Here is a 461,373-nt window from a genome sequence, read left to right as displayed (position 1 = left end):
TCAAGGTCGGCGTCATCCAGGGTGTCACAGATGACGTGGCGGACCTTGTCACCTCCCAGGCGTTCGAGGTGGCTGGCACAGGCCTCGGCGCCCTGGCGGATCACCGAGTGGGACAGAAGCCCCACCGCATGCGACGTCTGCGCGCCCAGCACCCGCACCAGATCGGCGTCGGTCATCGGATTGAGCGGGTGATCCTGCATGCCGCTGTCGTTGAGCAGACGATCGCCGACGAACAGGTGACCCTGATAGACCGTGCGTCCGGTGGTCGGAAAGGCCGGCACCATCACCGTCTGATCGCCGCCCAGACGCTCGAGCAGGGCATCGGCTACCGGGCCGATATTGCCCTCGGCGGTGGAATCAAACGTCGAGCAGTACTTGAAGAAGACCTGCCGTGCGCCCTGTTCGGTCAGCCAGTCCAGCGCCGCCAGGCTGTCGGCCAGCGCCTCCTCCACCGGGCAGGTACGCGACTTGAGCGCGACGACCACGGCGTCGACACCTTCTGGAAGCGGCTTGCCGGTGGGCACACCGAGCATCTGCACGGTGCGCATGCCGGAGCGCACCAGATTGTTGGCCAGGTCGGTGGCGCCGGTGAAATCATCGGCGATGGCGCCGAGTACCAGAGTCATGGTCAGTCCTCGTCAAATACGGTGAATAAAGGGGAGGAACACGGCTGCGACGCGGCCTTATCCGGCGTCGTCGTCATTGGCCGCGGGCAGTGCGATACCTGCGGTGGCGGCGTAGACCTTGACCACCGCGGCGTCGTCCTCGCGTCCCAGCCCCATGCCGCTGGCGGCGGTAAACTGCTGCAGGGCGCTGGCCGCCACTGGCATCGACAAGCGCAGTTCGCGGCCGGTGTCGTGGACGATGTTGAGGTCCTTGACGAAGATGTCCACGGCTGACAGCGGGTGATAGTCGCCGTCCAGAATGTGCGGCACCCGGTTCTCGAACATCCACGAATTGCCCGCCGACTGGGTAATCACCCGGTACAGCGCGCGACCGTCGATGCCCATCTTCAGTCCCAGCGCCATGGCCTCGGCGGCGGCGGCGATATGCACCCCGGCCAGGTGCTGATTGACCAGCTTGACGCTGGAGCCAGGCCCCGGCGCGTCGCCCAGCCGGTGGACCGTGGCCGCCATGGCACCAAGCGGTGCCTCGGCCAGGGCGAAGGCCTCGGCACTACCGGAGGCCATCACCGACAGCTCTCCGCTGGCCGCCTTGGCCGCCCCGCCGCTGATCGGGGCGTCGAGCATCATCAGCCCAGCCTCTGCCAGTCGGCGTCCCAGGGATTCGGCGAAACTCGGCGCCACGGTGGCGCACTGGATCACCAGGCTGCCCGACGCAAGCGTCGCTGCCAGGCCATCTTCTCCAAACAGCACCGCCTCGACCTGATCGGCGTTGACGACCACCAGCAGCACCACGTCACAGCGCGGCGCCAGCTCACGGGCCGACGCCACCGCCTCGCCACCGGCTTCCTCGAAGGCCTGACGGGAGGCGCTGGAAACGTCGCAACCGATCACCTCAAGGCCGCCACGCAGAAGGCTTCGGGCGATACCCATGCCCATGGCGCCAAGCCCCACCACGCCACAGACAGGGGATCCGGCGGATGTTGTGGATGATTCGCTCATGCTGCTCTCCGGGAACGAGGCCGTCAGGGCCGACAAACAAGAGTATGGCCTGCTTCGACTTCATCTGCGGAAGGAGCAGGGAGGCGGTATCTGTCCCCGGCACATCGAAGGCCAGCGACCAATACCGATAACAGGACGATAGGAAATCCGGTCGGCGGTGATGGGTGAAGATCACCGCTACTGCCTTGTAGAATGTTAGCGCTAACATTTTTAGTCCAGAGTCCCTTGTTGCACAAGCACGAAAGCGATAGCCATCGACCAATGTCTAACTACCGCCGTGATCCCGGTGTCGGGACCATGGGTGCCCCGAGGCGCGCAGCGTTTGATCCAAGCTGCCCGGCATGAAGCGCTCGGCATCCGCCGCTCGAGGCCGTGGAACTGGGCCATGTCCCCACTGACCTGCGACGCAGGGACAGCCTGGGAACGAGCGAGCCAGCGCGCCCCATTCGGCATACCATGGAAGGCAGGCGTCCCTCTGATGCCATCGATCAAGGAGAGTCCGATGAACGAGACCCAGGGCGGTGATCGCCGCCGCCGCAAGGGCCTGGACAACCCGACGCTTGACGACGTCGCCCGTGAGGCTGGAGTTTCCTCGATCACCGTGTCCCGGGCGATTCACCGCCCGGACAGCGTACGCGAGACCACCCGCAACAAGGTGGAGGCGGCGATCGCCAAGGTTGGCTACGTGCCCAATATGGTGGCCGGTAGCCTGGCCTCGGCCAGCTCGCGCTTCATCCCGGTGATCGTGCCGTCGCTGTCCAATGTGGTGTTCGTCGAGGTCATCCAGGGGCTGCAGGCACAGTTCGACCAGCACGGCTACCAGATGCTGCTGGGCAACACCGACTACAGCATGCAGCGCGAAGAAGAGCTGATCCGCACCTTTCTCGGCTGGTCCCCCACCGCCCTGGTGACCACCGGCCTGCGCCACCAGCCGGGGCTAAGCGCGCTGCTGGAACGTTTTCCTCGACCGCTGGTGGAAATCATGGAACTGGGCCCGGCGCTGGACATGAACGTCGGCATGGACCACGAAAAGGCAGGCGCCGCCATGGCCGATCATCTGATCGCTCGGGGCTACCGTCATATCGTCTTCGCCGGCACCCGGCTCGAGTCCAACTATCGCGCCGCCCAGCGCTACGCCGGCCACCGCACCAGGCTCGAGAAGGCCGGACTTGCGGCCCCGCTGATGGAGTGGCACCAGGACAGCCACTTCGACCTCGGCGCCACGGCGCTGGACGAGGTCCGTCGCCACCACCCGGGCGTCGAGGCGATCCACTTCGTCGACGATGTGATGGCCAGCGGCGCCCTGCTGGGCGCACAGCGCCAGGGCCTGCGAGTGCCCGACGACATCGCCATCGCCGGGTTTACCGGGCTGCCCTTCGGCCGCTCGCTGATGCCGCGTCTGACCACCATCTCCTCCCCCCGCGAGGCCATCGGCCGGCTCGCCGCCTCGCAGATCATCGACCGTCTGGAGGGCCGTGACCCCGAACGCCAGATCGACGTCGGCTTCTCCCTGCTGGAAGGTGAGAGCACCTGAGGACACCAGACCTGACCCACAACGAACAACGGGGAGTCACGATGACTCCCCGCTGGTACAAGACGCTGCCTGCCCGCACGGGCGACAGAGCCCGCGGCACTCGCCGCTACTGATCGAGCCGGCCCTTGAGCTTGTCGAACTCCTTCTCCACCTCTTCTCTGGCCAGGCCAAACTTCTGCTGGATGATGCCGATCAGCTTTTCCTTGTTGCCTTCGGCCTGCTGAATCTCGTCGTCGGTGAGTTCTCCCCACTTTTCCTTGGCGGCACCGCTCAGTTCCATCCACTTGCCTTCGATGGTGTGCTTGTCCATGGCATGATCTCCGGGTCAGTCGATCTCATAAAGGTAGATGGCATACTCCTGACGAAGGCTAGCCTGCGGCAAACCCAGCGGCTAGCCCACCCCACCACACACCTTCGTTTTTTATAAAAAATTCAATCAGATAACTTCCGTAAAAGACTGTTTGAGCACAGTCCATCCTCCGACCGACCTTTTCACTTCACCCATCAATCAGCCGCCGCCGCATGATGGTGACCCGCTCACCCAGATAGTCGAGCTCTTCGAGTTCTTCCCATCCCAACCGGCGATACAGTGACTGCTGATCCGGCGTGTAGAGGTGAAGCCACTCGATGCCGTGGTCGCGGGCCTCCCGCTCCACCCGTCGTACCAGCGCGGAGGCGAGCCCCTGACCGCGTTGTTCGGGCGGCACGTAGACCGAGGCGAGCCACGGTGACAGTTCCCGGCGAATACTCATGTCATCCGGCGACAGGCTCGCCGTGCCCAGGGCCTGTCCCTCCTTCATCGCCACGAACACCGAGGGCACCCCGGCCGGACCGCACATCTGAGCCACCGCCTGGCGCCAGCCGTCGATGTCGGTCTCCGGATGCAGGTGCCCCCAGGCGCCAAAGGTCCAGTCGGCGACCTGGTCAAGCTGTTGCGAAGCGGCGCTCAAGCGCTCGATGGTGATCCCGTTCATCTGTCGATTTTCGTCCATTGCTGTCCACTTCCGTCTATTGCCGTTCACTTGTGAGCGTTGTTGTCCTTGCCGACACTTTTCGACGGCGCCTGCCGATCGCGGCCTCGCCCAGGCTGACGCCGCAAGGATCAAGGCAACCGGCGCTGCCCGAAGCGCGCCAGCTGCATTTCGCCAAGCCGGCTCAGAGTGCGCCGGAAGGCAAACGCCAGATAGCCATCGGGATAAAGCTCCTCCATCGCCACCGACGCCTCGATCACCAGCGGTACCCGGCGGTCGTAGCATTCGTCGACCAGGGCAATAAAGCGACGCACGCTATCGTCCCTGGCTCCCAGCGGCGGCAGTACGCGATCACCGGCGGCCACCCGCTCACTGGCGTCTTCGGTACCCCGAGCGATGGGACGCGGAGCGCCCGGTCGCCGATCCGGCGCGGCTCCGACGTCGCTATCATCCTCGTCAGGCCTGGAAGCCAGGCACGGCACCTCCCCCAGCAACAGCGTATCGAAGCGATCACATAGCGCGATGAAGTCGAGCGCCGCCAGCGGCGCCTCGCACAAGGCAGCGAAGTCGCACCACAGTACCTTGCCTTCGAGGCCTCTGGCCTCCAGCTTGCGGCCGCCAAGCGCCAATGTTCGGGGCGTCGCCGCCCTGCCACTCAGCCGAACAAACTGCTCGGACAGGATGCCGGGGTCGCCGGCCCTACGCACAAAATAGCGCTGGTGAACGTCGCCGGGATGGCGGCGATGATCCTGACCGCCATCCAGTTCGAGCACCTGAAGATGGGCCTGCATGGCGGCGATGGCCGGCAGGAAACGCTCGCGATTGAAGCCATCGCGATAGAGCTCGGCCGGCGGCTGGTTCGAGGTGGCCACCAGCGTCAGGCGTCTGGCGAACAGCTGCTGCATCAGCCCGCCCAGCAGCATGGCGTCGGCGATGTCCTCGACGAAGACTTCATCCAGACACAGCACCCCGACCTCGGCGGAAAGCTCCTCGGCGAGCCTTGCCAGCGGGTCGGGCTGTCCCCGCCAGTAAAACTGACGCTGGTGCACCCAGCGCATGAAGTGATGAAAGTGCCAACGACGCACCGTCACGGGACTGCATTCGACGAACAGATCCATCAGCCAGGTCTTGCCACGACCCACCGGCCCCCAGAGGTACAGGCCCCGGCTCGTCACGCCGCCAGCGAGCTCCTGCTGCAAGGCGTCCAGCGCCTCGACCGCCCGGGCCTGGGCGGCATCGGCAACCAGATGTCCCTCCTCCAGCAGCGCCTGATAGCCCAGCGACAACGGCTGACATCGAGACTGGTTCAACGGCCCATGGAGCGGCCGATCCAGCCGTTGGCTGCCAAGCGATGGCGCCTCTCGGTCCGGCCCAGGATGCGGTTGCAGGCCTTCACCGCTTGCTTCATCGATCCCGCCGCCGATCCTGTCACCGGTCCCTTCGCCCTCTTTGTAGCCGTCACTCATCGATAGATCCCTGGCTGGTGGTATCGACCCGTGTGCCCCCATTGCCGCCGGCACAGGTCCCTCGGAAGAGCATGCCTCCACCGTGGGCAAACGCCAGGCGCTGCACTATAGTGGCCCGTCTGCATATTCCCGATCGCTAAGGTTGCCTCTTTCATGCCCTCAGCCGCTCGTCTCTTGAGCTCCCGACCCCGCCGTCAGCGCCGGGTCTGCCTGCTGGCGGTGCTGGCCATGCTGATGCTCTTCGTGGGCCCACTGATCAGCCAGGTCCAGCGCCTGGCGATGGAGGACGAGGCCGGTCGACAACACCACCATGGACATGGTCACCACCAAGGCCTGGCTCAAGGCACCGGACAAGGCCATGCCCAGCATGATCCCACGCCGAGCGCCGCGGAAGTAGAGGGGCGCAGCACGTTTGAGCCTGCCGCCGAGGGGGCGGTCGGCAAGGTCGAGGGGCACGGCGCGTTTGAGCCTCCCGCTGAGGGGGCGGTCGGCAAGGTCGAGGGGCACGGCACGTTCGAGCCTTCCGCCGAGGGGGCTATCGGTGACGCCGGGCATCATCACCTGGCCGCCTGTGGCTACTGCGTACTGTTTGCCCAGGTGCCGTGGCTGGCCCTGCTGTTGCTGGTATTGGTTAGCCTGGCGCCGCGGGCCCCGCCGGCACGTTGTACTGCAGGCATTCCCCCCGTTGTCAGCGGGCGCTTCCAGCGTCCGACTCCCCGCGCCCCTCCCGCGTCATTGTCGTGATCCATCGAGGCCACCGCCTCCAGAGCCACCACGGCATCGCCGTCGGCAACTCCGCCTTCAAGAGAATGACCATGACGACGCACGCGAAACCTGTTGCGCCGGCGCTGAAGACGCTGGTGATACGACTGCACTTCTATATCGGCCTGCTGGTCGGCCCCTTCATCTTCTTCGCCGCCCTCACCGGCACGCTCTATGCGCTGACCCCGGCACTGGAGCAGGCACTGTACCGGGACGCGCTGACCACCGGCTCGGACAGCGCTTCCGCGACCTTGGTCCGGCCATTGTCACGCCAGATTGCAGCGGCCCAGGACTATCTCGATGATTCCGCCCTGCCCAGCGCCGTGCGCCCGGCCCCCGAACCCGGCGCCACCACCCGGGTGATGTTCGCAGACCCGAGCCTTGATGCCGGCGAACACCGGGCCATCTTTGTCGACCCGCAAAGCCTCGAAATCCGTGGCGACATGACTGTCTACGGTACCAGCGGGGTACTGCCGCTACGCCGGATCATCGACCAGATCCACCGCAGCCTGATGCAGGGCGATCCCGGCCGCCTCTACAGCGAGTTGGCCGCTTCCTGGATGTGGCTCGCCGCCCTCGGCGGACTGGCCATCTGGGCGGTCACCCCCTCGCCCCGAGTGCAGCCCGGCAAGCAGACCCGCACCGCCCGTCGCTTGCGCACCCGCCGACGCCACAGTCTGCTGGGGCTGTTCCTGCTGGTCGGCCTGCTGGCCCTGTCGGCCACCGGCATGACCTGGTCGAAGTACGCCGGCGACAACTTCTTCACCATGCTCAAGGCCGCAGGCTGGGGGACGCCTCGGGTGTCCCAGTCGCTTCAGGCCCACGACGTCGCCTACGACGCACACGCCGACCACGCCATGCCCGGCGCTCACCCGACCGTATCGGGGTCGCTTGAGGCCTTCGACGCGGTCGAACGCCAGGCCCGTGAGACAGGCCTCGACGCCGGCAAGATCGAGTTGCTGGTGCCCGGCGACAATCAGGCCTGGAAGGTGCGCGAGATCGACCGTAGCTGGCCGTCCCAGGTGGACGAGGTGGCAATCCATCCGCAAAGCTTCCAGGTGCTGGATCAGGTGAGCTTCAACGACTACCCGCCTGCGGCCAAGCTCACCCGCTGGGGCATCGACGGCCATATGGGTATCCTCTTCGGCCTGCCCAACCAACTGCTGCTGGCCGCCCTCGGCATCGGCATCATGACCATGGTCGGCTGGGGCTACGCCATGTGGTGGCGCCGCCGTGCCCTGACCCGCGACAGCCAGACGCTGTGGCAGGCCCTGCTGGAACTACCGCTGTCGGTGCTGGCGCTCATTTCGCTGGTGGCGCTGCTGCTGGGACTGGCGATGCCGGTAATGGGGGTAAGCCTGGTGATATTCCTGACGGTGGACGCCCTGCGTACCCTGGTCGCGGCACGCCGACGCGCTACCGGCTAGGCCCCACATCAGTAAAGACAGGAAAGGGCCATCGGCAAAGCCAGGAAAAGGCCATTTACCACACAAGAAGGGCGACCCACGGGTCGCCCTTCTTGCTTGAAGCCAGGAGCACGCTCCGCCCCTGTCTACCTATCCGCGATCAGTGGCCCTTGCCCCGAAGCCGCTGGACGCCGGTCCAGACGGCCACCAGGGCAGCACCCACGGCCAGGCCGAACAGGCCGTTCCCCAGCATTGGCACCAGCCCGTGCATGATGGCGTCGAGGCCGGGAAGGGCTACCTCGGTCTCGGCCAGCCCCTCGATCCAGTGCCCGACCACCGGGATGCCGTGGGCAAGAATGCCACCGCCGACCAGGAACATCGCCAGGGTGCCGAAGATCGACAGCCCCTTCATCAACAGCGGTGCGCCCTTGAGCAGTCCTCGGCCCAGGGCCTGTGCCAGGCCGCCGTCCTTCTGCGTCAGGTAGAGCCCCAGGTCGTCGAGCTTGACCAGCCCCGCCACCAGGCCGTAGACGCCCACGGTGATCAGCAGGCCGATCGCTACCAGCACCGCGATCTGCTGGCTCAGGGGGGCGGCGCTGACGGTGCCCAGCGCGATGACAATGATCTCCGCCGAGAGGATGAAGTCGGTGCGGATGGCGCCCTTGATCTTGTCGCGTTCAAAGGCCTTCATGTCGGTTTCGCCGTCGGCCAGCGCCGCCAGTCGCGCCTGGCGCTCCTGCTCGGCGTCTTCCTTGTGCAGGAACTTGTGGGCCAGCTTTTCGGCGCCCTCGAAGCACAGAAAGGCCCCGCCAAGCATCAGCAGTACCGTCACCAGCCAGGGCACGAAGGCGCTGATCAACAGCGCGCCGGGAATCAGGAAACACTTGTTGAACAGCGACCCCTTGGCCACCGCCCACACCACCGGCAGCTCGCGATCCGCCGCCACGCCGGTGACCTGCTGGGCGTTGAGCGCCAGATCGTCGCCGAGAACACCGGCGGTCTTCTTGGCCGCCACCTTGGTCATCACCGAGACATCGTCGAGCAGGGTGGCGATGTCGTCGATCAGGGTTAACAGACTACTTCCAGCCACAGGGCATCCCTCCTTGGCCTGGGAAAACTTGGGTAGACTCAGCATAACCGCTCGGCCCCTTCGCCGCCGCAGCAATTGCCCCGGAGGTCTATGCCATGTCGCAAGCATCCACTGGAAAGCCGGCAGCATCAAAGGCCCATCCAGACTTGCCCGATGCCAGGCCGCAGCCGGCTTCAGATCCCGCTGCTGACGATCTGACAGCCGACAAGCTGACGCCCGACGACCTGGCGCTCTTGCTCGAAGGTGTGCCCGAGGGCTACAGCGAGGTGCACTACCGGGGACGCCGCTACGCCATGACCCGACGCACCTTCAACCGAGGGCGCTCGCTCAAGGTGTTCGCGCGGGAGTTGGGCGGCAACGATATTGTCAGTCTCAACGGCTACCTGAACGCTCGTGGGTGGCAACTGAAGCCCTGCGAGATGAGCGAGCACAAGGTGCTCGACTTCCTTGTGCATTGCAAAACCGGCTGACTTGCTGGCTGGGTCGTCCCGGGATTCGATTCCCGCCGCTGCTCTCTTTCTAGGCTCGCCGCCGCCCTCTCTCCAGGCTCGCCGCTACCCTCTCTCCACGCTCGCCGCCGCCCTCTCTCCACGCTCGCCGCCGCCCTCTCTCCCAAGAGTCGCTCCCCCTCTCCCTTACGAGGTGTCGCCCTCTCGCCGCTTTCGGCAAAAAATATCCTTTTGTTGACCTAGGTCACTGCGATGGCGCCCAGTTCGCACCGAAGTATGCTGAGATAATCAAAGAATACTTTACTCCGCTCCCATGGGACGTCTCATGCCTGTCGTCATGCTCGTTGTTGGAACCCGTCCCGAGGCGATCAAGATGGCCCCGGTCGCCCAGGCCATACAGGCATGCCCGGCACTGTCACTGCATCTGTGTGCCAGCGGCCAGCACGACGAGATGCTGTTCCAGGCACTGTCGCTGTTCGACCTCACGCCGGACAGCAATCTGGCGGTGATGAGACCAGCGCAGACCCTCAACGGTCTGATGCAGGCCATGATCCAGGCACTCGATCAGGTGATGTCCCGGGTGGCCCCCGACCTGGTGATGGTCCATGGTGATACCGCTACCTGCTTTGCCGCGAGCCTCGCGGCCTTCCACCGGCGGGTCCCGGTGGCTCACGTGGAAGCCGGGCTGCGCACCGGCAATATCGCGTCGCCCTGGCCGGAGGAGGCGTACCGCAGCATGGTGGCGCGTATCGCCCAGCGCCACTACGCCCCCACCGCGTCGGCGCGTCACAATCTGCTGCGTGAGCAGGTGGCGCCAGATTCCATCCTGGTGACCGGCAATACCGTCATCGACGCCCTGGCCTGGATGAAAGACCGCCTCGACCGCCAAGGCTATCGCCCGGCAGCCCCCTCACCGCTTGCCGCGCTGCGCGACGACGCCAGGCTGGTGCTGATCACCGGCCACCGCAGGGAAAACCACGGCGATGGCATCCGTACCATCTGCACCGCCATCGCCGCACTCGCCGCTCGCTACCCGGACGTCGACCTGGTCTACCCGGTCCATCTCAACCCGGCGATCAAGGACGTCGTCGAACACGCCCTGGCGGGCATCCCCAACGTGCTGCTGGTACCCCCCCAGGACTACCGTGACTTCGTCTGGCTGATGGGCCGCGCCTGTCTGATCCTCACCGACTCCGGCGGCATCCAGGAGGAGGCTCCCGCCCTCGGTGTGCCGGTGCTGGTGATGCGCGAGCACACCGAGCGATGCGATGCCCTGAGCGCCGGTACCGTCATCCTCACCGGCAGTGACAGCGACGCCATCGTGGCCGCCTCGGCGCGCCTGCTCGACGATGAGAAGGCGCGCCGGCGCATGGCCGCGATCCCCAATCCCTACGGTAGTGGCGACGCCGCCAGGCAGATCATCGAAGACCTTGACGATTGGCTTGTCCGCGCCGTCGAGACACTCGAGGCCGGCGATGCCTGAGTTATCCCCCGAGCTGTCACTGTGGCTGGTCGACGCCACCATCCATGTGCTGTACGCCCTGAAGTATGTCGCCATAGCGCTGTGCCTGCTGATGCTGGCCATGGGCATCGATGATCTGTTTCTCGATCTGATCTACTGGAGCCGGCGTAGCTGGCGCTACTGGTCGATCTATCGCGATAACCCCAGGGCCAACGAGGAGCGTCTCTATCAGGCCCGGGAGAAACCGCTGGCGGTCATGGTGCCGGCCTGGCAGGAAGTCGGCGTGGTCGGCCAGATGGCCCAGCTGATGGCCAGTACCATGGACTACGAGAACTATCAGATATTCGTCGGCACCTACCCCAACGACCCCGAGACCCAGGCCGAGGTAGATGCGGTCTGCCAGAGCTTCAGCAACGTGCACAAGGTGGTCACGGTACGCCCCGGCCCCACCAGCAAGGCCGACTGCCTGAACAACATCATCGAGGCCATCGCGCGCTTCGAGAAGGCCGCCAGGATCGAGTTTGCCGGCTGCATCCTGCATGACGCCGAAGACGTCATTTCGCCGATGGAGCTTAGGCTCTACAACTATCTGCTGCCGGACAAGGACCTGATCCAGGTCCCGGTCTACCCCTTCCGACCACGCTGGTATCAGCTCTCCGGCGGCCACTACATCGACGAGTTCTCCGAGTACCACGGCAAGGACGTGCTGATTCGCGAGGCCATGTGCGGCCAGGTGCCCAGCGCCGGGGTCGGCACCTGCTTCAGTCGTCGTGCGCTGGCCCACTTGAGAGAGCTCAATGACGGCATCACCTTCGACATCTGGAGTTTGACCGAAGACTACGATATCGGCTTTCGCCTGCACGAAAGCGGGCTTTCCTGTGTCTTCGTGCGCTACAGCGTCGAGCGCGACGAGCTGTCGCCTCGGCGCGAACACGCCCACGGCCTGTCGAAGCGTGACAGCAAGGTGATCTGTGTGCGCGAGCACTTCCCCACGGCGCTGGGCGCGGTGGTCCGGCAGAAGTCCCGCTGGATCACCGGTATCGTCTTCCAGGGTTATCAGCATCTGGGCTGGAGCCGCACCAACTGGCGTCTCAACTACTTTCTGTGGCGCGACCGTCGTGGCCTGGTGGCCTACCCCCTGGCGCTGGTCGCCACCCTGCTGATGCTGATCTTGGCAGGACTTTGGCTGTACGCCGTGCTGTCGCCACAGGCCTGGCACTTCCAGTCGATCCTCGGTGGCTGGCTGCTGGAGACCCTGCTCACCATCAATGGTCTGCTGCTGGTCAACAGGGCCTTCCAGCGCTTCTACTTCGTCAAGATCTACTACGGCTGGCGTCAGGGCCTGCTGTCCTTTCCACGCATGCTGTGGAGCAATCTGGTCAACTTTCTGGCTAACGTGCGGGCCTGGAAGCTGTTCTTCACCCGGGCGCGTCACCGCACCTTCGCCTGGGACAAGACCACCCACGACTTCCCCCAGCTCGACGACGCCGTGCAAGTCTCTCTCGAAGCCCTGTTGATCGAGGATGGCGTTGTCACCGCAAGCGATATCGAACGCATAGGTGTTGAGGTCGGAGCACGTCGGCTACCCAGAGAGCTGATTGCACGAGACCTGGTGTCCGGGGCGACGCTGGCCAGGCTGGATGCCAGGCGGCGGGGCATCGCCAGCGTCGAGATCCATCCGCTGGTGCTGTCGCCCGCGCTGATCGACGCCCTGCCCCGGCATGTCGCCCTGCGCTACGCCACGCTGCCCATCGGCGAGAGCGGCAACAGCCTGATCATCGCCACCGAGACCGCCTTGAGTCCGGTCGCCATCGGCGCCATTGGCCGGCGCATCAAGCGTCCTGTCGAGCAGCGTCTGGTCCCGCTCGGTCGCGTCACCCTTGGCCTGCGCCACTGGTACCTGGGAGAGCTTGGCGACGTCGACCGGGACCGGCTGCTTGAACTGGATGCAGACGCCGACGCCGCACGCCTCGATGGTTACTGCGCTCACCAGTACCTGCTCGGAGAACTGTTGCTGGAGCAAGGGCTTATCACACCCGCCCTGTTCGGTCAGGCGATGATCGACTTCGATCCTGAACAGGGTCGTCTGGGCGACTTCCTTGTCGCACGCGGGATGATTACGTCGAATGATCTGGGGCGAGCGCTCGCGCTCCAGGCGGACCACCGCCGACAGGCGGCCCGCAGCCTCGAGAATGTGGCGGTATGAAGGCCAGGGCAATGTCGCTGCTGATCGCCGTGTCGCTGGCTCAGCTGCTGGCTCAGCCACCGGCCTGGGGGCTGAGCCAGTTCGAGGAGTTTCACAGCTACCCCTATCTCGACAAGGCCTACCGGGCAGCAGAACAGCGCGACTGGGCGCAAGTCCAGCAGCTGATGGAGCACCTGATCAGTCAGGTACCCGAGAACGTCGAGGCCTATCGCCTGCTGGCCCAGGCACTGGCGAAGCAGGGCAATCTGGATAGCGCCATGGCGGCGCTGGGGGCGCTGGACGCCAACGTGGCGGCGGTCCAGATCAATGCCCTGCGCCAGGCCTGGATCGCCGACGGCCACGCCAGCGAGGGCGAGTTGACGCTATGGCTCAGCGAAACGTCTGGCAGCGCCCGGGAGGCCCTGTGGAGCGCCCAGGCCGACTATCTGCGCGCAACCCGCGGCGCCCGGGCAGCGCTGGACTGGCTTGCTACGGTGCCCGCCCGGCAGGACGCCCTGGCACGGGACCGCTACCGTGCCGCCCTGGCCGAGCAGATCCAGGACTGGAACGGCGTGATCGATGCGCTGGTGCCCCACGCCATGGAAGATGCGCTGAACGACGACGACTGGCGACGCCTGTCGATCGCCATGATTCAGACCGATGATGCACGCGGCATCAATGCCTTGATCGCCAGGCTTCCCGAGGGCGACGTCCGCCATTTCGTGCTGCGCGCAGGCGCCGATCGCGCCATCGCCCTGGGCTACTCCGGGATCGCCCAGCGCTGGCTGGCCACCCTGGAGCAGTCGGATCAGCTGGACGCCAGCGACACCCGCAAGCTGCTGCAGACCTCGCTGGCAGTGGGCGACACCGACAGGGTCCGCCAGATGGCCAGCCGCCAGAACATGGATTGCCTGACGCTGGTGAGCTGGCTCAGCGATCATGGCGACCCCGAGGCCTTGAGCACCTTCACCGAGTGCGACGCAAAGGAAGATCCGCAAAGCTGGCTGATACTCGCCGATCGGCTCGATGCCCTCGAACTGCTGGAAACCACGGAACTGCCGGAGGCCTGGCACCAGCGACGCGATCGGGTGCTGCTGGATCGCTATCGCGCCGACGGGCTGGATGACAAGGCGCTGCGCCTGCTGACACGTCAGCCACAGACGCCGGCGATCCTGCGCGAGCGCGCCGAGTTGACCCAGCGGCTGGGACGCCCCGAGGCCGCCGAGCTATGGCAGCAGCACTATCATCTGACCGGCGATTCCGGCTCGCTTGAGCAGGCAAGCTATCTGTATCTGGCATCACAGCGGCCCCAGGCGGCCCGGCGACTGCTGGAGCAAGCCTTCAAGCTTGCCCCCGAGCGGCTATCGGCGACCTCACTGGCGCGACTGGCCCAGCTTTACGCCGACGACAATGCCGGCGTCACCGATTCAACGCTGGAAGCGCTGGTACGCCAGCCCCGACTGGCCGACACCCAGCGCAACAACCTGCTCGAGCAGCTTGCCCGCCACGATCGTTGCACTGTCGTTAGCAGCGTGGCCGACGCCGGCACGCCACCCTGGGCGGCCCTCGGGATCTGCTCGCAAGACAGGCCCGCCCAGGCCGCCGCCTATTTTCAGAGGGCGCTGACACAGCTCACCCCGCGCCAGCCAGAAGCTGGCGCGGTGACGGCTGCAAGGACGCAGCCAGAGATCCAGGCCCGCAAGCGACTGGCCTTCGCGCTGTTTGCCGCCGGCGACCCCGACGCCGCCTGGCGTCAGTGGCGAGCGTTCGAACGCGACGGCACCAGCGACGGCGAACTCGACCAGACAGACCGCCTGGCCGGCGCGCGCAGTGCCCTGGCAAGTGGCGACACCGAGGGCGCCTGGCGCTGGTGGCCCGAGGATAGCGACAGCCCTGAGGCGAGGCTGCTCGGCGCGCGCATCGCCTTGGCCCGCCACGACGACGCCGGCGCCGTGGCGCTGGCCAGAGGCGCAGTGGCAGCCGCCGGCGGAAAGCCCAAGACCGACGCCGCCGTCCTGGAAGGCGCGAGCCAAGTGGCCCGTCAGGCCGGAGACCCGACCCTCGCACGCCGCTGGCTGACCCAGGCCCAGGCGGCCTCGCCGGGCTCGCCAAGACTTGCCCGGGAGCTGGGACTGACGCTCGCTGCAACGGAGGAAGCAGGTGCTCGGTCAGAGGCCATTGCGCTGCTGGAGCGCGCCCGTCCGGCCTATCCCGAGGACTATGTCAGCGCCGCCACCCTGGGGAACCTCTACAGCAGCATTGGCGACAACGCACGCTCCATGACGCGCATCGAGGACGCCATCGACCTGCAGCCCTTCGACCTGGCGGTGGGCGAGGACAGCCTCGAGGCCATGGCCGAGCGCCGCTACCGGCTGCGAAGGGCCCACGAGACACTGACGCGGCGCGACCGGATTACGCTGACCAGCAGCTGGTCACCGACCAGCCCGACGCCGGGGATACGCAGTGACCCATCGAACCACGATAACGACGACGATAGCGGCCACGATATCAACACCCAGGTGGTTCAATGGGACCACGCGCTTGGCCACGACCCGATCCACCAGGGACGGGAGCTGGCCGGCTACATGAGGGCCATCATCGGCGGCGATGATCGTGACGACTACGGGCGAGGACGCTCCCTGGGCCTGGGACTGCGGGCCAAGCCGTTGGCCCGTCACAACCTGAACCTGTACGCCGAGATGTTCGCCGAGTCCCAGAAAAACGATGGCGAGCACACCGACTACAATCTGCTGCTGAGGGCCACCGGCTCCTTTCTGGATCAGGGCGATTACAGCAGCGAATGGCGCGCGAGCCAGGATCAGTGGAACGAGCGCTCGCTCTATCTCGACGCCGCCTGGTGGACCCAACGTGGCGATGTACAGCTGTTCGGCCGCTACCGCCAGGGCCGCACCTTCAAGCTGCCGACCCGTTCGGCCCAGACGCTGATGCCCTACGCCAGTTTCCAGGCCACCAGCCACGACACCACCGGCTGGGACGAGGATGTACGCCTCGCCGCAGGACTGCGCTGGGAGTTGTGGTACGACGAGGATCACTACAACGCCTTTCGCCGCAAGCTGAGCGTCTCCACCGAGTACCAGCAATCCCTGGGGGGCAACCTCTACCAGGAACGCGACGGCTGGATGATCCATCTGGAGCTGAGCCTGTGATGAACTCAAGCATTCTTGTGGCAGGACACCTCAAAGGCACCGCGGTGCCAGTCCCATTCGCTGGCATTATCGCGCCACTGACCCTGACGGTGTTCCTTGCCATGCCCGTGGGGACGGTCGCTGCCGCCGACGACAGCCTCCTGACAAGAGCCGCCGAGGCCTACCGTAGCGAAACCCTGTTCTACCAGCCTCAGAATCGCGACGCCTCGCTCAGCCGACAGCAGTGGCAGGCGCTGTGGCGGCGTACCCGCGAGAACGGCGTCCACACCTTGATCGTGCAGTGGACCCAGTACGGCGAAGAGACCTTCGGCGGCGCCGATGGCTGGCTGGCCAACGCCCTGGTCGACGCCGAACGCCAGGGACTCGAGCTGATTATCGGTCTCTATCAGGACCCCGAGTACTACGAAACCCTCCCCGACAACGCCCGCTTCCGTCACTACTGGTACCAGCAGTTGGCCAAGGCCCACGCGCGACAGCAGCAGATCCAGCGCCAATGGCCGCTGACGCCGGTGGGCTGGTACCTGCCGGAAGAACTCGATGACTGGCTGTTTCGTGAACCCGGCGTGCGCCAGGAACTGACGCGCCAGTTGGCCAGCGCCAGCCAACAACTGACGGGCCCGCTGCACCTGAGCATGTTCAGCGGAGGCTTCGTGACGCCAGGGGTCTACGCGGCCTGGGCCGAGGACATCGCCGAAAGCGGCTGGCAGGTGTGGTGGCAGGACGACGAAGGCGCCCGCAACCTGGATCCGCCCATGCGCCAGGCCTACCGCGACGCCCTGAGCTGTCGCATCGGCGTCGTCCGCGAAGCCTTCTCCCGCACCAGCGCGACCGAATCCGACTTCCAGGCAATGCCCGCACGCCCCCGTCAGCGCGGCAACGACTGCCATCCGGACGCGGTCTTTTCGCTGCGCTACATGCCCTGGGCAGAAGCGCTGCACCAAGGCCCATCTGGCGCTCTCGCTCAATAAAAAACCCCACCAATAGGTGGGGTCGAATCGACAAACAGCAACCAGGATACGCGTGTTCATTTGAGCCCATCGCGGCTCAGTTGCCAGCTCCCTGGAAGGGGTACACAGGGCCCAGCGCGAGGAGGGACGTCAGCTCGTCCAGCGCCGCCAATGTCTCCTCGGCGAGCCTGGGATCGGCCAGGTCTTCCGGTGCCAGTCGCTCGCGATAGTGACGCTCGACCCAGGCGACCAGGTCGGCGTAGAGAGCGTCGTCGAGCAGCACCCGGCCGGACAGCGCCTCGCGCTCGGCCTGGCTCAGCACCACCCTGAGCCTCAGGCAGGCCGGACCACCGCCGTTGCGCATGCTCTGCTTGACGTCCTTGACCACCACCTCGCCGATCGGGTTGTTGCCGGCCAGCAGATGATCCTGGATGCACCGCCACACCGCCTCACGCTCCTGACACTCCCCCGGCACCACCAGGGTCATGCTGCCGTCGTCATTGGACAGAAGCTGGGAGTTGAACAGGTAGGAGGCCACCGCGTCCTCGAGGCTGACCGCCTCAAGCGGCACCCGCACCGGAATCAGCGGCGTCGACATCTTCTCGCGCAGCGCATCGAGGGTGGCCTCTTCGTCACGGAAGGCCAGCTCGTGGTAGAGCAGCACCGGGCCATTGCCCACGGCGATGACGTCGTTGTGGAAGACCCCTGCGTCGATGGCATCCGGGTGCTGCTGGGCGTAGACCACTTGATGCTCAGCGAGCCCATGCTGGCGGGCGATGGCCTGGCTGGCCTCCAGGGTCTGGCGCGCCGGAAAGCGACGCGGCTCGACGCCGTCACCACCGAAGGCCTGACGCCCGTAGACGAACAGGTGCACCCCCGGCTCGCCGTGCTCGCCGCACAGCCGGGTGTGGTTGGCCGCGCCTTCATCGGAGAACGCCGGCGTCGCCGGCAGCACCGGGTGATGGGCGAAGTGGGCGGGATCGGCGAAGATCGCCGCCAGCACCCGACCGGTGGTCTCCGGCTCCAGAAAGCGGTGGAAGCTCGACTGCAGGTTGGCCGGGGTGAAGTGCACTCGACCGTCAGCGGCATCCAGGCTCGGCGTCACGGTGCCGGCGTTGGCCGTCCACATGCTGGAAGCGGAGCACACCGCGCGCAGCAGTTGCGGCGCCTGGCTGGCGGCCTGGGCCAGCACCTGACCGTTGTCGCCGGCAAAGCCCAGCGAGCGCAGCGCCCCCAGGTCAGGGCGCTGCTGCGGCGGCAGCACGCCCTGCACGTAGCCCGCGTCCTTCAGCGCCTTCATCTTGGCCAGGCCCTGCAGCGCCGCCTCGCGGGGGTTGGACACCAGGCCACCGTGGGACATCGACGCCACGTTGCCGTGGGCCAGCCCCGAGTAGTTGTGGGTCGGCCCCACCAGGCCGTCGAAGTTGACCTCGACCACGTCCCGCTGGCTCATATCGCTCACAGGCTCACCCCCGGCGGCAGCTTTTCGGGCAGGTTGAGGGCTTCGCTCTCGACGGAGGCGACCGGGTAGGCGCAGTAGTCGGCAGCATAATACGCACTGGGGCGATGGTTGCCGCTGTCGCCGACGCCGCCGAAGGGCGCGTCGCCGGAGGCGCCGGTGGTCTGGCGGTTCCAGTTGACGATACCGGCGCGGATGCGCAGCAGGAAGTCGTCCCAATCGGCCCGCTCCCCACCGATCAGCCCGGCGGACAGGCCATAGCGGGTGTCATTGGCGAGTGCGATGGCGTCGTCCCAGCTCTGGTAGCGGTAGACCTTGAGCAGCGGCCCGAAGTGTTCCTCGTCCGGCACCTCGACCCCGGTCACGTCGACGAGTCCCGGTGTCAGCAGGCTGGTGCCCGGCTCGACCTGGCGCATGCGCGACAGCACCTTGCCACCGCGAGCCTCCAGGTCTGCCTGAGCGGCGAGCAGCCCCTCGGCCGCCTCGACGCTGACCAGACCACCGTAGAACGGCGCCTCCTCGGCAAAGGGCTCGGCCACGCGCAGGCGCTCGATGGCACCGCTCAGGGCGTCGATCAGGCGATCACCGGCCTCGCCCTCTGGCACGATCAGGCGGCGGGCGCAGGTGCAACGCTGGCCCCCGGACAGAAAGGCCGACTGCAGGATGGTCAGCACCGCGGCGTCCTCGTCCGGCACGTCCTTGACCACCAGCGGGTTGTTGCCGCCGAGCTCAAGCGCCAGCACCTTGCCCATCTGGCCGGCGAACTGCTTGTGCAGAAGGCCACCGACCTTGGCGCTGCCGGTGAACAGGAGGCCATCGATACCGGCATCGGCGGACAGCGCCTGGCCGACCTGTGCCGCGCCCTGGACCAGGTTGATGACGCCCGCCGGCAAGCCGGCCTCGAGCCAGCACTGCAGGGTCAGATCGGCGGTCAGCGGGGTCTGCTCGCTGGGCTTGAACACCACGGTATTGCCGGCCAGCAGCGCCGGCACGATATGCCCGTTGGGCAGATGGCCGGGGAAGTTGTAGGGGCCGAATACCGCCATCACGCCATGGGGGCGATGGCGCAGTACCGCTCGGGCGTCACCCAGGTCACGCTCGCGCTCGCCGGTGCGTTCCTCGCGGGCACGGATGGACAGCGCCACCTTGCCGATCATGGCGCCGACCTCGGTGCGTGCTTCCCACAGCGGCTTGCCGGTCTCGTGGGCGATGCTCGCCGCCAGGTCCTCGCGGTGGCTCTCGAGCACGCCACGGAAGCGCTCGACCAGGGCTTCACGCTGCTCAAGCGAGGTCAATGCCCAGTCGGGAAAAGCCTTGCGTGCGCTGGCAACGGCCTGGGCGACCTGCTCGTCGCTGGCGGCCTTGCCCTGCCACAGCTCGGCGCCGGTGATCGGGTCGAGCTTGGTGAAGGCCTCGGCGTCGCCGGACATCCACTGTCCATCGATAAGCAATTGTTGTGTGGGTTGCATCACGCCTCCTCGTCGGAATTCAGCACGCGCAGGGTGTCGCCGGAGGCGACCTCCAGCCTGCGCGCCTCGTTGTCATTGAGCACCAGCACGCCGTCGGCGTCGGGACCGCGCCCGACCCAGGCGGCACGGAAGTCGGCCATGCGGGTGGTCGCCGCCAGCCACTGGGGCCGCTCGGCGCTGTCGGCGTTGGGGTCGACCTCGACACGCACGTGTCGCGACAAGCGCACGCCCTTGACGTCGTCGATGTAGGCCTCGACCGTGGGGCCGCCGTCGAAGATGTCGATATAGCCTTCCCAGCGCAGCCCCTGCTTCTTGAGCATGGCCAGGGCCGGGCGGGTGTGCTCGTGGACCTGACCGATGCAGGCACGCGCCTGCTCCGAGAGAAACGGCGTATAGATCGGGAACTTGGGCATCAGCTCGCCGATAAAGCTCTTCTGGCCAAGGCCGGTCAGCCGATCCGCCTCGTTGAAGTCCATGGGGAAGAAGTTGGCCCCCAGGCAGTCCCAGAAGGCGCTGCGTCCGTTCTCGTCGAAGCGTCCGCGCATCTCGGCCAGCACCTTCTCGGGAAAACGATCGCGAAACTCGGCCATGAACAGCCAACGCATCATCGACAACAGCGCGCCGTTGCGCTGATGGCGGCGATCGGCACCCCGGAACTCCGGGCGCAGGAACAGCGAGGCGACCTCGGCGTCGCCGGTGTGATCCGAGCTCAGAAACAGCGTATCGACAGTGCGATGCAGGTCGAGCTGCTTGGACGAGTGCGCCAGGGTGCCCACGCGGTAGTGATAGAACGGCACTTCACGCCCGACCTGCCCTTCGATGGCGCAGCAGCCGGCCAGATGCCCGCTCTCCTCGTCCTCCAGCACGAAGAAGTAGAGACGCTGGTCCACCGGGGTCTGCTCGTTGAACGCGCTCGTGGCGGAGGCGATCTTGTCCGCCAGAAACTCGCGGTTATCGGGAAGGGAGGTGAAGCCGACGCCGGTCTCCCGGGCCAGCGCCTGGAGTTCGTCCAGGTCCCCTTCCATGATCGGTCGCATGCGCATTACAGCTCTCCCTCGTCGTAGCCCGGGTCGAGCCCGTCATCGCTCAGCCCCAGCGGCGCCGCCAGCACCGCACGTCCTTCTTCCACGCCCAGCAGTTCGGCGTGGGCCGGCGACAGCATCAGCTGACCGGTGGGCGACAGCGCGTAGCGCGCCACCGTGCAGCAGAAGCCATCCAGGCGCTGGTTGGCGACCATCGCAGGCTCGGCGTCGGGTAGAGCGTGCTCGGGGCGGATGCGTACCGGGTGCCAGGCGGCGCGACGGAAGGACTCGAGGCGCATGCGGTCACCCTTGATCACCGGGCCTGCGTCGAACAGGTCGACGTGGCGCGAGCGCAGGAAGCCCTCGGCCAGCATCTCCTCCAGCGCCGCCTCGTGGGCCGGGTGCTCGCGCCCGATGGCCGCGCGCGCCTTGGGCGTCAGCAGCGCCAGGTACAGCGGGAACTGCGGCATCACCTCGGCGATGAAGCTCTTCGAGCGCACGCCTGCGATGTAGTTGATCTCGTGGTAATCGCGCACGAAGAAGTGGCGACCGACACTGTTCCAGAACGGCGACTCGCCGTCGTCGTCCAGATACCCCGGGAAGGCCATCGCCAGCACCTCGGCGAAGCGCTCGGGGTACTGGGCGATGAACATCAGCCGGGCGCGGCGCAGCAGGCTCTCGGCGCTGGTGCCCTTGTACCGCGGATCCAGCGACAGCGCGCACAGCAGGCTGGCGTCCGAGACCTCATGGGACAGCGCCAGGGTCGGCACCTCACGGCGAACATTGAGCTGCTGCGAGGCGTGGATCAGGGTTTCCTGGCGATAGGTGTAATACGCCTCGTTGGCCCCGGCCAGGGCGCGAATGGTCGCCGTACCGACCACCTCACCCCGCTCGCGATCCTCGAGCACGAAGGTGTAGTGCTCGTCGCCGGGCACCTCGGCCTCACTGGCAAACGCCCGCTGGGAGCGCGCGATGCGTTCTTCCAGGCGATCACGGTGGGCCGGCAGGTTGGTCAAACGTGGCTGGGCGGAACCCGCCAGGCGCTCCAGCGCCGGCAGGTCACCTAGCCGCACAGGGCGAACGGCCAGCATCGGATGCCCTCCCGTCGGCTCATGTTGATCGGCACCTTTCACGACGCGCTGACCATCCGTGCGATGGCGCGTTCGAGACGCTCGAGTCCCTCGACGATGTCGGCCTCGGGAATCACCAGCGACGGCGCCATGCGCAGCACGTTGGGGCCGGCGATCAGCGCCATCAGACCTTCCTCGATGGCCAGCGGCAGAATGTCCTTGGCGCGACCTTCATACTCGGGGGCCATCTCGGCACCGATCAGCAGTCCCATGCCACGAATTTCCTTGAACACGCCGTGCTTGCGGTTGATCGCTTCCAGGTGCTCGCGGAACAGGTCGTGACGCTTGGCGACGCCACCGAGCACTTCCGGCGTGTCGATATGACGAATCGCCGCCAATGCCACCGCCGAGGCCAGGGCGTTGCCGCCGTAGGTAGAGCCGTGGGTGCCCAGCACCAGCACCGGGGCGACGCGATCGGTGGTCAACATGGCGCCCACCGGGAAACCACCGCCCAGGCTCTTGGCGCTGGTCAGGATGTCCGGGGTGATGCCGTAGTCCATGTAGGCGTACAGCGAGCCGGAGCGGCCCACGCCGGTCTGCACCTCGTCGAACACCAGCAGGGCGTCGTGCTCGTCGCACAGGTCACGCAGGCCCTGGAGGAACTCGGGCGTGGCCGGCACGATGCCGCCCTCGCCCTGCATCGGCTCGACCATGATGGCGCAGGTGTCGTCGCCGACCAGTTCGCGCACGCTGTCCAGATTGTTGAACTCGGCGTGGAGCACGCCTCCGGGCACCGGCCCGAAGCCCTGGGAGTACTTGGGCTGGCCACCCACGCTGACGGTGAACAGGGTGCGACCATGGAAGGACTGACGGAAGGAAATGATCTTGTCCTTGTGGGCCCCGTGCTTGTCATGGGCCCAGCGACGCGCCAGCTTCAGCGCGGCCTCATTGGCCTCGCCACCGGAAGAGCACAGATAGACCTTGTCGGCGAAGGTGCGCTCGGTCAGCTCCCGGGCCAGCTCCAGTGCCGGCTCGTTGGTGTAGACGTTGGACAGGTGCCACAGCTTGTCGGCCTGGGCCTTGAGGGCCTCGACCAGCACCGGATGGCAGTGACCCAGCGAGTTCACCGCGATGCCGCCGGCGAAGTCGATGTACTCGCGGCCTTCCTGATCCCACAGACGGCTGCCTTCGCCGCGCACCGGGATGACCTTCTGAGGAGCGTAGTTGGGCACCATGTACTGGTCGAAGTCGGCACGGCTCGGGGTATGGCTCATCGGGGATCTCCGCTGTGGTTGGCGTTGCCCGTCGTCGGACGGGAGCGCGCAGCTTGCGCGCTACTGCAAAGCATGAAATGGATCGATGCTTCGAGTATAGGGACGCCCTCGCTCCACGGCTTTCAGCAATGGGACCCGCTTTTTCACAAAGCTCTGTCCTTGCGCCCTGCCCTTGCACCATCGTCATGACGCCTACCCAGGCTTCGTCTAGGCTGAAGACTCCCGCAGGACCTGACCCGATCACTACCACCTCCAGGGGCTCCGCCATGCTCAACACCACCGTCTGGAACCGCTGGCGCTATTCGCTTTATGCCCCCGTCTACGACACGGTGGCCCAGCGCACCTTTGCCAGGGCGCGGCGGCGCGCCCTGAATCAGGTGTGCTGGCAGTCGGGGATGAAGGTACTGCTGGTGGGGGCCGGCACCGGCCTCGACCTGCCGTGGCTACCGCGAGACCTGGAGATCCACGCCAGCGACCTGTGCCCGGCGATGGTCAAGCGCCTCAAGGATCGCGCCTGCCGGCTCGGCATCGACGTCGAGGCCAGAACCATGGACGCCGAGCGGCTGGACTACGCCGACAACAGCTTCGATGTGGTGGTCATGCACCTGATCCTGGCGGTGATGCCGGATCCGGCAAAGGGGCTCGCCGAGGCCCATCGCGTCCTCAAAGGCGACGGCCAGCTATGCGTGATGGACAAGTTCCAGAGCGATGAGCGGCCCTCGGGACTGGCGCGCAGGGGACTCAATCTGCTGACATCCGCCATCGCCACCGATATCACTCGCCAGGCCCGGCCATTGCTGGACCAGGCAGGCTTCGTCATCGAACAGGACACTCCGGTGATGATGGGCTCATTGTTTCGTGCGTTGATCGCCGCCAAGGCCGACCACGCCGAGCCTCGACCAGCGAAACCGCGACCAGCCGAATCTCGACCAGCCGAACCTGGGCCTACTGAACATCAGTCCGGCTGAGCCTGCGTCCACTGGCGATGCTGGCGGCGCCACCGGGCAGGCGTGTCGGCTTCAAAGCGCTTCCACAGCCGGCGCAGCTGACGTTCGTCGCTCACCCCCACCCGCTCGGCGATGTCTCGCGGATGTCGCTGGCGCTGAAGGTTCGCGCTCCCCGCTGCATGGCAAAGGTCAGGGTCGCTTCGCTGACGAAGTCCACGGCGTATCCCAGATCGGAGGCCACCCTGGTGGTGGTCTCGCAGCACTGCTCGGTGCGAATACCGCTGATCCATAGCCGAGACACCCCTCGACCGCGTAGCCAGCGGTCCAGCCCTGTATCGGTGAAGGCGTTGTGGGCGGTCTTGTAAAAGGTCACATCAGCGGGGTCTTCGAAGCCCTCCATGGCTCGGGTCAACCCATTGCCGGGATCAAAATGCTCATTTACACCCCGTAAACTGCGCTTTCTCACCGATTTTTGCCTTGTCTAACCTTCGCTCGTCGACTTTTCGGACAGCGCCTAGTGCCCCGCAGCAGCGATGTGCAGTACAGGGCCGGCCCTGAAGGGGGCAGATTCGGACATGACGTGACTGTCGAGGGTTCTGTCCATCGGCATCAGCATAGAAATCGGCTGCCCTGCCCTGACCTGACCTGACCTTCCTTCCATCAATAGACGAGCGCTGGTTACCAGCAGACCGCAGCAGCGTAGCCACGGTTGAGCATGTCATGAACGCAGGAGCATTCGAACGCAGCATCCTTCAAGCGCTAAAAAGGCCCACCTGAGTGAGCCTTTCACGTAGCGGTCGCGAAACGCGACAACACTGCGGCCGTCTTTGCTGACGACTTACATATTCGCTTCCTGGAACGCCGCGATGGTCTCGCGCAGCAGTTCCTTCAGCTCTGCAACCTCCTGCTCCAGGGCTGCAATCTTGGCCTGGCGCTCTGCGCTTTCGGCATTCTCCTGGATCCGCTGCATGTTTTTCTGCAAGGTATCGGAATCCATGGCGAAGGCTGAGCCGACGGCCATCATCGAGACCAGCGCTGCAGTTGCCAACATCTTGGTTTTCATGTCTCTCTCCTCGTTTTCGTCGAACATCCTTCGACCACTTGTCCTGACCGCCGCCCCTGGATGGCGCTGCCGGGTGGTGGCAGGAAGCGGTAATCAACCAACGTTAGTGAAAGCCAAGGTGCGTCACGGCCACCGACAGGTAGGCGCTTCGACGACCACTCCCGAGCTCTTCCGCCGGACATCCAATGTCACGCTTCAATCGCTCTGCAAGACCGCGTCCCTGCGGCCAGTGAGCCAATCCTTCGACTCAAGTCCTTGAGGCGCTCGGTCCATGAACGTCCACCTGTCGGCGAACAGGTATCGATATCCGTTCGAAAAACACTGTTCACAAATCGACAAGATCAATCTAAAGGGCACCATTTCAGCACGCAACCGACGCTTGCTCTGCATGACCAGACTTGCACAGTCCGAACATTGGTTTGACCACTAGCGCTTTTGGCTGGCGGCATCTATCCAGCGGAAACCGCCAGCGTATTGATGCCCAACGTCTTGTCACAACCAACCCAAAGAGCGCTTCAAACCCGCAAGGCAAGACGGCGTCCCTGCCGCTGTAGATAAGGGAGTCATCAAGATGAGCACACCTTTTCTATCACCTTGCCGACGTTTCCCTTCACGCTTGCATGTCCTTTTGGCTAGTTCATGCGCTGCCAGGGTGATCCTCTCGAGTTGCAGAGCGAGCGCCCTTTACGTCAGCGTTCCAGCGTGTCTTTCTCCAGCTTGTGTTACTGGGACTCTTCCAGGCTCTCTACGGTCATCTGCAGCAGGTCCTTGAGCTCAGCCACTTCCTGCTCCAGGGCCTCGACCTTCTGCTCTTCAGACGCTTCGGTGCTGCGCTCTTCGATTTCCTGCATGCGCTTTTGCAGGGTGTCGGAGTCCATGGCATAGACACTGCCAGCGGCAAACATGGAGGCCATCACTGCGGCAAAGATCATTTTGGTTTTCATGTCACTCTCCTTGGAGTCGTCGATAGTATTTCGACGTTGAATCGTTCTGATATTTTGTGCGTTATCGAGCATCCCTTGGGATCATCTTCCTGGACGCGCCGACACTCTGCCCTCTACTTCTATCTTCGGTCTAACCACTTTCCGTCTTTCCGACTCTCGTCGTAACGTTTTGTTACCCGGCAACATCAAATCTAATCGGCATCCCTCATATTGGCAATTGCAAATATGTCCATCTAATCATTCAGGCACAATATTCGTTTAAGCTGCTGATTTAATTCACCCAAACTTCTTGATTAGAAAGGTGCGCCGACACGGACTCTTGCGCCCACACACCTTGGTAGCCATGTCCTCCACCAGCGCCCCTTCACAAAGGGACCAGGCGCGGAGCGGGCTTTCCAGTCCGGGAGAGCCACATTCCCGAGACCGAAAAGCCCTCTCATTTCTATGCAGCATCAGCAACCAGAGCGTCGTCCTTGGCATGCTGTGCACTGCGCTCTGCACTCACTGCCTGCCAGGCTGAGCCGGTGATCACCAGTGAAGCGCCGAGCAGTACCAGATCCTTGGCCAGGAAGCCTCCGAACAGGGACGGGAATGCCAGGGTGTCACCGGACAGGCTGCTGACGTGCAGCACACCCGGCGTGGTCAACAAGAAGCTGGTCGTTGTCAGAAAGATCACGCTTGCCAAGGCACCACCCACCAGGCCGGCTTTTTTCGAGATGGGATAGGCGGCTACCAGCAGGCCGACGATAATCTCGGCGGTTCCGATCGCGGCCGATACCTGATTGACACTGGCGACATCATAGAGCCAGGCCATCAGTGGCGAACTGGCCACAATGCCTTGGATCGCTGCAGCTTCATCGGGGTGATACTTGAAGAAGCCGATCCAGAAAAGAATGGCGACGACGCCGTACAGGGCCACATAGAAACCCAGTCGAGAAATGGTGGTGTGGTTCATGTCTAACTCTCCGTCTTCACTTTTTTAGTTTGCGTGGATGGCATCCTGACGCCTCCACTTTTCTGCTACCGTTTCATTCACGCTTCGTTCGAATATGCACAGAATTCCGACCTCAATAGCGGCAGGCTTCCGAGCAACTCGTCTGTTGTTCATGGTGGTTGGTAGGTGTTACCCGCGACTTTCTTACACGCCTTCTTCATTTTTTTCTTCCCGGGCCGCTATCGACACGCCCATCGACATTCCTGGGACGAAAGCAGAGCCATTTGCTTGGCCGTTGCCTGACCTCGGCCAGTGGACAAGCCGTAACGGCTCCAGGAGTTACGGTATCTATGTAGCATTTATTGGAGATTCCTTACGTGCCAATGCTGTGCCGGTCTATGCACTCGGCGACGCAAAAGACGGAAATACGCCAATTGTTATCGGGTAGGCACATCGGGCAGTGCACGGTAGAGATAGCAAGAGGCGAAACGATAGGACGACGCAAGCCAGGGAGAAAGGAGCGAGAGAGGAGCGAGTGCAGAAGGGACGAGTGCAGACGAGGCGAGTGGAGCGCGTGCAGACGGGACGAGTACAGACGGGGCTAGAAATGCGGGAGTGAGCAGGGGCTAAGCGAGAGGTGCCGGAGCGAGAAGTTGAAACGCGACGGAGGGGAAAAGCACGATGAAGACAGCAGCTGTTACCCTCAGGAACAGACCATTCCGACAAGCGTCGCTCATCAAGGCCTGAAGACATACCGGGTACAGAAAGCCTCGAGCGTCAGCCCAGTCGCTCTTCTCTCGGGGTCATGCCGAAGTGGTTGCGGTAGGCCGTGGAAAAGTGGGCCGCGGAAGAAAACCCCGTCTGCAGGGCGATCTCGCCTGCGGGCTGGTCGGTATCGCGCAACATTCTGCGGGCCTTCTGCAGGCGCAGGTCCAGATAGTAGCGGCTCGGCACCGACTTCAGGTACTTCTTGAACAGCCGCTCCAGCTGACGGCGAGAGATCCCCAGATGCTCGGCAAGCTCATGGGTAGACAGCGGTTCCTCGATGTTGGCTTCCATCAGCTGGACCGCCTCGACCAGGCTATCTGGTGCATGGGCCAGTCGTGAACGCAGGGGGATCTGCTGGGGCTCGTCCCCCATGCGGATTCGCTCCATCACGAAGTACTCGGAGATACGGGTGGCAAGGCCTGGGCCGTGGTGGCTTTCCACCAGGGTGATCATCATGTCCATGGCGGCGGTACCACCGCCGCAGGTGATCCGATCACGGTCGATCTCGAACAGCTGCTGTGACAGGCGCACCCTGGGATGGGCCGCGGCAAAGGCTTCGAATCGCTGCCAGGGTAGCGTGGCCTGGTAGCCATCCAGCAGGCCCAGCCGGGCCAGGGCTTCGGTCCCGCCGCCGATACCGCCGAGTACCACCCCGGACGCCGCCAGCCGTCTGAGCCAGGCGGCCAGGTCATCGGGTATGCCTCCTGGCAGCTTGGCCGGACCACACACCAGCACCATGTCGGGTTGCGACTCCACCTCTCCCAGGGCAGCGCGTGGCAACACCGTCTGCTGGGAGGCGCTGGTGACCGCATCGCCGCCACTGGCGTAGCTGGTCAATCGATACAGGGTTCGCCCGTGCAGCAAGTTGGCCACGTGCAGTGGTTCGGTGGCACAGGCGTGCGCCAGCAGCGAAAACCCCGGCATGACCACGACCCCGACTTGTCGAAGCAAATCCGGCGAACGTGTTGTGCTGACGGTGTGCGGCATGGGGTGTCTCTAGGAGTGTGCGCGAGGCATATATTACGTCACTGATTGGCGAGATTCAGCGTCCATGTCCGTTGCGCATGGGCTACACCAGGTCGACACTGACGAAAAGCGGACGTCACCCTCGCAAAGAGGCCGCGACCTCTCGGTCGCGGCCTCCTTCATCGCCGAACGGCAGTCCTCTGGTTTACAGCTGCACCACGTCGAACTCGGCGACAGGATCGACGTCGGCGTCGTAGTCGACGTCATCACGCTCAAAGCCAAACAGCTTCAGGAATTCGTGCTTGTAGCCGGCGTAGTCGGTGATGTCGAACAGGTTGTCGCTGGTCACCTGGGGCCACAGGTCCTTGCAGGCCTGCTGGACATCGTCACGCAACTCCCAGTCGTCCAGGCGCAGGCGCCCGACGTCATCGGTGGTCGCCTCGCCACCGTAGAGGCGCTCGCCGAACAGACGATTGAGCTGATCGATGGTGCCTTCGTGCAGACCCTGCTCCTTCATCACGCGGTACACCATGGCGATGTACAGCGGCATGACCGGAATCGCCGCACTGGCCTGGGTCACCACGGACTTCAGCACCGCCACGTTGGCGCCGCCACCGCTCTGCTTGAGCGAGTCATCGATGGCCGAAGCTGCCCGGTCCAGGTCTTCCTTGGCCTTGCCAAGGGCGCCGTGCCAGTAGATCGGCCAGGTGATCTCGGTACCGATGTAGCTGAACGCCACACTGCGAGCGCCGGGTGCCAGCACGCCGGCCTCGGACAGCGCCTCCATCCACAGTTCCCAATCCTGGCCACCCATGACGTCGATGGTGTCGGCGATCTCCTGCTCGGTCGCCGGCTCCACCTGGGCTTCGATGATGGTGTCCTTGTTGGTATCGATGGCGGTAGCGCGATAGGTCTCGCCGATGGGCTTCAGGCAAGAGCGCTTGAGCTCGCCGGAATCGGGCAGCTTGCGCACCGGGGAAGCCAGCGAGTAGACCACCAGATCGATCTGGCCCATGTCGGCCTTGATCAGCTCGATCGCCTTGTCACGCGCCTCGTGGGAGAAGGCATCGCCATTGATGGACTTGCTGTAGAGCCCTTCTTGCTTGGCGAACTTGTCGAAGGCGGCAGAGTTGTACCAGCCCGCCGTGCCCGGCTTCTTCTCGCTGCCCGGCTTCTCGAAGAACACCCCCAGGGTATCGGCGCCGTAGCCGAAGGCCGCGGTGACGCGCGCGGCCAGACCGTAGCCACTGGAGGCGCCGATGACCAGCACCTTCTTGGGCCCTTTGGATGCATCGAGGCCGCGCGCACGGGTCGCCTCGATCTGCTCGAGGACGTTCTTCTCGCAACCGACGGGATGGGTGGTGGTGCAGATGAATCCGCGTACCTTGGGCTTGATGATCACGACAGACCTCTTCGTTACTCGCGGCTCCCGAGGGAGAGCCATCCAATGTGTAGAGCGTGGTCGCGATATTCTAGCGGCACAGCGCCGCCCTGTCCGCCTTTGTGCACATGCCCCTGACTTCCCGCGCTTTTCCTTGCCGCGCATTGCGCCTGAACACACCAGGGCCCTGTCCGGCTCTGCTGGCGATCGCGTCGCTCTCTTGCCCACCGGCACGGGGTCGGGCAGGATGCTGCCCACCGCTTGAGGAGACCGCCCGATGGATGCACAGACCCTGGTCGATGAACGCGGCGAGCTGTGGCTTGCCCTGGCGCCCATGTGGCTCGAACGCGAGCCCAGAGAGTCCGACTATGCGCGGATGGTCGAGGTGATCGAGCGCGACGGCATCGCCCTCAAGGACCTGGAATGGGTCTTTCGGATCGAGCTGGCGCCGGTATTGTCGCGTCAGCAGATGTCGGTCGCCGGTGAGTGGCGCAAGTTCGATGACCACCAATTGATGCGCCGTCTGGTCGCCCACAACCTTCGCCTCAAGGGCTGGCGACGCAAGTTCTGGGCGCTGTTCTCGGGCCTGACCACCATGATGGTGCGCCATCGCTACAACGAACTGGTGGAACGGCTGGTGGTGGCGCGCGGAGGAGACATACGCTGAGCGGGAGAGAGGTCAGGATTCGTCCAGTGCCCGCTCGAGGTCCAGCATCATGGCGTCGCCCCCATCGCGAGGCCCATAGCGCTTGAGCACACGGCCGTCTCGGGCGACCAGAAACTTGGTGAAGTTCCACTTGATGGCGCGTGTTCCCATCCATCCTGGGGCTTCGGCCTTCAGGCGTTTGAACAGCGGATGGGCCTTGGCGCCATTGACCTCGACCTTTTCCATCAAGGGAAAGGTGACACCGAACTCACGCTCACCGAAAGCGCAGAACTGCTCGGCGGACTCCGGCGACTGCCGTGCGAACTGATTGCAGGGGAACCCGAGCACGGTGAAGCCGCGCTCGCGGTGTTCACGATAGAGCGCCTCCAGCTCCGCCAGCTGAGGGGTGAAGCCGCACTTGCTCGCCACGTTCACCACGAGCAGCACCTGGCCACGCAGGGCGCGGAGGTTGAAGGGCTCGCCGCTATGGGTGCGGCACTCGACATCATGCAGGGTCATGGGATGAACTCGCGCTTACTGTCTTCACGATGACATGCCAGACGTCATTGCGCCAGTCGCAACGCCCTGGCGGCAAAGCGGCATTCAGTTGTCCCCCTCGCGCTCGAGCAGCAACTCGAGGGCCAGCCGCGTATCCGGCGTCACGCCGGCGAGCTCGAGGGCTCGACGCGGTGACATCCAGGCCACGCTGACGACCTCCTCGGCCTGCAGCGACAAGGGGCCGTCCCACTCTACGCAGTAGACGCTGCCGAAGATGCGATACCCGTCCTCATCGTAGCGAAACTCCAGGCAATGGCGCAGCGCTACTGCGCGGATACCGAGCTCCTCGGCCAGCTCACGACGTGCCGAGACGTGGACCGCCTCCCCGGCGCCGACCACGCCTCCCGCCGCCAGATCCAGTCCACCGGGAAAGGCTTCCTTGGTCAGCGTTCGATGCTGCACACATAGTTCACCACGGCGATTGCGTACCACGATGTAGGTGGCGCGGTGCCAGAACCGATAGCGGCGCATTTCTGCGCGCCAGGCGCTGCCACAGGGACGATTGCGGGCATCCACCACCTGCACACGCTCCCGGGCGATCACCGCTGCGGGCGCCTCACGCTGGTTGTCAGGGGACGCCTCGCCAGCATTCGTCACGCCAGAGGCCGTGGGAGCCGAGTCGAAAGAGGAAACAGGGCACATCGAAGGGCTCCACCGAGAAAGCCCCAAGACTACCCATCCCGTCCCGTTGCGTCATCCCTCTCGTTTGACCCGAGGGGCACAGCACACCATGCTGAATATCAGGTCTTTCGTCATCAGGACAGGGCCATGCATGACCAAGCTCCGCGAGAGTGCCTGGCGAGCCACCGGGTCGACAATCAGCCGTACTCTCTTCCCTTCGACGCCTTCGCCGACGACGCCGTGCTTCAGTTCTGGCTGGCCCATCTGGCGCCGGCCTGGGTGAGTTGCCGACTGTCCCTGCTGGGACAGGATGTCGGTCGTGCGGAGACCCAGCGACTGGGTGACGAGGCCAACCGCCACCCACCCTCATTGCGACTTTTCGATCGTCACGGTCGCCGGCTCGACGCCGTCGATTACCACCCGGCCTACCACGCCCTGATGCGCCTGGCTACCACCCGTGGCGTCCATACCATGGCCTGGACGGAGGAGGGGCGCGGCGGTCATCAGGCGCACGTGGCGGGACTCTATCTGCTGACCCAGGCCGAAACTGGCATCTGCTGCCCGGTGACCATGACCCATGCCGCCTACCCGGTGCTGCGTCGAGAACGCTCGCTGCCGGATTGGTGGGCCTCTGGGCTGCTCGTCGAGGACTACGATTCCAGGGCCCTATCGGCGAGCGACAAGCACGCCCTGACTTTCGGCATGGCGATGACCGAGAAGCAGGGTGGCAGCGATGTGCGCACCAACACCACCCGAGCCGAACATGGCGAGGACGGCTGGCGCCTGTACGGACACAAGTGGTTCATGAGCGCCCCCATGTCCGACGCCTTCCTGACCCTGGCTCAGCGAGACGAAGGCCTCAGCTGCTTCCTGGTGCCTCGCTTCGCCCCTGATGGCGAGCGCAACGCCATCGAGATTCAGCGACTGAAGGACAAGTGCGGCAATCGCGCCAATGGCTCCGCCGAGATCGAATATCGGGGAGCCTGGGCCCACCCGCTCGGCGACCCTGGGCGCGGCATCGCCACCATCCTGGAAATGGTTCAGCAGACCCGTCTCGACGCCGCCAGCGCCCCGGTGGGCATGATGCGCCAGGCCTGGCGCGAGGCCTGGCAGCATACCTGTCAGCGTCATGCCTTCGGGGCGCCCTTGGCCGAGCAGCCGGTGATGCGGGCGGTACTGGCGGATCTGGCGCTGGAGGTGGAGGCCGGCGTAGCGCTGATGCTGCGCACCGCTCAGGCCTTCGACGGCGCCAGCCGCGGGGAGGAGCAGGAGCGCGCCCTGGCCCGACTGCTGCCGAGCCTGGCCAAGTACTGGCACAACAAGCGCGCCCCCGGCTTCATAGCCGAGGCCATGGAGTGCCTCGGAGGCATCGGCTACGTCGAGGAAGCACCGCTGGCGCGGCTCTACCGCGAAGCGCCGGTCAATTCCATCTGGGAAGGGTCCGGCAACGTGATCTGCCTCGACGTGCTGCGGGTCATGGCGCGACACCCCGAGGCCATGGCGGCCCTGTATCAGCTGTTCGAGCATGCCCGAGGTGGACATCCGGATCTGGATCGCGCCTTGGCCCTGCTGCCTCAGCCACAGACCAGCGAAGACCTGGTGCCCAGGGCCCGCTGGCTGACCCAGTGGCTGGCCCAGTGCACCCAGGCAGCGCTGCTGGTCCAGCACGCGCCCCACGAGGTGGCGGATACCTTCTGCCGTACCCGCCTGGGCCAGCACCCGAGCCCGGCCTATGGCGTGTTGCCGACGGCAAGTCCGCTGGACGCCATCCTCCATCGCTCGGCGCCAGCATGAACCGACATCGCCAGCAGCCTCGGCCACGACATGCTCGCAGCCGGCGGCGGCCTTATCCCGCCAGCACCCTCAGCGCCAGCCCCAGCAGCAGCACCCCGCTGATGCGATTGATCCAGTGGGCGCGAGCCTGGAGCCAGGGCAACACGCGGGAGTGCGACAGCCCCAACGCCACGATGACGTACCAGCCACCGTCGATCAGCATCGCCGTCAGCACAATGATGGCACGCTCGATCGAGGACATTTCGGGGCTGACAAACTGACTGAGCAGCGCGACGAAGAACAGGATCAGCTTGGGATTACCCAAGGCAACCAACAGCCCTTCTCTCGCAGCGACGCGGTGACTGGCGGCGGTGGGTCGGGCGCCCAGCGCTCCGCCACGCCCGGCCCTCAGCGCCTTTATGCCAAGCCAGGCCAGATACAGTGCCCCACCGATCGTAATCACGCGAAAGGCGGCGGGGTGGCGTTCGATCACCTCCCCCAGCCCCCAGACGGTCAGCAAGGCGTAGAGGCCGACGCCCAGCGCATGGGCGATCGCCGCCACCACCCCGGAGCTGCGCCCCCCTCCCAGGGTATGACGAAGCACCAGGGCCAGACTTGGACCAGGAGACATGGCCCCCATGGCACAGATGGCGGCCAGAGACATCCACAATGACAGCGGCATCACACTCCCTCGTGAGAATTCCGATGGACTAGACGACGAATGGCGCATAGTTCAGCGTGCTGACACCTACAACCCACGGCACTCAGCGGCCATCCTTTGCGACCTGCATCAAAAAAACCATTCTTTGGAAATGACAAAGTTCACGCCCAATGGTCATTTACAAGCATATTAGTATCGATAACGATACTAAATCGGCATCACCAAAAAACGATAACGATCAATCATCGCATGGGAACAGGGAGGGGACGATGTCTGCCCTTCAGGAAGGTCCGATCGTCCGGCTGATCACGCACCCCAACGTGCAGTCGCAGTTGTTCACCCATCACCTGAGCCAGGTACTCGACTGCCAGGTCAGTCCTCTTGCCCCGGAGGCGGTATCCGGCCTGGAAGCGGAACTGTCGAACTCACCTCCTGGTGTGCAACTGTGGCTACTGGACGCCGATCAGCTGTCACACAGCGACATGCATCGCTGCCACGAGCTCAAGGCACAGTTTCCCGACATTCTGCTGGCGGCGTTCAACCTGGCCAACCAGGAACAAGCCGCTGAATTGCTGGCGTCATTGCACCTTCAGGGCATCTTCTATCGCCGCGACGAACTGGACAATATCTGCAAAGGGATCATCCAACTCCTCGATGGCGCCCTGTGGATGTCGCGTCCGCTGCTTCAGCAGATGTTCGAATATTTCCGACGACAGCAGTTCAACACCTACCGTCCCGTCGCCGGCCTGACCCAGCGGGAGCTGGAAATTCTCGGCTTCATCGGCAACGGCGCCTCCAACCAGGATATCGCCACCCAACTGTTCCTGAGTGAGCATACGGTCAAGTCTCACCTGTACAACATCTTCAAGAAGATCAAGGTGCATCACCGCGCCGAGGCCGCACACTGGGCGCGCAAGCACCTGGGCATCCCGCCCCCAATGACCAAGAATTCACATCGCAGTCGTCTGCCCCGGGAGCTCGAGCCTCGCTGAACCGATCACGACATGGCCTTGCGGCCAGGCTCACTGCAACGAGAACAACATCGTCGCCCCGGCACCACTGCTGGACGAGGAAGAACGATTGCCGCGCCCGGTGACCAGCACCTCCAGCCGGCCCCCGGACGCCTGCTGGATGACGGTCATGCTGAACCGTCCGTCAGGCAGGCGCTCTACCCGAGGCGCCCGTCCCGCCCAGGTCCCGCTCCTGTGCTCCTGCCCTTGGCCCGTCCACTCCCACTGAGCGGTGAAGGGAATGCCCTGGGTCCCGGAGAACCGCACGACAATATCGGCCACGGCAATGCCTGTGGCCGCGAGGAAAAGCCCCAGCCCGAGGACACACCCTGCGAACAGGTGAGTGAATCGGCCCATCTCCCTCCTCCTTTGCTCATCCAGGCGATGCCAAAGGCTGCGGCTGCGCTGCTCGCTGGACCTTGAGCGAGAAGTCGATGAGCGAAAAGTCGACGAACGACGGTGCTTTTTAAACAAGCCCATTAGACAAGCCCAGCGATTAAGACAACCCTAGCGATGAAACTGCCGCTCTCGCTCCGGCTGCCACAGTATCTCTTCCACCCGCCAGCGCCCTGGCTTGCCCAATGCCACCTGGGTCGTCCACTCTTCTCCGACCCGACGGGTCAACAGCTCGGCACCCAGCGGTGCCATTACCGATAGACCATCTTCGGTCGTCGCCAGCGCATGAGGATAGACCAGCGTGCGCGTCAGAAGTCGGTCCGTGTCGACGTCCCTGAGCACAACCTTGCTGTTCATGCTGACCACGTCATCGGGCATCTCGTCCGGGTCGCGAATCTCGGCACGCTCCAGTCGCTCTTCCAGCAGGTCGGCGGCAGCCCGTTCGGTTCCGCAGGCTTCATCGATCAGGCGCTGTAAACGCTCCGCATCAAGACGGTTGGCAAGTCTCAACGACATCCTTGGCACCTCACTGCTAAACGTCGGCCTGCATCGAAGACAGGGATCGAGAATCAGGCCTGGCAACAAAAAAAGCCCTCCCCGATATAGGGAAGGACTCGTATCAGTTTCAGCATACGACAACTTCTAAAAATAAGAAACTACTTATATTAAACTCGCACCCGCCTCGCCCCTTGCCTGGACACCGTTCTGTCGCCGTCGCATCGACAAGCGCGGACGCAGTTGACGACCGATGTGACAGGCCTGGCAAGTCTGCCTCTACACCGCCGCCTGCCTCCGGAGTCGACGAGCGCGCTGGGTTCACGGCATGGACAGGCGGCTTTTCCAGACCCCATACTACGTCGCTTTACCCACGCCCGAGGCCCCATGCCGACGAGTTCCACCGCTTCAGAGTCCTCTCCAGAATCCTTGACCGAACTGCTCGACCAACTACAGGCCGCCAGCCAGGACAAGCGCTGCCTGAGTCTGGCTGAGGTCATCAACGCCGTCGGCAGGCGCAGCTTTGCCCCCATCCTGCTGGTCGCAGGCCTGGTCACGCTCACTCCGCTGATCGGTGATATCCCCGGTGTGCCCACCATGATGGCGCTGCTAGTCGTGCTTGCTGCAGCACAATTGCTGGCCGGAAAAAAGAGTGTCTGGCTGCCGGCCTGGCTGGCGCGGCGTGAAGTGGAGACCGACAAGGTCGAGCGAACCATCGGCTGGCTGCGCAAGCCGGCCGCCTGGATCGATCGGTTGTTGAAACCGAGGCTGACTGTATTCACCGGTCAGATCGCCCGTTACCCCATCGGCCTGGCCTGTCTGGCCATTGCGCTCGCCACGCCACCGATGGAGCTGATTCCATTCAGTGCCACGCTCGCCGGCGCGGCTCAGACCATGTTCGGCCTGGCCCTGCTGGCACGAGACGGCCTGATGGCGCTGCTGGGCTACCTCTTCACCCTATCGACCGCCTGGGTGGTGCTGGTGGCGCTCTAGGGCTTGTCTGAAAAGTGCCTGCGCTCGGTAATACGGCGTTAAAAATCGGATCAACATGCTCATTTACACCCCGTAAACTGCGCTTTCTCACCGATTTTTGCCTTGTCTAACCTTCGCTCGTCGACTTTTCGGACAGCGCCTAGCACGAAGCCCCCCCTTCTTTAGAGCAAAGCCGGCGCGGCCCCCTCTCTCTGATCACTGTTCGGCCTGGCCCTGCTGGCGCGAGACGGCCTGATGGCGCTACTGGGCTATCTCTTCACCCTATCCACCGCCTGGGTGGTGCTGGTGGCGCTCTAACGCTGGCCGCTGGACCGGTCGATGGCCTCGAGCCATTTTGCCACCGCCTCGGCGCCACCGTCGGGCACGCCCATCACCCGATCGCCGAGGTAGGCCGCGCGACCAAAGCGTGGATGCATGTGGGCCGAAGCCTCGACGCCGCGCCAGGCCGCCTCGACCGCCCGAGCAAAGGCCTGAGATCCGTCCAGTCCCTCTGCCAGCGCGGCCTCGAAGGCCTGGCTGGCCGGCATCAGAGCATCCAGCATGGTGCGATCCCCAGGAGCAGCACCTCCGATCTCGGCGATAGCGTCGCCGGCGGCCTTGAGCGCTCTTGCCCAATCCTGCGCTGCGACCTCCCCTTCGCTCGGCAATGCCTGCGACGCACGCAGCAGGGCAAAGGCGTAGAAGGGACCTGAGCTTCCTCCAATCGCTCGCCTCAGGGCCTCCCCGGCTCTGGCCAGGCAGTCGGCAGGCGAACCAAAAGCGCTGTCCGGCAGCTTACGCAGCGCCTGGGCCGCGCGCACCATGCTGGCCCCCAGGTCGCCGTCGCCGGCGGCACTGTCGAGCTCGGTCAAGCGTTCCTCGCTGGCCACCATGGCGCTTGCCACCGCCGCCACCGCTCGCTGAAGTCGCTCGCAGGGTGGTCCAGCCTCGTCGGCGCCGGGCAGCGGCTCATCAAGCACGCTGGCAGTCACACTCTTCACCTCTGCTGCCACTTCGGCACTGCCTGGCCAGATGCGTACCTCGGTCGGCGACGTGAGCAAGTCCTCGCGGGCTTCGTCGAGCACCATCAACGACAGCGAGCACCCCGGCATTTCCAACGCCGTCATGAAGTTGCCACACCATCCCAGCACCGGCTCGGCCCCCAGCTCACGCAGCCTGGTCAAGGCCCGTCGCGCCACGATGGCAAGCTCCATCGGCGGTGTGCCGCCGAGGCCATTGACCAGCACACCCAGGCGACGCCCCTTCACCGACAGCGCCTGGCTCAGAGATTCCAGCATGCTATCGACGATGGTATCCGCCGGCAGCATGGCCGACTTGCGAACCCCTTTCTCGCCATGGATGCCCAAGCCGAATTCGATCTCGTCATCACCGAGTTCGAACCCCGGCCGGCCGACCGCCGGCACCGTGCAGGCACCCAAGGAAATGCCCATGGTCGCCACCGATTCGGCCGCTCCCCGAGCCAGCGCGGCGACCTCCTCGAGGGGGAGACCACGGGCCACAGCTGCACCGGCGATCTTGTGCACCAGTACCGTACCGGCCACACCACGACTCTGCTCCCGGGGTAATGAATCGCGCAGCGCCACGTCATCGGCGACCATCACCACCTCTACTGGAATCCCCCGAACCCTTGCCAGTTCAGCGGCAAGGCGGAAGTTGAGACGATCCCCGGTATAGTTCTTTACCACCAGCAGGGCCCCACGTGGGCCGGCGCAGGCAAGGATCGCCGCCAGCACGGCATCGACGCTCGGTGAGGTAAAAACGTCACCCGCCACGGCGGCCGTCAACATGCCGCGCCCGACGTAGCCAGCGTGGGCCGGCTCGTGTCCGCTGCCGCCGCCTGATATCACCGCCACCGGCCGACGCTCAGGGTCTTCAGGCAAGCCAGCGTCGATGACCACGTTTTCTTCATCCATCAGCGCAAGCCCAGGATGAAGGGCCACCATGCCTTCCAGCATCTCGCGAACGCTGCCTCTGGGATCGTTGATCAGCTTCTTCATGATGAGCCTCCTGCCCGACGGTGGATTCAGAATGGCAACATGGATGAGCCTCGAACCCTTGTAAAGCCGGCGCACGAGCCTCGCCCGCGCTTCACGCACGGTCACGGTGCGCTGAAGCGAAGAGCTGGCCACAGTTTTTTCCGCCACTCTGGACCAGTTGTGCCCAAAAAACAGCAAAGTAGCGCTATCGCACAACCATGCTCATGGCCACCTGATCCTGGTCAAAGGCACAGCCGTCTAAGGGGACTATTCTGATCCTGCCGACCACGGATTGGTCGAGCGACAAGTCAGCGACGGCATGGACGCCGTCGCATCGCTTTTCGGGGGCAAGAGGTGGCATTCTGCCCCTCTTCCCAGCAGGGACCGATATGAAAACCTCTCGCCATGACCTGAAACTGTCCGACCCGCTTCACGACTACCTTCAGTATCCTTCCACACGACACGCCGTGGACGCCCTGCTCGCCCATGAACTGGAGCACCTGGCGGTCGGTATGCAGTGGGACGAACTCATCAACCACTGCAATACGCTGATTCTGGCGCATCAGATCCGCAACGATTATCTGGAAGTCCTGCTGAAGGCGTCGAAACGCATCTGGAAGCCATTGATAAAGGGCACCATCTGGCGCGAACTCACCATCGGCGAACTCACTCCGGAACAGCAACCTAGCCCCCAGAACGTCTGGACCCAAGGGTTGTTTCGGTGCTTCATCAATCGCGACAACGGTCAGCCACTGACCACCTTGCTGAGCCTGCATCAGGGTGAAGGGCTGGTGGCGTCATTCAGCGTCGCGCCGAGGGATGTTCAGGACATTCCGCCGGGCTGGGAGATCGATGGACAGGACTCCCGCTACTGGCGGACCCAGCCCGGCCTCGCCGAGTATCATCACTCTTCACTGTTGGATATTTCATCGCTGGTGGGCCTGGCCGAGACCGCCACTATCGCGCTGAGCCAGGCTGAACTCGAGCCATCGTGACCAAGTAAAAAGGCGTCTCCCCCCCTTCACCGCAACCTCAGCATCTCGGCCTTGCTCCATGCCTTGTGGGGTGCCATTCGGCCTATTGGTCCCGCACAAATACTCGCTCTCCGGCAATCCAGGTTTCACTCACCTGGGTTTGCCAGAGCTCCGCCGGATCGGCACGCAGGATATCGGTATCCACCAGTACGAAATCCGCCCACTGCCCCGGCATCAAGCCACCCAGGCTACCCTCCTGGTGCGCCGCGTAGGCCGCATCGACGGTAAAGCCACGCAGGGCTTCGGCCACGGTGAGCTTCTGCCCGGGCAGCCAGCCTCCTTCGGGCTGGTCGTCGCGGTCTTCCCGAGTCACGGCGGCGTGCAAGCCGTAAAAGGGGTTGGCAGGCTCGACCGGAAAGTCGGAACCCGCGGCGATACGACTACCGCTGTCCATGAAAAAGCGCCAGGCGTAGGCACCGGCAAGACGCTCCTGGCCTAGCCGGTCGCCGGCCATGTTCTTGTCACTGGTCGCATGGGTGGGCTGCATCGAGGGAGTGACGCCAAGTTCCGTAAATCGCGGTATATCATCGACGCTCACGACCTGCGCATGCTCAATGCGATGGCGAAGCTCGCGCCGCTGGGGATCCTGCTCCAGGCTACGCGCATAAACGTCCAGAGCGACACGGTTGGCCCGGTCGCCTATCGCGTGCATATTGGCCTGGAATCCCTGGCTGCTGACCTGATCGACCAGCGCCTGCAGGGCGTCCTGATTCTGGATCATCAGTCCGCTGGAATCGGGTCGATCACTGTAGGGCGCCAGCAGCGCCGCTCCTCTACTGCCGAGGGCGCCATCTGCATAGATCTTGACGCTGCGAATATCCAGCCAGTCTTCGGGGTCGTCGTGGATGCCCCGCGCGAGAATCGCCTCAAGCTCCGGGTCACTCGATGACACCATCGGGTAGATGCGTACCCCCAACTCACCTGCATCGGCCCTGGAGTGGTACATCTCAAGCTCAGCGGCGCTGGCGCCCGCATCGTGCATTCCGGTGATACCAAGCTCCTGCAGATGTGCCACAGCGGTATCGAAGGCCTTGGCCATTTCCTGCGCACTGCGCGGGGGAATCTTGTCGGTGATGAGCAACTCGGCATTGTCGATGAAAACGCCGGTCGGTGTGCCGGCATCATCACGAAGGATCTCGCCCCCTTCCGGTGCCTGGGTCTCGCCATCCACGCCTGCCATTTCCATGGCCTTGCTGTTGACCCAGATCGCATGCCCATCCACTCGACTCAGCACCACGGGGCGATCGGCAATCACTTCATCGAGCACTAGCGCGGTGGGAAATGCCTTGCCGTCCCACAGCACCTGGTTCCATCCCCTGCCGCGTATCCATTCCAGATCGGGATTTGCCGCAGCGAAGTCGGCGACTTCATCAGCGCTCTGCTCGGCCGACGCCAGGCCACGCAACTCGACCTCGAGCAGGCCATAGCCGAGCCCCATCAGATGTCCGTGGGCATCGATCAGGCCAGGCAACAGCGTGCGGCCACCCGCATCGATCGTTGCCTGTGGTTCAGGATACTCCGATAGCAGTTGCTCATCGCCTCGTGCCACCACCTTGCCATCCTCGACGACAAGGGTGGTAAAGCTCACCAGCTGACGATGGACATCGAAACCGTAGCCGTTGGCATCATGAATCACGGTGGTATCGGCACAAACACCAAGACTGGCGCCGGCAACCGACAACGCAAGCAACGTTTTATTGAGCATGGGCCCACCCTTTCATCTTGTTGTCATAAGGCCTGAATCAACTTTCAGCCTAGCCGTATTGTTCGGCGGCACCCTACGAGCATGGGAGATACAAGGAAGGACTATTACTTACAAACACCGAGGAAAAAGGAGGCAAATAGACGAAGAAAAGACCACCAACCTGGCATACAACATCGGCACGCACAGTCACCGCTGTCGACGGAGAGGCGTGCGGTGCATGCCTTCGAATCAGGCTTGAGCGTCCTGAAGGTCCTGAGCGGATAAGGCGCTCGATTTATCGAACCGGCTGACAAACATGGTCAGGCGAGACAAGCGCCAGAATGATCTTACCCAGTAGCGGTGGACACCCCGTTAAGGAACTTCTCTGAACGAGGTGACCCATGCCAAAGCCAGCTGCCCCCATGAAGAAACAGCAACGTGCCCTCTACACCGATGCCTGCCGCGAGGAAGCTCTATTGCTCGCTGAACGGGTAGGTGTCACCACTGCCGCCCGCCACCTAGGCCTCCAGCCTAGTCAGATCTATCAATGGCGCACCAAAACCCAGCAGCGCAAAACGGTGACAGAACGCGAACAGGATCTTGCTGACGAGAATGCCCGTCCAAAGCGCCAAGCGGCTGATATGGCAAAAGATCTGGCCATCGCAAAAAAGGCAGCGGTACGCTCAACTGGTCTTCGCAAAAAGCCTGACGTGAAGTATGCCTTCATCCAGCAACACCACAAGGCCTACCGCATCCGGCGGATGTGCGCGTTTCTCTGCGTCGCCCGCAGTGGCTACTATACTTGGCGAAAACGTGTCGATGAGGCGTCTCCACGGCGACGTCAGCAGGCCGAGACGGACCAGCGTGTGGCAGAGGCTTCCCACCATCGCAAGGGGCGTTCAGGCGCCCCCAGGTTGGTTCTCGACTTGAAGGAGGATGGGGTGTCGATCTGTCGCAACACCGTCGCGGCCAGTCTCCGGTGGCAAGGCCTGCGCGCCAAGGCGGCGCGCAAATTCAAGGCAACCACCCACTCGAAACACTCCTTGCCGGAGGCGCCGAACCTCTTGGATCAGGACTTCGACACCAAAGGGCCGAACCAAAAATGGGTGAGCGACATCACATACCTGGGCACAGACCAAGGCTGGTTATACTTGGCCGTCGTTATCGATTTGTTTTCTCGACGAATTATTGGCTGGGCGACGAGCAGTCGGATGAAAGCAGATCTCGTTTGTTAGGCGTTACAGATGGCGCTCTCATGGCGCGGTTACCCGAAGAAGGTGCCCCCCCATTCAGATCGCGGAAGTCAGTATTATTCGTATAATTATCAAATGCTTATCAAGAAACACAAGCTCCTATGCAGCATGAGCGCCAAGGGAAATTGCTACGACAATGCCTGTGCTGAAAGCTTCTTTCACAGTCTCAAAGTCGAGGCTATCCACGGTGAGCGCTTCGGGAGCAAGGATGCGATACAAAGACAGGTCTTCGAATACAATGAACTGGTCTACAATCGGCAGCGCCGCCAAAGCGCCATTGGGATGATCAGCCCAGCAGCCTTCGAAGCTCGAATAATCGCATAGACCGGTGTTCACTTTTGTTGGGCAAGATCAGTCGTGCATAGTGACCGTGGCAGGCAATATTGTTCGACGTTGTACCAATCGCTGCTGACTCGGCACCATCTCCGAGGCAGTATGAGTGCCTAAGGCAATCGCTACGACAATTCCGATGCCGAGAATTTCTTCCACAGCCTCAAGGTAGAGGAGGTCCGTAGTGAGCGATTCGAGACCCTGGATGCCAGACGGCGGCAAGTATTCGAGTATATCGAGATGGACTACAACCGGCAGCGTCGGCACAGTGCGATTGGGATGACCAGTCCTGAGGCCTTCGAGGCCCGAATGATCGCTTAGATTGGTGTCCACGATTGCTGGGTAAGATCAAGTGGAGGCCGAGAAGGGCTTGAGGCGTTTCGCCACCGACTACACCCTCTCGATCGCCAGCGCCGCAGCAACGGTCGTCTCCGGTCATAGTGCCAACAGCCGCGAGCACTGGAAAGTCGGGGACGCAGGCCAGACCTACGCCGCGCTGCAGGATCAGCAGGTTAGTATTGCTGTGTCAGCCGTTCGGTCGCCGGTCTAACGATCTGAACTTAGTACGGGACTGATGTAGTTTTTAGGGAATTAATTGGATAGTCTCTGGGATTGCTAATGCTCAGAGATGACAAAAAATGCAGTAGCAGGGGGGTTCTTGTGTCATCTTTTTATAAAAAGTTTTTGCGTGGATGGTCGGCCATAAAGGTTCGCCACCCTATATTTCAAGCAATTAACTCACGCTCTCCTTCGGTTGTGCTTGTTATTTTCCTTGTTGCTTCTTTTCTCTTGTTTTCCATTCTATGGATCTTTGGCATTCCTCAGGACTTGATGGGAATAGAAGAGTCTATCGACATGCTCGACAGCTTGCTTACAACCTTTGTCGAGATTTCATTATTCGTTACACTCGGCGTTTTCTTACTGGTTTCTAAAGCTTTGTCTTCAGGTGAACACTCCCGACTAGAAAAGGAGAAGCATAGAGAAATACCTGAAGACTATGTAGTTTCATTTTCTGGTTTTGAACGAGGTTTAAAAATAAGACTCCTAGATGAAAGCCATTATCAGACCAACCCAGTAATTGACACAATGTTAAGACGTCTAGAGTTTGATAAAGAAGAATTTTATCTTATTGAGGCAGGAGCACTGGACATTCCAAAGCTTTCACTGCACCGCATGGTGATCGATGAAAGTGGCGAAATTTTTCTTGAACTGGGTAGTGCCGATTTTTATGACATTTTTTTCACCCATTACTCTCCTGATTTGGTGATCTCCAAACAATCGACCACTGACAGTAAAACAGAAATCACTTTGCGCAATGAGATTGGCCCATCTTTGGAAATTTATTATAAAAGAGAATTTTCTGCTTGGAAGGAGAAAGGGTTGACATTTTCCAAGTTAATGCCAAACCCCATTGGTGTGTCTGGAATAGTCGTTATCGAATCATATGAGGGACGTTTTATCGTGTTGCGTCATCGTGCTTCGCACGAGATTGCCGCTAACAACACCCTCGAGTGGTCTTTTGCTGGACTTCTTGAGGCTACGCGCTGGCTGCATACGAGTGAGATCCCCTTCGATGAATTTGTAATGCTGGAAATGGAAGATGAGTTCCTTAATTACTTTCCAAGTCTAAAAGGATGCCGCCCCGAAATACAGCCTTTGGGTATGGTTGTTAACCCGCTGTATTTATTTCAGCCAGAGCTCTTTGTAGTTGTTGTGTATAAAGATGTTGTCAATGAGATCTCTTCTTTTGGCTTGGGTTCAAAAATCGATCCTCGCTTCAAAGTGGTGAGCACTGATGATTTAAACAATGTTTTCGCTAGCGCGAAGTTGAAAAACTTATGTCTGCCAGGTAAAGAGCTCATGAAAAAAGCGGGCTATTTGTAGTGACCATATTGATTTAATGAGGCACTCCATGTGCAGTTGCGCAAACCCACCAGGTTATTCACGGAAGGTACCAGCCGGCTAATGGGAGGCTGATAATTCAGACTGGCATGCGGTCGATGCCAGTTGTACTGTAAGCGCTCCAGCCCCTCCTTCAGTGCCAGGAATATCGTTACTCAGATCGGCAGCGTCTCTTTCCAACGCCAAGGTAGCAACACCTCGATGCCTGTCTCGGGGTCGAGTGGGCGGTCTCAATGAGCAAGTGCAACACCTGATCGATCAGGTACGCTATCGCTATGACTCATTGCTACCACCACCTTACTGCTGAAGAACGTGCCACCATCATGCTGATGCGTGAAGGTCACTCGATACGCTCCATCGCCAAGTACCTTGGGAGAGCTGCCAGCACGATGTCTCGGGAACTGGCTCGGCATGCGGTACCTTCTCATGCTGGCTATGACGCCAGTCTGGCGGGTTTCAGGGCCACGCTGACGGGAACGACAATCGAAGTTGCGCCTTGGTACGCCTCTCTTCGATCTGGTGACCTACCTGTTGGGGAAGTACTGCTCTCCTAGGCAAATAGCCATCACACCGAAGCGCATGTATCCAAATGCCTCTACACGCCAGGTCTCTCACGGGGCCGTCCACAACGCGCTCTATGTGATGCCCCGAGGCTCGCTGAAAAAAGAGCTCATTGCTTGCCTTCGGCAGGGGAAGGGAAATCGGCGTCCACGCAGCCGTGGCAAGGATCGTCGCCGCCAAATTCCTGACTTGTTCAGTATTCATCTCCGGCCGCCTGAGATCGAAGATCGGCTGATGCCCGGGCATTGGGAAGGCGACCTCATCATGCAGGGCAGCAACCGTTCTGCCGTAGGCACCTTGGTCGAGCGCACGACACGCTTCGTCATCCTGGTGAAAATGGACGGTACGAACGCGACGGATGCGATGGTCGGCTTTAGTGACAAATTGAACCGTGTTCCACGCTCACTACGGCTGTCGATGACCTACGACCAGCTGTCGAACGTCGTGGGGAACAACTACGCGAGCACACCACTTGGTGCGGTGGCGAGAGCGAATCCGATAGTTTGCATAGGGCATGGGCGACTCGGGGAGTGATCCACCCGAAGTGCCCCACCTACGCCTTGGGGGAGACCATCCAGCCCACGATGCCGACAACCTCGGACTTCGTGGGTGGTGGTGGTGCCGGTGGTCGGACTCGAACCGACACACTGTTTCCAGCGGCGGATTTTGAATCCGCTGCGTCTACCAATTCCGCCACACCGGCAACGGGCGAGGATTATACGTGGGTGGCGCCAGAGGTCAATTCCCCTGAGCCGCTCGCTGGCGCCTGTCGGGGCCGATGGCGCCGTTGTCGAGGCGACTCCCGCCCCTGTCGGGCGCGGCACCCACCGCATCCGGCCCAGCACCGGACTCGGGCCTTGTCAGCCAAAGCCCCACCGGCCGGCGGTTTCGGCACCCTTGCGGCTGGTGGGTCATTCCTCCATGTCTTGACGCTCGCCCGCTCGGGTTAGACCTTGGTAGACTGCGCTCCGCCTGCCCCAGGTCAACCAAGCCCCTGGTCAACAAGACCCGCGTCCAGCCCAGAATGGAGTCGCCCATGGCTGACACTCGCAATGAAGCCGTTCCCCATCCGTCCATCGCCAGCCGCATCGGGCTGGTGCTGGGTCCGCTGTTGTTGATCGCCACCCTGGTGCTGCCCCCGCCCGGCGACATGTCACAGGCCGCCTGGGGCTGCGTCGGTATGGCACTGCTGATGGCCAGCTGGTGGTCCACCGAGGCGATCCCGATCCCGGTGACCTCGCTGATTCCGCTGGTGCTGGCCCCGGCGGTGGGCATCGGCAGCATCAAGGAGGTCGCGGCCAGCTACGCCAACCCGATCATCTATCTGTTCCTCGGCGGCTTCCTGCTCGGTATCGCGATGCAGACCTGGAACCTGCACAAACGTATCGCCCTGCACGTGCTGAAGGTCGTCGGCAGCGAACCCAAGCGCCAGATCGCCGGGTTCATGATCGCCACCGGTTTTCTCAGCATGTGGGTGTCCAACACCGCCACCTCGATCATGATGCTGCCCATCGGCATCTCGGTGCTGAGCCTGCTCGAGGATTCCGACCCAGATGAGCTGCGCCGTTTCGCCACCGCGCTGCTGCTGGGCATCGCCTATTCGGCCAGCATCGGTGGCGTGGCGACCCTGATCGGCACGCCACCCAACGCCCTGCTGGCGGGCTATCTGGCCGATGACCGCGGCATCGACCTGGGCTTCGCCCAGTGGATGCTGGTCGGGGTACCGATCAGTGTGGTGATGATGGCGCTGACCTGGTGGTGGCTGTCCCGCGGCGGCTTCTCGCTGAAGGTCGGCAAGGGTGAAAGCGACAACCTGATCAAGGACCAGCTCGCCGAGATGGGCCCGATGAGTGCCGCCGAACGCCGTGTCGGCCTGCTGTTTCTGGCCGCGGCGGCGCTGTGGATCCTGCGCCCGCTGCTCAATGACATGGGCGCCTCCTGGTTGTCCGACACCACCATCGCCATCGTCGCCGGCATGGCGCTGTTCCTGATTCCTTCCGGCCGTCGTTCCGGCGAGGCGCTGATGGTCTGGGAAGACGCGGTGAAGCTGCCCTGGGGCATCCTTCTGCTGTTCGGCGGCGGCCTGGCGCTGGCCGGCGCGATCAGCAAGTCGGGGCTGGCCGAGTGGATCGCCAACCAGCTGTCGATCCTCGGTGCCCTGCCGGTGCTGGCGATCATCGGCGGCGTGGTGCTGGTCATCATCTTCCTCACCGAGGTAACGTCCAACACCGCCACCGCGGCGGCCTTTCTGCCGCTGCTCGGCGCCCTGGCGCTGTCGCTGGATCTGCCGGTGATGCTGATCACCGTGCCCGCCGCCATCGCTGCCAGTTGCGCCTTCATGATGCCGGTGGCCACACCGCCCAACGCCATCGTCTTCGGCACCGGTCACATGAAGATCCAGTCGATGATTCGTGCCGGCTTTGCCCTCAACCTGATCAGTACGGTGGTGGTGACGCTGATGGCCTACGGTCTGATCCTGCTGCTGTGGTAGCCACCCCGATGGTCCCTGGTCGTCGACCCGACTGCGCTGCCCGCCTCGCGGACGGCCGATACGGGCTGACGCCCATGGCGTGGTCGTGACACAAGATCGACGCCGTTTCCTGACGTGGCGGTCAGGAAACGGTATCCTTGTGCGCCTTTGGCATCCTTCATCCCGCCTGACGACTTGCGAATTCCCATGCAGCGCGCCGACTTTCATTTCGAGCTCCCTGAAGAGCTGATCGCCCGTTACCCGTCCGACGTTCGCAGCGACTGCCGCCTGCTGTGTGTCGACGGCGCCAGCGGACACCTCGACCACCGCCGTTTTCCCGACCTCGAGCAATTGCTCGAGCCCGGCGACCTGCTGGTGTTCAACGACACCCGCGTGATTCCCGCCCGCCTGCACGGCCACAAGGCCAGCGGCGGCAAGGTGGAAATGCTGCTCGAACGGCCGCTGGACGCCCATCGGGGGCTGGTCCACCTGCGCTCGAGCAAGTCGCCCAAGCCCGGCACCGAGCTTCACTTCGAAGGCGGCATCCAGGCGGTGGTCGAAGGCCGTCGCGACGCCCTGTTCGAGCTGCGCTTTCTCGGCGACACCCCGATGATCGCGCTGCTGGAACGCCACGGTCATATGCCGCTGCCGCCGTACATCACCCGGGATGACGAACTTTCCGACCGCGAACGCTACCAGACCGTCTACGCCCGCCGCGACGGGGCGGTGGCCGCGCCGACCGCCGGGCTTCACTTCGACGAGCCGCTGCTCGAGCGCCTGGCCGAGCGGGGCGTCGAGTCCGCCTACGTGACCCTGCACGTGGGCGCCGGTACCTTCCAGCCGGTACGCGTCGACAATATCCAGGAGCACCACATGCACAGCGAATGGATCGAGGTGGGTGACGAGGCCTGCGCCCAGGTGCGCGCGGCCAAGGCTCGCGGCAACAAGGTCATCGCCGTCGGCACCACCAGCGTGCGCTGCCTGGAGACCGCCAGCCAGTCGGGCGAGATCGCGCCCTTCTCCGGCGACACCGACATCTTCATCTACCCGGGCTACGAGTGGCGCTGCGTGGACGCCCTGATCACCAACTTCCATCTGCCGGAATCGACCCTGCTGATGCTGGTGTCTTCCTTCTCCGGCTACGACACCGTGATGAAGGCGTACCGCGAGGCGGTAAAGGAGCGCTACGCCTTCTTCAGCTACGGCGACGCCATGCTGCTGACGCCGGCACGCTGACCCTATTTGCCAGGCGGTGGCTGCTCGGCCGAGCGGTCCACCGTCGTCAGGCTCGAATCAACGCCCCCAAGGGGCACGGAGAGACCCATGCGCGAGCAATGCTTCATGCGCTTCGACAAGCTGGCCGAGGACGGCCGGGCCCGCCGAGGTCGCATCACCTTTCCCCGCGGCACCATCGAGACCCCGACCTTCATGCCGGTGGGTACCTACGGCACGGTCAAGGGCATGACCCCGGCCTCGGTGGAAGAGATCGGCGCCGAGATCATCCTCGGCAACACCTTTCACCTGTGGCTGCGCCCCGGTACCGAGGTCATCGAGGCCCACGGCGACCTGCACGACTTCGCCCAGTGGCACAAGCCGATCCTCACCGACTCCGGTGGCTTCCAGGTGTTCTCGCTGGGCGAGACGCGCAAGATCACCGAGCAAGGCGTGCACTTCCGCTCGCCGGTGGACGGCTCCAAGGTGTTCATGGGCCCGGAAGAGTCGATGGCGGTGCAACGCTCGCTGGGCTCCGACATCGTCATGATCTTCGACGAGTGCACCCCCTACCCGGCGACCCACGACGAGGCGCGCCGCTCGATGGAGATGTCACTGCGCTGGGCCCAGCGCTCCCGCGATGCCCACGGCGACTCGCCGTCGGCGCTGTTCGGCATTATCCAGGGCGGCATGTACCCGGATCTGCGTGAGGCTTCGCTCAAGGGCCTCGGCGACATCGGCTTCGACGGCTACGCCATCGGCGGGCTGTCGGTGGGCGAGCCCAAGGAAGAGATGATCAAGGTGCTCGACTATCTGCCCGAGTGGATGCCGGCGGACAAGCCGCGCTATCTGATGGGCGTCGGCAAGCCCGAGGATCTGGTCGAGGGGGTACGCCGCGGAGTCGACATGTTCGACTGTGTGATGCCCACCCGCAACGCCCGCAACGGCCACCTGTTCACCGCCGAGGGCACGGTCAAGATCCGCAACGCCAAGCATCGTCACGACACCCGCCCGCTGGAAGATGACTGCGACTGCTACACCTGTCAGAACTTCTCGCGGGGCTATCTGCACCACCTGGACCGCTGCGGCGAGATGCTCGGATCGATGCTCAACACGATCCATAATCTGCGTCACTATCAGCGTGTCATGGCCGGTTTGCGCGGTGCTATCGAAGCGGGTACATTGGCTGACTTCGTGGAAGGGTTCTATGCCAGGCGTGGCCTGCCGGTTCCCCCCGCCCCGAATTGATGACCCGGTCGGCAGCCGCCGGCCGTCTGACTCCCTTTTCCCCACGACTTCAGGAGACCGTCGTACATGTTGGACTTCTTCATCTCCCCGGCCCTGGCCCAGGATGCTGGCGCTGCCGCCGGTGGTGGTATCGCCCAGATCGTGATGCTGGTCGGCTTCGTGCTGATCTTCTACTTCCTGCTGTGGCGTCCCCAGGCCAAGCGCGCCAAGCAGCACAAGCAGCTGATCGCTGGCCTGTCCAAGGGTGACGAGATCGTCATCGGCGGTGGTCTGATGGGCCGCATCACCCGGGTCAGCGACGACAGCGAGTTCCTCGCCATGGAAATCAGCGAAGGCACCGAAGTCAGCGTGCAGAAGAACGCCGTGGCCGCCGTGCTGCCCAAGGGCACTATCAAGTCCATCTGATTGGTGTCATTCCCCTTCGGCCCTGTGCGCCGAAGGGGGCCCCATGCTGACGCGGGGGGAGCCGATCGGTCGGCTGTCGCGCGTTGGCGAGGCAGCCGCACCCTTCGCTTTGGAAAGTCCCCGGAGCACCTCTCGAGCGCCCCCGGCTTTCCCTTATTTGTCAGCAACCTGAGGGCAGAGCCCCGATGCTCAATCGTTACCCTTTATGGAAGTACCTGCTGATCCTGGTGGTACTTCTTGTCGGCCTGGTCTACTCCCTTCCCAATCTGTTTCCCGAAGACCCAGCGGTCCAGATCAGCAGTGATCGTGGCGAGCTGAGTTTCAGCCAGTCCCAGCAGCAGAGCCTCGAACAGGCCCTGGCCGAGGCGGACATCGACGTCAAGACGGTGGAACAGGAGCCCAACAGCCTGCTGATCCGGCTGAACGACGCCGAGGACCAGATTCCCGCCCGTGACCTGATCGCCCAGCAGCTCGGCGATGACTATGTGGTCGCGCTGAACCTGGCAGAGTCCACCCCCGAGTGGCTGTCTTCGCTGGCGGCCTCGCCCATGACCCTTGGTCTGGACCTGCGTGGCGGCGTGCACTTCCTTTTGGAAGTGGACATGGAAGCGGCGGTCAATCAGCGTCTCGAGGTCAACGCCAGCGCCATGCGCGAGACCCTGCGTGAAGAGCGCATCCGCTACCGCAACACCGAGATCGACGGCCGCACCATCTCGCTGGACTTCATGAACGCCGAGGACCGCGACGCTGCCGAGACGCTGATTCGCCGCGAGTTCCCCGACTTCCAGTATCAGGACGTCGAGCGTGAACGCGGCGCCAGCCTGGCGATGACGCTGACCGACGCGTCCGTGGACGAGATCCAGGACTACGCGATCAACCAGAACCTGACCACCCTGCGCAACCGCGTCAACGAGCTCGGCGTGGCCGAACCGCTGGTACAGCGTCAGGGCCCGGATCGCATCGTGGTCGAGCTGCCCGGCGTGCAGGACACCGCCGCCGCCAAGCGTATCGTCGGCGCCACCGCCAACCTGGAGTTCCGCCTGGAGGCGCGCACCGACACCCCGTCCAACGAGACCGAGGCGCTGTCCTTCCGCAATGAACCCGGACGCACCGCCGACCTGATGCGCGACGTCATCATCACCGGCGACAGTGTGTCCAGCGCCAGCCGCGGCTTCGACGAGAACGGTCGCCCCCAGGTCAACATCAACCTGGACGGCACCGGCGGCACCCTGATGAACCGCGCCACCCGCACCAACATCGGTCGCAACATGGCGGTGGTGTTCATCGAGCACAAGACCCGTGACCGTACGGTGATGGAGGACGGTGAGCAGGTAACCGTGCGTGATCCCTACACCAAGCGCGGCATCATCAGCCTGGCCACCATCCAGAGCGCGCTGGGCAACAGCTTCCGCATCACCGGGCTGGAATCGCCCACCGAAGCCGGCGAGCTGGCACTGCTGCTGCGCTCCGGTTCTCTGGCGGCACCGATCTACTTCGCCCAGGAACGCACCATCGGCCCGAGCCTCGGCGCCGACAATATCGAGCGCGGCATGCTCTCGGTACAGATCGGCCTGCTGCTGGTCGTGCTGTTCATGTTGATCCGCTACAAGGTGTTCGGCGTCATCGCCAACATCGCCCTGGCGTTGAACCTGACCCTGCTGGTCGCCGCCATGTCGATGCTCGGCGCCACCCTGACGCTGCCCGGTATCGCCGGTATCGTCTTGACGCTGGGCATGGCGGTCGACGCCAACGTGCTGATCTTCGAGCGTATTCGAGAGGAGCTGCGCACAGGACTGTCGGTGCAGCAGGCGATCCACGCCGGCTACGAGCGCGCCTTCAGCTCCATCGTCGACGCCAACATCACCACCCTGCTGGTGGCATTGATCCTGTTCTCCATCGGTACCGGCCCGGTCAAGGGCTTCGCCGTCACCCTGTCGCTGGGCATCCTGACCTCGATGTTCACCGCCCTGCTGGTGACCCGTGCCATGGTCAATCTGATCTACGGCGGCAAGCCGGTGAAGAAGCTATGGATCTAAGCCCATGTCCACTTGCACACAACGGGGAGAGGGTATGAAACGCCTCACCAACCTGAATCTCGACTTCATGGGCCAGCGCAAGATCGCCTTTGCCATATCGGCGATCCTGATCCTGGTCTCACTGGTGTCGCTGGTGGTGCAGGGCCTGGCCCTGGGCCTCGACTTCACCGGCGGTACCCTGGTCGAAGTCCGCTACGCCACCGCCCCGGCGCTGGACAGCGTGCGCGGCGCCCTCGAGGGAGCCGGCTTCAATGACATCTCGGTACAGACCTTCGGCGCCGCCAATGAGGTGCTGATTCGTCTGCAGCAGACCTTCGAGGCCAACGTCGGCGACCAGGTCGTGGGCCTGCTGGCCCAGGGCGGCGCTCAGGTGGATCTGGTGCGTGCCGAATTCGTCGGTGCCCAGGTCGGCGGTCAGCTGCGTGACCAGAGCGGCCTTGGCATGCTGGTCGCCCTCGGCGTGGTCATGCTCTACGTGGCCTTCCGCTTCCAGTACAAGTTCGCCATCGGCGCACTGCTGGCACTGGTCCATGACGTGATCATCGTGGTCGGCGCCTTCTCGCTGTTCCAGTTGGAATTCGATCTGACGGTGCTGGCCGCCGTGCTGGCGGTGATCGGTTACTCGCTCAACGACACCATCGTGGTCTATGACCGTATCCGCGAGAATATCCGCAAGTCGCGTATCGACGACATGCCGGCGATCTTCAACGAGGCGATCAACCAGACCCTGGCCCGCACCCTGGCGACCTCCGGCACCACCCTGCTGGTGCTGCTGGCGCTGGCCTGGCTGGGTGGCGACATGATCCACAACTTCTCGGTGGCCCTGCTGATCGGTATCGGCGTGGGTACCTTCTCGTCGATCTACGTGGCGGCGGCCCTGCTGATCAAGCTCAAGCTCCAGCGCCGCGACCTGATCCCGGAGAAGAAGGAAGACGCCGAGGAAGAGCAGCTGCCCTGACATCACCGCAACTGCCCCTCGAGGCCCCGTCGTGGATCATCCACGGCGGGGCCTCTTGCTTTCCGAGGTCGCCGCCCGATCATGGCGAGCCGGCACCGCTGTCGGCGGCCTCTCAGTTCACTTCGAAAACCATGCAGCAACGCGAGATAGGTCGTTTCCTTCCAGAAAATGCCCGCCGTCACTTGCCCTGGCCTGCGCCCCCTTTCATGCTTGTCATCCACTCCAATCGATCGTGACGAGGCCGCATGTTCCTGCTGATCGCCTTTGCCGTACTGTCCATCGGCGCTTCCTTCCTGTGCTCGGTACTGGAAGCGGCCATTCTGTCGCTGACACCGAGCTATATCGCCCAGGTCCAGGAGACCAACGAGCCGCTGCACAAGAAGCTGAACGCCCTCAAGCGGGATATCGATCGCCCGTTGGCGGCTATCCTGACGCTCAACACCATCGCCCACACCGTCGGCGCCACCGGCGTCGGCGCCCAGGTCGCGGTGGTCTTCGGCGAGGCCTGGCTGGGCGTCGCCTCGGCGGTGATGACGCTGGCCATCCTGATCCTTTCGGAGATCATCCCCAAGACCATCGGTGCCACCTTCTGGCGCCAGCTCTCGCCCTGGCTGCCGCCCATCCTCAACACCATGATCCTGCTCCTCAAGCCGTTCATCTGGATGTCCGAACAGATCACCCAGCGCATCGGCGGAAATGCTGCCGACACCGACATGCGCGGCGAGATCAAGGCACTGGCACGCATCGGCCTGGACGAGAAGGCACTGGACCAGGATGAAGCCAGGACCATCACCAACATCCTCAACCTGCACGAGATCAAGATCAGCAAGGTGATGACGCCAAGAACTGTGTGCGTCACGGTGCGCCCATCGATGACCGTGGCCCAGTTCGAACAGGAACTGGTGCGCTCGCCGTTCACCCGCTTTCCGGTGATGGACGGCGGCGAACAGGCCATCGGCTATGTGCACAAGGCCGACGCCTACCAGGCGGATGAATCCGTGGACATGAAACAGATCATGCAGGACGCTCCCTCGGTGCAGGCCGACGACAGCGTCGAGCATGTCTTCACCATGATGCTCCGGGACCGCCAGCATCTGGCGGTGGTCTATGACGACCACGGTACCTGGGTGGGCCTGATCACCATGGAGGACGTGATCGAGACGGTGCTCGGCCAGGACATCGTCGACGAGACGGACAACGTCACCAATATGCGCAAGTACGCCAAGCAGCGCTGGACCCAGCGTCGACAAGGCCGGTCAGCCAAGACAGACTCCGGCGATCCGGCCAGCCAGGGTTCCTGAACCCCGGCGCCAGGGAGCGTTCGCCAGTAGGCAACGCAACGTAGCACGGCGACGCTCCCCCTTTGCCCGAGCATTTGCGATAACATCTCCATTGAAAATGATTATCAATGGAGAAAGCATGTACAAGCCTCTCGCCATCGCCGCCCTGCTCAGCGTCACTGCCCAGGCCTGGGCGCAACCGGTGCCGGAAAGGGTCGTCGCCCTCGACTACACGGCCCTGGACATCCTCGACAACCTGGCGCAGCGCGAGCGTATCGCAGGTGTCGCCCAGGCAACGCTTCCCGACTATCTGTCCGACTATGCCGACGACGCTTTCACCGACGTGGGCACCCTCAAGGTCGCCGACATGGAGGCCCTTGAGTCGCTGTCACCCGATGCCATCATGATCAGCGGGCGTCTGGAAGCCGAACGCGAAAACCTGGAAGCCCTTGCGCCGGTCTATGTCGTGGCGACCGAGGGTGAGGACACCTGGGACCAGCTCGAACATCGGGTCGACGATCTGGCTGCGCTGTTCGATGCCCAGCAAGCGGGTGAGCAGGCGCTTGCGGACCTGCGCCAGGCGCTCGATCAGCGATTGGCCGAGATCAGCGGGACGCCGAAGGTGCTGGTGGTCGTCCACAATGACGGAAAGCTTATCGTCCAGGACAACGCCATCGTGCATGACCTGATGGGGCTGGCCTCGCCCGAACTTCCCGAGAACGTCGAGAGCGTGACGCGCGGTGAGCGTACCTTTACGCCGCTGACACCGGCGCAGATCGCTGCCACCCAGCCCGATCTGGTGTGGGTGGTGGACCGCAGCGCCGCCATCGGCCAGACGCCCCTCGATGTCGAAGCGCTGACACAGGCCGTCGGTGATGACCAGGCCATCGCGGTCGGCTCGCCGCGACTCTGGTATCTGGCGGGTCAGGGCCTGGACAGCACCCGCCTCCAGGTCGAAGAGGTGGTGGCCGCGCTGGCGCCCTGACCACGGTCACACCGAACTCACTGCACCAACAACGAATGACGCCCCCGCGGCCAGGCCTCGGGGGCGTCGTCATTGGCGGGGCCAGAGCCGCCCTGGCCCTCCATAGCTACCGTCAGGAGCCCCTGTCCAACCACCAGCTCCCCCACCCTCCAGTGGCCGTACAGCCGCTACCTCCTGGGAGGTATGGCGCGTCAGGGCATGCCATCTAGCCTTAAATGGCATACCAAACAGCCCATCAGGCATGCCGAATGGCGGCGTACACCATGACCACTCATCTGCTGCAGGACATCGCCCCACAGACCCCGCTGTCGGATCCGTTTTCATCGGCAGCGGCGCAGAGTGCCGTGCTCGAGCTGGATGGCGCTCGTCTGGTCGCCGTGGCCACCCTGCCACAGCGCGCAAGAGGCGCCATCGGCAAGCGGGAAACCGCGATCTTTCGCCAGGCCATCGCCACGGCCAGCGAACATCGCCTGCCGCTGGTGATGCTGATCGACTCCGCCGGCGCCAAGATCGATGAGGGCGTGGCGGTACAGGGCGACTTGCGTGCCTTGATCGGAGACCTGCTGGTCCAGCGCCAACGCATCCCCGGGATCCTGGCGGTGCTGGGGCGCCACACCTTCGGCGGCGCCAGCCTGGTGGCCATGTGCGCCGACCAGCGTCTCTACCCCCCCGGCAACCGCCTGGCGATGAGCGGGCCTCGCCTGTTGTACGCCCACAACACTGACCCGCGCCGAGTGGACGCCGTCATCTCGTCGGCGTCCCGGCTCAGGTGCGACCCCGCCGGCCACGCCACCAGCGAGACACCGACAGCACTGCGCGACGACATCGCCAGGTGGCTGGCCTCGCCGCGACGCGGCTCGTTCAACGTCCATCCCGAAGCCGACGGCGGCGAGTCGACACCGTCTGTCCGGGTAAGCCAGTCGCGGCTAAGCCAGTCACAGCTGAGCCAGTCACGGCTGAGCCAGTCACGGCAGGGACAGCCAGCACGGATCGACTGCCTCGGCAGCGCCCCGCCGGACCATCGGGATCTTGCCGACCGTGCCCTGGCAATCCAGCGTCTCCCCGCTGGGCTGCCGCTGATCCTGCGCTGTCAGTGGAGCTGTCACAGCCTGAGGGCCATCGATGAAGCCAGACTACAGAGCCTGGCGCTGGTGCGTCTGGCCAGCACCATCGAGCACCGGGTTCGCTCGGGTGACACCGTTGAGCTGGTAATCGATGGCGAGCTCTCGGGTGGCATCTATCTCGCCCTCGCCGCCTGCGCGAGCCGGGTGAGGCTCACCGTCCGAGGCCGCGTTCGCAGCCTGCCCTCGCGGGTAGCGGAGCTGATCACCCCTCGAGGTGATCATCCACAAGCCAGCGCCGAACACCTCCACGCGCTTGGCATCATCGATACCCTGGAGGTCCGGGATGAACACTGAGGCCAGCTGCCGCAACGTCTTTCGGATGTTCCAGGATGTCGCCGAGCGGGCGGGGCATGGGCCCCTGCTGACCCTAGCGCCATTCGACAGGGCCACCAGCGAGCCTTCCACCACCCTGTCCTACGCCGACGCCATGGCGCTGAGTGCGCGCCTGGCCAGCGCCCTGATCGCACTCGGCGTCAGGCCGGGGGATCGCGTCGCCGCCCAAGTCGACAAGTCCCCGCAAGCCTTGCTGCTGTACCTGGCGGTGCTGCGTCAGGGCGCCATCTATCTGCCGCTCAATACCGCCTATACCGCCACCGAGATCGCCTATTTTCTAAGCGATGCCGCGCCGGTGCTCTACATCGCCTCCTACGCATGCATGACCGCCAACGAAGAAGCCTTGAACCGCCACCCCGGTATCCAGCGGCTCACCCTGGAGGCGGATGGCTCAGGCAGCCTGCTGACCCTGGCATCGGAGCAGGCCGAGCGCCACCGTATCCAGCCTCGTCGAGGCGACGATGTGGCCCTGATTCTGTATACCTCCGGCACCACCGGCAGCCCCAAGGGGGCGATGCTCACCCACGCCAACCTGGCCAGCAATGCCAGGGCGCTGACCCGGCTCTGGGCGTTCCACGCAAGCGACGTGCTGCTTCATGCCCTGCCATTGTTTCATGCCCACGGTCTGGTCATTGCCACCCACTGCGTGCTGCTGTCCGGCTGTCGCATGCTCCTGCTGCCTCGTTTCGACGCCGATACCGTGATTCATCTGCTGCCCGAGGCCACGGTGATGATGGGCGTCCCTACCTACTACAGCCGGCTGCTGGAGCACCCTGACTTCAGCGCCGCGACCACCTCGGGGATGCGTCTTTTCATCTCGGGCTCCGCACCCCTGAGCGAGGCCACCGCCAGACGCTTTCACGCCTTGACCGGGCACACCATCCTCGAGCGCTACGGCATGACCGAGGCCACCATCATCAGCTCCAATCCGGTGCGTGGCGAACGTCGCCTCGGCTCGGTGGGGCTGCCCGTCGAGGGCGTCAGCCTCAGGATCGTCGATGACCACGACACCCCGCTTGCCAGCGGTAACGTTGGGCACCTCCAGATCACCGGCCCCGCCGTGATGAAGGGCTACTGGCGACAGCCACAGAAGACCCGCCAGGAGTTCACCCCGGACGGCTGGTTTCGCACCGGCGACAACGGCCGCATCGATGAGGATGGCTACCTGACCATCGTCGGTCGCAGCAAGGACGTGATCATCAGCGGGGGCTACAACGTCTACCCGGGCGAGGTCGAGGCGCTGCTCGACGCCCTGGAGGGCATCGGCGAATCCGCGGTGATCGGGCTGCCCCACCCCGACTTCGGCGAGGCGGTGACCGCGGTGGTGGTGGCCGCCGCCAGTGCCACCCCGGACGAAGCGGCCATTCGCCGCCATCTGCGCGATGTGCTGGCCGCCTACAAGGTACCCAAGCGGGTGCTGGTGGCCGACGACCTGCCACGCAACACCATGGGCAAGGTGGTCAAGGCCGAACTCAGGGATATCCATCGAACCCTCTACCTTGGCCCCTCGGCCGAAGGTGCCCCATGAAACCCTTCCTCCTGCTGTGCCGCACCCTGGGCGACGCCGGCTTTTTCGCCGCCCTGCTGATCATGCTGTTCCTGGTCGCCTCGATCATCTGGGAGGTCATCAGTCGCTACCTGCTGGGGTCTCCCACCGTCTGGGTCACCGAGGTATCGGGCTATCTGGTCTCCGGCATCCTGTTCATGGCCATCGCTCGGGTCTACCGAGAAGGCGGCCATGCCCGCATGTCGCTGCTGGAGGGGCGGCTGTCGATCGCCGCCCAGAATCGTCTGGGGCTGGTCGTCGACGGCTGCACCCTGGTGTTCGCGGCCTTCGCCTTCTGGGCCACCCTGGAACTCGCCCTTCTGTCCTATCAGCTCAACTGGCGGTCCTCGACCACCCTGGCAGTGCCTCTGTACCTGCCCCAGTCGCTGATGCCGGCGGGCTCCGCGATCCTTGTGCTGGAACTGATCGCTCAGATCTACCAGAAGCTGGCGCACTTAAAGGCGCCCGCCGCCGACGAGGACGAGCCCACGCCATGATGATTCTCAGCGTCGCCCTGAGCCTGGCCATCCTGTTGATCCTCGGCGTCCCCGTGGCCTTCGCCCTGGGACTCGCGGCCCTGGTGGGCATCATCTACCAGGGCGGCCTGTCCGCCAGCCTGGCCATGTCCGACATCATCTGGGGCACCACCTCGGAATTCGTGCTGGTGGCCATACCGCTGTTCGTGCTGATGAGCGAGATCGTCAACGTCTCCGGCGTCGGCCGCGATCTGTTCGAAAGCGTCGACAAGTGGCTGGGACGCCTGCCCGGCGGCATCGCCATCAGCGCCATCGTCGCCGGCGCAATCTTTGGCGCGGTCAGCGGCACCGCCGTCGGCGTCGCGGCGGTGATCGGCAGCGTCGCCATCCCGGAGATGCTCAAGCGCCACTACAGCCCCGAAATGGCCACCGGCACCGTCGCCGCCAGTTCGGGGCTCGGCATGATCATTCCGCCGAGCCTGCCACTGATCATGTACGGCGTGGTCACCGAAACCTCGATCGCCGAACTGTTTACCCGCGCCATCGTGCCGGGGCTGGTGATCACCGTACTGTTCGCCACCTACGTCTGTATCGTCCAGGGACTGTCAGGCAGACGATCACCGACGATCCGCCTTGCCGCCGACCTCGGCTGGATCAGGTCGCTGCTCCAGGCTGGCCCGGTCATCGCCCTGATCGTGGTGGTCATCGGCAGCATCTACCACGGTATCGCCACCCCCACAGAAGCCGCCGCCATCGGCGTCGGCGGAGCACTGATCATTGCCCTCGGGCGCAGGGGGCTGACGCGCAAGAGCCTGACCACGGCGCTGGTCAAGGCCACCCGCACCAGTTGCATGCTGCTCGCCATTCTCGCCTCGGCGATGCTGTTCAGCTATGCACTCAGCAACGCCCAGCTACCCCAACAGCTGGCCAGAGTGGTGGTCGAGGCCGAACTCGGCGCCTGGACCTTCTTCCTGCTGGTCATGCTGATGCTGTTCGTTCTCGGCACCCTGCTCGATGCCATCTCGCTGGTCATCATCGCCGTGCCCATCGTCTTTCCCGCCATCCTGGCCTACGGCTTCGATCCCGTCTGGTTTGGCGTGGTGGTGATGGTCAACATGTGCTTCGCGGTGATCACACCCCCCATCGGCCTGTGCCTGTATGTGGTCAGGGACTGTGTCGAGGGCATCCGGATCAGCCAGGTGGTGCGTGGCACCCTGCCGTTCATCGCCCTCTACGTCGTATCCATCGTCATCCTGTGCATCTTTCCCGAACTGGTCACCGGTCGCTGACCCAGTGATGTCCCGCCCCTTGCGACCGAGCTTACGTCCGGCTCTCCGCCAGACCTTCAACCAGAGGACAACAAGATGAACTACTCCCTCTCCCGCCGTCGCTTCATTGCATCCGCGTCCCCCGTCCTGTCCCCCATCATGGCCATCGCCCTGACGACGACCCTGGTCGCCGGGCTGCTCACCACGACGACGACCCAGGCGGCGGAAACCCTGCGTCTGGGCCACTACTTTCCCGCCGAGGACTTCCGTGGTCGTACCACCCAGTACCTGGCCGACCAGCTCGACCCGGCGCTGCTCGAGATCGACGTCTTCCCCTCGGAATCCCTGGTCAAGGGACGTGACGGCCTGATGGGCACGGCACGCGGCACCGTGGATCTGTACAGCCTGTTCGGCGGCTACGTGGTGGGCACCGTAGGCATGATGAAGATCTTCACCGTGCCCTTTCCTCCCGACTCCCTGGATGACGCCGACGTGCTGGCCTTCGCCAACGACCCGCGCGTGCTCGAACCGCTGGGCGAAGCCTTTGCCGCCTCCCAGGTCAAGCTGCTGGGATTCATCAATTCGTCCGGGCAGACCACGCTGTTCCTGGCCGAGCCGATCACCGGTCTGGACGCACTCGAAGGTCGCAAGATCCGCGGCGTGGGCGGCTACACCGACCCGGCGCTGGAAGACCTTGGCGCCACCGTGGTGTTCATGAGCGCCGCCGAGCAGTTTCTGCAGCTGCAGACCGGAGGCGTCGATGGCGTGATCACCACCGATTCCTCCTACGTCAATCTCGGGCTGTCCGAGGTCGCCCCGGTGGTGCTTGCAAGCTCGATGGTACGCACGCCCTATCCGCTCATCATGAACCTGCGCAAATACAATGGACTGAGCCAGGAGGCGCGCGACGAGCTGCATCGGGCGGTCGAGGCCACCATCGAATGGTCGAACGCCAACTTCACCGAGGAGTCCGCACGCCTTCACCAGGCGGTCGATGAACAGGCCGAGACGGTGTACACCTTCAGCGAGGAGGATCTAGCGCTTGCCGACAGCCTTCGCGACAAGTACCTGTCGGCGTATATCGAGGAGTTCGGCGAGTCCGCCGATGCGCTGGTCGAGGTCTACCGCAGCTATCTCCAGTAATTTCGACCGCGGCATCCGGCAAGTCGACGTCAGGATGCCGCCCTCCTTCAACGTGTCTACTGCGGGGACCGGCCGATGGCATCGCCCACCAGGACCACCGAGCACATTCGCCAGCAGCTGGAAGATCGCATCCTGCGGGGCAGCTACCCGCCGGGGCACCGGCTGAACGAGCGGGATCTGGCCGCCGAGTTCGAGGTCTCCCGCACGCCCATCCGCGAGGTCATTCGCATGCTGAGCTCGGAGGGCCTGGTCGAACACCGGGCCAACCAGGGCGCCTTTGTCCGGCGCAATTCGCTCAAGGACATTCTCGACATGTTCGAGATGCTGGCGCTGCTGGAGTCCTCCGCTGCCCGGCTGGCGGCGCGCCAGAGTACCGCCGATGACATTCCCCCATTGCTGCAGGCGGCCCGGGAGACCATCGACACCGCGGCAATCACCGCCGAACGTTACACCAGCGCCAACAGGGCCTTCCATGAAGCGATCTACCGTCTGGCCGCCAATGAGGCCCTGGCCGGCCAGATCACCGACATCCGACGCAAGATCGAGCCCTATCGCGGGCACATCCACCGCATCGCCGGTATGCGCAGCATGTCGGCCAACGAGCATCTCGAGATCGTCTCGGCCATCGCCGACAAGCGCGAGGGTGCCGCGGCGGATGTGATGTTTCACCACCTGGACATGCAGCGAGCGGAGTTTTCCGGCTTCGTGTTCTCGCTGACCAAGGCACTGGCGTAGCCCGCGCCATGCGCGCGACCTGCCTTGCTCGACAGCACAGACGACAACGCCCCCGCGGCCAGGCCTCGGGGGCGTTGCTGTGACGGCGTCACGATCACCGCCCGCTCGCGCGAGCGGTGCCGAATCAGTCCTCTTCGGGCTGACTGGGCGCCGTGTGCACGTGGGGCGCAAGCTGCTTGATCAGCGCCTTGAACAGGCGCGGGTTGGCGGCCATCAGGGCGCCTTCGATACGCACCGAGGGCTGGCCATCCGGGGTGCCAATCAGGGCACCGGACTCCTTGAGCAGCAGCGAACCGATGTCCAGGTCCTGCTCCTCGACTCCCAGCACGAAGGCGGCGTCGGCACGACCGGCGGCCAGACGGGCCATGTCGAGCAGGCCACAGGCGCTGGCTTGAAGCTGTTCGGCCTGGGGGCCGAGCTGCTGCACCAGGGTCAGGTAGGTCGGCAGAAAACGCGAGCGCAGGTAGGTATCGGGAAGCCCCAGCGACAGGCGGGCGCCAGCGGCGCTCTTGATCTTGGACACACGCAGACGCTTGCCATTGAGCTGGGCGCCACGGCCACGGCTTGCCAGGTATTCGTCATCGCTGAAGGGGCAGATCACCACCGCGTGCTCCGGACGGCCCTTGATCAGACATACCACGGACAGGGCGAACTCAGGGGACGCCACACTCAGGTTCGAGTAACCGTGGAAGGGTTCGATGCGCCACAGGATATCCGCGCCTTCGCCTTCACCGGCACGGTGGGGCGTGTAGCGACCGACGACCCCGTGCTGGGGATAACCGCGGGTCAGCTGGCGGGTAATCAGGGATTCGGCGTTGCGAGCGGTGTCCTCGAGCAGACGGTCGAGGTTGTGCTCGTCGTGGGCATTCTCGATTCGTTCGCGAATGCGCAGAAACTGTTCGCCGGCGCTGCGGGCAGCGCGCAGGGCGTACTGGACCATCGGATGCATGATCGGGCCTTGGGAGTCGGTGGTGTTAAAGAACGGAGTCGACGTGGGTAACTGACTCGGCGCGAATCCTAGCAGACCACGGGCATGAATGCCACGCACTTCGCCCCAGCGCGCATCTACCCATGCTAGACTGGCGCCCCTGGCGCTGCCGACCGGTCCGCCATCAGCGCCCTTGCATCGGTCATTGAATAGACCACTGCACCAACCACCGCATCAACCCGCCGCGTCGTTACAGGATCTTCCATGCTCGAGCGCATTCGCATCGTTCTCATCGGCACCAGCCACCCCGGCAATATCGGCGCCACCGCCCGCGCCATGCACAATATGGGACTCGCCGATCTGGCCCTGGTCGCACCACGCTGCGAGGTCATCACCGCCGACAGTGTGTCCCGCGCCTCCGGGGCAGATGCCCTGGTCCACGACGCTCGGGTGGTCGACAGCCTCGAGCAGGCGGTCACCGACTGCACCCTGGTGGTGGGAGCCAGCGCGCGCTCGCGCACCTTGCCCTGGCCGATGATCACCCCGCGTGAGCTGGGCGAGCGTCTGCCCGCCGAGCTGGCCACGCCCGAGGCCCGCATCGCGCTGGTCTTCGGCCGCGAGGACAGCGGCCTGTCCAACGCCGAACTGCAACGCTGCCACGCCCACGTCCACATCCCCACCAATCCCGACTTCAGTTCGCTGAACCTGGCCGCGGCGGTGCAGGTGCTGGCCTACGAATGCCGCCTTGCCTGGCTGGCCCAGGCTCAGACCCAGAATAAGCCAGGCCCGGCACAGGACGATGAGGAAGAAGCGCAGCCACTGGCCAGCCACGAGGAGCTGGAGCACTATTTCGCTCATCTGGAACGCGCGCTGATCACCATCGGCTTCCACGACCCGGCGAAGCCTCGCCAATTGATGGCCAGGCTGCGCCGAGTGACCCTGCGCTCGCGCCCCGAACGCATGGAGCTCAACATCCTGCGTGGCATCCTCAGCGCCACCGAGAAGGCCGCAGGCGGCCAGGCGCTGGGCGCCCGCGAAAGCGAGCCGGAATTACAGCGAGAACATGACACGCACCAGGGCCAGAAGCCGGCCCAGGACTAGCCCGAACCAACAGCAGAACCAACAGCAGGATCAGCGCCAGGCCGGCGGCTCTGGAGCGACACGGCGTCCACCTTCGAGCCGCTGAGCTTAACCAGATCACTGACTCGACAGGTGGCAGGCTTGAATGGCCCACCACCAGCCCCCACTATGATTCTCTTGACCGACTCAGGGACCGCCGCATGTTTCAACGCCTACGCGAAGACATCAACAGCGTATTTGCCAGGGATCCGGCGGCGCGCAACTTTCTTGAAGTCCTGACCAACTATCCTGGCCTTCACGCATTGCTGCTGCACCGGATCTCCCACCAGCTGTGGAAGCGCAATCTCAAATGGATCGCGCGCACCCTGTCGACGCTGGGCCGCTGGTTCACCGGCATCGAGATTCACCCCGGCGCCACCATCGGCCGGCGCTTCTTCATCGACCACGGCATGGGAGTGGTGATCGGCGAGACCACCATCGTCGGCGACGATGTCACTCTCTACCAGGGCGTGACCCTGGGCGGCACCAGCTGGAACAAGGGCAAGCGTCACCCGACCCTGGAGGACGGCGTGATCGTCGGCGCCGGCGCCAAGATTCTCGGCCCCTTCACCGTCGGTGCTGGCGCCAAGGTCGGCTCCAACGCGGTGGTCACCAAGGAAGTCCCGGCCGGAGCCACCGTGGTCGGCATCCCCGGCAAGATCGTCCAGCGCCGCGACCCGGACAGCGACCCGGGCCTCGAGGTCGACCCGGCCCGTCGCGAGGCGATGTGCCAGAAATTCGGCTTCGACGCCTACGGCATGAGCCAGGACATGCCCGACCCGGTGGCCAAGTCGATGCAGGCCATGCTCGACCATATGCACGCGGTGGATGAACGCATCAGCGGCATGTGCAAGACCCTGAGGCAACTGGACCACAGCTACCGCGACGGCCAGATGCCGGAGATTCGCGACGAGGACTTCGCCGAGATACTGGAAGACGTCGACCGCGCCTGTGCGCCGGTGATCGGGCGTGACGCCAACGCCGATATCCTGGGCTCCGACACCGCCACCAGCGGCAACGAAAGCGCCAGCGGCAATAAAGACGTCGGGCCAGGCACCTCCGACCCAGGCACCTCCGACCCAGGCACCACCGACAAGGACAGTGCCGGCGGCAGCGAGACGGCCAATGACGCCGAGCACGGGGCCGAGCGGGAAGACGAGGCGACGACGGCACGGCGCCAATAGTTGACCACGACACTCGGTCTTTCCCATAATATCGCTTTGATCCAAGCGTCGTCGGCTACCGACCACGCCCACACTTTCCGGACCGCCGACCCATGTCGGCGTCGAGGGTTCGCCCCATGCGCCTGACCACCAAGGGACGCTACGCTGTCACCGCCATGCTCGACATGGCGGTCAACGCCGACCAGGGCCCGATCTGCCTGGCCGACATCGCTCGGCGTCAGCAGATCTCGCTGTCCTACCTCGAGCAGCTGTTCGCCCGCCTGCGGCGCGCCGGCCTGGTCGACAGCGTGCGCGGGCCAGGCGGTGGTTACCTGCTGGCGGAGCCGGCAGCGTCCATCTCGGTGGCCCGGGTCATCGATGCGGTCAAGGAGTCGGTGGACACCACCCGCTGCGGCGGTCTGTCCGACTGCCAGAAGGGCGACACCTGCCTGACCCATCACCTGTGGTTCGAGCTGTCCGAGCGCATCCAGGACTTCCTCGACGGCGTCACCCTGGGCGAGCTGGCCGAGCGCCAGGAGATCGCCGAGATCGCCGGGCGTCAGCGCCGTCGCCAGCACAACGACGACATTGCGACCTCGGCGCCCTGAGCTAGACTTTCGCCCCTCTGCCCGCCAACGATGACATCGCCATGACTTCACCCGTCTATCTCGACTACGCCGCTACCACCCCGGTCGACCCCCGTGTCGCCGAGGTCATGAGTCGGCACCTGACCCTCGAGGGCACCTTCGCCAACCCGGCGTCGCGCAGCCATATGCCCGGCTGGCTGGCCGAGCAGGCGGTGGAGAACGGCCGGCGCCAGGTCGCCGACCTGATCAAGGCCGACCCGCGAGAGATCGTCTGGACCAGCGGCGCCACCGAGGCGGACAATCTGGCCATTACCGGCTTCCTCAGGGCCAATCGCGACAAGGGCCGCCACCTGGTCACCTCCATCATCGAGCACAAGGCGGTCATCGATACCGCCAAGGCGGCAGAGCGAGAGGGCTTTGACGTCACCTGGCTGACGCCCCAGGCCGACGGAAGCGTCAGCCCTGGCCAGCTGGCCGAGGCCATGCGCCCCGACACCGTGCTGGTATCGCTGATGGCGGTGAACAACGAACTCGGCACCATCAATGACATCGCCGCCCTGGCCGAGGTGGCCCATGACCACGGCGCCATGATCCACGTCGACGCGGCCCAGGCGGTGGGCCGCATCGACCTCGACGTGGGGCGAAGCAAGGTCGACATGATGTCGCTGTCCGGCCACAAGGCCTATGGCCCCAAGGGCATCGGCGCGCTCTATGTGCGGCGTAGCCCCGATCTTCGTCTCGAGGCGCTGATCCACGGCGGCGGCCACGAACGCAGCATGCGTTCCGGCACCCTGGCGACCCACCAGATCGCCGGCATGGGCGAGGCCTTCGCGCTGGCGGCGAACGAAGGCGAGGCCGATCAGGCACGTATCCAGAGCCTGCGGGATCGCCTGCTCGGAGCCATCGCCGATCTCGACGGCGTGCACTGCAATACCCGCCTCGAGGCCTCGGTGCCCAACATCATCAACCTCGGCTTCGAGGGCGTCGACGGCGAGTCGCTGCTGATGGCGCTGCGCGACATCGCCCTGTCGACCGGGTCGGCGTGCAACTCGGCCAGCGTCGAACCGTCCTACGTGCTCCAGGGCATCGGGGTGCCGCGCCGTCTGGCGCTGGCCTCGCTGCGCCTGAGCATCGGACGCTTCACCAGCGAAGACGACATCGACCGCGCAGGCCAGGCCCTGCGCACCGCGCTGATTGGCCTGCGCCAGCGCGCCATGCCTTGAGAACAGCACCCTTCGACGGGCAGCGCACGACAGAGACAGTTTCGGTGACTGCCGCCCAGGCGGCAGCACCCGACCCAGGAGAATGATATGGCACACCTGAAGATCACCCCCGCCGCGGCCGACCAGATCCGCCGCGTGCTCGACGAGCGAGGCCAGGGGCTTGGACTGCGGGTTTCGGTCAAGCCCAGCGGCTGCTCCGGCTACAGCTACGTCCTCGACTTCGCCGACGACGTCCAGGCCGACGATGCCCTGTTCGAGGAGCACGACGCTCGGGTCTATGTCGCCCCGGAAGCGCTCGAGATGCTCGACGGCAGCGAGGTCGACTACGTCAACGAGGGGCTGAACCGGTTCTTCCGTTTCAACAATCCCAACGTCAAGGACGAGTGCGGCTGCGGCGAGAGCTTTACCGTCTGAATTCGCCGTGATCGCGGCAGAACTCGCCGGCGCCGCGACGAACAATTGTGTTCAAGGCGCCACGAGGACGCTATAATCTGCGCTCTTCGGCGCAACACGCCGCATCGCTTCGTTTTCCCGCGTCGCGCCGCCCCGGTCCCCGGGGCGGCGCGACGCCATCTACCTGGCATCCATGCCCACTTCCTGGGCCCAACTACTGGAGAGTTTCATGGCTACAGAGCGCACTCTGTCCATCATCAAGCCCGACGCCGTCGCCAAGAATGTCATCGGCGAGATCATCACGCGCTTCGAGAAGGCCGAACTGAAGGTCGTCGCCGCCAAGATGGTTCATCTGTCCCAGGAGCAGGCCGAAGGCTTCTACGCCGAGCACAAGGAACGCCCCTTCTTCGGCGACCTGGTGTCCTTCATGACCTCTGGTCCGGTCGTGGTGCAGGTGCTGGAAGGTGACAACGCCATCGCCAAGAACCGCGAGCTGATGGGTGCCACCAACCCGAAGGAAGCCGACGCCGGCACCATCCGCGCCGACTTCGCCTCCTCCATCGACGCCAATGCCGTCCACGGCTCCGACTCCCCCGAGTCCGCCGAGCGCGAAGTGAGCTACTTCTTCGGCGCAGACGAGATCTGCCCGCGCTAAGGGCGTCGGGGTCCGACCCTCGTGATTGCGGCCCCATCGGTGAACGGATGCCCCTGGCATCCGTTCGCTCCTTTCTGCCCACCGACCCGCTGAACCTGCCATGACCACCACCGCTGCTCCCCAACGCGTCAACCTGCTCGGCATGACCCGAGAAGAGATGGAAGCCTTCTTCCTCTCCATCGGCGAGAAGAAGTTCCGTGCCGCCCAGGTGATGAAATGGATTCACCACGAAGGCGTCGACGATTTCGCCGCCATGACCAACCTGTCCAAGGCGCTGCGCGCTCGCCTCGAGGAAACCGCCGAGGTACGCGGTCCCAAGGTCGTCTATGAAGGCGCCTCCAAGGACGGGACGCGCAAGTGGGTAGTGGAGGTCGAGGACGGCAGCTACGTCGAAACCGTGCTTATCCCCGCCGACAACGGCAAGCGCCGCACCCTGTGTGTGTCATCCCAGGTCGGCTGCTCGCTGGACTGCAGTTTCTGCTCCACCGGCAAGCAGGGCTTTCAGCGCAACCTCACCAGCGCCGAGATCATCGGCCAGGTATGGGTCGCCTCCAACAGTGGCGGCTCACGCAAGGACAGCGCCAATCGTCCGGTCACCAACGTGGTGATGATGGGCATGGGCGAACCCTTGATGAACTACGACAACGTCGTGCCGGCGATGAAGCTGATGCTCGACGATCAGGGTTACGGCCTGTCGAAACGCCGTGTCACCCTGTCCACCTCCGGGGTGGTACCGATGCTCGACCGCCTGGGCGACGAACTCGACGTCAGCCTGGCGATCTCGCTGCACGCCGCCAATGATGCGCTGCGCAGCGAACTGGTACCGCTCAACCGCAAGTACAACATCCGCTCACTGCTGGACGCCTGCCACCGCTATCTGGCCAAGTGCGACGACACCCGCCAGGTCACCATCGAATACACGGTGATCAAGGACGTCAACGACCAGCAGGAGCATGCCCGTGAACTGGCGGAGCTGTTGAAGGAACTGCCCTGCAAGATCAACCTGATCCCCTTCAACCCCTTCCCCCATTCCGGCTACGAGAAGCCCTCCCGCAACCAGGTGATGCGCTTCCAGCGCTGGCTCTACGAACTGGGTCATACCGCGCCGATCCGTTCGACCCGGGGCGATGACATCGACGCCGCCTGCGGCCAGCTGGTAGGACGGGTCAAGGATCGTACGCGTCGTCACGAACGCTACATTCAGTCGATCCAGATCGACGCCGACTGACCCTGTCGTCTTGACTTCATTCCGGCACGGCGCTTTGATATTCGGGCCTTTTCCTGCCCACGGGCGGGTGTCGCCAGACGCCTTCCCGCCACGGCCAAGCAGCGGGAGTACGACAACGCCATGACGTGCCAGGCAGACAGCTCAAGCGCCGGCCTGCGCGGCCTGGTCATCGGACTGGCCATCGCGCTTCCCCTGACGCTTGCCGGCTGCGCCGTCGCCGTGCCCCAGTCCGACGAGTCCCCCGCCGTCGCCTATCGCAACCTCGGCGAAGCCTACCTGCGCCAGGGCAACCTTCCCCGCGCCACGGCGGCACTCGATCGCGCCGTCTCGCTCGATCCCGATGACGCCGCCGCGCTGCAGGCCCTGGCACTGATTCACCAACGCCAGGGGGAAGCGGCGCTGGCGGACGAGTTCTTTCGACGCGCCCTCGATGAAGACCCGAACTTCACCCGGGCACGCAACAATTACGCCGCCTTCCTGTATGATCGGGGGCAAACCGGTGAGGCCTGCGAGCAGCTTGAACAGGCCAGTCACGATATACACTATGCCCACCGGGCCCAGCTGTTTGCCAACCTGGGACGCTGCCGGTGGGAACTCGGCGAGGTCGAGACGGCCAGGGCGGCGCTGGAGCGATCCCAACGCATCGACTCGAGCCTGCCCGCGAGCCACTTGACCCTCGCCGAACTGGAATACGCACAGGGCAACCTTATGCGCGCCCGATCACAGCTGGATCGCTTCGTGAGCCAGGCGGGATGGACCACCGCCGCCAGGCAGCTTGCCGCTAGCCTGGGAGACGCCGACACCGGCGCCCGGTCATCGGCCGAACCCGACCAGCCTTCACGCGCGCTTTGATCACTGTTTACACGATGAAGGAAGCTCAGCCATGAGCGACAGTCAGTACACCGACTCCGAGGTCTCCTTGTCCAAAACGCCCTCCGGGGACGCCTCTCCCGGCGCCTTGCTGTGCCATGAACGAGAGAGCCAGGGGCTGACCCGCGAGGAAGTCGGGGCAGCCCTCAACCTCCGTCCCGCCGTGATCGAGGGGCTGGAGATCGACAACTACGATGAAGTGCCGGTGGTGACCTACCGACGCGGCTACCTGCGTAGCTACGCCCAGTTGCTCGGCGTCGATGTCGGCCGGGTGATGGCGCTGTATGAAGCGCGCATGGGCAACGAGGAAGTCGAGCGCAAGGTCACCCCGGTGTACATCAACAAGCCCCCCTCGCGCCTGGGCGCCTGGCTGTTTCGGCTGATGACCCTGGTGGTCATCGCCGGCCTGATCGGGCTGACCCTGATGTGGTGGCAGAGCCGTGGTGGCAGCGAGCCGCCCGAGGTCAGCGACAACGGCCCGGTCTCGGTGGACACCATCGACGGCAACGCCGCGGTCAGCGACGAGGGCACCGAGGGCGACGACAACCTGCCCCCGCTGCCCGCCGAGGACAGCGAGATGGGACTGGTCGATGGCGAGCAGGCCTCCGCCGACAGCGCTGCAGAAAGCGCCGGCGCCGAGCCTGGCGCCTCGACGCCGAGCACCGTGGCGGCCACCGAAGCGGCTGCCGCCGAAGCCAGCGAGCCCGCTGACGACAGCGCCAACGACAGCACCGACCAGGCTGCAAGCGCTGGTGCCGACGACGCCAGCGCCGAGCAGACAGCTAGCGCCGACGATGCACAGGGCACCGAGGATGAGGGCGCCGCCGAGGCCGCGCCGGCTGCCGACAGCCGTCGTATCCTCAAGCTGACCTTCAACGAGCAGTCCTGGACCGAGATCTTCGACAGCACCAATACCCGTGTCTTCGTCGGCCTGCAGTCACCGGGCACCGAAGCCACCGTGGAGGGCGAGCCGCCCTTCCGCATGACTGTCGGCAACGCCACCGGCGTGGAGTTGTTGTGGGGCGGAGAAACCGTCGACCTGCAACAGCGTGCCGGCAGAAACAATGTCGCCCGCTTTACCCTGGGAGAGTGATTGATCGCCATGCATTCGCACTCACCGATCAAAAGACGCCAGTCACGCCAGATTCATGTCGGTTCGGTACCGGTCGGGGGCGACGCTCCCATCTCGGTGCAGAGCATGACCAACACCGACACCCTGGACGTCGAGGCCACCCTTGGCCAGATTCGTGCCCTCGAACAGGCCGGCGCCGATATCGTACGCGTCTCGGTGCCGACCATGGACGCCGCCGAGGCCTTCGGTCGCATCAAGCAGGGCACCCAGGTGCCGCTGGTGGCCGACATCCACTTCGACTACCGCATCGCCCTGCGCGTGGCTGAGCTTGGCGTCGACTGTCTGCGCATCAACCCCGGCAATATCGGCCGTGAAGACCGCGTCCAGGCGGTGGTCTCCGCCGCCCGGGACAACGGTATCCCGATCCGTATCGGCGTCAACGCCGGCTCGCTGGAGAAGGACCTGCAGAAGAAGTACGGGGAACCGACGCCGGCGGCCCTGGTCGAATCGGCGATGCGCCATATCGATCACCTGGATCGCCTCGACTTTCCTGACTTCAAGGTCAGCGTCAAGGCCTCCGACGTGTTCATGGCGGTGGCCGCCTACCGTGACCTGGCCTCACGCATCGAGCAGCCGCTGCACCTGGGTATCACCGAGGCAGGCGGTCTGCGTTCGGGCACCGTCAAGTCCTCCATCGGCCTTGGCATGCTGCTGATGGACGGTATCGGCGACACCATCCGGGTATCGCTGGCAGCGGATCCGGTCGAAGAGGTCAAGGTCGGCTTCGACATGCTCAAGAGCCTGCGCCTGCGGGCCAAGGGTATCAACTTCATCGCCTGCCCGAGCTGTTCGCGTCAGAACTTCGACGTCATCAGCACCATGAACGCCCTCGAAGAGCGCCTCGAGGATGTGATGACGCCGCTGGACGTGGCCGTCATCGGCTGCGTGGTCAACGGCCCCGGCGAGGCCAAGGAAGCCGACCTGGGTCTGACCGGCGGCACCCCGGCCAACCTCGTCTACATCGACGGCAAGCCCGCCAGCAAACTGCGCAATGACCACCTGGTCGACGATCTCGAGGCGCTGATTCGCCAGAAGGTCGCCGAGAAGGAAGCGACAGAACGCGACGTCATCGCTCGCCTGTAACGCTCTCGCCCGGTGAGGCCGGGCGAGGGCCGTGACTACGGCGAGACCAAGGAGCAAGTTTTGAGCAAGAAGATCCAGGCCATCCGTGGCATGAATGACCTGTTGCCCGACGCCTCGCCGGTGTGGCAGTACTTCGAGTCCCAGGTTCAGGCGCTGATGAAGCGCTACGGCTACAACGAGATCCGTACCCCTATCGTCGAGCAGACGGCCCTGTTCGCCCGCTCGATCGGCGAGGTCACCGACATCGTCGAGAAGGAGATGTACACCTTCGAGGACCGCAACGGCGACAGCCTGACCCTGCGCCCCGAGGGTACCGCCAGCGCGGTTCGCGCGGCGATGGAACATGGCCTTCTGTACAACCAGACCCAGCGGCTGTGGTACACCGGCCCGATGTTCCGCCACGAGCGCCCGCAGAAGGGCCGCTACCGTCAGTTCCATCAGGTCGGGGTCGAGACCTACGGCCTGGAAGGCCCGGACATCGACGCCGAAGTCATCCTGCTGTCGGCGCGTCTGTGGAAGCAGCTCGGCCTGTTTGATCACGTCACCCTGGAGCTCAATTCGCTGGGCTCCAACGAGGCGCGCGCGGCCTACCGCGACACCCTGGTGGCCTACTTCGAGCAGCACCGCGAAGTCCTCGACGAGGACTCGCTGCGCCGCCTGACCAGCAACCCGCTGCGTATCCTCGACTCGAAGAATCCGGCCATGGCCGAGATGCTGAGCCAGGCGCCCCAGCTGATGGATCACCTGGATCAGGAGTCCCGCGAGCACTTCGAGGCGCTGACCGCGCGCCTCGACGCCGCCGGCATCGACTACGTGATCAACCCGCGCCTGGTGCGCGGTCTCGACTACTACTGCCGCACCGTGTTCGAGTGGACCACCGACGCCCTCGGCAGCCAGGGCACCGTATGCGCCGGCGGACGCTACGACGGCCTGGTCGAGCAGCTCGGCGGCAAGCCGACCCCGGCGGTGGGCTTCGCCATGGGCATCGAGCGTCTGATCCTGCTGCTCGAGACCCTGGACATCGTGCCGCAGGAGGCCCGCGCCCCGCTCGACGCCTACGTGCTGGGCATGGACGCCAGCACCGACGGCGACGCCATGGCCCTGGCCGAGCGCCTGCGCGATGAGCTGCCGGCCCTTGGCGTGCAATTGCACTGTGGCGGCGGCAGCTTCAAGAGCCGCATCAAGAAGGCCGATCGCAGCGGTGCCCGCCTCGCCCTGCTGATCGGCGAAAACGAACGTGAAAACGGCCAGGTGGCGATCAAGTTCCTGCGTGACGACCGCGAACAACGCGTGGTCGAGCAAGCGTCCTTGGCCACCACCCTGACGAGCCTGCTGTCCGAGTGACGGCACGACCATTAGAAGGAGACCGCCCGTGGCGGAGCTGAGAACCGAAGAAGAACAGCTTGAGGCGATCAAGCGCTGGTGGAAGGAAAACGGCACCTCGCTGCTCGCCGGTGCGGTACTGGCCGCCGCTGGCGTGTTCGGCTGGAACGCCTGGCAGGACTACCAGCAGGGGCAGGCCGTGGCCGCCTCCAGCAGCTACCAGCAGCTTCTTGACCTGGCCAGCCGCGACAGCCTCGACGACGGGGCCCTGGCCCAGGCCCAGGGGCTGGTCGACACCCTGCAGGAAGACCACGACGGCACCCTGTACAGCGAGCTTGCGCTGCTGCTCGAGGCCCGCCTGGAGGTCGACGCAGGCGATGTCGAGGGCGCCCGCGAGTCGCTGGAGACCCTCATCGAGGGCAGCGACGATGGTTACCTGACCGGCCTCGCCCGCCTGCGCCTGGCGCGCCTGCAGAGCGCCGAGGGCAACCATGAGACCGCCCTGGCCACCCTCGACGGTGACATCCCCGAGGCCCTGGCCGCCCAGCGCGACAACGTGCGCGGCGACATCTACCACGCCACCGGCCAGCACGACCAGGCCGCCAAGGCCTGGCAGAGCGCCCAGTCACTGGCCGAAGAAAGCGGTCAGCCGCTCTACGGTATCTCGCTCAAGCTCGACGACCTCGGTGATCAGGAGGCCACCCTATGAAGACCCCGTTTAACCGAACCCGGATCGCCCTGGCGACCGCCGTCACCCTGACCGCCCTGCTGACCGGCTGCGCGAGCAAGTCCGAGCCCCAGTATCCGCCCAAGGAACTCAAGGACTTCGCCGAGTCCACCCGGGTCGAAACCCGCTGGAGCGAAGGCGTGGGCGCAGGCCTGGGTGAGGCCACCTACCCCATCGAACCCGCCCTGGCCGGTTCGACCCTGTTCGCCGCCGACGAGGAAGGCCTGGTCGAGGCGTTCAACACCGCCAACGGCGACACCCAATGGGAAGCCGAACTGGATTCACCGATCTCCAGCGGTATCACCGCAGTGGACGGCGATCTGTTCCTGGCCACCCGCAACGGCGAGGTGGTCGCCCTCGACCAGCGCAATGGCCGGGTCAAGTGGCGTACCCGTGTGCCCAGCGAAGTGCTGGCCGCGCCCCAGCCGACCACCCAGCTGTTGATCGTGCAGGCGGTGGACGGCACCGTGACCGCCCTGGATCGCCTGTCCGGTGACCGCCAGTGGGTGTTCAGCGCCAATATGCCGTCGCTGACCCTGCGCAGCACCGGCACCCCCACCGCCATCGATCAGGTGACCTTCGCCGGCTTTGCCAACGGCCGTCTGTCGATCATCGACAACCGCTCGGGCCAGCAGATCTCCGAGCGCACCATCGCCGTGGCCACCGGCATGAATGACATCGACCGTCTGGTCGACCTGGCCGGCCAGCCGGTGCTGACTCCGGACGGCCGCCTGTTCGTGACCAGCTTCAATGGTCGCCTGGTGGCGCTCAACGCCCAGAGCGGCGAGACCCTGTGGTCGACGCCGTTGTCCAGCTACCACACCCCGGTGCTGGTGGGCGAGACGCTTTACGTGGTCGACGAGGCCAGCCGCCTGATCGCCTTCGACGCCAACAGCGGCAACGAGCTGTGGCGCCTGGAGGACCTCTACGGTCGCTCGGTGACCGCCCCGGCCTTCGCCGACGGCCGCATCGTGCTCGGCGACGCCGAAGGCTATGTGCACTTTATCGACGCCAGCAGCGGACGCCTGGTCGGCCGCACCCATATTGACGGCTCAGGCATCAGCGTGCGCCCTCTCACCGACGGCAAGCGCGTGTACGCCCTGGCCAATGACGGAAGCCTGGAGGCTCTGGACATCCGCCCATGACCCCCGTGATCGCACTGGTCGGCAGGCCCAATGTGGGCAAGTCGACCCTGTTCAACCGCCTGACCCGCTCTCGCGACGCCCTGGTGGCCGATTTCCCCGGCCTCACCCGGGATCGCAAGTACGGCAACGGTATGCTCGGCAACAAGGCCTACACCGTCATCGACACCGGCGGCATCAGCGGTGACGAGGAAGGCATCGACGCGGCCATGGCCGAACAGTCGCTGCAGGCCATCGACGAAGCCGACATCGTGCTGTTCCTGGTGGACGCGCGTGCCGGCCTCAATGTCGCCGACGAGGCCATCGCCAACCACCTGCGGGTCAACCAGAAGAAGACCTGGCTGGTGGTCAACAAGACCGACGGCCTCGAGGAACACTCGGCCATGGCCGACTTCTGGCAGCTCGGTCTCGGCGATCCCCGGCCCATCGCAGCAGCCCACGGCCGCAATGTCACCGCGCTGATCGACGAGGTGCTCTCGCCGTTCCCCGAGCGCGACATGGACATCCCCGCGGACACCGGCAGCAAGGGTATCCGCATCGGTGTCATCGGTCGTCCCAACGTGGGCAAGTCGACCCTGGTCAACCGCCTGCTGGGCGAGGACCGGGTGGTGGTATTCGACGAGGCCGGCACCACCCGTGACGCCATCGAGATCCCCTTCGAGCGTCGCGGCAAGCCCTACGTGCTGGTCGATACCGCCGGCGTCCGGCGGCGCAAGAACGTCACCGAGGTGGCCGAGAAGTTCTCGATCATCAAGACCCTGGACGCGATCAAGGAGTGCCACGTCGCGATCATGGTGCTCGATGCCCGCACCGGCCTGGTGGAGCAGGATCTGCACCTGCTCGACTATGTGCTGACCTCTGGCCGCGCGCTGGTACTGGCGGTCAACAAGTGGGACGGCCTGGAAAGCGAGGCCAAGGACAAGATGCGCGCCGAGATCAAGCGCCGTCTGGGCTTCGCCGACTACGCCGAGCTGCACTTCATCTCGGCCTTGCACGGCACCGCCGTGGGCGACCTGTACCCGTCGCTGGAGCGCGCCTTCGCCTCCGCCAACAGCCACTGGTCGACCAACCGTCTGACCACGCTGCTGCAGGACGCCGTCGAGCAGCACCAGCCGCCGATGGTCCACGGCCGCCGGATCAAGCTGCGCATGGCCCACCAGGGCGGCAGCAATCCGCCGATCATCGTGGTCCACGGCAACCAGACCGACAAGCTGCCCGAAGCCTACAAGCGCTACCTGACCAACACCTTCCGCAAGGTGCTCAAGGTCCGTGGCACGCCGATGCGCTTCGAGTTCCGCTCCGGCAAGAACCCCTACGACCGTCTGGCCGAAGCCTCCGACAAGGAAAAGGCCAAGAAGCGCGAACTGGGGCGCACCAAGGAGGCGCGCAAGAGCCGCCGCTAAGCGTCACCGGCGTCACTCGCCGCTCTTTCGCCCCTGGTGTTGAACGACAACGAAACGCCCGGTCCCTCGCCAGAGGAACCGGGCGTTTTCGTGCACGCATGCTGCCGGATGTCGAGACCATGCCTCGCTCGCTGCTGAGCCTGGCCTGCAAGCCTGCGGCAGCGCCTCAGGCTTGCTCTGCCAGGCGACGAGCCCCTACCCAGTCCAGCGCAAACTGGTAGGCACAGCGGCCGCTGCGTCCGCCTCTCATGGTGGCAAAGCGGGTGGCCGCCACCGGCGCTTCGTCATCCCAGTCCTGCGGCTGGCCCAGGCGCTCGACCCAGTGGCGACAGGTATCGAGATAGGTCTCCCGGTTGAACGGATGAAACGCCAGCCACAACCCGAAGCGGTCGGACAGCGAGATCTTCTCCTCCACCGCATCGCCGTGGTGCAGCTCCTCGCCGTCCGGCGTCAGGTGGCTCTGCTGGTTGTCGCTCATATGCTCCGGCATCAGGTGGCGCCGGTTGGAGGTGGCGTAGATCAGCACGTTCTCGGGAGGGCCAGTCAGGGTGCCGTCGAGAACACTCTTGAGCGCCTTGTAGGCGTCGTCGGAGCCTTCGAACGACAGATCATCGCAGTACACCACGAAGCGCGCCGGTTCGTGACGCAACTGCTCCACCAACAGCGGCAGTCCGGCCAGGTCGTGGCGGTCCACCTGGATCAGCCGCAGACCTTCGTCAGCCAAGGTGTTGAGCAGCGCGCGCACCATCGACGACTTGCCACTGCCACGAGAGCCCCACAGCAGCGCGTGATTGGCCGGCAGGCCACGCAGAAAGGCCCGCGTATTGGCCAGCAGCTCGCGCTTCTGGCGCTCCACCCCGACCAGGTCGTCCAGGCTCAGGGCATCCCGAGGCGGCACCGGCACCAGTTGCCCGCCGAGGGCGTGGCGCTGCCACAGCGCAGCGACGTCACGACGCCAGTCCACCGCAGGGAGGGGCTCGGGCAGCCAGGGTTCGACGCGATCGAGAAGGGCCAGCAGGCGCTGGGCGAGTTGAGTGTCCATCGGGGCAGGTGTCCTTGTAACAAATGATGGCCGCCGGTCAGGGTCTGTCGCTGGATAGCGACCGGCCGTGCACTACCTTTGCTGTTGACCCTTCCAGCAGTCCGGGTATCTTGGGCAACACTGTATAAATTGCTGCGCTCGATATCCAGGCCGCCGGCGGTGCTCGGGGTCCTCATTGACGGCCAGTCAACTCCGGCCCCTCCTCTCCGGCGGCAACCTGCCTATCATCGCTCGCGATATTTATACAGCGCCCCCCGGCCCTTGCAGCGCGGGGACTGACTGGCACCGATTCTACACGCTCGGGCTCGACCCCGGCGGATCATGACAAGGAGACCCCCCATGCGCTGGATGAAGGCCGTGGGCGCCTGCGCCCTGATGGTTACCGTTGCTGCCTGTTCCACCTCACCCACTGGTCGCTCCCAGATGCTGTTGCTGGACGAACAGCAGCTCAGCCAGATGGGGGCCCAGGCCTTCGACCAGTACCAGCAGGAGCTGCCCACCGTGAGCGGGCGCCAGCTCGAGTACGTGCAGTGCGTGACCCGCAACGTGGTCCAGGCGCTGCCGGAAGACCAGCGCAACCAGAACTGGCAGGTCAAGGTGTTCGAGTCCGAGGACGCCAACGCCTTTGCCCTGCCGGGCGGCTACGTGGGGGTCAACACCGGCCTTCTCGACGTCGCCACCAACCAGGACCAGCTGGCCACCGTCATCGGCCACGAGATCGGTCACGTGCTGGCCCACCACGCCAACGAGCGCGCCTCCACCGAAAGCGCGACCCAGCTTGGCATGTCGGTGGTCGGTACCGCCCTCGGCTCCCAGGGTGTCACCGGCAGCGACCAGCTGATGGCGGCCATGGGCATGGGCGCCCAGTACGGCATCCTGCTGCCGTTCTCGCGCAGTCACGAGAGCGAGGCCGACACCATCGGCCTGCAGCTGATGGCCGACGCCGGCTTCGATCCCCGCGCCAGCGTCCAGCTGTGGCAGAACATGAGCGCCGCCGGCGGCGGCCAGCCGCCGGAGTGGATGTCCACCCACCCGGCACACGGCAACCGTATCGCCGGGCTCGAGGCGGGCATGAACGACGCCATGGCCCGCTACGAGCAAGCCCAGGCCCGTGGCCTGACGCCCAGCTGCAAGGCGCCCTGAACCAGAACAGCCCAGGCCCGCGGCCTGACGCCTAACTGCAAGGCGCCCTGAACCAGAACAGCCCCTGCCCTGCAGCCTGTCACCAGGCTGCTGACAAGGGGGCATCTATCGCCGAGGCCTCTATTCCTGGAGGCCTCGGCTCCCGTCACTTCCACGCTTCGTTGGTGCCATGAAACTCACCTCCACCAGGCTCGGCCTGATCCTGCTCGTCGTGCCCATTGTGGTGCTGTTGACCCTGTTCTTCTTGGAACTCGGCGATATCCGCCAGTGCGAACTGGTCGACCAGGGCCACTGGAACTACCTGGCCGGCCACTGTGGCGACACCCCTTCGCCCTTCGTTCCCTGGATCGTTCGCAGTCCCTGGCTGGTCAACGGCGGCCTGCTGGTGTCGGTGGTCGGGCTGGGGCTGTGCATGCTGGGGCTCTACCGTCGACGCGGCTGAATCGCGGCGCGCGGCGGCTGGCTGACGATGGTTGGCTGACGGCTCCTGACTGACGACTCCCAACGACATTGACGCCCAACGACAACGGCGCCCCATGGCAGTGAGCCAGGGGCGCCGTTGTCGTTGCTGCCGGCGTTACGGTGGAAGTGACCTCAGCCGGCGTCGAGCTCTGCTCGCAGCTTTCGATGCAGCGGGCCGGTATCCGGCGTGACGCCACGCCAGCGCTCGAAGGCCGCCGCCGCCTGTTCCACCAGCATGCCGAGACCATCGCTGGTGCTCGCCCCTCGCTCGGCCGACCAGGCCAGAAACACCGTCGGCTCGGCGCCGTACATCATGTCGTAGGCGACAGCCCCCTCATTGAAGAGATCCTCCGGCAGCGGCGGCAGGTCGCCGGCAAGGCTTGCGCTGGTGCCGTTGATGACCAGGTCATAGCGCTCGTCGACGGCGTCGTAGCCGCCGCCCAACACGGGGCCCAGGTCGGCGAAATCCCGCGCCAGCGCCTCGGCCTTGGCGGCGGTGCGGTTGGCCAGCCGCAGCGAGGCGGGACGTCGCGACAGCAACGTTTCCAGCGCGCCGCGCACCGCGCCTCCGGCACCCAGCACCAGGATACGTGCACCCTCAAGCCTTACCTGCTGGCGCTCCAGGTCCGCCACCAGGCCAATACCATCGGTATTGTGACCCTCGACGCTGCCATCGGCCTTGAGCGTCAGGGTGTTGACCGCCCCGGCCCGCTGCGCCTGTTCGCTCAGGCTGTCGCACAGCCGGTAGGCGTCTTCCTTGAACGGCACCGTCACATTGGCGCCGCGCCCGCCCTCGGCAACAAAGGCGCGCCAGGCACCGCCGAAGTCCTCCAGTGGCGCCTCGATGGCGGTGTATTCCAGCGATTCACCGGTCTGCTCGGCAAAGGTGCTGTGGATCACCGGCGATTTCGAATGCCCCACCGGATTGCCGAACACACAGTAGCGATCGTTCATCGGACGGTTAACCTCGCTCTTGACGTTGTCGTATGCCGCATTGTGACCGCTGACGGTCATCGCGCTTGGCTCGAGGCCTCTTCACCAAGCCAGTCCCGGGGGCTCAGATAGGCCTCCAGCGCCGCTTCGGGAGAGCCGGGCTGCGGCTGGTAGTCGTACTGCCAGCGCGCCAGCGGCGGCATCGACATCAGGATGGACTCGGTGCGACCGCCGCTCTGCAGGCCAAACAGGGTGCCACGGTCCCAGACCAGGTTGAATTCCACGTAGCGACCTCGCCGATACAGCTGGAATTCACGTTCGCGCTCGCCCCAGGGGGTATCGCGACGACGTTCCACGATGGGCAGATAGGCGTTCAGGAAGCCATCCCCTACCGCGCGCTGAAACGCGAAGCAGCGGTCGAAGCCCCCCTCGTTGAGGTCATCGAAGAACAGCCCGCCGACACCACGGGTCTCGCCTCGGTGCTTGAGGAAAAAGTAGTCGTCGCACCAGCGCTTGTAGCGCTCGTAGACGTCGTCACCGAACGGCTGGCACAGGTCATGGGCCACCCGGTGCCAGTGACAGGCGTCTTCAAACTGGGGGTAGTAGGGCGTCAGGTCAAAGCCACCGCCGAACCACCATACCGGCGCCTCGCCCTCGGCACTGGCGATGAAGAAGCGCACATTGCCGTGGCTGGTGGGTACGTGGGGATTACGCGGATGCAGCACCCAGGACACCCCCACCGCCTGAAAGCCGCGCCCGGCGAGTTCCGGGCGTGCTGCGGTGGCTGCCGGGGGCAGGGTCGCGCCGTGGACGTGGGAGAAATTGACCCCGCCCTTTTCGAACAGCGCGCCTTCCTCGATGACCCGGGAACGGCCGCCGCCGCCTTCCTCACGCACCCAGTCGTCTTCATGGAAGCGCCCTTCGCCGTCGGCCTCGGCCAAGGCCTCGCACAGGCGATCCTGCAATTCCAGCAGGTAGCGTTTGACCTCTTCAAGATTGGGCTCGGACACGTCTGCTCCTGTTGTTGACTAAAAAGCGATGAGTAAAAGCGATGCGTAAAAAGGTGCGCCCAGGGCCGGGCCGAGAGCCATGTCAGTGGCGCAGGGTCTCGCGGCTTAGCAGGTCACGGATGGTGCTGGGGCGAGGATTGCCGCCCAGCGCTCCCGGCACGACCGCGTCCAGCTCGTTGCCGAAGATTCGCCGAATATCCGCTTCGCTCATGGCCGGCGCTTCTCCTGCCCGGTTGGCCGAGGTGGACACCAGCGGCCCGCCGAAGGCACGACACAGCGCCTGTACACCGGGATGATCACTGACCCTCAGCGCCACCTTATCGTGGCAGCCTCGCACCAGCGACGGGGTGCGGCCATTGTCCGGCACCAGCCAGGTGTTGGGGCCCGGCCAGCTGGCGACAAGAGGCGCATGAAGGTCGGCGGGCAATCCTTCGAGCCAGGGAGCAAACTGCTCGATGGTGGCGGCGATCAGGATCACCCCCTTGGCCGGGTCACGGCGCTTCAGGCGTAACAGCCGGGTCAGCGCCTCTTCGTTGTCGGGATCGCAGCCCAGGCCCCAGACGGCCTCGGTGGGATAGGCAATGACACCGCCACGACGCAGGGCGTCGACGACGGACACGAGGGAGGAATCGGAATCACTCATGGGGTCGTTATCTGAATCGGTACCGAATCGAAAGATCAGGGCAGGGAGTATCGTTGCGCCATGCTAGCACGGCGTCGGGACTTGCGTCGCACGCCGCTGTCGCCGCCGACGTAGGCGATCCGCCCGTTCCCCCACGGCCATGGGCACCCTGTTCGGCCGGGCCTCGTCATCGGGCGGCTAGCCCTTGCCACCATCCAGACGCACCCACCCGCCGGCTACCAGCCCGGCCTGTCCTGCGATCTCGAGCAGCGTCAGTTCACGCTGGCAGGCGGCCACATCGCATCCCGCCAGCCCCATCAGATCGTCCACCGCCAACGGGGTGGCGCTCAGCAGATCGAGCAGCTTGCGACCGGGGGAAGGCGCGGGCCTTGCCCCGGTGCGCTCGGAGGCGCTGTCTAGAGGACTATCGACAGGATTATCGACAGAGCTATCTACAGGACCATCTAAATGGCCATCTACAGGACTATCTACATGACCATCGGCGGCACCAGCCGCAATGCACCGCGGGGTCGCGCGTCGCGGCCCCCAGCACGCCAGTTCCTCGAACAGGTCGTCGGGGTGTCTGACCAGGGCGGCGCCCTCGCGGATCAACCGCAGGCAGCCCCTGGCCTGGGGCGAGTGGATGGAGCCGGGTAGCGCCAATACCTCGCGGCCCTGCTCACCGGCCAGGCGGGCACTGACCAGCGAGCCGCTGTGTTCGGCGGCCTCCACCACCAGCACACCGCAGGACAGCCCGGTGACGATGCGGTTGCGCCGGGGAAAATCCCCCGAGCGAGGCCGCACTCCAGGGGGAGACTCCGCCAGCAGCAGGCCACCGTCGTCGCGCAGGCGCCGATACAGGGCGCCGTGCTGGCCGGGATAGACCACATCGACGCCGCCGGCCAGCACCGCGATACTGCGCCCCCCAAGATCCAGCGCCGCCGCCTGGGCGGCACCGTCGATGCCGAGCGCCATGCCGCTGACCAGACACCAGCCGGCCTCCGCCAGCGCCACCGCAAAACTGCGCGCATTGACCAAGCCTTCGCGAGTGGGCCGCCGCGACCCTACCAGGGCAAGCCTCGGCGGTATCAGGGCATCGAGATCGCCAAGCGCCCACAGCAGCACCGGCGGGTCCGGGATCTGGTCGAGCAGGGCCGGCCAGCGCGGATGATCGGGATGCAGCAGGTGGCGCGCCTCGGCCCGCTCATGGAGGCGACATTCATTGGCAGCGCTGCGCGCTTTCCCGCCGTCGCCGGCCAGCCACGCCTCGGCTTGCTCGATCAACGCCGTCAGCGGGCTGCGTCTAGGATGATCCAGCCACAAGCGCAGTTCCGCCGCGGCCCCAGGCGGCAGCCGGGCCAGCCAGCCACCGGGCCAGTCAGGGTTTAACTGGCGTAGGCGAGCCAGCCGTCGTGGGCCCACCTGAGGCAGTGCGTTCAACGCCATCCAGCGTGCGAAGCCAAGTTCCATGACAGAGCCCTCCCTGGCCGAGTGCCGGCAGTATAGGCAGGCAGGCGCGACACGCCTTGGCGGTCTTCGCCGTCTCGGCTCCAGGCGGTGCGCGACGGCGATTCTGGCATGTTATAGTAGCGACCTATCACGCTCATTGGCGCCAACGACTAGGGTCACCCCCGGCGTCGTCCTAGAATGGGCAACACGAACCGAACGAATAACGGTGGTACCACAGCATGGCCAGACTCCCTATTCTCGAGTTTCCCGACGAGCGGCTGCGCAACAAGGCAGTGCCCGTCGAAAACGTCGATGACGAGGTCCGCCAGCTGGTCGATGACATGCTGGAGACCATGTACGCCGCACCGGGTATCGGCCTCGCCGCCACCCAGGTGGACGTGCATCGCCGAGTCATCGTGATCGACGTCAGCGAAGATCAGTCCACCCCGTTGGTGCTGATCAACCCCGAGGTCACCCCGCTGGGGGACGAACGGGAACCGATGCAGGAAGGCTGCCTGTCGATCCCCGAGTACTACGCCGAGGTGCCGCGCGCGCTGCGGGTAAGGCTGAAGGCTCAGGGACGCGACGGCGAGCCCTACGAGCTCGAAGCCGACGGACTGCTGGCCCACTGCATCCAGCATGAGCTCGACCACCTAGAGGGCGTGCTGTTCGTCGACTACCTGTCACCGCTCAAGCGTGACCGGGTGATGAAGAAGATGCAGAAGCGCCATCGCCAGATGCAGGGCGCCTGAGCCGCTGCGCAGCCCTCAAGCCGCCGCCATCTCGGCCCCGCAACCGCCTACGACGAAGACCGACAACGTGAATCACGTTGTCGGTCTTCGTCGTTTCGCCCGTCTCCGTTACTATTGTCCCCGCATTCTTCGGCCAAGGCCCTGAACATGACCCGATCGCTGCGCGTGATCTTCGCTGGCACGCCCGACTTCGCCGCCGAGAGTCTCTCGGCGCTGCTGGCCAGTCACCACCAGGTGATTGCCGTCTATACCCAACCCGATCGCCCCGCCGGACGCGGCCGCAAGCTGACGCCAAGCCCGGTCAAGTCGCTGGCGCTGGAGCACGGCCTGCCGGTGTACCAGCCCGAGCGGCTCAGGGACGAAGCCGAACAGCGCGCCCTGGCGGCGCTGGACGCCGACGTCATGGTGGTGGTGGCCTACGGCCTGATCCTGCCGCTGCCGGTACTCGAGGCACCGCGCCTGGGCTGCCTCAACGTCCACGCCTCGCTGCTGCCGCGCTGGCGCGGTGCAGCGCCTATTCAGCGGGCGATCGAGGCCGGCGATGACGAGAGCGGCGTCACCATCATGCAGATGGACGAGGGACTCGATACCGGCGACATGCTGATCATCCGGCGCACCGAGATCCTGCCCACCACCACCGGCGGCGAATTGCACGATCGACTGGCCGAGATCGGTGGCAAGGCTATGGTCGAGGCCCTCGACCGACTCGCCGACGGTGAGCTTGCCGCCACGCCGCAGCCCGAACAGGGCGTCACCTACGCCTCCAAGCTCAGCAAGGCCGAGGCCGAGCTGGACTTCGCTCAGCCCGCCGCGACCCTGGCCGCCCGGGTGCGCGCCTTCAATCCCTGGCCGGTGACCTGGTGCGCGCTGGGCGATGAGCGCCTGCGTATCCACCTGGCCGAACCGGCCGACGACGGCGCATCAGAGTCGCCCGGCACCATCACCCGCGCCGACACCGAGCTGCTGGTGGCCTGTGGCGCCGAGGGCCGCGAGCGCCTTCGCATCACCCGGGCCCAGCTGCCCGGCGGCAAGGCGCTGGCGGTATCCGAGCTGTTGCGCGCCAGGGCCGAACGCTTTCCCCAGGGCACGCTGCTGGGACGTCCTTTCCCGGAGACCTCCGCATGAGCGATTCTCAACCCCCACGCGATCGCAAGCCACCCCATCATGGCCGTCGTCACGCCAACGCCCGACGCGACATGGGTGACTGTGTCCGCGCCGCCGCGGCCAAGGCGCTGGTGCCGGTGATCACCGGCAAGGGCTCGCTGGCCACCCTGGACGACCATCAGGTGGTGGCCCGCGACCGAGCCCTGTTCAAGGCCATGTGCTTCGGCGTCTGCCGCACCCTGCCACGGCTCGAGGCACTGGCCGCTCAGCTACTCGAGAAACCGTTCAAGAGTCGCGATGCCGACATCCAGGCGCTGCTGCTGCTGGGCGCCTATCAACTCCTGTACCTGCGCATCCCGGCCCACGCGGCGGTAGGCGAGACTGCCGGCGCCGCGCGACTGCTCGGCAAGGCCTGGGCCACCCGGGTGCTCAACGGCTGTCTGCGCCGGCTGCAGCGCGAGTCGTCGACGCTGGAAGCCGAAGTCGACCGTGACCCGGCGGTGGCGCTGTTGCACCCACGCTGGTGGCTCAAGTCGCTGCGCCAGGCCTGGCCCGATGACTGGCAGGCGATCTGCGAGGCCAACAACCAGCCCGGACCGATGACCCTGAGGGTCAATCGTCGCCACAACGACCGCGAGCAGTATCTGGATATCCTCGACGGAGCCGGCATCTCCGCCAGGCTCTGCGCCCACGCCCCGGACGGGCTGGTGCTGGAGACCGCCCGCGACGTGGACGCCCTGCCCGGCTTCGCCCAGGGCCACGTCAGCGTCCAGGACGAGGCCGCCCAACTGGCTGCGGTGCTGCTTGGCCCGGTGGTGGCACCGCGGCCGGGTGCACGGGTGCTCGACGCCTGCTGCGCCCCCGGTGGCAAGACCGCTCACCTGCTCGAGCTGTTCGACGTCGACCTGCACGCCATCGACTCCGATGCCGCGCGCCTGGCACGGGTGGAAGACACCCTGACTCGTCTGGGCCTGTCGGCGACCCTGGCCCAGGGCGACGCCACCGAGCGTGACTGGTGGGACGGCACCCCGTTCGACGCCATCCTGCTCGACGCCCCCTGCTCCGGCAGTGGCGTCATCCGCCGTCATCCCGACATCAAGCGCCTGCGTCGGCCCAGCGACATTGCCCAGCTGGCCCAGCTGCAGCGCGCGTTGCTCGACAATCTGTGGCCGCTGCTCAAGCCCGGCGGCACCTTGCTCTACGCCACCTGCTCGGTGCTGCCGGAAGAGAATCGCGACCAGATCCGCGACTTTCTCGCGCGCACCCCGGACGCCAGCGAGCAGATGCCCGACGGCATCGCCTGGGGCCAGGTTTCCGGGGCCGGACGCCAACTGTTACCGAAGGTCGACAGCCATGACGGCTTCTTCTATGCCAGACTGGTGAAGACGGGCCGCTAGTCCGACCAGGACGTCGGCCTGGCCGCCCGTGACCTATGCTTCTCCAACAGGGAGTCTGTATGAGCCAACACGTCTACAAGCAGATCGAGTTGACCGGTTCCTCGGAAACCAGCATCGAAGATGCGGTGCAGCGGGCCATCACCAAGGCCTCGGAAACCGTGCATGACCTGCGCTGGTTCGAGGTGACCGATACCCGCGGCCATATCGAGAATGGCCGGGTGGCCCACTGGCAGGTCACGGTCAAGGTCGGCTTCACCCTCGACTGACCTCCGAGGCTGATTCGACCCGGAGACCCACGGGACTTGCATTGCACGAGTCCTGCGGTGTTTCCTTTCAGCACAGGGCGGGACTCTCCCGCCCTGTTGTACTGTTCAGAGCTCGGGTATGCTGGCTCAATGCTGCGACGCACCATAGGCTCTGAACCCCTCTTCGGACACGACGACGATGAAGATCATCATTCTCGGCGCCGGCCAGGTTGGCGGCACCCTGGCGGAGCACCTGGCCCGCGAGGAGAACGACATCACGGTGGTGGACACCGACGGTGAGCGCCTGCGCGAGCTGCATACCCGGCTCGACATCCGCACCGTCTCCGGGGCGGCCTCCTACCCCATGGTGCTACGCCAGGCCGGCTGCGAAGACGCCGACATGCTGATCGCGGTGACCAACTCCGACGAGGTCAACATGATCGCCTGTCAGGTCGCCCATACCCTGTTTCGTACCCCGACCAAGATTGCCCGAGTGCGCGCCACCGCCTACCTGGCGCGCAAGGGACTGTTCGCCCACGAGGCGGTGCCCATCGACGTACTGATCAGCCCCGAGCAGGTGGTCACCGACCATATTCGCCGGCTGATCGAGCACCCCGGCGCCCTGCAGGTGCTGGAATTCGCCGGTGGACTGGTCCAGCTGGTGGCGGTCAAGGCCTTCTACGGCGGTCCGCTGGTCGGCCAGGAGCTCGGCTTCCTGCGCCGTCACATGCCCAGCGTCGACACCCGGGTGGCCGCCATCTACCGGCGCAACCGTCCGATCATTCCGCGTGGCGACACCGTGATCGAGGCCGACGACGAGGTCTTCTTCATCGCCGCCCGGCGCGATATACGCGCGGTGATGAGCGAGCTGAGGCGACTGGATCGCGACTTCCGCCGGGTGGTGATCGCCGGCGGCGGCAACATCGGCGAGCGCCTGGCCGAGCACCTCGAGCACAGCCACCAGGTAAAGATGATCGAGCACAGCCTCGAGCGCTGCACCCAGCTCTCCGAACGCCTCGACCGCACCGTGGTACTGCACGGCAGCGCGACCAGCAAACGCCTGCTGGAAGAGGAGAACATCGAGGACTGCGATATCTTCTGCGCGCTGACCAACGACGACGAGGTCAACATCATGTCGTCGATGCTGGCCAAGCGCATGGGTGCCAAGAAGGTGCTCACCCTGATCAACAACGCCGCCTACGTGGATCTGGTCCAGGGCGGCGAGATCGACATCGCCATCTCGCCCCAGCAGGCCACCATCGGCAGCCTGCTGACCCATGTGCGCCGCGGTGACATCGTCAACGTCCACTCGCTGCGCCGCGGCGCCGCCGAGGCCATCGAGGCCATCGCCCACGGCGACAGCCAGTCCTCCCGGGTGGTCGGTCGTGCCATCGGCGACATCGACCTGCCCGGTGGCTCCACCATTGGCGCGGTGGTGCGCGGCAAGGAAGTGCTGATCGCCCACGACGACGTGGTGGTGGAGAGCGGTGACCACGTCATCCTGTTCGTCGTCGACAAGCGCAAGATCCGTGACGTCGAACGCCTGTTCCAGGTCGGATTGACCTTTTTCTGATGGGCGCGCCCCTCGCCCCTGCCGCCATACCAAGGAGAGCCGCCGCATGAGTCCGATGCCGACCGGGCTTGAGACGACGACCCGTCCCGACATGTCCCCCGCCTGTTGCCGTCAGCCAGGAGGCAGGACGCCATGAGCCTGAGGATGATCCTGCGCATTCTCGGGCTGCTGCTGATGATGTTCAGCCTGACCATGGTGCCGCCCATCGCCATCTCGCTGTTGTTCGGCGACGGCACCTGGGACGCCTTTCTGATCGCCATCGCCATCACCGTGCTGACCGGCGCGCTGATGTTCCTGCCCAATCGTCGTGCCCGGCGGGAGTTGCGCACCCGCGACGGCTTTTTGATCGCCGCCATGTTCTGGACGGTGCTGGGGCTGTTCGGTTCGCTGCCGCTGATGCTCACCGGCAGCACCGCACTGTCGTTCACCGACGCGGTGTTCGAGTCGTTCTCGGGGCTGACCACCACCGGCGCCACGGTGATCACCGGCATCGACTTCCTGCCCGAGGCGATCCTCTACTATCGTCAGCAGCTGCAGTGGCTCGGTGGCATGGGCATCGTGGTGCTGGCGGTGGCTATCCTGCCGACTCTGGGGGTCGGCGGCATGGCGCTGTACCGTACCGAGATCCCCGGGCCGCTCAAGGATTCCAAGCTGACGCCGCGGATCACCGAGACCGCCAAGGCGCTGTGGTACATCTACGCCACCCTGACGGTGGTGTGCATGCTGGCCTACATGGCCGCCGGGATGGACTGGTTCGACGCCCTGGGCCACAGTTTCTCCACCGTGGCCATCGGCGGCTTCTCGACCCACGACGCCAGTATCGGCTACTTCGACAGCGCGGTGATCGAGGCCATCTGCATCGTCTTCATGCTGATCTCCGCACTCAGTTTCAGCCTGCACTTCCTGGCCTGGCGCGAACGCCGCATCGGCCACTACTGGGAAGACTCCGAGGCGCGCTTTCTGTTGCTGTACCTGACGGGGCTGGCCAGCATCACCGTGGTGGTGCTGTGGCTGACCGGTACCGAAGAGACCACCGTGGGACTTCGCCACGGCGTCTTCGAGGTGGTCTCGGTGGCCACCACCGCCGGCTTTTCGGTGGCCGACTTCTCCGCCTGGCCCGGCGCGCTGCCGCTTTTGCTGTTCATCGCCGCCTTCGTCGGCGCCAGCTCCGGCTCCACCGGCGGCGGCATGAAGGTCATCCGCATCATCCTGATCATCAAGCAGGGCATGCGCGAGATCATGCGTCTGATCCACCCCAACGCGGTGATCGCGGTCAAGATCGGCAAGGTCAGCGTACCCGATGGCATCGCCCAGGCGGTGTGGGGCTTCTTCTCGGCCTACGTGCTGCTGTTCTTCCTGATGCTGGTGGGGGTGATGGCCACCGGGGTCGACCAGGTCACCGCCTGGTCCACGGTGGGTTCGGCGCTCAACAATCTGGGGCCGGCGCTGGGCGAGGCCAGTCTGCACTACGGTGACATGCCGACCATGGCCAAGTGGATCCTGGTGATGGCGATGCTGATGGGGCGCCTGGAGATCTTTACCGTTCTGGTGTTGTTTACCCCGGCCTTCTGGCGCAAATAGGACCGATCCTGGCGCCCTTTCCTTTGCCGTAGCCCTTCGCTAGAGGGCGCTGTCGGCACCCGCCACCGCCTCTCGCATCACCGAAAGCGCCCGCTGTGCCCGGGCCGACAGTGGCCACTCGGCGCGCTGGATCAGGTAGAGGGTGTCGCTGACCTCGGGGACACCCTCGACCACACGGATGGCGTGCTGGTCCTCGAAGGCCTCCCGGGCAAAGCGTGGCAACACGCTGAAGCCCAGCCCCTGGGCCACCGGCGCCAGGATCAGGCCAATCTGATTGGTGAAGCCGCTGCGCGGCCAGCGAGCGTAGCCCGGCGAGCCCGGAAAGCGCCGACTGAGCAGACGGGTCGCCAGGGCCTTGCCGTCCGGATGGTCGATAAAGCCCAGCGCCATCAGCTCATCGAATGTCTCGACACGGGTGTTGGCCGGTACCACCAGTTCCAGCGCCTCGGTGGCAAACTCGCTGACCGTCAGACTGGCGTCGTCGGGACGCTCGCCCACCAGCCCCATCTCCACCTTGCCGTCGATGACGGCCTCGACGATCTCTCGCGTCGGACCGAAGCGATGGCGAATCGCCAGCCCCGGCGCGCGCTTCTGCAACGCCAGCAGACGCGGGTAGATCGCAAGCCCGATGCTCCCTGGCGTCATCAGGCTGATCTCGCCATGATCGTCCAGATCACCGGCCAGGCGCTGGGTGAGGCGCTGATCGACCCGTTCACGTTCGTTCAGATAATCCAGCAGGGCGTGGCCGGCCGGGGTCAGCTCGAGCCGCCGGGGCCGGCGAATGAACAACAGTCCCAGCTCGGCCTCCAGGCGCTGGATATGCTGGCTGACCGCCGCCTGGGTCAGATCGAGGCGCTCGGCGGCGCGGGTAAAGTTGCCCTGCTCCACCAACGCCTGAAACGAGCGTAGCCAGAGCGGATTTGCCATAAGCATCTATTATCATCACCATAACGTAGCGTCGATTTTCATTATAGCGATCCCGGCCCAGACTGTGCTCATCATTCCTGCATCAAGAGGTGACACTCCATGAGCCAGCAAGACGCCTTGGCAAACGCCAACCACGACGCTCCCGCCAACTCTTCAAGCAACTCTCCAAACAGTTATCCCCGCAGCTTCTCCCATATCGGCATCTCAGTGCCGGACGTGGAGGCCGCGGTGGCGTTCTACACCCAGGTGCTGGGCTGGTACCAGATCATGGCGCCGACCACCATCGAGGAAGACGACTCCGCCATCGGCGAGATGTGCACCGACGTCTTCGGCCCTGGCTGGGGCAGTTTCCGTATCGCCCACCTGTCCACCGGTGACCGGGTAGGCGTGGAGCTGTTCGAGTTCGCCAACCACGAGGACCCGGAGAACAACTTCGAGTACTGGAAGACCGGCGTGTTCCACTTCTGCGTCCAGGATCCCGACGTCGAGGGCCTGGCCGAGCGCATCGTCGCCGCCGGCGGCAAGAAGCGCATGCCCAAGGTGCGCGAGTACTATCCCGGCGAGAAGCCCTACCGGATGATCTACATGGAAGATCCGTTCGGCAACATCCTCGAGATCTACTCCCACAGCTACGAACTGACCTATTCCGCTGGCGCCTATCAGGACTGAACGCCGGACAATGTCAGCTCGAGGGCAGGCCAGGGTTTGGCCTGCCCTCCTCGTTCATGGATAATCGATCCTTCACATTCTCAAGGCCCCGAGCCCCATGAGCGAGATCGACGACATTGCGCTGGCCGAGCGGCCCGAGACCCGAGGCGGCCCCCGACGTGACCTCCGCGTCGGCGACACCACCTTTACCCTGCTGGGCACCGCCCACGTCAGCGCCGAGAGCGCCGACGAGGTGCGCGACCTGATCGATTCCGGCGACTTCGACGCCGTCGCCATCGAGCTGTGCGACGCCCGCCACAGCAACCTGGCCAATCCCGACGCCCTGGGTGACCAGGACCTGTTCCAGATCTTTCGTCAGGGCAAGGCCGGCATGGTCGCCGCCAACCTGGCCCTCGGCGCCTTCCAGCAGCGCATCGCCGAGCAGTCCGGCATCGAGCCCGGTGCCGAGATGCGCGCCGCCCTGGAGGCCAGTCAGCGCCACGAGCTTCCGCTGCTGCTGATCGACCGGGACGTGGGCCTGACGCTCAAGCGGATCTACCAGAACGTGCCCTTGTGGCAGCGCTTTAGCCTGCTGTCGGGCCTGCTCGGCAGCGTGCTGTCGCGCCAGGAAGTCTCCGCCGAGGAGGTCGAGCGGCTAAAACAGGGCGACGTGCTGGAATCCACCTTCAGCGAATTCGCTGCCGAATCACAGTCGCTGTTCACCCCCTTGATCAGCGAGCGTGATCGCTACATGGTGATGCGCCTGGCCCAGCAGTGCCCCCCCGGCAAGTTCAAGCGGGTGCTGGTGGTGATCGGCGCCGGCCACCTCAAGGGCATGGCCGAGCACCTGGAAGGCCCGCCTGCCGAGGACCCGGCCGAGGAAATCGCCACGCTGGAGGCCACCCGGCCGCCGTCGAAGGTGTGGAAGATGCTGCCCTGGCTGATCACTGCCCTGGTGCTGACCGGCTTCGCCATCGGCTTTTCGCGCAACACCGAGCTCGGCTGGCAGCTGGTGGCGGAATGGTTCGTGATCAACGGCGTGCTGTCGGGGGGCGCCACGCTGTTGGCCCTGGCCCACCCGGTCACGGTGATCGCCACCGTGTTCGCCGCCCCGTTGACCTCGCTCAATCCCACCATCGGGGCGGGCTTCGTCGCCGCCGGGGTGGAGCTGGCCATGCGCAAGCCCAAGGTGCGTGACTTTTCCACCCTGCGCCACGACGTCACCCAAGTGAAGGGCTGGTGGAAGAACCGTGTCTCGCGCACCCTGCTGGTGTTCCTGACGGCGACCCTGGGGTCCGCCGCCGGCACCTGGATCGCCGGCTTTCGTATCGCCGACAGCCTGTTCGGCTAGCCCGGCCGCCTCGTTCGGCACCCTCGCGCCGCCGCCCACTCGGGCGGCGGTGTCGTTTCACCGCCCCCTACCATCAACGCGAACCCGCTCCGGGTCCGCGCCAGCCCGTCATCGAAACCGGCTCCGAAGCCCGCTTAGACTATGCTCAGATGAACGGTACGCGGAAGGGAGTCGGCGCCCATGACTCGCAGCACCATAGAGGCGCTTCGCCAAGGCGCGAGACGGCGACTCCCGCGGCTGGTCTTCGACTATATCGACGGAGGCTCCGGCGCCGAGCAGGCGCTGGCCGCCAACCTCCAGGCCCTGTCACGAGTGGCGCTGGCACCGCGCCTGGCCGACGTCAGCCGGCGCACCCTCGGTACTCGCATTCTGGGCGAAGATATCGCGCTGCCGCTGGTGCTCTCGCCGGTGGCCCTGGGCGGCCTGGCCTGGGCCGACGGGGAACGTCTGGCCGCTCGCGCCGCTGCGCGAGCCGGGGTCCCCTACACCGCCGCCACCCTGTCCAACGCCCCCCTTGCCCATATCGCCCGGGACTGCCCGCGCCCGCCCTGGTTTCAGCTGTTCGTGTTCAAGGATCGCGGTCTCAGCGAGCGACTGATGGACGACGCCCTGAGTCTCGGCTGCCGTGTGCTGGTGCTGACCATCGATATGCCGCTGCTGGCCGACCACCACCGGGGGCTCGGCCACGACGTCAGGCCCGATCCGGCCACCGCCCTCAAGCTCGCCTGGGGGCTAGGCCGTCACCCTGGCTGGTGGTGGCGCCACCTGCGTAGCCGTCACTTTGCCCTGGGAAATCTGGACGGGCCACTCTCGGCCCCCGACGGCATCGCCTCACTCGCCAGCTGGCTTGACCACCAGCTCGATCCCTCACTCGGGTGGAATGACCTGGTCTGGGTCCGCGCCCGTTGGCCGGGCGCCTTGGTCGTCAAGGGGGTGCTGGACGCGGACTCGGCGCGCCAGGCCGCCGAGCAGGGAGCCGACGCCGTGGTGGTGTCGAATCATGGGGGGCGCCAGCTGGACGCCGCCAGGGCTACCATCGCAGCGCTTCCCGAGGTGGCGGCGGCGGTGGGCGAGCATCTCGAGGTGCATCTGGATGGTGGGATTCGCAGCGGCCTGGACATCCTTCGGGCGCTGGCCCTGGGCGCCGACGCCGTGCATATCGGCCGTCCCTACCTGTACGGACTCGCCGACGCGGGCGAAGCCGGCGTCGAGCGCTGCCTGGCGATCCTGCGCCGAGAGCTGGACCAGGGCCTCGCCATGTGTGGCTGTTCGAGTATCAGGGAAGTGGATGCACGCGCGCTGGCGACGAACGGCGACCTCATCGATCGTTAGCTTGGCGGTGGCGCTGCGCCACAGTCGCTGCCTTCCGCCAGGCGCCAACGGTAATTGTCGTACTGTATCGCGCGGGAAATCGCCTCTTTGGCGACGTGATTGCCGACGTGATGGCCGACCTGATCCCCGGTGCTCTTTTCCTTGACCATCGTCTCGGCAGAGCGTTCAGCGGGCGCCTCGGCATCGAACGTCAACATGGGCAGGTTCACCGTGATCGGCTGGCGCAGCGTATCCGGGACCATCTCCATCACCTCGATCCACAGCGTCCGATAGCCGTCGCGCTCGACCTTCCAGCACTGAGGGCGCAGCCCGCTTGCTGCCATCAACAACTGCCCACCGATATACGAATGCCCCGGAATGGCGAACCGCCCGTTGCTGTCGGTCACGCCGGCGGCCTCGGCAAAGGCCTCGGCCGAGACCCTGGCCCCCGCCAGTGGGGCCCCGGTGCGGACGTCGATGACCTGCCCCTGCAATGGCTGGCGCGCCCAGCGCTCACTGATCACCGGCACGCAACCAGAAACCAGCGACATCAGTGCCAGCATCAGTGCCAGCACCGCCATCACCGAGATGCTTCGCCGACCACCCGTCGCCAGCCTCATGGGACCTTGCCTGTGCAGAATCGTCGACAGAAACTCTACGCCATCCCTGGCCCGTCGTTTCAACGCTGGACCGGACGATGCCGTTGGTGACGCCACAGATCCTGACCGTCAGGCCAGCGAACGACCGGCCACACGCAGGCGACTGTACTCTTCCAGTGCCGATGACTCGGTCATGCTGCAGATCCAGTCATGCACCAGGCGTCCACGATGATAGGCCTCCCAGACCTCGCGGCTCGCCCCTTCCCAGGGCTGCGCCATGGCCTGGCGGTACACCCTGAGCACGCCGGGCGGCAACCGCTTCACCCACAACGTCAGCCGCGGCGAGGCGCCATGGCCCTCGTCCAGCAGTCGCACGAAGGCCGCTTCCGGCAGGCGCAAAGCCGGCAGGGCGGCATCGAGCAGTCCACATAAGGTGCGGTAGCCCTCGAGCTCCAGCCGTTCCAGCTCCGGATCCCGATATTCGACCCGGGTGGCCAGGCTGTCGAAGGCCTCGAGCAGAGCGCGACAGCCGACCTCCGCGCTCAGCAGCCTCAACTGAGGCTGTCCCTCCCGGATGTTCTCCAGGTGGGCCACGAAGGCATCGGCGGCGTGATTGACCAGGGTGCGCCCCAGCGCCAGTCGCAGGTAGTGAAAGAAGCGCCCCAGTTCCTCGACGTTGTCCCGCTCATAGCGGCGCAGCGCCCAGTCCAGCATGCCACCGAGGCTCCAGCGGCGTACTACTCCGTGGCGCGAGAAGCGCCGCTCCTCCAGACTCGCCCAGGGCTCTCCCTGGCGGGCCAGCCCCTCCACGTAGGCCTGCTTGAGCGATGCCACCAGGGACGTCGGGTCGATCAACCCCCGCTCCACCACCGCCTCCAGACGAGACAGGGTCCGTGCAATGACCTCGGCGGCATCCACCACGTAGCTGGCCGGATGGCGATGATCCTGGCCCAGCCCCAGGACACCACGCATGGCCGTCTCCTGGTCGCTCTCGGCACGATAGCAGTAGCCCTGGCGGCCACGGCCATCGTCGCCCACTTCGCGCCACACCGCCTGCTCCCCCAGCAGCACCGCGCCCTGGACATGGGTCAGCGAGATCCCCTCCTGCTTGCCGATGGTGCGGAGCGCCTGGGCCTGGGCGTCGAAACGACACAGCTCGTTGAGCAGGGCCGCGCCCTGGATATCGTCCTTGGCCAGCGGCAGCTGGCGGCCTCCCAGGGCCGACATATGGCTGTCGAACCAGCCGCAAAGCGCAAGTTCTCCGGCCTGGCCGAAGGGAGGTCGACCGATATCACGCAGCAGGCTGCCCACCTCGACCAGACAGATGAAGGCGTCTTCCAGACCATCGAGGCCACAGTCACCCGCCCGCTTGCCCAGCTTGCGATAGACCATCTGCACGATCCGGCGCCCCATCTGCTGTCGCTCCAGCGAGGCCGACAGCAGGCGTCTCTGGCTTGCGTGGGCCAGCACCGCGCCCTGCTGGGGCAGCAGCTGCAATCGACGCAGGCTGGCACTGTGGACGACCCGGGTACGGTCCTTTTCCAAGCGACGCTCCAGCGTCGCCACGGAAAATGCGGCATCACCATCCACCGCCAGCGATGGACAGCGATCTCCCGGGAGAGGTCGGCAGGGGTGAAAACGCCTACGAAAATCCATAACGCTCCTCGTGCGCCAAGCCGCACAGATTGACCAAACTGTGTCAAAAGAAGAGCGTCTCCCAGAAAAAGCCCGGGTGAACTAGGATATTCGCGACACCACAAGCCAGCGGACGTGGATAGGGAATGTAGTTTTATACCGACAGGTCCGAAAAAACCCGCTCAATACGGCATAGTTATGCGTATACCGACACCGATCCTGGCGTTGTCGTCGCCTCGATGCCTGACCACGCCCTCTCACCCTCGCCGTGCGGCCAACCTGCGCATGGCCGGGCTTGGCGTCTCGATCTTGTGGTAGCGCCGACTGGCGGCGTAGCTGTCGTTGAAGACGTCGAAGTAATCGTCGAGCACCGAAGCGGCGTCTTCCTCGCCGCTCTGACGCAATAGCTCGGCGGCCACCTCGGCGGTGCACAGATGCGCCTGGGAAGCGGGTTTGCGCAACCGATAACGCGTCAGTCGATCGGTTCTCAACGGCAGTACCGGCAGGCGTTCCAGGTAGGGGCTCTTGCGAAAGATCCGCCGCGCCTGACGCCAGGTGCCGTCGAGCAGGATCAGCACCGGGATGCGCTCACGGGGGACTCGCCGGACCGCCTCCACCTCGACCACGCGGTCGGCGTAGTCGGGCTGGTCGTCGGGGAATACCACGAAGGGGGCGTAACGCTCGTCGGCCAGGAGCGCCAGCAGCTTTGCATCGGGCGTGGTGCGATACCAGGTGAAGACACGGGTGGGCGCCAGCACGTCGGCGATCAGACGGCCGGTGTTGGTCGGCTTGTGGTGCTCCAGCGGATGGGTGATCAGCCACACCTGGACCCGAGAGTCGGCCTTGGCCTGATAGGGGCACAGGCAGTTGAGTTCGGGCAGATTGCAGCCAGCGCAACGGGTGACGAAACTGCCGCGCGCCTTGAACTCTCGCCGCGGGGGACGCGGATGACCGGTGGCTGGGTCCCGGTCGGGGCTCGGGCTCTCGCCGAGGTGCGGATCCCCGACAGCGCTCGGCTCACCCGGATGGCGCTCGGCGGACGCCTCCTCGGTAGTTGAAGCTTCGTGAGTCGAGCCGGAATCTTCGGCGTGGGCGTCATGCAGGGAGGGGGCGGAATCGGCGAAACGAGAGTCACACATGGGCGGGAAGCAGGCTGCGGCAAAGGGCGCCCAATCTACCACGCCCCATTGTCTGCGTCAGGCAAGCCACCACAAAGATGGCTCAATCTACCACCCGCTCGATGGCTCTTTAGACAACCCGCTCGATGGCTCTCTACACAACCCGCTCGATGGCTCTTTAGACAACCCGCTCGAAGGCTCTCTACACAGGCCGCTCGAAGGCTCTCTACACAGGCCGCTCGAAGGCTCTCTACACAGGCCGCTCGAAGGCTCTCTACACAGGCCGCTCGACGGCTCTCTACACAAGCCGCTCGACGGCTCTTCAGACAACCCGCTCGAAGGCTCTCCCTGCACACAGCTCGACGGCAACACCATTACCCGGGCCTAGCCCAATTGCGGCATGAACAGTCGACCTTCACGCTGCCAGTGACGGGTCAGGGCGGGCACGCCCTCACCTGCCGGCATCACCAGCCGGGCAACGCCAGCAGGCACCCTGAGCGATTCGTCAGGGTCCACCAGCACGCAGTCGGCATCGAAGGGCAGTTCGTTGATCAGGGCCGCCGCCGGCATCACCGCCAGCGAAGTGCCGACCACCAGCAACAGGTCCGCCTCGGCGACGATCTCGCAGGCGTCCTGATAGGCCGGCACCGCCTCGCCAAACCAGACCACGTCCGGGCGCAGTTGGCTGCCACGGTCACAGACGTCGCCCATGGCGATATTGCGACGCCCCAGCGGATAGCGCATGCGCTCGTCCACCGAGGAGCGCGCCATCATGATCTCGCCATGCAGGTGCAGCACCCGCCGGGAGCCCGCTCGCTCGTGCAGATCGTCGATGTTCTGGGTGACGATGCTGACCTCGAAGCCACGCGCCTCGAGGTTAGCCAACGCCCGGTGGGCGGCGTTGGGACGCGCGCCACGTACCTGGTCCCGACGGGCGTCATAGAAGCTCAGCACGCGCTGCGGGTCTCGTGCCCAGCCCTCGGGGGTGGCGACGTCCTCGATGGGATGATCCGCCCAAAGGCCATCGGCGGCACGGAAGGTCTGGATTCCGCTCTCGGCGCTGATGCCGGCGCCGGTCAGCACCACCAGATGGGGGGCCTTGGACATGAACTCGCTCCACAGCTTTGAGAGTCTGAATCAGCGCCGCCACGGACTCAGTAGGTCAGGCCCCCGGGGTCCGAGGCGAAGCGCTGCTTGTTGCGATAAGGGTAGACGTCGATCACCTGACCGTCGGTGATCGCCGCCTGCAGGCTCTTCCAGTAGTCGGCATCGAAAAGCTCCGGATGCAGTTCGAAGAACAGCTTGCGCAACTGCACATTGGCGAACAGGAAGGGCCCGAATTCCTCGGGGAAAATATCATTGGGCCCCACCGAGTACCAGGGTTCGTCGGCCAGCTCCTGCTCGGGATACAGGGGCTCCGGGATATGCCGGAAGTTGCACTCGGTGAGATAGCTCACCTCGTCGTAGTCGTAGAAGATCACACGCCCGTGGCGGGTCACCCCGAAGTTCTTCAGCAGCATGTCGCCGGGGAAGATGTTGGCCGCCGCCATCTGCTTGATGGCGTTGCCGTAGTCCTTGAGCACCGCACGGGTCTCGGTCTCGTCGCACTGTTCCAGATACAGATTCAGCGGGGTCATCATGCGCTCGGTGTAGCAGTGCTTGATGATGACCTTGTCGTCCTTCAGGTAGACATTGCTCGGCGCCACTTCCAGCAGATGCTCCAGGCATTCGGGATCGAAGTGGTCCTTGCGCGACACCAGGTAGGAAAACTCCTGGGTATCGGCCATCCGGCCGACCCGGTCATGGCGCTTGACCAGGCCGTACTTCTCGCGCACGTTGTCGCGACTCATCGCCTTGGACGGGTCGAAGCGGTCCTTGATGATCTTGAACACGGTGCGGTGTGAGGGCAGCACGAACACCGCCATCACCATGCCGCGCACCCCGGGGGCGATGATGAACTTGTCCTCGCGCCGCGCGATCTGCTGGTTCAGGGCACGGAAGAACTCGGTCTTGCCGTGCTTGAAGAAGCCGATGGCGGCGTAGAGTTCGCTGATCGGCTTGTCCGGCATCAGCATGTGCAGGTAGGCCACAAACTCCCGGGGCACGGTGGCATCGACCTGGAAGTAGACCCGGGTGAAGGAGAAGATGATCGACACTTCGTCGGGCTCGATCAGCACCGTATCCAGGTGCAGCCCCTTGCCCTCCTCGTGGAGCACCGGCAGCACCAGCGGCACCTGCTCGCCATCGCGGTGGATGCGGCCGACCAGGTAGGCGCCCTTGTTGCGGTAGAAGACGCTCTTCAGCAGTTCGATTTCGGTGTCCGTGCCGTCCGCCAGCCCTTGCGGCAGGTGCTCGACCAGAAAGTCACGCGCCAGATGTCCGCAGTGGCCCAGGTCGATGAACTCCATGCCCAGTTCGGCCCCCTCCAGCGCCTCGGCGATGGCCCTTGACCAGTCCCCCTCCACCGCGATGTGTCGGCACAGCTCGATGCCCGAGTGGTGTGACGCAGCGTCCCTGGAGGAGTTGACGAACATCCAGTCATCGCGGATGTGGCGGTGATGGAAGATCGAGCAGAACAGCGAATTGAAGTAGGTCTCGGCCAGCTCGTAGTCGAGTCGCTGACCGATCAGCTCGACATAGTGCCCCTTGGCCTCACGCCAGCACTCGCAGTGGGTCAGGATGTCCTCGTCAAAGGTGCGCTGCAGGCGCCCCAGGGTCTCGTCGACCTTTTCCTGATAGAGGTTGATCCGCTCCGCCGAGGCCTGCTGGGCCTCGCGCCAGGCGGCGTCGCGAAAGCGTCGATTGGCGTCCAGGGTGATCTGCTTGAAGCGCGAGCGGTACTCGTCGAATCCATGCAGGATAGTGGCGGCGATGCGATAGGCAGGGGACAGTTTCATCACGGGGCTCCCGACGGGCGTCAGCTCAGAATGACCGCCGCCGCCACCTTCGGCGAGACGACCAATGTCGACTGTCATGTTGCCGTGCAACATGGCAGCCGCCAAGCCGTCTGTCCAACCCGGCACACTACGCCATCGATCACCTCCCCCACCGCCGCCAAGGACCTACTTGCGCCAGAACATCGGGGTCAACAGTACCAGCACGGTCAGGATTTCCAGGCGGCCCATCAGCATGCCCACACACAACAGCCACTTGGCGGCGTCGGGCAGGGTGGAAAAGTTGCCGGCAGGGCCGATGATATCGCCAAGTCCTGGCCCGACGTTGGCCACCGCCGTGGCCGCCCCGGTCAGCGCCGTGACCAGATCGAGTCCCAGCATGCCGAGGGCCAGGGCGAGACCGGCGATGGTCAGAAAGAAGAAGAAGGAGAAGGCCACCACGCCCCGGCTGATCTCGTCGGACAGCGGCACACCGTTGTAGCGAGAGACGAAGACCCCGTGGGTGTGGATCAGAAAGCGCAGCTGACTCAGCAGCATCTTGATCGCCACCTGGAAGCGAAAGATCTTCATGCCTCCGCTGGTCGAACCACTGCAGCCACCGACAAAGGTCAGATAGAAGAACGCCATGGCGGCGAACGGGCCCCACTGGCTGTAGTCGTCACTGGCGTAGCCGGTGGTGGTCACCACCGAGACCACGTTGAAGGCGGTGTGAGTCAGGGCATCGAACATCGCCTCGCCTCGCCATACCCGATAGAGGCTGAGGATCAACGTCACCACCACCAGTAGCCACACCAGCCCGCGGACCTGTTCGTCGCGCCACAGCGCCAGCGGAGAGCCGCGCAGAAAGCGGATGTAGAGCACGAAGGGCAAGGCCCCAAGCAACATGAAGAAGGTGCCCATCCACAACAGATGCGGCTGGTCGGCGTAGGCGCCGAAGGAGGCGTCTGAATTGGCGAAGCCACCGGTGGATACCGAGCTCATGGCGTGCACCACCGCGTCTACCGGTGCCATGCCGCCGATACCGTAGGCCAGGATCGCCACCAGGGTGCCCAGGGCGTAGATGCCGAGCGTGGCCTTGGCGATGCCGCCGGTACGCGGCATCACCTTGTCCGACCAGTCCGAGGATTCGGTCTGGAACAGGCGCATGCCGCCGACCTTGAGAAACGGCAGGATGGCGATACCCATGACGATGATGCCGATGCCGCCGAGCCACTGCATCAGTCCCCGCCACAGCTTGAGACCGTCGGACAGCTGGTCGATATCGGTAAGGATGGTGGAGCCGGTGGTGGTGATCGCCGAGACCGACTCGAACACCGCGTTGGTCAGCGACAGATGGGGTGCGCCCAGCACCAGCGGCAGGCTGGCGAAACCGCTGATGCTGACCCAGCTCAAGGTGGTCAGCACGAACATCTGCTGGGTCTTGAGCGCCACCGGTATCCGCCAGGTCAGCCACCAGCACAACAGCACCGTGGCCATTACCACCAGCAGGGAACGAGCGAAGGCCGGTGCATCGGCGTCGCCTTCCCATACCAGCACCCCCCAGGGCAACAGCATGAACAGCGCCAACACCAGCCAAAGTACCGACAGCACCTTGAGGACCGGTGCCCAGTCCCTGCACCAGCGCAGCATCCCTATCCCTCGGGTCATAGCCTGCTCTCTCACCGATTGTCGGCGCTCATCATAGACCAAAGCCGTAGCCGGAGATGCCCCTCAACTCACGGAGTCGTCGCAATCCGGATGACAGATCGCCGCAACATGGCGACAATAGCGCGCCTCGAGCACGCATTCACGTCAAAGGTATCGCCGCGATGTCCCTGCCCTTGCCCATTCTCTACCAGGACGACGATCTGGTGGCGGTGCACAAGCCGTCCGGGCTACTGGTGCATCGCAGCGCGCTGGCCCGTGGCGAGCGCGAATTCCTGCTGCAGCGCCTGCGCGACCAGTTGGGACAGCGGGTCTACCCGGTGCACCGCCTCGACCGTCCCACCTCCGGGGTCATGGTGTTCGCGCTTTCCTCGGACATGGCCCGACGGCTGGCCGAGGCCTTCACCGAGCGCCAGGTGGCCAAGCGTTACCTGGCGGTGGTGCGCGGCATCGGCCCCGAGACCGAGCGCATCGACCGGGCACTGCGCGAGGAAGACGGCAGCCGGCCCAAGGCCGAGATGCCGGCAATGCCCGCGATCACCGAGGTGCGCCGGCTCGACAGCGTGGAGCTGCCGGTACGACTCGACCGCTACCCTCAGGTTCGCTACTCGCTGATGGAGGCCCGCCCGCTGACCGGGCGACGCCACCAGATACGCCGTCATCTGTCCGGCATCGGCTACCCGATCATCGGCGACGCCAAGCACGGCAAGGGCAACCACAACCGTTTCTTCCGCGACAGCCTGGACTGCGATCGGCTGCTGCTGGCAGCGACCTCGCTCGAGTTCGAGCACCCTCGCCACCGCACCCCGCTGGCGCTGTGCTGCCCACTGGACGCCTGCATGACGCGGCTGTTCGACCGTTTCGGCTGGCGCGCCCACCTGCCCCGGCCTGCCGATACCGCCACCGTGACCGCAACGACCCAGCGAGATTCCTGATGAGCACTGACCCCAGCGACAACGACTATGACCTGCGCTTTGGCGGTATTCGCCGCCTCTACGGCGCCACCGCCAGCGCCCGCCTGGCGCAAGCCCACGTGGTGGTGGTCGGCGTCGGCGGTGTCGGCAGCTGGGCGGTGGAGGCGCTGGCCAGGAGCGGCGTCGGCAAGCTGACCCTGATCGATCTCGACGATGTCTGCGTCTCCAACGTCAATCGTCAGCTTCACGCCCTCGACGGCACCATCGGGCGGCCCAAGGTAGAAGTGCTGGCCGAGCGCTGCCGGGCCATCCACCCCGGCATCGAGGTCATCACCGATGTCGCCTTCGCCACCCCGACCAACCTCGCCGAACGCATTCCCGAGGACGCCGATCATCTGATCGACGCCATCGACAGCGTGGTGGCCAAGGCCGCTCTGATCGCCTGGTGCAAACGCCGCAAGCTGCCACTGACGGTAACCGGCGCCGCTGGCGGCCAGACCGATCCCACCCGGATCAAGGTGGCCGACCTGACCCGTACGGAGCATGATCCCCTGCTCGCCAAGGTGCGCTCGCGCCTGCGCCGCGATCACGGCTTTTCGCGCAATCCCAAACGCCGCTTCAGCGTCGAGTGCGTCTACTCCGACGAGCAGCTGGTCTACCCCGGCCAGGACGGTGAGGTCTGCCACACCAAGCCTGGTGCCGGCGAGTCCACGCGCCTGGACTGCGAGAGCGGCTTCGGCGCCGCCACCTTTGTCACCGGCAGCTTCGGCTTTGTCGCCGCCTCGCGGGCACTGGCCAGGCTGACCCGTGTGAAATGAGCCAGACAAGGAAATGACCATGACAACCGCGCAATCCCCCCTTCCGGTGCCCGGCATCTATCGCCACTACAAGGGCCCGCTCTACGAGGTGACCGGCGTCGCCCACCACAGCGAAAGCGAAGAGGCCCTGGTGGTCTACCGCGCGCTCTACGGTGATTACGGCCTGTGGGTGCGCCCCCTTCAGATGTTCTGCGAGAGCGTCGAGGTCGAGGGCGTCACGACGCCGCGCTTTGCCCTGGAGAAGGCGTTCTAGCCAGGCCGGACGACGCTCAGGTCGGTGACGCTGGTCCATGGCGCAGGTCCGACGATACCCGCCCGACGATGCCTACCCGACGATACCAGCCCGACGACGCTGGTCCGACGACACTGGTCCCACGGTGCTGGTCCAGACGACCTGGCCCGCGTACAAGCAACCGATATCCACACGCGCAGACGCAAAAAGGGGAAGCCACTGGCTTCCCCTTTTGCTTGCTTGAGCACTGTCGATCCAGCGCCTCAGCGCTGAATTACTCTTCGCCGCCGGCTTCCTGCATCTGCTTGTGCAGGTAGTTCTGCAGGCCGACCTTGTCGATCAGACCCAGCTCGGTCTCGATGATGTCGATGTGCTCTTCCTCGTCGTCGAGGATCTTCTGGAACAGGTCACGGCTGACGTAGTCCCGCACCTGCTCGCAGTAGGTGATGGCTTCGATCAGGTCGTCGCGTCCGGTATGCTCTGCGGCCAGGTCGGCCTCGAGCATCTCGCGGGTATCCTCGCCGATATGCAGCTTGCCGAGGTCCTGCAGGTTGGGAATGCCCTCGAGAAAGAGGATGCGCTCGATCAGAATGTCGGCGTGCTTCATCTCCTCGATGGATTCGTCGTACTCCCACTTGGCCAGCCGGGCCAGGCCCCAGTCCTTGTACATCTTGGCGTGCAGGAAGTACTGATTGATGGCCACCAGCTCGTTGCCCAGCACCTTGTTGAGATGCTCGATGACCTTGGGATCGCCTTTCATGGAAAACTCCTCAATGCTTGCCGGACTTGTGCTTGCCGGTCATGTGCTTGCCGGTGATTGCCGACCGGCCGTGGCCAGTCGTCGTTGATCGAACCGTCTTGCATCGGACGCCGCAGAGGCGGCGTCTCTCCTTGGCCTCGCCCGCCTTCGCAGGGCAACAGACGCGGGGCTACAGACACACTGGCACGACAAGCAATGCCCTACCAGCTCCCGTCAAGAAGCAGTATAGGGCATCCATGAAAAAACTCAATAAAATCAGAATCTTGAAAACCGCAACTACAACGATATCGATTGCTAATTCAAAAGACTACCGCAAAGGAAGTAGCGTATGAGCGTACCGACGACCAAGGCTATACCGCGTAGGCCAGCGCTTCGACTTCCAGACTGGACGCTTCCTGGATGGCATCGCGGGTGATCTGCTTGCCCACACAGGCACATTTGCCGCACTGGGTGCCACAACCGGTCTCACGTTGAACCTGACGCCAGCTACGCGCGCCGTCATCGACGCTCTGACGAATCTGTCGGTCACTGACCCCTTTGCACAGGCATACGTACATCGCCATCTCTCCTGAATCACTATAGTCGATGTTAATGATTCCCATAGCGACGCGCAACCTTTTCAAGAGTAATTCGTATTTGCTTTAGCTAAAGATTTGAATTTACGTGATCTCGCTCAAACGATGCCCCTGCCGACAGGCAATCGACAGCATCCAGAGAACAGGAAGGAAATAGAGAGGAGCGCCCCGTGCAGGCAGGATGGGAAGGGGCCGAGCAGCATCGCAGGGAGAACGTCGGCCGGGCGCGGCAGAGGGTGAAGGGTCGATGGCAGACGCCCGAGCCGGGCTGACGGGTAAGCTGCCCTGTTCAGGACTCTCGCTCAAGCGCTCGTTGCAGGCTAGCGCTTCGACGTTTTCGGCAACACCACCACCTGGGTGCCGGACGCCAGGTCCGCCCAGCTGCGCCGTTCCGCGTCGAACAGCACCCACCAGTGGCCCAGCCCCAGCGGCACGAAGGACAGCGCTCCCACGGCGAAGCGCAGCATGGTCTGACGCAGGCTGATGGGTCCGCCGTCGAGGGTCTGGACGCGCAGGCGCCAGGCCTGCATTCCCAGGGTCATGCCCCCGCGGCGCCAGAAGAAGGCAAAAAAGGCAAAGGCCGCGGCCACCAGCAGCAGTCGCAGGCTGAGCACCTGCCAAACACCTGCCCCCACCTCTTGCGGGGCCAGGCCCAGCAACTTGCGTACCACCAGCACGTGCAAGGTGGTGATCGCGATCCAGATGGCCAGCAACAGAAAGCTGTCGTAGAACATGGCGCCCAGGCGCCGGCCCAGCCCGGCGGGCCAGACGTCATCGAGATGGGGAAAACGTCGTGTCATTGGGGTTGCTCAGCAGGTGAAGTCCCAGCAGGGCGCACACGAGTGTGGGGGCCGGGTCGATCGAGAGTGCCTATGCCGGCGCAGGGCATGCAGCCCTTCATCCTGACCGCCTCAACAGGTGAAGTCCCAGCAAGGCGCACACTAACGTTGGGGCCGGGTCGATCGAGAGTGCCCATGCCGGCGCCAGGCATACTGCTCCTCACCCTGACCGCCTCAATAGGTGAAGTCCCAGCAAGGCGCACACTAACGTTGGGGCCGGGGCGATCGAGAGTGCCCAAGCCGGCGCCAGGCATGCCGCCCTTCACCCCGACCGCCTCAATAGGTGAAGTCCCAGCAGGGCGCACACGAGGGTGGGGGCCAGCACCGCCCACGCCGGCGAAAAGCCGAATACCGTGGAGGCCGGTGCCAGCAGATCCTGGAGGTACTTGAACACCAGCCCGGTGATGACCCCGTAGAATACCCTCGTCCCGGCGGCCACGGTGCGCAGCGGGCCGAACACGAAGGACGCCGCCACCAGCACCAGCGAAGCCATGGTCAGTGGCATCAGCATCTTCTGCCAGAAGTACAAAAGCGGTTGGGTGGCCTCCAGGCCCTGCTCGTCCAGATAGCTGGCGTAGGCCCACAATTCACTCGGTGCCTGGGTCTCCACGTCACGCAGCAGACGCGAAAGCTGGGTCGGCGACAGGCTGGTGTCCCAACGCAGGCTAGCCACCTTGTCGACCTCGGTGAGGTCATCGGTAAAGCGGGTCGTCTCGACCTGCTGCAGCTCCCAGAAATCGCCCTGCCACACCGCACGCCTGGCAGTGGTGACCGACTCCAGCCGGTGACCGTCGAATTCGTAGCGGGTCAGATCCAGCACGGTGTCGTCGGCGCGAATCGCACCGAAGCGATAGAAGTCATCACCCTCGCGCTGCCAGCCACCGCGTTCGGTGACCACCGCGCCCTCGCCCTGCATCTGCTGCACCTTCCAGGCGTGGGCAAACTGCTCTGTTCTGGGGCTGACGAACTCCGCCACCGTCAGCACGATCACCACCACCAGGATGATCGGCTTCATCACCCCCCAGACGATGCGCGCCAGCGACCGTCCCGCCGCCCGCATCACCGTCAGTTCGTTGTTGGAGGCCATGCTGCCGAGTCCGATCAGGGCGCCGATCAGCACGCCTACCGGGGCATACTGATAAAAGCGCCAGGGCAGGCGCATGCACAGAAACAGGAAGACCTCGAAAGCGCCATAGCCGCCTTCGATGTCTCCCAGGTCATCGATATAGGTGATGATCAGGTCCAGGCCCAGCAGCACCACCTGCACTACCAGGATGGCAGCGAGGACGTTGCGGGCGATGTAGCCGTCCAGGCGATCGAGAATCATCCGCTCATTCCCTTGCGTTGGGCATTGAAGGCCAGTCCCAGGCCGAGGATCAGGAAGCCTGCGTGGATCGGCCACATGCCGATGACGGCAGGCAGGCTGCCGCTGCCGATGGCGTCCATGGCGGCCAGCAGCAGACTCAGGTAGGCCACGTACAGAAAGATCGCCGGCAGCAGCTTGGCAAAGCGGCCCTGGCGAGGATTGACCCGGGACAGCGGCTGGGCCAGCAGGGTCAGCACGAACACCATCAGGGGAGCGCCGAGTCGCCACTGCAACTGGGCCCTGGCCTCGGGCGAAGCGTCATTCAGCAGGGTCGTGGTGGTGGCGAACTCCGCCGAGTCGGTCTCGACCGCCTCCACCGCCCGTGCCAGACGCACGGCATAGGTACCGAACTCGAGCCGCTCGGCGTCGGCGCGACCGGCCTCTGCGCTATAGCGTTCACCGTCTTCCAGCACCAGATAGCGACTGCCGGTGTCCGGATCCACCGACTGGTAGCCCTGGGTCGCCCGGGTCACCACGCTCTCGGGGGAGCCGTCATTGCGCTTCTGGCGTTCGCTGATGAACACCTCCTGCATGCGCTCGCCGTCCTCGGACACGTCGCTGGCGTAGGCGATACGCCCACTGCCGAACTCCTGAAAACGCCCTGGCGCCAGCGCCGAGAAGTCGAGCTTGCTGCGCTGTTCTTCCAGCACCAGTTCGTTGTGCAGGGCACCGGCGGGGGTCAGCCACAGGCTGAATATCCCGACCAGCAGTGCCACCAGGGCGGCGGGCACCAGGCTGACCGTCAGCAACCGGTTGGGGCTGGTGCCGCAGGCCACCAGCACGGTGATCTCGCTGTTCAGGTAGAGCTGGCCGTAGGCCAGCAGAATTCCGAGAAAGAACGCCAGCGGCAGGATCAGCTCGAGAAAGCCCGGCATGTGATAGAGCATCAGCGAGCCGAGGATGTTCGCCGGGATCTCGCCTTCGGCGGCGTTGGCAAAGTAGCGGATAAACCGACTGCCCATGATCACCAGCAGCAGCACCCCGGCCACCGCCGACATGGTCAGCAGAATCTCGCGGGTGAGGTAACGGAATATGATCAATGCGCGCTCCTGCTCTCGGTCGTCCTCACCGGTCGTCCCTGATCCAGTATAGGTCCCTGATCGATATCTCTACCCGATCGGCCGCTGCGGCCACGGTGATCATGCAAACCCCGGGGGCCTTGGGTACACTGGATGGACTCGGCATCGTGCCGGCATTATCCAGAATCCCCCCACACTTGTCTTGTGGAGTCAGCATGGAATTCCCTGTAAAGACGGCCAACCCGGTCAAGATCGAGACCGCTTGCCTGGTCATCCCGGTATTCAAGGACGGTGAGCTTACTCCCGCCGCCGCCAAGCTCGACGACGCCAGCGAGCGTCTGATCGGGCAGTTGATCGAGCGTGGCGATTTCAACGCCAAGCTCGGCAACGTCCAGCTGGTGCCCTTTGCGCCTGGGCTGTGCGCCGACCGCCTGCTGCTGGTCGGCTTCGGTGAGCGCGACAAGTGCCACGAAGGCGCCTTCTGCAAGGCCGTGGATGCCGCCTTCGCGAGCCTCGGTCAGCTGACCGTGGACGAAGTCTCGGTGGCCCTTACCGACGTGCCCGTCGAGGATCGCGACGCCGGCTGGAAGGCCCACAAGATCGCCGAAAGCGCGCTTCGCGCCAGCTACCGCTTCACCGACTTCAAGCAAGAAAGTGGCCCGGCCCCCAGCCTCAAGACGGTGTCGATCCTGCTCAGCGAAGGCGAAGACCAGAACGCAGCCAGCGAAGGCGCCCGCCAGGGTGCCGCCGTGGGCCAGGGCATCAACCTGGCCCGCCAGCTCGGCAACCTGCCGGGCAATGTCTGCACGCCGCGCTACCTCGCCAGCGAGGCCGAGCGCCTGGCCAGCGAATCCGACGGTGACCTGACCACCGAGATCCTCGACGAGGCGGCCCTTGAAGAGCTCGGCGCGCACTCGCTGTTGTCGGTAGGTCATGGCAGCGACGAGCCGTCGCGACTGATCGTGATGCGCTATCAAGGCGCGGACGACGAAAACGAGTCACCTCACGTGCTCGTCGGCAAGGGCATCACCTTCGACACCGGCGGTATCTCGCTCAAGCCCGGTGCCGGCATGGACGAGATGAAGTTCGACATGTGCGGCGCCGCCAGCGTGTTCGGCGCGGTAGCCTCGATCCTGGCGATCAAGCCAAAGATCAATCTGGTCGCCATCGTCGCCGCCGCCGAGAACATGCCCAGCGGTCGTGCCACCAAACCGGGCGACATCATCAAGACGCTGAAGGGGCTGTCGGTGGAGGTGCTCAACACCGACGCCGAAGGCCGCCTGGTGCTGTGTGACGCCCTGACCTACGCCGAGCGCTTCGAGCCGGCCAGCGTCGTCGATATCGCCACCCTCACCGGTGCCGCCATCATCGCGCTCGGCCACCACGCCACCGGCCTGATGTCCAACGACGACGACCTGGCGCTGGACCTTCTCGACGCCGGCGAGACCGCCTGGGACCGCGCCTGGCATCTGCCACTGTGGGACGAGTACCAGGAGCAGCTGGACTCCAACTTCGCCGACCTGGCCAACATCGGCGGGCGCCCGGCGGGCACCATCACCGCCGGCTGCTTCCTGTCGCGCTTCGCCACCGACTTCCCCTGGGCGCACCTGGACGTGGCCGGCACCGCCTGGAACAGCGGCAGCGCCAAGGGTGCCACAGGCCGCCCGGTGGGCCTGCTGACCCGCTACCTGCTCGACCGCGAGGCAGAGGTGGTCAACACCGACCAGGACTGACCCGGCAAGTCCGCCGTCCACACGGGTGCCGACAGACGTCGGCACCCGCCCCGGCGGGCTTCCCCGTCCTACAGGCTTTCCCGACCCACAGGCTTTCCCGAAAGGGCGAGCCTGTGTCATTCTGATTCCATCGGCAGGCACGATGCCTGCCCACCCCATCCCGGTCGAGCCCCCTGACTCGACCTCGATCCGCTGTCGCCGCAGAGCCCTTGCGGCGCGATACGATTCTGGAGAACGACCCGTGTCCATCCAAGGCTTCTCGCTCGAGCCCAACGCCAACGCCACCGACGCGAGCATCCGTAACACCATTCTCGAGAACCCGGGCTTCGGTCGTCACTTCAGCGACCACATGGCCCACATCCGCTGGACCGAGGACGCCGGCTTCCACGGCCATCAGGTACGTCCCTACGGCCCGCTGTCACTGGACCCGGCCGCCTCGGTGCTGCACTACGCCCAGGAAATCTTCGAGGGCATGAAGGCCTACCGACACGCCGACGGCAGCGTCTGGACCTTCCGCCCGGAAAAGAACGCCGCGCGCTTTCGCGCCAGCGCCCGTCGCCTGGCCCTGCCGGAACTGTCCGACGAGGACTTCATCGGTGCGGTCAAGGCGCTGGTCGCCCAGGACATCGACTGGGTGCCGACGCCGGCAAGCGCAGCCGAGGAATCCAGTCTCTACCTGCGCCCCTTCATGATCGCCTCCGAGGCCTTCCTTGGCGTGCGCCCGTCCAAGGAGGTGGACTTCTACGTCATCGCCTCGCCGGTAGCTGCCTACTTCAAGGGTGGGGTCAAGCCGGTATCGATCTGGCTGTCGTCGAACTACAACCGCGCCGCTCCTGGCGGCACCGGCTACGCCAAGTGCGGCGGCAACTACGCCGCCTCGCTGCTGGCCCAGAAGGAAGCCGCCGACCACGGCTGCGACCAGGTGGCCTTCCTCGACGCCGTGGAAAACACCTGGATCGAGGAACTCGGCGGCATGAACCTGTTCTTCGTCACCCGTGACGGCCGCCTGGTCACCCCGCGCCTGACCGGCACCATCCTCGAGGGGGTGACCCGGGATTCCATGCTCGAACTGGCCAAGGATGAGGGCCTGACCCCGGAAGAGCGCCCCATCAGCATCGACGAGTGGCGCGATGGCGTGGCCTCCGGCGAGATTACCGAGGTCTTTGCCTGCGGTACCGCCGCGGTCATCACCCCCATCGGGCGACTGGTCAGCGAGGACGGCGTGATCGAGCACCCTGAGGGCAACGAGGTGGCCAGCCGACTGCGCAAGCGTCTGCTCGACATCCAGTACGGCCGTGTCGAAGACACCCATGGCTGGCTGACCCGTCTTGCCTGATCCGGCTCCTTCCCTACTAAAAGGCCGCCCCCGGGCGGCCTTCGTTCAGCCATCAAGTCAGAGCGCATGACCAAGATCGATTTCTACATCCTGCCGGACACCACCCTCGAGGCCCGCCTCGCCTTCGCCTGTCGGCTGACCGAGACCATCGCCCGCAAGGGCTATCGGCTCTACCTGTACGCCGAAGACGAAGCCATGGCCCGGGAGCTCGACCAGCGCCTATGGGACTTTCGTCCCGACGCCTTCGTCCCCCATGCGCTCGAGGCCGGGGGCGGGGCCGATGCAAGAGAGGCCGGGGGCGGGGCCGGTATGCAAGAGCCCGGCGGCGGGGCCGACGCAAGAGAGGCCCGCGCTACAGAATCAACCCAGCAAGAAGCGAGGCCAGTTGCCGTCACCATCGGCTGGCAGGGCCCGCCGCAAAGCCTCGACCCGCCGCCCCAGGCGATGCTCAATCTGTCGCCGGAAATCCCCGAGTGGTTTTCTCGCTTCGAGCGAGTGGCCGAGATCATCAACCAGCACCAGGACGTACTGACGGTCAAGCGCGAGTGCTGGAAGACCTACAAGCAGCGCGGCTACCCGGTCACACCGCACCACCTCGAGGGGCAGGGGTAGACGCCGGCCAGCAAATCGTCAGGACACTGCTGGTCATCCCGGCAGCCCCTGACGCCCCGCGTCGGATCAGGGTATAATCGAGCCCATTTTTCGCAGGCCTCACTCGCGCAACCGCTCTTCGGCGGGAAGCTTGCGAGCCCGAGCGCCGGCTGTCGAACTCCAAGCCCAGCGCCCTGCGCGAGCCTCTGTCTCGTGCCTGGCATGCCCCGGGCTCCGCTAGCAAGAGTACCCCATGGACAAGACCTACCAACCCGAAAGCATCGAAGCCCGCTGGTACGAGCGCTGGGAAAACGACGGACGGTTCGCGCCCTCGGGCAAGGGCGACCCCTTCGCCATCATGATTCCGCCGCCCAACGTCACCGGCAGCCTGCACATGGGTCACGCCTTCCAGGACACCATCATGGACACCCTGATCCGCTGGCGGCGGATGCAGGGGCGCAACACCCTGTGGCAGGTGGGCACCGACCACGCCGGCATCGCCACCCAGATGCTGGTGGAGCGCAAGGTCGCCGCCGAGGAAGGCAAGACGCGCCACGACCTGGGGCGCGAGGCCTTCATCGACAAGGTGTGGGAATGGAAGCACGAGTCCGGCGGCCATATCACCCGCCAGCTCCGTCGCATGGGCGCAAGCCTCGACTGGAGCCGCGAGCGCTTCACCATGGATGAGGGCTTCTACAAGGCGGTGCAGGAGGTCTTCGTCCGCCTGTACGAAGAGGATCTGGTGTATCGCGGCAAGCGCCTGGTCAACTGGGACCCGACGCTGAACACCGCCATCTCCGATCTCGAGGTCGAGAATCGCGACCAGCAGGGTCAGTTCTGGCACTTCCGCTATCCGTTGGCCGACGGTGTCACCACCGACGCCGGCCTCGACCATCTGGTGGTCGCCACCACCCGCCCCGAGACCCTGCTCGGCGACAGCGCCGTGGCGGTCAATCCCGACGACGAGCGCTACGCCTCGCTGGTCGGCAAGTTTGTCGAGCTGCCGCTGGTCGGCCGTCGCATCCCCATCGTCGCCGATGAGCACGCCGACATGGACAAGGGCTCGGGCTGCGTGAAGATCACCCCGGCCCACGACTTCAACGACTATGAAGTCGGCAAGCGCGCTGGTCTTCCACTGATCAATGTCTTCTCGAAGACCGCCCATATCCTCGAAGCCGCCGAGGCCTTCGACATCCAGGGCCGTCCGCTGACCGACATCGACACTAGCCTGCCTGCGGCCTACGCCGGCCTCGACCGCTTTGCCGCTCGCAAGGCCATCGTCGCCGACATGGAGGCCAAGGGCCTGCTCGAGAAGACCGAAACGGTCAACAACACCCTGCCCTACGGCGATCGTTCCGGTGACGTGATCGAGCCGCTGCTGACCGATCAATGGTTCGTGGCGGTAGAGACCCTGGCCAAGCCGGCCATCGAGGCGGTAGAAAACGGCGACATCCAGTTCGTGCCCAAGAATTACGAGAACATGTACTTCTCGTGGATGCGCGACCTGCAGGACTGGTGCATCTCGCGCCAGCTGTGGTGGGGCCACCGTATCCCCGCCTGGTATGACGAAGACGGCAACGTCTATGTGGCGCGCACCGAAGCCGAGGCCCGCGAAAAGCACGGCATCGCAGGCGACGTCGCCCTGACCCAGGACGAGGACGTACTCGACACCTGGTTCAGCTCCGGGCTGTGGACCTTCGGCACCCTCGGCTGGCCCGAGCAGACCGAAGAGCTCAAGACGTTCCATCCCAGCAGCGTGCTGGTGACCGGCTTTGACATCATCTTCTTCTGGGTCGCGCGGATGATCATGCTGACCCTCAAGTTCACCGACGAGGTGCCGTTCAAGACGGTCTACGTCCACGGCCTGGTGCGTGACGGCCAGGGCCAGAAGATGTCCAAGTCCAAGGGCAACGTGCTCGACCCCATCGACCTGATCGACGGCATCGATCTGGAGGCGCTGGTCGACAAGCGCACCGGCAACATGATGCAGCCGCAGAAGGCCAAGGCCATCGCCAAGGCGACCCGTTCGGAGTTCCCCGACGGCATCGAGGCCCACGGCACCGACGCCCTGCGCTACACCTTCCTGTCCCAGGCCACCACCGGTCGCGACATCAAGTTCGACATGGGCCGGCTGGACGGCTACCGCAACTTCTGCAACAAGCTGTGGAACGCCTCTCGCTACGTCTTGATGAACGCCGAGAACGAGGACTGCGGCCGCGAAGGCGGCGAGGTCGAGCTGTCGCTGGCCGACCGCTGGATCGAGGCCCGCCTGCAGCAGACGGTGGATCAGGTCACTCGTGCGATGGAGGAGTTCCGCTTCGACCACGCCTCCCAGGCGCTTTACGACTTCGTCTGGAACGAGTACTGCGACTGGTATCTGGAGCTGTCCAAGCCGGTACTGTGGGACGAAGGCGCCAGCGAGGCCGCCAAGCGCGGCACCCGGCGCACCCTGGTGCGGGTGCTGGAAGCCATCCTGCGTCTGGCCCATCCGATGATGCCGTACATCTCCGAGGAGATCTGGCAGCGCGTGGCGCCGCTCGCCGGCACCCTGGAAGGGGACAACGACTCGCTGATGGCCAAGGCCTGGCCGCTGGCGGATGAGGCGTTGATCGACCAGGACGCGATCCGCGACATCGAATGGCTCAAGGGGGTGATCGTGGCGGTGCGCAATATCCGCGCCGAGATGAACATCGCCCCGGGCAAGCCGCTCGACGCCCTGCTGACCAAGGGCAGCGAGGCCGACCAGGCGCGCCTGAGCGCCAATCGCCTGTTCCTGTCGAAGCTGGCCAAGCTGTCGTCCATCGACTGGCTCGATGACGCCAGCACGGCGCCGCTGTCCGCCACCCAGCTGGTCGGCGACATGGAAGTGCTGGTGCCGATGGCGGACCTGATCGACAAGGACGCCGAACTCGCCCGCCTGGGCAAGGAGATCGACAAGCAGGACAAGTTGATCGGCGGCGTCGAGAAGAAGCTCGCCAACGAAGGCTTCGTGGCCAAGGCCCCGGCCGCCGTCATCGACAAGGAGCGTGGCAAGCTCGAGGAGTACCAGGCCGCCCGCCGGGTGCTGGTCGAACAGCGCGACAAGATCGCGGCGCTCTAGTCGAGTCCGGGCCCAAGCCGGCACGACCGACGTCAGCACCACCCGAGCCGACCCCGCCACTGGCGGGGTCGGCTCTTTTTGGTCCGCCATGATCTCAAGTCAGGGTCTCAGCCTACCTTGAGCCCTTGCCTGGCACGCACGATGGCCGCCTCCACCGCCGCCAGGGCGCGTGGCGAATTCTTCCAGCAGCTGGTGTTGAGCATCGATGCCACCTGCTCGGCGATCTCCCGGGCCTCGAACGTCGCCAGACGCTCGAAAGAGTCGATACCAAGCTGCTCAAAGCGACTGATGACAGTCGGCCCTACCCCGTGAAGCGCCAGCAATGCCGCTCTCTCTTCGTTGCTGAAGGCCATCCCCCCCCCTGGCGGAACGTCGCTATTGGTTCGTGCCTGCCCCGCGCCTCAGGCAACCGTCTGCGTCGCCTCAGCCTGATCGGGTACGACACAAAGATGACGGTATTACTACAAATTTCAGTTTCTTCTATTAAAGTATTTTGCGGCACAGTGAAGCTGTCAGCACAGCCGTTCCTTCAGGCCAATCGCCGATTCGGCCGCAGATACGACAGCAGACCGAACAACGGCCATACCAACGCGTACAACAACAATAGACATGTACAACATGACGCACTCGGGCCTTTCCCCCCTGGCGTTCCCTGGCACTGCCGGGCTCGCCGCCCTGCCACGCCTTCGCCGCCGAACACGGCGTGCCCTGCTGTACCTGGCCGAGCTGCGTGGCCGTGTCGACCTTCAACGTCGCTGGCTGAATGCCAACGACCTGCCGCTGGTCGACATCGACCCAAGGCGCATCGCGCGCTGCGTCACGCGCTCTGGCTTGAGCCGTGAGTTGATCAGTGAAGGCGACTGGGACATCAGCCATGTTGCACCACTTTGCCAGGCACGCCTGAACGAGACCGCTGCAGTCGAGGACATCTTCGCCCACGACAGGCACTTCCGCGAGACCGCCCAGTACGCCCAGATGCATCAAGCGGTGGCTCGCTATCGTTCCGGCGAGTGCACCGACCCGGCACAGCAAGGCGCCTACTGGTGTCGCAGCGAGGAGGATATCGCTCGCTACTTCGAGACGCTGTCTCGTGCCTACCACGGCATTCGCCGACACGGCTACAAGACCCAGCAAGAACTGGCTCGCCAACACCCCGACGAAAGTCGCCACCCCGATGACGAAATGCAGGTATTGATTACCCGGGATGGCGAGGTCGTGCTCGGCTACGGCGGCTCACACCGCCTGGCCATCGTGCAATTGCTGGGATTGGCCAGCGTTCCGGTGCGCGTGGTGGCGATCCATCCCCGGTGGCTGGATCGCTTCCAACAGCGAAAGCACAGCCTGCGATCCTGCCTGCATCATGCAAGCCGCGCTGCGGCCGACATCTCGAGTACCGCGCCCAGGAGGGACAACCGGAGTCGCTGATCGCCCCGATGAACACTGGCCCGGTCAGCTGGCGTCGCGAAAACCGCCCAGCACCAGCGAGTTGGGGCCGAAGAACACCAGTCGATCGTGGTCGATCAGGTAGCGATAGGCGTTGTCGAGCATGTCGCGGACCTGCTGGGCCCCCTGGGGATTGGCGCAGGCCATGCGGGTGGCGGTCAGTTCGCTGAAGTCGATACGCTGGCTGTCACCGAAGCTCACCGTGCCGGTGAAGCGATTGCAGCCGTCGCTACCGCTGACACTGCCATCGGAAGCCACCTCGAAGTACGGCTTCTGCGGCATCGACAGGCGATCGCTGGTGCCCACCAGCAACAGGTTCCAGCGCTTGCCGACCAGCGGGCTCGAGACGCTGCCTGGGGCCGCCGTGTCGCCACCACCCGCCGTGGGCGCGGGCTGGCTGGAACAGGCACTGAGCGCCAGGGTGAAAAGAGCGAAAGCGGCGGTGCGGCGAAGTCGTGACGGAACCATGCTATCTTCCTTGCAGCTGAGTCATCTGGATGATGCCTAATATGCCAGAATTGCCTGCGTGGTCCGACCGTTTCGACGATTCTGGTGCTGCGACCGAAGGCACCATGCCGACGTCATCGCGATCATGCTGCGAAGTCTCGAACAACTCGGTGCGCCTGTTTTCCGACCAATACCTGAAGTGAAAGGCTCTCGAGTCAAAAAAGCCCCTAGTGAAAAGGAAGTCACCATGCTCAACGCCCTCGACAACGACGACCTGGGAAAGCTGATACTCCGCCTGGCCCTTGGCGTGATGATCCTGCTGCACGGCGTCAGCAAGCTGATCAATCCCGGCAGCCTGTCCTGGATCGGTGAAACCCTGGCCTCCCATGGCCTGCCCACGGTGCTCGCCTATGGCGTCCTGCTGGGCGAAGTCGTCGCACCTGTCATGGCAATCCTCGGCTGGAACACTCGCATCGCCGGTCTGCTGATCGCCGGCAACATGGTGGTGGCCATCTATCTGGCGCATATGGGTGAGCTGTTCAGCCTGACCAGCAGCGGCGGCTGGGCGCTGGAGCTGCAGGGCATGTTCCTGTTCGGTGCCCTGGCGATGATGTTCCTGGGCAGCGGCCGCACCGCGATCAAGCCCGACTAGGGACCGTTCACCTCCTCTCGCGCCATGCCGGGCAGTTCCCGGCATGGCGTCGGCTGCAGCCCTCACCCAACTCCTGCACCGTTATCTCCTGCCTTGGCGCTGCGACCTCCTCAGCGCAAGTTGCACTCGACATGACCATTTCGACGAAAGCCGTACTTCTGCTTGATGTCCGTCATTCGGACGTCGCTTCGTCTATGCGTAAATGAGCACAACACCTTCGGATTCTCTCTGCGGAGAGGTGATCACTCGATCTTCCCCAAAGGAGCTCGCTTATGCTCGCATTCAAACCGCTTCCCGCCCTGGTCTCGGTGGCCCTGGGGCTGGCGCTCTGGTTCGTAATCCCCGTACCTGACGGCGTCAATCCCGAGGCCTGGCACCTGCTGGCGATCTTCGTCGCCACCATCGCCGCCATCATCGGCAAGACCATGCGCATCGGCGCCCTGGCGATCATTGCCATCACCCTGGTCGCGCTGACCGGCGTCACCAACCCTGAAAGCTCCAAGGGCGCGGTCTCCGACGCCCTCTCTGGCTTTTCCAACCCGCTGATCTGGCTGATCGGCCTGGCCATCATGATCTCCCGCGGGCTGTCGAAGACGGGTCTGGGCAACCGCATCGGCTACGCCTTTATCGCCGCCTTCGGCAAGCGCACCCTCGGCATCGGCTACGCCCTGTCCCTGGCGGAGCTGACCATCGCCCCGATCACCCCCAGCAACACCGCCCGGGGTGGCGGCATCATGCACCCGATCATGCGCTCCATCGCCGACAGCTTCGGCTCCTCCCCCGAGTCCGGCACCAGCAAGAAGATCGGCGAGTACCTGGCGCTGGTGAACTATCACGCCAACCCCATCACCTCGGCCATGTTCATCACCGCAACGGCCCCCAACCCCTTGATCGTCGACCTGATCGCCAAGGCCACCGATTCCGCCATCTCGATCACCTGGACCCAGTGGGCGCTGGCCGCGCTGTTGCCCGGCCTGGTCGCCATCGCCTTGATGCCGGCGGTGCTGTACGTGCTGTATCCGCCGGAACTCAAGCGCACCCCGGACGCCACCTCCTTCGCCCGCAAGCAGCTCACCGCCATGGGCCCGCTCGACCGCGCCGAAAAGATCATGATCGGCGTGTTCGGCCTGCTGTTGATCCTGTGGGCCGGTATCCCGGCGATGCTGTTCGGCCCCGAATTCAAGGTGAACTCCACCGCGGTGGCGCTGCTGGGACTGTCCATCCTGCTGGTCACCAATGTGCTGACCTGGGATGACATCCTCGGCGAGAAGTCCGCCTGGGACACCATCGTGTGGTTCGCCGCTCTGGTAATGATGGCTAGCTTTCTGGGCAAGCTCGGACTGATCGGCTGGTTCTCCGGGGTCATCGAGGAGGGCATCAGCAGCTTCAATATGGGCTGGTTCGGCATGGCCCTGGCGCTGACCGGTGTCTACTTCTACGCGCACTACTTCTTCGCCAGCACCACCGCACATATCACCGCCATGTACGCCGCCTTCCTGGCCGCCGGTATCGCCCTCGGCATCCCTACCCTGTACATCGCCCTGCTGCTGGCCGGCGCCTCCTCGCTGATGATGTCGCTGACCCACTACGCCACCGGCACCGCCCCGATCATCTTCGGCTCCGGCTATGTGGAACTCGGCACCTGGTGGAAAGCCGGACTGGTGATGAGCCTGGTCAACCTGACCGTCTGGGTCGGTGTCGGCAGCCTATGGTGGAAGGTGCTGGGGTACTGGTAAGCCCCGTAACACGACAGCCTTTCGGGCCTCCTCACATTCAGCCAAGCGCCACCGCAATCGCGGTGGCGCTGTCGTCTGCGGGTCTCGCCGGCTTGCCGGGCCACGGCAGGCGGCGCAGAATCGGACAGGACAGGACAGGACGTCATTTCGCTGCTTCCAAGAGGCCCCTCATGGATTTTCTATCTCCCGCGCTGTGGTGGCTGCTGGCCGGACTCGCGGCTCTGCTGGTCGAGCTGCTGACCGGCTCCTACGTGCTGCTGGCCCTGGCGGCGGCGCTCGCCCTCACCGCCCTGGCCGCCTGGCTGGGCGCCACTTTCACCCTGCAACTGATCGTCCTGGCGATCGCCTGCGCCGTGCTGGTGCCGCTGGCGATTCGACAGTTAAGACGACGCGGCCGAGGCGCGAAAAAAGGCTTCGGCGTGGCTGGCAGCGGTGGAGGCCGCGGTCAACGCTTCGTGCTGGTCAGCCGCGACTTCGATGACGCACCCTGCATCAAGCTCGACGGTGATCTCTACCGTGCCAGCCTGGCGGACGAAGCAGGGAATGGTCCTGCCCTTCGTCCGGGTGACGAGGTAACGCTGGTCCGCTTCGAGGGCACCCAGGCGGTGGTCCGTCCCGCCGGCGAAGGTTCTTGATCCCGGTCATGCTCTCGTTCGGGCAGCGGCCGCCAGACGCTATCGCCACTCGCCCGCCCATTGCCTAAGCTGGCTTTCGGCGGCGGGATGCCGTCGGTCGCCCTGGGCGACACTCTCGATACCAAGGAGGTACCTGCATGTTGCCGTATGCCATAAATCCGGGGCTATTGATTGCCCTGGTGGTGGTCGTCATCGCCGTGATCATGGTGATCAAGGGACTGGTGATCGTTCAGGAGTCCGAGGTGATGGTGATCGAGCGCCTCGGCGCCTACCACCGCACGCTGCAGAAGGGCATCAACTTCATCGTTCCGTTCTTCGACAAGCCAAGACCGATCAAGATGGTGCGCTACCTGCGCAAGGGCCAGGAATTCACCCCGGTGCTGAGTCAGGAGACCCGCATCGACCTGCGCGAGTCGGTCATGGACTTCCCGTCCCAGCCGGTGGTCACCACCGACAACGTGACGGTTCGCATCGACGGCGCCATCTACTTTCAGATCATCGACCCGGCCAACGCCGTCTACAAGATCGAGAACATGAGCCAGGCGGTGGAGGTACTGGCCAAGACGACGCTGCGCTCGGTGGTCGGCCAGATGGAGCTGGACAAGATCTTCGAGTCCCGCGCCGAGGTCAACGCCAAGATCAAGGAACAGATGGAGGAACCCGCCTCCAAGTGGGGGGTGGCGATCAATCGCATCGAGGTGCAGGACATCGAGATGCCGACGGAGGTCAAGGAGGCCATGCACCTGCAGATGTCCGCCGAACGCCGCCGTCGAGCCACCGTCACCGAGGCCGAGGGCGAAAAGGCCGCGGCCATCGCCAAGGCCCAGGGCCAGAAGGAGTCGGCAATCCTCAACGCCCAGGGCGACAAGGAATCCGCCATTCTGCGCGCCCAGGGCGAAAGTCGCTCCATCGAGCTGGTACTGGGTGCCATGGGAGAAGGCGAGAAGAGCACCAGGGCGGTCATCGGCTATCTGCTCGGCCAGTCCTATATCTCGATGCTGCCGGAGATGGCCAAGCAAGGGGAGCGCGTGTTCGTGCCCTACGAGAGTTCGGCCCTGCTCGGCGCCATGGGCGCCTTTCGCGATCTCAGCGCCGGTGACGAGGCGCTGGGCGACATTGCCCGCCGCGCGGCCGCCGCCGGCGGCCTGACGGGTGCTGCCAGCGCCCAGGGCTAGGCGCTGGTACCAGGGCGTGTAGCGGCTCGTATAGCGGTCAGGCAACCACCCTGGTGCCCTCGTGGCAGTCGCCCTGGTACAAGCTCCGCCACAACTGAAAACGCCCGAACCGTGAGGTTCGGGCGTTTTCGTCCTGCGGGCGGCTGGCGCCATCGGTGTCGATCAGGCCGCCATGCTATCGCCCAGGCGTTCGCGAATCTTCTTCATGGCGTTCTTCTCGAGCTGACGAATGCGCTCGGCGGACACGCCATAGACGTCGGCCAGTTCGTGCAGGGTCGCCTTGTTTTCGGCCAACCAACGCTGGCTCAGGATATCCCGCGAGCGCTCGTCGAGCTCGGCCAGTGCCCCCTGGAGGCGACGGGTGGCGTCCTGCTCCCAGTCGCTGTCCTCGAGCTGGGTCGCCGGGTCCTGGCTGGCGTCGTCCAGATAGTGAACCGGGGCCTGATAGGCCGAATCCTCGTCCTCGGACGGTGAGGCATCGAAGCCGGCATCGTGGGAGGCCAGACGACCTTCCATCTCGCGCACCACCTCGGGCTTGACGTCCAGATCCTTGGCGATGGCGTCGACCTCGTCGCTGTTCAACCAGGCCAGGCGCTTCTTGGCGCCACGCAGGTTGAAGAACAGCTTGCGCTGGGCCTTGGTGGTGGCGATCTTGACGATGCGCCAGTTGCGCAGCACGAACTCGTGAATCTCGGCCTTGATCCAGTGCACCGCGAAGGACACCAGGCGTACACCCTGGGTCGGGTCGAAGCGCTTGACGGCCTTCATCAGGCCGACGTTGCCTTCCTGGATCAGGTCAGCCTGGGGAAGTCCATAGCCGGAATAGCTGCGTGCGATGTGCACGACAAAACGCAGATGGGACATGACCAGACGGCGGGCGGCTTCCAGATCACCTTCCTGCTGAAGGCGATGGGCCAGGTCCTGCTCTTCATCCACCGTCAGCAGCGGAATGCGATTGACGGCCTGAATGTAGCCGTTGAGGTCGTGCCCCGGTGAAAGATGACCCACCGGCAGAAGACTGTTGCTCATGTGCAGGTTGTCTCCTCGAAGACCAACAAGATTTCGGATGCACCTTGGAGGATAAAAATAGTAAGAAGTTCCCCTTTGGTCGTAGACATCCGACGAAACCGTACAAGAAACGGGTGATTACCTGTTGCCGCTAGCGTGGCTTGATGCCCGCCAGATGGCGGCTGACGGCGATCCAGGCTCCCAACCAGCCCAATAGTGTACTACAAGTCAGCAATGTTGTAGAGCCGACGAGGCCCAGGGTCGGTAGCTGATAGTGCGCGCCGTAGCTGGCCGCCAGCGATGCCACCGGCGCCGCCAGCCAGTCGCTGCCCAGGGTCAGAAGCCCCCACGCCAGCAGTCCGCCACCCAGGCCATACCAGGCGCCGCTGTACAGGAAGGGTCGGCGTACAAAGGCATGGGTGGCACCGATCAAGGTCACCACCTCGATCTCCTTGCGCCGGTTCTCCACCGCCAGACGGATGGTGTTGCCCACCACCAGCAGCACGCCCAGCCCAAACAGCACCCCCAGCGCCAGGGTCAGGCGACGCCCCAGCTCAGCCAGTTGCCGCAAACGCTCGATCCAGGCCAGGTCGAGGCGCACCTCGGCCACCCCGGACATCGCCGACAGGCGCTCGGACAGCGCCGCCATGGCCTCCGGTGACGGCGTCGTCGGCGAGATCACCACCGCGGCGGGCAGCGGATTCTCGTCGAGCCGCGCCAGGGCATCATCGAGCCCCAGGGATTGCTGGAATTCCGCCATGCCCTGCTCGGCGGTGATCAATTCGGTGGCGGCGACCTCCGGTTGGGCCCCCAGCGCCTCCAGGATGCGCCCGGTCTCGGACTCGCTCACGCCCTTGTCGAGATAGGCCGTCAGGGTGGCACTGGCGTCCAGCTCGGCGTCCACCAGCTTGGCGCTATCCAGCGACAGCCACAGGGCGCTGGGCAGCACCAGGGCGATGGCGATGGCGAGCATGGTCAAGAGGCTACCCACCGGCTGGCGCACCAGCCGGCGCAGGCTGTCCAGACACATGGCCCGATGGTGACGCAACCAGGCTTGCCACTGCCCCTGAGCGCGTACCGTCTGCTGACGCGCACCCCGAGGTGACGTCGGGGCCTCCTGGCGGCCGCCCGTGCGTGCGGCGGCCGAGGCGCCCCTGGGTGTCACCGCGCCCTTGCGCGAATGGCGAGCGCTCATGCGGCCTCCTCGTCGGCCACCAGTCGCCCCTCGCTCAGGCGCAGGGTGCGGTGCCGCAGCCTGGCGATCAACGCCAGATCGTGACTGGCGATCATCACCGTGGTGCCGATGCGATGAAAGTCCTCGAACAACCCCATGATATCGGCAGACAGCTGAGGGTCGAGGTTACCGGTAGGCTCATCGGCCAGCAGCAGGGCGGGCTTGTTGACCACCGCCCGGGCGATACCCACGCGCTGCTGCTCGCCGCCGGAAAGCTCGATGGGAAGCGCCTTTTCGCGGTGCAACAGGCCGACCTTGTCGAGTGCGGCGCGGACCCGCCGCGCGATATCCCGCGGCGCCAGGCCGCGGATCTCCAGCGGCAACGCCACGTTGTGATAGATCGAGCGGTCGAACAGCAGCTGGTGGTCCTGGAAGACCACCCCGATCTGACGCCGGTAGAACGGCAACTGGCTGGGATGCAGCTTGTCGATATCGTGACCGGCGACCATCACCCGTCCGCGACTGGGTCGCTCCAGGCGCATGATCAGCCGCAGCAGCGAACTCTTGCCGGCACCGGAATGGCCGGTGAGAAACACCATCTCGCCCCGCGAGACGCGAAAATCGATATTGGAGAGCGCCTCGAAGCGCCCTCCATAGCGCTTGCCGACGTGCTCGAAGGCGATCATTCGTCGGCGTCACTCGGGCGACGGTCGAACAGGGCGTCGACGAAGTCCTCGGCCTTGAACGGCCGCAGGTCATCCAGGCTCTCGCCCACTCCGATAAAGCGGATCGGCGTCTTCAACTGCTTGGCCAGGGCGAAGATCACCCCGCCCTTGGCGGTACCGTCGAGCTTGGTCAGGGTGATCCCGCTGACCGGAACCGCCTCGTTGAAGGTGGCCGCCTGGGACAAGGCGTTCTGGCCGGTACCGGCGTCGAGCACCAGCATCACCTCATGGGGCGCCTGCGCGTCGAGCTTGCCCATCACCCGATGGACCTTCTTGAGCTCTTCCATCAGGTGGCTCTTGTTGTGCAGGCGACCGGCGGTATCGGCGATCAGCACGTCGACGCCACGGGCACGGGCCGCCGCCACGGCGTCATAGATCACCGAGGCGCTGTCGGCACCGGTGTGCTGAGCCACCACCGGTACGCTGTTGCGCTCGCCCCATACCTTGAGCTGCTCTACCGCGGCCGCGCGGAAGGTATCCCCCGCCGCCAGCATCACGCTCTTGCCCTCGCGCTGGAAGCGCTGGGTCAGCTTGCCGATGGTGGTGGTCTTGCCGACGCCATTGACGCCCACCACCAGGATGACGAAGGGCCCACCGTCGGCGGTCTCGAGGCTCAGGGGCTGGCTGACCTCGCCAAGCATGGCGGCCAGCTCCTGCTGCAGCGCACGGTACAGCGCTTCAGGGTCCTTCAGCTCCTTGCGCGAGACGCGATCGGTCAGCGCCTCGATGATCTCGCTGGTGGCCTCGATGCCGACGTCGGCCATCAGCAGCTGGGTCTCGATGTCCTCGATCAGCTCGTCATCGATCTGCTTGGCACCCATGAACAGGTCGGCCAGGCCGTCGCTCAGGTTGGCCCGGGTCTTGCCCAGGCCCTCGCGCATGCGCGCAAACCAGCCCTTCTTCTCGCCACCCTTGGCGCCCTGGGCCGGCGCTCTGGGCTTTTCCTGCAGGGCCGGGCCGGTGGGACGACTGGGCTCGATCACCTCGGCGTGCTCGCGCTGGCCGGTGCCAGCGTCGGCGGCGGGCGGGCTCACGGGCTCGGGCACCTCTGCCTCGGCAAGCTTGTGCGCCGAGGCCGGCGATTCATCTTCCGGGGTCTCGCCAGCCGGCAGGGGGCCGGCAGACGGCGCATCGTCGGTCTTTTGCTCGACGGGCTTTGGCTCAACGGGCTTTGGCTCAACGGGCTCTGGCTCGACCGGCTCTAGCTTGTCGGGCTCAGCTTCAGCGGGCGCCTGCTCGGCAGAAGTGGACGGCTCGGCTGGAGTGGACGGCTCGACTGGAGTAGACGGCTCCGCGGGGGCCGGCGCTGCCGGCTCGACAGGCTCCGGCACCACCGCCTCGGCGGTCTCGGTCGGCTCGGGGCCAGGTTCCCGGCCCTGCTGGGGCGGCTCGGCATCCGACGGTGAGCGTTGCGACAGCTCGTCGCCGAGGGGCTGTTCAGCCTCCCTGTCAGCCGCGCCTTCCGCCTCATCTGCAGACGACTGATCGACGACTTCCTGGTCCTTGGCGGGTTCTTCGCCCGTGTGCTTCTTCTTGCGCTTGAAAATACCGAACATGGATGACCTGACGCCTCAGCCGGTGAACGAACCGCCACATCCTACCACCCTGCCCGCTCGCTGTGGACACAGGGCAGCCCCGAGGCGGCGACGCGACGCTGCCCATAGCCTGACACAGAAGCGATGGCGAAGGCATGACGACACCCTGCCATGGGGGTAGAATCGCCGCCCATGAGTCGACAACGTCCTTCCAGAAATCGTCCGCGCGGCGCCGCCGGAAAACCCCACTCGGGCAAGAGTCCCGCGAGTGGTCGGCCGCCTGGCAAGCTGCGCATCATCGGTGGCGAACACCGTCGCCGCCAGCTACCGGTGCTCGACAAGACCGGCCTTCGCCCGACCCCGGACCGGGTCCGCGAGACCCTGTTCAACTGGCTCGGGGGCGAGCTTTACCGCGTCCGCGTGCTCGATCTGTTTGCCGGCACCGGTGCCCTGGGCCTGGAGGCGCTATCGCGTGGCGCCAGCGAGGCCCTGTTCGTCGAGCGCGATGCCCAGGTGGCCCAGGCGATCAGCGATAACCTGGCGACGCTGGCGATCGATCGCGCCCAGGTGCGCCGCGCCGACGCCGCCGCGCTGCTGAAAGACGAGACCGCCAGCCCCTTCGACCTGGTGTTTCTCGACCCGCCTTTTCGCCAGGGCCTCGCCGAACCCTGCTGCCAGGCCCTGGAAGCCGGCTGGCTGGCGGAAGAGGCCTGGATCTACGTGGAGGTCGAAAGCGGTCTGGTTCCCGCCGTGCCCCCCACCTGGCAGCTACACCGAGAGGTCCGCGCCGGAGACAGCATGGGGCGTCTGTATCGACGCTTTTTCCCAAATGCCACCCACCTGGATGCCGGCGCCTGACGGGGGCAAATCGACATCCATCTTGCGGGCCAACAGCCGCAAACAGGCAACCTGTGATAGCTCGGTATCGACGAAAAAGATGACACGTATCGCCCGGCGCTGATCGCCGTGACGAAACTTCAGGCGGGTGTACTGGATACTTATCGATACACCATGATCGACGTACTCCCACTCACCGTTGAAGAAGAAAGGGCCGCACTCGGGGGGAGAGTCTATTAACCAGGGTGACTGATGGAAGCACGCCTGATCAATACTGCCTCAAAGGCTGGCATTGGCCCGGGATCTTCGCCTTTTATCCTGGCGATAGTGCGTCGCGCCACTTCCTGCCCCATCGCATACACAGGCTGCGTCACTACCGTAAGAGGAGGATCGACCAGCTCGGTCCAAGGGAAGTCGTCGTACATGACAAAAGAGAAATCGACGGGAATTCGAAGTGAACGCCGCCGACACTCCTTCAACAACGCCTGCGCGATGCGATTGTCCGACGCAACCAGAGCCGTAGGCGGCTCCTTTTCCGCGAGAAGTTCATCCAAGATGCGCTGGACATCCTCTTCTCGTCCCGCATTGAGCTTGACCAGAGCAGGGTCGAACTCCACCTCGTACGCAAGGAAGGCCTGCTTCATCCCCGCGACCCGTTGGGCAATAGGAGAAAAGCCCAGCACAGCATCATGGGTGAAGGGTTCTCGGCCTGAAAGACTGGTAACGTAGGCAATACGACGATGCCCCGAATCGAGCAGCAACTCGGTCGCCTGACGAGAAGCTGCCTCAAACGAGGCGGCTACTGTTTCGACCCCCAAGCCCTCTACCATTCGATCGAAAAGCACGAGAATACGACTCTCTTCCACCACTTGGGCTAAGTGATCAATATCGTCGGCCGAACACGGGGCAACAATTAGCCCATCCACTCGCTTATCCACCAACACTCTGACGGCGTCCTGCTCAGCACCAAGATTCTCGTCAGTGTTGATCAGAATGACATCATAGCCCTGCTCCTTGGCCAGGTCGGAGATGCCTCGGACAGCCAAGCCAAAATAGGGGTTCTCGATATCCCCGACCACCACGCCTAGAGACTGAGAGCGACCAGTGTTCATGCTGCGCGCCAATTGGTTGGGGCGATAGCTGAGCCTCTCCGCCGCTGCCGCCACCCGAGACCTCACCTTGTCACTCACAGCACCATAGCCACCCAAGGCACGCGCTGCCTGGGCCTTCGACACCTGCGCCTCACGGGCCACATCTGCCACGGTGAGAGCACGCTTGCTGGTAGATGGTGTTGTCATAGTCGGGGGTTCCGTTCTCGAGGTTGACGATATCTTAACGCTATGCCTACACTGATCCCACCAAATGAGACCGGTCTCAATAATGTTTCAAAAAAGACCCGGCTCACAAGGTAGAAATCCTGACACCACAAAAAAAGACAGGTAGACACCATCATGAATCTCCCCTCTTCCCTCACCCGGGCGGCGGCTGCCCTGATCCTGATCGCAAGCGCCGCCTTCACCCTAACCGGCTGCGATGAAGGTTCCCCGGATGCCGATGTCGACAACCCTTTTGGATTGATCGAACCCGGCCAGATCCGCGTGGCCAGCCTAGGCGACGCCAAACCCTACACTTTCACCGACGAAAGTGGTCACTTTACTGGTTTCGACGTGGAGTTCTTCACCGAAGTGGCCAACCGTATCGGCGTCGAAAAAGTGGTCTTCGTCGGCCAGGACTTCACCGGCATCCTCTCCGGCGTAGCCACCGGCCGCTTCGACGTGGGTGTCGCCGCAATCGGCATCACTCAGGAGCGCCAGCAAACCGTCGACTTTTCGGAGGGCTATCTGGCCGGCTACCTCTCGGTCGTCACACCGAGAGATTCCGGAATCAAAGGCAGCTCCGACCTAGCCGATCATCGGCTGGGGGTCGTCCAGGGCACTCTCCAGGAGGCCTACGCAGTGAAACACTTCACCGACACCGACCTCGTGCGTTTCCCAGACAACAACTCTGCCATTTCGGCGGTCAACAGCGGAGCGGTGGACGCCCACTTCCTCGACTACGAAGCGGCCAAGGACTACACCGAGCGCTTCAATCTCTCCCTCGCCGCGAACATTCCATCCTTCGACGCCCCCGCCGGTTTCGCCATCGCCAAGGACAAGGACAACTTCAAGGCGGCTCTCGACGAGGCCATCCTCGCAGCCATGGAGGACGGTACCTGGAAACGCCTCTACCAGCAGTGGTTCCCGGGCTCGCCGATTCCCGACCAATACCTGCCAAGCGCGGAACGCAACACTCAGTCCTGACCCACGAGCCGCCTTCTCGGCCTCCCTGAACGCTACAGAGAGCCAGCCATGGAATTTCTCGATACCCTCGCCAGGACCTTCCTCGACTTCGAGGCGATGGCTTCCGTACTGCCCCACCTGCTTCAGACCGGGCTGAGCAACACCCTGATCATCTCAATGTGGGCCACAGTGCTTGGCACCGCCCTGGGGCTGCTGCTGGCGATCATGGGCATCTCACCCTCACGCTGGCTGAAGACGCCAGCGCGCATCTACACCGACATCTTTCGCGGCCTACCGGCCATCCTCACCATTCTGCTGGTAGGCCAGGGCTTCGCTCCTCTCAGCCAGCAACTCTTTGGAGCCAGTCCCTACCCGTTGGGCATCCTGGCCTTGAGCCTGATCTCCAGTGCTTACATGGGCGAAATCTTTCGCTCCGGTATCCAGAGCGTCGACAAAGGACAGATGGAAGCCTGCCGGGCGCTCGGCATGAGCTACGGACGTGCCATGCGCTTGGTGGTCATTCCTCAAGGCGTCCGCCGTGTACTACCGGCAATGGTCAACCAGTTCATCTCGAACGTGAAAGACTCCTCGCTGGTGTACTTCCTTGGCCTGCTGGTCAGCGAGCGCGAGCTGTTTCGCGTAGGCCAGGACGCCGCGGTACTCACCGGCAACCTATCGCCGCTGGTTCTGGCAGGGCTGTTCTACCTGCTCATCACCGTGCCCCTGACCCACCTGGTCAATCACATCGACAACCGCCTGCGCAACGGACGCCGCCCCAGCGCTCCCACCAGCGGGCTAAAGGAACTCGATGAACTGCCCTCCCACAGCACCCCTTCGATGAAACCGACAAGCGAGTGATGAATCATGACATCCACGCCAGCGACTCCCGCCGTCGGGACCGCCTTCACCGGCGCCAGCCTCGAAGTAAAAGATCTGTGCATGGCCTACGGCGACGTTCAGGTCGTGCGCAACATCAACCTCTCCATCGCCCCCGGCACCACCACCTGCATCATTGGCCCCTCGGGGTCTGGCAAGTCCACCGTGCTCCGGGGCATCAACCGCCTGCACGAACCTGCCGCCGGCAATGTTCTTCTGGACGGCGACAGCGTGCTGGAGGTCAAGCCCGACCTGCTACGTCTGCGCATCGGCATGGTATTCCAACACTTCAATCTCTTCCCGGACCATACAGCGCTAGACAACGTTGCCCTGGCCCCCTGGAAAGTGAAGCGCCTGTCCAAACGGGAGGCCCAATCCATCGCTCGGGAACGGCTCGCCGAGGTGGGGCTGGCCGAGCGTGCGGATCATCGCCCTAGCGATCTCTCTGGAGGCCAGCAACAGCGCGTCGCCATCGCCCGGGCCTTGGCCATGAATCCGGCGGTGATGCTGTTCGACGAAGCCACCTCGGCATTGGACCCCGAGTTGGTCAATGGCGTCCTGACCCTGATGGCCGACCTCTGTCGGCGCGGCATGACCATGATCGTCGTCACCCATGAAATGGGCTTCGCCCGCAAGGTCGCAGACCAAGTGGTGTTCATGGACGAGGGTGAGGTGGTCGAGGCAGGACCGCCGGACCAACTGTTCGACAATCCACAGTCACCCCGCCTGCAGCGCTTTCTCTCGGAGGTACTTTGATGTCCCACCGCGACCTGCCCCTACGTACCGCCATCGTTGGCTTCGGCGTGGCTGGCAGCATCTTCCACGCCCCCCTTGTCGCTGCAGATCCCGCCTATCGCCTTGAGGTGATCGTCACTGGCGACGCCGAACGCGCCGCCCAGGCCCGGTCGCGCTACCCGAAAGCCCGGATCGTCGCGGACTTCGAGACGCTGCTGGCGACCGTCGATGCTGGCGAGATCACCCTCGATCTGGTCATCCTGGCCACGCCACCCGAAGGCCATCGTCGTCAGGCCGAGGCCATCATCGCCCGAAAGCTCGCATTGGTCGTCGACAAGCCCTTTGCCGCCTGCCTTGAGGATGCCAAAGCCATCACCCAGGCGGCGCAGGAAGCCGGCACGCCTCTCAGCGTTTTCCACAATAGGCGCTGGGACGGCGACTTCCTCACCCTGTCGCGGCTCATCGCCAACGACGCCTTGGGGCGGGTGCGCAGCTTCGAGTCCCGCTTCACCTGGTGGATGCCGGAAGGCTTCGGTAACTGGCGCGACACTACGCCGGTAGATCAAGCCGGGGGGCTGCTGTTCGACCTTGGCAGCCACTTGATCGACCAAGCCTTGCAGTTGTTCGGTCCGGTGGACTCCGTACACGCCGAACTCGACCGCCACAGCGATTCCGCGGGGGCGGACGAAGACGCCTTCGTCACCTTGCTCCACCGTAGCGGGGTGCGCTCACGGCTCTGGATGAACGGTCTTGCCGCCCAGGCCGGGCCCCGTTTTCACGTACTCGGCAGCCAGGCCGCCTTCGTCAAGTACGGCCTCGATGGACAGGAAGCGGCGCTCGCTCGGGGCGCGTCGCCCCTCGATGACACCTACGGCATCGATGACGTCCAACCGATTCTTGGTGCCGGCAACGATCTTCACCAGATCGAGCCCGCACGCGGCGACTATCCGGCCTACTACAGCCAGCTTGCAAAGTCCCTCACCGAAGACGCCCCGCTGCCCGTGACTGCGGTCGAGGCGCTCGACGTCCTCGCCATCATCGAAACAGTGCATCGGCACTTTGCTGTACGGGCAACATCCACCCCCAATTCCTCCGCCACAACCACCAGAAAAGGACAGTAGCATGGCTTCCCAGTATCCCAGCATCGCCATCATCGGCGGTGGCGTCATCGGCGTCTCCGTCGGCGTACACCTGCTCCGTCAAGGCGCCCGGGTCAACCTCTTTACCGAAGGTGAACTGGCCTCTGGCGCCTCTGGCCGCTCACTGTCATGGCTGAATTCCGCCGGTGAGCGCTCCCAGGCCTATCACGCCCTGCGCATGGCCGGCATCGATCGTTACCGCACGCTCTACGCCGAAAATCCCGAGTGCGACTGGCTACGCTTCGATGGAGGCCTGTTCTGGAGCGAAGACGACGTCAGCGTCCGTGAGCGCCACGCCAACGAAATGGCTCACGCCTATCACTCCCGCCTCACCGGGGGTGCCGACGTGGCTCGCCATACTCCCAACGTCAATACCGAAACCCTGCCCGACACTGCCATCTTCAATCCCGGTGAGGGCTGGGTGAGTCTGCCCCACCTGATCGATCACCTGATGCAGGAATTCCGTGAGCTCGGCGGCGAGCTAATCGCTCGCTGCGGCAAGGCCAGCGTGACACGCGATGCGGCGGGCCACGCCAACGGCGTCGACACTCAGCACGCCGGTCACTACCCGGCGGACAGGGTGGTGGTGGCCTGTGGCGCCCAGACGCCGGAGGTGGTGGCTCCTCTAGGAGTCACTATCGCCAATGCCTCCCCTCTCTCCATGCTGGTGGTGACCAAGCCACTAGAGCACGGGGTCGAGTGCGTGATGAATACTCCTCGCGCGGCCATTCGCCCCAACCCGGCCGGCAGCCTAGCGGTCGACCACGACTGGTACGAAGCCTATATCGAAGGGGATGATAATTCGGGCTACCAGATTTCAGAGGTTGTGATCGAAGAGTTGCTCGACGAAGCCTCTCGCCTGGTGAAGGGTTCGCCTCGGCTGGAAACCGACAACTACAAGATCGGCTACAAGCCCATTCCTGGCGACGGCGAACCCGTCCTCGGAGAACTCGAAGCGGTACCGGGGTGTTTCGTCGCCTTCACGCATTCAGGTGCCACCCTGGCCCTGGTGGTAGGCGAACTGCTGACCGATGAAATCCTCTCCGGCGCCAAAAACCCCATGCTCGAGACCTTCCGCCCGGAGCGCTTCAGAACCTAATCAGCGAGGAACAACTATAAGAATCGCTGTCGCGACAGAGCACCGCCGTGCCCCCCACCTGGCAGCTGCACCGCGAAGTCCGCGCCGGAGACAGCATGGGGCGTCTTTATCGCCGCAGCGAAAGCGACGCCGACTCGCTCAAGGACGCTGCGCCTGAGAGCTGAGCCGGCAGTACCCCAAGCACGCGACCGTCGTAATTCCTGAGCCGAATCAGCAAAGCAGCCCCGTCGCCGCCCGGCGACGCTTGTTCGCCGGCGGCGGCGGCGTTACGCTCGTTCCATCGGGGCGCGCGTCGCGCCTTCACCCCACGTCATGTCAGGAGACGAGGATGAGCACGGAACTCTTCAACCAACTCGAAAAGAAGGTCACCAGCGCCCTTGAGGCCCTGGAATTGCTGAAACTGGAAGCCGAGGAGTTGCGCGAGGAAAACGCTCGCCTGAAGCAGGATCGCGAAGAGTGGGAACGTCGTCTGACCGCCATCCTGGGCCAGCTCGATGAGGTGGAAGGCGAGACCGGCAGTGCCGACCAGGCACCCGCCCACAGCCTCTGACCTGCCTTGTGTGACGGCGGCGCTGACTCGAACGGCTGACGCGAACGGCCGACACGAACGAAAGGGCTCCCCATGGGGAGCCCTTTTGCGTTGTGCCGACGATGGAGGCAAGAATGCCGAGCGGAAGGAGGAAGCCGAGCGCTTGAGACCGCTTCAGCCAAGCGCCAGCGACATCAGCAATGCATCGACGCGCACACCGCCATCGGCCAGCGGCGGATAGTAGCCTCGGCGCACACCGTCCTCGGCGAAGCCGGCGGCTCGGTAGCAGGCGATCGCCGCGGCGTTGTCTGCACGCACCTCCAGCAGCAGTCGCTCCGAGCCCCACTGGCGCGCTACCGCAATCAGGCTTGTCAGCAGCCGTGCGGCAAGCCCTTGGCGGCGAGCTTGTGGGGCCACCAGGATCGCTTCCAGCTCGGCCTCGAAGGGCTGGCGTGCCAGCAAGGCGTAGGCGTGAATAGCCCTCTGCCCCGTCATGCCCGCATCAAGGCCGCCTTCGACGCCGACATCACTCGCCGGACCCAGCCGATCGATCCCCAGCAGCAGGCGCTGGTCATCTTCCAGTGCCTGGGCCAGCGCCTGAGGGCTGGACAACGGCGCTGACGCCATCGCTTCCAATCGCAGGAGGACGTCAAGATCGGCGGCGCCGAGGACACGGACAGGACCGTAGCCACCGCTATGCGGACAGCTCTGCTGGCCCGCTGTCGCCTCAAGCGCCATCGCTGTCGTCTCTGGCACCATCGTCTCCAGCACCATCACCTCCAGCATCACCTCGAGTGCCGTCGCCCCACTGCGCCTGCCACTCGCCGATCTGCGCCCACAGCCGGCGCTTGGCCTCGGCGCCGACGCCACCACCGGCGAGCAGTTCGTCGAGCCCCGGGCCCTGCCACAACGGCAGCGCCAGGGTCTGGCTGTGCGCTGGCTGCGCGCCGTTGTCGGTGGCGTCGGACGGGTCCAGTGCCTGCATCAGCGCCTCCTGGTGGCCGAATACCAGCACCCGCTGCGGCGACCAGCCCCGACGGGCGCGCCCGGCCACAAAGGCCTTCAGCCCCTGACGCGCCTCGTCCAACGGCCGCCTGACCGGCAAGCCTTCTTCCAGTGGCCAGGCAAGGGAGTCGAATACCGGTCGCTGCGACGGCCTGACCCCGGCGGCGGTCAGGATATTGAGCAGAAGCCGCTGGTGCAGGGGCCCCAGCGGTTCGTCACGGGCGACCAGCAAAAGCCAGCGACCGTCGAGACAGGCCACCTGACAGCCGAAGCGCAGCGGCTCGGCGCCTTCCTCCGCCTCATCCTCTGCCGGCATGGCCGTGGGGGCCGTCGCCGCACCGTCGTCTGCATCGGGCACGATATCACCGAGCAGCGCCCTGGCCTTGCGCGGACCAGCCGGCGCCTGGGGTGCAGGAGCCTGGACGGCAGAGGACGAATCAGCGACAGCGGCCGGCTCGGTCGCCCCGGGGGAAGTGTCGCCGCCGGCCGAAGCGGGCATGTCATCGAGCAGCGCATGCAGGCCCTTGGCACCGGGCTGGGGCCGCTCCTCTGGTACCGGCTCGGGCCAGTCGCAGGCTTCGGTCTCGCGGGCGTTGGGCAGCTGGTAGCGGGCCACCCAGGCGGTCAGCCCCATGGCATCCAGATAGGCGAGCCGTGTCGGCTCCGGCGTCACGAGCGTGAGCCGCCCATGCAGTTGGGCGAGTCCGGACGCGGTGCGCTGCGGCTATCCCATTCACCGGGGGTGTAAAGGTGCAGCGCCAGGGCGTGGACCGGGCCGGACAGTTCATCGGCCAGCAGCGAGTAGATCTGCTGATGGCGCTTGACCGGCATCAGCCCGGAAAAGCGCTCGGAGACCAGGGTCACCTTGAAGTGGGTTTCCGAGTTCGGCGGCACGCTGTGCATGTGGCTCTCGTTCTCGACCACCAGTTCGGTGGGCTCCAGGGCCTTTAGCTTGTGTTCGATGGTCGCCTGAATACTCATGATGGGTACTCGCGTCTGTGACGGTTAATTTTGTACATACTGTGCCATTGTACGCCCTCGCCCAGCCGCTGACTAAGCCCGATCCGCGACCCGGTTCGGGGCGTCCTCGCCCACTCGTTCGGAGTAGCCGGCGCGCGCGGCCTTCTTCTGCTCCCGCGCCGCACGATACGCACGATGGGCCCGGGGGATACGCACCAGGCTGATCACCAGCGCCAGCAAGGTGGTGGCAGCGCCGACCCACAACGCCTGCTGAACGCCGGCGCCGGCGGCCAGGCACAGCCCGACCAGGGCCACCCCGAGCGACTGCCCCACCGTGCGGGTGGTACTCATCACCCCCGAGGCGTTGGCGCTGCGGGCCTTGGGTACGCTGGTCATCAGTTCACGGTTGTTGGGCGGCTGGAACAGGCCAAAGCCTGCGCCGCACAGGGCGGTGCGCCACAGGCTGTCGATCGCGCTGGCGTCCTGCGGCAGCGCCGCCAGGCTGACCAGCCCCAGCAACAGCATGGCAAGGCCCGCGCTCGCCACCACGCTCGGGTTGAAGCGATCGGCCAGACGACCGGACAGCGGCCCGACCACCATGATGGTCAGCGGCCAGGGGGTAAACAACCAGGCGGTATGCAGCGCCGAGTAGCCCATCTGCTGCTGGTAGAGAAACGACAGCGCAACGAAGGTCAGCCCCTGTCCGATGAAGGCGGTGCCCTGGGCGGACACTGCCAGGCTGAAACGCGGTTCACGAAACAGCCCCAGTGGCAGCAGCGGATGGGGAGCCCGCCCCTGGCGACGGATAAAGGCCACCGCCGACACCACCGTCACCGCCAGCCAGGCCAGGATCTCGGCCAGCGGCGCGCGATGACCGACGGCGTCCATGCACATGAACAGTCCCGCCAGCATGGCCATGGAGGCCAGGGCGCCGAAGGCGTCGAAGTTGCCCTCGCGGCGTTCCTCCCTGGGCAGGGCTCGCCAGGCCATGACCGCGGCGGCGGCGCCCAGCGGCACGTTGAGGGCGAACAGCCACGGCCAGTTGGCCACCGACAGCACCAGACCACCGATCGACGGGCCGGCGGCGTAGCCCCCCGCCACCACCAGCGACGACAGGCCCAGGGCACTGCCGAGCAGGCGCGAGGGAAAGATCGAGCGATACAGGCTCGGCCCGATCGACAGGGTGGCGGCGGCGCCGACGCCCTGCAGGGCACGAAACACCAGCAGGGTCTCGAAGTTGGGCGACAGCGCGCTGCCCAGCGCCGCCACCACGAACAGGGTGAGCCCTGCCACGTAGACCTTGCGCCGACTGAGCAACTCGCTGGCGGCGGCGAACACCAGCAGCATGGCCGCGCAGACCACCTGGAACAGGTTGGTGATCCACACCGCGCGGGCATCGGACACGCCCAGATCCCGCGCCATGGAGGGCAGCGCGATATTGATCATGGTGGTGTCCACCACTGCCATCAGGGTCCCCAGCACCAGGGCGATGACCGCCAGCCGTCGCTCCGGCCCGGGCAGGCCGTCGTCGCCGTCACGGGTGGAGAACAGTCGACTCATCGGGGCAATTCCTGGTGTTGTCTAGGCGGGTGTTGTCTTGCATCGGGGTGGTCAGGCACAGGAGGTCATGCCGGCACGCAACGAGACCGGCCGTGGCCGGTCTCGTCGACACCTGCGGGGTACATCCGGCAGACACTGATCAGCGGCGGCAGGCCGCGCTGTTTCAGTCCTGCTCGAGGTCGGCCAGCAGTTCGTCGTCCACCTCGGAGATCTCAAGCGCAGCCTCGCCATCCAGATCGATCGCCAGATAGCTGTGCTCGACCTGCAAGAAGCGCTGGAACAGCTCCCAGTTCAGGGCCTCGGGCCACTGCCGTTCGTCCTCTTCCCAGGCGCGCAGTTCGTTCTCGAGCACCTCGAGATAGCGCTCGCGAACGAAGGCTTCCAGCGCCTCAGGGGTGTCCATCTCCGGGATCAGGTAGACCGTGCTTTCCCGGTCGACGTCGGCGAGCGTGAGGTCGTCATCGCCCATGGTCGGTTCCAGGGCATTGATCCAGTCAACAAAGTGCTGGGTGGGTCTGACGCTCAGGGCGGAGCGGTTGAGCAGTTTCATCGCGGTCTCCTCGACGTCGAATCGCAGCCATTATGGGTGCTAAGGGCCTCGCTTGCCAGCAAAAGCCCGGCCCCGCCGACAATCCATCGGCCCGACCCCGCCGACCATCCATCGGCCCGACCCCGCCGACCATCCATCGGCCCGGCCCCGCCGACCATCCATCGGCCCGGCCCCGCCGACAATCCATCGGCCCGACCACTGGGGACATTGTCCCCGGGGGCCAGGCCGAACGGCTCAGGCCTCGCCGGCTTCCGGGCGCATCGCCGGGAACAGCAGCACGTCGCGGATCGAGGGGCTGTCGGTGAACAGCATCACCAGGCGGTCGATACCGATACCCTCGCCGGCGGTGGGCGGCAGGCCTACCTCGAGCGCACGCACGTAGTCGGCGTCGTAGTACATCGCCTCCAGGTCACCGGCGTCCTTCTCGGCCGCCTGGGCACGGAAGCGCTCGGCCTGGTCCTCGGCGTCATTGAGCTCGGAGAAGCCGTTGGCGATTTCGCGGCCGCCGACGAAGAACTCGAAGCGGTCGGTGACGAAGGGATTGGCGTCGTTGCGCCGCGCCAGCGGGCTGACCTCGGCCGGATACTCGGTGATGAAGGTCGGCTGGTCCAGGCGCGCCTCGGCCACCTCCTCGAAGATCTCGGTCTGCAGCTTGCCGAGCCCCCAACCGTCCTTGACCTTGATGCCGAGACGCTCGGCCAGGGCACGGGCGGCGTCGAGCTCGTCGATGTCCGCGGCCTCGATGCCTTCGCCGTGAGCCAGGATCGCCTCGCGCAGGGTCATCCGCACGAACGGCTGGCCCAGGTCGTAGGTCGCTCCCTGGTAGTTCAGGGTGGTGGTGCCGAGCACCTTCTGGGCGATCTCGCGCAGCATCGCCTCGGTCAGGTCCATCAGCGCCTGGTAGTCGACGTAGGCCCAGTAGAACTCGACCATGGTGAACTCGGGGTTGTGGCGGGTGGACAGCCCTTCGTTGCGGAAGTTGCGATTGATCTCGAAGACCCGCTCGAAGCCCCCTACCACCAGGCGCTTCAGGTAAAGCTCTGGCGCGATACGCAGGTACATGTCGATGTCCAGCGCATTGTGGTGGGTGATGAAGGGACGCGCCGTGGCGCCGCCGGGGATCGGCTGCAGCATCGGCGTTTCCACCTCCATGAAGCCGCGATCCTCGAAGAACCGGCGCATGGCGCTGATGATGCCGGCACGGGTCTCGAACACCCGACGCGAGTCCGGGTTCATGATCAGGTCGACGTAGCGCTGGCGGTAACGCGCCTCCATGTCGGTGAGACCGTGGAACTTGTCGGGCAGCGGGCGCAGGCTCTTGGTCAGGAGCTTGGCCTCGCGCATCATCACGTACAGGTCGCCCTTGCCGGACTTGTGCACCGGGCCATGGCCGGCCACGATGTCGCCGATGTCCCAGCCCTTGATGTCCTCGAGCAGGGCGGGATCCAGCCCCTTCTTGTCGACGTAGAGCTGGATCTGGCCGCTGACGTCCTGGATCACGATAAAGGGTCCGCGCTTGCGCATGATGCGCCCGGCGACCGCGGCCTCGCGGCCCAGCGATTCCAGCGCTTCCTTGTCATGCTCGCCGAGTTCCGCCTCGAGTTCGGCGGCCAGGCTGTCGCGGCGAAAGTCGTTGGGGAAGGCGCTGCCGCCCTCGGCCTCGGCGCGCTCGCGACGAGCCGCCAGCTTGGCGCGGCGCTCCGCGATCAGGCGGTTCTCTTCGGCAACGGCGTCATTGGTGGAAGGCGTATCCTGGTTGGCCATGGCTACTCGTCTCTGTCACGGCAGGGAAGCCGCCACAGCGGTTCCCCGAACGGCCCCGGCACGGGACCCATGAATGGTGGTGGCGAAACGCCCCGAGGCCACTTGGCTCCCGGGGCGAGGTCGCGACGCGGTGGGCTTGGCGACGGTCGCTTAAAGCCCCTGCTTGAGGCTCGCGACGATGTACTGGTCAAGATCGCCGTCGAGCACCTTGTCGCAGTTGCTCGATTGCACGCCGGTGCGCAGGTCCTTGATGCGCTGGTCGTCCAGCACATAGGAGCGGATCTGGCTGCCCCAGCCGATGTCGGCCTTGGAGTCCTCGGCCTCCTGCTTGGCGGCGTTGCGCTTCTGCATCTCCAGCTCCCACAGCTTCGCCTTCAACTGTTTCATGGCGAAGTCGCGGTTGGCGTGCTGGCTGCGCTGGCTCTGGCACGACACCACCACGCCGGACGGCTCGTGGGTGATCCGCACCGCCGAGTCGGTGGTGTTGACGTGCTGACCACCGGCGCCGCTGGAGCGGTAGGTGTCGACGCGCAGATCCGCCGGATTGATCTCGACCTCGAAGCTGTCGTCGATCTCCGGCGACAGGAACACCGAGGCAAAGGAGGTGTGGCGACGGCCGCCGGAGTCGAACGGACTCTTGCGCACCAGACGATGCACCCCGGTCTCGGTGCGCAGCCAGCCGAAGGCGTACTCGCCCTGGACGTGCACCGTGGCCGACTTGATCCCGGCCACTTCACCGGCCGACAGCTCGATGATCTCGGCCTTGAAACCGTGGGACTCGGCCCAGCGCAGATACATGCGCAGCAGCATGTTGGCCCAGTCCTGGGCCTCGGTACCGCCGGAGCCCGCCTGGATGTCGAGATAGGCGCTGTTCTCGTCCATCTCGCCGGAGAACATCCGCCGGAACTCGAGTTTCTCGAGGTTGGCCTGCATCGAGGCCAGTTCCTTCTCGACCTCGGCCACGGTGGCCTCGTCGTCTTCCATCTCGGCCAGCTCCAGCAGGTCCCGGCTGTCGCCGAGGCCCTGGTCCAGCTCGTCGATGGTGGCGACCACCAGCTCCAGCGAGGCACGTTCCTTGCCGAGTTTCTGGGCGTAGTCCGGGTCGTTCCAGACCGCCGGGTCCTCGAGCTCGCGGGTGACTTCCTCTAGCCGATCTTTCTTTTCGGCATAGTCAAAGATACCCCCTCAGGACGTCTGTCCGCTCAGACAGGTCCTTGATGAGGTTGTGAATCGGGTTGGTTTCCAACATGAAGTTCGCCTTTTGTCGTCCCTCGCCGGGTACCGGCATGCCGGTTGCGATGCGCCGGTGGCGATGGGCCAGTTGCGATGATCGTCGGCCAGGCCGCGATAAAGGGGATGCATTGTAGCCAAAACGTCTAACCCCGTCATCCTGCCCCTGCCATCGAGCCCCCTTGCCACAAGGGCTCCCACGGGGCTATCGACGAAACGCAAGACGTCATGAGAATTTTCGTCTGGACAGCACCGGAGCCACGGCGCGATGGTCGATATCGACTAAGCGGGCTTAGCCGGTGTCGCACACCTTGTGCGGCCTTCCCACGATGGCCGTGGTCGCAGCGAACCACGCTGCCAACGGCCCGGCCCGCGACAACAATGCCAACACGAACAAGGAACTGACATGATCGCGATCCGTGCTCGCTGGGCCCGCCGCCTGGCGCTGGCCTCCGGCCTGACCCTGTCCTCCCTGGCGGCCGCCATCAGTGCACCGGCCATGGCCGAGACCCTCGACCTTGGCGTCACCGGCGAACTCGCCTCTTTCGACACCTCCCAGATCTCCGGCGGCGTGTGGGAGTCCCAGATCCTGATGGACGTCTACGAGGGCCTGGTGAAGAACGCCCCGGACGGCGAGATCCTGCCCGGCATGGCCACCGACTGGGAGGTCTCCGAGGACGGCAAGACCTACACCTTCACCCTGCGCGAGGACGCCCGCTGGTCCGACGGCGAGCCTGTCACCGCCGAGGACTTCGTGTTCGGCTGGCGCCACCTGCTGGACCCGACCAACGCCTCCAAGTACGCCTACATGCTGTACCCGGTGGTCAACGCCCGGGAGGTCAACACCGGCGAGCTGCCCCTGGAGGAGCTTGGCGTGGAAAGCCGCGACGATGGCCGCACCTTCGTGGTCCAGCTGACTCAACCGACGCCCTACTTCCTGCAGCTTTTGACCCACTACACCGGCTACCCCCAGCCGCAGCACACCTTCGAGGCGTACGGCCGGGACTACGTGGATCTCGACAATATCGTCACCAACGGTGCCTTCACCCCTACCGAGTGGATCTCCCAGTCGCGCATCACCGTGGTCAAGAACCCCGAGTACTACGAGGCCGACCAGGTGGCGCTGGACGGTGTGCGCTACCACACCATCGAGGATCGCAACGCCGGCGTCTCGCGCTTTCGCGCAGGCGAGCTGGACATCATGACCGAGTACTCCTCGAGCATGTATCCGCTGTTGAAGGAAGAGATCCCCGAGGCCACCCACATGGCCACCTACCTCGGCAGCTACTACTACGTGTTCAACCACCGCGACGGTCATCCCACCGCCGACCCCAAGGTACGCGAGGCGCTCAACATGGCGGTGCGCCGCGACGTCATCGCCCAGCAGATCATGGGCGGCACCTTCCAGAAGTCGCTGTCCTTCGTGCCTGACGGCATCGATCACTACGAGGTGCAGAACACCAGCTTCGAAGACGCCGACGGCAATGACATCACCGATGACATGAACGCCCGCATGGCCCGCGCCAAGCAATTGCTGGAAGAGGCCGGCTACAGCCAGGAGTCACCGCTCGAATTGCGCCTGCGCTACAACACCACCGACGAGCACAAGAAGATCGCGGTGGCGGTGTCGTCCATGTGGCGCCCGCTGGGTGTCGAGGTGGAGCTGGTCAATGCCGAGGCCACGGTACACTACCAGACCATCGCCGAGGGTGACTTCGACGTGGCCCGGGCCGGCTGGATCGCCGACTACAACGACGCCGAGAACTTTCTGGCACTGCTGCGCTCCGGCGTCGGCAACAACTACGGAGCCTACGCCAACGAGGAGTTCGACGCCCTCTACGACCAGGCCGCTGCCACCCTGGACCTGGATGAGCGCAAGGCCGTCATGGAAAGCGCCGAGGCCCTGGCCATGGACGACGACGCCCTGATCCCGATGCTCTACTACGTCTCGCGCAACCTGGTGAACCCGAAGATCAGCGGCTGGGAAGACAACATCGAGGACGATCACCCGTCTCGCTGGATCTCCTTCGACGAGTAGCAGCGCTGGGTTGGTAAATAGCAGCGCTGGGCTATCTTCAAGGACTCGCTTCAAGGACTCGCTTCAACGACTCGCTGCGAGAACTCGCCTCCACCAGGAGGCGGGTCCCCTACCGACGCTCTGCCTACCCCACAAGGACTTCGCTATGGTTTCCATGGACGCTTTTCGTCCGCTGGCACTTGCCGGCCTGATGGCAACGACAAGCCTCGGACTCTGTCTGCCCGCTGCCGACGCCCAGGCCGCCACCCTTCAGGTCGGCAACGGCGCCGAACCCAGCACCCTGGATCCGCAGAAGGTCAGCGGCAACTGGGAGAGCCGGATCACCCGCCAACTGTTCGATCGTCTGGTCAACTACGGCCCCGACGGCGCCCTGGTGCCGGGCCTGGCCGAATCCTGGGAGCTGTCCGACGACGGCCGGGTCATCACCTTCCGGCTGCGCGAGGCGCAGTGGTCCGACGGCGAGCCGATCACCGCCGACGATGCCGTCTTCGCCCTGCAACGCCTGGTGACGCCGGCCACTGCCAACCACAACGCCAACCTCTACTACCCCATCATCAACGCCCGGGCGATCAACACCGGGGAGGCCGAACCCGAGAGCCTCGGCGTCACCGCGCTGGATTCCCACACCCTGGAAATCCGGCTGTCCGAGCCCACCGCCTATTTTCTTCAGGCCATGGCGATGACCGAGGCCGCACCTCTGCCCCGCCACCTGCTCACCAGCGGCATCGAGGACTGGACCCGGCCAGGCACCCTGGTGGCCAGTGGACCCTTCGTGCTCACCGACTGGAAGCCCCAGGACAAGGTCGAGGTGGAGCGCAACCCCCGCTACTACGCCGCCGACGAGGTGGCGCTGGAGGGTGTCGACTTCCACGCCATCGAGGACACCTCGGCGCTGATGAACCGTTTTCGCTCAGGCGAGCTCGACATCGCCTACGGCGCGGTGCCTTCCGCGCGGTTCGAGTGGGCCCAGGAGAACCTGAGCGAGTCGCTGCGCGTCGGGCCGCTGATCGGCAGCTACTTCTATATGCTCAACCTGCGCGAAGGCACGCCGCTCAGCGATGAGCGGGTACGCGAGGCGCTGAACCTGGCGCTCGACCGCGAGGTGATCACCGAGCGCCTGCTGGGCATGGGCCAGACGCCGTCCTACTGGTTCGTGCCCCGCACCATCGCCTCGCCCACCTCGGCAAGCCTCGACTTCCATGACCAGGACATGGACAGCCGCCGGGCCAGGGCCCGGGAGCTGCTGGATCAGGCCGGCTACGGGCCGGATCGACCGCTTGAACTTGAGCTGTCCTACAACACCCTGGAAGACCACAAGAAGATCGCCGTGGCCATCGCCGCCATGTGGCGCCCGCTGGGGGGCGAGATCGAGCTGGTCAATCGCGAGGCGGCGGTGCACTTCGCCGGCCTGCGCCAGGGCGACTTCGAGGTCGCCCGCTACGGCTTCGTGGCCACGGTCAACGACCCCTACGACTTCCTCAACGCCTACGCAGCGGGAGGCTCGGCGGCGGCCAGCACCGGCTACGCGGACCCCGAGTACGACGCCCTGGTCGAGGCCAGCACCCATGAGCTCGACGTGGACCGACGCGCCGCGCTGATGACCGAGGCCGAGCAGCGCCTGCTGGAAGCCGACGTGATGCTGCCGATCTACGACTACGTGGTCGTCAATCTGGTCTCGCCGGACGTCAAGGGCTGGCAGCCCACGACGCTCGACGTGCATCCGCTGCGCTACGTGTCCGTGGACGACGACGCGCCCTGACGATCATCCGCTTCAACCCTATCGCGGGCGCGGCCAGGGACGGCCCGCCCTCCATGTCAACCGAGGAACGGCGCCATGCTGAGCTACACCTTGAAACGCCTGGCCCAGGCCATACCGACGATGCTGATCGTCATCACCATCGCCTTCTTTCTGATGCGCATCGCCCCCGGCGGGCCCTTCGACGGCGAGCGAGCCCTGCCGCCGGAGATCGAGGCCAACCTGATGGCCGCCTATCACCTGGACGAACCGCTGTGGCAGCAGTACTTCCGCTACCTGGGCAACCTGGTCCAGGGCAACTTCGGGCCCTCGTTCAAGTACAAGGACTTCACCGTCACCGAGCTGATCATGCAGGGCTTCCCGGTGAGTCTGCAGATCGGCGGCCTGGCGATTCTGCTGGCGCTGGCAATCGGCCTGCCGCTGGGCATCATCGCCGCGCTAAAGCGCAATACCGCCGTGGACTACACGGTGATGGGCACGGCGCTGGCCGGCATCGCGGTGCCCAACTTCGTGGTGGCACCGGTGCTGGCGCTGGTGTTCGGGGTGCTGCTCGGCTGGCTGCCGGCGGGGGGCTGGAACGACGGCGCCCTGCCCAACCTGATCCTGCCGGTGATCGCCCTGTCGATCCAGCAGATCGCCTATATCGCGAGGATGATGCGCGCCAGCATGATCGAGGTGATGGGCAGCCACTATATTCGCACCGCCCGAGCCAAGGGGCTGACCGAGGCCGAGGTGGTCTGGCGCCACGCCCTTCGCCCTGCCCTGCTGCCGGTGACCTCCTACCTGGGCCCGGCCATCGCCGGCATCATCACCGGCTCCGTGGTGATCGAGCAGATCTTCGGCATCCCCGGCATCGGCCGCTACTTCGTTCAGGGCGCGCTCAACCGCGACTACACCCTGGTGATGGGCACGGTGGTGTTCTACGGCGCCCTGATCGTGTTGATGAACCTGATCGTGGACCTGATCTACTCGGCCCTCGACCCCCAAATCCGCTATGACGACTGAGGCGACGCCATGAGTACCGATTCCCTCGCCCCGACCGCCGCCCCCGTCGGCGACAGCCTCGGCCGCGACGCCTGGCGCCGGCTGAGCCAGAACCGCGCGGCCATGGCCAGCCTGTGGCTGCTCGGCCTGATGACCCTGGCCTGCTTCATCGGTCCCTGGCTGACCCCCTGGGGGCTGGCCGACGTCGACTGGAACGCCTTCGACGTGGGCCCGACCCTGGAAGGCGGCCACTGGCTCGGCACCGACGCCAACGGCCGTGACCTGCTGACCCGCACCCTCTATGGGGGCCAGGTGTCGCTGTCGGTGGCGCTGGTGGCGACCTTCGTCAGCCTGATCATCGGGGTGCTCTACGGCGCCGTGTCCGGCTATGTCGGCGGACGCGTCGACAACCTGATGATGCGCTTCGTCGACATCATGTACTCGCTGCCGTTCATGTTCCTGGTGATCCTGCTGATGGTGGTGTTCGGCCGCAACATCTTCCTGATCTACGCCGCCATCGGCGCGGTGGAGTGGCTCGACATGGCGCGTATCGTGCGCGGCCAGACCCTGGCGCTCAAGCAGCGGGAGTTCGTCGAGGCGGCCCACGCGCTCGGCGTCAAGGACGGCAAGATCGTCACCCGCCACCTGATCCCCAACGCCATCGGCCCGGTGATCGTCTACGTCACCCTGACGGTGCCCAAGGTCATCCTGCTCGAGAGCTTCCTGTCGTTCCTCGGCCTCGGCGTGCAGGAGCCGCTGACCAGCTGGGGCGTGCTGATCTCCGAGGGTGCCGACATGATGCAGACCTCGCCCTGGATGCTGCTGGTGCCCTCGGTGTTCCTGGCGCTGACGCTGTTCTGCCTGAACTTCCTCGGCGACGGCCTCAGAGACGCCCTGGACCCCAAGACCCGCTGATCGACGACGGAGACGCGACCATGACCGACACACAACCCAAGAACCCCCGTCGTCCCGCCCGCGAGGCGCTGCTCGAGATCGAGGGGCTCAGCGTCAGCTTCGAGCTGCCCCACGGCACCGTCCAGGCGGTCAGGGACGTCAGCTTTGCCATCAATCCCGGCGAGACCCTGGCGCTGGTGGGCGAATCCGGCTCCGGCAAGTCGGTGACCTCCACCGCCGCCATGCGCCTGCTGCCGGAGCTCGCCCGGGCCGAGGGCGTCATCCGCTTCAAGGGCGAGGAACTGCTGGGTGCCACCGCCAAGCGCATGCGCCGGATTCGCGGTGGCAATATCGCCATGATCTTCCAGGAGCCGATGACCTCGCTCAATCCGCTGCACCGCATCGGCGACCAGATCAAGGAGGTGCTCGACCGCCACCAGAGCCTCAAGGGGCGCGCCGCCACCGCCAAGGCCATCGACCTGCTCGAGCAGGTCGGCATCCCCGAACCGGCAAGGCGGGTGTCGAGCTACCCCCACGAGCTGTCCGGCGGCCAGCGCCAGCGGGTGATGATCGCGATGGCCCTGGCCGGCGAGCCGGAGATGCTGATCGCCGACGAGCCCACCACCGCGCTGGACGTCACCGTCCAGGCCCAGATCCTCGAGCTGCTCAAGGACCTGCAACGCCGCTACGGCATGGCGATCCTGTTCATTACTCACGACCTGACCATCGTCAAGCACTTCGCCGACCGGGTCTGTGTGATGCGCCACGGCGAGCTGGTCGAGCAGGGTGAGACCCAGGAGGTCTTCGCCAACCCGCGCCACGAGTACACCCGCATGCTGATCGACGCCGAGCCACGCGGGCGCAAGGCGCCGGTGGCCGACAGCGAGCCCATGGTGCTCGAGGCCAAGGACATGCGCGTACGCTTCGCCCTCAAGAAGCGTCTGTTCGGTCCCAGCGAGTACTTCGAGGCGGTGCGAGGCATCGACGTCAGCATCCGTCGCGGCCAGACGGTGGGCATCGTCGGCGAATCGGGCTCCGGCAAGTCGACCCTGGGCCGCGCCCTGCTGAGGCTGCTCAAGAGCCAGGGCGAGATCCGCTTCCACGACACCCGCCTCGACGTGCTGGACAAGACCGCCATGCGGCCGATCCGCTCGAAGCTGCAGGTGGTGTTCCAGGATCCCTACGGCTCGCTGTCGCCGCGGCTGACCGTTGGCGACATCATCGGCGAAGGGCTCAAGGTCCACGCCCCGCACCTGTCCCGCGCCGAGCGCGAGGCCCAGGTGATGGCGGCGCTCAAGGAGGTGTCGCTGGATCCTTCGATGCGCAATCGCTACCCCCACGAGTTCTCCGGCGGCCAGCGCCAGCGGATCGCCATCGCCCGGGCGCTGGTGCTCAAGCCGGAGTTCCTGCTGCTCGACGAACCCACCTCGGCGCTGGACCGCTCGGTGCAGGTCACCGTCATCGACCTGCTGCGTGACCTGCAACAGAAACACGGCCTGACCTATCTGTTCATCAGCCACGACCTGGCGGTGGTGCGGGCACTGGCCGACACCGTGCTGGTGATGAAGGACGGCGAGGTGGTGGAACAGGGCAGCGCCGAGGCGCTGTTCGCCGCGCCGAAGACCGAATACACCCGCAAGCTGCTGGCCGCCGCCATGCTCGATCAGGTGGCATAGGATGCAGTCACGGCACAGAACCCCATCAGGAGCCGCGACGCCGTAGAGGATCTGCTTCAAGGCTCCGGGGTTCTGCCTTACACTGATCAAGACGCCGCAAAAAAGTTGCGAGCGATAACAGGTCAGATGCCACCGGAGCGGAAGGGCCAGAAGTTGTCTGAGGTTGAAGGAGCTTACCCGGGGTTGACGAGGCTTGGCTGGGGGTGACGAGGCTTTACTGGGGTTAAAGAGGAGGCCGCACAATGAGCACCCCGCTGGATCACGAGTTCGAGACCCAGGAACAGGTAGACAGCTACGATCGCTGGTTTCGAGAGCGCGTGCAGCGCAGTCTGGATGATTCACGACCGTCCTTGGCGCACGATGACGTCATGTCTGAAACCCGCACGCTGCTCGAGTCCAAGCGTGCCTCGAATCCAACTGCGCCTGGAGTCCAAGAAAGGCGCCGTGACGCTGATTGAATGGCGTCCCCAGGCGCGCAAGGCGCTACGGGACATCATCGATTACCTGAGCGACCGCAACCCCCAAGCCGCGGAAACGCCGTTGTGGTCGATAGAAAAGACGGCCGAAGGTCTTGCCCAACATCCCTACCTTTACCGCCCGGGCAGAGTCAGGGGGACGCGAGAAGCCGTCGTTCACCCCAACTACCTGATGGTCTACCACATCTCCAACGATCGCATTGTCATCATCGACGTACTTCACAGCCGCCAGGAGTACCCCAAGGACTAACGGGGGAGTCGCCATGACAGGACCTTGTCACGATAGATAGCCGGTGACCGCTACCTCGCCCGGCCCCCTTGGCTCCCCCCCTGTTCGGTTGTCCGGCACCACGTCGGATCAGTCCCCCTCGTCGATGGCGTTCTATTCGTCTTTTGAACATAAGGCGCTGCTTTGGCTCGTATGAACGTCTCTACTCTGTCGGATGCTCGCCTGCGTAGACACGCTCGGCCTGGGCCAGCGAACAGCTCATCAAGAGGTCCAGGGCACCCAGCGCCTGGTCGCTGACGAAGGGATGGGGGTCGCCGGCTTGCCGCTGCTCCAGCGCCTCGATCCGCGCCAGGGTGTTGTCGCGGGTGGGATGGTTGGACAGGAAGACGTCCACGCCCTGCTGTTCAGAGATCGCCTTCATTCGTGAGGCGGAGGCCGAGTACTCCCGCAAGCGGGCCTCGTCCGGCCCGAAGTTGAAACCGGTACCGCCCCACAGCACCGCCCGATGGGTACTCTCGCCATCCTTCAGCGGAATCACCAGCGACAGCGTGCCGAGGGTATGGCCGGGGGTCACGTAGGCCTCGAGGGCCGTATCGCCAAGAGTCAGGGTGTCGCCGTCGGCGATGGTGATATCGCGCACTGGAGGCTCGCCCCAGCGGGGATTGTCGATGGCCAGCTCCGGCTGTTCGAGGGCGGTCCAGTCCGCATCGCTCATGACCACCTGGGCACCGTAGTTGTCGACCAGGTACTGCTGACCACCGTAGTGATCACCGTGGGCGTGTGTCACCACCAGATAGGTGATGTCCTCGGGATCCAGGCCCAGATCCACCAGCCCCTGCTCGATAAACTTCTGCGCTTCCTCGTTGTTGTTGAGGGCATCGATCAGAATGATCCCCTCGTTGGTGGTCAGCGCCCAGCTGGCGACGCCGGGCGTGCCGACGTAGTAGAGATTGTCGAATACCTGGGTCGGCATCGGCTCGGCCGGGCCGCGCTGGCGCCGGTCATCGCGACTGGACTCACGACGCTCCCGCTCTGCCGCCTCGCCTTTCGGACGCTGGCCCGCCACCTTGAGCCTGGCCGACAGGTCACACAGGCTGGAAAGCCCGGGGAAGGCCTGTCCGGCCGCCAGGCCCCGCTCAGCCAGCTGCTCGGGCAGCTGCTGGGGAGGTTCATCCACCGCCAGGGCGGTCTGACTCAGGGTGAGGCTTACCACGGCCCCTGCGATCATCGCTTTCATGGTCCTTCCTGTTCGCTGCTGTTCGTTTAAGTGGGTGGCTTGGCGCTCTAGAACTCCAGGTCGAGCCCGACCCAGTAGCGCCGTCCATCGTCCACATGACCGAAGTTATCGAGCTCGATGTCCTTGTCGGTCAGATTGTAGATGCCGGAAAGCACACGGATCTGTCGTGTCGCCTGCCAGGTGAGCCCCGCGTCCCAGGTAGCGTAGGACGGGGCCCGGATGGAGGTGCTGCTGTTGCTTGAGAGATTCACCGGCTGGCTTTCCTCGCCGCGGAAGGTAAAGCGCAGCCAGGGTGCCAGGGCCTCGGTGGCCTGCCAGTTGACGGTGGTATTGAACAGGTGGCGAGGCACCTGGGTCAGCGGCTGACCCTCGTTGTCACCGCTCTTCTGTTCGGAATCGGTGTAGGTGTAGGAGGCCTGGGCCTGCCAACGTTCGCCGATCGGCATCTGGACACCAGCCTCGATGCCCTTGGTGATGGCGTCATCGATATTGACGTTGGTGCGGGCGTCCGGGTCGCCAGCGGCCGCATCACCGCAGTCGCGATCGCCACAGGCGATGGTGGAGATCTTGTCATCGAAGTCGTTGTAGAACAGCGTCAGGCTGGCCTGAAGGCCGTTGGCGCCGTCATGGACCAGCCCCATCTCGTAGCTACGGGACTCTTCCGCGTCCAGATCCGGGTTGCCGTAGATATCACCACCCCTGCTCTCCTGGACCCAGTCGCCGGACAGCTCGCGCAGGTTGGGCGCGCGGAACCCGGTGGACATACCGCCCTTCAGGGTCCAGTCGGGGAGCAGGCTCCAGACACCGTAGAGTCGCGGGCTGTAGTGCTCACCGAAGAACTCGTGATCGTCCATGCGCAGCCCGGCGGTCAACGAGAAGCTGTCGGACAGATACCATTCGTCTTCGAGAAACAGCGCGTACTGGTAGACGGTGATCTCGTCGGTGCCTGCCAGGGCGTTGGTGGTGGTGTCCTCAAGTTTCTCGTCCTCCCAGGTGCCGCCGAAGGTCACGAAGTGGTCGCCCAGCGGCAGTACCCAGCGTGAATCCGCCACCGTATTGTGAATCTCGATATCGCGACCGACGTTGTCGGTTTCCTCCAGCTGCACGTAGGAATCCGAGGTCAGCAACCCCCAGTTGCCCTGGTGGGACAGCGCAACGGTCTTGTGTCGATTTTCGGTCTCGGCGTCGCTCGAACGCTCGGGCAGCGAGAATCCGGCACGACTGGTGCGATCCTGCTCTCGTCGGCTGACATCAAGCGAAAGTGAGTGATCGGGCGTGGCCTCCAGCGACAGCCGCGCGGCCAGGTTGGAAAACTCGCGCTTGGCATAGCCGCGCTCGATCTTGTCCTCCTGGCGATGCTGGTACTGACCGGTCAGCTGCAACCCGAGGACGTCGTCGGCCAGCGGACCGGACACATACAGCTGATTGGTGAATTCGTTGCCGGAGTCACTGTCTTCCTGAATCGTCGCCTCGCTGCGCAGTTGGGTGACCCAATCCTCCGCGACCTTGCGGGTGATGATGTTGATGACTCCACCGATGGCATCGGACCCGTACAGGGTCGACATGGGGCCGCGGATGACCTCGATACGCTCGATGGCGCTCAACGGTGGCAGCCAGTCCTTCTGGAAGCCGCCCCCGCCGCTCGGCTGGGATTCCCGCGAAGTCTGCCGGCGACCGTCTACCAGCCACAGGGTGTACTGCGCCGGCATGCCACGCAGGCTGACGTCTTCGCCATCGCCACCGCCGGTCACCACGACGCCGGGCACATCCTGTAGCGCATCGGTGATGTCCCGGTAGGCACGTTTTTCAAGCGATTCCCGGGTCACCACGCTGATCGAAGCAGGTGCCTCGGTCTGCGTCTGCTCATAGCCCGCAGCGGTAACGACGATACTGTCCAGGGCGAGATCCTGTTGCGCCTGAACAGACAGGGAAGCCGCCCCCAGGGGCAGAACAGACCAGCGAATCATCAAGCGAAGGGACATCCGGAGCACCAGGTTGTTGTATTGACCAAATACGATTGATTCGCAATGTTAACCAACCTGATGACGTCCAGACAGCGTTTAGCGAGCAGAAAACCGGCAAACCGATGCAACGGGATGTTCGACAATAGTGGACTTCGCCGATTCGCGTGCTATCACCCTGATGGTGAAGCATCGCTGTTGTTACCCCCTGCCCTTCCAGAAAGGCCTCCACTTGCAACGCTGATACCTTCTCTTGACATGGCTGGCTTCCACCAACGACAGCGCCCCCTCCTGGGAGGGGGCGCTGCGCAGGGTCTGGCTACGTTCTAGCGGAAGCCACTATCGGTCGCCTGGACCGAGCTGGCGGCCGGTCAGAAGCGATAGGTCAGAAGCGATAGGTCAGCTGGGCACCGAAGGCCTGGGCGGTGTTCTCGAAGTCCGCCTCGTAGGTGCCACGATTTTCCTCATCCTGGGAGATCTCCGCGTCGGACTCGTGGATGTAGGAGTAGGCCACGTCCACGGTCAGGTCCGGTGTGGGGGTCCAGCCGGCACCCAGCGAGAAGATGATGCGATCATCAGACGGCACCCGCACGCTGCGGTACTCGTCCTTGATCGGGGTCTCGTCGTAGGCGAGGCCAGTACGCAGCACCCACTGGGGGTTGAGCTGGTAGGCGGTACCGATGGAGTACTGCCAGCTGTCCTCGTAGTTCTGCGCCTCGACGATCTCGGAAAAGTCATTCTCGACGCGGATCTCGTCGAACTCGCTCCAGTTGGTCATGGCGGCGCCGGCCATCACCGTCCAGCGATCATTGAGCTCGTGGGTGACCGAGAAGTCCCACACCTCGGGCAGGGTGATCGACAGATCGGCGTCGACTTGTGGGGAGATAGTACCCACCTCAATCGCCCCCGGAACGTCGTTGCTAAGCTGAGGAACGCGCACGTTCGTAAAGCGCGCCTTGCCTTCGAGGTCATACTCCACCTCGGAGTGGTAGGCGAAGCCGAAGGTGGTGTGCTCCCAGGGCTTGTACATGGCACCGAAGGTAAAGCCCCAGGCGTTATCGTCGCCCTCGACGTCCACGTCGCCCTCGCCCGCCAGACTATTGCCGCCCAGCGGAGCGCCTGTTGCCGCATCAAAAAGACCGACCGCGCCTCCCTGAGTATTGGCAGTCAGCTCACCATCGATCTGGTTGTAGGTCAGGCCAAAGCCCGCCGAGAACTGCTCGCTGAACTTCACCGAGATGGTCGGCTGGATGGTGACCACCTCGACCTTGCTGCGATCACCGTAGAAACGCCCCTCGAACTGACCTTCGTAGTCGGTGATCAGACCGAAGGGCGCATAGACACCGAGGCCAAAGTGCAGGTTGTCGTTGATCGGCTGGACGTAGAAGCCGAAGGGAATAAAGGTGTCCGGCACCATATCGCCTTCGTTGGAACCATCGCCGGCACTATCTATATCGGTATCCACGGTCAGGAAGGCGGTACCGGCGGTGACCTGGGCACGATCGAGAAACGACATGCCGGCCGGGTTGCCGAACACGATGGTGGCGTCGGTCACGGTGGAGGCTCGGCCTGCATTGGAGGTGCCCTGGCCGCTTACGCCCTGCTCGTTGAGCTGAAAGGCGCCGGCCATCGCCTGGCCGGAAAGAGCAGCGGTGGCCACGGCAACCGCCAGGGTCAAAGGCTTGAAGTTGTTGTGCATCATGTCGGCGTCCTTATTATCAGCAAGCGTGTCGGCGTACTTGTTATGGCGTAGTGGTTATTGTGCAGTTGCGTCCGCGCACTTGTTCAGGCGCAGTTCCTTTCGAGCATTCTTTGTAATTTGTTTGATCTGCATTGCTTGGCCCTGTCGACGGGCCTGCTCGCAGTGTTTGCGAAGGCGCCAAAGAGTTCAAGGCCAAACGTTCGTTTTAATGGCCAAATTACTCATACTTTGGTCAAAGAACATTTGCCAATTCAGTCATTTCAAAGGCTTAGACAAGCTAAACAAAACGCTTCCTGCATACTTCAGGCGCCCTTGACCTTTGTGCAACACACAGGTTTTACACTGTTCCCATCGTTCTCCCATGCGCAGCGCCGATGGGCGCCCAGGAGTGCACATGAAGGTCAGTGAACTGGCAAGAATCACCGGCGTGACCGCCGAGACGGTGCGCCACTACACCCGAGAGGGTTTGCTGTCGCCCCGCCGAGACCCTGAAAACGGCTATCACCTCTATGGCGACCGCGATCGCGAGCGTCTGGACTTTATCCAGCGCGCCCGAACCCTGGGGTTCAGCCTGGCCGAGATTCGCGACATCCTGTCCCATGCCGATCAGGGGGATTCGCCCTGCCCCATGGTGCGCGACCTGCTGGCCGAACGGCTGCCGAAGATCCGCAGGCGCATCGCCGAGCTCGAGGCCCTGGCAGCGCGCATGGAAGACGCCATGCAGAGCTGGCAACACCTGCCAGACGGCGTCCCCGACGGACACAGCCTGTGCCGCCTGATCGAAAGTGTGCCGACGGCGTCCGTACCGGAATCCGCCAAGGCTAAACAAGGGGAGTCGTCATGAATCGCCTCGAGGAGCACCAGTTTCAGGTGACTGGAATGTCCTGCCAGGGCTGCGTCGGGCGCATGCGCCGGGCTATCCAGGAGCACGACGCCGAAGCCCAGGTCGAAGGCGACCCCGGGAGCGGCACGCTGTCGGTTGCCTCATGCATCGGCGCCGACGAATTAGCCGCCCTGCTGTCTCAAGCCGGCTACCCCGCAGAGGCGAGTGCCACCGATGAGCAGATAGCCAGCGACAGCACGACCACGCCACTAGCGCCCGCCGAGACGAGTGCCACCGACGAGCAGATAGCCAGCGACAGCACGACCACGCCACTAGCGCCCGCCGAGACGAGTGCCACCGATGAGCAGATAACCGCCGACAGCGCGCCCACGCCGCTAGCGCCCGCCGAGGCGCCGTCGTTTCAGGAAGAGCCCTCAGCGTCACTGCAAGAAGAGCCCTCAGCGCCTTCGCAGCGTCTGGCGATCCAGGGCATGACCTGCGCCGGCTGCGTGGCCAGTGTGCAGAAGGCGCTGGCCGCCACCCCAGGGGTCGAGCGCGCCGAGGTCAACTTCGCCTCCCATACCGCGCGGATCCACGGCGACGTCGACGCCGAGGCGCTGGTTCAAGCGGTGGAATCCGTGGGCTACGGCGCCGAACCCATCGTCGACCTGCGCCAGGCCGAACGCCAGCGTGCCGAACGCAACCAGCGCGAATACCGACGCAAGCTCAAGGGCAGCCTGGCCTCGCTGGCGCTGGCGGTTCCGCTGATGGTGATGATGCTGATCCACCACCCTGAGCCGACTGGTCTTGCCCGCCTCGGCTGGGGACTGGTGGGCCTGGCGACGCTGGCCGTGCTGGCGTTCCCGGGACGCGCCTTCTTCGTCGGCGCCTGGAAGGCGCTGCGTCACCACCAGGCCAACATGGATACCCTGATCGCACTGGGCACCGGCACCGCCTGGCTCTACTCCATGGCGGTGGTGGTGGCTGCCCCTTGGCTGCCACAGGCCGCCCGTGGGCTCTACTTCGAGGCCTCGAGCATGATCATCGGCCTGGTGCTGCTGGGCAAGGCGCTGGAACTGCGGGCCCAGGGCAGGACCTCGGACGCCCTGCATCGCCTGCTCGACCTGCAGAGCCAGAGCGCCCGAGTGGTACGTGAAGAGGGCGAGCTGGACCTGCCCATCGACGAGGTTCGCCAGGGCGATCTGATCCGGGTGCGGCCCGGCGAGCGCCTGCCCGTGGACGGTGAAGTGGTCGAAGGCGACAGCCATATCGACGAATCGATGCTCTCGGGTGAGCCCGCGCCGGTGGCCCGAGGCCCGGGCGACGAGGTCAGCGCAGGCACGGTCAACGGCCGGGGGTCGTTGGTGTTCCGCGCGACCCGCGTCGGTGCCGATACCCGACTAGGGCGCATCACCGAACAGGTGGCCAACGCCCAGGGCTCCAAGCCACCCATCGGCAACCTGGCCGATCGCGTCTCGGCGGTGTTCGTGCCCAGCGTGATGATCATCGCCGTGCTCACCGCCCTGGCCTGGTACCACTTCGGCCCCGAGCCGCGGGTCATCCATATGCTGGTCACCGCCACCACGGTACTGATCATCGCCTGCCCCTGCGCACTGGGCCTGGCCACCCCGTTGTCGACCATGATCGGGGTGGGCAAGGCCGCCGAGCACGGCGTGCTGATACGCTCCGGCGAAGCGCTGCAGACCGCCAGTCGACTGACCACCCTGGTGGTGGACAAGACCGGCACCCTGACCGAAGGTCGCCCCAGGGTCACCGACTGCCGCTGGTTCGCTGGCGAAGCCAGCGACGACCGCACCCGGCTGCTGGGTCTGGTCGCGGCCATCGAGGCCCGTTCCGAACACCCCCTGGCCGAGGCCCTGGGCCGCTATGCACACGACCATGGCCATGCTCATGCCCCTGACCATGCCGACGCCGACACCAACCCCAGCGACGAATCTGGCGGCAGCACCGCTAGTGCCTCTTCTTTCGCCAACAGCACCATCGAGGCCTTCGAAAGCCTGACCGGACGCGGCGTGCGTGCCCGGGACGCTGAGGGACGACGCCTGGCCATCGGCAATGCGGCGATGATGCAGGAGGAAGGCGTCACACTCGCTGACCATGAGCTCGACGACTGGCAGGCCCAGGCCCGCACCCTGGTCTATCTGTCGCTGGACGGCGTCCTGACGGCGGGCTTCGCCATCGAGGATCCGTTGCGCGAGGACAGCCTCGACGCGGTAGCGCGACTGCGGGCCGATGGCCTCAAGGTGGTAATGCTGACAGGTGACAATAGCGCCACCGCCCGCGCGATTGGGGAAGAGGTCGGCATCGATGAGGTCCACGCCGAACTGTCGCCGGAGGACAAGCACGCCGAGATCGAGCGCCTTCAGGCCGAGGGCGAAGTCGTCGGCATGGTTGGCGACGGCATCAACGACGCCCCCGCCCTGGCCCGGGCCGACGTCGGCTTCGCCATCGGCCAGGGCACCGACGTGGCCATCGAAAGCGCCGGGGTGACGCTGATGCGCTCATCGCTTCACGGCGTCGCCGCCGCCATCGAGATCAGCCAGGCGACCCTGGCCAATATCCGCCAGAACCTGTGGGGCGCACTGGGCTACAACGCCCTGTGCATCCCCATCGCGGCCGGCCTTTTCTACCCGCTCACCGGCACCCTGCTGTCACCGATGATCGCTGGTGCCGCCATGTCGGCCTCGTCGATCACCGTGGTGGCCAACGCCAACCGGCTGCGACTCAAGCGCCTGCGCCCCCAGAACGCACGAGCGTCACGCCCCGCCACCTCGCCATCGCAGGAGGTGCTGTCATGAGCATCGTGGTGACCCTGACGGGACTGGGATTGATCGGCCTGATTGTGTGGTGGTTCTGGCTATCCTGAAGAGACCGCCACGCCAAGGAGCGCCCCATGAGCAAGCCTTCCGTGAGTGACCTGGATTCGAGCCCCAGCCCCCGCCTCAGGTCGGTGCTGGAAACCGCCCTGTACGTGGCCGACATGGCGCGGGCACGAGCCTTCTTCGAGGAGGTGTTGGGGCTTGCCCCCTTCAACGCCGACCATCGCTTCACCGCCTACCAGGTCGGCCCTTCGGTGCTGCTGCTGTTTCTCGAGGGCGAGACCCTGGAGACGGTGGTGCTGCCGGATGACATGGGCACCATCCCGCCCCACGACGGCCGCGGCTGGGTGCATATGGCTCTGGCCATCGACCGCGAGGAGCTTGGTGCCTGGGAGACGCGCCTCGACGCCCACGGGGTCGAGATCGAGGGTCGTACCCACTGGCCCAAGGGCGGCGAGAGCCTGTACTTCCGCGACCCCGACGGGCATCTGCTGGAACTCGCCACCCCGGGCATCTGGCCAAATTATTGACGTACCCGGAACCACTCCGGTGGAAAATACGCGGCGGCTGACCATAGGAAGCCTGCTTGCGAGGTCAATCAACTCCACAAGGGCAAGTTGATGAACCCCACGGCTCGAACACTGCTTTGCAACTGCATCAAACGCCTGGCCATGGCACCGATGGTGCTCATGGTCATGCTGGTAGTGCTGACGATCCTTGCTGGACCGACTGCCGTGGCCATGGAGGACTGCGCAGGCCCCTGTATCGCACTCCACAGCGACACACCAGACCACACACACCCGGAGTGCAGCGTCTGTGCCGCCGTCTCGCCGTTGCCGACCATCCACGACACACCGCCAGCCGGCTTGATCGACATCGTCGTCCCGGCTGGCACCAGTCACATCATTGCGCCGCCGAGGCGCCCTCCTCGTTCCTGACAGCAAAAAGCGTCATGTCACCACCGCACATCACAAGGCACCTACCCCGGTGCCACGCTTCTTCTGTCAGGAGTTACACCAATGAGCACGACATGTTTCGCCTTTATGGGTTCGATGGGCTGGATCGGTTGGCTAATGCCGATCGCCTGGCTGATCCTGCTGGGTCTCGGCATCTCCGCCCTCGGCAAGTACCTTCTCACCACTCACCGCTCTCGGGAGAAACAGTCATGAGCCACCGTCACGCCTCCCTGCTTTTCCTCGCCACCAGCCTGCTGGCTGCGGCGCCCGCGATGGCGGATCTGCCCGACACTGCCACCTTGTACAAGAATCCACAGTGCGGCTGCTGTGACGAGTACGCGCGCCTGCTGGAACAACGTGGTGTCGACGTGACCATCGTCGAGACTCGAGACATCGGTAGCATCAAGCAACGCCTCGGCATTCCGTTTGGCCTCGGCGCCTGTCATACCATCGAAATGGGGGGCTACGCGGTCGAGGGGCACGTGCCCTTCGCGGCGCTGGATCGACTCTTCGAACAGCACCCCGATACAGCCGGCATCGGTCTGGCCGGCATGCCTGCCGGCACCCCAGGCATGCCAGGCCCTCGCCAGCAGGAGTGGAACGTCTACGAGTTCCGCGATGGTGAGGCCAGGCCATTCATGACGCTCTGAACGCCCTCACGGGCAAGGCCCCGGCAGCTGCCGGGGCATCACCACCAATGCCACAGCGATTCAGGGCCAGGCAACCCGGTCTTGTCGCCTTGACCTATCTGCTCTCACCTGACGAGTCAAAAGACTCGCTTGTTCGGCCACAGTCTGTCGATGTGAGCGCAACAAGATGGTTACCGTGAAGGAGAAAAGCATGCTCATGACACGCCGCTCGTTCCTGATGGGCTCCTTGCTATCGGGTGGTGCCGTGCTGGCAGCCAACGCCACAGGTCGCTTGTACTCACTGCCGCAACTCAACGAGCTTTACATCCCGGAACTGATCGATGCCCGCAGCCGTCACCAGTCGATTGCGCTGGAAGTTCAGGAGGGCTCGCGCCATTTCTTCCCTGGCCGAGAAAGCATCACCTTGGGCTACAACGGGAGCTACCTAGGTCCCACGCTTCGGGTCCACCAGGGCGACGATTCCGAGGTCACCATCACCAACACCCTGGGTGAAGACACCACCGTGCACTGGCATGGGCTGCTGGTCTCCGGCAACCTGGACGGCGGCCCTCACCAGACGATTCCCGCCGGAGCCACCTGGCGACCGGTACTACCGATACGTCAGCGGGCATGCACTCTCTGGTACCACTCACACGCTCATGGGCGCACCGCCAGACAGGTCTACGCAGGCCTGGCAGGAATGTTGATCGTCAGTGACGACCATGAAAAATCGCTGGGCCTGCCCTCGGATTACGGTGTCGATGACATTCCCCTGATACTTCAGGATAAGCAGTTCGAGCAGGGAACCCTGGTATTACCACAGGGCATGATGACGACGATGCATGGACGACGTGGCGACACTCTCTTGGTCAACGGCACTGTCAACCCAGTAGCAAAGGTTCCTCCCCGGCTGGTGCGTCTGAGGATGGTCAATGGTGCCAACGCCAGGTTTTTCGATCTGGCGTTCTCCGACGCCAGAATCTTTCACTGGATTGCCTCGGAGGGAGGTCTGCTCGAGAAGCCTGTTGCGCTGCGCTCGCTACGCCTCGTTCCAGGAGAGCGAGCCGAAATTCTCGTCGATTTCTCCAATGGTCGCCCTGCGACCCTGACTACCGGACCAGACAGTAGTCTGTCGATGATGCGCATGATGACGCCCATGTCAGGGGCTAGCGAAACGACCGTCATCGAGTTCATTCCCCAAGGCTCCGGCAGCAGTTCCCTTCAGGTACCACAGCGGCTTCACGCCCCTGAACCCCGGATTCCCTCAACGGCACTGCGCAGACGTCGCTTCGAGTTGACCATGGGCATGGAGATGGGCATGGGCATGGGAAACATGAGGAGGGACGAAACACGGATGAGCAGGGCCAGCTTCGGCATCAATGACCGTGCCTTCTCCATGGACAGAGTCGATGAGCGGGTCAACCTGGGTGATAGCGAAATATGGGAGGTGACCGGCGCAATGATGGCCCACCCCTTCCATGTACACGGCGTGCATTTCCAGGTCATCAGCCGCAACGGTTCTGCGCCGCAGACCCGTGACAAGGGCATGAAAGACACTGTGCTGGTGCACGAGCCCGTCGAACTGCTGGTCCATTTCAACCAGCCTTCGCTGGGTGCGCCCTTCATGTATCACTGCCATATCCTCGAACACGAAGATAACGGCATGATGGGACAATTCACGGTAACCTGAAGCCAGCAGCGCCGGGACCTCCGGGCAACGAAGACCGAGGCTTGCCGGGATCACGGACCCTCGTTCGACCGCTTCAGTCGCCCGGCTTATTCAACGGGCTCTGCGTGCTCCACCATCAGCTGCAGTGACTCGCGTCCGCGGAAGCGGTTGCGATTGAGCTTGTAGGCGCAGTGGAGGGTGGCGCCCACGTCGAAGTCCGGCAACTGGCCCGGGGTCAGGCAGCGAAACCAGATGGCCTTCAGGGTCAGTCCGCGACAGGACAGCTCCAGGGTCAGGTGACTGCCGTCACCCACCGGCTTGAGCCGCTCCACCAGAAAGCGCCCCTCGAACAGCGGCGCCTCGAACTCGCGGCCGAAGGGGCCAAGGCCCTCGATCTCGGCCAGGGTCTCGAGGCTTAGCTGATGCTCGCCGAGTTCACCGTCGGTGTAGAGCCTGGGCACCAGTTCCAGATCGCCGAGCTGTTCGCTGACCGCGGTGATCAGCGCCTGGCGGAAGTCGTCGAGACGTTCCTGTACCACGCCGACGCCGGCGGCGCCCCGGTGGCCGCCGAAACGCGTAAGCGCCTCGGGGGCCAGGTCGTGGGCGCGCTGCAGAGCATCGCGCAGGTGCAGCGCCTCCACCGAGCGTCCGGAGCCGGTCAGCATGCCGGCCTCGGCGGCGGGGGTCAGCACCAGGGTCGGCCGTCCGTAGGCCTGCACCAGGCGCGAGGCGACGATGCCCTGAACCCCCGGATGGCCGTTCTCCAGATAGACGATGACCACCGGCTCGTCGGCGTCCAGCGCCCGGCGGGCCAGCAGCCTGGCCTCGGCGACCATGTCGGCTTCGATGGCCTTGCGCGACTGGTTGTCGGCGTCCAGGGTCTCCAGGTGACGCCGCGCCACCCCGTCATCCCCGGCGAGCATGAAGTGAAGCGCCGCGTAGGGATCGTCGAGGCGCGAACGGGCGTTGATTCTCGGCCCCATCTGGAAGCCCAGGGTCTCGGCGTCGAAGGGCACGCTGTCGGCGCCCAGGCGCTCCGCCATTACCCGCCAGCAGGGCTCGCCCATGCGATTGATCAGCGCCAGACCGTGGCGCACCACCGCCCGGTTGATGGCGCTGCCACCCAGTGACACACAGTCGGCCACGGTGCCCAGCGCCACGTAGGACAGCCAGGGCGAGAGCTTGGGCGTGGACGGCGACAGTACCGCCTGTTCGATCAGTACCTGGCGGGTCAGCGACATCAACAGCCAGGCCACCATGCAGCCGGCGATGGTGGCGTCCGGGTAGTCGCAGTCGGCTCGGGTCGGGTTGACCGTGGCATAGGCCGAGGGCGGCGGCCCTTCCTGGGGCAGAGCGTGGTGATCGCTGACCACCACGTCGATTCCCGCCGCCTTGAGCCTGGCGATACGCGCCTCGTCGCTGCTGCCGCAGTCGGCGGTAATCACCAGGCTGGGCCGCGGCGTCAGCTTCAGGGTGCGCTCCACCAACGGCAGACTGATGCCATAGCCGTCATGAATACGGTGACCGATCAGACTGTGCAGACGTGACTCCGGCACCCCGAACAGTTCGTTCAGGGTGCGCCGGATCACCACGTGGGAGGTGATGCCGTCCACGTCGTAATCGGTGAGGATGCCGATGTGCTCGCCCTCGGCCACCGCCTGGGCGATGCGCTCGGCCGCTCTCGGCGCATCGGCCAGACGCTCGGGATGGACCAGATGACGCAGACTCGGATCGACCAGCGGGCCGAGTTCGCCCTGGTAGTCGGGCAGGCGTCCGGCCAGCAGCCGGGCCTGAAGCTCCGACAGCCCGGCCTCGAGTCCCTGCCGATACAGCCTTTCGTTGCGAGGACGCGGTTCGATACGCGGACGCGGCTCGGCATGCTCGCTCGAGCCGGCATTTGCCGGAGAAGAGTGGGACATCGGATTCTCTGGAAGGTTGAAGCGAGGGTGGCACAGGAGGGTGTCGCGAACCGAGAAGGTCGGCGCAGATGGCGTGCTGACCGCCACCTGTGCCGACGCGATACCGGCGCGTCCAACGCGGCTGGATCGACTTAACTGATCGGCAGCATCACGTGTTCGCGATAGGCGCTGCGCTGGGTCAGCTTCTCGTACCAGGCCTCGAGGTTCGGCAGGCTCGGGCGCTCGATATCCAGGGCGAACCACAGGTAGACGTAGGCCCCCAGCGGAATATCACCGATGCCGAATTCCTCGCCGGACAGCCAGGGCTGGCGAGCCAGCGCACCGTCGGCGATACGCAGGCTCTTCTCGAACCCAGCCAGGCCACGCTCGATGGCCGCATCGTCGCGGGTCTCGGGGGTGCCGCGCACCAGGTTCATGATCAGGTCCCGATAGGGGCCCGCCAGACTGCCAAGCGCCCAGTCCATCCACATGCTGCAGCGCGCCCTGGCGCCGGCAGAGTCGGTCGCGAGCCGACCGTCTCCGTGCACATCGGCCAGATAGCGGACGATGGTGTGGGATTCCCACAGCACCAGGTCGCCGTCCTCGAGACAGGGAATCAGGCCGTTGGGATTCTTGGCCAGGAATTCCGGCGTATCGAGCCCACCGAAGGGCCCTCCCAGATCGACCCGTTCGAGGTCGATCCCCAGCTCGATGGCACACCAGACGGGCTTCTTGACGTTGACCGAGTTGTTGCGTCCCCACAGCTTCATGGAAGTCTCCCTGTCGGGATGCCCGGCAGCGGGCACCCTTGGCAAAAACCGATGGATAAGAACCGATTGGCACAGAACCGAGCCGAACGCCGCAAGGCGCTCGGCCCCATCCCGAAGGCTTCAGCGACGACGATGTTCGGCGACGAAGGCCTGTACCGCTTCGAGTCTAGCCGGCAGCACCTCGTAGCGTTCCTCGCGCTCGAGCAGATCGTCCATATGTGGCGGTAGCGGCACACCCGGGAAGCCGGCCTTGACCACCGCCTCGGCAAACTTGGCCGGGTGGGCGGTGGCCAGGGTGATCATCGGCGTGCTGGCGTCCCTGCGCTCGCGCTCGGCGGCACGATAGCCGGTAGCGGTGTGGGGATCGAGGATCTCCTGGGTGCGGTGGTGGGCCTCGCGGATCACCTCGAGGATGGTGTCGTCATCCACGCTGTGGCTCGAGAACACCTCGCGCAGCCGGCCCAGCGGGGCTTCGGCCAGCACCGTCGGCTCGTTCTGGAAGCGCCCGAGCAGCTCGTCCACGGCGCCGCCGTCGCGGTCGTAGGCTTCGAACAGCAGACGTTCGAAGTTGGACGACACCACGATGTCCATGGACGGCGCCAGGGTGGCCAGCAGCTCCTGCTTGGAGAAGTCGTTGTCGGCCAGGGTACGGTGAAGGATGTCGTTGGCGTTGGTGGCGACGATGAACTGCTTCACCGGCAGCCCCATGCGGTAGGCCACGTAGCCGGCGAAGACGTTGCCGAAGTTGGCCGAGGGCACGCAGAAGCTGACCTGACGCTGGGGCGCGCCCACCGCCACGGCGGAGGCTACGTAGTAGACCACCTGGGCCATGATCCGCGCCCAGTTGATCGAATTCACCGCCACCAGCCGAGCCCCGTCAAGGAAGCTCTGGTCGGCGAAGCTGGCCTTGACCATGGCCTGGGCGTCGTCGAAGTTGCCTTCGATGGCGACGTTGAAGACGTTGTCGGCCAGCACCGTGGTCATCTGCCGGCGCTGCACCTCGGACACCCGGTTGTGGGGGTGCAGGATAAAGATGTCGAGGTTGTCACAGTGACGACAGCCCTCGATCGCCGCCGAGCCGGTGTCGCCGGAGGTGGCGCCCATGATCACCGCGCGCTCGCCACGCTTCTTGAGGAAGTGATCGAGGATACGTCCGAGCAGCTGCAGGGCCACGTCCTTGAACGCCAGGGTCGGACCGTGGAACAGCTCGAGCAGGAAGTGGTTGGCGTCGAGCTGATTGAGCGGCACCACGGCGTCGTGGCTGAAGGTCGCGTAGGCGTCCTTGACCAGGCCACGGAAGGTGTCGTCGTCGATCTCGCCACCGACGAAGGGCTTCATCACCCGAAAGGCGATCTCGGCGTAGGACAGTCCGGCCATGTCGGCCAGGTCGTCGGCGCTCAGGTGAGGGAAGTCCTCGGGAACGTAGAGGCCACCGTCGGCGGCCATGCCGGTAAGGACGACTTCTTCGAAGGACAGCGCGGGCGCCTGCCCGCGGGTGCTGATATAGCGCATCTTGTGATTCCTTGCCGCCGCCCGGGGCGCGGCCTGAGATTCCAGCGAAGCGCCCGCGAAAGCGAGCCTGGGCCCGCTCCCGCAGGCATCATCAGTCCTGCTCGTCGAGGCTCTCGACGCGAATGCGGGTCACCGAGCCGGCGATGTCGGCCAGGGACTCGATGCGGCGAATGGCCTCGTTCATGTGCTTCTCGAGGGTACGGTGGGTCAGCAGGATGATCGGCACCAGTTCGCCCTCGGTGGCCTCCTTCTGGATCAGCGCCTCGATGGAGATACCCTCCTCGGAGAGGATGGTCGCCACCCGCGCCAGCACGCCGGGGCGGTCCACCGCCAGCAGGCGCAGGTAGTAGGCCGTGGTGATATCTTCCATGGGCATGATCGGCAGCTCGTCACAGTCATCGGTGACGCCGCAGAAGGCCAGATAAGGCGTGCGATAGCGATGCTCGGTGGAGATGTCGCGGGCCACGTCGAGCAGGTCGGCGACCACCGCCGAGGCGGTGGGCTCGTCGCCGGCGCCGGCACCGTAGTAGAGGGTCGGACCGACGGCGTCACCCATCACCGCGATGGCGTTCTTGACCCCGTGGACGCTGGCCAGGAGCCGCTCCTTGGGAATCAGCGTCGGATGGACGCGCAGTTCGAGGCCGTCACCGGTGCGCTTGGAGATGCCCAGGTGCTTGATGATGTAGCCCAGGTTATCCGCCTGCTCGACGTCCTCGGCGGTGACCCGTGAGATACCCTCGGTGTAGGCCTTCTCGAACTGCAGCGGCACACCGTAGGCGATGGACGCCAGGATGGTCAGCTTGTGGGCGGCGTCGATGCCTTCCACGTCGAAGGTCGGATCGGCCTCGGCGTAGCCCAGCGCCTGGGCCTCGGCGAGCACGTCCTCGAACGCCCGGCCCTCGTCGCGCATATGGGTCAGGATGTAGTTGCCGGTACCGTTGATGATACCCGCCACCCAGCTGATGCGGTTGGCACCCAGGCCCTCGCGCAGCGACTTGATTACCGGGATACCGCCGGCCACGGCGGCCTCGAAGGCCACGATCACGCCCTTTTCATGGGCCGCCTTGAAGATCTCGTTGCCGTGCACCGCGATCAGCGCCTTGTTGGCGGTGACCACGTGCTTGCCATTCTCGATGGCCATCATCACCAGCTCGCGGGCCACGTCGTAGCCGCCGATCAGCTCCACCACCACGTCGATATCGGGGTTGGTCGCCACCTCGAAGACGTCCTTGGTGGTACGAATACCGGTAAGGTCACAGGCGGGATTGATGCTGCGATGGGCGACCTGCTCGATCACCAGCGGGCGACCGGCACGCCGAGCGATCTCGTCGGCGTTGCGCGTCAGTACATTGAAGGTGCCGCCACCGACGGTACCCAGCCCACAGATTCCCACTCTCACCGGTTTCAATGTCATTCTCCCTTCTCGACCGTCGCCGCAAGCGACGGCTGTGTCAGCGATTTGGCGAGGCCCGAGTCTGGCTCGAGCCTTCTCGATTGTGTTGTCAGACGGGCTCAGCCGTCGATGCCGAGGCGTTCGGCCAGCCGTTCGGCGGGCACATAGCCCGGGACCATGGTGCCGTCGGGCAGGATGATCGCCGGCGTGCCCTGCACGCCCAGCTCCAGCCCCAGATGATACTGCCGCTCCACCGGATTGTCGCAGCTTGTGGCGCCGCTCGGAACCTCTCCACTCTTGGCGGCGGTCATCGCCTCGCTGGTATTGTCGGCGCACCACACCTGTTCGAGCTGGCGGGCGCCTTCGCTCTGCATGCCGCCACGCGGGAAGGCCAGGTAGTTGACCTGGATGCCCAGCTCGTTGAGGCGCGGCACTTCCTCGTGCAGCTTGCGGCAGTAAGGACAGGTGGTATCGGTGAAGACGTGGATGGTGGCCTTGGGCTCATCGACCCCGCGATAGACGATCTGCTCGGACTCGTCGATGGCCGCCACGCGGCTGGCGCGGCTGGCGTTGCGGCTCTGCTCGGACAGGTTGACCAGGCCGTCCTCGGCGTTCTGGTACAGATCCCCCACCAGGAAGTGGCTGCCGCTCTCGTTGGTGTAAAAGGACTCCCCGGTCTCCAGACGCACCTCGTAGATGCCGTCCATGGGGGTATCCAGCACCTGACTCACCGGCATCTTCTGGCCGTTCACCTCAAGCTCGTTGAGCGCGGCGGGAGGGGCCGCCAGCGCACCGCTGGTCCACAGGGCAGCGGTGAGCAGAGCGGGCAGGGAAAGCACGAACAGAGGGCGTTTCATGGGTCAGCCTCGAGGATGATGGTCGGCGTGCAGGGCTTCGAGTCGCGCCTGCGCCACATGGGTGTAGATCTGGGTCGTCGACAGGTCCGAGTGCCCCAGCAGCATCTGTACGACACGCAGATTGGCCCCATGATTCAACAGATGGGTGGCAAAGGCGTGCCTCAGGGTGTGTGGCGACAGCGGACGATCGATGCCTGCCACACTGGCGTAGTGCTTGATTCGGTGCCAGAAGGTCTGGCGGGTCATGGCGCCGTCGCCCCGTCCGGGGAACAGCGCCGGACGCTGGATATCGCTCATCAGCTCGCTACGCCCCTGGCGCAGGTAGCGCTCGAGCCAGTGGCCGGCTTCCTCGCCCAGCGGCACCAGGCGGTCCTTCTGCCCCTTGCCGCGCACCCGCACCACGCCCTGACGCAGATTGACCGCATCGGTGGTCAGACCGACCAGTTCGCTGACGCGAAGCCCTGCGCCATAGAGCACCTCGAGCATGGCGCGATCGCGCAGTCCCAGGGCGGTGGACAGGTCCGGCGCATTCAGCAGGCGCTCGACCTCGTCCTCGTCCAGGGTGTCCGGCAACGATGGCCGCACCCGCGGCAGGCGCACCCGGGCCAGCGGATCCGCTTCGATCATCCCTTCGGCCAGGGCCCAGCGGTAGAAGCGCCTGAGGCTCGACAGCAGCCGGGCGTTGCTGGTGAGCTTGTAGCCCTGCTCGCGACGCGAGTCCAGCCAGTCCGGCAAGGTCCGCTCACCCGGCGTGAGCAACGCACACGACTGACCAGCAAGCCAGTTGGCCCAGGCCTCCAGATCGTGGCGATAGGCGCTCAGGGTATGGTCGCTGACGCCCTGCTCGAGCCATAGCTGGTCGAGGAAGCGGTCGATTGTCTGACGATCGCCGGCGCTCAAGCAACACCTCCTGGGCTGTGGGGCTGGCCATCGAGGGCACTGGTGAAGCACGAGAAGGCCCCCAATGCACCGACACCCCGCCCCACGAAGGTGGTGACGGGGTGTCGGGCGAGGGAGGCAGGGCCTCCCTCGGACTGGCAGACGCTTACGCGTCTTAGGCCAGCTTTTCCTTGATGCGTGCAGACTTGCCGCTACGCTCACGGAGGTAGTACAGCTTGGCCTGGCGCACGTCACCGCGACGCTTGACGCTGATGGAGTCGACCAGCGGGCTGTAGGTCTGGAAGGTACGCTCGACGCCGACGCCGTGGGAGATCTTGCGCACGGTGAAAGCGGAGTTCAGACCGCGGTTACGCTTGCCGATGACCACGCCTTCGAAGGCCTGGAGACGCTCGCGGTTGCCTTCCTTGACCTTGACCTGAACGACGATGGTGTCGCCCGGTGCAAAGTCCGGCACCTGCTTGCTCATCTGCTCGGCTTCGAGCGCCTGGATCACCTTGTTCTTGCTGCTCATTTGACTCACTCCTGAAATCGTTGTGATCCATCGATCGGTCGTGGGTGCCGATGGATCGTGATCCCGGCCCTCGAAGCTCGAGCGCGCGGGTCGTTGATGACGCAGGTCCGTCAGCGGCGACTGGCCGCCTCGTCGGAATCCCGACGATCGTCCTGCACCTCCGCCTTGTCGGCGTGTTCGTCGATGAACTCGTTCAACAGCCGCTTCTGCTCCTTCGACAGCTGCCTGCCCTCGAGCAGGTCGGGCCGCCGCTGCCAGGTACGCCCCAGGGACTGTTTCATCCGCCACTGACGGATCTGTCCGTGGTGACCGCTGAGCAGTACGTCCGGCACCTTGCGACCGTCGATTTCCTCCGGGCGCGTATAGTGCGGACAGTCCAGCAGACCGTCGTTGAAGGAGTCCTCGACCGCGGAATCCTGATGCCCCAGTACACCGGGCACCAGCCTTGCCGCCGTATCGATCAGCACCATGGCGGGCAGCTCTCCCCCGCTCAGGACATAGTCGCCGATCGACCACTCCTCATCGATATCCGCTTCGACCACGCGTTCATCGATGCCTTCGTAACGCCCCGCCACCACCACCAGGGGCGGTCCGGACGCCAGTTCCCGCGCGCCCTGCTGATCCAGCCTGCGCCCCTGGGGCGACAGGTAGATCACCTTGGGACGCTCGCCGGTGGCCGCCAGGGCTCGGCTGCGGGCGTCGTGGATGGCACTTCTCAGGGTGTCGACCTTCATCAGCATGCCGGGACCACCGCCATAGGGGCGATCATCCACGGTGCGATGGCGGTCGGTGGCGTAGTCCCGGGGGTTCCAGAACTCCAGCGTCACCTGGCCCTTGTCGACGGCCCTGCCGGTCACGCCGTGGCGAGTAATCGCCTCGAACATTTCCGGAAACAGTGACACCACCCCTATCCACACGTTATCGATCTCCTGTCGACGCGGTTTTCGAACGCACTGCGCTCAAAACTCCGGGTCCCAGTCGACCAGCATCTCTCCTGCCTCGAGATCGACGCGCTTGACCACGTCATCGGGCAGGTAGGGAAGCAGACGTTCGCGATCGTCCGGGGCGTCGCCGCCCTTCACGACCATGACGTCGTTGGCACCGGTCTCGAACAGGTAGGCCAGGCGTCCCAGAGACACCCCTTCCAGCGTGACGACCCTGAGGCCTTCCAGCTGGTGCCAGTAGTACTCTTCACTGTCGAGTTCGGGCAGGTCTTGCTTGGCCAGCAGGATGTCCGCTCCGGCCAGACTCTCGGCGCGGTCACGGTCATCGACACCGTCCAGTTGGGCGACCAGGCCCTGTCCCTGCTTGCGCCCCTGCTTGAGGCGGTGGCGCGAAATCTGTCCGTCGTGACGGACCACCCATTCGGCATAGTCGAGAATGCCTTCCATGGGTGAGGTGTAGGAATACACCTTCAGCCAGCCCTTGATGCCGTAAGGACTGGTCAGCTTGCCCAGCACGACGTAATCGTCGCTGTGGCGATCGTCTTGCGCTTGGCGCTGCGCGCTAGGGCGTTGTGGCGATGCCATCTGGGTCAAACCTCTTTCACACCGGGACATTCACAGGCAAGGCTTGCGCCTCAGGCCTGCTTGCGAGCTTCCTTGACCAGCTCGGCGACGCGGTCAGACAGCTGCGCGCCGTGGGACTGCCAGTGGGCGATGCGGTCGAGGTCGATGCGCAGACGCTCTTCCTGGCCACGGGCCACCGGGTTGAAGAAGCCCAGACGCTCGATGAAGCGGCCGTCGCGGGCGTTGCGGGAATCGGTCACGGCGAGGTGGTAGAAGGGACGCTTCTTGGCGCCACCACGTGCCAGACGAATGGTAACCATACGTTGACTGTCCTTCGGTTGGGATTTCAGATAACGGCGACGGCCAGGCCAGCCACCGGTGTTTCGCTCACGACGAGGGCCGCGCCAGGCGCGGTCCTCGAGTGAAGAGGCAGTATTCTACGGAAAACCACCCCCCAAGGGAACCTTTTTTGCCGCTCATCCCTTGACGAGCGGCGCACCAGCGGTGCCAGGGCCGGGAGTGGCGGGCCCAGCGCATTGCGTCTTCAACACGCTTGGGCGCTTGGCATGAAAAACAGCACCAGCGCAAGAAAACTGACTCAGCGCCAGGGCATGCCGCCGGGGCCACCCATGCCGCCCATTCCACCGGGACCGCCAGGACCACCTCCGCCCATCATGCCGGACATGCCCCTCATCATCTTCTGCATGCCGCCTTTCTTGCCGGCCTTCTTCATCATCTTCTGCATCTGCTTGTGCTGCTTGAGCAGACGATTGAGGTCCGGCACCTGCAGGCCGGCACCGGCGGCAATACGGCGCTTGCGCGAGCCGTTGATGATGTCCGGATTACGGCGCTCCTTCGGCGTCATCGAGTTGATCAGCGCCTCGAGCTTGCCAAGCTCCTTTTCGGGCCCAGGTCCCTGGGCCATCTCGGCCATCTGCCCCATGCCCGGCAGCTTGCCCATCAGGCCGCTCATGCCGCCCATCTTCTTGAGCTGCTGGAGCTGTTCGCGGAAGTCCTCGAGATCGAAGCCCTGGCCTTTCTTGACCTTCTTGGCGAGCTGTTCGGCCTTGCCCTTGTCGACGGTACGCTCGGCTTCCTCGATCAGCGACAGCACGTCGCCCATGCCGAGGATGCGCGAGGCCACACGATCCGGATGGAAGGGCTCGAGGGCATCGACCTTCTCGCCGACACCCATGAACTTGATCGGACGACCGGTGACGTGACGCACCGACAGGGCGGCACCGCCACGGGCATCACCGTCGGCCTTGGTCAGCACTACCCCGGTCAGCGGCAGGGCATCGGCGAAGGCGCGGGCGGTGTTGGCCGCATCCTGGCCGGTCATGGAGTCGACCACAAACAGCGTTTCGGAGGGCTCGATGGCCTGATGCAGCCCCTGGATCTCCTGCATCATCGCTTCGTCGATGGCCAGGCGACCCGCGGTATCGACCAGTACCACGTCATGGAACTGGATCTTGGCGTGTTTCAGCGCCGCCGTGGCGATGTCCACCGGGGCCTGATCCGAGCGCGACGGGAAGAAGTCGACCTCGACCTCCTTGGCCAGGGTCTCGAGCTGGTCGATGGCGGCGGGGCGGTAGACGTCGGTGGAAACCACCAGCACCTTCTTCTTTTCGCGCTCGCGCAGGTACTTGCCCAGCTTGGCCACCGAGGTGGTCTTGCCCGCACCCTGCAGGCCGGCCATCAGCACCACGGAGGGCGTGCCCTTGAGCGACAGCCCTTCGTTGGCCTCGCCCATGGTGACTTCCAGCTCCTGCTGGACAATCTTGATGAACTGCTGGCCCGGCGACAGGCTGCGGGAAACCTCCTGGCCCACGGCACGTTCGCGCACTCGCTCGATGAACGCCTTGACCACCGGCAGGGCAACGTCCGCCTCGAGCAGCGCCTTGCGCACCTCGCGCAGGGTGTCCTTGATGTTGTCGTCGGTCAGGCGTGCCTGACCCTTGATCGACTTCAGCGTCTGGGACAGACGCTCGCTCAGGTTCTGAAACATGGGCCTCTCCAAATGCGATGGCCTCAAGGCGCCCTTGTCGAGACGCCCCTTGAGACGGCCGCCGGTGCGCGGCCTTGACGATGGCGCAAATTATACGCCTTGTGGCGCGGACTCTCCATGCAGTTGCCGGCAAGACAGCCGAAGAAGGCCGCCCGCTGGCTGTCAGCCGAGGCGCTATCCGGTATAGTCGGTGTCGAGGGGAAGGCATTCCCCGGACCCAGGATCCCTATCTTCAAAGGCGCCGGCAAGGCGCACGGACAGCACAGCATGCAGGCGTTACCTCTGGCTCTACTGGCCTTTGTCTTCTATCTGGCGGCTGCCTCCTGGCAAGGGCTGACCCTGATTCGCCGGGTACCTCCGCGCGATCTACTGGTGCGCGGCTTCGGCACCCTGGCGGCGGCTCTCCACCTGGTCGTCGCCGGCGGCCTGCTTGCCCTCGAGGGCTCGATGCTGCCAGGACTGTCCACCAGCGCGGTGCTGGTCACCGCCCTGGCGGTGGTGGTGCTGCTGGGCGCCAGCCTGTTCAAACCGGTGCTCAATATCGCCGCCGTGCTGTTCCCCTTTGCCGGCGTGGTGCTGCTGCTCGGTACCGAACTACCGACCCCTACCAGCGCAAACGGCATGACCCCCGGCATCGCCTTCCACGCCGTCAGCTCCGCCCTGGCCTTCGCGGTGCTGGCCATCGCCTCGCTGCAGGCGATACTGGTAGGTGTCCAGAACAAGGCCCTCAAGCATCACCGGATACGCGGCGTGGTACAGGCACTGCCGCCGCTGACCACCATGGAGCGGGTACTGTTCGAGATGATCTGGGTGGGCATGGCCCTGCTTACGCTGGCCATCGCCAGCGGGTTCGTGTTCCTCGACAACATGTTCGCCCAGCACCTGGTCCACAAGACGGTGCTGTCGCTGCTCGCCTGGCTGGTGTTCGCGGTACTGCTGCTGTGCCACTACCGCCTTGGGTGGCGAGGCATGCGGGCGGTGCGCTGGACCCTGGGAGGCTATATCGCACTGCTTTTGGCCTACTTTGGTAGCAAGTTTGTCCTTGAGGTGCTGTTAGCGCACAGCTAGACAGGAGGTCTCCTTGACACTCCCGGCCCGACCCCCTACAACTCGACCCCTACCCGCGACCAAGGATTTCACGTCTTGAACGACGACTTTCCGGTGGGCCTGCTGTTCGGCCTGCTCTTTCTGCTGATTGCCCTATCGGGCTTCTTCTCCAGTTCCGAGACCGGCATGATGTCGATCAACCGCTATCGGTTGAGCCACCAGGCCAACAGCGGACAGCGCAACGCCAAGCGCGTGATGCGCTTGCTCGCGCGTCCCGACCGGCTGATCGGCGTCATCCTGATCGGCAACAACTTCGTCAACAACCTGGCGGCCTCCATCGCCACCATCATCGCCATCCACTTCTTTGGCGATGTCAGCGGACCCGCCATCTCCACGGCGATCCTGACCATCGTGGTGTTGATCTTTGCCGAGGTCACCCCCAAGACCTTTGCTGCGGTGAAGCCGGAGCGCATCGCCTACCCCGCCTCGATGATCCTGGAGCCGCTGCTCAAGCTGCTGTATCCGCTGGTGTGGGTGGTCAACGTGATCTCCAACGGCCTGCTCAGGCTGCTTGGCGTCAAGAATATCGACGGTAATGGTGACAACCTCACCCGCGACGAGTTGCGCACCGTGGTCCACGAGGCCGGCACCCTGATTCCCCATCGCCACCAGGCCATGCTGCTGTCGATTCTGGATCTCGAGAATGTCACCGTGAACGACATCATGGTGCCGCGCCATGAGGTGGTCGGCATCGATCTCGACGACAGTCTCGAGGATATCCTGACCCAGATCCGCACCAGCCAGCACACCCGGCTGCCGGTATTCAAGGGCGACATCAACAGCATCATCGGCATGCTGCACCTGCGCAATGCCGCCCGCTTCCTGTCCAGAGGCGAGGTGACCAAGGCGGCCATCGTGCAGGAAGCGCGGGAGCCCTACTTCATTCCCGAATCGACGCCGCTGCACACCCAGCTGTTGAACTTTCAGAAGCAGAAGCGCCGGATTGGTATCGTGGTGGACGAGTACGGCGACGTGGAGGGTCTGGTGACCCTGGAGGACATCCTCGAGGAGATCGTCGGTGAATTCACCACCGACGTGGCCGGCCAGGAACAGGACATGCTGCCCCAGAGCGACGGCAGCCACGTGATCGACGGCACCGCCAATATCCGTGATATCAACAAGTCGCTGGGCTGGCACTTGCCCACCGACGGCCCCAAGACGCTGAACGGGGTGATACTGGAACACCTCGAGTCCTTCCCCGACGGCCCGGCCTGCCTGCAGATCGGCAACATCCGCATGGAAATCCTCGAGATGCGCGACAACCTGATCACCTCAGTCAGCTGCTGGCCTGGCACTCGCCGCGTCCTGGCAGAATCCGACGCGGGCGACTGACCACCGCAAGGACCAGAGGGACGGCAGTCGCGACGCGACATGCAGGGAAGGAACCGGCGGGCAAGCCACCAGCAGGCAGAGTACTTGCCAGCAAAGTACTGACAAGCAAAGCACTGACAAGCAAGGTATTTACGAGAAAGGGACGGCCGAGACCGTCCCTTTCTGCGTTATCACTTCCCTAACCCGACCTTCCCTCTGCCGGAGCCTGCGTACCCCGGCGGCGGTTGCCTCAGGGCTGGCCGGTCTCGACCCAGCGATCGGCTTCAGCCTTGAGCTCGCGCACCCGGGCCTCCAGCGACTGACGGGTGGCTTGCCCCGGCGGCACCGGCTCGTCGAAGTAGAGCGCCACCCGGGCGCGGCAGCGCCTGGGGAAATGAGCCAGGGCCTTGCCGTGACGATTGGACGTCCACGAGCCCCACAGGCCCGACAGCGCGGCGGGAATCACCGGCACCGGGTCCCTCGACAGGATCAGATCGAGGCCCCGGCGGAAGGTCTTGACCTCGCCATCCGACGTCAGCCGCCCTTCCGGGAACAGCATCACCACGTCGCCGTTTCTCAAGGCGCGGCTGACTTCTTCCAGGGCGCGACGCACATTGCCCGGGTCACGACGATCCGATTCCACGGGTATCGCCCCGACCATGCGAAACAGCCAGTTGAGGCGTTTCGACTCGTAGATCGGACGATCCATCAAGAAGCGCAGCGGCCTGGGGCTGCCGCCGCCCATCACCAGCGCATCCATGAAGCTGACATGATTGCACACCACCAGCGCCGGCCCGCGCGGGGGCACGAAGCGACGCCCCTGGAAGCGAAGTCGGTACAACACATGGATAAAGGCAAACACGAAACGTCGGATATACACCGCCGGGGCGCGATAGAAGCGCCAGGCAGCGATGCAGGCAAGCAGGCCGACGAGGCCCCAGACGAGTACGTCGATCACGGCGTGTCGTTCACCTGTCTATCGCCCCCCCTGGTCACGGCCTATCTGCTTGAGTCCGGCGAGGGTGGTCGACAGCAGTTGATCGAGCAGCTCCTCGACCTCGAAGGCGCCACCCTGGGAATAGCCAAGACGATCATTGAGCCCCAGCTGCACCAGGCCATGAACGCTGCCCCACAGGGTTCGCGCCAGGCGCTGCGCCTTGAGCGATTCGAGATCCGGCTGATACTCGGTCAGGGTCCCCTCGACCCGGGCAAACAGCGCGCCGATCATATCGGTCTGGCGCTGATCGAGTTCCCCTTCCTGGGCCAGCGGATAGTCGAACATCAGCTGCCAGCGATGGGCGTCTTCGCGGGCGAACTTCCAGTACCCCTGGGCCAGGGCACGCAGCCGGGCCTCAGGCTCGGTGGTGTCGACCAGCAGGGGCTCCATCACCGTGCGCAGCCGACCGAGGCTTTCCAGGTTGACGTGCTGCAGCAGGTTGTTGAAGCTGCCGTAGAGTTTCAGCAGGGTGCTCGGCGCACAGCCCACCTCCCGGGCCAACGAGCGCAGCGACAGGGCATGCACCGGCTGCTCAGCCAGCCAGGCATCGCAGGCGGCCATCACCTGGGCGTGAAGCTCCTCGGGGGCATGCTGTCTTGGACGCGCCATCGCTCTTCTCTCTCGCGGCCGGACATCGGCGGCTTCAGGTTCAGCGGTATCGTTCAGCATACATTAATCGAACACTGTTTTCGACCGCTCATTATGCCCCCTTCGCCGCAACAACGGGCTCAAGGCTTTCCTGACACCGGGAGCTTGGGTACGCTGGCCCTCCAGATCGCAGGAGCCCCCATGACCGGCCGTCTCTATATTCCCGCCCGCGCCATCGAGACCGCCCTCGACGACCTCGATGCTCCGGCCCAGGCCATCAGCGGCGTCAACATGGCCCCGCGCCGTCCACTGTCGATCATCCGCCTGGAAGCTGGACGCCCTACCCTGGGGATCGGTTTCTGGGGCCTGACACCGCCCTGGTTGCAGGTGCTCGATCACGCCCCCCACTGCGCCCGCGCCGAAAGCCTCGACTCGCGCCCGATGTTCCGTGACGCCTTCCGCGCGCGGCGCTGCCTGGTGCCGGTAGCCGGCGCCTACGCCTGGCAGCCGCGTCCAAACTACAAGCAGCCCTTCTTGATCACCAGGGCAGACCGCGGGCCGATGCTGCTGGCCGGACTATGGTGTAGGTTTCACACCACCCTTACCGACTATAACGACTCCTTCGCCTTGATCACGGTACCTAGCCCTGGCTTTCTGGCCCCCCTGACCGACCGTCTGCCGGCGGTCATAGCCCCCGGTCAAGCGAGGGCCTGGCTGGACCCGCAGAGTGATCCCGAGGACCTCAAGCCACTGTTGAGCCCCCCTCCCGGGGAACTGTTGGGCGCTTTTCCGGTATCAAGACGAGTGAACAATCCTCAAGAGCAAGACCCATCCTGTGCCCACCCCATCGGCAAGATGTGGCGCCAGACTTCCAAGGAGACGTGATGGCTTCGACCCTCACACGACGCGGCGCCAGCGCCCTCGTCGCCACCCTGATCGGCCTGTGGCTACCGCTGGCTCAGGCTTCCGCGGCCCCGGCCGCTACCAGCGAGCAACCGGTCACGGCTCAGGCCGACGCCGACGTGGCCACCGCCACGACGCCGATCGTCAGCCCCCACGATGATCGCGACTATCGCGTACTGACCCTGGACAACGGCCTCGACGTCCTGCTGGTCAGCGATCCCGAGGCCGACAAGGCGGCGGCTTCACTCAATGTGTCGGTGGGCAGCGCCCAGGATCCCGATGACCTACAGGGGCTCGCCCACCTGCTCGAACATATGCTGTTTCTGGGCACCGAGGCCTACCCCGAGCCCGACGCCTACCAGGGCTACATCAGCCGCCACGGCGGGCGCCACAACGCCTTCACCGCCTCGCTGGACACCAACTACTTCTTCGATGTGGAACCCGAGGCCTTCGAAGGCGCTCTGGATCGCTTCAGTCGGTTCTTCATCGACCCGCTGTTCAACGCCGACCGCCTGGGCAGCGAGCGCAACGTGGTGCACTCCGAATATCAGGCGCGCCTGCGCGATGACGCACGCCGCGAGAACGAGGTCCTCGACGCCCTGCTCAATCCGGCCAACCCCACCGTGGGTTTCTCGGTGGGCAGCAAGGAGACCCTGGCCGAGCGGCCCGAAGGGGAGCCCAGCCTGCGCGAGCGGGTCATGAACTTCTACGAGAACCACTACGGCGCCAACGTCATGCATCTGGCGGTGGTGGCGCCGATGCCGTTGGATCAACTGCAGACACTGGTGGTCGAACGTTTCGCCGAGGTGCCCGATCGCGGCCTCGAGGCACCCGTCATCGACACCCCACTGGTCGATCGCTCACGCCTGCCGCTGGCCGCCGAGGCCCAGTCGCTGCGCGACGCTCGCCGCGTCAGCTTTCTGTTCCCGGTTCCCGACCCCGTGCTCAGCTATCGCCACAAGCCGGCCAGCTACATCGCCAACCTGATCGGTCATGAGGGGCCCGGCAGCCTGTTGAGCCGCCTGCGCGAGGCCGGCTGGGCCGACGGCCTGTCCGCCGGCGTCACCCGAGGTGACGGCCGCCATGCACTGCTGGCCGTGGATGTCAGCCTGACCCCTGAGGGTCACGAGCATCTCGATCGCATCCAGGCCAGTCTGTTTGCCACCATCGAGCAGATTCGCCAACAGGGCATCAGCGAGGAACGCTACGACGAGCAGGCCAGCCTGTCCGAGCAGGCGTTCCAGTTCCAGCAGCACGGTAACGCCCTGGACGAGGCCATGCGCCTGTCCATGAGCCTGACCCACTACCCGCTCGAGGACGTCAACCGCGCCGGCTACCGCATGGACGGGCTCGACGCAGAGGAAGTGCGTCGCTGGCTCGATGCGCTGCGCCCCGACAACATGATCCGCCTGTACACCGGCCCCGAGGTCGAAGGCGACCAACGTAGCCGCTACTACGACACCGCCTGGCAGGAGACGCCATTGGCCGACACCGCAGCCGACCCCCTGGCGGGGCTGGCGCTGCCCGAGCCCAATCCCTTTATCGCCGAGGACCTGGCGCTGCTTGAGGCCCACGACGAGCGCCCCTCACTGCTGATCGACACCCCCGAGGCCGACGCCTGGTACAAGGCCGATGCCGAGTACGATACGCCCAAGGCCTCCTGGCGCTTCAGCCTGCAGCACCCTGGCGCCAGCCAGTCCCCGCGCCAGGCCGTGCTGACACAACTGCTGGCCGGCTGGCTCAACGACAGCCTCAACGAGAAGCTCTACGCCGCACGTCTGGCGGGACAGAAGTATGAAGCCTATGCCCACTCGCGTGGCATGACGCTGTCCTTCACCGGCTGGCGTGACCGCCAGGACAGGGTGATACGGGAGGTGATCGACCAGCTCAAGCAGGGTGAGATCCTCGACGCAAGCGTTGCCCGAGTACGCTACGGCCTGGAAAAGCAATGGGGCAATGCACCACGCAATCCGCTCTATCACCAGGGTCAACGCACCCTGTCCGAGGCGCTGATTCGGCCCCAGTGGTCCCCCCAGGTACTGCTGGAGGCGCTGTCCGACCTCGAGCCCCAGGACCTGCGCGACTTCCGCGAGCGCTTCCTCGACGAGCTGCACCTGCAGGCGCTGGTGGTCGGCAACCTGGAAGAGTCGCTGGCACGCGACGAGGCCGAGCAGGCCATCGCGGCGCTTGAGCCCAGCCTTGGCGCGGACGCCATCACCGACCTGCAGGTACTCAAGGCAGTGGATCTGCCGAGCCTGACGCCGGACTCCAGCCGAGACGAGTCGCTGCTGATTCGCTACCTGCAGGGGCCGGACCAGGGTATCGCCACCCAGGCCCGCATCGCGGTGCTCGGCAAGCTGCTCGAGACTCCCTTCTACCAGCAGTTGCGTACCGAACAGCAGCTCGGGTACATCGTCAGCGCAGGCTACTCACCGCTGCTGCACGCTCCGGGCATCAGCCTGCTGGTGCAGTCTCCCTCCACCCAGAGCGACGAGCTCAAGGCCAGGGTCAGCGACTTCCTCGACCGTGTGCCCGAGCGTCTGGACAGCCTGGATGACGACACCCTGGCCACCTATCGCCAGGCGGTCCACGACGAGATTACCCAGCGTGATTCAGGCCTCGAGGAGCGCACCACCCGCCTGTGGCAGGCGCTGTCCTACGGCGACACCGACTTCGATAGGCGTGAGCGGCTGGCCGCCGCGGTGCTCGAGGTCGACGCCGCCAGCCTGAAGGACAGCTGGCAGCGTCTGGGTGGCGCCGCAGTGGTGGACGTGACCTTCGATCCGGGCGCCGCACCCAGCGACGTCATGGCGTTGAAAGGCGACCTGGAAGCCCTGCCCGGTGACGAAGAAGAAGCGCTGTCACCGACACCGGCGGACACCAGCGCCCAGGCGGCCAAACCCTGACAGGGCTCTGCCAAAAGGCCCTGCCCCACCCCATCGCCCCCTGCTTGGGGGCGATCCCGCCCGGCTGGCGACGCCGCCGCCGACAGCAGTGACGACAAGGCCCGACCGGCATCGCCGGTCGGGCCTTGTGGTTTCACCCGCGTCGTTTCACCCGCTTCATCACACCTGATACATTGCACCTGCTTCATGGCGCCATATTGATGATGCCCGACACGGCCAGCGCGACGCCGTGCGTCTGCGCCAGGCTGGTCCCCTAGCCGAACGCCTGGGCGGGCATGATCGACTCCACAAACATCACCATCTCCTCGAGGATCTGGCGTTCGCGATCGCTCAGCCAGGTCTGGTTCAGACGTTCGATTTCACGCGCGAAGTCCTTTAGCGTCAGGCTCGCCAGCGCCGAGTCGTTCATCCGCTCCCACCGGAAGGTCTCCCAGCGCGCCTGCTCCTCGCCGGTCAGGGTGTCCGGATAGCTGCGGGCGCGGTAGCGAAACAGCATCTCCTCCAGGCGCGGGTCCTGGAAGGCAAAGCTGGCGTCGACCAGATCCCAGGGATCCATGGCACGCACGCGCTCCATCTGCTGGCGGTCGGCAGGCGAGAAGAACCCGCCGGAGTAGAGCATCAGGTCCGGATCCCTCGGCGGCTCCGGCGGTGGCTCGGCGAACACCTCCTGCACCTTGGCGACGATATCGGGGTCCTTGGCCAGCCGCTGGTAGTGACCGCGACAGGCGTCCATCTCGAGCCCCATGCGCGCCACGATCTCGCCATACTCGCCCTGATGGGGCCCCGACACATCCTTGAGCGCACTGGGCGGAAAGATCACCGGACACTTGTTGATGTGCACCACCTTCAGCGGAATCCGGCTTTCGCCCTCAGCCAGGTCGTCATTGCTGACGAATACCCGAGCACGAATCTCCTGGGGCGAGAGACTGAGCATGTCGGCAGGGTCCAGCGACAGGTCGTAGACGATGACGCCGTTGGGATTGGTCGGGTGTTCGGCCAGGGGCATCACCAGAGAGCCGCAGGCACGGCTGGCCGGATAGCGCCGGGAGATATGCACCACCGGCTTGCGCTGGGTCGTATCCAGGCGTTTACGCACCTCACGCTTGGCCCTGAGCGACAGCAGGTAGTCGAACAGGTTGGCATTGGCGCCACGCAACAGTCGCGCCAGGGCGATGGTAGCGCGTACATCGGCCAGGGCGTCGTGGGCGCCGGCATGCTCGATGCCGTTGGCCGCGGTCAGGTCTTCCAGGCGAAAGCTGGGACTGCCGTCCTCGCGCCTTGGCCACTCGATGCCCTCTGGCCTCAAGGCGTGAAAGGCGCGCACCACGTCGATCAGATCCCAGCGCGAATTGCCGTTCTGCCACTCCCGTGCATAGGGGTCGATCAGGTTGCGGTAAAACAGGTGACGACTGACCTCATCGTCGAAGCGCAGGCTGTTGTAGCCCACCGCACAGGTCCCGGCGACGCTCATCTCGTCGACGATGGCGCCGGCGAACTCGGCTTCGGGCACACCGTTGCGCCTCGCCTGCTGGGGCGTAATACCGGTGATCAGGCAGGCCATGGGGTGCGGCAAGGCATCATCGGCGGGCTTGCAGAACAGCTCCACCGGCTCGCCAATCTCGTTGAACTCGGCGTCGGTACGGATGGCCGCGAACTGCGAGGGACGATCGCGCCGAGGATCGGCACCAAAGGTCTCGTAGTCGTGCCACAGAAAGGTCAGCGGAGCGGCTTTCGGCTGCGCCATGGGATTGCGGTCTCCACGCGTACGTCAAAGGCCCGTCAGCCTAGCACAGGCCAACGCCGGGCTCAGCCTGCACGATCACAGGTCGAGTCCGGCGCGGGAAGGAAATACACGAAAGACGCCCAAGGGGCGTCATCTTGATGGCTGGCATTGTCGATATCGCACCGGCGATGTGGCATCGACGATATCACGACGTTCAAGCAACACCAGGCGCTGCATCAACTGCTGCGCGGCAGGGTCACGTTGAGCTCGAGCACCGAGCAGTTGTCCTCGCTGTCCAGCGACATATTGATGGCATCGTCGTCCACCTCGACATAGCGGCGGATGACCTCAAGCAACTCCTTCTCCAGCATCGGCAGGAAGTCAGGCTGTCCCCGCTGGCTACGCTGGTGCGCCACGATGATCTGCAGCCGCTCCTTGGCGACAGACGCGGACTTCTTGCGTTCGCGCTTCAGGAAATCGAGTAGTTTCACCGGCGACCTCCTCCTCCGAACATGCGGCTCAGCAGGCTTTTCTTCTGATACTCGTGGAAGCGCAAGGGCACCTCCTCTCCGATCAGGCGGCTGACCGTATCCATATAGGCCTGGCCAGCGTCACTGCTGTCGTCGTGGGTGACCGGGACCCCCTGGTTGGAGGCTCTCAGCACGGCCTCGGACTCGGGAATCAAACCTACCAGGTTGATGGCCAGGATCTCGCGAATGTCCTCGAGATTCAGCATGTCTCCCTGGTCGACCCGTCCGGGGTTGTAGCGGGTGATCAGCAGGTGCTCCTTGATCGGGTCCTTGCCCTGCTCGGCCCGCCGGGTCTTCGATGACAACAGCCCAAGGATACGGTCGGAGTCACGCACCGAAGACACCTCGGGGTTGGTCACCACGATGGCTTCGTCGGCGAAGTACATGGCCAGCTGGGCACCACGTTCGATACCGGCGGGTGAATCGCACAGTATGTAGTCGAAGTCCTTGGTCAGGGTGTCCAGCACCTTCTCGACGCCCTCCTGGGTCAAGGCATCCTTGTCCCGAGTCTGGGAGGCAGGAAGGATATGCAGGTTGTCCACACGCTTGTCACGGATCAGCGCCTGGTTCAGCCCGGCCTCGCCCTGGATGACGTTGACCAGGTCGTAGACCACACGGCGCTCGCAGCCCATGATCAAGTCGAGGTTCCGTAGACCGACATCGAAGTCGATCACTACCGTCTTGTTGCCTCTGAGTGCCAGCCCGGTGGCAATGGCTGCCGCACTGGTTGTCTTGCCGACCCCGCCTTTACCGGAGGTCACAACGATGATCTTGGCCAAGTGTCGCATCCTGTCGTCGTAAAGTTGTTGGTCCTGTGTGGTCACCGCAGTGACCAGGCACGGCCTTATAAAAATCGCTGTCCCGCGCTAAAGCGCCCGCTGATGCGGCAACGCCCCGCTGAAGGCGCTTCACAAGCCCGGCTGAAGGCTCACTTCAACGCGGTGATCCCCAACTGATCGTCCGTCAGCACGACCTGGACGGAGGAGCCGAGCAGCTGGGGGTCGATATCTTCGAGACGCTTGTAGTTGCCCGCCACCGACAACAGCTCCGCATGCAGCTCACGGCAGAAGATGCCTGCCTGGTGGTCGCCGTGAATGCCAGCGAGGGCACGCCCCCTGAGGGCACCGTAGACGTGGACATTGCCCGCCGCCAGCACCTCGGCCCCGGCATTGACCGCACCGATCACGGTCAGGTCGCCGTCGGGAGCGGTGATCTGCTGGCCGGAACGCACGGTGCCACGAAAGATACGTCCGCCATGAGGCGCGTCAGCCTCCACTTCCTCGACCACGGTGACGTCTTCGTCTTCCTGCACCGGAACGCTTTCCAGGGTGCGCGCACGGGCGGCATCCTGGGGGGGGAACCAGCCAAGTCCGAGCGCCCAGGCGGACTGCTTGACCGGATCTGCACCACCACGCACCGCTACCGGCAGCAGCTTGTGCGCCCGGCACACCGCACAGATACGTTCCAGGGCCAGGTGAGGTTCGTCGAGCTTCTCGACGCTGAGCACCACCGGGGTGTGCTGAAAGAAGGCTGGCGACTGCGAGAGCTTGCCCGCGAGCTGATCGCGAATTTCCTCGGGATCCGCACTGGAAAGCTCCATCACCGTCATGGGCAGCATCCCACCCTTGAACGTAAACGCCATGCTGTCCCTGTCCACTTTGAGGCTCATTGCCGAACTCCACGTCGGGTGTTGGTCGGGGGATGATCTCAAGCTAAGTCAGAGCCCCCGGTCCTGCAACCGATCATAAGCCTCAATTGTCCTCCTGTCAGTGTCTCCAATCAGCCACAGCCCTGCGCTGAGGCCTTTTCTGATGGTGGCGCGCATGCTTAGATAAACTTTCTATCTCGACGCCCGGCTTTGCCTGGCGCAATAACAAGATGGTGAAGCCGTTTCGCCACCTTTCTTTATTTCTTTGCAGGAAGCCCCATGCCCGGACTCCTCCGCCGCCTTTTCTCGCCACGCTGGCGACATCCCGATCCACAGGTCCGACGCGACGCCGCCGAACGGCTCGACCCCCAGAGCCAACGCGAGGCCCTCGAGACCCTGGTCCAGGACACCGAGCCCGACGTCCGTCTCGCCGCGGCGAGACGCCTGGACGACCCACAGCGACTGCTGCAGCTGCGCGTTGAGGGTAAAGGATCACGCGAGCTGGATCGTCAGCTCATCGCGCTGCTGATCGGTCGCCAGGGCGGCATCGAACTTGGCCGCCGCCAGCAGATCGTCGAGTCCCTGGACGACGCGGCGATGCTCGAGGAGATCGCCCTCCAGGGCGATAACCAGCAGCTGCGACTCGCCGCCCTGGCCAGGCTCGATGACGAGGCCGCCCTGATTCGCCAGGCCTGCGACAACGGCATCGCCGCCGTACGTCACGCCGCCGCCGAGCGGGTCACCTCCGAGGAAGGTCTCAAGCAGCTGGCCCAGGCGGCCCGCCGGGATCGCCACGTGGTGCGCGACGCAAAGGAACGCCTGGGTCGACTGCGCGCCGACGCCGACGCCGTGGAACAGGCTCGGGAACGACGCGAGCAACTGCTGGCCAGTCTCGAGCAGCACGCCCGCGCCACCTGGGAGCCTCTCTACGCTGGGCGCTTCCGCCATCTGGAGCGCGAGTGGTCTCGACTGGCGGATCTGCCCGACGCCGGGCAGGAGCAGCGCTACCAGGAGGCCAGCCTGCGCTGTCGCAAGGTGATTCACGATCACGAGGCCCAGGAACACGCCCTGCGTGCCGACCGACAGCGCCGCGAGCAGGCCGACCAGGACCGAGAGGCACTGGTCATGGCGCTGGAAGAAAGCCTGGCCGCGCTCTATCAGGGCGAATATGTCGGTGAACAGGACCTTGCCAGCCTGCGCGCTCAGAAGCAGTTGATGGCCAACCGCTGGCAGGCACTGTCCGAGATCCACCTGGCCGACGACGGCCTGCGCCAGCGCTACGACAAGGCCTTGAAGAACTACGACGCCATCAACCAGGCCCACCAGCGCCTGGTCGAGCGCGCCCTGCCGCTGGAGGAAGCCATCAGGGCCGGCGACGAGGCTGCGCTCAAGCAGCTGGTGAGCGACTGCAAGTGGCCCGAAGGTCTGCCGCCAGACCCGCGGCTCGAACGTGCGCGACACCATCTCCGCCTGGAGAAGGATCTTTCCGGGGACGAACCATCGGAGTCCCAGCTCACACGCTTCGATGAGGAACTGGATCGTCTCGAGGCGCTGCTCGACGAGGGTACCTTCAAGGGAGCGAGCCGCTTGCACCAGCGGCTTCGCCACCTCGCCGATCAGCTGCCGTCCTCGGCCGGTGCCCAGCAGTCTCGACTCAAGCGCCTCGGCGCACGACTCGCCGAACTGCGCGACTGGCGCGGCTTCGTCGCCGGTCCCAAGCGCGAGCAACTGTGCCAGGCCATCGAGGCCCTGGAGCAGGACGCCACCCTCACCGACCGTGACCGTGACCGTGACCGCCGCCATCGCCAGCTGGTCAAGGAGTGGAAGGCATTGGGCGACGCCGCGGCCAACCGCGAGCAGTCCGAGCGCTTTCGGGCAACCTCCGAACGTATTCGCGAGTCGCTCAAGGCCTGGCGTGAACAACAACAGCGCCTGCGCGAGGCCAACCTGGCAGAACGCGAAGCGCTGTGCGAGCAGATCGAGGCCCTTCTGGAGCAGCCCGCCGCCCAGGCCGACCCCGACGCGCTGCGCGAGATCCGCGACCAGGCCAGGGAACAGTGGCGCCGCACCGCCCCTGTCCCGCGCGATCACGCAGAGGCCATCGGACGACGCTTCGGCCGCATCCGGCACCAGTTGCAGGCGCTGATCGATCGCCGCGCCAACGAGATCGCCGACGCCAAGCGTGAGGTGATCGACCAGGCCCGAGCGCTGGTCGATGCACGACTGCCGGCACGCCAGCGAGCCGACCAGGCCAAGGCACTGCAACAGCGCTGGCGCGAACTGGGGCGCGCGCCCAAGGGCGAGGAGCAGACCCTGTGGCGAGAATTCCGCCAACTATGCGACCAGATCTTCGCCCAGCGTGACGCCGAGCGCGATGATCGTGCCCAGCGTGCTCGCGAGCGCCTGGAACAGATGCAGGCCCTGATCGACCGCATCGATGCCTGGCAACCCGCGGCAAGCAGCGAGGCCGACTGGCTGGACAAGGCGGTGGATGAGGCCAGCGCGCTGGAACCGCTACCATCGGGCCGGCGCACCGAAGGCATGCGCAAGCGCTGGGCCGGCATCGTACGGGCTCGGCGCGAGCGCCTGGAACGGCTCTCCGTGGCAGAAGTCGTCGGTCGTTGGCGCGAGGTCAAACCCCTGATTCTCGAGCACCTTGAGGCCGACGATGACTGCCTCGCCGGTCGCCTCTGCAGTGATGTGGAGATTCCTGCCGCGTTATCGTTGCCGCCGGCGCTGAAACAGGCCCACGCACAGCGCAACGCCGCACGACGCGATCCTGCTCCAGCGGAGGAAGTCGCCGAGCGTCTGGCACGACTGCGGGTGCACCTGGCGCTCCTGGCGGGCCATCCGATCGGCCACCAGGACGAGCCACTGCGCCTGGCGATCCAGGTCGACCGCCTCAACGATAGCCTTGGCCAGGCGCCGAGCCGGGAAGACGAGCTGATCTCGGTACTGTGCGGGCTGCTGGCCACCGGTCCAGTGTCGCGCCAGCAGTGGGAGCGCGAGGTACAGGAGCTCGACGCCCTGCTGGATGGGCTGAGTCAACTGCCACCACCCTGAGCGATGCACGGCTTGCCGTGCCTCCCCCCCTCTTTCAGCCCCTGAAAACCACGATGCGAGGCCTTTTGGCCTCGCATCGTGGTTTCTGGCGAAATGTACATCGCCGAGCCTCGTGAGCCCGGCGCGACGTCTGTCAGCCCATGAACTGACCGCCATTGATGTCGATATTGGCACCGGTGATAAAACCGTTGTCCTTGCTGGCCAGGAAATTGACCAGGCGGCCGATCTCTTCCGGCGTGCCGTACCGCTTCATCGGGATGGTCTCGCGAATGGCCTCGCGCACCTTCTCCGGAATCTTCATGATCATGTCGGTGGCGATATAGCCAGGCGAGATGGTGTTGACGGTGATGCCCTTGGTCGCAGTTTCCTGCGCCAGCGCCATGGTCAGACCGTGCATGCCGGCCTTGGCGGCGGAATAGTTCACCTGGCCGAACTGCCCCTTGCGGCCGTTGATGGACGAAATATTGATGATCCGTCCGTAGCCCTGCTCCAGCATGCTCTCGATCACGCTGCGGCAGGTATTGAAGACGCTGTTGAGGTTGGTGTCGATGACCACGTTCCACTGGTCCGCCGACATCTTCTTCAAGGTGCCATCCTTGGTGATACCGGCACAGTTGACCAGCACTGCGATCGGCCCATGCTGGTCCTCGATCGCCTTGACGCCATTCTGGCAGGCCTCGAAATCGGTCAGATCGATGCCGGCGATGTCGATATTGTCATAGCCATCCGACTTCTGGGTCTCCAGCCAGGTCTTGGCCTTGTCAGGATTGTTGTAACCGGCCACTACCTGATAGCCGGCATCCGCCAGTTCGCGACAGATTGAGCTTCCGATACCACCAGTACCACCGGTGACCCACGCGACGGGCTTTTGCTGAGTCATAGACGACCTCCCTGATTGTCCTTCACGCCGCCGCTTGGCGACGGCACTTGTTGTTGCAAGCATGTATAGCAGTGGATGCTCTGGTGCTGCGCATTCGCGCAACCAGCAACCTCGGGCCCAGAGCGATCGCGGGTGGCCTCCTGCCACTGCGACGCCCAGCCCCACCTGCCTACCTCGGCAGGCCTTCGTCGTGGTACTGCGTCGAATCAACGTCCACAACGACTATCCACCAGGCTAGCGTCTAGCACTGACATTTGCATGACAGCCCCTCCAGTATGGACCACAGCGCCCGAACGGCACGACCCATCACACCCGAAATCGCACAGGGTTGACGCAGCCAGAATTATCCGTATACTGCGTCCTCGTTGATGCGGGGTGGAGCAGTCTGGTAGCTCGTCGGGCTCATAACCCGAAGGTCATCGGTTCAAATCCGGTCCCCGCTACCAAATACGAAAACGAGGCAGTCCTTCGGGACTGCCTCGTTTTTTTGTTGGCTGTCCGGTGCTGGCCGAGGCCAGCGCTTCGCCACCAGACGCCGTTGCGGCATCGCTGTACTACGAAGCCCGCCCCCTGATTAAATCTTAATTTTTCTGTGCCAATTCGATATTTTTTGGCGCTTCCGTGTCCCCGGATTAACCATCCACCCCTCCTTCTTTCGTCGAAGAGCTGACCTCGATCAACCCGAGTCGGTCAAGAATCGACCGTCGACAGCGACCTGATCTTCGACGTCGACCGCAGCAATATTCAGCAGGTGCTGGAGCTGTCCCTGCACATCCCGGTTCTGGCGGCCTGCAGCCCCCCCTGGTACGAGCCCTGCAAGCATCTGATGCCGGTGCTGGAAGTCTCCATCACCGCGCGGACGGTATGAAACGTCCAACGACTGAGGGCCAGCTCATTTCGCGTGGGCCATCCGCGAGCCAGCACAACCGCCGTCACGCCTACTACAGAAGGCGCGCTTCTCCTGGCCAGGCCGCTCGGAGCGGGAGCCATCATGGGCAGGAGCGTTGCTTTACGCCATTTTACGGCTAATCTGATAAATTATAGGAATTCAGATAAAAGCTGGTAAAGCCATGATCTACTTTCCCAGGCATCAGCTGGCCGCTGACATGGCGGACGCCGTGAGGGGGCACACCCTCTTCAGCGACGCGCCTAATGGCCTGTTCCTTGCCGCCCCTCGCAGGACCGGCAAGACCACTTTCCTGCGCAACGACCTGCTGCCCACGCTGGAGACACAAGGCGTCGAGGTGGTCTATGTCGACCTCTGGTCGGATCAGCAGCGCGACCCCGCCCTGCTGATTCAGGCTGCCATTCAGGAAGCCATGGCCCCGCACCGCCCCGCCATCGAGAAGCTGGCAGCACGGTGGGGCATCAGCAAGGTAGGGCTCGGACAATGGATCCAGCTCGATGCCACCCCCACAGACAACGGGGTCGCCTCCCTCCCTGAGGCACTACGCCTGCTCATCGAGGCCGGGGGCAGGCCAGTTGCCCTGGTGATTGATGAGGCCCAGCAAGCGGTAACCACCGACGCTGGCAACACCCTCATGGCCGCCCTGAAGTCGGCGCGGGACCAGCTCAATTCGCCCGACCACATCCAGCTGATGCTGGTCATGTCGGGGTCCGATCGCGACAAGCTGCTTCGGCTGGTCAACAGCCATTCTGCCCCCTTCTACGGATCACAGATCCAGCAGATGCCGCTGCTCGGCAAGGCTTTTATCGAGCACATCGCCGATCTCATCGAGCGCCAGCAGCCAGCGCAGGCTCCGGTGGACACGGACATGCTGCTGCAGGCATTCACGGCTTATGGGTTTCGTCCCCAGTTGTTCATGGAGGCACTCGGCCAAGCGATGAGCCCCCTGGCCGCGGATGAAAACCGATTCGAGCAGCGGCTTGTGTCACTCGCACAGGCGCGACAGCGAGATGTCGAGCAGGACATGGCGAGTGACTACCTCGGCCTGGACCCCGTCCAGCAGGCGGTCCTATGGCGAATGCTCGAGATGAGAGAAGGGTTCCGTCCGTACAATGCCGAATCGCTGGCCTTCTATCAGCGGATCACCGGCAAGTCGGTTTCTGCACAGAAAGCTCAACGAGCCTTGGAAAGTTTGCGGGAACGCACCCCACCCCTTGCGTGGAAATCGAGCCGGGGTGAATACGCCGTGGAAGATGCAGCCATGACCAAGTGGTTCCGATCCCTGTTCGACGCAGGCCGCTGGCCGCCCGGAGCCGATGAATAATCCGCAGCTGCGGGTGTCCAGCCTCGAACATCGCGAGCGCCTCGACAATACAGCCTGCGTATCGGCAGGTGCCTTGAAGTCGGTGGCCGTCGCCCGCATCTTTAGGGCAATTCACTTTTGACAAGGTTGTGTCCCATGCCCATCGTCGACCCTCGTACAGGCGAACCTCTGAGCAGCGATCCGAGCAGCGAACCCGCCCAGGGTGCCGCCGCGGCGTCCCAGGGGCCGGCCGACAGCGACCTGATCTTCGACGTCGACCGCAGCAACATTCAGCAGGTGCTGGAGCTGTCCATGCGCATCCCGGTGCTGCTGGACTGCTGGGCCCCCTGGTGCGAGCCCTGCAAGAACCTGATGCCGGTGCTGGAAAAGCTGACCCGCGAGTACGCCGGCACCTTCCTGCTGGCCAAGCTCAACATCGACGACAACCAAGACATCGCCGGCCAGCTCGGCGTACGCTCGGTACCCGACGTCAAGTTGATCAGCCAGGGCGGTCTGGTGGACCACTTCCAGGGCGCCTTGCCGGAAAAGGAAATTCGCGAGTGGCTGGGCCGCTACTTCCCGGCCCCGGAAGATGCTCCGGCAAGCCCCGAAGAACAGGCCGAGCAGGCCCTGGCGGCGGGCGACACCGCCACCGCGCTGGAGATCCTGCAGCAGCTGACACAGCAGTACCCCGACCACCTGGCCTACCAGATCCAGATGGCCCGAGTGCTGGTGGCGGAAGGTCGCAATGATGAAGCGCGCGCCCTGCTCGACGCGCTACCTCCAGAAGACCGCGACGGTCCCGAGGCCCGCGGCGTTCGTGCCAGCATCGAGTTCGGCGAAGAAGCGCCCGACGCCGAGACCCTGGCCGCCCTGGAGGGGCGTGACGACAGCGAGGCCAACTATCTGCGAGCGCTGCGCCAGGTCGCCGATGGTGACTACGAATCCGGCCTGGAAGGATTGCTGGCGGTGATGAAGCGCGACCGTGCCTACGGTGACGATCTAGCGCGCAAGACCCTGCTGCGGGTGTTCGACGCCCTCGGCGCCGATCACCCTCTGACGGTGAGCTACCGCCGCAAGCTGTTCGCCCTGCTCTACTGAGTGGATCGAATCCAGGCGCACGCGAAGACTGAGGCGATCGAACCGTCGAGCGCATTGCCGCTCATCGCGTCAGCATGAAAACGGGGCCCCTTCGAGGGCCCCGTTTGCGTTGTCGAGGAGATATTGCGCCATCGCCACTCAGCCGCCAAGCACCGGATCCAGACGCGTCAACGCCTCGTCAAGCTGGGTGGCCGTGGTGCCGAAATTGAGCCGCGCAAAGCCCGGCCAGCCGAAGTCGGCGCCATCCGACAGCGCGACCCCGGCTTGCTCGAGCAATGCCTTGGCCGGCGACTCCTCGCCACCCAGGGTCGACTGGCGCAGATCGAGCCAGGCCAGATAGGTCGACTCGGGGGCGCTGAAGCCCACGCCGGGCCAGCCAGCGACGCGCTCGACCAGCGTCTGGCGGTGGCCACGCAGTACCGTCAACAACTCCTGGCGCCAGGGCTCGCCGTGGCGATAGGCGGCCTCAGCCGCCACCAGCCCGAGCACATTGGCGTCCGGCATCAATCCCTTGGCGGTATCACGAAAGCGCTTTCTCAGGCCGGCGTCGGGGCAAATCGCGCAGGCAGCGGTCAGCCCAGCCAGATTGAAGGTCTTGGACGGCGCCCACAGGGTGATGATGCGATCGGCCAGCGCCGGGAAGGCGGCGGCCAGGGGCTGGTGGCGCGCTCCTTCGTCGAGCAGCAGGTCGCAGTGCAGCTCGTCTGAGACCACGATCAACCGATGACGCTCGACCAGTTCGGCGAGTCCTTCGAGCTCTTCGCGGCGCCAGGCTCGTCCGGTGGGGTTGTGGGGCTGGCACCACAACAGCAGCCGGGTCCGCTCGGTGATCGCCGCCTCCAGCGCCTCGAGGTCCAGCGTCCAGGGCTCGCCCGGCGCCTGGGGCGGGCGCATGGCTGCCTGCTGGGGCTGGCGCCCGGTGCGCCTGGCCACCTGCAAGAACGGCGGATAGATAGGCGTCACCGTCAGCACCCCATCGCCAGGCTCGGTAAAGGCCAGGCTCGCCAGGTGCAACGCCGGTACCACCCCCGGCAGCCAGTGCTGCCAGCGGGCCTCGATGTCCCAGCCATAGTGGCTGGCACTCCAGTCGATCAGCGTCTGTTCCAGACTTTCCGCCACCAGACCGTAGCCAAAGACGCCGTGATCGATGCGCGCCGACAGCGCCTCGACCACCGCCTCGGGCGAGCGGAAGTCCATGTCCGCGACCCACAGCGGCAGGACGTCATCACCGTGGCGGTGCCACTTCTGTGACGGCCAATGTGGTGAACGATCATCACCGCGGGGCTGTCGTCGATCGATCGGCGTGGCAAAATCGGGTTTCATGGTCATCTCCCTGACGATGGCTGGTCGGTTGCCAGGATACCCTGGCCAAGCACTTGAAGGACGCTTCCCCCATGACAAGCACCATGCCGCATCACGGATTCTTCGCCAAGGTATGCCGAGGAATGCCTGCCCTGATCGGCCAGTGGCTGGCGCTTGGACGCGGCGACCCCGATCGCCTGGCGCTGATCCTGGCAGAAACCGCCCGGGTCGCCGGCCTCGGCGACCCGGGAGAGACCCCGGACGGCGCCACACTGGAGCGCTGGGCCGCCGCCGACAACGACGAGATCCCACCCCACTGGGCGGTGCGTACCGCGCTGTTCCTGCTGGTCCAGATGCCTGCCCGGCCGACACCCGGCGATGAGACCGAGGCCTGCGCCTGGGCCTACTGCTGGCTGCGCAATCGCGCCTTCGACAGCCGCGACGCCGCCGTCGACGCCCTGCCGGAACACCTTCGCCAACCGCTGGCGGCCGCGGTGACCGCCGCCTGGGTTGATCGTCAGGGGCTCAGGCTGGTCTAGGCACCGCACTAACGACGCCGCCGGGTCGGCCGCTTCGGCCGAAAGCCGTCGGGCTTGGTCGACAGCCATTCGACGAAGGAACGAATCTCCGGATGTGCCAGCAGCGCCTCGCGGCTGCGATAATGGTCGGCCAGCTCACGCTCGCTCAGCAGCGCGTGAAGATGGCGGTGGCAGCCGTGGCACACCCACAGGATCGCCGTCAGGCGCTCGACGCGATCGTGGCGCTTGCGATAGCGCGCCTTGCCGTGCAGCGAACGCGGTATCAGATGATGCTTGGTCAGGGGCGCCCCTCGCGCGCACAGCTCGCAGCGCTCTGGCCTCGGGGGCGGCGACAGCTCGGTCATGGTCATCTCGCTTGAACCTGGTCACCAGATACCTACGATAACCCAAGGAACCCCCTCCCCTCATGGACGTCCCCCTTCACTGGCAACTGGCCAAACTGCTTATCTCCGTCGGCGTCGTGCTCGGCCTGTCGGTCATCGCCGAGCGGGTCAGCACCCGGGTCGCCGGCCTGCTCTCCGGCTACCCGCTGGGCACCGCCATCGCACTGTTCTTCATTGGCCTGGAGCTGTCGCCCCAGTTCGCCAGCGACAGCGCCGTACACACCCTGGCCGGCTTCACCGCGACCCTGGCACTGGGCGGCGGCTACCTGCTGGCCGCACGCGGTGACGGGCTCAAGGGCGTGGCCCAGGGAACCGCGGGTGGCCTTGTCGCCTGGCTCGCCGCCAGCAGCCTGCTGACCCAGGTCGATTTCAGCCGCCTCGGTGGCACCCTCACCACCCTGGTCGCCATCATCGTCTTCACCTGGCTGTATCGCCGGATCCCCGACGTCAAGGCCACCCCCAAGGGCGGTTTCTCCTGGCCCGCGCTGGCGCTGCGGGCAGGGCTCGCCGCGGGCATCATCTTCCTGATCACCGGCCTCGCCCATGTGGTGCCGAGCGCCTGGGCCGGGGTCATGGCGGCGTTCCCGGTGACCATGTACCCGTTCCTGGTGATCCTCCACCTGACCCAGGGGGCAGCACCGGTGGCCACGGTCATCAAGCACTATCCTGCGGGCCTGGGCTCGCTTCTGTGCTACGCCCTGGTGGTGTCACTGACCTACGCAAGCCTCGGCCTGTGGCCAGGCACCCTGCTGGGCTTCGCCGCCGCCACCCTGTGGCTGTTGTCGTGGATGCGAGTGCAGCAGTGGTGGGCAGGCCGCCGAAGTTGAGAGACAAGGGCTGAGCTAAAGGCTGAGCCAAGCGTTGAGCCAAGACCGGCGCGCCGACGCCCGCATCTTGACCTAGCGCTTGCTTGGGATAATCCTGAAACCCTGACATCACCACCACAACAAACGAGAACGCCCTATGCTGACCCGCACCATCGAGCCCGCCTTCTACGACACCGACGCCCTCGGTCACGTCAACAATACCCGCCTGCCGGCCTGGTTCGAGCTGGCACGCAACGACCTCTTCCGCCTGTTCACCCCGGACCTGGACCCGGCCAAGTGGCGGTTGATCATGGCACGCATGGAGATCGACTATCGCGCCGAACTCCACTATGGCCATGACATCGAGGTTCGCACTTACCTGTCACGCCTGGGCAACAGCTCCTTCACCGTGACCCAGGAAGCCCACCAGAAGGGCGAGCTGACCAATCTCGGCCACACCGTGCTGGTGCACTTCGACCACCAGACCAAGAAGGCGGTGCCGATCGAAGGCGAGCTGCGCGAAGCCCTGATGGAGCACCTTCACGAACCGGAGATCGCCTGACCATGACCCCTGCCGTCAAGACGCTGGAAAAGGCCGGCAGACCGTTTTCCACCCTCAGCTACGAGCATGACCCGCGCTCGCCGGCCTACGGCGAGGAGGCGGCCGAGGCGCTGGGGCTGGACCCCGCGGCGGTGTTCAAGACCCTGCTGGCCAGCATCGATGGCCAGCGCCTGGTGGTGGCCATCGTGCCGGTATCGCGCAAGCTCGACCTCAAGACCCTGGCCAAGGCGGCCAAGGGTCGCAAGGCCGCCATGGCCGAGGCCGAAGCGGCCGAACGAGCCACCGGCTATGTGGTCGGTGGCATCAGCCCGCTGGGTCAGAAGAAGCGTCTGGCCACCTTTATCGATGACAGCTGTCACGACCACAGCCAGATCCACGTCAGCGGCGGACGCCGCGGCCTGGAAATCACCCTGGCCCCGGACGACCTGATCGCGCTGACCGATGCCCAGGTGGTGGCGCTGGCGAGATAGCCCTTCGAGACAGCCCTTCGAGACAGCCCCGTTCCCGGTAAAAAGACCGGCCGAACAAGCGTCAAAATGGCAAAAATGCTAGGGTGGAGCCATATCGACACCAGAGGTGCCCATGGCGATCCGCTACACCCTGTGGCTGGACCCGGACGACAAGGTCCGCCATCGCGCCGCCGAGGCCAGCCTGGAAGCCTTCTTCCTCGAGCGCTTCGCCGACTATCCGCACATTCGCTTGTTCGGCGCCGATCCCTACGATTATGATGCCCCGTTCAATCGCCTCTACGACGTGCTGATCGCACGCGGCGCCGAGTTCATCGAGCGCGAGCAGGCCTACGTCCCCACCCCGGAACAGCTCAATCGTGCCTTCTTTCGCGCGGTGGGGCGCTCCACCAAATTCGTAAGAGACAACCCCGATGGTGATCCGTCCTGACACGCCCCCCGATGCCGCCCAGACGGCGATCATCGCCGAGCAGCTCGGTCGCGAGCCCCGCGGCATCGAGGCCCTTGCCGCCACCGACGGCGAAGGCACTCCGCTGGTGCTGCGCATGGCCCCGATCGTAGACGGCAAGCCGTTTCCCACCCTGTTCTGGCTGAGTTCCGAGCTGCTCAAGGTGGAGCTGTCACGGATCGAGGCGGCCGGCGTGATCAAGTCGCTGGAAGCCCGGCTGAAGGAGGATGACGACTTCCGTGCGGCCTACCATGCAAGCCACCAGGACTACATCGCCACCCGCTGGGCGCACATGAGCGCCGGGCAGCGTGCCGAGGTCGAGCGTCTGGGCTATGACAAGGTGCTGCGTGAACGCGGCATCGGCGGCATCGCCAACCACGATCAGGTGCGCTGCCTGCACACCCAGTACGCCCATCACCTGTGCGGCAACAACGTGATCGGCCAGTGGGTCGACGAGCACTACGGCATCATCGATCTATTGCCCTGAGCTGCTCGCAGACAAGCGCTCTCCCCCTTCACGCCGCGACAGGAAGAACGTTCCATGGCCCAGATCTGTGTCTATCTTGGTTCACGCCAGGGCGAAGATCCCCGCTTTCTCGAAGATACCCGCGCCTTCGGCCGGCGCCTGGCCGAACGTGGCCATGGCCTGGTCTACGGTGGCGCCAGTGTCGGCCTGATGGGCGCGCTGGCCGATGCCACCCTGGAGGCCGGTGGCCAGGTCATCGGCGTCATGCCCCACCACCTGGTGGACCGGGAGCTGGCCCACGATGACCTGACCGAACTGGTTCGTGTCGGCGACATGCACGAGCGCAAGGCCCAGATGGCGGCCAACGCCGACGCCTTCGTGATGCTGCCGGGCGGGATCGGCACCCTGGAGGAATTCTTCGAGACCTGGACCTGGCGCTACCTCGGCCTGCACGCCAAGCCCATCGGCATTCTCGACACCTGCGCCTTCTATCGCCCCTTGCTTACGTTCCTCCACGCCGGGGTGGAGCAGGGCTTTCTCGACACCACCACGCTCGATACGCTGATCAGTGCAGCCAACCCCGACGCTCTGCTGGAGGCGCTCGAGGCCCGCCTGGACAAGCGCTAGGCTCCTGCGTCCAAGCGGCTTCTCAACCGCCTCGTAGACCTCTCATTTCATCATGGAGGATGTCCGATGTACGCCATGCAGCAAGACGGCGACCGCCTGATCTGGCGGTCCACCGACGATCTCCCCGCCCCCCAGGCCAGAGAAGTGCATATCGAGGTGGCCTGGGCCGGCGTCAATCGCGCCGACCTGATGCAGCGCGCCGGTCAGTACCCACCGCCCCCAGGCGCCTCCGAGGTGCTGGGACTGGAAGTCAGCGGTAGCGTGGTGGCGCTCGGCCCCGAGGTCGAAAAGCTCCAGGTTGGACAGCAAGTGTGCGCGCTGCTCGCCGGTGGCGGCTACGCAGAGAAGGTCTGCGTGGACGAACGCCAGGTGCTGCCGGTGCCCGATGGCCTTGGCCTGCGCGAGGCCGCCGCCCTGCCGGAGGTCTACGCCACCGCCTGGCTGAACCTGTTCATCGAAGGCCAACTCGCCGAAGGCGAACAGGTGCTGCTGCACGCCGCCGCCAGCGGCGTCGGTACCGCCGCGATCCAGCTGTGCCGCGAGTTCGGTCACCCCTGCTTTGTCACCGTGGGCAGCGATGAAAAGCTCAAGCGCTGCCTGTCGCTGGGTGCCAGGGCGGGCTGGAACCGCCACCAGGGCAGTTTCGTCGAGGCGGTCAAGGCATTCGGCGAGGTCAACCTGATCCTCGACCCGGTGGGGGCCAGCTATCTGGCCGACAATCAACGGGTGCTGGCCGCCGATGGACGAATGGTGGTGATCGGGCTGATGGGCGGACGCCACGCCGAGCTCGATATCGGCCGCCTGCTGATGAAGCGCCAGCGCCTGATCGGCTCGACCCTGCGGGCCAGGTCACCGGAAGACAAGGGCAGGATTCTGGGTGAACTCGCTCGCCACGTGTGGCCAAGGCTCGAGCGCGGCGAGCTCGCTCCGCTGATCGACGCCGACTGGCCCATCACGGAGGTCGAGGCCGCCCACCAGCACCTCGCCGACAATGCCAACACCGGCAAGCTGCTGCTGCGTGTCGCCGCCGATTGATCTCGCTCCCTGAAGGTTCACACCAGCGCACGTTATCCACAGACGGTCAGCCGGACCGGCTGTGGGTAACTATTCAGGTAGGCAGGCTCCCAACAGCTCCATAGAGAGCGGCGCCACATAGAGCGGCGCCATGGCGCGGCAAAGAGTGCGAGAGAGAACGCGAGAAAGAGTGAGCGTCAGCGAGAGCGATAAACAGTGAGCGTCAGCGGCGCGCGCTGAGCTCCTGGGTGCGGGCGAAGGTCAACTGCAGCAGCCGGGCGTCCTCGCCGGCGCGATGGCGCTGAATGCCCCGCTCCTCGATCACCGACTCCTTGATGTCGCTCCACATCGCCATCTGGGTCTCGTCGAGCAACCGCCGCAGCGCTTCCAGGCGGAAGGCGGGAATCATGCCGGCGTGGTGGAACAGCAGCGACATCCAGGTGTTGTCGTACCCCCAGCTATCGCTGTAGGCGATGCCGATATCGTGCAGCTCATCGTTAAGCCAACGGGCGACATGACGTACCGGATAGCCCTCGCGCTCGAGCCGGGCCCGGGATATCCCGTGCAGCAGCTCGGCCTTGGGATCCCAGTGGGTCCATTCCTCGAGGGGCTGAATCAGAAAGGCGCAGCAGCTGCCGTCCGGCCGCGCCAGACCGATCTCGATCGGGTAGCTGCCGCGCCCGAATCCAGAGGCTTCGATATCCAGCAGAGTCGGTAACACCACAGGCAGCAAACCTCGTCGTGACAGTCGGCCAAAACGCCTCCCCGACGTCACCCGACAACGAAAACCGTACCCGAGGCCCAAACTACCAGCGGCGGCCAGGGAATCCTGAACCGCCGCTCGTCTCGGCCTCACCGGGACCCGTGCGCGACCCAACCGCCGCGCCTGATACCTCTAGTGTCGCTGTTGGGCTTCCGCTTTGTCCAGCATGACACCGTCTTGCCTGGCGGACTGCCCCGGAACAGGCTGTCCATTGGCCAGGGCGCTATTGGCCGAACCTGGCGAGGCCTGCCGTGCCAAGGTTTGCTCTGACGAGGCCTGCCCTGACGAGGGCTGCCCTGACGAGGGCTGTCCTGCAGAAGCCAGCACCGCCCAGTAGGCGGCACGCTCTGGATCCACCGGTAGCGACAGCTCACCATCCCGGTAGGCGCGCTCCAGGCGCGCCGCCGCCAACGCATGCCCCGCTTCCCCGGCCCGGGCGTACCAGGTCACGGCGTGGTCGTGGCGCGCCGGGTACAGCGCGCAGCCATGTTCGTGGATCTGGCCTGCCTGGTACTGCGCCCTGACGTCCCCGCCATGGGCGGCCTGCAGCACATAGCGAGCGCCGCGTGCCTTGTCCTGGGGTGCCCGTGACCGGTGAAACAGCATGTGCCCGTACAACGACAGTGCCGCCGGGTGCCCGGCGTCCGCACAGCGTTGAAACAGACGCATGGTCAGCCTCTGGGTTCGCGGCGAGCGGGGCAACCAGCGAGTGTGAAACAACTGCTGGGCCAGACGGTACTCGAGCCGCGTCTTCAGTGACGATGCCTGCTGCATGGCAACAACCTTGAGTCCAAAGGATGGAAGTCGGACCGGACACCTCCTGTGTCGCGGGCGATCTCCTGTTGAATCGACGGTGCCACGGACTCCTCCGCGGCAACGGGGTGGCAAGCATACGCCTGGCCCGATACGGACTCAACCCCCGGGATTTGGCGACCCCTATCGGCCAAAGGTACCATCTCGATGCTTTGCAGCAAAAACGGTCCGGCGGCGGCGCTGCGCCCCCCTGACAAAGGCCTACCACAAGGAGTCCCCATGCAGATCCGTCCCCTTGGCAACACCGGCATCGACGTCAGTCGCCTGTGCCTTGGAACCATGACCTTCGGCGAGCAGAACACCGAGGCCGAGGCCCATGCCCAGCTCGACCGCGCGGTGGCCTTCGGCGTCAACTTCATCGACGCCGCCGAGATGTACCCGGTGCCGCCCAAGGCCGACACCCAGGGACTGACCGAGAGCTATGTAGGCTCCTGGCTCAAGGGCCGCCAAAGCCGCGACGACGTGGTCATCGCCACCAAGGCTGCCGGCCCCGGTATCAAGCACATCCGCGGCGGACCTCGCCTGACTCGCGCCCATCTTCATGAGGCCATCGACGCAAGCCTTGCACGCCTGAACACCGACTACGTCGATCTCTACCAGCTGCACTGGCCGGACCGTTCGACCAACTTCTTCGGTCGCCTGGGCTATAACCACGACGAGGACGAGCAGGCCACCGATCTGGAAGAGACACTGTCGGCCCTCAAGGAACTGGTCGATGCCGGCAAGGTACGTGCCGTGGGTCTGTCCAACGAGACACCCTGGGGCGTGATGCGCTGCCTGCAACTGGCCGAGTCCCTGGGCCTGCCGCGGGTTGCCTCGATACAGAACCCCTACAACCTGCTCAACCGGACCTTCGAGGTGGGGCTGGCAGAGATCGCTCACCGCGAACAGGTGGGACTGCTGGCCTACTCGCCGCTGGCCTTCGGCGTGCTGTCGGGCAAGTATCTGGACGGCGCCCGTCCGCCCGGCGCCCGCCTGACCCTGTGGGACCGCTTCAGCCGCTACAGCTCCGATCAGGCGATCGATGCTACCCGCGCCTACGTCGAACTGGCCCGCGAGCACGCCCTGGACCCGGCCCAGATGGCGCTGGCCTACGTCAACTCGCGCTCCTTCCTGACCAGCAACATCATCGGCGCGACCACCATGGAGCAGCTCGAGAGCAACCTCGCCTCGGAGGCCCTGGTGCTGGCCGACGAAGTCATCGAAGGCATCGAGGCCATCCATCACAGGCTGCCCAACCCCAGCCCCTGAAGCGGCCTCGCCCCCCCCCGGCCTCAAGCAAAGAAGAACGCCTGCCTTGCCGGCAGGCATGCCCTCTTTACTATGGCGTCCATAGCCTCGCCCTCGTCCCGAGCGGCGGCGGGGCTTGGTACAATGACGGCCACTTGCCAATTTTCCCTACCTGACATCAGGAGCACGCCCATGCTCAGCGTGATCTCTCCGGCCAAGACGCTGGACTTCGAGACCCCGGCCACCACCGATATCCACAGCGAGCCCGACTACCTCGACCGCTCCCGCGAGCTGATCGACATCCTGCGCGACTACAGCCCGGCCCGCATCTCGGAGCTGATGGGCGTCAGCGACAAGATCGCCGGACTCAACGCGGCGCGCTTCGGTCAGTGGCAGACCCCGTTCACTCCGGACAACGCCAAGGTCGCCGCCCAGGCCTTCCAGGGCGACGTCTACGTCGGCCTGCAGGCCGACGCCTTCGATGAAGCCGACAACCGCTTCGCCCAGGATCATCTGCGCATCCTGTCGGGCCTCTATGGCCTGCTGCGCCCGCTGGATCTGATCCAGCCCTACCGCCTGGAAATGGGCACCCGTCTGGAAAACGCCAAGGGCAAGGATCTCTACGCCTTCTGGAAGCCGCTGCTGACCGAGGAGCTCGACCGGGCGGTGGCACAGAGCGGAACACCTGTGCTGGTCAACCTGGCCTCCAACGAGTACTTCAAGGCCATCGATGCCAGAAAGCTCAAGGCCGAAGTGGTCACCCCGGTGTTCAAGGACTGGAAGAACGATCGCTACAAGATCATCAGCTTCTACGCCAAGAAGGCCCGGGGACTGATGGCCGCCTGGATGATCCAGCAACGCCTGGACGACAAGGAAGGGCTCAAGGACTTCGACGTGGCCGGGTACCGCTTCAACGCCGCCGAGTCCGAGGGTGGCACCCTGGTGTTCACCCGCGACAACCCCGCCTGAGTCGCGCCGCCGCTACGCCGGTAGCGTCTCGTCCGTGCGCCGCAGACGGTGCACGGTGCCACCTTTCAGCGATCATGAAGGCGTGGCTTTATTGACTGGCTTGGCTGGCGCGCCAGCTGTGACCCTCAGGGCGCCAGCCGCAAAGGCCGGGACGCCCTGGGGCGAAGCAGTTCACGATGCACCTCGCGAAAGGTCGCGTCGTCACAGCGTTCCAGCCATTCGTAGGCCACCATGTCGGCGCTGACTTGCCAGGCGCCGGCCTGTCTTGCGCGCTCGCCGGCAAGTCTCGCTTCATCGCTGCGGCGACTGACGCAGCCTTCGACCAGCCAGAACAGCTCGACACCCCGTTCCAGCAGGCCAAGTGCCGTCTGCAGCACACAGATATGGGCTTCGGCCCCGGCAATCACGACCTGACGCGGCGCAGCCGCCTCGAAGGTCTGTGCAATATCGCGCTCCCGGCAGGCGTTGAAGTGACTCTTGGTGAACCAGCGGGTGCTCTGTGGCAGGGCACATTTCAGTCGCGGCTCGGTCGCCCCGAGCCCCTGAGGATACTGCTCGGTCACCCACACAGGCACCTCCACGCGCTCTGCCACGGCCGCCAGCCAGCCGATCTCGGTGATCGCCTGATCCCCTCTTTCCACCACCGGCATCAATGCCGTCTGCACGTCGACCACCAGCAGCAGACTGTCACTACGTTCGATCAGCATGGGGTCTCCTCGACTTTTCGTTATACACGGCTTCCCGCGGCGCCCGTTATCGCTAGAATGGACGAGCGACGTGCCTCTGACCACCAGGGTCAAAGGCCCAGACTGGCCAATGCAGGCCGAACTACGGAGATGTCTTCGATGCGTCACCTTCTCGTGATGATCCTTGTCGGCGTGATGGGCTTCGGCCTTGCCGTCGACAGCGCCGACGCCCGCCGCCTGGGTGGCGGCAAGAGTGTTGGTTCCTACTCGCGCCAGGCCAGCCCCAGTGCGACCCAGTCACAGAACACCGCTCGTCCCAACGCCGCCCCGACCGCCGGCAAGAAGAGCGGCCTGATGGGCGGTATGCTCGGCGGTCTGCTGGCCGGCAGCCTGCTCGGCGCGCTGTTCTTCGGCGGCGCCTTCGATGGCCTCGGCATGGTCGACCTGCTGCTGATGGCAGGCGCGGCCTTCCTGCTGTTCAAGCTGCTGGCACGGCGGCGCACGGCCACCGCATCGGCGGGAGGCGGTTCATCCGGCATGCACCGTGAACAGCACCAGAGCTCACCGTTCAACATGCCAGGCTCCGCCGGAGGTCTCGGTGCCCACAGCGCAGGCACTCAGACCGGAGGGCCTCAGGGAGACCCCGCCTGGTTCGACCGTGAACGCTTCCTCGGCGGCGCCAAGGAGCACTTCATGACCCTGCAGCGGGCCTGGGACAACAACGACCTGCCGCGCATCCAGGAGTACGTGACGCCGGAACTCTACAACCTGCTGCGCGAACAGCGGGCCCAGGAGCCGGCCAACAACCAGACCGAAATCGTGCGCCTGTTTGCGGAGCTCGGCGGCGTTCAGGAGTTCGCCAACCAGGCCGAGGCGCGGGTGCTGTTCCACGGCGTGCTCAAGGAAAACGGCAGCGAAACCGAGTTCAACGAGACCTGGCACCTGATCCGCGAAATGCGTGACGATGCCCCCTGGTACATCCAGGGCATCGAGCAGAACGGCTGATCATCGTCGCTGCCTGCCGCCCTCAGCGGCGGGCAGTGATGGCCACCCAGCCCACAGATAGGCAGCGCAAAAAGGCCGAGATCCTGGATCTCGGCCTTTTTGTGTTTCTGACGGGCTCAAGGGCCGGTGGGTGCGTCTGAAGGCGCCATGAAGGCGCCAAGTCTGACCAAACCGGGCCTGTAGAACCGACGCCCGGAGCAAAAGCCCCGACCAGAAGGTTCGACTTACTGGGCCGCCTCGTCGGTCGCCTGCTCGACCTCGTCACCGGCTTCCTCGACCGCCTGACCCGCGCTCTCAGCAGCCGCATCGGCCCCCTGTTCGGCGTCACCGGCCATATCGCTCAGGGCATTCTGGGCGTCCTCTGCCAGATTGCTCATGCCCTCCATGGCCTCGTTGGCCTGCTCTTGCACGGCATCGGCAGCATCACCCAGCGCTTCCTGAGCGTCGTCGACCAGGTTGGAGGCTCCTGCGGCAGCCTCGTCGGCCTGCTGTTCGGCGTCCGCGGCGGTTTCGTCCATCGCCTGCTCGGCATCGGCAGCGGTTTCGTCCATCGCCTGCTCGGCGTCCTCGGCCTGCTGCTCGGCATCGGCGGCGGCTTCATCCATCGCCTGTTCAGCATCGGCAGCAGTTTCATCCATCGCCTGCTCCGCCTCTTCGGCCTGCTGTTCGGCATCGGCAGCGGCTTCATCCATCGCCTGCTCAGCGTCGTCGGCGGTCTCGCTCATCGCCTCTCCGGCGTCCTCGGCCTGCTGCTCCGCTTCGGCGGCGGCGTCATCCATCGCCTGCTCGGCATCGTCGGCGGTCTCGCTCATCGCCTCTCCGGCGTCCTCAGCCAACTGCTCCGCTTCAGCGGCGGTCTCCTGCGCCTGCTCTTCCACCGCTTCGCGTGCATCGTCCACCTGAGCGCCAGCGTCTTCGGCTGCGTCGTCCTCGCAACCCGCCAGTACCAGCATCATGGACGCCACAGCGCTGGCCAGGGCCAGACGACGAAACATTCCTTGCTTCATGAAGCACCTCCAGGAGAAAGAATTTGTAACTTCCCCGTTTACATTAGAGTGACAATCGCGACTTGGCTAGTACCGTCGGCATCAATGATGCCATGCAAGCGCACTTCCCGGACCCAGCGCAGCAGCGCCGACGACGTCCGGGAGCGATGGTTATCACCATGTGACAAGGTGTTGTCGAGAGACGGAACTACTTGAGAGGCACTCTGGCATTCAGAGGCTGCAGCGGCCGATTATTGGCTTCCCCGATCGCAGCAGAGAACGACTCGACCTGGTCAGACGAAATACCCTGCGTGCTCTGCATGATCACCCAGCGGACGCCTTCGGAGCAGGGTGGAGTGGTCAAGGAACCGTTCAGGCGATAGTAGTCATGCTGGGCCGGCAACATCTGCGTGAAGTTCACGGTATCGGCTACGTCGGCACGTTCACCGGCGGTATCCGGCAGGCTATCGGCAAGCGAGCGCAATGCTGCATTTTCCTCGCCTTCCTCGAACAGCACCGTGACTACCGCCAGATTGCCGTCCTTGTCGCTGTGCACCAGATGCGCTTCCAGCGGGAACCGGCGTCCGTCTACCGTGTGCTCGGAAGGCGCGTGGAAGTGCATCTGCTGCAGGGTGAAGAGATCCCCATCAAGCGTCAGCGTGTTGCCCTCGGGGGAGGCTACCTGCACCGTGTGGCCATTGTTGAAGACCCTGGTCCCGGTGGTCGCGTACTCAAGTTGTAGCGGTGGAAGTTCGGCATCGATAGCGCCATCGATATCAACGGGCGACTGGTTGCGACCCAGGCCACACATACTGAAGTCGTCGTCGATGTCAGCCCAGTGGGCAGGTCCCGTGTCTCCCGTGTAGGACCAGTGTGACGTTTGGGGCGCAGCCGCCATCACTGCCTGGGACATCATCAGGCCGCTCAGTGCCGCCGCGATCTTGATCCGCTTGATCATGAAACAACTCCGTTGCACACAGAAAAGGCCTGCCCCTGGGGGGCAGACCTCTTATCCTGATACTCCTCAGCGGCGAAGACAGGCGACATCACCGACCCACAAGGTCAGTGTGAGCAGACCCGTCCTTCACGCTGCCTCTCTCGGCATAGCGCCGCTGACGGTGACGCCTGTCACATCAGTTGGTGGCTTCCTCGGCCGACTCTTCCATCTCTTCGCCCATGTCTTCCATGGACTCACCGGCATCCTCGACCGCCTGATCCATTTCCTCGCCGGCCTGCTCGGCAGGGCCTTCCTCTTCGCAGGCGGCCAGACCACCCGCCATCATGGCGATCACGAAAGCCATTCCGAAACGACGCATCATGCTGTTTTTCATAACATCTCCTTGTCTAAGACGTTGGTCTTGATTCCCTTTCACCCTAGCGCTGTCGGTTGACCCTGGCCAGGGTCCAGGGACGCTCACAGAGGGTTCAAGTCACAACCCTAAGTCTACTTGACTCTAGCAGGCGGCACGCGCTTCGCACCGTATCCGAGGAAACCATCAGAAGGGATAGTCGCGAGGCTCGTGCTGGACGCTGACCCATTGCACGGTTGTCATCTCGTTCAGCACCCAGTCGCCGTTGAAGCGGCCGATCCCGGAATTCTTCTCGCCACCGAACGGCATGTGTGGTTCGTCGTTCACCGGCATGTCATTGACGTGCACCATTCCCGACTCTATCTGGCGTGCCACCCGTTCGCCGCGCGCCGGACAACCGCTGAAGACCGCTGCGGAGAGACCATACTCGGTGGCATTGGCGATGCGTATCGCCTCGGCCTCACCGTCGGCCTTGATGATGCCGGCGATCGGACCAAAGATCTCGTTGCAGGCCAGGTCCATCTCCTCGCTGACATGGCTGAACACCCAGGGATGCAGGCAAGGACCTTCAAGAGAGCCCTCGAGCGCCACCCGGGCACCAGACTCCCGGGCCCTGTCGATGGTGTCCTTCAGCCCGTCTAGCTGTTGATCGTTGATGATCGGTCCGATGACGGTATCTGCGTCGGAGGGGTCCCCGACCTTGAGCCCCTTGACCCGCTCGACGAAGCGCTCGACAAAGGCGTCGTGGATCGACGCATCGACGATGATACGGTTGATGGCGATGCAGATCTGGCCCTGATGCATGAACTTGCCGACCACCGCCGCCCGTACGGCCCGATCGATGTCAGCGTCATCGAGCACCACAAAGGGACTGTTGCCGCCGAGTTCCAGTGCCACTGGCTTGATATGTTCTCCGCCGACCGCCCCCTTGGCGATCTGTCGGCCCACCTCGGTGGAACCGGTGAAGGAGATAAGCTTGGCTAGCCGATGTCCGACCAGCGGGTCGCCGAGCTCGCTGCCGGCACCAACCAGAACACTGAGGAGCCCCTTCGGCAGCCCCGCTTCCTCGTAAAGCCGTGCCAGCAGCAATCCACCGGTCAAGGGGGTATCGCTGGCAGGCTTGAGCACCACGGCGTTACCCAGCGCAAGGGCGGGGCCGATGGTGCGCTGGGTCAGGTGGAAGGGAAAGTTCCAGGGACTGATCACGCCAATCACGCCCAGAGGCTTGCGATAGACCCTATGGTCCTTGCCCGGGACGCTCGAAGCGGCAGTGGTACCTTGCACGCGAGTGGCCATGGCGGCGGCTTCGAGCGACATCTCCCAGGCATTGTTCCACTCGAGTTCGGCCTTGATGCGAGTGCTGCCCGACTCGCGGATGAGCCACTCGACCAGTTCATCCTTGCGCTCTTCCATCAGTTCGGCGACACGGCGCAGTACAGCCGCTCTGTGGCTAGCGCTGGTATCCGCCCACTGCCGTTGCGCTCGGTCGGCCGCATCAAAGGCACGCTCGACGTCGGAGCAATCTGCCTGGGTGATCTCCACCAGTTGTTTCTGGTGGTAGGGGTCCATCACCTTGAGCGACTCGCCGGAACTTCCAGCCCTCCATTCACCGGCGATCGGCTGCAGATGAAGATCCTTGAGGCTCCACATAACGACTCCTTTCGTTCTGTATAGCTTTCGTCCAACTATCGTCACACAAGGCTAGTCAACCATCACTCGGGTCGCAAGACCCGTCGGAGTGACGATTTGTGTCCTGACATTATTGCCAATGGCCTCTCCTGACCGAGGTGGAGTCTACCTCTCCTCCTCCACGGGGGGCTCGGCTGAAGCGCCCTCCCTACCCCAGCCCACGGATAGGCCGAGCTGATGCTTGCGATCATCATGATGTTCGAATCAGCAGAATACCGGCGACAAAACTGACCCCTGTCAGCAGAGCTGAATCGAGACAGCCATAGACTGAATCTCGACGGGAAGACATCAAGCCACTTTTCAAGCCGCTTTGCTTCTTATGCTCGCCGACGCCCGAGCCTTATGCTCGCCGGCGCCCGAGCCTTATGCTCGCCGGCGCCCGAGCCTTATGCTCGCCGCCGCACGAGCCTTATGCCCGCCGACGCCCGAGCCCTAGGCTCGCCGACGCCCGAGCCAGGCACATGCCCAGCTCCGAGCAACAGGCACTGCACACGCCAAGGAGGTTTCGCAGGTCGCTTTTCTTTCCTTAGTCATGTTACTGGAGGCCAATGATGGCTGTTACCAACCTCGCTGAACTCGACGCTCTCGTCGCCAGGGTCAAGGCCGCGCAACGGGTCTTTGCCAGCTTCTCTCAAGAGAAGGTCGATGCGATTTTTCGCGCCGCCTCGCTTGCCGCCAACCAAGCCCGCATACCGCTGGCCCGCCAGGCGGTGGAAGAGACCGCCATGGGCGTGCTCGAGGACAAGGTGATCAAGAACCACTTTGCCTCGGAGTTCATCTACAACAAGTACAAGGACGACAGGACCTGCGGCGTCATCGCTACCCACGATGAAGCCGGCACCATGACCATCGCCGAGCCGGTGGGCCTGATCTGCGGCATCATCCCCACCACCAACCCCACCTCCACGGCCATCTTCAAGGCGCTGATCTCGCTGAAGACCCGCAACGGCATCATCTTCTCACCCCACCCGCGCGCACGTCACTGCACCAACGCCGCCGCGAAGCTGGTGCTGGAGGCGGCGGTGGCTGCCGGCGCACCACAGGACATCATTGGCTGGATCGACCAGCCCTCGGTGGCGCTGTCCGAGGCCCTGATGAAGCACGAGGGGATCAACCTGATCCTGGCCACCGGCGGTCCCGGCATGGTCAAGGCGGCCTACTCCTCAGGCAAGCCGGCCATCGGTGTGGGCGCCGGCAACGTGCCGGTGGTGATCGACGAGAGCGCTGACATCAAGCGCGCGGTTGCCTCGATCCTGATGTCCAAGACCTTCGACAACGGCGTGGTGTGCGCCTCGGAGCAGGCGGTGATCGTGCTCGATGAGGTCTACGACGAGGTGCGTGAACGCTTCGCCTCCCACGCGGCCTACCTGCTGTCCGCCGCCGAGGCCGACCAGGTCCGTCAGGTGCTTCTGAAAAATGGCGCGCTCAACGCCGCCATCGTCGGCCAGTCGGCGGCGACCATCGCCGGGCTCGCCGGCATCGAGGTGCCCGCCGACACCAAGATCCTGATCGGCGAGGGCGAGCGGGTCAGCATCGACGACGCCTTTGCCCACGAGAAGCTGTCACCGACACTGGGCATGTTCCGCGCCAGTTCCTTCGAGGACGCGGTGGACCAGGCCTGCACCATGGTCGAGTTTGGCGGCATCGGCCATACCTCAGGGCTCTACACCGACCAGGACACTCAGCAGTCGCGTATCCGCTACTTCGGCGACCGTCTCAAGACCGCGCGCATCCTGGTCAATATCCCCACCTCCCACGGCGGCATCGGCGACATGTACAACTTCGACATGGCGCCCTCGCTGACCCTCGGCTGCGGTTCCTGGGGCGGCAACTCGATCTCCGAAAATGTCGGTCCCAAGCACCTGATCAACACCAAGACCGTGGCCAACCGGGCGGAAAACATGCTGTGGCACAAGCTCCCCGAATCGATCTACTTCCGTCGAGGCAGCCTGTCGGTGGCGCTGACCGACCTCAAGGACAAGAAGCGCGCCTTTATCGTCACCGACCGCTTCCTGTTCAACAACGGCTACGCCGATGAGCTGATGGCACTGCTCAAGGGACTCGGCATGGAGGTCCACACCTTCTACGACGTCGAGGCCGACCCCACCATGTCGATCGTCGACAAGGGCGCCGAGGCCATGGCCAGCTTCCAGCCCGACGTGATCCTGGCGCTCGGCGGCGGCTCACCGATGGACGCCGCCAAGATCATGTGGGTCAAGTACGAGCACCCGGACGTGCACTTCCAGGATCTGGCGATGCGCTTCATGGACATCCGCAAGCGGATCTACCAGTTCCCCACCATGGGCGAAAAAGCCAGCCTGGTGTGCATCCCCACCACCTCAGGAACCGGCTCCGAGGTCACGCCTTTCGCGGTGGTCACCGATGACGCCACCGGCATCAAGTACCCGCTGGCGGACTATCAGCTGACCCCGGACATGGCCATCGTCGATGCCAACCTGGTGATGAAGATGCCCCGCTCGCTGACCGCCTTCGGGGGTTATGACGCGGTGACCCACGCGCTGGAGGCCTACGTCTCGGTGTTGGCCAACGAGTTCTCCGACGGTCACGCGCTGCAGGCGCTGAAGCTGCTGAAGCAATACCTGCCGGCCAGCTACCGTGAGGGCGAGCGCAACGCCGTGGCCCGCGAAAAGGTCCACAGCGGCGCCAGCATCGCCGGCATGGCCTTCGCCAATGCCTTTCTTGGCGTGTGTCACTCCATGGCCCACAAGCTCGGCGCCGAGTTCCATCTGCCCCATGGACTGGCCAATGCGCTGCTGATCACCAACGTGGTGCGTTTCAACGCCAACGACAACCCGACCAAGCAGACCGCCTTCTCCCAGTACGACCGGCCCAAGGCGCGCAGCCGCTACGCCGAGGTCGCCGATCACCTGGGGCTGTCCCTGGCCGGCGACCGTACCGCCCAGAAGGTCGAGCGACTGATCAACTGGCTCGATGAGCTCAAGCGCGAGCTGGACATCCCCGCCTCGATCAGGGACGCCGGCGTCCCCGAGGCCGACTTCCTGGCCAAGCTCGATGAAGTGGCCGCAGAGGCCTTCGATGACCAGTGCACCGGCGCCAACCCGCGCTATCCCTTGATCAGCGAGCTCAAGGAAGTGCTGCGAGCGTCCTACTACGGAGAGGTCTATGTAGAGGGCGAGACCTTCGCCGGCACCACCGTGATCAAGAAGAGCGAAGCGCGCGCGCCGGCCCGGGCTCTTGCCGATGACCCTGCCAAGGCCCCGGAAAAGGCCCGACAGAACGCCAGGGACGAAGCGAGCACACCCACCGGCAAGGCGGCTGGCCGCAAGACGAAGAAGGAAAAGGCCGACGCCTGAGTCCAAGCTAGCGCCAGAGCCCTTGGCAGGGCTTGATCGAAGGTGTCCCGCCACGACCACAGCCCCCGCGAGAGCAATCTCGCGGGGGCTGTTGCGTCCAGCAACACTTCGCCAGTCTGCACGCCGCTTCTGCGCTGACCGCCAAACCGGCCCGCCACCGGGCCTGCCTGCGCTATACCTGTCCTTTCGACCTGAGCGGACACCCGACCATTACTCTGCCGGCGGGCTTCAGCCAGCAGGGCGGGCCCATCGCCTTTCAGTTCATCGCACCGATGTTCGATGAAGCGATGCTGGTACGCGCCGGCTGGGCCTTCCAGCAGGTTACCGACTGGCATCGTCGACATCCAGAGCTGTAGCCCTCGAGCCTTCCTTCTCTTGATGGTTCCCGGTGGCGGGTGATGGGAGCGCGCCGATGGCCTAAAGTCTGGTCAACAGGACCGCTTTACGCCACGAGGTGCTCCCATGTCCCTGCTCGATCAACTGGCCGAGGCACGTATCCAGAAGGCGCAGCAGGAAGGCGCCTTCGACGACCTGCCGGATCACGGCAAGCCCATCGAACTCGACGACGACAGCATGATTCCCGAGGCGCTGCGGGCAGGCTACCGACTGCTGAAGAACTCAGGCTATCTGCCCCCGGAGCTTCAGCTTCAGCGCGAGATTCGTGAGGTGGAAGACCTGCTGGCGCAGACACAGGAAGCCGCCGAGCGAAGCGCTTGCGAGAAGCGCCTGCGCCTTCTGCGCGCACGGCTTGGCGAAAGCGGGCGGGGTGCCAGTCGGCTTCTTGAGCTGGGGCGCTATCATGACCGGCTGCTGGAGAAGTGGGAGGGAGACTGACCCTGCGGATACCGTCAGTACGGTGCGCTAGCGTGAGTCCGGCCGGGTGCTCGACGGGACGTCGCGTTGGCGCTATCGCCGTGACCGCCACAGCCCCAGCGCCAGCAAGACACCGGCGGCGATGACCGGCAGCATGGGAGGCGACGCCGGCGTCCTGAGGGCGACCCCGACCTGAGCGTAGAGCGAGGTCGCACACAGCACAAAGCCGGCCAGCGGCACCGTCCAGGTCGCCCAGGGTTCACCCCGTCGAAACGGTCCCCACAGCAGAACGCCGACCAGCAACGCCACGCTGAGACAGGCGCCCCCCAGGGCGCGCATCAGCGCCAGCAGGACCTGCCGGGTGCCTGGGGCGACCGACTCCCAGTCGAGCCCCATCGCGGCGGCATGGTAGGGCATGAATTCGCTGCGGCCGAGATAGACCAGACCAAAGGCGATCAGAATCAGGGTCGCCAGCGCATGGCAGGCGAGAGCACTTCTTGAATACGGGGTCACGGCGGTTTCCTGGCGATCCGAGCGACTACAGCGGATATCTCTGCCCAAATGGGGCTCCGCCGATGATAGCCGGCTACTTTGCCCCTCCGCGCTCCCACCCTGACGCCGCGATCGTTTCAGCACACTAATCCAGCGATATCAGACGGCCGCAGGTCAGGCTCACCGAGGGTGCTGACATCGATGAATTCGCGACGCACGAGCGCCATTCGGCCTGGGGCCATGCGACACCGCCAGCGTCAGGCCGCGGCGCGTCCAGCGTGCAGCAATCTGACCGCCAGCATGCCGATCACTACGCCCCAGAAGGCCGCGCCCAGACCGAACAGGCTCATGCCCGAGGCCGTCACCATAAAGGCGATCACCGAGGCCTCGCGGTGGTCCTCGGCGGCGATCATGGCGGCCAGATTGCTGGTGATCGCACCGATCAAGGCAAGCCCCGCCAGTACCGCCACAAAGGCACCGGGCAAGGAGGTGAAGAGCGCCACAATAGTGCCGGCGAACAGCCCGCCGACCAGGTAGAAGACGCCGTTGGCGACCCCGGCGACGTAGCGACGGCCCGGGTCCTGGTGGGCATCCTTGCCGGTGCACAGCGCAGCGGTGATGGCCGCGATCACCGTGGTGATGCCGCCAAAGCAGGCAGTGGCGAAGGAGGTCAGGCTGGCCACCGTCAGAATCGGCCGGGCCCTGGTGTGATAGCCCGCTGCGTGCAGGATCGCCATTCCCGGCAGGAACTGGCCGGTCAGGCTCACCACCACCAGCGGCAACGCCAGGCTCAGGGTGCTGGTGATGGTCCACTCGGGAGCGATAAAGCGGGGAATCGCCAGGTGCACACCGACGCCGGCGAGACTCGCGCCTTCCAGCACCACGGCGAGCACCACACCGGTGATCAGCAACAGGATCAGGCAATAGCGCGGCGCCAGCCGCTTGAACACCAGATAGGCCAGCAACATGCCGACGGCGAGCCAGGGCGAGGTCTCGATGGCCGCAAAGGCGCCCAGGCCAAACTGGAACAGGATGCCCGCCATCATGCCGGCGGCCACACCCGACGGAATCAGCGCCATCAACCGGTCGAAGCTGCCGGTAACGCCGATGATCAGCATCAGCACCGCCGCCGTCAGGTAGGCGCCTACCGCCTCGCCCAGCGACAGCTCCGGGAACAGGGTGATCAGCAGCGCCGTGCCCGGTGCCGACCAGGCCGTCACTACCGGCACCCGGAGCCACAGGCTCAGGACGATGCCCGACACCGCCGCCCCCAGCGAAATGGCCCACACCCAGGAGGTCATCATCTCGGGCGAGATATCCGCCGCCGCACCGGCCTGAAAAAAGATCGCCAGCGGCCCCGAGTAGGAAATCAGCACCGCGACAAAGCCTGCCGTCACCGCCGACAGCGACAGGTCACGAAAAAGGGACGACCCCGCAGCCGACCCCTGGGGTGCGGTTACGGTATCGGAGTCGGTTCGGCGCATGGGCTAGCTCCTTGATGATGGCGTCGATGTATGGCCAGGAATGTCACCGGGTGGCCCCGCGTCGACGTCGATGGAAGACAAAAAAGGCCCGGCACGCGGCCAGGCCAAGGAGGATACAAGATCACCGCGCCGTCCCGGCGCCCCACAGGTACAGCGGGAGGCAAGCTGGGCCCAGGACGCCCGGCATCAACCGGCTAGCCCGGGTCGCCGCCGGCCACCGGCACCACCGTGCCGGTGATATAGCTGGCGTCGCGGGAGGCCAGAAACAGGATCGGCCCGACCTGCTCGTCCAGGGTGCCGTAGCGGTGCATCAGACTCGAAGCCAGGGTCTGGTCGATCAACTGCTGGTACCACTGTTTGTCCTGTTCGCTCTGGGGTTCGGCGTTGCGCGGCGTCAGCCGGGGCGGCGCCTCGGTGCCGCCGGGGGCGGTCGCGTTGACCCGCACGCCGTGCTCGGCCATCTCGATGGCCAGCGCCACGGTCATGGCGTTCACCCCGCCCTTGGCCGAGGCGTAGGGCACCCGATTGACCCCGCGGGTCGCCACCGAGGAGACGTTGACGATATTGCCGCCGCTGTCGATCAGGTGGGGCAGCGCCGCGCGACAGCACCACAGCGTCGGAAACAGCGAGCGACGCACCTCGGCCTCGACCTGCTCCGGCGAGTAGTGGGTGTAGGGCTTGGCCCAGATCGTCCCGCCGACGTTGTTGACCAGTACGTCGAGCCGCCCGAAGCGCTCAATGGCGCCCTTGATGGCGCTCTCGGCGCCCTCCCAGGTTTCCAGATCGGCGTTCAGGGCGAGGACCTCGATCCCCTGCTCGCCAAGCTCGCGCGCCAGCTGGTGGACATGCTCGGCGCGATCGACCAGTACCAGGGCGGCACCTTCCTCGCCGGCACGCTCGGCCAGTCGTCGGCCGATCCCCTGGGCGGCGCCGGTGATCAGCATCACCTGTCCTTCGAATCGCTTCATGTTGCTGTCCTTTAATGTCGAATGCGGTAGGTTGACGTGGCCGCGACACGGCCTCAGCCCACCCCGAGATGGGTATCAAGGATCGAGGGATCGGCCCTGAGCGCCTGGCTGTTGCCGTCGAACACCACCTTGCCCTTGACGATCAACAGGTGGCGGTCGCCCACCTCGAGCAGGTTGTCGATGTTCTTGTCGACGATGATGCTGGCGATGCCCGAGGCCTTGATGGTGCGCAGGATTGACCAGATCTCGTCGCGGATCAGCGGCGCCAGCCCTTCGGTGGCCTCGTCGAGGATCAACAGCCGCGGGTTGAGCATCAGTGCGCGACCGATCGACAGCATCTGCTGCTCGCCGCCGGACAGCAGCGAACCATCGTGGCCGATGCGCTCCTTGAGCCGAGGAAAGGTGTCCAGCACCCGCTCGATATCCCAGTCGGTACTGCCGTCAGACCCCGGGCGTGCAGCCATCACCAGATGCTCGCGCACGCTGATACCGGGAAAGATGCCCCGCCCTTCCGGCACGTAGCCGATGCCCTGACGGATGATCTGCCAGGGACGGCGCTTGCGGGTATCCACCCCCATGATCCGCACCTCGCCATGGCGCGGCGGCACGAAGCCGAGGATCGACTTCAAGGTGGTGGTCTTGCCCATCCCGTTGCGACCGAGCAGGCTCAGCGTCTCGCCGGCCCTGAGGGTCAGGTCCACCCCGTGCAGCACATGACTTTCGCCGTAGAAGGTGTGCAGGCCGGTGGCCTCGATCAACGGCGACTCGACATCCTCGGCAGCGTCCACCCGTTGCGTTCCTGCCTCCTTGATCGCCACATTCATGACGTCACCTCGCTATTGCTGGAGCCGTTGCCGATATCGACGCTATCGCTGGGGCGACTGTCCTCGCTGCTGTCGTGACGCCCCAGATAGACGTCACGTACCGTTTCGCTTGCACGAATGCTCTCGGTGTCGCCGCTTTCCAGCACGCAACCGTCGACCATCACGGTGATGCGATCGGCCAGGCGGAACACCGAGTCCATGTCGTGTTCGATCAGCACGATGGTGTAGTCGCGAGACAGCCGCTTGAGCAGGTCGGCGACCTGGTCGGTCTCCTCCCGGCCCATGCCGGCCATCGGCTCGTCCAGCAGCATCAGCTGTGGCTGGGTCGCCAGCACCATGGCGATCTGCAGCTGGCGTTGCTCGCCGTAGCTCATGCCGGAGGACACCGTATGGGCCCGGGCCACCAGACCACAGGTGTCCAGCGCGGCCAGCGCCCGCTCATCGACTTCGCGGGCCCGCCGGCGCGAACGCCAGCTGCCGATGACGCCACCGTGGTGGATGCGCGCGGCCAGCTGGCAGTTCTGCAGACAGCTCAGGCGCGGAAAGATGTTGGTCTTCTGGTGGCTGCGACCGATACCGAGTCGGGCGACCTGGTGGGCCTTCTTGCCCTGGATCGCGCTGCCGCGATACTCGATCTCGCCGCGGGTCGGCGGGATCTCGCCGGACAGCAGGTTGATCAGGGTGCTCTTGCCGGCACCGTTGGGGCCGAGGATGGCGTGGATCTCGCCCTGCTCGACCTCGAAGTCGACGTCATTGACCGCCAGCAGGCCACCGAAGCTGCGGGTCAGCCCGCGGGTCTTGAGCATGCTGCTCATGAGGACACCTCCCCGGCGCTTTTGCCGACGCTCTTGCCGTCGCTGTCGGAGGCGGAAGTCTGTCTGCCCTTCGCCAGGTTGTCCTTGCCACCGCCAAGCCGCCCCAGCAGCGAGGCCTGGCGCCCCGGCGGGTCGAGCAGCAGCCCGGCGATGCCCTTGGGCAGCACCAGCACCGCGACGATGATGGTCAGGCCCATCAGGATCGGCCAGTGGTTGGTCAGGTGCTCGTAGAAGTACAGCAGCAGTTCGTAGGCGAAGGCGCCGAGAATCGGCCCGAAGATGGTGCCCATGCCGCCGAGGATGACCATCATCAGCACCTCGCCGGAGTGGTGCCAGCCAAGCTGGGCCGGATTGGCGAAGCCGTACTGCATGGCCGCCAGCATGCCGGCGACGCCGGCGATCATCGCCGAGACCACGAAGGCGATCAGCTTGTAGCCGGTGGTGGCGTAGCCCAGCGCCTGCATGCGGTGCTCGTTGTCGTGGATGCCGTCGAGCACCTGGCCGAAGTGGGAACGGGTCAGGGCGCGCAGGATAAGGTAGACCGCTACCAGGAGCGCCAGGCAGAAGTAGAAGAACGTCAGCGGGTTGTCGAGGTCGATCAGCGGTGTCTCGCCCATGGCAAGGCTCGGGCGGAACATGATAAAGACGCCGTCGGTACCGCCGGTCATGCTGGAGGTGCTGACGGTGTAGAAGAGCATCTGGCCGAAGGCCAGGGTGGTCATGATGAAGAAGATGCCCTTGGTGCGCAGCACCAGCAGGCCGACGATGGCGGCGACCAGGCCGGAGACCAGCATCACCAGCGGCAGCATCCACCACAGCGAGGCGGCGCTGAAGTCGGGGCTGGCCATCGCCAGGGTGTAGGCCCCCAGGCCGAAGAACAGCGCATGGCCCAGGCTGACCAGGCCAAGGATACCGACCAGCAGGTCGAGACTGACGGCGAACAGGGCGAAGATCAGCATCAGGGTCAGCTTCTCCATGAAGAAGGCGCTGGACTCCCCGAATACCGCCGGCCCCCAGGCCGGATAGGCGATCAGCAGCGCCAGGCCCGCCAGCAGCAGGGCCGTCACGCGCTTGGGATATCGATGCAACATGATGTTTCTCCTCCAGACGGGTACCCCGCCTGCGAAGGGGTCCGATCAGGCGGCAAGGAACACCTGAGCGGAGGGTGATTGTCGTCGGGTCTCAGGCGAACAGCCCGCGCGGCTTGATCAACAGCACCAGCGCCATGATCAGGTAGATCAGCATGCTGGCGAGACTCGGGATCAGCACCGGACCGAAGGTCTCGGCCATGCCGATCAACAGCGCGCCGAAGAAGGCCCCCTTGATCGAGCCGATGCCGCCGATGACCACCACCACAAAGCAGGTGATCAAGATCGAGTCCCCCATGCCCGGCGTGATCGACGACAGCGGCGCCGCCATCATCCCGGCGAAGGCCGCCAGTGCCACGCCGACGCTGAAGATCAGGGTGAACAGGGTGCGGATATTGATGCCGAGCCCTTCGACCATCTCGCGATTGACGGCGCCGGCGCGGATCACGATACCGAGCCGGGTGTGGCGGATGATCCAGTAGATAGCCCCCGCCAGCACCAGGCACACCGCCGCCACGAACAGCCGATAGACCGGGTACTGCAGGTTGTCGGTCAGGGCGATGGCGCCGGTAAAGGGCTCCGGCAGCGCCACCGAGTGGACGTCGCCGCCCCAGATGATGCGCTGGGCCTCGTTGAGCACCAGGATCAGGCCGAAGGTCAACAGCACCTGGTAGAGGTGGTCACGCTTGTACAGGGTGTCGAGAAACAGCCGCTCGATGACCAGCCCCAGCAGTACCGCGATGGGCACCGCGATCAGGATCGCCAGCCAGAAGTTGCCGAGGCGCTGGGTCAGGTCGAAGGCCAGATAGGCACCGATCATGTACATGGCGCCGTGGGCCAGGTTGATGATGCCCATGATGCCGAAGATCAGCGTCAGGCCGCTGGCGATAAGGAACAGCAGCAGGCCGTACTGAAAGCCGTTGAGCAGCTGCACCCCGAAGAAGGCAAGGTCCATGAAGAACTCCTTTGGCGTTGGCCCGCCCGAGAGCGCCCGACATCCGCGGGCACCTCGGCGAGGTCATTGACGCGGTGAACGAAGGTCGCCTCAGCTCTTCATCGGGCAGGCGCTGTCGGGAACTTCCAGCTGCTCGCTGGCGATCGAGGTGACGTGGTGCTCGCCGTCCCTTACCTCGCGCAGGTAGACGTTCTGGATCGGGTGGTGGGAGGCCGAGAAGCTCACCGGGCCGCGCGGGCTGTCGAGCTCGACCGCTTCCAGCGCCGCGATCAGCCCCTCGCGGTCGGGCTCACCGTCAATCGAGGCGTAGGCCTGGGCCAGCAGCTTGCCGGCGTCGTAGCCCTGCACCGCGTAGGTGTCCGGGGCCTCGCCGTAGGCCTCCTGGTAGGCCGAGACAAAGGCCTGGTTCTGGGGGGTATCCAGGGTCTCGGCGTAGTGCATTGTGGTCTGCACGCCGTTGGCGGCCTCACCCAGTGCCCCCAGATTACCGTCGGTCAGGAAGCCCGAGCCGTAAAGCGGGATGCTGTCGTTGAGTCCGGCGGCGGCGTAGTCCCGCACGAAGCCGACCCCGCCGCCACCGGCGAAGAAAGTGTAGACGGCGTCAGGGGCGATGCTGGCGATCTGCGCCAGGTAGGTCTGGAACTCGGTGCTCGGAAACGGCACCAGGATCTGCTCGACGATCTCGCCACCGGCATCGGTGAAGGCCTGCTCGAAGCCAGCCAGGTCTTCCTTGCCGCCGGCGTAGTCCCAGGTGATGGTGACGATCTTGCGATGGCCCTGATCGTAGGCCACCTGGCCCATGGGATAGCTGTTCTGCCACATGCTGAACGAGGTGCGGAAGACGTTGGGCATGCACAGCTGGTTGGTGGCCGCCTCGAGTCCGGCGTTGGGAATGATGGTGATGGCGCCGGTCTGCTTGGCCACCCGCAGCATGCCCATGGCGACGCCGGAGTGGACCGGACCGATGACCACGTCGACGCCATCACCCTTGACCAGGCGGCTCATGTTCTGGGGCGCCTTGGAGGGGTTGGCCTCGGAGTCCAGGGTCACGTACTCGACGCCATGACCACCGAGGCTGCCGCTCTCCTGCTCGATGGCGAGCTTCAGCCCATTGGTGATGGACTCGCCCAGTGCCGCGTAGGTGCCGGAGTACGGCAGCATCAGCCCGAGCTTGACGTCGTGCTCGGCCAGGGCCTGGGTGGACAGGGCGGCGCCGGCCAGCGCCAGGGTCGCGGCCTGTAGCGAACGTGCAAGCGGGCCAGGGCGCCGGGATGACAGGGAAGCCTGGCGGCGGCTGTACGTGTTATCGGTGGTGGGCGTGTTATCGGTGCTGGGCGTGTTATCGGTATTGAGGTTTTTATCGATAGTGAGCTTGGCCATGATCATGTCTCGTCAGGTTGTGATTATCGTTATGAGATTGCGGGGCTCTCGGTCGACCGGACGCCCCGGCCTGCGGCTGTCTGTTGTCGGCTGTCTCTTGTCGGCAAGGGCGAAAGGTCTCCCTTGCCGAATCTGGTTCCGGGCAGGACGCGTCAGTTGGGCGTGAACTTTTCGTAGTGAAAGCTCGCCGGCTTGATGCCCTGCTGGTCGAAGTGCTTGAGCACCGCGTCCACCATCGGCGGCGGGCCGCACAGGTAGACGTCGACGTCGCCGTCATGCAGCTTCTGCGGGTCCATGTGATGGGTGACGTAGCCCTTGCGTTCGTGGCTGCTGTCCTCGTCGGCGACCACCGTCAAGTAATCGAAGTTGGGCAGCGCCTCGACCGCCGCGTCGAGTTCTTCGCACTTGACCAGATGATCGTCCTTGGTCACGCCATAGATCATGTGGATCGGCTGGCCTGCGCCCTCGCCCTGGGCCTCGAGCGCGGCAAGCTGCTTAAGCATCGACAGGAAGGGAGCAAGCCCGGTGCCGCCGGCCAGCATCAGGATCGGGCGCTGGATGGCGCGCAGGTAGAAGCTGCCCATGGGGCCGGTCACCGCCATGGCGTCACCGGCCTTGGCCTTGTCCGCCAGATAGCCGCTCATCAGTCCGTCCGGCACATTGCGGATCAGAAAACTGGCGCGGGACTCCCCCGGCAGCGAGCTGAACGAGTAGCTTCTGTGTTCACCACAGCCCGGTACCTCCAGGTGCACGTACTGCCCCGGCAGGAAGTTCAGCGGCTCGCCTTCGATATCGATGGCAAGCTCGATGGAGTCCTCGGACAAGGGTTCGACGTGGACCACCGTGGAGGCACGGCTGTCGACCTCGGTCTTGCATACGGTCGAGGCCACCGGCACCGACAGCACGCAGTCCGAGGATGGCACCATCTGGCAGGTCAGCACCTGCCCCTCGTGCAGCTCCTCGTCGGACAACGCCTCATCGATGTACTCGTCACCCAGCTCGAACTCGCCCTGGTCGCAGTGGCACTTGCAGGTGCCGCAGACGCCGTCGGAGCAGTCCATCGGCAGGTTGACCTTGTTGCGGTAGGCCGCATCGAGGACGGTCTCGCCCTCGTTGCAGTCGATAAAGCGCGACACCCCGTCTTCGAAGTTGAGCGCGATGGTGAAGCTCATGGTCGTTCTCCTTCACCGACTTAAATGTGATAAACGTCGATGACCTGGTGGATATAATCGTTATTGAGCTGCACCTTCTTGCGCGTGATAAGCGGGCTGTCGCCGGACACGTCCAGGGTGTAGAAAGACACCCCGAAGTAGCTGTCGGTCTGCTTGTAGCGGTGGCTCAGGGTGTGCCAGTTGAAGCGCACCTCCAGGCTGTCGCCCTCCTCCTTCATCACCTCGATATTGGTGATCTGGTGGGTGGTGCGCGGCTCCGGCGTGCTGGCGCCACTGCGCTCGGTCTTGATCCGATAGACGCGATCCTCGAGCCCTTCCCGGTTGGGATAGTAGATCAGCGAGATCTCGCTGTTCGGGTCGCCGGTCAGGGTGTCGTCGTCGTCCCAGCAGGGCATCCAGAACTCGGCCTTCTTGTGGTACAGGGTCAGCCACTCGTCCCACTCGCGTTCGTCCAGAAGGCGTGCTTCGCGATAAAGAAAGGCCTGGATGTCGTGATAGCTGATGCTCATGATTCGTCTCCTTTCCGCAGGATTCAGGCTGAGGCCGTGGCGATGAACTGGCTGCGTTCCTTGTCGATGGCGCGCAGCATTTCCTCGACCCAGTGCTGGTGGTGCAGCACGTAGAGGCCTTCGTCCTCCGGCGAGGCACCGCTCTTCAGCGGCTTCATGTCGATGGCGCTGGCGTCTTCGTCGGGACCATCGATCCATTGCTTGGCGCCACGCGACAGGTCATTCCACTCGGCCAGGGCACCGTTGTAGCCGTTCTGGCAGCCGCGGAATTCCTCCAGGTCATCCGGCGTGCCCATGCCGCTGACGTTGAAGAAGTCCTCGTACTGGCGGATGCGCACGCGACGGTTCTCCGCCGATTCACCCTTGGGCGCGAAGCAGTAGATGGTGACCTCGGTACGGTCCACCGCCAGCGGACGCAGCACCCGAATCTGGGTCGAGAACTGGTCCATCAGATAGACGTTGGGGTACAGACACAGGTTGCGGGTCTGGTTGACGATGTTGTCGGCGCGGGCCTCGCCCAGCTCCTTCTCGATGCGCTCCTTGTGCTCGTAGACCGGACGCACCTCGGGATTGAGCAGCCGGGTCCACAGCATCATGTGGCCATTCTCGTAGGAGTAGAAACCGCCCTTGGACTTGGACCAGCCGTCGGCGTCCACCGCCTTGGTGCCGCCTTCGTCGTAGTTGCGACGGTCCATGGTGGAGGCGTAGTTCCAGTGCACGGTGCTGACGTGGTAGCCGTCGGCGCCGTTCTCGGCCTGCAGCTTCCAGTTGCCGGTGTAGGTGTAGGACGAGGTGCCGCGCAGGATCTCGAGACCTTCCGGGGCCTGGTCGACGATGTTGTCGATGACCTTCATGGTCTCGCCCAGGTACTCCTCGATGGGCATGACGTCGTCGCTCAGGCTGCCGAACAGGAAGCCCTTGTAATTGCTGAATTTGGGCAGGCGCTTGAGGTCGTGGGAGCCGTCCTGCTTGAAGGCGTCCGGGTAGGCGCCGGCCTTCTCGTTCTTGGCCTTGAGCAGACGCCCGTCGTTCTTGAAGGTCCAGCCGTGGAAGGGACAGGTGAAGGTGCCCTTGTTGCCCTGCTTGCGACGGCAGATGGTGGCACCGCGGTGGGCGCAGGCGTTGATCAGGGCGTGAAGCTCGCCCTCCTTGTCGCGGGTGATGACCACCGGCTGGCGCCCCATGTTCAGGGTGAAGTAGTCACCGGGCTCGGCGATCTGGCTCTCGTGGGCCATGAACAGCCAGTTGCCCTCGAAGATGTGCTTCATCTCGAGCTCGAAGAACTCGGGGTCGGTGAACATGCTGCGGTGGCAGCGAAAGACGCCCTGTTCGGGGTCATCCTCGACGGCACCACGCACGCGGGCTTCGATCTGATCGAGTTTATTGCTCATCGTTGTTCTCCTCTCTCATTCGGGCAGCTGTTCCGAGTCGCTCGCCCAGCCCACCCTTTGGGGCAACATGCCCGTAGGGCAGGCGTGGCTTGGCGCGGCGCTGTCCACCACGGGGGCTCCCGTGGAACTCGGCGGTTAGTTCAGGGTTGTCGCGAGTCCAGGCGGCTCAGCCGTCTTCGAGGGCGCGGGGGCGCTTGTGACGCTGCTGCAGCTCGGTCTCGCTGGTGGCGGCAAGCTCGATGTCGAACACCACCTCGGTGAAGGGCCCCTCGAGGCCACGATCGCTGGCCTCGCTGGCGTCCTCGATGCGCCTGGCGTCCACCACCAGCTCCTCGCGGGTGGCGAAGGCGAAGTCGTCGTAGGTGTAGGGGTCGCCGGCGAGGTTGATCTGGGTGGTCAGGTGCTTGTACCCGGGCGCCGAGATAAAGAAGTGGATATGCGCCGGTCGCTGGCCATGACGACCGAGCAGGTCCAGCACCTGCTGGGTCGGGCTGTCCGGGGGGCAACCGTAGCCGGAGGGGATGATGCTGCGCGCGCGATAGCGGCCATCGGCGTCGGTGTAGATGGTACGACGCAGGTGGAAGTCGGCCTGGGACGGGTCGAAGAAGCTGTAGTTGCCCTTGCTGTCGGCGTGCCAGATCTCGACCTTGGCCCGGGAGATCGGCTGGCCCTGGGTATCGCGTACCTGACCGGTCAGCCACATCACCTCGGCGTCGGTGTCCGAGCCGTCGTCCAGGCGCGCCTCACCCTCGGACTCCGGGGCACCGGCGACGTACAGGGGCCCCTCGATGGTGCGCGGGGTACCCCCGGCAAGGCCGCGGGCGGCGTCCTCGGCGTCCATGCGCATGTCGAGGTAGTGGTCGAAGCCCAGGCCCGGGGCCAGCAGGCCGTACTGGGTCTCGGCACCGAGCGCGTTGAGCACGCTGACGCCCTGCCAGAATTCTTCCGGGGTGACGTCGAAGTCGTCGATCAGCTTGTACAGGTCCGACAGCAGACGGTGCAGGATTTCCTTGGCCCGCTCGTTGCCTTCGGTCTTGTCGAAGCCGGCGACGGTATTGAGGAAGTCCTGGACTTCCGGCGTGTCGAAGATGCGCACTGACTTGGTGGTGGGATTGAGACTGTTCATCTGGCGGTCCTCAGGTGTGGCGTACTTGTCGTTATCGTTGTTGGCGGTGCTGGCCGAGGCCTGGCGATGCGTGCTGCCCCGACGTCTGGCTGGCCAGGGGCAGGCCCTAGCTGTCGTCATCACGGATCGAGGACGGGTGGCGGCACAGCGGCTTGACGCGGATCTCCATGTAGGGAAACAGCGGCAGGTTCGATACCAGCTCCTGCAGCTCGGCGTTGTCGGCCACGTCGAACACGCTGACGTTGGAATAGCTGCCGGCCACCCGCCACAGATGGCGCCACTTGCCGGAGCGCTGCAGCTCCTGGGCGTAGTCCTTCTCGCGGGCCTTGATCTCGGCGGCGCGCTCCGGCGCCATATCCGGCGGCAGCTTGACGGTCATTTCCACCTGAAACAGCATCCTCATTCTCCTCTCGATCGGGGGCCGTCGATGCAGCCCTGGAGGCTCGCGCGGCCGGTCTGATGGCGATGTCGCTTAGCTGCGCGCGTACTCGCGCAGCTTGTCGTGATCCAGTTCGAGCCCGAGTCCCGGGCCTTCCGGCAGCGCCACGCCAAAGTCGTCGTAGCGCAGGGGGGTGGTGACGATGTCATCGGTCAACAGCAAGGGGCCGAACATCTCGGTGCCCCAGGCCATCTCGGGCAGGGTCGCCCAGGCGTGCAGCGAAGCGGCGGTACCGATGGTGCCCTCGAGCATGGTGCCGCCGTAGAGGCCGATGCCACCGGCGTCGGCCAGATGAGCCAGGCGCAGCGCGCCGCGCGGCCCGGCGCTCTTGGCGATCTTCAGGGCGAAGGCGCCGCTGAAGCCGGACTCAATCAGCGCCAGCCCGCAACGCAGGTCCTGGACGCCTTCGTCGGCCAGCATGGTGACCTCGAAGCGATTGGCCAGCCGCGCCAGTCCTGCCCGCTCGTGGGCCGGAATCGGTTGCTCGATCAGGTCGACCCCGGCGTCCTCAAGGGCGGCGATGGCACGCACCGCGGTGGCCTCATCCCAGGCCTGGTTGACGTCGACCCTGACGCTGGCGCGATCCCCCAGGGCGGCCTTGATGGCGGCAACGTGGCGCACGTCGTGATCCACCGCGTTGGCGCCGATCTTGAGCTTGAAGTCACGATGGCGACGCTGCTCCAGCCGCTTTCTGGCCTCCTCGATATCCTTGTCGGTATCGCCACTGGCCAGCGTCCACAGCACCGGCAGGTGATCGTGGCGGGCGCCGCCCAGCAGTGTCGCCAGGGGCACCCCGAGACGCTTGCCCTGGGCATCCAGCAGCGCGGTCTCGAGCGCCGACTTGGCGATGACGTTGCCCTTGGCCAGCTTGTCGAGCCGGGCCATGGCGAGGTTGACGTTGTCCGCCGCCAGGCCGACCAGCGCCGGTGCCAGATAGGTGTCGATGTTGACCTTCATGCTCTCCGGACTTTCCGGGCCATAGGCCAGGCCGCCGATGGTGGTGGCCTCGCCGATGCCTTCGATACCGTCTGCGCACTTGAGGCGTACGATCACCAGCGTCTGGGTGGCCATGGTGGCCATCGACAGCTTGTGCGGTCGGATGGTGGGCAGGTCGACCAGCAGGGTCTCGACGCTTTCGATCAGGGCGGTCATGGTGGCTCCGGCGATTACCATCAGCTCGTTGTCATCCACGGGCTGGCGATCTGGGTGACGATCTGGGTGATGAGGAAAGCCGCAAGCGCTGCAAAGCCTCGGCGACTCGTAAGCGATCAAGCCATACCTTGGTAAGATTTCTCTTACGATGCGAAGCGCCACTGCCATCGACATCGGCAGAGACCTACGGCTGAAAGGCGCTTGATCCGGCGATTGAGTGCAGTGTGATTGTCTTTGAGGGGCACAACCAATATGGTCTGGGTAGATCGCAATACCCTGGAGGTATCATGGAGCTTCGACACCTGCGCTATTTCTGTGCCGCAGCGGAAGAGCTAAACATCACCCGGGCGGCCGCCAGGCTGCATATGGCGCAGCCCCCTTTGACCCGGCAGATCAATCAGTTGGAGGAAGAACTGGGGGCCCAGTTATTCATTCGCGGCCCCCGAGGGCTGACCCTGACGCCCACCGGCAAGTTCTTCCATGAGCATGCCCTGCAGATGCTTGAGAAGCTGGATACCACGGTGGCGGCGGTACGCCGTATGTCTCGAAGCCACAAGGAAATGTTCGGTATCGGCTTTGTGCCCTCGCTGTTTTACGGCCAGCTGCCGCTGCTGGTGCGCGAGTTGCGACAAAAGGACGAGGTGGAGCTGACCCTGGCGGAATTGACCACGGTGGAGCAGGTGCAGGCGCTGAAGGCAGGACGTATCGATATCGGCTTCGGACGCCTGAGGATCGACGATCCCGACGTGGAACAGGAGGTGCTGTTCGAGGAACCGATGATGGCGGCGGTGCCGGAGGGCCACCCGCTGGTGGGCACCACCCCGACCATGGAGGAGCTCGCCCGCTACCCGCTGGTGCTGTACCCGGCGAGCCCGCGCCCGAGCCTTGCCGACCTGGTGCTGGGGCTGTTTCGCCGCCGAGGGCTCAAGGTCACGGTGGTGCAGGAGGCCAACGAGATGCAGACGGCGCTGGGCCTGGTGGTGTCGGACTTCGGCATCACCCTGGTGCCGGAGCAGGTCAAGCGACAGAATCGCGATGGCATTCGCTACCTGTACCTGGCGGAGAAGCACATCACTTCACCGATCGTCTGCAGCCGGCGCCGGGGAGAGACGCCCAGCGCGACCATGCAGGCGGCCAACGCCATCCTCGAGGTGCTGGTGGAGAATCGTCGGACGGGCAAGTACCCGTGAAACATATCGAGGGGCGGCAGGGCCAGGGCCCTGCCTGCGGCGCGTTGATAGCGCTGCGGTGTTAGCGAAACTCTTCCCCCGCCGCTGCCACGAAGGCCATCTCGATCAGCAGTTCGGGGTTGGCAAGCTCGGCCTTGACGCAGGCGCGACTGGGGGCGGTGCCGGGCTCGAACCAGGCCTCCCAGGCGACGTTCAGGGCATCGAAGTGGGCAAAGTCGGTCAGGTAGATGGTCACCGAGATGATCCGTGTCTTGTCGCTGGCCACCTTGGCCAGCGACTCCTCGGCCTGTTCGAAGATCTGCTCCACCTGGCCGGTGATATCGGCGCGGGTGTCCGCCTCGGCGACTTCGACGAAGTGGGCCATGCCGTTGAACACGGTGATGTCGGACCAGCGGGGGGTGGGGTTGATGCGGTGGATATCCATGAGAGTGCCTCGAAGCCAGGGCGGAAAAGACCGCTAGCATAGGCCATGGAAGCGTCGGTGCAAACGCGGGCAAATAACGACACGGACGCCGCGGTTCACGCCACGACGTCCGTGTGGTCAGGCGAACGCGATCAGAAGTCGAAGAACACCGTCTCTCCCTCCCCCTGCAGCACGATATCCAGACGATAGCGTGGCAGGCCGCCTTCCCCGCCCTCTTCACGCCGGGCGATCAGCGTCTGGCGCCGGGCCGGCGACTCGATCGCACCCAACACCGGGCAGCCGGCATTGGCTTTGTGCTCGTCATCGAAGTAGAGCCGGGTCTGCAGATGCAGGTTCACGCCCCGGGCGAAGATCGTGAGGTTGATGTGCGGGGCCATGGTGCGACCGTCGGGCCGAGCGATGGCGCCGGGCTTGACGGTCACAAAGCGCCACTCGCTGTTGCCCTCGGCGGTGGTCGCGGTACGCCCGAAGCTGTTGAACGGCGCCTTGAGGTCGAACGCCGTCTGATAGTCACCGTTGGCGTCGGCCTGCCAGGCCTCCAGCAGGGCGTCGCGGACCAGGTCGCCGTTGCCGTCGATGACCCGTCCTACCACCTCGATACGCTCGCCTTCGGCGCTATCCTTGGCCAGTTCGTTCCAGATCTCCTCGTCGCGCTCGGGCAGGCCGGCGACGGCCAGCGCCAGGCCGATGTGCACGTAGGGGCCGGCGGTCTGGGACGCGGTCTCGCGCAGCATCAGGTTCGCGGTGGGGGTAAGGTTTGGCTGTTGCATGAGGTCTCCTCGCTGCCGTGGGCCGACTCGGGCACCACGGCACCTGTTGTTCCTGTTCTTGTTCACTGATTCTCGAAATAGGTCTGCAGTTCGCCACGCACCACCAGGTCGAAGCGGTAGGCCAGGGCGTCCATGGGACGCGAGCGGGCCATGTCGAGTCGACCGATCATGGTGCCCACGGCCTCCTCGTCCTTCAGGGTCTGGACGATGGGGCAGATCGGAATCAGTGGGTCCCCCTCGAAGTACATCTGGGTGATCAACCGGGTGGAGATGGCCGGGCCCATGACGCTCACATGAATGTGCGCCGGGCGCCAGGTGTTGATGCCATTGGGCCAGGGATAGGGACCGGGTTTGATGGTGCGGAAGTGGTACCAGCCATCGTCGTTGGTGAGGCAGCGCCCGACGCCGCCGAAGTTGGGGTCCAGCGGGGCCAGATAGCTGTCCTTCTTGTGGCGATAGCGGCCACCGGCATTGGCCTGCCACATCTCCACCAGAGTCTGCGGCACCGGCTTGCCGAACTGGTCGACGACCCGGCCGAACATGATCACCCGCTCCCCCACCGGCAGACCGGGGCTATCGGCATCGCGGAAGTTCAACAGCAGGTCGTTGTCATGGGGTCCCATGCGCAGGCGGCTAAACTCGGGGCCGGTGAGTTCCGACACGCTGGGGGTCTGCAGGCTGACCAGCGCCTGGGAGGGCGAACGCGGCACCGAGGTCTTGTAGCCGGGGGTGTAGGCGGCGGGGTGCCACTGGCGATCCCGCTCGACGAAGCGACGATTGAGGTTCCGATTGAGGGTCATGGGGGAAGAGGTCCTGGCGTGATTGTTGGTTGTTCACACGCGCCTCGAGACACGAGGCGATGATTGCAGTGTGACTAGCCACACCCGGGCTGCCAATTGAGACCTTGGCCGGCCATCATAACCCAGGGGTTATGATGATCGGATCGCGGGGCGTCGGATCGCAGGAACGAGTACGTCCTGGCCTGCTGCTTCGCCCCCAGATATTTCGGCGCCGCTACTGGGGTCTTGCCGCGGCGGTCTGGCGCAGCGACTCGGCGAAGCCTTCCAGCGCCAGGCTGGGGCTCAGAGAGGTGTTGGTACACAGCCCTACCGAGCCACCCTGGTGCTCGAAGGACAGTGCCAGCTCGACCAGCTGGCCGCTTTCCAGATCCTCGGCCACCGCCTCGAAGGGCGCCACCCAGATGGCATCGGTGTCCAGTGTGAAGCGCCGGCTGACCGGCAGCGACAGGGTCTCCAGACAGGGCGCGGGCAAACTGATGGCGTGACGCACACAGAAGCTGTCGACCCGCTGACGCAAGGTAGTCTGAGGGGGAGGCACGGCCCAGGGGTAGTCGCTCAGGACCTCGGGAGGACAGGGCGAGACGGTGGCCAGCGGATGCCCCTGGCGCACCACCAGCCGCAGCGATTCGTAGTAGAGATGTTCGAAGGCCAGGTCACGAATCTCGCGGGCTTCGGTCATACGCCCCACCACCACGTCGAGCTCACCCAGCGCCAGCCGCGACAGCAGAAAGGCGCTGGCGCCGGTGGTCACGGTCACGCTGGTCTCCAGGCCCAGCGGCGAGGCCTGGAAGTGCTGAATCGCCGCCGGCAGCAGCCGCGATTCCACCGTCGACAGCGCCCCGACCCTGAGCCAACGCTGCCCACCATGGCCGTCCGCCAGCGCCACCACGCCCTCTTCCAGGGCGCGCAGCGCAGGCCCCGCGTGGCGCAACAGGGTGAGTCCCGCCTGGGTCAGACTGACGCCCTGGGCGCTACGCTCGAACAGGCTGGCGCCAACGATCTCCTCGAGTTCACGGATGGCCTTGGAGATGCCCGGCTGGGTGATCGCCAGGGCGTCGGCGGCACGGGCGAAGCTGCGGCTGCGCGACACCTCGAGGAAGGCGTTGAGATGGCGCAGCTTGATACGATGATTGAGCATGGTGGCCTGCGATCTGGCGGCGTGACGGGTGTCCAGCGTGGCACCGTGGCGTGGCACCTCGTCAGCCTCCACCACGCCGACAGCGCTAGCGACAGGCCGCCAGCACGCGCTCGATGGGCTCGTCGGCGCCACTCAGCGGGAAGCGTGAGGGACGGGTATCCTGGGGAGTGACCACCGCCACGTTGCCGCCTTGCAGGGTCTTGGTCAAGCCGAGGGGAGACGGGGCGAACCACACGCCGTCGTGGGGGGAGTGGCGTGACTCCAGGCGATACCCGATGCCGTCCACCAGCACCTCCAGCGGCTTGCGCCGATCGGCGCCCATCTGGGAGGCATAACCGGCCACCGATACCATGGGCACACCGTTCCAGCACACCAGTGCCAGAGAATGACCGCTGCCATCATCGACTCGCGCCGCCGGGGCGTCGCCGAACATCTGGTGGGCCTGGGTGTAGCGCCACTCTGCCGACGCCGTATTCGCCATCAGGGTGCCGAGCAGTATCGCCACAAACGTCTTGAACCACATCAATAGTTGACCTCTTGCTGCCGAAACGGGCATGCATCGGGCACTCCCTGCCTGACGGAATCCTCTCCTTCTCCTTTTGCCAAGTCTAGCAACTGACCGAGGATCCACGAATGGAGCAGCAGGGTTGCCCTGCCACCCATGGCATGGCAAGTCACCAACGGCCAGGAAGCCTTGCTGCCTGCCTGGAGGATTCTGTGCTCCGTGAGTCAGCTATTTACCACTCTTTTACCCCAAGCGGCAAACCATGTCCCTCATGCCGATGATTCGCCGCTTCCCCAGCCCAGCTCCTTGGCAAGGGCCGGCGCATGCCCTTCAGGGAGCCTGAGCCCCCGATACAGGCGCTTCTCGATCAGCAGCAGACGAACCGATGGGGTAGCAGCCCAGACGGCCATCGCCAGCTATGGCGGATGTTCCAGTCCGAGAGCCAGCCTTCCATAGGCTGAAGATGCCTCCCGATCATTCAGTCAGGTCGAGTATCCTGCGGGCCTGCTGCCAGGTGGCCACCGGCCGCTCGTACTTCTCGCACAGGGTCACGACGCGCTCGACCAGGGCCGCATTGGAGGGAGCCAGGGTATGACGATCGAGGCGCACGTTGTCCTCGAGCCCGGTGCGGGTATGCCCGCCCGCAGCGATCGACCACTCGTTGAGCAGGGCCTGGTTGGACCCGATCCCGGCGCCGCACCACTGGGCGTCCGGTGCGAGCCGATTCAGCGTTTCGACGTAGAAGTCGAGGGTGGGCTTGTCCACCGGCATGGCGTTCTTGACGCCCATGACGAACTGGACGTAAAGCGGCCCCTTGAGCTTGCCTTGTTTCGACAGCGCCACCGCCTGATGGATATGCGACAGGTCGAACGCTTCGATCTCGGGCTTGACGTCGTACTTGAGCATTTCGTCGGCGAGCCACTCCACCAGCTGGGGCGGATTCTCGTAGACGCGGTTGGGGAAGTTATTGGAGCCCACCGAGAGGCTTGCCATGTCGGGCTTGAGGCGTAGCATGCCGCCGCGCGCCTCTCCGGCCCCGGAGCGACCGCCGGTGGAAAGCTGGATGATCATGCCCGGGCAATGGGTCTTCAGGCCTTCCATCAGCCTGGCAAACTTCTCCGGATCCGACGTGGGCGACTGATCGTCGTTACGCACGTGACAATGGGCGATGGCGGCTCCCGCCTCGAAGGCCGCCTGGGTGCTTTCGACTTGCTCTTCGATGGTCACGGGAATGGCCGGATTATGCTCCTTGCGGCCCACGCTGCCAGTGATGGCGACACAGATAATACAGGGAGTAGACATGTGTCCTCTCTTGTTATCGAAACACAAAAAAGATGGGAAAAACCAAGACGAGCAGCCCCACGACGGGCAGGCGACATTGGTCCCGAACTCATCCTTGAAGTGGCGGTGGGCCTGCAAGTGGAGCGAGATGCCGCAGGCGAATAGTGGCAGGCTCGAAGGCGATGCCAGGTACCGGGGTCCTACTGACGATAGGTCTGCCGATGCGGACCGCCGAACTGACGTCCGCACCGTTTCACGACGGCATCAGGCACGCTCGCGCCGGGGATGCTGACGCCGGAACAAGGAGCCGCCAGACACAGGCCGACATCACCAGACATGGGGCTCCCCGTCACCTTCATTCAGTGGCTTCCATCAAACGTATGACGACGAACCTTCAGGGCTCGACCGTCCCCCAACCCAGCTCCTTGGCAAGGGCAAAGGCATGATTGGCCGCCGGCACGCCGGCATAGATGGCCACGTGCATCAGCACCTGACGCAGCTCCGCCTCGCTGAGGCCGATACGCTGGGCGGTCTTCAGGTGCAGGGTCAGCTCCTCGCGCCCCAGGGCGGCGAGAATGCCGGTGGTGATCATGCTGCGCTCGCGTCTCGTCAGGTCGTCGTTGGACCACAGCTCGCCCCAGGCCAGCCGTGTGATCATCTGCTGAAACGGAGTATCCAGGCTGTTGGCATTGAGGGTGGAGCGGGCCACGTGCTCCTCGCCCAGCACCTGCTTGCGGGTCGCAAGGCCAGTGGAATAGTCGACGCCCTCCGCGCCCACATCTCCCAGGTCCACCGCCATCACCGCCAGCAGTTTCTCGGCGAATCGGCTTGGCGCCTCTACCGAAGGCACGTGACCGACGCCCTCGAGCACCTCGAGCGGGGCGCCGTCGCACTCGGCCGCCAGGGCCTCCAGGGTGGCCGGTGGCGTCGCCAGGTCCTCGCTGCCACCGAACAGCTGCACCTTGACGCCCTTGCCGGAGAGCTTGCCGGTGAAGGTATCTCGCCCCAGCATTTCGCAGAGCAGCGCGTAAGACTCGTCGTCACCGCGCCCCATCTGGGTGCACCAGCCCGCCTTGAGGGCCGGCTCGGCGTCGAAGCAGGCGGGAGCGAACCAGCGCGGCACGATCTCGCCGGACATCGCCGCCAGGCCCTCGCGCCGCACACGCTCGGCCCTGGTGGTCCATAGCTCGCTGGTGCCGATCACCGCCCCGGTGTTGGTCAGGGCGGCGGAGAGCAGGCGCTCGCCGTGCTCGCTGATCAGCTGCTGCCCCACCACGCCACCGATGGAGGTACCGACGAAGTGGAAGCGGCCTGCGCCGGCGTGGTCGGCCAGGACGATGGCTTCCTTCGCCAGTTCGGCCGGAGTGATCGGCCCGTCGCCCCAGGCCTGGCTGGCGCCGTGACCGGGCAGGTCCCAGGTCAACACCCGGTAGCGTGGCAGCAGCGCCGGCAGGACGTCGTCCCACACCGCCTGGCTCATGCCCAGCGGATGCGCCAGCACCACCAGAGGATTGGCCTCGGCGCCGAGCAGGCGATACGCGACACTGCGTCCTTCGATATTCAGAAATGCCATGACCTCTCTCCTGTTCCTCTATACCCGTTCGATCAGGGTGGCGATGCCCTGCCCCACGCCCACACACATGGTGCACAAGGCGTAGCGTTTGCCGCTCCTGTTGAGCTCGTGGGCGGCGGTCATCAACAGGCGCGCCCCGGACATGCCGAGCGGATGGCCCAGGGCGATGGCCCCGCCGTTGGGGTTGACCCGGGGGTCATCGTCGGCGACGCCGAGGTCGCGCAGACAGGCCAGGGCCTGGGCGGCGAAGGCTTCGTTGAGCTCGATCACGTCGATCTCATCGATCGTAACGCCGCTGCGCTCGAGCAGCCGGCGCACCGCCGGGACCGGGCCATAGCCCATGATGCGCGGCTCCACCCCGCCGGTGGCCATGCCGACGATACGCGCCATCGGCACCAGGCCATGGCGCTCCACCGCCGCCTGGCTTGCGACCAGCATGGCACAGGCGCCGTCGTTGACCCCGGAGGCGTTGCCGGCGGTGACACTGCCATTGTCCTTGAAGGGGGTCGGCAGGGCGGCCAGCTTCTCCAGGGTGGTGCCGGCGCGAGGATGCTCGTCGATGTCGAACACCAGCGGCTCCTGCTTGCGCCGGGGGATCTCGATGGGGGTGATTTCCTCGGCGAAGCGACCTTCCTGCTGGGCCTGGGCAGCCTTTTGCTGGGAGCGCACGGCGAAGGCGTCCTGATCGGCGCGGGAGATGTCGAACTGTTCGGCCACGTTCTCGGCGGTCTCGGGCATCGAGTGGGTATCGTGAAGCTTCTTCATCAGCGGGTTGACGAAGCGCCAGCCGATGGTGGTGTCCTCGATCTGCTGCCCCCGTGAAAAGGCGCCTTCCGCCTTGCCCATGACGTAAGGCGCCCGGGACATCGACTCCACCCCGCCGGCCAGGGCCAGATCCATCTCGCCGGCCTTGATCGCGCGCATGGCGGTGCCTACCGCATCCATGCCGGAACCGCACAGACGATTCATGGTAGTACCGGGCACCGAGGTCGGCAGGCCCGCCAGCAGCGCCGACATGCGCGCCACGTTGCGGTTGTCCTCGCCGGCCTGGTTGGCACAGCCCATGAAGACCTCTTCGATGGCGCCGGGATCAAGCTCTGGCGCCTGGGCCAGCACCGCCTTGAAGATGTCGGCGGCCAGGTCGTCGGGACGCACGCTTGCCAGGGTGCCACCGAAGCGCCCGATGGCGCTGCGACGGGGATGACAGAGAAAGACGTCGGTCATGTCGGACTCCTTGAGCACCCCGCGCACTGGCGCAGGGTGTGTCGGGGAAGGGGGAAGATGCGGGAGGGCGGGTTACTGGCCGCTGTGGGCACGATCGGTGCGCGCCTTCAGCTCACGCAGCACCTCGAGCTCGTGGGCACTGGGGACCGGCGTGGTCTCGAGTTCGGCGGCGAAACGAATGTCCCAGCCGGTGGCCTCCTGGACCTGCTCGCGCGTCACGCCGGGATGCAGCGAGACCACCGTCAGTTCACGATCCTCCGGGTCCGGCTTCATCACGCACAGGTCACTGATCACGCGGGTCGGCCCCTTGCCGATATTGGGTACACCGTCGCGTCCCTTGCCGTCGCGACCAAAGCCCAGGGTGGTGATGAAATCGACGTCACGCACGAAGGCCCGCGGCGAGTGCTTCAGGGTGATGAACACTTCACCGGCGTTGGTGGCGATCTCCGGCGCCCCGCCGCCGCCGGGCAAGCGTACCTTGGGTGCGGTGTAGTCGCCGATCAGGGTGGTGTTGAGGTTGGCGTAGCGATCGATCTGGGCGGTGCCCAGAAAGCCCACACTGACCTTGCCGCCCTGCAGCCAGTAGCGAAACATCTCCGGCACCGACACCGTGGTCAGCGCCGACTCGCACAGCTCGCCATCGCCGATCGACAGCGGCAGCACGTCCGGCCTGGTCTGCAGGGTGCCGGATTCGTAGATCAGCACCACCTCGGGGGCATGGGTCAGTCGCGCCAGGTTGGCGGCCTCGGACGGCAGGCCGATACCGACGAAACAGGTCATGCCGTTTTCCAGCGCCCGGGCGGCGGTGACCGTCATCATCTCGCTGGCGCTGTAGTCGATTGCGGTGCTCATCGGGCGTCCTCCGCGGTATTCATGATGTTGTCGTCGATCCAGCGGGTGAAGGCGTCACGGTCGCGGGCGATGGCGTCCCACTCCTTGTAGAAGCGGTTGTCACGCGGGTAGTAGCCGTGGGCGTAGGACGGCAGCGAGCCCTTTTCGGCCACGGAGATGGCGTCGATGGCCCAGCTTGGAATCACGCAGGCGTTGGGGTGGGTGTCCAGGTCATCGACGATCTCCTCGACGGTGACGATGGCGCGGCTGGCTGCCAGCACCGCTTCCTTCTGCACCCCGATGATCCCCTCGACCAGCACATTGCCGGCACGGTCGGCCTTCTGGGCGTGAACGATGGAGACGTCCGGGCGCACCGAGGGCACCGCCGCCAGGCGCTCGCCGGTGAAGGGGCACTCGATGAACTTGATCTGGTCATTGACGTTGGGCAGCTCGCTGCCGACGTAGCCGCGCAGCACCGCCAGCGGCAATCCGGCGGCGCCAGCCTCGAAGGCGCAGGCCATGGCGGCGTGGCTGTGCTCGAGAATCTCGACCTTGTGGGGCCAGCCCTTTTCCACCGCATCACGCAGGCGATGGAGCGAGCCGACGCCAGGGTTGCCCCCCCAGGAAAAGATCACCTTCTTCACGCAGCCGGCACCGATCAACTGGTCGTAGACCAGGTCCGGGGTCATCCGGATCAGGGTGAGGTCGCGCCTACGCTGGCGAATGACCTCATGCCCGGCGGCGAAAGGAATCAGGTGGGTAAAGCCTTCCATGGCGACGGTGGCGCCGTCATGGACGTAGCGCCTTACCGCTTCGTCAAGACTCAGGATCTCGGCCATGTGGGTTGCCTCTGTTAACGATGAACCAATGCGGTGGACAGAACAGCCATGTTCGCTATGTGAACGTAGGTTTGTTATACGAACAAGTTACTGTTGATCGACAGGGCCGTCAAACGCAAAAAGGGCGGGAACGGCATACGCCGCTCCCGCCCCTTCACGTCCTTCTACCAATCAATCAACGTGTTAGCGTTGCTCCAGCCACTCCCTGGCCTTGCTGACCTGTTGTCGACTGCTACCAATGTATAACGCCGGATCGGTGGCGGCCTTGAGCTGCTCGACACTGATATCGGGGGGCTGCCGGGGAGTCTCACTGCTCTGCTCTGCGGTGGATGGCTCGCCCGCCTCCGCCTTCAGCACTCCGTGCAAGACCTCGTGATAAGGACGCCCCTGGCGGCGCGCGGTCTCGGCAGCCTCGGCCGCCAGCGCCTTGGCCCTGTCGCTGCCGAGGTGGGGTGTCAGCAGGCGCGCCACCGGCTCGGCCATGATCGCGCCGCCGGTCAACGCCAGGTTGGCGGCCATGCGCTCAGGATGTACTTCGAGTCCTTCCAGCAGGGTTGCCGCCTGCTCCAGCGCCCCTTCCACCAGCAGCACCGATTCGCTGAGCGGTGCCCACTCGGCGTGCCACTCGCCGAGGCCCCGTTCCAGCGGCTGAGCCACGGCACCGATGATCACCGTGGTGTGGCCGTGCACCCGACGCGACGCGCCGCGAATCAGGGCGCAGTGTACCGGATTGCGCTTGTGCGGCATCGACGACGATTCGCCCATGCCAGGGGCGCTCGGCTCGCTGACTTCGCCAACCTCGGTCTGGGTCAGCAGGGCGACGTCCAGCGCCAGGCTCTCCAGCGCCCCGGCGACGGCGTCCAGGGCGGTCTGCAAGGCATGGATCGGCTGGCGGTCGGTATGCCAGGGCAGTACCGGGCAGGACAGGCCAAGCTCCTCGGCCAAGGCCTGCATCAGCTCGAGCCCCTGTTCCCCACAGCCCGAGTGCACCCCCACTGCACCGCCGAACTGCACCGGCAGTCCTTCGGCGGCGATATCCCCAAGCCGGCGTCGCGCGCGCTCGAGCCCGATGCCCCACTGGGCCGCCTTGACCCCAAAGGTCATCGGCAGCGCTTGCTGCATCAGGGTACGGCCGACCATGGGCGTCTGCTCGTGGTCACGCATCAGCGCGAGAACCGCGTTGCGACAGCGCTCGAGCAGGCCATCCAGGCTCGCCAGGCGCGGCGTCAGCAGGTGCATCAGCGCCGAATCCACCACATCCTGGCTGGTCGCCCCCTGGTGCCAGCACGCCTTGAGCTCGTCCGGCAACGCCGCTCGCCCGGCCTTGACGAAGGGGATCGCCGCGTTGCCGCCGCTGGCGATACCCCGGGCGATGGCCGCGGTGTCAAAGTCATGATGCTCAAGCGCCGCCGCCATGCGCCCGGCGCTGCCCGCTGGCAGTGCGCCGACACCTTCCTGGACGCGCGCCAGGGCGAGTTCGAAGGCCAGCATCGAGGCCACCAGGTCATCGTCGCGACAGGCTTCCAGGGCACTCTGGCTCATGAATGGATGGCTCAGCAGGGCGTCGGACATGGCAAGGTTCCTCTTCTTCTGGGGGAGCGAATGGGGCGTATCGACCGGGGCGAGTTCAAGGGGATAGCAGCGAGGAGGCAACGACAAGGACATGCGATGGCGACAGCATGGCCGCTCCACCAATAGTCGCACAGGTGTTCGCACCTCGAACAAGCATGCTAGATTATCGACAACACGGGAGCAAACCGTCGCCCACAGAAGACGAATGTCTTCTCGCCGCCATGACATCGGGGGCCGTATCCGGACGCTGCCCTGCTATCATCGTCGCTCGGGCTGTACAACGCTCTCACGTCGTGGCGCTCGATCACTGCAACACTAGATCTTAGTGACACTCGAATCTGAAAAAAGGACACCTCGATGGATACGGCACCGGCCGACGCCGCCCTGAGCCCGGATGACCGCGACTTCGTCACTGCCCTGGCCAGCGGCCTCGACGTCATTCTGGCCTTCGACGAGGCCCACCCTCGGATGACCTTGAGTGAGGTGGCGACGCGCACCGGCATGAACCGTGCCCGCGCCAGACGCTTTCTGCTGACGCTGCATGCCCTGGGCTATGTGCGCAAGGACCATCGCCACTTCGAGCTGGCGCCGCGGGTGCTCAAGCTCGGCTACGCCTTCCTGTCCGCCAACAATTATCAGCACCTGATCCAGCAGGTGCTCGAGGACATCACCACCGAAAGCGGCGAATCCTCTTCTCTTGGCGTACTCGACGGCGATGAGGTCACCTATGTGGCGCGCTCGGCGTCGCGCCAGCGGCTGATGGCAATCACCCTGTCGGTGGGCACGCGGCTGCCCGCCGCCTACACCTCGATGGGGCGCATGCTGCTGGCACAGAAGACCGACGACGAACTGGATGCCTTTATCGAGCGCACCACCCTCGAGCGCTTCACCGACAAGACGATCACCGACAAGGCTGAGCTCAAGCGCGCCATCCTCCAGGCTCGTCAGCAGGGCTATGCCATCGTCGATCAGGAGCTGGATTCTGGGCTGCGTTCGTTGGCAGTACCCGCCTTCGACGCCAACGGCGAGCTGATCGGTGCGATCAATATCAGCACCAATGCCGCCAGAATCGACCACGACACCTTGCTTGAGCGCTACCTGCCGCTGCTCCAGGGCAAGGCTCGCCAGATTCGTGCCAACGTGAGCTGATCGTCCTTGTCTGAGCGCACCGGGGACAGGCGCATATGGGGAAGTATGACAATGGCAGGGAGGCCTGAATGCTAGCGATACTCTCCATCACCACACCGATCTTTCTGCTGATCGGCGTCGGCTTTCTGGCCCGGCGCTGGAACCTGGTATCGCCGGTGCAGCTCTCCGGTGTCGCCAACTTCGTGCTGTACGCCGCGCTGCCGGCACTGATCCTCGGCGCCCTGACCCGCAACTCGCTTGGCGAAGTGATCAGCCTGCCGCTGCTGGCAGCCTACGCCCTGGGTTCCGTGGCCACCTTCGTCGCCTGCCTTTGGCTGCCGCGCAATCGCCAAAAGAAGTCCCCCACCGAGCGGGCCATCCAGGCCCTTGGCATGTCCGCCTCCAACAGCGGCTTTGTCGCCTACCCGATCGCTGCCCTGGCGCTGGGTCAGGCGGCGGCGGGCATCATCATGGTCCACACCATGATGGTCGAAATCCTGCTGGTGATTCCCGGCGCCCTGGTACTGGCCGAGGTCGGTCAGCAGCGCGACACCCGCGCCGGTGATGCCCTGCGCCAGACCCTGACCAGGCTTGTCCGCAACCCGATCCTGATCTCGCTGAGCCTGGGGCTGGCACTGGCGGCACTGGGAATACGCCTGCCGGCGACGCTGGATCGCACCATCGAGCTGCTGGCCGGCGCCGCCGGGCCCGCTGCGCTGTTCGTCATCGGCGGCACCCTGTACGGCCTCAAGATCCGCGGCATGGTCAAGGACATGGGCCAGATCATGCTCGGCAAGCTGGTCCTCCACCCGCTGCTGGTGCTGGGCATGCTGCTGGCCTTCCAGGCTGTCCTGGCGCCCTTGCCCCCCCTGATCTTCGCCGGCGCCATGATCTTCGCCGCCTGCCCGATGATCAGCATCTACCCGCTGATCGCCCAGCGCTTCGGCATGGAGGGCGTGGGTGCCGCCGCCCTGATGGCAAGCACGCTGTCGAGCTTCGTGACCCTTAGCGTCGTCCTGTGGGCGCTGTCACATACCGGCCTGATGCCGCTGCTTGGCTGAACCTGTTGCGCTGCCGACGAGTGACACTGGCCTGATGCCCAATCCTGGCTGACTCGCTGGCGACCGACTGCTGGCTCACGTACCATGAACGGCATCATTTAGCTTGCTACTTTTTTGTCGGCGCAGAATGTCGCCGTCCCGCTTCGACCGCCAACGGCCCGCCATGTCCACACCTTCATCGACACCAGACGCTACGCCCCTGACGCCGCCACAGGCCCTCAACCGCGACCGACCGATGAAGGGCATCGCCTTCATGCTGGCGGCGGGGCTCCTGTTCTGCATGCTCGACACCGGGGTCAAGACTCTGGCCCAGGACTATTCGCCGGTGCAGGTGGTTTGGGCGCGCTACGTTGGCCATATGCTGGTGCTGACCGGCTACCTGGTCTATCTGGGACGTGGGCCGGGCATGGCCATGCTCAAGACGTCATCCCTGGGCGGCCAGTTCGTTCGTGGCCTGCTGCTGCTGGGGGCCAGCACCTTCGCCTACCTGGCCTTTCGCACCCTGCCGATCCTGCAGGTCTACGTCATCAACTTCAGCTCGCCGCTGCTGGTGACCCTGCTGGCGATTCCGCTACTCAAGGAGCGGGTCGGCTGGCGCCAGTGGCTGGCGATCCTGGTGGGCTTCGGTGGGGTGGTGATCTGCGTGGGGCCGGTGGACTGGCGCGCCAACCCGGCCATTCTTCTGCCGTTCGGCCTGACCGCCTGTTTCGCGCTCTACCAGCTGTCCACCCGACGCTTCGGGCGCGAGGATCATCCTCTCACTTCGCTGTTCTACGCGGGCCTTGCCGGCGCGCTGGTCAGCTCGGCGGTGGTTCCGGCCTTCTGGACCCCGGTGGCACTGGGAGATCTGCCGCTGTTTGTCTTCGTCGGCCTGATGGGCGCAGCCAGTCAGCTCACGCTGATCCTGGCCATGCGCTATGCACCGGCGTCGCTGGTCTCGCCCTTTCTGTACCTGCAGATCGTCTGGGCGGCGCTGTTCGGCTTCGTCTTCTTCGGCGATGTGCCGCGCCCGGAGACCTGGATCGGCGCGGCGCTGATCAGCGCCGCCGGAATCACCCTGGCGCTGACTCGGGGGCGCGATCGCTGAACCGGCGTCACCCCTTTCCGATCAGCCCTTCCTGATCACTGCATCCAGGGCGGCGTGGTAGCCCTGACTGCCGAGCCCGGCGATGACGCCATCGGCACGCAGCGAGACGTAGGAGTGGTGGCGGAAGCTCTCGCGCTTGTGCACGTTGGAAAGGTGCACCTCGATCACCGTGCCGTCGAAGGCGTTCAGGGCATCGAGGATCGCCACCGAGGTGTGGGTATAGGCCGCAGGGTTGATGATGATGGCGACGGTGCCATCGAGACGTGCGGCATGGATGGCGTCGATCAGCTCACCTTCGTGATTGCTCTGGCGACTGGCGAGCTCCCAGCCTTCAAGCACGGCGTGCTCGCGCAGCGCGTTGTCGATATCGGCCAGGGTCTCGTGGCCGTAGATCTCGGGCTCTCGGGTACCCAGCAGATTGAGGTTGGGGCCGTGCAGGACCAGTACCTTGCCACTCATCAAGGATTCTCCTTCAACAGTTCACGCCGTGGGGGGCAAAAAAGAGAGACGGCCTGCTCGTTGGCGGCACGCTTTCGCTCATCCTCACAGAACTGCTTGAAGGCGTCCACGCCCAGGACCACGAACCGGCTGGCGCGAACAGGCAGCGAGGTGCGACGCTTGAATCCACGGTCATGTCGCTTCACCAGGTGTTTGCCCTGTTGCCCTGGCGTGCCTAGCCCTCTTGCGGTGTGCCACTCGAGCGGGGCTGGACCCCGCCGTCATTCACCCCTGTTCAGGCTCGAGCCAGGCTTTCCAGGCGTCGATGATGGCTCGGCGGTGGTCCTTGAACGCCTCGACGTCGCCGCGGGCGCTTTCCCGCGTCAGGGCGGCGCGGTGGTTGGCGCTGCGCGCGGCCAGGTAGGCGTCGCGCAGCGCCTGGGCCTCGTCGGCCTCGAGATGGTCGGTCTCCTCCAGGGTCTCGAGGATGCGCATGTTGTCGCTGAAGCGCATCAGCTCCGGCGTCTGGTGGGATAGCGCCAGCACCGCGTACTGGCACAGGAACTCGATGTCGACCATGCCGCCGGGATCGTGCTTGAGGTCGAAGGTATCGGCGGAGCCCTTCGAGCCCAGGTGATCGCGCATCTTGTGGCGCATCTTGACCACCTCCTCGCGCAGCGCCTCGCGATCGCGCTCGCGGCCGAGGATCTCCCGGCGCACCTCTTCGAAGCCTTCGGCCAGGGTCGCGTCGCCGGCCACCACCCGGGAGCGCACCAGCGCCTGATGCTCCCAGGTCCAGGCCTGCTCGCGCTGGTACTCGGCGAAGGCCTTGAGCGGACTGACCAGCAGGCCGGAGTTGCCCGAGGGGCGCAGCCGCATGTCGACCTCGTAGAGCGAACCGGCCGGCGTCACCGCCGACAGCAGGTGGATGATGCGCTGGCCCAGCCGGGTGAAGAACACAGTGTTGTCGATCACGCGCTTGCCATCGGTCTCGCCCTGGGAGGCGCAGTCGTGCAGGAACACCAGGTCGAGATCCGAGCCGTAGCCAAGCTCGATGCCGCCAAGCTTGCCGTAGCCGACGATCAGAAACTCCGGCGCTTTGCCGGCGCGCTCGCCGTCCTTGCCCAGTGGATAGCCGTGCTTGCGGGTCAGGGTCTTCCAGGCCATGGCCAGCACGGCGTCGAGGATCACCTCGGCGATGTAGGTGAGATAGTCGCTGACCTTCATCAGATGGCGGGTGCCGGCGATGTCCGAGGCCGCCACGTGCAGCACCTGGGCGTGCTTGAACACCCGCAGTGCCTCGAGCTGGGCTTCCTCGTCGTCCTCGGGAATCCGTGCCAGGGTCTGGCGCAGCTCGTCGGCCAGGCGTTCCTTGTCCGCCGGGGTGTAGAGGGTATCCGGAGTCAGCAGCTCGTCGAGCAGGATCGGGTAGCGGGCGATCTGTTCGGCGATCCAGGGACTCGCGCCGCACAGTTTCATCAGGTGGCCCAGGGCGTCGGGGTTCTCGCGCAACAGCGCCAGGTAGGCGGTACGCCTGAGCACCGCCTCGATCAGCGGCAGCACCCGCTCGAGCGCCGCATCCGGGGCCTCGCTCTCGGCCACCGCGTCCAGCAGCAGCGGCATCAGTGCATCGAGGCGCTCGTAGCCCACCCGCTGCATGGCCTGCACCTGGCGTGACCCGGCCAGTCCCTTGATTCGCTTGAGTGCGGTGGCGGCATCGTCGAAGCCGGCGTCCTGCAGTGTCGCCTGGGCCTCGTCGTCGTCCGGCTCGCCGCGCCATAGCTGGCGCCAGGTATCGAGACTGGCGCCCTCGTCGACGCCATCTTCCTCGACCTCGTCCTCGGGGTCGCTGATGACCGCGTCGAAGTGCTTGCGCACCCGCCCACGCACTTCGTCCAGGCGCGCCATCAGCGCCGGCCAGCCCTGGGCGTTCATGGCCAGCGCCACCCGCTCGCGGTCGAGGTCGTCGTCGGGCAGCGCCTGGGTCTGGCGGTCCTCGAGGGCCTGGATGGCGTGCTCCAGGTCGCGCAGAAAGGCGTAGTCCGGCAGCAGTTCGTCGATCACTTCCTGGGGCAGCAGGCCCAACTCCGGCAGCCGCTGCATGGCGGTCTTCAGCGAGGTTACCTGCAGCTCCGTATCCCGCCCGCCGCGGATCAGCTGAAACGCCTGAACGATGAACTCCACCTCGCGGATGCCGCCGGGCCCCAGCTTGATATTGCCCTGCATGCCCTTGCGACGGACCTCGCGATTGATCATCGCCTTGAGTTCGCGCAGCGACTCGATGGCGCCGAAGTCCAGGTACTTGCGGTAGACGAAGGGACGGATGCTCGACAACAGCTCATAGCCGGCGTCGATATCGCCGGCCACCGGGCGCGCCTTGAGCATGGCGTAGCGCTCCCACTCGCGGCCCTGATCCTGGTAGTAGCCCGCCAGTGAAGAAAAGCTGCCAACCAGGGGCCCACCGTCACCCAGCGGGCGCAGGCGCATGTCGACGCGAAAGACGAAGCCGTCGGCGGTCACCGGGTCCAGCGCCGAGATCAGCTTCTGACCGAGCTTGGTGAAGTACTCGACGTGGTCCAGCGACTTGCGCCCACCCTGGGTCTCGCCCTTCTCGGGGTAGGCGAAGATCAGATCGATGTCGGACGACAGGTTCAGCTCGCCGGCGCCCAGCTTGCCCATGCCGAGCACCACCAGGCGCTGTTCGCTGCCGTCCTCGCGCGGGGCCGGACGCCCCCAGCGGGCCTCGACAAAGCGCTCGAGCCAGCCAAGCGCCCCTTCCAGGCAGACCTCGGCCAGGCGCGACACCGCGGCACCGGTGGCCCAGGCGTCGACGCCCTCGGGACGGTTGATGTCGCGCCACACGATGGCCAGCATGCGCGCGGCACGAAAGCGCCGAATCGCCGCCTGCATGGCGGCTTCATCCTCGGCGGCCTCGAGGCCCTCGTCGAGTAGCTGCTTGAGCGCCTCGGGCGTCAAGGCACGATCCAGCTCACCGCTGGAGTCCAGGCAACCCAGCCACTGGGGATGGCGACACAGGGTCTCGCAGGCGAACTCGGAGATCGCCAGCACCCGGGCGAGCTCGACCCGGCGATGGGGCTCCAATGCCTGATAAAGCTCGCCGGGGGGCTCATTGCCGCTCATTTCGGCGACGTTGTCTGCCTGTTCGAGCCGCGAGGCAAGGCGCTCCCAGGCGGCATCCAGGGCACCGACAAGGGCGGTGGGGATGTCGTCTCGGGGCAAGAAATCCTGGCTCAGCTGCATGGCGGCTCTCCTTGTTCACTCGTCGCCCCCGTGCGCAGATCACGGCGGGCCTGGGCCTGTGCTCCTCCCCTGAGCATACTCAAGCCCGGGCGTGTGAGCACGGTCCCTTGGGCCATCAGGCAAGCCCGGTCGTGTGAGCACGGCCGCCTATGCCATCAGGAATTTCTCCACGGCCAGCAGTCCCCAGGTCAGCCCCGCCATCGCCAGCGACAGCATCACCGCCGCCGAGCCGATGTCCTTGGCCCGACCGGACAGCACATGGCGCTCGGGGCCGATGCGATCGACCACGCTCTCGATGGCACTGTTGAGCAGTTCCACGATCAGCACCATGAAGCAGCTACCGACCAGCAGGATCCACTCCACCGGGGTGTCACCGATCCACCAGGCCAGCGGTACCAGCACCAGGCACAGCGCGAGCTCCTGACGAAAGGCGGATTCGTGACGAAAGGCGGCCCGCAGGCCCTTGAGCGAGTAACGCGTCGAGTGAATCAGGTGGCGCCAGCCGGTGTGTCCGGGCTTCATGAGGGTTCCTCGTGGCGAAAGGGGCGCTCCCGGCCCCTCAGTGGTTGGCAATCATGCGGTCGAGATCCAGGGATACCAGGTCAAGGACCCTGGCCCAGCTGATGTAAGGGGTGTTGGCGGTGCCATTGACCAGCACGGTGAAGACGCCGAAGCGGTGGCTGGCGGTACGGAAGTAGCCGGTCACCGCGCGTACCGCCACCGGCTGATTGAGGGTGCCGGTCTTGAGCGTCACGTGGCTCTGGAAGGTCGGTGAGCCGCGCCGGATAAAGCGCATGGGGCCGTTGGTCGGGGCCTGCAGGCCGGCGTTGAACACCGGGAACAGGTCCGCCCGCCCGAACATGTACTCGAGCAGAGCGTTGCCGCCCCGGGCCGAAATCTTGTTACCGGTGGTCAGGCCGCTGCCGCTTTCCAGGGTCACCTCGCCGTGGCCGGGCACCCGGGCGACGAAGGCCTCCAGCGCCGCACCGGCCTGATCGAGTTCGACCCGCGGCCCCTCCACCAGATCCAGCGCCAGCACATCGGCCATGTAGTTGTTGGAGTAGTTGAGCATGCGCAGCAGGATCTCCTGCAGCGGCTTGCCGTCCACCGCGGCCAGGCGACGGGCGCCGCCGGGGGGCGCCTCGCTGCTGGTGGCCACGCCGCCTTCGACGAGGATGCCGGAGCGCGCCAGCATGGCGTTGAGGGTCGCCGCCGTCTGGGCCGCCGGGTCGGCGCTGGCACGGTAGACCTCGCGCGGCAGGGCGTTGGACGAAATCTGGCCGCTGACCGTCAGGGTCTCGCCTTCGGCGCCATTGACCCGGGTCGCCTGCAGGCTGGTGCCGGCGTTGGCGCCCTGGGTGGTGACCCTGTTGTTGACCGCGAACAGCGGCGCCTGGCTGTTGCAGCCGGTGATACGCGCCGGGCCGCCGACGGCACCAGGCGCCACCTGCACGCACCAGCTACCGTAGTTGACCCCGGCCGAGGTCAGCAGCGCGCTGTAGGCGTTGTCGGAACGCTCGCGGGCGGTGCAGCGATCGATGGTCCGGCAGGTCACCGGACCGAAGCGCCATTGACTGACCACCAGCCGTCCGGTCACCCGGCGCACCCCGGCCTGGTGCAGACGCTGGGCCAGGCGCCACAGGTCCTCGCTGGTCAGGCTGGGATCGCCTCCCCCCACCATCACCAGATCGCCGGCCAGGGTACCGTCGCTTCCCGGGCGCGCGGTGCTGACAAGCTCGGTGGTGAAACGATGCTGCGGGCCCCAGGCATCCAGCGCCGCTGCCGCGGTGTAGACCTTGGTCACCGAGGCCGGGGTAAGCTGGCGCTCCGGGGTCAGGCTGCCGAGGGTCTCGCCGGGTGCATCACCGGTGCCGAGCAGACGTGCCTCGGCACTGATCAGAAAGCCCTGCTTGGATAATTCGGCCAGATTGCCGAAGCCGGCGGCCTGCGCCGAGGCGGCGGACAACAGCGTGAGGCACAACGCCACCAGGGCGGAAACGAGGAGAACGGGCCAGGCGAATGGCGAGCGAGGCGACATGAAGACTTCCCTGCGATGAACGGGCGTTGCGCCCATGCGGCGCAACGAGGGCCGAGTCTACCGCCTGGCGTCCAAGGATTCGACTATAGCTTGATGACATGACCACGCACGCTCTCTACGCCACCGGGCCGGCGGCGGATCGGTGACGATTCTCACAATCCTCGGAGAACCACCCGCCTAATTCGACCGACGTCACCCGACGCACGACCGCGCGTATCGACGAGCAGAAACAGCGCCAGCCAAGCACAGCCTGCAGTAGCTAAGCCAGGAAAATACCAGCATGCTGAGAAGCGACTTGCATTCGTGGAGAAAGGCCATGCGCGGGATCCTGTACGTACTGATCCTTGGCACCATGCTTGGCAACGTCGTACTCGACAGCAGCGCACGTGCCCAGGAGGCGCCGAGCGTCGAGGGCACCCAGACGATCGCGGTCTCAGAGCGCACCGAGGATGCCGATATCGAACGTCGATTGACCGGCATTCTGGCCTCGGCCGGCTGGTATCGTAGTCTCGCCGTCGAGGTCAAGGAAGGCATCGTCTACCTGGACGGTGCGACGGCCTCGGGGAACCACCGCGACTGGGCCGGTTCCCTGGCCGCCAAGACCGAGGGCGTTGTTGCCGTCGTCAATCGCATCGAGGTACAGCCCGAATTCACGCTGTCGCTGACGCCGGTCATCGACGAACTTGGGCGCTTTGGCCGCGAGGCGCTGACCTATGTACCGCTGGCCTTGCTGGCGTTGCTGGTGCTGCCGCTGGCCTGGCTGCTTGCACGCCTGGTCTCGGCGCTGGCCAGGCGTCTGTTGCGCAAGCGTGTCGCCTCGCCCTTTCTACGCCAGGTGCTGGCCCGTGCCATCGCCCTTCCTGTGTTGCTGCTCGGCATCTATCTCATCCTGCAGGTCGCCGGGTTGACCGGCCTGGCGTTTTCCGTGGTCGGCGGCGCCGGCATGATCGGCATTGTCGTATCCTTTGCCTTTCGCGACATCGCCGAGAACTTCCTGGCCACGCTGATCATGTCGATACGCCAGCCCTTTCGTCGCGGCGACTGGATCACCGTCGCAGAGCACAGCGGAATCGTGCAAAGCATGAACGCCCGCTCGACGGTGCTGCTGTCTGCCGAGGGCAATCATATTCAGATTCCCAATGCCACGATCTTCAAGACGATCGTCATCAACTACTCCACCTCACCAGGCCTCAGGACCAGCGTCGATATCGGCATCGGCTACGATGACTCTGTCACCCATGCCCAGACGCTGATCCATCAGGTTCTGACCGCGCACGAAGCGATCATCGCGCACCCCGAACCCATGGTACTGGTCGATGCCCTTGGCGCATCCACGGTCAATCTCAAGGCCTACTTCTGGTTTGACGGCCAGACCATCGCCGGCGTCAAGCTGCGCTCGGCAGTACTGCGCCAGATCAAGAACACCTTGACCGAAGCCGGTATCTCGATGCCGGACGAGGCCCGGGAAATCATCTTTCCCCAGGGTGTACCCGTCGTTTCCCCATCGGAAGTCTCCGCCGTCGAGCCGCCTCAGGGAGTCGCGACACCGGCCACGCCAGCACCGAGCAACGTCGTCCCGGCCAGCGACAATGCCGACGTCACCAGTGCCGAAGGCGGCCTCGAGACCGAACGCCGGGCCATCGAGCAGTCCATCGGCACTACGACGCCGCCGGAAGGCCGCACCGACCTGCTGGGCGGCAACGACTCAACCCGGTCACACGACGAACCACCCCATCAGTGAGAGGACACCGAGGAAAACAGCTGAATGACAGCGACACCTCCCACGATCATGGCCAATCCGATCACCGCGGGAAGGTCTGGCTTCTCGCCGTAGACCACGATACCCACCAGGGTCACCAGCACGATGCCAAGCCCCGCCCAGAAGGCGTAGGCGATGCCTACCGGCACGCTGCGCAGCACCAGTGACAACAGATAGAAGGCCGCCAGGTAGCCGACCACCACCACCACGCTTGGCCACAGCCGGGTGAACTCGTTGGAGGCCTTGAGCGCCGAGGTGGCGATGACCTCGGCCACGATGGCGAGCGCCAGGTACAAGTAGCTCATCCGTTTGCTCCGTGGAGTCGACGTTCGACGATGCGGTCGAACAGGGAATTGAAGACCATGGCATAGACCAGAAAGAACAGCATGAAGCCGGCGTCGAGCCAGAATGCCTCGACCAGGCCGATCTCCATCCACCAGGCCACCGCCGGCAGGGTCATGATCAGAAGCCCGGTCTCGAAGCCCATGGCCTGGGCGAAGCGCTGGGACAGGGTGCGCCGACGGGTCGGCAGCCAGCGATCGAACAGCCAGTTCCAGACCAGGTTCCAGAGCATGGCGGCGGTGGCCAGCCCCGCCGCCAGCGCGCCCATCTCGCCCAGACCGTGGCCTGTCAGCACGCTGGCCAACGGGGTGACGATCACCAGCCCGCCGAGTTCAAACGACACCACATGGACCAGGCGTTCCTTGAGCGACCGCATTTGACTACCCCCGCCGACGGCATGATGACTATCGATGGATCGCTATTCTAGTGACTTGGACGATGGTTACCAGGTAGCTACTATCAGGTTTTACGATAGGTGAGACCCACCCCATGCACTGGACCCTGGATCAGCTACGCCTGTTCATTGCCTGCGCCGAGCGTGGCTCCTTCTCCGCCGCGGCGCGCCACCTTGGCCGCGCCCAGTCGGCAGTGAGCACCGCCATCGCCCATCTCGAGCTCGATCTGGCCTGCGAGTTGTTCGACCGCAGTTCGCGCTCGCCAACCCTGACCCCGGCGGGTCAGGCGCTGCTGCCGGAAGCCAGGGCGGTACTGGCCCAGTGCGAGCGCCTGAATGCGCGAGCCGCGACCCTGTCCCAGGGCGAGGAGGCCCAGCTGGTGGTGGCGATCCACGAGGCGCTGGTCGAAATGCCGCCGGTGGATGCCACCCTGGAGGCACTGGCGCAACACTACCCGGCGCTGTCGCTGACCCTGCTCTACGGCGCCCAGGGCGACGTCGCCGACTGGGTCGAACAGGGCACCGCCCATCTCGGCATCCTGTTGAGCCAGGCCCACACCGCCGGCCCGCTGGAGGGTCGACGTATCGCCCACCTGCGCCAGCGCTGGGTGGCCGGTAGCGACCACCCCCTGGCCAGCGTCCGCTCGGTGACCCATAGCGAACTGGCCCATCATCGCCAGCTGATGATCGCCTCGCGCCAGCCAGACCGTCAGGCCGAACAACCGTTGAGCCCCCAGCACTGGCGACTCAACAGCTTCTACTCCATGGCCGAGTTGACCGCCCGCGGGCTTGGCTGGTCGCTGGTACCGGAGCACATCGCGCACTATCCGCCCTTCCGTCGCCAGCTGGTCGAGCTGACCGGACCGGGACTCGGCGAGCCCCCCACCATCGAGGTGGAGACGGTGGCCCGCCGCGACGCCGCCCGTGGCCCCATCGCCAGCTGGCTCGCCCGGACCCTGGGCGAAAGCTTCCGCGCGCTAGAGCACAATTCGTCCCGGTGAGCCATTTGCCGTGAACACCCCCTGGTAGAGTGCCGGCCTGGGAGTCGGCGAGTGGCCGCTTACATGCCGGGCATCAGCCCCGGGCGATGGTCAAGGTTGACGACCAGATGCCACAGCGGCTGGTGGTGCTCATGGTACTTGCGCTCGAAGTGGGTGAGCGGGTCATCGCCGGGGTCGAAGGGCCCCAGCGGTGTGGTGACGCCGGTGGCCCGGGACACGGCGATGGCGAACTCCTCGATGTACAGACGCCAGTTGGAGCGCACCTCGAGGCGTCCGCCCAGGCCGACGATGGCGGGAAATACCGGATGCCCGTGCCAGCGCAGCTTGAGCTGCACCGACTTGGGATAGGGGTTGGGGTACAGCAGGTAGTGGCGCTCCGGTCGCCAGCCTTCCGCCAGCGCCAGCCGCCAGAAGTCGACCAGGTCGGCGCGCACCAGCAGGGCGTTGTCCGGCAGCCGGCCGTGGTCCCGCGACAGTCGATCGGCGCTGCGATCGACGCCGATCACGCAGTGCTCGGGAAACCGCTCGGCCAGCTTGCGGGTCGACAGCCCGACCCCACAGCAGGCGTCGAGAATAAGCCCTCGCTCACCCTGAGCCCTGCGCCAGGTCTCGGCCTCGGCGAAGGCTTCACGGGTGTGCTCGGCCAGCGGCTTGCGCCAGACATGGGACAGACCGCGACTGACCCGACGCGGCAGGTCCTCGTGGGGGCCGGTCTGGTTCGAGGTGACGATGCGGGGGGCGTCGGACATGGGCGATCTCGGGCAGTGGAAACGGCGAGGCGAAGACCTGGTCTTGCCCTGGCGTGCAGTGTATCAAGTGCCTCACGCGTAAGCAGGGGCTTACACCGCAGGACTCGCCCCGCCTTCACCATCCACGTTGTCGAGCGAGACCAGGCGCGAGCCCCGGCGCCAAGCCTTTCTCCCCCTTGGCTTCACCGAAACGCGCATGACTGAGGCAAGACCAAGTGCTAACATCGCTGGCCTGAATCCCTCTCCCATGGCAATATCGAACGGCGTTTTGCTTGGGGCGCACGCGGCATCGCGCGAGGCACGACTCCTCGCCGCCAGAATGGTGAGGTTCAGGCTCCTCTCGACCGACGCTTGCAGGCGATCGTCACGCTATCGCTGCAAGGCAACACGAGAGTCGAGCCGACTTTACCTCGTTCACGGACAGCCAGGCTGTCCGGGTCTGTCGCAGCACCCTTCAATGTCGTTTCTCCGCTCCGAGAGCGAGCCTTTCACCCGCTTCAATACGAGGACTCCGGCTTGTCACACTTACCGGTGATCGTGGGCATGGGCGGCGTCAACCCGGCCGGCCGTACCTCGGGCCACCAGGCCTTCCGTCGCACCGTGCTCGACGCCCTTCCCGAGGCCGAGCAGACCTCCACCCTGCTCGGCCTGGCGGCGATGATGCGCCTGGCGCACTGCGACGCCGACCAGCGCTGGCACAACGCCCAGGGGCAGGTGCTCGATGCCGCCCAGCTGGCGCTGGAGACCCGCGACCAGGTGCTCAGTCACACCCTGATTCGTCGCATCGAGGATCCCCGCTTCAATGACGAGGGGCTGCCCGCCAATCGCCGCGCCAACCTGGCGCTGGAATCGCCGTTGACCTTTCGCCTGCGCCGCAGGCAGCTACCGGACAACCTGCCGCCCACCTGGCAGGTGCGTGAGGTCGATCGCCATCATCTGGAAGTCACGGTACCCGCCGGCCAGATGGACGTGATGCTGCCAGAGACCCGCCAGGCCCAGGTCCGCGCCGCAGGCCAGTTGCCCAGCGGCTTCGACCCGAGTCAGCTCTACCGTAGCGTGCACCACCCGCGCGGGCTGTCCATGGCGGTATTCGCCGCCAGCGACTGCCTCGGTGACAGTGGACTCGACTGGGACTCGCTGCGCGACCGCCTGGACCCGGACGCCATCGCCGTCTATGCCGGCAACTCCATCGGTCAGCTCGACGACGAGGGCTGGGGAGGCCTGCTCAAGAGCTTCGTCTCGGGCAAGCGCGCGACCTCCAAGCAGATGCCGCTGGGCTACGGCCAGATGCCCGCTGACTTCCTCAATGCCTATGTGCTGGGTAGCGTCGGTGCCACCGGCGCCGCTCTGGGCGCCTGCGCCAGCTTCCTCTACAACCTGCGCCTGGGCATCGACGACATCAGAAGCGGCCGCCGCCGCATCGTCATGGTCGGCACCTCGGACGCCCCGATCACCCCCGAGATCATCGAGGGCTTTCGCACCATGGGGGCGCTGGCCGACGACGACAGCCTCAAGGCGCTGGACGCCCTGGAGCTTCTGACCGACGCCGACTACCAGCGCGCCAGCCGTCCCTTCGCCCGCAACTGTGGCTTTACCATGGGTGAGTCCAGCCAGTTCGTGATGCTGATGGACGACAGTCTGGCGCTGGAAGTGGGTGCCGATATCCTGGCCGCCGCACCGGAGGTGTTCGTCAACGCCGACGGCTGGAAGCGTTCGATCTCGGCCCCCGGCATCGGCAACTACGTGACCCTCGGCAAGGCCTGCTCGCTGATTCGCGACATGCTCGGCGAGACCAGCCTGCGAGAACGCAGCTATATCCACGCCCACGGCACCTCGACGCCGAAGAACCGCACCACCGAGTCCCATGTGTTCGACGCCGTGGCCAAGGCCCACGGCATCACCGACTGGCCGGTGGTGGCGATCAAGGCCTACCTTGGCCACTCCCAGGGCAGCGCCGCCGGCGACCAGCTCACCAACGCCCTGGGCAGCTTCGCCTACGGCCTGCTGCCGGGCATCTGTACCCTCGACCGGGTCGCCGACGACGTCCACGCCGAACGCCTGCGACTGTTCAAGGACACCCAGGCGTTCAAGGCCGACGCCAGCCTGATCAACGCCAAGGGCTTTGGCGGCAACAACGCCACCGGGGTGCTGATCTCCCCCGAGGCCACCGAACGGCTGCTGGCCAAGCGCCACGGCGCCGATGCCATGGCCGCCTGGCGCGAGCGTCGCGAGGCGACCCGGGCCCAGGCCGCCGTCTACCACCAACAGGCCGATGCGGGACACTTCGCCGTGCGCTATCGTTTCGGTGAAGGCGTGCTGGAAGGCCCTGAGCTTGAGGTCGGTGCCGACAGCATCCACATCCCCGGCTACCAGCAGCCGGTGTCGCTGAGCGTGGACAATCCCTTCGGCCGGCTCGACGAAGCCGGCGACGAGATGGACACGCCGTTCGCTGACGAGAGACAGGAGAAGAGGTGATGACCACCGCCATCTATCCTGGCACCTTCGATCCCATCACCAATGGCCACTATGACCTGATCGAGCGCGCCTCGCGGCTGTTCGGCAAGGTGGTGGTGGCCATCGCCTCGAGCCCTGGCAAGGGCCCGACGCTGGATCTGGACACCCGTCTGGCGCTGACCCGAGAGGTGGTTGCCTCCCTTGGCAACGTCGAGGTGGTGGGCTTTTCCGGCCTGATGACGGAGTTCATGAAAGAGCAGAACGCCCGGGTGCTGCTGAGAGGACTGCGCGCCGTCTCCGACTTCGAGTACGAGCTGCAATTGGCCAACATGAACCGTGCCCAGATGCCGGACCTGGAGACCGTGTTCCTGACCCCGGAGGTGGAGAACTCCTACATTTCCTCCACCCTGGTGCGGGAGATCTCTCGGCTGGGCGGCGACATCTCGAAGCATGTGCACCCCAAGGTCGCACAAACCCTGCGTAGCCATTACAATACTTGACCATCACACTGGGAATTGACCTCGGCGCGCTGCGATCAGGCCGTGGTCTTCCCATTGATTCCGAACTCCAGGGTGGCTATCGGCCATGCCGAGCCCCCGTGCAGCCTGCCCGGCCCCCTCGCGACGGCGAGATTCCGGCGGCTCGCTGCCTTGGCCCTGTGGCCACGACTCTGCGCGAGGACCCCCAATGTCACTGATGATCACCGACGAGTGCATCAACTGCGACGTCTGCGAACCGGAATGCCCCAATGGCGCCATTTCTCCCGGCGAGGAGATCTACGTCATCGACCCCAACCTGTGCACCGAATGCGTGGGCCACTATGACGAGCCCCAGTGCCAGCAGGTGTGTCCGGTGGACTGCATTCCGCTGGACCCGGAGCGGGTCGAGAGCCATGATCAGCTGATGGAGAAGTACCACATCATCACCGCTGCCTGAGTCCGGCAACGGGCCAAGCCTGCAGTACGACGCAAGCCACGACCCGCAAACCACGGCCCGAAAATCTCAACGAGCCGCCCAAGGGCGGCTCGTGTCGTTTCAAGGGTTCGCCATTGGCTGTTTGCGGCAGCGCGGGCGACTCTTCAACAGAACACCAGACGTAGGCTGATCAAAAGACACAGCAAGGCCCCAGACACCAGCACACCTCGCTGCAACAGCATCAGTGTCCATCGCCACCACCGCTGCTTCCACTGTCGTCGCGCTCGCTGATCAAGCTTCATGATCGACATCCGTGGCCTGGAGAGCCTCTCCGTGTGCTGACGAAGCTGGGCTCTTTTGTCTCTTCACAACCGATGGTTGAGGTTGAACCGTGAGGTGGCGACCGCAGGCCACCGTCGATGCACACCACCACAGGCAATCTTTGCTAATCAAGTAATAGACAAAGCAACGAACCATTGTCAGCAAAAGCGACGGAATTACCGAAGTCAACTCAGTGACCGGCAGACATCAGCCCTCCTCCGAGCAACATATCCCGGCTGTGGGTCCCGGCTACGTCCTTGACCCCCCTCCTCCTTCCCCGGACACTTGCCCACCTCGCCGCCGTCCCGTAGCGCCCTTGCCTTCAGCCGAACAGGCCTTTCATCGTGTCGACCTCCACCAGCACCTTCTCGTCCACCCTCGAACGCCTGCCGCGCATCGCCGGCCTGGCCTGGCCGATCATCCTGTCCAATATCACGGTGCCGCTGCTGGGCCTCGTCGACACCGCCGTGGTCGGCCACCTGCCCGACTCACGCTACCTGGCCGGAGTGACGCTGGGCGCGACCCTGTTCGGCTTCCTCTACTGGGGGTTTGGCTTTCTGCGCATGGGGACCACCGGCCTGACCTCCCAGGCGCTGGGACGCGAGCGCGACGATCAGGTGCGCCATCTGCTGGGGCAGTCGCTGCTGTTGGCAGGAGGGATCGGACTTGCGCTGATCCTGCTGGGTGACCCGCTGATCGCGCTGGGGCTATGGCTACTGGACGGAAGCCCCGAGGCTACCGGGCTCGCCGAGAGCTACGCCGCCATTCGTCTGCTGTCGGCGCCAGCGGTGCTGGCCAATTACGCCATCCTCGGCTGGTTCCTCGGCCAGCAGAACAGTCGGGTGACGCTGTTGCTGCTGCTGACCAACAACGGCGTCAATATCGTGCTCGATGTGCTGTTCGTGGTGGGGCTCGACATGACCAGCGATGGCGTGGCCTGGGCCACGGTAATCGCCGACTACACCACCGCCGCCCTGGGGCTGTGGCTGTGCCGTCGACGCCTGGGCCGACTGGGCGGACATTTCGAGCGGGCGCGACTGTTGACCATTGGCGCCTACCGGGAGCTGTTCTCGGTCAACGCCAACCTGTTCGTGCGCACCCTTGGCCTGCTGTTCGCCCAGGCCTTCTTTACCGCCCAGGGGGCGTCCCAGGGGGACACCGTGCTGGCCGCCAACGCGGTGCTGCTGCAGTTCATCATGCTGACCTCCTACGGCCTGGACGGCTTCGCCAACGCCGCCGAGGCCCTCACCGGTCACGCCATCGGTCGCCGTCGTTTCGATGACTTCGCGCTGTCGGTGCGCGCGGCGGCGTTGTGCTCGCTGGCCACCGCGGCCCTGGCAAGCCTCGCCTTCGCGCTGGGTGGCAACGCTCTGATCGCGCTGCTTACCGGCCTGCCGGAGGTGCGCGCCACGGCGGCCCAGTTTCTGCCCTGGATGGTCGCCATGCCGCTGATCGCGGTGTGGAGCTACCTGCTCGATGGGGTCTTCATCGGCGCCACCGCGATTGCCGAAATGCGTAACTCCATCTTCATCGGTCTGGCGGTCTATCTACCGCTGTGGTGGCTGACCCAGGGTCTCGGCAACCACGGCCTGTGGCTGGCCTTTACGACCTTTACCGCAGTGCGCTCGGCGGTACTTGTGACCTACTATCTTCGCTATCGCAGCACGCGCTGGCGTGACACCGCCTGAGGAGCGACGGCCGAAGATCACCGATGGTGAATGTGCCGAGACGTTATCTGCCTTACAGGTGGTTTTGACTCACGGGCGCCTGCTGCGGCACCGTTGACTCCCAGTGGCCCGGGAAGGCCCTCTTTCACAACCAGAAGAAGCGATACACGCCATGCTGAGAGCATTGTCACGACCCGCCGTGAAACTGGTGGAACGCTATCTGCCAGATCCCTACATCTTCGTCCTGTTGCTGACGATCATCGCCGCCGCAGCAGCCATCGCCATCGAACGCCAGTCGCCCATGGCCGTGCTCACCTACTGGGGTGACGGCTTCTGGAACCTGCTGAGCTTCTCCATGCAGATGCTGCTGGTGCTGGTCACCGGCTTCATGCTGGCAAGCTCACCGCCGGTAAAGCGACTGCTGCAGAGCCTGGCGGGCCTTGCCAACAATGCCGGCGCCGCCATCCTGCTGGTGACCCTGGTGTCGCTGGCGGCCAGCTGGATCAACTGGGGCTTCGGCCTGGTGGTCGGCGCCCTGTTCGCCAAGGAGCTGGCCCGGGTCATTCGGGTGGACTACCGCCTGCTGGTGGCCAGCGCCTACTCCGGCTTCGTGGTCTGGCACGGTGGTCTTGCCGGCTCGGTGCCGCTGACCATCGCCACCGATGGCCACTTCTCGGTGGAGCAGATCGGCGTGATCGGCACCAGCGAGACGATCTTCTCCTACTTCAACCTGTTGATCGTGCTAGCTCTTTTCATCGCGGTGCCGCTGGTCAACCGGCTGATGCTGCCCGGCGAAAAGGAAAGCGTCTACGTCGATCCGGCGCTGCTGGGAGATGACGAAGACCGTCGGGTACGCATCACCCGCCCGGCCGAGCGCCTCGAGAACAGCATGACTCTGGCGCTGCTGGTAGGCGTACCGGGTCTGATCTATCTAATCAGCTACTTCGTCGGCGGCGGCGGTCTGAACCTGAACGTGGTCAACTTCATGTTCCTGTTCCTGGCCATCATCCTCCACCGCACCCCCCAGAGCCTGCTCAACAGCCTGCACGAGGGCATCAAGGGTGGCGCCGGCATCGTCATCCAGTTCCCCTTCTACGCCGGCATCATGGCCATCATGATCCAGTCGGGACTGGCCGAGACCATGTCCGAGGCGATGATCTCCTTTGCCACCGAGACCAGCCTGCCGTTCTGGACCTTCCTCAGCGCAGGCATCGTCAACATGTTTGTGCCCTCCGGCGGCGGCCAGTGGGCGGTTCAGGCCCCGGTGGTCATTCCTGCCGCCCAGGCGCTTGGTGTGGATATTCCCCGCGCGGCCATGGCCGTGGCCTGGGGTGACGCCTGGACCAACCTGCTGCAGCCCTTCTGGGCGCTGCCGGTGCTTGGCATCGCCGGACTAAAGGCCAAGGACATCATGGGCTTCTGCCTGATCCAGCTGTTCGTCACCGGCATCATCATCTCGGTCTGCCTGACCTGGCTGTAGAGGCCTCCCGGAGCGTCAGCCGGGCGCCAGGCGACCTGTACAGCCGAGGCGACAACTGACTTTCAACGAGCGCCTTGTCCCCTTGCCGGGGGGCAAGGCGTTATGCTGTGGTGGAGCGCCAGACAGACGCCTACAGCCCCCCCGCGCACCGTATTCCGAGGAAACTTCGATGGCAGAGCAGAGCCTACCGGGTCAGCACGAATTGAGCATGACCGTACTGATGACCCCCGACATGGCCAATTTCAGTGGCAAGGTACACGGTGGCGCCATCCTCAAGAAGCTCGACGAGGTCGCCTACGCCTGCGCCAGCCGCTATTCAGGCCATTATGTGGTGACCCTGTCGGTGGACCAGGTGCGCTTCAAGCAACCGATCCACGTGGGCGAGCTGGTGACCTTTCTGGCCAGCGTCAACCATGTGGGCCGCTCCTCCATGGAGATCGGCATCAAGGTGGTGGCGGAGGACATCCGCCAGAAGGTCATTCGCCACACCAACAGCTGCTACCTGACCATGGTGGCGGTGGACCCCGACGGCCGCCCGGCCTCGGTGCCTCCGCTGACCCTGGACACGCCGATCCGCAAGCTGCGCTACGAAAAAGCCGCGTTGCGCAAGAAGTTGCGCAAGCAGGCCGAAGAGGAAGAGATGCGAACGAACCAGGAACTGGGCGAGCGCTGACGGCGTGCCATCCCCCGACAGCTCGATACGTCTTCACACAACCAGTCCACACAACCAGTCCACACAACCAGTCCACACAACAAGGCCGCCCCGAAGGGCGGCCTTGTCGATTGCCGGGCGGGCAGCATGACGCTCAGCCGCAAGCCAGCTCACGGATGACATCGGCATCATCCAGGCGCACGTTGAGGCGATCCAGCCGCAGGTCCATGGTGGCAACCCCGCCGGGACGCAGCACCCGCACCGTCTTGGCCCCGCTCTCGGACTTGAGCCGTTCATCGAAACTGGCGTCGTAGCTCTGGCCGACCAGACCCTGCACCGCCTCGGCGTCGCAGGCCTCGGCCAGGGGAGCGCGCTTCGGCGGCAGCGGTGCCGGTTCGCCGGATCCGCCGGACGACGACGAGCAGCCGGCCAGAGCGGCGACCAGCAGCAGGGGAAGAAGTGGTTTCATCGATGGCCTCCAGTGCCAGAAATCCTTGTGCAAGCGCCCGCCAGCCTCGTATCGCTGCAGCGCGCCTCAAAACCTATCACGACGCTGCGCCTGACGGACAGGCCGTGGTCAACTCGTTGCCAACTGACAGACCTGGCGGTCGGGACGACGAACATGGAACCTGTTGGAGACAGCAATGGCGGGAAAGTTCCGACGGAGAAACAGATAGCGCGAGTCAGCAGAGGCACGGCGATAGAGGCGCGGCGATAAAGAGCACCCATGGGGAGAACAGCGACGACGAGGCGGCTCACTGCCGTGGTTCTTCTCGCTGCCCCTGCGTTTCCTGGCTCGGTCTAGCGGGAACGTTTCCGGCTAGACCGAGCTTTTCTGGCTAGCTGGAGCTTTTCTGGATCGCCTCTCCACCCTTCTCGATATCCTCGCCCACCCCACGAACGGTGTTGCAGCCGTTCAACAGCGCCAGGGTGAATACTGATACCAGAATCAACGACAGCATCCTTTTCATGGTTCCTATCTCCTTGCAGCCAGGCAGGTAAGCGAAATACATCATCCTCTGACAATCTAGCACGATCACCGCCTACCGCTAGCCTCCCAGCCAACGCTCGGACGAGGTAATCCGCCACACGGCACAACGCCAGACGCCGTCCGGCTACTGCGAAGCCACTCACGACAGCGCCAGCTTGAGAATGATCACGGCAATCACCGCCACCGTCAGCCACTTGACCACCATGGCGCCACGGGAGCTCATGTTGACCTTCACCGCCAGCCAGGCCCCGGTCATGCTGCCGGCAGCCAGCACCAGGCCGTAGCTCCAGCGCACCTGGTCGTGCCACAGGAAGATGGCCAGCGCCGGCAGGGTGTAGACCAGGATGATCAGTACCTTGAAGGCGTTGACCTGGCCAAGATCGATCTTGAGCATGCGATAGAGCACGATCATGAACAGGATGCCGACACCCACCTGCAGAAAGCCGCCATAGAGCCCGATGACAAACATCGCCAGATAGACCCCCGGGGTCAGTCGCTCGACGGTCAGCGGGCGGGTGTCGAGCTTCGGCTGGGGCAACAGCATGATGATCGCCGCGGCCACCATCACCACCATCAAAATGGTTTCGAACAGGGCGTCGCTGACCCTGAGCGCCAGCCACACCCCCAGCATCGAGCCCAGTACCGCGGGCACCGACAGGCGCAGGCTGAGACGGATATGACGGGCGCCGGCGCGGAAGAAGTTGGCCACCGCCGACACGCTCTGCAGGGTGATCGACACCCGGTTGGTACCGTTGGCCACCTGCGGCGGCAGGCCCAGAAACATCAACAGCGGCAGGGTCAGCATCGAGCCCCCGGCCGCCAGCACATTGATAAAACCTGCCACGATACCCGCAAGCAGCAGGGCCACTCCCTCGACTGGCGTCATCTGTCGTCCTCTGTTCGAATCATCTACGTTGTCACCCTGCCCACCCGCTCTGATGTACCCTAGGCGCTGGACACCATCCTGGAGGCCTTGCATGAGCGACTTCGTCGTCGATCCGCGCCTCGTCGCGGACAGCTACCCCATCACCGAACTGCCACTGTGTCAGCTGCGGCTGATGGACGACGCCCGCTATCCCTGGCTGGTGCTGATCCCGCGCCGCGCCGAGGTGAGCGAGGTGTACGATCTGTCCGAACAGGACCAGCAGCAGCTATGGCGAGAGGCCACCCGCATCGGCAAGGCGTTGAAGGCCTATGCCAGCGGCGACAAGCTCAATATCGCCAGCCTCGGCAATATGGTCGCGCAACTGCACATCCACGTCATCGTTCGCCACCAGGGCGACCCTGCCTGGCCTGGCCCGGTGTGGGGTCAGGGGCAGGCGACGCCCTACGACAAGGACAGCCTTGCCGCCACCAAGGACCGTATCCTGGCGCTGGCAGGCGGGCTTTCCTTCAAGGGTTGAACGAGACGGTATCATGCTCGGGGCAGTGCTCGGGGCAGTGCCCCGGGCATGGCCCCGGGCCGCCAGATAGCGGACTACAGCCCAGGTCCCATCGCGAAAGCCAGGCCGAAGCGGCCTGGCTCAGGCTCCCAGCCCCCCTGATCGCCCTCCGGGGGACATCAGTGGCAGGCTGGGGTCGCTGGCGCCGACCTGAGACATCAGCAGGATCCCGAGCCCGGCGATCAACAGCCCCCCGGTCAGCGCCACCAGCGCGCCCAGCCGCGCCATCACTCGACCACGAGCGGCGGAGGTCCTTGCGGCACGGGCGGCGACCCAGTCCCGCGCCAACACGCTGGCAAGCCCCAGCGTCGATACCGTCAAGGCGGTACCCAGCGACATCGCCAGTACCGCGGCCACCCCCATCCAGGGCTGGCCGAGCAGGCTGGTCACCCCCATCAGCAGCACCGCCCCGGAGCAGGGTCTTGCGCCGATCGCCAGCACCGCAAGCCAGGCCTCCCGACGCGGCCCGTGGGGCGAGACATGATGATGGCCGGAGCAGCAATCGTGGTGTTCGTGGTGACCGTGGTGTTGGTGGTGGCGGTGCGGTTCATGAGGGCCATGGTGGCCATCATGAGAAGGCGCCGGGTCCGCCGAGTAGGATCGCGCGATCTTGAGCAGTCGTCCAAGCGCTCGTGCACTCAGCCACAGGCCCAGCAGCGCGACCAGCGCAAAGCTCAGTCGCTCGACCCAGACCACGCTGCCCAGGGCCTCCCGGGTCAGCCAGCCAAGTCCCTGCACCAGCGCCAGAATCAGCACGATGGCCACCGCACCCTGCAGCAGGGCAGCCGCCACCGACAGCGCCAGGGCCCGCCGCCAGGCTCCGCCCTGGGAGACCAGATAGGCACTGATCACGGCCTTGCCGTGGCCTGGCCCGGCGGCATGGAAGACACCGTAGAACAGGCTCAGGCCGATCAAGGTCAGCCAGGCGTCGGAGCTAGGCGTCCGGTCGAGCAGCGTTACCGCCTGGGTCAAGCGGCGGTGCAGGTCGGCCTGCATGGCGATGACCCAGTGTCCGAGGGCGTCCAGCGCTCCGCTGGCCTCGAGCGCCAGGATGAGCACCGCCACCACGCCCAGTGCAAGAACCAACTGCAGCCAGGGTCGTTGCCTGCTCAGCATGACACCCGCCCCGTCTCGGCAAAGAAGCGACCGAGCCCCTGGGGGGCGCTATCGTCGACATCGAGCTGGGCCGCCGCCATGACCTTCTCGGGATCGGGGTCGGCGACGATGATCGACGCCTGACAGGCATCCGGCACGCTCAACGCCTGGGCCAGAGGCCCCTCGTCGTCGGCTTCGTGCACCACCTCGACGTAGTAGGAGGGGTCGAAGACGCGATATTCCAGGGTACTGCCGGCAAGGTCCTGAGGCTCGGCCAGCGGCAGCCGAAAGTGCAGCACCACGCGCTCGTCACGGGCCATCACCGTGGCTTCGCTGACCGCTGCGAAGGCCAGCGCCTGGCCGTCGACCTCGGCCTCGGTAAAGAAGTCCCGAGGCGCAAGATTGACCAGCATGTCGCCCCCCAGGCGATCCAGGGCGGCGTCCTGGCCGTCCTCGGCGGCGCGAGCCTCCTCGAGCAGCACCAGGCTGTAGAAGGGATCCAGGCGCCATACCTGGCGCAGGGCGGTGACCCGCCCCTGGTCGTCGGTCTCGAGCGTCACCGACAGATCCACCCAGCTATGGGGGTGCGCCATCGCCGGTGTGGCGGGCGCCAGCCACAGGCCGGCGCCCAGCGCGAGAGACAGAAGAAATGCCGCCACGGCGCGGCGATGCAAGTCCAAAGCGGCCTGAAATCCGGCCACAGCACGCGAGAGATAGATCAACGGGCGAGTCTTCCTTGTAGTTCGACAAACAGGGGTTCCACCACCGCAGGCGGCAGGCGCCGCCCGCCACGGTAGCCTTGCAGCGAGACGCTGGAACCGGAGGCGCCGGCAGGCTCGACCCGCGCCTCGAGGCGATAGCCCGGCGGACGTGCCAGGGAGGCGTCGATGCGCCCCAGTTCGCCGTCGGCCTGGGTGATGACATAGCCCTGCTCAAGCAGCATCGCCAGGGTTTCGTTCAGGGCCGGCCCGGGCGCCACCGCGACCAGCATCTGGCGCGGAGGCTCGGCTACCGACGATGAGCTGGCGCAGCCCGACAGCCAGACGGCCATCAGCACCACCGCCAGCAGTCTCTTCCCGGGGGCCTTTCCCTCCACTGATGTCCACCTTCGCGTCATTGCACACCCCCGCTGCTGGATGCCACCGACGCCAGTTGCTGACGCACCGATGCACAGAAGTCGGCGTCACTGGCGGTGCGCGACTCACGTAGCTGGCCGGTCCAGTCAAACAGGCGAATATCCCGCGTCAGACGGACGTCCTGGCCATCCAGCGCCACCGAGACCCGCTCGACCCGGGTCGCATCGTCGTTGGTACCCCAGCCCCAGGAGCCAAAGCCGACCCCTACGCCGGCACCGACGTGGCCACCGCTGCCACCCAGCACGAAGCCGCCCAGGCGTGGGCGCACGGCGTCGGCGTTATGGTAGGTGGTGCGCTCGGTCTTCTCGGCGCTGACCACCCCGAGTGCGGTATCGGTATCACGCACCAGGAAGTCGCGGCCTTCCAGCACCGTGACCACATCGGCCAGGGATACCGAGCCGGCCACCACCGGCCATTGACACCCGGACGAGGGAGCGGGTTCCGCCACCGGCATCTGCTGAGGCGTGCTCTGACAGGCGCTTAGCCAGGGCAACAGGCCCAGCACCGCCACTGATGAGCATTTCGCCCAAATGTTGCAGCCTCTATCGGGCAAATTTTTGTACATTTGCATCAGGACCTCCCAGCCAGGGGCGTGAAATACTGTCAAGAGTCTACGCTGTCCCGAGCCACGGGCAAACGCTCGCCCAGCCGAACCTCGGGCCCAGCGGCGATCCGCCTGTCGCCCCTCAGGCGTGCGCCCACCTTTTCACCAGAGGACCGACCATGAACCTGTTGATCTGCCCCGACAGTTACAAGGATGCCCTGGCCGCCAGCGACGCCGCCCGCGCCATTGCCGAGGGGGCCCGCCGCGCCGACCCGGACATCACCATCGACGAGTGCCCCATGGCCGATGGTGGCGAGGGCAGCCTCGACGCCCTGCTCGGCGCCACCGGGGCCGAAAAACGCAGCGTCAGGGTACAGGACGCCCTGGGGCGCCCCGCCGAGGCCGCCTGGGGTTGGCACCCAGAGTCCCGCACCGGCTATATCGAGCTGGCCGAGGCCAGCGGCCTGCAGGCGCTGAGCTCGTCAGAGCGCACCGCGCTGGACAGCACCACCCACGGCGTCGGCGAGCTGATCCTGGCCGCCCTGGACGCTGGCGCCGAACGCCTGTTGATTACACTGGGCGGCAGCGCCACCAACGACGGGGGCGCCGGCATGCTGGTGGCCCTGGGTGCCCGCCTGCTCGACGCCGACGACCAGCCGATTCCCCCCACCGGGGCGGGACTCGAGGAACTGGCACGGGTGGATCTGTCGGGGCTCGATTCGCGCCTGGCCGATGTCCGGGTGGAAGCGGCGGTGGACGTGGACAATCCGCTGCTGGGCGAGCGCGGCGCCAGCGCGGTATTCGGTCCCCAGAAGGGTGCCAGCGAAGCCGATGTAGCGCGCCTGGACGCCGCCCTGGCGCACTGGGCCGACAAGGCCGCCGAGTGCCTCGGCGAGGACCTGCGCGACGCCCCCGGCACGGGCGCGGCCGGGGGCATGGGCTTTGCCGTCGCTGCCTTCCTTGGCGGCGAGCTTCGCCCAGGTATCGAGATGATCATGGAACAGGCCGGCATGGACGAACGCCTGGCACGAGCGGATCTGGTGATCACCGGCGAGGGTCAGCTCGATGGCCAGAGCCTGTCGGGCAAGACCCCGATCGGCATTTCGCGGGCGGCCCGCGCCAAGGGGGTGCCGGTGATCGTGCTGGCCGGTCGTATGGCACCAGGCTGGCAGGCGGCGCTGGACGAGGGCGTCAGCGCCGCCTTCGCCCTGGCCGACGGCCCGATGGCGCTGGACGAGGCGCTGGAACGCTGCGCCGAGCTGCTCGCCGATCGCAGCGAGAACCTGATTCGCACGCTCCAGGCCATCGGCCGTTGAAGGGAAAGCGACATGCCAAGGTGACAGGGCTGCCCTTGAAAGCGGCCTTCGTCGTCCCTATGTCATCCCTACGTCATAGGCAGGCGTCATCAATGGACGCTATCGTGGCGATGGAAGAGATTCACTCTCCAACGCCTTCCCTTAGGGATAGACTGGAACACAGCGATCAAGGAGGTATTGCATGAGCGACACTAACGCCATCGGCCTGCATTCAGGCAGCGCCAGCGATCTGGCCGAAAAGCTCAACGAGCTCCTGGCCAACTACCAGATCTTCTACATGAACGTTCGTGGCTATCACTGGAACGTGAAGGGCTCGAACTTCTTCGAACTCCACGAAAAATTCGAGGAGTTCTACACCGACCTGCTGGCCAAGGTGGACGAGGTCGCCGAGCGCATCCTGACCCTCGGACACAAGCCGGTTCACGCCTACAGCGACTATATCTCGCTGTCGCGCATCACCGAGGCCAAGGACGTACATGACGGCGAAGCCTGCGTACGCGGCGTGCTGGAAGGCTACCAGCGGCTGATCGAACTGCAGCGCGAGATCCTGTCCGTTGCCTCCGACGCCGACGATGAAGGCACCGCCTCCCAGGTCGGAGACTACATCCGCGAGCAGGAAAAGACCGTGTGGATGCTGGGCGCCTACCTGGGCTGACCCCCTGGCGACCCACGCAGTGCAAAGGAAGACGCCCCGCTCGGCTTGAGCGGGGCGTCGTCGTTTACGGCGGTCACTTCAGGCGTCGTCGACGGCCTGACCATCGTTGCCCAGCGTCGCCGGCGACTGAGCCGCCCTTTTGAGCTCCTCCGGCAGCGGCTTTTTCATCCGCGCGCCGAGGCGTTCGAGCTCGAGCGCCTGAGCGACCAGGCTGCCCTGGCCCTGGGACAACCGGTTCATCGCCTGGTGATGACTGGCGCTGGCGCGCTCCAGGTGCTTGCCGACGTCGTCGAGGCTGTCGACGAACCCCGAGAACTTGGCCAGCAGGCGCTCTGCCCGTGACACGATGACCCGGGCGTTCTCGTTCTGGCGCTCCATGCTCCAGAGCCCCGCCACGGTACGCAGACTGGCCAGCAGGGTGGTCGGGGTGACCACCACCACCTGGCGGTCGAAGGCTTCCTGGAACAGCGAGGGATCACGCTCGAAGGCCGCGGCGAAGGCCGGTTCCACCGGTACGAACAGGAACACGAAGTCCGGCGAATGCAGCCCCGGCAGGGCCGGGTAGTCCTTGGCGGCGAGTCCGCGGATGTGGCTGCGCAGCGAGGTCAGGTGGGCGCTCATGGCGCTTTCGCGCTCGGTCTCGTCGTCGGCGTTGACCACCCGGGTCCAGGCGGTCAGGGAGACCTTGGCGTCGACGATCAGGTGGCGATCCTCGGGCAGGTAGATGATGGCGTCGGGACGCTGGCGTCCCTGCTCGCCGTTCATCGACACCTCGCGACGGTACTCGATGTCGCGCCGCAGGCCGCTGCGTTCCAGCACGGTCTCCAGCATCAACTCGCCCCAGCCGCCCTGGGCCTTCTGGTCACCCTTGAGCGCCCGGGCAAGCCCCGCCGCCTCCTCGCCGAGGCGGGCGTTGAGACCCGCCAGCTGCTCGATCTGGGCCTTGAGCGATACCGCCTCGCGGCTGTGCTGTCCGGTCAGGTCCTCGACCCGCTGGCGGAACTGGTCCACCTGCTCGCGAAACGGCTTGAGCAGCGACTCGAGCCCCTCGCGGCTCTGGGTCTGGTAGGCCTGCTGGCGCTCGTCGAAGACCTGGCCTGCGAGCCGATGAAATTCCTGCTTGAGCTGCTCCCGGGAGGATTCCACCAGCGCCATCTGCTCGCGATGACGCGCCGCCATCTGCTCGCGCTCGGTCTCCAGGCGGGCGTTGTGCTCACGCACATCGGCGAGCTGCTGACGGGCGGCGCCGAGCTCGCCCCGCTGGGTCTCGAGCTGCTCTCGGCTGGCGTCGAGCTGGGCATCGCTGATGGCCAGCTCCTGCTCGAGCTGGCGTGCGGCCTCGCGCCGCTGCTCGAGCTGAGCCTTGGTCGTCTCGAGCTCTGCTGCCAGGGCCTGTTCACGCCGCTGACCCTGTCGATACCCTCGCCAGGCCAGCGCCAGCAACGTCATCGCCAGCAGCGAGACGCCGGCAAGAGCCGGCGCCAGGGGCTGGGCGAACAGTGACTCGAGGGCCGGACTCATCTCAGCCTCATATCAGCGGGCGCCCTCGGCCAGGTCGCCGATCAGCGCCTTGAGCAGGCCGTAGAATTCCTCCACCGAGGCGATCTCGACGCGCTCGTCCGGCGAGTGGGCGCCGCGAATCAGGGGGCCGAAGGAAATCATCTGAAGCTCGGGGTACTTGCCGCCGAGAATCCCGCACTCGAGCCCGGCGTGGATGACCTTGATCTCCGGGTCCACCGCCAGGCGCTGACGATGCAGCTCACAGAAGCGCTTGAGCAGGTCGCTGTCGGGCTGAGGCGTCCAGCCGGGGTAGCCGTTCTCGACCCGGGTACGGGCACCGATCAGCTCGAACAGCGCGGTGAAGCGCTCGGCCAGATCCATGGTGGCGCTGTCGCGCAGTGAACGCACCAGGGCGCACAGGTGAAAGCGGCCGTTCTCGAGGCTGACCACGCCCAGGTTGTTGGAGGTCTCGACCACGCCTGGCACCTCGACGCTCATGCGCTCGACACCGCAGGGCGCGGCATGCAGCGCCGCCACCAGCAGGCGGCTGGCGTGGCGGGTCAGCGCTTCCTCGCGCGGCGTGGCGCAGGGCTCCAGGGTCAGCCGCAGGCCCTCGTCGACGCCGGACAGCTCGCGGCGCATGTCGGCCTCGAGGCGCTCGATGCGCGAGCGCAGCGCGTCGATCTCGTCCCGAGGCACCATCACCACCGCCTCGGCCTCGCGGGGGATGGCGTTTCTCAGGGTGCCGCCACGGTAGTCGACCAGGCGCACCTCGCAGCTGTCGAGGGCGCGCAGCACCCGCACCAGCAGGCGATTGGCGTTACCCAGCCCCTTGTCGATATCGATCCCGGAGTGGCCACCACGCAGTCCCTTGAGGCTCAGCGTCAGGGCTTCTTCGTCCTCGCCCACCGACTCCACCGGCAACTGGGCCTCGACCACCACGTCGGCGCCACCGGCACAACCGATGTAGACCTGACCACGGTCCTCGGAGTCCAGGTTGAGCAACAGGCTGCCCTCGAGCCAGCCTTCGGCCAGGTTCAGCGCACCGCCCATGGAGGTCTCTTCCTCCAGGGTGAAGATCGCCTCCAGCGGACCATGGACGAGTTCATCATCGCCGAGGATCGCCAGCGCCGCCGCCACCCCCAGGCCATTGTCGGCGCCCAGGGTGGTCTGGTCGGCCTTGAGCCAGCCGTCCTCGACCCGCGTGACGATGGGATCCCGGGTGAAGTCGTGGGGCTTGTCGGCGTTGGCCTGGGCCACCATGTCCAGATGGCCTTGGAGGATCACCCCCGGTGCCCCTTCGCGCCCGGGGCTCGCCGGCTTGGACAGACGCAGGTTGCCGTAGGCGTCACGGTCGTGGGCGATGCCGCGCTCGTCTGCCCAGGCTTCAAGGATCTCGACCAGAGCCGCCTCGTGGCCCGAGGGGCGCGGCGTGTTGCACAGGGTACGGAAGTGACGCCATACGGCGGTCGGAGCGAGGCTATCGAGATGTTCGTTCATGATGTCTATGTCTGCCTTTGCGAATGTTGGCACTCTACCCTCGCCCCGGGGCCTTGGAAAGGGTCTCCAGCAGTGCCAGGGCTCGGCCCACGGCGTCCCGCAACCATTGCTTGACCTGTGCCTTGCCGCGCAGCGATAGCCCCTGCGCCAGGGAACTTTCCGAACGCCCCTGAAACGCCCACGCTGCGAGCCAGGCCAGACTGTCGTGGTCATCGTCAGCCTTGGACCTCGCCTTGGACATCGACGACGACATCGACGACGACATCGACGACGACATCGACAGCGACGCCAGCCGGCGAACCAGGGCCCGGATGGCCGGACGCGCCAGCGCCGGCTCGCGCTGGCCCCTGGCCAGGTCCTGGAGCTCACGACGGTCATCGGCGTCGAGAGAAAAGCGGTCATCGGCGTCGAGAGAAAAGCGATCTTCACCGTCGAGAGAAAAGCGGTCATCGGCGTCGAATGCATAGCGATCGCCGACGCTCGCCAACAGCGCCAGCACCAAAGGTGGCGACAGGCGTGTCAGTTCGAAGGCCAGCAGCCCCGGCAACTGCCGCTCAAAGCGCCGCGACAGCCGCTCGATCAGGTCCCGGTTGTGCTCCCCCAGGGCCAGCGCCACCATCGCCGCATGCTCGCCGGTGGCGGCCTCCCGGGTCAGTCCCAGGCGCACCGGACGAAAGCCCTGTGCCTGCCAGAACGCCAGCAGCTCCGGATCGGCGCCGAAGCTTGCCCCCAGCAGCGCCTTGCCGGCCTGTTCGGCCTGGCGTGCCGCCTCCTGGATCAGCCTCGCCCCGCACCCCAGGCGGCGCCAGTCGGGGTGTACGGCGATCCGGGTGATCCGGGCGCTGGGTACCTTCAGCGCCGCGGCTTCACCGGCGTGGGCCGCCAGCGACTGGGCCATCAGGTGACCACGCGGGCGTCGCTGTCCCAGCAGCACTCGCTCGGCCAGATCGGCATCGAAGCCCCCCTCGTCGACGCACACGCACACCGCCAGCGGCGCACGTGGTGTCCCAAGGATCGAGATGCGGGTCGCCGGCGCGTCAAGCAGCGCCCGCAGGTCCGCCGGGGTGGTGCGATAGTGGGCCTGGACCAGCAGGCCGAAGATGGCTCTCAGGGAGGCTTCGTCACGGGCCAGGACATCGCGATCGAGCGTGGTACAGGGCAGCTCGGCCAACTTTTGACCAGGGCAAGACGCACTCACCCTCGCCCCCTTCGGCGCTGTGGGAAGTTCTGCATCCAGGCACAGCAGCGCGTCGATGGCCCGCTCAAGGGGATCTCCATCGGCCCAGCGTATCGGCGTCCTGAGCTCGATGGCCTGCCACTGGGGCGTCTGCGCCTCCAGATGACGACGAAAGCGCAACGCAAAGCCTCGCCCCGAGCCCTCGTAGCCGTGCACCGTGGTGGCGAAGGCAAGCCGCGGAAATGCCGCCAGCCACTCGCCCAGCAGCGCCGCCGGAATCGCCGCCGCCTCGTCCACCAGCAGCAGCGAGCCGGGGCCGCCGGCTTCCCCCCGGGCGACGGCATCCGTCAGTGCGTCAGGGGCGATAAAACGCACCCGCCCCCCGGGCGCCTCGAAGTCCCTTTCGTCGCCCTGTCCCTCGGGCAGCAGCGCCGCCAGGCGCTCGAATACCGGCGCCACCGAGGACGCCCTCGGTGCCGTCACCAGGATATCCAGCGGCGCCTGGCGCTGCTGCTCGGCCTTGACCAGCAGGCGGGCGCAGGCGATGCCCAGCGCCGCCGACTTGCCGCGACCACGGTCGGCGGTGATCACCAACGGGCGGCGACGCCTGAGCCGCGTCAGCCGACGTACCACCTCGGCCTGGTCAGGGCTCAGGCAATCCGGGTCGGGGCTGTCTCGACAAGGGCTGTCTGGACAAGGGTTGTCTGAACATGAGCCATCGGCAAAAGGGCTTTCCTGGCCATCATCGGGCGTTGCCGTCAGGCCCTCCCCCTGCCGCCAGCGCAGCATGCCGGGAAAGCCCACGAGCAGCCGATGGCAGCGTTCGAGGTAGCGACTCGTGAGCTGCTCGGGCCGCCACGGGTGGGCCGCCAGGCGGCGGTAGTCGTCATCGGGACTCCGGCCATCGTCGTCGGGGGTCAACAGCACCAGCAGGCCGCCGGCCACCAGGGTGCCGGCCACCGCCCCCAGGGCATCGGGGTCGAGGCCGGTGCCTGGCGAGGCGGCGTCGAACACCACCAGATCGTGCTCACCGCCGAGCCGGGTACGCGCCTTGGCGGCGGGAAGACACTCAAGCTCAGGCGGGGTGATGGCTCCTCTGTCCTGGGCCCCGACACCGGCCCTGGCATGGGCCCCGACACTGGCGCTGTCATGGGCCCTGTCAGCAGCATCGTCAATCGCCGCGTCCCCAACCCAGAGTGGCGCCGACCATTCGCCTTGTGCCAGGCATTCGCGGGCGAGGCCCCGCGCCTGGGAGGAAGCCCCGCTCACCCACAGCAGGCCGCGAAAGCGCCGCCTTCGCAGTTGCTGTCGATAGGCAGCGAGCTGCGAGAGGTCCTGTCGGGTCAAAAAGTGGGACATTAAGGCTCCCTGATAAATCAACTTTGGTCTAAAGGCTGCACCGATTAAACGATCGTGCCGACTACGGCAGCGCAGCATAGATGTCGCCCTAACCTATTCATTTTGCTGAATTGTCGAAACTTTTTCTCACACCATCGACTGTGCAGGCGCCAAAAAAGTGTGCTGTTTCATCGACATGGGTCGCATCGATCATCTCTTGAAGACCGTGCTAGCTTGATGAAGCCGAGGCGCCATCGTGGGCCAACCCCACGCTGGAACGCCACTACCCCCAGGCACCAAACCCAAGACAATGGCCAAGGGTGCCGGACGCAATTTCGGTGAGGCAGCGATCGCCTCCTTTGCACAGAACACAACAACCCACGGGGAGCACCTGCATGAAGCAAATGACCAAGTTTACCCTGACCAGCATGGCTGCCGGCATCGCCCTTGCGGCTCTGTCGAGCGGCGCCATGGCCCAGGAAAAGTGGACCATGACCACCACCTGGCCGGACAACCTTGACCTGATCCAGATCGACAAGCACTGGGCGGAGCTGGTCAACCAGCTGGCCAGGGACGAGGTCCAGATCGAATTCTACGCCGGCGGCACCCTGATGCCTGGCACAGAGGTCTTTGACGCCACCGAGACCGGCAGCATCCAGGCCGCCGGCGACTGGCCCGGCTACTGGGCCGGCCGTAGCCCGGCGTTCTCGCCGCTGGCCACCACCACCAGCCTGTTCAACGGTGTCGACTACCTGAACTGGATCACCCAGTGGGGCGGCTTCGAGCTCTATCAGGAGATCTACGGCCAGTACAATATGGTCTATCTGCCCTACGGCATCACCAACAACGAGTCCGGCTTCCGCGGTGGCACCCCGATCGAGTCCATTGCCGATATCGAAGGCAAGCGACTGCGCTTGTCCGGGCGAGATCAGGGCCGCGTGCTCGAGCAGCTTGGTGGTTCCCAGGTGACCCTGGCCGGTGGCGAGATCTACCAGGCCATCGAGCGTGGTGTGGTCGACGGCGCCGAGTTCTCGACCCCGGGCGTGGACTACAAGGCCGGCTTCTCCGAAGTTGCCGACTACTGGATGACCCCGGGTTGGCACCAGTCCGCCAGCGTGTTCGGTGTGATGATCAACAAGGAAGCCTGGGACGCCCTGTCCGAGGAGACCCAGGAAAAGCTGAAGATCGCCTCCGAGGCCACCATGGCCTGGTCGCTGGCCTGGTCCGAGAAACAGTCCACCGAGGGTACTGCCAAGTTCCTCGAGGACGGCACCACCATCAACCAGTTGTCCGAGGAAGACCTGGCCCAGATCCAGGACATCACCAACCAGGTGATCGTGCAGGGTGCCTGCGAGGACCCGATGCACGCCAAGGTCTACCAGTCGATGATCAGTTACCTGCAGGACTACGCCCAGTGGCGTGACGTTTCGGTGCCCTTCAACATGAGCCGTGTCACCGACAACCTGCCATCACTTGAAGAAATCGAAGCCTGCATGAACTAGCACACGGCTTGCTTCCACCGGCCGGCGGCTCTCTGCGCGAGGCCGCCGGTCATCGTTGGACTTCGACGAGACTTCCACCATGAACGCCATTGCCAAGGCCATCGACTGCTTGAACGAGTGGTTCGGCCGTTTGATCGCTCCGCTGATCGCGATCATCACCCTCGTGGTGGTCTACGACATCGCGATGCGCTTCTTTGTCGGACGCCCCAGCGACTGGGCTTTCGACATCACTACCATGCTGTTCGGCTCTCATTTCATGCTGATGGCCGCCTACGGGTTGCGCCATCACGCCCATGTGGAGGTGGACATCGTCAAGCAGCTGCTATCACGCCGAGGACGGGCGCTGATCGACCTGCTCGGCTACCTGCTGTTTTTCACCCCCTTCATCATCATGTTCATCACCTATAGCTGGCGCTTTTTCGAGCGCTCCTGGAGCCGCGCCGAGTCCACCTACGGCATCGTCTCGATCCCGGTCTATCCGGTGAAGGCCGTGCTGGTCATCGCCAGCGTGCTGATCCTCTTGCAGGCCATCGCCATCGTCATCCGCGCCATCAATGAACTGACGACCCAGGACGCGGAGGAAGCCAAATGAGCGCTGAACTTCTGACCATCTTCATGTTCGCCGGCCTGATGCTGGGACTGTTCATGGGCCACCCGCTGGCCTTCGTGCTGGGCGGTGTCGCGGTACTCGGCGCCTGGTTCGGCCCCGGTCCCCAGGTGCTCGGCATCATCATCAACAACATCTATGGGCGCGCCATGGACAATTACGTCCTGGTGGCGATCCCGCTGTTTATTCTGATGGCGCGCTTTCTCAATGACTCGGGCGTCACCGAGAAGATGTTCGAGAGCATGCGCCTGTTGCTCGGACGCGTGCGCGGCGGCCTGGCGCTGACCGTGGTCATCGTCTCGGTACTGCTGGCGGCCACCACCGGTATCGTCGGCGCCTCCATCGCGGTGATGGGCCTGATCGCCCTGGCACCGATGCTCAAGTACGGCTACAACAAGGGCCTGTCCGCCGGTGTCATCATGGCCAGCGGCTGTCTCGGCATCCTGATTCCGCCAAGCATCATGCTGATCCTGATGGCCAGCTACTCGCCGGTGTCGGTGGGCGCGCTGTTCGCCGGCGCCCTGGTGCCGGGCTTGCTGCTGGGCTCGATGTACGCGCTCTACGTGCTGGTGATCTGCCTGATCAAGCCCGACTTCGGCCCTCCTGTGGGCGCCGAGGAGCGTGCCGAGACCAGCACCGGGGAACTGGTGATCCGCCTGTGCAAGTACGTGCTGCCACCGATGAGCCTGATCCTCGGGGTGCTGGGTGCACTGTTCACCGGTATTGCCACGGCCACCGAGGCCTCGGCCATCGGCGTGACTCTGGCCTTCTTGCTGTTCCTGATCTTTGGTGATCGCAAGCTGTCGACCTGCTACAACACCTTCATCGAGGCCGGCAAGACCACCACCATGGTGATGTTCGTGCTGGTAGGGGCTACCGCCTTCACCGGGGTGTTCTCCATCGGTGGCGGCATGGACGTGATCAGCGAACTGGTGCTGGCGATGCCCGGAGGCACCACCGGCGCACTGATCCTGATGTTCCTGCTGGTGTTCGTGCTGGGCATGTTCCTCGACTGGACCGGCATCGTGCTGCTGAGCTTCCCGATCATGCTGCCGATCATCGAGACCATGGGCGTCGACATGCTGTGGTTCGTGGTGATGGTCGCGGTGGTACTGCAGACCTCCTTCCTGACCCCGCCCTTCGGCTATGCGCTGTTCTACCTGAAGGGCGTGGCACCTCCGGAGGTCGAGACCCTCGACCTGTACAAGGCGGTGATCCCGTTCTGCGCGCTGATATTGCTTGCCTGCGTGCTGATGTCCTACTTCCCCGCCCTGGTCACCGGCCTGCCCTCGATGCTGCTGGGCTACTGACCCTTCTGGTAGCCTCTGGCACGACCACACAGCCCCCGCCTGGCGGGGGCTATTCGTTCACAGCGACGAATTTGTCAGTACTCTTCCGGCATAATCTTCGACTTTTCACCCCCTCGCGCTCCTGATTAGGTAAAGCCTCGACGCCGTTCCTGCATCGTATTAAGAGTTCTTAGACACTCTGTGCAAGGGCAGCATGATGGCCAACGTGACCCGCTTCACCCTCTCCGCCTCCGATGCCTATCCGCTCGGCGCCAGCCACTTCGAGGCCACACCGCCGCTGCGCGGGGTGGTGATCATTCACTCCGCCTCGGCGGTGTCACAGCGCCTCTATCAGGCCTTCGCACTGTTCCTCGCCGAACACGGCTTCCACGTGCTGAGCTACGACTACCGAGGCATCGGGCGGTCACGGCCGGAACAGCTCGAAAGACTGGAGGTGCGCATGCAGGACTGGGCCGAGCTCGATGCCGACAGTGTCACCCAGTGGGCACGCCAGCGCTGGCCAGACCTGCCGCTGCTGGCCATCGGCCACAGCTTCGGTGGCCATGCCATCGGCCTGGGAGACGCCAGCCGGCACTTGAGCGCTGCGGTGTTGATCGCCTGCAATGCCAGCTGTCTGCGCTTCATCTCATCACCCTGGCTGCGGCTGCGCGCCTGGATGCTGTTCAAGCTGGTGTTTCCTTTGCTGTCCCGGATCAATGGCTATGTGCCCTGCCGACGGCTTGGTATCAGTGAGGACGTGCCGGAGGGGGTGGCCCGCCAGTGCAGCCGCTGGACCAGTCTGCCGCGCTACTTCTTCGACGACCCGGAACTCAACGCCGAAGTGCGATTCGCGCGCGTGACGTTACCTCTGCTGGTAGTGGGACTCGACGATGATCCCTACGCCAGCAGCGACAGCATCGACCTGCTGAGTGCCTACTTCACCGACGCCTCGGTCAAGCGCCTGCAGCTGTCGCCCAGGGTGCTGGGCAGTGGTGTGCTAGGGCACCTGGAGGGGTTCCGCCGGCGCCACCGTGACACCCTGTGGCCATTGATCTGCTCCTGGCTGGTAGAGCGGGCCCCGTCGACGCAGACAGGTAGCGTGTCGGCCGCCCCCTGGACCGTCATCGCCGACGAGGCAGGCCCTCACGGGGCCAACGTTCAGGGCGCCGGCGGCTAGCAAGCAGTGGCAGCATCAGCCGGCACGAATCCTCATCAGGGTGCGGGTGACTAGAAAGCGGCGGCAGGATCAGCCGGCGCGTATCCTCATCAAGGTACAGTACACCACCGGCAGAACAACCAGCGTCAACAGGGTGGCGACGCCCAGACCGAACACGATGACCACCGCCATGGAGGCGAAGAAGGCATCGGTGAACAGCGGCAGCATCCCCAGCATGGTGGTCACGGCGGCCATGGTCACCGGCCGCACACGACTGACCGCGGCCTGGATCACGGCGTCGTGGGCATTGTCCTGCTGGCCACGCTGCACGTTGATCTCTTCCATCAGCACGATGGCGTTCTTCAGCACCATGCCGATCAGGCTCAAGGTGCCGAGCAGCGCCATGAAGGTGAAGGGCGCCCCGAGCAACGCCAGGCCACCGATGATACCGATCAGCATCAGCGGCACGATCGACCAGATCGCCAGCGCCTGGCGCAGCCGGCCAAACAGCAGCACGGTGATGATGAACATCCCGAGCAGGCCCATGGGCAGCGATGACAGCAGCGCCTTCTGGGCGTCGCTGGCGGTTTCGTACTCACCGCCCCATTCGATGGCATAGCCCGGCGGCAGCTCGATGGCCTCGACCTGGGGACGCAGCCGCGCCAGCACGCTGGCAGCGGTCTCGCCGGACAGCGGCATCGGCTCGGCGTACACCGCCAGCATGCGACGCCGGTCGCGACGCTTGATCAGCGGATCACGCAGCTCGGTGTGCAGCTCGCCGAGCACGTTGCCGGCGCTGAGATAACGTCCCTGCTCTTCACTCCAGACGTTGACCGCGCTGAGGTTGTCGATGTCGTGGCGCTGGTCCTCCCGGGAGCGCATCACGATCGGAATCAGCTCGCTGCCTTCGCGGTAGACGCCGACCTGCTCGCCGTCATTGTTGAGCCTGAGCGCCTGGTGCAAGGCGTCCCGGGTGACTCCGACGCGACGTGCCTGTTGCTCGAGGAACTCGGGCACGATGACGCTCTCGCGATTGCTCCAGGACAGCCGGATGCTGTCGGTCATCGGCTCGTCCTGGAAGATGCCACGCACCTCGGCGCCCAGGCGGTGCAGGGTCTCGGGATCGTCACCGTAGATGCGCGCCTCGATGCTGGCCTTGGCCGAGGGGCCGACCTGCAACGCCTGGACCTTGTACTGGACCCGGGGGAAGTCCTCGCGCAGGGTCTCGATCACCTCTTTCATGCGGGCTTCCCGGGACGCGCGGTCCTCGGTCTCGACGATCAGCTGACCAAAACTCGCATAACGGTCCTCGGGGGCATAGGTCAGGGTGAAGCGCTGTGCGCCGCCACCGATCACGCTGGTCACCCGGGTCACGTCCTGCATCTCCAGCACCTGCGTCTCGAGGCGCGCGATGGTGCGCTCGGTCTCCAGCACGTCGGTGCCCTCCGGCAACCACACATCGGCAAAGAACAGCGGTGTGGTGGCGTCGGGAAAGAAGGCGTTCTTGACCTGCCCGGACAGCGACAAGGCACCGGCCAGCAGCACCACCGCCAGCACCAATGTCAGGTAGCGGAACCGAATCCCCACCACCAGCAGGCGGCGAAACACCCGGAACAGCAGGCCACGATAGGGATCGCTATCCCCCTCCTCGCCCGCTTCGATGCGTTCCTTGAAGAACAGATCGAAGAAGAAGGGGGTCAGGGTCAGGGCGGTGATCCAGCTCAGGAACAGCGAATAGCACAATACCCAGAACAGTGACCCGACGAACTCGCCGGTAGCGTCCGGCGACAGCCCGATGGGAGCAAAGGCGGTGATCGCGATGACAGTGGCACCCAGCAGCGGCAGGCGATTCTGACCGACCACCTCCAGCGCCGCCTGGCGCTTGGTCTTGCCCCGGGCAAGGCCGATCATCATGCCCTCGGTGATCACGATAGCGTTGTCCACCAGCATGCCGAGGGCAATGATCAAGGCGCCCAGCGAGATCTTCTGCAGCTGGATGCCGTGAATCGACATCATGATGAAGGTGCCGAGGATGGTCAGCAGCAGGATCAGGCCCATCAGCAGCCCGCTACGCACCCCCATGAACAGCAACAGCACCAGTATGACGATGCCGACCGCCTCGGCCAGGTTGATCAGAAAGCCGTTGACCGCGTCCTCCACCACCTCGGGCTGGTGGTAGACGGTGGCCAGTTCCATGCCCAGCGGCATGCGCTGTTCGAGCTCGGAAAGCCGCTTCTCGACCCGTTCGCCGACCTCCACCACGTTGACGCCGGAACCAAACGAGATGCCGATGGACAGCGCGGACTGCCCCCCTGCGTGGTAGAGCAACTGGGGCGTATCGGTGGTCTGGCGAGTGACCTCGGCGATATCGCCAAGGCGGATCAGGCCGTCACCGGGACGGCCCACCACCAGCCGCTCGAGCGACTCGACGCTGTCGAACTCGCCGGTGGGCTGCACCGACAGCGACAGGCCATCGAGCTTGATATGGCCCGCGTCGCCCACCACGTTCTGGGCGTTGAGCAGGTCACTCAACTGCTGTGGCGAGATCCCCAGCGCGCGCATCCGGTCACGGTCCAGCGACACCACCACCTGGTCCTGCACGGTGCCGGCGATGGCGACCTTCTTGACCCCGTCGACCAGGCGCAGCTCCCGCTGCAGCAGGTCGGCGTGGTCTTCCAGGTCCTGCTGGCTGTAGTCCTCGCCGGTCAGGGTCAACAGCAGGCCGAAGACGTCACCGAAGTCATCGTTGACGATGGAGGTCCCGGCGCCGGGGGGCAGCTCGGCCTGGACGTCGCTGATCTTGCGCCGCAGCAGGTCCCAGTACTGGGCAAGTTCGTGCTCGCGCACCGTGTTCTCGAGCTCCACGGTGATCTGCGACAGGCCGTCGGCGTTGACCGAGCTGACCCGCTTCAGGTCGGGCATCTGCTGGATCGCCTTCTCCAGGCGCAGGGTGACCTCCTCTTCTACCTGTTCTGGCGTGGCGCCGGGGTACTGGGTCGAAATGATGGCGTTGCGGATGGTGAACTCGGGAAACTCCAGCTGCCCGAGCCCGAAGAAAGACACCACCCCGCCAACGGCCAGCAGCAGGGTGATCATCCAGCTGATGACCTTCTGGCGCAGAAAGTAGTCGACCATCGATCAGAGCCCCTCTTCCTTGATCCAGGGTCGTACCCTGCGTCCTTCCTGCATGCGTTCGGCACCGGCGGCGACCAGCCGGTCGCCGGCCTCGAGCTCGCCCTCGATCAGCATCCCCTGGGTGGTGATGCGCCCCGGCACGACCGGCACCGCCTCGACACGCCCAGGGCCATCGGCGCGGGACTCGTCGTCGGGCACGAAGCGCCACACCACCGCCTGGTCAGGCTGCGATTCCCGCGTGGCCACCGCCGCCACCGGCACCCGCCAGGGATCCTGGCTATCACCGGTCAGGGCGCTCATGTCCAGCAGCACCGTGGCGCTCATGCCCGACAGCACCGTGATGTCGTCAGGTTCAGGCAGGGTCAGGGTGACCTCATAGCTCAGCGACCCCTGGCTGACGCTGCTGTCGTGCTCCTTGTAGCGGGCCGGGTAGCGCTGCTGCTGGTTCTCGGCGAAGGTCACCCAGACCACCGCATCCTCGCCGTCCTGCACCGCCTGGGCGCGCTCGTCATTGATCCGGCGGACCTGCTGCTCAGGCAGCTGGAAGGTCACGTCGATGGATCCCGGCTGCTGCAGCTCGGCGATGGTCTGCTGGGCACCGACCACCTGATAGTTGTCCACCGGAACCGACGCGATCACGCCGCTGAAGGGCGCACTGAGCTCGGTGTAGCTGAGCTGGTCCTGGGCCTGCTTGAGCTGGGCCTGGGCCGACAGAAACTCGGCACGCGCCTCGTCGAAGCGGGACCGACTGATGGCACCACGCTCCAGCGAGATACGCATACGCTCGTAGGTCGCCTCGGCCAGGTTGTAGCTCGAACGGGCGTTGGCCAGCTGGCTCTTGGCATCACGATCATCGAGGCGGGCGATAAGGTCCCCCGCTTCCACCTCATCCCCCGGCTGCACGGCCAGCTCGCGCAGTTCCCCACCGACCCGGAACGACAGCTCCGAACGCTCCGAGGCCTGCACCTGGCCGGGATAACGCATCAACATGCCCTGGCGCCCGGCGTCCAGCGACACCAGCTTCACCGGGTGTACCTGCTGCTGGGACAAGGGCGGCTGGTCGGATTCACAGCCGGCGACAAGCGCCACGACGGCAAGCAGACTGAACCTGGCCAGCAGGCGCTCAAGGCGCGACGTCGGAGGAAACGTAGAGAAGGTCATGGGGGCTCCTGAGGCGTCAGGGACGCGAGTTGTCGTGGCGAACGGCAATGGCGTCCCAGGCCATCGCAAAGGCCTGGTCGATATTGGTGTGGGTGGGCTCGAACGGGTGGCTCCCCTGGCTCTGCACCAGGTGGTAGATCGGGCGGAACATGAAGCTTTCCAGCAGCGCAAGCCCAACCGGCTTGAGCACGCCATCCCGATGCCCTTGGGCGATGGCATCGAGCAAGGGCGCCAGGCGCAGATCGTTGCGCTCGCGGACCCGATCATTCATCCATACCGAATGGCTGAAGGCGTCGTGGAAGCGAAACAGGCGCGGCTGGTCGAGGGCCAGATGAAACAGCGCATGCCACATCTCGCGCAGCGCCTGGCGCAGCTCAAGTGCCGCATCGAAGGCCTCCAGGGCGGTATCGATCAGCTGGTCACAGACGTGCACAAAGGTCGCCTCCAGCAGGGCGTCCTTGTCGGCAAAGTGGATATAGAGGGTGGCGGGCGACACCCTGGCGCGACGCGCGATACGGGCCACCGAGGCCACGCCGAAGCCGTGCTCGGTGACCTCGACCAGGGTCGCCTCGAGCAGTGCCACCCGCTTGGTGTCGTCGCGTGGGCGCATGACATTTACCCTCTTTTGAGATGCCTCTTAAAATAAATGAATAGTTATTCACTTTCAAAGCCCGCCGAGCCAAGGTCTCACTTCCGTTTGGTGCGCGCCTCCATGCCTCCCCTTGATGGCCAACTGCAGCCGCCGGCACGGACTGGTATGATCTGGCCTCCCGTCCGTCAGCGGTGCCCGCAGCAGGAGTCCGTCCGTGTCCAGCAGTACTCATTCCGTGGCCAAGGTTCGTTCCCGGCGGCTTTCGCGCTGGGGCTGGTTGACGCTGGCGGTCGCCGCGGTGGTAGCACTGCCGGTGCTGGTGATCCTGGCCCATATTCTGGTGCCCGCCGGCGATATCTGGCGTCACCTGGCCGACACTGTGCTGACGCGTTATCTGCTCAACACCCTGTTCCTGGTACTCAGCGTCGGCCTTGGCACCCTGGCCATCGGTACCGGCTGCGCCTGGCTGGTAGTGATGTGCCGTTTTCCCGGCAAGCGCCTGTTCGAATGGGCCATGCTGCTGCCGTTGGCGGTACCCACCTACGTCATCGCCTACGCCTACACCGACTTTCTGCAGTACGCAGGGCCGGTGCAGGAGGCCCTGCGCGAAGCCTTCGGCTGGTCCCGCGGGGACTACTGGTTTCCCGACATCCGCTCGTTACCGGGTGCCGCCACCCTGATCACCCTGGTGCTCTACCCCTACGTGTACATGCTGGCCAGGGCGGCCTTCCTCGAGCAGTCGGTGTGCATGCTCGACGTGGGACGCACCCTGGGCCGCGGCCCCTGGCAGATGTTTACCCAGGTGGCGGTACCGCTGGCGCGACCGGCGCTGGTGGGGGGCGTGTCGCTGGCCTTGATGGAAACCCTCAACGAGTTCGGCGCGGTGCAGTACTTCGGCGTGGATACCTTCACCACCGGCATCTATCGCACCTGGTTCGGACTTGGCGAACAGGTCGCCGCCGCCCAGCTGGCGGCGTGCCTGCTGGCCTTCGTGATCCTGTTCGTGCTGCTGGAGCGCTGGTCCCGGGGCAAGCGCCGCTTCCACCACACCTCTCACCGCTACCAGCAACTACCGGAGTACCGCCTAAGCGGTGCACGCGCCTGGGCGGCCACCCTGGCCTGCGCGCTGCCGGTGACGGTGGGCTTCCTGTTGCCCTGCCTGCTGCTGGGGTACATGGCGCTGAAGGCCGGAGACAGCGTGCTGGGCAGCGCCTTTTTCGAATACGCCGGCAACAGCCTGCTGCTGGCAGCCGTCGCCGCCCTGATCGCGGTGGGGCTGGCGGTGGTGCTGAGCTATGGCGCCCGACTCGAACAGGGCCCGCTGACCCGCACGGCCACGCGGGTGGCCTCGCTGGGCTACGCGATTCCGGGGTCGGTGGTGGCGGTAGGCATCCTGATCCCCTTCGCCTGGGTCGACGTCCAGCTCAACCAGCTGTACAAGGCCGCCACCGGGGAGGTGATCGGCCTGATCCTCAGCGGTACCGCCTTTATCCTGATCTATGCCTATGTGGTGCGTTTTCTCGCGGTGTCGTTCAACGCCGTGGAAGCGAGCCTGGGCAAGGTCACCCCGTCGATGGACGCGGCGGCCCGGACCCTCGGCGAGACCGCCACCGGCACCCTGCGCAAGGTGCATACGCCGATCATGCGCGGCAGCCTGCTGGCCGCCGGGATCCTGGTCTTCGTCGACGTGATGAAGGAGCTGCCGGCCACCATCATCCTGCGCCCGTTCAACTTCGACACCCTGGCGGTACGAGCCCACAACCTGGCCGCCGACGAACGCCTGGCCGAGGCTTCGACAGCGTCCCTGGCCATCGTTGCCGTGGGGATCATTCCGGTGGTGCTGCTGAGCCTGGCGATGCGCCGCTCGCGACCGGGCCAGGCCAGCGACTGACGCTGGCCCCTGCTGGATACGACTGGATACGACTGGATACGACCCGATACGAATAGCGCCCCCCCTGGTGCGCCGGGGCCAGGGGGTCTAGACGGCTTCGGCGCCGGACGCCTCGGCGGGGAACACGAATACCTGGGCCGGGTCGAGACTGACCTGCACGGCCTGGCCTTCCCTCGGCAGAAAGACCCCGGGTACCCGGGCGTGCATGTGGGCCTCCTGGCCATCGATACCGTGCACGCAGAGGTGCAGCAGACTGCAACGCCCCAGCAGTCGTGCCATCAGCACGTGGCTGTGGTGGGCGTGCTGGCCGTCGCTCTCGATTTCCACCACCCTGAGCGCCTCCGGGCGCATCAGCACCTGGGCGCGGGCGCCGTCAGGCAGGTCGGTGGCGACGGGCCCCACCGCGGTATGCACATAGCCACGCTGGGCGACGCCTTCCAGGCGATTGACGTCCCCGAAGAAGGTCACCACGAAGGGGTCGGCCGGCGCGCAGTAGAGCTCTTCCGGCGTGCCTACCTGCACCACCCGACCATCGCGCATCAGCACGATGCGATCGGCCATGAACATCGCCTCTTCGGGGTCATGGGTCACCAGCAGAGTGCCAGCGCCCACCTGCTTGAGCACGTGCAGGGTGTCATCGCGAATACGGTCCCTGAGACGCGCGTCGAGGCTCGAGAAAGGCTCGTCCAGCAGCATCAATTGCGGCGAGGGCGCCAGGGCCCTGGCCAGGGCCACCCGCTGCTGCTGGCCACCGGACAGGGTGTGCGGGAAGGCCTCGGAGTAGCCGTCCATGCCCAGCTGAGCGAGCAGCTCCAGGGCACGTTCACGGCGCGCCCGCGCCGGCATCCCCTTGAGCCCGAAGGTCACGTTGTCGAGCACGCTCAAGTGGGGAAACAGTGCCGATTCCTGGAAGGCCAGCCCCACGCTGCGCTTCTCCGGCGGCACGTGGGGACGCCCCGGTGCGGCCAGGGTCTGGCCGTCGAACTTGAGCTCCCCCTGCTGCAACGCCTCGAGTCCGGCGACGATGCGCAGCAGCGTCGTCTTGCCACAGCCCGACGGCCCGAGCAGGCACACCACCTCGCCCGGCGCGATGTCGAAGGAGGCGTCGCTGACGGCAAGCTTGCTGTCGTATCGATGCTGGATATTGCGCACAGCCAGCAGAGGATCGGCGACAACGCCTTCCTCGAAGGTCTGCTCGGAAACGGTGGCGGAGCTGGCAAGGTGTGAGGTCATGGAGGGGATCGCGTGTCGAAGGTCGGATGGACGACGGCGAAAGCCGATGGATTGGCCATGGTAACGCGAATCCTTTCGACACGCCTTCTCCTTTGCCTGTGCGATATCTCCCGCTCCAACAGGTCAGCCTCGCAGTTCTGCCGGCTCCCGAAGCAGCGGGTGCCAGGGGGCGCAGCGCCAGGCTGGAGCGCCCGATGGTCGGAGGTATCCGCCCCCGACGCAGCCCCCGTCAGTACATCGATCGTGCCCCCTCCACTATGCCGAGAGAAGCACCCTGCATCAGCCCAAGGAGGCACAGTGATTGACGCCGTGCCCGGGAGGTCGTTCAATACGGACACCGAATGACACGTATTATCATTCCATCCGCCACTCGAGGTCTCCGATGTCCAACGTCTCTCGTCTTGCCATCGCCATCGCCCTGGCCGGCGCTTCCGGTCTCGCCTACGCCGACGGCAGCGTCAATGTGTACTCGGCACGTCACTACGACTCCGACCAGGCCATGTACGACGCCTTCACCGAACAGACCGGCATCGAGGTCAACGTGCTGCAGGGCGATTCCGACCAGCTCATCCAGCGCATCAAGCGCGAGGGCGAGGCCAGCCCCGCCGACATCATGATGACCGTGGACGCCGGCCGCTTGTGGCGCGCCGAGGAGGAAGGCATCTTCGCGCCGGTGGACTCCGAGGTGCTCAACGAGCGCCTGCCCGAGAGCATGCGTCACCCCGAAGGCGACTGGTTCGGCTTCAGCCAGCGTGTGCGGGCGATCTTCTACAACCCCGAGACCATCGAGCCCGAGCAGGTCGACAGCTACGAGAAGCTGGCCGACCCCAGCCTCAAGGGCAAGATCTGCATCCGTTCCTCCAACAACATCTACAACCAGTCACTGCTGGCCTCGATGGTCGAGCACCACGGTGAAGAAGGTGCCGAAGAGTGGGCCCAGGGCGTGGTCGACAACATGGCTCGCGACCCCGAGGGTGGCGACCGCGACCAGATCAAGGGCGTGGCCAGCGGCGAGTGCGACGTGGCGGTGGCCAACCACTACTACTACGTGCGTCTGCTGACCTCCGACGACGCCGACGAGCGCGAGGCCGCCGAAAGCGTGCAGATCCTGTTCCCCAATCAGGATGACCGTGGTGCCCACGTCAACGTCGGTGGTGCCGGCCTGGTCAAGGGTGCACCTAACCACGACAACGCCGTCGCCTTCCTCGAGTTCCTGGCCTCCGACGAAGCTCAGGAACTGTTCGCCGTGGGCAACCACGAATTCCCGGTGGTCGAGGGTGTCGCCGTGGACGAGGTACTCGGCTCCTGGGGCGAGTTCAAGAAGGACGAAGTCAACGTCAGCGTGCTGGGCGAGAACAACCCGGAAGCGGTCAAGATCTTCGATCGCGTCGGCTGGCGTTAAGCCCATCCACGCCAGGCCCTCGCCGCTGATGAGGGCCTGCGCAAGCAGCACAAACGCCAAGGCCACAACGACAGGGCCCGTGCCGATCGGCACGGGCCCTGTCGTGAGTGCAGTCAATGGACCCGTCATGGGCCCAACAGCGGCAGTCAGCCGTCGGTGGACTCCAGACGCCGATCATCCGGATGCTGCCACACATCCAGGCTGCCCATACGGCGGCCGCGGTCGTTGAGGAAGGTTTCCAGCGTCACGGTGGTGTCGCTGCCGGCCCGGGAGAAGACCAGACGATCGGACGTCTCGCGGGTGGAGGTCCAGTCACTGCCCAGGCACTGGCCAAGGGCCTCACCACCGGCCACCAGGGCACCACGCGGGTCGTCACTGTCCATCCGTCCGAAACAGGAGTAGTGATCCGGGCGCTGCGCCGAGGTGATCAGACAGGAGTCGTGGAAGGCCTGGACATCGGTTTCCCAGCTGCGGGTCAGCCGAGTGTCGTCGAAGCGTCCCTTGATGTCGGTGAAATCATTGTCGGCACTGGCCACGGCCTGATTGAGGGCGTCGCAGTCGAACATCTCGGCCGCTGTCTGCGGTTGTGAGGTCGACGCACAGCCAGCCAGTGTCAGCATGGCCACAGCGGCCCATCCCATCTTTCCCCGTGTCATATCCTTGTCTCCGGCAGTGAGGCCGTGGCAACCACGACCAGATAAGCAATCCATGACCGACACCATAGCACCCGCAGTGCCATCTCGGCAGTCTGAAGGCCTACTTCGCGTGACGCGAGTGACTAGGCGGTGGTGGCGACATCCAGTTCCTTCAGCGCCTCATCCAGCATTTCGGCGAATACGGCGATGGCCAGAGGCAGCGGCCGATCCTTGGCCACACACATTTCCAACTGTGCCGCAGCGATACCACGATCCCGCAAAGGCACAAAGACAAGCTCCCCCTCGGCCAGTTCACGAGTCACATCCAGCGGATTGAGAAACGCCACGCCCACGCCCTCTCTGGCGAGCGACTTCATGCTCAGGATGCGGCCACACGCGGCAACGGCGGAGAGTCGCACGTCCTGAGTGGACAGCGCGCGTTCCAGAGTAGAGCCACGAAACATTGCCTGGTCCGGCAAGATGACCGGGACGTTCTCGAAATCCTTGAGGCGAAGCTCGCTCGCCTTGGCCAGAGCGTGCCACGGCGCCATGACCGCCCCGAAACGCAATTCGAGCCGTCGCAGGGTACGCAGGCGCGGATTGGACGGCGGATTGATGCAAAGCCCGATGTCAGCCTCTCCCGACAGGATAGCGTCGATGATGGGGTCGGTAAGATCGGTGGACAGGTCGAAACGCACACGAGGATAGCGCTCCATGAAGCGCCGAATGGTCACCGGCAGCAGGCGGTCAGTCACTGACTCCACCGACGCGACCCGCACCTCACTGGTACCGGTGCCACGGATATCGTCCAGCACCCCCAGCAGCTGACGTTCGTCCCGCTGCCACTGTCGCACCTGATAGACCAGCAGCTCGCCCGCCGAGGACAGACGCAGGCCGCGGGGAAGCCGCTCGAACAGCGGTACGCCAAGCTCGTCCTCCAGCTTGAGGATCTGGCGATTGACCGCCGAGGCCGCCACATGGAGGTGGTCTGCGGCCCTGCGGATCGACCCTTGTCGGGCAACCTCATCGAAATAGCGTAGCGCGGTGGTCATCAAGGGCACGCGGAGTCTCCTGATTCGTCAGACCATGGCTGGCTCACTAATCGTTGCCATTTCGGCAACACATCTCACGAAAAACGATGATAGACGCGCACACTGACTCAGCGCTAGCTTTCCTCTGAAACCCGCAGAAGAAACGCGGTTCGGCAAACACCTGGACGCACACTCTTGAACGACAACAACAATGAGGCCACCCATGTCTTCTCCTCTTCACACCGATTCCGTCGATCCGGTGGACGAACGGCTGCCACTGAAGGCTGCCATCCTCTGCGGCTTGCAGCACGTACTGGTGATGGCAGCCGCACCGATTACGGCGGTCTTCCTGGTCGGCCAGACGCTGGGCTTCGGGCCTGACGTCACGGTACCGCTGATGAGCGCCACCTTCCTCGCCTGTGGCCTCGGCACCCTGCTGCAATCCATCGGGGTACTGGGCTTCGGCGCGAGACTCCCGTTCGTGCAGGTACCTGGCGGTGCCCCCATCGTCATCTTTCTGGCGATCGCCCAGGCCACCGATATCCAGACCGCCACCGGTGCGGTGATTCTGACCGCCTTGTTCTACTTCCTGGCACTGCCCTTCTTCACCCGAGTTCTCCGCTTCTTTCCGCCCATCGTGATCGGCACCATGCTGCTGCTGGTGGCCATCAACCTGGTCAAGATCTTCGGTGGCCTCATCGCCGGGCGCCCTGACAGCCCCGACTTCGCCGCCCCTTCGACCATTCTGCTGGCGCTGGCCACCATCGCCTGCATCGTCATCAGTGCCAGAGTGTTTACCGGCGCCCTGCGTCGCATCTCGGTGATGATCGGGCTTGTCATGGGTGCGCTGATCGCGGCAGCCTTCGGTCACCTCAGCGTGGCGGGCATCCTCGATGGCCCCTTGATCGCCCTGCCCCAGCTCTTTCCTTTCGGCATGCCCAAGTTCGACCTGCTGGCGTCGCTGCCGCTGATCATCTTCAGCGTGGTGTCGATGACCGAGGCCACCGGCCAGACCATGGCCACCGCCGAAATCGTCGGCAAGCGAGGCGATGCCAAGGCCCTGGTTCCCAGAAACATTCGCGCCGACGCCCTGGGCTCGCTGTTTGGCGGCTGCCTCGGCACCTCGCTGATCATCACCAGCGGCGAGAATATCGGCATCATCCGGGCCACTGGCGTGCGCTCGCGCTATGTCACCATCGCCGCCGGCTGTCTGCTGATCCTGCTGGCCATGCTGGCACCTCTGGGCCGACTGGCCGCCACCCTGCCGACACCGGTGGTGGCCGGCACCGCCGTCATCGTCTTCGCCATCATCGGGGTCATGGGCATCAATATCCTGCGCCGCGTCGACTTCAATGAGCACGGCAACCTCTTCACGCTGGCCTCGGCGATGGCCATGGGGCTGCTGCCGATCGTTGTACCGGGCTTCTACTCTGCCTTCCCGACCCACCTGCAGATCATCCTGGGTAATGGACTGGCCATGGGCACCCTCACCGCGGTGATCGTCAACCTGGCCTTCTACCACCTGGGCAGCGGCAACAGCGCCCGAGAGACCCAGCCCACCCACACCGAAGCTCCGGAGACAGATTCATGACGCTCGATCAGCAACTGCGCCAGCGACTCTCGGCCAGCGAGCTGCTGCTGTGCCCTGGCGAACTGCTCACGAATGGAAGCATTCAGCGTGACATGGGAGTCGTGACGAGCGCCGGGCGCTTCATCGATATCGGACCCAAGGAAGCCCTGGTCGCCCGTCATCCGACGTTGCCCCCGATCGACCTGCCGGGACACCTGATGATGCCGGGGTTCGTCGACAGCCACCATCATCTGACCCAGTCACTGGGCAAGTCGCTGGTGTTCGGGGAGCCCTCCGAAATCTTTCGGCGAATCTGGGTGCCGCTGGAGTCCAGCCTGGACGAGCGACTGCTTCACTTGTCGTCCAAACTGGCGGCGCTCGAGGCCTTGCGTGGAGGCTTTACCACTGCGGTGGACGCGGGCACCCGCAGTGCGGGGGAAATCGGCGCACTCGCCAAGGCGGCCGAAGAAAGCGGGCTTCGCTGCGTGCTCGGCATGATCTGCAATGATCGCGGCGGTAGCGGTTCGCCCCAGCAACGCAACGCCATTCTCGACCGTGCCGTGGCCCACCTGGCGGACTACCGCGACCACGCGTTGATCCATCCATCCCTGGCAATTTCCATTCCCGAAGCGGCCAGCGACGATATGCTCAATGACGTCGCCACGCTATGCCGCGACAAGGGAGCGATCTTCCAGAGCCACATCAACGAGCACCTCCAGGCGGTCGAACGCTCTCTGGTAACGCGCTCACAGCGGCCGCTGGAGCATCTGCACACGGTGGGCGCACTCGGCCCACAGACCCTGATCGCCCACGCCACCCTGGTCACGCCAGACGAACTCAATCTGCTGCGAGATACCGATACCGCGGTGGCCTTCAATCCGGTCGCCAGCAGCTGGAAAGGCAACGCGGTGGCGCCCGCCCTGCAGATGGCGGCGCTTGGCATCCGTTTCGGGCTCGGTACAGACGGGACCCGCAGTGATGCCTTTCGCCTGATGGATGCGGCCGAGACCAGCCAGCGAATGGCCTTCGGTCTGGCTACCGGCGACAGCTCCTGCGGCGGTGGCTGGCGCTGGCTGGAGCACGCTACCCAGGGCAGCGCCGAGTGCTGCGGGCTTGGCAGCATCACCGGCGATATCACTGTGGATAAAGCCGCCGACTTCCTGCTGGTGGATCTCGAGGTGCCTGAGATGACGCCTTCCTGGGACCGGCCCTGGGAACTTGTGCGCTACGGCAATCGGGATCAGATCGAAGCCGTGTTCACCGCTGGCCGACTGAGACTCTGGCAAGGCTGGCCAGTGGACTGGGACGCACGGGCACTGCTTGCCGAGGTCCGCGAGGTGGCTCCCGCCGCCATCAACAAGGCACCGATCCAGCGGGTCCATCCGACCTCCGAGGTGCATCGCGAGCGCCATGCAAAAGCTCGTGAAGCGACGCCCTCAAGGCAGCGAGGCAATGGGGAGCCCCGATGCTGACGACCACTACCTATGCGATCGCCGCCGTAGCCACCCTGCTGGCGTCCTTCGTCCAGGGTGCCATCGGTATCGGTTTCGCACTGATTGTGGCCCCGGTGCTGGGAATTCTGGCACCGACTCTGCTGCCGGTGGCATTGCTGGTCCTGATGCTTCCGCTGAATCTGCTGGTGGCGCTGCGCGAGCGCGAGGCCATCGATTGGCGCGGCAGCGCCTGGATCAGCGCTGGACGATTGCCAGGCACCCTGGCCGGGCTCGCGGTGTTGATGGTGCTGAGCACTCAGGGGCTCAACCAGTTGATCGGAGCTTCCACCGTGCTCGCGGTGCTGGTCGCCCTGTTTGCCCCGGTATTTCGACCGGGCACCGGCGCCTGCCTCACGGTGGGTGCCATCACCGGTGTCACCGAAACCGCCACCGGGGTCGGCGGCCCTCCCCTGGCACTGCTCTACCAGCATCGACCGGGTCCTGAGCTACGTTCCACCATTGCCTGCTGCTTCGTGGTCGGCGAGGTACTGTCACTGTTGATTCTCGCCATGGCAGGTGCCGTGCAACAGAAACAGCTGTGGTGGGCGCTCGCTCTTCTTCCCCCTCTGCTGATCGGTACCGTCTTGAGCCGAATCATGCACCAGCGTCTGGATGCCAAGCGACTGCGTCAGGGGGTCCTGTTGTTTGCGCTACTCTCGGGGCTGTTCCTGATGGTGCCGCGATAGTCAGCGTCTGTCTTTTGCGCGACCGATCAAGACGGCTAAGCTGACAAGGCCACTTCTCGCTCAAGGATAGGGAATGTCCGCCATCTTGCTCTGGACGCTGGTCGCCGTCATCGCCACCGCCATCATCTGGAAGGGCAGCGGTCTGCTCGAACGCTCTAGCCAGCGCCTGTCGGCCTACTATCGGCTACCGGAGATCGTCCAGGGTGCCATCGTGGTGGCAGTGGGCTCGAGCTTCCCGGAGCTGTCCACCACCGTCATCTCGACCCTGGTCCACGGCGAGTTCGAGCTCGGCGTGGCGGCCATCGTCGGCTCGGCGCTGTTCAATATCCTGGTGATTCCCGGGCTCAGCGGGCTAGCCGCGAAGTCACCGCTTCAGGCCAATCGCGACCTGGTCTACAAGGAAGCCCAGTTCTACATGATCGCGGTGGCGGTGCTGACCCTGACCTTTGCCTTCGCCGCGATCTACCACCCGGTGGAATCCTCGACCCAGGGCGGCAGCATCCAGGGCGAGATGACCCGCTGGCTGGCCTTGATGCCGGTGGCACTGTATGGGCTCTACCTGTTTGTGCAGTACCAGGACACCCTGGATCATGAATCCGACGAGGACGTCAGCGACATCCGTCCGGGGCGTGAGTGGGGACGACTGGCGCTGTCGCTGGTGGTCATCGTGATCGGCGTCGAGGGGCTGGTACGCGCAGCGATCAACTTCGGCGAGATCTTCGGCACCCCGAGTTTCCTGTGGGGCATCACGGTGGTCGCCGCCGGCACCTCGATCCCCGACGCCTTCGTCTCCATCCGCGCGGCGCGCCAGGGACGCGGCGTCACCAGCATCGCCAATGTGCTCGGCAGCAACACCTTCGACCTGCTGGTGTGCATCCCCGCGGGGGTGCTGATCGCCGGTACCGCGGTGATCGACTTCTCGCTGGCGGCGCCGATGATGGCCGCGCTGACCTTCGCCACGGTGCTGCTGTTTCTGATGATGCGCACCCATATGATCCTGTCGCGGCGCGAGTCGGTGTGTCTGCTGGTGGTCTACGCGGCCTTCGTGGTGTGGGTCTCGCTTGAATCCTTCGGCACCATCGATCTGGTGCCGCACCTGCCGCCACCGGGCGCTGTCAGCGCCCACGCCACGACTGGATAGCGATGACACTAGGCGCCCAGACGATCCGCCAGGTCAATCAGCGAACCTGCATGAATATTGTTGCCGGGTGAGCCATCCACCGCCTTGGGGGCGTCTTCGCCGAACTCGTTGGGACGTTCGATGTAGGCGGTCTTGAGGCCGCAGCGGCGGGCGGCGTCGAGGTCGTCCTGATGGGCGGCCACCAGCATCACCTCCTCGGGGGCCACCTCGAACACCTCGGCCACCCCCAGATAGGTGTCGGGATGCGGCTTGTAGGCGCGGAAGACCTCGGCGGACAGGATCAGGTCCCAGGGCAGGCCGGCGTGCTTGGCCATATTGGCGAGCAGCCCCAGGTTGCCATTGGACAGGGTACACAGGGTGTAGTCGCGCTTGAGCCGTGACAGCCCCTCGACGCTGTCGGGCCAGGGCGCCAGACGATGCCAGGCGCGGTTGAGATGGGCCCTGCCCGCCTCGTCCAGTTCCAGCTGGTGGCGATCGAGCAGCTCATCGAGAATCATCCGGTGCAAGTCGTCGATTCGTGTCCAGCCAAGCTCGCCGGACATCACCCTGTCCATGGCCGGCCGATAGCCCGCGCGCCAGGCTCTGGCGAAGTCCGCGGGCGTCATCGATGCCGATGTAGCGGGCGAAGAGAGCAAACCCAGCGCCTCGACCTCCCGGGCGATACTGCCGTGCCAGTCGACCACGGTGCCGAAGATATCGAAGGCGAGTATCTGCGGGCGTACAGGTGTTGTCGTCATGGTCGCTCTCCTTGTTTCGCGGCCGGTGGATCTTGTCCGAAGTCGTAGCGGTACCCTGCGTCGGGTACCAAGGCTTGGCCTATCGCTTTGGGTCTGCCGCCCCGGGCGCCAACCTCGCCCTGAGCGACTCGGCAAGAAAGTCGATAAACAGGCGTATACGCACGACCTGATGCATGTCCTGGTGGGCCAACAGCCACAGGTCCACCGCCAATGTCTCCAACTCATCTCCCACCTGTTTCAAGCCGACATCAGCATCGCCCAGATAACAAGGAAGCACCACCGCCCCCAAGCCACGCCTGGCGGCCTGCTGCCGCCCCAGCAGGCTATCGCAACGCAAGCGGACCATGGCTCGTTCGACCTTGTCTTCCATCCAAGCCGCCAGCGCCGCATCGTCGGGGCGCTGTCCCTGATCAATCCAGGCGGTGATGTCGCCCGGCTCGGAGATATCGCCATCGCGAGCCACGTAGATCGCCTGTCGGATCGAACCGACTCGCCGACCGACCAACGTCTCGGGTGGCTGGTTGGAGGGCCGAATCGCTACCTCTGCGTCGCGAGCGGCCAGATCATAGAGGGCATTGGAGACCGAGACATCAAGCACGATGGCGGGATGGCGTTGCTGGAACGCCTCGAACACCGGCATCAACAGCCCCTGCAGCAAAGAGTCTGTCAGGGTGACGCGAATGACGCCCTCCAACCGTTGATCCCGCCCCTGGATGCGGCGCGTCACCCCATCTACCTCCTGATGCACGCGCGCTGCCGCCTGCGCCATCTCTTCCCCCGCCAAGGTGGGCTGGTAACCACCGGGTGTGCGTTCGAACAACAGCACCCCCAGGCGCCGCTCGATGTTACGCAGGCGCCGAAACACGGTGGCGTGGCTGACGCCAAGCTGGCGTGCCGCCCCTGAGAGAGAGCCCGAGCGCGAAATCTCGCGTACCGTCCTCAAGTCGTCCCAACTGTTCATTTTTGCAAAGCCCACTGACAAGAATGGGGAATTTCATTGCACAAGTGTAAGGCATAGCCTGAACCACACCCACCGCAATGGAGTCGACCATGAATGTCCTGATCGTTCACTGTCACCCCGAGCCCCACTCCTTGAACGGCGCCTTGACCGCCATCGCCGCCGACACTCTGACCTCCCAGGGCCATCGGGTGGAGATCAGCGACCTTTACGCTGAAGGTTTCGATGCCATTGAACACCCATGTCACTATCGCAACCGTCAGGATTCGCAGGTGTTTAGTGCACTGACGGAGCAACGCCACGCCTTCGAAGGCGGACAGCTTCCCGACGACGTGGCAAGAGAAATCCAACGGCTGGAACAGGCAGACCTGCTGGTCCTTCAGTTTCCGCTGTGGTGGCATGGCCCACCGGCCATGCTCAAGGGCTGGTTCGATCGCGTGATGGTGTACGGAGGCATGTACTCCGGCAGTCGCCGCTATGATCGCGGGCGACTCAAGGGCAAACGCGCCATCTGCGCGGTGACGACAGGATCGCCGGCGGAGGCCTTCGAGCCTGCCGGTAGAGCGGGAGACATCGTTCGGCTGATGTACCCCCTCCACTGTTCCCTGTACTACCTGGGCCTTGAGGTGCTGCCGCCACAGCTCGCCTTCGGCATCCAGGGCGGCGGTCTCGCCTATCAGGAGGAGGCTGCATTCCGCCGGCACCTCGAAAGCACCAAGGCCGACTGGCGAGCCAGGCTCAAGAGCCTGGAAGGGGAGGCGACGATCCCCTTCTCAGGGTGGGATGACTGGGACGAGCAAGGTCGGCTGGGCCTGCGTCATCCTCTGCGATGGCGATAGAAGCCTCCAACTCGGCGCTCCACCATCCGCGGCATCGCCTCAGTGCGCTTCATCCCAGTTGTCACCGCACTCGGCCTCGACGATCAGTGGCACGTCGAGGCTGGCGGCGTTCTGCATGCGCGACTTGACCTCTTCCATGAAGGCCTCGGCCTGATCTTCCTTGACCTCGAACACCAGTTCGTCGTGGACCTGCATCACCATCCAGGCGTCGAAGCCGTCGCTGCCGGCCTGGTCTGCGAGCCAGGCGTCCATATCGATCATCGCGCGCTTGATGATGTCCGCCGCGGTGCCCTGCATCGGTGCGTTGATGGCGGTGCGCTCGGCGCCCTGGCGCCGGGCACGGTTCTGGGAATGGATCTCCGGCAGGTAGAGCCGGCGTCCGAAGACCGTCTCGACGTAGCCGTCTTCGGCGGCCTGGGCGCGGATGCGCTCCATATAGCGGGCGACCCCGGGATAGCGATCGAAGTAGCGGTCGATGTAGGTCTTGGCCTGGCTCTGCTCGATATGCAGCTGGCGGCCCAGGCCCCAGGCGCTCATGCCGTAGATCAGGCCGAAGTTGATCGCCTTGGCGCTGCGCCGCTGCTCGCCGTTGACCTTGTCCAGGGCCACCCCGAAGACCTCGGCGGCGGTGGCGGCGTGGATGTCCTTGTCCTCGGCGAAGGCCGACAACAGGCCCTTGTCGCCGGACAGATGCGCCATGATGCGCAGCTCGATCTGGGAGTAGTCCGCCGCCACGATGCGATAGCCCGGGCGTGCCACGAAGGCCTGGCGGATGCGCCGCCCCTCGTCGGTACGAATCGGGATGTTCTGCAGGTTGGGGTCGGAAGACGACAGCCTTCCTGTGGCGGTGACCGCCTGGTGGTAGCTGGTATGGACCCGGCCGGTGGCCTTGTTGACCAGCTTCGGCAGCTTGTCGGTGTAGGTCGAGCGCAGCTTGGACAGGCCGCGATGCTCGATGATCACCTTGGGCAGCGGGTAGTCCAGCGCCAGCTCCTCGAGCACCGCCTCGGCGGTGGAGGGCGCGCCCTTGGGGGTCTTCTTGATCACCGGGATGCCCTGCTCCTCGAACAGGATCTGGCCGAGCTGCTTGGGCGAGCCCAGGTTGAACTCGCGCCCGGCAAGCTCATAGGCCCGGGCCTCGAGCTCGCGAATGCGCTCCCCCAGCTCCCGGCTCTGGGTATGCAGTAGCTCCGCGTCCAGCGCCACGCCGTTGCGCTCCATGCGCGACAGCACTCGCACCAGCGGGCGTTCGAGCTCGTCGAGGACCTCGGCCAGGCGACCGGTGTCGTCCACTCGCGGGCGCAGCGTCTGGTGCAGCCGCAGGGTGATGTCGACGTCCTCGCAGGCGTAGGGCGCCGCCTGTTCCAGGGCGATCTGGTTGAAGGTCAGCTGCTTGGCGCCCTTGCCGGCGATGTCCTCGAACTTGACGGTGCCCTCGCCCAGGTACTTGAGCGCCAGCGAGTCCATGTCGTGGCGGGTGGCGGTGGAGTCGAGCACGTAGGACTCGAGCATGGTATCCACCAGGGGCCCCTTGACCGGGATGTCGTAGCGCGCCAGCACCGAGATATCGTACTTGAGATTCTGGCCGATCTTGGCGATCGCCTCGTCGGCCAGGATCGGCGCCAGCGCCTCGAGCACCGCCTTGCGATCGAGCTGGGCCGGGGCGTCGAGATAGTCGTGGCCCAGCGGGATATAGGCCGCCTCGCCGGGCGTCAGGCACAGGCCGACACCGACGATGTCGGCCTCCATGTAGTTGAGGCTGGTGGTCTCCAGATCGAAGCAGAAGGCCTCGGCAGCGGCCAGTCGCTCAAGCCAGGCGTCCAGTTCAGCCTGCTCGAGGATCACCGTATCCTGACGCTCGCTGGAGGGCGTCGCCTGGGCCTTGTTCTTGTTATCGCCTTCGCCTCCGTTGTCCCCCTCGGGGGTGTCGGAACCACCGGCGACGTCATCGACGCCTTTATCCTGGCCGGCCAGCAGCTCCGACAGCCAGTTCTTGAACTCCAGGCGCTGATAGAGCGTCTTCAGCGCCTCGCGATCCGGTGCGGCGATGGCCAGATCATCGAGGCCGAGCTCCAGTTCGCAGTCGGTCTTGATGGTCGCCAGTTCGTAGGACAGGTAGGCCTTGTCGCGGTGCTCCTCGAGCTTTTTGGGCAGCGTCTTGGCGCCACGAAACGACAGCGTCTTGACCTTGTCGAGATCGCCGTAGATGACGTCGAGCCCGCCTTCCATGCCCTGCAAAAGGCCGATGGCGGTCTTCTCGCCCACCCCAGGGACCCCGGGGATGTTGTCGACCTTGTCGCCCATCAGCGCCAGGTAGTCGATGATCAGCTCCGGTGGCAGGCCGAACTTGTCCTTGACCCCGTCCACGTCCAGGGTCTCGTCCTTCATGGTGTTGACCAGGGTGATATGGCCATTGACCAGCTGTGCCATGTCCTTGTCACCGGTGGAAATCACCGCGTCGCGACCGGCGTCGGTGGCCATCTTCGCCAGGGTGCCGATGACGTCGTCGGCCTCGACCCCCTCGATGCACAAAAGCGGCAGGCCAAGCGCGCGCACGCACTCGTGCAGTGGCTTCACCTGGGCGCGCAGGTCGTCGGGCATCGGTGGCCGCTGGGCCTTGTACTGGTCGTAGAGCTCGTCGCGGAAGGTCTTGCCCGGGGCGTCGAAGATCACCGCCATGGGACTGTCCGGGTAGTCCTTGATAAGCCGCTTGAGCATGTTGATCACGCCCTTGATGGCGCCGGTGGGCTGACCCTCGGAAGTGGTCAGTGGCGGCAGAGCGTGGAAGGCACGGTACAGATAGGAGGAACCGTCGACGAGAACGATGGGGCTTGAGGCCATGGATCGGCGTCCCTGTAAGGATAAATGACTACGATGCCACCCATGATACGCATCCCTTTCGTGTTTTGCCGGACGCTTTTGCGACCCTTGACGCGGTCACGGCCATTGCCCTGTCCTTGCGCCAGCCGCCAGGCCCGCCCCCAAGCCCGCCCCTTGTGCCGGCCATCAGGCGCCTACCAGGGGCATCGGCCCTGTTCCTTTACTTTGCGAGGGGAACCTGTGCCGACGTATCATGGTCTGATCGAACAGTGTTCCCTTTGTTTTCCGGTCCTTTCATTCTCCCATCCTGGAGACCCACCATGACGATCACACGTATCGCGAGCGCCGCCCTGCTGTCGCTGGCCCTGCTGGCCGCCGCCGCGCCGGTGCTCGCCCAGGCGCAACCCGACGTCAGCGTCCGCCAGGAATCCGACCAGACGCTGCGCGAGTACCGCGTCAACGGCAAGCTGTACGCCATCAAGGTCGAGCCCAAGGATGGCAGCGCCTACTTCCTGGTCGACCGCAACGGCGACGGCAACTTCGAGCGTCAGGGCGGCGGCAACGTCGATATCCCCGGCTGGGTCCGCTGATTCACCGGCCTGCAGCCTGAGCGCCGCGCGTTACCCACCTGTTGATGCCCAGCTGGCAAGCGGGGCGAAAGCCCGCTGAGACCACACCCGTAGATCACGTGCAACTCGGTGCCAAGTCGCTACAATAGGCGCCTTGGCAACCCCGGGCGAGACGATCCATGGCCGTATTCACTCCGCTTGACGACACACAGGTCGCAGGCTTTCTCAGCCGTTTTGACGTCGGCGAACTGACGAAGCTGCAGGGCGTGCCCGCGGGCACCGAGAACAGCACCTTCTTTGTCACCACCGACCGTCGCGAACTGGTGCTGACGCTGTTCGAGCAGGGAGAGCACGAGGAGCTGCCGTTCTTCGTCGAGCTGCTCGACTTCCTCGACGAGCACCGAATTCCGGTGGCCGGACCGATCCACGACCGCGACGGTATCGCCCTGCACGAGCTGGCCGGCCGGCCGGCGCTGCTGTTTCCGCGCCTGCCGGGCGCCCACCCCAGCGCGCCCGACGTGACCCAGTGCCGCGCGCTGGGACAGGCGCTCGGCGAGATGCACCGTGTCTCCCGCCACTTCGGCGGACACCGTCCCAATCCCCGCGATATTCACTGGCTGTCGGCCATGCACCACAAGGTGCTGGTCTACCTCTCGCCCGAGGACCAGGCGCTGATGCAGGACGAGGTCGACGCCTATCAGGCCGCACTGGAAAGCGCCGAGCCGCTGCCCCAGGGCGCCCTGCACGGCGACCTGTTTCGCGACAACACCCTGTTCGACGGCGAGCGCCTGGGTGGCATCATCGACTTCTATAACGGCTGCACCGGCGACCTGCTGTTCGACCTGGCCATCGTCATCAATGACTGGGCCACCGACGCCGACGGTCGCCTGGTAGCCGAGCGCCACGACGCTCTGCTCGAGGCCTACCTGGCCGAACGCCCGCTGACCGCCACCGAGCGCGAACTGTGGCCGCTGATGCTGCGCCTGACCGCCCTGCGCTACTGGCTATCTCGCCTGCTGGTGGTCTACGTGGATCCACCGGCCCACGACCTGACTCCCCACGATCCCGAACAGTTCCGGCGCATCCTGCTTGCGCGCCTGGAACATGGAGCCCTGCCCTTGCCAGATATCGAGGCCCGCCCGTGAGCCACAAGCCCGACGCCGACTCCGCCGTGCAACGCGCCCGCCGCACCTGGAACATTGACCAGTGGGGCAGCGGCTACTTCGACGTGGACGAGGACGGACAGGCACTGGTCCGCCCGCTTGGCGAGGTCGAGCCCGGCCCCAGCCTGCCGCTGCGTGGCCTGGTCGACCAGATTCGCCAGGCCGGCCTGCGCCTGCCGGTGCTAATCCGCTTCACCGATATCCTGCACGACCGGGTCGAGCAGCTGTGCGCGGCCTTCGACCAGGCCATGGGCGAGGAAAACTTCGAGAGCGGCTATACCGCGGTGTACCCGATCAAGGTCAACCAGCAGCGTCGGGTGGTGGAAGAGATCCTCGCCACCAACGAGCGCGGGCGCGACCGGGTCGGCCTGGAGGCCGGCAGCAAGCCGGAACTGCTGGCGGTGCTGGCGCTGTCCGGCGATGGCCCTTCGCTGATCGTGTGCAACGGCTACAAGGATCGCGAGTACATTCGCCTGGCGCTGATGGGCGAGAAGCTTGGCCATCGGGTCTATCTGGTGGTGGAGAAGCTCTCCGAGCTGCCGATGATCCTCGAGGAGGCCGAGCGCCTGGGGGTGACCCCGCGCATCGGCCTGCGTGCCCGACTGTCCTCGGTGGGCCGCGGCAAGTGGCAGGACACCGGCGGCGAGAAGTCCAAGTTCGGCCTGACCGCCGGCCAGATCCTGACCGTGGTCGAGCGCCTGACCGAAGCCGGGCGACTCGACAGCCTGCAGCTGGTGCACTTCCACCTGGGCTCCCAGATCGCCAATATCGGTGATATCCAGCGCGGCCTGCGCGAGTGCGCGCGCTTCTACCAGTACCTGCGCCAACTGGGTGCGCCGGTGGACACCGTGGACGTGGGCGGTGGACTTGGCGTCGACTACGAGGGCACCCACTCGCGCAACTTCTGCTCGATCAACTACTCGATGCTCGAGTACGCCCGCAACGTGGTCTACGCCTTCAATCAGGTGTGTGCCGCCGAGGGGCTGCCCCAGCCACATCTGATCAGTGAATCCGGCCGCGCCCTGACCGCCCATCACGCAGTGCTGATCACCAACGTGATCGGCGAGGAAAGCGTGGACACCGCGCCGCCGGCCGAACGCAAGAGCGACGACCCCGAGGTCGAGGCGCTGTGGCGCACCCTGGACTTCCTCAAGCGCGAGCCGGAACCGCGTGGGCTGGTGGAGGCCTGGCACGACCTGATCCAGGACATGGGCGACCTGCACGACCGCTTCGTGCTGGGGGCCGCCGACCTGGCCGCCCGTGCCGAGGGCGAGAGCGTCTACTTCGCCGCCTGCGCCGCCCTGAGGTCACAGCTCGACCCGCGTAACCGCGCCCACCGCGAGATCCTCGACGAGCTGGCCGAGAAACTCGCCGACAAGCTGTTCGTCAACTTCTCGCTGTTTCAGTCGATGCCCGACGTCTGGGGCATCAAGCAGATCTTCCCGGTGCTGCCGCTGTCCGGGCTCGACCGTCGTCCCAGCCGCCGCGGAGTGATTCAGGACATCACCTGCGACAGCGATGGGCGCATCGACAGCTACGTCGACGGTCAGGGGGTCGAAACCACCCTGCCGCTGCCGGAGTGGCGCGAAGACGACGAGCGCCTGCTCGGCTTCTTCATGGTCGGCGCCTACCAGGAGATCCTCGGCGATCTGCACAACCTGTTCGGCGATACCGACGCTGTCGACGCCTCGCTGGATCGCGACGGCGGCTGGCGCCTGACCAACCTTCAGTGGGGCGACCGGGTCTCCGACGTACTGGGCTACGTCAACTTCAACGCCGACGTGCTGCGCGAACGGCTCAGGGTCCAGCTGACCCGCAGCAACCTCGACCCACGCGAGCAGCGTCACTTCCTCGATGACCTGTCTGAAGGGCTCGACGGCTACACCTATCTGGAGTGAGCCGACCCGCGGCTCCCACTCCGCAAGCCCCTCCGCCCGGCGATACCAGCAGCTATCGCCGGGCGTGTGTCTTCAGGGACATCCCCTCTTGCGCCAGGGTATCCGGCGTGGCGAGATATACAGCAAGCCAGAGACATCTTGACCACAGGAGGACAGCGCCATCGAATCCCAGGCCCCCCATCCCCGAGACTCACAGCCCCAAGACTCACAGCGCAGCGTTCCCCCCACCATGATGGCGGTGGTCACCACCGGCAACGGCGGCTACGACAAGCTCAGCTATCAACAAGTCCCGACCCCGACACCGGGCCCGGGTGAGGTGCTGCTGCAGGTGCTCGCCGCCGGCGTCAACAATACCGAGATCAATACCCGGCTCGGCTGGTACTCCGCCAGCGTCAAGAGCGACACCCGGGCATCGGCGGACGCTTTCGATGACAGCGCCGAGAACGCCTCCGACTCTGAGGATGGCGGTTGGAACGGCGCCACTCCCTTTCCGCTGATCCAGGGCACCGACTGCTGCGGCGAAGTGGTGGCCCTGGGCGCGCCGGGTGAGGAAGGTGCCGACGCCTCGGCCGACCTGCTGGGCAAGCGGGTACTGGTACGCGCCTGCATGCGCACCAGGGGCTTCGATCACTGGGACTCGGTGTGGATGGCCTCGGACTTCGACGGTGCCTTCGCCCAGTTCGTCAAGGTGCCCGCCAGCGAAGTGTTCCCGGTGGACTGCGACTGGAGCGACGAGGAACTCGCCACCATCCCCTGCGCCTACGGCACCGCAGAGAACATGCTGCACCGCGCTGGTGTCAGCGCCGGTGATCGGGTGCTGGTCACCGGTGCCTCGGGAGGTGTCGGCTCGGCGGTGGTGCAGTTGGCCAAGCGCCGGGGCGCCCACGTCACGGCGGTGGCGGGCAGCGCCAAGCATGAGGCGATCCGCGCCCTTGGCGCCGATCGCCTGCTCGACCGTGACGATGATCTGCTGGCAAGCCTCGGCGAGTCGAGCATCGATGTGGCGGTGGACAACGTTGCGGGCAAGGGCTTCGGCGGGGTGCTTGAGGTGCTCGACCGGGGCGGCCGCTACGTCTCCTCCGGCGCCATCGCCGGGCCAGTGGTGGAACTCGACATGCGCAAGCTGTACCTCAAGGACGTGCGCCTGATCGGCTCCACCGCCTGGGACGAGCCGATCTTTCCGGCCCTGATCGACTATATCGAGCGCGGCGAGATTCGTCCCCTGCTGGCCAGGACCTTCCCGCTTGCGCAGATCGTCGAGGCGCAGCAGGCCTTTCTCGAGAAGCAGCACGTGGGCAACTTCGTGCTGCTACCGCCGCCGCTGGATTGACGCGCAAGGGGGCGGGGCTGCCCGGTTCCTCCGGGCCTAACCGAGCACGCGGGTCTCGAGGGCGTGACGCTGGCCGCTGGGCAGTGTCAGTTCGAAAGCCAGGGTCGCGCCCTTCTCCAGCTTGCCGACGCCGGCCGGGGTGCCGGTCAGCACCACGTCGCCCGGCGCCAGGGTGAAGTGCTGGCTCATCTCGGACAGCAGCGCCGGGATCGCGAACAGCATGTCTCGGGCCACGCCGTGCTGGCGACGTTCACCGTTCATGTCGAGGCTGAACTCGATGGCCGACCAGTCGAGCGGCGCCTCGATGGGCACGAAGCGCGACAGCGGGCAGGCGCCATCGAAGGCCTTGGCGATCTCCCAGGGATGCCCCTTCTTCTTCAGCGCCGACTGGACGTCACGCAACGTCAGGTCCAGCGCCAGTCCGACCCCGACCACCGCCGCCTCGGCCTGCTCGGGCGTGGCCTCACGCAGGGTCTCGCCGATCAGCAGCGCAAGCTCGGTCTCGAAGTGCACGTCGGAGCGCTCGAAGGGACCGCCGATCGGCTCTTCCAAGGGCACCACACTGGTCGCCGGCTTGATGAACAGCAGAGGTGCGTCGGGCACCGGGTTGTCGAGCTCCTTGGCGTGCTCGGCGTAGTTGCGTCCAACACAGACCACCTTGCCAAGTGGCTGGGAGAAGGCATCACCGTCGACAAAGCTCGGGACGAGGGACATGGCAGGCTCCTGAAGGCATGAAGAAGGAATAGGAAACGGCACGGCCAAGCGAACAGGGTCGCGTGGCATGCAAAAAAGGCGCGCCCAGGGCGCGCCTTTCGAGTCTATCCCAGCCATCACGCTCATCGCGAGCGGTGGCGATCGCCGCCTCAGGGATTGAAATCGCTGTCAGGCTCGTGGGCCAGGAAATCCGGGCGACGGCGGTTGGCCGCAAACGGCTCGACGCAGCGGTTGTCGACGCGGTTGTAGACGAAGAAGGCGTTGCTGCGCGGATCCGGCGACATGTTGGCATTGGAGCCATGCAGGGTGTTGCAGTCGAACAGCAAAAGGCCGCCGGCGCTGCCCTTGGGCGCCTCGATACCGTTGCGATCGATCAGCTGGCGCAGGGCCTCCTGGCTCGGCACCCCGATCTCCTGCTTCTGCAGCGACTTCTCGTGGTTGTTGTCCGGCGTCTCGCCGATGCACGGCACGAACACCCGATGGGAGCCGGGAATCAGCATCAGCGGACCGTTGAACTCATGGTTGTCGGTCAGCACGATGGAGGCACTCACCGCGTGCATGTCGGGCATGCCGTCCTCGGCGTGCCAGGTCTCGAAGTCCGAGTGCCAGTTGAAGCCCTTGCCCTCAAAGCCTGGCTTGTAGTTGATGCGCGACTGGTGGACGTAGCTCTCACCGCCGAGAATCTGGCGAGCGCGGCCGACCAGACGTTCATCATTGGCCAGATGGGCGAACACCCGGGACAGATAGTGCACGGCGAACAGCGAGCGGATCTCCTTGCCGCTCGGCTCGACGATGCTGTAGTCCTTGCCCCGATAGGCATCGTTGTCGAGCAATGCCTTGAGCTCTTCGCGCAGGCGTGCAAGCTCTTCGCCGCCAAGAAAATCGGGCTCGAACAGAAAGCCCTTCTGCTCGAACTCGTCTAGCTGCTGCTGACTCAGCGGCCCCTGGTCGGCGCTGCCCTTGACCACCGGGCCCTGGCGGTCGACCCACAGGCTGTCCATCGGTTCGGGCAACCGGGTCGGGTAGCGGGTGGCGCAAGCCTGGCCGCTGTCGAGCCCGGCGAAACGTTGCCAGTCGAAACGCTGCTGGTCTTGTGGGTCTAGGTTGCTGCGATGCTTGGTTTGCGGATTGGACGATGTCTGCACTTCCATCCGATCACCCTCCCTTGGTATTGATCAGCTTTCAGATTCGAACTCGTACCCGCGGCGCTACTTACCTGTAACCAGCGACGGCCCAGAAATGCTGCGCCACACAGGCGTCACTGACCGTCAAAGGCCATATCACCGACTGCATCAAGGGCAGCATTCAAGGCCACATCACAGGGTGCATTTGAAGCCGCACCCAGAGTGCATCTAAGGCTGAATTCAAGGCTGAATTTGAGGTATAGCGCCGCCCTGAAGGAGAAGGCTATCTCCCCGAGCCCAAGCTACAAAAGCCGCCTCTTGAATTCAACCCTTGCACAACTTGCGTCTAACTTTCAGCGATGCGTCACTCCTGCTACCTCGGCGGTGCCGTTATCTACCACGATCTCATCGAACAACGAGGGAAGGTTAACGACCTCCTGTGCGAGACGACGTGCCACCGCGTACCCGATGTCCGAAAACCGTGCCACCTGAGGTACCCTGAAGGCACCACTGCATCGAGGTAGCCATGTTGCGTTTCCAGCAAGAGGACCCTGCCGCCCCCGCCATGGCGGCGATGATCCGCGCCCACCGCCGCGGGCTGAAGAAACTGGCGCCCACCTCGCCGCCGGAAAGCCGCCATGCCCTGACCCTGGATGAACTGAAGGCGCCGGAGGTGACCCTGTGGGGGCTGTGGGATGATGACGACCTGGTCGGCTGCGTCGCCCTGAAGGAAGTCAGCCACGACCACGGCGAGATCAAGTCCATGCGCACGGCACCAAGCCACCTTCGCCGGGGTCTGGCCTCCTTGATGCTCGACAAGGTGATCGAGGAGGCCAGACTGCGTGGCTATCGCCGGCTGAGCCTGGAGACCGGCTCACAGCCGGGCTTCGCTCCGGCTCGCCAGTTCTACACGCGTCACGGCTTTACCCCCTGTGCGCCCTTCGCCGGCTATGTCGAGGATCCCAACAGCGTCTACATGACCTTGGCCGTCATCGATGACGGGCGGGATGACGGCCTGGATGGCGACCTGAAGGAGGCCAGCCGATGAGCGAAAGTGATGACGCCAGCCCCGACAACAGCGCCACACCGTTGCCCCTCGACAGTGCCGGCACCCGCGAGCTGTCCTGCGCCGAAGCGGTAACCTTCGACAGCAGTGATACTCGCTGTCGCGGCTGGTGGTTCGAAGGTGCCGACGATGGTGCGGTGGTGGTCATGGCCCACGGTCTTGGCGGAACGGTGGCAGGCGGCCTTGTCGGCTACGCCCAGGCCCTGCATCACGCCGGCCACAGCGTGCTGGTCTTCGACTATCGTCACTTCGGCCGCTCCGACGGCGAGCCTCGCCAGCTGCTAGGCATCAAGCGCCAGCAACAGGACTACACGGCCGCCATCGACTACGCCCGGGGCCGGGCACCGGCCCTCCCGCTGGTGCTTTGGGGTACGTCATTCTCGTCGGCCCACGTCATCTCTCTGGCGGCTCGTCGCGACGATGTCGCTGCGGTCATCGCCATGAATCCGATGCTCGACGGTCGGGCCTCGTCGCTGCTCAAGCTCAAGGACGCAGGACCTGGTAATTTCCTGCGCATGACCGGGGTGGGACTCGCCGACCTAGCCAGGGGCTGCCTCGGCCGAGGGCCCCGGTACCTGCCGCTGGCCGGCGAGCCGGGGACCCTGGCCGCGCTCTCCGCCCCGGACGCCCTGACGGGGATCCTGTCGTTTGTCGATGACGACTTCGACAATCGCATTGCACCACGCGCCCTGCTGGGGCTTGGGCTCTACCGTCCGGTCACCCGGGCCCGCCAGGTTCACTGTCCGGTGCTGCTGCAACTTTGCCTGCGTGACAGCGTCGCGCCGATTGCCCCCGGCTACCGGCTGGCGGAAGCGCTGGGATCACGGGCCACACTCAAGACCTACGACACCGGCCACTTCGAGATCTACGAGGGTGGCTGGCGGGCGGCCTTCGCCGACGACCAGCGGGAATTTCTCGCCCAGGCGCTGGCGCAGTCGCCGGCGCCAGCGCCCACGGCCCACGCCACCGAGTCGCCTCAGCACACTCCAGACGAGACCGACCCGCCGCCCGCCCGGTAGCCTGGCTATACTGGCGACGACACCTGACTGGCCACGCCCGAGGGCATGCGAATGCGCCACTACCCCTGCCAACGCTGTGACAACCGCCTGTTCTTCGACAATACCCTCTGCCTGGTATGCCACTCCGAACTTGGCTGGTGCCCGGGTTGCCATGCCCTGGTGACGGTCGATCTCCAGCCCGATGGTCGCTACCGTTGCGTCGACGACACCTGCGCTACGCTACTGGTCAAGTGCCACAACTATTCCGTGGAAGGGGTCTGCAACCGCATGATCACCAGCGAGGAGGCCGACCGTGGCATGACGCTGTGTGACTGCTGTCGCCACAACCAGGCCATCCCCGACCTGTCGGTGCCCGGTCATCGTGAACGCTGGGCCAAGCTCGAGAGTGCCAAGCGCCGGCTTTTCTACACCCTCGATCTGCTGGGGCTGCCCCACGAGGTGGATGGCCGCCGCGCCAACCCGCCGCTGGCCTTCGCCTTCCTCGCCGACGAAGTGGCGGCGGAAGGCGACTGGCACTCCAGCGACGAGGGCATGCCGGTGTTCACCGGTCACGCCGGCGGACTCATCACCATCAACGTCAAGGAAGCCGACGACGTCGAGCGCGAGCGCCTGCGTAACGACTTCAATGAGGCCCACCGCACCCTGATCGGCCACTTCCGCCACGAGATCGGACACTATTACTGGGAGTTGTTGATCAAGAATCGGGACGAGCCTGCCTGCATCGAGGTATTCGGTGACCACAACAACCCCAGCTACAGCGAAGCCCTCGATCGCCACTATCAGCAGGGACCACCGAATGACTGGCGCGGCCGCTTCGTGTCGGCCTACGCCACCATGCACCCCTGGGAGGACTTCGCCGAAACCTTCGGCTTCTACCTGGACATGGTCGCCATCCTCGATACCGCCGGACACTTCGGCATCACCCCCACCGGCTTCGACGAGGACCTCGAAGCGATGTTGACCACCTTTCGCCGCCTGAGTCTCGGCTTCAACGAGATGAATCGCGAGATGGGGCTGCTCGACCTGGTGCCGGAGGTGATCACCCCGACCATCGCCTGCAAGCTTTGCTATATCCACGACATGGTGCTGGCGGCGCGACGACAGCATTGAACCGCCTGTTGGCGGTACGCTCGAGGCTCCTTGCGGATCGCGCTACACGGGGCCCCGCCCTCACTCATCACACGCGGCCCCGCCCTGCAATACTTGGCAAGATACGGCTTGGCAAGTCCCGGTAGTGTCTCAGCGCAGGCGGGCCGGGGCATACCCGGCCCGCCCGTTCTCACGCCTGGTCGCTGGCCGCCAGTAGCTCGCCATCGCCCAGGTCATCGAGGGTCGGGAAGTAGGTGCGGGCGATCGCCGTATGCAGCTCGGCAAAGCCCTGTTGCAGCACGTCGATAAAGTCGTGCAGGGCCTCGGGGGAGCGCACCATGGCACGGACGTCGGCCTCGGCCACATCGGCCAGCACCAGCGTCGCCGTGGCCAGGGCGCGTTCGTGGCGAGGCAGCGAGCGCAGCGCGCGAATGCTGTCCTTGAGACTGCGCGACACCGAGCGCGGGAACAGGGAGTCCTGCACCAGGAAACGCAGCACGTCGGTGGCCCTGACCCGACAGCGCACGTGCTGTCGATACATCTGGTAGGCCGTCAATGACTTGAGCACGCTCATCCACTGCAGGTGCTCGAACGGACGAATCTCGTCGCTGTCACGCTGCAGCAGGTTGGCCGAGCGCACATCGATGATGCGGGTGATCATGTCGGCCCGTTCGAGCTGGCGCCCGAGCATCATGAAGGTCCGTGACCCACCGTAGCTGAGGGTGCCCTCGATCAACCCGATCAACGTCTGACAGCCGCGAATCACCAGCTTCAGAAAGCGCTCTCGGCGTCCCGGGCCGAGGCCCACATCGGCGTGGGCACTGGCGGTCATGTAGAGCTGGTTGATTTCTTCCCAGACCTCCCGCGGTACCACGTCCCGCGTGGTGCGCAGATTCTCGCGGGCCTGGGCAAGGGCGGACAGGATCGAGCCGGAGTAGCGTCGGTCGGCACACAGGAACTGCACCACGTTGCGATCGTTGGGCTCGTCGTAAAGGGTCTCGAACACCTCGGCGCCCCCGGTGATATCGACCATCGCCGCCCATCCCAGCGGTTGGCGGTAGGGCATGTCGAGCATCAGGTGACTGGAGACGTTGATCAGGCGGGCGGTATCTTCGGCACGCTCGATGTAGCGGGCCATCCAGTACAGGTTTTCGGCGACTCTGGAAAGCATCAGCATGGTCTCAGTCCTCCCCCGTCTCGACGATCCAGGTGTCCTTGCTGCCGCCCCCTTGGGACGAGTTGACCACCAGCGAGCCCTTGACCAGGGCCACACGGGTCAAGCCACCGGTGGTGACGTAGGCGCCGTCCTGGCCCGACAGGATGAAGGGGCGCAAATCGACGTGGCGCGGCTCGGGCCGGCCATCGAACAGCGTGGGGGTGGTGGACAGGTTCAGCATGGGCTGAGCCATGTAGTTGCGTGGGTTCTCCTGGATCAGCCTGGCGAAGGCATCACGCTCGGCCTGGGAGGCCTGGGGGCCCATCAGCATGCCGTAGCCGCCGGACTCGTTGGCGGGCTTTACCACCAGTTCATGCAGGTGCTCCAGCACATAGCGGCGGTCTTCCTCGAGCATGCACAGGTAGCTCGGCACATTGGGCAGCAGTGCCTCCTGATCCAGGTAGTACTTGATCAGTTTCGGCACGAAGGCGTAGACCACCTTGTCATCGGCGACACCGGCCCCCGGGGCGTTGGCCAGCGCCACCTTGCCGCTGCGCCAGGCCCGCATCAATCCGGGTACGCCCAGTACCGAGTCCTTGCGAAACGCCTCCGGGTCGAGGAAGGCGTCGTCGACGCGGCGGTAGATCACGTCCACACGGGTCAGCCCCTGGACGGTGCGCATGTAGACCACGTCGTCGTCATCGACCAGCAGATCCGGCCCCTCGACCAGCTGCACGCCCATCTGCTGGGCCAGGTAGGCGTGCTCGTAGTAGGCCGAGTTGTAGATACCCGGGGTCAGCACCACCACCTGGGGATCGTCCCAATGGCGTGGCGACATGCCCGCCAGCATGTCGTAAAGCTGGGGCACATAGTCGTCCACCGGATGAATCTTGCCCGAGGCGAACAGCTCCGGCAGCACGCGCTTGGTCACGTTGCGATTCTCGAGCATGTAGGACACCCCGGACGGTATCCGCAGGTTGTCCTCCAGCACGTAGACGGTGCCGTCGCCACCACGCACCAGATCGGAGCCGCAGATATGCGCCCAGACCCCGTGGGGCGGATCGATCCCTACACACTGGGGGCGAAAGTTGACGGATTGCTCGAGCACCGCCGCCGGCAGCACGCCATCCTTGACGACCTTCTGGTCGTGGTACAGGTCGTCGATGAACAGGTTGAGCGCCTCGACACGCTGCTTGAGGCCTGCCTCGGTGCGTCGCCACTCGTCGGCGGGGATGATGCGAGGCACGATGTCAAAAGGCCAGGCGCGGTCGATCATGCTGCCCTCGGAATACACCGTGAAGGTGATCCCCATGGTGCGAATGGCGATCTCTGCTGCGTTCTTGCGCTCTTCCAGCTCGTCAGGGGCAAAGCCCGCGAGCACGTCACACAGCATCTTGGCCGCCTCCCGCGGCATCCCGGGCGTCGCCACCAGTTCGTCATAGAACCCTGCGCAGTCGTACTGCTGCCAATCCACATGGCTCATCGGCACACCCTCGATTGTTTTCGGCATCCGGCGACCCGACCACGACGATGGCGCCCCCGCCCTCGACCGCACCGGGTCCCTCCTTGCTGTATAGCAAGCCCTGTACCAGACCGCCGAGAATAGGCCGCAGCGCCGAGCCTTCTCGCCGAATGGGCTGGCGCAATTGAGCAATTTGGACAAAAAGCGATCACTTTTGCGGACCGGCAGTGCCCCACGAGCCAGCAAGAAGGGGCAGCGAGCACCGATCTGGTGCAACCATGGCGACCCCCGGCAAGCGCGGGCGGTAGCCCTCGGCAGCCCTTGCAGAAGCCGGTCGATGGCACCTGCTGCTGACGACGCCCTCCTTTCGGGCTTGAGAGACAGGCAGGAGTCGGGTACATCTTGTCGCCACGGTTCGGGGGGGATATCGTCACCTTCTGCAACATTCGCCGACACCCAGGAGCCTCCTCGCGTCCCATGCCTGCCTCTTCTCGTTCCGCCCTCCCCTGCTCACACGCACCGCTGTCCTGCCCTGCTCAAGACAGCGGCGCCAGGCGGTGCCGTCTGGCCAGCCTTGGCAGGGGTGTCACGGCGGGATCCGGCAGATGATCTATCGACTTCGCCACACCACGCGCTACCACTACAGCGAGATCGTGACACTCAGCGAGAACGAGGCCTGCCTGATGCCCCGTGAAATGGCCTACCAGCAGGTTGCCTGGGCGCAATTGTCGATCTCGCCGGGCGAGTCGCTACGCCAGAGCCGACAGGACGCCTTCGGCAACCATATCGCGCTGTTCGCGGTCGACACCCCCCATACCCAGCTCGAGGTCACGCTGGAGGCGCAGGTCATGACCTCGCCTCGCGCCACACCGCCGCAGGCCATCATTAGCTGGGAGCGGTGTCGAGAGCTGTTGGCAGACTGCCGCCAGCCAGGTTTCCGCGAAGCACAGCCGTTTCTTGAAAACTCCGCCTATATCGAGCGCCGCCCGCTGCTCGCCGCCTGGGCCGAAGACTGTTTTCCCGCTGGTGGCGATCTGGTGGACTGCGTGGAGCGGTTGAACCGTCGCATCCATGAGGAATTCCGCTACGACAGCGAGTTCAGCGACCTGGAGACGACACCGTCCCAGGTGCTCCAGCATCGCCGTGGGGTGTGTCAGGACTTCTCCCACCTGGCCATCGCCACCCTGCGCTCGGTGGGTCTGGCCGCGCGCTACGTCAGCGGCTATCTCGAGACTCGACCGCCTCCAGGACAGCCTCGACTGATGGGCGCCGACGCCTCCCACGCCTGGTTCTCCGTGCTGATACCCGGCTGGGGTTGGCTCGACTTCGACCCCACCAACGGTGTGCGCGCCGGCGAACGACACCTGTTGCTTGGCTGGGGCCGCGACTACGAGGACGTGGCGCCGCTCAAGGGCGTGGTGACCGGTGGTGGGCGCCAGCGCCTCGAGGTGGAAGTGGACGTTGTTCCCGCCGGGGAAGTCGCGGCCACCGGCCCGACCTCCGCCAGCCCTGGCGATCACCCGGCAGCGCCGATGGCCGGCTGATACGCTGCCCTTTATATTACGCAGGCTCTGCCCGGCCTTGCCCTGCCTACCGTCTTCCAGGAGAGATTCCATGCAGGACCTGTTGATCTGGATCGCCACCGGCTTCGGCCTGGGCTATTCCCCCTGGGCACCGGGGACGGTCGGCTCCCTGATCGGACTACCGGTCGCCTGGTGGCTGTTCCGGCTACCGCTCGGCACGCGCCTGGCCGTTACCCTGACGCTCCTCGTGCTGGCCGTTCCCGTCTGCCACTTCGCTTCGCTGTGGCTGGGCGGCGGCGACCTGCCCCAGATCGTGCTCGACGAATGGGTGGCCCTACCCATCGCGGTGCTGGCCTTCTCGCGCTACCGACGACGCATCATCCTGCCGCTGGGCTATCTACTGTTTCGCCTGTTCGATATCTCCAAGCTGTCTCCGGTACGCGAGATCGAAGGTATTGGCGGGGGACTCGGCATCGTCGCCGACGACGCAATGGCGGCATTGTATGCAGCCCTCACCCTGGTACTGCTGGTGCGCCTGACCCGCCGCTACTGGCAGCGAGATCCCGAGCAGTCCTCATAAGTCAGCCAGCACTAGCCACTGCTTATTGCATCCACAGCCCGACACAAAAAAACCGCCCTCGACGGGCGGCCAAACGGGACAGGGATCTATCGAAACAGTGACCGGGGGAACTCGTGCCCGGCCTCTGGCGACCAGTGCAGCAGATGCTGCACTGGCGTCAGTTAATCAGCATCGGTTATTCAGGGATCAGCACGCTGTCCACCACGTGGATCACCCCATTGCTGGCCTTGACGTCGGACTCCACCACGGCGGCATTGCCTACACTTGCCGAGCCTTCCTGGGCGTCGATGGCCATGTCGGTTCCCTGCAGGGTGGTCACCTCGGATGACTCCTCCAGTGACACTTCTCCTTCCACCATGTGGTAGGAAATGACCTCGACCAGACGTCGGTGGGAGGCCTTGTCGTCGCTCATCCACTCGTCGAGCTGTCCTGGCTGCAGGGTACCGAAGGCTTCGTTCGTTGGAGCAAAGAGCGTATAGGTTTCATCTCCCTCTAGCGGCTCGTCGAGGCCAGCCTTCTCGACAGCATCAAGCAGTGTCGAGAAGCGTCCGTCGGCCTGGGCGACTTCGAGCAGATTGCGTGAGGGATCCTGCTGTTGCTGCTGATCCGCTTCGGCCACCCCGCCAGCGAGCAGCGCTACGCCGAGCACGCAGCTCGGCAGGAACGACGTTGCGGCAGACATTGCTTTTTTCATGCTCTCGCCTCCTTGCGGTGATTGCTCCGAGATGTCGCGTCGCCACTGCACGCCTCCCGGGAACCTCTCTGTCGGGGCTGTTCAACCAGGACGACGCAGTTCATGTACAAAAATTAGATCAAGAACAAGTAATGTACAAGAAAAAGTTTTACGACAGCTTTCGCCACTCCGATCATCAAAGCGTCATCTTTTGACGTCATGATATGGGCGCTGCTCGGAAAGACGGTAATGACGGCGAAATGCCGATACGCTTCCGGCGACCGAAAACCTATACAATACTTGCATATCAAGCCTGGTGATGAGAACCTTTCGTACCGTTGAGGCTCGGCCAGGAGGGCCATACGCAGCCTCGCTTCCACAACGGAACGAACGACGGCACGTCATGCGCCAAGGAGGGCGACCCGTGTACTACCCGATTTCCTGTACCCGCTGTGGCCACGACCTGGCCAGCACACCGGGACCTGTAACGGCTCAGCCCAATGACTGGGAAGAGCTGAACTGCACCGAGTGCGGTGAGTTTCATGCCACCCTGGGCGCCTGGGAAGAACAGCAGACGCCGGACCGCCTGCGCTTTCTCAACAAGTCTCGCAGCCTGATGATGGCCATGCGACGTGAGCACGATGCCTTGATCGAGCAGCAGCACACCAAGGGAGAGCGAGTCGCATGATCACCGTCGCCCTGGACCTGAGCTGCACCATCTGTGGCCACTCCCGCTTCACGCTGCCTGTTGGTCAAGACGACGGCGACAGCGTTCACTGCGCCAACTGCACCGCCTACAAGTGCAAGGCCATGGACCTGGAGCGCGCGCTGATGGCGACTCTGCCACCGTCCATGCCTGCAGTACCGACTTCCTCTGGCGCCGCCCAGGCGGTACCCGCCTGAGCGATGGCTTGAGAGACAGCGATTCAGCGCCCCGCTTTTCGCCGACGCGTCCTGGCGATTCACGCCGCCCCTTCCGGGGCGGCGTTTTTAATGGAAGGCAGCGTAGCCGCGTCTTTGCTTTCTTCCTTTCCTCCTTTCCCCCCTTGCCACCATGGCGGCGACTATCGAGACAGCTATCGAGGCAACTATCGAGACCAGTGCGGGCCACGGCCCAGGTTTGGGGTATCATTCGCCCGCTAGCGAACGGCCGTCAGGCTTCAACCTCCCCTAGAAGAGGACCAGCCCTCCGCGGTAACGCCACGCTCGCCGGCACTCTCACGCCCCCTGGACACGTGGCTCATGACGAGCCGGAGACCCCATGCAAGAGACCGCCCTTACCGACCCTTCTCCCAAGGCAAACCGTTTTGCCCGCACCCGCGCACTGCCGACCATTGCTCTGTGCGCCCTGATCTACGCCTCGACCCTGGCCGTCGGCTACCACATCAACGCGGCGGTGTTGACGATCCTCAGCATGATCGTGCTGTGCCTGCTGCGTATCCCCGTGGCCATCGCCCTGATCAGCGCCGCCATGCTAGGCGCGCTGCACGCCGGACTGTCGATGAACGACGCCATCGGCGCCTTCAATGACAACCTGCTGGTCGGCGCCCAGGTCGGCCTGACCTACGTGATGATCGGCGCCTTCGCCGTGGCGCTGTCACGCTCGGGCCTGCTCGAATTGCTGGCCGATGCTATCTCGGCGCGCCTCGGCAGCGACGAGCAAAGTACCCGCAAGGGCGTCAAGTGGACGCTGTTCGGCCTGTTCATCGTCGCCTCACTGATGTCGCAGAATCTGGTGCCGGTGCACATCGCCTTCATTCCGATCCTGCTGCCACCGCTGCTTGTGGTGCTCGATCGCCTGCGAGTCGACCGCCGCGCCGTGGCCTGCATCCTGGCCTGCTCGATCAGCGCCAGCTACCTGCTGCTGCCCACCGGCTTCGGTGCCATCTTTCTCAACGAGATCCTGCTGGCCAACGTCAACAGCGTCGGCGCGGACTACGGGCTAACCGCCACCGCCGACATGGCCCCCAAGGCCATGGCACTACCGGTGCTGGGCCTGGTCGCGGGGCTGCTGGTGGCCGTTTTTATCAGCTATCGCCGCCCGCGCGACTACGTCACACCACGCCCCACCGCCGCCGCCAGGCCCGCCTCGCCGGCGCGCCTGAAGCCGCTGCAACTGGTCATCACCTTGGGCGCTCTGGCGGTGGCCCTGGTCTTTCAGCTCAAGTTCGACTCGCTGTTGCTCGGAGCCATGGTCGGTTTTCTGATCCTGGGGGTGTCCGGTATCTTCCGCTGGCAGGAGCAGGATGACGTCTTCACCGACGGGCTGCGGATGATGGCGCAGATCGCGGTCATCATCACCGTCGCCTCCGGCTTCGCCGGCGTGCTGACCGCCACCGGAGAAATCGAGCCTCTGGTAGCGGCGTCGGCCGAACTGATCGGCGGCAACATGGCGCTGGGCGCAGCGGTGATGCTGGTCGTGGGACTGTTCATCACCATCGGCTTCGGTGACTCCTTCGCCAGCGTGCCGATCCTGGCGCCCATCTACCTGCCGCTGGCGCTGACCCTGGGCTTCGACCCGCTAGCGGCGATGGCCTTGCTGGGCGCCTCGGCGGCCCTGGGAGACGCTGGCTCCCCGGCCTCGACCATCACCCTGGGCGCCACCGCCGGGCTTAACGCCGATGGCCAGCACGACCATATTCGCGACAGCGTCATCCCCACCTTCCTGCACTGCAACATCGGCATGCTGGTGTTCGCCTGGATCGCCGCCATGGTGCTGTAATACGCAGCACCTGACACCAAGCCTCGCAGCAATGGCAAAGGCCACCCCTCGGGTGGCCTTTTGCACGGCACCAGGCCAAGCGCAGATAACAGGGCGCGGCCGTTCAGGCCAGCGATTGCGACTCTGCCACCTCGATCAAGCGTCGGACCGCCGGCAGGCTGGCATCCCTGCGCCAGACCAGCATCAGTGGCAGCACTATATCCAGATCCTCCAGAGGAAAGCTGACCACGCCTTCCGGGGCCCCGGCCATGGTCATTTCCGGCAATATCGTGCAGCCCATGCCCGCCGCCACCAGGCACAGCATGGTGGCGTTGTCGGTGCCTTCCTACACCACGTGGGGGGTGAAGCCACGTCGCTGAAAGGCATGGATCAGCTTGTCGTGATAGACCGGTGTCGCGCTGCGCTCGAACCAGATGAAGTCTTCACCGGCCAGGTCCGCCAGTCGAGAGGGGGGATGCTGCGCCAGGCGCGACCCTTCGCTGGCTACCAGCACAAGACGGTCTTCATAGAGGCAGTGGCTGTCGAGCTGATCATCATCGTCAGGGGGAAAGAACAGCATCCCCGCATCCAGCTGATGATGGCGCAGCGCCTCCACCTGGGGCGCGGACAGCAGCGACTGTACCTTGAGGCTGACGTCCGGGTAACGCTGGCGATACCCGTTGAGCAGCTTGACGATCTGGGGCACCCACAGGTGCATGACGGTGACGCCCAGACGCAGCTGTCCGAGCTGGCCATCGGCAATCCGACGAGCATCGAGCTTGGCTGTCTCGAACTCTCGCAACAGTCGTCGCGCTTCGCCGTGAAAGGCAACCCCCGCAGCGGTCAAGCTTACGCCCTGACGTGATCGCTCCAGCAGGGTAGCTCCCACCGACTCCTCCAGCAGCCTGAGCTGACGGGTCAAGGCCGGCTGGGCCAACGGGATCTTTCTTGCCGCGCTGGAAATCGCGCCCTCCTCGACCACCGTCAGAAAGTAGCGCAGCTGCTTGAAGTCCATGTTCGATCCTTGTTGAGCGGGGCCACCACGCCAGTGCCAGGATTCACCCCAGTCGACGGCTCATACGGCAAATCCATACAATAAAAGCATGGAAATATAAAAATAATAATATTTTATCTATGACATACCGCCAACCATGATGAAGGACACAATCAACAAGCGTCCGGAATATCATGACCCAGCCTATCGACCCCACCTTCTTCGACGACCAGCACAGCAGTCTGACCGAACTGCGCCAGCACTTTCATCGGCATCCGGAACTCGGCTTCAAGGAACACGCCACCTCCGCGCGTGTCTGCGATGAACTCGAGCGGCTCGACATTCCCTTCGACCACGGCCTGGGCGGCACCGGTGTCGTGGCCACCATCAAAGGGCTTGGCCCCGACAACGGTCGCCGTATTGGCCTGCGCGCCGACATGGACGCGCTGCCGATTCAGGAGGCAAGCGACCACGGCCATGTCTCCGAAGTGCCTGGTGTCATGCATGCCTGCGGCCACGATGGCCACACCACCATGCTGATCGGCGCCGCTCGCTACCTCGCCCGCCACCGCGATTTTTCCGGCACCATCCACCTGGTGTTCCAACCGGCGGAAGAAGGCCTGGGCGGTGGACGAGCGATGGTCGAGGAGGGGCTGTTCGAGCGCTTCCCCATGGATGCGATCTACGGCCTGCACAACTGGCCGGCTCTGCCCCGGGGGCAGGTGGCGATTCGCCCGGGCCCGATCATGGCCGCCACCGATCGCCTGGATATCTGCATCCGCGGCAAGGGCGGCCACGGCGGGGTGAACCCTCACCTTTCTACCGACCCGGTCAGAATGGCCGGCGCTCTGATCCAGGCCCTGCACAGCGTGGTCTCGCGCGATGCCGACCCGCTGTCTCCAGCGGCACTGAGCCTGTGCGGCATCAAGGGAGGTGAACTCGACGGCTTCGCCATCATTCCCGACGAGGTCCGACTGAGCGGCACGGTGCGAACCCTCGACAGCGCTACCCAGGATCGCATCGCCGAGGCCATCCAGCGCACCTGCGATGGTGTGGCGGCGACCTACGGCGGCGAGATCGAGGTCGATCACCAGCGCATTTTTCCGGCCACGGTCAATCACCCGGCGGCGACCGACCACGTCATCGCCACCGCGAAGGAACTGCTGGGAGAGGCCGCACTGGAGCGCGACGTGAATCCCAGCCTTGGTGGTGAAGACTTCGCCTTTATGCTCGAAAAGTGCCCGGGAGCCTACTTCTTCCTCGGCAGCGCCGAATCGGACACCACCCCGCCCCTTCATAACGCTCGCTACGACTTCAACGACGCCATCATTCCCGTAGGCAGCCGACTGCTGGTTGCCATCGCTCTTGGCGCCTTGAACGACCATCGCTGAGGCGATGCCGACAACGACCACACTCAACAACAAGAGGTCTTCCCATGAACCACCAAAAAGGCATGCCTTCCAAGGGCCTGCTGATCTACTTCGTGCTGTGCACCCTGGCCATGGTGTGGCCGGGTGCGCTGATCGCCAATCGCATCGATCCGATGGTGCTCGGCATGCCGTTCTTCATGTTCTGGTACGTGGCCTGGGTCTTCGCCCTGTTCGTGGGCCTGTTGATCGCCTATCGCAAGGATACCGGCGAGGAGGCAGACCATGAGTGATTCTCTGCTGATCACCGCCATGACGGTGGGCTATCTGGTCATCGTGCTGCTGGTGGGCCTGCGCGCAAGGCGTGGCCAGGGCTCCTCGCTGGAAGGCTACGTGGCGGGCGGTCGCCATATGGGCCTGCTGGTGCTGTTCTTCATCCTCGGTGCCGAGATCTTCTCCGCTTTTGCCTTCCTCGGCGCACCGGGTTGGGCCTACAGCAAGGGCGCCCCGGCGTTCTATATCATCGCCTACCTGACGCTGGCGGTGATCGTGTGGTGGCTGATCGCGCCGCATATCTCGCGACTGGGTCGCCGCCACGGCTTTCTAACCCAGGCCGAGTTTCTGTCGGCCTGCTACCCCACTCCAAAGAATGTGCTGGGCCTGGTCATCGGTGTCGTCAGCGTGCTGGCGATGATTCCCTACCTGACGATCCAGATCGCTGGCGCCGGCATGCTGTTCGAAGCGGCGACCTCCGGCACCATCCCGTTCTGGCTGGGCAGTCTGCTGGCCTGCGGCGTGGTGGCCGCCTACGTCTACGCCAGCGGCCTTCAGGGCATCGGCTGGACCAACCTGATGCAGGGCCTGATGATGGTCGTCATCGCCTGGGCACTGGGGCTGACCACGGCCGAGCAGTTCTTCGGCGGCGTCGGTGAAATGTTCCAGCAGATCAAGGACCAGGCGCCGGAATACCTGACCATGCCCGGCGCCACCGGGATGGGCTGGGGCGCCTTCTCCACTGCGGTGCTGGTCAGCGCGCTGGGCTGCGTGATGTGGCCTCACATCTTCATGAAGTTCTACAGCGCCAAGGACGTCAGGACGCTCAAGCGTGTCTTTGTGCTCTACCCGCTCTACAGCTACCTGCTGGTACCGCTGCTGATCATCGGCTTCGCCGGCATCGTGCTGCTCGCCGACACGCCACTGGATTCGCCTGACCGGGTGCTGCTGACCATCGTGGTGGAACTCGCCGACCTGCCCGCCTGGGTGATCGGACTGGCACTGTCCGGCGCCTTGGCGGCGGCCATGTCGACCGCCGCCAACCTGGCCCACACCTCGGCCACCATCCTGGTACGTGACGTGGTCCAGTTCACGCCCAGGATGCGCGCCCTGCCCGAGCACAAGGCGCTGTCACTGACGCGCTACGGGGTCATCGCGATATCGCTGATGGCGTACCTGCTGGCACTGGCCAACCCCGGCTCGCTGGTCAGCCTGCTGCTCGGAGCCTACGGCATTATTGTGCAACTGCTGCCGATGCTGCTGGGTGCCCTGTTCTGGCGTCGCGCGTCCCAGACCGCGGCCTTTATCGGGCTGAGTGTCGGCGCCGTCATCACCCTGCTGCTGCAATTCGGCATCGATGCGCCTTTCGGCTGGCACCCGGGCTTCTGCGGGTTGGTGGTCAACTCGGCGATCTTTGTCGTCATCAGCCTGATGCGCAAGTCGCGCGAGTCTCGCTCGCCGGTCGAGTGCCTGTCACCCCAGGTCTGATAGACCCTCGTCGATGACCTGCTCCAATCGCCAGCGGCCCGATACCGGGCCGCTGGTGTCGTGTCAGGTGACGCTGTCGCCCCCCGTGGCCACCCTCGCGTGTCTTCTCGTTTCCCCTCGTGGTCAGCCCCATCATTGATTTTATAGACACCTGGTCTAAAATCATTGCATGACCAATCCGACGATAGCCAGGCGCCGGGGGCGACCGCCGAAGACCGACTACAGCGTCGGCGCCACCCAGGGCGACGCCAGAGCGGCGCTGATCGCCAGCGGCCTCGAGACCCTGACCGAACACGGCTTTCTGAGCGCGGGGCTCGACGGCATGCTCAAGCGTGCCGGGGTGCCCAAGGGTTCCTTCTATCACTACTTTGCCAGCAAGGAAGCCTTCGGCCAGGCGGTGCTCGAACGCTACGCCCGCTATTTTGCCGACAAGCTCGACCGCCATCTGCAAGACGATTCCCGGCCACCGCTCGAGCGCGTGCAGGCCTTTGTCGACGATGCCAAGGCCGGCATGGCGCGCCACGACTATCGCCGTGGCTGTCTGGTGGGCAATCTCGGTCAGGAGGCGGCTGGCTTGCCGCCGGACTACCGCGAGCGGCTGATCGCCACGCTCGCCGACTGGCAACGACGTCTCGCCGCTTGCCTGGAAGAAGCCCGCCACCACGGCAATATCGCCTCCGACAGCGACCCTGACCGGCTGGCCGAGGCCTTCTGGATCGGCTGGGAGGGCGCCATCATGCGCGCCAGGCTGGAACGCAGCCCGCGCCCGATCGATGTGTTCACCGACAGTTTCTTTTCGGGCCTGGACACCCAACGCCAGGGTCGTCCGTCGCCATGAACTGAACTGAGCCGACCTGACTGGACAATAGTCCGACACTGAACCGAGAGCCCGCTCCTGCGGGGTCGTATACGGCGCCCTGATACTGCTTGCGCCAATTTATAGACAAACCGTCTAAAAAGGAGACCGCCATGTTCGACGCCATCGTGATCCGCAAGGAAGGCGACACTCAGAAGGCCGCCATCGAGTCACTGGATGACCAGGCCCTGCCCGAGGGCGACGTGACCGTGAACGTCGACTACAGCACCCTGAACTACAAGGACGGGCTGGCCATCACCGGCAAGGGCCCGGTGGTCAAGTCCTTCCCCATGGTCCCGGGCATCGACCTTGCCGGCGTGGTGGAAGCCTCGCAGCACCAGGACTTCCAGCCGGGTGACCGGGTGGTCCTGAACGGCTGGGGCGTCGGCGAGAAGCACTGGGGCGGGCTGGCCCAGAAGGCTCGGCTGAACGGCGACTGGCTGATCCCGCTGCCCGAAGCCTTCAGCACCAGAAACGCCATGGCCATCGGCACCGCCGGCTACACCGCCATGCTCTCGGTACTGGCGCTGGAGCGCCACGGGGTGACCCCGGACCAGGGCGAGGTGCTGGTCACCGGCGCCAGCGGTGGCGTCGGCAGCTTCGCCATCACCCTGCTGGCCAAGCTGGGCTACGAAATCGTCGCCTCCACCGGCAAGGTCGAGGAGGCGGACTACCTGAAGGCGCTCGGCGCCACCTCGATCATCGACCGCGGCGAGCTCGAACAGCCCGGAAAGCCCCTGGCCAGGGAACGCTGGGCGGGTGCCGTCGACAGCGTCGGCAGCCACACCTTGGTCAATGTGCTGGCCTCGACCCGCTACGGCGGCACGGTGACCTCCTGCGGCCTGGCCCAGGGCATGGACCTTCCCGCCACGGTGATGCCCTTCATCCTGCGCGGCGTGACCCTGGCCGGCATCGACAGCGTGATGCAGCCCAGAGAAGTTCGCCTGGAAGCCTGGCAGCGCCTGGCCGAGCTGATGCCTGAAGAGCGTCTCGACGACATCGCCAGCGAGATCCCGCTGAGCGAGGCCATCACCACCGCAGAGCGCCTGATGGAAGGCAAGGTCAGAGGCCGCGTGGTGGTCGCCACCCGCTAGGCCCGATGACACGTGCCCTGCTGGCCGTCGCCGGCAGGGCGCCTGATGTTGCTTTCCTCGGCGCTTTCTCGGGCCTTACCTGGCGCTTACCTGGCGCTGTCTTGGCTTCCTGCCGGCTCGCACACAGGCACCAGCACACCGCAACACATTCCATATGCGGAATTTTATTTCTACATAAGGAATTCTCTTGACGCCCTCATGGTCGCTTCCTAGGCTGGTTTGAACTTGTCGAGGAATCAGCCATGAGCACCGATGGGAATTTCATCAACAACGACTTTGTCAGCGTCCCTCAGGCCAGCATGATCCCGGTCTACTGCCCCGCCACGGGAGCGATGGTGGGCGAGGTCCAGGCCGCCACCAACGCCCAGGCGATGGAAGCTGTCGAGGTCGCGGCCAGGGCCCAGAAGCACTGGCGCAGGCTGACCAGTGCCGAGCGGGCGGTACATATGCAGCGCCTGGCCGACGCCTTGATAGAGCGTCGCGAGGCCATTGGGCGGGCGCTGGCCGAAGAGTCGGGAAAGAGCCTCGAGGACGCCACCAACGAGGCGGTATACGCGGCCGATATCACCCGCTACCACGCCGAATGGGCGCGACGGATCGAGGGCGATATCGTGCCCAGCGACACCCCTGACGAGAGCCTGCTGCTCACTCGGGAGCCGATCGGCGTGGTGGCCTGCCTGATTCCCTTCAACTACCCCGTCTTCACCCTGCTGCGCAAGATTGCACCGGCGATGATCACCGGCAACAGCGTGATCGTGCGCCCGAGCAACAACACTCCGCGTTCGGCCTTCGAAATTGCCCGGGCCGTCCAGGCGGCCGAGATCCCGCCGGGGGTGGTCAACATCCTGAGCATGGACCACGCCACCGCCGAGGCCGTGTGTACCCACCCAAGGGTCGGCATGATCACCCTCACCGGCAGCGTCGGCGCCGGCCGCAAGGTGCTGGAGTACTCCCAGGTCAATATCGCCAAGTCGTCGCTGGAACTGGGTGGCAAGTCACCGGCCATCGTCGAGCCCGACGCCGACCTCGAGCAGGCCGCCCGTCAGATCGTGGCCTCCAAGACCACCAACTGCGGCCAGCTGTGTACCGCCATCGAGCGGGTCTACGTGCATCGGTCCATCGCCGAGCCCTTCATCGCCCTGCTCAAGGCCAACATGGAGGCCTGCACCTTCGGCAATCGTGCCGAGGACCCCAGCCACATGGGCCCCCTGATCAACGAGAACACCCGCCTCAATGTCCACCAGATGGTCGAACGTGCCATCGACGACGGTGCCACCCTGGCCACCGGCGGCGTGATTCCCCCTGGCCCCGGACACTTCTACCCGCCGACCCTGCTGACCGACTGCCGCCAGGACATGGAGATCGTCCAGGAAGAGATCTTCGGCCCGGTACTGCCGGTGCTGACCTACGCCAATGTGGATGAAGCCCTGGCGCTGGCCAACGACCACCAGTTCGGCCTTGCCTCGGTGGTGTTCACCGAGAACTACCGCACCGCCATGAAGGTGGCCCACAACATCGAGGCAGGCGAGGTCTACATCAATCGCACCCCATCGGACCCCTACCAGGGCTACCACGCCGGCTGGAAGCGTTCGGGTCTCGGCGGCGACGACGGCAAGCACGGCATGCTGGACTACACCCAGACCCGGCTGGTGGTATTGAACTACTGACGCCATCCCGCGCCACCCCACACCCAAGCCCATCACCGCCGCGTCTTCGCCGGGCGGTCGGCCGCTTGCTGCCCTTTTCAGAGGACTCGCCGTTCATGAAAGTCGTCAGTTGTGAAAGCCATGTGGTCGCCACACCTCCGCCCCACATCGGCGGCATGTACTGGATCTTCGTCAGGCTGGGGACCGCCTGTGGCATCGAGGGCGCCGGCGAGGTCTATGCGGCGACCTTTCATCCGCAGGTGGTGGTGACCGCCATCGAGGACGTGTTCGAGCGCTACCTGAAGGGCCGGGATCCGCATCAGATGGAACGGCTGTACCGCGAGACCTACTCCAGCGGCTTCACCCAGCGCCCGGACCTGACCATGATGGGGGTGCTCAGCGGCCTCGAGATGGCCTGCTGGGACATCGTCGGCAAGGCAGCCGGCCAGCCGGTACACGCACTGATCGGCGGCAAGCTCCACGATCGGCTGCGCTCCTACACCTACCTCTATCCCCGTGCCCCCGACGGCGACTACGACTACGACAACGTCGAGCTGGCGGTGGAGTGCGCCCTGGAGCAGAAGGCTCTCGGCTTTACCGCGCTCAAGTTCGATCCAGCAGGCCCCTACACCGCCTACTGCGGGCATATGCTGTCACTGGAGGCGCTGGAAAAGAGCGCAACCTTCTGCCAGCGCATCCGTGAGGCGGTCGGCAACGGCTGCGACCTGCTGTTCGGTACCCACGGCCAGATGACGCCGGCCTCGGCGATCCGCCTGGCCAAGCGCCTCGAACCCTTTGACCCGCTGTGGTTCGAGGAGCCGGTGCCCCCCGGCCAGAGCGAGGCCATGGCCAGGGTCGCCGACCATACCTCCATCCCGGTGGCCACCGGTGAGCGGCTGACCACCAAGTACGAGTTCCATGACCTGCTGCGCCACCAGGCCGCCTCGATCCTGCAGATGAACCTTGGCCGGGTCGGCGGCATCCTCGAAGGCAAGAAGATCGCCGCCCTGGCCGAGGTCCACTACGCCCAGATAGCGCCCCACCTGTACAACGGCCCGGTGGGTGCGGCGGCCAGCATTCAGCTCGCCGCCACCACACCCAACTTCCTGATCCAGGAGAGCATCGGCACCTGGGACGGCTTCCACGCCGAGGTGCTCGAAGCCAAGATCGAGTGGAGTGACGGCTTTATCATTCCCTCCGATCGACCGGGGCTCGGGGTGGAACTGGACATGGCGGTGGTCAGGGCCCACTCGCCCTATACCGGCAGGCGCCTGCACCTGAGCATGGACGCCACTCCCTACGACGTCGTCCAGCAGTCCTGCACTCGCTGGAAGACCCGGCCGGAGGACTGAGCCGATGGACTACGACTTCATCATCGTCGGCGCGGGGTCTGCGGGCTGTGTGCTGGCCCACCGGCTGAGTACCAACGGACGCCACAAGGTTCTGATCATCGAAGCCGGCGGCCGCGACAACTCCCCCTGGCTCAGGGTGCCGGTGGGCTTTGCCAAGACCTACTATCACCCCGGCTACAACTACATGTATTACAGTGCCGAGGAGCCGGCGTTGGCCAACCGGCGGATCTACACCCCTCGGGGCAAGGTCCAGGGCGGCTCCGGCTCGATCAACGCCATGATCTATGTGCGAGGACAGCCGTCGGACTTCGATGACTGGGAGCGTGCGGGCAACCCGGGCTGGGGCTACCAGGCGCTGCTGCCCTATTTCAAGAGACTCGAGCAGCACCCTGCTGGCGATACCGAGTTTCACTCGAGCCGGGGACTGATCGGCATCACACCGCTAAAGGGGCTCGCCCATCCGATCTGCCAGTCCTACCTCAGGGCCGCCGGTGAACTCGGCTACCCGCTCAATGACGACTTCAACGGCGCCACCATCGAAGGCGCTGGCCTCTATGAGACGAACATCCGCCGAGGCCGGCGCGATTCCAGCAACACCGCCTACCTGAAACCCGCGCTCGAGCGCTCCAACCTCACCCTCAAGCACGTCTGCCAGGTGCATCAAATACTGTTCGACGATCAGCGTCGCGCCACCGGCATCCGATACCGGGAGCAGGGCCAGTTGAAGACCCTGCGTGCACGCCGTGAAGTGATCATTTGTGCCGGGGCGGTGGACTCACCCAAGCTGCTGATGCTCTCGGGACTCGGAGACAGCGAGAAGTTGCAACACCAAGGGATCGCGCCGCTCCGGCATTTGCCCGGCGTGGGCCGAAACCTGCAGGACCATCTGGCCGTCAGCTACTTCTATCGCGCCAACTGCCGGACCCTGAACGACGACTTCAACTCTCTGCCCAGCCTGGCCAGAACAACGATGAGGTACCTGATCAATCGCAGCGGCCCGCTGGCGATGAGCGTCAACCAGGCCGGCGGCTTCTTTCGTGGCCAGGCCGACGAACCCGCGCCCAATATCCAGCTCTACTTCAACCCGCTGTCCTATCGCATCCCGGCACCGCCGGACACGAAACTGACCGCGGATGCCTACTCCGGCTTTCTGCTGGCCTTCAATTCCTGTCGCCCCACCAGTCGTGGCACCATCGAACTGGCGAGCGCCGATGCCAATGAGCCGGCGGTGATCCGGCCAAACTATCTGGAAACCCGACGTGATCAGGACGAGGCCATTCAGGGCAGCCGGCTGATTCGCGCGCTGGCCGAAACGGCTGCCCTGGGTGCCGTCATCGACGCCGAGGTCGCGCCGGCGGACGCCGTCCATGATGACCAAAGCATGCTAGAGTACTTTCGCGCCAACGCAGGCTCCATCTATCATCTGTGCGGCACCTGCACCATGGGGCCCGACCCTCGCGAGGCGGTGGTCGATGGCAGTCTCAGGGTGCATGGGGTGTCCGGGCTCAGGGTCATCGACGCCTCGATCTTTCCCAACATCACCTCGGGAAACCTCAATGCATCGGTGATGATGGTGGCGGAAAAGGGGGCCGACCTGATCCTTCAGGACCACCCGATCTGAACGACGCCCAGGAGCTGCATCGCCCCTGAGCAGACCGGACGAGTCACCTGCATTCGTCCTCGTATTCGCGTTTTGGAGACCGCGGCTGATCATGAATTCGGAAAGGACCTCGGAAAAGACCAAGGCTCCGGCGGTCGATCATAGCGTCATGATCCTGGACCTGCTGGCGGCCACCAGCTACCCCATGACGCTTTCGGAAATCTGTGACGCCACCGGCATCTCGCCGGCCACCGGTCACCGCGTCATCAATGCTCTGCTCCATCACCAGCTGGTGGCCCAGGATCCGAGCCGCAGGAAGTCCTACTGCATCGGCTCGCGCATCTTCCAGATATCTTCCACTATCTATAACAAGCAGAGCCTGATTCCCTACTTCTATTCGATCGCGGAAATCCTGAAAAACGAGATCCACAAGACGATCTTTCTGTGTGTGCCTATCGGCAACAAGGTGGTGGTGGTGTCCAAGATCGACGGCGCCAGCGGCGCAAGCTTCAACCTTTACGTCGGCAAGACCATGGCGCTGCACGAAGCCGCCAGTGGCAAGATCATCCTGGCGATGCGCGACGAGGACTCCTGGCAGGGCTATCTCGCCGACGAGCTTGGCCTTGCTCCCGCGGACAAGGGGGTGAAGGGCGTCATGGCCGAGCTGGGGCGGGCCCATAGGCTCGGTTACGCCACCTCCAACGGCGCGCCGGAGCAGGGCGTCAGCTGCATCGCCGCACCGGTGCTCAACCTGCGCAACGAGCCCATCGCAGCGATCAGCGCCGCCATCAGCAGCGACACCCTGAGCCCCCAGGAAGCCCGCCGCTACTCCAAGAACCTGGTGCAGGCCGCGCGCCAGCTTTCGTCTCGCGTTGTCTGACGTCCTGCGTCGTCTGACATCCTCGGCACCGCTGCCGCTGGATCGTCTGCCGCCCTTGAGCGCGCTGAAGGGTTTCGAGGCCACGGCACGACTGTCGAGCCTGCGCGCCGCCGCCGAGGAGCTGCACCTCTCCCATCCCGCCATCGCCAACCAGATACAGCGTCTGGAGCAGAGCCTGGGGACGAAACTGTTCGCCCGCCGGGGTCGGCATATCGAGCTCACCGAGTCCGGACGGCGTTTCTACCCTATCGTCCGCGACGCCTTGGAAGCGCTGATTCTGGGCGCCGAAGCCCTGCGTCGCGAGCCCTGTCTTGAACCTCTGCGCGTGCAGGTCTACGTCACCACCTCGATCCGCTGGCTGGCCCCACGACTGGCACAATTTCACCAGTGCCATCCCGAGACCGAACTGAGGATCAAGACCTACAGCCTGGACTGGGCCTTCGACAGCGCCCACGCCGATATCGCCATCCTCTTCCGTGATGGCCCCCTGTCCTCTCGACTTGACTGGATACCGCTGTTTCCCTCGACGCTGACCCCTGTGTGCAGCCCGTCACTGGTGGCGGGGTATTCGTTGCCGCTGTCCCCCGAGGCACTGCAGGCCTTCCCGCTGATCAGCGTCTACACCGAGAGCTGGAGCTGGCAGGGCTGGTTCGACACCCTGTCGCCTGCTGCCACACGGCCCGCGCCACCACGAGCCCTTCAGGTCGACACCCTGGCGGCGGCGCTCGAGATGGCCACCCGTGGTGAAGGCATCGCCCTGGTCAACGGCCCCTTCGCCGAAGATGACCTGGCCACGGGCCGGCTGATCAACCCGATGGGCAAGGTACAGCCCGCCAGCGGTGAATGGGGCATCGCCTACCCCGCCCATCTGGCCGACGATCCGCGAGTGGTGGCCTTCAGCACCTGGCTGCAGAGTCAGCAGGGCTGATCCCGTTCCCACAAGGAAAGTGACCAATCACCAAGAAAAGATGAATTGTCGCCTGCCCACGCCGTGCCTAGCGTGAAACCTACCTGCAGCGCTTCATCCGCCCCCGCGCAAGGATGTCACTGCAAGGTGATCGGCTCACCGGCATGAGATGACATCCCATGAACATCGGCTTTATCGGACTTGGCAACGTCGGCGGCAAGCTCGCCGGCAGCCTGCTGCGCAACGGCTATCACGTCACGATCCGCGACCTCGACCCCGAGATCACTCGACGCTTCATCGACCAGGGCGCTGCCGCCGCCAGCAGCCCCAGAGCAGTGGCCGAGGCCAGCGATATGATCATCACTTGCCTGCCATCTCCTCGCGCCTGCAGCGCGGTAATGGAAGCCGAGGATGGGGTCATCGCCGGGCTCTCTGCCGGCAAGGTGTGGCTGGAGATGAGCACCACCGATGCCCAGGAACTGGTACGCATCGCCGCCAGGGTCGCCGCCACCGGCGCCCTCGCCATGGAGACACCGGTCTCCGGCGGCTGCCACCGCGCCGCCACCGGCAACATTTCGATCTTCGCCGGCGGTGATCGCAACACCTTTGAACGGGTGTTGCCGGTACTGACCACCCTGGGGCGTCGGGTCCTGCACACCGGACCTCTGGGCACGGCCTCGATGCTCAAGGTGCTGACCAACTACCTCGCCACCGCCAACCTGTGTTCGGTGGCCGAGGCCTTGACCGTGGCTCGCAAGGCCGGCCTGGACATGAACACCACCTTCGAGGCCATCCGTATCTCCTCGGGCAATTCCTTTGTCCACGAGACCGAATCCCAGGTCATTCTCAACGGTAGCCGCGATATCAGCTTCACCATGGATCTGGTGCTCAAGGACGTGGGCCTGTTCGACGCCCTGGCCAGAAGCCTCGAGGTGCCCCTCGAGATATCGCCGCTGCTGCTCGACATCTTTCAGGATGGCCAAGAGCGCTATGGCTCCCGTGAATGGTCATCCAACATCATCCGGCGCCTCGAGGACGCCTGCGGTGTCGAGGTGCTCGGCGACGGCTTCCCCGCCGAACTGACCGACACCGAGCCGGAAGAGGTCGGCCATGAAGTGGTCGTGCGCGGCAGGTCCGGATAAAGGGCTGCCAGGCTGACCGCGACGGCAGACACCGGTCTTGATCATCATCCGAGCCAACGAGGACCTCGCCATGCACTACAGAGAACACTTCTTTATCAATGGCCGCTGGCACACGCCCAGCGACAGCGAGCGCTTTGGCATCCTCGACCCTGCCACCGAGAACCTGTGCGCCTCGGTGCCAAGAGCGCACCGAGCGGACATCAACGCCGCCGTCGAGGCGGCGCGGCGCGCCCTGCCCGACTGGTCGGCGACCCCCGCCGGGCAACGGCGCGAGATACTTCTCGCCGTCGCCGACGAGATGCAAAGGCGCCACGCAGACCTGGTCGAGGCGCACGTCATCACCCTGGGCTGCCCGGTCCAGATCACCCCTGCCATGCACGTGGATGGCCCCATCGAAGGCATGCGCTACTATGCCGAGCGCGCCTCGCGCACCGAAGAGATCGAACGCCGCAACGGCGTCGCCATCGTCCGCGAGCCGGTCGGCGTGTGTGCGCTGATCAACCCCTGGAACTATCCACTGCACCAGCTGGTCGGCAAGCTGGCCCCGGCCCTGGCGGCGGGCTGTACCGTGGTCACCAAGCCGGCCGAACAGACACCGCTGCAGGACTTCATCATGGCCGAGATCTTTCAGAGCGTCGGCCTCCCCGCCGGGGTCTTCAACCTGGTGACGGGCTCCGGCAACGAGATCGGCCCTCTGCTGGCGAGCCACCCTGGGGTCGACATGGTGTCTTTCACCGGTTCCACCCGCGCCGGTATCGAGGTGGCGATCAACGCCGCCGCCGGGGTCAAGCGAGTGTGTCAGGAGCTGGGGGGCAAGTCGCCGCTGATCATCACCGCGGACGCGGACCTGACCCGGGCGGTGCGCTTCGGGGTGGAAAATGTGATGGCCAACAGCGGTCAGACCTGCGACGCCTTCACCCGCATGCTGATACCACGCTCACGTCTGGTCGACGCCGAACGCATCGCGCTGACGGTCGCCGGGGAGCAGGTGGTGGGCGACCCGGCGGACACCGCCACCACCATGGGGCCGCTGGTGTCCCGGCGCCAGCGCGACAGCGTACGCCAATACATTGAGCAGGGTGTCGCCGAGGGTGCACGCTTGATGCTGGGCGGTACCGAGTCCCCTGAGGGGCTGGAGCAGGGCTACTACGTTCGCCCCACCCTCTTCAGCGACGTCAGCAACGACATGGCGATCGCACGCTCAGAAATCTTCGGCCCGGTGCTGTGCCTGATCCCCTACGACGACCTGGAACAGGCCATCGAGATCGCCAACGACACGCCCTATGGGCTGTCTTCCGCCGTCTACGCCGCCAGCGCCGAAGCCGCCCTGCCCATCGCCCGCCGGCTCAAGGCCGGCCAGTGCTACCTGCAAGGGGCGGAATTTTCCTTCGATGCCCCCTTCGGCGGCTACGGCCAATCCGGCAACGGTCGCGAATGGGGCGAAGAGGGCCTGGAGGAATATCTGGAAACCAAGGCCATTCTGGGGGGTTGAGGGCTTGTCACTGCGCCTCTCTCTGAACAAGGTCTGAACAAGACTTTGCTCAAACTTCTGACATTTGGTCAGGTTTCCACCCAATCGACTCCGTAGCCGTTCATGCCAGCCATTAGCCGCCAGGATGATTGCCATCTCCTTCCATTACTGGCTCTCGCCAGTCGGCGGCTGATATCCCATGAACCACCAGCACGACCACAGCTACAAACTGCTGTTCAGCGAACCTAGAGTCATTCGAGACCTCCTGACAGGCTTCATCAAGGAGGACTGGATAGCGCATCTCGACCTCGACTCACTGGAGAAGGTCAGCAGCAGCTTTGTCAGCGACGACCTGCGCGATCGGGAGTCCGACGTCATCTGGCGCGCACGCTTCGGCGATGACTGGATCTACGTCTATCTGTTGATCGAATTCCAGAGCACCATCGATCCCTTCATGGCGCTGCGCATCATGACCTACGTGGGCCTCCTGTATCAGGACCTGATCAAGCAGCAGAAGCTCTCGCCCCACGCCAGGTTGCCCCCGGTGCTGCCCGTCGTGCTCTACAATGGAGAGAAGCGCTGGAACGCCGCCGTCGACGTATCGGACCTCGTTCAGAGCGTGCCCAGGGAGCTGGAGCGATACCGCCCACGAATGCCCTATCTTCTGCTGGACGAAGGCGCCATCGTGGACTCGGAGCATTGGTCGCCTGAGGCACGCAACGTGGTAGCCGCCATATTTCGACTGGAACACCACCGTGGCACCAGGGAGGCGGTCGAACTGATCGGGTTGCTGGCAAGATGGCTCGAAGCGCCGGACCAGACTCGTCTGCGCCGTCACTTCGCCATCTGGATCAAGCGCGTGCTGCTGCCCAACTGGATACCCGAGAGCGAAGGAACCGAGTGGCAGAATCTCAACGAACTCAATGAGGTACACAATATGCTGGCCGAGCGTGCAAAACGATGGCCCGAGCAGTGGAAGCAACAGGGTCTTGAAGAAGGCCGCCAGGAAGGCCGCAAGCAAGGACGTCGGGAAGGACGTGAGGAAGGACGTGAGGAAGGACGTCAGGAAGGACTGAAGGAGGGCGAACAGGAGGGCGAACAGAAGGCTCGTCTGGAGGTCGCCCGCAACATGATCGAGCGGACTCAGCTAGATGACCAGATGGTGTCGGAGCTGTCGGGGCTGGACATCGCGCAGGTCAGGACGCTGAGAGACGAACTCAAGCGCTAGGGCTTGTACGAAGAGTGCCTGCACAGGTGCCGAACGCCTGAAGTGCACCCGCGCTGCCGGGCACGACACCATGATTCACCCACGCACAAAAAAACCGCCTCGATGGGCGGTTTTGATGTTGCAGCAAGTCGTTGATCCATAACCATCTTTTAGATGGTGCCGGCACCAGGAGTCGAACCCGGGACCTACTGATTACAAGTCACAGCACCAAAACATCTCAAAAAATCAACACGTTACTGCGTGGAAAAATCTTCGTGGAATGCTTACAGAGGCGGTCTGAGGGCAGGCTCCATCATCAACATCACACGGCATCATCAAAGCCAGTCCCTGGCACCGCAGGTGGGTCATGATCAGATTTGCGCTCGTGCGCCACTGAGCCTAAACACGCCCCTCGATGGTGCTGCGCAGGCTGCCGATGTCGACCTCGACGTACTCAAGCGTCGTGCTGATGTTGCTGTGGCCAAGCAGCGCCTTGACGATGTGCAGGTTGCGGTCCGGCTCCTTCATCAGCTCAGTGCCCAGCGTATGGCGGAATCGGTGCAGACTCATTTGGATAGGCGCAAATCTGCGAAAGCTTCTGATAGAAGCTCTCAACCCGCCAAGAGTCCATCATCTCCGTTCGGTGCCGGATACTGAATCGGTTCACGTTGAATACCTGCTCACCGGCCCAGAGAGTGGATGTCCATTCTTCTGAACAGCCAAGTATATTAGGGAATGCGGACCGTTCTTTCCCATTAGCCCATCATTCATTCCAGCACTTCGAACAGTATCGTGCCCGTATCCAACTCAGCTGCTTGCCTGAGCGTCTGATAGTCCAACTGTCCAGACGCCGGCAACCCCTCTCGCTCTTGATAATGGCGCAACGCCTCGACAAAATCGTCGCTGGCAACCCGCGCGCCTTGCCGCTCGTCGAAAGACACTGCTGAGGCCGCTTCTGTAAGCTCCAAGTATCTTGCAAAACTTTCAATGGCCTTGATGCGCTCTTCATGGGAACTTTCTGCATCAGTCGTTCGCGCCGCTATTTCATTTGAAGCCAAAGCGGCCGCTGCATAGTCGCCACTTTCTAAAAAGTTATCACGATTAATCAGTAGATTGCTGTAGAAGGGCTTTGCCGTCACCCTGATGGTCAATACTTCCATCTCTTGGAGACAACGGGCTTTCCCGGTTTCATAGAAGGGGCTGGAAGGGCGAGCGATGAAAACCACCTGAGGCTCACAAATCTTTTCCAGTTGGAGCATCCCTCGATGGTCCGTCTCACCCTTGGGATTTTCTTCTGAGCCAGAATAAACAACAGATACAACTCCCTGAAGATGATCATCCTGAACCAATACCGTCTGTTCGGCCATGACGCTCAAGCACAAGAGCATAGTCGACAACAATATGCACCACTTCATTATTCACCCCCACCACCTCTTTCTGCCTTCTTAGTCGAAGGCCAGTGCACCCATATAAAAAGGAACGCTAGCAAGAGGCTGGCCACAAGCCCGACAAACAAAAGCGTCACCTCATTTCTGACTATCCGAGTCTTGATGCTACTTTCTTCCAGCACCACCGCCGAACTCGAACTATCGAGAAAGACTATGGGCAACTCCTTCTCGGTAAAAGCCACGGAAAAAACATACTCCCAGCGAGGATGAAAAGTAACGGAGCTAACCGCAGCATAGTGGCTCTCACACACCTCGGCACCATCCTTCTTCAATGCAGGGGCTCGGGAGATCAACTGAGTACCGAGCACTCTACTGCCGGAACCAACTGGCGTCCTGAATGCAATGGTAATATCGTCCAGAAGCTGATCGGCAGATAAATTTCGCAGAACAATATTGAGAATATGTGGCGGCGGCTCGTCGATCGGATCTCTCATGCAATCATGGATTTGCGTCACATACTGTTGTTTCCAGTTACCGTAATCATCATTTTCTTGCCAGGAAAAGGAATACTCGATGAATGGTGTCGACGTCACCCGTTCGACGATTTGCCCACCTACCCAGATGGAGAATGTTAGAAGCGCTCCAAATAGCACAGGCATCTCGGTTATGCTCAGGTATTGCTTCAGCCCCATCCCTGCCCCCTGACAAAGTTGGCATTCATTGAGCATAAGCGAATATCCCACTCTTCGCCACGCTCTAAAAACATGTCAAACAATTTCTACTGCTAGAATGATCCCGGCACAGCGTCATGCCGGAGATGACCATGACGTACTCGCCAAGCGCCACGTCATCAATCAGGCGGCGCGTGAAGCCAACCCCGCCCGCTGGAGTGGCAAGCCCCACAACTGGACGCCCACCGGCACCGTCTCGCTCAACCCGGAGCGGGAGCTTCAAATCAGCACGGCTGAGCCGGAAAAGCAGGCGGCCTGAATGAACTCAGACGCGAGAGGTTTCTTGACGTCTACCGGAGTGGTGGCCAACCATTATCGGCTTCTGCCCTTGGGCCAGCGGCAGATGACAAGTAAAAGCGCGCGACCTTTAAACACGCCCCTCGATGGCCCTGCGCAGGCTGCCGATGTCGACCTCGACGTACTCAAGCGTCGTGCTGATGTTACTGTGGCCGAGCAGCGCCTTGACGATGTGCACGTTGCGGTCTGGCTCCTTCATCAGCTCAGTGCCCAACGTATGACGGAATCGGTGCGGGCTCATCTGATAGCCGCAAATCTGGGAAAGCTTCTGATAGCAGCTCTCAACCTGCCAGGAGTCCATCATCTCCATTCGGTGCCGCATTCTGAATCGGTTGACGTTGAAAATCTGCTCACCACGCTTGATCCCCACCATCCTGGCAGAGTTCATCAGGTTCTCTAGGTGCGGGTAAAGAGCATTGGATATCGGGACAAAGTGCTCGCGGTTATTCTTTGCACCCTGCCAGGTAGCTGTGAGCCCTGAATACCGCAGGTGCTGCGCTTGTTGCTTGAATTCAGGAAAGTAAACCACTAGCAGAAAAAAATCTACGCACGCACAAAAAAACCGCCTCGATGGGCGGTTTTGATGTTGCAGCAAGTCGTTGATCCATAACCATCTTTTAGATGGTGCCGGCACCAGGAGTCGAACCCGGGACCTACTGATTACAAGTCAGTTGCTCTACCAACTGAGCTATGCCGGCTCGGGCCGACCGGAAGGTCGCTTGCTGCTCTGGTGTTACGCCTTGGGCGTCTCACCCGAAACGGGGTTGGCGTGGCTGGGGTAGCAGGATTCGAACCTGCGCATGCCGATACCAAAAACCGGTGCCTTACCACTTGGCGATACCCCAGCAGAGTTGGTGGCCAGAGACGGAATCGAACCGCCGACACGGGGATTTTCAATCCCCTGCTCTACCAACTGAGCTATCTGGCCCCTTGCCAACGCGACGTATTAAACCAATTCCTCCGTTTTCCGTCAACCCCTTTTCTTTCAAAATGATGGCGAGCGCTTTTCAAGGCGTCGCAAGGCTAGGCGTCACGCGGAACATAGCCCTCGGCGCGGTCGGTCTCTTCATTGTCGAAGAAGCGCTCCATCTGCTCCATCAGGTACTCGCGGTTAGCCGGGTCCATCATGTTCAGATGCTTCTCGTTGATCAGACGGGTCTGCAGCGCCTGCCATTCTTCCCAGGCCTGGCGTGACACGCTCGCCTGGATTTCCTGCCCCTTCTTGCCCGGCAGCGGGGGGAAGGGCAAGGCGTCGAGCTCCTTCTGGTACTTGCGGCAAAACACGGTCTGACTCATGGCGGTCTCCTTTCTATGGTACGGCCTGCTGGCTACGGTGTGGCCTGCTGGCACGAGGATAGCAGTGTGCCCCGCCCAGACTTAAGCGTTCTGTTGCTGCAGAGCCGTGGCGCTCGTCCCGGGCTCCCTGTGCGCCAAGGTCAGCTCGGGGGGGGCAGCACCGACGTCAACGCGACGGTGGCTGGCTCAAGGCAAAGGGAGCAAGTGAGGCGAGCAGCTTCTTTACCGGTGCGGCAAGTCCCACCGACTCCGGCGCCTGGGGGTCGTACCACAGCCGTCCCTCGGCGACGCCATCGACTCGCCCGCCACGTGCCGGCACCGGCGTGATTTCCAGGCGAAAGTGACTGAACACATGGACGAAGCTCGACCAAGGCTCGTCTCGCTCGGCTCCTGGCGCGTGGGTATCGAGCCAGGCATCGATCTCGGCGTCGCTGTCGAACTGGGGAAGCCCCCACAGCCCGCCCCACAGCCCCTGGGAAGGCCGCTGCTCCAGCAGGATGCGCCCGGCCTCGTCGCTCAGCACCAGCATGCGGGTATGACGCAAGGGGATCGCTTTCTTCGGCTTGGACTCCGGGAAGCGCTTTTGTTCCCCTCGGGCGCGGGCCACACAGACATCGGCGAACGGGCAGCGCTCGCAGTCCGGCTGGCCACGGCGGCACAGTGTCGCCCCAAGGTCCATCATGCCCTGGGTGAAATCCACCACTCGCTGTTCCGGCGTGTAGTGCTCGGCCAGGTGCCAGAGCTCGCGTTCCACCGCTGGCCGACCGGGCCAGCCTTCCAGCGCGTGCAGGCGCGTCAGTACGCGCTTGACGTTGCCATCCAGAATGACGGCTCGCCTGCCGGTGCTCTGGGCAATGATCGCCCCGGCGGTCGAGCGGCCAATACCTGGCAGCGCGGCCATGGCATCGAGGCTGTCGGTGGGAAACTCGCCTGCATGCTGTTCCACCACGACTCGGGCCGCCTTGTGCAGATTCCGGCCTCTGGCGTAGTAGCCCAACCCGGTCCACAGATGAAGGACCTCATCCTGGCTGGCATCGGCGAGGGCCTTCACATCAGGAAAGCGCTGCATGAACCGCTCAAAATAGGGAATGACGGTAGCAACCTGGGTCTGCTGCAGCATGATTTCCGAGACCCACACCCGATAGGCAGTACGATCATGCTGCCAGGGAAGATCGTGGCGACCGTGCACATCGAACCAGTCGAGCAGGCGCCGGGAAAACACCTCTGTACTGAGCAGCGGCGACACTCGACCGCTATCCTTATCGCCTTTCACCCGACTGTCAGGGCCAGAGACTTCTGATAAATATTTCATAAAACCAATTAGTTATCATCGCTCAAAAGTCAGACACGAAAAAAAGCGCCGACACGGAGGTCGGCGCAGTGACTGGCTTGCTTGATGCTCAATTAAATAGACCACGGACGGCGTCACGAAGTTCCTTGCCAGCCTCTTCTCCGATGCGTTCGTCGAGACGCTCGAGCTCCTTGCCCAGCCGCTCCTCGACTTCCTCGTTGACGCGGGAGCGGGCCTCTTCGGCGACCAGCTCGCCCAGATTGGCCTTGAAGGCGTCGGCGTCAAAGCCGCACCACTGGCTGCTGTCACCCTCCAGGCTGCCTTCGCAGCGCACCGGGAAGGGCACCTTTTCGAGACGCCGATTGACGCTGCAGGCGGCATCGGCGGTGTCGACAAAGCGCGCCGCCCCTTCGGCATCGAAACGCTGGCTGCCCAGATCGAGCTGGCCACCACCACTGACCTCGATACCCGGCAGGGTGATCAGCAGGTCGTCGTTCTGGGCGACGCCGTCACGGATGGTGAAGCGCGCGCTGATATTCTCGAAGCGGGTGTTCTCGCTCCACTCGCGGGTGGTCTGCTCGCCTTCGAGGCGCGCCACCGCTGTACACAGCTGACGCGAAATATTGGCACGGGGGATGCTGCCCTCGTTGATCCGCGTGTCCAGGGTGCCGTTGAGGTGACGGGTCAACTCATGGCGAGCGTTGCCGCGGGTGGTCAGTTCACCACTGGCATGCAGCGAGCCGCTGAGCGGGGCGGGCTCCTGCCCAAGCGATGTCAGCAACGACTCCAGACGCACGCCCTCGACCTCCGGCGCCAGCTGCCAGGCGAGGTCATCACCGCTGGCGTCGAGCACCCCGGTGGCCTTTAGCCGACCTTCATGGAAGCCCGCTTCGAAGCCGGTCAGACGATGCCTGCCACCCTCGCCCTGCATGTTCAAGGACACATCCTGGTAGCGCTGGCCGCCCAGGATCAGCTGACCCAGCGCCAGCGATACGCTCTCGTCCAGCCCGGCCAGAAAGCTTTTCGGCAGGATCGCCGGTGCGCCGTCCTGGTCCTGGGCCAGCGCCGACGCGATGCCGGGAATGCCGTTGGCGGCGGTGTCCTGCTCGGGCGGCGGCAGATAGCTGTCGGCGTCGAGGCGGTCGCCTTCCAGATCGAGATCGACCCGGGTGCCATCGAAGCGTGCACCGAGGGAACCGGAGAAGGTGTTGTCATCGAGCACCAGCGTCAGGCCATTGAGCGAGAGCTGCTCGAGGGTGCCTTCCACCGGACTGGTCAGTGCCACTTCCGACAGCGCCTCGTCGCTGGACATGCTGGGCATGGCGTCCATGCGCGCGAGCCAGGCACGCAGCGACAACGGTGCCAGACGCACCTGCCCGTCATAGCGTGGCGCCGAATTCAGCTCCTTCAGGTTGAGATTCCCCTTGATCGACAGACCATCGGGGCCGCTCAAGGCGATATCGCGCAGCTGAGCGGTACCGGCGCCGAAGTCCGACTCCAGCTGGAACGAAAGCGTCATGGCCACACGCTTCTCGCCTAACTGGGGTGCCAGCAGGCTGGCGTCCAGTTGACTCGGTGCCATGTGCAGACGCTGCTCGCCAAGGTTCAGCACCACCTCGTCGCTGGTCAGGGTCGCCTCCTGGGGTTCCGAGGCACCGGCCAGCAGAGTACTGGTCTCCAGCGTCACGTCGCTGAGCACGTGGCGGCTGTCGGCGAGACCCAGATTGACGTCGCTCTCCAGGGTGACATCGCTTTGCAGGCCAGGGGTGCGCTCTTCCGTTGTTTCGCCCTCACCGCCGCCATCGAGCTGGTCGAACACCTTCAGCTGGAAGGTGGAGCTGAGCGGAAAGGCGGTATCCGGATTGACGTTGCTGCCGTTGATGGTGAGCTTCTCGGCCTGCCACTCGCGGCCGGCCTGATGATCGACCAGGCTCAGATGGCCCTTGGTCACCTCGACGCTGGCGATGTTCAGGGCCACCGACAGACCGCCTTCATCATCCGGGTTGGGGCCTGCGCTAGCCGGCGCCAGCGCCTTTTCGGCGTCATCGGCCCTGTTTTCGAGGCGTTCGAGCAGCGCCTCCCAATTGCCGGTGCCATCACTGTCGCGCTCGAGATTCAGCGACAGCCCATCCAGGGTCAGGCCGTCGATGGCGATTTCGCCGCGCAACAGCGGTGTGAACGCCAGGCTGACCGAGGCCTCGGAGAAGGCAGCAAAGGCCTGGGCGTCATCCGCCTGATCCGGCAGGCGCGCTTCGGCCTCGGCCACGCTGACACCAATGCGCGGATAAAAGGACCACTCCAATGGGCCTTCCAGCGACAGTTCGAGCCCGGTGTGCTCCTTCACCACGGACACCAGCCTCGGCTTCATGTCCTCGGGGTTGAAGAAGGTGGTGACGTAGACCACCGCGCCCACCGTGACCAGGGCGAGGACGCCGACGACCGCCAGCAGGGTTCTTACGAGTCGTTTCATTTGCCGCTTTCTCCGGTGGGCAGATCGAGTTGGAAATCATCGCCGCTTCGCGTCAGCTGATAGCCCAGACGCTTTAGCAGCATCTGGTCGGCCAGGGTCAGCTGCGAACCGGCCACGCTCAGCGCCACGCCGTCACGGTTGGCGGCAGCGCTGATCAGCGCCAGCAGGCGCGAGCCCACGCCGCGCCGGCGAGTGGTCTTGCGAACACAGAGGTCGAACATGCGCCAGCGCCCGTCACCAGGACTGACGGCGACAGCGCCGAGCAGGCGATCGTTGAAGCGCGCCGCCCAGAAGAAGCCATGTTCAAGCTGGCGGGTCACGTAGGCTCCCGGCGGGAGCTTGATGCGCTCCTCCGGCGCATCGGCATAAATGCGGGTCAAATCGATCCGCACCTGTTCATCGGCGTCCCAGACATCCTGGTCGACGCGAAAGAGGGTCACCGGCATACGCTGTCTCCCTTGGCCGGAGGGCGGCGACGGCCGCCACTGGAATGGCTGCATTGTAGCGGATGGGGGTGCCGATTCACTATAATGGCTGTCTTGTGCGCCTCGCACCGCGACCGGCCCACCTTAGAAACAAGGCCCCCAATTCCGACATGCGCGTGAGCGCAGGAGACGACATGTCCGAGCGTATTGCCACGGTCAGCCGTGACACCAAGGAAACCCAGATCAGCGTCACCCTCAACCTCGACGGCGAGGGCAACCTCAAGGGTGAAAGCGGGGTTCCCTTCCTCGACCATATGCTCGACCAGGTGGCCCGCCACGGCATGGTCGACCTGGACATCAGCGTCAACGGCGATTTGCACATCGACGACCACCACACCGTCGAGGACCTCGGCATCACCCTGGGACAGGCGTTCAACCAGGCCATCGGCGACAAGCGCGGCATCTATCGCTACGGCCACGCCTATGTGCCGCTGGACGAGGCACTGTCCCGGGTGGTCATCGACTTCTCCGGCCGTGCCGGCCTGTCCATGAACGTCGAGTTCACCCGCGCCACCATCGGGCGTTTCGACACCCAGCTTTTCTGGGAGTTCTTTCAGGGCTTCGTCAATCACGCCCAGGTCACGCTGCATATCGACAACCTGAAGGGCTTCAATGCCCACCATCAGGCGGAAACCATCTTCAAGGCCTTCGGCCGCGCCCTGCGCATGGCCGCCGCCGAGGACCCCCGCATGGCCGGCAAGCTGCCCTCCACCAAGGGTAGCCTCTAACGCCGCCGGCTGCGGTCCAACAGCAACAAGACGACAAGACACCAAGCGAGGCGGTCGCCGGCAGCGGCGCCCCTCCGGGCCAACCACCAAGGAGCGCTTCATGACCATTGCCGTCATCGACTACGGAATGGGCAACCTCCATTCCGTCGCCAAGGCACTGGAACACGTCACCCACGAGAACGTGCTGGTGACCCGCGACGCTCGTTCGATCCAGGGCGCGACCCGTGTCGTGCTACCGGGACAGGGCGCCATCCGCGACTGCATGGGCGAACTGGAGCGTACCGAGCTCAGCGGCCTGGTTCGCGAGCTTCTGGCCAGCCAGTCCAAGCCGCTGCTGGGCATCTGTGTGGGTCAGCAGATGCTGATGGACCACAGCGACGAGAACGGCGGCATCGACTGCCTGGGCCACCTCGCCGGTCAGGTGAAGCGGTTTCCGCTGGACATGAAGGACAGTGACGGCGCTCGCCTGAAGGTCCCGCACATGGGCTGGAATCTGGTGGCGCAGCCCAACGCCCACCCGCTGTGGGAGGGTATCGAGCCCGGCTCGCACTTCTACTTTGTGCATAGCTACTATGTGGCCGCCGAGCATGACGCCGAGGTCTTCGGCACCACCGACTACGGCAGCGTCAGCGCCCATGTGGCGGTGGGTCGTGACGCCACCTTTGCGGTGCAGTTCCACCCGGAAAAGAGCGCTCGTGCCGGCCTCAGGCTGCTCGAGAACTTTGTCCAGTGGAACCCCTGACCCAGACCTGAGCGCCGGACGGGCAGGCGCTCGCTTGCCCTGGCCGCCGCCCGACATCTGCACCGGCACGGCCCACGCCCTGCCTGCATCGATCACACTGGCACGCCCCTGAAAAGGCACCCCGAGGACACAACATGCTGGTAATTCCCGCCATCGATCTCAAGGACGGACAGTGCGTTCGTCTCAAGCAAGGCCGCATGGACGAGGCCACCACCTATGGCGACGACCCCGTCGCCATGGCCGCTCGCTGGGTCGAGGCCGGCGCACGGCGCCTGCATCTGGTCGACCTCAACGGCGCCTTCGAGGGGCGTCCGGTCAACGGCGAGGCGGTGACCGCCATTGCCCGCCAGTACCCCGACCTGCCGATCCAGATCGGTGGCGGCATTCGCAGTGCCGAGACCATCGAGCACTACCTCAAGGCCGGCGTCTCCCAGGTGATCATCGGCACCAAGGCGGTCAAGGAGCCTGACTTCGTGACCGAAATGTGTCGCGCCTTCCCCGGCCATATCATCGTCGGCCTCGACGCCCACGATGGCCGTGTGGCCACCGACGGCTGGGCCGAGGTGTCCGAGGTGATGGCGGTGGATCTGGCCAAGCGCTTTGCCGACGACGGCGTCTCCAGCATCGTCTACACCGATATCGCTCGCGACGGCATGATGAACGGCGTCAACGTCGAGGCCACGGCAGCCCTGGCCCGGGACGGTGGCATTCCGGTCATCGCCTCCGGCGGCGTGACCAACCTCGATGACCTGCGCGCCCTGGTGGCGGCTGGCGAGCCGGGCATTCTCGGCGCCATCACCGGACGCGCCATCTACGAAGGCAGCCTGGACGTCGCCGAAGGGCAGCGCCTGTGCGACGAACTGACCCAAGGCTGAGGAGGCTCCATGGCTCTTTCCAAACGCATCATCCCGTGTCTCGACGTCGACGCCGGCCGAGTGGTCAAGGGTGTCAACTTCGTCGGCATCCGTGACGCCGGCGACCCGGTGGAGGTGGCGCAGCGCTACAACCAGCAGGGCGCCGACGAGATCACCTTTCTCGACATCACCGCCAGCCACGAGGACCGCGACACCACGGTGGAGATGGTCGAGCGCATCGCCGGCGAAGTGTTCATCCCGCTGACGGTAGGTGGCGGCATCCGCACCTGTGACGATATCCGCACCATGCTCAACGCCGGCGCCGACAAGGTCTCGATCAATACCGCAGCGGTAACCAACCCTGAGTTCGTGCGTGAAGCCGCCGAGCGCTTCGGTAGCCAGTGCATCGTGGTGGCGATCGACGCCAAGCGCGTCAGCGAGGAAGGCGAAGCCCCTCGCTGGGAGATATTCACCCACGGCGGCCGTCGCCCCACCGGGCTCGACGCGGTGGAATGGGCCAAGAAGATGGTCGAGTACGGCGCCGGCGAACTGCTGTTGACCAGCATGGACCGCGACGGCACCAAGGCCGGCTTCGACCTGGGCGTCACCCGCGCCATCAGCGATGCGGTGGCGGTGCCGGTCATCGCCTCCGGCGGTGTCGGCAACCTCGACCATCTGGTCGAGGGCGTGACCGAAGGCCACGCCGATGCGGTGCTGGCGGCCAGCATCTTCCACTTCGCCGAGTACACCATCCCCGAGGCCAAGCGCTATATGGCCGACAAGGGCATCACCATGCGCCTCTGACCGACGCCTTTGGCTGGCTCTTCAGCCAGGGCTTGCAGAGCCAGCAACCAACCACCCCCGCCCGGGTAGCCCGGCGGGGGTTGTCGTTTGTACGGACTGAAACCGACCTCAGTCCAGGGTCAGCCCCAGATTGCTGACACCACCGTTGCGTCCAAGCTTTCTCAACGCCTTGACGTGCTTCTTGCTCGGCTCTTCCTCGGCCGCCTCCAGCGCCGCATCCTGAAAGTCGTTCTCGTCTTCCATCAGCGGGTGCTGCTTGACCAGTTGGGCGAGCTTTTCGGCGTCATCCTCCCCCTCGGTCAGCTCGATAAAGGAGCGCACCGCCGCCTTCGAGACCTTGCTGACCTCAAGCACCGCGTCCGGCGCATCGCCCCTCAAGGTGTCGAGGATCGCCGACAACGCGACCACCGCATCGAGGGCACGACGGGCACCGAAGCTGTCGTCCTGCTGGGGTGGCTCCAGCTCGCCGAGCTTTTCGGCCTGGAGATCGAAGTCGATCTTGGCGTCCTTGACCGTCAACTGCTCCCACACCAGGTCGAGGATCGCCCTCATGCCCGCCAGATCCCCGTGCCCGCTGGTATCGGCGTAGAGCGCATAGTTGGGCAGCATGCGCTCGGTCAACGCGGCCATGAAGGCCTGTTGCTGACGTAGAGTCAGCGCCTGCAGGCGCTGGTGAAATCCTGGCTTTGCCATGATGGCTCCTGTGCTGGCAATAAACGGGCTGCCGGTCCCTTTATTCAAGGTTCAAGGGGCGAGGGTCGCGTATCGAATGTCGAGAAAACGGCGATGGCCGAAAGCGGACTGGGCGACTCAAGGCCAGAAGCGCTCCTGGGCGATCCGTCCACGCTCATCGAAGGCCACACCTTCGTCGATCAGACGCTTGCGCTGCTCGTCGGCTCCGCTATGGTCGGCGAGCTTGCGCGAGGCCGTCACCACCCTGAACCAGGGAAGCTCATGCCCCGACGGCAGATCGCGCAGCGCCCGCGCGACCATGCGTGCGCTGGCCCCATCGGTCATGGCGGCGATGCGCCCGTAGCTGGTCACCCGCCCCGAAGGAATCTCGCTGATGATGGTAAGAATCTGTTCTCGGACGTCCGGATTCATGTAACCTTTCGTTCTGGTTGCATTTTCATCGAGGGATGGCGCCGCCCACCCTCAGTCTGAGCGAGGCCCCCATGCACCTTCATCTGCTCAAGCACCATCCTGACCTGGGCCCCGCACGCATCGGCGACTGGCTTGCCAGCATGGGCCACAGCTTCACCGTCTTCCACCTCTACGACGGTGAGCTGGTGCCGCGCCCCGGGGACTGCGACGCCCTGATCATCCTCGACGATCTCGAGGACCGCGACCAGGCACCCTGGCTCAAGGCCGAACGCAAGCTGATCGACCAGATGCTCGACGGCCACAAGCCGCTGCTCGGGCTCGGCGCCGGCGCCCGGCGCATCGCCGAAGCGCTGGACGCTCCAGTGGGCCGTGGCACCCAGGCCGAAGCCGGCTGGCAGACCGTCAGCCTGGCCGACGACAGCCCCTTCGACCTGCCCGACGACTTCCCCGCCCTGCTGTGGCATCGCCAGGTGTTCGGACTACCCGATGACGCCCTGCCGCTGGGCGGCACGCCGACAAGCCCGGTGCTCGGCTTCGCCTGGGACGCCGGCCGGGTGGTTGGCCTGGCCTGCCACCTGCATCATCACCAGGAGAGCCTGACGGCCTTTCTCGAGACGATGCCGTTGCCGCAAGGCGCCGACGCAAGCCCCAGGACCCAGTCGCCAGAAACGATTCTTTCCGAGGCCCGGCGCCTGGATACCCTGGCGCCGCTGCTGGATCGCCTGCTGAGCCAGTGGCTGCGCACGGCACCGGACGTCTAATTCGCCACCCCGTCCCGCTGCTGCTGGCTCCAAGCCCTGGCAAACTCGAGGCAGCTGTCCCAGTCACCGACATGCAGGAAGCGACGCTCGGTGTGCTTCTCCAGCTGGTAGCGGTACATGGGGTCATAGTACTCGGTAAGCAATGGCGCCAGCCAGGCCTCGTGGGCCTGGCGGTTTCCGGCCTCGTGCTCGCGGAAGGCCAGCGTCTGCAGCCGCTGCAGGCGGGCCAGTCGCGCGCTCCCCAGGCGCTTCTTCAGTCGCCCCAGCGCCGTCGATAACTGCTTGCGCATCAGTGACCAACCGAGGCGCTCGCCGAACTGATTGCGATAGATCGTCCACAGGTCGTCGATGTAGTCCTTGTGGATCTGGTTGAGGCGCCAGTCCAGCGGCATCTCGACGCGGATCCTCGGCGCCGGCTCCATTCCCCGCCAGAACTCGAGCGGTATATTGGCCGCGCCGATGTGGCGCGACTCGTCTTCCAGCACCAGCGGCCCGTGCAATGACAGCAGTCGCAGGCCCATGGCGTGCTCGAAGTCGATCTGGCTGGGGGCGATCAGTGGATGGCGGCCGAAGGCCGAGCCCTTGTGACGGGCGCAGCCCTCCAGATCCAGACCGTTGTCCAGGGCCTGCACGATGGACGTCTTGGCGCAGCCGGTCAGGCCACCCACCACCAGCATGGGCTGGGCGGCGGCGTCATCGATGCGTGCGCACAACGCCTGGCGCATGGCCTTCCAGCCACCCTCGATGCGCGGTCGTTCGACGCCGGCCTCAAGCAGCCAGCGCTGGGCGATCTGCGAGCGCAGGCCACCCCGAAAACAGTAGATGATGGCGTCCGGGGCCGCCTCGAGCTGGCGCTTCCAGGCTTCGATGCGCGCGGCCTTGATCTCGCCGGACACTAGCCGCTCGCCCAGGGCGATGGCGGCCTGCTGGCCGGACTCCTTGTAGGCGATCCCGACCTGATGGCGTTCCTCGTTGTTCATCAGCGGCAGGTTGACCGCCCCGGGCAGGCTGCCCTGGGCGAACTCCACCGGCGCCCGCACGTCGATCAAGGTGCGCCCCTCGACCAGCAGGGCAGGATCCGCCGGGACCAGCGGCAACTTCATCCGCGCACCTCGATCAGCGCCTCACCGCTGGCCTCGACGACCTCGCCGAAGGGTGCAAGCTCGATACCGAACTCGCGGCCGACCCGCTCGACATCGTCCTCCCAGGACGGGTGTACCGAGATCAACAGACCGCCCGAGGTCTGCGGATCACACAGCCACTGCCAGTGGGCCTCATCCATCTGCGGCAGGCTGGCCCCCAGGGCGTCACGGTTACGACGGGTGCCGCCAGGTACCGCGCCCTGGCGCCGGTAAGCCTCGGCCTCGGCCAGGCGCGGCAGGCGGCGAAAGTCGATGCGAGCCGCCACGCCACTGGCCGCGCACACCTCGGACAGGTGGCCAGCCAGGCCAAAGCCGGTGACGTCGGTCATCGCACGCACCCCTTCGATGCGCGCAAGGGCGGCACCGATACGGTTGCTGATCAGCATGGTTTCCCGCGCCAGGCCATGGTGACCGCTTTCCAGAAGCCCCTGCTTCTCCGCCGTGGTCAGCATGCCCACCCCCAGCGGCTTGGTCAGAAACAGCAGATCGCCGGGCTTGGCGCCCTTGTTGAGCTTCAGGTGCTTGAGTTCCACCAGACCGTTGACCGCAAGACCGAAGATCGGCTCCGGGGCATCGATGGAGTGGCCGCCCGCCAGCGCCAGACCCAGCTCACGACATACCGCCTGAGCCCCGGCCACCACGTCACCGGCGATGTCCGCGCCCAGCTTGTCCAGCGGCCAGCCCAGAATGCCCAACGCCATCACCGGGTCACCGCCCATGGCGTAGACGTCGCTGATGGCGTTGGTGGCGGCGATGCGGCCGAAGTCGAAGGGGTCATCGACGATCGGCATGAAGAAGTCGGTGGTGCTGATCATGCCGCGCCCGTCGCCCAGGTCGAAGACGGCGGCGTCCTCGCGTCCCTGGTTGCCGACGATCATCTTCGAGTGGCTCGCTCCCGGACCTGCCTTGGCCAGGATGCTGTCGAGCACGTCGGGGGCGATCTTGCAGCCACAGCCGGCACCGTGACTGTATTGGGTCAAGCGGATGGCGCTCATGGAAGTCTCCTTGGCAATGATGGGCCCATTCTACACCAGCAGGACCGGCGGAATCGGCACGGCGCAGTCACCATCGTCCTGATCACAACCCGGGTAACCGGCGGTGATCAGGGTATGGTCTGGCGCCCTGGTGATCAGTTCATGGATGGGGTTACAGCACTTCGAGGGCGTCGGCGAGCTTGTCCACCGCCACCACCTCCATCCCCGCCGGTGAGTTCTTGGGAGCGTTACCCCGGGGTACGATGGCGCGGGTAAAACCGTGCTTGGCGGCCTCGACGATACGCTCCTGGCCGCTCGGCACGGGGCGAATCTCCCCGGACAGGCCAACCTCGCCGAATACCACCAGCTCGCGCGGCAGTGCCCTGCCCTGCAGGCTCGACACCACCGCCAGCAATACCGCCAGGTCGGCACTGGTCTCCAGCACCTTGACCCCGCCGACGACGTTGAGAAAGACGTCCTGGTCGCCGGTAAACAGGCCACCGTGACGGTGCAGCACCGCCAGCAGCATCGACAGGCGATTGGCATCCAGCCCCACCGCGACGCGGCGCGGGTTGCCCAGCGCCGACTCATCGAGCAGCGCCTGCACCTCCACCAGGATCGGCCGGGTGCCTTCCCACACCACCATCACCAGGCTGCCGGGGGCCTGCTCCTGCTGACGCGAAAGGAAGATCGCGCTGGGGTTCTTCACCTCCTTCATGCCGTGTTCCAGCATGGCGAAGACGCCCAGCTCGTTGACCGCACCGAAGCGGTTCTTCTGGCCGCGCAGGGTACGGAAGCGGGAATCGGCGCCGCCTTCCAGCAACAGGGAGGCGTCGATCATGTGCTCGAGCACCTTGGGCCCGGCCAGGCTGCCGTCCTTGGTGACGTGGCCGACCAGCAGCAGCACCGTGCTGGACTGCTTGGCGAAACGGGTTAGTGCCGCCGCGGATTCGCGTACCTGGGCCACACCACCCGGCGCCGACGAGATGTCCTCCAGATGCATGGTCTGGATCGAGTCGATCACCAGCACCTCGGGGCGCTCGCGCTCGGCCACCGCCAGGATGGTCTCGACGCTGGTCTCCGCCAGCATCTTGAGCCCCTGGGTCGGCAGCTGCAGGCGGTGGGCGCGCATCGCCACCTGGGACAGCGACTCCTCGCCGGTGACGTAGAGTACGCTGCGCTCCTGAGCCAGCTTGCAGGCGGTCTGCAGCAGCAAGGTGGACTTGCCTGCCCCGGGGTGGCCGCCCAGCAGCACCGCGGAGCCCGGCACCAGACCGCCACCGAGTACGCGGTCGAACTCGGCAAAGGTCGACGACAACCGCGGCACCTCCGACAGATCCACGTTGGCCAGATCCACCACCTCACGCGACAGGCTGCCGGCGTAGCCACCGCGCGCCGTCGCGCCGGCGCTCGACCCGCTTCTGGCAGGCGAGGACAGACGCACCTCGGTCAAGGTGTTCCACTCCTGGCAGCTGGAACACTGCCCCTGCCATTTGCGGTACTCGGCACCGCACTCGGTGCACACGAAGGCGCTCTTGGCCTTGGCCATGAATCCTCTCTCTATCGGTTTAATCGGGTTCGTTCGTCAGCGATGGTCAACTCTGCGGCTTGCCGCCGTGTCCCGGGTAGCACTTGTCGTCCTCAACACGGCGGTAGCGGCGAAACACCTCCATCTCCCAGGGGCGCATGGCGATCATCAGGCTGACACCAAAGCGCTGCTCCAGCGGCAGCGACAGATCTTCCTGGTGACAGTGGCGAAGGTCCAGCGCCAGCCGCCGAAGCTTCTGCTGCATCACCTCATTGGAGCGCACCGACAGCATGCCATTGACGAACAGTCTTATCTCGCCCGGGCGATCGAAGCGACACGCCAGGAAATCCTCCTGGACCCGGGACTCGAAGAAGCGCTGGATAGGCCCTTGCGGCTGCCACTGGAAGTCATAGCTGATCAGCAGCTTGATGCGATTGCCCGGCAGCAGCTCGATCAATCCCATACGATCGAGCCGCACCAGGTGCGTTATCACCTGAGGCTCGCCGAGCGAATAGGTCGCACAGATATCTTCAAAGCGCCAGCGATTAAGCGCACAGAAGGCCACCAGCAGCAGCGACATGTCAGAGACCAGCTCCTGCTCAAGCTCTGGGGCGATCGCGTCGACCAGCGCCTGGGGCTCCAGCTGGCGTACAAGGTCTGTGATCTCGAGACCGACCAGGGCACACACCTGATCCAGGCGCTGCAGCGAAAACTGGCGCTCGGCGAACAGCCGCTTGACGCTGGCCTCGGACAGGCCAAGCGCCGCCGCCACCTGTTGATAGGTGACGCCATTGGCCCGCAGTGCTGCCTTGAGCGCATCCACAATCGCCACCGTCTGCGCCATGACTCACATCCCTCATCGCCGAAAGCCCCGGCCAAGGTAGCAGAATACGCGACTCACGGCTCAACAACACGCTACCTTCCGGATCCTGCTGGCGTACCGCGCCCCGACCTCGCCATAGTGCCATCGACGCCGCGCTCGCCACACCCTGTAGGCGATGTCGGCTCCACCACCCAGTAAGCAGGAGATCTCCATGGAAAATGAAGCGAGCAACAATTCGTCAGGCTGGCTGTTCTTCGTCAAGGTCACCTTTGCCATCGCGCTGGCCGCCATGGCGGTCGGTATCGTGATGGCGCCCATCGACCTGCTGGTCAAAGGCTATCTCGGCGTGTGTTCACTGTTTCTGGTCTCCACCACCATCACCCTGTCCAAGACGCTACGCGATGATCACGAGAGCCGGCGCTTCCACAACCGCATCTCCGAGGCTCGCACCCAGCAACTTCTCAAGGAATACACGGAGTAGCCACCATGTCACTTTGGACGAAACTGCACACTCTGGTTCGGGCGACAGCTCACGAACCGGTAGAGAAACTGGTGGATGCCAACGCATTGCGGATCATGGCCCAGGAGATCCGTGAGGCCGAGCAGGCCTTGCACCAGGCGCGCCTCGATCTCGCTGGCCTGATCGCCGAACGCAGACAGCTCGAGCGCCACAACCAGCAACTGGCCGAGCAGCTCGAAGCCAGAGAGCACCAGGCTCGCGCGGCCCTCGAACAGGACGATGAAGCGCTGGCCTTGGCCGTGGCCAGCCGCATCGCCGAGGTCGAAAGCCAATTGACCTCACAGCGACAGCACGCCGAGGCCTTGTCGCGACAGGAACAGACCCTGCGCGAGGAGCTCGGGCAAGCGGCTCAGTCACTGCGCCACTACCAGCGCGAAATGAAACTGGCCAAGGTGCGAGGCGGCCATGCTGGCCTTGGGCGGAAGCTGGGCGCTTGCAGTACCGGGCTAAAGGGGCACATGGACGAAATTGCATCCAGCTTCGAGCGTATCCGCGCGTCTCAGGAACACCAGTCCGAGGTCACGACGGCCCTCAAGGAGCTGGATGAAGAGGCCAGCGGCCAGGATCTGGATCGACGCCTCAGGACGTCGGGTATCCTCGGGGGACAGATGGACGCCAGGAGTGTGCTTGCCCGGCTGAAGGCCCAAGGGAGCGCGGCTGCCGTTCCAGGCGAATCGCCCCGTGGGGCATGAGCCCTGCGATCAGCGCGAGCACCGCCAGCGCTTCGAAACAGCTCCAGGCGGTGCCGAGCGGGCCTGTCGGCACAATACCATCACGTCAAGACGCCAAAGGGCGGCCCACCTGGGGCCGCCCTTTGTGTTCGACACTTGCATGCCGTGCGACTTACTGCTGGCGGGTCAGCTGCAGCATGTCGTTGTTCTGGAAGCGACGACGCTGGGGGTCGATCAGCTCCAGAGTCTGCGGATTGACGCGCATGAAGTAGTAGGTCTGGCCTTCACCGTTGGGGACCAGCTCGTAGACGGTGGCCTCCGGATTGTCGGCGGTACCGGTCAGCACATCCCAGTTGCCGGAGTAGTTCTCGTTCGGCGGATTCTGGGGATGGTTCTGGTAGGCCGCGGTCAGATCGAAGGTGCGCTGCGCCGGGGCGCTCTGGTCTTCACCTTCCATGGTAACCGTCAGGGCGATGCCGTCGCAGTTACGGCACGGCAGGGTCCCCTGGTAGGTCGCCGAGGTCGCCTGGATGGCTTCACCACCGGATCCCTCGTCGCTGGGGCCACTCGCACAGCCGGCCAAAAGGGCGAGCATGGCGGATCCCGCCAGCAAAGTCCTGAGTTGCATATTAGTCCTCCTAACCATTGAGCATGGAACCGACGAATCGGCAGCCTGCCGACAGCATAACCTCCCAGCTTCGTTGCGCACAGCCCTGTATCGCTGCCGGCTCACGACACCGGTGGCATCACGTGGGCGAACACCAGGCCAAGCACGATCGGCATCACGATCAGACTACCGAGGTTGCCAATCAGTACCAGCGAGGCCACCGAGTGCGGCTGCTGGCGATACTGCTCGGCCACCAGGTAGTTGAGCACCGCCGGCGGCAGGGCGGCGAACACCCACAGCGACGCGGCCTTGAGTCCCTCTAGTTCAAGCAGCATGATCAACGGCCAGGCCAGCAAGAGCCCGGACAGCGGGCACAGCACCGCCCCGAGCAGTCCGGTCTTCCAGTCACCGAAGTCGATATCGAGCATCCGCACGCCCAGGGCGAACAGCAACAGCGGGATGCACACACCACCCAGCATATGCATCGCCTCCAGCAGCCAGCCCGGTAGCGAAAGCCCGGACAGATTAACCGCCAGGCCAGCGAGGCTCGCCAGCACGATGGGCATGCGCAAAAGGCGCCACAACGGCGTATGGGGACTGAGCATCTTCAGTCCCAGCGAGAAGTGCAGCAGCATTTCGACGATGAACAGCACCACTGCCGCCGGCAGCGCCTGCTCGCCGAAGGCCAGGATCAGCAGCGGGATGCCCATGTTGCCGGAATTGTTGAACATCATCGGAGGCACAAAGGTCTTCGGCTCGAGCCTGAGCCACTTCACCACCGGCCATACCAGCAGCCCTGACCCGACTACCACCACGGCGCCGGCCAACGCCAGCCAGGCGTAGTCCTCAAGCGGCGCCTGGCGGTCGGCCAGCACCACAAATACCAGCATGGGCACGAACAGCTCCATGTTGAGGGTGTTGAGGCTACGGATGTCGGGAGAGCGCAACTTGCCATAGAGGGTACCGGCCCCCGAAATCAGAAATACCGGTAGCAGAGTGGCGAGGATCTGAGCGGTCATGGAGTCTCTTAGGCGGCAAACGGTCAGCGCTCGCAGCCTAGCACGTCAGCGACTTGCGCAGGGCCCTGGCAGCGGTCACCATGACCAAAGTGGTAATCAAGCCTTCGATTCTGCCAAGCCTGCCAAGCGAGAGACCATGAGCCAGTTGTGGAGTCCCAACGTTCGGGAACTGACCCCCTACGTGCCGGGCGAACAGCCCCGCGAGAAGCTGATCAAGCTCAACACCAACGAGAACCCCTATCCGCCCGCGCCTGGCGTGGAACGGGTCCTGCGCGAGTTCTCGGCGGATCATCTGCGGCGCTACCCGGACCCCACCTCGAGCGCCCTGCGTGAGGCCCTGGCCCAGGCCCTCGGCACGACTTCCGCCAACGTCTTCGCCGGCAATGGCTCCGACGAGGTGCTGGCGCTGGCCTTCCAGGCCTTCTTCCGCCAGGACAAGCCGCTGGCGATGCCGGATATCTCCTACAGCTTCTATCCGGTCTACTGCCGCATGTACGACATCGACAGCCAGCGTTTCGCGCTGGACGATCAGTGGCGTGTCGACCTGGACGCCCTGGCCAGCGACAGCGGCGGCGTGATCTTTGCCAACCCCAATGCCCCCACCGGTCACGGCCATGGCCGCGAGGCCATCGCGGCCTTGCTCGACAAGGTCACCGACCGCGTGGTGCTGGTGGACGAAGCCTACGTGGACTTTGGCGGCGAGAGCGCCGTTCCCCTGGTCGAGCGCTACCCCAACCTGCTGGTGACCGGCACCTTCTCCAAGTCGCGCAGCCTGGCAGGGCTTCGTCTTGGGTATGCGGCGGGCTCACCGGAGTTGATCGAGGGTCTGACCCGGGTGAAGGACTCCTTCAACTCCTACCCGGTGGACGCCCTGGCCAGCGCCATCGGCATCGCCGCACTGGAAGACAGCGACTACTTCGAGGCCACGCGTCAGGCGGTGATCACCACACGCGAACGTACTCGCCAGCGTCTCGATGACCTGGGCTTCGAGGTGCTGCCGTCACAGACCAACTTCGTGCTGGCGTCACACCCCAAGCACGACGCAGCCCAGCTTTTCGTCGGTCTGCGCGAGCGCGGCATCCTGGTACGCCACTTCAATACCGAGACGCTGCGCGATCATCTGCGTATCTCCATCGGCACCGATGACGAGATGGACTCGCTGATCGAGGTGCTCAGCGACCTCTGTCGCTAGGACACAACATCGGGCGCCGCGCGGCGCCCCTTCTTTGCAAGAGGCCCCCATGAGTGAGCGTCTGCCGTTGACCGGAGTGCACCACGTCGCCCTGATCACCGCCGACTACGAACGCGCCCGGCGCTTCTATCTTGAGGTGCTCGACGCCCGCATCCTCAACGAGGCCTACCGCCACGAACGTGACAGCTACAAGCTGGACCTTGCCCTGCCTGGAGGCATCCAGCTCGAGCTGTTCTCCTTTCCCTCTCCGCCGCCTCGGCCAAGCTATCCGGAGGCCTGCGGTCTTCGTCACCTTGCCCTGGCAACATCAGACCTGGACGCCAGCGTCGCGTTGCTGAAGCGGCGTGGCGCGCGACCCGAACCTATCCGAGTCGACGAGTTCACCGGTGCCCGCTTCACCTTCTTCGCCGATCCTGACGGAACACCTATCGAACTCTACGAGACGCAAGCCTGACGTCACCGCAACCACACAGCGCTTCAGCCGATTCCGCCACTGTCCCTGACCCGCGAGGCAAGCACCATGCTCAAGGTAGGCTTCTTCAGCTCTCAGCCCTACGAACGCCCCTTCTTTTCCGATGAGCATCATCCTCAACTGAGTATCGTGCACTTCGAGCAACGCCTCAGCGCCCGCACCGTGACCCTCTGCCAGGGACTCGATGCAGTGTGCGTATTCGTCAACGATGAGCTGGATCGCACCGTGCTCGAGCGTCTGGCCGTGGTAGGAGTGCGTCTGGTCGCGCTCAGGTGCGCAGGATTCAATAACGTTGACCTCGACGCCGCCCGTCGGCTCAACATCCAGGTGTGTCGCGTACCGTCCTACAGCCCCGACGCCGTTGCCGAGCACTGTGTCGCCCTGATGCTCACGCTCAGCCGCAAGATCCACAAGGCCTACAACCGGGTGCGTGAGGATAACTTCGACCTCAATGGCCTGCTCGGCTTCAACCTCGCCTGCAAGACCGTCGGGATCGTCGGCTTCGGCCAGATCGGCCGCTCCCTGGCGGGTATCCTGAGCGGCTTTGGCTGCCGCGTGCTGGTCACCGACCCAGCCCCCATCCGCATCCCCAACCAAGCCGACATCGCGCAGGTCGAGTTCGATGAATTGCTGGCACACAGCGACATCATCTCGCTGCACTGTCCGCTCACCCCAGACACCCACCACCTGATCGACGAGTCGGCCTTTTCCCGAATGAAGGACGGGGTGATGCTGATCAACACAAGCCGCGGCGCCCTGGTCGACACACGCGCCTGTATCGAAGCCCTGAAACGTCGCAAGCTCGGCTACCTGGGTCTCGACGTCTACGAGCAGGAAGCCGGCATGTTCTTCGAGGACCGCAGCGACGACATCCCGCTGGACGACGTCTTTGCCCGCCTTATCAGCTTCCCCAATGTCGTCGTCACCGGCCACCAGGGCTTCTTCACCCGGGAAGCCCTGAGCGAGATCGCATCGACCACGCTGGAAAGCCTCACCGCCTTCGAGGAAGGGCGTCCCCTCGATCAGCACTGTCAGCTCTAGAGAGTCGACGCGGCCCTGAACAAAAGAAGGCCCGATTATCTTCCGATAATCGGGCCTCTTCTGAATAAATGCCTGATGGACGGGCCGGCCTACCGGCTACTCTCGCATGGGGGTGAGTCACCCCGAGCTTTTGCGGCAACGCCGCAAGGGGGGACGAACGACGCGAGCTTGCGAGCGGCCGGACCGCACGCAGTGCGGCCCCACATATAAAGAGCGGGGTCTTCCCATGCATGCGAAAAAGCCCAACTCCTCTCGGAATTGGGCTTCTTCTGAATAAATGCCTGACGATGACCTACTCTCGCATGGGGGTGAGTCACCCCAGGGTTTGCAGCGAAGCTGCAAGGGGGGACGAACGACGCGAGCCTGCGAGCGGCCGGACCGCACGCAGTGCGGCCCCACATATAAAAAGCGGGGTCTGCCCCATGCATGCGAAAAAGCCCAGCTCCTCTCGGAACTGGGCTTCTTCTGAATAAATGCCTGACGATGACCTACTCTCGCATGGGGAGACCCCACACTACCATCGGCGCTGAGCGGTTTCACTTCTGAGTTCGGCAAGGGATCAGGTGGTTCCCACTCGCTATGGTCGTCAGGCGGAAAAAAGACAATATATATCATGCCGACGATACGTTTCATCGTATCCGTCAATTGATTCGAGACATCATCGACCAAAACCCTTTGGGTGTTATATGGTCAAGCCTCACGGACCATTAGTACCGGTTAGCTCAACGCCTTGCAGCGCTTCCACACCCGGCCTATCAACCAGCTGGTCTTGCTGGGTCCTTTAGGAGGCTCAAGGCCTCAGGGAGATCTCATCTTGAAGGGGGCTTCCCGCTTAGATGCTTTCAGCGGTTATCCCGTCCGTACATAGCTACCCGGCAATGCCACTGGCGTGACAACCGGAACACCAGAGGTACGTCCACTCCGGTCCTCTCGTACTAGGAGCAGCGCTTCTCAAATCTCCAACGCCCACGGCAGATAGGGACCGAACTGTCTCACGACGTTCTAAACCCAGCTCGCGTACCACTTTAAATGGCGAACAGCCATACCCTTGGGACCGACTTCAGCCCCAGGATGTGATGAGCCGACATCGAGGTGCCAAACACCGCCGTCGATGTGAACTCTTGGGCGGTATCAGCCTGTTATCCCCGGAGTACCTTTTATCCGTTGAGCGATGGCCCTTCCATACAGAACCACCGGATCACTAGAACCTACTTTCGTATCTGCTCGACGTGTCTGTCTCGCAGTTAAGCACCCTTATGCTCTTGCACTCACTGCACGATTTCCAACCGTGCTGAGGGTACCTTCGTGCTCCTCCGTTACTCTTTGGGAGGAGACCGCCCCAGTCAAACTACCCACCACACACGGTCCTCGAACCGGATTACGGTCCTGAGTTAGAACGCCAATGATGCCAGGCTGGTATTTCAAGGTTGGCTCCACCCCATCTGGCGACAGGGTTTCAAAGCCTCCCAGCTATCCTACACAAGCAACATCAGCGTCCAGTGTGAAGCTGTAGTAAAGGTTCACGGGGTCTTTCCGTCTAGCCGCGGGTACACAGCATCTTCACTGCGATTTCAATTTCACTGAGTCTCGGGTGGAGACAGCGTGGCCATCATTACGCCATTCGTGCAGGTCGGAACTTACCCGACAAGGAATTTCGCTACCTTAGGACCGTTATAGTTACGGCCGCCGTTTACCGGGGCTTCGATCAGGAGCTTCGCGTGAGCTAACACCATCACTTAACCTTCCGGCACCGGGCAGGCGTCACACCCTATACGTCCGCTTGCGCGTTTGCAGAGTGCTGTGTTTTTAATAAACAGTTGCAGCCACCTGGTATCTTCGACCGCGTCAGGCTCCGGTCGCGAGGACCTTCACCCTAATGCGGCGTGCCTTCTCCCGAAGTTACGGCACCATTTTGCCTAGTTCCTTCACCCGAGTTCTCTCAAGCGCCTTGGTATTCTCTACCTGACCACCTGTGTCGGTTTGGGGTACGGTCTCACAGTATCTGAAGCTTAGAGGCTTTTCCTGGAAGCGTGGCATCGATGACTTCCTGACCGTAGTCAGTTCGTCTCGCCTCTCGGCCTTGAGGATCCGGATTTACCTGAATCCTCAGCCTACCGGCTTTCACCAGGACAACCAACGCCTGGCTCACCTAGCCTTCTTCGTCCCCCCATCGCAATACTGTGAGGTACGGGAATATTGACCCGTTTCCCATCGACTACGCCTTTCGGCCTCGCCTTAGGGGCCGACTCACTCTGCTCCGATTAGCGTCGAACAGAAACCCTTGGTCTTCCGGCGGGGGAGTTTTTCACTCCCCTTGTCGTTACTCATGTCAGCATTCGCACTCGTGATACCTCCAGCATGCTTCTCAACACACCTTCATCGGCTTACACGACGCTCCTCTACCGCGTGTTCGCATCCTTAAAATGACTCAGGCCGTTCACCTTGCCCTGCCCGACTCAACGTTCGGGAAGCGCTTTGCCATCGCTTCGCGATGGCAGCGAACTGACACTATCGAATCACCTTAAGTGATGCGAACACACCCGTAGCTTCGGTACCTGGTTTGAGCCCCGTTACATCTTCCGCGCAGGCCGACTCGACTAGTGAGCTATTACGCTTTCTTTAAAGGATGGCTGCTTCTAAGCCAACCTCCTAGCTGTCTAAGCCTTCCCACATCGTTTCCCACTTAACCAGGATTTCGGGACCTTAGCTGACGGTCTGGGTTGTTTCCCTTTTCACAACGGACGTTAGCACCCGCTGTGTGTCTCCCACGCTTGCACTCACCGGTATTCGGAGTTTGCCTCGGGTTGGTAAGTCGGGATGACCCCCTAGCCGAAACAGTGCTCTACCCCCGGCGGTGATACGTGAGGCGCTACCTAAATAGCTTTCGAGGAGAACCAGCTATCTCCGGGCTTGATTAGCCTTTCACTCCGATCCACAAGTCATCCAAATCTTTTTCAACAGATCCTGGTTCGGTCCTCCAGTTGATGTTACTCAACCTTCAACCTGCTCATGGATAGATCGCCCGGTTTCGGGTCTATTTCCAGCGACTGGTCGCCCAGTTAAGACTCGATTTCTCTACGCCTCCCCTATACGGTTAAGCTCGCCACTGAAAATAAGTCGCTGACCCATTATACAAAAGGTACGCGGTCACCAAACAAGTTGGCTCCCACTGCTTGTACGCATACGGTTTCAGGATCTATTTCACTCCCCTCTCCGGGGTTCTTTTCGCCTTTCCCTCACGGTACTGGTTCACTATCGGTCAGTCAGGAGTATTTAGCCTTGGAGGATGGTCCCCCCGTCTTCAGTCAAGGTTTCACGTGCCTCGACCTACTCGATTTCACAACACTCAGGTTTCGGTTACGGGGCTATCACCCACTATGGCCAGACTTCCCAGTCTGTTCACCTACCAGTTGTGTTGCTTAAGGGCTGGTCCCCGTTCGCTCGCCGCTACTAGGGGAATCTCGGTTGATTTCTTTTCCTCGGGGTACTTAGATGTTTCAGTTCCCCCGGTTCGCCTCTCATGTCTATATATTCAACATGAGATACCCAAGTTACCTTGGGTGGGTTTCCCCATTCAGAGATGTCCGGGTCGCAGGTCGTTTGCCACCTCGCCGAACCTTATCGCAGGCTTCCACGTCTTTCATCGCCTCTGACTGCCTAGGCATCCACCGTATGCGCTTCATCGCTTGACCATATAACCCCAAAGGGTCTGTCAATCGATGATGTCACGACAATTGCCGGATACGCTTGAAACGTATCTTACTTTGTCAGCATGATATACATTGTTAAAGAGCGTTAGAGCAAAAGCCCTAAGCGAGAGACTTGATATCGCCTGGTGGCGAACAAGCACCTTGCTTAGAACTTGACGACTGCTTACTTGAGACCGAAGAAATGGTGGAGCCTAGCGGGATCGAACCGCTGACCTCAACACTGCCAGTGTTGCGCTCTCCCAGCTGAGCTAAGGCCCCATATCGCTTTGGGTTGTTGACTAGAACCAGCTGAGAAATGGTGGGTCTGGGCAGATTTGAACTGCCGACCTCACCCTTATCAGGGGTGCGCTCTAACCAACTGAGCTACAGACCCATTTGTCACGCTGGGTCTTAGCATTTAACCCAAACAGTCACTGCTCTTGCTTGATCAGGTAATTCATTGTGAGCACTTACCGACAGTCAGATGACGTGTCGTTTAAGGAGGTGATCCAGCCGCAGGTTCCCCTACGGCTACCTTGTTACGACTTCACCCCAGTCATGAACCACACCGTGGTGATCGCCCTCCGAAGTTAGGCTAACCACTTCTGGTGCAGTCCACTCCCATGGTGTGACGGGCGGTGTGTACAAGGCCCGGGAACGTATTCACCGTGACATTCTGATTCACGATTACTAGCGATTCCGACTTCACGGAGTCGAGTTGCAGACTCCGATCCGGACTGAGACCGGCTTTATGGGATTAGCTCCACCTCGCGGATTCGCAACCCATTGTACCGGCCATTGTAGCACGTGTGTAGCCCTACCCGTAAGGGCCATGATGACTTGACGTCGTCCCCACCTTCCTCCGGTTTGTCACCGGCAGTCTCCCTAGAGTTCCCGACCGAATCGCTGGCAAATAGGGACAAGGGTTGCGCTCGTTACGGGACTTAACCCAACATTTCACAACACGAGCTGACGACAGCCATGCAGCACCTGTCTGAGAGTTCCCGAAGGCACCAATCCATCTCTGGAAAGTTCTCTCGATGTCAAGGGTAGGTAAGGTTCTTCGCGTTGCATCGAATTAAACCACATGCTCCACCGCTTGTGCGGGCCCCCGTCAATTCATTTGAGTTTTAACCTTGCGGCCGTACTCCCCAGGCGGTCGACTTATCGCGTTAACTGCGCCACAAAGCTCTCAAGGAGCCCAACGGCTAGTCGACATCGTTTACGGCGTGGACTACCAGGGTATCTAATCCTGTTTGCTACCCACGCTTTCGCACCTCAGCGTCAGTGTCAGTCCAGAAGGCCGCCTTCGCCACTGGTATTCCTCCCGATCTCTACGCATTTCACCGCTACACCGGGAATTCTACCTTCCTCTCCTGCACTCTAGCCTGACAGTTCCGGATGCCGTTCCCAGGTTGAGCCCGGGGCTTTCACAACCGGCTTATCAAGCCGCCTACGCGCGCTTTACGCCCAGTAATTCCGATTAACGCTCGCACCCTCCGTATTACCGCGGCTGCTGGCACGGAGTTAGCCGGTGCTTCTTCTGTGAGTGATGTCCTCCCTCGAGGGTATTAACCTCAAGGCTTTCTTCCTCACTGAAAGTGCTTTACAACCCGAAGGCCTTCTTCACACACGCGGCATGGCTGGATCAGGCTTTCGCCCATTGTCCAATATTCCCCACTGCTGCCTCCCGTAGGAGTTCGGGCCGTGTCTCAGTCCCGATGTGGCTGATCATCCTCTCAGACCAGCTACGGATCGCAGCCTTGGTGAGCCGTTACCTCACCAACTAGCTAATCCGACATAGGCTCATCCGATAGCGCAAGGTCCGAAGATCCCCTGCTTTCCCCCGTAGGGCGTATGCGGTATTAGCCTGGGTTTCCCCAGGTTATCCCCCACTACCGGGCAGATTCCTATGCATTACTCACCCGTCCGCCGCTCGACGCCTCCTAGCAAGCTAGGATCGTTTCCGCTCGACTTGCATGTGTTAGGCCTGCCGCCAGCGTTCAATCTGAGCCATGATCAAACTCTTCAGTTTAAAGTCTGATAGTCCGTTAAGCGGACCAAACTTGGCTCAAGGTTCAAACGTCTCGTTTGACGAGTCGCTTGCCTTGATATTTCAGTGACAGTGTCACTGACTCATCGGCAAGCGCCCACATGAATTACCTGATCAAATTATTAAAGAGCGTGCTCTGGGCTCTATAGAGAGCTTAAAGAGCTGCTCTTGCGGCACCCGGCCGGAAGAGCGTCTCGCTTTGCAGCGCCTGTTGGCGCAGCGCCCTGCGAGGAAGGCGTATTCTACAGAATCGAAGCGTTTCGTCAAGGCTTTCTTTTTTCGCCGTGCAAGCGACGCCTGCAGGACCCAAGATAAAGCGAAGCGAGCCTGACGCGCATCCTGCGATACCGTCTTGGCAACTCCGATCGAGTGGCGAGCATTTTACCGATTTCTCGTTGCCCGTCAAGTGGAGAATCTTTCGAAGACTTGAAAAAGCCTTTTCAAAACAATCACTTTTACCACCCTTCACCGCCTGTGACGTTTGCTCGTCGCCGGCAGCGGATGCGTACTTTACGCATCCCCTCCGCCCTTGGCAATACCCTTATGCAAAAAAGTTCATCGAGATGTCTTCGGGGCGTCATCGACAGCGGTTCAGGCTTCAGTCGCGACCTGGAGCAGGGCCTTACAGCGAGACGGCACGTTCTTTCGATACGCCCCCTTGAGCAGTCGGCTGACTCGCGCGGTCCAGCAACTCCAGTATGGAGTGATAGGTAAGGCCGGAGTGCTGGGTCATGCCCATCTCGCAGGTTCTCGAATTGGAGACACCAAAGTCACAGCCCGCCACCTGCCCCGACAGATCACGCAGCGATGAAGCCGTCAGTTCCGGTACGCGCAAGCCCTTGTCGCCGGCAAATCCGCAGCAACTGATACCATCCGGCACCACCACCTCCCTGGCACACGCACGCGCCAGCGCCACGAAGGAGTCGGTCAGCCCCTTGCGATGGCTGGAGCAGGTCACGTGCACCGCCACCTTGCAGTCCAGCGGCATCACCTCCAGGCGCGGCAACAGGTGATCATGGGCGAAGGCCACCGGCTCCTGCACCTTCAAGCGCTCATCCAGATGCCCCTCGACCTGCAAGCTGCAAGGACTGGTATCGAACAGCACCGGGAAACGACCGTTCTGGCTCGCGACCAGCAACTCCCGGTTGAGTTCGCGCGCCTTGTGCGTCGCCTCGTTATCCATCCCCTTGGAGGAAAACGCCATCCCGCAACACAGGTGGCCTGGCATTTCGGGAATGATGACGTCATACCCGGCTCTGTCGAGCAGACTCAGTACGATCTCCATCACCGCACGCGCCGATTCGTCCCGCTTGTCGGCGCCAAACACCCGAGTGGCGCAGGAAGGGAAGTACACCACCGAATCGCGCGGCCCCTCGGCGGACGATGCGCCTGCCGATGGCCGCGACGACTTGAGCACCCGAATCGGGGCGGCGGCGGGTATCGCCGGTATCCACTGTGGGACACGCTTGCCGCTGGCCTTGTGAAGCCCCTGACTGGCTCGGGCCATCAAAGCGTCGCCGATGATCCCACGCCCCAGGCTGGCCGCGCGCAGGCCGCCCCGGGCAACCTTGGTAGCCCCGGAGAAGTGACGCCCGATTCGCCTTGCCAATTCCTGCTTGCCCACATGACGTTCCTGGCGCATGGCGAGCACCATCTCGCCGGTATTGATACCGACCGGGCAGCGCGTCCCACACATGCCATCGGCGGCACAGGTGACATCGATATCGTAAAGCGCACTCTGCTCGAAGGCATCGCGACGCTCTCGCTCTTCATCGCTCAACTCATCCAGGGCTGCCAGGCGAGCTCGCTCGCGGGTCAGCACGATGCGCTGGCGAGGCGTCAGCGTCAGCTCGCGTGAAGGACACACGGCTTCGCAGAAGCCACACTCGATGCAGCGATCGACGATGGGGTCGGCCTCAGGCAATGGCTTCAGATTTTCGAGGTGCAGCGTCGGGTTGCGCGTCAGCATCACATCGGGGTTGAGCAGATGGCCCGGATCGAACAACGCCTTGATCTGCCACATCAGAGCATAGGCCTCTTCGCCCCACTCCAGCTCCACAAAGGGTGCCATATTGCGGCCGGTGCCGTGCTCGGCCTTGAGCGAGCCACCGAAGTCCACGGCTACCAACTGGGCGACATCTGCCATCAGCGCCTGGTAGCGCTCTTTCTCCCCCGGACGCTCAAAGCCCTGGGGGAAGACGAAGTGCAGATTGCCTTCCAGGGCGTGACCAAACAGCAGGGCGTCGTCGTAGCCATGGCGCTTGAACGCCTCGGTCAGGGCGGCGACACCCTCCTCCAGCCGTTCGATGGGAAAGGCCACGTCCTCGATCACCACGGTGGTTCCGAGATCACGCACAGCACCGACGGCGGGGAACAGTCCCTTGCGTACCTTCCAGTAGAGCGCGTAGCTGACCGGGTCTTCGGTGAAGGCGATGGGCTCGAGGGTGGTGATGCCTTCCAGCGCCTGGCCGACCTCCTCGATACGCGCCTCCAGCCGAGGCCCATCCTCCTCGCGGACATCCACCAGCAATGCCGTGGCGCCGTCCGGTAGCTCACGCAGCTGCTCCGGCATGCCCGGCTGCCGCTCCACCGAACGCAGCCCCGCACGATCCATCAGTTCCACCGCCGCCACGCCGGTGCCACGCAAGGCGATGGTGGCACGGCAGGCGCTGCCGAGATCCGGGAAGAAGATCAGGGCGGCGGCCTTGCGCGGCGGCTCTGGTACCGACTGATAGGTGATGCGGGTGATGCAGCCCAGAGTGCCCTCGGAGCCGATCATCAGGTGGGCCAGGATATCCACACCGTCACGGAAATCCACCAGACTGTTGAGAGCGTAGCCGGTGGTGTTTTTCAGGCGATACTTGTGGCGAATGCGCTTGGCCAGCTCGAGATCGGTGCGCACATTGGTCGACAGTCGCTCCAGCCCATCGAGCAGGGCCGCATGGCTTTGACGAAAGGCTGCCACGCTGTCGGCATCGGCAGTATCCAGTACCGTGCCATCGAGCAGCACCATGCGCAGGCTGTCCAGGGTCCGATAAGTATTCTGGGCGGTGCCACAGCACATGCCCGATGCATTGTTGGCGGCGATGCCGCCGATCATGCAACTGGCGATGGACGCCGGGTCCGGCCCGATCTTGCGCCCAAAGGGCGCCAGCAGCTCGTTGGCCCTGGCGCCGATAACACCGGGCTGCAGGTCAATTCTGGCACCGTCATCGAGCACCCTGGCATCGCGCCAGCCACGTCCCAGCTGAATCAGCACCCCATCGGTGATGGCTTGACCGGACAGCGAGGTACCTGCGGCGCGGAAGGTCATCGGCCAGTTGCCCTCGCGGCAGGCGCCAATGACTTCGACAAGCTCCTGTTCGGTCTCCGGCCTCACCACCAGGCTCGGCACCAGCCGATAGAAGCTGGCATCGGTACCGTAGGCCAGCCGGCGCAGCGGATCCTGGACCAATCGCTCGATGGGCAGGCGTTCGGTCAGCATCGCCGTCAACTCATCGATGGAAATGGTGGGCTTGGTGGTGGTGATGGCCGTCATGGTGCGCTCCCTGTCTGATTATTCGCTATTGCAGCCGTTCAGATACTAAAACGCCACTCCGAAGAGTGGCGTTTGGCGCTAGGGGTTAGCCCCTGACGTCGATCTGGACGATGCCGCCGCCCCCGCCATAGCCGCTGACGGTAACGTCATAGACACCTGGCTCCAGACGGGTTTCGATCAGCGAGCCGAGTTGGGTACTGCCACCGTCGTCGTCCTGGAAGAAGACGCCCTCACCCTCGAGCTCCAACAGCGTATCCACGGCGTCAGACTGAGTCTCGATGCTGATGACGCCAGCCTCTTCAACCACCAGCTGGTAGTTGAGCCTGCCGCTGGCATCGAGCTGACCGTAGAGGGTCTCGCCGGTGTGAATTTCACCCTCGGAGCGCAGTTCGCCGCTGAAGGGCGTCTGCGACAGGCTCAGCGAGTAGGTGCCGGAGCCACTGAAGCTTCGCGCATCGACACTGTAGGTACCAGCCTCGAGGATCGCGCTGATACGCGAATTGGTACCCGAGCCACCATCGTCATCGCTGGTGTCGATTCCTTCGCCGCGCAGGCCAAGCATGGCGTCGAAGGCGCTGGAGTTCATCTCCAGGGTCACCTCTGCGGCGTCTTCCAGGGTGAAACTGTATTGATTGACACCGCTGGCCCCCACCATGCCGCGCACCGTCTCTCCCTGCTGCAGCTCACCGCTGTTGCGCATTTCGCCATCGAAGGCAGTGACGTCGGTCTCCAGCCGGAACATGCCGGAAGCGACCCCCGAGTAGCTTGCCACCTCGATGCGATAGCTGCCGGGCTCGAGCACCTCGCTCAGCCGCGAATTGGTACCACCGCCGCCGTCATCGTCGCTGAGCGACACACCGTTGCCCTCGAGATAGAGCTGGGTGTCGAAGGCAGAGGACGACAGTGCAATCGTCACCTCGGAAGGCTGCTCGATGTCCAGGGTGTAGGCATTGGGTTGAAACCCGCCGGCCATGCCCTGCACAGACTCACCTGGCTCGATGGCCCCTTCGTTCTTCAATTCGCCGTCGAAGGGCGAGGTCGAAAGCTCCAGCGAATAGCCGCCGGACTCGCCCCCGTAGCCGCTGACCACCACCCGGTAGTCGCCCGGCATCAGTACGCTGTCGAGATGAGAGTCGGTACCGCTGCCCGAATCATCGACCTCGATATTGGTCTGGCCGCCGCGTACCCGCAGCACGGTGTCGAAATCGCTGGAGGCGAGCGCCAGATTGACGCTGGTGGGCTCGTCGATCTTGAGGCTGTAGGTGTTGCTGGAGGAGGCGTCGGCCAGGGTACCGGTGATGCTGTCACCGGCGCGCAGCGGTCCGGCATTACGCTCGCCGCTGGAAAGATCGGCTTGCTGCATCGACAGACGATAGCCGTCACCGACGCTGACGAAGTCATCCTGGCATTCCACGTCCACGCGTTCCTTGACCGGCTGACCAGGCGTCACACGCACCTCATAGTCACCAGGATCGAGGAACGCCTTCAGGGTCTGCTGGTCATCACCGCAGCGCGCGGCCTTATGCTCGACACCATTGCCACTGAGCACCAGCGATGCGTCAGACGCCCCGGCAAGCACCAGAGAGACCTGGCGAGCCTGCTCCAGCGAGAAGCTGTAGCTCGCCGCCTCGCCTCCCAGCGCCCCGACGACGTCCTGATCGTCGCCCAGCGTCTCGGACGCCTGGGCCTCAGTCGGCTTCAGCGAGTAGGGGCCAAAGCCTGCCATGTCGTCGCTGCTGACGACCACCAGCGAGCACCCCTCGGCGGAAGACAGCAACAGCGATGCCGGCGCCTCCTGGATGCTGCTCGCACCTCCCTGCCACTTGCCGTCTTCGGAATACACCGAGAGGCTGGCGGCAAAGGGTGAATCGAGCCGGTACAGCACACCAGATTCGGCCTCGCCGCAGACCCAGCGACGGTCGTGGCGCGAGCCATCCTTGAGGTTGATCCCGCTTTGCGAGGTCAGTTCGCCCTCAATCGCTTCGCCCAGCGCAACATCCGGCGCCTCGACAAACCGCCCGCCCTGGCTACCGCCGTCGTCCTGGCATCCGCTCAGCAAGACCGCCATGGACACCCCGCTGATCACCAGCAAAGGGGAAATGGCCTTGCAAAGTGGGCGTTTCGACCCCGGACACTGCTGCTTGGACATGCCTGCCTCCATCAGTTGAATTTCGCTTCCTGCGCCGACAACAGAACATCGTCGGGAACGCACACTATAGCCAACTTGCATGACGCGCGTCAGGACGCAAACCACTCCGATGTCGCAGGTGTCGCACGCGAGCACGGTGAATCAGGCGTCGCGCAGGATGACCACCAGTTCTCTTGGACCGTGTACGCCGTAAGCCAGCGTCTGCTCGATATCCGAGGTCTTGCTCGGCCCCGAGATCAGCAGCGCATTGGTCGGCATGGCGCTCGCCCAGCCTTGCCCGGTGACGACATCGAAGAAGGTGTCTTCGACGCTGTCGGCATCGAGCACGGCGATATGCAAAGGCGGCACCAGGCTCAGCAGACGCGGTTCATCCGGGGTCGGCCACAGCCACAGACTGCCGGTCTCGGCGATGGCGCCACGGGTGGACGTAAGGCCAGCCTCGACGCCGTCGAACAGCTCACGCTTCCAGCCCTCGATGTCACGGTCGGCGTCGACCAGCTCGACCTCATGATCCGCCAGGGCCTCACGGGCCTGCTGCGCTACCGGATGCTCCCGGCCCAGCGCCAGGCGCTTGACGCCTTTGTCCGCCAGCACCCTGGCGAGGGTCTCGGTCCAGCCGGCAGAGTCACAGTGAATCACCTCGCCATGCACCGAGGAGATCCAGTGCTCGAAGCGCTCGAGTCGTTCGTGGCGCGACCACTGGCGCCCGGTGACCACGCCGAAGTCGCTGTCGGGGGCCGACAGCGGTCCGCCCTGGCGATCGCGCAGGCGACCCAGAATGTTGTCTCTGGCACTCATTCGCCCTTCTCCTTGCGATGACGCTTGATCAGCGTGTGAAGTGACGTCTTGGCCGGCTTCGGGGCGCTGCGGTACTGCGTCCAGGGCCCCAGGTGGGACGGCGCCAGCGCACGGAAGCTGCCGGCGACCAGGGTAGCGCCTCGCCAGGCTCCGGGATGGGTAGCCAGCCACTGCCAGCTCTTCCATGCGGCGACCTCCTTGCGCGAGCGCTTGACCCCGGCACCGGGCACATTGCCGACGCCGTCGCCCACGGCCTCACGCCGCAGACGCACCAGCAGGTCCGGAATCGGGATCTTGACCGGGCACACCTCACCGCAGGCGCCGCACAGGCTCGACGCCGACGGTAGATCCTTGGTCGCTTCAAGCCCCATCAGGTGCGGCATCAGGATGGCGCCGATCGGCCCCGGGTAGGTGGTGCCGTAGGTGTGACCGCCGACCCGGGTGTACACCGGGCAGTGGTTCATGCAAGCGCCGCAACGGATGCAGCGCAGGGTGTCGAGCAGTTCATCGTCCTGGTAGACCCGCGAGCGACCGCTGTCGACCAGCACCAGATGCACCTCTTCGGGACCGTCGTGTTCGTCGGCCTTGCGTGGCGAGCTGATCATGTTGAAGTAGGTGGTCACGTGCTGGCCGGTGGCAGAGCGCGTCAGCAGGGCGTAGAGCGGCGGCACGTCGGCCAGGTGCTCGACCACCTTCTCGATGCCGGTCACGGCGATGTGCACCGGCGGCGCGGTGGTGGTCAGGCGCCCGTTGCCCTCGTTCTCCACCAGGCACAGAGTACCGGTCTCGGCCACCGCGAAATTGACCCCGGACACCCCGACATCCGCCGTCATGAAACGCTCGCGCAGCTGGGCCCTGGCCGCTGCGGTCATCGCGTCCACGTCGGTGGTGCGCTCGGTCCCGGTGCGCTCGTGCATGATGTCGGAGATTTCGCCAGTATTGAGGTGAATCGCCGGCATGATGATATGAGACGGCGTCTGCTCGTTGAGCTGCACCAGGTACTCGCCCAGATCCGACTCCAGGGCATCGATGCCAGCCTTCTCCAGGTGGGCGTTCAGGTGCATTTCCTCGGACACCATGGACTTGCCCTTGATCACCGAGGACGCACCATGACGCTGACAGATCTCGGTGATCAGCTCGCAGGCCTGCTCGCCGTTCTCCGCCCAGTGAACGCGGATGCCATTGGCCTCGCAGTTGGCCTCGAGCTGCTCCAGCAGGTCGGGCAGCTTCGACAGTGCACGTAGCCGGATATTGGCCCCCAGCTCACGCAGGGTCTCCAGGTCCCAGTCGTCGAAGGCCTTGCGACGCTTGCCCATCAGGCCGTCCATCGCCTTGCGGAAGTTGGCACGGATCTGCGGATTCTCCAGCGCCTCGTGGGCCTGGCGATGGAACGCCTCGGGAGTAAAGGTCTGAACAGGCTGGCTCATGAGGTCCTCCGCCACAGATAGGAAGCGATGTGCTCGCCTTCGAGCGTGCTGTCGCGGTGGGCCAGACGCCCGGCGATGTTCATCAGACAGCCACAGTCGGAGGTCACGAAACGCTCGGCGCCGGCGGCTTCGATGGCACGACTCTTGTCTTCGACCATGGCACCGGACACCTCCGGATGGCGCACCGCAAAGGTCCCGCCGAATCCACAGCATTCGCTGGCCCGCTCCTGCTCCACCAGCTCGACCTGGCCGAGCTTGGCCAGCAGCGCGGGGCCTGTCTCGGCGAGGCCCATTTCGCGACGGGCGCTGCACGAGGTATGCATGGCAACCTTCTCCGGCGCGCCTCGATCCTCAAGCGTCAGGTGGCAGACGTGCACCAGGAATTCGGTCAGTTCGAACACCCGATCGGCGACTTCCCTGGCCCTTGCCTCCTCGGGGGTGCCGGCAAACAGCGAGGGATAGTGGGTACGCATCATGCCGCCACAGGAGCCGGACGGCACGATGATCGGCCAGGGCTCGGGGAACAGATCGAGCTGGGCCCTGGCCACCGCCCTGGCCTCGGTGTGATAGCCCGAGGTGTAGGCAGGCTGGCCGCAGCAGGTCTGGTCGTCGGGGAAGATCACCTCGATACCTTCCCGCTCGAGCAGCCGAACGGCATCGAGGCCAGCCTCGGGATAGAGCATGTCGATCAGACAGGTTCCGAACAGGTAGACCTTGTCGGGGCGAGGGGGATAAAGCTTGACGGCGGTCATCGCGGGGTCCTCAGGGTCAGGCACGGCAGGACGTTGTCGTTATTCCCGGTATCAATAGCGGCACAACAGAGGCGAGCAGGCTACCGCTGCACGCCTCGTCTGCACCGCCGGAACCGATGCCCCCGGAGCATCATCGGTCTTGCCAACGACCGCCAGGGATAGAGTTGGAGTAAATTGGTAAAACCAATTGACAACGCCGAACCTAGGCACAGTAGGTTCGCTCTTCCAGAGTGTCAAACCAGACGCCGATTTTTGCTCGGACTTTGCGCTATACTTTGGTCTATGTCTCGACGACCGTGAACGTAACAGGTTGATAATCTGGGAAGAACGAGGATCAGGACAGGCAACAGGACAACCCCGTTTATTGGTAATACCAATTAGTTGTCGTTACACTGGCGGCCTCGTTCCCACGTCGATGATAAACCGCCATGGCCTACCAGCCCGTGCGCCAGCCTCGCCTGGCCGATGTGATCACCGAGCGCCTCGAGGCGCTGATTCTGGAAGGCAGCCTGACCCCCGGCCAGCGCCTGCCCCCCGAACGCGAACTGGCCGAGCGCTTCGGTGTCTCGCGCCCGTCGTTGCGCGAAGCGATCCAGAAACTGGCCGCCCGCGGCCTGCTGGTCAGCCGCCAGGGCGGTGGCACCTATATCACCGAGGCCCTCAACAGCGGCTACAGCGACCCGCTGCTGGAGATGCTGTCTCGCCACGGCGAGTTCCACCTGGACCTGCTCGAATTCCGTGACGCCATGGAAGGCCTGTCAGCCTACTATGCGGCGCTGCGCTCGACACCCACCGACAGGGCGCTGTTGATTCAGCGCTTCGAAGAGCTCGAGACGTCCTTTCTCGGCGAGGACCCCCAGGGTGAGGCCAAGGCCGACGCCGCCTTCCACCTGGCGATCGCCGAGTCCGCCCACAACGTCCTTCTGCTGCACACCATTCGCGGCATCTTCCACCTGCTGGAACGCAGCATCGTCGACAATCTCGCCCATCTGTTCGAGAAGCCGGAGGCACGCCCCCGCCTGATGCAGCAGCACCGGGCACTGCTCGACGCCATCCTCGAGGGGCGCGCCGAAGACGCCCAGGCGCTGGCCCACGAACACCTGGTCTACGTCGAAGAGGGTCTGCTCGAGATGGAGCGCGCCGAGACCCGCTCGCAGCGAGCGCTGCGGCGTGCCCAGGTCATGCCGCCGCGTCGGTCGCGCTAGTCGATGCGACGCTGGTCACGCTGGCTGAATCGCCGCACCCTGGCGCTGGCGCTGGCGCTGGGGCTCGCCCTGGTGCTGTGGCAGAGCGCCACCCTGGCCCGTGAGCAGGCGCTGGCCTCGCTCAAGCGTGATGCCGATACCGAACTCAGGCTTTCCGCCACTGGCCTGACCGGTTACCTGTCACGCCACGAATACCTGCCGGAACTGCTTGCCACCCGGGAAACCGTCAAGCGATACCTGAGCGCCCCGGACGGCCAGGACGTGATGCCGCTCAACCGACTGCTCAACCGTTTCCGGAGTACCACCGGCGTCTCCGACATCTACCTGCTCGACGCCGAGGGCACCACCCTGGCGGCCAGCAACTGGCACCGCCCCGACAACTTCATCGGCCAGAACTATCGTTTTCGCCCCTACTACCAGGACGCCATCGCCGGGCACTACGGCCGCTTCCACGGCCTCGGCGTGGTATCGATGGATCGCGGCTACTACTTCTCGGCACCGGTCTGGCTCGACGAGGTCAATCCCGACGCCACCCCGGCCGGGGTGATGGTGGTCAAGGTCCGCGTCGATACGCTGGAGGCGAGCTGGCAGAGTCCGGGGACCAGCCTGCTGGTGGTGGATCAGAACGGTATCGTGTTCATGGCCAGCCAACCCGAGCTGCGCCTGACCTCTCTCACCCCGCTGGCGCCACCGCGCCTGGCCGAGCTGCGCGACTCGCGGCGTTACGCCGATGAAGCGCTGAAACCGAGCGGCCTCGAGGTCCTCGATCACCTCGCCAACGACGCCAGACTGGTGGGCTTCGACAGCGGCCCGTTGGCGTCCGGGCACTACCTTGGCGTCACTCGGGACTTTCCCACCCTGGGCTGGCAGATGCATATCCTCAAGCCCATGGCCCCGGTGATCGAGGCCCAGTGGCAGGCGATGCTGATGGGGGGTGGTCTATACAGCCTGCTGGCACTGGCCGGCGGCATCGGCTGGCAGCGCCACCGACTGCGCCGGGAGCGCGAAGCCTTCGCCGAGCGTGAGCGCACCACCCTGGCGCAAGCCCGCGACGAACTCGAGCGCAACGTGGCCAGCCGGACCCGCGACCTGCTCGCCACCAATCGCCGGCTATCCGACGAAATCGAGGAGCGCCGGCGCACCGAGGCGACTCTGCGCCAGACCCGTGACGAGCTGACCCAGGCCGCCAAGCTGGCGGTGCTCGGCCAGCTCGCCGCCGGCATCAACCACGAGCTCAATCAGCCACTGGCGGCCATCCGCGCCTACGCCGAGAACGCCCGGGGCTTTCTCGCCCGACAGCGCCACGACACCGTCGACGCCAACCTCGGCGAGATCATCGAACTCACCGGCCGCATGGCCGAGATCAGCGCCCAGCTACGCCAGTTCTCGCGCAAGAGCGGTGAGCCGCCAAGCCCGGTGTCGACCCGCGCCTGCCTCGACTACGCCCTGCGCCTGTTCAAGGCACGCCTCGGCGAGCAACAGGTCGAGGTGGTGTTCGACACCCCGGAGGAAGCGCCCTGGGTACTGGCCGACCTGGTCAGACTCGAGCAGGTGCTGGTCAACCTGATCGGCAATGCGCTCCAGGCCATGGCACAGACGCCGTCGCCACGCCTGATACTGGGCGTGGCCGCCGCCGATGGCCGCGTCAGGCTGTGGGTCGACGACAACGGCCCCGGCGTCCCCGAGGACCAGCGCCGCCAGGTGTTCGAGCCCTTCTACACCACCAAGGCCCCCGGCGCCGGACTGGGGCTCGGGCTGTCCATCTCCGCACGGATCATCGATGATCTCGGCGGCCGCCTGCAGGCCGGTGTCTCGCCTCTGGGCGGAGCACGCTTTACCATCGAGCTGCCCCAGGCCGAGCACGTCCTCCCGCCCCACGATGAGAGCCACGCCACATGACCGACGAAGCCCCCGTGATGATCATCGACGACGAAGAGCACCTGAGGGTCACCCTGGGCCAGACGCTGGAACTGGCAGGCTATCGACCGCTGCCCTTTCCCAGCGCCGAACAGGCCTTGGCCACCCTGGACCGGGACTTCAGCGGGGTGGTGATCAGCGATATCCGCATGCCCGGCATGGACGGCATGAGCCTGCTCAGAGAGATTCGTCAGCGCGACCCGGACCTGCCGGTGGTACTGATTACCGGTCATGGCGATGTATCCACAGCGGTGGAGGCCATGCGGGAAGGCGCCTGGGACTTTCTCGAGAAGCCGTTTCCCGGTGAACGCCTGGGCGAGGTCGTGCGGCGAGGCGTGGAGAAGCGTCGACTGAGCCTGGAAAACCGCTTCCTCAAGGCCGAGCTCGAGGCCCAGCAGACCGCGCCAGGCCCACGTCTGGTAGGGCGCACCCCGGCGATCAAGCGGCTGTCGTCGATGGTCCAGCGCATCAGCCAGGTCGAGGCCGACGTGCTGCTGTTCGGCGAGACCGGCGCCGGCAAGGACCTGGTGGCCCGCGCGATCCACGAGCGCAGCGCCCGCGGCGGCAAGCCCTTCGTCGCCATCAACTGCGGCGCGGTGCCCGAGAGCACCATCGAATCCGAGCTGTTCGGCCACGAGAAAGGCGCCTTTACCGGCGCGGTGGAGCGGCGCATCGGCAAGTTCGAGCATGCCGCCGGCGGCACCGTCTTCCTCGACGAGATCGAATCCATGCCGCTGGCGCTGCAGGTCAAGCTGCTGCGGGTACTGCAGGAGCGCCAGGTCGAGCGCCTGGGCAGCAATACCCCGGTGACACTCGACATTCGGGTGATCGCCGCCACCAAGATCGACCTCAAAGCGGCCGCCGAGGCCGGCGAGTTCCGCGAGGACCTGTACTACCGCCTCAACGTGGTGACCCTGATGATTCCGCCGCTGCGCGAGCGCCGCGAGGACATCCCGCTGCTGTTTCACCACTTCGCCGCGGTGGCCGCCAGCCGCAGCGGCATGGAAGCGCCGCCGCTGGACGCGGCCGGCGTCACCGCGCTGCTGGCCCACGACTGGCCCGGCAACGCCCGTGAACTACGCAACCTGGCAGAGCGCTACGTGCTGCTCGGCAGCACCTGCGACTACCGCCTCGACGCCTTGATGGAAGGCGTCGGCAGCGACGGTGGCGAGCTGCCGCTGCCCCAGCAGGTGGAGCTGTTCGAGAAACAGCTGGTCAGCCAGTCGCTGGCCCGCCACCACGGCCGTATCAACGAGGTCTGCGAGCACCTGGGACTCCCGCGCAAGACCCTCTACGACAAGCTCAAGAAGCACGCCCTCAAGCCCGACGACTATCGCCAGCGCCCCGACACCAGCGCCACGCCCTGATCGACCAGCCCCTGCAGCGCGTCCCAGGACGGTAGCCAGGGCGCCAGACTCAGGGTCACGCACAGCATCGCCAGAGAGTTGCCGGGATCGCCCCAGTCAAACGGTTTGAAGGCGGTACCGAAAGAACGTTTCAGTCGCGCCCCGTTCAGATCCACGCTGTAGAGCTCATCGAGCAACAGATGGATGGCGAAGCCAAAGGTCAGGGCGCCGCCGTGGGCCCAGGCCATGGCGTCCGGTGGTGCGAACAGATGGTGGCTGAGCGCCGCGGTCGCCAGGCCGCACATGGCCGCGGCCAGAAGCGAGTGCCAAAGCCCCCGGTGGACGGTGAAGCGGGCAAAGATCGCGCCGGCCACATAGCGCACCGCCAGATAGATGGCGCCGCACACCAACAGCAAGGTGCCGTCGGAGAACCGCTCCTGCAGCATCACCGCGCCAGCCACCACCGCCGGCACCGCCATCAGATTGAAGATCAGCCGGATCGCCTTGGAGCTGTCGGAGTCGATATCGGGGAGGATGCCGCCCAGGGTCGTCAGCGCCAGCATCGGCAGGCTGTCGAGCGCCGACCACAGCCCCGCCTGCCAGCCGCCATGGGCCAGCACCGCGCCGCCGGCGGCGGCCACGCTGAGGTGGGTGCGGAAGTTGGCCATGCCGGGCGGACTCCTCGAAAAGGCATATACTGGATAAATGACCAGATTATCGCCCGGCAGTTCAATAGAAACAATTGGTTGGAAACATACTGGATAAAAAAACACGGACCTGCGCGGGCAGATCCGTGTTCTTCACCACTGCGGCTCTGTCGTCAGCCCTGGGCCGAGACCAGGTACTGATCCTTGAGCTTGACGTAGTTGCCTGCGGTGTAGGGGAAGAAGGCGCGCTCAGAATCCTTCAGCGGGCGCAGCGCCTTGGCCGGGTTGCCGGCGTAGACGTGGCCGCTTTCCAGGCGCTTGCCGGGGGGCACCACCGCACCGGCGGCGATGATCACCTCGTCCTCGACCACCGCCCCGTCCATGACGATGGCGCCCATGCCGACCAGGATCCGGTTGCCCAGGGTGCAGCCATGCAGCACCGCCTTGTGGCCGATGGTGACTTCATCGCCGATGGTCAGCGGCCAGCCGCCTTGATTGAAGTCGCTGGCGTGGGTGATGTGCAGCACGCTGCCGTCCTGCACGCTGGTGCGCGAGCCGATGCGAATCCGGTGCATGTCTCCGCGAATCACCGCCATCGGCCACACCGAACAGTCGTCGCCCAGCTCCACGTCACCCAATACCATGCACTGGGGGTCGATATAGACCCGCGCGCCCAGCCTGGGGCTTACACCCTGCCAGGAACGGATCACCGGATACCCCGGCGCACCATCGTGCGCTTCCGTTGCCACCCTGTCTGCCATCGCTGTCTCTCCTGAAGGTTGTGCGCCGGTCGGTCGCGGCACTACAGCAGACCGCTGAACAGCACCACCAGTACCAGCGGAATCGACACCCAGCGTACCACGGCGCGCCACACGCGAAAGCCATTGGGCCCCGCATCCAGCGCCCGCAGCGCTTCCTGCTCAGGCATCACCCAGGCGGCAAAGATGGCGATCAACAGACCGCCCAGCGGCAGGAAGATCTCCGGCGGAATGGTGCTGACCACGCCGAAGAAGTTCATCTCCCCGATCAGGTGGACGTCGCTCAGACTCGAGAACGACAGCACGCACAACAGCCCCACCAGCCATACGCACAGGCCCACCGCCAGGGCGGCCATGCGCCGCGACAGCCCCCAGCCCACCAGGGTCGAGACCATCGGTTCGGCCAGGTTGATCGATGAAGTCCAAGTCGCCAGCAGCAGCAGCAGGAAGAAAAGTCCCAGCCAGAAGGGACCACCGGGCAGCTCGGCGAAGGCCACCGGCAGGGTCACGAATACCAGTCCTGGACCCTCCCCCGGATCCATGCCCTGGGTGAACACCACCGAGAAGATCGCAATACCGGCCAGCAGCGCCACCAGCACATCAAGCACCGCCACCGCGCCGGCGGCGCCAGGCAGGCTCTGGTGGTCGGGCATATAGGCGCCGTAGGCCATCAGCGCGCAGGCCCCCACCGCCAGGGTGAAGAAGGCATGTCCCATGGCGTGCACCAGCACCATCGGCGTCAGCGCCGAGAAATCCGGGGTGAACAGCCAGGCCATGGCCGGACCGAAGCCGTCCATGGTCACGGCGTGGCCGGCCAGCACGATCAGCAGCAGGTAGAGCGCCGGCATCAGCAGGTTATTGAGGCGCTCCAAGCCCTTGGCCACGCCGGCGGCGACCACCACCATGGTCATCACCAGAAACAGCGTATGGTTGAGCGTCATCCGCAGCGGGTCAGCCAGGAAGGCGTCGAAGCCTGCGCCGATCTGCGGCGCGCTCTGGCCAGCGAAGCCTCCGCTGAAGGCCTTGACCATAAAGTCGATGGACCAGCCGGACACCACCGAGTAAAACGACAGGATACAGAACACCGTAAAGGCGCCGAACAGCCCCAGCCACTTCCAGTGGCTCGAGGTGCCGCGCTGACGCGCAAGCTCAGCGAGCGACTGCATCGGGCTGCGCCGACCGGCCCGGCCGATCATGATCTCTGCCATCATCACCGGCAGGCCCAGCACCACCACGAAGCCTACATAGAGCAGCAGGAAGGCGGCGCCCCCGTTCTCCCCGGTGATGTAGGGGAAGCGCCAGATATTGCCAAGACCGACGGCGGCCCCGGTCACGGCCAGGATAAAGGCGCGGCGCGAACTCCAGCGTTCCAGCGTTTGGTTCATGGTCTTTCGGTGTCCAGATCGAGAAAAACGAAGGCCGCAAGACTAGCACATTGAAACCGCCGGCAGTCGCCCGCATTTACTGAACCATTGTCGAATTCCCGAGAGGTGCCCATGTCCCGCAATCCGCTGCTAGAACGCCACACCCTGCCGCCCTTCGGCGAAATTCGCTCGGAGCACGTCGCCCCTGCGGTGGAAGCACTGCTCGAGGAGCTGCGCGAAGGCGTCGAGAAGCTGGTGGCCGAAGCCGAGCGCGACACCCCCAGCTGGGACAGCCTGGCGGCGCCGCTGGAAGAGATGAGCGATCGCCTGGCCCAGGCCTGGTCGCCGGTATCGCACCTCAACTCGACCATGAGCACACCGGAGCTGCGCGAGGCCCACGACGGCTGCCTCGAGAAGCTCTCCGCCTACAGCACCTGGATCGGCCAGCACGAAGGCCTGTTCCGCGCCTGGCAGGCGCTCAAGGACAGCCCGGCCTTCGCCGAGCTCGACGAGGCTCGCCAGCGCTCGGTGGACAACGCCCTGCGCGACTTCCGCCTGGCCGGCGTCGACCTGCCGGCAGACAAGAAACAGCGCTCGGCGGAAATCCGCACGCGCCTGTCGAGTCTGTCGAGCACCTTCTCCAACCAGCTGCTTGACGCGACCCAGGCCTGGGCGCTGGAACTCGACGATGACAGCCGTCTGGCCGGCCTGCCCCAGAGCGCCCTGGACACCCTGGCGGCCAACGCCGAGGCCAAGGGCAACAAGGGCTATCGCATCACCCTGGACTTCCCCAGCTTCTTCCCGGTGCTGAGCTACGCCGAAGACCGCGAACTGCGCCGTGAGGTCTACACCGCCTTCGTCACCCGGGCCTCCGAGAAGGGCCCCAACGCAGGCGAGTACGACAACGCCCCGATCATGGAAGAGACCCTGGCGCTGCGCCGCGAGATGGCCGAGCTGCTGGGCTTCTCCAGCTACGCCGACTACTCGCTGGCGACCAAGATGGCCGACAGCCCCAGCGAGGTCATCGGCTTCCTCGACGACCTGGCCAGACGGGCCCTGCCCCAGGGCCAACAGGAATTCAGCGAGCTCGAGGCCTTTGCCCGTGACGAGCTGGGGCTCGAGGAACTCGCCCCCTGGGATGTGGGCTACGCCAGCGAGAAACTGCGCGAGGCCCGCTACGCCATCTCCCAGGAGCAGCTGCGCCCCTACTTCCCTGCGCCCAAGGCGGTCGCCGGGCTGTTCAGCGTGGTCGAGCGCCTCTACGGCGTGCAGGTCGAGCAGGACCCCGATGCCCCCAGCTACCACGAGGATGTCAGCTTCTACCGGGTGCTCGAGAACGGCCAGCCCATCGCTGGCTTCTATCTCGATCTCTACGCCCGTGAAGGCAAGCGCGGCGGCGCCTGGATGGACGAGTGCCGGGTGCGTCGCCGCCACGGCGTCGAGCTGCAGCTGCCGGTGGCCTACCTGACCTGCAACTTCACCCGCCCGGTGGGCGACAAGCCGGCGCTGTTGACCCACGACGAGGTCACCACCCTGTTCCACGAGTTCGGCCACGGCCTGCACCATATGCTCACCCGCCAGGAGGTGGCCGACGTGTCGGGCATCAACGGGGTGGCCTGGGACGCGGTGGAGCTGCCGAGCCAGTTCATGGAGAACTTCTGCTGGGAGCGTGAAGGGCTGGACCTGATCTCCGGCCACGTCGACACCGGCGAGCCGCTGCCCGACGAGCTGTTCGACAAGCTCACCGCGGCCAAGAACTTCCAGTCCGCCATGGGCATGCTGCGCCAGGTCGAGCTGTCGCTGTTCGACTTCCGCCTGCACCTGGAGCCGGCCGCGCCGTCTGCCGCCGACATCCAGTCGCTGCTGGACGATGTCCGCGCCAAGGTCTCGGTGGTACCGCGAGTCGAATTCAACCGCTTCCAGAACAGCTTCGGCCACATCTTCGCCGGCGGCTATGCGGCGGGCTACTACAGCTACAAGTGGGCCGAGGTGCTGTCCGCCGACGCCTGGAGTGCCTTCGAGGAGGCCGGCACCTTCGACGCCGAGACCGGCACTCGCTTCCGCCGCGAGATCCTCGAGCAAGGAGGTGCCAGGGATGCCGCCGAACTGTTCAAGGCCTTCCGCGGCCGCGAGCCGAGCATCGAACCGCTGCTGCGCCACAGCGGCATCCGCGCCGCCTGACCATCCGTCTCGTCGACGCCCCCGCCGCCAGCGGGGGCGTTGCCATTTGTGGAGACCGACATGACCGTCAAGAAACGCTTTATCGCCGGCGTCGTCTGCCCCCGCTGCGCCGCCATGGACCGTATCCGCGCCTGGGAGCAGAACGGCGTGCGCTACCGTGAGTGCGTCAGCTGCGACTTCTTCGAACAGCTACCGATCGAGGACGACGTGGTCGAAGAGCTCGCCACCCGGGTCAACCAGGACTCCGAAGCCCCCGCCACTGAAGAGATCCAGCCGGTTCGCATTCTCGACCCCGGCAAACGCCACTGATCCAGCGCGCGACGCTTTTACGCCCAAGGGTGTGCGGATATCCGCACACTCTAATTCGGCAAACGTGCGAAACTTCGGACAAAGGCCTTGTCGACATTTTCGACCAATGTCTAAAGCGACTTTTATAACCAACTGATTTACAGATAAATCCTTGGGTCGGGCACACCCCTTGCGATACCTCTTGCGTTGACCGACGTCCGGTCAGGCTCGGTCTTGGCGTCTAGGCTTGAGACCGCAGCACGATAACCACAACGTCCATCGCATTGGGAGACATTGCATGAGCACCTCTACCCGGCTCCTCACCGGCGTCCTCGCCACCACCTTCGCCGGCACCCTGCTGGTGTCCGCTGCCGCCCAGGCAGACCGTGAAGACTGGCCCGAAAGCTTCACCGTGGGCACCGCGAGCCAGGGCGGCACCTACTTCGTCTACGGCTCCGGCTGGGCCAACCTGGTCGCCGACCAGCTCGGTCTATCCGGCGGCGGCGAAGTCACCGGTGGCCCGACCCAGAACCTGGCGCTGGTGCACGGCGGCGACGTGGCCTTCGGCCTGACCACCATGGGTCCCGCCTCCGACGCGGTGAACGGCAAGAGCCCGCTGGCCCCCGGCGTGAAGATGGACAACGTCTGCGCCATGTTCCCGATGTACGAGACCCCGTTCTCCATCACCGCCCTGTCCGACAGCGGCATCACCTCGATCTCCGAGATTCCCGACGGCGCTCGTATCGGCTTCGGCCCGGCAGCCTCCACCTCCGACACCTACTTCCCGGCCATCCTCGAAGAGCTGGGCGTCAACTTCGATCGCCGCAACGGCGGCTGGTCTGACCTGGGCGGGCAGCTGCAGGACGGCCTGCTCGACGTGATCGCCTTCGCCGCCGGCATTCCGATCCCCGCGGTCAGCCAGCTCGAGGTGCAGACCGACGTCAACATCGTCGAATTCACCGAGGAAGAGCAGCAGCAGGTCCTCGACAAGTTCCCGGTCTCGGCCTTCCAGATCCCGGCCAGCACCTACACCACCCTCGAGGAAGACGCCCGTGCGGTGTCCATGTGGAACTTCGCCATCGCCGGCTGCGATCTGCCCGAGGACTTCGTCTACGAGGTCACCAAGCTGACCATGGAAAACAACGACAAGATGCTCGACGTGCACCGCAGTGCCGCGACCACCATTCCCGAGAACATTCAGTACAACACCGTGCTGCCGTTCCACCCCGGCGCCGCGCGCTGGTACGAGGAAAACGGCTACGAGATCGATCCGTCCATGATCAAGCAGTAATCAGGATCACCCGCCCGCGGCCAGTCCGCGGGCGGGCACCCGGCCGGTCGTCCGTTTCTCAAGGTATCGCTCCATGACCCACACCCCAGATTCTCCCCGCGACGAGGATGCGACCGACGCTTCGGTCGAACCCATCGTCGCCTCGGGCGTCGACGACGAAGCCGTCGAACCCAATCGCCGTGTCTTCCAGGGCGGCAAGTGGTGGCTGTTCGGCGTACTCGCCGTGGCCTACACCGTCTTTCACCTGGTCTCGCTCAATATCTACCCCATCGAGACCTGGTCGTTCCGCATCATCCATATCGCCGGCGCGCTGATCCTCGGCTTCGGCCTCTACACCGGCTCGCGCTTCGTCGAGGACGGCCAGGACGGTGCGCCGCGCTGGGCCAGCGTGATCGCCCTGGCGTTGCTGCTGCCCGCAGGCTACGCCCTGATCCAGGTGGTGCTGATGCAGCAGACCATGGCCGGCGGCGCCATGCGCATCGAGCCGGCCATCGAAAACTGGCACTACGGCGCGCCGCTGATCCTGGCCACCGTCGGTGCCATTGCGCTTTCCTGGTTTCCCCGTCAGGCCCGCCACCAGTTGCTGTTGGCCGACGTCGTGTTGATGGTCTGCGCCGCCGCCGTGGCCGGCTACCTGCTGGTGGTCTTCAACAGTCCGCTGCGCGCCTCCACCGGCACCTCCTTCGCGCCCATGGGCATCAGCTGGGCCGCCATCTCCGGCTCGCTGCTGATCCTCGAGTTGACCCGCCGCGTCGCCGGTCTGGCGCTGGTGGTGATCTCCGCCATCTTCCTGGCCTACGTCTTCATGGGCCCCTGGCTGCCAGGCTTCCTCGGCTACCCGGGACTGTCGCTGGGGCGCTTCTTCAGCCAGGTCTACACCGACGCCGGCATCCTCGGCCCGACCACGGCGGTGTCCTCCACCTATATCATCCTGTTCATCATCTTCGCGGCCTTCCTGCAGGCCTCCAAGGTCGGTGACTACTTCGTCAACTTCGCCTTCGCCGGCGCCGGTCGCGCCCGTGGCGGCCCCGCCAAGGTCTCGATCTTCGCCTCCGGCCTTATGGGCATGATCAACGGCACCAGCGCAGGTAACGTAGTGTCCACCGGCTCGCTCACCATCCCGCTGATGAAGAAGGTCGGCTATCCGGCCAGAAGCGCAGGCGCCATCGAGGCGGCCGCCTCCACCGGTGGCCAGATCATGCCGCCGATCATGGGTGCCGGCGCCTTCATCATGGCCGAGATCACCGGTATTCCTTATACCGAGATCGCGGTGGCCGCGCTGATCCCGGCGATCCTGTACTTCGCCTCTGTCTACTTCATGGTCGACTTCGAGGCGGCCCGCAAGGGCATGCGCGGCATGCGCAAGGAAGAGATTCCGCAGTTCTCCAAGCTGATCAAACAGGTCTACCTGTTCGCCCCGATCATCATCCTGATCACAGCACTGTTCATGGGCTACTCGGTGATTCGCGCCGGCACGCTGGCGACCGCCTCCGCCGCTGTGGTGAGCTGGCTGTCACCCCACAAGATGGGCATTCGCTCCATCCTGCGGGCCCTCAGCCTGGCTGGCACCATGTCGATCCAGATCATCGCGGTATGTGCCTGTGCCGGCCTGATCGTCGGCGTCATCGCCCTGACCGGCGTCGGCGCGCGCTTCTCGTCGCTGCTGCTGGGCCTGGCCGGTGTCAGCCAGCTGCTGGCGCTGTTCTTCGCCATGTGCATCTCGATCCTCTTGGGCATGGGCATGCCCACCACCGCCGCCTACGCGGTAGCCGCCTCGGTGGTCGCCCCAGGCCTGATCGACATCGGCATCCAGCCGCTGGTGGCGCACTTCTTCGTGTTCTACTTCGCGGTGGTCTCGGCGATCACCCCGCCGGTGGCGCTGGCCTCCTACGCGGCGGCGGGTATCTCCGGCGACAACGCCATGGGCACCTCGGTGGCCTCGTTCAAGATCGGCCTGGCAGCCTTCATCGTGCCGTTCATGTTCTTCTACAGCCCGGCCATGCTGATGGAAGGCGACTGGCCCCAGATCCTGCGGGTCGGCACCACCGCCACCATCGGCATCGTGCTGCTGGCGGCCACCGTCCAGGCCTGGTTCTTCGGACCGGTGAAGGCCTGGCAGCGGCTGGTGATGCTGATCGGCGCCCTGTGCCTGATCTACGGCGGCATCGTCACCGACCTGGCGGGGCTGGCCATCGCCATCGGCCTGTTCGTGATGCAGCGCGCCAGCGGCGGCGGCACCCGCAGCGCCACCGCAGGCTGAACCCTGCCCCCCTTTATAACCCCGCACCTTGAGCCCCGCCCTCTGGCCCCGCCCCATGGCGGGGCTTTTTCGTGCCTGGGACTCCCCTCATGACGACGGCCGCCCGCCGTTAGCCTGCGCCCAACCGCCAGGCTTCTTCGTTTCTCTACCCTCCCCCAGAACGACGTCGGCCCCGCACAGGGCGGGGCCGACGTTCTTGTTGTTGTGGTCGCGACTGGCTAGCGCGACCCGTCCAGCGTTGTTGTTGGTGTCATGAGCGGCCGGTGATGTTGTCGACGATCTTCAGCGTCGGCTCGGCCTGGTTGAGGGTGTAGAAGTGCAGTCCCGGGGCGCCGCCGTCGAGCAGGCGCTGGGCCAGGCGCGAGATCACCTCTTCGCCGAAGTCGGCGATGGCGGCGCTGTCATCACCGTACGCCTCGAGCTGCTTGCGAATCCAGCGCGGGATCTCAGCACCGCAGGCGTCGGAGAAGCGCGCCAGCTTGGAGTAGTTGGTGATTGGCATGATGCCGGGGATGATCGGTGCTTCCACGCCAAGCTGGCGGGCCCGCTCGACGAAGTGGAAGTAGGCGTCGGCGGTGAAGAAGTACTGGGTGATCGCCAGATTGGCACCGGCATTCATCTTGCGGGCAAAGTTCTGCAGATCCGACTCGAAGCTCGCCGCCTGGGGGTGAGACTCCGGGTAGGCCGCCACCGCAATCTCGAAGTGATCGCCGGTCTCCTCGCGGATGAACTCCACCAGCTCATTGGCGTAGCGCAGCTCGCCGATGCCGCCCATGCCGGAAGGCAGGTCACCGCGCAGGGCCACCAGGCTGTTGATGCCCTGGGCCTTGTAGTCGGTCAGCAGCTCGCGCAGCTGGGCCTTCTCGCTGCCGACGCAGGACAGGTGCGGCGCGGTGGTGATGCCGCACTCGCGCACCGCATTGACGGTGGCAAGGGTGCGATTCTGGGTGGAACCGCCGGCACCGTAGGTGACGGAAAAGAACCGCGGGTTGCGCTCGGCCAAGAGGTCCCGGTTGCGCATCAGCTTCTCCCGCCCGGCGTCGGTATTCGGGGGGAAGAATTCGAAGCTGATGCCCAGCGGGTGCTCTTGTGCGCTCATCTCGGGGTCCTCGTGAAGCGTGTCGGGCTACCGCAAATCGGCGGCCGTAAAGGTGATGGGTGCCATTGTGACGACTCGGCCTCACCCCGACCAATGAAAGTTTCGCGGGTAAACTTCAATTCTCTTCATATAAGAAAGGGGAGACTCATAACCATGTGTTCTAAAAAATGACCTCGGCAGCCGGCCCGGGCTGACACCGGCGCGCCCAGACGGCATGATACGGGGCCTGGCACCCAAGGATGATGAACATGGCCGTCGACCCGACCTCGCTGATGGGCCCCCTGTGGACCCTGCTCGCCTTCGTCGCCCTCGGCGTCCTGTCCGCCAGGCGGCTCAAGGTCGACCCTCGTCCCATCGCCACCCTGCTGATCTACCTGATCGCTCCGCTGACCTTCTTCCGCGCGCTGGTACTGGGCGGTCCGACGCCGGTCTACCTCGCCCTGACCGCTGCCCTGTTCGTGATCGCAAGCCTGGTGGCCGTGCTCATCAATCGGCTGGGCAAGCGCTGGCTGGGGGATGAGGAAGGCTCGGTGCTGGCGTTTTCTGCCGGTACCGGCAACACCGGCTACTTTGGTCTGCCGGTGGCGCTGGTGTTGCTGCCCCCCTCCGGCGTCACCCTGTACCTGTTCTGTGCACTCGGCGTCACCCTTTACGAGTTCACCGTCGGCTTCTATCTAAGCGCCCGCGGCCGCTTTACGGTGCGTGACAGCCTGCTCAAGATCGCCAGGCTGCCGCTGATCTACGCCTTTCTGGCGGCGCTGCTGGTGGAAGGAGTCGGCATGACGGTGCCAGCGGCGGTGACCGATGCCATGTCGGTGTTTCCGGCAACCTACACCCTGCTCGGCATGATGATCATCGGCATGACCCTGGGTCGTGTTTCCGTGCGCTCGCTGGATGGGCGCTTTATCGGCGCCTGCGTGGCGGTGCGTTATGCCCTGTGGCCACTGCTGATGCTGGGTGCCGTCCTGTTGCTCAAGGCCACCACCGGGCTGTCACAGGACATGGCGTTGGCGCTGCTGTTGATCGGGGTGGTGCCCATGGCCGCCAACGTGGTGGTAGTGGCCATGGAACTCGGCATCGCGCCCGAGAAGGGCGCCCTGGCGGTGTTGATCACTACACTGGCCGCGCCGCTGGTGATCCCGCTGTACCTGAGCGGGATGCTTGGACTGGTGCAGTGAAGCTGAAAGGCGAAAGTCGCTAGCGCCGAGAGTGACTAGCGGGGAAACACGGGCGCTACCAATACCGCCTTGCCGGAAGGCCGCGATCTCAGACGCTCCACGTAGGCTCGGACATTTGGCGCCGCCTCCATCAGCGAGGAGGCGGGCGGCGTGGCCTCCAGATAGTCGAGCATCGGCGCCGCCAGGGCATCGGCCAGGGTGAAGCCATCACCGACGAGAAAGTCTCTCCCCGCCAACTGGTGTTCCAGGATGGCCAGTATCCGTGCCACCTCCGGGGCCGCCTCGCGAACCCGGTCTTCCCTCACCTCGCCATTGGGCCCCTTGGGAAAGACCAGTTCCAGCAGGTAGCGCCGCACGATGGCCTGGTCGGCCTGGGTGGCCAGCGCAGCACACCACTGATCCACCTGAGCCCGCGTCCAGTCACCCCTGGGTAGCAGGTCGGGCCCATCGAAGGCGCCCTCCAGGTAGCGGCAGATGGCAACGCTCTCGTACAGGCGCCGTTCGCCGTGAATCAGCACGGGAATCTTGTCGAAGGGATTGAGCGCCTTGAACTCCGGTGAATGCAGCTCGACCCGACGTCCTTCGACCTCCATCCCGACACTGTGCTCAATGCCCTTCTCATGACACACCAGCATCACGCTGCGCACGAAGTTCGAGAACGCGGGACCCACGATATGTACGCTTGCCATGCCAACCTCCTGGTTACCAGACGAAAAACCGCCGGCGCCTACCGATATATACGCCGACGTGTGCGCAAGTCGTGCTCGCTCGTCTTGCAGCATGGCCGCTGACACCATATGTTCAATAACATATTCTGCCATCGGAGACGGCCCATGCCCTGGAGCCGCGAACGCAAGCACGAGACCCGCACCCGCATCCTCGACGCAGCTGCCCGCTGCTTTACCCGAAAAGGCTACGATGCCGTCAGTATTGACGAGGTGATGGCCGCCGCCGGTCTGACCCGGGGCGCCTTCTACGCCCACTTCGACAGCAAGTCGACGCTCTACGCCAATGCCATCCGTCATGCTGCCAGGCGCGGGGCCACCGCGCTCGATCACCTCGAAAGTCGAGAAGCCCGCATCGAGGCCTACTTGAGCCAATCTCTCGCCAAGGACGAGGCAACCTGCCCACTGGCCTGCCTGGTCAGCGATGTGGCACAGCGCGACGAGCAGGTGCGCACCACCTATACCGCCCTGCTGGAAGGCTTCCTGACGCGCTTTGTCGACACCTCTGACATGGACACCGACACGCGAAAGCGCGCGCTCGGCCAGACGATTGCAATGATCGGCAGTCTGGCCATGGCGCGTACGGTCAATGACCCGCAGCTGGCGGAAGAATTACTGGAGGCTGGCAGAACACTGGCAAAGGCCAATGCGCTACCCGTCAGTCGGAGCGGCGTTGTCGGCCAGGAAGCCTGAAGAAAACTACCGAGCAAGGCCGGTAAAGCGAACGGATACAACACGAGCGAAGGGGGAGGCCTCTCAGGCCCCCGCCAGGGCGCCCTCGGGGCAGGCGCGGGGCATCGAAGGCTCGGCCTCGATCACCTGCCCTTCCCAGTCGATCAGCGCCAGGCTGCCGTCGGGGCGCTCGATCAGCGCCGTACAGTGCTCCACCCAGTCACCGTCGTTGCAGTAGAGCACGCCGTCCTGGGCACGAAATCCGGCCTTGTGGATATGCCCGCCGACGTAGCCATCGAGTCCTTCCCGGGCCGCCTGGTGGATGGCCGCCTGCTCGAACTGTTCGACATAGCGCTGGGCCGCGCCGATGCGCCCCTTGACCGCCGCTGCCAGCGACCAGTAAGGCAGGCCCAGCAGGCTGCGCGCCTTGTTGCACCAGCGATTGAGCGACAGCACAAACTGATGCATGCCATCACCCAGCGCCATCAGCCAGGGGGCCAGGCGCACATGGGTATCGAACTCGTCGCCGTGGCTGACCAGCAGACGGCGACCATCGGCGGTCTCGTGGATCGCCCGGCGCTCGATGCGCACCCGGTGCATACGGATGCCACACAGCTGACGCAAGGCCGCGTCGTGGTTGCCGGGGATGTAGATGATCTCGCATCCGCCCTTGGCCAGGCGCAACAGTCGCCCCACCAGACGCTGCTGCTCCGCCGGCAGTGACGCCCGACGGTGCATGGCGATAAGGTCGATCACATCCCCTACCAGATACAGGCGCTCCGGGCGCACGCGGCGCAGCAGCCGCGACAGCAAGGCGGCCTGGCAATCCCGGGTGCCGAGGTGAAGATCGGAAATGAACAGGGTACGAGCGGTCAGTGATGTGGCCATGGGCAGTCTCCTGTGACGCCCACCCAGCCTGTCCTGTCCCGGTGACACTGCCGTGGCGCGACCATGACGAAACGATGACCGGTGCCGTCCCCTGCCCCGCTATTCCCCACGCTCGCCCCAGGCTGACTACCCAGCCCTGCCCCGCCCTGACCAAGGCACGCAGGGCACAGCCCCCTTTCCGGAAAGCCTGGGGCTGGAGTGAACCTGGTGCGTCAACGTGGTCGAGCGCAGGCACTCTTGATAGGCCAAGCCTCAGTAACGATAGTGGTCTGGCTTGTATGGCCCCTCCACCGGCACTCCGACGTACTCCGACTGAGCCTCGGTCAGCTGAGTGATCACGCCGCCAAAGCCCTCCACCATGTAGCGTGCCACCTCTTCGTCGAGATGGCGTGGCAGCACCGTGACATCGATCATGCCGTCGCGCTCGTCGGGGCCCAGCTCGGCGAAACGCCGGGCGTACAGGTGCATCTGCGCCAGCACCTGATTGGCGAAGGAGCCGTCCATCACCCGCGAGGGGTGGCCGGTGGCGTTGCCCAGGTTGACCAGACGCCCCTCGGCCAGCAGGTAGATCACATTGCGGCTGTCGGGATCGTACGTCTGCCCCGGCCCGGCGTCACGGTAGATCTTGTGCACCTGGGGCTTGACCTCCTCCCAGAGCCATTGCTTTCGCATGTAGGCGGTATCGATCTCGCTGTCGAAGTGGCCGATATTGCAGACCACCGCGCCATTCTTGAGAGCGCCCAGCATGGCGGCGTCACAGGCGCCGATATTGCCGGTGCAGGTCACCACCAGGTCGGTCTTGCCGAGCAGTTCGAGATCGAGACTGTCGACGCCACGATTGACACCGCCGCGATAGGGAGAAACCACCTCGAAGCCATCCATGCAGGCCTGCATGGCACAGATCGGGTCGATCTCGGCGACACGCACGATCATGCCCTCCTGGCGCAGCGAGGCCGCCGACCCCTTGCCCACGTCCCCATAGCCCATCACCAATGCCTGCTTGCCCGCCAGCAGGTGATCGAGCCCGCGCTTGATGGCGTCATTCAAACTGTGACGGCAGCCATACTTGTTGTCATTCTTCGACTTGGTGACGGCGTCGTTGACGTTGATGGCCGGCACTTTCAAGGTGCCTGCCCTGAGCATCTCGAGCAGTCGATGGACACCGGTGGTGGTCTCTTCACTGATGCCGTGGATGACGTCAAGCTTGTCGGGAAAGCGCTCATGCAACAGCAGCGTCAGGTCACCGCCATCATCCAGCACCAGATTGGGGGTCCAGCCGTCGGCGCCATCCACCGTCTGCTCGATACACCACCAGAACTCGTCCTCGCTCTCGCCCTTCCAGGCAAATACCGGGATGCCTGCTGCGGCGATGGCGGCGGCGGCGTGGTCCTGGGTGGAAAAGATATTGCAGGACGACCAGCGTACGCTCGCACCAAGGTCGACCAGGGTCTCGATCAGCACCGCGGTCTGAATCGTCATGTGGATACAGCCGGCGATACGTGCGCCCTTGAGCGGCTGGACCTCACGGTACCGGGCCCTGAGGGACATCAAGGCCGGCATCTCGCTTTCGGCGATTCGAATCTCGCGGCGCCCCCAGTCGGCCAGGCCGATATTGGCGACCCGGTAGTCATCCTGACGCTGAGCCCACTGCGCCCTTTGAGAAGCCTCGGTCGGGGTCATGCTCGCCTCCTGCTGGTTATCCAGCCTTCACTATAGGAGCCACCACAGCGTGCTCGCCAACCGGGGCGTTCGTATCGTTCCCAGCCCGGGCGTCCGGATCACTTTTCAGGCGGGTCGCAGAAGGCGTCGCTGATGGGCGATTCGAAGGGCCAACTGCGGGGCGATTCGAAGGGCTGAGCAAAGGGCGATTCAAAGGACGGTGCAAAGGACCTGCCGAGCCCGGCGTGGCAATCGGGCGTGTCGCGTCATCGTCGAAGGCCCCGACGAAACCGGTGATACCGGCGGCGGCCAGCTGCCGCGCCAGGGCTTCGACCTCGGGATGCGAAAGAAATGCCCGCCAGTGCCTGGCGCCGACATCACCGACGCCAGGGCGGCGGCGCCAGCCGGCGGCATCCAGCGACGCCAGTGTGCGCCAGGAGTCGTCCTCGGAGATGCGCCCGGCCGAGGGTGCTCCCAGGGCGCCCAGCCACTGCGAGAAGCCGCGATGAGCGGTATCGGCGAAGGTGACACCGAGACGCTCTGCGGTGACCTTGCCGATGCCGCTTGCCTGGGCCAGTTGCTCTGGCGTCAGCTCCCGCCAGTCCAGCAGCCCCGACACCAGGCCGGCGTCCACCAGTGCCTTCCAGGTGCCCTCCCCCACACCATCGAGATCCAGCGCCGATGGATCACTGAGCCAGGCCAGGCGAGCCAGAAACTGCTGCCGACAGCCCGGTGTCGGGTGCCAGCAGCTCAGCAGGTGAAAGTCCGATGCAGCCGGAACCTCGAGATCGCGTCTCTCGGCTGCGCGCCAGGCCACCCCCTTTAGCTGGGGGATGATCAGCCCGGCCAACTCGATGATCGCCTGATCGCCGGGGCGCAGGTCCCACTCGCGCCAACGTGACAGACTCCCCAGGCTGACCTGGCTCAGCCGGCGTCCATCCACCTCCACCGGCACAAGCTGGGCCACCGGGGTGATGCGACCGCTGCGACCAATGCGAAACTCGATGTCGGCCACCTCCGCCAGGGCCTCTCGCGGTGGATACTTCCAGGCCAGTGCCCAGCGCGGCGGCTCGGCCTGCCAGGTCACACCGTCGGGCCTGCGCCCACGCCGCAATACCACGCCATCGGTGGCGAAGGGCAACGGCGAGTGATACCAGCGCTCACGCCAGGCAGCGGCATCCTCCAGGGATTCGACAGGGTGGGTGTATCGCGATATCTGACCGAGGCCCAGCCGCTCGAGCCCGGCCAGCCGATCCTTGAGTTCCATAGGCCCCTTCGGCCAGGACCAGACGAAGAGCCCGATACGCTGGCCCAGTGCAGGGGACAACTTATCGCGCGCGAGCCAGCCGGCCACATGGGAACGGGCCCCCGCCCCGCCATCCCGCTGCTGGACATGATCCTCAAGGCGCTCATGGAGCTCACCCTGGAACACCAGGCTGTCGCCGTCGGCAAGCGACTGCCAATCACCTGCCAGACGCTGGGGAATCGACGGGATGTCCGCGGCAAGGCGCGTCCAGTTCTGGCCGATCCGCCCGTCCCCACGACTGTACACGCCCGCCAGGCGGCCCCCGTGATAGACCAGAGTGACCGCCACGCCATCCACCTTGGGCTGAATCCAGCTATCGGTAGCGCGGTCGGCCGGCGAGTCTGGAACACCGGTCGAAAGCCAACGCTGCACCTCGGCGGCGTCCTGCGCCTTGCGCAGCCCGGTATGCGCCACAGGATGGCGCTGCCAGGGAGCTGAGGGCATCCCTGAAGGAGCGGTTTCCCCTTCCGTGAAGTCCACCTTGAAGTCCGCCACCTCAAGCTCGGGAAAACAGCGCTGGAGTTCCCGCCACCGTCGCTCGGTCTGGTCGAAGACATCATCACTGACCGGCGAGCTGCCGTCCTTGCGGTAGGCCAGCTCCCACTGTCGCAGGTGGCTGGTCAACTCGGCGATGCGAATGGACGCCGTGGTCGTCGTCCAGTCAGGACAGCTGGCGTTGGCGTTGGCGTTGGCGTTGGCGTTGGCGTTGGCGTTGGCAAAGGAAAGCAGGACGACAAAGCCAGCGAACAGCAAGACACGCCCCTTTCCTGCAGACAGGCATGAAAAATGAAACGCGAGCCGCGAGGCGAGTTCCTGACATGACGCGGGACGTCCGACCATCTGGCCCTCCTTGGCCACAACCGAAGGTCACAATCGAAGATCACAACCCAAGGCCACCGTCAAACCTGGCGGCCGAATGCCACGACCAATCGCCGGCTCGGCTGAACGGCACGCCCGCATGCTCAGGTGCTACTGGCGACGCTTCCTCAGGTGGCGATCGGTACGTCGTACCGACCACCATGTCAGCACCAGCAACGGCGAGGTGATGGCGACGCCGAGCAGCACCTGTTGGCCGATGCTCATAATCGAATATCTCCCAAGGGTTCGCTCTCGAACATCGTTGCATCATGCCCCAGACACGAAAGGCGCTGCGTCGACAGCACAAAGGCGGGCACGCTCAGGGCAATGACGATGACTGCGGTCAAGAGCCCCTGGTGCTGCAGCAGAATCATCATGATGGCGGCGGCAGTCACCAGGAACGTTGCCAGTGCGGCGGTAGCCTCCAGCGCCAGCTTGGTCATGAATAGCTCACGATACTGGAGATAGTCATCATCACCATCCGGCAACTCCGCGTCGTGGGAAGTTCGCGCTCCTGTCTCGGTGGTCCCGTCATCGCCCGCCCCTCTGCGCGACGGCGACTCCCCGCGCCAGAGTTCCTGCTGTGACGCCAGCCTGATTCGTGAGCAGGTCGGGTCTGCGTGAAGGCGCTGAAAGTGCCCCTGATGATGGCGCTGATAGAAGTGATAGTCGTGCCTTGCTTCGCCCATCTTCTGATCCCCCTGTCGTTGCTACCGTCTTGGCGCAGCGCTCATGCCCCTGACCCTGTCCCACTCGCGTTTCGGCTCTTCTTCGTGCCGCCCGGGGCACCAGCTGGTCTTCCTGTCACGGGCGCCATGGCTTCTGAACATCGTGCCGACCACACCTCAATCGTCGCCAAGGCATGCCCTTCCACGAACGGCCTCCTGTCCAGCAACCCAACATGCCCAAGGACACGGATATATACCGACGTCCAACTCACACAGGCCATACCTTAGCTGTCGCCGGGACCGCCTCTTTCCTGACATCCATCAGGCGGCTCGCCAGCGTTTTTTATCACTAATCATTCTCACGCTCTGGCCACCTCCCAACCGCTTTCCAACCGCTTTCTAACCGCCTTCCAGCCGCTTTCTAACCGCTTTTCCGGCGACGTGGGCGTCACTTTCCCGTGCAGGCCACTTGGCCGCCGATGGTTTCTCGAACAGCGGTTTCTCGACAACGATCTGGCGATGGACGACGACACATCGAAGCTTTGACTACCGAGCACCAACGACCATCACTGGCTGCCTGACAGATGATGACGCGCTGATGCGATACCGCGCTGCCGACTTAGCGGCATCTGCATCCTGCCTCCATCTAATATTAGCCGTGAGCCAAAGGCTTCTCCGCCCGCATGCGCGGATATGAAAAGGAATGAGATGATGTCGCCGTTTGACGCATAACCCGGCGACAAAGAGGTAGGCAAAGACGCACAATCACCGCCAGGTCACCAGAAGACTTGCGACCGCTCTGCCAACGTCGCTTCGCACATTCGCCGGCCCCCCGCCGCCCCAATGCGACAAGGCCCGCCTGGCGAACCAGGCGGGCCTTGTCATGTCGGCAGGCGCGTGGGCACCGTGCCGCTGATGCCACAAAGAGGGATCAGATACCGGCGGCGGCGCGCAGAGCGTCGGCCCGGTCGACCTTCTCCCACGGGAAGGCGGTAAAGGTCTCGGTGTGGATCTCGCCTTCGGTATCGGTCCAGCTATAGCTGGTCTCGAAGGGCTCACGGCCAAAGTGACCGTAGGCTGCGGTCAGCTGATACATGGGATGCAGCAGATCCAGCATGCGAGTAATGGCATTGGGGCGCAGGTCGAAGTGATCGCGCACCAGCTCGACGATACGCTCGTCATCGATACGACCCGTGCCGAAGGTGTTGATCGACACCGAGGTCGGCTCGGCGACACCGATGGCGTAGGACACCTGGATCTCGCAACGCTCGGCCAGTCCCGCCGCTACCACGTTCTTGGCCACGTAGCGGCCGGCGTAGGCGGCGCTGCGGTCGACCTTGGACGGGTCCTTGCCAGAGAAGGCGCCACCACCATGTCGCGCCATGCCGCCGTAGGTGTCGACGATAATCTTGCGCCCGGTCAGGCCACAGTCACCCACCGGACCGCCGATGACAAACTTGCCGGTCGGGTTGATGTGATAACGCGTGCTGTCGGACAGCCACTCCGCCGGCAGTACCTGCTCAATGATCTCGCGCTGGACCATCTGGCGCAGCTGCTCCTGGTCGATGTCCGGATCATGCTGGGTGGACAGCACCACGGCATCGACCGCGCAGGGCTTGCCGGCATCGTCGTAACGGAAGGTCAGCTGGCTCTTGGCATCGGGACGCAGCCAGGGCAGCAGGCCACGCTTGCGCAGCTCGGCCTGGCGCTCCACCAGCCGATGGCTGTAGTGGATCGGCGCCGGCATGTAAGAGTCGGTTTCGTTGGTGGCATAGCCGAACATCAGGCCCTGATCACCGGCGCCCTGATCCTCGGGCTTTTCGCGATCGACGCCCTGGGCGATTTCGACGCTTTGCTTGCCGATCAGGTTGAGCACCCCGCAGGTCTCGCCGTCGAAACCGACGTCGGAGGAGGTATAGCCGATATCCATGATCACCTTGCGCACCAGCTCCTCGAGATCCACCCAGGCGGAGGTGGTGATCTCGCCGGCCACGATGGCGACACCGGTCTTGACCAGGGTCTCGCAGGCCACACGGGCATTCTTGTCCCGCGCGATCAGGGCATCGAGCACGGCATCGGAAATCTGATCGGCAATCTTGTCCGGGTGTCCTTCGGACACGGACTCGGAGGTAAACAGGGAGTATTCGCTCATGGCGTCCTCGACCCTCTGTAGGATAATCGGCAGGCGGGCCTGGCAAGATGGAAACGGGAGCGACCGTGATCGACGATCGCACTATGCAGATTCCGCGTGGACCTGGCGGGACGAAATTCTACACGCTCGACCGTCCGGTTCCTAGCGACAGGCCGGGCCATGGCAGAGCCTGCCAGGCATGGATCAAGTCCCCGGCATTTGATGGATCTGTCATTTCCGGCGACAATATGTCCCCGATCGATCCGCGCCGCCCCTCCCGCCCTCGTTGTCCACAGGCACGACAGGCGGCGCCTATCCTTGACGCCGCTGCGCCGCCCCCACCGGGCAGGCCAACGTCAGATTGCCACTTTGCCCCAGGCGAGGAGCCCTCAATGCCGTCCCGTTTCGAACTGGCCAACGCCATTCGCGCCCTTTCCATGGATGCCGTCCAGAAGGCCAACTCCGGCCACCCCGGAGCCCCGATGGGTATGGCCGATATCGCCGAGGTGCTGTGGAACGACTACCTCGTTCACAACCCTGACGATCCCAAGTGGGCCGATCGCGACCGTTTCGTGCTGTCCAACGGCCACGGCTCCATGCTGCTGTACTCCCTGCTGCACCTGTCAGGCTACGACCTGGGTCTGGAAGAACTGCAGAACTTCCGCCAGCTCCACGCCAAGACCGCTGGTCACCCCGAGTACGGCTACGCTCCCGGCGTCGAGACCACCACCGGCCCCCTCGGCCAGGGCCTGGCCAACGCCGTCGGCATGGCCATGGCAGAGCGCACCCTGGCGGGTCAGTTCAACCGCCCGGGCCACGAGATCGTCGACCACTACACCTACTGCTTCCTCGGCGACGGCTGCCTGATGGAAGGCATCTCCCATGAGGTCGCCTCGCTTGCGGGCACCCACCAGCTCGGCAAGCTGATCGCCTTCTACGATGACAACGGCATCTCCATCGACGGCGAGGTCGAAGGCTGGTTCACCGACGATACCGCCAAGCGCTTCGAAGCCTACGGCTGGCACGTGGTACCGGCGGTGGACGGGCACAAGCCCGAGGAGATCAAGGCCGCCATCGAGATGGCCCGCACCCAGCAAGATCGCCCGACCCTGATCATCTGCAAGACCGTCATCGGCTTCGGCGCCCCCAACAAGCAGGGCAAGGAAGAATGCCACGGCGCGGCACTCGGCGAAGAGGAAGTCGCAGCGGCGCGCAAGCAACTCGACTGGCCCCACGCGCCCTTCCATATCCCCGAGGATATCTACCAGGGCTGGGACGCCTGCGAGCGTGGCCAGAAGCACCAGGCCGACTGGCAGGCTCGCTTCGAGCGCTACCAGCAGGAGCACCCGGAGCTGGCCCGCGAATTCCTGCGTCGCCAGAAGGGTGAATTGCCGAGCGAGCTCAACAGCGAAGCGCTGGTCGAGGCCGCCCAGCAGAAGGGCGAGTCCGTGGCCTCACGCAAGGCCTCGCTGAACTGCCTCAACGAGCTCGGCCCGCAACTGCCGGAGCTGCTGGGTGGCAGCGCCGACCTGGCGCCTTCCAACCTGACCTTCTGGAAGGGTGCCGAGGCCATCAGCGCCGAAGCAGCCGGCGGCAACTACCTGCACTACGGGGTACGCGAGTTCGGTATGGGCGCCATCATGAACGGTATCGCCCTGCACGGCGGCTTCGTGCCCTACGGCGCCACCTTCCTGATCTTCATGGAATACATGCGCAACGCCGTGCGCATGGCGGCGCTGATGAACCAGCGCGCCATCTTCGTCTACACCCACGACTCCATCGGTCTGGGCGAGGACGGCCCGACCCACCAGCCGATCGAGCAGCTGACCAGTCTGCGTACCACCCCGAACCTGTGCACCTGGCGCCCCTGCGATGCGGTCGAGACCGCTGCCGCCTGGGCCCACGCGGTCAAGCGCAGCGCCGGCCCCACCGCGCTGGTACTGTCCCGTCAAGGCCTGCCTCACCAAGAGCGCAACAAGAGCCAGCTGGCCAACATCCAGCGTGGTGGCTACGTACTCAAGGACAGCGAAGGCACCCCTGAGCTGATCCTGATCGCCACCGGCTCCGAGGTGACACTGGCCATGCAGGCCGCCGAAACCCTGGAAGCCGAAGGCAAGCAGGTGCGCGTGGTATCGATGCCGGCCACCGACGTCTTCGACAGCCAGGACGCCGACTACCGTGAGTCCGTCCTGCCGCGCAGTGTTCGCGCCCGTCTGGCCATCGAGGCAGGCCATCGCGACTACTGGAGCAAGTACGTGGGCCTCGACGGTGACACCATCGGCATGTCCAGCTTTGGCGAGTCGGCCCCGGCGGGCGACCTGTTCAAGCACTTCGGTTTCACCGTGGACAACCTGGTGGAACGCGCCAAGGCGCTGCTGGGTTAAGTCCAGCGCGGGCCGGCACGCGCGGCCTGTTGCGACCAGAAGCGTGACCAGCAGAAACGAGCAGGGGCACGGCTTACGCCGTGCCCCTGCTGTATCTAGCGACCTTGATGGTCGGCCTAGGCGGCCTGATCCTCTATCCTGCGCGGTTGTCGAGGCAGGCTTGGATCAGGCGATGGTGACATCCGGCGCCAGATAGACGTCCTGAATGGCGTTGAGCAGGCTTACCCCGTCACGCATCGGCTTCTGGAAGGCCTTGCGACCGGAGATCAGGCCCATGCCACCGGCCCGCTTGTTGATCACCGCGGTACGCACCGCCTGGGTCAAGTCGCCCTCTCCGGTGGAGGCACCGCCGGAGTTGATCAGCCCGGCACGCCCCATGTAGGCGTTGGCCACCTGATAGCGGGCCAGATCGATCGGGTGATCGCTGGTCAACTCGCTGTAGACCTTCTCGTGGGTGTTGCCGAAGCCGATGGTGCGATAGCCATCGTTGTTCTCGGGCAGCTTCTGCTTGACGATGTCCGCCTTGAGCGTCGCCGCCAGGTGCACCGCCTGACTGGTGAGGTCGGAGGCCACATGATAGTCGGTGCCCTCATGCTTGAAGGCCGGGTTACGCAGATAGGCCCACAGCACGGTCACCATGCCCAACTCGTGGGCGCGCTCGAAGGCCGCGCTGATCTCTTCGATCTGGCGACGGCTCTCGGGGGAACCGAAGTAGATGGTCGCACCCACGGCGACGCAACCCATGTCGAAGGCCTGGTCGACCTCGGCGAACAGGGTCTGATCGTAGATCGCCGGATAGGTCAGCGTCTCGTTGTGATTCAACTTGAGCATCATCGGGATGCGGTGGGCATAGCGGCGCGCCACCGACGACAGACCACCCAGGGTGGAAGCCACGGCGTTGCAGCCGCCCTCGATCGCCAGCTCCACAATGTTGGCCGGATCGAAGTAGATCGGGTTGGGCGCGAAAGAGGCGCCAGCGGAGTGTTCGATCCCCTGATCCACCGGCAGGATGCTGAGGTAACCGGTGCCGCCCAGGCGGCCATGGTTGAACATCGTCTGCATGCTGCGCAGCACCGCTGGCGAGCGGTCGGAGTCCATCATCACCCGGTCGACGAAGTCCGATCCCGGCAGGTGCAGTTGCTCCTTGGCGATACCGCGACATTCATGAGTCAAAAGGTCCTCTGCCTCGGCACCCAGCCAGCTGGCAATATCACTCATCATCAATCTCCCTGTCATGCCCGACCTGGTCGGGCGGTAGGCGAATACTCAGTCTACACAGGGTAGCGGATGACGCGCTGCAACGAGACCCCCTGCTGACCAAGGCACCATGAGTCGGCACAATGGCTCAATCCCCCTGGCCCCGGCCAGTGACAATGACTCAAGAGGATTGCAATGTCCGTGTTACGAGGCTTTTTATGGCTTTCGCTGCTGTGGCTGGCCGGCGACCTGGTGGTCAGCCTGGGTGAACTGCCGCTGTCCCCCGGCGTCGTCGGACTGATGCTGTTGACCAGCGTCTTCGTAATACGAGGACGTATGCACGAGGACGTGGCGGCGGCGGCACAACCGCTGATCATGCTGCTGGCGATGCTGATCATGCCCGGCGTGGTCGGGGTGTTCTGGGTGCTCGACCAGATCTCGGGCCACTGGCTCGCCGTGGGGCTGGCGCTGACTCTGGGCACCCTGCTGAGCGTTGCCAGCACCCTGTGGCTGATGCGTCGCCTGTTGCCGGCGACGCCGTCCGAGGTGACCGCCACCGCCCAGGATAAGACCTCATGAGCCTCGCCTTGGTCGATCACCTCGATACATCGATGCTGGCCATCGCCCTGTCCATCGGCGCCTACCTCGCCGGCATGGCGCTGTTTCGGCGGCTCGGCTCCCCCGGCTGGTGCCCGCCGGTACTGCTGGCCTCGTTGCTGCTCGCCGCGACGCTCAAGGCGGCCGGCATCGCCTACGTCGACTATCGCCAGGGTGCCCAGTGGCTGATGCTGTTGCTGGGCCCGGCCACGGTGGCCCTGGCGGTGCCGCTCTACCAGCAGATGCACCACATACGCGCGCTGTGGCGGCCATTGCTGGTCTGCCTGCCGGTATCGACGGTACTGGCCGCCTGCTATGCGTTGCTGATCGCCTGGGCATTGGGGGCGCCGCCGGAACTGCTGGCCTCGCTGGCCCCCAAATCGGTGACCGCCCCCATCGCCATGGGCATCACCGAACGCCTGGGCGGCTCCGTGCCGATCCTGATGGGGGGGTTATTGATCACCGGTGTCGCGGCCACCGCCTGCGTCAGCCTGTTCGGCCGGCTCTTGAAGATCACCGACCAGCGCCTGCTGGGTCTGGCACTGGGCATCAACGGCCACGCCATCGGTACCGTACGCGCCTTCGAGCTGGGCCCCACCGCCGGTGCCTTCGCTTCTCTCGGCATGACGCTGACCGGGGTGCTGACGGCGCTGATGATGCCGCTGGCCTGGCGCCTGGCCAGCATGCTCGGCTGAACCGATTCAGCTATATTCTTGTGCTGCCTGCGCGGTTTTATGCCGCGTATGACGCCGCTGGAGCCGCGACGCGCGGGGCAATTTGAGATAGACTTTCGCGCCTGTGTCCATCCCTCCGTGGAGAGTATCGAGTCCCATGGCCCAGCGTATTGCCATCAATGGCTACGGCCGCATCGGCCAGTGCGTCCTGCGAGCCCTCATCGAACGCAACGACCCCAGCTTCGAGGTGGTGGCGATCAATGAGCTCTCGGGACTCGATACCATTACCTACCTGACTCGCTACGACACCACCCACGGACGCTTCCCCGGTCGGGTGGAAAGCCGCGACGGCCATCTGATCATCAACGGACATGCGATCCAGGTGCTGTCCGAAGAGGACCCTGACCGCCTGCCCTGGCGGGCGCTAGCCATCGACCTGGTGCTGGAGTGCTCCGGCAGCTTCAAGGATCGCGCCACCGCCGAGCGCCATCTGGCGGCAGGGGCCGGCCGGCTGTTGTTCTCCCAGCCGGCGGAAAGTGACGTCGACGCCACCATCGTCAGCGGCATCAATGATGACGACCTGACGCCCGACGTCCGGGTGGTCTCGGCAGCGTCCTGCACCACCAATTGCCTGGTGCCGATCCTCACCGTGCTCGACGAGGCGCTGGGCATCGAGCACGGTGTGACCACGACCATCCACTCGGCCATGAACGACCAGCCGGTGATCGATGCCTACCACCAGACCGATCTGCGCCTGACCCGCTCGGCGATGCAATCCATCGTGCCGGTGGACACCGGCCTGGCCCGAGGCATCAATCGTCTGATGCCGCACCTGGCGGAGCGCTTCGAGTGCCTCCATGTACGGGTGCCGACGATCAACGTCTCGGCCATGGACATGTCGATCTGCGTCAAGCGTGATACCTCGGCCAGCGAGGTCAATCGACTGCTGCGCGAGGCCAGCGAGTCACGGCTTCCTGACCTGCTGGGGTATACCGAGGAGCCCATGGCGTCCATCGACTTCAACCACGATCCCCGCTCCGGTATCGTAGACGCCACTCAGACGCGGGTGGCCGGTGGCCGCCTGCTCAAGCTGCTTTGCTGGTTCGACAACGAATGGGGCTTCGCCAACCGCATGCTGGACGTGGCCGGGCGCCTCGCCAGCCTTCCCCGGGTTCCCGAGCGATGACACTTCCACTGACCAGCCGTTGCCATTCGCTGTCTCCCTCAGACTTTCCAGACGAGGATCTGCCGACATGAACGTGCGCAAGATGACCGATCTCGACCTCAAGGGTCAGCGGGTACTGATTCGCGAAGACCTCAACGTACCTGTCAAACACGGCCAGGTGACCAGCGATGCCCGTCTGCGCGCCAGCTTGCCGACCATCAAGGCAGCTCGCGACGCAGGTGCCAAGGTGCTGCTGATGAGCCACCTGGGCCGCCCCACCGAAGGCGAGCCGGCCGACGAGTTCACCCTGGCACCGGTGGCGGCCTACCTCGGTGACCTGCTGGACTGCCCCGTGCGCCTGGTGACCGACTATCTCGAGCAGGAACCGAGCCTGGAAGACGGCGACGTGGTACTGCTCGAGAACGTGCGCTTCAACCAGGGCGAGAAGAAGGACGACGAAGCCCTGGCCAAGCGCTACGCCGAGCTGTGTGACGTCTTTGTGATGGACGCCTTCGGTACCGCCCACCGTGCCCAGGCCTCGACCCACGGGGTGGCCCGCTTCGCACCGACCGCCTGCGCGGGCCCCTTGCTGGCCGCCGAACTCGATGCCCTGGAAAAGGCGCTGGCGACTCCCAGGCGCCCGATGACCGCCATCGTCGGCGGCTCCAAGGTCTCGACCAAGCTCGAGGTGCTCAACGCCCTGTCCGAGAAGTGCGACCAGCTGATCGTCGGCGGCGGTATCGCCAACACCTTCATCGCCGCGGCGGGTCACAACGTCGGCAAGTCTCTTTACGAGGCCGACCTGGTGGACAAGGCCAAGGCGCTGATGGCCAGGGTCGAGATTCCGCTGCCCACCGACGTGGTCGTGGCCACCGAGTTCTCCGACTCGGCCGAGGCCGTCACCAAGCCGGTGGACCAGGTCGCCGACAACGAGATGATCCTCGACATCGGCCCGGACACCGCCGCCCGCCTGGGCGGCATGCTCAAGAGCGCCGGCACCATCCTGTGGAACGGCCCCGTCGGGGTGTTCGAGATCGACCAGTTCGGTGGCGGCACCGAGGCCCTGTCCAAGGCCATCGCCGAAAGCGACGGCTTCTCCATCGCCGGCGGCGGTGACACCCTGGCAGCCATCGACAAGTACGGCATCGCCGAGCAGGTGTCCTATATCTCCACCGGAGGCGGCGCCTTCCTCGAGTACGTCGAGGGCAAGGAACTGCCGGCGGTCAGCGCCCTCGAGGCCGCCGCTCGCTGAGGTTTGCCGAAAAAGCGCCGGCGCTCGCCGGCGCTCTCTACCAAGCCCAAGCCCCGGGGCCGGCCATCGCCGGCCCTTTGACAACCCAAGCGACATGGGCGCGACAGCATCGCGCTCTCGACCTCTTCAAGAATCAGGTACCTCCATGGCACTCGTCAGTATGCGCCAACTGCTGGACCACGCCGCCGAACACGGCTACGGCGTGCCGGCCTTCAACGTCAACAACCTCGAGCAGGTCCGCGCCATCATGGAAGCCGCGGACGCCACCGACTCCCCGGTGATCCTGCAGGCCTCCGCCGGCGCCCGTAAATACGCCGGCGCCCCCTTCCTGCGCCACCTGATCCTGGCCGCCGTGGAAGAGTTTCCGCATATCCCGGTGGTCATGCACCAGGACCACGGCACCAGCCCCGCGGTGTGCCAGCGCTCGATCCAGCTCGGCTTCTCCTCGGTCATGATGGACGGCTCCCTGGGCGAGGACGGCAAGACCCCGGCAGACTACGACTACAACGTCGACGTCACCCGCCGTACCGTCGAGATGGCCCACGCCTGTGGCGTGTCGGTAGAAGGTGAGCTCGGCTGCCTGGGCAGCCTGGAAACCGGCATGGCCGGTGAAGAAGACGGCATCGGCGCCGAGGGCAAGCTGAGCCACGACCAGCTGCTGACCGACCCGGAAGAGGCCGCCGACTTCGTCAAGGCCACCGGCGTCGACGCCCTGGCCATCGCCATCGGCACCAGCCACGGCGCCTACAAGTTCACCCGTCCGCCCACCGGCGACACCCTGTCGATCCAGCGTATCAAGGAAATCCACGAGCGCATCCCGGACACCCACCTGGTCATGCACGGCTCCTCCAGCGTGCCCCAGGAGTGGCTCGAGGTGATCAACGCCAACGGTGGTGCCATCCCCGAGACCTACGGCGTCCCGGTGGAAGAAATCGTCGAGGGCATCAAGCACGGCGTGCGCAAGGTCAACATCGACACCGATCTGCGTCTGGCCTCGACCGGTGCGGTACGTCGCTTCCTGGCCGAGAACCCGGCAGAGTTCGACCCGCGCAAGTTCCTCAAGCTTACCGTCAGCGCCATGAAGGACATCTGCATCGCCCGCTACGAAGCCTTCGGCACCGCCGGCAACGCCAGCAGGATCAAGCCGATCAGTCTGGAAGGCATGTTCGAGCGCTACGCCCGAGGTGAACTTGATCCAAAGGTGAAGTAAGCGTCGATCAGATTCCCGCAGCGGTAACGCAAAAACGCCCCATGCCGGCAAGGCTTGGGGCGTTTCATTGTGCGCCGCTGGTACAACACCGAACCGCTCGTCAGCAGGTGGACTCTTCCAGCCGTCGCCGCAACGGAATATTGGCCTCCGTGCGGGCCGAGGACACCGGTAGCTCGGCGCGAATGTCCTCGATGGCATTGAGCAGCGGCTCCAGCGCGGTGAGATGGCGCGGGGCACGCAGTCGCCTTTCAAGCGCCCGATAGACCTCATCGGGGTCTTCCCCCGGCGCCTGGCTCGAGGTAAAGGGTGCCCGCCGCGCAGCAGGCGCCACCGAGACAGGCTCGAATAACCGCGCGTAGGGGTCTTCGCCGGACCAGGTCAGACACAGCAGATGATCCCGGGTGACCTGAACGTTCAGTTCCGGATAACTGCGGGCAAGACGCACGAGACAGTCAACGACATCATCGGTAAGAAACGCCGCCAGGGCGTCATGTTCCGCCGTGCAGGCGACGAAATAGCGAGAAAAGGCGCCCTCTCCCCAGCGTTCGCCGGTGGAACCGTGGTGCAACAGTCGCCACTTGCCCTCTCGCGGGTTGCAAAGATCCACCGCCGCCACCTCGAAGAGATCGCAGATCAGGCCGTTGCGATGATAGGTCCGACGGTCCTTGTCCATGCCCTCGTCATAGGAGAAGCGATAGACCCAGTATTCGCCACCGACGCGCTCATCAGCCGCCCTGCGGCAGTACTCAAGCTCGCCATTGTCCGCATAGGTACGCTGAAAGTCGGTGATCTTTCGCCGGAGCGTCGTCAGCATCGCATCAAGATCGACATCGGGCTCGGCCAGTCTAAAGTCGAGCTCCGCCGCACGCCGCACCAACAGTCGCAGGAAGGCGGCCACCCGCTCGGTGGCGTGCCAGTCGAAACCCAGCAAGGCTGCCCCGACCAGCGCCAGCGGAATCAGCCACGGCCAGGAGAGCCCTCCCGCCAGGGTGATGATAAAGCCGAGCGTGCCCAGCAACAGGCAGAGAAGCCCCAGCGCCAGAATCGTGGAGGAAGGACGCGGATTGAGCGACACGTCCTCGTCCCGGGCGCGATCCAGGATCTGGATCAGCGACTCCCGTGATCTGGCCGCTTCCGCGGCATGCTGCTCGCGGCGCGTAAACCGATATGCCTTCCATAGCGGCGTCATCGTCGCGCCTCTCCTTCGCTCATGGTGATAGCTCTCTTGATGGCAACCTTGATGACAGTGATGTCAGCAGCAACAAGTCTAGTGTCCACCAAGACCTGGGCGCCCCTTGGCATGGCCACATCAGGGGTACACGGGCCGTCCCCATGGAGAGTGAAACACATCCTTCGGACCACACCCGGCTGCAGCTGTGCTGAAGCGATAACCTAAGCGCACTTCAGCGCAATCGCCTCGCGCCCACCACCCGGGCTGCCGACTCGAAGACCAGCGCCTAACCTGCGCCGTTCGATCTCCGCCGCTGGTGCTGGCGCCAGCGACTCGGCGCAACCCCAAACCAGCGGCGACAACCTCGCGTCAGCGCGCTCAACTCGGAGTAGCCCAGCAGATTCGCGATATCGGTCAACGGCAGCGACGTTTCCCGAAGATAATGAATCGCCAACTGCCTGCGGACCTCATCGACCAGATCCTGGAAACATCGCCCCCTGGTGGCCAGACGTCGCTGCAGCGTTCTCGGGTTCAGCGCCAGTCGCCTGGCGATGTCATCGAGTCCAGCGCCCCCCTGCCCCAGCTGCTGACGGATTTGCCACGACACTTCATCGACCAGATCTTGAGGGAGTTGTTCCGGCCGATAGGTCAGATACTGCTCCATCAAGCGATGCAGACGTCCGTCGGCGGTCACCAGAGGACGCTCGAGGTCGGAACATTCCAGCAGCCAGCCATCGGAAGGGCTGTTGAAGGTCGGCACCACCCCCAGCAAACGTTGATACAGGAGCGCAGGCACGCTGGGGGACGTCGCCAGATAGATGGCCCTGGGACGCCACTGCGGCCCCAGCAGCAACGACAGCAGGCGCTGGCCGACGCCTACCGGCAACTCGCTGATCTGGCGACCGGGAGCCGCCCCGCCCCCCACCATGGTGTAGCTGAGAAAGGCCTGGCGGGGGCCACGTTCGATGTCGATGACCGCACTGCTCGAGTGGGCGGAAAAGTGATCTGCCAGCGCCTCCAGCGCCAGGCCGACCGTGGCGGCATTCTGAATCAGGTAGAGCAAGGGTCCGAAGATATCGACTCCCTGGTACTGGCCGAACTTCAGGCCGAACAGCGAATCTCCGGATGCTTCGGCACAGTTTTCGAGCAGCATCGCCAGACTCGAGAACTCGATGATGCTTTCCGGCGACTCCAGCAACGAGAGCGATAGTCCCACCCTGGCAAGCTGGGCCTCGGGGTCGATGTCCTGCTGGCGCGCGAAGTTGGCGAAACCGTGCAGTGACGACGCTCGCGAATAGTCGGCCATGCTCTCTCCCTCAGCCTGACTTCCTTAGCACCTACGTTGCTCGGATGCTGATTCTCTCTTCAATTTTCGAAGCGATACATCGTTTTCGAGGCGGTTGATCCTGGGGCTCTTGCCTCCAGCGCGCTTGGCCTAGGCGCTGTCCGAAAAGTCGACGAGCGAAGGTTAGACAAGGCAAAAATCGGTGAGAAAGCGCAGTTTACGGGGTGTAAATGAGCATTTTGATCCGATTTTTAACGCCGTATTACCGAGCGCAGGCACTTTTCAGACAAGCCCTAGCCCTCTCCATCTAAGGTCTAGCCCTAAGTGTCGTGCAAGGTCAAATCCTTGTCATCAAATGTCAAATCGGAGGATGTCTTGCAGACGAGGATGATGCTTCGAAGACGTTTCTTTGATCCATCCACGACAAGAGCGACAACAAGATGCCATTTCCTTTCCAGATTTCGACCCATGATGCCCTGTTGACCCTGGATACCCAGGAACTCCCCATCTATGAAGACGCGCTGCCAGGCATCCCCGGCGTCGACGTCCAGCCGCTGTTTCTCGACCCGCACAACGGCGTCTGGGTGCTGCGGGTGAAGTTCAAACCCGGTGTGGTGCTGCCCAAGCACTACCACACCGGTACGGTGCACTTCTTCACCCTGTCGGGACGCTGGCACTATCTCGAGTATCCCGATCAACCCCAGACCGCCGGCTGCTACCTGTACGAGCCCGGCGGCTCCATCCATACCTTCGCCACTCCCGCCGACAATGACGGGATCACCGACACCTTCATGGTCGTCGAGGGCGCCAACGTCAACTTCGATCAGCAAGGCAACTATCTGGGGCTGATGGACGCCAGCAGCATCATGGGGCTCATCGATGCGCTGATCACCGAGCGCGGCCTCGACCCGGCGCGCTATGTCACGCCTCCCCAACCGCACTACACCGACGCGCCGCGCTAGCCCGCCAAGATCACGCCTCCACGCGGCGTCAATCGACAAGACTCCCTACAACAATTGCGCTCGGTATGTGTCCCGCCAGGCAGGTGCCGCGGGGCCCGTCATCGACGCCAAGGAGATTCCCCATGCGCGCGATCGTCCTGCGCAACGAGCGACTCGGCCTCGAGTCACTGCCCGACCCGACGCCGGAAGCGGGAGAAGTGCTGGTCAAGACCCTGGCCTGCGGTATCTGCGGCAGCGATCTGCACATGGCAGATCACTGTCACGATGCGCTGGCGGGGCTTCGCAAGGGCCGCGTTCCGGTGGCCTTCGAACCGGACCAGGGCGTGGTCTTCGGCCACGAATTCTGTGCCGAGATCCTCGACCACGGCCCCGGCTGCGACAAGCGATACAAGGCCGGAACCCGCGTCTGCTCGGTGCCCTACGCGGTCAACGCTCAAGGCTTTCATCACATCGGCTATGCCAACGCCTACCCCGGCGGCTTCGGTGAGCTGATGCGCCTTCAGGAACACAGTCTGCTGGAGGTGCCCGGCGATTTGCCCAGCGAACTGGCGGCACTGACCGAGCCACTGGCCATCGGCCGCCACGCCGTCGCCAGAGCCCGGCTCGCCGGAGGCGAAGTGCCGATCGTGATCGGCTGCGGTCCGGTCGGCCTGTCGGTGGTGATGGCACTGAAGGCGGCCGGCTTTGGCCCGGTGGTGGCCACCGACTTCTCCCCCCATCGGCGCCAACTGGCCGAGTGCCTGGGTGCCGATATCGTTGTCGATCCGGCCGAACGTGCCCCCTTTGATTGCTGGCTCGAGGCCGCAGAAGCGCCACAGGGCTTCGACATGTACGGCCCCATGGCAATGCTGTCGATCGGCGCTCAGCCCAGGCCTTGCGTGGCCTTCGAGTGTGTCGGCGTGCCCGGTCTGATCGCCCGGACCATGCTCGACCTGCCACCAAGAAGTCGGCTGGTGGTGGTCGGCGTCTGCATGCAGACCGATCAGATCGAGCCGATCGTCGGTATTGGCAAGGAGCTGGACCTCAGCTTCTCGTTCGGCTACCGCCCCGAGGAGTTCGCTGCCACCCTCACCGACCTCGCCGACGGCCGCCTCGACGCCGCCCCCTTGATCACCGACCGCGTCACCCTCGACGGGGTCCCTGCGGCCTTCGAGACGCTTCGCCATCCCGGTGATCACGCCAAGATTCTGATCCAGCACGGAGACAGAACATGACCCCCGAGCCTTTCCTCCTCTCTCGAAAATGGACCACACAGGCTGTGCGTGCTGGGTGGCGGCGTCCTGGGTGGCCAGATCGCCTGGCACAGCGCCTTCAAGGGCAAGAGTGTCATCGTCTATGACATCGACGACACGGCGCTGGAGCGCTGCCACGCAAGCCATGACCACTACGCCGGCATCTATCAGGCCGACGTGGGCGCCAAGCCCGAAGCCATCGCCGCCACCCGCGCGCGGCTCGCCTACACCAGCGACCTGGCCGAAGCGGTGGCCGACGCCGAACTGGTGATCGAAGCCGTACCCGAAGATCCCGAGATCAAGCGCCAGCTGTACCGAACCTTGTCACCGCTGCTCGGCCCCGAGACCCTGGTAGCAACCAATTCCTCGACCCTGCTGCCCGCCGACTTCGCCGATGACAGCGGACGCCCGGAGCGCTATTGCGCGCTGCACTTCGCCAACCTGGTGTGGATCATGAATGTGGCCGAGGTGATGGCTCACCCACGCACATCACTCACTACCCTGGAGTCGGTTACGCGCTTCGCCATCGACATCGGCATGATCCCCATTCCGGTCGAAAAGCCGCGCAACGGCTATCTGATCAACAGCTGGCTGGTGCCACTGCTGACAGCTTCCCTGACCCTGCTGCGTGAGGGCGTCGGCAGCGCCGAGATGATCGACCGCACCTTCATGAAGATGTGGAGCTCTGCAGCGGGGCCCTGCGGCATGATGGACATCATCGGCATGAAGACGTGCTTCGACGTCAGCCACCACTGGGGCGAGGTCGACGACAACGACGAAATGCGGGCCAACGCCAACTTCATCCATCAGCATTTTCTTGCCAACGGAAAGCTCGGTCTGCCCAGTGGCGAAGGCTTTTACCGCTATCCCGACCCCGCCTATTCCCAGAGCGCCTTCATGGCGATCCCCGACCACAGCGAAGCAGGTCCCATCGCGGCCCAGGTGCTCAAGGGCATGGCGGGTTGACCCAGGAAGGGGCGGTGGGCGACGCCCCTTGCTGTACTGTGATCAACGCTTGCCGGGCAGCAGCTTGGCAGAACGCCCGCCCTTGCGGGTCTTGTCCAGCGCCTTGCGCCCGGCGCTACGGCCCACTACGCGGGCCACGCCGACCATCACGCCGGTAGCGGCTCCCCACAGGATCGCCTCGCGCCACTCGACGTCGTCGCGATCCGGATTTTCCGGCGGTTCCTTGTCCGATACCTTTTGATAGGCACGCTTGGCGGCCTTGCGCGACATCACGCTGGCCCCCACCGCGGCCGCGGATCCCACGATGGACCACAGTGTCTCTTCTTTCATGAGTACCTCCTTGAACCATGGCCGGGGCCATCCCGCCCCGAGAATGTGGTGTTTCGAACACCGCAGTGTTTCAGCATAGCGAAGAGGTCCTCGCCGCCTCAAATTCCCCTTTTCCGCACCGCAATAGTGCGGACTGCGCAGCGTGAAAAAACAGTGTTCAAAAATTGTGGTTTTCGACTTCGAACACAGGCAGACTCCGCAGAAATCTGCAACACTGTTCGATAACGCAACGAATCGCGAGGTCGCCTCCATGGCTCGCCCCCTCTGCCTGCTGTTCGACTGTGACGGTACCCTGGTGGACAGTGAACCCCTGCTGGCCGCCGAGATGGCCGTCAGCCTCTCCGCCGCCGGACTGCCGTTCCGGGCCGAGGACTATATGGGCGACTTTCGCGGCGCGCGCTTTCGCAACATCGTCGCCACCCTCGAGGCACAACATGGTCAGGTCGATCCGGACCACCTCGAGGTGCTGGAAGCGAGCATGCGCGCCAACCTCAACCGCCGCCTGGCCACCGACCTGACCCCCATCGCCGGTGCCACCGAGGCCCTCGCCGCGCTGTCGCACTACCCCATGGGCGTGGTTTCCAACGGCCCCGAAAACAAGGTGCGCACCTCGCTTGCCACCGTGGGCCTGACCGAGGTGTTCGGCAATCGCCTGTTCAGCGGCTACACGGCCAACTGCTGGAAGCCGGACCCCTGCCTGTACCTGCATGCCGCCAGCATCATGGGCTTCGCCGCCGAGGACTGCATCGCCATCGATGACGCCATCGTCGGCGTCAACGCGGCCCTGGCCGCAGGCATGACCGTGGTCCACCTCAATCGCTTCGCCGATGCCGAAGAAACGCCCGAAGGCGCCCACATGATCACCAGCATGTTCCAGCTGCCGACGGTCATCTCACGGCTGCAGAAGGATCGCGACAGACACGCCATGCTCTCCAGCGGCTAAATTCCGCTGCATATACCCTGAGGCCCGGCAATTGTCGGGCCTTTTCATTGCTCTACATCACCTCAAGACCATTGTCTAAGGCACGCCTTGTTGCTGGCTTCGGCCTTTAGCGCCTAAGCTTGTCAGCCAATGGGAACGTTCCCATACGGACTTCTCGACGTCCTGCCGTTGTCGCATCACCTGGCCTGCTCACCTCGACAGGGCTCGCCAGCGTCGCCCTTGTAAACGGACGATACCATCTTATCCAAGAGCCGCCCCATGAATGACCGCCGTCGACCCGCCACCATCCTCGAAGTCGCCCGCCAGGCTGGCGTCTCCAAGACCAGCGTCTCGCGCTACTACAGCGGTGAACGAGAACGGCTGTCCGGGGCCATGCGCGAGCGTATCGTCGCTGCCGCCACTGCGCTGGGCTACCAGCCCAATCCCATGGCCCGGGGCCTCAAGGGAGGCCCCTCCGGCCTGGTCGGCATGCTGGTGGCCGATATCCGCAATCCTTTTTCGGTGGCGATCATGCATGGCGTCGAACAGGCCTGTCGTCAGGCGGGACTGTCGTTGATGGTGTGCAACAGCGATAACGACCTCGAGCAGGAGCGCCAGCAGCTGGCGCTGCTTTCGTCCTACCGTATCGAGGGCCTGGTGGTAAACGCGACCGGCCGCCACAGCGACGCCCTCGCCCAGCTGGCCGACAGCGGCACGCCGTTGGTACTGCTCGATCGCAGCCTCGCCGACGTCCATGCCGACGAGGTAGGGCTCGACAACGACGCCGCCATCGACATGGCCATCGCGCACTTGCGCGAACAGGGCTACGGGCGCCTGTTGTTCATTACCGAACCGCCGGCCCAGGCCAGCTCTCGTCAAGCTCGTCTGGAGCGCTTCAACCAGCGCTGCCGTGACGGCTCGCTATCCGGCGACACCCTGGTCATCGAGCTTGGCGATCGCCAACGCCTGGACCAGGCATTGGCTCGATTTGTCGATAGCGCAGGCGATTCCCGCCCGGCGATCCTCTGCGCCAATGGCCAGGTAACCCTGGCACTGACCCGACGCATGAAGGCCCTCGGCTACCTCCTAGGAGAGATCGGGCTGATGGGCATCGACGAGCTAGAGTGGTGTGACCTGACCGAACCGGGCATCACCACCCTTGCCCAGCCCACCGGTGCCATCGGTCAGGCCGCCGTCGACTGCCTGCGCGCCCGTGCCGTCGGGCCTCGGCAGGCGCCGCAGCGTGCGACCTTCGCCCCGACGCTGACGGCAAGGGGCTCCACCCAGCCCGCTGCCACCCCTTCCGCCACTGCGGAGCCTTCCTCAGTGTCCTCTTCGTCTTCCACCTCAGAGACCTCCTCATGAACCAGAACACTCCTGACATCCTTACCTTCGGCGAGGCCATGACGCTGTTCGCCGCCGACGCCCCTGGCGACCTGGCCGAGGTCGAGCGCTTTTCGCGCAGCTGTGCCGGCGCCGACACCAACGTGGCCATCGGCCTGTCACGGCTGGGCTTCAAGGTGGGCTGGCTCAGTCGGGTCGGCGAAGACTGTTTTGGCCGCTACCTGCGTGCGAGCCTGGAGCGCGAAGGCCTCGACTGTCGCCACCTGATCACCGACGCCGAGCACGCCACCGGTCTGGTGTTCAAGGAGCGCGCGGTGGGCGGCGCGGATCCCCGAGTCGAATACCGTCGCCACAACAGCGCCGCCAGCAAGCTGTCGCCGGCCGACGCCCAGGACGTCGACTTCAGCACCCTGCGCCATCTGCACGCAACCGGCATCCCGCCTGCGTTGTCCGCCAGCTGCCGTGAACTCTCGCAGTTTCTGCTCGAAAAGGCCCGCCAGCATGGCACCAGCGTGTCCTTCGATCCCAACCTGCGTCCGACCCTGTGGGCCAGCGAAAGCGAGATGCGCGACACCCTCAACGGCCTGGCCGCCCAGGCCAGCTGGGTGCTGCCCGGTCTGTCCGAGGGCCAGTTGCTGACCGGCCAGACCAGCGCCCACGATATCGCCGGCTTCTACCTGGATCAGGGTGCAGATGCCGTGGTGATCAAGCTAGGCCCGGAGGGCAGCTACTACCGCGGCACCCTGACAGGGCAAGACGAAGCCTTCACCGTGGCCGGCGTCCCGGTGGAGACGGTGGTTGATACCGTCGGCGCCGGGGATGGCTTCGCCGTGGGCTTCGTCAGCGCCATGCTCGATGGTCTCGATCCACGCCAGGCGCTCAAGCGCGCCAACCTTATCGGCGCCGAGCAGGTCCAGGTACCGGGCGACATGGAAGGACTCCCCGACCGCGAGCGCCTGGACCAACTGGAAGCCGCAACCGCGGCCTGACGCGCCGACTGCCGAAGGCCCCCTTGCCTTCGGCAGACGTCACCCGACGCGGCCCCCGGCTGCCCCATGCCGAAAAGGACGGCCGGGAACCCACCGCACCACAACGACAAGAGCACCCCATGACCAAACGCATCCTGGTATTTCGCGAGATCAACCAAGAGCAGCTCGACGCCCTGCGCGAGGAGTTCGACGTGGACTACCTGCCGGGCGTCTCGCATACCGAGGACCCGGCCTTTGTCGACGCCCTGTCACGGGCTCATGGCCTGGTTGGTTCAAGCCTCAAGATCACCTCCTCGCTGCTCGACAGGGCGCCGAACCTCGAGGCTATCGCCAGCATTTCGGTGGGCTACGACAACTATCCCCTCGACGAGCTGACCCGCCGCGGCATCCTGTTGTGCAACACCCCTGACGTCTTGACCGAGACCACCGCCGATACGGGCTTTCTGCTGATCATGAGCACCGCACGGCGAGCCGTCGAACTGGCCGAGCTGGTCAAGCAAGGCAACTGGAAGGAAAGCATCGGCAAGCCGCTCTATGGCAGCGACGTCCACGGCAAGACCCTGGGCATGGTCGGCATGGGCCGTATCGGCGCCGCCATCGCCCGCCGCGGCGCCCTGGGCTTCGGCATGAAGATCCTCTATACCAAGGCCTCACCCAAGCCCGAGCTCGAGCGAGAACTCGGCGCCCAGCGACGCGAGCTGGAAGAGCTACTCGAGCAGGCCGATTTCGTCTGCGTCACCGTGCCGCTCTCCCGCGAGACCGAAAAGCTCTTTGGCGCCGCCGAGTTCCAGCGCATGAAGCCCGGCGCCATCTTCGTCAACCTGGCCCGTGGCAAGGTGGTTGACGAAGCCGCCATGATCGCGGCGCTGCAAGACGGCACCCTGCATGCCGCCGGCCTCGACGTCTACGAGCAGGAGCCGCTGGCGGCGGACTCACCGCTGCCGCACATGGCCAATGTGGTCGCCCTGCCCCATATCGGCTCGGCCACCCACGAGACGCGTACCGCCATGGCCCAGCGCGCGGTGGACAATATCCGCCTGGCGCTCAAGGGCGAACGCCCGTTGAGTCCAGTCAACGACGAAGTGCTGAACGACTGAAGATCCATGGGGTGGCCGGCCCCATCCCCTGAATCGGCCAACGCCTGACAACACAATAAATCGAGGTTTACATGACTCATACCCCCAAGCCCCTTTCCCGCACCTCCATTGCGCGCCTCGGCCACGGTCTGCTGGTCGGCGCTACCCTGTTCGCCGGGCTCGGCCTCGGTGCCAGCGCCCAAGCCTTCGATCTGCGCTTCGGTCACGGCGGCACTGAGGACACTGCCTACCATCTCGGTGCCACCCGCTTTAAGGAACTGCTCGAACAGTCCGACACCGACCTCGGTGTGCAGATCATGGGCAACTCCGTGCTCGGGCACGAGACAGAAATGTTCGAGCAGCAGATGGCGGGTGCCCTCGACATGTCGATCATCAACCCGGGATTGATCACCGACTTCTCGGATACCGCCAACGTCTTTTCCATTCCCTTCCTGTACCGCGACCAGGAGCACTGGCAAACCGTGCTCGACGGTGAGGTTGGCCGTGAGATTGCCGACCAGATCACCGCCGAGACCGGAGTCAAGGTGCTGGCATTCTTCGGCGGTGGCAAGCGCCAGATCGTCTCCAGTCGGGCACTCGACAGCCTCGAAGATCTCGAGGGCATGAAGCTTCGCACCAACCCCACCAAGCCGCTGATCACCGCCTGGTCTGCCCTCGGCACCGAGCCCACCGTGATGGCCTGGAAGGAAATCTATACCGGCCTGCAACTGGGCGCCATCGATGGCCTGCTCAACGAGGCGGAGTGGATCCACCGTATGCGCTTCCATGAGGTGGCGCCGCACATCGGCCTTTCCGAACACGACATCACCGTGCGCCTGCTGACCATGTCCGAGATGACCTGGGACCGGCTGGACGAAGCGCAACAGGAGGCGGTCATGGATGCGGCTTACCAGGCCGCAAGCTATGCCCGCGGGGTACAGCTCGATCAGGACTCCGAGGCGCTCGACCTGCTGGTCGAAGAAGGTGCGACCCTGCATGAACTCGACCGCGAGAAGATGCAGGAAATCGTCAGTGAGCCGCTGGCCGAGGTGATCGAGGAGATGGGCCTGACCGAGCTGCATCAAATGATCGTCAACGCCGAGTAACCTCCCCCCCCCCGCACCGGGGCAAGCCCCGGTGCCAACCTTCAAGAGGATGAGACCATGAGGCTCTTCCTGAACATGCTCTCGCGCGCGAATCGCGTGCTCGAGAAACTACTGCACTGGATATTGCTGGCGTTGCTGTTCGGTTTTATCGCCATGATCATCTACCAGATCGTCAGCCGGAACCTGCCGCTGCTGCCACGCCTTTACTGGACCGAAGAATTCAGCCGGTTTGCCTTCCAGTGGATGATCATGCTGGGCACCGCCATCGGCGTGCTTCACGCCGATCACTTCGTACTCGAGGCCTTTCCCCGTGGCACTCGTGCCGATCGCCTAACCCGTTGGATCCGTGACCTGGCATGCCTTGCAGTCGGTGTCATCTTCGTCGTGTATGGCCAGGAATTCGCCGCCTCAGGCCTACGCCGCAGCGCTACCGCCTCGGGGCTTTCAATGATCTTCGTCTATTCGGCCTTTATGGTCTGTGGCCTGTTCATCGTGCTATTCGCACTTGAGCGTCTGGCCCGGGCCGTGCTCGACGGCCTTGATGCCATGGAAGCCGCCATGAACACGCCAGATCCCGTGCAGGAGGCCATCGCGGCCCAGCAAGAACACCATCTCGACCTGGATGCGCCTCAACAGAGAACCGGCGCCGGGAGGCCATCATGATCTCCATGGATGCCATCTTTATCCTGCCATGGCTGCTGTTTGGCCTGCTCGGCGTGCTTATCGTTGTTGGTGTACCCATCGCCATGGCCCTGGTGCTGACCGCAGTAGGCATGGTCATCCTCGATCCTCGCCTGACCTACTGGGTCATGTTCCAGCGCATGTACAACGGCATGGACTCCTTTGTGCTGCTGGCTGTGCCGTTGTTCCTGCTGGCCGGCAATCTGATGAACGCCGCACGCATCACCGACCGCCTGATCACTCTTTGCATGCGTCTCGTCGGTCACGTCAAGGGGGCGCTTGCCCACGTCAACGTCATGGTCAGCATGCTGTTCGCCGGCGTGTCGGGTTCGTCCACCGCCGACAGTGCCGGTGTCGGTACCGTGCTGATCCCGGCCATGCAGCGTGAAGGCTACCCCACGCACTTCGCTGTGGCCGTGACCGCCGCATCCTCAGTCATGGGCATCATCATTCCTCCATCGATCAACATGATCGTATGGGGCGCCCTGACCAATACTTCCATCGCCGGGCTCTTCTTGGGCGGGATTCTTCCGGGGGTAATGATTGGCGTCGCCCAGTTGCTGATGAACATGGGCTACGTGCGGCGCTACCAGGTGCCGGTACGCCCCCGAGCCAGCTGGCGCCAACTGGCCAGCTCCAGCAAGGACGGACTACTCGCCGCAGGCATCCCGGTGGTGATCATCGGCGGTATTACCCTGGGTATCGTAACCCCCACCGAAGCGGCGGTAATCGCCGTGCTTTACGCCCTGATACTGGGTTTCATCGTTTACCGGGAGCTGAGCTTTCGCCAGGTTCTCGACGCCTCGACCGATACCGTGCGGTTGTGCTCGCTCTCGCTCTTCAGTCTGGTGGGCGCGGCCATCTTCGGCTATCTAATCAGCTTCTATCAGATCCCGCCCAAGTTGATGGAAGGCGTCAACATCACCAACCCGGTGACCCTGTTGATCATCATGACGCTGGTGATGCTGCTCATCGGCACCTTCATGGATTCGCTGCCCGCCATGGCCATCATGGCACCGATCTTCCAGCCGCTGGCGATGCAGGCCGGGGTGCATCCGGTGCAATTCGGTGTCATCGGCGTCATGGCGCTGGGGCTCGGCCTCATTACGCCGCCCTATGGACTCTGCCTGATGATTTCCGCCAAGATCGGAGGCATTCCGCTGCTGAAAGCGCTCGCCACCACCCTGCTGTATCTAGCGGTAATGCTGGCAGTGATTCTGCTGCTGATCGTCTTTCCCGACATCGTTCTGGCAATCCCGCGCCTGATCGCGCCGGATTTCGTCTGATCATCATCCGCCGCGACCGTCCCCACGGTCGCGGCCTTCCTCCTTTTCTGAGGTATCCATGTCCGACACCACCGCCCCCCTCTGCCTGCTGTTCGACTCCGACGGCACCCTGGTCGACAGCGAGCCGCTGCTCGCCCGGGCCATGGCCGAGACCTTCCCCGACTTCGGCCTGCCGTTCACGCCCGAGCAGTACATGGAGGAGTTTCGCGGCGTGCGCTTTCTCGACATCGTGCTCGAACTCGAGCAACGCTTCGGCGCCCTCGATGACGCCCGGCGCGACGTCATGGAGGATCGCCTGCGGGACAACATGGCCGCGCGCATGAAGGCCGAGCTGACCCCGGTTCCGGGCATCCCGGAAGCCCTTGCAGCGCTTTCCGGCCACCCCAAGGCGGTGGCCTCCAACGGCCCGCTGGCCAAGATCCGCCTGGCCATGGCAACCAGTGGACTGGCGCCGCACTTCGGCGACAATCTCTACAGCGCCTACGAGTTGCAGGTGTGGAAGCCGGACCCCGGGTTGTATCTCGCCGCCGCCGAAGGCATGGGCGCCGAACCGGAGAACTGCGTGGTGATCGACGACGCTGCGGTAGGGGTGGAAGCCGGACTCAAGGCCGGCATGCAGGTCATCCACATCAACCACTTTCCCGACGAGGAGCACACCCCGGAGGGCGCCATCGCCATCACCCACGCCAGCGAACTGGTGACAGCCATCGAGCGCTTGAACCTGGAGCGGCGAGGCCACCAGCGGGGCGTCGCCGCCACCGAGTGACCGGGCCAGGGCGCTGCGAGACACTCGTCCAGGCCCCCCCAGGCCAACCGGTGGTCTTTTCGCCACTCTTTGCTACTTTAGCGATCGTCGGTGCTCTATGCGCGATTGACCACAACGGCTCGCGAATTGATCTTGATCGCTATACTAAAGTCCCCCGTCGAAACCGGGCATACAGGGATTGCCGCGTTGCACAAGGCTCCCTATGCTGACGGGACAGCCCCTTAAAGTCAGGAGACACTCCATGCAAGAAGTGGTGATCGTTGCTGCACGCCGTACCGCCGTTGGCGCCTTCGGTGGCTCCCTCGCCGGCATTCCCGCCAGCGACCTTGGCGCCGCCGTGATCAAGGACGTGCTGGCACAGACCGGCGTCAAGCCGGAACAGGTCGACGAGGTCCTGCTGGGGCAGGTGCTGACCGCAGGTGTCGGCCAGAACCCCGCCCGTCAGGCGTCCATCAAGGCAGGCCTGCCCGACGCCGTGCCCGCCATGACCATCAACAAGGTCTGTGGCTCCGGCCTCAAGGCCCTGCATCTGGGCGCCCAGGCGATCATGCTCGGCGACGCCGAGGTGATCATCGCCGGCGGTCAGGAAAACATGTCGGCTTCCCCGCACGTGCTGCCCAATTCACGCAACGGCCAGCGCATGGGTGACTGGAAGGCCATCGATACCATGGTCCATGACGGCCTGTGGGACGCCTTCAACAACTACCATATGGGCATCACCGCCGAGAACCTCGGCGAGAAGTACGGTGTCACCCGCGAGGAGATGGACACCTTCGCCGCCGCCTCCCAGCAGAAGGCCGCCGCCGCGATCAAGGAAGGCCGCTTCAAGGGCCAGATCGTGCCGATCGAGATTCCCCAGCGCAAGGGCGACCCGGTGGTCTTCGACACCGACGAGAACCCGCGCGAAGTGTCCGCAGAAAAACTCGGCACCATGCGTCCGGCGTTCAAGAAGGACGGCAGCGTGACCGCCGGCAACGCCTCCTCGCTCAACGATGGCGCCGCCGTGGTCATGCTGTGTTCCGCCGACAAGGCCAAGGAGCTCGGCCTGGAGCCGCTGGCACGCATCAAGGCCTACTCCAACGCCGGCGTCGACCCGGCGATCATGGGCATCGGCCCGGCCCCGGCCACCCGCCGCTGCCTCGAGAAGGCCGGCTGGAGCATCGATGAGCTGGATCTGGTCGAGGCCAACGAGGCCTTCGCCGCCCAGGCCATCTCGGTCAACAAGGAACTCGGCTGGGATACCGACAAGATCAACGTCAACGGCGGTGCCATCGCCCTTGGCCACCCGATCGGCGCCTCCGGCTGCCGCGTGCTGGTGACCCTGGTCCACGAGATGATCGCCCGCGACGCCAAGAAGGGCCTTGCTACCCTGTGTATCGGTGGCGGTCAGGGCGTGGCGCTGGCTATCGAGCGCTGATCGGTGTCTCGACGCAAGAAGGCGCTGACCGACAGGCCCTCGCCAATCAAGCACTGGCCAAGTTAGCACTTGCGAAGTAAGCACTGCCCACATAGGCCCCTGCCCAGCAGGGGCCTTTTTCATGCCACGTTGAGCGCCCCCAGGACGCGCTCGCTGTCGCCTCGGGCGCCAGGGCTCACACCCCGTTGTCTACCGCCCTTCCTCTTGTCGCTCGGCCATGACGCTCTTCCCGGTGGGCTCCCCACCGCTTTTCCGCCCAGGCGGGCGCCGCCAGTCGGAAGAAGCGCTCGACCACGGCACGATCGGTAGGGGCGCTTGCCAGGCTCGTCACGACGAACACCGGCAGGTTGACCAACAGCCCCCAGAAGCCGGCATGGATGCCCAGCGGATGCGGCCACAGGGTGATGCAGGCCACCGTCACCACAAAGCCCGCCAGGATGCCGGCGGTCACGCCGCGAGCGTTGGCCCGGGGCCAGAAGAACATGCCGATGAAGGCTGGCAGCACCTGGGAGGCGAAGCCGAGACCGATCAGCAGGATCATCACCAGGCTCCCCGGCTCGGCGATCGCCAGCGGCGCAATCACCAACGCCATCAAGGGCACGATCAAGCGCTTGGCCCAGCGCCCGGCACGCTCATCGCTGAAGCCGGCCCAGGGCCCTATCACGTCGCGGCTGAGGCTCAGCGCCACCGAGTGGATAAAGGGCTCGGACGAGGACATCGAGGCGGCCAGGGTGCCGGCGCCGAGCAGCCCTACCAGCAGCACCGGCAAGTTGGCCATGGCGTACTCGAGCACCACGGTATCGGCACGCTCGAGCCCCGGCAGGGCGAAGACGCCGATAAAGCCCACCGTGACCAGCGGCAGGATCACCAGATAGTAGCTGGGCAGCCAGGTGGCAGAGAGCCGTAGGGTGCGCGCCGAGGTAGCGCTCATCCACTGGGTCCACACCGGCGGCATGAATGACAGCATCGAGACGATGATCGAGGTGGTCCAGAAGGCGAAGCTCATGTCGCCGCCGGCGCCGGGCAGGGTCAGAAATTCCGGGCGCTCGGCGAGGGCCTGGCGATACACCTCGTCAAACCCCCACTGGCCGGTGGCGCTGTGGGTGGCCCACAGACCGACGGTCCAGGCTACCGCGAACATCAGTATGCCCTGGAAGACGTTGGTACGACCGATGGCCCGCTGTCCGCGCAGGGTGAGATAGACCGCAATGGCGCCGAGCACGATCAGCACGCCCAGCCAGATCGGGATGCGCCCGCCACTCATCACGTTGAGGATGTAGGCCGAACCGATGGTCTGCAGCACCGCGTAGGCCAGCGAGCCGATCGCCATCACCAGCGCCGCCAGGGCACCGAGCCCCGGGCTCTGGTAGCGATCGGCGATGGCACTGGCCTGAGTAACATGGCCGAAGTGGGCACCGAAGGCCCATACCCGGGGCCCGAAGTACCAGGCCACCAGTGCCAGGTAGCCCAGGTAGACCACCACGTAGAACACCGGCACGCCCTTGGCGTAGGCCCAGCCCGGCGCCCCCATGAAGGTGTAGGCACTGACGCTGCCGGCGGCGATCAACAGATACAGCGTCACCGGGCCCATGCTGCGCCCGGCCACGCCCCACTCCTCCAGCGCGTTCGACGAGCGCCCGGCGCGCCCGCCGAGACCGATGATCAGCGCCAGCAGGACGTAGCCCAGGGTCAGACTCAGCGGCAACCACTCACTCATCGCTGCCCCCGCCCTTTCCCACCTTTCCGACCCTTGCGCCCTTCTCGCCATTGCCAGCTTGCTCGCCGGCTTCGTCCTGGCGCCGATGGAGCAGGCGATTGCCCAGCAGCATCGTCAGCGTACAGCCGACCAGGATCAGATAGCTCCAGGCCACCAGCGCCGGCAGGCCCAGCACCAGTCGCGCCTGATTGACCAGCGCGATCACGGGCCAGATGCCCGCAGCAAAGACGGCGACGGACGCCGCCAGCACCAGCCAGCCACGCAGGCTCGTTGGCACAACAAGGGAAGAAGACATCGAGGCTCCTCGGCTCACGGTAAGTCCATCATCAAATAACAAGAACGAAAGCGAGCCGAGGTTACCCTCTGCCACGACTCGCCATAAGGGCTGACGCCCTGCGCCATGCCCGGGATCAAGTCCGCGAAGGCGTCCCGGGCGGCCTGGTTCCCTGCCGGCTGACCACCCGCGAAGGGGTCACTGCGATCAGCAGCGCCGCCACCACGAACAGCCCTCCCGCCGCCAGCAGCACCGCCGATAGCCCGAGCGCATCCACCACCTGGCCGCCGGACAGGGCACCAAGGCCGATCGACAGGTTGAACACGAAAGCCATCATGGCGGTGGCCGCCTCGGGATTGGTGGCCGAGCGCAGGATCCAGGTCTGCAGGCTGACCGAGATACCGCCGAACACCAGCCCCCAGAGCATCAGCAACACCGTGGCGCTGAACGGGCGGGTACCCAGCCAGGGAAAGGCCAGGGTCGTGGCCGCCAGCACCAAGGGTATCAGCAGCACCGTGAGGTAGGGCCGGTGACCGGCGAGGCTACCGGCAATGAAGTTGCCGGCGAGTCCCGCCGCGCCGAACAGCAGCAGAAGGCGAGAGACGTCGCCCAGCTCCACCCCGCCAAGACGCTGCAGGATCGGGCTGACGAAGGTGTAGGCGCCAAAGTGGCCGACCACGATCAGCGCGGTCGCCAGGGCGCCGATGCACACACCGGGTACCCTGAGCTGCCCGCCGAGACTCGCCAGTCGCACCGGCTTATGGGCAGGCAGGCTCGGCAACAGGTGCCACAGCCCGATGCACACCACCACACTCAGGCCGCCGAGGGCGGCGAAGGCGGTACGCCAGTCGCTGACGTCACCCAGCCAGGTCCCCGCCGGCACCCCCAGCACCGTGGCCGCGGCGACGCCGCTGAAGATCAGCGACATCGCCCGCGGCACCTGCTCGAGCGCCACCAGCCTGCCGGCGAGTCCACCGGCGATGGCCCAGAAGCCGCCGATGCAGCAGCCGATCAGCACCCGGGTGGCCAGCAGCCAGCCAAAGCTGTCCATCAACGCACCGAGGATACTGGCCAGGGCCATCAGGGCCATCAGCCCGGTCAGCAGGTAGCGGCGATCGAGCCGCCCCACCGCCACCGGCAACAGCGGCGCGGCGAACGCTGCCACTACCCCGGGCACGGTGATCATCAAGCCCGCCTTGCCCTCGCTGACGCCCAGTGAGGAAGCGAGCTGGGACAAAAGCCCGATGGGAAGCTGCTCGGCGGTCACCAGCAGGAAGATGCCGGCCATCACACTGACCACGGCCCACCAGTCGCGGCGACGGGTGGTGGCCTTGGCGGGCGCGGCCGAAGAGGAATCGAGTTGCGTCATGTCCATCTCGTTACCGCCCGGTGGGCGCGCCTACAGGGGCATCACCGGGACACACACAAAAACGCCCCCGTGGCGTCAGCGACGGGGGCGTCAGACACCGAGTGCGATCAGATCTCGGTTTCGGCTTCCTCGGCTTCGAAGGCAGCCTTCTCTTCTTCGGTCATTTCCTTGATCGTCAGCTTGACGCGATTGCGGTTGTCGATGTCGAGCACCTTGACCACGATCTCGTCACCCTCGTTGAGGTAGTCACGCACGTCATTGACACGCTCAGGCACGATCTGGGAGATGTGCACCAGGCCGTCGGTACCCGGCATGATGTTGACGAAGGCGCCGAAGTCGGCGATACGCACCACCTTGCCACGGTACAGCTTGCCGATTTCCGCCTCGGCGGTGATCGCCAGCACGGTATCGATGGCCTTCTTGGCGGCCTTCTTGTCCTCGGCGTAGATGCGCACGGTGCCGTCGTCATCCAGATCGATGGAGGCGCCGGTGTCGTCGCAGATCTTGCGGATGGTGGCGCCACCCTTGCCGATGACGTCGCGGATCTTGTCCGGGTCGATCTTGATGGTGGCCATGGAGGGCGCGTTGTCGGAGACCTCGGCGCGGCTCTCGGCGATCACGCTGTTCATCTGCTCGAGGATGCTGATCCGCGCCTCATGGGCCTGGTTCAGGGCCGTTTCCATGATCTGCTCGTCGATACCCTCGATCTTGATGTCCATCTGCAGGGCGGTCACACCCTCGGCGCTGCCGGCCACCTTGAAGTCCATGTCGCCGAGGTGATCCTCGTCGCCGAGGATGTCGGTCAGCACGGCGTAGCCGTCAGCGTCCTTGACCAGGCCCATGGCGATACCCGCCACCGGTGCCTTGATCGGCACGCCGGCGTCCATCAGTGCCAGCGAGGTGCCGCAGACAGAGGCCATGGAGCTGGAGCCGTTGGACTCGGTGATCTCGGAGACCACGCGAATGGTGTAGGGGAAGTCTTCTTCCGCCGGCAGCATGGCCTGGACGCCACGACGGGCCAGACGACCGTGGCCGATCTCGCGACGCTTGGGACCGCCCATGAAGCCGGCCTCGCCCACCGAGTAGGGGGGGAAGTTGTAGTGCAGCAGGAAGCGGTCCTTGCGCTCGCCTTCCAGCGACTCGATCAGCTGGGAGTCACGCAGGGTGCCGAGGGTCGCGACCACCACCGCCTGGGTCTCGCCACGGGTGAAGATGGCGCTGCCGTGGGTCTTGGGCAGGGTACCGGCTTCGATGGCCAGCGGACGCACGGTCTTGTGGTCGCGGCCGTCGATACGCGGCTCACCCTTGATCACGCGGGCACGCACCACACGCTTCTCGAGACCGGCGAAGGCGCCTTCGACCTCGGAGGCCTCGAACTTGCCGTCTTCGTCACCGGCCAGCTTCTCGACGGCCTCGGCCTTGAGCGCGGACAGGGCATCCTGGCGCTGCATCTTGTCGGTGATGCGGTAGGCTTCGCCGACCTTGGCTTCGAAGCCCTGGGCCAGGGCTTCCTTGAGCGCGGTGTTCTCGGCGGCGGGCTGCCACTCCCACTTGGCCTTGCCGGCCTCGGCGGTCAGTTCGTTGATCGCCTGGATGACGGTCTGCATTTCCTGGTGGCCGAACAGCACGGCGCCCAGCATCTCGTCCTCGAGCAGCTCCTCGGCCTCGGACTCGACCATCAGCACGGCCTTCTCGGTACCGGCCACGACCATGTTCAGCTCGGAGCCACCGAGTTCCTCGACGGTCGGGTTGAGGAAGTAGCCACGCTCTTCATTGAAGCCCACGCGAGCGGCGCCGATGGGACCATTGAAGGGCACGCCGGAAATCGCCAGCGCCGCCGAGGTGCCGATCATCGCGGCAATGTCCGGATCGTGGTTACGATCGGTGGACAGCACGGTACAGATGACCTGGACTTCGTTCATGAAGCCCTTGGGGAACAGCGGACGGATCGGACGGTCGATCAGTCGCGAGGTGAGGGTTTCCTTCTCGGTGGGACGCCCTTCACGCTTGAAGAAGCCGCCGGGAATCTTGCCGACCGCGTAGGTCTTTTCCTGGTAGTGGACGGACAACGGGAAGAAAGGCTGGCTCGGGTTGGCCTCCTTTCTGGCCACCACGGTGCACAGCACCACGGTGTCGTCCATGGTGACCATCACGGCACCGGTGGCCTGGCGGGCGATGCGCCCGGTTTCCAGGGTGACGGTGCTGCGACCGTACTGAAACGTCTTCTTGACCGGATTCACGGCGACTTCCTTTACTTTTCGATGTTTGGGTCGTTTTTGACTCGGCGACTATTTTAGGGGGTCAAGCCCGCGAGGGCCACCACAAAGGTCAAGGGAGTTTCAAGTGGCCGCCGCTGCCTGCCGCGACCGCGCACAACGCTGTACCACCAACGACAACGGGCAGCCCCGTGGGGCTGCCCGTTGTCTGACGCCGCTTCCCGAAGGAAGCCTTGTCGCGCTTGCTGCAAATACGTCTTAGCGACGCAGACCCAGACGCTGGATCAGGGACTTTGAAAAGCCTCGAAGTCCTGACGCCCAGGTCTTTGCAAGCGCCTTGCGTCTTAGCGACGCAGACCCAGACGCAGGATCAGGGACGATGAAAAGCCTCGAAGTCCTGACGCCCAGGTCTTTGCAAGCGCCTTGCGTCTTAGCGACGCAGACCCAGACGCTGGATCAGGGACGATGAAAAGCCTCGAAGTCCTGACGCCCAGGTCTTTGCAAGCGCCTTGCGTCTTAGCGACGCAGACCCAGACGCTGGATCAGGGACTGATAGCGCTCGAAGTCCTTGCGCTTGAGGTAGTCAAGCAGCTTGCGGCGCTGGTTGACCATGCGGATCAGGCCACGACGGGAGTGGTGATCCTGCTTGTTGGTCTTGAAGTGATCCTGCAGGCCGTTGATGTTGGCGCTGAGCAGGGCCACCTGAACCTCGGGGGAACCGGTGTCGCTGTCACCACGGCCGTATTCGTTGACGATTTCGGCCTTCTGTTCGGCGGTAAGTGCCATCTGTCTCTCCAGTAAGCAATATGCCTGAATGATGAATGTCGGAGACCACGCATATTTGCAGTCTCCAGCTGCCGCAACCCCTTGAGGGGGTCAGTCTTGCCCTGAGCCCGCGACGAACGTGCTCAGAAGGCGCCGGGGCACGATATCCCCGGTAGGCTCGACCAGACCGAGACCGATAAAGGACTCACCCTGATAGAGGCGATACAACGACTCCTCGGCCATGGCCGAATCGCCGCCCTCGAGCTCACCGCGTGCCGGGCGTCCAAAGCGCAGGGCCTGGACACCTGCCTCACTGAGGCGATGAGCCGGGAGGTGTTGAAGCAGACTGTCGATCGGTGCCAGGCGCGCTTGGCGCTGGCCGTCGTCCTGGGCCTCGAGCGTGTCGAAATCGACCATGCCGTCGGCATCGAAGGGGCCGGTCTTCAGCCGTCTGAGCTGCGAGATATGCCCTTCGCAACCCAGCGCCTTGGCCATGTCCTCGGCCAGCGTACGCACATAGGTGCCCTTGCTGACCCGGACCTCAAGGTCGAATCCTGGGGACTCGCCCTCGAGGCTGGCGGAAAGTAGCCGAGCATCATACACCCTTATCCGCCGGGTTGCACGATCTACGCTTTTGCCCTCTCGCGCCAGTTCGTAGAGCTTGCGCCCCTGGTGCTTGAGCGCGGAATACATCGGCGGCAGTTGATCCTGCTCGCCGATGAAATTCGCCACTACCGACGCGACGTCGCTGTGCTCCAACGCCGGCACCGGCGCCTCGGCGATGACCTCGCCTTCGGCGTCACCGGTATCGGTGCTCTGCCCGAGCTCGACCCGGGTGCGGTACACCTTGTCGGCCTCGAGCAGCTGGTTGGAAAACTTGGTGGCCTCACCGAACAGCACCGGCAGAAGACCTGTCGCCATGGGATCCAGGGTACCGGTATGGCCGGCCTTCTGGGCCTGGTACAGGCGCCTCGCCCGTTGCAGTGCAAAGTTGCTGGACATGCCCTTGGGCTTGTCCAGCAGCAGTACACCATCGATCGGCAGTCCTCGACGACGACGGGCCATCAGTCCTTGGCCCCGTCCTCGCCGCTGTCGTTCTCGTCATCCCCCTCGGGTTGGCGAGAGCGATCGCTGGCCACCGCCTCTTCGATCAGCGATGACAGGTGCTGACCACGCACCACGCTTTCGTCATAGTGAAAGCGCAGTTCCGGCACGTGACGTAGCTTGATGCGACGCGCCACCTGGCTACGCAGGAAACCGCCGGCGCGCTTGAGCACCTTGAGGTTTTCCTTGATCCGTTCCGGGTCCTGCTCACCCAGCAGGGTGATATGGACATCGGCGTAGCCGAGGTCACGACTGACCTCGACCCCGCTCACGGTGACCATCCCCAGGCGCGGGTCCTTGACCTCGCGCTGGATCAGGACCGCCAGCTCCTTCTGGAGCTGGTCGGCCACTCGGTCGGTACGCTTGAATTCGCGCATGGATGACGACTCCTCGAACGCTTACAGCGTGCGCTCGACCTTGACCTGGTCAAAGACCTCGATCTTGTCGTTGACCTGGACATCGTTGTAGTTCTTCACCCCGATGCCACACTCCATGCCGTTGCGCACTTCCTGGACGTCGTCCTTGAAGCGGCGCAGCGACTCGAGCTCGCCTTCGTAGATGACCACGTTGTCGCGCAGCACGCGGATCTTCTTGTTACGGAAGACCGTACCCTCGACCACCATGCAGCCAGCCACGGCACCGATCTTGGGCGCGCGGAAGACGTCACGGACCTCGGCGATACCGACGATCTCTTCCTTCCACTCGGGCTCGAGCATGCCGCTCATGGCCTGCTTGACCTCGTCGATCAGGTGGTAGATGACGCTGTAGTAGCGCAGCTCCAGACCTTCACGCTCGATGATCTCGCGGGCGGCCGCATCGGCACGCACGTTGAAGCCGACCACGATGGCCTCACTGGCCAGTGCCAGGTTGGCATCGGTACCGGTGATACCGCCAACACCGGAGGACACCACGGACACCTGCACCTCGTCGGTGGACAGCTCCTCGAGGGCGCCCTTGATCGCTTCCAGGGAACCCTGGACGTCGGCCTTGAGCACGATGTTGACCTTGGCGGCCTCGCTCTGGCCCATCTGGGAGAACATGTTCTCCAGCTTGGCCTTCTGCTGGCGTGCCAGGCGAATCTCGCGGTACTTGCCCTGGCGGAAGTTGGCGACTTCACGCGCCTTCTTCTCGTCGGCCACGACCATGAAGTCGTCACCGGCTTCCGGGGTGCCATCGAGACCCTGGATCTCCACCGGCATGGCGGGACCCACGGCGTCGACCTGCTTGCCGAGTTCGTTGGTCAGGGCACGCACACGGCCGTAGTGCAGACCGGCCAGCACGATGTCGCCCTTCTTCAGGGTACCGTTCTGGACCAGCACGGTGGCCACCGGGCCGCGACCCTTGTCGAGGCGAGACTCGACCACCACACCCTTGCCGGGTGCGCTCGGGACCGCCTTGAGCTCGAGCACCTCGGAGACCAGGTGAACGGCTTCCAGCAGCTCCTCGATGCCTTCACCAGACTTGGCGGAGACGTGGACGAACTGGGTGTCGCCACCCCACTCTTCGGAGATCACGCCGTGCTGGGACAGCTCGTTCTTGACCCGGTCGGGATCGGCTTCCGGCTTGTCGATCTTGTTGACCGCGACCACCATCGGCACTTCGGCAGCCTTGGAGTGCTCTACCGCCTCGATGGTCTGGGGCATGACACCGTCGTCGGCCGCCACCACCAGGATGACCACGTCGGTGGCCTTGGCACCACGGGCACGCATGGCGGTGAACGCCGCGTGACCAGGGGTGTCGAGGAAGGTCACACCGTCGCTGTCGTCCTCGACGTGGTAGGCACCGATGTGCTGGGTGATACCGCCGGCTTCACCGGTGGCCACCTTGGCACGACGAATGTAGTCGAGCAGCGAGGTCTTGCCGTGGTCGACGTGACCCATGACCGTGACCACCGGAGAGCGGGTGATTTCCTCGCCCTCGTAGGAGATGGCTTCGAGCACTTCGGTCTCGAGGGCATCGTCCTTGACCAGCTTGGGCGTGTGGCCCATTTCTTCCACCACGATAGCCGCGGTGTCCTGGTCGATGGTCTGGTTGATGGTCACCGCGGCGCCCATGGTGAACATGGCCTTGATGACCTCGTTGGCCTTGATCGACATCTTGTCGGCCAGTTCGGCCACCGAGATGGACTCGGGAATCGAGACCTCACGCACGATCGGCTGGGTCGGCTTCTGGAAGCCATGCTTGCCGTTGCCCTGGCTGCCGCCACGACGGCTGCCACGACGCTCGGCGCGCTTGGCCTTCTTGCCACCGCCACGACGACGCTCTTCGCGGTCGCTGCGATCGTCGTCGTCACGCTCGCCACGGCCTTTCTTGCCGGTCTTGGCGGCGGCCTTCTTGACGGCGGCACGACGCACGTCGCCACGACCTTCCTTGGGCGGCGCCGGCGGCTCGTCGCCAGCCGGGGCAGAGGTGTCGAGCTCGGGCACCGGAATGTCGGGCACGACGGCGGCCTCTTCGGCCTCGCGCTTGGCCTTGGCGGCCTGCTCGGCGTCCTGGCTCGCCTTCTGCTCGGCGCGCTGCTTGGCTTCTTCGGCCTCCTGGGCCTCGCGACGTGCACGAGAATCGGCCATGTCGCCTACCAGCTGACGCGGACCGTGGTCCTCGACCGGCGCCGGGGCTTCTTCCTGGGCCTCGTCACGCTTGACGTAGGTGCGCTTCTTGCGGACCTGAACCTCGATGGTCTTGCCGCGCTCGCTGGTCTTGATCTTGCTGCGCGTCTTGCGGGTCAGGGTGATGCGATTGCGCGCAGCCGCGCCCACACCGCTGCCACCGCCATGGCTCTTGGTCAGAAAGTCCAACAGCTTGCGCTTGTCTTCCTCGGACACGGCGTCGGCTTCCGACTTGTGCTCGAGTCCGGCTTCTTTCATCTGTTCCAGCAGACGGGGCACTTCACGCCCCACCTTCGCTGCAAAATCCTTAACGGTCATCTCTGACATTACGACCCTCCTCAGCCCGTGACCCTGTTACTGTTCGCTCTCGAACCAAGGCGCACGGGCGGTCATGATCAATGCCGCGGCGCGCTCTTCGTCCACCTCTTCGATGTCCACCAGATCATCGACAGACTGTTCAGCCAGATCTTCCATGGTCTTGATGCCACGGCTGGCCAGGATGAAGGCCAGATGGCGCTCCATTCCGTCCATCTCCAGCAGATCATCCGCCGGCTGGGCTCCGTCCAGTTCCTCCTCGGAGGCAATGGCCAGGTTCAAGAGCTCGTCCTTGGCGCGAGCTCGAAGCTCCTCGATGAGGTCTTCGTCGAACTCTTCGATTTCCAGCATTTCCTCGACCGGTACGTAGGCCACCTCTTCAAGCGAGGTGAAACCTTCCTCGACCAGCAGCCGAGCGACATCATCATCGATGTCCAGGTGCTGAACGAAGTGCTCGACCAGACTGTCGATTTCCTGGTCGCGCTTGGCCTCGGCGTCGGCTTCGGTCATGACGTTGATACGCCAGCCGGTCAGCTCGGACGCGAGACGCACGTTCTGGCCACTGCGGCCGATGGCCTGGGCCAGGTTGTCCTCGGCGACGGCCACGTCCATGGCGTGGGCATCCTCATCCACCAGGATGGAGGCGACGTCGGCCGGGGCCATGGCGTTGATCACCAGCTGTGCGGGATTGTCGTCCCACAGCACGATGTCGACGCGTTCGTTCTGCAGCTCGGAGGACACCGCCTGCACGCGCGAACCGCGCATGCCGACGCAAGCGCCCACCGGGTCGATGCGACGGTCGTTGGTCTTGACCGCGATCTTGGCCCGGGAGCCCGGATCACGCGCCGCACCCTTGATCTCGATAAGCTGCTCGGCGATCTCGGGAACCTCGATCTTGAACAGCTCAATGATCATCTGCGGGTTGGTGCGCGACAGGATCAACTGGGCGCCACGCGCCTCGGCGTCGACCTTGACCAGCAGTGCGCGCACCCGCTCGTTCATGCGGTAGCGCTCACCGGGGATCATCTCGCTGCGCGGCAGGAAGGCCTCGGCGTTGTCGCCCAGGTCAATGATCAGGCCGTCACGTGTCGTCTTCTTGACGATACCCGCGACCAGTTCACCTTCACGCTCGGCATAGATGCGCACGACCTCGGCACGCTCGGCCTCGCGCACCTTCTGCACGATGACCTGCTTGGCGGTCTGGGCGGCGATACGACCGAAGGCCGCATTCTCGATGCGCTCCTCGACCACGTCACCCAGGCCCAGCGGCGGATCCCGCTTTTCGGCGAAGGTCAGCTTGATCTCGGCGTCGGGTCCGTCGAAGTCATCGTCCTCGACCACCACCCAGCGGCGGAAGGTCTCGTACTCGCCGGTCATCCGATCGATGTGTACGCGGACGCTGGCTTCCTCATCCTCGAAGCGCTTGCGCGAGGCACTGGCCAGCGCCGCCTCGACGGCTTCGAAGATGACCTCGCGGGGGACACCCTTCTCGTTGGAGATCGCGTCAACGACCGCCAGAATTTCTTTACTCATGCCTTAAAGCCTCGCCAAAAAACCGATCCTTGTTCTCTCTTGTCGCGCATCAGTCGTCGCGCATCAGTGAGCGTCACTCGTCAAACTGAGGAACCACCCGCGCCTGATCGATGCCGTCGATCGGAAAGCAGTATTCCTCACCGTCGATCTGCACCAGCACCTCGTCACCCTCGGTTCCGGCGAGCACGCCCTGGAACTTGCGCCGACCCTCGAAGGGAGCGCGCAGCTTCAGAGCCACGTGATGGCCAGCGTAACGGGAGAACTGATCGAGACGGAACAGCGGACGATCCATCCCGGGCGAAGACACCTCGAGACGGTACTCCCCGGCGATGGGATCCTCGACATCCATGATGGCGCTGACCTGTCGACTGATATCGGCACAGTTGTCGACACTGACGCCATCGGCGTGATCGATGTAAATCACCAGACGGGAATGTTTTCCCTGGGACAGATAGTCGATACCCCAGAGCTCGAACCCCATGGCCGTTACCACCGGTTCGATCAACGCATTTAGCGCAGCATCTTTGGTCGCCACGAATGAAAGCTCCTACAGCCGTTGCATCAGCACCTGGCCGGGAGTGAACAGGAAAGTCAGGTGGCTGATTGGCGTTCGCGCCGCCGGGCGAGCCCCGGCAAGCTGCTAACAAAAAGCCCCTTCACAGGAAGGGGCTTTTTCCAAGAAACCTGTCACCATCTGGCAGAAGTTCGCATGCCCCTTGAGGATACCTGCATGCCTGCCAAGAAGATGGTAGCGGGGACCGGATTTGAACCGATGACCTTCGGGTTATGAGCCCGACGAGCTACCAGACTGCTCCACCCCGCATCAATCTAGGCCGGTGAGTATACTGCGCCTTGACCAGGGCGTCAAGGCATTTCACCGAACCGCCAACCCTGAGAGAAGATCACCGGTCATCACCGGGAGAGCTTGTCATCCAAGCCGTCATTGCAGAAGACGAGGATGGTGCCGAAGGCGGGACTTGAACCCGCACGACCGTAAGGTCACTACCCCCTCAAGATAGCGTGTCTACCAATTCCACCACTTCGGCTAGGGGAGTTCCGGAGATCAGCCTTGGCTGTCCTCCAGCACTGGCGCTGCATTATCCACGTCGCTTGAACCTTCGTCAAGCGTAGGCGCAGAATTTTCCTGACTTTCTTCCTCAAGCGCAGGCGCACTGTTCTGGGTGCTTTCGTCATCCAGGGTCGGCGCGCTGTTCTGCTGCTCGATCACCTCGGCGTCGGGAATACCCGCCTCTGGCGCGGAATTGCCCGCTTCGGAGGCGAAGTAGGCCAGGGTCAGGGAAGTGGCGAAGAAACACGCCGCCAGCGCCCCGGTCGCCTTGGACAGGAAACTGCCGCTGCCACGGGAACCGAAGACGGTCTGGGAGGCACCGCCACCGAAGGAGGCGCCGGCATCTGCGCCCTTGCCCTGCTGCAGCAGGATAAGAACGACCAGGGCGATGGCGATCGCCACATGGATCATGAGAATGGCAACTTGCATGGATTCAACCTGCTGACTGACAAATGGCTAGAAAATCGTCGACCTTCAGCGATGCTCCGCCGATCAGGCCGCCGTCGATGTCCGGTTGGGCCAGCAATTCCGCCGCGTTGTCGGGCTTCATGCTGCCGCCGTAGAGAACCTGCATGGACGCCGCCAGGGCGCCATCGTAACGTTCGAGTCGTGCACGAATCGCCGCATGCACCTGCTGCGCCTGTTCAGGCGTTGCGGTACGACCGGTGCCGATCGCCCAGACCGGCTCGTAGGCCAATACCAGGCGCGCGCGCTCGTCACCGTCGAGGGCTTCCATCACCGCCTCGAGCTGACCGAGCACCACCGCCTCGGTACGCTCGGCGTCGCGCTCTTCCAGGGTTTCCCCCAGGCACAGCACCGGCGTCAGCCCCTGACCCAGCGCGGCCTGCACCCGTGCCAGCACCGCCGCGTCGTCCTCTCCGAACAGGGTACGCCGCTCGGAGTGTCCGACCAGCACCATGTCGGCGCCGACGTCTGCAAGCATGGCGCCGCTCACTTCGCCGGTGAAGGCTCCGCTCGACTGGTCGCTCAGGGTCTGGCCGGCCAGCCTGACGCTCTGCGGCAACCGTTCCCTGGCCACCCCGACATAGGGAAAGGGAACCGCCAGGGCCAGCGTCACCGCCTGCGGCAATTCGGCGCCGGACAGCGCCTCGGCGAAGGTATCGATCAGGCTCAGCGAGCCATTCATCTTCCAGTTGCCGGCGATCAGCGGTGCACGCATGGAACATCCTCTTTCAAGGTGGGCCGAAATGGTATAGGAGCGGCCCTGTCAAGACAAGATTTGCCGCGGGATCGAAGCCTTCGGTCCCGCGCTGGAGCAAGCCGACAAGACGCTCTCGCCGGCATCAGGGTCCACCAGGCCTCGCGTCATGGCACCGCGAAACCGGGCGGCGAGATCAGGGTTCAGCCGACCAGCTCACGCACGTCATCGGCCAAACGCCTGGCCAGCCCTTCGACATCCAGATGAGGGCGTCCCTCGACCATGACGCGAATCAGCGGCTCGGTACCCGAAGGGCGCAGCAGCACGCGGCCCTCATCGCCAAGCTCGGCCTCGACCGCACGCGTGGCCTGTTCGAGACTCGGGTCGGCCATCACCGCCTTGGCGTCGACGCCCGCCGACAGGCGCACGTTGACCAGCGACTGAGGCGCCTTCTCGAAGCCGTGCAGCAGACGTGACAGCGGCTTTTCCTCACGCACCATGTAGGACAGCACCTGCAGCGCCGAGACGATACCGTCGCCGGTGGTCTGCACATGGCGACAGACGATATGCCCCGAGGACTCGCCGCCCAGCTGCCAGTCGTTGGCGGCCAGGCGCTCCATCACGTAGCGATCGCCGACCTTGGCACGCTCGAAGGGTACGCCCATGGACTCCAGCGCCGCGGCCAGGCCGAAGTTGCTCATCAGGGTACCGACCACACCACCACCCAGCTCGCCACGCTCGTGACGGTCCTTGGCGATCAGGTAGAGCATGTCGTCACCGTCGATCTCGTGACCGTCGGCGTCCACCATCAGCACGCGATCGCCGTCACCATCGAAGGCGATGCCCAGATCGGCGCCTTGCTGGATCACCGCCGCGCGCAGCGCCGCCGGATGGGTCGAGCCCACCTCCTGGTTGATATTGAGGCCGTCGGGCTCGGCGCCGATCAGGCTGACCTTGGCTCCGAGTTCCTTGAACACCGCCGGCGCGATGTGATACGTCGCGCCATGGGCGCAGTCCAGCACGATACGCAGACCGTGCAGGTTGACCCGATCGGGGATCGTCGACTTGCAGAACTCGATATAGCGCCCGGCGGCGTCGTCGACCCGACTGGCCTTGCCCAGCTCCCCCGGCGACACCGTGGTCAGGGTCTCATTCAGTGCGCGCTCGATACGCTCCTCGATCTCATCGCCCAGCTTGGCACCCTCGGCCGAGAAGAACTTGATGCCGTTGTCCTGGTAGGCGTTGTGGGAAGCGGAGATGACGATGCCCGCATCGGCGCGAAAGGTCCGCGTCAGGTAGGCGATACCCGGCGTCGGCATCGGGCCGAGCAGCATCACGTCAACGCCCGCCGCCGACAGCCCCGCCTCGAGGGCCGACTCGAACATGTAGCCGGAGATACGGGTGTCCTTGCCGATCAGTACCCGCGCCCGCTGACGGCGTGGCTCGAGCACGCGGCCGGTAGCCCAGCCCAGCTTAAGCATGAAGTCCGGCGTGATCGGCGCCTGACCGACGGTACCGCGAATGCCATCCGTGCCAAAATAGCGTCTAGCCATGGTGTTCTCCTTCCTCGAGAACGGCCCAGGTCATGTTCACCGCGTCCACATGGGGCCCCACATCGTGAACGCGTAGTATCCGTGCGCCTCGCTCCACCGCCAGTGCCGACAAGGCCAGACCACCCGACAGGCGCTCCTCGACCGCACGGTCGAGCACCTTGCCGATCATGCTCTTGCGCGACATCCCGACCAGCAGCGGAAGCCCCAGGGCTTCCAGGCGCTCCAGGCGATGCAACAGGCGAAGATTATGCTCCACGGTCTTGGCGAAACCAAAACCTGGATCAAGCAACAGGCGTTCTCGCTTGAGACCGGCGGCCTCGCACTCGGCGATGCGCCTTTCGAGAAAGTCTGCGACCTCTTCCTCCACCGGCCTGTCATAGCGGGGCGCATCCTGCATGTCGCCCGGCTCGCCGAGCATGTGCATCAGCACCACCGGCAGCCCGGTACCGGTCGCCGCCGCGACGGCGCCCTCACGACGCAGGTTGCGTACATCATTGATCATGCCAGCCCCGGCCTGGGCGCTCTCGCGCATGACCTCCGGCGTCGAGGTATCCACCGACACCAGGGCATCCAGCTCCCGCACCAGCGCCTCGACCACCGGGATCACCCGGTCGAGCTCCTGCTGCGCGGTGACCGGCGTCGCACCGGGTCGCGTGGACTCGCCGCCCACGTCGATGATGGCGGCACCCTCGGCGAGCATCTGTTCGGCATGGCGCAGGGCGTCGTCGATGACCACGTGATGGCCACCGTCGGAAAAGGAATCGGGAGTGACGTTGAGGATCCCCATGATGCGGGGAAAGGTCAGATCGAGGCGGTGTCGACCACAGGGCAGTACAGCGGGGTAACGAGCGTCCATCGAAGAGGATGTCCTGGGAAAATCTGGGTATTCACCAAAGAATACTAATGCGAGAGGCGGGTCATGCAACGCCAGAGGCGCCCCGCGGGGCGCCTCTGTGAGCGGGCGGGCCGTCAGCTACCGGCGGGGCCGCCAAGGGGGTCGGAGGGGCGACGGCCGGAGCCTTTGTCATCCTCTTCCTCGTCCCCGTCGCTGGTGTCGGCGCTGGACTCCGGCTCCTTCGACGGCTCGGGATCACCGGTGACCGGGGAACCACCGCCGGAACCGGGCTCATCCCAGTCCTTGGGCGGACGCGGGTCACGCCCTTCCATGATGTCCTTGAGCTGATCCGCATCGATGGTCTCGTAATGCATCAGCGCTTCGGCCATGGCGTCGAGCTTGTCGCGATTGTCCTCGAGGATCTGACGCGCCTGCTCGTAGCAGCCGTCGATGATCTTGCGCACTTCCTTGTCCAGACGCGAGGTGGTTTCGCCCGACTTCAGCTTGCCACCGCCCTGACCCGGGCCGCCGAGGAACTGGTGAGACTCGTCCTCGTCGTACATGATCGGCCCCATCTCCTCGGACAGGCCCCACTTCGCCACCATGTTGTGGGCAAGCTCGGTGGCTCGCTTGATGTCGTTGGAGGCGCCGGTGGTGACACCGTTCGGCCCCAGCGTCATCTCCTCGGCGATGCGGCCGCCGAACAGCGAACAGATCTGACTGATGATCTGCTGGCGCGACAGGCTGTAACGATCCTGCTCCGGCAAGAACATGGTCACACCCAGGGCGCGGCCACGCGGAATGATGGTCACCTTGTAGACCGGGTCATGCTCCGGCATCACCAGACCGATGATGGCGTGGCCCGACTCGTGGTAAGCGGTGTTGAGCTTTTCCTTCTCGGTCATGACCATGGAGCGGCGCTCGGCCCCCATCATGATCTTGTCCTTGGCCAGCTCAAGCTCTTCCATGCCCACCAGGCGCTTGTTGCGACGAGCGGCGAACAGCGCGGCCTCGTTGACCAGGTTGGCCAGGTCGGCACCGGAGAAGCCAGGGGTACCACGGGCGATGAAGGTCGGCTTGACGTCATCGGCCAGCGGCACCTTGCGCAGGTGCACGTTGAGGATATGCTCGCGACCACGGATATCGGGAAGCGGCACCACCACCTGACGGTCGAAGCGGCCCGGGCGCAGCAGCGCAGGGTCAAGCACGTCGGGACGGTTGGTGGCGGCGATGACGATGATGCCTTCATTGGCCTCGAAGCCGTCCATCTCGACCAGCAGCTGGTTCAACGTCTGCTCGCGCTCGTCGTTGCCGCCGCCCATGCCGGCGCCGCGCGAACGACCCACGGCGTCGATCTCGTCGATGAAGATGATGCAGGGTGCCTGCTTCTTGGCCTGCTCGAACATGTCGCGCACACGGGAAGCACCCACACCGACGAACATCTCGACGAAGTCAGAGCCTGAGATCGAGAAGAACGGCACCTTGGCCTCGCCGGCGATGGACTTCGCCAGCAGGGTCTTGCCGGTACCGGGAGGCCCGACCATCAAGACACCGCGGGGGATGGTGCCACCCAGCCGCTGGAACTTGGTCGGATCACGCAGGAAGTCGACCAGCTCCTCGACTTCCTCCTTGGCCTCGTCACACCCCGCCACGTCGGCAAAGGTGGTCTTGATCTGATCCTGGGACAGCAGTTTGGCCTTGGACTTGCCGAAGCTCATGGGGCCGCCCTTGCCGGCACCACCGCCCTGCATCTGGCGCATGAAGAACATGAAGATGGCCAGGATCAGCAGAATCGGGAAACTCGCGATCAATAGTCGCGTCCACAGACTCTGCTGTTCCGGCTTCTTGCCCACCACGGTGACATTGTTGGACAACAGATCGTCCATCAGCTTCGGGTCCTCCGCCGAGGGGCGGATGGTCTGGAAGCTGGAGCCATCGTTGCGCTCACCGCTGATCGTGTAACCGTCGATGGTTACACTGCGTACCTGCTCGTTTTGCACCTGTTCGACGAACTGGGAGTAGTTCATCTGGTTGGGTGCGTTCTCGACGCTGAAGTTGTTGAACACCGTCAGCAGCACCGCCGCGATGACCAACCACAGAATCAGGTTCTTCGCCATGTCGTTCAAGGGACCACCCTCAATTGCAAGAATCTGTCGGCCTAGGTGCCTAAGGGTTCGACACTACATGACCCGGCCTGGTTCAGCCAGCCTGATCGGATCCAACGAAGCGGCGCAAGCGCCCCTTCCGCCGGGACTCACCCTCGGAAAATGCCGAAAAAATGTCGATGCGATGACTGCCTAGCAGGCCATCGCACGCCATCATGTGTCCTTTCCTGCCTGTACCATGCCTCAAGACTGGCACAGCCAGGCCACTTTTGCCGGTATCGCTCCGGTAGGCGCGGTCTATCAGACGTCGACCGGCGCCGATGCTCAGCCCTTGAATCCCTGGGCCAGCAGGTAGACCTCGCGGGAGCGTGCCCGCGATGCCCCCGGCTTGCGCGTCACCACCTTTTGAAAGGCGCCGCGCAGCTCCTTGAGATATTCGTCGAAGCCTTCGCCCTGGAACACCTTGGCCAGGAAGGTACCCCCGGGACGCAGCGTCTGGCGAGCCAGGTCGAGCGCCAGCTCCACCAGGTACATTGCCTGAGGCTGATCGATGGCCGCCATACCACTCATATTGGGGGCCATGTCCGACATCACAAGGTCCACCGGGCGATCACCGAGCCTTGCCAGCACCTCGTCCAGCACGCTTTCCTCGGTAAAGTCACCCTGTACGAAGTCGACCCCGGCCAGGGCGTCCATCTCGAGGATGTCCGAGGCGATGACCACGCCGGCGTCACCGACACGCTCTGCGGCGATCTGGCTCCAGCCGCCCGGCGCCGCACCCAGATCGATGACGGTCATGCCCGGCTTGAACAGCTTGTCCTTGTCGTCCAGCTCCACCAGCTTATAGCTGGCCCGGGAACGGTAGCCGTCCTGCCAGCTCTGCTGAACGTAGCGATCATCGAAGTGTTCCTTCAACCAGCTGGCGCTGGTCTTGCTCGCGCTGCTCTTGCCGGATGAGGGTTTTTTACCGGAGGGGGGACGGGATGCTGCCACTGAGCCACCTGAAAGAAGATTTCCTGAACAATTGCCGGAAGGGCGTCGCTCGAAGTGCATTTACTGCGGATACCCGGCATGGCCGCCGGAGCCGAACCGCGTGGCGGGGAGGCTCGCCGCAGGAACCGAGAGGTGGGCTGCACGACGCATCGAGCGGCTTTGCCACCGCCGGCGAACGGCTGCCTGGAGATTGTCATGCACAAGCGCTTTCACCGCACGGGGAATCCCCGTACCATGTGCTGTCACGCGCCCTACGGCCAAAACGGAATGAAGCAAGATACCATGAGCTTGTCACAGGCACAAAAGAAAGCAATGCGCAGCATCGGCCACCACCTCGACCCGGTGGTGACGGCCTCGGAGAACGGTATTTCCGAAGGCATGCTGGCCGAGCTCGAACGAGCCCTGAACGACCACGAACTGGTCAAGGTGAAGCTCGCGATCCCCGACCGCGACGACCGCACCGCAGTGCTCGACGAACTCGTCGCCCAGAGCCGCTCCGAGCTGATCCAGAAGATCGGCAAGGTGGCCCTGCTGTACCGCAAGAACCCCAAGGCCAACCCGAAGCTGTCCAACATCACGCGCTTCGAGAACCACCACGGCCGCCACTGACGCACCGGCGTCGCTGCGCCGCCACCGGGCGCCGACGAGCCTGTCGCCAGAAGAGACACCGCCCCGCCAGGAATCCTGGCGGGGCGGTGTCGTCTGGATCGAAGGATCCGGGTCTAGATGTGCTCGACGCCGGTGATCTCGTACTCGACCTCACCACCGGGGGTGCGGACCAGCACGACCTCACCCTCTTCCTTGCCGATCAAGGCACGGGCGATGGGCGAGGTGACCGAGATGCGACGCTGCTTGATGTCGGCCTCGTCCTCACCGACGATGCGGTAGGTCACCTCTTCGTCGGTATCCAGATTCAGAAGCTCGACGGTCACGCCGAAGATCACCTTGCCAGTCTTGGGCAGCTTGGTGACGTCGATGACCTGGGCGTTGGACAGCTTGCCCTCGATCTCCTGGATACGCCCCTCGATGAAGCCCTGCTGCTCGCGCGCGGCGTGGTACTCGGCGTTCTCCTTGAGGTCGCCGTGCTCACGCGCTTCGGCGATGGCAGCGATCACTGTCGGGCGAGCCTCGCTCTTGAGCTGTTCGAGCTCTTCACGCAGGCGTTGCTCACCGGCGACGGTCATCGGGACCTTGTTCATGTATTCGCTCCTGCATGCAGTTCCTGTAGCCGCCGCACGGTCACGGCATTGCCGTACTCGAGCGCCAAACAAACGGCACTGGCCCCTGCCAGCGTCGTGGCATAGGGAACCTTGCGGGCGAGTGCGGTGCGGCGGATCACCGAGGAGTCATTGATGGCCTGGCGGCCCTCGGTGGTATTGACGATATAGGCGATCTCGTCGTTCTTGATGGAATCGACGATGTGTGGCCGGCCTTCGTAAACCTTGTTGACGACCTCGACGGGCAGACCAGCCTGTTCAAGGGCTGCCGCCGTTCCTCGGGTCGCACAGAGTGTGAAGCCCAATGTTACCAGAGAACGCGCCACTTCGATAACACCCGCCTTGTCCGGTTCGCGAACCGACAGGAACGCCTTGCGATCGCCGGTCAGCGCCGGAATCGCCTCACCTGCACCGAGCTGAGCCTTGTAGAAGGCCTCGGCGAAGGTGTCGCCGGACCCCATCACCTCGCCGGTGGACTTCATCTCCGGCGACAGGATCGGATCGACGCCAGGGAACTTGTTGAACGGGAACACCGCTTCCTTGACGCTGTAGAAGTGCGGCACGATCTCGCGCTCGAAGCCCTGCTCCTTGAGGCTGACGCCGGCCATGCAACGGGCCGCCACCTGGGCCAGCGAGGTACCGATGCACTTGGACACGAAGGGCACGGTGCGCGAGGCGCGCGGGTTGACCTCGATGACGTAGATCTCGCCGTCCTGCCAGGCCAGCTGGACGTTCATCAGGCCCTTCACGCCAAGCTCCACGGCCATGCGCTTGACCTGCTCGCGCATCTCGTCCTGCACTTCCGCCGGCAGCGAGTACGGCGGCAGCGCACAGGCGGAGTCGCCTGAGTGCACACCAGCCTGTTCGACGTGCTGCATGATACCGCCGATCACCACCTGCTCACCGTCGGACACCGCGTCGATGTCGATCTCGATAGCGGCGCTCAGGAAGTGATCGAGCAGCACCGGCGAGTCGTTGGAGACCTTGACCGCGTGGGTCATGTAGTTCTCCAGCTCGCTGGCGTCATAGACGATTTCCATGGCGCGCCCACCGAGCACGTAGCTCGGGCGCACCACCAGCGGGTAGCCGATCGCCTCGGCCTTGCTGAAGGCCTCGTCAAAGCTTCTGGCGGTGGCGTTGGGCGGCTGCTTGAGGCCCAGCTTGTCGATCATCTGCTGGAAGCGCTCGCGATCCTCGGCGCGGTCGATGGCGTCCGGGGTGGTACCGATGATCGGCACACCGGCGGCCTCGAGCGCACGTGCAAGCTTCAGCGGCGTCTGACCGCCGAACTGCACGATCACCCCGACCGGCTTCTCCTTGTCGGCGATCTCGAGCACGTCCTCCAGGGTCACCGGCTCGAAGTACAGACGATCGGAGGTGTCGTAGTCGGTGGACACGGTCTCCGGGTTGCAGTTGACCATGATGGTCTCGTAGCCGTCGTCGCGCATGGCGAAGGCGGCGTGGACGCAGCAGTAGTCGAACTCGATGCCCTGACCGATACGGTTGGGGCCACCGCCCAGCACCATGATCTTCTTACGATCGCTGACCTCGGCCTCGCACTCCTCCTCGTAGGTGGAGTACATGTAGGCGGTGTCGGAGGCGAACTCGGCGGCGCAGGTGTCGACGCGCTTGTAGACCGGACGGATACCGGCGTCATGGCGCGCCCTGCGCACATCGTCCTCGGACACGCCCAGCACCTTGGCCAGGCGAGCATCGCCAAAGCCCTTGCGCTTGAGACGATAGAGTTCGCGCGCGTCCAGCGACGACAGCGGACGGCTGGACAGATCCTGCTCGATCTTGACCAGATCCTCGAGCTGGACCAGGAACCAGGGGTCGATGTTGGTCAGCTCGAACACTTCTTCCACCGACATGCCGGAGCGCATGGCATCGGCGATGAAGAAGATGCGCTCGGCGCCGGCGGCCTGCAACTCGCCCTTGATCAGCGCCATGTTCTCGGCGCTGAACTCGGTGACGATGGGATCGAGACCGTCGTTGCCGGTCTCCATGCCACGCAGCGCCTTCTGCAGCGACTCCTGGAAGGTACGGCCGATCGCCATGACCTCGCCCACCGACTTCATCTGGGTGGTCAGACGGTCGTTGGCCTGGGGGAACTTCTCAAAGGTGAAGCGCGGAATCTTGGTGACGACGTAGTCGATGGACGGCTCAAAGGACGCCGGGGTGCGACCGCCGGTGATGTCGTTCTGCAGCTCGTCCAGGGTGTAGCCCACCGCCAGCTTGGCGGCGATCTTGGCGATCGGAAAGCCAGTGGCCTTGGAGGCCAGGGCGGAGGAACGCGACACCCGCGGGTTCATCTCGATGACCACCATGCGGCCGGTCTCGGGGTCCACGCCGAACTGGACGTTGGAGCCGCCGGTCTCGACACCGATCTCGCGCAGCACCGCAAGGGATGCGTCGCGCATGATCTGGTATTCCTTGTCGGTCAGCGTCTGGGCCGGCGCCACGGTGATGGAATCACCGGTGTGCACGCCCATGGGGTCGAAGTTCTCGATGGCACAGACGATGATGCAGTTGTCGTTCTTGTCACGAACGACCTCCATCTCGTATTCCTTCCAGCCCAGCAACGACTCGTCGATCAGCAGCTCGTGGGTCGGCGAAAGCTCGAAGCCGCGCCCACAGATCTCCTTGAACTCTTCCTTGTTGTAGGCCACGCCGCCACCGGAGCCACCCATGGTGAAGGACGGCCGGATGATCACCGGGAAGCCCAGCTCTCCCTGGATCTCCCAGGCCTCATCCATGCTGTGGGCGACCTTGGCCTTGGGGCACTCGAGGCCGATGTTCTTCATCGCCTTGTCGAAGCGATCGCGATCCTCGGCCTTGTCGATGGTGTCGGCGTTGGCACCGATCATCTCCACGCCGTACTTCTCCAGTACGCCGTGGCGATCGAGATCCAGCGCGCAGTTCAGCGCGGTCTGGCCTCCCATGGTCGGCAATACGGCGTCGGGACGCTCGGCCTCGATGATCTTCTCCACCGCCTGCCAGGTGATCGGCTCGATGTAGGTGGCATCCGCCATGGCCGGATCGGTCATGATGGTGGCCGGGTTGGAGTTGACCAGGATGACGCGAAAACCCTCTTCGCGCAGCGCCTTGCAGGCCTGGGCGCCGGAATAGTCGAACTCGCAGGCCTGGCCGATGACGATGGGGCCAGCGCCGATGATAAGGATGCTTTTCAGGTCTGTACGCTTGGGCATGGTGCTTCCCGCAAGAAAATTGGACGATGAACCGGAGTCTGTGTCGGCGCCTTAGCGACGGCTGCGCATCATGTCGATGAAGCGGTCGAACAGCGGCGCCACATCGCGGGGGCCGGGGCTCGCTTCGGGGTGGCCCTGGAAGCTGAACGCCGGACGGTCGGTACGCTCGATCCCCTGCAGGGTGCCGTCGAACAGCGAGCGGTGGGTGGCGCGCAGGTTATCCGGCAGCGTGGTCTCGTCGGCGGCAAAGCCGTGGTTCTGGCTGGTGATCATCACGTGGCCGCTATCCAGATCCTGCACCGGATGGTTGGCGCCGTGGTGGCCGTGATTCATCTTGACCGTGGTGGCACCGCTGGCCAGCGCCAGCAACTGGTGGCCCAGGCAGATGCCGAACACCGGCACTTCGGTCTCGAGGATCTCGCGAATGGCGTCGATGGCGTAGTCACACGGCTCGGGGTCGCCGGGGCCGTTGGACAGGAAGACGCCGTCAGGGTCGAGCGCCAGCACCTCGGACGCCGGGGTCTGGGCCGGCACCACGGTCAGCTTGCAGCCGCGACTCGCCAGCATGCGCAGGATGTTGAACTTGACGCCGTAGTCGTAGGCCACCACGTGGAAGGGTCGCTCGGCGCCTTCGGTGTCGGCGTAGCCCTTGCCCAGCGCCCACTCGCCCTCGTTCCAGACGTAGCGCTCGCTGCAGGACACCACCTTGGCCAGGTCCATGCCCTTGAGCCCCGGGAAGGCGCGGGCGGCCTCCAGGGCGCGCGCTTCGGCGTCGTCACCCTGGGCCTCGTCGCCTGCCACGATGGCACCGTTCTGGGCGCCCTTGTCACGCAGGATACGGGTCAGCCGGCGGGTATCGATGTCGGCGATGCCCACCACGTTCTGGCTGGCGAGATAGTCCGAGAGGCTCTGGGTAGATCGGAAGTTGCTGGCGACGAGCGGCAGATCGCGGATGACGAGGCCCGCGGCGGCGATGCTTGAAGACTCGATGTCCTCGGGATTGATGCCGGTATTGCCGATATGGGGATAGGTGAGGGTGACGATCTGTCGGGAATAAGAGGGGTCGGTCAGTATTTCCTGATAGCCGGTCATGGCCGTATTGAACACCACCTCACCACTGGTCTGCCCATCAGCGCCAATGGCCGTGCCGTGGAATACGCTGCCATCTTCCAGGGCCAAGATTGCGGGTTTGTTCAACGCTACGTCCTCCCAAAGCTCGTCAAGGTATCTACGACCGCCGCCATACGCCTGCCGGCGTCGGCGACCTGTCGCCAGGCCATTCGGCACCGGCCCGGCCCATCGTGCGTCACGCACACAAGGAGCCGGGCCGTAAAAAAGCGGGACGAAACCCGGTGTTTGACCGGTTTCATCCCGCTTGTTGTCATTCGCTCGGAATGCAGAGCCGGCACCTATGCTGCGAGAGACGTACTGAACGCTCTCGAGGCGACACTTTCATGCCCGGCCCGGCCAAAATTTTTGGAATGTTACAGCATCTGGGTCGGGCTGACTACCCCGGAGCAAGCACTTTGCCATGGGCAACACCGCACCCCGACGCTGCCCGAGGCCTACAAACCTCAGTCCAGGCCCAGCACATCGGACATCCCGTAGCGTCCCGCCTCACGCTCGGCGACCCAGCGCGCAGCGCGCACCGCGCCCCGGGCGAAGGTCATGCGGCTGGACGCCTTGTGGGTGATCTCGATGCGCTCGCCTTCGGTAGCGAACATCACGGTGTGCTCCCCGACGATATCGCCGGCACGCACCGTGGCGAAGCCGATCTCCTTGGGATCGCGAGGACCGCACTGGCCTACCCGCTCGAACACCCCGTGCTCCTTGAGGTTGCGATCCAGCGCCCCTGCGACCACCTCGCCCATGCGCAGGGCGGTACCGGACGGCGCATCGACCTTATGACGATGGTGGGACTCGATGACCTCGATATCATAGCCCTCGTCGCCCAGCGCCTTCGCTGCAGTCTCCAGAAGCTTCAGGGTCAGATTGACGCCGACGCTCATGTTGGGCGCAAACACCGTGGGCACTCGCTCGGCATAATCGTCGAGCTCGGCCTGCTCGTCATCGGACAGACCGGTGGTGCCGATGACGATGCCCTTGCCATGCTCGGCACAGAAGGCCAGGTTGGCCAGGGTCACCTTGGGCGCGGTGAAATCGATCAGCACGTCGAAGTCATCGACGATGGCCTCGAGGGAGTCCACCGCCGCCACGCCCTGGCGGCCGACTCCGGCCAGCTCGCCCAGATCGGCGCCAGCCAGCGAACTGCCCGGCTCGACGATGCCGCCGGCGAGGACGGCGTCGTCGTCCTGCATCACGGCGTTGACCAGGGTGCGGCCCATGCGGCCGGCGACGCCGACGATGGCGATACGGGGGGCGGTACGGCTCATGCAATCTCCTGGAGAAACGAGAGTTCGAACAGACAGGCGGATCAACGTAGATACGCCAAAATGTAAAGGGATTCGGCGCAGTATACCAACGTCGCTCCCTCTTGCCTCGCCCTGGCCATCACGCTGACATTCCCGCCCGACAGGACCGCCCCATGCCGTTCAGAAAAATGCGCCGATTGCCCCTGCTCACCACGCTGGCAGCGTCCCTGTGGCTTGGCGGCTGCACCGCCCAGGTCAAGCCGACCAGCTTGCAGGGCGAGGCCCCCGCCCAGCCGGGGCTGAGCATGTGCGGCACCCTGGCACTACCGAGCCAGTGGCGTCCCACCGAAAACGATACCAGCGTTCCCCTGGGTGGTCTCTCGGCCATGGCCTGGGACACAGACGACAACCTGCTGCACCTGGTATCCGATCGCGGACGCGTACACCAGGCAAGGCCAGTACTTGAAGATGGCCGGCTGGTGGACCTGCGCCCACTCGCCAGCCACCGATTGAAGGCGCAGGACGGTACGCCGCTGGAAGGCAAGGCCGCAGACGCCGAGTCGCTGGTGCTGGCGGGCGCCGATGATGGCGTCACCGGCAACACCGAACTACTGATCGGCTTCGAGCAGGATCATCGCGTGCAGCGTTTCGCTCTCGACGGGATGCCAAAAGGCGAACCACTGCGCTCCACGGCCAGCCACAACGCCGGTGATAACGAAAGCCTGGAAGCACTCACCCGGGTGCCGGGCATCGGACTGGTGGCGGGTCTGGAGTCACCGCCCGATGGCATGAGCGCGCAAAACGGCGTCAGGCACACCCTTCTGTTCAGCCTGGCAGAGAACGCTACCGACACGCGCCGGTGGCATTACCCACTGGCCTCACCGGCCGACAGCGCCCTGACCGAGCTGCTGGCCCTGGAGAAAACTGCCATAGAGACTCCACCGCGGCTGCTGGCGCTGGAACGGGCCTTTTCTCCGCCACGTCCGCTGACCATCAGCTTAAGCCTGGTGGAGCTGCTGCCACCGCCGCGGGTACGGGTGACACGCCTGGCCAGCCTGTCCGCCGGAGAAGGCTGGCGCGTCGACAATATGGAGGGGCTGGCGCAATTGCCCGGTGGCGAATTTCTGATGGTCAGCGACGACAACTTCAGCGCCCTGCAGCGCAACCTGCTCGGCTGCTTTCGACTGCCCGATAAGGCGCGCTCTCTCTCGACACTGGATCTGCACGTGCCAATAGCCGGTGATGTCACTGCCCGCTGATCAGCGGCGGGCCACCAACAGGTGGTGATTGAAGCCGTCGGGGCCCCACAGCCAGGCCGACTCAGCATCGGTGAAGCGCAGCGGCTCGCGCCTGACCTGAGAGAAGCCGACCGACTGCAGCGTTGTGACCACGGTGCGACCAGGGATCGCCACGTGGTCCACCGGCAAGACGTCGTCACCGGCGCGCACCTGACCAGGCACCAGGCTCCAGGGCCGGGGCCGCTCACCCGGCGCCACACCCGGGTCGTAGCGATAGCTGGTCAACGCCTCGAGGCGATCCATGCGCGCCGGATCAAGCACATAGTCGTGGGTGATATCGAGCCACACCAGCAGGCCACCGGGCTTGAGCGCCTCGAACAGGTTTCGGCAGGCACGGGTGAGCATGGCCTGGTGCTGGATGAAGTGGAAGGCGAAGACACTGACCAGGGTATCGAAGGGCGCCTCCGGCAGAACAAGCTTGCGATAGGCGTCCTCGACCCGAAAGCCGAGGCCCGGTGCCTGGTGGCGCCGGCTGGCCAGCGCGACCTGGGATGGGCTGATGTCGATACCCAGCACCTCTTGCGCACCCTTGCTTTTGAGCTCGGCCGCCAGCGCTCCGTTGCCACAGCCCACATCAAGAAGACGCTTGCCGACCAGATCTTCTTCCAGATTGAGATAGTGAAGAACGGAACCGGTGAAGGTGCCGTATCGCTCGTCGCGGGCCAGCTGGTCGTAGCGCTCGCTCAGCGCCTCGGAGAAGACGTCGTTGGCAAGGCCGCGGTCGCCAGGCTGCTGACAAGGGGAAACGGCTTGTGCGCCGAGAAGGGGGCTGGCTGACGGCATGGGGGGCTCCTTGGCATTGATGCGCCTTTGCCCCACCTTTACAGCTTCATATAACCACCACCACACCGCACTAGGCCAAATCCGTACACCGCCCACCTCTTTGCCCAATGATGCAAAGATGTCTGAGTAAAACTCGCCTGCTCACGCTTGGCTGCGCAGCTTGACGTCCCGCCGCAGCAGCAGCGCGATGGCCAGCACGACCAGCAGACTGCCCGGCAGCCATTCGAGTGCAAGGCGTTCAGGCGCCTGGGCAAACAGCAACAGCATCGACACAAAGGGCACCAGATAGCCGTAGGCGGTAACCGCCGCCGGGGTCAGGATGGCGGTCGCCCGCTGCTGCAGCCAGAAGGTCATTCCGCTGGAGAAGAGCCCGAGATAGGCCACCACCGCCAGATCGAACAGCGTCATGCAGCCCAGCGCGGCCGGATCCCCGAAGACCAGACCCGAAAACCCGATCAGCAGCGCCCCCATCACCAGGCTCCACAGGGTACGCACCCCCGCGTGCTCGGATAGCCAGCCCTTCGCCAACCCCAATTTGGACAACACCGGATACATCGCCGAGGCGATGCAACCAGCGAAGAAGGCGGCTTCGCCCACGCCGAACTGCATGCGGGCAAAGGAGCCACCGGCCTCGGCCCAGGCCAGCCCCACGGCACCGACGGCGCCAAGTACCAACAGGGCCAGCAGCGCCAGGGCTCGATGCTCGACCCCCACCAGCCGGCCCAGGCCGTAGGCCAGAAGCGGCACGCTGACGAACAGCGTGGCCATGGACAGCGCCGTGGTCAGGTGCGCCGCCCAGAACATGGTGCCGAAGAAGCTCGCCAGACAGAGACCCATCAACCCGTAGAGCCCGAGCCCGGCCAGACTCGGCCGGAGACCAGGCGCACCCCACACCAGCGGCAACACCGCCAGAGCGGCAATCACGAAGCGCAGTGCGGTCAGCGACAGTGGCGGAAGCCCTTCACTCAACATCCCCACCGCCGGAAAGGACAGCCCCACCAGCGTCGCCCACACCAGCATCCCGGCGTGGGCCCACCACACACTGCTATCGCTGGACACCCGGCATTCAGTCGTCATCACGGCAGACCTCCCCTTCCAGCGCCAACAGCAACTGGCGTAGACCAGCCGCCAGGCCTGCCGCCTCACCATCCGCCAGGGTGGCGCGCATCGAAGCGAGCTCAGCCAGGTAGGCGTCCAGCAGCGCCGGCATCATGGCCTTTCCCGACTCACTGAGACGAATCAGGACACTGCGACGATCTTCAGGGTTGGCAACACGCTCCACCAGGCCACGACTGGCGAGCCGATCGAGGCGGTGGGTCATGGCCCCTGAACTCAGCACCACCGCCTCGCACAAGGCGTTCGGCGTCAGCCCCTCGTGCACATCGCGCCGATAGAGGGTCGCCAGCAGATCAAACTCGCCTTCCTTCAAGCCGTGCTGCCGGAATACCGCCTGGACCCGACGGTCGACATGCTTCAGCACTCGATACAGCCGGGTAAAGATGCCCATGTCGCCAGGGTCACGATCCGGGAGGACCCTGCACCACTCCGCCATCAGTCGATCGATGGCATCGCTCGGGCCGGAGGACGGGGCCTGCATATCGACTATCTCCAAACAAAGTATCTTCAATTGAAGATAGTTGTTCCGACGCAAAATGCCAAGCCCCTCATGCCCACAACGCAGAACAGCGATGGTCGCCTGGGCGCAACATGCAGTCGGCAACCGCGATGTAGCGTCTACCTTTTCCTCAGAACCACGATAACAACCGCAAGGGGACAACGATGATCGTCAACTGCGTGGCGTATGAAGAAGGACGGCGTCTTTGCAACATCGACAGAGGCGAGATCGGTGATTACCGCTCGCGCTCGAACTGCTTCGTCTGGGTGGCGCTGCACGACCCGGACGCCGAGGAGCTCTCTACCTTTCAGGACATCTTCGAGCTGCATGAACTGGCCGTGGAGGATGCCCTGGTCGGAGAACAGCGTCCCAAGGTGGAGGAATACGGCGACGCTCTGTTCGTCGTCACCCAGGTGATCAGCGTCAGCCAGGGCGAGGTGCAGCATGGCCAGCTAGCCATCTTTGCCGGCCCCGGCTATGTGTTGTCGGTACGTCAGCACTCCGGGCGTGGTTTCGCCGATGTACGAGCCCGCTGCGAGCGCGAGCCCGAGCTGCTCAAGCAAGGGCCGGCCTTCGTGCTCTATGCGCTGATGGATGTCGTAGTGGACCGCTACTTTCCGGTACTCGAAGAACTCGAGGCCGAACTGGAAAGCATCGAGGACCAGATCTTCGTGCGCGGCAGCGCCCGCGCCAGCCTGGAGCGGCTGTATCAGCTCAAGCGCCGCACCATGTGCGTCAAGCACGCGGTGACCCCACTGGCCGAAGCCAGCTCCCATCTGTTCGGCGGACGCGTCCCGGCGCTGTGCTACGAGACCCAGGACTACTTCCGCGACGTCTACGACCACCTGCATCGTATCGAGGCGGCCATCGACACCATTCGCGAAACCATCATTACCGCCATCCAGGTCAACCTGTCGATGGTGGCCATCGACGAGAGCGAGGTGCACAAGCGCCTGGCCTCCTGGGCGGCGATCTTCGCGGTGGCGACCATCCTCGCCGGCATCTGGGGGATGAACTTCACCCATATGCCGGAACTGGACTGGCGGCTGGGCTATCCGCTGGCGCTGGGAATGATGGTCCTGTGCTGCGGCGCGCTCTACCGACGCTTCCGTCGCACCGGCTGGCTATAGCGCCGATCGCGTCCAGCCAAACTCACTGCCAGACGACGCTGAGCGGCTCCTTGCCCGCCATCCGCTCCAGGTGGCTGGCCACCACGTCCTTGAGGCGCTCCAGCCGCTCGGCGTCCTCGGCCTGGAGGTCGACGCTGAGCTGCGAGTCGGACGCCTTCATCCAGCACTCGCCGCCGGGGAACACCACGTGACCGCTCTCGGCATCCACCTCGAGCTTGTGGGCCCAGTGCTTGCACAGGCGATTGATCAAGCGTTGTCCTGATGCGGTCTCGACGAAGGCTCGGGATTCCACCATACTTTTCACCGTTTTTTGCGAATGCGAATGTATCGCAGAATAATATCGCCTAAGTATCCTCAGCATCAGGCAACGGCGTGTTGCTGTTCATCGTACCCACGCATGCCACACCCGCCGGCCACTTCACTGGAAACCAGCGCCCCATGAACATCCCTGCCTCCACCCGACTCACCCCCGCCTGTCTTGCCGCGGCCTTGTCTGTTGTTGCCTGCGACGCGCTGGCCGAACCCACCACCATCATCGACGTCGCCGGGCGCGAAGTCACCCTCGACACGCCGGTAGAACGCGTCATCCTCGGCGAAGGCCGTCAGATCTATCTGCTCGGTGCGCTCCAGCCGGATAACCCCTTCGCCGGAGTGGTGGGCTGGCGCGAAGACTTTTCACAGGCCGACCCGGACAGCTATGCCCGCTACGCCGAGAAGTTCCCGCAGCTCGAGGATCTGCCGACCTTCGGCGGCTTCAAGGACGGCACCTTCGACGTCGAACAGGCGGCGGCACTGTCGCCAGACGTGGTGCTGATGAATCTGGAGGCCCGCGCTGCCACCGAGGACGCCGGCTACGACGACAAGCTGGCCGAACTCGATATCCCGATCGTCTACGTGGACTTTCGCGAGGACCCGCTGGAGCACACGGTGCCGTCGATGCGCCTGATGGGCGAACTACTGGGCAAGCAACAACAGGCCGATGCCTTTGTCGCCTTCGCCGAGGAGCAGCTCGCGCGGGTCACCAGGGTCATCGAAGAGGCCGATCCCGAACGTCCCCGGGTGTTCATCGATCGTGCCGGCGGCTATTCCGAAGACTGCTGCATGAGCTTCGGCCCAGGCAACTTCGGCGAGTACGTGGAACTGGCCGGCGGCAGCAACATCGCCGACGGCATTATCCCCAACACCTTCGGTACCCTGAACCCGGAGCAGATCATCGCCGCCAACCCCGACCACGTCGTGGTCACCGGCGGCAATTGGGACGCCTATGTACCCGGCGGCGACTGGGTCGGCATGGGCCCAGGCGCCGACATGGATGCCGCCCGAGCCAAGCTCCAGGCGCTGACCGAGCGCACCGCCATGACCGGCATCACGGCGGTAGAAACCGACCAGTTCCACGCCATCTGGCACCAGTTCTACAACAGCCCCTACTACTTCATCGCCGTCCAGCAATTGGCCAAGTGGCTGCATCCGGAGCTGTTCACCGAGCTCGACCCCGAGGCCACCTTCAAGGAACTCCACCAGCGCTTTCTCCCGGTGGACTACGAGCCCGGCTACTGGATCTCCCTGAATGACCAGTGACAGCGCACGCATCGAGCCCACCAGCGGCGGGCGCCATGCTTACCGCGCCCTGGTCGCGCGCCGCCAGCTGATCCTGGCGGCGCTGGTCGCCGCCCTGGCGCTGAGCCTGTGCATCGACCTGGCGCTGGGTCCGGCACGCTTCACTCTTGGTGAGGTGGTCGCAGCCCTGTTCACCCCCGACCAGGTCAGCGACCAGGCTCGGGTGATCCTGTGGCAGATCCGCATGCCAGTGGCGCTGATGGCACTGGTGGTGGGCGCCAGCCTGTCGATCGCAGGGGCTCAGATGCAGACCATCCTCAGCAACCCCCTGGCCAGCCCCTTCACCCTGGGCATCTCCGCGGGAGCCAGCTTCGGTGCAGCACTGGCGCTGGCCTTCGGCGTGGCCATCGTGCCAGCGGCATTGGATTACGTCATCCCGATCAACGCCTTCGTGATGGCCATGGTCACTGCCTTCTTCATCCATGCCCTTAGCCTCAAGCGCGGCGTCACCATCGAGACCATCGTGCTGCTAGGCATCGCCATGGTGTTCATCTTCAACTCGCTGATGGCGCTGATCCAGTTCTTCGCCAGCCAGCAGGCGGTGTCGGCGGTGGTGTTCTGGACCATGGGCAGCCTGACCAAGGCCACCTGGCCCAAGCTGTGGATCGCCCTCGGCGTACTGCTCGCGGTGCTGCCGCTGCTGGCTCGTCACGGCTGGGCCTTGACCGCCATGCGCCTGGGCGACGCCAAGGCGGAAAGCATGGGCATCAGACCTCGTCGCCTGCGTCTGGAAGTGCTGGTGCTGGTGTCGCTTCTGGCGGCGGTGTCGGTCGCCTTCGTCGGCACCATCGGCTTCATCGGCCTGGTCGGGCCGCATATCGCGCGCCTGCTGGTGGGCGAGGATCAGCGCTTCTTTCTGCCCGGCTCCGCCCTGTGTGGCGCCTTGATCCTGTCGATCGGCTCGGTACTGTCCAAGGTCATCCTGCCCGGCACCATCATCCCGATCGGCATCATCACCTCGCTGGTGGGAATCCCGTTTTTCCTGTTTCTCGTGCTCAACCACAAGAAGGCCTCATGGTAAGCCTCAGCCTCCACCAGCTATCCGCCCGCTACGGCCGGCGCCAGATCCTCGATGAGATCACCACGCCCACCTTCCACGGCGGCCAGGTGGTGGCCCTGCTCGGGCCCAATGCGGCGGGCAAGTCGACGCTGTTCCGGCGCATCTTCGGCGTACTCAAGGGCCCAGGCGAGATACGCCTGGAAGGCTCCCGTCGAGAACGCCCGATGGCCTACATGACCCAGGACAATGGCGCCAGCGCAGTGCTGACGGTGTACGAAGCGGTACTGCTGGCGCGCATGCAGGGGCGCGGCATGAAGGTTCAGCCCGAAGACCTGACCCAGGTGGAGCGCGCCCTGGACGAATTAGGCATCAGCGCCCTCGGCGAGCGAGATATCGGCGATCTCAGCGGTGGTCAGCGGCAGATGGTCAACGCCGCCCAGGCGCTGGTTCAGGAGCCCGAAGTGCTGCTGCTCGACGAGCCGACCTCGGCGCTGGACCTGCATCGTCAGGTGGGCCTGCTGACCATCCTGCGCCGTCTGGCCCGAGAACGCGGCATGCTGATCCTGGTGGCGATGCACGACCTCGGCCAGGCGCTGCGTTTCACCGATCAGGCGATGCTGCTGGAACAGGGGCGCCTGGTCGCCTGTGGCCCGACTTCGGACGTGGTTACCAGCGAACTGGTCGAAAAGGTGTATCGCGTCAGGGCGCGAATAGAACCGTGTTCAAAAGGCCAACCTCAACTGATCGTCGAGGCCGCCATCTAAACTAGTCTTTCTCGGGCGGCGAGCGCCGGCGCGGCCACCCCAGGCGACGGCCTTCCATGGCGGCCAGGGCGGCACCGCCGAGCAACAGCGGCAGCGCCAGCAGAAAGCCGCTCGACAACGGCTGGCCGAACAGCCAGAGATCGGCCAGCACCGGCCACACCAGGGCGATGTACTCGAAGGGGGCAAGCCTCGACACCTCGGCAAAGCGCAGCGCCAAGGTCATGCAAATATGCGCCGCGCCGCCCAGCAACCCGGCCAGGATCAGCAGCGTCAGCGTCTGGGTCGGCAGTGCTACCCAGCCCAGCGGCAGGGTCGCCAGGCCCGCCAGGGTGCAGGCCAGCACGAAGTAGAAGGCGATGGCACCGGCCCCCTCGGTGCGCGAGATGCGCCTCACCGTGACCAGCGCCGCAGCGGTCAGCGACGCCCCCAGCACACCGAGCGCGTAGCCCGACAATTGGCCGGCCTTGTCGGCGTTGCCGATATCCGGCACCACCAGCACCGCCACCCCGCCCACTGCGAGCACCAGTGCCAGCGCCCGCGATGGGGTAAAGCGCTCGCCCAGCAGCACCACGCCGCCGATCGCCATCAGTACCGGCGCCAATTGGGCCAGCAGGGTGGCCTCGGCTACGGGCAGGCGCGCCAGGGCCGCAAAGGTGGCAAACATCGAGGCGGCGCCGAGGCTCGAGCGCAGCAGATGACCCAAGGGGCGCCGGGTCGCCAGCCCTGCCGGAAACTCGCGACGCCAGGCCAGAAACAGCACGATCGGCAACAGCGCAAAGGCCGAGCGATAGAACACCACCTGGCCCAGCGGCACCTCGTCGCTCACCCACTTCACGCACACCAGCATGGCGGCGAACAGCACCCCGGAGGCGATGCGCAGCACGATGCCCGCCAGGGGCCTATCCCTATCACTCATGATCATCGTCCCTGTTCAGAAGAGCCGGCCCGTCCAGCAGCCCTGCCCAGTCGAACTGCCCGAGAGCTGCGTCCCGCCGATGCACCTTGCCCCGCCGACAAAAAACCGACCCCCGGCGCCAGGCGTCGGGGGTCGATCGTCGTCACAAGGCCCTGGTCGGCGCAGGATCACGCCTGACCCGAGGGTGCGCGACTTACAGCTTCATATCTTCGAAGAACTTCTTCACCCCGTCGAAGAAGCTCGACTTCTTCGGCGAGTGCTGGGCGTTGCTGCCGCCCAGGCTGTCCTGGAACTTGCGCAGCAGATCCTTCTGTTCCTCGCTGAGCTTGACCGGGGTTTCCACCACCACCCGGCACAACAGATCGCCGGCGGGGCCGCCACGTACCGGCTTGACGCCCTTGCCGCGCAGGCGGAACAGCTTGCCGGTCTGGGTCTCCGCCGGAATCTTCAGCTTCACCCGACCATCCAGCGTCGGCACCTCGAGCTCACCGCCAAGGGCGGCATCGACGAAGTTGATCGGCACCTCACACTGCAGGTGGCGACCTTCGCGCTCGAAGATGTGGTGCGGCTTGATCGCGACCTGCACGTACAGGTCCCCGGGCGGACCGCCGTTGATACCGGCTTCGCCCTCGCCGTTGAGGCGAATGCGATCGCCGGAATCGACGCCGGCCGGAATCTTCACCGACAGGGTGCGGGTCTCGCGCACGCGACCTTCGCCATGACAGGCGTGGCACGGCACCTTGATGTGCTGGCCGCTGCCGTGACAGGTCGGGCAGGTCTGCTGCACGGCAAAGAAGCCCTGCTGCATGCGCACCTGACCGTGGCCGTGACAGGTCGGGCAGGTTTCCTTGGTGGAACCCGGCTCGGCACCTTCGCCGTCGCAGCGCTCACATTCGATATGACGCGGCACGCGGATATCGACACTGGTGCCGGCCACTGCGCTCTCGAGGTCAAGCTCGAGGTTGTAGCGCAGGTCGCTGCCCCGCTGGGGAGCATTGGGGTTACGACGTCCGCCGCCACCGCCGAAGATGTCACCGAAGACATCACCGAAGATGTCACTGAAGCCGCCAGCCCCGGCGCCGCCAAAGCCACCACCGCCCTGGCCGTCGACGCCGGCATGGCCAAACTGGTCGTAGGCCGCACGCTTCTCGCTGTCGGTCAGGACCTCGTAGGCCTCGGACACTTCGCGGAATTTTTCCGCCGAGGTGTCATCGTCCGGGTTACGGTCCGGGTGGTACTTCTGTGCCAGGCGCCGATAGGCCTTCTTGATGTCCTTCTGATCGGCACCGCGCTCGACACCTAGTACCTCGTAGTAGTCTCTCTTGGACATGGGTCTGTCCGCCTCCGTCGCGACGCTCAGCAACACCAACGCGGGAGTCCGGCTCCCGCGTTGGCGTCATCCGAGGTTCAGATGTCGTGGTTACTGCTTTTTCTGGTCGTCGTTGACTTCTTCGTACTCGGCGTCGACCACGTCATCTTCCTTCTTAGCGCCAGCGTCGGCGTCACCCGCCTGCTGGCCAGCGTCCGCCTGTTCGGCGTACATCTTCTGCGCCAGGTTGCCGGAGGCCTCGGTCAGGGCGTCGAGCTTGGCCTGGATGGCATCCTTGTCGTCGCCCTGCAGCGCTTCCTCGAGCTCCTTGATGGCGCTCTCGATGGCCTGCTTCTCGTCTTCGGAGGCCTTGTCGCCGGCTTCCTCGAGGGTCTTGCGAGAGGCGTGGATCATGCCGTCTGCCTGGTTGCGCAGCGCCACCAGTTCCTCGAACTTCTTGTCCTCGTCGGCGTGGGCCTCGGCGTCGCGGACCATCTGTTCGATCTCGTCGTCGGACAGGCCGCTGGAGGCCTTGATGACGATGGACTGTTCCTTGCCGGTGGCCTTGTCCTTGGCGGACACGTTGAGGATACCGTTGGCGTCCAGGTCGAAGGCGACCTCGATCTGCGGCACACCGCGCGGCGCCGGCGGAATGTCCGACAGGTCGAAGCGACCGAGCGACTTGTTGCCGCTGGACTGCTTGCGCTCACCCTGCAGCACGTGAATGGTCACGGCGGTCTGGTTGTCATCCGCGGTGGAGAACACCTGGGTCTTCTTGGTCGGGATGGTGGTGTTCTTCTCGATCAGCGGCGTCATCACGCCACCCAGGGTCTCGATACCCAGTGTCAGCGGAGTCACGTCCAGCAGCAACACGTCCTTGACGTCACCGCCGAGCACGCCGCCCTGGATCGCAGCACCCACGGCCACGGCTTCGTCCGGGTTGACGTCCTTGCGGGCGTCCTTGCCGAAGAACTCGGCGACCTTGGCCTGAACCATCGGCATACGGGTCTGGCCACCGACCAGGATGACGTCGTCGATCTCGGAGGCGGACAGGCCGGCGTCGGACAGAGCGGTCTTGCACGGCGCCAGTGAACGGCTCACCAGCTCTTCCACCAGCGACTCAAGCTTGGCCCGGGTCACCTTGACGTTGAGGTGCTTGGGACCGGTGTTGTCGGCGGTGATGTAGGGCAGGTTGACGTCGGTCTGCTGGGCGCTGGACAGCTCGATCTTGGCCTTCTCGGCGGCTTCCTTCAGGCGCTGCATGGCCAGGTTGTCACCGGACAGGTCGATACCGCTGTCGGCCTTGAACTGGTCGACCAGGTAGTTGATCAGCTTGAGGTCGAAGTCCTCACCACCCAGGAAGGTGTCGCCGTTGGTGGCCAGCACCTCGAACTGCGTCTCGCCGTCGACGTCGGCCACTTCGATGATGGAGATATCGAAGGTACCGCCACCCAGGTCGTAGACCGCGATAGTCTTGTCACCGCGTGACTTGTCCATGCCATAGGCAAGGGCAGCCGCGGTCGGCTCGTTGATGATGCGCTTGACCTCGAGACCGGCGATGCGACCCGCGTCCTTGGTGGCCTGACGCTGGCTGTCGTTGAAGTAGGCCGGCACGGTGATGACCGCCTCGGTCACTTCTTCGCCCAGGTAGTCCTCGGCGGTCTTCTTCATCTTCTTCAGCACTTCAGCGCTGACCTGGGGCGGTGCCAGCTTCTTGCCCTTGACCTCGACCCAGGCGTCGCCGTTGTCGGCTTCGGTGATGGTGTAGGGCACCATCTTGATGTCCTTCTGGACGACGTCGTCCTTGAAGCGACGGCCGATCAGGCGCTTGATCGCGTACAGGGTGTTTTCCGGGTTGGTCACCGCCTGACGCTTGGCCGCCTGACCCACCAGGGTCTCGCCATCATCGGTGTAGGCGATGATGGACGGGGTGGTACGTGCGCCTTCTGCGTTCTCGATTACCTTGGCGCTGTCGCCGTCGAGCACGGCCAGACAGGAGTTGGTGGTACCAAGGTCAATGCCGATGATGCGTCCCATAGGAAATCCTCGAATTCGTGTCTTGCGTAACTGAAGTTTGGCTTGCGGCGTTCGCCGCGGGGTTGCCGACTATCTGGGGGGCGTCTGCGCCGATTTCAAGTCCCCATGTTCAACTCATATCGACAACGCCTGTCGACAACCCGTATCGGTCAGGCCCCGTGGGCCGGATGTTTCAGCCGGCCGCTTGGCTCACTACCACCATCGCCGGGCGCACCAGGCGTCCGTTGAGCACGTAGCCCTTCTGCATCACGTCGATGACGGTGTTGGGGTCGACCTCGGGGTTCGGCACCATGGCCATGGCCTCGTGGTACTGCGGGTCGAACGGCTCGCCCTGGGGCTCGACGATCTCGACGCCGAACTTGGCCAGTACGTCGAGCTGCATCTTCAGGGTCATGGAGACACCCTCGCGATGCACCTCGGAGGCGTCCTCGCCCATGGCCTCAAGCGCCTTTTCCAGGCTGTCGACCACCGGAAGCAGGTCCTTGATGAACTTCTCCAGCGCAAACTTGCGCGCCTTCTCGGCCTCGGCTTCCGCCCGCCTGCGCACGTTCTGCGCCTCGGCGGCGGCACGCAGGGCCTGGTCCTTGGCCTCGGTCACGCTCTGCTCGAGCTCCTCGACGCGGGCCGCCAGCACCTCGGCCTCGGGGTTGTCACCGCCTTCCACGGCCTGTGCCTCATCCTCAGCCAGGTCGACGATACCCTCGAGCTTGTCGTCGAGCTCGCCCTCGATAGCCTCGGCTGAATCGCCGGCCTGCTGCGACTCGGCTTCCTGCTCCTGGCGAGCGAGTTCGTCATCCAGCGGGGTCTGGGGATCTTTGGCCATGTGCAGCCTCCTGAAGAAGTCCAACAATTGCGGTAGCACCGCCTTTACAGTGGCTGGTCCGGGGACCAGAGGTTGCAGAGGTATATGGGGTTGGCCACAACAATCTCAAGGGGAAAGACGCAGATCCTGATCAGACTTTCCCCAGCAGGCCCAGGATTTGCCGCAGCGCTGACCCGCAACCACTGAAGTTGCTGCTCAAGGATGCGTTGAGGGCGCGCCTGGACTACTGTATAAACAGACACCACATGGATGGATAAACAGTAATGACAAGCCCATCCGTTGCGACATATCGATGCTCTAGCTATTGCGCGAGCGATTGCCGCACCCATCACCCTGTACGACCGCCACCCTTGCACTGACCGTCGCACCGCTCGGTGACGCCACCAGGAGGCCCGCATGCTGACCGAACTCTCGATCCAGGACTTCGCCATCGTCGACCACCTCGAACTCGAGCTCGAGGGCGGCATGACTGCCATCACCGGCGAGACCGGCGCCGGCAAGTCGATCCTGCTTGGCGCCCTGGGCCTGTGCCTGGGCGAACGCGCCGACGCCGGCAGCGTGCGCCACGGCCAGTCCAGAGCCGACCTGAGCGCGCGCTTCGACATTGCCAATCTGCCCAACGCCCGGGCCTGGCTTGCCAACCGAGAGCTGCCCGATGACGACTGCCTGCTGCGTCGCGTGGTCACTAAAAGCGGTCGCTCCAAGGCCTGGATCAACGGCCAGCCGGCCACCATCGCCGACCTCAAGTCGCTGGGCGAGACCCTGATCGAGATCCACGGCCAGCACGCCCACCAGGCCCTGCTGGCCGAGGACACCCACCTGCGCCTGCTCGACGACCTGGCCGGCCACCGTGAATCGGTGAGCCGACTGGCCGAGCTCTATCGGGAGTGGCAGTCCACCCGGCGACAACTGAAACGGCTGGCCGACGACGGCGATGAAATCCGCGCCCGTCGCCAGCTGTTGCGCTATCAGGTGGAAGAACTCGACCAACTCGGCCTGGGCGAAGACGAGCTCGAACAGCTCGAACGTGAACAGGAGCTGCTGGCCCACGCCGAATCGCGCCTGGCGGAGACCCAGTTCGCCCTCGACTGCTGCGATGGCGAGGAAGGCGGCGCCCTGCCCCTGCTCCACCAGGCCAGCCAGCGCCTGGCCGCCCTGCCCGGCAGCGACAAGGGAGCCCTGGCCAACGCCATCGCCTTGCTCGGTGACGCCAGCATCCAGCTCGAGGAAGCCGGCCGAGAACTGCATCAGGTGGTCGCCGACGTGGAGCTGGACCCAGAGCGCCTGGCCTGGGTCGAACAGCGCCTGGGCGAGGCTCACCGCATCGCTCGCAAGCACCATGTGCTGCCCGACGAGATCGTCGCCCTGCACCAGCGCCTGACGGCAGAACTTCAGGGACTGGAGGGCGGAGACGAGGACCTCGAGGCGCTGACCGAGAAGGCCGACACCCTCAAGACACAATGGCGAGCCCTGGCAGAGACCGTCAGCGCCGCCAGACACAAGGCCGCCAAGCGCTTCGGCAAGGAAGTCCAGCAGCAACTGGCGTTTCTGGCCATGGGCAAGGCCCGCTTCGAGGTCGACGTCAGTCGGCGTGACGCCGCCGCCCCCGAGGGCATGGACCGGGTGCGCTTTTTGATCGCCGCCAACCCCGGTCAGCCGCCTCGCCCGCTGGCCAAGGTAGCCTCTGGTGGCGAGCTGTCGCGCATCAGCCTAGCCATCCAGGTGATCGCCGCCCAGCACTCCACCATCCCCAGCCTGGTGTTTGACGAGGTCGATGTCGGGGTATCCGGTGCCACCGCCGAGATCGTCGGGCAGCTGCTCAAGCGCCTGGGTCAGAACGGCCAGGTCCTGACGGTGACCCACCTGCCCCAGGTCGCCGCTCAGGCCCATCACCATCTGCACATAGAGAAGAAGGCCCGCAAGGATTCCACCCGCACCCGTATGGCGCATCTGGACGAAGCCGGGCGTGTCGGCGAGCTGGCGCGCATGCTCGGCGGCGTCAAACTCTCGGACCAGACCCTGGCGCATGCCCGCGAGATGCTCGACGCAAGCCAGCGGGCGCATCACTAGGTCTGGCGAACCCAGACAGCAGCGAAAAGCGATACTGAAGAGCAGTACCCAAGAAAAAACAGCATTTTACAGCGAGCCGACAACGCAAGCGCCACGCCCCCAATTGACGGGGACGTGGCGCTTTTGTGTACCCACTGACCGCACAGCGCTGATCACATCTTCCAGACACGAGAAAGCCTCCGCCCGGAGGCAGAGGCTCTTACTCAGCGCTACGCGCAGAGGGACCCGTTATTTCTTGGCGATGCCTTCCTGGCGCGTCGCCTTGGAGCCCTTGGGTCTGACGTAGAGGACCAGCGCGTGATCGACGAGCTCAAAGCCGTGCTCCTCGGCGATCTCCTGCTGCCGACGCTCGATGGTCTCGTCGAAGAACTCGATGATCTCACCGCTTTCCAGGCACACCATATGGTCGTGATGCTCTTCCTGGGAGAGCTCGAAGACCGCATGGCCACCGTCGAAATTGTGTCGGATCACCAGGCCCGCCGACTCGAACTGAGTCAGCACGCGATACACCGTCGCCAGGCCCACATCTTCACCGGCTTCGAGAAGCGTCTTGTACACGTCCTCGGCGCTGAGGTGGTGCTGATCGGTGGCAGATTCGAGGATCTGCAGGATCTTTACGCGCGGCAGAGTGACTTTCAGTCCAGCCTTGCGCAATTCATGGTTCTTGTCGGCCATGGTTGCTCTTCGCAGTATCAGGTAGGGTCGGGTATGATCGACCGACCCCACGATAGTGAAGAACAGGCGCAAATGCAAAAGTTGACCGGAATTGTCACCCTTTCACTGGCCCTGGCGCTGACCAGCGGCTGCACCTACTTCAGCGTGTACAAGCGCGACCTGGCACAGGGCAACCTGGTGACCAACAGTATGGTCGAACAGCTACGCCCCGGCATGTCCCGACAGGAGGTCATCAACCTCATGGGCTCGCCGCTGCTGGAGGCCCCGTTCAGCGCCGACCAGTGGGACTACGTCTACCGCCTCGACGAAGCTTACGGCGACGTGATGCAAAGACGAGTCACCCTGACCTTTGCCGGCAACAACCTGGTCAATATCGACCGGGAAGGCGACTTCAGCATGAACCCGGACGTGGCAGGCAAGCATAGCTACGGCGTAGGCCCCACCAGCGGCGGCGGCGACGATAACCCCGAGGGCGAAGCCAATATCGAGCCGATCTACAACCGCACCGTGGATCCCGAGCGCGAGTAAGCCGTTGGCGCCAGCGAGAACCTGCACCAGGGTGGCCACAACGGCCACCCTGGTTGCGTCTACGCCGGTTAGCTTCTACGCGCAGTAGTGGCTCCTGCGCGCGCCTTTACGGATACGGCGGCGACACAGGCTCCGGCCGTCCAGGGTCGCTAGGAGGAAGAGCGGCTACGAGCCGCACGCTCCGCCCTCGCTGCCTTGGGGTCGATCTTCAGCGGTCGATAGACCTCTACGCGATCACCGTCACGCAATATCTGCCGTGCGGGTTCTTTCAGCACCTTGCCGAAGATGCCGAGACTGGCCTCGCTGAAGGTTTCCACA

Annotated in this window: 411 protein-coding genes, 9 tRNA genes, 3 rRNA genes and 5 pseudogenes (2 of these 428 only partly in view); 209 read left to right on the top strand and 219 right to left on the bottom strand. The window is 64.8% G+C overall.

From position 1 onward, the window contains the following. Together otnK and ltnD are read right to left on the bottom strand one after the other, a co-directional pair. Positions 1-626, bottom strand: the 5' end (the start) of a protein-coding gene (otnK, locus tag NKF27_RS03175; protein WP_253555317.1) for a 3-oxo-tetronate kinase. It extends 667 nt beyond the left edge of the window; 626 of the gene's 1,293 nt are visible here — the first part of the coding sequence; it begins with the start codon at positions 624-626; the stop codon falls past the left edge of the window. Between the two features lie 57 nt (positions 627-683). Then, entirely contained in the window at positions 684-1,625 is a 942-nt protein-coding gene (ltnD, locus tag NKF27_RS03170) for an L-threonate dehydrogenase (RefSeq protein WP_045990913.1), read from the bottom strand. Between the two features lie 502 nt (positions 1,626-2,127). Between ltnD and NKF27_RS03165 the strand changes: the two genes are divergently transcribed. Beyond that, positions 2,128-3,159: a LacI family DNA-binding transcriptional regulator gene (locus NKF27_RS03165; RefSeq protein WP_253555316.1), complete on the top strand. Its 1,032-nt coding sequence runs from the start codon at positions 2,128-2,130 to the stop codon at positions 3,157-3,159. A gap of 106 nt (positions 3,160-3,265) precedes the next feature. On the opposite strand, the gene NKF27_RS03160 is transcribed toward NKF27_RS03165, so the two are convergent. The 3 genes from NKF27_RS03160 to zapE form a co-directional block, all read right to left on the bottom strand. Beyond that, the gene (locus NKF27_RS03160; RefSeq protein WP_253555315.1) at positions 3,266-3,469 is read right to left on the bottom strand and encodes a CsbD family protein; all 204 of its coding nucleotides are present in this window, start codon (positions 3,467-3,469) and stop codon (positions 3,266-3,268) included. 187 nt (positions 3,470-3,656) lie between these two features. Continuing rightward, positions 3,657-4,151 (bottom strand): GNAT family N-acetyltransferase, encoded by a 495-nt coding sequence (locus NKF27_RS03155; protein WP_253555314.1) that lies wholly within the window; start codon positions 4,149-4,151, stop codon positions 3,657-3,659. Positions 4,152-4,261: 110 nt separating this feature from the next. Next, positions 4,262-5,596 (bottom strand): cell division protein ZapE, encoded by a 1,335-nt coding sequence (gene zapE, locus NKF27_RS03150; RefSeq protein ID WP_253555312.1) that lies wholly within the window; start codon positions 5,594-5,596, stop codon positions 4,262-4,264. Positions 5,597-5,749: 153 nt separating this feature from the next. On the opposite strand from zapE, the gene NKF27_RS03145 reads away from it, so the two are divergent. Together NKF27_RS03145 and NKF27_RS03140 are read left to right on the top strand one after the other, a co-directional pair. Then, positions 5,750-6,340, top strand: coding sequence for a DUF2946 family protein (locus NKF27_RS03145; RefSeq protein WP_253555311.1), 591 nt, complete (start codon positions 5,750-5,752; stop codon positions 6,338-6,340). Between the two features lie 71 nt (positions 6,341-6,411). After that, entirely contained in the window at positions 6,412-7,785 is a 1,374-nt protein-coding gene (locus NKF27_RS03140; RefSeq protein ID WP_253555310.1) for a PepSY domain-containing protein, read from the top strand. Between the two features lie 139 nt (positions 7,786-7,924). Here NKF27_RS03140 and NKF27_RS03135 read toward each other — a convergent pair whose 3' ends face one another. Further along, the gene (locus NKF27_RS03135; protein WP_108131280.1) at positions 7,925-8,854 is read right to left on the bottom strand and encodes a DUF808 domain-containing protein; all 930 of its coding nucleotides are present in this window, start codon (positions 8,852-8,854) and stop codon (positions 7,925-7,927) included. 95 nt (positions 8,855-8,949) lie between these two features. On the opposite strand from NKF27_RS03135, the gene NKF27_RS03130 reads away from it, so the two are divergent. The 5 genes from NKF27_RS03130 (at position 8,950) to NKF27_RS03110 (ending at position 17,085) form a co-directional block, all read left to right on the top strand. Next, a complete protein-coding gene (locus NKF27_RS03130) occupies positions 8,950-9,324 on the top strand; it encodes a hypothetical protein (RefSeq protein WP_253555309.1) in 375 nt (124 codons plus the stop codon). A 316-nt stretch (positions 9,325-9,640) separates the two neighbouring features. Beyond that, the gene (gene wecB / locus NKF27_RS03125) at positions 9,641-10,786 is read left to right on the top strand and encodes a non-hydrolyzing UDP-N-acetylglucosamine 2-epimerase (RefSeq protein ID WP_253555308.1); all 1,146 of its coding nucleotides are present in this window, start codon (positions 9,641-9,643) and stop codon (positions 10,784-10,786) included. Next, a complete protein-coding gene (locus NKF27_RS03120; protein WP_253555307.1) occupies positions 10,779-12,971 on the top strand; it encodes a glycosyl transferase family protein in 2,193 nt (730 codons plus the stop codon). The genes wecB and NKF27_RS03120 overlap by 8 nt, the downstream gene beginning before the upstream one ends. Further along, positions 12,968-16,117: a tetratricopeptide repeat protein gene (locus NKF27_RS03115; RefSeq protein ID WP_253555306.1), complete on the top strand. Its 3,150-nt coding sequence runs from the start codon at positions 12,968-12,970 to the stop codon at positions 16,115-16,117. Before NKF27_RS03120 ends, NKF27_RS03115 begins: the two co-directional genes overlap by 4 nt. A gap of 44 nt (positions 16,118-16,161) precedes the next feature. Continuing rightward, the gene (locus NKF27_RS03110; protein ID WP_253555305.1) at positions 16,162-17,085 is read left to right on the top strand and encodes a DUF4434 domain-containing protein; all 924 of its coding nucleotides are present in this window, start codon (positions 16,162-16,164) and stop codon (positions 17,083-17,085) included. A 76-nt stretch (positions 17,086-17,161) separates the two neighbouring features. On the opposite strand, the gene astB is transcribed toward NKF27_RS03110, so the two are convergent. The 5 genes from astB to NKF27_RS03085 are packed head-to-tail and all read right to left on the bottom strand — an operon-like array spanning position 17,162 to position 23,358. Further along, positions 17,162-18,517 (bottom strand): N-succinylarginine dihydrolase, encoded by a 1,356-nt coding sequence (gene astB / locus NKF27_RS03105; RefSeq protein ID WP_222515818.1) that lies wholly within the window; start codon positions 18,515-18,517, stop codon positions 17,162-17,164. A gap of 5 nt (positions 18,518-18,522) precedes the next feature. Next, the gene (astD, locus tag NKF27_RS03100) at positions 18,523-19,992 is read right to left on the bottom strand and encodes a succinylglutamate-semialdehyde dehydrogenase (RefSeq protein WP_222515662.1); all 1,470 of its coding nucleotides are present in this window, start codon (positions 19,990-19,992) and stop codon (positions 18,523-18,525) included. Next, positions 19,992-21,035 carry an arginine N-succinyltransferase gene (gene astA, locus NKF27_RS03095; protein WP_045990904.1) on the bottom strand — a complete coding sequence of 348 codons (1,044 nt, stop codon included), beginning with the start codon at positions 21,033-21,035 and terminating at the stop codon, positions 19,992-19,994. Before astA ends, astD begins: the two co-directional genes overlap by 1 nt. After that, the gene (locus NKF27_RS03090; protein WP_108131271.1) at positions 21,035-22,105 is read right to left on the bottom strand and encodes an arginine N-succinyltransferase; all 1,071 of its coding nucleotides are present in this window, start codon (positions 22,103-22,105) and stop codon (positions 21,035-21,037) included. The genes astA and NKF27_RS03090 overlap by 1 nt, the downstream gene beginning before the upstream one ends. A 38-nt stretch (positions 22,106-22,143) precedes the next feature. Beyond that, complete coding sequence (locus NKF27_RS03085) at positions 22,144-23,358, bottom strand: aspartate aminotransferase family protein (protein WP_108448006.1); 1,215 nt, start codon at positions 23,356-23,358, stop codon at positions 22,144-22,146. A gap of 266 nt (positions 23,359-23,624) precedes the next feature. On the opposite strand from NKF27_RS03085, the gene NKF27_RS03080 reads away from it, so the two are divergent. Continuing rightward, positions 23,625-24,326 carry a class I SAM-dependent methyltransferase gene (locus NKF27_RS03080; protein WP_253555304.1) on the top strand — a complete coding sequence of 234 codons (702 nt, stop codon included), beginning with the start codon at positions 23,625-23,627 and terminating at the stop codon, positions 24,324-24,326. A gap of 91 nt (positions 24,327-24,417) precedes the next feature. Here the strand turns inward: NKF27_RS03080 and NKF27_RS03075 are convergent, their stop codons facing one another. The 6 genes from NKF27_RS03075 to fabV all read right to left on the bottom strand — a co-directional run bounded on the left by NKF27_RS03075 (position 24,418) and on the right by fabV (position 30,382). Then, positions 24,418-24,771, bottom strand: coding sequence for an isochorismatase family protein (locus tag NKF27_RS03075; RefSeq protein ID WP_367399249.1), 354 nt, complete (start codon positions 24,769-24,771; stop codon positions 24,418-24,420). Positions 24,772-25,143: 372 nt separating this feature from the next. Further along, entirely contained in the window at positions 25,144-25,368 is a 225-nt protein-coding gene (locus tag NKF27_RS03070; RefSeq protein WP_124802861.1) for a hypothetical protein, read from the bottom strand. Positions 25,369-26,090: 722 nt separating this feature from the next. Next, positions 26,091-26,312, bottom strand: a complete 222-nt coding sequence (locus tag NKF27_RS03065; protein WP_045990898.1) for a hypothetical protein — start codon at positions 26,310-26,312, stop codon at positions 26,091-26,093. Positions 26,313-26,754: 442 nt separating this feature from the next. Further along, positions 26,755-27,267, bottom strand: coding sequence for a DUF417 family protein (locus tag NKF27_RS03060; protein WP_108448003.1), 513 nt, complete (start codon positions 27,265-27,267; stop codon positions 26,755-26,757). A 756-nt stretch (positions 27,268-28,023) separates the two neighbouring features. Then, positions 28,024-29,001 carry a GlxA family transcriptional regulator gene (locus tag NKF27_RS03055; protein ID WP_253555302.1) on the bottom strand — a complete coding sequence of 326 codons (978 nt, stop codon included), beginning with the start codon at positions 28,999-29,001 and terminating at the stop codon, positions 28,024-28,026. 184 nt (positions 29,002-29,185) lie between these two features. Then, positions 29,186-30,382 (bottom strand): enoyl-ACP reductase FabV, encoded by a 1,197-nt coding sequence (gene fabV / locus NKF27_RS03050; RefSeq protein WP_045990896.1) that lies wholly within the window; start codon positions 30,380-30,382, stop codon positions 29,186-29,188. A gap of 256 nt (positions 30,383-30,638) precedes the next feature. On the opposite strand from fabV, the gene NKF27_RS03045 reads away from it, so the two are divergent. Beyond that, entirely contained in the window at positions 30,639-31,028 is a 390-nt protein-coding gene (locus tag NKF27_RS03045) for a hypothetical protein (RefSeq protein ID WP_108131267.1), read from the top strand. Positions 31,029-31,040: 12 nt separating this feature from the next. Here NKF27_RS03045 and NKF27_RS03040 read toward each other — a convergent pair whose 3' ends face one another. Both NKF27_RS03040 and NKF27_RS03035 read right to left on the bottom strand, forming a co-directional pair. Beyond that, a complete protein-coding gene (locus tag NKF27_RS03040; RefSeq protein ID WP_045990894.1) occupies positions 31,041-31,526 on the bottom strand; it encodes a glutathione peroxidase in 486 nt (161 codons plus the stop codon). A gap of 84 nt (positions 31,527-31,610) precedes the next feature. Further along, positions 31,611-32,162: an NUDIX hydrolase gene (locus tag NKF27_RS03035; protein ID WP_253555301.1), complete on the bottom strand. Its 552-nt coding sequence runs from the start codon at positions 32,160-32,162 to the stop codon at positions 31,611-31,613. Between the two features lie 171 nt (positions 32,163-32,333). Between NKF27_RS03035 and NKF27_RS03030 the strand changes: the two genes are divergently transcribed. Next, positions 32,334-33,980 carry an acyl-CoA dehydrogenase family protein gene (locus NKF27_RS03030; RefSeq protein ID WP_253555300.1) on the top strand — a complete coding sequence of 549 codons (1,647 nt, stop codon included), beginning with the start codon at positions 32,334-32,336 and terminating at the stop codon, positions 33,978-33,980. A gap of 52 nt (positions 33,981-34,032) precedes the next feature. Here the strand turns inward: NKF27_RS03030 and NKF27_RS03025 are convergent, their stop codons facing one another. Continuing rightward, positions 34,033-34,641 (bottom strand): LysE family translocator, encoded by a 609-nt coding sequence (locus NKF27_RS03025; protein ID WP_253555299.1) that lies wholly within the window; start codon positions 34,639-34,641, stop codon positions 34,033-34,035. Between the two features lie 248 nt (positions 34,642-34,889). Between NKF27_RS03025 and NKF27_RS03020 the strand changes: the two genes are divergently transcribed. Then, positions 34,890-35,612: a response regulator transcription factor gene (locus NKF27_RS03020; RefSeq protein ID WP_108131263.1), complete on the top strand. Its 723-nt coding sequence runs from the start codon at positions 34,890-34,892 to the stop codon at positions 35,610-35,612. Positions 35,613-35,642: 30 nt separating this feature from the next. On the opposite strand, the gene NKF27_RS03015 is transcribed toward NKF27_RS03020, so the two are convergent. Continuing rightward, complete coding sequence (locus NKF27_RS03015) at positions 35,643-35,987, bottom strand: hypothetical protein (protein ID WP_253555298.1); 345 nt, start codon at positions 35,985-35,987, stop codon at positions 35,643-35,645. 150 nt (positions 35,988-36,137) lie between these two features. Continuing rightward, on the bottom strand, positions 36,138-36,542 hold the full coding sequence (locus NKF27_RS03010; protein WP_045992777.1) for a GreA/GreB family elongation factor: 405 nt from the start codon (positions 36,540-36,542) through the stop codon (positions 36,138-36,140). A 366-nt stretch (positions 36,543-36,908) separates the two neighbouring features. Here NKF27_RS03010 and NKF27_RS03005 point away from each other — a divergent pair, with 366 nt between their 5' ends. Beyond that, positions 36,909-37,514, top strand: a complete 606-nt coding sequence (locus NKF27_RS03005; RefSeq protein ID WP_108448535.1) for an exopolysaccharide biosynthesis protein — start codon at positions 36,909-36,911, stop codon at positions 37,512-37,514. Positions 37,515-37,807: 293 nt separating this feature from the next. On the opposite strand, the gene NKF27_RS03000 is transcribed toward NKF27_RS03005, so the two are convergent. Further along, positions 37,808-39,511 (bottom strand): dihydroxyacetone kinase family protein, encoded by a 1,704-nt coding sequence (locus tag NKF27_RS03000; RefSeq protein WP_253555297.1) that lies wholly within the window; start codon positions 39,509-39,511, stop codon positions 37,808-37,810. A gap of 368 nt (positions 39,512-39,879) precedes the next feature. On the opposite strand from NKF27_RS03000, the gene NKF27_RS02995 reads away from it, so the two are divergent. Further along, a complete protein-coding gene (locus NKF27_RS02995; RefSeq protein WP_253555296.1) occupies positions 39,880-40,485 on the top strand; it encodes a hypothetical protein in 606 nt (201 codons plus the stop codon). Between the two features lie 82 nt (positions 40,486-40,567). Here NKF27_RS02995 and NKF27_RS02990 read toward each other — a convergent pair whose 3' ends face one another. After that, on the bottom strand, positions 40,568-42,229 hold the full coding sequence (locus NKF27_RS02990; protein ID WP_253555295.1) for an amidohydrolase: 1,662 nt from the start codon (positions 42,227-42,229) through the stop codon (positions 40,568-40,570). A 380-nt stretch (positions 42,230-42,609) separates the two neighbouring features. Between NKF27_RS02990 and NKF27_RS02985 the strand changes: the two are divergent. From NKF27_RS02985 to NKF27_RS02965, 5 genes and pseudogenes are all read left to right on the top strand, one after another. After that, positions 42,610-43,785: pseudogene (locus NKF27_RS02985) on the top strand (IS3 family transposase). A 30-nt stretch (positions 43,786-43,815) separates the two neighbouring features. Further along, positions 43,816-44,112, top strand: a pseudogene (locus tag NKF27_RS02980) (IS3 family transposase); the annotation flags it as partial. A 339-nt stretch (positions 44,113-44,451) separates the two neighbouring features. Continuing rightward, the gene (locus NKF27_RS02975) at positions 44,452-45,675 is read left to right on the top strand and encodes a hypothetical protein (protein WP_253555294.1); all 1,224 of its coding nucleotides are present in this window, start codon (positions 44,452-44,454) and stop codon (positions 45,673-45,675) included. A gap of 293 nt (positions 45,676-45,968) precedes the next feature. Beyond that, positions 45,969-46,247 (top strand): helix-turn-helix domain-containing protein, encoded by a 279-nt coding sequence (locus NKF27_RS02970; protein WP_367399248.1) that lies wholly within the window; start codon positions 45,969-45,971, stop codon positions 46,245-46,247. Beyond that, complete coding sequence (locus NKF27_RS02965; RefSeq protein ID WP_253555293.1) at positions 46,183-46,788, top strand: IS30 family transposase; 606 nt, start codon at positions 46,183-46,185, stop codon at positions 46,786-46,788. Before NKF27_RS02970 ends, NKF27_RS02965 begins: the two co-directional genes overlap by 65 nt. Positions 46,789-46,870: 82 nt before the next feature. Here the strand turns inward: NKF27_RS02965 and NKF27_RS02960 are convergent. After that, a tRNA-Leu gene (locus NKF27_RS02960) sits at positions 46,871-46,957 on the bottom strand. Between the two features lie 333 nt (positions 46,958-47,290). On the opposite strand from NKF27_RS02960, the gene NKF27_RS02955 reads away from it, so the two are divergent. From NKF27_RS02955 to NKF27_RS02890, 14 genes are all read left to right on the top strand, one after another. Next, a complete protein-coding gene (locus tag NKF27_RS02955; protein WP_185696469.1) occupies positions 47,291-48,745 on the top strand; it encodes a DASS family sodium-coupled anion symporter in 1,455 nt (484 codons plus the stop codon). Between the two features lie 186 nt (positions 48,746-48,931). Continuing rightward, positions 48,932-49,960, top strand: a complete 1,029-nt coding sequence (gene queA, locus NKF27_RS02950) for a tRNA preQ1(34) S-adenosylmethionine ribosyltransferase-isomerase QueA (protein WP_253555292.1) — start codon at positions 48,932-48,934, stop codon at positions 49,958-49,960. 87 nt (positions 49,961-50,047) lie between these two features. After that, positions 50,048-51,184: a tRNA guanosine(34) transglycosylase Tgt gene (gene tgt / locus NKF27_RS02945; RefSeq protein WP_045992762.1), complete on the top strand. Its 1,137-nt coding sequence runs from the start codon at positions 50,048-50,050 to the stop codon at positions 51,182-51,184. Positions 51,185-51,250: 66 nt separating this feature from the next. Next, positions 51,251-51,589: a preprotein translocase subunit YajC gene (gene yajC / locus NKF27_RS02940; RefSeq protein ID WP_045992761.1), complete on the top strand. Its 339-nt coding sequence runs from the start codon at positions 51,251-51,253 to the stop codon at positions 51,587-51,589. Between the two features lie 185 nt (positions 51,590-51,774). Then, complete coding sequence (gene secD, locus NKF27_RS02935) at positions 51,775-53,625, top strand: protein translocase subunit SecD (RefSeq protein ID WP_253555291.1); 1,851 nt, start codon at positions 51,775-51,777, stop codon at positions 53,623-53,625. A 34-nt stretch (positions 53,626-53,659) separates the two neighbouring features. Next, positions 53,660-54,583, top strand: coding sequence for a protein translocase subunit SecF (gene secF / locus NKF27_RS02930; protein ID WP_253555290.1), 924 nt, complete (start codon positions 53,660-53,662; stop codon positions 54,581-54,583). A 245-nt stretch (positions 54,584-54,828) separates the two neighbouring features. Continuing rightward, a complete protein-coding gene (locus NKF27_RS02925; protein WP_253555289.1) occupies positions 54,829-55,884 on the top strand; it encodes a CNNM domain-containing protein in 1,056 nt (351 codons plus the stop codon). A 118-nt stretch (positions 55,885-56,002) separates the two neighbouring features. Next, on the top strand, positions 56,003-56,848 hold the full coding sequence (locus tag NKF27_RS02920; protein ID WP_253555287.1) for an ABC transporter substrate-binding protein: 846 nt from the start codon (positions 56,003-56,005) through the stop codon (positions 56,846-56,848). A 263-nt stretch (positions 56,849-57,111) separates the two neighbouring features. Beyond that, the gene (locus tag NKF27_RS02915; protein ID WP_253555286.1) at positions 57,112-58,266 is read left to right on the top strand and encodes a carboxyl transferase domain-containing protein; all 1,155 of its coding nucleotides are present in this window, start codon (positions 57,112-57,114) and stop codon (positions 58,264-58,266) included. After that, positions 58,256-59,833: an AMP-binding protein gene (locus tag NKF27_RS02910; RefSeq protein ID WP_253555285.1), complete on the top strand. Its 1,578-nt coding sequence runs from the start codon at positions 58,256-58,258 to the stop codon at positions 59,831-59,833. The genes NKF27_RS02915 and NKF27_RS02910 overlap by 11 nt, the downstream gene beginning before the upstream one ends. Further along, on the top strand, positions 59,830-60,348 hold the full coding sequence (locus NKF27_RS02905; protein WP_253555284.1) for a TRAP transporter small permease subunit: 519 nt from the start codon (positions 59,830-59,832) through the stop codon (positions 60,346-60,348). Before NKF27_RS02910 ends, NKF27_RS02905 begins: the two co-directional genes overlap by 4 nt. Beyond that, positions 60,345-61,616 carry a TRAP transporter large permease gene (locus NKF27_RS02900; RefSeq protein WP_253555283.1) on the top strand — a complete coding sequence of 424 codons (1,272 nt, stop codon included), beginning with the start codon at positions 60,345-60,347 and terminating at the stop codon, positions 61,614-61,616. The genes NKF27_RS02905 and NKF27_RS02900 overlap by 4 nt, the downstream gene beginning before the upstream one ends. A gap of 75 nt (positions 61,617-61,691) precedes the next feature. Continuing rightward, entirely contained in the window at positions 61,692-62,738 is a 1,047-nt protein-coding gene (locus tag NKF27_RS02895) for a TRAP transporter substrate-binding protein (protein ID WP_253555282.1), read from the top strand. Between the two features lie 75 nt (positions 62,739-62,813). Then, the gene (locus NKF27_RS02890; protein WP_253555281.1) at positions 62,814-63,473 is read left to right on the top strand and encodes a GntR family transcriptional regulator; all 660 of its coding nucleotides are present in this window, start codon (positions 62,814-62,816) and stop codon (positions 63,471-63,473) included. A gap of 124 nt (positions 63,474-63,597) precedes the next feature. Here the strand turns inward: NKF27_RS02890 and NKF27_RS02885 are convergent, their stop codons facing one another. Further along, positions 63,598-64,422, bottom strand: coding sequence for an inositol monophosphatase family protein (locus NKF27_RS02885; RefSeq protein WP_045992751.1), 825 nt, complete (start codon positions 64,420-64,422; stop codon positions 63,598-63,600). 243 nt (positions 64,423-64,665) lie between these two features. Between NKF27_RS02885 and trmJ the strand changes: the two genes are divergently transcribed. From trmJ to der, 14 genes are all read left to right on the top strand, one after another. Beyond that, positions 64,666-65,502 (top strand): tRNA (cytosine(32)/uridine(32)-2'-O)-methyltransferase TrmJ, encoded by an 837-nt coding sequence (gene trmJ, locus NKF27_RS02880; protein ID WP_253555280.1) that lies wholly within the window; start codon positions 64,666-64,668, stop codon positions 65,500-65,502. A gap of 179 nt (positions 65,503-65,681) precedes the next feature. Then, a complete protein-coding gene (cysE, locus tag NKF27_RS02875) occupies positions 65,682-66,704 on the top strand; it encodes a serine O-acetyltransferase (protein WP_253555278.1) in 1,023 nt (340 codons plus the stop codon). A gap of 116 nt (positions 66,705-66,820) precedes the next feature. Then, complete coding sequence (locus NKF27_RS02870; protein WP_253555276.1) at positions 66,821-67,291, top strand: Rrf2 family transcriptional regulator; 471 nt, start codon at positions 66,821-66,823, stop codon at positions 67,289-67,291. Positions 67,292-67,332: 41 nt separating this feature from the next. Further along, positions 67,333-68,493, top strand: a complete 1,161-nt coding sequence (locus NKF27_RS02865; RefSeq protein ID WP_253555275.1) for an aminotransferase class V-fold PLP-dependent enzyme — start codon at positions 67,333-67,335, stop codon at positions 68,491-68,493. Between the two features lie 87 nt (positions 68,494-68,580). Continuing rightward, positions 68,581-68,907: an iron-sulfur cluster assembly accessory protein gene (locus tag NKF27_RS02860; protein ID WP_045992748.1), complete on the top strand. Its 327-nt coding sequence runs from the start codon at positions 68,581-68,583 to the stop codon at positions 68,905-68,907. A gap of 208 nt (positions 68,908-69,115) precedes the next feature. After that, positions 69,116-69,541 carry a nucleoside-diphosphate kinase gene (gene ndk, locus NKF27_RS02855; RefSeq protein WP_045992747.1) on the top strand — a complete coding sequence of 142 codons (426 nt, stop codon included), beginning with the start codon at positions 69,116-69,118 and terminating at the stop codon, positions 69,539-69,541. Positions 69,542-69,641: 100 nt separating this feature from the next. Further along, a complete protein-coding gene (rlmN, locus tag NKF27_RS02850) occupies positions 69,642-70,769 on the top strand; it encodes a 23S rRNA (adenine(2503)-C(2))-methyltransferase RlmN (protein WP_108131248.1) in 1,128 nt (375 codons plus the stop codon). A gap of 120 nt (positions 70,770-70,889) precedes the next feature. Then, the gene (pilW, locus tag NKF27_RS02845; RefSeq protein ID WP_253555274.1) at positions 70,890-71,621 is read left to right on the top strand and encodes a type IV pilus biogenesis/stability protein PilW; all 732 of its coding nucleotides are present in this window, start codon (positions 70,890-70,892) and stop codon (positions 71,619-71,621) included. Between the two features lie 31 nt (positions 71,622-71,652). Continuing rightward, positions 71,653-72,732: a RodZ domain-containing protein gene (locus tag NKF27_RS02840; RefSeq protein ID WP_253029249.1), complete on the top strand. Its 1,080-nt coding sequence runs from the start codon at positions 71,653-71,655 to the stop codon at positions 72,730-72,732. Positions 72,733-72,741: 9 nt separating this feature from the next. Then, complete coding sequence (ispG, locus tag NKF27_RS02835) at positions 72,742-73,854, top strand: flavodoxin-dependent (E)-4-hydroxy-3-methylbut-2-enyl-diphosphate synthase (protein WP_045992780.1); 1,113 nt, start codon at positions 72,742-72,744, stop codon at positions 73,852-73,854. Between the two features lie 60 nt (positions 73,855-73,914). Continuing rightward, complete coding sequence (hisS, locus tag NKF27_RS02830; RefSeq protein ID WP_261395062.1) at positions 73,915-75,198, top strand: histidine--tRNA ligase; 1,284 nt, start codon at positions 73,915-73,917, stop codon at positions 75,196-75,198. A gap of 28 nt (positions 75,199-75,226) precedes the next feature. Next, the gene (locus NKF27_RS02825) at positions 75,227-75,886 is read left to right on the top strand and encodes a tetratricopeptide repeat protein (RefSeq protein WP_253555273.1); all 660 of its coding nucleotides are present in this window, start codon (positions 75,227-75,229) and stop codon (positions 75,884-75,886) included. After that, positions 75,883-77,049 (top strand): outer membrane protein assembly factor BamB, encoded by a 1,167-nt coding sequence (gene bamB / locus NKF27_RS02820; protein ID WP_045992743.1) that lies wholly within the window; start codon positions 75,883-75,885, stop codon positions 77,047-77,049. The genes NKF27_RS02825 and bamB overlap by 4 nt, the downstream gene beginning before the upstream one ends. Continuing rightward, a complete protein-coding gene (gene der, locus NKF27_RS02815) occupies positions 77,046-78,449 on the top strand; it encodes a ribosome biogenesis GTPase Der (protein ID WP_045992742.1) in 1,404 nt (467 codons plus the stop codon). Before bamB ends, der begins: the two co-directional genes overlap by 4 nt. A 166-nt stretch (positions 78,450-78,615) precedes the next feature. Here der and NKF27_RS02810 read toward each other — a convergent pair whose 3' ends face one another. Further along, the gene (locus NKF27_RS02810; RefSeq protein WP_253555272.1) at positions 78,616-79,491 is read right to left on the bottom strand and encodes an ATP-binding protein; all 876 of its coding nucleotides are present in this window, start codon (positions 79,489-79,491) and stop codon (positions 78,616-78,618) included. A gap of 339 nt (positions 79,492-79,830) precedes the next feature. Here NKF27_RS02810 and NKF27_RS02805 point away from each other — a divergent pair, with 339 nt between their 5' ends. Next, complete coding sequence (locus NKF27_RS02805) at positions 79,831-80,634, top strand: M48 family metallopeptidase (RefSeq protein ID WP_108131243.1); 804 nt, start codon at positions 79,831-79,833, stop codon at positions 80,632-80,634. Between the two features lie 169 nt (positions 80,635-80,803). After that, on the top strand, positions 80,804-81,076 hold the full coding sequence (locus tag NKF27_RS02800; RefSeq protein WP_108448515.1) for a hypothetical protein: 273 nt from the start codon (positions 80,804-80,806) through the stop codon (positions 81,074-81,076). A gap of 152 nt (positions 81,077-81,228) precedes the next feature. Here the strand turns inward: NKF27_RS02800 and aroE are convergent, their stop codons facing one another. From aroE to dprA, 4 genes are all read right to left on the bottom strand, one after another. Beyond that, positions 81,229-82,050, bottom strand: a complete 822-nt coding sequence (gene aroE, locus NKF27_RS02795; RefSeq protein ID WP_045992778.1) for a shikimate dehydrogenase — start codon at positions 82,048-82,050, stop codon at positions 81,229-81,231. A gap of 56 nt (positions 82,051-82,106) precedes the next feature. Continuing rightward, positions 82,107-83,039 (bottom strand): oxygen-dependent coproporphyrinogen oxidase, encoded by a 933-nt coding sequence (gene hemF, locus NKF27_RS02790; protein ID WP_253555271.1) that lies wholly within the window; start codon positions 83,037-83,039, stop codon positions 82,107-82,109. An 82-nt stretch (positions 83,040-83,121) separates the two neighbouring features. Then, positions 83,122-83,682, bottom strand: a complete 561-nt coding sequence (locus NKF27_RS02785; protein WP_253555270.1) for an L-threonylcarbamoyladenylate synthase — start codon at positions 83,680-83,682, stop codon at positions 83,122-83,124. 177 nt (positions 83,683-83,859) lie between these two features. Further along, on the bottom strand, positions 83,860-85,131 hold the full coding sequence (gene dprA, locus NKF27_RS02780) for a DNA-processing protein DprA (RefSeq protein ID WP_253555269.1): 1,272 nt from the start codon (positions 85,129-85,131) through the stop codon (positions 83,860-83,862). A gap of 218 nt (positions 85,132-85,349) precedes the next feature. Here dprA and def point away from each other — a divergent pair, with 218 nt between their 5' ends. The 6 genes from def (at position 85,350) to NKF27_RS02750 (ending at position 91,762) form a co-directional block, all read left to right on the top strand. Next, positions 85,350-85,862 carry a peptide deformylase gene (gene def, locus NKF27_RS02775; protein ID WP_253555267.1) on the top strand — a complete coding sequence of 171 codons (513 nt, stop codon included), beginning with the start codon at positions 85,350-85,352 and terminating at the stop codon, positions 85,860-85,862. A gap of 147 nt (positions 85,863-86,009) precedes the next feature. After that, the gene (gene fmt / locus NKF27_RS02770; RefSeq protein WP_253555266.1) at positions 86,010-86,987 is read left to right on the top strand and encodes a methionyl-tRNA formyltransferase; all 978 of its coding nucleotides are present in this window, start codon (positions 86,010-86,012) and stop codon (positions 86,985-86,987) included. Between the two features lie 71 nt (positions 86,988-87,058). Then, on the top strand, positions 87,059-88,363 hold the full coding sequence (gene rsmB / locus NKF27_RS02765; protein ID WP_253556399.1) for a 16S rRNA (cytosine(967)-C(5))-methyltransferase RsmB: 1,305 nt from the start codon (positions 87,059-87,061) through the stop codon (positions 88,361-88,363). A gap of 59 nt (positions 88,364-88,422) precedes the next feature. Next, entirely contained in the window at positions 88,423-88,629 is a 207-nt protein-coding gene (locus tag NKF27_RS02760) for a dodecin (protein ID WP_045995219.1), read from the top strand. A 178-nt stretch (positions 88,630-88,807) separates the two neighbouring features. Beyond that, positions 88,808-90,181 (top strand): Trk system potassium transporter TrkA, encoded by a 1,374-nt coding sequence (gene trkA, locus NKF27_RS02755; protein WP_045995220.1) that lies wholly within the window; start codon positions 88,808-88,810, stop codon positions 90,179-90,181. Between the two features lie 132 nt (positions 90,182-90,313). Further along, positions 90,314-91,762 (top strand): TrkH family potassium uptake protein, encoded by a 1,449-nt coding sequence (locus NKF27_RS02750; protein ID WP_253555265.1) that lies wholly within the window; start codon positions 90,314-90,316, stop codon positions 91,760-91,762. Between the two features lie 39 nt (positions 91,763-91,801). Here the strand turns inward: NKF27_RS02750 and NKF27_RS02745 are convergent, their stop codons facing one another. Then, the gene (locus NKF27_RS02745; RefSeq protein ID WP_253555264.1) at positions 91,802-92,689 is read right to left on the bottom strand and encodes a LysR family transcriptional regulator; all 888 of its coding nucleotides are present in this window, start codon (positions 92,687-92,689) and stop codon (positions 91,802-91,804) included. A gap of 99 nt (positions 92,690-92,788) precedes the next feature. Between NKF27_RS02745 and NKF27_RS02740 the strand changes: the two genes are divergently transcribed. The 3 genes from NKF27_RS02740 (at position 92,789) to NKF27_RS02730 (ending at position 96,020) form a co-directional block, all read left to right on the top strand. Then, positions 92,789-93,358 carry a lactoylglutathione lyase family protein gene (locus NKF27_RS02740; RefSeq protein ID WP_083970698.1) on the top strand — a complete coding sequence of 190 codons (570 nt, stop codon included), beginning with the start codon at positions 92,789-92,791 and terminating at the stop codon, positions 93,356-93,358. Positions 93,359-93,455: 97 nt separating this feature from the next. Beyond that, the gene (locus tag NKF27_RS02735; RefSeq protein ID WP_253555263.1) at positions 93,456-94,688 is read left to right on the top strand and encodes a TraB/GumN family protein; all 1,233 of its coding nucleotides are present in this window, start codon (positions 93,456-93,458) and stop codon (positions 94,686-94,688) included. Between the two features lie 180 nt (positions 94,689-94,868). Continuing rightward, the gene (locus NKF27_RS02730; protein ID WP_253555262.1) at positions 94,869-96,020 is read left to right on the top strand and encodes an alpha-hydroxy acid oxidase; all 1,152 of its coding nucleotides are present in this window, start codon (positions 94,869-94,871) and stop codon (positions 96,018-96,020) included. Here NKF27_RS02730 and NKF27_RS02725 read toward each other — a convergent pair. The 6 genes from NKF27_RS02725 to NKF27_RS02700 all read right to left on the bottom strand — a co-directional run bounded on the left by NKF27_RS02725 (position 96,017) and on the right by NKF27_RS02700 (position 103,892). After that, on the bottom strand, positions 96,017-96,619 hold the full coding sequence (locus tag NKF27_RS02725) for a carboxypeptidase-like regulatory domain-containing protein (protein ID WP_253555261.1): 603 nt from the start codon (positions 96,617-96,619) through the stop codon (positions 96,017-96,019). The genes NKF27_RS02730 and NKF27_RS02725 overlap by 4 nt on opposite strands. Before the next feature lie 108 nt (positions 96,620-96,727). Beyond that, on the bottom strand, positions 96,728-98,143 hold the full coding sequence (locus NKF27_RS02720) for a hypothetical protein (RefSeq protein WP_253029221.1): 1,416 nt from the start codon (positions 98,141-98,143) through the stop codon (positions 96,728-96,730). Positions 98,144-98,490: 347 nt separating this feature from the next. Beyond that, positions 98,491-99,372 carry a tRNA-uridine aminocarboxypropyltransferase gene (locus NKF27_RS02715; protein ID WP_253555260.1) on the bottom strand — a complete coding sequence of 294 codons (882 nt, stop codon included), beginning with the start codon at positions 99,370-99,372 and terminating at the stop codon, positions 98,491-98,493. 363 nt (positions 99,373-99,735) lie between these two features. Further along, on the bottom strand, positions 99,736-100,458 hold the full coding sequence (locus NKF27_RS02710) for an NAD-dependent deacylase (RefSeq protein ID WP_045993075.1): 723 nt from the start codon (positions 100,456-100,458) through the stop codon (positions 99,736-99,738). Between the two features lie 47 nt (positions 100,459-100,505). After that, the gene (gene aceK, locus NKF27_RS02705; protein ID WP_108131228.1) at positions 100,506-102,248 is read right to left on the bottom strand and encodes a bifunctional isocitrate dehydrogenase kinase/phosphatase; all 1,743 of its coding nucleotides are present in this window, start codon (positions 102,246-102,248) and stop codon (positions 100,506-100,508) included. A gap of 165 nt (positions 102,249-102,413) precedes the next feature. Next, complete coding sequence (locus NKF27_RS02700; protein ID WP_253555259.1) at positions 102,414-103,892, bottom strand: TrkH family potassium uptake protein; 1,479 nt, start codon at positions 103,890-103,892, stop codon at positions 102,414-102,416. Between the two features lie 161 nt (positions 103,893-104,053). Between NKF27_RS02700 and NKF27_RS02695 the strand changes: the two genes are divergently transcribed. Genes NKF27_RS02695 through NKF27_RS02685 form a run of 3 tightly spaced genes read left to right on the top strand, consistent with a single transcriptional unit; the run spans position 104,054 to position 105,874 of the window. After that, entirely contained in the window at positions 104,054-104,824 is a 771-nt protein-coding gene (locus tag NKF27_RS02695; protein WP_253555258.1) for a pseudouridine synthase, read from the top strand. Next, positions 104,824-105,621 (top strand): tRNA cyclic N6-threonylcarbamoyladenosine(37) synthase TcdA, encoded by a 798-nt coding sequence (tcdA, locus tag NKF27_RS02690; RefSeq protein ID WP_253555257.1) that lies wholly within the window; start codon positions 104,824-104,826, stop codon positions 105,619-105,621. Before NKF27_RS02695 ends, tcdA begins: the two co-directional genes overlap by 1 nt. A 19-nt stretch (positions 105,622-105,640) precedes the next feature. Further along, positions 105,641-105,874: a DUF1653 domain-containing protein gene (locus tag NKF27_RS02685; protein WP_253555256.1), complete on the top strand. Its 234-nt coding sequence runs from the start codon at positions 105,641-105,643 to the stop codon at positions 105,872-105,874. A 253-nt stretch (positions 105,875-106,127) separates the two neighbouring features. Here NKF27_RS02685 and bfr read toward each other — a convergent pair whose 3' ends face one another. The 5 genes from bfr to lptF all read right to left on the bottom strand — a co-directional run bounded on the left by bfr (position 106,128) and on the right by lptF (position 110,433). Continuing rightward, complete coding sequence (gene bfr / locus NKF27_RS02680; RefSeq protein WP_253555255.1) at positions 106,128-106,613, bottom strand: bacterioferritin; 486 nt, start codon at positions 106,611-106,613, stop codon at positions 106,128-106,130. A gap of 350 nt (positions 106,614-106,963) precedes the next feature. After that, positions 106,964-107,170, bottom strand: coding sequence for a bacterioferritin-associated ferredoxin (locus NKF27_RS02675; RefSeq protein ID WP_045994717.1), 207 nt, complete (start codon positions 107,168-107,170; stop codon positions 106,964-106,966). Positions 107,171-107,508: 338 nt separating this feature from the next. Beyond that, positions 107,509-107,988, bottom strand: coding sequence for an RDD family protein (locus tag NKF27_RS02670; RefSeq protein ID WP_253555254.1), 480 nt, complete (start codon positions 107,986-107,988; stop codon positions 107,509-107,511). 301 nt (positions 107,989-108,289) lie between these two features. Then, entirely contained in the window at positions 108,290-109,354 is a 1,065-nt protein-coding gene (gene lptG / locus NKF27_RS02665) for an LPS export ABC transporter permease LptG (protein WP_253555252.1), read from the bottom strand. Further along, positions 109,351-110,433 carry an LPS export ABC transporter permease LptF gene (gene lptF / locus NKF27_RS02660; protein WP_083970631.1) on the bottom strand — a complete coding sequence of 361 codons (1,083 nt, stop codon included), beginning with the start codon at positions 110,431-110,433 and terminating at the stop codon, positions 109,351-109,353. The genes lptG and lptF overlap by 4 nt, the downstream gene beginning before the upstream one ends. A gap of 194 nt (positions 110,434-110,627) precedes the next feature. On the opposite strand from lptF, the gene NKF27_RS02655 reads away from it, so the two are divergent. The 4 genes from NKF27_RS02655 (at position 110,628) to NKF27_RS02640 (ending at position 117,172) form a co-directional block, all read left to right on the top strand. Then, entirely contained in the window at positions 110,628-112,145 is a 1,518-nt protein-coding gene (locus NKF27_RS02655) for a leucyl aminopeptidase (protein WP_253555250.1), read from the top strand. 241 nt (positions 112,146-112,386) lie between these two features. Beyond that, positions 112,387-113,481 carry a branched-chain amino acid aminotransferase gene (locus NKF27_RS02650; RefSeq protein ID WP_253555248.1) on the top strand — a complete coding sequence of 365 codons (1,095 nt, stop codon included), beginning with the start codon at positions 112,387-112,389 and terminating at the stop codon, positions 113,479-113,481. 66 nt (positions 113,482-113,547) lie between these two features. After that, the gene (locus NKF27_RS02645; RefSeq protein ID WP_253555246.1) at positions 113,548-114,093 is read left to right on the top strand and encodes a DNA polymerase III subunit chi; all 546 of its coding nucleotides are present in this window, start codon (positions 113,548-113,550) and stop codon (positions 114,091-114,093) included. A 232-nt stretch (positions 114,094-114,325) separates the two neighbouring features. Next, positions 114,326-117,172 carry a valine--tRNA ligase gene (locus NKF27_RS02640; protein WP_253555244.1) on the top strand — a complete coding sequence of 949 codons (2,847 nt, stop codon included), beginning with the start codon at positions 114,326-114,328 and terminating at the stop codon, positions 117,170-117,172. A gap of 107 nt (positions 117,173-117,279) precedes the next feature. Here the strand turns inward: NKF27_RS02640 and NKF27_RS02635 are convergent, their stop codons facing one another. Beyond that, the gene (locus tag NKF27_RS02635) at positions 117,280-117,525 is read right to left on the bottom strand and encodes a hypothetical protein (RefSeq protein WP_045991295.1); all 246 of its coding nucleotides are present in this window, start codon (positions 117,523-117,525) and stop codon (positions 117,280-117,282) included. Between the two features lie 265 nt (positions 117,526-117,790). Between NKF27_RS02635 and NKF27_RS02630 the strand changes: the two genes are divergently transcribed. Beyond that, positions 117,791-118,597: a hypothetical protein gene (locus NKF27_RS02630; protein WP_253555243.1), complete on the top strand. Its 807-nt coding sequence runs from the start codon at positions 117,791-117,793 to the stop codon at positions 118,595-118,597. A gap of 24 nt (positions 118,598-118,621) precedes the next feature. Here NKF27_RS02630 and NKF27_RS02625 read toward each other — a convergent pair whose 3' ends face one another. Continuing rightward, entirely contained in the window at positions 118,622-119,083 is a 462-nt protein-coding gene (locus NKF27_RS02625) for an META domain-containing protein (protein ID WP_222568265.1), read from the bottom strand. A 226-nt stretch (positions 119,084-119,309) separates the two neighbouring features. Here NKF27_RS02625 and NKF27_RS02620 point away from each other — a divergent pair, with 226 nt between their 5' ends. The 4 genes from NKF27_RS02620 (at position 119,310) to NKF27_RS02605 (ending at position 123,260) form a co-directional block, all read left to right on the top strand. Next, positions 119,310-119,714: a DoxX family protein gene (locus tag NKF27_RS02620; RefSeq protein ID WP_045991298.1), complete on the top strand. Its 405-nt coding sequence runs from the start codon at positions 119,310-119,312 to the stop codon at positions 119,712-119,714. Positions 119,715-119,986: 272 nt separating this feature from the next. Beyond that, positions 119,987-121,450, top strand: coding sequence for a DASS family sodium-coupled anion symporter (locus NKF27_RS02615; RefSeq protein ID WP_253555242.1), 1,464 nt, complete (start codon positions 119,987-119,989; stop codon positions 121,448-121,450). A 170-nt stretch (positions 121,451-121,620) separates the two neighbouring features. After that, positions 121,621-122,085: an NfeD family protein gene (locus NKF27_RS02610; protein WP_253555241.1), complete on the top strand. Its 465-nt coding sequence runs from the start codon at positions 121,621-121,623 to the stop codon at positions 122,083-122,085. 140 nt (positions 122,086-122,225) lie between these two features. Continuing rightward, the gene (locus NKF27_RS02605; RefSeq protein ID WP_108131605.1) at positions 122,226-123,260 is read left to right on the top strand and encodes an SPFH domain-containing protein; all 1,035 of its coding nucleotides are present in this window, start codon (positions 122,226-122,228) and stop codon (positions 123,258-123,260) included. A gap of 162 nt (positions 123,261-123,422) precedes the next feature. Here the strand turns inward: NKF27_RS02605 and rpoH are convergent, their stop codons facing one another. The 4 genes from rpoH to ftsY all read right to left on the bottom strand — a co-directional run bounded on the left by rpoH (position 123,423) and on the right by ftsY (position 127,723). Continuing rightward, positions 123,423-124,289: an RNA polymerase sigma factor RpoH gene (rpoH, locus tag NKF27_RS02600; protein WP_045991302.1), complete on the bottom strand. Its 867-nt coding sequence runs from the start codon at positions 124,287-124,289 to the stop codon at positions 123,423-123,425. Positions 124,290-124,419: 130 nt separating this feature from the next. Next, entirely contained in the window at positions 124,420-125,463 is a 1,044-nt protein-coding gene (gene ftsX / locus NKF27_RS02595) for a permease-like cell division protein FtsX (RefSeq protein ID WP_253555240.1), read from the bottom strand. Further along, positions 125,460-126,128, bottom strand: a complete 669-nt coding sequence (gene ftsE, locus NKF27_RS02590) for a cell division ATP-binding protein FtsE (protein ID WP_045991304.1) — start codon at positions 126,126-126,128, stop codon at positions 125,460-125,462. Before ftsE ends, ftsX begins: the two co-directional genes overlap by 4 nt. Next, a complete protein-coding gene (gene ftsY / locus NKF27_RS02585; RefSeq protein ID WP_253555239.1) occupies positions 126,125-127,723 on the bottom strand; it encodes a signal recognition particle-docking protein FtsY in 1,599 nt (532 codons plus the stop codon). Before ftsY ends, ftsE begins: the two co-directional genes overlap by 4 nt. Positions 127,724-127,894: 171 nt before the next feature. Here ftsY and rsmD point away from each other — a divergent pair, with 171 nt between their 5' ends. Further along, a complete protein-coding gene (gene rsmD, locus NKF27_RS02580; RefSeq protein ID WP_253555238.1) occupies positions 127,895-128,560 on the top strand; it encodes a 16S rRNA (guanine(966)-N(2))-methyltransferase RsmD in 666 nt (221 codons plus the stop codon). 215 nt (positions 128,561-128,775) lie between these two features. Here the strand turns inward: rsmD and NKF27_RS02575 are convergent, their stop codons facing one another. Continuing rightward, a complete protein-coding gene (locus tag NKF27_RS02575) occupies positions 128,776-129,837 on the bottom strand; it encodes a LacI family DNA-binding transcriptional regulator (RefSeq protein WP_253555237.1) in 1,062 nt (353 codons plus the stop codon). Between the two features lie 153 nt (positions 129,838-129,990). Between NKF27_RS02575 and NKF27_RS02570 the strand changes: the two genes are divergently transcribed. The 6 genes from NKF27_RS02570 to zapB all read left to right on the top strand — a co-directional run bounded on the left by NKF27_RS02570 (position 129,991) and on the right by zapB (position 135,217). Then, a complete protein-coding gene (locus NKF27_RS02570) occupies positions 129,991-130,839 on the top strand; it encodes an ABC transporter substrate-binding protein (RefSeq protein WP_253555235.1) in 849 nt (282 codons plus the stop codon). 48 nt (positions 130,840-130,887) lie between these two features. Then, a complete protein-coding gene (locus NKF27_RS02565; RefSeq protein ID WP_253555233.1) occupies positions 130,888-131,676 on the top strand; it encodes an amino acid ABC transporter permease in 789 nt (262 codons plus the stop codon). An 81-nt stretch (positions 131,677-131,757) separates the two neighbouring features. Beyond that, positions 131,758-132,450 (top strand): amino acid ABC transporter ATP-binding protein, encoded by a 693-nt coding sequence (locus NKF27_RS02560; protein ID WP_253556398.1) that lies wholly within the window; start codon positions 131,758-131,760, stop codon positions 132,448-132,450. After that, positions 132,450-133,550, top strand: a complete 1,101-nt coding sequence (locus NKF27_RS02555; RefSeq protein WP_253555232.1) for a Gfo/Idh/MocA family oxidoreductase — start codon at positions 132,450-132,452, stop codon at positions 133,548-133,550. The genes NKF27_RS02560 and NKF27_RS02555 overlap by 1 nt, the downstream gene beginning before the upstream one ends. A gap of 1 nt (position 133,551) precedes the next feature. Further along, the gene (locus NKF27_RS02550) at positions 133,552-134,667 is read left to right on the top strand and encodes an FAD-binding oxidoreductase (RefSeq protein ID WP_253555231.1); all 1,116 of its coding nucleotides are present in this window, start codon (positions 133,552-133,554) and stop codon (positions 134,665-134,667) included. A gap of 328 nt (positions 134,668-134,995) precedes the next feature. Then, positions 134,996-135,217 (top strand): cell division protein ZapB, encoded by a 222-nt coding sequence (gene zapB, locus NKF27_RS02545; RefSeq protein ID WP_253555230.1) that lies wholly within the window; start codon positions 134,996-134,998, stop codon positions 135,215-135,217. 153 nt (positions 135,218-135,370) lie between these two features. Here the strand turns inward: zapB and NKF27_RS02540 are convergent, their stop codons facing one another. From NKF27_RS02540 to prfB, 7 genes are all read right to left on the bottom strand, one after another. Continuing rightward, positions 135,371-135,952: a GNAT family N-acetyltransferase gene (locus NKF27_RS02540; RefSeq protein WP_253555229.1), complete on the bottom strand. Its 582-nt coding sequence runs from the start codon at positions 135,950-135,952 to the stop codon at positions 135,371-135,373. Then, entirely contained in the window at positions 135,924-136,874 is a 951-nt protein-coding gene (locus tag NKF27_RS02535; protein ID WP_253555228.1) for a hypothetical protein, read from the bottom strand. Before NKF27_RS02535 ends, NKF27_RS02540 begins: the two co-directional genes overlap by 29 nt. Continuing rightward, entirely contained in the window at positions 136,871-137,182 is a 312-nt protein-coding gene (locus NKF27_RS02530) for a BolA family transcriptional regulator (RefSeq protein WP_045991309.1), read from the bottom strand. Before NKF27_RS02530 ends, NKF27_RS02535 begins: the two co-directional genes overlap by 4 nt. 72 nt (positions 137,183-137,254) lie before the next feature. After that, positions 137,255-138,721, bottom strand: coding sequence for an MFS transporter (locus tag NKF27_RS02525; RefSeq protein WP_253555227.1), 1,467 nt, complete (start codon positions 138,719-138,721; stop codon positions 137,255-137,257). Positions 138,722-138,884: 163 nt separating this feature from the next. Continuing rightward, positions 138,885-139,271 (bottom strand): hypothetical protein, encoded by a 387-nt coding sequence (locus NKF27_RS02520; protein ID WP_045991311.1) that lies wholly within the window; start codon positions 139,269-139,271, stop codon positions 138,885-138,887. A 234-nt stretch (positions 139,272-139,505) separates the two neighbouring features. Beyond that, entirely contained in the window at positions 139,506-141,035 is a 1,530-nt protein-coding gene (gene lysS, locus NKF27_RS02515; protein WP_253555225.1) for a lysine--tRNA ligase, read from the bottom strand. Positions 141,036-141,185: 150 nt separating this feature from the next. After that, positions 141,186-142,284 (bottom strand): peptide chain release factor 2 gene (prfB, locus tag NKF27_RS02510; RefSeq protein ID WP_197037043.1). Its coding sequence is split into 2 segments (ribosomal slippage): positions 141,186-142,208 and positions 142,210-142,284, totalling 1,098 coding nucleotides; the frame shifts between segments, so codons are not numbered across the junction. A gap of 387 nt (positions 142,285-142,671) precedes the next feature. Here prfB and NKF27_RS02505 point away from each other — a divergent pair. From NKF27_RS02505 to NKF27_RS02475, 7 genes are all read left to right on the top strand, one after another. Further along, the gene (locus tag NKF27_RS02505) at positions 142,672-144,303 is read left to right on the top strand and encodes a peptide ABC transporter substrate-binding protein (protein WP_253555224.1); all 1,632 of its coding nucleotides are present in this window, start codon (positions 142,672-142,674) and stop codon (positions 144,301-144,303) included. A gap of 145 nt (positions 144,304-144,448) precedes the next feature. Beyond that, a complete protein-coding gene (locus NKF27_RS02500) occupies positions 144,449-146,062 on the top strand; it encodes a peptide ABC transporter substrate-binding protein (RefSeq protein WP_253555222.1) in 1,614 nt (537 codons plus the stop codon). A gap of 75 nt (positions 146,063-146,137) precedes the next feature. Beyond that, positions 146,138-147,064, top strand: coding sequence for an oligopeptide ABC transporter permease OppB (oppB, locus tag NKF27_RS02495; protein ID WP_253555220.1), 927 nt, complete (start codon positions 146,138-146,140; stop codon positions 147,062-147,064). Positions 147,065-147,073: 9 nt separating this feature from the next. After that, positions 147,074-147,958: an ABC transporter permease gene (locus NKF27_RS02490; RefSeq protein ID WP_045991316.1), complete on the top strand. Its 885-nt coding sequence runs from the start codon at positions 147,074-147,076 to the stop codon at positions 147,956-147,958. 20 nt (positions 147,959-147,978) lie between these two features. Continuing rightward, on the top strand, positions 147,979-149,613 hold the full coding sequence (locus NKF27_RS02485; RefSeq protein ID WP_253555218.1) for an ABC transporter ATP-binding protein: 1,635 nt from the start codon (positions 147,979-147,981) through the stop codon (positions 149,611-149,613). A gap of 242 nt (positions 149,614-149,855) precedes the next feature. Further along, the gene (locus NKF27_RS02480; protein WP_253555216.1) at positions 149,856-150,071 is read left to right on the top strand and encodes a stability determinant; all 216 of its coding nucleotides are present in this window, start codon (positions 149,856-149,858) and stop codon (positions 150,069-150,071) included. After that, complete coding sequence (locus NKF27_RS02475) at positions 150,058-150,339, top strand: type II toxin-antitoxin system RelE/ParE family toxin (protein WP_253555214.1); 282 nt, start codon at positions 150,058-150,060, stop codon at positions 150,337-150,339. The genes NKF27_RS02480 and NKF27_RS02475 overlap by 14 nt, the downstream gene beginning before the upstream one ends. Before the next feature lie 181 nt (positions 150,340-150,520). On the opposite strand, the gene NKF27_RS02470 is transcribed toward NKF27_RS02475, so the two are convergent. From NKF27_RS02470 to NKF27_RS02460, 3 genes are all read right to left on the bottom strand, one after another. Further along, positions 150,521-151,555: an MBL fold metallo-hydrolase gene (locus NKF27_RS02470; protein ID WP_253555213.1), complete on the bottom strand. Its 1,035-nt coding sequence runs from the start codon at positions 151,553-151,555 to the stop codon at positions 150,521-150,523. A 47-nt stretch (positions 151,556-151,602) separates the two neighbouring features. Continuing rightward, complete coding sequence (locus NKF27_RS02465; protein ID WP_253555212.1) at positions 151,603-153,537, bottom strand: TonB-dependent receptor; 1,935 nt, start codon at positions 153,535-153,537, stop codon at positions 151,603-151,605. A gap of 364 nt (positions 153,538-153,901) precedes the next feature. Continuing rightward, a complete protein-coding gene (locus NKF27_RS02460; RefSeq protein ID WP_367399247.1) occupies positions 153,902-155,218 on the bottom strand; it encodes an OmpP1/FadL family transporter in 1,317 nt (438 codons plus the stop codon). Between the two features lie 394 nt (positions 155,219-155,612). Between NKF27_RS02460 and NKF27_RS02455 the strand changes: the two genes are divergently transcribed. From NKF27_RS02455 to NKF27_RS02430, 6 genes are all read left to right on the top strand, one after another. Beyond that, on the top strand, positions 155,613-156,062 hold the full coding sequence (locus NKF27_RS02455) for a MerR family transcriptional regulator (RefSeq protein ID WP_253555211.1): 450 nt from the start codon (positions 155,613-155,615) through the stop codon (positions 156,060-156,062). Further along, complete coding sequence (locus NKF27_RS02450) at positions 156,059-158,860, top strand: heavy metal translocating P-type ATPase (protein ID WP_253555210.1); 2,802 nt, start codon at positions 156,059-156,061, stop codon at positions 158,858-158,860. Before NKF27_RS02455 ends, NKF27_RS02450 begins: the two co-directional genes overlap by 4 nt. Before the next feature lie 95 nt (positions 158,861-158,955). After that, a complete protein-coding gene (locus NKF27_RS02445; protein WP_253555209.1) occupies positions 158,956-159,411 on the top strand; it encodes a VOC family protein in 456 nt (151 codons plus the stop codon). A 489-nt stretch (positions 159,412-159,900) separates the two neighbouring features. Further along, positions 159,901-160,050: a hypothetical protein gene (locus tag NKF27_RS02440; RefSeq protein ID WP_185696471.1), complete on the top strand. Its 150-nt coding sequence runs from the start codon at positions 159,901-159,903 to the stop codon at positions 160,048-160,050. Then, complete coding sequence (locus NKF27_RS02435) at positions 160,047-160,487, top strand: DUF411 domain-containing protein (RefSeq protein ID WP_045991323.1); 441 nt, start codon at positions 160,047-160,049, stop codon at positions 160,485-160,487. The genes NKF27_RS02440 and NKF27_RS02435 overlap by 4 nt, the downstream gene beginning before the upstream one ends. 190 nt (positions 160,488-160,677) lie before the next feature. Beyond that, positions 160,678-162,156: a multicopper oxidase family protein gene (locus NKF27_RS02430; RefSeq protein ID WP_253555208.1), complete on the top strand. Its 1,479-nt coding sequence runs from the start codon at positions 160,678-160,680 to the stop codon at positions 162,154-162,156. Positions 162,157-162,242: 86 nt separating this feature from the next. Here the strand turns inward: NKF27_RS02430 and recJ are convergent, their stop codons facing one another. From recJ to ffh, 11 genes are all read right to left on the bottom strand, one after another. Then, positions 162,243-164,054, bottom strand: coding sequence for a single-stranded-DNA-specific exonuclease RecJ (recJ, locus tag NKF27_RS02425; protein WP_253555207.1), 1,812 nt, complete (start codon positions 164,052-164,054; stop codon positions 162,243-162,245). 131 nt (positions 164,055-164,185) lie between these two features. Continuing rightward, positions 164,186-164,803, bottom strand: coding sequence for a glutathione S-transferase family protein (locus NKF27_RS02420; RefSeq protein WP_045991326.1), 618 nt, complete (start codon positions 164,801-164,803; stop codon positions 164,186-164,188). Between the two features lie 120 nt (positions 164,804-164,923). Next, entirely contained in the window at positions 164,924-166,315 is a 1,392-nt protein-coding gene (gene thrC, locus NKF27_RS02415) for a threonine synthase (RefSeq protein ID WP_045991327.1), read from the bottom strand. A gap of 91 nt (positions 166,316-166,406) precedes the next feature. Then, positions 166,407-167,723 (bottom strand): homoserine dehydrogenase, encoded by a 1,317-nt coding sequence (locus tag NKF27_RS02410; protein ID WP_045991328.1) that lies wholly within the window; start codon positions 167,721-167,723, stop codon positions 166,407-166,409. Between the two features lie 104 nt (positions 167,724-167,827). After that, positions 167,828-168,565 carry a DsbC family protein gene (locus NKF27_RS02405; protein ID WP_045991329.1) on the bottom strand — a complete coding sequence of 246 codons (738 nt, stop codon included), beginning with the start codon at positions 168,563-168,565 and terminating at the stop codon, positions 167,828-167,830. A gap of 3 nt (positions 168,566-168,568) precedes the next feature. Then, positions 168,569-169,465 (bottom strand): site-specific tyrosine recombinase XerD, encoded by an 897-nt coding sequence (gene xerD, locus NKF27_RS02400; protein ID WP_253555206.1) that lies wholly within the window; start codon positions 169,463-169,465, stop codon positions 168,569-168,571. Positions 169,466-169,619: 154 nt separating this feature from the next. Continuing rightward, positions 169,620-169,976, bottom strand: a complete 357-nt coding sequence (rplS, locus tag NKF27_RS02395) for a 50S ribosomal protein L19 (protein ID WP_045991330.1) — start codon at positions 169,974-169,976, stop codon at positions 169,620-169,622. A 110-nt stretch (positions 169,977-170,086) separates the two neighbouring features. After that, positions 170,087-170,893 carry a tRNA (guanosine(37)-N1)-methyltransferase TrmD gene (gene trmD / locus NKF27_RS02390; RefSeq protein ID WP_253555205.1) on the bottom strand — a complete coding sequence of 269 codons (807 nt, stop codon included), beginning with the start codon at positions 170,891-170,893 and terminating at the stop codon, positions 170,087-170,089. Between the two features lie 42 nt (positions 170,894-170,935). Continuing rightward, positions 170,936-171,505 carry a ribosome maturation factor RimM gene (gene rimM / locus NKF27_RS02385; protein ID WP_045991332.1) on the bottom strand — a complete coding sequence of 190 codons (570 nt, stop codon included), beginning with the start codon at positions 171,503-171,505 and terminating at the stop codon, positions 170,936-170,938. A 50-nt stretch (positions 171,506-171,555) separates the two neighbouring features. Next, the gene (gene rpsP / locus NKF27_RS02380) at positions 171,556-171,804 is read right to left on the bottom strand and encodes a 30S ribosomal protein S16 (RefSeq protein WP_045991333.1); all 249 of its coding nucleotides are present in this window, start codon (positions 171,802-171,804) and stop codon (positions 171,556-171,558) included. A 278-nt stretch (positions 171,805-172,082) separates the two neighbouring features. Then, a complete protein-coding gene (ffh, locus tag NKF27_RS02375; protein WP_045991334.1) occupies positions 172,083-173,492 on the bottom strand; it encodes a signal recognition particle protein in 1,410 nt (469 codons plus the stop codon). Positions 173,493-173,759: 267 nt separating this feature from the next. Here ffh and NKF27_RS02370 point away from each other — a divergent pair, with 267 nt between their 5' ends. Then, the gene (locus tag NKF27_RS02370; protein WP_045991335.1) at positions 173,760-174,560 is read left to right on the top strand and encodes an inner membrane protein YpjD; all 801 of its coding nucleotides are present in this window, start codon (positions 173,760-173,762) and stop codon (positions 174,558-174,560) included. Between the two features lie 75 nt (positions 174,561-174,635). Continuing rightward, positions 174,636-175,931, top strand: a complete 1,296-nt coding sequence (locus NKF27_RS02365; RefSeq protein ID WP_045991336.1) for an HlyC/CorC family transporter — start codon at positions 174,636-174,638, stop codon at positions 175,929-175,931. A gap of 229 nt (positions 175,932-176,160) precedes the next feature. Here the strand turns inward: NKF27_RS02365 and NKF27_RS02360 are convergent, their stop codons facing one another. Together NKF27_RS02360 and NKF27_RS02355 are read right to left on the bottom strand one after the other, a co-directional pair. Continuing rightward, positions 176,161-176,823, bottom strand: a complete 663-nt coding sequence (locus NKF27_RS02360) for a 1-acyl-sn-glycerol-3-phosphate acyltransferase (protein WP_045991371.1) — start codon at positions 176,821-176,823, stop codon at positions 176,161-176,163. 63 nt (positions 176,824-176,886) lie between these two features. Further along, positions 176,887-177,516 (bottom strand): TetR/AcrR family transcriptional regulator, encoded by a 630-nt coding sequence (locus NKF27_RS02355; RefSeq protein ID WP_253555204.1) that lies wholly within the window; start codon positions 177,514-177,516, stop codon positions 176,887-176,889. A gap of 180 nt (positions 177,517-177,696) precedes the next feature. Between NKF27_RS02355 and NKF27_RS02350 the strand changes: the two genes are divergently transcribed. Continuing rightward, a complete protein-coding gene (locus tag NKF27_RS02350; protein ID WP_108131202.1) occupies positions 177,697-178,380 on the top strand; it encodes an SOS response-associated peptidase in 684 nt (227 codons plus the stop codon). Then, positions 178,380-181,304, top strand: a complete 2,925-nt coding sequence (locus tag NKF27_RS02345; protein ID WP_253555203.1) for an insulinase family protein — start codon at positions 178,380-178,382, stop codon at positions 181,302-181,304. The genes NKF27_RS02350 and NKF27_RS02345 overlap by 1 nt, the downstream gene beginning before the upstream one ends. 253 nt (positions 181,305-181,557) lie before the next feature. Here NKF27_RS02345 and sbcB read toward each other — a convergent pair whose 3' ends face one another. From sbcB to minC, 4 genes are all read right to left on the bottom strand, one after another. Continuing rightward, positions 181,558-183,048 carry an exodeoxyribonuclease I gene (sbcB, locus tag NKF27_RS02340; protein ID WP_253555202.1) on the bottom strand — a complete coding sequence of 497 codons (1,491 nt, stop codon included), beginning with the start codon at positions 183,046-183,048 and terminating at the stop codon, positions 181,558-181,560. A 215-nt stretch (positions 183,049-183,263) separates the two neighbouring features. Next, positions 183,264-183,518, bottom strand: coding sequence for a cell division topological specificity factor MinE (gene minE, locus NKF27_RS02335; RefSeq protein WP_045991341.1), 255 nt, complete (start codon positions 183,516-183,518; stop codon positions 183,264-183,266). Then, positions 183,515-184,336: a septum site-determining protein MinD gene (minD, locus tag NKF27_RS02330; protein WP_045991342.1), complete on the bottom strand. Its 822-nt coding sequence runs from the start codon at positions 184,334-184,336 to the stop codon at positions 183,515-183,517. The genes minE and minD overlap by 4 nt, the downstream gene beginning before the upstream one ends. 149 nt (positions 184,337-184,485) lie before the next feature. Then, complete coding sequence (gene minC, locus NKF27_RS02325) at positions 184,486-185,226, bottom strand: septum site-determining protein MinC (protein ID WP_045991343.1); 741 nt, start codon at positions 185,224-185,226, stop codon at positions 184,486-184,488. A 258-nt stretch (positions 185,227-185,484) separates the two neighbouring features. Between minC and NKF27_RS02320 the strand changes: the two genes are divergently transcribed. After that, entirely contained in the window at positions 185,485-188,268 is a 2,784-nt protein-coding gene (locus NKF27_RS02320) for a DUF349 domain-containing protein (RefSeq protein WP_253555201.1), read from the top strand. Positions 188,269-188,401: 133 nt separating this feature from the next. On the opposite strand, the gene phbB is transcribed toward NKF27_RS02320, so the two are convergent. Further along, the gene (phbB, locus tag NKF27_RS02315; protein WP_045991345.1) at positions 188,402-189,148 is read right to left on the bottom strand and encodes an acetoacetyl-CoA reductase; all 747 of its coding nucleotides are present in this window, start codon (positions 189,146-189,148) and stop codon (positions 188,402-188,404) included. A gap of 369 nt (positions 189,149-189,517) precedes the next feature. Here phbB and NKF27_RS02310 point away from each other — a divergent pair. The 3 genes from NKF27_RS02310 (at position 189,518) to NKF27_RS02300 (ending at position 192,459) form a co-directional block, all read left to right on the top strand. Continuing rightward, a tRNA-Met gene (locus NKF27_RS02310) sits at positions 189,518-189,594 on the top strand. 624 nt (positions 189,595-190,218) lie between these two features. Then, positions 190,219-191,379 (top strand): AAA family ATPase, encoded by a 1,161-nt coding sequence (locus NKF27_RS02305; RefSeq protein WP_253555200.1) that lies wholly within the window; start codon positions 190,219-190,221, stop codon positions 191,377-191,379. Between the two features lie 135 nt (positions 191,380-191,514). Beyond that, positions 191,515-192,459, top strand: coding sequence for a co-chaperone YbbN (locus tag NKF27_RS02300; RefSeq protein ID WP_253555199.1), 945 nt, complete (start codon positions 191,515-191,517; stop codon positions 192,457-192,459). A gap of 138 nt (positions 192,460-192,597) precedes the next feature. On the opposite strand, the gene NKF27_RS02295 is transcribed toward NKF27_RS02300, so the two are convergent. Beyond that, positions 192,598-193,782: a MalY/PatB family protein gene (locus NKF27_RS02295; RefSeq protein ID WP_253555197.1), complete on the bottom strand. Its 1,185-nt coding sequence runs from the start codon at positions 193,780-193,782 to the stop codon at positions 192,598-192,600. 83 nt (positions 193,783-193,865) lie between these two features. Here NKF27_RS02295 and NKF27_RS02290 point away from each other — a divergent pair, with 83 nt between their 5' ends. Next, entirely contained in the window at positions 193,866-194,300 is a 435-nt protein-coding gene (locus NKF27_RS02290) for a hypothetical protein (RefSeq protein WP_222515822.1), read from the top strand. Between the two features lie 8 nt (positions 194,301-194,308). Here the strand turns inward: NKF27_RS02290 and NKF27_RS02285 are convergent, their stop codons facing one another. After that, entirely contained in the window at positions 194,309-194,644 is a 336-nt protein-coding gene (locus tag NKF27_RS02285) for a hypothetical protein (RefSeq protein WP_249743018.1), read from the bottom strand. A gap of 62 nt (positions 194,645-194,706) precedes the next feature. Here NKF27_RS02285 and NKF27_RS02280 point away from each other — a divergent pair, with 62 nt between their 5' ends. From NKF27_RS02280 to NKF27_RS02250, 7 genes are all read left to right on the top strand, one after another. Further along, complete coding sequence (locus tag NKF27_RS02280) at positions 194,707-195,510, top strand: hypothetical protein (protein WP_253555195.1); 804 nt, start codon at positions 194,707-194,709, stop codon at positions 195,508-195,510. A gap of 136 nt (positions 195,511-195,646) precedes the next feature. Further along, positions 195,647-196,051 carry a thioesterase family protein gene (locus tag NKF27_RS02275; protein WP_045991349.1) on the top strand — a complete coding sequence of 135 codons (405 nt, stop codon included), beginning with the start codon at positions 195,647-195,649 and terminating at the stop codon, positions 196,049-196,051. Positions 196,052-196,053: 2 nt separating this feature from the next. Next, positions 196,054-196,521 carry a Cys-tRNA(Pro) deacylase gene (gene ybaK / locus NKF27_RS02270; RefSeq protein ID WP_045991350.1) on the top strand — a complete coding sequence of 156 codons (468 nt, stop codon included), beginning with the start codon at positions 196,054-196,056 and terminating at the stop codon, positions 196,519-196,521. Positions 196,522-196,633: 112 nt separating this feature from the next. Further along, entirely contained in the window at positions 196,634-196,948 is a 315-nt protein-coding gene (locus NKF27_RS02265; RefSeq protein WP_045991351.1) for a hypothetical protein, read from the top strand. Beyond that, positions 196,932-197,453, top strand: a complete 522-nt coding sequence (locus NKF27_RS02260; protein ID WP_108131195.1) for a DUF501 domain-containing protein — start codon at positions 196,932-196,934, stop codon at positions 197,451-197,453. The genes NKF27_RS02265 and NKF27_RS02260 overlap by 17 nt, the downstream gene beginning before the upstream one ends. A gap of 54 nt (positions 197,454-197,507) precedes the next feature. After that, the gene (locus tag NKF27_RS02255) at positions 197,508-198,059 is read left to right on the top strand and encodes a TIGR00730 family Rossman fold protein (protein WP_253555193.1); all 552 of its coding nucleotides are present in this window, start codon (positions 197,508-197,510) and stop codon (positions 198,057-198,059) included. 66 nt (positions 198,060-198,125) lie between these two features. Further along, positions 198,126-199,094 (top strand): NAD(P)H-quinone oxidoreductase, encoded by a 969-nt coding sequence (locus NKF27_RS02250; protein WP_253555192.1) that lies wholly within the window; start codon positions 198,126-198,128, stop codon positions 199,092-199,094. A 202-nt stretch (positions 199,095-199,296) separates the two neighbouring features. On the opposite strand, the gene NKF27_RS02245 is transcribed toward NKF27_RS02250, so the two are convergent. Together NKF27_RS02245 and NKF27_RS02240 are read right to left on the bottom strand one after the other, a co-directional pair. After that, complete coding sequence (locus tag NKF27_RS02245; protein WP_108131597.1) at positions 199,297-199,803, bottom strand: hypothetical protein; 507 nt, start codon at positions 199,801-199,803, stop codon at positions 199,297-199,299. A 351-nt stretch (positions 199,804-200,154) separates the two neighbouring features. Then, positions 200,155-200,610 (bottom strand): annotated as a pseudogene (locus NKF27_RS02240) (tetratricopeptide repeat protein); the annotation flags it as partial. Between the two features lie 258 nt (positions 200,611-200,868). Between NKF27_RS02240 and NKF27_RS02235 the strand changes: the two are divergent. Both NKF27_RS02235 and yaaA read left to right on the top strand, forming a co-directional pair. Then, positions 200,869-201,900 carry an NADP(H)-dependent aldo-keto reductase gene (locus tag NKF27_RS02235; protein WP_253555189.1) on the top strand — a complete coding sequence of 344 codons (1,032 nt, stop codon included), beginning with the start codon at positions 200,869-200,871 and terminating at the stop codon, positions 201,898-201,900. A 171-nt stretch (positions 201,901-202,071) separates the two neighbouring features. Then, positions 202,072-202,848, top strand: coding sequence for a peroxide stress protein YaaA (gene yaaA, locus NKF27_RS02230; RefSeq protein ID WP_045991356.1), 777 nt, complete (start codon positions 202,072-202,074; stop codon positions 202,846-202,848). Positions 202,849-202,973: 125 nt separating this feature from the next. On the opposite strand, the gene NKF27_RS02225 is transcribed toward yaaA, so the two are convergent. Continuing rightward, positions 202,974-203,555, bottom strand: a complete 582-nt coding sequence (locus NKF27_RS02225; RefSeq protein ID WP_253555187.1) for an isochorismatase family protein — start codon at positions 203,553-203,555, stop codon at positions 202,974-202,976. 138 nt (positions 203,556-203,693) lie between these two features. On the opposite strand from NKF27_RS02225, the gene NKF27_RS02220 reads away from it, so the two are divergent. Then, on the top strand, positions 203,694-204,539 hold the full coding sequence (locus tag NKF27_RS02220; protein WP_045991358.1) for a Tim44 domain-containing protein: 846 nt from the start codon (positions 203,694-203,696) through the stop codon (positions 204,537-204,539). A 224-nt stretch (positions 204,540-204,763) separates the two neighbouring features. Here the strand turns inward: NKF27_RS02220 and NKF27_RS02215 are convergent, their stop codons facing one another. From NKF27_RS02215 to NKF27_RS02200, 4 genes are all read right to left on the bottom strand, one after another. After that, complete coding sequence (locus NKF27_RS02215) at positions 204,764-205,546, bottom strand: hypothetical protein (protein WP_253555185.1); 783 nt, start codon at positions 205,544-205,546, stop codon at positions 204,764-204,766. Between the two features lie 187 nt (positions 205,547-205,733). Continuing rightward, positions 205,734-206,483 carry a carbonic anhydrase gene (locus NKF27_RS02210; protein WP_253555183.1) on the bottom strand — a complete coding sequence of 250 codons (750 nt, stop codon included), beginning with the start codon at positions 206,481-206,483 and terminating at the stop codon, positions 205,734-205,736. A 175-nt stretch (positions 206,484-206,658) separates the two neighbouring features. Then, positions 206,659-206,856: a hypothetical protein gene (locus tag NKF27_RS02205; RefSeq protein ID WP_045991360.1), complete on the bottom strand. Its 198-nt coding sequence runs from the start codon at positions 206,854-206,856 to the stop codon at positions 206,659-206,661. Between the two features lie 165 nt (positions 206,857-207,021). After that, complete coding sequence (locus tag NKF27_RS02200) at positions 207,022-208,485, bottom strand: aldehyde dehydrogenase family protein (RefSeq protein ID WP_253555180.1); 1,464 nt, start codon at positions 208,483-208,485, stop codon at positions 207,022-207,024. Positions 208,486-209,075: 590 nt separating this feature from the next. On the opposite strand from NKF27_RS02200, the gene adhE reads away from it, so the two are divergent. The 3 genes from adhE (at position 209,076) to NKF27_RS02185 (ending at position 212,693) form a co-directional block, all read left to right on the top strand. Beyond that, on the top strand, positions 209,076-211,859 hold the full coding sequence (gene adhE, locus NKF27_RS02195) for a bifunctional acetaldehyde-CoA/alcohol dehydrogenase (protein ID WP_253555179.1): 2,784 nt from the start codon (positions 209,076-209,078) through the stop codon (positions 211,857-211,859). Between the two features lie 32 nt (positions 211,860-211,891). Continuing rightward, a complete protein-coding gene (locus tag NKF27_RS02190; RefSeq protein WP_253555178.1) occupies positions 211,892-212,215 on the top strand; it encodes an amidase family protein in 324 nt (107 codons plus the stop codon). Positions 212,216-212,321: 106 nt separating this feature from the next. After that, on the top strand, positions 212,322-212,693 hold the full coding sequence (locus NKF27_RS02185; protein ID WP_108448480.1) for a DnaJ family domain-containing protein: 372 nt from the start codon (positions 212,322-212,324) through the stop codon (positions 212,691-212,693). A gap of 72 nt (positions 212,694-212,765) precedes the next feature. Here the strand turns inward: NKF27_RS02185 and NKF27_RS02180 are convergent, their stop codons facing one another. From NKF27_RS02180 to NKF27_RS02115, 14 genes are all read right to left on the bottom strand, one after another. Then, positions 212,766-213,185, bottom strand: a complete 420-nt coding sequence (locus tag NKF27_RS02180; protein WP_253555177.1) for a hypothetical protein — start codon at positions 213,183-213,185, stop codon at positions 212,766-212,768. 236 nt (positions 213,186-213,421) lie between these two features. After that, complete coding sequence (locus tag NKF27_RS02175) at positions 213,422-214,648, bottom strand: benzoate/H(+) symporter BenE family transporter (protein ID WP_253555176.1); 1,227 nt, start codon at positions 214,646-214,648, stop codon at positions 213,422-213,424. Between the two features lie 194 nt (positions 214,649-214,842). Continuing rightward, a complete protein-coding gene (gene benD / locus NKF27_RS02170) occupies positions 214,843-215,616 on the bottom strand; it encodes a benzoate diol dehydrogenase BenD (RefSeq protein ID WP_253555175.1) in 774 nt (257 codons plus the stop codon). A gap of 53 nt (positions 215,617-215,669) precedes the next feature. After that, positions 215,670-216,440, bottom strand: coding sequence for an ABC transporter ATP-binding protein (locus tag NKF27_RS02165; protein ID WP_253555174.1), 771 nt, complete (start codon positions 216,438-216,440; stop codon positions 215,670-215,672). After that, the gene (locus NKF27_RS02160; RefSeq protein WP_253555173.1) at positions 216,437-217,255 is read right to left on the bottom strand and encodes an ABC transporter ATP-binding protein; all 819 of its coding nucleotides are present in this window, start codon (positions 217,253-217,255) and stop codon (positions 216,437-216,439) included. The genes NKF27_RS02165 and NKF27_RS02160 overlap by 4 nt, the downstream gene beginning before the upstream one ends. Beyond that, positions 217,252-218,346, bottom strand: a complete 1,095-nt coding sequence (locus NKF27_RS02155; RefSeq protein WP_253555170.1) for a branched-chain amino acid ABC transporter permease — start codon at positions 218,344-218,346, stop codon at positions 217,252-217,254. Before NKF27_RS02155 ends, NKF27_RS02160 begins: the two co-directional genes overlap by 4 nt. Positions 218,347-218,437: 91 nt before the next feature. Next, entirely contained in the window at positions 218,438-219,298 is an 861-nt protein-coding gene (locus tag NKF27_RS02150) for a branched-chain amino acid ABC transporter permease (RefSeq protein WP_045991438.1), read from the bottom strand. 90 nt (positions 219,299-219,388) lie between these two features. Then, positions 219,389-220,678: an ABC transporter substrate-binding protein gene (locus tag NKF27_RS02145; protein WP_253555168.1), complete on the bottom strand. Its 1,290-nt coding sequence runs from the start codon at positions 220,676-220,678 to the stop codon at positions 219,389-219,391. 152 nt (positions 220,679-220,830) lie between these two features. Next, a complete protein-coding gene (gene benC / locus NKF27_RS02140) occupies positions 220,831-221,850 on the bottom strand; it encodes a benzoate 1,2-dioxygenase electron transfer component BenC (RefSeq protein WP_253555166.1) in 1,020 nt (339 codons plus the stop codon). A 20-nt stretch (positions 221,851-221,870) separates the two neighbouring features. Continuing rightward, entirely contained in the window at positions 221,871-222,362 is a 492-nt protein-coding gene (gene benB / locus NKF27_RS02135; protein ID WP_331281208.1) for a benzoate 1,2-dioxygenase small subunit, read from the bottom strand. A 20-nt stretch (positions 222,363-222,382) separates the two neighbouring features. Continuing rightward, on the bottom strand, positions 222,383-223,750 hold the full coding sequence (locus NKF27_RS02130; RefSeq protein WP_108131176.1) for a Rieske 2Fe-2S domain-containing protein: 1,368 nt from the start codon (positions 223,748-223,750) through the stop codon (positions 222,383-222,385). A gap of 166 nt (positions 223,751-223,916) precedes the next feature. Next, positions 223,917-224,876 (bottom strand): catechol 1,2-dioxygenase, encoded by a 960-nt coding sequence (gene catA / locus NKF27_RS02125; RefSeq protein ID WP_213230054.1) that lies wholly within the window; start codon positions 224,874-224,876, stop codon positions 223,917-223,919. Positions 224,877-224,982: 106 nt separating this feature from the next. Continuing rightward, on the bottom strand, positions 224,983-225,273 hold the full coding sequence (gene catC, locus NKF27_RS02120) for a muconolactone Delta-isomerase (RefSeq protein ID WP_045991433.1): 291 nt from the start codon (positions 225,271-225,273) through the stop codon (positions 224,983-224,985). A gap of 75 nt (positions 225,274-225,348) precedes the next feature. After that, the gene (locus NKF27_RS02115; RefSeq protein ID WP_253555164.1) at positions 225,349-226,467 is read right to left on the bottom strand and encodes a muconate/chloromuconate family cycloisomerase; all 1,119 of its coding nucleotides are present in this window, start codon (positions 226,465-226,467) and stop codon (positions 225,349-225,351) included. A 287-nt stretch (positions 226,468-226,754) separates the two neighbouring features. Between NKF27_RS02115 and NKF27_RS02110 the strand changes: the two genes are divergently transcribed. Further along, positions 226,755-227,657 (top strand): LysR family transcriptional regulator, encoded by a 903-nt coding sequence (locus NKF27_RS02110; RefSeq protein ID WP_045991431.1) that lies wholly within the window; start codon positions 226,755-226,757, stop codon positions 227,655-227,657. A gap of 61 nt (positions 227,658-227,718) precedes the next feature. Here the strand turns inward: NKF27_RS02110 and NKF27_RS02105 are convergent, their stop codons facing one another. The 11 genes from NKF27_RS02105 to NKF27_RS02055 all read right to left on the bottom strand — a co-directional run bounded on the left by NKF27_RS02105 (position 227,719) and on the right by NKF27_RS02055 (position 238,614). Then, positions 227,719-228,081, bottom strand: a complete 363-nt coding sequence (locus NKF27_RS02105) for a RidA family protein (protein WP_222568305.1) — start codon at positions 228,079-228,081, stop codon at positions 227,719-227,721. A gap of 131 nt (positions 228,082-228,212) precedes the next feature. Then, a complete protein-coding gene (pcaG, locus tag NKF27_RS02100; protein ID WP_222515723.1) occupies positions 228,213-228,851 on the bottom strand; it encodes a protocatechuate 3,4-dioxygenase subunit alpha in 639 nt (212 codons plus the stop codon). A 62-nt stretch (positions 228,852-228,913) separates the two neighbouring features. Continuing rightward, entirely contained in the window at positions 228,914-229,651 is a 738-nt protein-coding gene (pcaH, locus tag NKF27_RS02095; protein ID WP_253555162.1) for a protocatechuate 3,4-dioxygenase subunit beta, read from the bottom strand. Between the two features lie 214 nt (positions 229,652-229,865). Next, positions 229,866-230,846, bottom strand: a complete 981-nt coding sequence (gene pcaQ, locus NKF27_RS02090) for a pca operon transcription factor PcaQ (protein WP_253555161.1) — start codon at positions 230,844-230,846, stop codon at positions 229,866-229,868. Between the two features lie 28 nt (positions 230,847-230,874). Further along, positions 230,875-231,312, bottom strand: a complete 438-nt coding sequence (locus NKF27_RS02085) for a hypothetical protein (RefSeq protein ID WP_045991427.1) — start codon at positions 231,310-231,312, stop codon at positions 230,875-230,877. Positions 231,313-231,768: 456 nt separating this feature from the next. Further along, positions 231,769-232,596 (bottom strand): 3-keto-5-aminohexanoate cleavage protein, encoded by an 828-nt coding sequence (locus NKF27_RS02080; protein ID WP_253555160.1) that lies wholly within the window; start codon positions 232,594-232,596, stop codon positions 231,769-231,771. Between the two features lie 373 nt (positions 232,597-232,969). Then, entirely contained in the window at positions 232,970-234,148 is a 1,179-nt protein-coding gene (locus tag NKF27_RS02075; RefSeq protein WP_253555159.1) for an alpha/beta fold hydrolase, read from the bottom strand. Positions 234,149-234,166: 18 nt separating this feature from the next. Continuing rightward, on the bottom strand, positions 234,167-235,372 hold the full coding sequence (pcaF, locus tag NKF27_RS02070; protein ID WP_045991425.1) for a 3-oxoadipyl-CoA thiolase: 1,206 nt from the start codon (positions 235,370-235,372) through the stop codon (positions 234,167-234,169). 72 nt (positions 235,373-235,444) lie between these two features. Beyond that, positions 235,445-236,212, bottom strand: coding sequence for a CoA-transferase subunit beta (locus tag NKF27_RS02065; protein WP_331281207.1), 768 nt, complete (start codon positions 236,210-236,212; stop codon positions 235,445-235,447). A gap of 8 nt (positions 236,213-236,220) precedes the next feature. Then, positions 236,221-237,042 (bottom strand): CoA transferase subunit A, encoded by an 822-nt coding sequence (locus NKF27_RS02060; protein WP_253555158.1) that lies wholly within the window; start codon positions 237,040-237,042, stop codon positions 236,221-236,223. Positions 237,043-237,225: 183 nt separating this feature from the next. Further along, entirely contained in the window at positions 237,226-238,614 is a 1,389-nt protein-coding gene (locus NKF27_RS02055) for an adenylosuccinate lyase family protein (RefSeq protein ID WP_253555157.1), read from the bottom strand. A 357-nt stretch (positions 238,615-238,971) separates the two neighbouring features. Here NKF27_RS02055 and NKF27_RS02050 point away from each other — a divergent pair, with 357 nt between their 5' ends. From NKF27_RS02050 to NKF27_RS02040, 3 genes are all read left to right on the top strand, one after another. After that, the gene (locus NKF27_RS02050) at positions 238,972-239,763 is read left to right on the top strand and encodes an IclR family transcriptional regulator C-terminal domain-containing protein (RefSeq protein ID WP_108448464.1); all 792 of its coding nucleotides are present in this window, start codon (positions 238,972-238,974) and stop codon (positions 239,761-239,763) included. A 68-nt stretch (positions 239,764-239,831) separates the two neighbouring features. Continuing rightward, positions 239,832-240,803, top strand: a complete 972-nt coding sequence (locus NKF27_RS02045) for an AEC family transporter (protein WP_253555156.1) — start codon at positions 239,832-239,834, stop codon at positions 240,801-240,803. 163 nt (positions 240,804-240,966) lie between these two features. Continuing rightward, the gene (locus tag NKF27_RS02040) at positions 240,967-241,890 is read left to right on the top strand and encodes a DMT family transporter (RefSeq protein ID WP_253555155.1); all 924 of its coding nucleotides are present in this window, start codon (positions 240,967-240,969) and stop codon (positions 241,888-241,890) included. 21 nt (positions 241,891-241,911) lie between these two features. Here the strand turns inward: NKF27_RS02040 and aroQ are convergent, their stop codons facing one another. The 4 genes from aroQ to dacB form a co-directional block, all read right to left on the bottom strand. Continuing rightward, positions 241,912-242,352, bottom strand: coding sequence for a type II 3-dehydroquinate dehydratase (gene aroQ / locus NKF27_RS02035; RefSeq protein WP_108131164.1), 441 nt, complete (start codon positions 242,350-242,352; stop codon positions 241,912-241,914). 261 nt (positions 242,353-242,613) lie between these two features. Then, on the bottom strand, positions 242,614-245,589 hold the full coding sequence (gene glnE / locus NKF27_RS02030) for a bifunctional [glutamate--ammonia ligase]-adenylyl-L-tyrosine phosphorylase/[glutamate--ammonia-ligase] adenylyltransferase (protein WP_253555154.1): 2,976 nt from the start codon (positions 245,587-245,589) through the stop codon (positions 242,614-242,616). 147 nt (positions 245,590-245,736) lie between these two features. Next, positions 245,737-246,111 carry a diacylglycerol kinase gene (locus NKF27_RS02025; protein WP_045991417.1) on the bottom strand — a complete coding sequence of 125 codons (375 nt, stop codon included), beginning with the start codon at positions 246,109-246,111 and terminating at the stop codon, positions 245,737-245,739. A gap of 37 nt (positions 246,112-246,148) precedes the next feature. Continuing rightward, positions 246,149-247,627: a D-alanyl-D-alanine carboxypeptidase/D-alanyl-D-alanine-endopeptidase gene (gene dacB / locus NKF27_RS02020; protein ID WP_108131161.1), complete on the bottom strand. Its 1,479-nt coding sequence runs from the start codon at positions 247,625-247,627 to the stop codon at positions 246,149-246,151. A gap of 316 nt (positions 247,628-247,943) precedes the next feature. On the opposite strand from dacB, the gene NKF27_RS02015 reads away from it, so the two are divergent. Further along, positions 247,944-249,368, top strand: coding sequence for a mechanosensitive ion channel family protein (locus NKF27_RS02015; RefSeq protein WP_253555152.1), 1,425 nt, complete (start codon positions 247,944-247,946; stop codon positions 249,366-249,368). Here the strand turns inward: NKF27_RS02015 and NKF27_RS02010 are convergent. Next, positions 249,362-249,793: a multidrug efflux SMR transporter gene (locus NKF27_RS02010; RefSeq protein ID WP_083970209.1), complete on the bottom strand. Its 432-nt coding sequence runs from the start codon at positions 249,791-249,793 to the stop codon at positions 249,362-249,364. The two genes, NKF27_RS02015 and NKF27_RS02010, sit on opposite strands and share 7 nt — an antisense overlap. Then, positions 249,688-250,104, bottom strand: coding sequence for a PACE efflux transporter (locus NKF27_RS02005; protein ID WP_253555151.1), 417 nt, complete (start codon positions 250,102-250,104; stop codon positions 249,688-249,690). The genes NKF27_RS02010 and NKF27_RS02005 overlap by 106 nt, the downstream gene beginning before the upstream one ends. A gap of 113 nt (positions 250,105-250,217) precedes the next feature. Between NKF27_RS02005 and NKF27_RS02000 the strand changes: the two genes are divergently transcribed. Next, positions 250,218-251,123 (top strand): LysR family transcriptional regulator, encoded by a 906-nt coding sequence (locus NKF27_RS02000; protein ID WP_253555150.1) that lies wholly within the window; start codon positions 250,218-250,220, stop codon positions 251,121-251,123. A 59-nt stretch (positions 251,124-251,182) separates the two neighbouring features. Here NKF27_RS02000 and NKF27_RS01995 read toward each other — a convergent pair whose 3' ends face one another. Then, entirely contained in the window at positions 251,183-251,872 is a 690-nt protein-coding gene (locus NKF27_RS01995; RefSeq protein ID WP_045991412.1) for a tRNA (guanosine(46)-N(7))-methyltransferase TrmB, read from the bottom strand. 543 nt (positions 251,873-252,415) lie between these two features. On the opposite strand from NKF27_RS01995, the gene NKF27_RS01990 reads away from it, so the two are divergent. The 6 genes from NKF27_RS01990 (at position 252,416) to NKF27_RS01965 (ending at position 259,382) form a co-directional block, all read left to right on the top strand. Continuing rightward, a complete protein-coding gene (locus tag NKF27_RS01990; protein ID WP_253556396.1) occupies positions 252,416-254,347 on the top strand; it encodes a beta-ketoacyl synthase in 1,932 nt (643 codons plus the stop codon). After that, complete coding sequence (gene coaD, locus NKF27_RS01985) at positions 254,347-254,826, top strand: pantetheine-phosphate adenylyltransferase (RefSeq protein WP_045991410.1); 480 nt, start codon at positions 254,347-254,349, stop codon at positions 254,824-254,826. The genes NKF27_RS01990 and coaD overlap by 1 nt, the downstream gene beginning before the upstream one ends. A 187-nt stretch (positions 254,827-255,013) precedes the next feature. Next, entirely contained in the window at positions 255,014-255,262 is a 249-nt protein-coding gene (locus NKF27_RS01980) for a YfhL family 4Fe-4S dicluster ferredoxin (protein WP_045991409.1), read from the top strand. Positions 255,263-255,906: 644 nt separating this feature from the next. Beyond that, positions 255,907-257,250 carry an MATE family efflux transporter gene (locus NKF27_RS01975; RefSeq protein ID WP_231498423.1) on the top strand — a complete coding sequence of 448 codons (1,344 nt, stop codon included), beginning with the start codon at positions 255,907-255,909 and terminating at the stop codon, positions 257,248-257,250. Positions 257,251-257,401: 151 nt separating this feature from the next. Then, positions 257,402-258,709: a short-chain fatty acid transporter gene (locus NKF27_RS01970; RefSeq protein WP_045991402.1), complete on the top strand. Its 1,308-nt coding sequence runs from the start codon at positions 257,402-257,404 to the stop codon at positions 258,707-258,709. A 169-nt stretch (positions 258,710-258,878) separates the two neighbouring features. Continuing rightward, complete coding sequence (locus NKF27_RS01965) at positions 258,879-259,382, top strand: acyl-CoA thioesterase (RefSeq protein ID WP_045991401.1); 504 nt, start codon at positions 258,879-258,881, stop codon at positions 259,380-259,382. A gap of 133 nt (positions 259,383-259,515) precedes the next feature. On the opposite strand, the gene NKF27_RS01960 is transcribed toward NKF27_RS01965, so the two are convergent. The 3 genes from NKF27_RS01960 to NKF27_RS01950 all read right to left on the bottom strand — a co-directional run bounded on the left by NKF27_RS01960 (position 259,516) and on the right by NKF27_RS01950 (position 261,238). After that, positions 259,516-259,830 carry an I78 family peptidase inhibitor gene (locus tag NKF27_RS01960; RefSeq protein WP_253555149.1) on the bottom strand — a complete coding sequence of 105 codons (315 nt, stop codon included), beginning with the start codon at positions 259,828-259,830 and terminating at the stop codon, positions 259,516-259,518. Between the two features lie 370 nt (positions 259,831-260,200). Then, positions 260,201-260,332 carry an entericidin A/B family lipoprotein gene (locus NKF27_RS01955; protein ID WP_045991399.1) on the bottom strand — a complete coding sequence of 44 codons (132 nt, stop codon included), beginning with the start codon at positions 260,330-260,332 and terminating at the stop codon, positions 260,201-260,203. A gap of 159 nt (positions 260,333-260,491) precedes the next feature. Next, a complete protein-coding gene (locus tag NKF27_RS01950; RefSeq protein ID WP_124804986.1) occupies positions 260,492-261,238 on the bottom strand; it encodes a sulfite exporter TauE/SafE family protein in 747 nt (248 codons plus the stop codon). Positions 261,239-261,329: 91 nt separating this feature from the next. Between NKF27_RS01950 and NKF27_RS01945 the strand changes: the two genes are divergently transcribed. After that, on the top strand, positions 261,330-261,755 hold the full coding sequence (locus NKF27_RS01945; protein ID WP_045991397.1) for an HIT domain-containing protein: 426 nt from the start codon (positions 261,330-261,332) through the stop codon (positions 261,753-261,755). Positions 261,756-261,875: 120 nt separating this feature from the next. Here the strand turns inward: NKF27_RS01945 and NKF27_RS01940 are convergent, their stop codons facing one another. Genes NKF27_RS01940 through NKF27_RS01925 form a run of 4 tightly spaced genes read right to left on the bottom strand, consistent with a single transcriptional unit; the run spans position 261,876 to position 264,536 of the window. After that, entirely contained in the window at positions 261,876-262,910 is a 1,035-nt protein-coding gene (locus NKF27_RS01940; RefSeq protein WP_253555148.1) for a nickel/cobalt transporter, read from the bottom strand. Beyond that, positions 262,904-263,563, bottom strand: coding sequence for a DUF1007 family protein (locus tag NKF27_RS01935; RefSeq protein WP_253555146.1), 660 nt, complete (start codon positions 263,561-263,563; stop codon positions 262,904-262,906). Before NKF27_RS01935 ends, NKF27_RS01940 begins: the two co-directional genes overlap by 7 nt. Positions 263,564-263,607: 44 nt before the next feature. Continuing rightward, positions 263,608-263,985 carry a hypothetical protein gene (locus NKF27_RS01930; protein WP_253555144.1) on the bottom strand — a complete coding sequence of 126 codons (378 nt, stop codon included), beginning with the start codon at positions 263,983-263,985 and terminating at the stop codon, positions 263,608-263,610. Between the two features lie 17 nt (positions 263,986-264,002). Beyond that, complete coding sequence (locus NKF27_RS01925) at positions 264,003-264,536, bottom strand: hypothetical protein (RefSeq protein ID WP_108195008.1); 534 nt, start codon at positions 264,534-264,536, stop codon at positions 264,003-264,005. Between the two features lie 212 nt (positions 264,537-264,748). Between NKF27_RS01925 and NKF27_RS01920 the strand changes: the two genes are divergently transcribed. Both NKF27_RS01920 and NKF27_RS01915 read left to right on the top strand, forming a co-directional pair. Beyond that, positions 264,749-265,885, top strand: a complete 1,137-nt coding sequence (locus NKF27_RS01920; protein ID WP_253555142.1) for a glycerate kinase — start codon at positions 264,749-264,751, stop codon at positions 265,883-265,885. Between the two features lie 181 nt (positions 265,886-266,066). Then, the gene (locus tag NKF27_RS01915) at positions 266,067-266,540 is read left to right on the top strand and encodes a Dps family protein (RefSeq protein WP_108131144.1); all 474 of its coding nucleotides are present in this window, start codon (positions 266,067-266,069) and stop codon (positions 266,538-266,540) included. Between the two features lie 78 nt (positions 266,541-266,618). On the opposite strand, the gene rmuC is transcribed toward NKF27_RS01915, so the two are convergent. Genes rmuC through NKF27_RS01900 form a run of 3 tightly spaced genes read right to left on the bottom strand, consistent with a single transcriptional unit; the run spans position 266,619 to position 272,076 of the window. Further along, positions 266,619-268,061, bottom strand: a complete 1,443-nt coding sequence (rmuC, locus tag NKF27_RS01910; protein ID WP_253555140.1) for a DNA recombination protein RmuC — start codon at positions 268,059-268,061, stop codon at positions 266,619-266,621. Between the two features lie 12 nt (positions 268,062-268,073). Further along, positions 268,074-269,540 carry an aminoacyl-histidine dipeptidase gene (locus NKF27_RS01905; protein WP_253555138.1) on the bottom strand — a complete coding sequence of 489 codons (1,467 nt, stop codon included), beginning with the start codon at positions 269,538-269,540 and terminating at the stop codon, positions 268,074-268,076. Between the two features lie 34 nt (positions 269,541-269,574). Then, positions 269,575-272,076 carry a GNAT family N-acetyltransferase gene (locus NKF27_RS01900; protein ID WP_253555135.1) on the bottom strand — a complete coding sequence of 834 codons (2,502 nt, stop codon included), beginning with the start codon at positions 272,074-272,076 and terminating at the stop codon, positions 269,575-269,577. Positions 272,077-272,450: 374 nt separating this feature from the next. Between NKF27_RS01900 and dctP the strand changes: the two genes are divergently transcribed. The 4 genes from dctP (at position 272,451) to NKF27_RS01880 (ending at position 276,630) form a co-directional block, all read left to right on the top strand. Beyond that, positions 272,451-273,557 (top strand): TRAP transporter substrate-binding protein DctP, encoded by a 1,107-nt coding sequence (gene dctP, locus NKF27_RS01895; protein WP_253555132.1) that lies wholly within the window; start codon positions 272,451-272,453, stop codon positions 273,555-273,557. Between the two features lie 79 nt (positions 273,558-273,636). Further along, positions 273,637-274,149, top strand: coding sequence for a TRAP transporter small permease subunit (locus NKF27_RS01890; protein ID WP_253555128.1), 513 nt, complete (start codon positions 273,637-273,639; stop codon positions 274,147-274,149). Continuing rightward, positions 274,146-275,474, top strand: coding sequence for a TRAP transporter large permease subunit (locus tag NKF27_RS01885; protein ID WP_253555126.1), 1,329 nt, complete (start codon positions 274,146-274,148; stop codon positions 275,472-275,474). The genes NKF27_RS01890 and NKF27_RS01885 overlap by 4 nt, the downstream gene beginning before the upstream one ends. Positions 275,475-275,670: 196 nt before the next feature. Beyond that, a complete protein-coding gene (locus NKF27_RS01880; RefSeq protein ID WP_253555123.1) occupies positions 275,671-276,630 on the top strand; it encodes an alpha/beta fold hydrolase in 960 nt (319 codons plus the stop codon). 69 nt (positions 276,631-276,699) lie between these two features. Here NKF27_RS01880 and NKF27_RS01875 read toward each other — a convergent pair whose 3' ends face one another. From NKF27_RS01875 to NKF27_RS01865, 3 genes are read right to left on the bottom strand one after another with little or no spacing between them, the layout of a single operon-like run. Beyond that, complete coding sequence (locus tag NKF27_RS01875; RefSeq protein ID WP_253555121.1) at positions 276,700-279,744, bottom strand: efflux RND transporter permease subunit; 3,045 nt, start codon at positions 279,742-279,744, stop codon at positions 276,700-276,702. Between the two features lie 3 nt (positions 279,745-279,747). Then, entirely contained in the window at positions 279,748-280,905 is a 1,158-nt protein-coding gene (locus NKF27_RS01870; RefSeq protein WP_108131137.1) for an efflux RND transporter periplasmic adaptor subunit, read from the bottom strand. 16 nt (positions 280,906-280,921) lie between these two features. Beyond that, a complete protein-coding gene (locus tag NKF27_RS01865; RefSeq protein ID WP_108448433.1) occupies positions 280,922-281,515 on the bottom strand; it encodes a TetR/AcrR family transcriptional regulator in 594 nt (197 codons plus the stop codon). A gap of 217 nt (positions 281,516-281,732) precedes the next feature. Here NKF27_RS01865 and NKF27_RS01860 point away from each other — a divergent pair, with 217 nt between their 5' ends. Then, positions 281,733-283,388, top strand: coding sequence for an iron ABC transporter permease (locus NKF27_RS01860; protein ID WP_231498506.1), 1,656 nt, complete (start codon positions 281,733-281,735; stop codon positions 283,386-283,388). A gap of 87 nt (positions 283,389-283,475) precedes the next feature. Here NKF27_RS01860 and NKF27_RS01855 read toward each other — a convergent pair whose 3' ends face one another. Beyond that, positions 283,476-284,621, bottom strand: a complete 1,146-nt coding sequence (locus tag NKF27_RS01855) for an ABC transporter ATP-binding protein (RefSeq protein WP_045991380.1) — start codon at positions 284,619-284,621, stop codon at positions 283,476-283,478. Between the two features lie 382 nt (positions 284,622-285,003). Between NKF27_RS01855 and NKF27_RS01850 the strand changes: the two genes are divergently transcribed. After that, positions 285,004-286,023 (top strand): Fe(3+) ABC transporter substrate-binding protein, encoded by a 1,020-nt coding sequence (locus NKF27_RS01850; RefSeq protein WP_108131134.1) that lies wholly within the window; start codon positions 285,004-285,006, stop codon positions 286,021-286,023. A 146-nt stretch (positions 286,024-286,169) separates the two neighbouring features. On the opposite strand, the gene NKF27_RS01845 is transcribed toward NKF27_RS01850, so the two are convergent. Next, positions 286,170-286,679: a hypothetical protein gene (locus tag NKF27_RS01845; RefSeq protein ID WP_253555119.1), complete on the bottom strand. Its 510-nt coding sequence runs from the start codon at positions 286,677-286,679 to the stop codon at positions 286,170-286,172. A gap of 122 nt (positions 286,680-286,801) precedes the next feature. Continuing rightward, the gene (locus NKF27_RS01840; protein WP_253556395.1) at positions 286,802-287,710 is read right to left on the bottom strand and encodes a LysR family transcriptional regulator; all 909 of its coding nucleotides are present in this window, start codon (positions 287,708-287,710) and stop codon (positions 286,802-286,804) included. Positions 287,711-287,912: 202 nt separating this feature from the next. Between NKF27_RS01840 and NKF27_RS01835 the strand changes: the two genes are divergently transcribed. From NKF27_RS01835 to NKF27_RS01820, 4 genes are all read left to right on the top strand, one after another. Next, entirely contained in the window at positions 287,913-289,280 is a 1,368-nt protein-coding gene (locus NKF27_RS01835; protein ID WP_253555117.1) for a uracil-xanthine permease family protein, read from the top strand. Continuing rightward, positions 289,277-290,731 carry an amidohydrolase family protein gene (locus NKF27_RS01830; protein ID WP_253555115.1) on the top strand — a complete coding sequence of 485 codons (1,455 nt, stop codon included), beginning with the start codon at positions 289,277-289,279 and terminating at the stop codon, positions 290,729-290,731. The genes NKF27_RS01835 and NKF27_RS01830 overlap by 4 nt, the downstream gene beginning before the upstream one ends. Next, positions 290,725-291,438, top strand: a complete 714-nt coding sequence (locus NKF27_RS01825) for a sulfite exporter TauE/SafE family protein (RefSeq protein ID WP_253555114.1) — start codon at positions 290,725-290,727, stop codon at positions 291,436-291,438. The genes NKF27_RS01830 and NKF27_RS01825 overlap by 7 nt, the downstream gene beginning before the upstream one ends. 73 nt (positions 291,439-291,511) lie before the next feature. After that, on the top strand, positions 291,512-292,579 hold the full coding sequence (locus tag NKF27_RS01820) for a sodium:calcium antiporter (RefSeq protein ID WP_253555113.1): 1,068 nt from the start codon (positions 291,512-291,514) through the stop codon (positions 292,577-292,579). An 8-nt stretch (positions 292,580-292,587) separates the two neighbouring features. On the opposite strand, the gene NKF27_RS01815 is transcribed toward NKF27_RS01820, so the two are convergent. After that, the gene (locus tag NKF27_RS01815) at positions 292,588-293,316 is read right to left on the bottom strand and encodes a haloacid dehalogenase type II (protein WP_253555111.1); all 729 of its coding nucleotides are present in this window, start codon (positions 293,314-293,316) and stop codon (positions 292,588-292,590) included. A 79-nt stretch (positions 293,317-293,395) separates the two neighbouring features. Next, positions 293,396-294,277 (bottom strand): LysR family transcriptional regulator, encoded by an 882-nt coding sequence (locus tag NKF27_RS01810; protein WP_253555109.1) that lies wholly within the window; start codon positions 294,275-294,277, stop codon positions 293,396-293,398. An 89-nt stretch (positions 294,278-294,366) separates the two neighbouring features. Between NKF27_RS01810 and NKF27_RS01805 the strand changes: the two genes are divergently transcribed. Then, positions 294,367-295,113 (top strand): NAD(P)H-dependent oxidoreductase, encoded by a 747-nt coding sequence (locus NKF27_RS01805; RefSeq protein ID WP_253555107.1) that lies wholly within the window; start codon positions 294,367-294,369, stop codon positions 295,111-295,113. Between the two features lie 39 nt (positions 295,114-295,152). Here NKF27_RS01805 and polA read toward each other — a convergent pair whose 3' ends face one another. Continuing rightward, complete coding sequence (gene polA / locus NKF27_RS01800; protein WP_253555106.1) at positions 295,153-297,954, bottom strand: DNA polymerase I; 2,802 nt, start codon at positions 297,952-297,954, stop codon at positions 295,153-295,155. 299 nt (positions 297,955-298,253) lie between these two features. On the opposite strand from polA, the gene NKF27_RS01795 reads away from it, so the two are divergent. The 4 genes from NKF27_RS01795 (at position 298,254) to NKF27_RS01780 (ending at position 302,893) form a co-directional block, all read left to right on the top strand. Beyond that, the gene (locus NKF27_RS01795) at positions 298,254-298,523 is read left to right on the top strand and encodes a DUF2782 domain-containing protein (RefSeq protein ID WP_253555105.1); all 270 of its coding nucleotides are present in this window, start codon (positions 298,254-298,256) and stop codon (positions 298,521-298,523) included. 158 nt (positions 298,524-298,681) lie between these two features. Further along, positions 298,682-299,647 (top strand): homoserine kinase, encoded by a 966-nt coding sequence (locus tag NKF27_RS01790; RefSeq protein ID WP_253555104.1) that lies wholly within the window; start codon positions 298,682-298,684, stop codon positions 299,645-299,647. Next, positions 299,644-301,563, top strand: coding sequence for a biosynthetic arginine decarboxylase (gene speA / locus NKF27_RS01785; protein WP_253555103.1), 1,920 nt, complete (start codon positions 299,644-299,646; stop codon positions 301,561-301,563). Before NKF27_RS01790 ends, speA begins: the two co-directional genes overlap by 4 nt. A gap of 229 nt (positions 301,564-301,792) precedes the next feature. Further along, positions 301,793-302,893, top strand: coding sequence for an alcohol dehydrogenase family protein (locus tag NKF27_RS01780; RefSeq protein ID WP_253555102.1), 1,101 nt, complete (start codon positions 301,793-301,795; stop codon positions 302,891-302,893). Positions 302,894-302,929: 36 nt separating this feature from the next. Here NKF27_RS01780 and NKF27_RS01775 read toward each other — a convergent pair whose 3' ends face one another. Both NKF27_RS01775 and thpD read right to left on the bottom strand, forming a co-directional pair. Beyond that, positions 302,930-303,607 carry a fumarylacetoacetate hydrolase family protein gene (locus NKF27_RS01775; RefSeq protein ID WP_108131123.1) on the bottom strand — a complete coding sequence of 226 codons (678 nt, stop codon included), beginning with the start codon at positions 303,605-303,607 and terminating at the stop codon, positions 302,930-302,932. A 149-nt stretch (positions 303,608-303,756) separates the two neighbouring features. Continuing rightward, positions 303,757-304,758 (bottom strand): ectoine hydroxylase, encoded by a 1,002-nt coding sequence (thpD, locus tag NKF27_RS01770; protein WP_253555101.1) that lies wholly within the window; start codon positions 304,756-304,758, stop codon positions 303,757-303,759. A gap of 499 nt (positions 304,759-305,257) precedes the next feature. On the opposite strand from thpD, the gene NKF27_RS01765 reads away from it, so the two are divergent. Genes NKF27_RS01765 through NKF27_RS01755 form a run of 3 tightly spaced genes read left to right on the top strand, consistent with a single transcriptional unit; the run spans position 305,258 to position 307,926 of the window. Further along, positions 305,258-305,779, top strand: a complete 522-nt coding sequence (locus NKF27_RS01765) for a GNAT family N-acetyltransferase (RefSeq protein ID WP_253555100.1) — start codon at positions 305,258-305,260, stop codon at positions 305,777-305,779. Continuing rightward, positions 305,776-306,816 carry an alpha/beta hydrolase gene (locus NKF27_RS01760; RefSeq protein WP_253555099.1) on the top strand — a complete coding sequence of 347 codons (1,041 nt, stop codon included), beginning with the start codon at positions 305,776-305,778 and terminating at the stop codon, positions 306,814-306,816. The genes NKF27_RS01765 and NKF27_RS01760 overlap by 4 nt, the downstream gene beginning before the upstream one ends. Before the next feature lie 51 nt (positions 306,817-306,867). Next, the gene (locus NKF27_RS01755; RefSeq protein WP_253555098.1) at positions 306,868-307,926 is read left to right on the top strand and encodes a putative zinc-binding metallopeptidase; all 1,059 of its coding nucleotides are present in this window, start codon (positions 306,868-306,870) and stop codon (positions 307,924-307,926) included. 169 nt (positions 307,927-308,095) lie between these two features. Here NKF27_RS01755 and NKF27_RS01750 read toward each other — a convergent pair whose 3' ends face one another. Beyond that, positions 308,096-309,082: an alpha-E domain-containing protein gene (locus NKF27_RS01750; protein WP_253555096.1), complete on the bottom strand. Its 987-nt coding sequence runs from the start codon at positions 309,080-309,082 to the stop codon at positions 308,096-308,098. A gap of 4 nt (positions 309,083-309,086) precedes the next feature. Then, entirely contained in the window at positions 309,087-310,544 is a 1,458-nt protein-coding gene (locus tag NKF27_RS01745; protein ID WP_253555093.1) for a circularly permuted type 2 ATP-grasp protein, read from the bottom strand. Positions 310,545-311,128: 584 nt separating this feature from the next. Between NKF27_RS01745 and NKF27_RS01740 the strand changes: the two genes are divergently transcribed. Both NKF27_RS01740 and NKF27_RS01735 read left to right on the top strand, forming a co-directional pair. Next, positions 311,129-312,067, top strand: coding sequence for a transglutaminase family protein (locus NKF27_RS01740; protein WP_253555090.1), 939 nt, complete (start codon positions 311,129-311,131; stop codon positions 312,065-312,067). A gap of 70 nt (positions 312,068-312,137) precedes the next feature. Further along, positions 312,138-312,626 (top strand): phosphatidylglycerophosphatase A, encoded by a 489-nt coding sequence (locus tag NKF27_RS01735; RefSeq protein WP_108131115.1) that lies wholly within the window; start codon positions 312,138-312,140, stop codon positions 312,624-312,626. Between the two features lie 175 nt (positions 312,627-312,801). Here NKF27_RS01735 and NKF27_RS01730 read toward each other — a convergent pair whose 3' ends face one another. Next, positions 312,802-313,320 (bottom strand): fasciclin domain-containing protein, encoded by a 519-nt coding sequence (locus NKF27_RS01730; protein WP_253555088.1) that lies wholly within the window; start codon positions 313,318-313,320, stop codon positions 312,802-312,804. A gap of 403 nt (positions 313,321-313,723) precedes the next feature. On the opposite strand from NKF27_RS01730, the gene NKF27_RS01725 reads away from it, so the two are divergent. From NKF27_RS01725 to NKF27_RS01715, 3 genes are all read left to right on the top strand, one after another. Further along, positions 313,724-313,987: a hypothetical protein gene (locus NKF27_RS01725; RefSeq protein WP_045992616.1), complete on the top strand. Its 264-nt coding sequence runs from the start codon at positions 313,724-313,726 to the stop codon at positions 313,985-313,987. Then, positions 313,984-314,202 carry a hypothetical protein gene (locus NKF27_RS01720; protein WP_213230778.1) on the top strand — a complete coding sequence of 73 codons (219 nt, stop codon included), beginning with the start codon at positions 313,984-313,986 and terminating at the stop codon, positions 314,200-314,202. Before NKF27_RS01725 ends, NKF27_RS01720 begins: the two co-directional genes overlap by 4 nt. A 481-nt stretch (positions 314,203-314,683) precedes the next feature. Next, entirely contained in the window at positions 314,684-316,021 is a 1,338-nt protein-coding gene (locus NKF27_RS01715) for a Na+/H+ antiporter family protein (RefSeq protein WP_253556394.1), read from the top strand. A 103-nt stretch (positions 316,022-316,124) separates the two neighbouring features. Here the strand turns inward: NKF27_RS01715 and NKF27_RS01710 are convergent. Beyond that, positions 316,125-317,015 (bottom strand): annotated as a pseudogene (locus NKF27_RS01710) (LysR family transcriptional regulator). Positions 317,016-317,188: 173 nt separating this feature from the next. On the opposite strand from NKF27_RS01710, the gene NKF27_RS01705 reads away from it, so the two are divergent. The 13 genes from NKF27_RS01705 to NKF27_RS01645 all read left to right on the top strand — a co-directional run bounded on the left by NKF27_RS01705 (position 317,189) and on the right by NKF27_RS01645 (position 332,298). Next, positions 317,189-318,385, top strand: a complete 1,197-nt coding sequence (locus NKF27_RS01705; RefSeq protein ID WP_253555086.1) for a M20 aminoacylase family protein — start codon at positions 317,189-317,191, stop codon at positions 318,383-318,385. A 44-nt stretch (positions 318,386-318,429) separates the two neighbouring features. After that, positions 318,430-318,654, top strand: coding sequence for a DUF3311 domain-containing protein (locus NKF27_RS01700; RefSeq protein WP_045992612.1), 225 nt, complete (start codon positions 318,430-318,432; stop codon positions 318,652-318,654). After that, on the top strand, positions 318,647-320,122 hold the full coding sequence (locus NKF27_RS01695) for a sodium:solute symporter (protein ID WP_045992611.1): 1,476 nt from the start codon (positions 318,647-318,649) through the stop codon (positions 320,120-320,122). Before NKF27_RS01700 ends, NKF27_RS01695 begins: the two co-directional genes overlap by 8 nt. 169 nt (positions 320,123-320,291) lie before the next feature. After that, complete coding sequence (locus NKF27_RS01690; RefSeq protein WP_253555084.1) at positions 320,292-320,960, top strand: TetR/AcrR family transcriptional regulator; 669 nt, start codon at positions 320,292-320,294, stop codon at positions 320,958-320,960. A 131-nt stretch (positions 320,961-321,091) separates the two neighbouring features. Next, positions 321,092-322,072, top strand: a complete 981-nt coding sequence (locus tag NKF27_RS01685) for an MDR family oxidoreductase (RefSeq protein WP_253555082.1) — start codon at positions 321,092-321,094, stop codon at positions 322,070-322,072. A 242-nt stretch (positions 322,073-322,314) separates the two neighbouring features. Continuing rightward, positions 322,315-323,739 (top strand): aldehyde dehydrogenase, encoded by a 1,425-nt coding sequence (gene aldA / locus NKF27_RS01680; RefSeq protein ID WP_253555080.1) that lies wholly within the window; start codon positions 322,315-322,317, stop codon positions 323,737-323,739. Positions 323,740-323,834: 95 nt separating this feature from the next. Beyond that, a complete protein-coding gene (locus NKF27_RS01675) occupies positions 323,835-325,070 on the top strand; it encodes a mandelate racemase/muconate lactonizing enzyme family protein (protein ID WP_253555078.1) in 1,236 nt (411 codons plus the stop codon). Positions 325,071-325,074: 4 nt separating this feature from the next. Next, positions 325,075-326,691, top strand: a complete 1,617-nt coding sequence (locus NKF27_RS01670; RefSeq protein WP_253555076.1) for a GMC family oxidoreductase — start codon at positions 325,075-325,077, stop codon at positions 326,689-326,691. A 91-nt stretch (positions 326,692-326,782) separates the two neighbouring features. Then, positions 326,783-327,550: an IclR family transcriptional regulator gene (locus NKF27_RS01665; RefSeq protein WP_253555074.1), complete on the top strand. Its 768-nt coding sequence runs from the start codon at positions 326,783-326,785 to the stop codon at positions 327,548-327,550. Continuing rightward, the gene (locus tag NKF27_RS01660) at positions 327,543-328,478 is read left to right on the top strand and encodes a LysR substrate-binding domain-containing protein (RefSeq protein WP_253555072.1); all 936 of its coding nucleotides are present in this window, start codon (positions 327,543-327,545) and stop codon (positions 328,476-328,478) included. The genes NKF27_RS01665 and NKF27_RS01660 overlap by 8 nt, the downstream gene beginning before the upstream one ends. 158 nt (positions 328,479-328,636) lie before the next feature. Beyond that, complete coding sequence (locus NKF27_RS01655; RefSeq protein ID WP_253555071.1) at positions 328,637-329,599, top strand: NAD(P)-dependent oxidoreductase; 963 nt, start codon at positions 328,637-328,639, stop codon at positions 329,597-329,599. Positions 329,600-329,669: 70 nt separating this feature from the next. Further along, positions 329,670-331,091 (top strand): aldehyde dehydrogenase family protein, encoded by a 1,422-nt coding sequence (locus NKF27_RS01650; RefSeq protein WP_253555070.1) that lies wholly within the window; start codon positions 329,670-329,672, stop codon positions 331,089-331,091. Positions 331,092-331,269: 178 nt separating this feature from the next. Next, the gene (locus tag NKF27_RS01645; RefSeq protein ID WP_253555069.1) at positions 331,270-332,298 is read left to right on the top strand and encodes an Rpn family recombination-promoting nuclease/putative transposase; all 1,029 of its coding nucleotides are present in this window, start codon (positions 331,270-331,272) and stop codon (positions 332,296-332,298) included. A 378-nt stretch (positions 332,299-332,676) separates the two neighbouring features. Here the strand turns inward: NKF27_RS01645 and NKF27_RS01640 are convergent, their stop codons facing one another. From NKF27_RS01640 to NKF27_RS01630, 3 genes are all read right to left on the bottom strand, one after another. Continuing rightward, entirely contained in the window at positions 332,677-332,847 is a 171-nt protein-coding gene (locus NKF27_RS01640) for a tyrosine-type recombinase/integrase (RefSeq protein WP_253555068.1), read from the bottom strand. A gap of 197 nt (positions 332,848-333,044) precedes the next feature. Further along, a complete protein-coding gene (locus tag NKF27_RS01635; RefSeq protein ID WP_253555067.1) occupies positions 333,045-333,644 on the bottom strand; it encodes a peptidoglycan-binding protein in 600 nt (199 codons plus the stop codon). 47 nt (positions 333,645-333,691) lie between these two features. Then, positions 333,692-334,357 carry a hypothetical protein gene (locus NKF27_RS01630; protein WP_253555066.1) on the bottom strand — a complete coding sequence of 222 codons (666 nt, stop codon included), beginning with the start codon at positions 334,355-334,357 and terminating at the stop codon, positions 333,692-333,694. 94 nt (positions 334,358-334,451) lie between these two features. Here NKF27_RS01630 and NKF27_RS01625 point away from each other — a divergent pair. Then, positions 334,452-334,655: pseudogene (locus NKF27_RS01625) on the top strand (IS3 family transposase); the annotation flags it as partial. 108 nt (positions 334,656-334,763) lie between these two features. Here NKF27_RS01625 and NKF27_RS01620 read toward each other — a convergent pair. The 8 genes from NKF27_RS01620 to NKF27_RS01585 all read right to left on the bottom strand — a co-directional run bounded on the left by NKF27_RS01620 (position 334,764) and on the right by NKF27_RS01585 (position 340,196). After that, on the bottom strand, positions 334,764-335,288 hold the full coding sequence (locus NKF27_RS01620; RefSeq protein ID WP_253555065.1) for a site-specific integrase: 525 nt from the start codon (positions 335,286-335,288) through the stop codon (positions 334,764-334,766). 27 nt (positions 335,289-335,315) lie between these two features. Beyond that, positions 335,316-335,391, bottom strand: a tRNA-Thr gene (locus NKF27_RS01615). A gap of 72 nt (positions 335,392-335,463) precedes the next feature. Continuing rightward, positions 335,464-335,538 (bottom strand) — tRNA-Gln (locus NKF27_RS01610). 7 nt (positions 335,539-335,545) lie between these two features. After that, positions 335,546-335,621 (bottom strand) — tRNA-Phe (locus NKF27_RS01605). Positions 335,622-335,716: 95 nt separating this feature from the next. Continuing rightward, on the bottom strand, positions 335,717-335,989 hold the full coding sequence (locus tag NKF27_RS01600; protein ID WP_045994673.1) for an oxidative damage protection protein: 273 nt from the start codon (positions 335,987-335,989) through the stop codon (positions 335,717-335,719). Positions 335,990-336,155: 166 nt separating this feature from the next. Beyond that, positions 336,156-337,235, bottom strand: coding sequence for an A/G-specific adenine glycosylase (gene mutY / locus NKF27_RS01595; RefSeq protein ID WP_253555064.1), 1,080 nt, complete (start codon positions 337,233-337,235; stop codon positions 336,156-336,158). Positions 337,236-337,389: 154 nt separating this feature from the next. Then, positions 337,390-339,750, bottom strand: a complete 2,361-nt coding sequence (locus tag NKF27_RS01590; protein ID WP_253555062.1) for an AsmA family protein — start codon at positions 339,748-339,750, stop codon at positions 337,390-337,392. Further along, positions 339,747-340,196, bottom strand: a complete 450-nt coding sequence (locus NKF27_RS01585; RefSeq protein WP_045994670.1) for an acetyl-CoA sensor PanZ family protein — start codon at positions 340,194-340,196, stop codon at positions 339,747-339,749. The genes NKF27_RS01590 and NKF27_RS01585 overlap by 4 nt, the downstream gene beginning before the upstream one ends. A gap of 173 nt (positions 340,197-340,369) precedes the next feature. Between NKF27_RS01585 and hisB the strand changes: the two genes are divergently transcribed. From hisB to hisF, 4 genes are all read left to right on the top strand, one after another. After that, the gene (gene hisB, locus NKF27_RS01580) at positions 340,370-340,963 is read left to right on the top strand and encodes an imidazoleglycerol-phosphate dehydratase HisB (protein WP_045994669.1); all 594 of its coding nucleotides are present in this window, start codon (positions 340,370-340,372) and stop codon (positions 340,961-340,963) included. A 100-nt stretch (positions 340,964-341,063) separates the two neighbouring features. Further along, a complete protein-coding gene (hisH, locus tag NKF27_RS01575; RefSeq protein WP_124805026.1) occupies positions 341,064-341,705 on the top strand; it encodes an imidazole glycerol phosphate synthase subunit HisH in 642 nt (213 codons plus the stop codon). A 134-nt stretch (positions 341,706-341,839) separates the two neighbouring features. Continuing rightward, positions 341,840-342,580, top strand: coding sequence for a 1-(5-phosphoribosyl)-5-[(5-phosphoribosylamino)methylideneamino]imidazole-4-carboxamide isomerase (hisA, locus tag NKF27_RS01570; RefSeq protein WP_108131090.1), 741 nt, complete (start codon positions 341,840-341,842; stop codon positions 342,578-342,580). A 9-nt stretch (positions 342,581-342,589) separates the two neighbouring features. Further along, the gene (gene hisF, locus NKF27_RS01565) at positions 342,590-343,363 is read left to right on the top strand and encodes an imidazole glycerol phosphate synthase subunit HisF (protein WP_045994666.1); all 774 of its coding nucleotides are present in this window, start codon (positions 342,590-342,592) and stop codon (positions 343,361-343,363) included. A 108-nt stretch (positions 343,364-343,471) separates the two neighbouring features. Here the strand turns inward: hisF and NKF27_RS01560 are convergent, their stop codons facing one another. Together NKF27_RS01560 and NKF27_RS01555 are read right to left on the bottom strand one after the other, a co-directional pair. Beyond that, a complete protein-coding gene (locus tag NKF27_RS01560; RefSeq protein ID WP_045994665.1) occupies positions 343,472-344,056 on the bottom strand; it encodes a YjaG family protein in 585 nt (194 codons plus the stop codon). 117 nt (positions 344,057-344,173) lie between these two features. Further along, entirely contained in the window at positions 344,174-344,467 is a 294-nt protein-coding gene (locus NKF27_RS01555) for an MGMT family protein (protein ID WP_213230831.1), read from the bottom strand. A gap of 71 nt (positions 344,468-344,538) precedes the next feature. Here NKF27_RS01555 and NKF27_RS01550 point away from each other — a divergent pair, with 71 nt between their 5' ends. After that, the gene (locus NKF27_RS01550; RefSeq protein ID WP_045994701.1) at positions 344,539-345,228 is read left to right on the top strand and encodes a type 1 glutamine amidotransferase; all 690 of its coding nucleotides are present in this window, start codon (positions 344,539-344,541) and stop codon (positions 345,226-345,228) included. On the opposite strand, the gene mnmH is transcribed toward NKF27_RS01550, so the two are convergent. From mnmH to NKF27_RS01530, 4 genes are all read right to left on the bottom strand, one after another. Beyond that, positions 345,225-346,331, bottom strand: a complete 1,107-nt coding sequence (gene mnmH / locus NKF27_RS01545; protein ID WP_213230833.1) for a tRNA 2-selenouridine(34) synthase MnmH — start codon at positions 346,329-346,331, stop codon at positions 345,225-345,227. The two genes, NKF27_RS01550 and mnmH, sit on opposite strands and share 4 nt — an antisense overlap. Continuing rightward, positions 346,328-347,365, bottom strand: a complete 1,038-nt coding sequence (gene selD, locus NKF27_RS01540) for a selenide, water dikinase SelD (protein ID WP_045994662.1) — start codon at positions 347,363-347,365, stop codon at positions 346,328-346,330. Before selD ends, mnmH begins: the two co-directional genes overlap by 4 nt. 151 nt (positions 347,366-347,516) lie before the next feature. Beyond that, a complete protein-coding gene (gene radA / locus NKF27_RS01535) occupies positions 347,517-348,893 on the bottom strand; it encodes a DNA repair protein RadA (RefSeq protein WP_045994661.1) in 1,377 nt (458 codons plus the stop codon). A gap of 46 nt (positions 348,894-348,939) precedes the next feature. Continuing rightward, positions 348,940-349,716, bottom strand: coding sequence for a helix-turn-helix transcriptional regulator (locus NKF27_RS01530; protein ID WP_253555060.1), 777 nt, complete (start codon positions 349,714-349,716; stop codon positions 348,940-348,942). Positions 349,717-349,906: 190 nt separating this feature from the next. Between NKF27_RS01530 and NKF27_RS01525 the strand changes: the two genes are divergently transcribed. Beyond that, a complete protein-coding gene (locus tag NKF27_RS01525) occupies positions 349,907-350,176 on the top strand; it encodes a YiaA/YiaB family inner membrane protein (RefSeq protein WP_045994659.1) in 270 nt (89 codons plus the stop codon). Between the two features lie 5 nt (positions 350,177-350,181). Then, complete coding sequence (locus NKF27_RS01520) at positions 350,182-350,907, top strand: PspA/IM30 family protein (protein WP_253555058.1); 726 nt, start codon at positions 350,182-350,184, stop codon at positions 350,905-350,907. Between the two features lie 151 nt (positions 350,908-351,058). Here the strand turns inward: NKF27_RS01520 and NKF27_RS01515 are convergent, their stop codons facing one another. Both NKF27_RS01515 and NKF27_RS01510 read right to left on the bottom strand, forming a co-directional pair. Beyond that, a complete protein-coding gene (locus NKF27_RS01515) occupies positions 351,059-351,514 on the bottom strand; it encodes a copper resistance protein NlpE N-terminal domain-containing protein (protein ID WP_045994657.1) in 456 nt (151 codons plus the stop codon). Between the two features lie 101 nt (positions 351,515-351,615). After that, a complete protein-coding gene (locus NKF27_RS01510) occupies positions 351,616-352,512 on the bottom strand; it encodes an AEC family transporter (RefSeq protein WP_045994656.1) in 897 nt (298 codons plus the stop codon). Between the two features lie 136 nt (positions 352,513-352,648). Between NKF27_RS01510 and hisC the strand changes: the two genes are divergently transcribed. The 3 genes from hisC (at position 352,649) to NKF27_RS01495 (ending at position 355,217) form a co-directional block, all read left to right on the top strand. After that, on the top strand, positions 352,649-353,704 hold the full coding sequence (gene hisC, locus NKF27_RS01505) for a histidinol-phosphate transaminase (protein WP_253555057.1): 1,056 nt from the start codon (positions 352,649-352,651) through the stop codon (positions 353,702-353,704). Positions 353,705-353,753: 49 nt separating this feature from the next. Continuing rightward, on the top strand, positions 353,754-354,158 hold the full coding sequence (locus NKF27_RS01500) for a VOC family protein (RefSeq protein WP_108448384.1): 405 nt from the start codon (positions 353,754-353,756) through the stop codon (positions 354,156-354,158). A 66-nt stretch (positions 354,159-354,224) separates the two neighbouring features. Continuing rightward, positions 354,225-355,217, top strand: coding sequence for a 2-hydroxyacid dehydrogenase (locus NKF27_RS01495; protein ID WP_253555056.1), 993 nt, complete (start codon positions 354,225-354,227; stop codon positions 355,215-355,217). A 475-nt stretch (positions 355,218-355,692) separates the two neighbouring features. On the opposite strand, the gene rrf is transcribed toward NKF27_RS01495, so the two are convergent. The 10 genes from rrf to NKF27_RS01445 all read right to left on the bottom strand — a co-directional run bounded on the left by rrf (position 355,693) and on the right by NKF27_RS01445 (position 369,623). Then, positions 355,693-355,808 (bottom strand): 5S ribosomal RNA (rrf, locus tag NKF27_RS01490). A 95-nt stretch (positions 355,809-355,903) separates the two neighbouring features. Next, positions 355,904-358,909: ribosomal RNA gene (locus NKF27_RS01485) — 23S ribosomal RNA — on the bottom strand. A 200-nt stretch (positions 358,910-359,109) separates the two neighbouring features. Then, positions 359,110-359,185, bottom strand: a tRNA-Ala gene (locus tag NKF27_RS01480). Between the two features lie 38 nt (positions 359,186-359,223). Then, positions 359,224-359,300, bottom strand: a tRNA-Ile gene (locus NKF27_RS01475). Between the two features lie 103 nt (positions 359,301-359,403). Beyond that, positions 359,404-360,941, bottom strand: a 16S ribosomal RNA gene (locus NKF27_RS01470). The 16S, 23S and 5S rRNA genes sit together here with 2 tRNA genes alongside, the layout of an rRNA operon. 640 nt (positions 360,942-361,581) lie before the next feature. Then, positions 361,582-364,497 carry an FAD-binding and (Fe-S)-binding domain-containing protein gene (locus NKF27_RS01465; RefSeq protein ID WP_253555055.1) on the bottom strand — a complete coding sequence of 972 codons (2,916 nt, stop codon included), beginning with the start codon at positions 364,495-364,497 and terminating at the stop codon, positions 361,582-361,584. An 85-nt stretch (positions 364,498-364,582) separates the two neighbouring features. Beyond that, the gene (locus NKF27_RS01460) at positions 364,583-366,646 is read right to left on the bottom strand and encodes a hypothetical protein (RefSeq protein WP_253555054.1); all 2,064 of its coding nucleotides are present in this window, start codon (positions 366,644-366,646) and stop codon (positions 364,583-364,585) included. A gap of 141 nt (positions 366,647-366,787) precedes the next feature. Continuing rightward, positions 366,788-367,444: a lactate utilization protein C gene (locus NKF27_RS01455; RefSeq protein WP_108449986.1), complete on the bottom strand. Its 657-nt coding sequence runs from the start codon at positions 367,442-367,444 to the stop codon at positions 366,788-366,790. Then, on the bottom strand, positions 367,441-368,871 hold the full coding sequence (locus NKF27_RS01450) for a LutB/LldF family L-lactate oxidation iron-sulfur protein (protein ID WP_253555052.1): 1,431 nt from the start codon (positions 368,869-368,871) through the stop codon (positions 367,441-367,443). The genes NKF27_RS01455 and NKF27_RS01450 overlap by 4 nt, the downstream gene beginning before the upstream one ends. Further along, complete coding sequence (locus tag NKF27_RS01445) at positions 368,868-369,623, bottom strand: (Fe-S)-binding protein (RefSeq protein WP_045992224.1); 756 nt, start codon at positions 369,621-369,623, stop codon at positions 368,868-368,870. The genes NKF27_RS01450 and NKF27_RS01445 overlap by 4 nt, the downstream gene beginning before the upstream one ends. 428 nt (positions 369,624-370,051) lie before the next feature. Between NKF27_RS01445 and NKF27_RS01440 the strand changes: the two genes are divergently transcribed. From NKF27_RS01440 to NKF27_RS01430, 3 genes are read left to right on the top strand one after another with little or no spacing between them, the layout of a single operon-like run. Beyond that, positions 370,052-370,828: a GntR family transcriptional regulator gene (locus NKF27_RS01440; RefSeq protein ID WP_045992225.1), complete on the top strand. Its 777-nt coding sequence runs from the start codon at positions 370,052-370,054 to the stop codon at positions 370,826-370,828. A gap of 3 nt (positions 370,829-370,831) precedes the next feature. After that, complete coding sequence (locus tag NKF27_RS01435) at positions 370,832-372,727, top strand: ATP-binding protein (protein ID WP_213227303.1); 1,896 nt, start codon at positions 370,832-370,834, stop codon at positions 372,725-372,727. Next, on the top strand, positions 372,724-374,112 hold the full coding sequence (locus NKF27_RS01430) for a sigma-54 dependent transcriptional regulator (protein WP_213227304.1): 1,389 nt from the start codon (positions 372,724-372,726) through the stop codon (positions 374,110-374,112). Before NKF27_RS01435 ends, NKF27_RS01430 begins: the two co-directional genes overlap by 4 nt. On the opposite strand, the gene NKF27_RS01425 is transcribed toward NKF27_RS01430, so the two are convergent. The 3 genes from NKF27_RS01425 to NKF27_RS01415 all read right to left on the bottom strand — a co-directional run bounded on the left by NKF27_RS01425 (position 374,076) and on the right by NKF27_RS01415 (position 376,881). After that, positions 374,076-374,759 carry a metal-dependent hydrolase gene (locus NKF27_RS01425; RefSeq protein ID WP_045992228.1) on the bottom strand — a complete coding sequence of 228 codons (684 nt, stop codon included), beginning with the start codon at positions 374,757-374,759 and terminating at the stop codon, positions 374,076-374,078. The genes NKF27_RS01430 and NKF27_RS01425 overlap by 37 nt on opposite strands. Before the next feature lie 152 nt (positions 374,760-374,911). Beyond that, positions 374,912-375,499: a gamma carbonic anhydrase family protein gene (locus NKF27_RS01420; RefSeq protein WP_253555051.1), complete on the bottom strand. Its 588-nt coding sequence runs from the start codon at positions 375,497-375,499 to the stop codon at positions 374,912-374,914. Between the two features lie 41 nt (positions 375,500-375,540). Beyond that, positions 375,541-376,881, bottom strand: a complete 1,341-nt coding sequence (locus NKF27_RS01415; protein ID WP_045992230.1) for a sodium-dependent transporter — start codon at positions 376,879-376,881, stop codon at positions 375,541-375,543. A gap of 111 nt (positions 376,882-376,992) precedes the next feature. On the opposite strand from NKF27_RS01415, the gene prlC reads away from it, so the two are divergent. From prlC to NKF27_RS01395, 4 genes are all read left to right on the top strand, one after another. Then, positions 376,993-379,041: an oligopeptidase A gene (gene prlC / locus NKF27_RS01410; RefSeq protein ID WP_253555048.1), complete on the top strand. Its 2,049-nt coding sequence runs from the start codon at positions 376,993-376,995 to the stop codon at positions 379,039-379,041. A gap of 60 nt (positions 379,042-379,101) precedes the next feature. Next, positions 379,102-379,350 (top strand): YheV family putative zinc ribbon protein, encoded by a 249-nt coding sequence (locus NKF27_RS01405; protein ID WP_045992232.1) that lies wholly within the window; start codon positions 379,102-379,104, stop codon positions 379,348-379,350. A gap of 277 nt (positions 379,351-379,627) precedes the next feature. Then, entirely contained in the window at positions 379,628-380,620 is a 993-nt protein-coding gene (locus NKF27_RS01400; RefSeq protein WP_045992233.1) for a TAXI family TRAP transporter solute-binding subunit, read from the top strand. A 73-nt stretch (positions 380,621-380,693) separates the two neighbouring features. Next, positions 380,694-382,880, top strand: a complete 2,187-nt coding sequence (locus tag NKF27_RS01395) for a TRAP transporter permease (protein ID WP_124805095.1) — start codon at positions 380,694-380,696, stop codon at positions 382,878-382,880. Positions 382,881-383,130: 250 nt separating this feature from the next. Here NKF27_RS01395 and metF read toward each other — a convergent pair whose 3' ends face one another. Continuing rightward, the gene (metF, locus tag NKF27_RS01390; RefSeq protein WP_222516151.1) at positions 383,131-383,979 is read right to left on the bottom strand and encodes a methylenetetrahydrofolate reductase [NAD(P)H]; all 849 of its coding nucleotides are present in this window, start codon (positions 383,977-383,979) and stop codon (positions 383,131-383,133) included. 248 nt (positions 383,980-384,227) lie between these two features. Here metF and NKF27_RS01385 point away from each other — a divergent pair, with 248 nt between their 5' ends. Then, positions 384,228-385,157 carry an AEC family transporter gene (locus NKF27_RS01385; protein WP_108131759.1) on the top strand — a complete coding sequence of 310 codons (930 nt, stop codon included), beginning with the start codon at positions 384,228-384,230 and terminating at the stop codon, positions 385,155-385,157. A 35-nt stretch (positions 385,158-385,192) separates the two neighbouring features. Here the strand turns inward: NKF27_RS01385 and NKF27_RS01380 are convergent, their stop codons facing one another. After that, positions 385,193-385,846, bottom strand: a complete 654-nt coding sequence (locus NKF27_RS01380; protein WP_253555045.1) for a glutathione S-transferase family protein — start codon at positions 385,844-385,846, stop codon at positions 385,193-385,195. A 144-nt stretch (positions 385,847-385,990) separates the two neighbouring features. On the opposite strand from NKF27_RS01380, the gene NKF27_RS01375 reads away from it, so the two are divergent. Further along, positions 385,991-386,575, top strand: coding sequence for a TetR/AcrR family transcriptional regulator (locus NKF27_RS01375; RefSeq protein ID WP_045992238.1), 585 nt, complete (start codon positions 385,991-385,993; stop codon positions 386,573-386,575). A gap of 63 nt (positions 386,576-386,638) precedes the next feature. On the opposite strand, the gene NKF27_RS01370 is transcribed toward NKF27_RS01375, so the two are convergent. From NKF27_RS01370 to metK, 5 genes are all read right to left on the bottom strand, one after another. Then, on the bottom strand, positions 386,639-387,442 hold the full coding sequence (locus NKF27_RS01370) for a UDP-2,3-diacylglucosamine diphosphatase (protein ID WP_045992239.1): 804 nt from the start codon (positions 387,440-387,442) through the stop codon (positions 386,639-386,641). Positions 387,443-387,694: 252 nt separating this feature from the next. Beyond that, the gene (gene ahcY, locus NKF27_RS01365; protein WP_253555042.1) at positions 387,695-389,122 is read right to left on the bottom strand and encodes an adenosylhomocysteinase; all 1,428 of its coding nucleotides are present in this window, start codon (positions 389,120-389,122) and stop codon (positions 387,695-387,697) included. A gap of 16 nt (positions 389,123-389,138) precedes the next feature. Next, the gene (ligB, locus tag NKF27_RS01360; RefSeq protein WP_253555039.1) at positions 389,139-391,247 is read right to left on the bottom strand and encodes an NAD-dependent DNA ligase LigB; all 2,109 of its coding nucleotides are present in this window, start codon (positions 391,245-391,247) and stop codon (positions 389,139-389,141) included. A gap of 239 nt (positions 391,248-391,486) precedes the next feature. Continuing rightward, complete coding sequence (locus tag NKF27_RS01355; RefSeq protein WP_253555037.1) at positions 391,487-391,954, bottom strand: hypothetical protein; 468 nt, start codon at positions 391,952-391,954, stop codon at positions 391,487-391,489. 910 nt (positions 391,955-392,864) lie between these two features. Beyond that, complete coding sequence (gene metK, locus NKF27_RS01350; protein ID WP_045992242.1) at positions 392,865-394,085, bottom strand: methionine adenosyltransferase; 1,221 nt, start codon at positions 394,083-394,085, stop codon at positions 392,865-392,867. Between the two features lie 371 nt (positions 394,086-394,456). On the opposite strand from metK, the gene tkt reads away from it, so the two are divergent. Next, positions 394,457-396,448, top strand: a complete 1,992-nt coding sequence (gene tkt, locus NKF27_RS01345; protein ID WP_045992243.1) for a transketolase — start codon at positions 394,457-394,459, stop codon at positions 396,446-396,448. Positions 396,449-396,613: 165 nt separating this feature from the next. Here the strand turns inward: tkt and NKF27_RS01340 are convergent, their stop codons facing one another. Continuing rightward, complete coding sequence (locus NKF27_RS01340) at positions 396,614-397,666, bottom strand: class I fructose-bisphosphate aldolase (protein WP_045992244.1); 1,053 nt, start codon at positions 397,664-397,666, stop codon at positions 396,614-396,616. Between the two features lie 174 nt (positions 397,667-397,840). Between NKF27_RS01340 and NKF27_RS01335 the strand changes: the two genes are divergently transcribed. The 5 genes from NKF27_RS01335 to fba all read left to right on the top strand — a co-directional run bounded on the left by NKF27_RS01335 (position 397,841) and on the right by fba (position 402,543). Then, on the top strand, positions 397,841-398,224 hold the full coding sequence (locus tag NKF27_RS01335; protein ID WP_253555035.1) for a CidA/LrgA family protein: 384 nt from the start codon (positions 397,841-397,843) through the stop codon (positions 398,222-398,224). Further along, entirely contained in the window at positions 398,221-398,937 is a 717-nt protein-coding gene (locus NKF27_RS01330; RefSeq protein WP_253555030.1) for an LrgB family protein, read from the top strand. Before NKF27_RS01335 ends, NKF27_RS01330 begins: the two co-directional genes overlap by 4 nt. 136 nt (positions 398,938-399,073) lie before the next feature. Then, positions 399,074-400,102, top strand: a complete 1,029-nt coding sequence (locus tag NKF27_RS01325) for a type I glyceraldehyde-3-phosphate dehydrogenase (protein ID WP_253555027.1) — start codon at positions 399,074-399,076, stop codon at positions 400,100-400,102. A 67-nt stretch (positions 400,103-400,169) separates the two neighbouring features. Beyond that, positions 400,170-401,333: a phosphoglycerate kinase gene (locus NKF27_RS01320; RefSeq protein ID WP_253555025.1), complete on the top strand. Its 1,164-nt coding sequence runs from the start codon at positions 400,170-400,172 to the stop codon at positions 401,331-401,333. 145 nt (positions 401,334-401,478) lie between these two features. Further along, positions 401,479-402,543, top strand: coding sequence for a class II fructose-bisphosphate aldolase (fba, locus tag NKF27_RS01315; protein WP_045992249.1), 1,065 nt, complete (start codon positions 401,479-401,481; stop codon positions 402,541-402,543). A gap of 100 nt (positions 402,544-402,643) precedes the next feature. Here fba and NKF27_RS01310 read toward each other — a convergent pair whose 3' ends face one another. After that, complete coding sequence (locus NKF27_RS01310; protein WP_253555023.1) at positions 402,644-403,732, bottom strand: hypothetical protein; 1,089 nt, start codon at positions 403,730-403,732, stop codon at positions 402,644-402,646. A gap of 268 nt (positions 403,733-404,000) precedes the next feature. Then, positions 404,001-405,020 (bottom strand): AraC family transcriptional regulator, encoded by a 1,020-nt coding sequence (locus NKF27_RS01305; RefSeq protein WP_253555021.1) that lies wholly within the window; start codon positions 405,018-405,020, stop codon positions 404,001-404,003. Between the two features lie 419 nt (positions 405,021-405,439). Here NKF27_RS01305 and NKF27_RS01300 point away from each other — a divergent pair, with 419 nt between their 5' ends. From NKF27_RS01300 to NKF27_RS01290, 3 genes are all read left to right on the top strand, one after another. After that, on the top strand, positions 405,440-405,961 hold the full coding sequence (locus tag NKF27_RS01300; RefSeq protein WP_108449999.1) for a 2,4'-dihydroxyacetophenone dioxygenase family protein: 522 nt from the start codon (positions 405,440-405,442) through the stop codon (positions 405,959-405,961). A gap of 122 nt (positions 405,962-406,083) precedes the next feature. Then, positions 406,084-407,175: a zinc-binding dehydrogenase gene (locus NKF27_RS01295; protein ID WP_213227328.1), complete on the top strand. Its 1,092-nt coding sequence runs from the start codon at positions 406,084-406,086 to the stop codon at positions 407,173-407,175. Between the two features lie 48 nt (positions 407,176-407,223). Next, positions 407,224-408,159 carry a 3-hydroxyacyl-CoA dehydrogenase gene (locus tag NKF27_RS01290; protein ID WP_253555020.1) on the top strand — a complete coding sequence of 312 codons (936 nt, stop codon included), beginning with the start codon at positions 407,224-407,226 and terminating at the stop codon, positions 408,157-408,159. Between the two features lie 42 nt (positions 408,160-408,201). On the opposite strand, the gene NKF27_RS01285 is transcribed toward NKF27_RS01290, so the two are convergent. Further along, positions 408,202-408,489 carry a DUF4235 domain-containing protein gene (locus NKF27_RS01285; protein WP_253555018.1) on the bottom strand — a complete coding sequence of 96 codons (288 nt, stop codon included), beginning with the start codon at positions 408,487-408,489 and terminating at the stop codon, positions 408,202-408,204. Between the two features lie 250 nt (positions 408,490-408,739). On the opposite strand from NKF27_RS01285, the gene NKF27_RS01280 reads away from it, so the two are divergent. The 9 genes from NKF27_RS01280 to NKF27_RS01240 all read left to right on the top strand — a co-directional run bounded on the left by NKF27_RS01280 (position 408,740) and on the right by NKF27_RS01240 (position 418,076). Next, positions 408,740-409,432, top strand: coding sequence for an HAD-IA family hydrolase (locus NKF27_RS01280; RefSeq protein WP_045992255.1), 693 nt, complete (start codon positions 408,740-408,742; stop codon positions 409,430-409,432). A gap of 258 nt (positions 409,433-409,690) precedes the next feature. Further along, on the top strand, positions 409,691-410,776 hold the full coding sequence (locus NKF27_RS01275) for a LacI family DNA-binding transcriptional regulator (RefSeq protein ID WP_108131775.1): 1,086 nt from the start codon (positions 409,691-409,693) through the stop codon (positions 410,774-410,776). Next, on the top strand, positions 410,773-411,744 hold the full coding sequence (locus NKF27_RS01270; RefSeq protein WP_253555015.1) for a sugar kinase: 972 nt from the start codon (positions 410,773-410,775) through the stop codon (positions 411,742-411,744). Before NKF27_RS01275 ends, NKF27_RS01270 begins: the two co-directional genes overlap by 4 nt. Positions 411,745-411,863: 119 nt before the next feature. Then, a complete protein-coding gene (locus tag NKF27_RS01265; RefSeq protein WP_253555013.1) occupies positions 411,864-412,841 on the top strand; it encodes a D-glycerate dehydrogenase in 978 nt (325 codons plus the stop codon). Between the two features lie 71 nt (positions 412,842-412,912). Next, complete coding sequence (locus NKF27_RS01260; RefSeq protein ID WP_108131778.1) at positions 412,913-413,926, top strand: TRAP transporter substrate-binding protein; 1,014 nt, start codon at positions 412,913-412,915, stop codon at positions 413,924-413,926. Between the two features lie 57 nt (positions 413,927-413,983). After that, complete coding sequence (locus NKF27_RS01255; RefSeq protein WP_253555010.1) at positions 413,984-414,589, top strand: TRAP transporter small permease; 606 nt, start codon at positions 413,984-413,986, stop codon at positions 414,587-414,589. Further along, a complete protein-coding gene (locus NKF27_RS01250) occupies positions 414,586-415,893 on the top strand; it encodes a TRAP transporter large permease (RefSeq protein ID WP_108131780.1) in 1,308 nt (435 codons plus the stop codon). The genes NKF27_RS01255 and NKF27_RS01250 overlap by 4 nt, the downstream gene beginning before the upstream one ends. Before the next feature lie 58 nt (positions 415,894-415,951). Beyond that, positions 415,952-416,659 carry an HAD family phosphatase gene (locus tag NKF27_RS01245; RefSeq protein WP_108450006.1) on the top strand — a complete coding sequence of 236 codons (708 nt, stop codon included), beginning with the start codon at positions 415,952-415,954 and terminating at the stop codon, positions 416,657-416,659. A 241-nt stretch (positions 416,660-416,900) separates the two neighbouring features. Continuing rightward, complete coding sequence (locus NKF27_RS01240) at positions 416,901-418,076, top strand: acetyl-CoA C-acetyltransferase (protein WP_108450007.1); 1,176 nt, start codon at positions 416,901-416,903, stop codon at positions 418,074-418,076. 175 nt (positions 418,077-418,251) lie between these two features. On the opposite strand, the gene NKF27_RS01235 is transcribed toward NKF27_RS01240, so the two are convergent. The 18 genes from NKF27_RS01235 to rlmE all read right to left on the bottom strand — a co-directional run bounded on the left by NKF27_RS01235 (position 418,252) and on the right by rlmE (position 437,692). Further along, entirely contained in the window at positions 418,252-419,793 is a 1,542-nt protein-coding gene (locus NKF27_RS01235; RefSeq protein ID WP_253555007.1) for a sodium:solute symporter, read from the bottom strand. Next, positions 419,786-420,088, bottom strand: coding sequence for a hypothetical protein (locus NKF27_RS01230; RefSeq protein WP_253555004.1), 303 nt, complete (start codon positions 420,086-420,088; stop codon positions 419,786-419,788). The genes NKF27_RS01235 and NKF27_RS01230 overlap by 8 nt, the downstream gene beginning before the upstream one ends. 115 nt (positions 420,089-420,203) lie before the next feature. Continuing rightward, positions 420,204-421,436, bottom strand: a complete 1,233-nt coding sequence (locus NKF27_RS01225) for an MFS transporter (RefSeq protein ID WP_253555002.1) — start codon at positions 421,434-421,436, stop codon at positions 420,204-420,206. 107 nt (positions 421,437-421,543) lie between these two features. Beyond that, complete coding sequence (gene pnp, locus NKF27_RS01220; RefSeq protein ID WP_253554999.1) at positions 421,544-423,676, bottom strand: polyribonucleotide nucleotidyltransferase; 2,133 nt, start codon at positions 423,674-423,676, stop codon at positions 421,544-421,546. A 492-nt stretch (positions 423,677-424,168) separates the two neighbouring features. Then, positions 424,169-424,438: a 30S ribosomal protein S15 gene (rpsO, locus tag NKF27_RS01215; RefSeq protein ID WP_045992264.1), complete on the bottom strand. Its 270-nt coding sequence runs from the start codon at positions 424,436-424,438 to the stop codon at positions 424,169-424,171. A gap of 90 nt (positions 424,439-424,528) precedes the next feature. Then, positions 424,529-425,482, bottom strand: coding sequence for a tRNA pseudouridine(55) synthase TruB (truB, locus tag NKF27_RS01210; RefSeq protein ID WP_222516166.1), 954 nt, complete (start codon positions 425,480-425,482; stop codon positions 424,529-424,531). After that, positions 425,482-425,898, bottom strand: a complete 417-nt coding sequence (rbfA, locus tag NKF27_RS01205) for a 30S ribosome-binding factor RbfA (protein ID WP_108131787.1) — start codon at positions 425,896-425,898, stop codon at positions 425,482-425,484. The genes truB and rbfA overlap by 1 nt, the downstream gene beginning before the upstream one ends. A 21-nt stretch (positions 425,899-425,919) precedes the next feature. After that, complete coding sequence (gene infB / locus NKF27_RS01200; protein ID WP_045992267.1) at positions 425,920-428,457, bottom strand: translation initiation factor IF-2; 2,538 nt, start codon at positions 428,455-428,457, stop codon at positions 425,920-425,922. 27 nt (positions 428,458-428,484) lie between these two features. Next, entirely contained in the window at positions 428,485-429,978 is a 1,494-nt protein-coding gene (gene nusA / locus NKF27_RS01195; protein ID WP_108131788.1) for a transcription termination factor NusA, read from the bottom strand. Positions 429,979-430,051: 73 nt separating this feature from the next. Beyond that, positions 430,052-430,513: a ribosome maturation factor RimP gene (rimP, locus tag NKF27_RS01190; RefSeq protein ID WP_045992269.1), complete on the bottom strand. Its 462-nt coding sequence runs from the start codon at positions 430,511-430,513 to the stop codon at positions 430,052-430,054. A 211-nt stretch (positions 430,514-430,724) separates the two neighbouring features. Next, positions 430,725-430,801 (bottom strand) — tRNA-Met (locus NKF27_RS01185). 136 nt (positions 430,802-430,937) lie between these two features. Beyond that, a tRNA-Leu gene (locus tag NKF27_RS01180) sits at positions 430,938-431,024 on the bottom strand. Between the two features lie 17 nt (positions 431,025-431,041). Further along, the gene (secG, locus tag NKF27_RS01175; protein WP_045992270.1) at positions 431,042-431,476 is read right to left on the bottom strand and encodes a preprotein translocase subunit SecG; all 435 of its coding nucleotides are present in this window, start codon (positions 431,474-431,476) and stop codon (positions 431,042-431,044) included. Positions 431,477-431,480: 4 nt separating this feature from the next. Next, positions 431,481-432,227 (bottom strand): triose-phosphate isomerase, encoded by a 747-nt coding sequence (gene tpiA, locus NKF27_RS01170; RefSeq protein ID WP_253554997.1) that lies wholly within the window; start codon positions 432,225-432,227, stop codon positions 431,481-431,483. Positions 432,228-432,409: 182 nt separating this feature from the next. Next, positions 432,410-433,759, bottom strand: a complete 1,350-nt coding sequence (gene glmM, locus NKF27_RS01165) for a phosphoglucosamine mutase (RefSeq protein WP_253554995.1) — start codon at positions 433,757-433,759, stop codon at positions 432,410-432,412. Next, positions 433,752-434,546, bottom strand: coding sequence for a dihydropteroate synthase (gene folP / locus NKF27_RS01160; protein ID WP_108131904.1), 795 nt, complete (start codon positions 434,544-434,546; stop codon positions 433,752-433,754). Before folP ends, glmM begins: the two co-directional genes overlap by 8 nt. Before the next feature lie 182 nt (positions 434,547-434,728). Continuing rightward, positions 434,729-436,720 carry an ATP-dependent zinc metalloprotease FtsH gene (ftsH, locus tag NKF27_RS01155; protein ID WP_253028441.1) on the bottom strand — a complete coding sequence of 664 codons (1,992 nt, stop codon included), beginning with the start codon at positions 436,718-436,720 and terminating at the stop codon, positions 434,729-434,731. Positions 436,721-437,023: 303 nt separating this feature from the next. Next, positions 437,024-437,692 carry a 23S rRNA (uridine(2552)-2'-O)-methyltransferase RlmE gene (gene rlmE, locus NKF27_RS01150; RefSeq protein ID WP_253554994.1) on the bottom strand — a complete coding sequence of 223 codons (669 nt, stop codon included), beginning with the start codon at positions 437,690-437,692 and terminating at the stop codon, positions 437,024-437,026. A gap of 282 nt (positions 437,693-437,974) precedes the next feature. Here rlmE and yhbY point away from each other — a divergent pair, with 282 nt between their 5' ends. After that, positions 437,975-438,301 carry a ribosome assembly RNA-binding protein YhbY gene (gene yhbY, locus NKF27_RS01145; RefSeq protein ID WP_045992299.1) on the top strand — a complete coding sequence of 109 codons (327 nt, stop codon included), beginning with the start codon at positions 437,975-437,977 and terminating at the stop codon, positions 438,299-438,301. Positions 438,302-438,414: 113 nt separating this feature from the next. On the opposite strand, the gene greA is transcribed toward yhbY, so the two are convergent. From greA to dapB, 4 genes are all read right to left on the bottom strand, one after another. Then, positions 438,415-438,891 carry a transcription elongation factor GreA gene (greA, locus tag NKF27_RS01140; RefSeq protein ID WP_108131792.1) on the bottom strand — a complete coding sequence of 159 codons (477 nt, stop codon included), beginning with the start codon at positions 438,889-438,891 and terminating at the stop codon, positions 438,415-438,417. Then, complete coding sequence (carB, locus tag NKF27_RS01135) at positions 438,888-442,118, bottom strand: carbamoyl-phosphate synthase large subunit (RefSeq protein WP_253554993.1); 3,231 nt, start codon at positions 442,116-442,118, stop codon at positions 438,888-438,890. Before carB ends, greA begins: the two co-directional genes overlap by 4 nt. A 51-nt stretch (positions 442,119-442,169) precedes the next feature. Beyond that, on the bottom strand, positions 442,170-443,315 hold the full coding sequence (gene carA / locus NKF27_RS01130) for a glutamine-hydrolyzing carbamoyl-phosphate synthase small subunit (RefSeq protein WP_253554992.1): 1,146 nt from the start codon (positions 443,313-443,315) through the stop codon (positions 442,170-442,172). Positions 443,316-443,692: 377 nt separating this feature from the next. Beyond that, entirely contained in the window at positions 443,693-444,511 is an 819-nt protein-coding gene (gene dapB / locus NKF27_RS01125; protein WP_253554991.1) for a 4-hydroxy-tetrahydrodipicolinate reductase, read from the bottom strand. Positions 444,512-444,663: 152 nt separating this feature from the next. Between dapB and NKF27_RS01120 the strand changes: the two genes are divergently transcribed. Further along, positions 444,664-445,749, top strand: coding sequence for an esterase-like activity of phytase family protein (locus tag NKF27_RS01120; protein ID WP_253554990.1), 1,086 nt, complete (start codon positions 444,664-444,666; stop codon positions 445,747-445,749). Here the strand turns inward: NKF27_RS01120 and NKF27_RS01115 are convergent, their stop codons facing one another. The 3 genes from NKF27_RS01115 to NKF27_RS01105 form a co-directional block, all read right to left on the bottom strand. Further along, entirely contained in the window at positions 445,750-446,571 is an 822-nt protein-coding gene (locus NKF27_RS01115) for a class I SAM-dependent methyltransferase (RefSeq protein WP_108450016.1), read from the bottom strand. A gap of 141 nt (positions 446,572-446,712) precedes the next feature. Then, a complete protein-coding gene (locus NKF27_RS01110; protein WP_253556393.1) occupies positions 446,713-447,648 on the bottom strand; it encodes a DMT family transporter in 936 nt (311 codons plus the stop codon). Beyond that, positions 447,638-448,168: a MarR family winged helix-turn-helix transcriptional regulator gene (locus NKF27_RS01105; RefSeq protein WP_253554989.1), complete on the bottom strand. Its 531-nt coding sequence runs from the start codon at positions 448,166-448,168 to the stop codon at positions 447,638-447,640. The genes NKF27_RS01110 and NKF27_RS01105 overlap by 11 nt, the downstream gene beginning before the upstream one ends. 182 nt (positions 448,169-448,350) lie before the next feature. Here NKF27_RS01105 and corA point away from each other — a divergent pair, with 182 nt between their 5' ends. Further along, positions 448,351-449,316: a magnesium/cobalt transporter CorA gene (gene corA / locus NKF27_RS01100; protein ID WP_108450019.1), complete on the top strand. Its 966-nt coding sequence runs from the start codon at positions 448,351-448,353 to the stop codon at positions 449,314-449,316. Positions 449,317-449,338: 22 nt separating this feature from the next. Here corA and NKF27_RS01095 read toward each other — a convergent pair whose 3' ends face one another. Beyond that, positions 449,339-449,611, bottom strand: a complete 273-nt coding sequence (locus NKF27_RS01095; protein ID WP_045992284.1) for a DUF2218 domain-containing protein — start codon at positions 449,609-449,611, stop codon at positions 449,339-449,341. Positions 449,612-449,754: 143 nt separating this feature from the next. Between NKF27_RS01095 and NKF27_RS01090 the strand changes: the two genes are divergently transcribed. From NKF27_RS01090 to NKF27_RS01080, 3 genes are read left to right on the top strand one after another with little or no spacing between them, the layout of a single operon-like run. Beyond that, the gene (locus NKF27_RS01090) at positions 449,755-450,894 is read left to right on the top strand and encodes an ABC transporter substrate-binding protein (RefSeq protein ID WP_213227354.1); all 1,140 of its coding nucleotides are present in this window, start codon (positions 449,755-449,757) and stop codon (positions 450,892-450,894) included. Then, positions 450,884-451,954, top strand: a complete 1,071-nt coding sequence (locus tag NKF27_RS01085) for an iron ABC transporter permease (RefSeq protein ID WP_213227355.1) — start codon at positions 450,884-450,886, stop codon at positions 451,952-451,954. The genes NKF27_RS01090 and NKF27_RS01085 overlap by 11 nt, the downstream gene beginning before the upstream one ends. Beyond that, positions 451,948-452,697, top strand: a complete 750-nt coding sequence (locus tag NKF27_RS01080; protein ID WP_108131802.1) for an ABC transporter ATP-binding protein — start codon at positions 451,948-451,950, stop codon at positions 452,695-452,697. The genes NKF27_RS01085 and NKF27_RS01080 overlap by 7 nt, the downstream gene beginning before the upstream one ends. Position 452,698: 1 nt before the next feature. Here the strand turns inward: NKF27_RS01080 and NKF27_RS01075 are convergent, their stop codons facing one another. From NKF27_RS01075 to grpE, 4 genes are all read right to left on the bottom strand, one after another. Continuing rightward, on the bottom strand, positions 452,699-453,613 hold the full coding sequence (locus NKF27_RS01075; RefSeq protein WP_253554988.1) for a DMT family transporter: 915 nt from the start codon (positions 453,611-453,613) through the stop codon (positions 452,699-452,701). A gap of 193 nt (positions 453,614-453,806) precedes the next feature. Next, positions 453,807-454,943, bottom strand: a complete 1,137-nt coding sequence (gene dnaJ / locus NKF27_RS01070) for a molecular chaperone DnaJ (RefSeq protein WP_045992286.1) — start codon at positions 454,941-454,943, stop codon at positions 453,807-453,809. A gap of 90 nt (positions 454,944-455,033) precedes the next feature. Then, the gene (dnaK, locus tag NKF27_RS01065) at positions 455,034-456,959 is read right to left on the bottom strand and encodes a molecular chaperone DnaK (protein ID WP_045992287.1); all 1,926 of its coding nucleotides are present in this window, start codon (positions 456,957-456,959) and stop codon (positions 455,034-455,036) included. Between the two features lie 172 nt (positions 456,960-457,131). Beyond that, positions 457,132-457,782, bottom strand: coding sequence for a nucleotide exchange factor GrpE (gene grpE, locus NKF27_RS01060; RefSeq protein ID WP_253554987.1), 651 nt, complete (start codon positions 457,780-457,782; stop codon positions 457,132-457,134). A gap of 396 nt (positions 457,783-458,178) precedes the next feature. On the opposite strand from grpE, the gene recN reads away from it, so the two are divergent. Continuing rightward, entirely contained in the window at positions 458,179-459,852 is a 1,674-nt protein-coding gene (gene recN, locus NKF27_RS01055; protein ID WP_253554984.1) for a DNA repair protein RecN, read from the top strand. A gap of 228 nt (positions 459,853-460,080) precedes the next feature. On the opposite strand, the gene fur is transcribed toward recN, so the two are convergent. Then, positions 460,081-460,527, bottom strand: coding sequence for a ferric iron uptake transcriptional regulator (fur, locus tag NKF27_RS01050; protein WP_045992290.1), 447 nt, complete (start codon positions 460,525-460,527; stop codon positions 460,081-460,083). 72 nt (positions 460,528-460,599) lie between these two features. Between fur and NKF27_RS01045 the strand changes: the two genes are divergently transcribed. Continuing rightward, positions 460,600-461,055 carry an outer membrane protein assembly factor BamE gene (locus NKF27_RS01045; RefSeq protein WP_045992301.1) on the top strand — a complete coding sequence of 152 codons (456 nt, stop codon included), beginning with the start codon at positions 460,600-460,602 and terminating at the stop codon, positions 461,053-461,055. A gap of 149 nt (positions 461,056-461,204) precedes the next feature. Here NKF27_RS01045 and NKF27_RS01040 read toward each other — a convergent pair whose 3' ends face one another. Continuing rightward, positions 461,205-461,373, bottom strand: the 3' portion of a protein-coding gene (locus NKF27_RS01040; RefSeq protein WP_253556392.1) for an RnfH family protein. It continues 131 nt past the right edge of the window; 169 of the gene's 300 nt are visible here — the last part of the coding sequence; its start codon lies off the right edge, out of view; its stop codon occupies positions 461,205-461,207.

The organism is Halomonas sp. DN3 (assembly GCF_024137905.1).
GTDB lineage: Bacteria > Pseudomonadota > Gammaproteobacteria > Pseudomonadales > Halomonadaceae > Halomonas > Halomonas litopenaei.
This window is presented reverse-complemented; position numbering and strand designations above follow the sequence as displayed.

Coding starts and splice junctions, on each gene's coding strand:
- ltnD (WP_045990913.1), bottom strand. CDS start 1,625: ATGAGCGAATCATCCACAACATCCGCCGGATCCCCTGTCTGTGGCGTG.
- NKF27_RS03165 (WP_253555316.1), top strand. CDS start 2,128: ATGAACGAGACCCAGGGCGGTGATCGCCGCCGCCGCAAGGGCCTGGAC.
- NKF27_RS03160 (WP_253555315.1), bottom strand. CDS start 3,469: ATGGACAAGCACACCATCGAAGGCAAGTGGATGGAACTGAGCGGTGCC.
- NKF27_RS03155 (WP_253555314.1), bottom strand. CDS start 4,151: ATGGACGAAAATCGACAGATGAACGGGATCACCATCGAGCGCTTGAGC.
- zapE (WP_253555312.1), bottom strand. CDS start 5,596: ATGAGTGACGGCTACAAAGAGGGCGAAGGGACCGGTGACAGGATCGGC.
- NKF27_RS03145 (WP_253555311.1), top strand. CDS start 5,750: ATGCCCTCAGCCGCTCGTCTCTTGAGCTCCCGACCCCGCCGTCAGCGC.
- NKF27_RS03140 (WP_253555310.1), top strand. CDS start 6,412: ATGACGACGCACGCGAAACCTGTTGCGCCGGCGCTGAAGACGCTGGTG.
- NKF27_RS03130 (WP_253555309.1), top strand. CDS start 8,950: ATGTCGCAAGCATCCACTGGAAAGCCGGCAGCATCAAAGGCCCATCCA.
- wecB (WP_253555308.1), top strand. CDS start 9,641: ATGCTCGTTGTTGGAACCCGTCCCGAGGCGATCAAGATGGCCCCGGTC.
- NKF27_RS03120 (WP_253555307.1), top strand. CDS start 10,779: ATGCCTGAGTTATCCCCCGAGCTGTCACTGTGGCTGGTCGACGCCACC.
- NKF27_RS03115 (WP_253555306.1), top strand. CDS start 12,968: ATGAAGGCCAGGGCAATGTCGCTGCTGATCGCCGTGTCGCTGGCTCAG.
- astB (WP_222515818.1), bottom strand. CDS start 18,517: ATGAGCCAGCGGGACGTGGTCGAGGTCAACTTCGACGGCCTGGTGGGG.
- astD (WP_222515662.1), bottom strand. CDS start 19,992: ATGCAACCCACACAACAATTGCTTATCGATGGACAGTGGATGTCCGGC.
- astA (WP_045990904.1), bottom strand. CDS start 21,035: ATGCGCATGCGACCGATCATGGAAGGGGACCTGGACGAACTCCAGGCG.
- NKF27_RS03090 (WP_108131271.1), bottom strand. CDS start 22,105: ATGCTGGCCGTTCGCCCTGTGCGGCTAGGTGACCTGCCGGCGCTGGAG.
- NKF27_RS03085 (WP_108448006.1), bottom strand. CDS start 23,358: ATGAGCCATACCCCGAGCCGTGCCGACTTCGACCAGTACATGGTGCCC.
- NKF27_RS03080 (WP_253555304.1), top strand. CDS start 23,625: ATGCTCAACACCACCGTCTGGAACCGCTGGCGCTATTCGCTTTATGCC.
- NKF27_RS03070 (WP_124802861.1), bottom strand. CDS start 25,368: ATGAAAACCAAGATGTTGGCAACTGCAGCGCTGGTCTCGATGATGGCC.
- NKF27_RS03065 (WP_045990898.1), bottom strand. CDS start 26,312: ATGAAAACCAAAATGATCTTTGCCGCAGTGATGGCCTCCATGTTTGCC.
- NKF27_RS03060 (WP_108448003.1), bottom strand. CDS start 27,267: ATGAACCACACCACCATTTCTCGACTGGGTTTCTATGTGGCCCTGTAC.
- NKF27_RS03055 (WP_253555302.1), bottom strand. CDS start 29,001: ATGCCGCACACCGTCAGCACAACACGTTCGCCGGATTTGCTTCGACAA.
- NKF27_RS03045 (WP_108131267.1), top strand. CDS start 30,639: ATGGATGCACAGACCCTGGTCGATGAACGCGGCGAGCTGTGGCTTGCC.
- NKF27_RS03040 (WP_045990894.1), bottom strand. CDS start 31,526: ATGACCCTGCATGATGTCGAGTGCCGCACCCATAGCGGCGAGCCCTTC.
- NKF27_RS03030 (WP_253555300.1), top strand. CDS start 32,334: ATGCATGACCAAGCTCCGCGAGAGTGCCTGGCGAGCCACCGGGTCGAC.
- NKF27_RS03025 (WP_253555299.1), bottom strand. CDS start 34,641: ATGCCGCTGTCATTGTGGATGTCTCTGGCCGCCATCTGTGCCATGGGG.
- NKF27_RS03020 (WP_108131263.1), top strand. CDS start 34,890: ATGTCTGCCCTTCAGGAAGGTCCGATCGTCCGGCTGATCACGCACCCC.
- NKF27_RS03015 (WP_253555298.1), bottom strand. CDS start 35,987: ATGGGCCGATTCACTCACCTGTTCGCAGGGTGTGTCCTCGGGCTGGGG.
- NKF27_RS03010 (WP_045992777.1), bottom strand. CDS start 36,542: ATGTCGTTGAGACTTGCCAACCGTCTTGATGCGGAGCGTTTACAGCGC.
- NKF27_RS03005 (WP_108448535.1), top strand. CDS start 36,909: ATGCCGACGAGTTCCACCGCTTCAGAGTCCTCTCCAGAATCCTTGACC.
- NKF27_RS03000 (WP_253555297.1), bottom strand. CDS start 39,511: ATGAAGAAGCTGATCAACGATCCCAGAGGCAGCGTTCGCGAGATGCTG.
- NKF27_RS02995 (WP_253555296.1), top strand. CDS start 39,880: ATGAAAACCTCTCGCCATGACCTGAAACTGTCCGACCCGCTTCACGAC.
- NKF27_RS02990 (WP_253555295.1), bottom strand. CDS start 42,229: ATGCTCAATAAAACGTTGCTTGCGTTGTCGGTTGCCGGCGCCAGTCTT.
- NKF27_RS02970 (WP_367399248.1), top strand. CDS start 45,969: ATGACTCATTGCTACCACCACCTTACTGCTGAAGAACGTGCCACCATC.
- NKF27_RS02955 (WP_185696469.1), top strand. CDS start 47,291: ATGGCTGACACTCGCAATGAAGCCGTTCCCCATCCGTCCATCGCCAGC.
- queA (WP_253555292.1), top strand. CDS start 48,932: ATGCAGCGCGCCGACTTTCATTTCGAGCTCCCTGAAGAGCTGATCGCC.
- tgt (WP_045992762.1), top strand. CDS start 50,048: ATGCGCGAGCAATGCTTCATGCGCTTCGACAAGCTGGCCGAGGACGGC.
- yajC (WP_045992761.1), top strand. CDS start 51,251: ATGTTGGACTTCTTCATCTCCCCGGCCCTGGCCCAGGATGCTGGCGCT.
- secD (WP_253555291.1), top strand. CDS start 51,775: ATGCTCAATCGTTACCCTTTATGGAAGTACCTGCTGATCCTGGTGGTA.
- secF (WP_253555290.1), top strand. CDS start 53,660: ATGAAACGCCTCACCAACCTGAATCTCGACTTCATGGGCCAGCGCAAG.
- NKF27_RS02925 (WP_253555289.1), top strand. CDS start 54,829: ATGTTCCTGCTGATCGCCTTTGCCGTACTGTCCATCGGCGCTTCCTTC.
- NKF27_RS02920 (WP_253555287.1), top strand. CDS start 56,003: ATGTACAAGCCTCTCGCCATCGCCGCCCTGCTCAGCGTCACTGCCCAG.
- NKF27_RS02915 (WP_253555286.1), top strand. CDS start 57,112: ATGACCACTCATCTGCTGCAGGACATCGCCCCACAGACCCCGCTGTCG.
- NKF27_RS02910 (WP_253555285.1), top strand. CDS start 58,256: ATGAACACTGAGGCCAGCTGCCGCAACGTCTTTCGGATGTTCCAGGAT.
- NKF27_RS02905 (WP_253555284.1), top strand. CDS start 59,830: ATGAAACCCTTCCTCCTGCTGTGCCGCACCCTGGGCGACGCCGGCTTT.
- NKF27_RS02900 (WP_253555283.1), top strand. CDS start 60,345: ATGATGATTCTCAGCGTCGCCCTGAGCCTGGCCATCCTGTTGATCCTC.
- NKF27_RS02895 (WP_253555282.1), top strand. CDS start 61,692: ATGAACTACTCCCTCTCCCGCCGTCGCTTCATTGCATCCGCGTCCCCC.
- NKF27_RS02890 (WP_253555281.1), top strand. CDS start 62,814: ATGGCATCGCCCACCAGGACCACCGAGCACATTCGCCAGCAGCTGGAA.
- NKF27_RS02885 (WP_045992751.1), bottom strand. CDS start 64,422: ATGCATCCGATGGTCCAGTACGCCCTGCGCGCTGCCCGCAGCGCCGGC.
- trmJ (WP_253555280.1), top strand. CDS start 64,666: ATGCTCGAGCGCATTCGCATCGTTCTCATCGGCACCAGCCACCCCGGC.
- cysE (WP_253555278.1), top strand. CDS start 65,682: ATGTTTCAACGCCTACGCGAAGACATCAACAGCGTATTTGCCAGGGAT.
- NKF27_RS02870 (WP_253555276.1), top strand. CDS start 66,821: ATGCGCCTGACCACCAAGGGACGCTACGCTGTCACCGCCATGCTCGAC.
- NKF27_RS02865 (WP_253555275.1), top strand. CDS start 67,333: ATGACTTCACCCGTCTATCTCGACTACGCCGCTACCACCCCGGTCGAC.
- NKF27_RS02860 (WP_045992748.1), top strand. CDS start 68,581: ATGGCACACCTGAAGATCACCCCCGCCGCGGCCGACCAGATCCGCCGC.
- ndk (WP_045992747.1), top strand. CDS start 69,116: ATGGCTACAGAGCGCACTCTGTCCATCATCAAGCCCGACGCCGTCGCC.
- rlmN (WP_108131248.1), top strand. CDS start 69,642: ATGACCACCACCGCTGCTCCCCAACGCGTCAACCTGCTCGGCATGACC.
- pilW (WP_253555274.1), top strand. CDS start 70,890: ATGACGTGCCAGGCAGACAGCTCAAGCGCCGGCCTGCGCGGCCTGGTC.
- NKF27_RS02840 (WP_253029249.1), top strand. CDS start 71,653: ATGAGCGACAGTCAGTACACCGACTCCGAGGTCTCCTTGTCCAAAACG.
- ispG (WP_045992780.1), top strand. CDS start 72,742: ATGCATTCGCACTCACCGATCAAAAGACGCCAGTCACGCCAGATTCAT.
- bamB (WP_045992743.1), top strand. CDS start 75,883: ATGAAGACCCCGTTTAACCGAACCCGGATCGCCCTGGCGACCGCCGTC.
- der (WP_045992742.1), top strand. CDS start 77,046: ATGACCCCCGTGATCGCACTGGTCGGCAGGCCCAATGTGGGCAAGTCG.
- NKF27_RS02810 (WP_253555272.1), bottom strand. CDS start 79,491: ATGGACACTCAACTCGCCCAGCGCCTGCTGGCCCTTCTCGATCGCGTC.
- NKF27_RS02805 (WP_108131243.1), top strand. CDS start 79,831: ATGCGCTGGATGAAGGCCGTGGGCGCCTGCGCCCTGATGGTTACCGTT.
- NKF27_RS02800 (WP_108448515.1), top strand. CDS start 80,804: ATGAAACTCACCTCCACCAGGCTCGGCCTGATCCTGCTCGTCGTGCCC.
- aroE (WP_045992778.1), bottom strand. CDS start 82,050: ATGAACGATCGCTACTGTGTGTTCGGCAATCCGGTGGGGCATTCGAAA.
- NKF27_RS02785 (WP_253555270.1), bottom strand. CDS start 83,682: ATGAGTGATTCCGATTCCTCCCTCGTGTCCGTCGTCGACGCCCTGCGT.
- dprA (WP_253555269.1), bottom strand. CDS start 85,131: ATGGAACTTGGCTTCGCACGCTGGATGGCGTTGAACGCACTGCCTCAG.
- def (WP_253555267.1), top strand. CDS start 85,350: ATGGCCAGACTCCCTATTCTCGAGTTTCCCGACGAGCGGCTGCGCAAC.
- fmt (WP_253555266.1), top strand. CDS start 86,010: ATGACCCGATCGCTGCGCGTGATCTTCGCTGGCACGCCCGACTTCGCC.
- rsmB (WP_253556399.1), top strand. CDS start 87,059: ATGGGTGACTGTGTCCGCGCCGCCGCGGCCAAGGCGCTGGTGCCGGTG.
- NKF27_RS02760 (WP_045995219.1), top strand. CDS start 88,423: ATGAGCCAACACGTCTACAAGCAGATCGAGTTGACCGGTTCCTCGGAA.
- trkA (WP_045995220.1), top strand. CDS start 88,808: ATGAAGATCATCATTCTCGGCGCCGGCCAGGTTGGCGGCACCCTGGCG.
- NKF27_RS02750 (WP_253555265.1), top strand. CDS start 90,314: ATGAGCCTGAGGATGATCCTGCGCATTCTCGGGCTGCTGCTGATGATG.
- NKF27_RS02745 (WP_253555264.1), bottom strand. CDS start 92,689: ATGGCAAATCCGCTCTGGCTACGCTCGTTTCAGGCGTTGGTGGAGCAG.
- NKF27_RS02740 (WP_083970698.1), top strand. CDS start 92,789: ATGAGCCAGCAAGACGCCTTGGCAAACGCCAACCACGACGCTCCCGCC.
- NKF27_RS02735 (WP_253555263.1), top strand. CDS start 93,456: ATGAGCGAGATCGACGACATTGCGCTGGCCGAGCGGCCCGAGACCCGA.
- NKF27_RS02730 (WP_253555262.1), top strand. CDS start 94,869: ATGACTCGCAGCACCATAGAGGCGCTTCGCCAAGGCGCGAGACGGCGA.
- NKF27_RS02725 (WP_253555261.1), bottom strand. CDS start 96,619: ATGAGGCTGGCGACGGGTGGTCGGCGAAGCATCTCGGTGATGGCGGTG.
- NKF27_RS02715 (WP_253555260.1), bottom strand. CDS start 99,372: ATGTGTGACTCTCGTTTCGCCGATTCCGCCCCCTCCCTGCATGACGCC.
- NKF27_RS02710 (WP_045993075.1), bottom strand. CDS start 100,458: ATGTCCAAGGCCCCCCATCTGGTGGTGCTGACCGGCGCCGGCATCAGC.
- aceK (WP_108131228.1), bottom strand. CDS start 102,248: ATGAAACTGTCCCCTGCCTATCGCATCGCCGCCACTATCCTGCATGGA.
- NKF27_RS02700 (WP_253555259.1), bottom strand. CDS start 103,892: ATGACCCGAGGGATAGGGATGCTGCGCTGGTGCAGGGACTGGGCACCG.
- NKF27_RS02695 (WP_253555258.1), top strand. CDS start 104,054: ATGTCCCTGCCCTTGCCCATTCTCTACCAGGACGACGATCTGGTGGCG.
- tcdA (WP_253555257.1), top strand. CDS start 104,824: ATGAGCACTGACCCCAGCGACAACGACTATGACCTGCGCTTTGGCGGT.
- NKF27_RS02685 (WP_253555256.1), top strand. CDS start 105,641: ATGACAACCGCGCAATCCCCCCTTCCGGTGCCCGGCATCTATCGCCAC.
- bfr (WP_253555255.1), bottom strand. CDS start 106,613: ATGAAAGGCGATCCCAAGGTCATCGAGCATCTCAACAAGGTGCTGGGC.
- NKF27_RS02675 (WP_045994717.1), bottom strand. CDS start 107,170: ATGTACGTATGCCTGTGCAAAGGGGTCAGTGACCGACAGATTCGTCAG.
- NKF27_RS02670 (WP_253555254.1), bottom strand. CDS start 107,988: ATGACACGACGTTTTCCCCATCTCGATGACGTCTGGCCCGCCGGGCTG.
- lptG (WP_253555252.1), bottom strand. CDS start 109,354: ATGATTCTCGATCGCCTGGACGGCTACATCGCCCGCAACGTCCTCGCT.
- NKF27_RS02655 (WP_253555250.1), top strand. CDS start 110,628: ATGGAATTCCCTGTAAAGACGGCCAACCCGGTCAAGATCGAGACCGCT.
- NKF27_RS02645 (WP_253555246.1), top strand. CDS start 113,548: ATGACCAAGATCGATTTCTACATCCTGCCGGACACCACCCTCGAGGCC.
- NKF27_RS02640 (WP_253555244.1), top strand. CDS start 114,326: ATGGACAAGACCTACCAACCCGAAAGCATCGAAGCCCGCTGGTACGAG.
- NKF27_RS02635 (WP_045991295.1), bottom strand. CDS start 117,525: ATGGCCTTCAGCAACGAAGAGAGAGCGGCATTGCTGGCGCTTCACGGG.
- NKF27_RS02630 (WP_253555243.1), top strand. CDS start 117,791: ATGACGCACTCGGGCCTTTCCCCCCTGGCGTTCCCTGGCACTGCCGGG.
- NKF27_RS02625 (WP_222568265.1), bottom strand. CDS start 119,083: ATGGTTCCGTCACGACTTCGCCGCACCGCCGCTTTCGCTCTTTTCACC.
- NKF27_RS02620 (WP_045991298.1), top strand. CDS start 119,310: ATGCTCAACGCCCTCGACAACGACGACCTGGGAAAGCTGATACTCCGC.
- NKF27_RS02615 (WP_253555242.1), top strand. CDS start 119,987: ATGCTCGCATTCAAACCGCTTCCCGCCCTGGTCTCGGTGGCCCTGGGG.
- NKF27_RS02610 (WP_253555241.1), top strand. CDS start 121,621: ATGGATTTTCTATCTCCCGCGCTGTGGTGGCTGCTGGCCGGACTCGCG.
- rpoH (WP_045991302.1), bottom strand. CDS start 124,289: ATGAGCAACAGTCTTCTGCCGGTGGGTCATCTTTCACCGGGGCACGAC.
- ftsX (WP_253555240.1), bottom strand. CDS start 125,463: ATGAGCGCTCGCCATTCGCGCAAGGGCGCGGTGACACCCAGGGGCGCC.
- ftsE (WP_045991304.1), bottom strand. CDS start 126,128: ATGATCGCCTTCGAGCACGTCGGCAAGCGCTATGGAGGGCGCTTCGAG.
- ftsY (WP_253555239.1), bottom strand. CDS start 127,723: ATGTTCGGTATTTTCAAGCGCAAGAAGAAGCACACGGGCGAAGAACCC.
- rsmD (WP_253555238.1), top strand. CDS start 127,895: ATGAGTCGACAACGTCCTTCCAGAAATCGTCCGCGCGGCGCCGCCGGA.
- NKF27_RS02575 (WP_253555237.1), bottom strand. CDS start 129,837: ATGACAACACCATCTACCAGCAAGCGTGCTCTCACCGTGGCAGATGTG.
- NKF27_RS02570 (WP_253555235.1), top strand. CDS start 129,991: ATGAATCTCCCCTCTTCCCTCACCCGGGCGGCGGCTGCCCTGATCCTG.
- NKF27_RS02565 (WP_253555233.1), top strand. CDS start 130,888: ATGGAATTTCTCGATACCCTCGCCAGGACCTTCCTCGACTTCGAGGCG.
- NKF27_RS02560 (WP_253556398.1), top strand. CDS start 131,758: ATGGCCTACGGCGACGTTCAGGTCGTGCGCAACATCAACCTCTCCATC.
- NKF27_RS02555 (WP_253555232.1), top strand. CDS start 132,450: ATGTCCCACCGCGACCTGCCCCTACGTACCGCCATCGTTGGCTTCGGC.
- NKF27_RS02550 (WP_253555231.1), top strand. CDS start 133,552: ATGGCTTCCCAGTATCCCAGCATCGCCATCATCGGCGGTGGCGTCATC.
- zapB (WP_253555230.1), top strand. CDS start 134,996: ATGAGCACGGAACTCTTCAACCAACTCGAAAAGAAGGTCACCAGCGCC.
- NKF27_RS02530 (WP_045991309.1), bottom strand. CDS start 137,182: ATGAGTATTCAGGCGACCATCGAACACAAGCTAAAGGCCCTGGAGCCC.
- NKF27_RS02525 (WP_253555227.1), bottom strand. CDS start 138,721: ATGAGTCGACTGTTCTCCACCCGTGACGGCGACGACGGCCTGCCCGGG.
- NKF27_RS02520 (WP_045991311.1), bottom strand. CDS start 139,271: ATGAAACTGCTCAACCGCTCCGCCCTGAGCGTCAGACCCACCCAGCAC.
- lysS (WP_253555225.1), bottom strand. CDS start 141,035: ATGGCCAACCAGGATACGCCTTCCACCAATGACGCCGTTGCCGAAGAG.
- NKF27_RS02505 (WP_253555224.1), top strand. CDS start 142,672: ATGATCGCGATCCGTGCTCGCTGGGCCCGCCGCCTGGCGCTGGCCTCC.
- NKF27_RS02500 (WP_253555222.1), top strand. CDS start 144,449: ATGGTTTCCATGGACGCTTTTCGTCCGCTGGCACTTGCCGGCCTGATG.
- oppB (WP_253555220.1), top strand. CDS start 146,138: ATGCTGAGCTACACCTTGAAACGCCTGGCCCAGGCCATACCGACGATG.
- NKF27_RS02490 (WP_045991316.1), top strand. CDS start 147,074: ATGAGTACCGATTCCCTCGCCCCGACCGCCGCCCCCGTCGGCGACAGC.
- NKF27_RS02485 (WP_253555218.1), top strand. CDS start 147,979: ATGACCGACACACAACCCAAGAACCCCCGTCGTCCCGCCCGCGAGGCG.
- NKF27_RS02480 (WP_253555216.1), top strand. CDS start 149,856: ATGAGCACCCCGCTGGATCACGAGTTCGAGACCCAGGAACAGGTAGAC.
- NKF27_RS02470 (WP_253555213.1), bottom strand. CDS start 151,555: ATGAAAGCGATGATCGCAGGGGCCGTGGTAAGCCTCACCCTGAGTCAG.
- NKF27_RS02465 (WP_253555212.1), bottom strand. CDS start 153,537: ATGTCCCTTCGCTTGATGATTCGCTGGTCTGTTCTGCCCCTGGGGGCG.
- NKF27_RS02460 (WP_367399247.1), bottom strand. CDS start 155,218: ATGATGCACAACAACTTCAAGCCTTTGACCCTGGCGGTTGCCGTGGCC.
- NKF27_RS02455 (WP_253555211.1), top strand. CDS start 155,613: ATGAAGGTCAGTGAACTGGCAAGAATCACCGGCGTGACCGCCGAGACG.
- NKF27_RS02450 (WP_253555210.1), top strand. CDS start 156,059: ATGAATCGCCTCGAGGAGCACCAGTTTCAGGTGACTGGAATGTCCTGC.
- NKF27_RS02445 (WP_253555209.1), top strand. CDS start 158,956: ATGAGCAAGCCTTCCGTGAGTGACCTGGATTCGAGCCCCAGCCCCCGC.
- NKF27_RS02440 (WP_185696471.1), top strand. CDS start 159,901: ATGAGCACGACATGTTTCGCCTTTATGGGTTCGATGGGCTGGATCGGT.
- NKF27_RS02435 (WP_045991323.1), top strand. CDS start 160,047: ATGAGCCACCGTCACGCCTCCCTGCTTTTCCTCGCCACCAGCCTGCTG.
- NKF27_RS02430 (WP_253555208.1), top strand. CDS start 160,678: ATGCTCATGACACGCCGCTCGTTCCTGATGGGCTCCTTGCTATCGGGT.
- recJ (WP_253555207.1), bottom strand. CDS start 164,054: ATGTCCCACTCTTCTCCGGCAAATGCCGGCTCGAGCGAGCATGCCGAG.
- NKF27_RS02420 (WP_045991326.1), bottom strand. CDS start 164,803: ATGAAGCTGTGGGGACGCAACAACTCGGTCAACGTCAAGAAGCCCGTC.
- thrC (WP_045991327.1), bottom strand. CDS start 166,315: ATGCGCTATATCAGCACCCGCGGGCAGGCGCCCGCGCTGTCCTTCGAA.
- NKF27_RS02405 (WP_045991329.1), bottom strand. CDS start 168,565: ATGAAACGCCCTCTGTTCGTGCTTTCCCTGCCCGCTCTGCTCACCGCT.
- rplS (WP_045991330.1), bottom strand. CDS start 169,976: ATGAGCAGCAAGAACAAGGTGATCCAGGCGCTCGAAGCCGAGCAGATG.
- rimM (WP_045991332.1), bottom strand. CDS start 171,505: ATGGCATCGCCACAACGCCCTAGCGCGCAGCGCCAAGCGCAAGACGAT.
- rpsP (WP_045991333.1), bottom strand. CDS start 171,804: ATGGTTACCATTCGTCTGGCACGTGGTGGCGCCAAGAAGCGTCCCTTC.
- ffh (WP_045991334.1), bottom strand. CDS start 173,492: ATGTTTCAGAACCTGAGCGAGCGTCTGTCCCAGACGCTGAAGTCGATC.
- NKF27_RS02370 (WP_045991335.1), top strand. CDS start 173,760: ATGCAGGCGTTACCTCTGGCTCTACTGGCCTTTGTCTTCTATCTGGCG.
- NKF27_RS02355 (WP_253555204.1), bottom strand. CDS start 177,516: ATGGCGCGTCCAAGACAGCATGCCCCCGAGGAGCTTCACGCCCAGGTG.
- NKF27_RS02350 (WP_108131202.1), top strand. CDS start 177,697: ATGACCGGCCGTCTCTATATTCCCGCCCGCGCCATCGAGACCGCCCTC.
- NKF27_RS02345 (WP_253555203.1), top strand. CDS start 178,380: ATGGCTTCGACCCTCACACGACGCGGCGCCAGCGCCCTCGTCGCCACC.
- sbcB (WP_253555202.1), bottom strand. CDS start 183,048: ATGGCGCAGCCGAAAGCCGCTCCGCTGACCTTTCTGTGGCACGACTAC.
- minC (WP_045991343.1), bottom strand. CDS start 185,226: ATGAGCCTCAAAGTGGACAGGGACAGCATGGCGTTTACGTTCAAGGGT.
- NKF27_RS02320 (WP_253555201.1), top strand. CDS start 185,485: ATGCCCGGACTCCTCCGCCGCCTTTTCTCGCCACGCTGGCGACATCCC.
- phbB (WP_045991345.1), bottom strand. CDS start 189,148: ATGACTCAGCAAAAGCCCGTCGCGTGGGTCACCGGTGGTACTGGTGGT.
- NKF27_RS02305 (WP_253555200.1), top strand. CDS start 190,219: ATGATCTACTTTCCCAGGCATCAGCTGGCCGCTGACATGGCGGACGCC.
- NKF27_RS02300 (WP_253555199.1), top strand. CDS start 191,515: ATGCCCATCGTCGACCCTCGTACAGGCGAACCTCTGAGCAGCGATCCG.
- NKF27_RS02295 (WP_253555197.1), bottom strand. CDS start 193,782: ATGAAACCCGATTTTGCCACGCCGATCGATCGACGACAGCCCCGCGGT.
- NKF27_RS02290 (WP_222515822.1), top strand. CDS start 193,866: ATGCCGCATCACGGATTCTTCGCCAAGGTATGCCGAGGAATGCCTGCC.
- NKF27_RS02285 (WP_249743018.1), bottom strand. CDS start 194,644: ATGACCGAGCTGTCGCCGCCCCCGAGGCCAGAGCGCTGCGAGCTGTGC.
- NKF27_RS02280 (WP_253555195.1), top strand. CDS start 194,707: ATGGACGTCCCCCTTCACTGGCAACTGGCCAAACTGCTTATCTCCGTC.
- NKF27_RS02275 (WP_045991349.1), top strand. CDS start 195,647: ATGCTGACCCGCACCATCGAGCCCGCCTTCTACGACACCGACGCCCTC.
- ybaK (WP_045991350.1), top strand. CDS start 196,054: ATGACCCCTGCCGTCAAGACGCTGGAAAAGGCCGGCAGACCGTTTTCC.
- NKF27_RS02265 (WP_045991351.1), top strand. CDS start 196,634: ATGGCGATCCGCTACACCCTGTGGCTGGACCCGGACGACAAGGTCCGC.
- NKF27_RS02260 (WP_108131195.1), top strand. CDS start 196,932: ATGGTGATCCGTCCTGACACGCCCCCCGATGCCGCCCAGACGGCGATC.
- NKF27_RS02255 (WP_253555193.1), top strand. CDS start 197,508: ATGGCCCAGATCTGTGTCTATCTTGGTTCACGCCAGGGCGAAGATCCC.
- NKF27_RS02250 (WP_253555192.1), top strand. CDS start 198,126: ATGTACGCCATGCAGCAAGACGGCGACCGCCTGATCTGGCGGTCCACC.
- NKF27_RS02235 (WP_253555189.1), top strand. CDS start 200,869: ATGCAGATCCGTCCCCTTGGCAACACCGGCATCGACGTCAGTCGCCTG.
- yaaA (WP_045991356.1), top strand. CDS start 202,072: ATGCTCAGCGTGATCTCTCCGGCCAAGACGCTGGACTTCGAGACCCCG.
- NKF27_RS02225 (WP_253555187.1), bottom strand. CDS start 203,555: ATGCTGATCGAACGTAGTGACAGTCTGCTGCTGGTGGTCGACGTGCAG.
- NKF27_RS02220 (WP_045991358.1), top strand. CDS start 203,694: ATGCGTCACCTTCTCGTGATGATCCTTGTCGGCGTGATGGGCTTCGGC.
- NKF27_RS02215 (WP_253555185.1), bottom strand. CDS start 205,546: ATGAAGCAAGGAATGTTTCGTCGTCTGGCCCTGGCCAGCGCTGTGGCG.
- NKF27_RS02210 (WP_253555183.1), bottom strand. CDS start 206,483: ATGATCAAGCGGATCAAGATCGCGGCGGCACTGAGCGGCCTGATGATG.
- NKF27_RS02205 (WP_045991360.1), bottom strand. CDS start 206,856: ATGAAAAACAGCATGATGCGTCGTTTCGGAATGGCTTTCGTGATCGCC.
- NKF27_RS02200 (WP_253555180.1), bottom strand. CDS start 208,485: ATGTGGAGCCTCAAGGATCTTCATCTGCAGCCGATCGCCGGTGAATGG.
- adhE (WP_253555179.1), top strand. CDS start 209,076: ATGGCTGTTACCAACCTCGCTGAACTCGACGCTCTCGTCGCCAGGGTC.
- NKF27_RS02185 (WP_108448480.1), top strand. CDS start 212,322: ATGTCCCTGCTCGATCAACTGGCCGAGGCACGTATCCAGAAGGCGCAG.
- NKF27_RS02175 (WP_253555176.1), bottom strand. CDS start 214,648: ATGCGCCGAACCGACTCCGATACCGTAACCGCACCCCAGGGGTCGGCT.
- benD (WP_253555175.1), bottom strand. CDS start 215,616: ATGAAGCGATTCGAAGGACAGGTGATGCTGATCACCGGCGCCGCCCAG.
- NKF27_RS02165 (WP_253555174.1), bottom strand. CDS start 216,440: ATGAATGTGGCGATCAAGGAGGCAGGAACGCAACGGGTGGACGCTGCC.
- NKF27_RS02160 (WP_253555173.1), bottom strand. CDS start 217,255: ATGAGCAGCATGCTCAAGACCCGCGGGCTGACCCGCAGCTTCGGTGGC.
- NKF27_RS02155 (WP_253555170.1), bottom strand. CDS start 218,346: ATGTTGCATCGATATCCCAAGCGCGTGACGGCCCTGCTGCTGGCGGGC.
- NKF27_RS02150 (WP_045991438.1), bottom strand. CDS start 219,298: ATGGACCTTGCCTTCTTCGGGGTGCAGCTGCTCAACGGCTTTCAGTAC.
- NKF27_RS02145 (WP_253555168.1), bottom strand. CDS start 220,678: ATGGCCAAGCTCACTATCGATAAAAACCTCAATACCGATAACACGCCC.
- benC (WP_253555166.1), bottom strand. CDS start 221,850: ATGAGCTTCACCATCGCGCTCAACTTCGAAGACGGGGTGTCGCGCTTT.
- NKF27_RS02130 (WP_108131176.1), bottom strand. CDS start 223,750: ATGAGCAATAAACTCGATCAGATCGAAGCCCGCGTGCGTGGTGCCGTC.
- catA (WP_213230054.1), bottom strand. CDS start 224,876: ATGAACAGTCTCAATCCCACCACCAAGTCAGTGCGCATCTTCGACACG.
- catC (WP_045991433.1), bottom strand. CDS start 225,273: ATGCTGTTTCAGGTGGAAATGACCGTCAAGCTGCCGCCGGATATGGCG.
- NKF27_RS02115 (WP_253555164.1), bottom strand. CDS start 226,467: ATGACCGCCCTGATCGAAAGCGTCGAGACCCTGCTGGTCGACCTGCCC.
- NKF27_RS02110 (WP_045991431.1), top strand. CDS start 226,755: ATGGAGCTTCGACACCTGCGCTATTTCTGTGCCGCAGCGGAAGAGCTA.
- NKF27_RS02105 (WP_222568305.1), bottom strand. CDS start 228,081: ATGGATATCCACCGCATCAACCCCACCCCCCGCTGGTCCGACATCACC.
- pcaG (WP_222515723.1), bottom strand. CDS start 228,851: ATGCAACAGCCAAACCTTACCCCCACCGCGAACCTGATGCTGCGCGAG.
- pcaH (WP_253555162.1), bottom strand. CDS start 229,651: ATGACCCTCAATCGGAACCTCAATCGTCGCTTCGTCGAGCGGGATCGC.
- NKF27_RS02085 (WP_045991427.1), bottom strand. CDS start 231,312: ATGTGGTTCAAGACGTTTGTGGCGATACTGCTCGGCACCCTGATGGCG.
- NKF27_RS02080 (WP_253555160.1), bottom strand. CDS start 232,596: ATGTCTACTCCCTGTATTATCTGTGTCGCCATCACTGGCAGCGTGGGC.
- NKF27_RS02075 (WP_253555159.1), bottom strand. CDS start 234,148: ATGGCATTTCTGAATATCGAAGGACGCAGTGTCGCGTATCGCCTGCTC.
- pcaF (WP_045991425.1), bottom strand. CDS start 235,372: ATGACCGACGTCTTTCTCTGTCATCCCCGTCGCAGCGCCATCGGGCGC.
- NKF27_RS02060 (WP_253555158.1), bottom strand. CDS start 237,042: ATGGCCGAGATCCTGAGTCTTGACGAAGCGGTAAGGCGCTACGTCCAT.
- NKF27_RS02055 (WP_253555157.1), bottom strand. CDS start 238,614: ATGTCCGACGCCCTGCTGAGCCATCCATTCATGAGCCAGAGTGCCCTG.
- NKF27_RS02050 (WP_108448464.1), top strand. CDS start 238,972: ATGGATACGGCACCGGCCGACGCCGCCCTGAGCCCGGATGACCGCGAC.
- NKF27_RS02045 (WP_253555156.1), top strand. CDS start 239,832: ATGCTAGCGATACTCTCCATCACCACACCGATCTTTCTGCTGATCGGC.
- NKF27_RS02040 (WP_253555155.1), top strand. CDS start 240,967: ATGTCCACACCTTCATCGACACCAGACGCTACGCCCCTGACGCCGCCA.
- glnE (WP_253555154.1), bottom strand. CDS start 245,589: ATGCAGCTGAGCCAGGATTTCTTGCCCCGAGACGACATCCCCACCGCC.
- NKF27_RS02025 (WP_045991417.1), bottom strand. CDS start 246,111: ATGAAGCCCGGACACACCGGCTGGCGCCACCTGATTCACTCGACGCGT.
- dacB (WP_108131161.1), bottom strand. CDS start 247,627: ATGTCGCCTCGCTCGCCATTCGCCTGGCCCGTTCTCCTCGTTTCCGCC.
- NKF27_RS02015 (WP_253555152.1), top strand. CDS start 247,944: ATGCGCGGGATCCTGTACGTACTGATCCTTGGCACCATGCTTGGCAAC.
- NKF27_RS02005 (WP_253555151.1), bottom strand. CDS start 250,104: ATGCGGTCGCTCAAGGAACGCCTGGTCCATGTGGTGTCGTTTGAACTC.
- NKF27_RS02000 (WP_253555150.1), top strand. CDS start 250,218: ATGCACTGGACCCTGGATCAGCTACGCCTGTTCATTGCCTGCGCCGAG.
- NKF27_RS01995 (WP_045991412.1), bottom strand. CDS start 251,872: ATGTCCGACGCCCCCCGCATCGTCACCTCGAACCAGACCGGCCCCCAC.
- NKF27_RS01990 (WP_253556396.1), top strand. CDS start 252,416: ATGGGCGGCGTCAACCCGGCCGGCCGTACCTCGGGCCACCAGGCCTTC.
- coaD (WP_045991410.1), top strand. CDS start 254,347: ATGACCACCGCCATCTATCCTGGCACCTTCGATCCCATCACCAATGGC.
- NKF27_RS01980 (WP_045991409.1), top strand. CDS start 255,014: ATGTCACTGATGATCACCGACGAGTGCATCAACTGCGACGTCTGCGAA.
- NKF27_RS01970 (WP_045991402.1), top strand. CDS start 257,402: ATGCTGAGAGCATTGTCACGACCCGCCGTGAAACTGGTGGAACGCTAT.
- NKF27_RS01965 (WP_045991401.1), top strand. CDS start 258,879: ATGGCAGAGCAGAGCCTACCGGGTCAGCACGAATTGAGCATGACCGTA.
- NKF27_RS01960 (WP_253555149.1), bottom strand. CDS start 259,830: ATGAAACCACTTCTTCCCCTGCTGCTGGTCGCCGCTCTGGCCGGCTGC.
- NKF27_RS01955 (WP_045991399.1), bottom strand. CDS start 260,332: ATGAAAAGGATGCTGTCGTTGATTCTGGTATCAGTATTCACCCTGGCG.
- NKF27_RS01950 (WP_124804986.1), bottom strand. CDS start 261,238: ATGACGCCAGTCGAGGGAGTGGCCCTGCTGCTTGCGGGTATCGTGGCA.
- NKF27_RS01945 (WP_045991397.1), top strand. CDS start 261,330: ATGAGCGACTTCGTCGTCGATCCGCGCCTCGTCGCGGACAGCTACCCC.
- NKF27_RS01940 (WP_253555148.1), bottom strand. CDS start 262,910: ATGCTGAGCAGGCAACGACCCTGGCTGCAGTTGGTTCTTGCACTGGGC.
- NKF27_RS01920 (WP_253555142.1), top strand. CDS start 264,749: ATGAACCTGTTGATCTGCCCCGACAGTTACAAGGATGCCCTGGCCGCC.
- NKF27_RS01915 (WP_108131144.1), top strand. CDS start 266,067: ATGAGCGACACTAACGCCATCGGCCTGCATTCAGGCAGCGCCAGCGAT.
- rmuC (WP_253555140.1), bottom strand. CDS start 268,061: ATGAGTCCGGCCCTCGAGTCACTGTTCGCCCAGCCCCTGGCGCCGGCT.
- NKF27_RS01905 (WP_253555138.1), bottom strand. CDS start 269,540: ATGAACGAACATCTCGATAGCCTCGCTCCGACCGCCGTATGGCGTCAC.
- NKF27_RS01900 (WP_253555135.1), bottom strand. CDS start 272,076: ATGTCCCACTTTTTGACCCGACAGGACCTCTCGCAGCTCGCTGCCTAT.
- dctP (WP_253555132.1), top strand. CDS start 272,451: ATGAAGCAAATGACCAAGTTTACCCTGACCAGCATGGCTGCCGGCATC.
- NKF27_RS01890 (WP_253555128.1), top strand. CDS start 273,637: ATGAACGCCATTGCCAAGGCCATCGACTGCTTGAACGAGTGGTTCGGC.
- NKF27_RS01885 (WP_253555126.1), top strand. CDS start 274,146: ATGAGCGCTGAACTTCTGACCATCTTCATGTTCGCCGGCCTGATGCTG.
- NKF27_RS01880 (WP_253555123.1), top strand. CDS start 275,671: ATGGCCAACGTGACCCGCTTCACCCTCTCCGCCTCCGATGCCTATCCG.
- NKF27_RS01875 (WP_253555121.1), bottom strand. CDS start 279,744: ATGGTCGACTACTTTCTGCGCCAGAAGGTCATCAGCTGGATGATCACC.
- NKF27_RS01870 (WP_108131137.1), bottom strand. CDS start 280,905: ATGACCTTCTCTACGTTTCCTCCGACGTCGCGCCTTGAGCGCCTGCTG.
- NKF27_RS01865 (WP_108448433.1), bottom strand. CDS start 281,515: ATGCGCCCACGCGACGACACCAAGCGGGTGGCACTGCTCGAGGCGACC.
- NKF27_RS01855 (WP_045991380.1), bottom strand. CDS start 284,621: ATGACCTCACACCTTGCCAGCTCCGCCACCGTTTCCGAGCAGACCTTC.
- NKF27_RS01850 (WP_108131134.1), top strand. CDS start 285,004: ATGTCCAACGTCTCTCGTCTTGCCATCGCCATCGCCCTGGCCGGCGCT.
- NKF27_RS01845 (WP_253555119.1), bottom strand. CDS start 286,679: ATGACACGGGGAAAGATGGGATGGGCCGCTGTGGCCATGCTGACACTG.
- NKF27_RS01840 (WP_253556395.1), bottom strand. CDS start 287,710: ATGACCACCGCGCTACGCTATTTCGATGAGGTTGCCCGACAAGGGTCG.
- NKF27_RS01835 (WP_253555117.1), top strand. CDS start 287,913: ATGTCTTCTCCTCTTCACACCGATTCCGTCGATCCGGTGGACGAACGG.
- NKF27_RS01830 (WP_253555115.1), top strand. CDS start 289,277: ATGACGCTCGATCAGCAACTGCGCCAGCGACTCTCGGCCAGCGAGCTG.
- NKF27_RS01825 (WP_253555114.1), top strand. CDS start 290,725: ATGCTGACGACCACTACCTATGCGATCGCCGCCGTAGCCACCCTGCTG.
- NKF27_RS01820 (WP_253555113.1), top strand. CDS start 291,512: ATGTCCGCCATCTTGCTCTGGACGCTGGTCGCCGTCATCGCCACCGCC.
- NKF27_RS01815 (WP_253555111.1), bottom strand. CDS start 293,316: ATGACGACAACACCTGTACGCCCGCAGATACTCGCCTTCGATATCTTC.
- NKF27_RS01810 (WP_253555109.1), bottom strand. CDS start 294,277: ATGAACAGTTGGGACGACTTGAGGACGGTACGCGAGATTTCGCGCTCG.
- NKF27_RS01805 (WP_253555107.1), top strand. CDS start 294,367: ATGAATGTCCTGATCGTTCACTGTCACCCCGAGCCCCACTCCTTGAAC.
- polA (WP_253555106.1), bottom strand. CDS start 297,954: ATGGCCTCAAGCCCCATCGTTCTCGTCGACGGTTCCTCCTATCTGTAC.
- NKF27_RS01795 (WP_253555105.1), top strand. CDS start 298,254: ATGACGATCACACGTATCGCGAGCGCCGCCCTGCTGTCGCTGGCCCTG.
- NKF27_RS01790 (WP_253555104.1), top strand. CDS start 298,682: ATGGCCGTATTCACTCCGCTTGACGACACACAGGTCGCAGGCTTTCTC.
- NKF27_RS01780 (WP_253555102.1), top strand. CDS start 301,793: ATGATGGCGGTGGTCACCACCGGCAACGGCGGCTACGACAAGCTCAGC.
- NKF27_RS01775 (WP_108131123.1), bottom strand. CDS start 303,607: ATGTCCCTCGTCCCGAGCTTTGTCGACGGTGATGCCTTCTCCCAGCCA.
- thpD (WP_253555101.1), bottom strand. CDS start 304,758: ATGGAAGTGCAGACATCGTCCAATCCGCAAACCAAGCATCGCAGCAAC.
- NKF27_RS01765 (WP_253555100.1), top strand. CDS start 305,258: ATGTTGCGTTTCCAGCAAGAGGACCCTGCCGCCCCCGCCATGGCGGCG.
- NKF27_RS01760 (WP_253555099.1), top strand. CDS start 305,776: ATGAGCGAAAGTGATGACGCCAGCCCCGACAACAGCGCCACACCGTTG.
- NKF27_RS01755 (WP_253555098.1), top strand. CDS start 306,868: ATGCGCCACTACCCCTGCCAACGCTGTGACAACCGCCTGTTCTTCGAC.
- NKF27_RS01750 (WP_253555096.1), bottom strand. CDS start 309,082: ATGCTGATGCTTTCCAGAGTCGCCGAAAACCTGTACTGGATGGCCCGC.
- NKF27_RS01745 (WP_253555093.1), bottom strand. CDS start 310,544: ATGAGCCATGTGGATTGGCAGCAGTACGACTGCGCAGGGTTCTATGAC.
- NKF27_RS01740 (WP_253555090.1), top strand. CDS start 311,129: ATGATCTATCGACTTCGCCACACCACGCGCTACCACTACAGCGAGATC.
- NKF27_RS01735 (WP_108131115.1), top strand. CDS start 312,138: ATGCAGGACCTGTTGATCTGGATCGCCACCGGCTTCGGCCTGGGCTAT.
- NKF27_RS01730 (WP_253555088.1), bottom strand. CDS start 313,320: ATGAAAAAAGCAATGTCTGCCGCAACGTCGTTCCTGCCGAGCTGCGTG.
- NKF27_RS01720 (WP_213230778.1), top strand. CDS start 313,984: ATGATCACCGTCGCCCTGGACCTGAGCTGCACCATCTGTGGCCACTCC.
- NKF27_RS01705 (WP_253555086.1), top strand. CDS start 317,189: ATGACCCAGCCTATCGACCCCACCTTCTTCGACGACCAGCACAGCAGT.
- NKF27_RS01700 (WP_045992612.1), top strand. CDS start 318,430: ATGAACCACCAAAAAGGCATGCCTTCCAAGGGCCTGCTGATCTACTTC.
- NKF27_RS01695 (WP_045992611.1), top strand. CDS start 318,647: ATGAGTGATTCTCTGCTGATCACCGCCATGACGGTGGGCTATCTGGTC.
- NKF27_RS01690 (WP_253555084.1), top strand. CDS start 320,292: ATGACCAATCCGACGATAGCCAGGCGCCGGGGGCGACCGCCGAAGACC.
- NKF27_RS01685 (WP_253555082.1), top strand. CDS start 321,092: ATGTTCGACGCCATCGTGATCCGCAAGGAAGGCGACACTCAGAAGGCC.
- aldA (WP_253555080.1), top strand. CDS start 322,315: ATGAGCACCGATGGGAATTTCATCAACAACGACTTTGTCAGCGTCCCT.
- NKF27_RS01675 (WP_253555078.1), top strand. CDS start 323,835: ATGAAAGTCGTCAGTTGTGAAAGCCATGTGGTCGCCACACCTCCGCCC.
- NKF27_RS01670 (WP_253555076.1), top strand. CDS start 325,075: ATGGACTACGACTTCATCATCGTCGGCGCGGGGTCTGCGGGCTGTGTG.
- NKF27_RS01665 (WP_253555074.1), top strand. CDS start 326,783: ATGAATTCGGAAAGGACCTCGGAAAAGACCAAGGCTCCGGCGGTCGAT.
- NKF27_RS01655 (WP_253555071.1), top strand. CDS start 328,637: ATGAACATCGGCTTTATCGGACTTGGCAACGTCGGCGGCAAGCTCGCC.
- NKF27_RS01650 (WP_253555070.1), top strand. CDS start 329,670: ATGCACTACAGAGAACACTTCTTTATCAATGGCCGCTGGCACACGCCC.
- NKF27_RS01645 (WP_253555069.1), top strand. CDS start 331,270: ATGAACCACCAGCACGACCACAGCTACAAACTGCTGTTCAGCGAACCT.
- NKF27_RS01640 (WP_253555068.1), bottom strand. CDS start 332,847: ATGAGTCTGCACCGATTCCGCCATACGCTGGGCACTGAGCTGATGAAG.
- NKF27_RS01635 (WP_253555067.1), bottom strand. CDS start 333,644: ATGGCCGAACAGACGGTATTGGTTCAGGATGATCATCTTCAGGGAGTT.
- NKF27_RS01630 (WP_253555066.1), bottom strand. CDS start 334,357: ATGGGGCTGAAGCAATACCTGAGCATAACCGAGATGCCTGTGCTATTT.
- NKF27_RS01600 (WP_045994673.1), bottom strand. CDS start 335,989: ATGAGTCAGACCGTGTTTTGCCGCAAGTACCAGAAGGAGCTCGACGCC.
- NKF27_RS01590 (WP_253555062.1), bottom strand. CDS start 339,750: ATGAAACGACTCGTAAGAACCCTGCTGGCGGTCGTCGGCGTCCTCGCC.
- NKF27_RS01585 (WP_045994670.1), bottom strand. CDS start 340,196: ATGCCGGTGACCCTCTTTCGCGTCGACCAGGATGTCTGGGACGCCGAT.
- hisB (WP_045994669.1), top strand. CDS start 340,370: ATGTCCGAGCGTATTGCCACGGTCAGCCGTGACACCAAGGAAACCCAG.
- hisH (WP_124805026.1), top strand. CDS start 341,064: ATGACCATTGCCGTCATCGACTACGGAATGGGCAACCTCCATTCCGTC.
- hisA (WP_108131090.1), top strand. CDS start 341,840: ATGCTGGTAATTCCCGCCATCGATCTCAAGGACGGACAGTGCGTTCGT.
- hisF (WP_045994666.1), top strand. CDS start 342,590: ATGGCTCTTTCCAAACGCATCATCCCGTGTCTCGACGTCGACGCCGGC.
- NKF27_RS01560 (WP_045994665.1), bottom strand. CDS start 344,056: ATGGCAAAGCCAGGATTTCACCAGCGCCTGCAGGCGCTGACTCTACGT.
- NKF27_RS01555 (WP_213230831.1), bottom strand. CDS start 344,467: ATGAATCCGGACGTCCGAGAACAGATTCTTACCATCATCAGCGAGATT.
- NKF27_RS01550 (WP_045994701.1), top strand. CDS start 344,539: ATGCACCTTCATCTGCTCAAGCACCATCCTGACCTGGGCCCCGCACGC.
- mnmH (WP_213230833.1), bottom strand. CDS start 346,331: ATGAAGTTGCCGCTGGTCCCGGCGGATCCTGCCCTGCTGGTCGAGGGG.
- selD (WP_045994662.1), bottom strand. CDS start 347,365: ATGAGCGCCATCCGCTTGACCCAATACAGTCACGGTGCCGGCTGTGGC.
- radA (WP_045994661.1), bottom strand. CDS start 348,893: ATGGCCAAGGCCAAGAGCGCCTTCGTGTGCACCGAGTGCGGTGCCGAG.
- NKF27_RS01530 (WP_253555060.1), bottom strand. CDS start 349,716: ATGGCGCAGACGGTGGCGATTGTGGATGCGCTCAAGGCAGCACTGCGG.
- NKF27_RS01525 (WP_045994659.1), top strand. CDS start 349,907: ATGGAAAATGAAGCGAGCAACAATTCGTCAGGCTGGCTGTTCTTCGTC.
- NKF27_RS01520 (WP_253555058.1), top strand. CDS start 350,182: ATGTCACTTTGGACGAAACTGCACACTCTGGTTCGGGCGACAGCTCAC.
- NKF27_RS01515 (WP_045994657.1), bottom strand. CDS start 351,514: ATGCAACTCAGGACTTTGCTGGCGGGATCCGCCATGCTCGCCCTTTTG.
- NKF27_RS01510 (WP_045994656.1), bottom strand. CDS start 352,512: ATGACCGCTCAGATCCTCGCCACTCTGCTACCGGTATTTCTGATTTCG.
- hisC (WP_253555057.1), top strand. CDS start 352,649: ATGAGCCAGTTGTGGAGTCCCAACGTTCGGGAACTGACCCCCTACGTG.
- NKF27_RS01500 (WP_108448384.1), top strand. CDS start 353,754: ATGAGTGAGCGTCTGCCGTTGACCGGAGTGCACCACGTCGCCCTGATC.
- NKF27_RS01495 (WP_253555056.1), top strand. CDS start 354,225: ATGCTCAAGGTAGGCTTCTTCAGCTCTCAGCCCTACGAACGCCCCTTC.
- NKF27_RS01465 (WP_253555055.1), bottom strand. CDS start 364,497: ATGACGGCCATCACCACCACCAAGCCCACCATTTCCATCGATGAGTTG.
- NKF27_RS01460 (WP_253555054.1), bottom strand. CDS start 366,646: ATGTCCAAGCAGCAGTGTCCGGGGTCGAAACGCCCACTTTGCAAGGCC.
- NKF27_RS01455 (WP_108449986.1), bottom strand. CDS start 367,444: ATGAGTGCCAGAGACAACATTCTGGGTCGCCTGCGCGATCGCCAGGGC.
- NKF27_RS01450 (WP_253555052.1), bottom strand. CDS start 368,871: ATGAGCCAGCCTGTTCAGACCTTTACTCCCGAGGCGTTCCATCGCCAG.
- NKF27_RS01445 (WP_045992224.1), bottom strand. CDS start 369,623: ATGACCGCCGTCAAGCTTTATCCCCCTCGCCCCGACAAGGTCTACCTG.
- NKF27_RS01440 (WP_045992225.1), top strand. CDS start 370,052: ATGGCCTACCAGCCCGTGCGCCAGCCTCGCCTGGCCGATGTGATCACC.
- NKF27_RS01435 (WP_213227303.1), top strand. CDS start 370,832: ATGCGACGCTGGTCACGCTGGCTGAATCGCCGCACCCTGGCGCTGGCG.
- NKF27_RS01430 (WP_213227304.1), top strand. CDS start 372,724: ATGACCGACGAAGCCCCCGTGATGATCATCGACGACGAAGAGCACCTG.
- NKF27_RS01425 (WP_045992228.1), bottom strand. CDS start 374,759: ATGGCCAACTTCCGCACCCACCTCAGCGTGGCCGCCGCCGGCGGCGCG.
- NKF27_RS01420 (WP_253555051.1), bottom strand. CDS start 375,499: ATGGCAGACAGGGTGGCAACGGAAGCGCACGATGGTGCGCCGGGGTAT.
- NKF27_RS01415 (WP_045992230.1), bottom strand. CDS start 376,881: ATGAACCAAACGCTGGAACGCTGGAGTTCGCGCCGCGCCTTTATCCTG.
- prlC (WP_253555048.1), top strand. CDS start 376,993: ATGTCCCGCAATCCGCTGCTAGAACGCCACACCCTGCCGCCCTTCGGC.
- NKF27_RS01405 (WP_045992232.1), top strand. CDS start 379,102: ATGACCGTCAAGAAACGCTTTATCGCCGGCGTCGTCTGCCCCCGCTGC.
- NKF27_RS01400 (WP_045992233.1), top strand. CDS start 379,628: ATGAGCACCTCTACCCGGCTCCTCACCGGCGTCCTCGCCACCACCTTC.
- NKF27_RS01395 (WP_124805095.1), top strand. CDS start 380,694: ATGACCCACACCCCAGATTCTCCCCGCGACGAGGATGCGACCGACGCT.
- metF (WP_222516151.1), bottom strand. CDS start 383,979: ATGAGCGCACAAGAGCACCCGCTGGGCATCAGCTTCGAATTCTTCCCC.
- NKF27_RS01385 (WP_108131759.1), top strand. CDS start 384,228: ATGGCCGTCGACCCGACCTCGCTGATGGGCCCCCTGTGGACCCTGCTC.
- NKF27_RS01380 (WP_253555045.1), bottom strand. CDS start 385,846: ATGGCAAGCGTACATATCGTGGGTCCCGCGTTCTCGAACTTCGTGCGC.
- NKF27_RS01375 (WP_045992238.1), top strand. CDS start 385,991: ATGCCCTGGAGCCGCGAACGCAAGCACGAGACCCGCACCCGCATCCTC.
- NKF27_RS01370 (WP_045992239.1), bottom strand. CDS start 387,442: ATGGCCACATCACTGACCGCTCGTACCCTGTTCATTTCCGATCTTCAC.
- ahcY (WP_253555042.1), bottom strand. CDS start 389,122: ATGACCCCGACCGAGGCTTCTCAAAGGGCGCAGTGGGCTCAGCGTCAG.
- ligB (WP_253555039.1), bottom strand. CDS start 391,247: ATGGTCGGACGTCCCGCGTCATGTCAGGAACTCGCCTCGCGGCTCGCG.
- NKF27_RS01355 (WP_253555037.1), bottom strand. CDS start 391,954: ATGGGCGAAGCAAGGCACGACTATCACTTCTATCAGCGCCATCATCAG.
- metK (WP_045992242.1), bottom strand. CDS start 394,085: ATGAGCGAATACTCCCTGTTTACCTCCGAGTCCGTGTCCGAAGGACAC.
- tkt (WP_045992243.1), top strand. CDS start 394,457: ATGCCGTCCCGTTTCGAACTGGCCAACGCCATTCGCGCCCTTTCCATG.
- NKF27_RS01340 (WP_045992244.1), bottom strand. CDS start 397,666: ATGAGTGATATTGCCAGCTGGCTGGGTGCCGAGGCAGAGGACCTTTTG.
- NKF27_RS01335 (WP_253555035.1), top strand. CDS start 397,841: ATGTCCGTGTTACGAGGCTTTTTATGGCTTTCGCTGCTGTGGCTGGCC.
- NKF27_RS01330 (WP_253555030.1), top strand. CDS start 398,221: ATGAGCCTCGCCTTGGTCGATCACCTCGATACATCGATGCTGGCCATC.
- NKF27_RS01325 (WP_253555027.1), top strand. CDS start 399,074: ATGGCCCAGCGTATTGCCATCAATGGCTACGGCCGCATCGGCCAGTGC.
- NKF27_RS01320 (WP_253555025.1), top strand. CDS start 400,170: ATGAACGTGCGCAAGATGACCGATCTCGACCTCAAGGGTCAGCGGGTA.
- fba (WP_045992249.1), top strand. CDS start 401,479: ATGGCACTCGTCAGTATGCGCCAACTGCTGGACCACGCCGCCGAACAC.
- NKF27_RS01310 (WP_253555023.1), bottom strand. CDS start 403,732: ATGACGCCGCTATGGAAGGCATATCGGTTTACGCGCCGCGAGCAGCAT.
- NKF27_RS01305 (WP_253555021.1), bottom strand. CDS start 405,020: ATGGCCGACTATTCGCGAGCGTCGTCACTGCACGGTTTCGCCAACTTC.
- NKF27_RS01300 (WP_108449999.1), top strand. CDS start 405,440: ATGCCATTTCCTTTCCAGATTTCGACCCATGATGCCCTGTTGACCCTG.
- NKF27_RS01295 (WP_213227328.1), top strand. CDS start 406,084: ATGCGCGCGATCGTCCTGCGCAACGAGCGACTCGGCCTCGAGTCACTG.
- NKF27_RS01285 (WP_253555018.1), bottom strand. CDS start 408,489: ATGAAAGAAGAGACACTGTGGTCCATCGTGGGATCCGCGGCCGCGGTG.
- NKF27_RS01280 (WP_045992255.1), top strand. CDS start 408,740: ATGGCTCGCCCCCTCTGCCTGCTGTTCGACTGTGACGGTACCCTGGTG.
- NKF27_RS01275 (WP_108131775.1), top strand. CDS start 409,691: ATGAATGACCGCCGTCGACCCGCCACCATCCTCGAAGTCGCCCGCCAG.
- NKF27_RS01270 (WP_253555015.1), top strand. CDS start 410,773: ATGAACCAGAACACTCCTGACATCCTTACCTTCGGCGAGGCCATGACG.
- NKF27_RS01265 (WP_253555013.1), top strand. CDS start 411,864: ATGACCAAACGCATCCTGGTATTTCGCGAGATCAACCAAGAGCAGCTC.
- NKF27_RS01260 (WP_108131778.1), top strand. CDS start 412,913: ATGACTCATACCCCCAAGCCCCTTTCCCGCACCTCCATTGCGCGCCTC.
- NKF27_RS01255 (WP_253555010.1), top strand. CDS start 413,984: ATGAGGCTCTTCCTGAACATGCTCTCGCGCGCGAATCGCGTGCTCGAG.
- NKF27_RS01250 (WP_108131780.1), top strand. CDS start 414,586: ATGATCTCCATGGATGCCATCTTTATCCTGCCATGGCTGCTGTTTGGC.
- NKF27_RS01245 (WP_108450006.1), top strand. CDS start 415,952: ATGTCCGACACCACCGCCCCCCTCTGCCTGCTGTTCGACTCCGACGGC.
- NKF27_RS01240 (WP_108450007.1), top strand. CDS start 416,901: ATGCAAGAAGTGGTGATCGTTGCTGCACGCCGTACCGCCGTTGGCGCC.
- NKF27_RS01235 (WP_253555007.1), bottom strand. CDS start 419,793: ATGAGTGAGTGGTTGCCGCTGAGTCTGACCCTGGGCTACGTCCTGCTG.
- NKF27_RS01230 (WP_253555004.1), bottom strand. CDS start 420,088: ATGTCTTCTTCCCTTGTTGTGCCAACGAGCCTGCGTGGCTGGCTGGTG.
- NKF27_RS01225 (WP_253555002.1), bottom strand. CDS start 421,436: ATGACGCAACTCGATTCCTCTTCGGCCGCGCCCGCCAAGGCCACCACC.
- rpsO (WP_045992264.1), bottom strand. CDS start 424,438: ATGGCACTTACCGCCGAACAGAAGGCCGAAATCGTCAACGAATACGGC.
- truB (WP_222516166.1), bottom strand. CDS start 425,482: ATGGCCCGTCGTCGTCGAGGACTGCCGATCGATGGTGTACTGCTGCTG.
- rbfA (WP_108131787.1), bottom strand. CDS start 425,898: ATGCGCGAATTCAAGCGTACCGACCGAGTGGCCGACCAGCTCCAGAAG.
- infB (WP_045992267.1), bottom strand. CDS start 428,457: ATGTCAGAGATGACCGTTAAGGATTTTGCAGCGAAGGTGGGGCGTGAA.
- nusA (WP_108131788.1), bottom strand. CDS start 429,978: ATGAGTAAAGAAATTCTGGCGGTCGTTGACGCGATCTCCAACGAGAAG.
- secG (WP_045992270.1), bottom strand. CDS start 431,476: ATGCAAGTTGCCATTCTCATGATCCATGTGGCGATCGCCATCGCCCTG.
- tpiA (WP_253554997.1), bottom strand. CDS start 432,227: ATGCGTGCACCGCTGATCGCCGGCAACTGGAAGATGAATGGCTCGCTG.
- glmM (WP_253554995.1), bottom strand. CDS start 433,759: ATGGCTAGACGCTATTTTGGCACGGATGGCATTCGCGGTACCGTCGGT.
- folP (WP_108131904.1), bottom strand. CDS start 434,546: ATGGGGATCCTCAACGTCACTCCCGATTCCTTTTCCGACGGTGGCCAT.
- yhbY (WP_045992299.1), top strand. CDS start 437,975: ATGAGCTTGTCACAGGCACAAAAGAAAGCAATGCGCAGCATCGGCCAC.
- greA (WP_108131792.1), bottom strand. CDS start 438,891: ATGAACAAGGTCCCGATGACCGTCGCCGGTGAGCAACGCCTGCGTGAA.
- carB (WP_253554993.1), bottom strand. CDS start 442,118: ATGCCCAAGCGTACAGACCTGAAAAGCATCCTTATCATCGGCGCTGGC.
- dapB (WP_253554991.1), bottom strand. CDS start 444,511: ATGAGCCGTACCGCCCCCCGTATCGCCATCGTCGGCGTCGCCGGCCGC.
- NKF27_RS01120 (WP_253554990.1), top strand. CDS start 444,664: ATGCCGTTCAGAAAAATGCGCCGATTGCCCCTGCTCACCACGCTGGCA.
- NKF27_RS01115 (WP_108450016.1), bottom strand. CDS start 446,571: ATGCCGTCAGCCAGCCCCCTTCTCGGCGCACAAGCCGTTTCCCCTTGT.
- NKF27_RS01110 (WP_253556393.1), bottom strand. CDS start 447,648: ATGACGACTGAATGCCGGGTGTCCAGCGATAGCAGTGTGTGGTGGGCC.
- NKF27_RS01105 (WP_253554989.1), bottom strand. CDS start 448,168: ATGCAGGCCCCGTCCTCCGGCCCGAGCGATGCCATCGATCGACTGATG.
- corA (WP_108450019.1), top strand. CDS start 448,351: ATGATCGTCAACTGCGTGGCGTATGAAGAAGGACGGCGTCTTTGCAAC.
- NKF27_RS01095 (WP_045992284.1), bottom strand. CDS start 449,611: ATGGTGGAATCCCGAGCCTTCGTCGAGACCGCATCAGGACAACGCTTG.
- NKF27_RS01090 (WP_213227354.1), top strand. CDS start 449,755: ATGAACATCCCTGCCTCCACCCGACTCACCCCCGCCTGTCTTGCCGCG.
- NKF27_RS01085 (WP_213227355.1), top strand. CDS start 450,884: ATGACCAGTGACAGCGCACGCATCGAGCCCACCAGCGGCGGGCGCCAT.
- NKF27_RS01080 (WP_108131802.1), top strand. CDS start 451,948: ATGGTAAGCCTCAGCCTCCACCAGCTATCCGCCCGCTACGGCCGGCGC.
- NKF27_RS01075 (WP_253554988.1), bottom strand. CDS start 453,613: ATGAGTGATAGGGATAGGCCCCTGGCGGGCATCGTGCTGCGCATCGCC.
- dnaJ (WP_045992286.1), bottom strand. CDS start 454,943: ATGTCCAAGAGAGACTACTACGAGGTACTAGGTGTCGAGCGCGGTGCC.
- dnaK (WP_045992287.1), bottom strand. CDS start 456,959: ATGGGACGCATCATCGGCATTGACCTTGGTACCACCAACTCCTGTCTG.
- grpE (WP_253554987.1), bottom strand. CDS start 457,782: ATGGCCAAAGATCCCCAGACCCCGCTGGATGACGAACTCGCTCGCCAG.
- recN (WP_253554984.1), top strand. CDS start 458,179: ATGCTGACCGAACTCTCGATCCAGGACTTCGCCATCGTCGACCACCTC.
- fur (WP_045992290.1), bottom strand. CDS start 460,527: ATGGCCGACAAGAACCATGAATTGCGCAAGGCTGGACTGAAAGTCACT.
- NKF27_RS01045 (WP_045992301.1), top strand. CDS start 460,600: ATGCAAAAGTTGACCGGAATTGTCACCCTTTCACTGGCCCTGGCGCTG.